The 461373-nt window shown below is 46.7% G+C and carries 458 protein-coding genes, 1 tRNA gene, 1 other RNA gene, 3 pseudogenes, 3 riboswitches and 8 other annotated features (3 of these 474 cut by a window edge); of the genes and pseudogenes, 83 read left to right on the forward strand and 380 right to left on the reverse strand.

Annotation, left to right across the window (positions count from 1 at the left end):
* The 38 genes from fliY to smc all read right to left on the reverse strand — a co-directional run.
* Positions 1 to 776 carry the 5' portion of a flagellar motor switch phosphatase FliY gene (fliY, locus tag VJ374_RS10235; protein ID WP_035407007.1) on the reverse strand. The gene continues 343 nt to the left of window position 1, outside the view, so the window shows 776 of its 1119 coding nt (coding positions 1-776); it begins with the start codon at positions 774 to 776; its stop codon lies off the left edge, out of view.
* A 1-nt stretch (position 777) separates the two neighbouring features.
* On the reverse strand, positions 778 to 1761 hold the full coding sequence (gene fliM / locus VJ374_RS10240) for a flagellar motor switch protein FliM (protein WP_029342065.1): 984 nt from the start codon (positions 1759 to 1761) through the stop codon (positions 778 to 780).
* A 9-nt stretch (positions 1762 to 1770) separates the two neighbouring features.
* Positions 1771 to 2220: a flagellar basal body-associated FliL family protein gene (locus tag VJ374_RS10245; RefSeq protein WP_035407004.1), complete on the reverse strand. Its 450-nt coding sequence runs from the start codon at positions 2218 to 2220 to the stop codon at positions 1771 to 1773.
* On the reverse strand, positions 2195 to 2431 hold the full coding sequence (locus tag VJ374_RS10250) for a flagellar FlbD family protein (RefSeq protein WP_035407001.1): 237 nt from the start codon (positions 2429 to 2431) through the stop codon (positions 2195 to 2197). The genes VJ374_RS10245 and VJ374_RS10250 overlap by 26 nt, the downstream gene beginning before the upstream one ends.
* Positions 2428 to 3279, reverse strand: a complete 852-nt coding sequence (flgG, locus tag VJ374_RS10255; RefSeq protein ID WP_035406998.1) for a flagellar basal body rod protein FlgG — start codon at positions 3277 to 3279, stop codon at positions 2428 to 2430. Before flgG ends, VJ374_RS10250 begins: the two co-directional genes overlap by 4 nt.
* A complete protein-coding gene (locus tag VJ374_RS10260; RefSeq protein ID WP_035406995.1) occupies positions 3279 to 3749 on the reverse strand; it encodes a flagellar hook capping FlgD N-terminal domain-containing protein in 471 nt (156 codons plus the stop codon). The genes flgG and VJ374_RS10260 overlap by 1 nt, the downstream gene beginning before the upstream one ends.
* Positions 3742 to 4860, reverse strand: coding sequence for a flagellar hook-length control protein FliK (locus VJ374_RS10265; RefSeq protein WP_035406992.1), 1119 nt, complete (start codon positions 4858 to 4860; stop codon positions 3742 to 3744). Before VJ374_RS10265 ends, VJ374_RS10260 begins: the two co-directional genes overlap by 8 nt.
* A 13-nt stretch (positions 4861 to 4873) precedes the next feature.
* Positions 4874 to 5416, reverse strand: coding sequence for a magnesium transporter MgtE N-terminal domain-containing protein (locus tag VJ374_RS10270; RefSeq protein WP_056062230.1), 543 nt, complete (start codon positions 5414 to 5416; stop codon positions 4874 to 4876).
* A complete protein-coding gene (locus tag VJ374_RS10275) occupies positions 5413 to 5847 on the reverse strand; it encodes a flagellar export protein FliJ (protein ID WP_035406985.1) in 435 nt (144 codons plus the stop codon). Before VJ374_RS10275 ends, VJ374_RS10270 begins: the two co-directional genes overlap by 4 nt.
* Positions 5848 to 5859: 12 nt before the next feature.
* Entirely contained in the window at positions 5860 to 7155 is a 1296-nt protein-coding gene (fliI, locus tag VJ374_RS10280; RefSeq protein WP_290753250.1) for a flagellar protein export ATPase FliI, read from the reverse strand.
* A 10-nt stretch (positions 7156 to 7165) separates the two neighbouring features.
* On the reverse strand, positions 7166 to 7891 hold the full coding sequence (locus tag VJ374_RS10285) for a FliH/SctL family protein (RefSeq protein WP_035406981.1): 726 nt from the start codon (positions 7889 to 7891) through the stop codon (positions 7166 to 7168).
* Positions 7875 to 8882, reverse strand: coding sequence for a flagellar motor switch protein FliG (gene fliG, locus VJ374_RS10290; protein ID WP_035406978.1), 1008 nt, complete (start codon positions 8880 to 8882; stop codon positions 7875 to 7877). Before fliG ends, VJ374_RS10285 begins: the two co-directional genes overlap by 17 nt.
* A gap of 4 nt (positions 8883 to 8886) precedes the next feature.
* Positions 8887 to 10455 (reverse strand): flagellar basal-body MS-ring/collar protein FliF, encoded by a 1569-nt coding sequence (gene fliF / locus VJ374_RS10295; protein ID WP_035406976.1) that lies wholly within the window; start codon positions 10453 to 10455, stop codon positions 8887 to 8889.
* 28 nt (positions 10456 to 10483) lie between these two features.
* On the reverse strand, positions 10484 to 10771 hold the full coding sequence (gene fliE, locus VJ374_RS10300; RefSeq protein WP_035406973.1) for a flagellar hook-basal body complex protein FliE: 288 nt from the start codon (positions 10769 to 10771) through the stop codon (positions 10484 to 10486).
* Between the two features lie 17 nt (positions 10772 to 10788).
* Positions 10789 to 11187 (reverse strand): flagellar basal body rod protein FlgC, encoded by a 399-nt coding sequence (gene flgC / locus VJ374_RS10305; protein WP_035406970.1) that lies wholly within the window; start codon positions 11185 to 11187, stop codon positions 10789 to 10791.
* Between the two features lie 3 nt (positions 11188 to 11190).
* Positions 11191 to 11553 carry a flagellar basal body rod protein FlgB gene (flgB, locus tag VJ374_RS10310; protein ID WP_035406967.1) on the reverse strand — a complete coding sequence of 121 codons (363 nt, stop codon included), beginning with the start codon at positions 11551 to 11553 and terminating at the stop codon, positions 11191 to 11193.
* Between the two features lie 251 nt (positions 11554 to 11804).
* The gene (codY, locus tag VJ374_RS10315) at positions 11805 to 12584 is read right to left on the reverse strand and encodes a GTP-sensing pleiotropic transcriptional regulator CodY (protein WP_023468725.1); all 780 of its coding nucleotides are present in this window, start codon (positions 12582 to 12584) and stop codon (positions 11805 to 11807) included.
* Between the two features lie 16 nt (positions 12585 to 12600).
* Positions 12601 to 13974, reverse strand: coding sequence for an ATP-dependent protease ATPase subunit HslU (hslU, locus tag VJ374_RS10320; RefSeq protein WP_329468775.1), 1374 nt, complete (start codon positions 13972 to 13974; stop codon positions 12601 to 12603).
* Complete coding sequence (gene hslV, locus VJ374_RS10325; protein WP_023468727.1) at positions 13967 to 14518, reverse strand: ATP-dependent protease subunit HslV; 552 nt, start codon at positions 14516 to 14518, stop codon at positions 13967 to 13969. Before hslV ends, hslU begins: the two co-directional genes overlap by 8 nt.
* 14 nt (positions 14519 to 14532) lie before the next feature.
* Complete coding sequence (locus VJ374_RS10330) at positions 14533 to 15438, reverse strand: tyrosine recombinase XerC (RefSeq protein ID WP_231496840.1); 906 nt, start codon at positions 15436 to 15438, stop codon at positions 14533 to 14535.
* Between the two features lie 145 nt (positions 15439 to 15583).
* A complete protein-coding gene (trmFO, locus tag VJ374_RS10335) occupies positions 15584 to 16888 on the reverse strand; it encodes an FADH(2)-oxidizing methylenetetrahydrofolate--tRNA-(uracil(54)-C(5))-methyltransferase TrmFO (protein WP_023468729.1) in 1305 nt (434 codons plus the stop codon).
* 3 nt (positions 16889 to 16891) lie between these two features.
* The gene (gene topA / locus VJ374_RS10340) at positions 16892 to 18988 is read right to left on the reverse strand and encodes a type I DNA topoisomerase (protein WP_329468776.1); all 2097 of its coding nucleotides are present in this window, start codon (positions 18986 to 18988) and stop codon (positions 16892 to 16894) included.
* 48 nt (positions 18989 to 19036) lie between these two features.
* Positions 19037 to 19864 carry a DNA-processing protein DprA gene (gene dprA, locus VJ374_RS10345; RefSeq protein WP_035406959.1) on the reverse strand — a complete coding sequence of 276 codons (828 nt, stop codon included), beginning with the start codon at positions 19862 to 19864 and terminating at the stop codon, positions 19037 to 19039.
* Positions 19865 to 19946: 82 nt separating this feature from the next.
* Positions 19947 to 20864 (reverse strand): succinate--CoA ligase subunit alpha, encoded by a 918-nt coding sequence (sucD, locus tag VJ374_RS10350; RefSeq protein ID WP_035406957.1) that lies wholly within the window; start codon positions 20862 to 20864, stop codon positions 19947 to 19949.
* Positions 20865 to 20877: 13 nt separating this feature from the next.
* Positions 20878 to 22038, reverse strand: a complete 1161-nt coding sequence (sucC, locus tag VJ374_RS10355) for an ADP-forming succinate--CoA ligase subunit beta (protein WP_023468732.1) — start codon at positions 22036 to 22038, stop codon at positions 20878 to 20880.
* Positions 22039 to 22125: 87 nt separating this feature from the next.
* The gene (locus VJ374_RS10360) at positions 22126 to 22386 is read right to left on the reverse strand and encodes an EscU/YscU/HrcU family type III secretion system export apparatus switch protein (RefSeq protein ID WP_035406955.1); all 261 of its coding nucleotides are present in this window, start codon (positions 22384 to 22386) and stop codon (positions 22126 to 22128) included.
* Positions 22383 to 23249 carry a flagellar hook-length control protein FliK gene (locus tag VJ374_RS10365; protein ID WP_308101752.1) on the reverse strand — a complete coding sequence of 289 codons (867 nt, stop codon included), beginning with the start codon at positions 23247 to 23249 and terminating at the stop codon, positions 22383 to 22385. The genes VJ374_RS10360 and VJ374_RS10365 overlap by 4 nt, the downstream gene beginning before the upstream one ends.
* 12 nt (positions 23250 to 23261) lie before the next feature.
* A complete protein-coding gene (locus VJ374_RS10370) occupies positions 23262 to 24014 on the reverse strand; it encodes a ribonuclease HII (protein WP_308101753.1) in 753 nt (250 codons plus the stop codon).
* Between the two features lie 51 nt (positions 24015 to 24065).
* Positions 24066 to 24929, reverse strand: coding sequence for a ribosome biogenesis GTPase YlqF (ylqF, locus tag VJ374_RS10375; RefSeq protein WP_035409511.1), 864 nt, complete (start codon positions 24927 to 24929; stop codon positions 24066 to 24068).
* Positions 24930 to 25076: 147 nt separating this feature from the next.
* Complete coding sequence (gene lepB, locus VJ374_RS10380; RefSeq protein WP_035406947.1) at positions 25077 to 25616, reverse strand: signal peptidase I; 540 nt, start codon at positions 25614 to 25616, stop codon at positions 25077 to 25079.
* 104 nt (positions 25617 to 25720) lie between these two features.
* Positions 25721 to 26074 (reverse strand): 50S ribosomal protein L19, encoded by a 354-nt coding sequence (gene rplS / locus VJ374_RS10385; RefSeq protein ID WP_023468738.1) that lies wholly within the window; start codon positions 26072 to 26074, stop codon positions 25721 to 25723.
* 112 nt (positions 26075 to 26186) lie between these two features.
* On the reverse strand, positions 26187 to 26915 hold the full coding sequence (gene trmD / locus VJ374_RS10390; RefSeq protein ID WP_035406944.1) for a tRNA (guanosine(37)-N1)-methyltransferase TrmD: 729 nt from the start codon (positions 26913 to 26915) through the stop codon (positions 26187 to 26189).
* Positions 26912 to 27421 carry a ribosome maturation factor RimM gene (gene rimM, locus VJ374_RS10395; RefSeq protein WP_056062252.1) on the reverse strand — a complete coding sequence of 170 codons (510 nt, stop codon included), beginning with the start codon at positions 27419 to 27421 and terminating at the stop codon, positions 26912 to 26914. Before rimM ends, trmD begins: the two co-directional genes overlap by 4 nt.
* A 62-nt stretch (positions 27422 to 27483) precedes the next feature.
* The gene (rpsP, locus tag VJ374_RS10400; RefSeq protein WP_023468741.1) at positions 27484 to 27759 is read right to left on the reverse strand and encodes a 30S ribosomal protein S16; all 276 of its coding nucleotides are present in this window, start codon (positions 27757 to 27759) and stop codon (positions 27484 to 27486) included.
* A 93-nt stretch (positions 27760 to 27852) separates the two neighbouring features.
* Complete coding sequence (ffh, locus tag VJ374_RS10405) at positions 27853 to 29202, reverse strand: signal recognition particle protein (RefSeq protein ID WP_023468742.1); 1350 nt, start codon at positions 29200 to 29202, stop codon at positions 27853 to 27855.
* A gap of 12 nt (positions 29203 to 29214) precedes the next feature.
* Positions 29215 to 29535: a putative DNA-binding protein gene (locus VJ374_RS10410; protein ID WP_023468743.1), complete on the reverse strand. Its 321-nt coding sequence runs from the start codon at positions 29533 to 29535 to the stop codon at positions 29215 to 29217.
* Between the two features lie 99 nt (positions 29536 to 29634).
* On the reverse strand, positions 29635 to 30639 hold the full coding sequence (ftsY, locus tag VJ374_RS10415) for a signal recognition particle-docking protein FtsY (protein WP_035406938.1): 1005 nt from the start codon (positions 30637 to 30639) through the stop codon (positions 29635 to 29637).
* Entirely contained in the window at positions 30636 to 34199 is a 3564-nt protein-coding gene (gene smc, locus VJ374_RS10420; RefSeq protein ID WP_329468777.1) for a chromosome segregation protein SMC, read from the reverse strand. Before smc ends, ftsY begins: the two co-directional genes overlap by 4 nt.
* 126 nt (positions 34200 to 34325) lie before the next feature.
* Between smc and VJ374_RS10425 the strand changes: the two genes are divergently transcribed.
* Positions 34326 to 34526: a DUF1128 family protein gene (locus VJ374_RS10425; protein ID WP_023468746.1), complete on the forward strand. Its 201-nt coding sequence runs from the start codon at positions 34326 to 34328 to the stop codon at positions 34524 to 34526.
* 70 nt (positions 34527 to 34596) lie between these two features.
* On the opposite strand, the gene rnc is transcribed toward VJ374_RS10425, so the two are convergent.
* The 11 genes from rnc to VJ374_RS10480 form a co-directional block, all read right to left on the reverse strand.
* Entirely contained in the window at positions 34597 to 35367 is a 771-nt protein-coding gene (gene rnc / locus VJ374_RS10430) for a ribonuclease III (protein ID WP_035406932.1), read from the reverse strand.
* Between the two features lie 56 nt (positions 35368 to 35423).
* Positions 35424 to 35663 (reverse strand): acyl carrier protein, encoded by a 240-nt coding sequence (acpP, locus tag VJ374_RS10435; RefSeq protein ID WP_029342095.1) that lies wholly within the window; start codon positions 35661 to 35663, stop codon positions 35424 to 35426.
* A gap of 70 nt (positions 35664 to 35733) precedes the next feature.
* Positions 35734 to 36465, reverse strand: coding sequence for a 3-oxoacyl-[acyl-carrier-protein] reductase (gene fabG, locus VJ374_RS10440; RefSeq protein ID WP_056062260.1), 732 nt, complete (start codon positions 36463 to 36465; stop codon positions 35734 to 35736).
* Positions 36462 to 37382, reverse strand: coding sequence for an ACP S-malonyltransferase (fabD, locus tag VJ374_RS10445; protein WP_214854551.1), 921 nt, complete (start codon positions 37380 to 37382; stop codon positions 36462 to 36464). Before fabD ends, fabG begins: the two co-directional genes overlap by 4 nt.
* 16 nt (positions 37383 to 37398) lie before the next feature.
* The gene (gene plsX / locus VJ374_RS10450) at positions 37399 to 38394 is read right to left on the reverse strand and encodes a phosphate acyltransferase PlsX (protein WP_035406922.1); all 996 of its coding nucleotides are present in this window, start codon (positions 38392 to 38394) and stop codon (positions 37399 to 37401) included.
* Positions 38391 to 38960, reverse strand: a complete 570-nt coding sequence (gene fapR / locus VJ374_RS10455; protein ID WP_056062267.1) for a transcription factor FapR — start codon at positions 38958 to 38960, stop codon at positions 38391 to 38393. Before fapR ends, plsX begins: the two co-directional genes overlap by 4 nt.
* An 85-nt stretch (positions 38961 to 39045) precedes the next feature.
* Positions 39046 to 41076 (reverse strand): ATP-dependent DNA helicase RecG, encoded by a 2031-nt coding sequence (gene recG / locus VJ374_RS10460; RefSeq protein ID WP_329468778.1) that lies wholly within the window; start codon positions 41074 to 41076, stop codon positions 39046 to 39048.
* Entirely contained in the window at positions 41060 to 41956 is an 897-nt protein-coding gene (gene sdaAA / locus VJ374_RS10465; protein WP_023468754.1) for an L-serine ammonia-lyase, iron-sulfur-dependent, subunit alpha, read from the reverse strand. The genes recG and sdaAA overlap by 17 nt, the downstream gene beginning before the upstream one ends.
* 4 nt (positions 41957 to 41960) lie before the next feature.
* Positions 41961 to 42623 (reverse strand): L-serine ammonia-lyase, iron-sulfur-dependent subunit beta, encoded by a 663-nt coding sequence (gene sdaAB, locus VJ374_RS10470; protein ID WP_023468755.1) that lies wholly within the window; start codon positions 42621 to 42623, stop codon positions 41961 to 41963.
* A 100-nt stretch (positions 42624 to 42723) separates the two neighbouring features.
* On the reverse strand, positions 42724 to 44397 hold the full coding sequence (locus VJ374_RS10475) for a DAK2 domain-containing protein (protein ID WP_442899591.1): 1674 nt from the start codon (positions 44395 to 44397) through the stop codon (positions 42724 to 42726).
* A gap of 25 nt (positions 44398 to 44422) precedes the next feature.
* On the reverse strand, positions 44423 to 44785 hold the full coding sequence (locus VJ374_RS10480; protein WP_056062281.1) for an Asp23/Gls24 family envelope stress response protein: 363 nt from the start codon (positions 44783 to 44785) through the stop codon (positions 44423 to 44425).
* A 283-nt stretch (positions 44786 to 45068) separates the two neighbouring features.
* Here VJ374_RS10480 and rpmB point away from each other — a divergent pair, with 283 nt between their 5' ends.
* Both rpmB and VJ374_RS10490 read left to right on the forward strand, forming a co-directional pair.
* Complete coding sequence (gene rpmB, locus VJ374_RS10485; protein ID WP_023468758.1) at positions 45069 to 45257, forward strand: 50S ribosomal protein L28; 189 nt, start codon at positions 45069 to 45071, stop codon at positions 45255 to 45257.
* 140 nt (positions 45258 to 45397) lie between these two features.
* Positions 45398 to 46801, forward strand: a complete 1404-nt coding sequence (locus VJ374_RS10490; RefSeq protein WP_329468779.1) for an amino acid permease — start codon at positions 45398 to 45400, stop codon at positions 46799 to 46801.
* A gap of 55 nt (positions 46802 to 46856) precedes the next feature.
* Here VJ374_RS10490 and VJ374_RS10495 read toward each other — a convergent pair whose 3' ends face one another.
* From VJ374_RS10495 to gmk, 13 genes and pseudogenes are all read right to left on the reverse strand, one after another.
* Positions 46857 to 47459, reverse strand: coding sequence for a thiamine diphosphokinase (locus VJ374_RS10495; protein ID WP_329468780.1), 603 nt, complete (start codon positions 47457 to 47459; stop codon positions 46857 to 46859).
* Between the two features lies 1 nt (position 47460).
* Positions 47461 to 48021 carry an energy-coupled thiamine transporter ThiT gene (thiT, locus tag VJ374_RS10500; RefSeq protein ID WP_056062289.1) on the reverse strand — a complete coding sequence of 187 codons (561 nt, stop codon included), beginning with the start codon at positions 48019 to 48021 and terminating at the stop codon, positions 47461 to 47463.
* A gap of 59 nt (positions 48022 to 48080) precedes the next feature.
* Positions 48081 to 48190, reverse strand: a riboswitch (TPP riboswitch).
* A 22-nt stretch (positions 48191 to 48212) separates the two neighbouring features.
* Complete coding sequence (gene rpe / locus VJ374_RS10505; RefSeq protein WP_056062291.1) at positions 48213 to 48869, reverse strand: ribulose-phosphate 3-epimerase; 657 nt, start codon at positions 48867 to 48869, stop codon at positions 48213 to 48215.
* Positions 48870 to 48871: 2 nt separating this feature from the next.
* Positions 48872 to 49777 (reverse strand): ribosome small subunit-dependent GTPase A, encoded by a 906-nt coding sequence (gene rsgA / locus VJ374_RS10510; protein ID WP_035406891.1) that lies wholly within the window; start codon positions 49775 to 49777, stop codon positions 48872 to 48874.
* A 25-nt stretch (positions 49778 to 49802) separates the two neighbouring features.
* On the reverse strand, positions 49803 to 51737 hold the full coding sequence (gene pknB, locus VJ374_RS10515) for a Stk1 family PASTA domain-containing Ser/Thr kinase (protein ID WP_308101764.1): 1935 nt from the start codon (positions 51735 to 51737) through the stop codon (positions 49803 to 49805).
* 2 nt (positions 51738 to 51739) lie between these two features.
* The gene (locus VJ374_RS10520; protein ID WP_056062297.1) at positions 51740 to 52474 is read right to left on the reverse strand and encodes a Stp1/IreP family PP2C-type Ser/Thr phosphatase; all 735 of its coding nucleotides are present in this window, start codon (positions 52472 to 52474) and stop codon (positions 51740 to 51742) included.
* 18 nt (positions 52475 to 52492) lie between these two features.
* Entirely contained in the window at positions 52493 to 53824 is a 1332-nt protein-coding gene (rsmB, locus tag VJ374_RS10525; RefSeq protein ID WP_056062300.1) for a 16S rRNA (cytosine(967)-C(5))-methyltransferase RsmB, read from the reverse strand.
* Positions 53821 to 54741, reverse strand: coding sequence for a methionyl-tRNA formyltransferase (gene fmt / locus VJ374_RS10530; protein WP_035409509.1), 921 nt, complete (start codon positions 54739 to 54741; stop codon positions 53821 to 53823). The genes rsmB and fmt overlap by 4 nt, the downstream gene beginning before the upstream one ends.
* Positions 54742 to 54765: 24 nt before the next feature.
* Positions 54766 to 55203 (reverse strand): annotated as a pseudogene (def, locus tag VJ374_RS10535) (peptide deformylase); the annotation flags it as partial.
* A gap of 9 nt (positions 55204 to 55212) precedes the next feature.
* Positions 55213 to 57537: a primosomal protein N' gene (priA, locus tag VJ374_RS10540; RefSeq protein ID WP_329468781.1), complete on the reverse strand. Its 2325-nt coding sequence runs from the start codon at positions 57535 to 57537 to the stop codon at positions 55213 to 55215.
* Entirely contained in the window at positions 57534 to 58724 is a 1191-nt protein-coding gene (gene coaBC / locus VJ374_RS10545) for a bifunctional phosphopantothenoylcysteine decarboxylase/phosphopantothenate--cysteine ligase CoaBC (RefSeq protein WP_035406877.1), read from the reverse strand. Before coaBC ends, priA begins: the two co-directional genes overlap by 4 nt.
* A gap of 56 nt (positions 58725 to 58780) precedes the next feature.
* A complete protein-coding gene (gene rpoZ / locus VJ374_RS10550; protein ID WP_029342114.1) occupies positions 58781 to 58984 on the reverse strand; it encodes a DNA-directed RNA polymerase subunit omega in 204 nt (67 codons plus the stop codon).
* 1 nt (position 58985) lies between these two features.
* Positions 58986 to 59603 carry a guanylate kinase gene (gene gmk / locus VJ374_RS10555; RefSeq protein ID WP_174316772.1) on the reverse strand — a complete coding sequence of 206 codons (618 nt, stop codon included), beginning with the start codon at positions 59601 to 59603 and terminating at the stop codon, positions 58986 to 58988.
* Positions 59604 to 59771: 168 nt separating this feature from the next.
* On the opposite strand from gmk, the gene VJ374_RS10560 reads away from it, so the two are divergent.
* Positions 59772 to 61463, forward strand: coding sequence for an Rqc2 family fibronectin-binding protein (locus VJ374_RS10560; RefSeq protein WP_329468782.1), 1692 nt, complete (start codon positions 59772 to 59774; stop codon positions 61461 to 61463).
* A gap of 63 nt (positions 61464 to 61526) precedes the next feature.
* Here the strand turns inward: VJ374_RS10560 and VJ374_RS10565 are convergent, their stop codons facing one another.
* The 4 genes from VJ374_RS10565 to VJ374_RS10580 form a co-directional block, all read right to left on the reverse strand.
* Complete coding sequence (locus VJ374_RS10565; protein WP_035406871.1) at positions 61527 to 62438, reverse strand: FUSC family protein; 912 nt, start codon at positions 62436 to 62438, stop codon at positions 61527 to 61529.
* On the reverse strand, positions 62435 to 63313 hold the full coding sequence (locus tag VJ374_RS10570) for a DUF4097 family beta strand repeat-containing protein (protein ID WP_329468783.1): 879 nt from the start codon (positions 63311 to 63313) through the stop codon (positions 62435 to 62437). Before VJ374_RS10570 ends, VJ374_RS10565 begins: the two co-directional genes overlap by 4 nt.
* A 228-nt stretch (positions 63314 to 63541) precedes the next feature.
* Entirely contained in the window at positions 63542 to 64231 is a 690-nt protein-coding gene (locus tag VJ374_RS10575) for a metal-dependent hydrolase (RefSeq protein ID WP_329468784.1), read from the reverse strand.
* Between the two features lie 19 nt (positions 64232 to 64250).
* Positions 64251 to 64421, reverse strand: coding sequence for a winged helix-turn-helix transcriptional regulator (locus VJ374_RS10580; protein WP_329468785.1), 171 nt, complete (start codon positions 64419 to 64421; stop codon positions 64251 to 64253).
* A 246-nt stretch (positions 64422 to 64667) separates the two neighbouring features.
* On the opposite strand from VJ374_RS10580, the pseudogene VJ374_RS10585 reads away from it, so the two are divergent.
* Positions 64668 to 65130, forward strand: a pseudogene (locus VJ374_RS10585) (VOC family protein).
* A gap of 29 nt (positions 65131 to 65159) precedes the next feature.
* Positions 65160 to 66131 (forward strand): zinc-binding dehydrogenase, encoded by a 972-nt coding sequence (locus VJ374_RS10590; RefSeq protein ID WP_329468786.1) that lies wholly within the window; start codon positions 65160 to 65162, stop codon positions 66129 to 66131.
* 111 nt (positions 66132 to 66242) lie between these two features.
* Here the strand turns inward: VJ374_RS10590 and VJ374_RS10595 are convergent, their stop codons facing one another.
* From VJ374_RS10595 to VJ374_RS10765, 35 genes are all read right to left on the reverse strand, one after another.
* Positions 66243 to 67052 carry a GNAT family N-acetyltransferase gene (locus tag VJ374_RS10595; protein WP_035406859.1) on the reverse strand — a complete coding sequence of 270 codons (810 nt, stop codon included), beginning with the start codon at positions 67050 to 67052 and terminating at the stop codon, positions 66243 to 66245.
* 81 nt (positions 67053 to 67133) lie between these two features.
* A complete protein-coding gene (pyrE, locus tag VJ374_RS10600) occupies positions 67134 to 67775 on the reverse strand; it encodes an orotate phosphoribosyltransferase (protein ID WP_369792029.1) in 642 nt (213 codons plus the stop codon).
* The gene (gene pyrF, locus VJ374_RS10605; RefSeq protein WP_329468787.1) at positions 67763 to 68464 is read right to left on the reverse strand and encodes an orotidine-5'-phosphate decarboxylase; all 702 of its coding nucleotides are present in this window, start codon (positions 68462 to 68464) and stop codon (positions 67763 to 67765) included. The genes pyrE and pyrF overlap by 13 nt, the downstream gene beginning before the upstream one ends.
* On the reverse strand, positions 68439 to 69368 hold the full coding sequence (locus tag VJ374_RS10610) for a dihydroorotate dehydrogenase (protein WP_056062795.1): 930 nt from the start codon (positions 69366 to 69368) through the stop codon (positions 68439 to 68441). Before VJ374_RS10610 ends, pyrF begins: the two co-directional genes overlap by 26 nt.
* Positions 69368 to 70099: an iron-sulfur cluster-binding protein gene (locus VJ374_RS10615; protein ID WP_308101770.1), complete on the reverse strand. Its 732-nt coding sequence runs from the start codon at positions 70097 to 70099 to the stop codon at positions 69368 to 69370. Before VJ374_RS10615 ends, VJ374_RS10610 begins: the two co-directional genes overlap by 1 nt.
* The gene (gene carB / locus VJ374_RS10620) at positions 70096 to 73305 is read right to left on the reverse strand and encodes a carbamoyl-phosphate synthase large subunit (protein WP_035406847.1); all 3210 of its coding nucleotides are present in this window, start codon (positions 73303 to 73305) and stop codon (positions 70096 to 70098) included. The genes VJ374_RS10615 and carB overlap by 4 nt, the downstream gene beginning before the upstream one ends.
* Positions 73298 to 74386 (reverse strand): carbamoyl phosphate synthase small subunit, encoded by a 1089-nt coding sequence (locus VJ374_RS10625; RefSeq protein ID WP_035406843.1) that lies wholly within the window; start codon positions 74384 to 74386, stop codon positions 73298 to 73300. Before VJ374_RS10625 ends, carB begins: the two co-directional genes overlap by 8 nt.
* A complete protein-coding gene (locus VJ374_RS10630; RefSeq protein ID WP_329468788.1) occupies positions 74379 to 75650 on the reverse strand; it encodes a dihydroorotase in 1272 nt (423 codons plus the stop codon). Before VJ374_RS10630 ends, VJ374_RS10625 begins: the two co-directional genes overlap by 8 nt.
* The gene (locus tag VJ374_RS10635; protein ID WP_035406837.1) at positions 75634 to 76569 is read right to left on the reverse strand and encodes an aspartate carbamoyltransferase catalytic subunit; all 936 of its coding nucleotides are present in this window, start codon (positions 76567 to 76569) and stop codon (positions 75634 to 75636) included. The genes VJ374_RS10630 and VJ374_RS10635 overlap by 17 nt, the downstream gene beginning before the upstream one ends.
* A gap of 120 nt (positions 76570 to 76689) precedes the next feature.
* Entirely contained in the window at positions 76690 to 78012 is a 1323-nt protein-coding gene (locus VJ374_RS10640; protein WP_329468789.1) for a uracil-xanthine permease family protein, read from the reverse strand.
* Between the two features lie 51 nt (positions 78013 to 78063).
* A complete protein-coding gene (gene pyrR, locus VJ374_RS10645; RefSeq protein WP_329471053.1) occupies positions 78064 to 78594 on the reverse strand; it encodes a bifunctional pyr operon transcriptional regulator/uracil phosphoribosyltransferase PyrR in 531 nt (176 codons plus the stop codon).
* A 248-nt stretch (positions 78595 to 78842) separates the two neighbouring features.
* The gene (locus VJ374_RS10650) at positions 78843 to 79766 is read right to left on the reverse strand and encodes an RluA family pseudouridine synthase (protein ID WP_053453841.1); all 924 of its coding nucleotides are present in this window, start codon (positions 79764 to 79766) and stop codon (positions 78843 to 78845) included.
* Positions 79763 to 80239, reverse strand: a complete 477-nt coding sequence (lspA, locus tag VJ374_RS10655; RefSeq protein ID WP_056062334.1) for a signal peptidase II — start codon at positions 80237 to 80239, stop codon at positions 79763 to 79765. Before lspA ends, VJ374_RS10650 begins: the two co-directional genes overlap by 4 nt.
* Before the next feature lie 72 nt (positions 80240 to 80311).
* On the reverse strand, positions 80312 to 83047 hold the full coding sequence (gene ileS, locus VJ374_RS10660; protein ID WP_329468790.1) for an isoleucine--tRNA ligase: 2736 nt from the start codon (positions 83045 to 83047) through the stop codon (positions 80312 to 80314).
* A 57-nt stretch (positions 83048 to 83104) separates the two neighbouring features.
* Positions 83105 to 83345 (reverse strand) — a binding site (T-box leader).
* Positions 83346 to 83867 (reverse strand): DivIVA domain-containing protein, encoded by a 522-nt coding sequence (locus VJ374_RS10665; protein ID WP_023468794.1) that lies wholly within the window; start codon positions 83865 to 83867, stop codon positions 83346 to 83348.
* Positions 83868 to 83891: 24 nt separating this feature from the next.
* Positions 83892 to 84662 carry a YlmH family RNA-binding protein gene (locus VJ374_RS10670; protein ID WP_035406822.1) on the reverse strand — a complete coding sequence of 257 codons (771 nt, stop codon included), beginning with the start codon at positions 84660 to 84662 and terminating at the stop codon, positions 83892 to 83894.
* Positions 84659 to 84934, reverse strand: a complete 276-nt coding sequence (locus tag VJ374_RS10675; RefSeq protein ID WP_035406819.1) for a YggT family protein — start codon at positions 84932 to 84934, stop codon at positions 84659 to 84661. The genes VJ374_RS10670 and VJ374_RS10675 overlap by 4 nt, the downstream gene beginning before the upstream one ends.
* A gap of 2 nt (positions 84935 to 84936) precedes the next feature.
* Positions 84937 to 85416, reverse strand: coding sequence for a cell division protein SepF (locus tag VJ374_RS10680; protein WP_230088523.1), 480 nt, complete (start codon positions 85414 to 85416; stop codon positions 84937 to 84939).
* A gap of 40 nt (positions 85417 to 85456) precedes the next feature.
* Positions 85457 to 86128, reverse strand: coding sequence for a YggS family pyridoxal phosphate-dependent enzyme (locus VJ374_RS10685; RefSeq protein WP_035406814.1), 672 nt, complete (start codon positions 86126 to 86128; stop codon positions 85457 to 85459).
* The gene (pgeF, locus tag VJ374_RS10690; RefSeq protein WP_056062337.1) at positions 86115 to 86891 is read right to left on the reverse strand and encodes a peptidoglycan editing factor PgeF; all 777 of its coding nucleotides are present in this window, start codon (positions 86889 to 86891) and stop codon (positions 86115 to 86117) included. The genes VJ374_RS10685 and pgeF overlap by 14 nt, the downstream gene beginning before the upstream one ends.
* 84 nt (positions 86892 to 86975) lie before the next feature.
* Positions 86976 to 88130, reverse strand: coding sequence for a cell division protein FtsZ (gene ftsZ / locus VJ374_RS10695; protein WP_029342137.1), 1155 nt, complete (start codon positions 88128 to 88130; stop codon positions 86976 to 86978).
* A 48-nt stretch (positions 88131 to 88178) separates the two neighbouring features.
* The gene (gene ftsA / locus VJ374_RS10700; protein WP_035406809.1) at positions 88179 to 89483 is read right to left on the reverse strand and encodes a cell division protein FtsA; all 1305 of its coding nucleotides are present in this window, start codon (positions 89481 to 89483) and stop codon (positions 88179 to 88181) included.
* Between the two features lie 229 nt (positions 89484 to 89712).
* Complete coding sequence (locus VJ374_RS10705; RefSeq protein ID WP_290751541.1) at positions 89713 to 90492, reverse strand: cell division protein FtsQ/DivIB; 780 nt, start codon at positions 90490 to 90492, stop codon at positions 89713 to 89715.
* A gap of 60 nt (positions 90493 to 90552) precedes the next feature.
* On the reverse strand, positions 90553 to 91647 hold the full coding sequence (murG, locus tag VJ374_RS10710) for an undecaprenyldiphospho-muramoylpentapeptide beta-N-acetylglucosaminyltransferase (protein ID WP_035406803.1): 1095 nt from the start codon (positions 91645 to 91647) through the stop codon (positions 90553 to 90555).
* Positions 91644 to 92990 (reverse strand): UDP-N-acetylmuramoyl-L-alanine--D-glutamate ligase, encoded by a 1347-nt coding sequence (gene murD, locus VJ374_RS10715; RefSeq protein ID WP_290751545.1) that lies wholly within the window; start codon positions 92988 to 92990, stop codon positions 91644 to 91646. The genes murG and murD overlap by 4 nt, the downstream gene beginning before the upstream one ends.
* Positions 92991 to 93023: 33 nt before the next feature.
* Positions 93024 to 93986 (reverse strand): phospho-N-acetylmuramoyl-pentapeptide-transferase, encoded by a 963-nt coding sequence (mraY, locus tag VJ374_RS10720; protein WP_035406797.1) that lies wholly within the window; start codon positions 93984 to 93986, stop codon positions 93024 to 93026.
* 22 nt (positions 93987 to 94008) lie between these two features.
* Positions 94009 to 95328 (reverse strand): UDP-N-acetylmuramoyl-tripeptide--D-alanyl-D-alanine ligase, encoded by a 1320-nt coding sequence (locus tag VJ374_RS10725; protein WP_035406794.1) that lies wholly within the window; start codon positions 95326 to 95328, stop codon positions 94009 to 94011.
* A gap of 108 nt (positions 95329 to 95436) precedes the next feature.
* Positions 95437 to 97449 carry a penicillin-binding protein gene (locus VJ374_RS10730; RefSeq protein WP_231496838.1) on the reverse strand — a complete coding sequence of 671 codons (2013 nt, stop codon included), beginning with the start codon at positions 97447 to 97449 and terminating at the stop codon, positions 95437 to 95439.
* Positions 97450 to 97571: 122 nt separating this feature from the next.
* Entirely contained in the window at positions 97572 to 97958 is a 387-nt protein-coding gene (gene ftsL / locus VJ374_RS10735; protein ID WP_023468808.1) for a cell division protein FtsL, read from the reverse strand.
* A gap of 13 nt (positions 97959 to 97971) precedes the next feature.
* Positions 97972 to 98910 (reverse strand): 16S rRNA (cytosine(1402)-N(4))-methyltransferase RsmH, encoded by a 939-nt coding sequence (gene rsmH, locus VJ374_RS10740; RefSeq protein WP_056062348.1) that lies wholly within the window; start codon positions 98908 to 98910, stop codon positions 97972 to 97974.
* A gap of 161 nt (positions 98911 to 99071) precedes the next feature.
* Positions 99072 to 100634 (reverse strand): bacillithiol biosynthesis cysteine-adding enzyme BshC, encoded by a 1563-nt coding sequence (gene bshC / locus VJ374_RS10745; RefSeq protein WP_329468791.1) that lies wholly within the window; start codon positions 100632 to 100634, stop codon positions 99072 to 99074.
* A gap of 29 nt (positions 100635 to 100663) precedes the next feature.
* Positions 100664 to 101020, reverse strand: a complete 357-nt coding sequence (locus VJ374_RS10750) for a DUF3397 family protein (protein WP_035406782.1) — start codon at positions 101018 to 101020, stop codon at positions 100664 to 100666.
* Entirely contained in the window at positions 101017 to 101826 is an 810-nt protein-coding gene (locus tag VJ374_RS10755) for a ketopantoate reductase family protein (RefSeq protein WP_035409503.1), read from the reverse strand. The genes VJ374_RS10750 and VJ374_RS10755 overlap by 4 nt, the downstream gene beginning before the upstream one ends.
* 84 nt (positions 101827 to 101910) lie before the next feature.
* The gene (rpmF, locus tag VJ374_RS10760; protein WP_012370841.1) at positions 101911 to 102084 is read right to left on the reverse strand and encodes a 50S ribosomal protein L32; all 174 of its coding nucleotides are present in this window, start codon (positions 102082 to 102084) and stop codon (positions 101911 to 101913) included.
* A gap of 46 nt (positions 102085 to 102130) precedes the next feature.
* Positions 102131 to 102640 (reverse strand): YceD family protein, encoded by a 510-nt coding sequence (locus VJ374_RS10765; protein WP_230088521.1) that lies wholly within the window; start codon positions 102638 to 102640, stop codon positions 102131 to 102133.
* A 171-nt stretch (positions 102641 to 102811) separates the two neighbouring features.
* Between VJ374_RS10765 and VJ374_RS10770 the strand changes: the two genes are divergently transcribed.
* Positions 102812 to 103963 carry a tRNA(Met) cytidine acetate ligase gene (locus VJ374_RS10770; protein ID WP_329468792.1) on the forward strand — a complete coding sequence of 384 codons (1152 nt, stop codon included), beginning with the start codon at positions 102812 to 102814 and terminating at the stop codon, positions 103961 to 103963.
* Here VJ374_RS10770 and VJ374_RS10775 read toward each other — a convergent pair.
* From VJ374_RS10775 to VJ374_RS10795, 5 genes are read right to left on the reverse strand one after another with little or no spacing between them, the layout of a single operon-like run.
* Positions 103936 to 104934, reverse strand: a complete 999-nt coding sequence (locus VJ374_RS10775; protein ID WP_290751570.1) for a SepM family pheromone-processing serine protease — start codon at positions 104932 to 104934, stop codon at positions 103936 to 103938. The two genes, VJ374_RS10770 and VJ374_RS10775, sit on opposite strands and share 28 nt — an antisense overlap.
* The gene (gene coaD, locus VJ374_RS10780; protein ID WP_056062364.1) at positions 104931 to 105425 is read right to left on the reverse strand and encodes a pantetheine-phosphate adenylyltransferase; all 495 of its coding nucleotides are present in this window, start codon (positions 105423 to 105425) and stop codon (positions 104931 to 104933) included. Before coaD ends, VJ374_RS10775 begins: the two co-directional genes overlap by 4 nt.
* A complete protein-coding gene (gene rsmD, locus VJ374_RS10785; protein WP_081780349.1) occupies positions 105422 to 106003 on the reverse strand; it encodes a 16S rRNA (guanine(966)-N(2))-methyltransferase RsmD in 582 nt (193 codons plus the stop codon). The genes coaD and rsmD overlap by 4 nt, the downstream gene beginning before the upstream one ends.
* 46 nt (positions 106004 to 106049) lie before the next feature.
* Entirely contained in the window at positions 106050 to 106307 is a 258-nt protein-coding gene (locus VJ374_RS10790) for a YlbG family protein (RefSeq protein WP_035406768.1), read from the reverse strand.
* A gap of 24 nt (positions 106308 to 106331) precedes the next feature.
* The gene (locus tag VJ374_RS10795) at positions 106332 to 106772 is read right to left on the reverse strand and encodes a YlbF/YmcA family competence regulator (protein ID WP_035406766.1); all 441 of its coding nucleotides are present in this window, start codon (positions 106770 to 106772) and stop codon (positions 106332 to 106334) included.
* Between the two features lie 122 nt (positions 106773 to 106894).
* Between VJ374_RS10795 and VJ374_RS10800 the strand changes: the two genes are divergently transcribed.
* Complete coding sequence (locus VJ374_RS10800) at positions 106895 to 107641, forward strand: ATP-grasp domain-containing protein (protein ID WP_329468793.1); 747 nt, start codon at positions 106895 to 106897, stop codon at positions 107639 to 107641.
* A 110-nt stretch (positions 107642 to 107751) separates the two neighbouring features.
* The gene (locus tag VJ374_RS10805; RefSeq protein ID WP_035406760.1) at positions 107752 to 108102 is read left to right on the forward strand and encodes a YugN family protein; all 351 of its coding nucleotides are present in this window, start codon (positions 107752 to 107754) and stop codon (positions 108100 to 108102) included.
* Positions 108103 to 108245: 143 nt separating this feature from the next.
* On the opposite strand, the gene VJ374_RS10810 is transcribed toward VJ374_RS10805, so the two are convergent.
* The 9 genes from VJ374_RS10810 to cyoE form a co-directional block, all read right to left on the reverse strand.
* Positions 108246 to 108503 (reverse strand): hypothetical protein, encoded by a 258-nt coding sequence (locus tag VJ374_RS10810; RefSeq protein ID WP_035406757.1) that lies wholly within the window; start codon positions 108501 to 108503, stop codon positions 108246 to 108248.
* 6 nt (positions 108504 to 108509) lie between these two features.
* A complete protein-coding gene (locus tag VJ374_RS10815) occupies positions 108510 to 109115 on the reverse strand; it encodes an SCO family protein (protein WP_035406755.1) in 606 nt (201 codons plus the stop codon).
* Between the two features lie 12 nt (positions 109116 to 109127).
* Entirely contained in the window at positions 109128 to 109589 is a 462-nt protein-coding gene (locus tag VJ374_RS10820) for a DUF420 domain-containing protein (protein ID WP_290751586.1), read from the reverse strand.
* 18 nt (positions 109590 to 109607) lie between these two features.
* The gene (gene ctaG, locus VJ374_RS10825; RefSeq protein ID WP_035406749.1) at positions 109608 to 110513 is read right to left on the reverse strand and encodes a cytochrome c oxidase assembly factor CtaG; all 906 of its coding nucleotides are present in this window, start codon (positions 110511 to 110513) and stop codon (positions 109608 to 109610) included.
* A 131-nt stretch (positions 110514 to 110644) separates the two neighbouring features.
* The gene (locus VJ374_RS10830; protein WP_035406746.1) at positions 110645 to 110974 is read right to left on the reverse strand and encodes a cytochrome C oxidase subunit IV family protein; all 330 of its coding nucleotides are present in this window, start codon (positions 110972 to 110974) and stop codon (positions 110645 to 110647) included.
* Between the two features lies 1 nt (position 110975).
* A complete protein-coding gene (locus VJ374_RS10835) occupies positions 110976 to 111605 on the reverse strand; it encodes a cytochrome c oxidase subunit 3 (protein ID WP_035406743.1) in 630 nt (209 codons plus the stop codon).
* Between the two features lies 1 nt (position 111606).
* Positions 111607 to 113475 carry a cytochrome c oxidase subunit I gene (ctaD, locus tag VJ374_RS10840; RefSeq protein ID WP_052018991.1) on the reverse strand — a complete coding sequence of 623 codons (1869 nt, stop codon included), beginning with the start codon at positions 113473 to 113475 and terminating at the stop codon, positions 111607 to 111609.
* 35 nt (positions 113476 to 113510) lie between these two features.
* Positions 113511 to 114542 carry a cytochrome c oxidase subunit II gene (gene coxB, locus VJ374_RS10845; protein WP_081780348.1) on the reverse strand — a complete coding sequence of 344 codons (1032 nt, stop codon included), beginning with the start codon at positions 114540 to 114542 and terminating at the stop codon, positions 113511 to 113513.
* Between the two features lie 64 nt (positions 114543 to 114606).
* Positions 114607 to 115539, reverse strand: a complete 933-nt coding sequence (gene cyoE, locus VJ374_RS10850) for a heme o synthase (protein ID WP_035406737.1) — start codon at positions 115537 to 115539, stop codon at positions 114607 to 114609.
* A gap of 324 nt (positions 115540 to 115863) precedes the next feature.
* Here cyoE and VJ374_RS10855 point away from each other — a divergent pair, with 324 nt between their 5' ends.
* A complete protein-coding gene (locus VJ374_RS10855; RefSeq protein WP_052018990.1) occupies positions 115864 to 116757 on the forward strand; it encodes a COX15/CtaA family protein in 894 nt (297 codons plus the stop codon).
* A gap of 48 nt (positions 116758 to 116805) precedes the next feature.
* Here VJ374_RS10855 and VJ374_RS10860 read toward each other — a convergent pair whose 3' ends face one another.
* The 4 genes from VJ374_RS10860 to VJ374_RS10875 form a co-directional block, all read right to left on the reverse strand.
* Complete coding sequence (locus VJ374_RS10860; RefSeq protein ID WP_329468794.1) at positions 116806 to 118161, reverse strand: cryptochrome/photolyase family protein; 1356 nt, start codon at positions 118159 to 118161, stop codon at positions 116806 to 116808.
* 75 nt (positions 118162 to 118236) lie between these two features.
* Entirely contained in the window at positions 118237 to 121671 is a 3435-nt protein-coding gene (locus VJ374_RS10865; RefSeq protein ID WP_056062369.1) for a pyruvate carboxylase, read from the reverse strand.
* On the reverse strand, positions 121664 to 122935 hold the full coding sequence (locus VJ374_RS10870) for an FtsW/RodA/SpoVE family cell cycle protein (RefSeq protein WP_329468795.1): 1272 nt from the start codon (positions 122933 to 122935) through the stop codon (positions 121664 to 121666). Before VJ374_RS10870 ends, VJ374_RS10865 begins: the two co-directional genes overlap by 8 nt.
* 71 nt (positions 122936 to 123006) lie before the next feature.
* Positions 123007 to 123285 carry an Fpa/YlaN family protein gene (locus VJ374_RS10875; protein ID WP_023468835.1) on the reverse strand — a complete coding sequence of 93 codons (279 nt, stop codon included), beginning with the start codon at positions 123283 to 123285 and terminating at the stop codon, positions 123007 to 123009.
* A gap of 123 nt (positions 123286 to 123408) precedes the next feature.
* On the opposite strand from VJ374_RS10875, the gene VJ374_RS10880 reads away from it, so the two are divergent.
* A complete protein-coding gene (locus VJ374_RS10880) occupies positions 123409 to 123870 on the forward strand; it encodes a hypothetical protein (protein WP_329468796.1) in 462 nt (153 codons plus the stop codon).
* Between the two features lie 38 nt (positions 123871 to 123908).
* Here VJ374_RS10880 and VJ374_RS10885 read toward each other — a convergent pair whose 3' ends face one another.
* Entirely contained in the window at positions 123909 to 125225 is a 1317-nt protein-coding gene (locus VJ374_RS10885) for a PhoH family protein (protein WP_313489882.1), read from the reverse strand.
* Between the two features lie 40 nt (positions 125226 to 125265).
* Positions 125266 to 125718 carry a PNPOx family protein gene (locus VJ374_RS10890; RefSeq protein WP_329468797.1) on the reverse strand — a complete coding sequence of 151 codons (453 nt, stop codon included), beginning with the start codon at positions 125716 to 125718 and terminating at the stop codon, positions 125266 to 125268.
* A 117-nt stretch (positions 125719 to 125835) separates the two neighbouring features.
* Here VJ374_RS10890 and VJ374_RS10895 point away from each other — a divergent pair, with 117 nt between their 5' ends.
* A complete protein-coding gene (locus VJ374_RS10895) occupies positions 125836 to 126039 on the forward strand; it encodes a YlaI family protein (RefSeq protein WP_035406716.1) in 204 nt (67 codons plus the stop codon).
* Between the two features lie 43 nt (positions 126040 to 126082).
* Here VJ374_RS10895 and VJ374_RS10900 read toward each other — a convergent pair whose 3' ends face one another.
* The 3 genes from VJ374_RS10900 to typA form a co-directional block, all read right to left on the reverse strand.
* On the reverse strand, positions 126083 to 127177 hold the full coding sequence (locus tag VJ374_RS10900) for a PQQ-dependent sugar dehydrogenase (protein ID WP_329468798.1): 1095 nt from the start codon (positions 127175 to 127177) through the stop codon (positions 126083 to 126085).
* A 122-nt stretch (positions 127178 to 127299) separates the two neighbouring features.
* A complete protein-coding gene (locus VJ374_RS10905; RefSeq protein WP_023468841.1) occupies positions 127300 to 127653 on the reverse strand; it encodes a YlaH-like family protein in 354 nt (117 codons plus the stop codon).
* Between the two features lie 26 nt (positions 127654 to 127679).
* Positions 127680 to 129527 carry a translational GTPase TypA gene (typA, locus tag VJ374_RS10910; protein ID WP_035406711.1) on the reverse strand — a complete coding sequence of 616 codons (1848 nt, stop codon included), beginning with the start codon at positions 129525 to 129527 and terminating at the stop codon, positions 127680 to 127682.
* Between the two features lie 184 nt (positions 129528 to 129711).
* Here typA and VJ374_RS10915 point away from each other — a divergent pair, with 184 nt between their 5' ends.
* The gene (locus VJ374_RS10915; protein WP_162236131.1) at positions 129712 to 129882 is read left to right on the forward strand and encodes a DUF5325 family protein; all 171 of its coding nucleotides are present in this window, start codon (positions 129712 to 129714) and stop codon (positions 129880 to 129882) included.
* Positions 129883 to 129922: 40 nt separating this feature from the next.
* On the opposite strand, the gene VJ374_RS10920 is transcribed toward VJ374_RS10915, so the two are convergent.
* The 3 genes from VJ374_RS10920 to VJ374_RS10930 all read right to left on the reverse strand — a co-directional run bounded on the left by VJ374_RS10920 (position 129923) and on the right by VJ374_RS10930 (position 131578).
* On the reverse strand, positions 129923 to 130708 hold the full coding sequence (locus VJ374_RS10920) for an inositol monophosphatase family protein (protein WP_035406708.1): 786 nt from the start codon (positions 130706 to 130708) through the stop codon (positions 129923 to 129925).
* A 125-nt stretch (positions 130709 to 130833) separates the two neighbouring features.
* A complete protein-coding gene (locus VJ374_RS10925; RefSeq protein WP_023468845.1) occupies positions 130834 to 131022 on the reverse strand; it encodes a hypothetical protein in 189 nt (62 codons plus the stop codon).
* A 283-nt stretch (positions 131023 to 131305) separates the two neighbouring features.
* Positions 131306 to 131578: a UPF0223 family protein gene (locus VJ374_RS10930; protein ID WP_035406705.1), complete on the reverse strand. Its 273-nt coding sequence runs from the start codon at positions 131576 to 131578 to the stop codon at positions 131306 to 131308.
* A 133-nt stretch (positions 131579 to 131711) separates the two neighbouring features.
* Between VJ374_RS10930 and VJ374_RS10935 the strand changes: the two genes are divergently transcribed.
* Positions 131712 to 133199 (forward strand): aminotransferase class I/II-fold pyridoxal phosphate-dependent enzyme, encoded by a 1488-nt coding sequence (locus tag VJ374_RS10935; RefSeq protein WP_329468799.1) that lies wholly within the window; start codon positions 131712 to 131714, stop codon positions 133197 to 133199.
* A 60-nt stretch (positions 133200 to 133259) separates the two neighbouring features.
* Here VJ374_RS10935 and VJ374_RS10940 read toward each other — a convergent pair whose 3' ends face one another.
* The 5 genes from VJ374_RS10940 to pdhA all read right to left on the reverse strand — a co-directional run bounded on the left by VJ374_RS10940 (position 133260) and on the right by pdhA (position 138539).
* Positions 133260 to 133565: an SAV0927 family protein gene (locus VJ374_RS10940; protein ID WP_035406699.1), complete on the reverse strand. Its 306-nt coding sequence runs from the start codon at positions 133563 to 133565 to the stop codon at positions 133260 to 133262.
* Positions 133566 to 133671: 106 nt separating this feature from the next.
* Complete coding sequence (lpdA, locus tag VJ374_RS10945) at positions 133672 to 135084, reverse strand: dihydrolipoyl dehydrogenase (protein WP_056062389.1); 1413 nt, start codon at positions 135082 to 135084, stop codon at positions 133672 to 133674.
* 3 nt (positions 135085 to 135087) lie between these two features.
* The gene (locus VJ374_RS10950; RefSeq protein ID WP_035406694.1) at positions 135088 to 136374 is read right to left on the reverse strand and encodes a dihydrolipoamide acetyltransferase family protein; all 1287 of its coding nucleotides are present in this window, start codon (positions 136372 to 136374) and stop codon (positions 135088 to 135090) included.
* Positions 136375 to 136475: 101 nt separating this feature from the next.
* Entirely contained in the window at positions 136476 to 137453 is a 978-nt protein-coding gene (locus VJ374_RS10955; RefSeq protein ID WP_035406692.1) for an alpha-ketoacid dehydrogenase subunit beta, read from the reverse strand.
* A 3-nt stretch (positions 137454 to 137456) separates the two neighbouring features.
* On the reverse strand, positions 137457 to 138539 hold the full coding sequence (gene pdhA / locus VJ374_RS10960; RefSeq protein WP_035406689.1) for a pyruvate dehydrogenase (acetyl-transferring) E1 component subunit alpha: 1083 nt from the start codon (positions 138537 to 138539) through the stop codon (positions 137457 to 137459).
* A gap of 377 nt (positions 138540 to 138916) precedes the next feature.
* On the opposite strand from pdhA, the gene def (VJ374_RS10965) reads away from it, so the two are divergent.
* Complete coding sequence (gene def / locus VJ374_RS10965; protein ID WP_023468853.1) at positions 138917 to 139456, forward strand: peptide deformylase; 540 nt, start codon at positions 138917 to 138919, stop codon at positions 139454 to 139456.
* Between the two features lie 46 nt (positions 139457 to 139502).
* Here the strand turns inward: def (VJ374_RS10965) and rnjA are convergent, their stop codons facing one another.
* On the reverse strand, positions 139503 to 141170 hold the full coding sequence (rnjA, locus tag VJ374_RS10970) for a ribonuclease J1 (RefSeq protein ID WP_035406688.1): 1668 nt from the start codon (positions 141168 to 141170) through the stop codon (positions 139503 to 139505).
* Positions 141167 to 141382 carry a DNA-dependent RNA polymerase subunit epsilon gene (locus tag VJ374_RS10975; protein WP_029342182.1) on the reverse strand — a complete coding sequence of 72 codons (216 nt, stop codon included), beginning with the start codon at positions 141380 to 141382 and terminating at the stop codon, positions 141167 to 141169. The genes rnjA and VJ374_RS10975 overlap by 4 nt, the downstream gene beginning before the upstream one ends.
* 173 nt (positions 141383 to 141555) lie before the next feature.
* On the opposite strand from VJ374_RS10975, the gene VJ374_RS10980 reads away from it, so the two are divergent.
* Positions 141556 to 142332 (forward strand): Cof-type HAD-IIB family hydrolase, encoded by a 777-nt coding sequence (locus VJ374_RS10980; protein WP_035406686.1) that lies wholly within the window; start codon positions 141556 to 141558, stop codon positions 142330 to 142332.
* Positions 142333 to 142369: 37 nt separating this feature from the next.
* Here the strand turns inward: VJ374_RS10980 and VJ374_RS10985 are convergent, their stop codons facing one another.
* From VJ374_RS10985 to VJ374_RS11005, 5 genes are all read right to left on the reverse strand, one after another.
* Positions 142370 to 143038, reverse strand: coding sequence for a potassium channel family protein (locus VJ374_RS10985; protein WP_035406684.1), 669 nt, complete (start codon positions 143036 to 143038; stop codon positions 142370 to 142372).
* Between the two features lie 104 nt (positions 143039 to 143142).
* Complete coding sequence (locus VJ374_RS10990; RefSeq protein WP_035406681.1) at positions 143143 to 144165, reverse strand: cytochrome d ubiquinol oxidase subunit II; 1023 nt, start codon at positions 144163 to 144165, stop codon at positions 143143 to 143145.
* 12 nt (positions 144166 to 144177) lie between these two features.
* Positions 144178 to 145575 (reverse strand): cytochrome ubiquinol oxidase subunit I, encoded by a 1398-nt coding sequence (locus VJ374_RS10995; RefSeq protein ID WP_035406678.1) that lies wholly within the window; start codon positions 145573 to 145575, stop codon positions 144178 to 144180.
* Positions 145576 to 145809: 234 nt separating this feature from the next.
* The gene (locus tag VJ374_RS11000) at positions 145810 to 146922 is read right to left on the reverse strand and encodes an N-acetyldiaminopimelate deacetylase (protein WP_056062392.1); all 1113 of its coding nucleotides are present in this window, start codon (positions 146920 to 146922) and stop codon (positions 145810 to 145812) included.
* A complete protein-coding gene (locus VJ374_RS11005) occupies positions 146906 to 147796 on the reverse strand; it encodes a transcriptional regulator CcpC (RefSeq protein WP_023468861.1) in 891 nt (296 codons plus the stop codon). The genes VJ374_RS11000 and VJ374_RS11005 overlap by 17 nt, the downstream gene beginning before the upstream one ends.
* Before the next feature lie 65 nt (positions 147797 to 147861).
* On the opposite strand from VJ374_RS11005, the gene VJ374_RS11010 reads away from it, so the two are divergent.
* Positions 147862 to 148257, forward strand: coding sequence for a disulfide bond formation protein B (locus tag VJ374_RS11010; protein WP_035406674.1), 396 nt, complete (start codon positions 147862 to 147864; stop codon positions 148255 to 148257).
* Between the two features lie 69 nt (positions 148258 to 148326).
* On the opposite strand, the gene VJ374_RS11015 is transcribed toward VJ374_RS11010, so the two are convergent.
* From VJ374_RS11015 to VJ374_RS11045, 7 genes are all read right to left on the reverse strand, one after another.
* The gene (locus VJ374_RS11015) at positions 148327 to 149598 is read right to left on the reverse strand and encodes an FAD-dependent oxidoreductase (RefSeq protein WP_056062395.1); all 1272 of its coding nucleotides are present in this window, start codon (positions 149596 to 149598) and stop codon (positions 148327 to 148329) included.
* A gap of 115 nt (positions 149599 to 149713) precedes the next feature.
* Positions 149714 to 150532, reverse strand: a complete 819-nt coding sequence (gene nadE, locus VJ374_RS11020) for an ammonia-dependent NAD(+) synthetase (protein ID WP_035406669.1) — start codon at positions 150530 to 150532, stop codon at positions 149714 to 149716.
* Positions 150533 to 150565: 33 nt separating this feature from the next.
* Positions 150566 to 151012, reverse strand: a complete 447-nt coding sequence (locus VJ374_RS11025; RefSeq protein ID WP_035406667.1) for a BsuPI-related putative proteinase inhibitor — start codon at positions 151010 to 151012, stop codon at positions 150566 to 150568.
* A gap of 78 nt (positions 151013 to 151090) precedes the next feature.
* Positions 151091 to 151303 (reverse strand): hypothetical protein, encoded by a 213-nt coding sequence (locus VJ374_RS11030; protein WP_035406663.1) that lies wholly within the window; start codon positions 151301 to 151303, stop codon positions 151091 to 151093.
* Positions 151304 to 151662: 359 nt separating this feature from the next.
* Positions 151663 to 152754 carry a conserved virulence factor C family protein gene (locus VJ374_RS11035; protein ID WP_056062400.1) on the reverse strand — a complete coding sequence of 364 codons (1092 nt, stop codon included), beginning with the start codon at positions 152752 to 152754 and terminating at the stop codon, positions 151663 to 151665.
* Between the two features lie 86 nt (positions 152755 to 152840).
* On the reverse strand, positions 152841 to 153554 hold the full coding sequence (locus tag VJ374_RS11040; protein ID WP_329468800.1) for an alpha/beta fold hydrolase: 714 nt from the start codon (positions 153552 to 153554) through the stop codon (positions 152841 to 152843).
* An 8-nt stretch (positions 153555 to 153562) separates the two neighbouring features.
* Positions 153563 to 154120, reverse strand: coding sequence for a GNAT family N-acetyltransferase (locus VJ374_RS11045; RefSeq protein ID WP_035406655.1), 558 nt, complete (start codon positions 154118 to 154120; stop codon positions 153563 to 153565).
* 132 nt (positions 154121 to 154252) lie between these two features.
* Between VJ374_RS11045 and VJ374_RS11050 the strand changes: the two genes are divergently transcribed.
* The 4 genes from VJ374_RS11050 (at position 154253) to VJ374_RS11065 (ending at position 158138) form a co-directional block, all read left to right on the forward strand.
* Positions 154253 to 154984: a hypothetical protein gene (locus tag VJ374_RS11050; protein WP_056062405.1), complete on the forward strand. Its 732-nt coding sequence runs from the start codon at positions 154253 to 154255 to the stop codon at positions 154982 to 154984.
* A 247-nt stretch (positions 154985 to 155231) separates the two neighbouring features.
* Entirely contained in the window at positions 155232 to 155525 is a 294-nt protein-coding gene (locus VJ374_RS11055) for a hypothetical protein (protein ID WP_035406649.1), read from the forward strand.
* 346 nt (positions 155526 to 155871) lie between these two features.
* Positions 155872 to 157197, forward strand: coding sequence for a branched-chain amino acid transport system II carrier protein (gene brnQ / locus VJ374_RS11060; protein WP_329468801.1), 1326 nt, complete (start codon positions 155872 to 155874; stop codon positions 157195 to 157197).
* Between the two features lie 65 nt (positions 157198 to 157262).
* Positions 157263 to 158138: a DegV family protein gene (locus tag VJ374_RS11065; protein WP_035406645.1), complete on the forward strand. Its 876-nt coding sequence runs from the start codon at positions 157263 to 157265 to the stop codon at positions 158136 to 158138.
* Between the two features lie 56 nt (positions 158139 to 158194).
* Here the strand turns inward: VJ374_RS11065 and VJ374_RS11070 are convergent, their stop codons facing one another.
* Genes VJ374_RS11070 through VJ374_RS11080 form a run of 3 tightly spaced genes read right to left on the reverse strand, consistent with a single transcriptional unit; the run spans position 158195 to position 159854 of the window.
* Positions 158195 to 158692 carry a hypothetical protein gene (locus tag VJ374_RS11070; protein ID WP_035406643.1) on the reverse strand — a complete coding sequence of 166 codons (498 nt, stop codon included), beginning with the start codon at positions 158690 to 158692 and terminating at the stop codon, positions 158195 to 158197.
* Positions 158692 to 159312 carry a phosphatase PAP2 family protein gene (locus VJ374_RS11075; protein ID WP_052018989.1) on the reverse strand — a complete coding sequence of 207 codons (621 nt, stop codon included), beginning with the start codon at positions 159310 to 159312 and terminating at the stop codon, positions 158692 to 158694. Before VJ374_RS11075 ends, VJ374_RS11070 begins: the two co-directional genes overlap by 1 nt.
* Entirely contained in the window at positions 159312 to 159854 is a 543-nt protein-coding gene (locus VJ374_RS11080) for a phosphatidylglycerophosphatase A family protein (protein WP_329468802.1), read from the reverse strand. The genes VJ374_RS11075 and VJ374_RS11080 overlap by 1 nt, the downstream gene beginning before the upstream one ends.
* A 145-nt stretch (positions 159855 to 159999) precedes the next feature.
* Between VJ374_RS11080 and VJ374_RS11085 the strand changes: the two genes are divergently transcribed.
* Positions 160000 to 160512, forward strand: coding sequence for a YjcG family protein (locus VJ374_RS11085; RefSeq protein ID WP_056062411.1), 513 nt, complete (start codon positions 160000 to 160002; stop codon positions 160510 to 160512).
* Between the two features lie 4 nt (positions 160513 to 160516).
* Here VJ374_RS11085 and VJ374_RS11090 read toward each other — a convergent pair whose 3' ends face one another.
* Together VJ374_RS11090 and fabI are read right to left on the reverse strand one after the other, a co-directional pair.
* Entirely contained in the window at positions 160517 to 160735 is a 219-nt protein-coding gene (locus VJ374_RS11090; protein WP_035406634.1) for a hypothetical protein, read from the reverse strand.
* 119 nt (positions 160736 to 160854) lie between these two features.
* Entirely contained in the window at positions 160855 to 161628 is a 774-nt protein-coding gene (fabI, locus tag VJ374_RS11095; RefSeq protein ID WP_029342212.1) for an enoyl-ACP reductase FabI, read from the reverse strand.
* Positions 161629 to 161772: 144 nt separating this feature from the next.
* Here fabI and VJ374_RS11100 point away from each other — a divergent pair, with 144 nt between their 5' ends.
* Positions 161773 to 162942, forward strand: coding sequence for an FtsW/RodA/SpoVE family cell cycle protein (locus VJ374_RS11100; protein WP_056062414.1), 1170 nt, complete (start codon positions 161773 to 161775; stop codon positions 162940 to 162942).
* A 54-nt stretch (positions 162943 to 162996) separates the two neighbouring features.
* Here the strand turns inward: VJ374_RS11100 and VJ374_RS11105 are convergent, their stop codons facing one another.
* The 3 genes from VJ374_RS11105 to VJ374_RS11115 are packed head-to-tail and all read right to left on the reverse strand — an operon-like array spanning position 162997 to position 165365.
* Positions 162997 to 163881, reverse strand: a complete 885-nt coding sequence (locus VJ374_RS11105; RefSeq protein ID WP_308101794.1) for an RluA family pseudouridine synthase — start codon at positions 163879 to 163881, stop codon at positions 162997 to 162999.
* A 25-nt stretch (positions 163882 to 163906) separates the two neighbouring features.
* Positions 163907 to 164710: an NAD kinase gene (locus VJ374_RS11110; protein WP_056062419.1), complete on the reverse strand. Its 804-nt coding sequence runs from the start codon at positions 164708 to 164710 to the stop codon at positions 163907 to 163909.
* Positions 164711 to 164720: 10 nt separating this feature from the next.
* Entirely contained in the window at positions 164721 to 165365 is a 645-nt protein-coding gene (locus VJ374_RS11115) for a GTP diphosphokinase (protein WP_035396676.1), read from the reverse strand.
* Positions 165366 to 165482: 117 nt separating this feature from the next.
* Between VJ374_RS11115 and VJ374_RS11120 the strand changes: the two genes are divergently transcribed.
* Both VJ374_RS11120 and VJ374_RS11125 read left to right on the forward strand, forming a co-directional pair.
* Positions 165483 to 166043, forward strand: a complete 561-nt coding sequence (locus tag VJ374_RS11120; RefSeq protein WP_052019082.1) for a CYTH domain-containing protein — start codon at positions 165483 to 165485, stop codon at positions 166041 to 166043.
* A gap of 94 nt (positions 166044 to 166137) precedes the next feature.
* On the forward strand, positions 166138 to 166929 hold the full coding sequence (locus tag VJ374_RS11125) for a DsbA family protein (protein WP_050677567.1): 792 nt from the start codon (positions 166138 to 166140) through the stop codon (positions 166927 to 166929).
* 212 nt (positions 166930 to 167141) lie between these two features.
* Here the strand turns inward: VJ374_RS11125 and pepF are convergent, their stop codons facing one another.
* The 3 genes from pepF to cls form a co-directional block, all read right to left on the reverse strand.
* Complete coding sequence (gene pepF, locus VJ374_RS11130) at positions 167142 to 168944, reverse strand: oligoendopeptidase F (RefSeq protein WP_329468803.1); 1803 nt, start codon at positions 168942 to 168944, stop codon at positions 167142 to 167144.
* A gap of 64 nt (positions 168945 to 169008) precedes the next feature.
* Positions 169009 to 169959, reverse strand: a complete 951-nt coding sequence (locus VJ374_RS11135) for a competence protein CoiA family protein (protein WP_329468804.1) — start codon at positions 169957 to 169959, stop codon at positions 169009 to 169011.
* Positions 169960 to 169977: 18 nt separating this feature from the next.
* Positions 169978 to 171489 (reverse strand): cardiolipin synthase, encoded by a 1512-nt coding sequence (gene cls / locus VJ374_RS11140; protein ID WP_035406614.1) that lies wholly within the window; start codon positions 171487 to 171489, stop codon positions 169978 to 169980.
* Positions 171490 to 171559: 70 nt separating this feature from the next.
* Here cls and VJ374_RS11145 point away from each other — a divergent pair, with 70 nt between their 5' ends.
* Positions 171560 to 172282 carry an SDR family NAD(P)-dependent oxidoreductase gene (locus VJ374_RS11145; protein ID WP_035406611.1) on the forward strand — a complete coding sequence of 241 codons (723 nt, stop codon included), beginning with the start codon at positions 171560 to 171562 and terminating at the stop codon, positions 172280 to 172282.
* Between the two features lie 62 nt (positions 172283 to 172344).
* Here VJ374_RS11145 and mecA read toward each other — a convergent pair whose 3' ends face one another.
* The 3 genes from mecA to VJ374_RS11160 all read right to left on the reverse strand — a co-directional run bounded on the left by mecA (position 172345) and on the right by VJ374_RS11160 (position 173851).
* Entirely contained in the window at positions 172345 to 172971 is a 627-nt protein-coding gene (mecA, locus tag VJ374_RS11150) for an adaptor protein MecA (protein WP_035406608.1), read from the reverse strand.
* A gap of 171 nt (positions 172972 to 173142) precedes the next feature.
* The gene (spxA, locus tag VJ374_RS11155; RefSeq protein ID WP_012370920.1) at positions 173143 to 173541 is read right to left on the reverse strand and encodes a transcriptional regulator SpxA; all 399 of its coding nucleotides are present in this window, start codon (positions 173539 to 173541) and stop codon (positions 173143 to 173145) included.
* Positions 173542 to 173713: 172 nt separating this feature from the next.
* A complete protein-coding gene (locus VJ374_RS11160) occupies positions 173714 to 173851 on the reverse strand; it encodes a hypothetical protein (protein WP_023468890.1) in 138 nt (45 codons plus the stop codon).
* Between the two features lie 223 nt (positions 173852 to 174074).
* On the opposite strand from VJ374_RS11160, the gene VJ374_RS11165 reads away from it, so the two are divergent.
* On the forward strand, positions 174075 to 174608 hold the full coding sequence (locus tag VJ374_RS11165) for an HD domain-containing protein (RefSeq protein ID WP_035406605.1): 534 nt from the start codon (positions 174075 to 174077) through the stop codon (positions 174606 to 174608).
* 46 nt (positions 174609 to 174654) lie between these two features.
* Here VJ374_RS11165 and VJ374_RS11170 read toward each other — a convergent pair whose 3' ends face one another.
* The 5 genes from VJ374_RS11170 to VJ374_RS11190 form a co-directional block, all read right to left on the reverse strand.
* Positions 174655 to 175608 carry an ABC transporter ATP-binding protein gene (locus VJ374_RS11170; RefSeq protein ID WP_035406602.1) on the reverse strand — a complete coding sequence of 318 codons (954 nt, stop codon included), beginning with the start codon at positions 175606 to 175608 and terminating at the stop codon, positions 174655 to 174657.
* Positions 175608 to 176681 (reverse strand): ABC transporter ATP-binding protein, encoded by a 1074-nt coding sequence (locus VJ374_RS11175; protein ID WP_035406599.1) that lies wholly within the window; start codon positions 176679 to 176681, stop codon positions 175608 to 175610. The genes VJ374_RS11170 and VJ374_RS11175 overlap by 1 nt, the downstream gene beginning before the upstream one ends.
* A gap of 32 nt (positions 176682 to 176713) precedes the next feature.
* Positions 176714 to 177745, reverse strand: a complete 1032-nt coding sequence (opp3C, locus tag VJ374_RS11180; protein ID WP_035406596.1) for an oligopeptide ABC transporter permease — start codon at positions 177743 to 177745, stop codon at positions 176714 to 176716.
* Entirely contained in the window at positions 177745 to 178671 is a 927-nt protein-coding gene (opp3b, locus tag VJ374_RS11185) for an oligopeptide ABC transporter permease (protein WP_035406592.1), read from the reverse strand. Before opp3b ends, opp3C begins: the two co-directional genes overlap by 1 nt.
* A gap of 333 nt (positions 178672 to 179004) precedes the next feature.
* Positions 179005 to 180618, reverse strand: coding sequence for a peptide ABC transporter substrate-binding protein (locus VJ374_RS11190; protein ID WP_329468805.1), 1614 nt, complete (start codon positions 180616 to 180618; stop codon positions 179005 to 179007).
* Positions 180619 to 180890: 272 nt separating this feature from the next.
* On the opposite strand from VJ374_RS11190, the gene VJ374_RS11195 reads away from it, so the two are divergent.
* Positions 180891 to 181271 carry a DUF3899 domain-containing protein gene (locus tag VJ374_RS11195; protein ID WP_290772597.1) on the forward strand — a complete coding sequence of 127 codons (381 nt, stop codon included), beginning with the start codon at positions 180891 to 180893 and terminating at the stop codon, positions 181269 to 181271.
* 56 nt (positions 181272 to 181327) lie between these two features.
* Positions 181328 to 181534: a binding site (T-box leader), on the forward strand.
* Between the two features lie 51 nt (positions 181535 to 181585).
* Positions 181586 to 182587 carry a tryptophan--tRNA ligase gene (gene trpS / locus VJ374_RS11200; RefSeq protein ID WP_329468806.1) on the forward strand — a complete coding sequence of 334 codons (1002 nt, stop codon included), beginning with the start codon at positions 181586 to 181588 and terminating at the stop codon, positions 182585 to 182587.
* Between the two features lie 101 nt (positions 182588 to 182688).
* On the opposite strand, the gene VJ374_RS11205 is transcribed toward trpS, so the two are convergent.
* From VJ374_RS11205 to recD2, 15 genes are all read right to left on the reverse strand, one after another.
* Positions 182689 to 184332 carry a peptide ABC transporter substrate-binding protein gene (locus VJ374_RS11205; RefSeq protein ID WP_294740592.1) on the reverse strand — a complete coding sequence of 548 codons (1644 nt, stop codon included), beginning with the start codon at positions 184330 to 184332 and terminating at the stop codon, positions 182689 to 182691.
* 206 nt (positions 184333 to 184538) lie between these two features.
* Positions 184539 to 186095, reverse strand: coding sequence for a peptide ABC transporter substrate-binding protein (locus tag VJ374_RS11210; protein ID WP_329468807.1), 1557 nt, complete (start codon positions 186093 to 186095; stop codon positions 184539 to 184541).
* 97 nt (positions 186096 to 186192) lie between these two features.
* Positions 186193 to 187431, reverse strand: a complete 1239-nt coding sequence (fabF, locus tag VJ374_RS11215; RefSeq protein ID WP_035406574.1) for a beta-ketoacyl-ACP synthase II — start codon at positions 187429 to 187431, stop codon at positions 186193 to 186195.
* A 1-nt stretch (position 187432) separates the two neighbouring features.
* A complete protein-coding gene (locus VJ374_RS11220; RefSeq protein ID WP_329468808.1) occupies positions 187433 to 188377 on the reverse strand; it encodes a beta-ketoacyl-ACP synthase III in 945 nt (314 codons plus the stop codon).
* Positions 188378 to 188483: 106 nt separating this feature from the next.
* Complete coding sequence (gene mtnN / locus VJ374_RS11225) at positions 188484 to 189182, reverse strand: 5'-methylthioadenosine/S-adenosylhomocysteine nucleosidase (protein ID WP_329468809.1); 699 nt, start codon at positions 189180 to 189182, stop codon at positions 188484 to 188486.
* A gap of 52 nt (positions 189183 to 189234) precedes the next feature.
* Entirely contained in the window at positions 189235 to 189708 is a 474-nt protein-coding gene (gene greA, locus VJ374_RS11230; RefSeq protein ID WP_029342224.1) for a transcription elongation factor GreA, read from the reverse strand.
* Between the two features lie 56 nt (positions 189709 to 189764).
* Positions 189765 to 190412 (reverse strand): uridine kinase, encoded by a 648-nt coding sequence (gene udk / locus VJ374_RS11235; protein WP_035406565.1) that lies wholly within the window; start codon positions 190410 to 190412, stop codon positions 189765 to 189767.
* A gap of 16 nt (positions 190413 to 190428) precedes the next feature.
* A complete protein-coding gene (locus tag VJ374_RS11240; RefSeq protein WP_081780346.1) occupies positions 190429 to 191067 on the reverse strand; it encodes an O-methyltransferase in 639 nt (212 codons plus the stop codon).
* 71 nt (positions 191068 to 191138) lie between these two features.
* Positions 191139 to 192287, reverse strand: a complete 1149-nt coding sequence (gene mltG / locus VJ374_RS11245; protein WP_329468810.1) for an endolytic transglycosylase MltG — start codon at positions 192285 to 192287, stop codon at positions 191139 to 191141.
* Between the two features lie 78 nt (positions 192288 to 192365).
* Positions 192366 to 192659: a DUF1292 domain-containing protein gene (locus VJ374_RS11250; RefSeq protein WP_023468908.1), complete on the reverse strand. Its 294-nt coding sequence runs from the start codon at positions 192657 to 192659 to the stop codon at positions 192366 to 192368.
* Positions 192646 to 192933: a DUF1292 domain-containing protein gene (locus VJ374_RS11255; protein WP_023468909.1), complete on the reverse strand. Its 288-nt coding sequence runs from the start codon at positions 192931 to 192933 to the stop codon at positions 192646 to 192648. Before VJ374_RS11255 ends, VJ374_RS11250 begins: the two co-directional genes overlap by 14 nt.
* Before the next feature lie 14 nt (positions 192934 to 192947).
* A complete protein-coding gene (gene ruvX, locus VJ374_RS11260; RefSeq protein ID WP_056062458.1) occupies positions 192948 to 193370 on the reverse strand; it encodes a Holliday junction resolvase RuvX in 423 nt (140 codons plus the stop codon).
* Positions 193367 to 193636, reverse strand: coding sequence for an IreB family regulatory phosphoprotein (locus VJ374_RS11265; RefSeq protein WP_029342229.1), 270 nt, complete (start codon positions 193634 to 193636; stop codon positions 193367 to 193369). Before VJ374_RS11265 ends, ruvX begins: the two co-directional genes overlap by 4 nt.
* Before the next feature lie 34 nt (positions 193637 to 193670).
* Positions 193671 to 196313 carry an alanine--tRNA ligase gene (alaS, locus tag VJ374_RS11270; RefSeq protein ID WP_290785225.1) on the reverse strand — a complete coding sequence of 881 codons (2643 nt, stop codon included), beginning with the start codon at positions 196311 to 196313 and terminating at the stop codon, positions 193671 to 193673.
* A 57-nt stretch (positions 196314 to 196370) separates the two neighbouring features.
* Positions 196371 to 196581 (reverse strand) — a binding site (T-box leader).
* Positions 196582 to 196623: 42 nt separating this feature from the next.
* On the reverse strand, positions 196624 to 198849 hold the full coding sequence (recD2, locus tag VJ374_RS11275) for an SF1B family DNA helicase RecD2 (protein ID WP_056062464.1): 2226 nt from the start codon (positions 198847 to 198849) through the stop codon (positions 196624 to 196626).
* 116 nt (positions 198850 to 198965) lie between these two features.
* On the opposite strand from recD2, the gene VJ374_RS11280 reads away from it, so the two are divergent.
* Positions 198966 to 199514 (forward strand): VOC family protein, encoded by a 549-nt coding sequence (locus VJ374_RS11280; RefSeq protein ID WP_290772620.1) that lies wholly within the window; start codon positions 198966 to 198968, stop codon positions 199512 to 199514.
* Between the two features lie 46 nt (positions 199515 to 199560).
* Here VJ374_RS11280 and VJ374_RS11285 read toward each other — a convergent pair whose 3' ends face one another.
* The 4 genes from VJ374_RS11285 to cymR are packed head-to-tail and all read right to left on the reverse strand — an operon-like array spanning position 199561 to position 202926.
* Positions 199561 to 200226 (reverse strand): tetratricopeptide repeat protein, encoded by a 666-nt coding sequence (locus tag VJ374_RS11285; protein WP_329468811.1) that lies wholly within the window; start codon positions 200224 to 200226, stop codon positions 199561 to 199563.
* A 13-nt stretch (positions 200227 to 200239) separates the two neighbouring features.
* Complete coding sequence (gene mnmA, locus VJ374_RS11290; protein ID WP_029342234.1) at positions 200240 to 201361, reverse strand: tRNA 2-thiouridine(34) synthase MnmA; 1122 nt, start codon at positions 201359 to 201361, stop codon at positions 200240 to 200242.
* Positions 201362 to 201377: 16 nt separating this feature from the next.
* Positions 201378 to 202505, reverse strand: a complete 1128-nt coding sequence (locus VJ374_RS11295; RefSeq protein WP_442899592.1) for a cysteine desulfurase family protein — start codon at positions 202503 to 202505, stop codon at positions 201378 to 201380.
* A gap of 13 nt (positions 202506 to 202518) precedes the next feature.
* Entirely contained in the window at positions 202519 to 202926 is a 408-nt protein-coding gene (gene cymR / locus VJ374_RS11300) for a cysteine metabolism transcriptional regulator CymR (protein ID WP_035409489.1), read from the reverse strand.
* 60 nt (positions 202927 to 202986) lie between these two features.
* Between cymR and VJ374_RS11305 the strand changes: the two genes are divergently transcribed.
* A complete protein-coding gene (locus VJ374_RS11305) occupies positions 202987 to 204324 on the forward strand; it encodes a replication-associated recombination protein A (RefSeq protein ID WP_329468812.1) in 1338 nt (445 codons plus the stop codon).
* Between the two features lie 10 nt (positions 204325 to 204334).
* Here VJ374_RS11305 and VJ374_RS11310 read toward each other — a convergent pair whose 3' ends face one another.
* From VJ374_RS11310 to VJ374_RS11400, 19 genes and pseudogenes are all read right to left on the reverse strand, one after another.
* Positions 204335 to 205099: a tRNA threonylcarbamoyladenosine dehydratase gene (locus VJ374_RS11310; protein WP_329468813.1), complete on the reverse strand. Its 765-nt coding sequence runs from the start codon at positions 205097 to 205099 to the stop codon at positions 204335 to 204337.
* A 93-nt stretch (positions 205100 to 205192) separates the two neighbouring features.
* Positions 205193 to 205382: non-coding RNA, 6S RNA (gene ssrS, locus VJ374_RS11315), on the reverse strand.
* A 73-nt stretch (positions 205383 to 205455) separates the two neighbouring features.
* Positions 205456 to 206640, reverse strand: a complete 1185-nt coding sequence (locus VJ374_RS11320) for a DASH family cryptochrome (RefSeq protein WP_329468814.1) — start codon at positions 206638 to 206640, stop codon at positions 205456 to 205458.
* A 289-nt stretch (positions 206641 to 206929) separates the two neighbouring features.
* Positions 206930 to 207514, reverse strand: a complete 585-nt coding sequence (locus VJ374_RS11325; protein WP_035406536.1) for a DNA-3-methyladenine glycosylase — start codon at positions 207512 to 207514, stop codon at positions 206930 to 206932.
* Positions 207515 to 207576: 62 nt separating this feature from the next.
* Entirely contained in the window at positions 207577 to 209343 is a 1767-nt protein-coding gene (aspS, locus tag VJ374_RS11330) for an aspartate--tRNA ligase (RefSeq protein ID WP_329468815.1), read from the reverse strand.
* The gene (gene hisS / locus VJ374_RS11335) at positions 209340 to 210620 is read right to left on the reverse strand and encodes a histidine--tRNA ligase (protein ID WP_290751770.1); all 1281 of its coding nucleotides are present in this window, start codon (positions 210618 to 210620) and stop codon (positions 209340 to 209342) included. The genes aspS and hisS overlap by 4 nt, the downstream gene beginning before the upstream one ends.
* Positions 210621 to 210662: 42 nt before the next feature.
* Positions 210663 to 210884: a binding site (T-box leader), on the reverse strand.
* Between the two features lie 45 nt (positions 210885 to 210929).
* Positions 210930 to 211379 carry a D-aminoacyl-tRNA deacylase gene (gene dtd / locus VJ374_RS11340; protein WP_035406526.1) on the reverse strand — a complete coding sequence of 150 codons (450 nt, stop codon included), beginning with the start codon at positions 211377 to 211379 and terminating at the stop codon, positions 210930 to 210932.
* A gap of 14 nt (positions 211380 to 211393) precedes the next feature.
* Complete coding sequence (locus tag VJ374_RS11345) at positions 211394 to 213592, reverse strand: RelA/SpoT family protein (RefSeq protein WP_035406523.1); 2199 nt, start codon at positions 213590 to 213592, stop codon at positions 211394 to 211396.
* Positions 213593 to 213733: 141 nt separating this feature from the next.
* Entirely contained in the window at positions 213734 to 214252 is a 519-nt protein-coding gene (locus VJ374_RS11350; RefSeq protein ID WP_329468816.1) for an adenine phosphoribosyltransferase, read from the reverse strand.
* Positions 214231 to 216540 carry a single-stranded-DNA-specific exonuclease RecJ gene (gene recJ / locus VJ374_RS11355; protein ID WP_329468817.1) on the reverse strand — a complete coding sequence of 770 codons (2310 nt, stop codon included), beginning with the start codon at positions 216538 to 216540 and terminating at the stop codon, positions 214231 to 214233. The genes VJ374_RS11350 and recJ overlap by 22 nt, the downstream gene beginning before the upstream one ends.
* 72 nt (positions 216541 to 216612) lie before the next feature.
* Positions 216613 to 218821: pseudogene (gene secD / locus VJ374_RS11360) on the reverse strand (protein translocase subunit SecD).
* A 156-nt stretch (positions 218822 to 218977) separates the two neighbouring features.
* Complete coding sequence (gene yajC / locus VJ374_RS11365) at positions 218978 to 219268, reverse strand: preprotein translocase subunit YajC (protein WP_035406515.1); 291 nt, start codon at positions 219266 to 219268, stop codon at positions 218978 to 218980.
* 72 nt (positions 219269 to 219340) lie between these two features.
* Positions 219341 to 220486, reverse strand: a complete 1146-nt coding sequence (gene tgt, locus VJ374_RS11370) for a tRNA guanosine(34) transglycosylase Tgt (RefSeq protein ID WP_035406513.1) — start codon at positions 220484 to 220486, stop codon at positions 219341 to 219343.
* Positions 220486 to 221526 (reverse strand): tRNA preQ1(34) S-adenosylmethionine ribosyltransferase-isomerase QueA, encoded by a 1041-nt coding sequence (queA, locus tag VJ374_RS11375; RefSeq protein ID WP_214853061.1) that lies wholly within the window; start codon positions 221524 to 221526, stop codon positions 220486 to 220488. The genes tgt and queA overlap by 1 nt, the downstream gene beginning before the upstream one ends.
* Before the next feature lie 4 nt (positions 221527 to 221530).
* The gene (ruvB, locus tag VJ374_RS11380) at positions 221531 to 222526 is read right to left on the reverse strand and encodes a Holliday junction branch migration DNA helicase RuvB (RefSeq protein WP_035406506.1); all 996 of its coding nucleotides are present in this window, start codon (positions 222524 to 222526) and stop codon (positions 221531 to 221533) included.
* Between the two features lie 4 nt (positions 222527 to 222530).
* Positions 222531 to 223124 carry a Holliday junction branch migration protein RuvA gene (ruvA, locus tag VJ374_RS11385; protein WP_023468936.1) on the reverse strand — a complete coding sequence of 198 codons (594 nt, stop codon included), beginning with the start codon at positions 223122 to 223124 and terminating at the stop codon, positions 222531 to 222533.
* 162 nt (positions 223125 to 223286) lie between these two features.
* Entirely contained in the window at positions 223287 to 224384 is a 1098-nt protein-coding gene (gene nadA, locus VJ374_RS11390; protein WP_329468818.1) for a quinolinate synthase NadA, read from the reverse strand.
* On the reverse strand, positions 224374 to 225216 hold the full coding sequence (gene nadC / locus VJ374_RS11395) for a carboxylating nicotinate-nucleotide diphosphorylase (protein ID WP_442899593.1): 843 nt from the start codon (positions 225214 to 225216) through the stop codon (positions 224374 to 224376). The genes nadA and nadC overlap by 11 nt, the downstream gene beginning before the upstream one ends.
* On the reverse strand, positions 225140 to 226609 hold the full coding sequence (locus VJ374_RS11400) for an L-aspartate oxidase (protein ID WP_329468820.1): 1470 nt from the start codon (positions 226607 to 226609) through the stop codon (positions 225140 to 225142). Before VJ374_RS11400 ends, nadC begins: the two co-directional genes overlap by 77 nt.
* Positions 226610 to 226707: 98 nt before the next feature.
* On the opposite strand from VJ374_RS11400, the gene VJ374_RS11405 reads away from it, so the two are divergent.
* On the forward strand, positions 226708 to 227790 hold the full coding sequence (locus tag VJ374_RS11405) for a cysteine desulfurase family protein (protein WP_329468821.1): 1083 nt from the start codon (positions 226708 to 226710) through the stop codon (positions 227788 to 227790).
* A 24-nt stretch (positions 227791 to 227814) separates the two neighbouring features.
* Positions 227815 to 228357, forward strand: a complete 543-nt coding sequence (locus VJ374_RS11410; RefSeq protein WP_056062524.1) for a transcription repressor NadR — start codon at positions 227815 to 227817, stop codon at positions 228355 to 228357.
* A gap of 45 nt (positions 228358 to 228402) precedes the next feature.
* Here the strand turns inward: VJ374_RS11410 and VJ374_RS11415 are convergent, their stop codons facing one another.
* The 23 genes from VJ374_RS11415 to VJ374_RS11525 all read right to left on the reverse strand — a co-directional run bounded on the left by VJ374_RS11415 (position 228403) and on the right by VJ374_RS11525 (position 249165).
* Entirely contained in the window at positions 228403 to 229671 is a 1269-nt protein-coding gene (locus tag VJ374_RS11415) for a hemolysin family protein (protein WP_308101817.1), read from the reverse strand.
* Between the two features lie 53 nt (positions 229672 to 229724).
* On the reverse strand, positions 229725 to 231020 hold the full coding sequence (obgE, locus tag VJ374_RS11420) for a GTPase ObgE (RefSeq protein WP_087681178.1): 1296 nt from the start codon (positions 231018 to 231020) through the stop codon (positions 229725 to 229727).
* A gap of 15 nt (positions 231021 to 231035) precedes the next feature.
* Entirely contained in the window at positions 231036 to 231518 is a 483-nt protein-coding gene (locus tag VJ374_RS11425; protein ID WP_308101818.1) for a Spo0B domain-containing protein, read from the reverse strand.
* Between the two features lie 68 nt (positions 231519 to 231586).
* Complete coding sequence (gene rpmA / locus VJ374_RS11430) at positions 231587 to 231865, reverse strand: 50S ribosomal protein L27 (RefSeq protein ID WP_012370976.1); 279 nt, start codon at positions 231863 to 231865, stop codon at positions 231587 to 231589.
* A gap of 14 nt (positions 231866 to 231879) precedes the next feature.
* Entirely contained in the window at positions 231880 to 232218 is a 339-nt protein-coding gene (locus tag VJ374_RS11435; protein ID WP_023468945.1) for a ribosomal-processing cysteine protease Prp, read from the reverse strand.
* A 3-nt stretch (positions 232219 to 232221) separates the two neighbouring features.
* Positions 232222 to 232530: a 50S ribosomal protein L21 gene (rplU, locus tag VJ374_RS11440; protein ID WP_012370978.1), complete on the reverse strand. Its 309-nt coding sequence runs from the start codon at positions 232528 to 232530 to the stop codon at positions 232222 to 232224.
* A gap of 15 nt (positions 232531 to 232545) precedes the next feature.
* Positions 232546 to 232615: a sequence feature (ribosomal protein L21 leader region), on the reverse strand.
* 74 nt (positions 232616 to 232689) lie between these two features.
* Positions 232690 to 234030 carry a ribonuclease E/G gene (locus VJ374_RS11445; protein WP_290751810.1) on the reverse strand — a complete coding sequence of 447 codons (1341 nt, stop codon included), beginning with the start codon at positions 234028 to 234030 and terminating at the stop codon, positions 232690 to 232692.
* A 63-nt stretch (positions 234031 to 234093) separates the two neighbouring features.
* Positions 234094 to 234897 (reverse strand): septum site-determining protein MinD, encoded by an 804-nt coding sequence (gene minD, locus VJ374_RS11450; protein ID WP_029342255.1) that lies wholly within the window; start codon positions 234895 to 234897, stop codon positions 234094 to 234096.
* 50 nt (positions 234898 to 234947) lie between these two features.
* Positions 234948 to 235622, reverse strand: a complete 675-nt coding sequence (locus tag VJ374_RS11455; protein WP_035406484.1) for a septum site-determining protein MinC — start codon at positions 235620 to 235622, stop codon at positions 234948 to 234950.
* A gap of 3 nt (positions 235623 to 235625) precedes the next feature.
* Positions 235626 to 236129: a rod shape-determining protein MreD gene (gene mreD / locus VJ374_RS11460; protein ID WP_035406481.1), complete on the reverse strand. Its 504-nt coding sequence runs from the start codon at positions 236127 to 236129 to the stop codon at positions 235626 to 235628.
* On the reverse strand, positions 236122 to 237006 hold the full coding sequence (gene mreC / locus VJ374_RS11465; RefSeq protein ID WP_056062539.1) for a rod shape-determining protein MreC: 885 nt from the start codon (positions 237004 to 237006) through the stop codon (positions 236122 to 236124). Before mreC ends, mreD begins: the two co-directional genes overlap by 8 nt.
* A 14-nt stretch (positions 237007 to 237020) precedes the next feature.
* Positions 237021 to 238055: a rod shape-determining protein gene (locus tag VJ374_RS11470; protein ID WP_029342258.1), complete on the reverse strand. Its 1035-nt coding sequence runs from the start codon at positions 238053 to 238055 to the stop codon at positions 237021 to 237023.
* A gap of 162 nt (positions 238056 to 238217) precedes the next feature.
* Positions 238218 to 238850: a RadC family protein gene (gene radC / locus VJ374_RS11475; protein ID WP_050677672.1), complete on the reverse strand. Its 633-nt coding sequence runs from the start codon at positions 238848 to 238850 to the stop codon at positions 238218 to 238220.
* Positions 238851 to 238896: 46 nt separating this feature from the next.
* Positions 238897 to 239472 (reverse strand): Maf family protein, encoded by a 576-nt coding sequence (locus tag VJ374_RS11480; RefSeq protein WP_329468822.1) that lies wholly within the window; start codon positions 239470 to 239472, stop codon positions 238897 to 238899.
* A 107-nt stretch (positions 239473 to 239579) separates the two neighbouring features.
* Positions 239580 to 240314 carry a YfgM family protein gene (locus VJ374_RS11485; RefSeq protein WP_290751819.1) on the reverse strand — a complete coding sequence of 245 codons (735 nt, stop codon included), beginning with the start codon at positions 240312 to 240314 and terminating at the stop codon, positions 239580 to 239582.
* The gene (locus tag VJ374_RS11490; protein WP_329468823.1) at positions 240311 to 242050 is read right to left on the reverse strand and encodes a fimbrial assembly protein; all 1740 of its coding nucleotides are present in this window, start codon (positions 242048 to 242050) and stop codon (positions 240311 to 240313) included. Before VJ374_RS11490 ends, VJ374_RS11485 begins: the two co-directional genes overlap by 4 nt.
* An 18-nt stretch (positions 242051 to 242068) precedes the next feature.
* The gene (locus VJ374_RS11495; protein WP_290751826.1) at positions 242069 to 242824 is read right to left on the reverse strand and encodes a prepilin peptidase; all 756 of its coding nucleotides are present in this window, start codon (positions 242822 to 242824) and stop codon (positions 242069 to 242071) included.
* Positions 242825 to 242892: 68 nt separating this feature from the next.
* Positions 242893 to 243399, reverse strand: a complete 507-nt coding sequence (locus VJ374_RS11500; RefSeq protein WP_329468824.1) for a type II secretion system protein — start codon at positions 243397 to 243399, stop codon at positions 242893 to 242895.
* A gap of 138 nt (positions 243400 to 243537) precedes the next feature.
* Positions 243538 to 244755, reverse strand: a complete 1218-nt coding sequence (locus VJ374_RS11505; protein WP_329468825.1) for a type II secretion system F family protein — start codon at positions 244753 to 244755, stop codon at positions 243538 to 243540.
* Between the two features lie 4 nt (positions 244756 to 244759).
* On the reverse strand, positions 244760 to 245806 hold the full coding sequence (locus VJ374_RS11510; RefSeq protein WP_329468826.1) for a type IV pilus twitching motility protein PilT: 1047 nt from the start codon (positions 245804 to 245806) through the stop codon (positions 244760 to 244762).
* On the reverse strand, positions 245803 to 247467 hold the full coding sequence (locus tag VJ374_RS11515) for a GspE/PulE family protein (RefSeq protein ID WP_329468827.1): 1665 nt from the start codon (positions 247465 to 247467) through the stop codon (positions 245803 to 245805). The genes VJ374_RS11510 and VJ374_RS11515 overlap by 4 nt, the downstream gene beginning before the upstream one ends.
* 8 nt (positions 247468 to 247475) lie before the next feature.
* The gene (locus tag VJ374_RS11520; protein ID WP_329468828.1) at positions 247476 to 247838 is read right to left on the reverse strand and encodes a hypothetical protein; all 363 of its coding nucleotides are present in this window, start codon (positions 247836 to 247838) and stop codon (positions 247476 to 247478) included.
* Positions 247807 to 249165 carry a VanW family protein gene (locus tag VJ374_RS11525; protein ID WP_329468829.1) on the reverse strand — a complete coding sequence of 453 codons (1359 nt, stop codon included), beginning with the start codon at positions 249163 to 249165 and terminating at the stop codon, positions 247807 to 247809. The genes VJ374_RS11520 and VJ374_RS11525 overlap by 32 nt, the downstream gene beginning before the upstream one ends.
* Positions 249166 to 249324: 159 nt before the next feature.
* Between VJ374_RS11525 and VJ374_RS11530 the strand changes: the two genes are divergently transcribed.
* From VJ374_RS11530 to VJ374_RS11540, 3 genes are read left to right on the forward strand one after another with little or no spacing between them, the layout of a single operon-like run.
* Positions 249325 to 249819, forward strand: a complete 495-nt coding sequence (locus VJ374_RS11530) for a type IV pilus modification PilV family protein (RefSeq protein ID WP_311246621.1) — start codon at positions 249325 to 249327, stop codon at positions 249817 to 249819.
* Entirely contained in the window at positions 249773 to 250360 is a 588-nt protein-coding gene (locus VJ374_RS11535; protein ID WP_329468830.1) for a PilW family protein, read from the forward strand. Before VJ374_RS11530 ends, VJ374_RS11535 begins: the two co-directional genes overlap by 47 nt.
* 16 nt (positions 250361 to 250376) lie before the next feature.
* Complete coding sequence (locus VJ374_RS11540; RefSeq protein ID WP_329468831.1) at positions 250377 to 252083, forward strand: type II secretion system protein; 1707 nt, start codon at positions 250377 to 250379, stop codon at positions 252081 to 252083.
* A gap of 36 nt (positions 252084 to 252119) precedes the next feature.
* On the opposite strand, the gene VJ374_RS11545 is transcribed toward VJ374_RS11540, so the two are convergent.
* The 29 genes from VJ374_RS11545 to VJ374_RS11685 all read right to left on the reverse strand — a co-directional run bounded on the left by VJ374_RS11545 (position 252120) and on the right by VJ374_RS11685 (position 285805).
* On the reverse strand, positions 252120 to 253904 hold the full coding sequence (locus VJ374_RS11545) for a hypothetical protein (RefSeq protein ID WP_329468832.1): 1785 nt from the start codon (positions 253902 to 253904) through the stop codon (positions 252120 to 252122).
* Positions 253905 to 253978: 74 nt separating this feature from the next.
* Positions 253979 to 255208 carry a bifunctional folylpolyglutamate synthase/dihydrofolate synthase gene (locus VJ374_RS11550; RefSeq protein WP_329468833.1) on the reverse strand — a complete coding sequence of 410 codons (1230 nt, stop codon included), beginning with the start codon at positions 255206 to 255208 and terminating at the stop codon, positions 253979 to 253981.
* A gap of 54 nt (positions 255209 to 255262) precedes the next feature.
* A complete protein-coding gene (locus VJ374_RS11555) occupies positions 255263 to 257899 on the reverse strand; it encodes a valine--tRNA ligase (RefSeq protein ID WP_396210583.1) in 2637 nt (878 codons plus the stop codon).
* A 50-nt stretch (positions 257900 to 257949) separates the two neighbouring features.
* Positions 257950 to 258179, reverse strand: a binding site (T-box leader).
* A 54-nt stretch (positions 258180 to 258233) separates the two neighbouring features.
* Complete coding sequence (gene hemL / locus VJ374_RS11560) at positions 258234 to 259544, reverse strand: glutamate-1-semialdehyde 2,1-aminomutase (protein WP_329468834.1); 1311 nt, start codon at positions 259542 to 259544, stop codon at positions 258234 to 258236.
* Positions 259541 to 260530 (reverse strand): porphobilinogen synthase, encoded by a 990-nt coding sequence (hemB, locus tag VJ374_RS11565; protein WP_035406433.1) that lies wholly within the window; start codon positions 260528 to 260530, stop codon positions 259541 to 259543. Before hemB ends, hemL begins: the two co-directional genes overlap by 4 nt.
* Complete coding sequence (locus VJ374_RS11570) at positions 260527 to 261231, reverse strand: uroporphyrinogen-III synthase (protein WP_329468835.1); 705 nt, start codon at positions 261229 to 261231, stop codon at positions 260527 to 260529. Before VJ374_RS11570 ends, hemB begins: the two co-directional genes overlap by 4 nt.
* Positions 261197 to 262123, reverse strand: coding sequence for a hydroxymethylbilane synthase (hemC, locus tag VJ374_RS11575; RefSeq protein WP_056062591.1), 927 nt, complete (start codon positions 262121 to 262123; stop codon positions 261197 to 261199). Before hemC ends, VJ374_RS11570 begins: the two co-directional genes overlap by 35 nt.
* Before the next feature lie 83 nt (positions 262124 to 262206).
* Positions 262207 to 263547 carry a glutamyl-tRNA reductase gene (gene hemA, locus VJ374_RS11580; RefSeq protein WP_035406423.1) on the reverse strand — a complete coding sequence of 447 codons (1341 nt, stop codon included), beginning with the start codon at positions 263545 to 263547 and terminating at the stop codon, positions 262207 to 262209.
* Between the two features lie 214 nt (positions 263548 to 263761).
* Positions 263762 to 264904: an AI-2E family transporter gene (locus tag VJ374_RS11585; protein ID WP_052018986.1), complete on the reverse strand. Its 1143-nt coding sequence runs from the start codon at positions 264902 to 264904 to the stop codon at positions 263762 to 263764.
* Between the two features lie 27 nt (positions 264905 to 264931).
* Positions 264932 to 266365, reverse strand: coding sequence for a glycosyltransferase family 2 protein (locus VJ374_RS11590; RefSeq protein WP_329468836.1), 1434 nt, complete (start codon positions 266363 to 266365; stop codon positions 264932 to 264934).
* The gene (locus VJ374_RS11595; protein ID WP_313585995.1) at positions 266355 to 267374 is read right to left on the reverse strand and encodes a HEAT repeat domain-containing protein; all 1020 of its coding nucleotides are present in this window, start codon (positions 267372 to 267374) and stop codon (positions 266355 to 266357) included. The genes VJ374_RS11590 and VJ374_RS11595 overlap by 11 nt, the downstream gene beginning before the upstream one ends.
* Positions 267374 to 268120, reverse strand: coding sequence for a response regulator (locus tag VJ374_RS11600; RefSeq protein WP_329468837.1), 747 nt, complete (start codon positions 268118 to 268120; stop codon positions 267374 to 267376). The genes VJ374_RS11595 and VJ374_RS11600 overlap by 1 nt, the downstream gene beginning before the upstream one ends.
* On the reverse strand, positions 268121 to 271168 hold the full coding sequence (locus tag VJ374_RS11605) for a hypothetical protein (protein ID WP_329468838.1): 3048 nt from the start codon (positions 271166 to 271168) through the stop codon (positions 268121 to 268123).
* Positions 271169 to 271350: 182 nt separating this feature from the next.
* On the reverse strand, positions 271351 to 271932 hold the full coding sequence (yihA, locus tag VJ374_RS11610; RefSeq protein ID WP_023468975.1) for a ribosome biogenesis GTP-binding protein YihA/YsxC: 582 nt from the start codon (positions 271930 to 271932) through the stop codon (positions 271351 to 271353).
* Position 271933: 1 nt separating this feature from the next.
* Complete coding sequence (lon, locus tag VJ374_RS11615; RefSeq protein WP_035406409.1) at positions 271934 to 274243, reverse strand: endopeptidase La; 2310 nt, start codon at positions 274241 to 274243, stop codon at positions 271934 to 271936.
* Positions 274244 to 274312: 69 nt separating this feature from the next.
* Positions 274313 to 275578, reverse strand: coding sequence for an ATP-dependent protease ATP-binding subunit ClpX (clpX, locus tag VJ374_RS11620; RefSeq protein WP_023468977.1), 1266 nt, complete (start codon positions 275576 to 275578; stop codon positions 274313 to 274315).
* A 234-nt stretch (positions 275579 to 275812) separates the two neighbouring features.
* A complete protein-coding gene (gene tig, locus VJ374_RS11625) occupies positions 275813 to 277105 on the reverse strand; it encodes a trigger factor (RefSeq protein WP_023468978.1) in 1293 nt (430 codons plus the stop codon).
* 110 nt (positions 277106 to 277215) lie between these two features.
* Positions 277216 to 278184, reverse strand: a complete 969-nt coding sequence (locus tag VJ374_RS11630) for a hypothetical protein (protein ID WP_329468840.1) — start codon at positions 278182 to 278184, stop codon at positions 277216 to 277218.
* Between the two features lie 45 nt (positions 278185 to 278229).
* Positions 278230 to 278754: a hypothetical protein gene (locus VJ374_RS11635; RefSeq protein WP_231496831.1), complete on the reverse strand. Its 525-nt coding sequence runs from the start codon at positions 278752 to 278754 to the stop codon at positions 278230 to 278232.
* Positions 278755 to 278856: 102 nt separating this feature from the next.
* Positions 278857 to 278930, reverse strand: a tRNA-Arg gene (locus VJ374_RS11640).
* Between the two features lie 73 nt (positions 278931 to 279003).
* Positions 279004 to 279513 carry a metallophosphoesterase family protein gene (locus tag VJ374_RS11645; protein ID WP_056062607.1) on the reverse strand — a complete coding sequence of 170 codons (510 nt, stop codon included), beginning with the start codon at positions 279511 to 279513 and terminating at the stop codon, positions 279004 to 279006.
* A 5-nt stretch (positions 279514 to 279518) separates the two neighbouring features.
* Complete coding sequence (locus VJ374_RS11650) at positions 279519 to 280112, reverse strand: XTP/dITP diphosphatase (protein ID WP_035406397.1); 594 nt, start codon at positions 280110 to 280112, stop codon at positions 279519 to 279521.
* Positions 280109 to 280864, reverse strand: a complete 756-nt coding sequence (rph, locus tag VJ374_RS11655) for a ribonuclease PH (RefSeq protein ID WP_329468841.1) — start codon at positions 280862 to 280864, stop codon at positions 280109 to 280111. The genes VJ374_RS11650 and rph overlap by 4 nt, the downstream gene beginning before the upstream one ends.
* Complete coding sequence (gene racE, locus VJ374_RS11660) at positions 280865 to 281671, reverse strand: glutamate racemase (protein WP_238237474.1); 807 nt, start codon at positions 281669 to 281671, stop codon at positions 280865 to 280867. It lies immediately after the preceding gene.
* Positions 281672 to 281757: 86 nt separating this feature from the next.
* Positions 281758 to 282021 (reverse strand): phosphocarrier protein HPr, encoded by a 264-nt coding sequence (locus VJ374_RS11665; protein ID WP_012371023.1) that lies wholly within the window; start codon positions 282019 to 282021, stop codon positions 281758 to 281760.
* Between the two features lie 65 nt (positions 282022 to 282086).
* Positions 282087 to 282542, reverse strand: a complete 456-nt coding sequence (locus VJ374_RS11670) for an acyl-CoA thioesterase (RefSeq protein WP_035406388.1) — start codon at positions 282540 to 282542, stop codon at positions 282087 to 282089.
* 56 nt (positions 282543 to 282598) lie between these two features.
* Positions 282599 to 283405: a succinate dehydrogenase iron-sulfur subunit gene (gene sdhB / locus VJ374_RS11675; RefSeq protein WP_023468986.1), complete on the reverse strand. Its 807-nt coding sequence runs from the start codon at positions 283403 to 283405 to the stop codon at positions 282599 to 282601.
* The gene (gene sdhA / locus VJ374_RS11680) at positions 283405 to 285168 is read right to left on the reverse strand and encodes a succinate dehydrogenase flavoprotein subunit (RefSeq protein WP_023468987.1); all 1764 of its coding nucleotides are present in this window, start codon (positions 285166 to 285168) and stop codon (positions 283405 to 283407) included. Before sdhA ends, sdhB begins: the two co-directional genes overlap by 1 nt.
* 19 nt (positions 285169 to 285187) lie before the next feature.
* Positions 285188 to 285805: a succinate dehydrogenase cytochrome b558 subunit gene (locus VJ374_RS11685; RefSeq protein ID WP_035406385.1), complete on the reverse strand. Its 618-nt coding sequence runs from the start codon at positions 285803 to 285805 to the stop codon at positions 285188 to 285190.
* A gap of 213 nt (positions 285806 to 286018) precedes the next feature.
* Here VJ374_RS11685 and VJ374_RS11690 point away from each other — a divergent pair, with 213 nt between their 5' ends.
* A complete protein-coding gene (locus tag VJ374_RS11690) occupies positions 286019 to 286456 on the forward strand; it encodes a YslB family protein (RefSeq protein WP_035406382.1) in 438 nt (145 codons plus the stop codon).
* Between the two features lie 99 nt (positions 286457 to 286555).
* Complete coding sequence (locus VJ374_RS11695) at positions 286556 to 287170, forward strand: PH domain-containing protein (RefSeq protein ID WP_023468990.1); 615 nt, start codon at positions 286556 to 286558, stop codon at positions 287168 to 287170.
* Between the two features lie 43 nt (positions 287171 to 287213).
* Here the strand turns inward: VJ374_RS11695 and uvrC are convergent, their stop codons facing one another.
* Positions 287214 to 288998: an excinuclease ABC subunit UvrC gene (uvrC, locus tag VJ374_RS11700; protein WP_056062620.1), complete on the reverse strand. Its 1785-nt coding sequence runs from the start codon at positions 288996 to 288998 to the stop codon at positions 287214 to 287216.
* Positions 288999 to 289080: 82 nt separating this feature from the next.
* Here uvrC and VJ374_RS11705 point away from each other — a divergent pair, with 82 nt between their 5' ends.
* Both VJ374_RS11705 and VJ374_RS11710 read left to right on the forward strand, forming a co-directional pair.
* Positions 289081 to 290403, forward strand: a complete 1323-nt coding sequence (locus VJ374_RS11705) for a dihydrolipoyl dehydrogenase family protein (protein WP_290785286.1) — start codon at positions 289081 to 289083, stop codon at positions 290401 to 290403.
* An 11-nt stretch (positions 290404 to 290414) separates the two neighbouring features.
* The gene (locus VJ374_RS11710; protein WP_442899594.1) at positions 290415 to 290795 is read left to right on the forward strand and encodes a VOC family protein; all 381 of its coding nucleotides are present in this window, start codon (positions 290415 to 290417) and stop codon (positions 290793 to 290795) included.
* A 60-nt stretch (positions 290796 to 290855) separates the two neighbouring features.
* On the opposite strand, the gene trxA is transcribed toward VJ374_RS11710, so the two are convergent.
* The 11 genes from trxA to zapA form a co-directional block, all read right to left on the reverse strand.
* Positions 290856 to 291167 (reverse strand): thioredoxin, encoded by a 312-nt coding sequence (trxA, locus tag VJ374_RS11715; RefSeq protein ID WP_023468994.1) that lies wholly within the window; start codon positions 291165 to 291167, stop codon positions 290856 to 290858.
* Between the two features lie 162 nt (positions 291168 to 291329).
* Positions 291330 to 292295 carry an electron transfer flavoprotein subunit alpha/FixB family protein gene (locus VJ374_RS11720; protein WP_329468845.1) on the reverse strand — a complete coding sequence of 322 codons (966 nt, stop codon included), beginning with the start codon at positions 292293 to 292295 and terminating at the stop codon, positions 291330 to 291332.
* Between the two features lie 13 nt (positions 292296 to 292308).
* Entirely contained in the window at positions 292309 to 293082 is a 774-nt protein-coding gene (locus VJ374_RS11725) for an electron transfer flavoprotein subunit beta/FixA family protein (RefSeq protein WP_329468846.1), read from the reverse strand.
* Between the two features lie 74 nt (positions 293083 to 293156).
* Positions 293157 to 293735: a fatty acid metabolism transcriptional regulator FadR gene (locus VJ374_RS11730; RefSeq protein WP_052018985.1), complete on the reverse strand. Its 579-nt coding sequence runs from the start codon at positions 293733 to 293735 to the stop codon at positions 293157 to 293159.
* A gap of 71 nt (positions 293736 to 293806) precedes the next feature.
* Positions 293807 to 295480, reverse strand: a complete 1674-nt coding sequence (locus VJ374_RS11735; RefSeq protein WP_056062630.1) for an AMP-binding protein — start codon at positions 295478 to 295480, stop codon at positions 293807 to 293809.
* A gap of 197 nt (positions 295481 to 295677) precedes the next feature.
* Positions 295678 to 296574 (reverse strand): YitT family protein, encoded by an 897-nt coding sequence (locus VJ374_RS11740; RefSeq protein WP_035406360.1) that lies wholly within the window; start codon positions 296572 to 296574, stop codon positions 295678 to 295680.
* Positions 296575 to 296757: 183 nt separating this feature from the next.
* On the reverse strand, positions 296758 to 297165 hold the full coding sequence (locus VJ374_RS11745) for a DUF350 domain-containing protein (protein ID WP_023469001.1): 408 nt from the start codon (positions 297163 to 297165) through the stop codon (positions 296758 to 296760).
* Positions 297166 to 297175: 10 nt separating this feature from the next.
* Positions 297176 to 299542, reverse strand: coding sequence for an endonuclease MutS2 (locus tag VJ374_RS11750; RefSeq protein WP_035406355.1), 2367 nt, complete (start codon positions 299540 to 299542; stop codon positions 297176 to 297178).
* Positions 299543 to 301258 carry a DNA polymerase/3'-5' exonuclease PolX gene (polX, locus tag VJ374_RS11755; RefSeq protein ID WP_329468847.1) on the reverse strand — a complete coding sequence of 572 codons (1716 nt, stop codon included), beginning with the start codon at positions 301256 to 301258 and terminating at the stop codon, positions 299543 to 299545. It abuts the gene before it with no gap.
* Positions 301259 to 301303: 45 nt separating this feature from the next.
* Positions 301304 to 301852, reverse strand: coding sequence for a CvpA family protein (locus VJ374_RS11760; protein WP_035406349.1), 549 nt, complete (start codon positions 301850 to 301852; stop codon positions 301304 to 301306).
* A gap of 3 nt (positions 301853 to 301855) precedes the next feature.
* Positions 301856 to 302092, reverse strand: a complete 237-nt coding sequence (zapA, locus tag VJ374_RS11765; RefSeq protein WP_029342308.1) for a cell division protein ZapA — start codon at positions 302090 to 302092, stop codon at positions 301856 to 301858.
* Positions 302093 to 302212: 120 nt separating this feature from the next.
* Between zapA and rnhC the strand changes: the two genes are divergently transcribed.
* The gene (rnhC, locus tag VJ374_RS11770; RefSeq protein ID WP_329468849.1) at positions 302213 to 303133 is read left to right on the forward strand and encodes a ribonuclease HIII; all 921 of its coding nucleotides are present in this window, start codon (positions 302213 to 302215) and stop codon (positions 303131 to 303133) included.
* A gap of 21 nt (positions 303134 to 303154) precedes the next feature.
* On the opposite strand, the gene VJ374_RS11775 is transcribed toward rnhC, so the two are convergent.
* The gene (locus VJ374_RS11775; RefSeq protein WP_329468850.1) at positions 303155 to 304621 is read right to left on the reverse strand and encodes a UDP-N-acetylmuramoyl-L-alanyl-D-glutamate--2,6-diaminopimelate ligase; all 1467 of its coding nucleotides are present in this window, start codon (positions 304619 to 304621) and stop codon (positions 303155 to 303157) included.
* A gap of 248 nt (positions 304622 to 304869) precedes the next feature.
* Between VJ374_RS11775 and VJ374_RS11780 the strand changes: the two genes are divergently transcribed.
* Both VJ374_RS11780 and VJ374_RS11785 read left to right on the forward strand, forming a co-directional pair.
* The gene (locus tag VJ374_RS11780) at positions 304870 to 305298 is read left to right on the forward strand and encodes a MarR family winged helix-turn-helix transcriptional regulator (protein ID WP_035406341.1); all 429 of its coding nucleotides are present in this window, start codon (positions 304870 to 304872) and stop codon (positions 305296 to 305298) included.
* Positions 305295 to 306482 carry an MFS transporter gene (locus VJ374_RS11785; protein ID WP_329468851.1) on the forward strand — a complete coding sequence of 396 codons (1188 nt, stop codon included), beginning with the start codon at positions 305295 to 305297 and terminating at the stop codon, positions 306480 to 306482. The genes VJ374_RS11780 and VJ374_RS11785 overlap by 4 nt, the downstream gene beginning before the upstream one ends.
* Before the next feature lie 67 nt (positions 306483 to 306549).
* Here VJ374_RS11785 and pheT read toward each other — a convergent pair whose 3' ends face one another.
* From pheT to infC, 8 genes are all read right to left on the reverse strand, one after another.
* Positions 306550 to 308946, reverse strand: a complete 2397-nt coding sequence (pheT, locus tag VJ374_RS11790) for a phenylalanine--tRNA ligase subunit beta (RefSeq protein ID WP_329468852.1) — start codon at positions 308944 to 308946, stop codon at positions 306550 to 306552.
* A 12-nt stretch (positions 308947 to 308958) separates the two neighbouring features.
* On the reverse strand, positions 308959 to 309981 hold the full coding sequence (gene pheS / locus VJ374_RS11795; RefSeq protein ID WP_035396564.1) for a phenylalanine--tRNA ligase subunit alpha: 1023 nt from the start codon (positions 309979 to 309981) through the stop codon (positions 308959 to 308961).
* 308 nt (positions 309982 to 310289) lie between these two features.
* Entirely contained in the window at positions 310290 to 311042 is a 753-nt protein-coding gene (locus VJ374_RS11800; protein ID WP_308101837.1) for a TrmH family RNA methyltransferase, read from the reverse strand.
* Positions 311043 to 311049: 7 nt separating this feature from the next.
* Positions 311050 to 312132 (reverse strand): M42 family metallopeptidase, encoded by a 1083-nt coding sequence (locus tag VJ374_RS11805; RefSeq protein ID WP_029342316.1) that lies wholly within the window; start codon positions 312130 to 312132, stop codon positions 311050 to 311052.
* 12 nt (positions 312133 to 312144) lie between these two features.
* Positions 312145 to 312627 carry a dUTP diphosphatase gene (locus VJ374_RS11810; protein WP_035406331.1) on the reverse strand — a complete coding sequence of 161 codons (483 nt, stop codon included), beginning with the start codon at positions 312625 to 312627 and terminating at the stop codon, positions 312145 to 312147.
* Between the two features lie 118 nt (positions 312628 to 312745).
* Positions 312746 to 313105 carry a 50S ribosomal protein L20 gene (gene rplT / locus VJ374_RS11815; protein WP_012371057.1) on the reverse strand — a complete coding sequence of 120 codons (360 nt, stop codon included), beginning with the start codon at positions 313103 to 313105 and terminating at the stop codon, positions 312746 to 312748.
* A gap of 37 nt (positions 313106 to 313142) precedes the next feature.
* Positions 313143 to 313337 (reverse strand): 50S ribosomal protein L35, encoded by a 195-nt coding sequence (rpmI, locus tag VJ374_RS11820; RefSeq protein WP_023469015.1) that lies wholly within the window; start codon positions 313335 to 313337, stop codon positions 313143 to 313145.
* A gap of 27 nt (positions 313338 to 313364) precedes the next feature.
* The gene (gene infC / locus VJ374_RS11825; RefSeq protein WP_035406328.1) at positions 313365 to 313895 is read right to left on the reverse strand and encodes a translation initiation factor IF-3; all 531 of its coding nucleotides are present in this window, start codon (positions 313893 to 313895) and stop codon (positions 313365 to 313367) included.
* A 432-nt stretch (positions 313896 to 314327) separates the two neighbouring features.
* Between infC and VJ374_RS11830 the strand changes: the two genes are divergently transcribed.
* On the forward strand, positions 314328 to 315797 hold the full coding sequence (locus VJ374_RS11830; RefSeq protein ID WP_035406325.1) for a catalase: 1470 nt from the start codon (positions 314328 to 314330) through the stop codon (positions 315795 to 315797).
* A 47-nt stretch (positions 315798 to 315844) separates the two neighbouring features.
* On the opposite strand, the gene VJ374_RS11835 is transcribed toward VJ374_RS11830, so the two are convergent.
* The 13 genes from VJ374_RS11835 to VJ374_RS11895 form a co-directional block, all read right to left on the reverse strand.
* Positions 315845 to 317050: a glycoside hydrolase family protein gene (locus VJ374_RS11835; protein WP_329468853.1), complete on the reverse strand. Its 1206-nt coding sequence runs from the start codon at positions 317048 to 317050 to the stop codon at positions 315845 to 315847.
* Between the two features lie 217 nt (positions 317051 to 317267).
* Positions 317268 to 319208 carry a threonine--tRNA ligase gene (gene thrS, locus VJ374_RS11840; RefSeq protein WP_329468854.1) on the reverse strand — a complete coding sequence of 647 codons (1941 nt, stop codon included), beginning with the start codon at positions 319206 to 319208 and terminating at the stop codon, positions 317268 to 317270.
* A gap of 311 nt (positions 319209 to 319519) precedes the next feature.
* Positions 319520 to 320437: a primosomal protein DnaI gene (gene dnaI, locus VJ374_RS11845; RefSeq protein WP_035406319.1), complete on the reverse strand. Its 918-nt coding sequence runs from the start codon at positions 320435 to 320437 to the stop codon at positions 319520 to 319522.
* A gap of 12 nt (positions 320438 to 320449) precedes the next feature.
* Positions 320450 to 321811 carry a replication initiation and membrane attachment family protein gene (locus tag VJ374_RS11850; RefSeq protein ID WP_056062648.1) on the reverse strand — a complete coding sequence of 454 codons (1362 nt, stop codon included), beginning with the start codon at positions 321809 to 321811 and terminating at the stop codon, positions 320450 to 320452.
* Between the two features lie 72 nt (positions 321812 to 321883).
* Positions 321884 to 322360: a transcriptional regulator NrdR gene (gene nrdR, locus VJ374_RS11855; protein WP_035406313.1), complete on the reverse strand. Its 477-nt coding sequence runs from the start codon at positions 322358 to 322360 to the stop codon at positions 321884 to 321886.
* Positions 322361 to 322373: 13 nt separating this feature from the next.
* Positions 322374 to 322742 (reverse strand): hypothetical protein, encoded by a 369-nt coding sequence (locus VJ374_RS11860; RefSeq protein ID WP_035406312.1) that lies wholly within the window; start codon positions 322740 to 322742, stop codon positions 322374 to 322376.
* A gap of 107 nt (positions 322743 to 322849) precedes the next feature.
* Positions 322850 to 323236 carry an adenosylmethionine decarboxylase gene (speD, locus tag VJ374_RS11865; protein ID WP_023469024.1) on the reverse strand — a complete coding sequence of 129 codons (387 nt, stop codon included), beginning with the start codon at positions 323234 to 323236 and terminating at the stop codon, positions 322850 to 322852.
* A 258-nt stretch (positions 323237 to 323494) separates the two neighbouring features.
* Positions 323495 to 324538 (reverse strand): glyceraldehyde-3-phosphate dehydrogenase, encoded by a 1044-nt coding sequence (locus VJ374_RS11870; RefSeq protein ID WP_035406310.1) that lies wholly within the window; start codon positions 324536 to 324538, stop codon positions 323495 to 323497.
* Positions 324539 to 324692: 154 nt separating this feature from the next.
* A complete protein-coding gene (coaE, locus tag VJ374_RS11875; protein ID WP_329468855.1) occupies positions 324693 to 325277 on the reverse strand; it encodes a dephospho-CoA kinase in 585 nt (194 codons plus the stop codon).
* Entirely contained in the window at positions 325274 to 326104 is an 831-nt protein-coding gene (mutM, locus tag VJ374_RS11880; protein ID WP_035406306.1) for a DNA-formamidopyrimidine glycosylase, read from the reverse strand. The genes coaE and mutM overlap by 4 nt, the downstream gene beginning before the upstream one ends.
* Before the next feature lie 16 nt (positions 326105 to 326120).
* The gene (polA, locus tag VJ374_RS11885; RefSeq protein WP_329468856.1) at positions 326121 to 328718 is read right to left on the reverse strand and encodes a DNA polymerase I; all 2598 of its coding nucleotides are present in this window, start codon (positions 328716 to 328718) and stop codon (positions 326121 to 326123) included.
* 212 nt (positions 328719 to 328930) lie between these two features.
* Entirely contained in the window at positions 328931 to 330664 is a 1734-nt protein-coding gene (pnpS, locus tag VJ374_RS11890; protein WP_035406301.1) for a two-component system histidine kinase PnpS, read from the reverse strand.
* On the reverse strand, positions 330661 to 331380 hold the full coding sequence (locus tag VJ374_RS11895; protein WP_369792024.1) for a response regulator: 720 nt from the start codon (positions 331378 to 331380) through the stop codon (positions 330661 to 330663). The genes pnpS and VJ374_RS11895 overlap by 4 nt, the downstream gene beginning before the upstream one ends.
* A 211-nt stretch (positions 331381 to 331591) precedes the next feature.
* Between VJ374_RS11895 and VJ374_RS11900 the strand changes: the two genes are divergently transcribed.
* Positions 331592 to 332017: a divergent PAP2 family protein gene (locus tag VJ374_RS11900; RefSeq protein ID WP_035406299.1), complete on the forward strand. Its 426-nt coding sequence runs from the start codon at positions 331592 to 331594 to the stop codon at positions 332015 to 332017.
* A gap of 49 nt (positions 332018 to 332066) precedes the next feature.
* Here the strand turns inward: VJ374_RS11900 and VJ374_RS11905 are convergent, their stop codons facing one another.
* The 11 genes from VJ374_RS11905 to dnaE form a co-directional block, all read right to left on the reverse strand.
* A complete protein-coding gene (locus tag VJ374_RS11905) occupies positions 332067 to 333206 on the reverse strand; it encodes a zinc-dependent alcohol dehydrogenase (RefSeq protein WP_035406295.1) in 1140 nt (379 codons plus the stop codon).
* 326 nt (positions 333207 to 333532) lie between these two features.
* On the reverse strand, positions 333533 to 334471 hold the full coding sequence (mdh, locus tag VJ374_RS11910; protein ID WP_329468857.1) for a malate dehydrogenase: 939 nt from the start codon (positions 334469 to 334471) through the stop codon (positions 333533 to 333535).
* A 22-nt stretch (positions 334472 to 334493) separates the two neighbouring features.
* Complete coding sequence (gene icd / locus VJ374_RS11915) at positions 334494 to 335768, reverse strand: NADP-dependent isocitrate dehydrogenase (protein WP_035406288.1); 1275 nt, start codon at positions 335766 to 335768, stop codon at positions 334494 to 334496.
* Between the two features lie 71 nt (positions 335769 to 335839).
* A complete protein-coding gene (gene citZ / locus VJ374_RS11920) occupies positions 335840 to 336952 on the reverse strand; it encodes a citrate synthase (RefSeq protein ID WP_035406285.1) in 1113 nt (370 codons plus the stop codon).
* Between the two features lie 218 nt (positions 336953 to 337170).
* The gene (locus VJ374_RS11925; RefSeq protein ID WP_035406282.1) at positions 337171 to 337641 is read right to left on the reverse strand and encodes a DUF441 domain-containing protein; all 471 of its coding nucleotides are present in this window, start codon (positions 337639 to 337641) and stop codon (positions 337171 to 337173) included.
* A 58-nt stretch (positions 337642 to 337699) separates the two neighbouring features.
* Positions 337700 to 339448: a pyruvate kinase gene (gene pyk / locus VJ374_RS11930; RefSeq protein ID WP_035406280.1), complete on the reverse strand. Its 1749-nt coding sequence runs from the start codon at positions 339446 to 339448 to the stop codon at positions 337700 to 337702.
* Positions 339449 to 339513: 65 nt separating this feature from the next.
* Complete coding sequence (gene pfkA / locus VJ374_RS11935) at positions 339514 to 340482, reverse strand: 6-phosphofructokinase (protein ID WP_035406276.1); 969 nt, start codon at positions 340480 to 340482, stop codon at positions 339514 to 339516.
* Positions 340483 to 340629: 147 nt separating this feature from the next.
* A complete protein-coding gene (gene accA / locus VJ374_RS11940; RefSeq protein ID WP_035406271.1) occupies positions 340630 to 341565 on the reverse strand; it encodes an acetyl-CoA carboxylase carboxyl transferase subunit alpha in 936 nt (311 codons plus the stop codon).
* Entirely contained in the window at positions 341552 to 342412 is an 861-nt protein-coding gene (accD, locus tag VJ374_RS11945) for an acetyl-CoA carboxylase, carboxyltransferase subunit beta (protein WP_056062672.1), read from the reverse strand. The genes accA and accD overlap by 14 nt, the downstream gene beginning before the upstream one ends.
* Before the next feature lie 20 nt (positions 342413 to 342432).
* Positions 342433 to 342951 carry a FadR/GntR family transcriptional regulator gene (locus VJ374_RS11950; RefSeq protein ID WP_035406263.1) on the reverse strand — a complete coding sequence of 173 codons (519 nt, stop codon included), beginning with the start codon at positions 342949 to 342951 and terminating at the stop codon, positions 342433 to 342435.
* Between the two features lie 102 nt (positions 342952 to 343053).
* Positions 343054 to 346215 carry a DNA polymerase III subunit alpha gene (gene dnaE / locus VJ374_RS11955; RefSeq protein WP_329468858.1) on the reverse strand — a complete coding sequence of 1054 codons (3162 nt, stop codon included), beginning with the start codon at positions 346213 to 346215 and terminating at the stop codon, positions 343054 to 343056.
* 145 nt (positions 346216 to 346360) lie between these two features.
* On the opposite strand from dnaE, the gene VJ374_RS11960 reads away from it, so the two are divergent.
* Positions 346361 to 346555, forward strand: a complete 195-nt coding sequence (locus VJ374_RS11960) for a YtzJ family protein (protein WP_035406258.1) — start codon at positions 346361 to 346363, stop codon at positions 346553 to 346555.
* A gap of 65 nt (positions 346556 to 346620) precedes the next feature.
* Here VJ374_RS11960 and VJ374_RS11965 read toward each other — a convergent pair whose 3' ends face one another.
* Entirely contained in the window at positions 346621 to 347556 is a 936-nt protein-coding gene (locus VJ374_RS11965; RefSeq protein WP_329468859.1) for a DHH family phosphoesterase, read from the reverse strand.
* A 63-nt stretch (positions 347557 to 347619) separates the two neighbouring features.
* Between VJ374_RS11965 and VJ374_RS11970 the strand changes: the two genes are divergently transcribed.
* Positions 347620 to 347928 (forward strand): YtpI family protein, encoded by a 309-nt coding sequence (locus tag VJ374_RS11970; RefSeq protein ID WP_035406252.1) that lies wholly within the window; start codon positions 347620 to 347622, stop codon positions 347926 to 347928.
* 52 nt (positions 347929 to 347980) lie between these two features.
* Here the strand turns inward: VJ374_RS11970 and VJ374_RS11975 are convergent, their stop codons facing one another.
* Positions 347981 to 349291 carry a DRTGG domain-containing protein gene (locus tag VJ374_RS11975; protein ID WP_023469046.1) on the reverse strand — a complete coding sequence of 437 codons (1311 nt, stop codon included), beginning with the start codon at positions 349289 to 349291 and terminating at the stop codon, positions 347981 to 347983.
* A 155-nt stretch (positions 349292 to 349446) separates the two neighbouring features.
* On the opposite strand from VJ374_RS11975, the gene VJ374_RS11980 reads away from it, so the two are divergent.
* The gene (locus VJ374_RS11980) at positions 349447 to 350550 is read left to right on the forward strand and encodes a M24 family metallopeptidase (protein ID WP_329468860.1); all 1104 of its coding nucleotides are present in this window, start codon (positions 349447 to 349449) and stop codon (positions 350548 to 350550) included.
* A gap of 46 nt (positions 350551 to 350596) precedes the next feature.
* Here VJ374_RS11980 and VJ374_RS11985 read toward each other — a convergent pair whose 3' ends face one another.
* Positions 350597 to 351322, reverse strand: coding sequence for an SDR family oxidoreductase (locus VJ374_RS11985; protein ID WP_035406245.1), 726 nt, complete (start codon positions 351320 to 351322; stop codon positions 350597 to 350599).
* Positions 351323 to 351476: 154 nt separating this feature from the next.
* On the opposite strand from VJ374_RS11985, the gene VJ374_RS11990 reads away from it, so the two are divergent.
* Entirely contained in the window at positions 351477 to 351914 is a 438-nt protein-coding gene (locus VJ374_RS11990; protein WP_029342342.1) for a universal stress protein, read from the forward strand.
* 111 nt (positions 351915 to 352025) lie between these two features.
* On the opposite strand, the gene VJ374_RS11995 is transcribed toward VJ374_RS11990, so the two are convergent.
* The 4 genes from VJ374_RS11995 to tpx form a co-directional block, all read right to left on the reverse strand.
* Positions 352026 to 352631 carry a 3D domain-containing protein gene (locus VJ374_RS11995; RefSeq protein WP_035406242.1) on the reverse strand — a complete coding sequence of 202 codons (606 nt, stop codon included), beginning with the start codon at positions 352629 to 352631 and terminating at the stop codon, positions 352026 to 352028.
* A 303-nt stretch (positions 352632 to 352934) separates the two neighbouring features.
* Entirely contained in the window at positions 352935 to 354146 is a 1212-nt protein-coding gene (locus VJ374_RS12000; RefSeq protein ID WP_035406240.1) for an acetate kinase, read from the reverse strand.
* A 120-nt stretch (positions 354147 to 354266) separates the two neighbouring features.
* Complete coding sequence (locus tag VJ374_RS12005) at positions 354267 to 355175, reverse strand: class I SAM-dependent methyltransferase (protein ID WP_023469052.1); 909 nt, start codon at positions 355173 to 355175, stop codon at positions 354267 to 354269.
* 100 nt (positions 355176 to 355275) lie between these two features.
* A complete protein-coding gene (gene tpx / locus VJ374_RS12010) occupies positions 355276 to 355773 on the reverse strand; it encodes a thiol peroxidase (RefSeq protein ID WP_155960139.1) in 498 nt (165 codons plus the stop codon).
* A 165-nt stretch (positions 355774 to 355938) separates the two neighbouring features.
* Between tpx and VJ374_RS12015 the strand changes: the two genes are divergently transcribed.
* Positions 355939 to 356754: an NAD kinase gene (locus VJ374_RS12015; RefSeq protein WP_023469054.1), complete on the forward strand. Its 816-nt coding sequence runs from the start codon at positions 355939 to 355941 to the stop codon at positions 356752 to 356754.
* A 90-nt stretch (positions 356755 to 356844) separates the two neighbouring features.
* Complete coding sequence (locus VJ374_RS12020; RefSeq protein WP_329468861.1) at positions 356845 to 357615, forward strand: MerR family transcriptional regulator; 771 nt, start codon at positions 356845 to 356847, stop codon at positions 357613 to 357615.
* Here the strand turns inward: VJ374_RS12020 and VJ374_RS12025 are convergent.
* Together VJ374_RS12025 and ezrA are read right to left on the reverse strand one after the other, a co-directional pair.
* Positions 357607 to 359166: an amidohydrolase gene (locus tag VJ374_RS12025; RefSeq protein ID WP_329468862.1), complete on the reverse strand. Its 1560-nt coding sequence runs from the start codon at positions 359164 to 359166 to the stop codon at positions 357607 to 357609. The genes VJ374_RS12020 and VJ374_RS12025 overlap by 9 nt on opposite strands.
* Positions 359167 to 359233: 67 nt before the next feature.
* Positions 359234 to 360940, reverse strand: coding sequence for a septation ring formation regulator EzrA (gene ezrA / locus VJ374_RS12030; RefSeq protein WP_290752050.1), 1707 nt, complete (start codon positions 360938 to 360940; stop codon positions 359234 to 359236).
* Between the two features lie 222 nt (positions 360941 to 361162).
* On the opposite strand from ezrA, the gene VJ374_RS12035 reads away from it, so the two are divergent.
* The 3 genes from VJ374_RS12035 to VJ374_RS12045 all read left to right on the forward strand — a co-directional run bounded on the left by VJ374_RS12035 (position 361163) and on the right by VJ374_RS12045 (position 363162).
* Positions 361163 to 361648, forward strand: coding sequence for a GAF domain-containing protein (locus VJ374_RS12035; protein WP_023469058.1), 486 nt, complete (start codon positions 361163 to 361165; stop codon positions 361646 to 361648).
* A gap of 233 nt (positions 361649 to 361881) precedes the next feature.
* Positions 361882 to 362481: a 30S ribosomal protein S4 gene (rpsD, locus tag VJ374_RS12040; protein WP_035406229.1), complete on the forward strand. Its 600-nt coding sequence runs from the start codon at positions 361882 to 361884 to the stop codon at positions 362479 to 362481.
* Between the two features lie 153 nt (positions 362482 to 362634).
* The gene (locus VJ374_RS12045; protein ID WP_290752056.1) at positions 362635 to 363162 is read left to right on the forward strand and encodes a biotin transporter BioY; all 528 of its coding nucleotides are present in this window, start codon (positions 362635 to 362637) and stop codon (positions 363160 to 363162) included.
* A gap of 44 nt (positions 363163 to 363206) precedes the next feature.
* On the opposite strand, the gene tyrS is transcribed toward VJ374_RS12045, so the two are convergent.
* On the reverse strand, positions 363207 to 364454 hold the full coding sequence (gene tyrS / locus VJ374_RS12050; protein ID WP_035406219.1) for a tyrosine--tRNA ligase: 1248 nt from the start codon (positions 364452 to 364454) through the stop codon (positions 363207 to 363209).
* 54 nt (positions 364455 to 364508) lie between these two features.
* Positions 364509 to 364716 (reverse strand) — a binding site (T-box leader).
* Between the two features lie 148 nt (positions 364717 to 364864).
* Here tyrS and VJ374_RS12055 point away from each other — a divergent pair.
* Positions 364865 to 367459 carry a transglycosylase domain-containing protein gene (locus VJ374_RS12055; protein WP_329468863.1) on the forward strand — a complete coding sequence of 865 codons (2595 nt, stop codon included), beginning with the start codon at positions 364865 to 364867 and terminating at the stop codon, positions 367457 to 367459.
* Between the two features lie 47 nt (positions 367460 to 367506).
* Here VJ374_RS12055 and acsA read toward each other — a convergent pair whose 3' ends face one another.
* Positions 367507 to 369210 (reverse strand): acetate--CoA ligase, encoded by a 1704-nt coding sequence (gene acsA, locus VJ374_RS12060; RefSeq protein ID WP_329468864.1) that lies wholly within the window; start codon positions 369208 to 369210, stop codon positions 367507 to 367509.
* A gap of 146 nt (positions 369211 to 369356) precedes the next feature.
* Between acsA and VJ374_RS12065 the strand changes: the two genes are divergently transcribed.
* The 4 genes from VJ374_RS12065 (at position 369357) to VJ374_RS12080 (ending at position 372676) form a co-directional block, all read left to right on the forward strand.
* On the forward strand, positions 369357 to 369989 hold the full coding sequence (locus VJ374_RS12065) for a GNAT family N-acetyltransferase (RefSeq protein ID WP_023469064.1): 633 nt from the start codon (positions 369357 to 369359) through the stop codon (positions 369987 to 369989).
* Positions 369990 to 370007: 18 nt separating this feature from the next.
* Positions 370008 to 370640 (forward strand): acetoin utilization AcuB family protein, encoded by a 633-nt coding sequence (locus tag VJ374_RS12070; protein WP_329468865.1) that lies wholly within the window; start codon positions 370008 to 370010, stop codon positions 370638 to 370640.
* Positions 370637 to 371830, forward strand: coding sequence for an acetoin utilization protein AcuC (locus VJ374_RS12075; protein ID WP_290752068.1), 1194 nt, complete (start codon positions 370637 to 370639; stop codon positions 371828 to 371830). Before VJ374_RS12070 ends, VJ374_RS12075 begins: the two co-directional genes overlap by 4 nt.
* A 102-nt stretch (positions 371831 to 371932) precedes the next feature.
* Positions 371933 to 372676 (forward strand): FixH family protein, encoded by a 744-nt coding sequence (locus VJ374_RS12080; protein ID WP_290752071.1) that lies wholly within the window; start codon positions 371933 to 371935, stop codon positions 372674 to 372676.
* A 99-nt stretch (positions 372677 to 372775) separates the two neighbouring features.
* Here the strand turns inward: VJ374_RS12080 and ccpA are convergent, their stop codons facing one another.
* The 4 genes from ccpA to VJ374_RS12100 form a co-directional block, all read right to left on the reverse strand.
* Positions 372776 to 373786, reverse strand: coding sequence for a catabolite control protein A (ccpA, locus tag VJ374_RS12085; protein ID WP_035406207.1), 1011 nt, complete (start codon positions 373784 to 373786; stop codon positions 372776 to 372778).
* 158 nt (positions 373787 to 373944) lie between these two features.
* The gene (locus tag VJ374_RS12090; protein WP_035406204.1) at positions 373945 to 375030 is read right to left on the reverse strand and encodes a bifunctional 3-deoxy-7-phosphoheptulonate synthase/chorismate mutase; all 1086 of its coding nucleotides are present in this window, start codon (positions 375028 to 375030) and stop codon (positions 373945 to 373947) included.
* Positions 375031 to 375230: 200 nt separating this feature from the next.
* Positions 375231 to 375767, reverse strand: a complete 537-nt coding sequence (locus tag VJ374_RS12095) for a YtxH domain-containing protein (protein ID WP_056062709.1) — start codon at positions 375765 to 375767, stop codon at positions 375231 to 375233.
* The gene (locus VJ374_RS12100) at positions 375764 to 376333 is read right to left on the reverse strand and encodes a DUF948 domain-containing protein (protein WP_035406198.1); all 570 of its coding nucleotides are present in this window, start codon (positions 376331 to 376333) and stop codon (positions 375764 to 375766) included. The genes VJ374_RS12095 and VJ374_RS12100 overlap by 4 nt, the downstream gene beginning before the upstream one ends.
* 138 nt (positions 376334 to 376471) lie before the next feature.
* Here VJ374_RS12100 and VJ374_RS12105 point away from each other — a divergent pair, with 138 nt between their 5' ends.
* The gene (locus VJ374_RS12105) at positions 376472 to 377584 is read left to right on the forward strand and encodes an aminopeptidase (protein WP_329468866.1); all 1113 of its coding nucleotides are present in this window, start codon (positions 376472 to 376474) and stop codon (positions 377582 to 377584) included.
* Between the two features lie 53 nt (positions 377585 to 377637).
* Here the strand turns inward: VJ374_RS12105 and VJ374_RS12110 are convergent, their stop codons facing one another.
* The 7 genes from VJ374_RS12110 to VJ374_RS12140 all read right to left on the reverse strand — a co-directional run bounded on the left by VJ374_RS12110 (position 377638) and on the right by VJ374_RS12140 (position 382827).
* Positions 377638 to 378078 carry a Dps family protein gene (locus tag VJ374_RS12110; RefSeq protein ID WP_023469073.1) on the reverse strand — a complete coding sequence of 147 codons (441 nt, stop codon included), beginning with the start codon at positions 378076 to 378078 and terminating at the stop codon, positions 377638 to 377640.
* 92 nt (positions 378079 to 378170) lie between these two features.
* Positions 378171 to 378686 carry a DUF2179 domain-containing protein gene (locus tag VJ374_RS12115; protein ID WP_035406192.1) on the reverse strand — a complete coding sequence of 172 codons (516 nt, stop codon included), beginning with the start codon at positions 378684 to 378686 and terminating at the stop codon, positions 378171 to 378173.
* 170 nt (positions 378687 to 378856) lie between these two features.
* Positions 378857 to 380152, reverse strand: coding sequence for a UDP-N-acetylmuramate--L-alanine ligase (gene murC / locus VJ374_RS12120; RefSeq protein WP_035406189.1), 1296 nt, complete (start codon positions 380150 to 380152; stop codon positions 378857 to 378859).
* 78 nt (positions 380153 to 380230) lie between these two features.
* Positions 380231 to 380968 (reverse strand): hypothetical protein, encoded by a 738-nt coding sequence (locus VJ374_RS12125; protein ID WP_329468867.1) that lies wholly within the window; start codon positions 380966 to 380968, stop codon positions 380231 to 380233.
* A gap of 37 nt (positions 380969 to 381005) precedes the next feature.
* The gene (gene ytpR / locus VJ374_RS12130) at positions 381006 to 381614 is read right to left on the reverse strand and encodes a YtpR family tRNA-binding protein (protein ID WP_035406183.1); all 609 of its coding nucleotides are present in this window, start codon (positions 381612 to 381614) and stop codon (positions 381006 to 381008) included.
* A gap of 53 nt (positions 381615 to 381667) precedes the next feature.
* The gene (locus VJ374_RS12135) at positions 381668 to 382465 is read right to left on the reverse strand and encodes a DUF1444 domain-containing protein (protein WP_056062718.1); all 798 of its coding nucleotides are present in this window, start codon (positions 382463 to 382465) and stop codon (positions 381668 to 381670) included.
* A gap of 53 nt (positions 382466 to 382518) precedes the next feature.
* A complete protein-coding gene (locus VJ374_RS12140) occupies positions 382519 to 382827 on the reverse strand; it encodes a thioredoxin family protein (RefSeq protein ID WP_035406177.1) in 309 nt (102 codons plus the stop codon).
* A 126-nt stretch (positions 382828 to 382953) separates the two neighbouring features.
* On the opposite strand from VJ374_RS12140, the gene VJ374_RS12145 reads away from it, so the two are divergent.
* Complete coding sequence (locus VJ374_RS12145; RefSeq protein ID WP_056062721.1) at positions 382954 to 383244, forward strand: hypothetical protein; 291 nt, start codon at positions 382954 to 382956, stop codon at positions 383242 to 383244.
* Positions 383245 to 383332: 88 nt separating this feature from the next.
* Here the strand turns inward: VJ374_RS12145 and VJ374_RS12150 are convergent, their stop codons facing one another.
* Both VJ374_RS12150 and VJ374_RS12155 read right to left on the reverse strand, forming a co-directional pair.
* Positions 383333 to 384346, reverse strand: a complete 1014-nt coding sequence (locus VJ374_RS12150) for a PTS sugar transporter subunit IIC (RefSeq protein WP_290772160.1) — start codon at positions 384344 to 384346, stop codon at positions 383333 to 383335.
* Between the two features lie 179 nt (positions 384347 to 384525).
* Complete coding sequence (locus VJ374_RS12155; RefSeq protein ID WP_214852775.1) at positions 384526 to 385596, reverse strand: M42 family metallopeptidase; 1071 nt, start codon at positions 385594 to 385596, stop codon at positions 384526 to 384528.
* 119 nt (positions 385597 to 385715) lie between these two features.
* Here VJ374_RS12155 and VJ374_RS12160 point away from each other — a divergent pair, with 119 nt between their 5' ends.
* Together VJ374_RS12160 and VJ374_RS12165 are read left to right on the forward strand one after the other, a co-directional pair.
* On the forward strand, positions 385716 to 386018 hold the full coding sequence (locus VJ374_RS12160; RefSeq protein ID WP_012371126.1) for a PepSY domain-containing protein: 303 nt from the start codon (positions 385716 to 385718) through the stop codon (positions 386016 to 386018).
* A 69-nt stretch (positions 386019 to 386087) separates the two neighbouring features.
* The gene (locus tag VJ374_RS12165) at positions 386088 to 386444 is read left to right on the forward strand and encodes a DUF1304 domain-containing protein (RefSeq protein WP_329468874.1); all 357 of its coding nucleotides are present in this window, start codon (positions 386088 to 386090) and stop codon (positions 386442 to 386444) included.
* Positions 386445 to 386482: 38 nt separating this feature from the next.
* Here VJ374_RS12165 and VJ374_RS12170 read toward each other — a convergent pair whose 3' ends face one another.
* On the reverse strand, positions 386483 to 386998 hold the full coding sequence (locus VJ374_RS12170) for a hypothetical protein (protein ID WP_035406163.1): 516 nt from the start codon (positions 386996 to 386998) through the stop codon (positions 386483 to 386485).
* Positions 386999 to 387114: 116 nt separating this feature from the next.
* Positions 387115 to 387756, reverse strand: coding sequence for a tRNA (guanosine(46)-N7)-methyltransferase TrmB (gene trmB / locus VJ374_RS12175; RefSeq protein ID WP_035406161.1), 642 nt, complete (start codon positions 387754 to 387756; stop codon positions 387115 to 387117).
* A gap of 176 nt (positions 387757 to 387932) precedes the next feature.
* Here trmB and cydS point away from each other — a divergent pair, with 176 nt between their 5' ends.
* The 3 genes from cydS to budA all read left to right on the forward strand — a co-directional run bounded on the left by cydS (position 387933) and on the right by budA (position 390614).
* Positions 387933 to 388034, forward strand: a complete 102-nt coding sequence (gene cydS, locus VJ374_RS16000; RefSeq protein WP_414651135.1) for a cytochrome bd oxidase small subunit CydS family protein — start codon at positions 387933 to 387935, stop codon at positions 388032 to 388034.
* Positions 388035 to 388197: 163 nt separating this feature from the next.
* Entirely contained in the window at positions 388198 to 389889 is a 1692-nt protein-coding gene (alsS, locus tag VJ374_RS12180) for an acetolactate synthase AlsS (protein ID WP_308101851.1), read from the forward strand.
* An 11-nt stretch (positions 389890 to 389900) separates the two neighbouring features.
* Positions 389901 to 390614 (forward strand): acetolactate decarboxylase, encoded by a 714-nt coding sequence (budA, locus tag VJ374_RS12185; RefSeq protein ID WP_035406157.1) that lies wholly within the window; start codon positions 389901 to 389903, stop codon positions 390612 to 390614.
* Positions 390615 to 390654: 40 nt separating this feature from the next.
* On the opposite strand, the gene VJ374_RS12190 is transcribed toward budA, so the two are convergent.
* From VJ374_RS12190 to pepV, 6 genes are all read right to left on the reverse strand, one after another.
* A complete protein-coding gene (locus tag VJ374_RS12190) occupies positions 390655 to 391455 on the reverse strand; it encodes a phosphotransferase family protein (protein WP_056062733.1) in 801 nt (266 codons plus the stop codon).
* Between the two features lie 51 nt (positions 391456 to 391506).
* Positions 391507 to 393621, reverse strand: a complete 2115-nt coding sequence (gene pulA, locus VJ374_RS12195) for a type I pullulanase (RefSeq protein WP_313586019.1) — start codon at positions 393619 to 393621, stop codon at positions 391507 to 391509.
* 61 nt (positions 393622 to 393682) lie between these two features.
* A complete protein-coding gene (locus tag VJ374_RS12200; protein ID WP_329468876.1) occupies positions 393683 to 394558 on the reverse strand; it encodes a hypothetical protein in 876 nt (291 codons plus the stop codon).
* 1 nt (position 394559) lies between these two features.
* Positions 394560 to 395078, reverse strand: a complete 519-nt coding sequence (gene thpR / locus VJ374_RS12205; protein WP_329468879.1) for an RNA 2',3'-cyclic phosphodiesterase — start codon at positions 395076 to 395078, stop codon at positions 394560 to 394562.
* A gap of 7 nt (positions 395079 to 395085) precedes the next feature.
* Positions 395086 to 396234 (reverse strand): MFS transporter, encoded by a 1149-nt coding sequence (locus tag VJ374_RS12210; protein ID WP_290752119.1) that lies wholly within the window; start codon positions 396232 to 396234, stop codon positions 395086 to 395088.
* A gap of 60 nt (positions 396235 to 396294) precedes the next feature.
* Positions 396295 to 397692, reverse strand: coding sequence for a dipeptidase PepV (pepV, locus tag VJ374_RS12215; RefSeq protein WP_329468882.1), 1398 nt, complete (start codon positions 397690 to 397692; stop codon positions 396295 to 396297).
* Between the two features lie 319 nt (positions 397693 to 398011).
* On the opposite strand from pepV, the gene VJ374_RS12220 reads away from it, so the two are divergent.
* Both VJ374_RS12220 and VJ374_RS12225 read left to right on the forward strand, forming a co-directional pair.
* On the forward strand, positions 398012 to 398230 hold the full coding sequence (locus VJ374_RS12220) for a DeoR family transcriptional regulator (RefSeq protein WP_023469095.1): 219 nt from the start codon (positions 398012 to 398014) through the stop codon (positions 398228 to 398230).
* A 108-nt stretch (positions 398231 to 398338) separates the two neighbouring features.
* A complete protein-coding gene (locus VJ374_RS12225) occupies positions 398339 to 398971 on the forward strand; it encodes an SDR family oxidoreductase (RefSeq protein ID WP_035406145.1) in 633 nt (210 codons plus the stop codon).
* 60 nt (positions 398972 to 399031) lie between these two features.
* Here VJ374_RS12225 and VJ374_RS12230 read toward each other — a convergent pair whose 3' ends face one another.
* Together VJ374_RS12230 and VJ374_RS12235 are read right to left on the reverse strand one after the other, a co-directional pair.
* Positions 399032 to 399751: a pseudouridine synthase gene (locus tag VJ374_RS12230; RefSeq protein ID WP_056062750.1), complete on the reverse strand. Its 720-nt coding sequence runs from the start codon at positions 399749 to 399751 to the stop codon at positions 399032 to 399034.
* A complete protein-coding gene (locus VJ374_RS12235) occupies positions 399738 to 401402 on the reverse strand; it encodes a putative polysaccharide biosynthesis protein (RefSeq protein ID WP_329468885.1) in 1665 nt (554 codons plus the stop codon). Before VJ374_RS12235 ends, VJ374_RS12230 begins: the two co-directional genes overlap by 14 nt.
* A 191-nt stretch (positions 401403 to 401593) precedes the next feature.
* Here VJ374_RS12235 and VJ374_RS12240 point away from each other — a divergent pair, with 191 nt between their 5' ends.
* On the forward strand, positions 401594 to 402865 hold the full coding sequence (locus tag VJ374_RS12240) for a BaiN/RdsA family NAD(P)/FAD-dependent oxidoreductase (protein ID WP_035406136.1): 1272 nt from the start codon (positions 401594 to 401596) through the stop codon (positions 402863 to 402865).
* 57 nt (positions 402866 to 402922) lie between these two features.
* Here the strand turns inward: VJ374_RS12240 and VJ374_RS12245 are convergent, their stop codons facing one another.
* From VJ374_RS12245 to VJ374_RS12265, 5 genes are all read right to left on the reverse strand, one after another.
* On the reverse strand, positions 402923 to 403900 hold the full coding sequence (locus VJ374_RS12245; protein WP_035406133.1) for a hypothetical protein: 978 nt from the start codon (positions 403898 to 403900) through the stop codon (positions 402923 to 402925).
* A 131-nt stretch (positions 403901 to 404031) separates the two neighbouring features.
* Positions 404032 to 406437 (reverse strand): leucine--tRNA ligase, encoded by a 2406-nt coding sequence (gene leuS, locus VJ374_RS12250; protein WP_329468887.1) that lies wholly within the window; start codon positions 406435 to 406437, stop codon positions 404032 to 404034.
* A gap of 46 nt (positions 406438 to 406483) precedes the next feature.
* Positions 406484 to 406706, reverse strand: a binding site (T-box leader).
* Between the two features lie 38 nt (positions 406707 to 406744).
* Positions 406745 to 407389 carry an HAD family hydrolase gene (locus VJ374_RS12255; protein WP_035406128.1) on the reverse strand — a complete coding sequence of 215 codons (645 nt, stop codon included), beginning with the start codon at positions 407387 to 407389 and terminating at the stop codon, positions 406745 to 406747.
* 90 nt (positions 407390 to 407479) lie between these two features.
* Positions 407480 to 408514 (reverse strand): peptidoglycan bridge formation glycyltransferase FemA/FemB family protein, encoded by a 1035-nt coding sequence (locus VJ374_RS12260; protein WP_329468889.1) that lies wholly within the window; start codon positions 408512 to 408514, stop codon positions 407480 to 407482.
* A gap of 183 nt (positions 408515 to 408697) precedes the next feature.
* Entirely contained in the window at positions 408698 to 409876 is a 1179-nt protein-coding gene (locus VJ374_RS12265; RefSeq protein ID WP_056062761.1) for an MDR family MFS transporter, read from the reverse strand.
* Positions 409877 to 410032: 156 nt separating this feature from the next.
* On the opposite strand from VJ374_RS12265, the gene VJ374_RS12270 reads away from it, so the two are divergent.
* Entirely contained in the window at positions 410033 to 410629 is a 597-nt protein-coding gene (locus VJ374_RS12270) for a tRNA 5-(aminomethyl)-2-thiouridylate-methyltransferase MnmM (RefSeq protein WP_255344364.1), read from the forward strand.
* A gap of 50 nt (positions 410630 to 410679) precedes the next feature.
* Here the strand turns inward: VJ374_RS12270 and VJ374_RS12275 are convergent, their stop codons facing one another.
* The 3 genes from VJ374_RS12275 to metK all read right to left on the reverse strand — a co-directional run bounded on the left by VJ374_RS12275 (position 410680) and on the right by metK (position 413297).
* The gene (locus VJ374_RS12275) at positions 410680 to 411384 is read right to left on the reverse strand and encodes a serine aminopeptidase domain-containing protein (RefSeq protein WP_035406117.1); all 705 of its coding nucleotides are present in this window, start codon (positions 411382 to 411384) and stop codon (positions 410680 to 410682) included.
* A gap of 78 nt (positions 411385 to 411462) precedes the next feature.
* Entirely contained in the window at positions 411463 to 411951 is a 489-nt protein-coding gene (locus tag VJ374_RS12280) for a GNAT family N-acetyltransferase (RefSeq protein ID WP_035406114.1), read from the reverse strand.
* Between the two features lie 137 nt (positions 411952 to 412088).
* A complete protein-coding gene (gene metK, locus VJ374_RS12285) occupies positions 412089 to 413297 on the reverse strand; it encodes a methionine adenosyltransferase (protein WP_023469108.1) in 1209 nt (402 codons plus the stop codon).
* A 128-nt stretch (positions 413298 to 413425) separates the two neighbouring features.
* A riboswitch (SAM riboswitch) is annotated at positions 413426 to 413552 on the reverse strand.
* Between the two features lie 234 nt (positions 413553 to 413786).
* Between metK and pckA the strand changes: the two genes are divergently transcribed.
* A complete protein-coding gene (pckA, locus tag VJ374_RS12290; RefSeq protein WP_197026209.1) occupies positions 413787 to 415355 on the forward strand; it encodes a phosphoenolpyruvate carboxykinase (ATP) in 1569 nt (522 codons plus the stop codon).
* A 26-nt stretch (positions 415356 to 415381) separates the two neighbouring features.
* Here pckA and VJ374_RS12295 read toward each other — a convergent pair whose 3' ends face one another.
* The 9 genes from VJ374_RS12295 to VJ374_RS12335 form a co-directional block, all read right to left on the reverse strand.
* Complete coding sequence (locus tag VJ374_RS12295; protein WP_308101859.1) at positions 415382 to 416635, reverse strand: EAL and HDOD domain-containing protein; 1254 nt, start codon at positions 416633 to 416635, stop codon at positions 415382 to 415384.
* 166 nt (positions 416636 to 416801) lie between these two features.
* On the reverse strand, positions 416802 to 417566 hold the full coding sequence (locus VJ374_RS12300) for an alpha/beta hydrolase family protein (protein WP_052018981.1): 765 nt from the start codon (positions 417564 to 417566) through the stop codon (positions 416802 to 416804).
* Positions 417538 to 418011, reverse strand: coding sequence for an RNA deprotection pyrophosphohydrolase (gene ytkD / locus VJ374_RS12305; protein WP_035406108.1), 474 nt, complete (start codon positions 418009 to 418011; stop codon positions 417538 to 417540). The genes VJ374_RS12300 and ytkD overlap by 29 nt, the downstream gene beginning before the upstream one ends.
* A 173-nt stretch (positions 418012 to 418184) precedes the next feature.
* Positions 418185 to 419534 carry a glucose-6-phosphate isomerase gene (locus VJ374_RS12310; RefSeq protein WP_035406105.1) on the reverse strand — a complete coding sequence of 450 codons (1350 nt, stop codon included), beginning with the start codon at positions 419532 to 419534 and terminating at the stop codon, positions 418185 to 418187.
* 113 nt (positions 419535 to 419647) lie between these two features.
* The gene (locus VJ374_RS12315; protein WP_056062767.1) at positions 419648 to 420814 is read right to left on the reverse strand and encodes an iron-containing alcohol dehydrogenase; all 1167 of its coding nucleotides are present in this window, start codon (positions 420812 to 420814) and stop codon (positions 419648 to 419650) included.
* Between the two features lie 136 nt (positions 420815 to 420950).
* On the reverse strand, positions 420951 to 421343 hold the full coding sequence (gene yugI / locus VJ374_RS12320; protein WP_012371159.1) for a S1 domain-containing post-transcriptional regulator GSP13: 393 nt from the start codon (positions 421341 to 421343) through the stop codon (positions 420951 to 420953).
* Positions 421344 to 421768: 425 nt separating this feature from the next.
* A complete protein-coding gene (locus VJ374_RS12325; RefSeq protein WP_035406099.1) occupies positions 421769 to 422812 on the reverse strand; it encodes a ribonucleotide-diphosphate reductase subunit beta in 1044 nt (347 codons plus the stop codon).
* On the reverse strand, positions 422781 to 423269 hold the full coding sequence (locus VJ374_RS12330; protein ID WP_056062771.1) for a flavodoxin domain-containing protein: 489 nt from the start codon (positions 423267 to 423269) through the stop codon (positions 422781 to 422783). Before VJ374_RS12330 ends, VJ374_RS12325 begins: the two co-directional genes overlap by 32 nt.
* An 18-nt stretch (positions 423270 to 423287) precedes the next feature.
* Entirely contained in the window at positions 423288 to 425555 is a 2268-nt protein-coding gene (locus VJ374_RS12335; protein ID WP_056062774.1) for a ribonucleoside-diphosphate reductase subunit alpha, read from the reverse strand.
* 461 nt (positions 425556 to 426016) lie between these two features.
* Between VJ374_RS12335 and VJ374_RS12340 the strand changes: the two genes are divergently transcribed.
* Genes VJ374_RS12340 through VJ374_RS12355 form a run of 4 tightly spaced genes read left to right on the forward strand, consistent with a single transcriptional unit; the run spans position 426017 to position 428797 of the window.
* The gene (locus VJ374_RS12340; protein WP_035406091.1) at positions 426017 to 426256 is read left to right on the forward strand and encodes a NifU N-terminal domain-containing protein; all 240 of its coding nucleotides are present in this window, start codon (positions 426017 to 426019) and stop codon (positions 426254 to 426256) included.
* A 57-nt stretch (positions 426257 to 426313) separates the two neighbouring features.
* Complete coding sequence (locus VJ374_RS12345; RefSeq protein WP_035406088.1) at positions 426314 to 427108, forward strand: glycosyltransferase family 2 protein; 795 nt, start codon at positions 426314 to 426316, stop codon at positions 427106 to 427108.
* Between the two features lie 4 nt (positions 427109 to 427112).
* Positions 427113 to 427610 carry an Lrp/AsnC family transcriptional regulator gene (locus tag VJ374_RS12350; protein WP_035406085.1) on the forward strand — a complete coding sequence of 166 codons (498 nt, stop codon included), beginning with the start codon at positions 427113 to 427115 and terminating at the stop codon, positions 427608 to 427610.
* A complete protein-coding gene (locus VJ374_RS12355) occupies positions 427607 to 428797 on the forward strand; it encodes an aminotransferase (protein ID WP_035406082.1) in 1191 nt (396 codons plus the stop codon). The genes VJ374_RS12350 and VJ374_RS12355 overlap by 4 nt, the downstream gene beginning before the upstream one ends.
* A 38-nt stretch (positions 428798 to 428835) precedes the next feature.
* Here VJ374_RS12355 and VJ374_RS12360 read toward each other — a convergent pair whose 3' ends face one another.
* Together VJ374_RS12360 and VJ374_RS12365 are read right to left on the reverse strand one after the other, a co-directional pair.
* A complete protein-coding gene (locus tag VJ374_RS12360) occupies positions 428836 to 429723 on the reverse strand; it encodes a MazG nucleotide pyrophosphohydrolase domain-containing protein (RefSeq protein ID WP_329468899.1) in 888 nt (295 codons plus the stop codon).
* On the reverse strand, positions 429689 to 429874 hold the full coding sequence (locus VJ374_RS12365; RefSeq protein ID WP_035406076.1) for a hypothetical protein: 186 nt from the start codon (positions 429872 to 429874) through the stop codon (positions 429689 to 429691). The genes VJ374_RS12360 and VJ374_RS12365 overlap by 35 nt, the downstream gene beginning before the upstream one ends.
* A gap of 89 nt (positions 429875 to 429963) precedes the next feature.
* Here VJ374_RS12365 and ytvI point away from each other — a divergent pair, with 89 nt between their 5' ends.
* Positions 429964 to 431088 (forward strand): sporulation integral membrane protein YtvI, encoded by a 1125-nt coding sequence (gene ytvI / locus VJ374_RS12370; RefSeq protein WP_056062778.1) that lies wholly within the window; start codon positions 429964 to 429966, stop codon positions 431086 to 431088.
* On the opposite strand, the gene VJ374_RS12375 is transcribed toward ytvI, so the two are convergent.
* Genes VJ374_RS12375 through VJ374_RS12385 form a run of 3 tightly spaced genes read right to left on the reverse strand, consistent with a single transcriptional unit; the run spans position 431068 to position 433296 of the window.
* Positions 431068 to 431736, reverse strand: a complete 669-nt coding sequence (locus tag VJ374_RS12375) for a DUF429 domain-containing protein (RefSeq protein ID WP_329468902.1) — start codon at positions 431734 to 431736, stop codon at positions 431068 to 431070. The two genes, ytvI and VJ374_RS12375, sit on opposite strands and share 21 nt — an antisense overlap.
* Positions 431717 to 431887, reverse strand: coding sequence for a hypothetical protein (locus VJ374_RS12380; RefSeq protein ID WP_156358998.1), 171 nt, complete (start codon positions 431885 to 431887; stop codon positions 431717 to 431719). The genes VJ374_RS12375 and VJ374_RS12380 overlap by 20 nt, the downstream gene beginning before the upstream one ends.
* Positions 431884 to 433296 carry a leucyl aminopeptidase gene (locus VJ374_RS12385; RefSeq protein WP_035406065.1) on the reverse strand — a complete coding sequence of 471 codons (1413 nt, stop codon included), beginning with the start codon at positions 433294 to 433296 and terminating at the stop codon, positions 431884 to 431886. Before VJ374_RS12385 ends, VJ374_RS12380 begins: the two co-directional genes overlap by 4 nt.
* A gap of 352 nt (positions 433297 to 433648) precedes the next feature.
* On the opposite strand from VJ374_RS12385, the gene ptsP reads away from it, so the two are divergent.
* Positions 433649 to 435373 (forward strand): phosphoenolpyruvate--protein phosphotransferase, encoded by a 1725-nt coding sequence (ptsP, locus tag VJ374_RS12390; protein WP_329468907.1) that lies wholly within the window; start codon positions 433649 to 433651, stop codon positions 435371 to 435373.
* 107 nt (positions 435374 to 435480) lie between these two features.
* On the opposite strand, the gene VJ374_RS12395 is transcribed toward ptsP, so the two are convergent.
* The 6 genes from VJ374_RS12395 to VJ374_RS12420 all read right to left on the reverse strand — a co-directional run bounded on the left by VJ374_RS12395 (position 435481) and on the right by VJ374_RS12420 (position 443702).
* Positions 435481 to 436998 (reverse strand): MDR family MFS transporter, encoded by a 1518-nt coding sequence (locus VJ374_RS12395; RefSeq protein ID WP_329468908.1) that lies wholly within the window; start codon positions 436996 to 436998, stop codon positions 435481 to 435483.
* 152 nt (positions 436999 to 437150) lie between these two features.
* Positions 437151 to 439262: a glucose-specific PTS transporter subunit IIBC gene (ptsG, locus tag VJ374_RS12400; protein ID WP_308101865.1), complete on the reverse strand. Its 2112-nt coding sequence runs from the start codon at positions 439260 to 439262 to the stop codon at positions 437151 to 437153.
* 129 nt (positions 439263 to 439391) lie between these two features.
* Positions 439392 to 440915, reverse strand: a complete 1524-nt coding sequence (gene ptsG, locus VJ374_RS12405; protein ID WP_035406054.1) for a glucose-specific PTS transporter subunit IIBC — start codon at positions 440913 to 440915, stop codon at positions 439392 to 439394.
* Positions 440916 to 441132: 217 nt separating this feature from the next.
* Positions 441133 to 441990 carry a glucose PTS transporter transcription antiterminator GlcT gene (gene glcT, locus VJ374_RS12410; protein ID WP_035406051.1) on the reverse strand — a complete coding sequence of 286 codons (858 nt, stop codon included), beginning with the start codon at positions 441988 to 441990 and terminating at the stop codon, positions 441133 to 441135.
* Positions 441991 to 442091: 101 nt separating this feature from the next.
* Positions 442092 to 442409, reverse strand: a complete 318-nt coding sequence (locus VJ374_RS12415; RefSeq protein WP_035406048.1) for a YuiB family protein — start codon at positions 442407 to 442409, stop codon at positions 442092 to 442094.
* An 81-nt stretch (positions 442410 to 442490) separates the two neighbouring features.
* Positions 442491 to 443702, reverse strand: coding sequence for an NAD(P)/FAD-dependent oxidoreductase (locus VJ374_RS12420; RefSeq protein ID WP_308101866.1), 1212 nt, complete (start codon positions 443700 to 443702; stop codon positions 442491 to 442493).
* A gap of 243 nt (positions 443703 to 443945) precedes the next feature.
* Here VJ374_RS12420 and VJ374_RS12425 point away from each other — a divergent pair, with 243 nt between their 5' ends.
* Positions 443946 to 444944, forward strand: a complete 999-nt coding sequence (locus VJ374_RS12425; RefSeq protein WP_035406045.1) for an NAD(P)/FAD-dependent oxidoreductase — start codon at positions 443946 to 443948, stop codon at positions 444942 to 444944.
* A 241-nt stretch (positions 444945 to 445185) separates the two neighbouring features.
* Here the strand turns inward: VJ374_RS12425 and VJ374_RS12430 are convergent, their stop codons facing one another.
* The 4 genes from VJ374_RS12430 to VJ374_RS12445 form a co-directional block, all read right to left on the reverse strand.
* Positions 445186 to 445677, reverse strand: coding sequence for a GNAT family N-acetyltransferase (locus VJ374_RS12430; protein WP_329468913.1), 492 nt, complete (start codon positions 445675 to 445677; stop codon positions 445186 to 445188).
* On the reverse strand, positions 445674 to 446177 hold the full coding sequence (locus tag VJ374_RS12435; protein WP_329468914.1) for a GNAT family N-acetyltransferase: 504 nt from the start codon (positions 446175 to 446177) through the stop codon (positions 445674 to 445676). The genes VJ374_RS12430 and VJ374_RS12435 overlap by 4 nt, the downstream gene beginning before the upstream one ends.
* Positions 446174 to 447040, reverse strand: coding sequence for an NAD-dependent epimerase/dehydratase family protein (locus VJ374_RS12440; RefSeq protein ID WP_329468915.1), 867 nt, complete (start codon positions 447038 to 447040; stop codon positions 446174 to 446176). The genes VJ374_RS12435 and VJ374_RS12440 overlap by 4 nt, the downstream gene beginning before the upstream one ends.
* Before the next feature lie 118 nt (positions 447041 to 447158).
* Positions 447159 to 447509, reverse strand: a complete 351-nt coding sequence (locus VJ374_RS12445; protein WP_029342414.1) for a HesB/IscA family protein — start codon at positions 447507 to 447509, stop codon at positions 447159 to 447161.
* Positions 447510 to 447620: 111 nt separating this feature from the next.
* Positions 447621 to 447763, forward strand: a riboswitch (FMN riboswitch).
* Between the two features lie 154 nt (positions 447764 to 447917).
* On the opposite strand from VJ374_RS12445, the gene VJ374_RS12450 reads away from it, so the two are divergent.
* Positions 447918 to 448484 carry an ECF transporter S component gene (locus VJ374_RS12450; RefSeq protein WP_029342415.1) on the forward strand — a complete coding sequence of 189 codons (567 nt, stop codon included), beginning with the start codon at positions 447918 to 447920 and terminating at the stop codon, positions 448482 to 448484.
* Positions 448485 to 448560: 76 nt separating this feature from the next.
* Here VJ374_RS12450 and VJ374_RS12455 read toward each other — a convergent pair whose 3' ends face one another.
* Positions 448561 to 448794, reverse strand: coding sequence for a YuzB family protein (locus VJ374_RS12455; protein ID WP_023469141.1), 234 nt, complete (start codon positions 448792 to 448794; stop codon positions 448561 to 448563).
* Between the two features lie 92 nt (positions 448795 to 448886).
* Here VJ374_RS12455 and VJ374_RS12460 point away from each other — a divergent pair, with 92 nt between their 5' ends.
* Positions 448887 to 449939, forward strand: a complete 1053-nt coding sequence (locus VJ374_RS12460) for an NAD(P)/FAD-dependent oxidoreductase (protein ID WP_035406037.1) — start codon at positions 448887 to 448889, stop codon at positions 449937 to 449939.
* 41 nt (positions 449940 to 449980) lie between these two features.
* On the opposite strand, the gene VJ374_RS12465 is transcribed toward VJ374_RS12460, so the two are convergent.
* Entirely contained in the window at positions 449981 to 450277 is a 297-nt protein-coding gene (locus VJ374_RS12465; RefSeq protein WP_329468920.1) for a DUF1462 family protein, read from the reverse strand.
* A gap of 109 nt (positions 450278 to 450386) precedes the next feature.
* Between VJ374_RS12465 and VJ374_RS12470 the strand changes: the two genes are divergently transcribed.
* Complete coding sequence (locus VJ374_RS12470) at positions 450387 to 450614, forward strand: NifU family protein (protein ID WP_012371190.1); 228 nt, start codon at positions 450387 to 450389, stop codon at positions 450612 to 450614.
* 42 nt (positions 450615 to 450656) lie between these two features.
* On the opposite strand, the gene VJ374_RS12475 is transcribed toward VJ374_RS12470, so the two are convergent.
* Positions 450657 to 451421, reverse strand: a complete 765-nt coding sequence (locus VJ374_RS12475; protein ID WP_023469144.1) for a TIGR01457 family HAD-type hydrolase — start codon at positions 451419 to 451421, stop codon at positions 450657 to 450659.
* Between the two features lie 6 nt (positions 451422 to 451427).
* Positions 451428 to 451871, reverse strand: a complete 444-nt coding sequence (locus tag VJ374_RS12480; protein WP_035406033.1) for a DUF86 domain-containing protein — start codon at positions 451869 to 451871, stop codon at positions 451428 to 451430.
* A gap of 151 nt (positions 451872 to 452022) precedes the next feature.
* Here VJ374_RS12480 and glpX point away from each other — a divergent pair, with 151 nt between their 5' ends.
* Positions 452023 to 453003 carry a class II fructose-bisphosphatase gene (glpX, locus tag VJ374_RS12485; RefSeq protein ID WP_329468923.1) on the forward strand — a complete coding sequence of 327 codons (981 nt, stop codon included), beginning with the start codon at positions 452023 to 452025 and terminating at the stop codon, positions 453001 to 453003.
* 36 nt (positions 453004 to 453039) lie between these two features.
* Entirely contained in the window at positions 453040 to 453315 is a 276-nt protein-coding gene (locus VJ374_RS12490; RefSeq protein ID WP_023469147.1) for a DUF3055 domain-containing protein, read from the forward strand.
* 35 nt (positions 453316 to 453350) lie between these two features.
* Here the strand turns inward: VJ374_RS12490 and VJ374_RS12495 are convergent, their stop codons facing one another.
* The gene (locus VJ374_RS12495; RefSeq protein WP_214727844.1) at positions 453351 to 453797 is read right to left on the reverse strand and encodes a general stress protein; all 447 of its coding nucleotides are present in this window, start codon (positions 453795 to 453797) and stop codon (positions 453351 to 453353) included.
* A gap of 85 nt (positions 453798 to 453882) precedes the next feature.
* Positions 453883 to 454260 carry a YutD family protein gene (locus VJ374_RS12500; protein WP_056062847.1) on the reverse strand — a complete coding sequence of 126 codons (378 nt, stop codon included), beginning with the start codon at positions 454258 to 454260 and terminating at the stop codon, positions 453883 to 453885.
* Positions 454261 to 454355: 95 nt separating this feature from the next.
* Entirely contained in the window at positions 454356 to 455255 is a 900-nt protein-coding gene (gene lipA / locus VJ374_RS12505) for a lipoyl synthase (protein WP_035406024.1), read from the reverse strand.
* A gap of 61 nt (positions 455256 to 455316) precedes the next feature.
* Positions 455317 to 456618, reverse strand: coding sequence for a bifunctional metallophosphatase/5'-nucleotidase (locus VJ374_RS12510; RefSeq protein WP_329468924.1), 1302 nt, complete (start codon positions 456616 to 456618; stop codon positions 455317 to 455319).
* Between the two features lie 21 nt (positions 456619 to 456639).
* A complete protein-coding gene (locus VJ374_RS12515) occupies positions 456640 to 457482 on the reverse strand; it encodes a DUF72 domain-containing protein (RefSeq protein ID WP_329468926.1) in 843 nt (280 codons plus the stop codon).
* 166 nt (positions 457483 to 457648) lie between these two features.
* A complete protein-coding gene (locus tag VJ374_RS12520) occupies positions 457649 to 458722 on the reverse strand; it encodes an acyltransferase (RefSeq protein ID WP_329468927.1) in 1074 nt (357 codons plus the stop codon).
* Positions 458723 to 458868: 146 nt separating this feature from the next.
* Positions 458869 to 459420: a dihydrofolate reductase family protein gene (locus VJ374_RS12525; protein ID WP_290785450.1), complete on the reverse strand. Its 552-nt coding sequence runs from the start codon at positions 459418 to 459420 to the stop codon at positions 458869 to 458871.
* 86 nt (positions 459421 to 459506) lie between these two features.
* Entirely contained in the window at positions 459507 to 460904 is a 1398-nt protein-coding gene (sufB, locus tag VJ374_RS12530) for a Fe-S cluster assembly protein SufB (RefSeq protein ID WP_023469154.1), read from the reverse strand.
* A gap of 36 nt (positions 460905 to 460940) precedes the next feature.
* Positions 460941 to 461373, reverse strand: the 3' portion of a protein-coding gene (gene sufU, locus VJ374_RS12535) for a Fe-S cluster assembly sulfur transfer protein SufU (RefSeq protein ID WP_023469155.1). It continues 2 nt past the right edge of the window; only the last 433 of its 435 coding nucleotides appear in the window; its start codon straddles the right edge of the window (only 1 of its three bases is visible, at position 461373); its stop codon occupies positions 460941 to 460943.
* Positions 461365 to 461373 carry the end of a cysteine desulfurase gene (locus VJ374_RS12540; protein WP_035396382.1) on the reverse strand. 1215 nt of this gene lie beyond the right edge of the window, so only the last 9 of its 1224 coding nucleotides appear in the window; its start codon lies beyond the right edge, outside the window; it ends in the stop codon at positions 461365 to 461367. The genes sufU and VJ374_RS12540 overlap by 11 nt, the downstream gene beginning before the upstream one ends.

Genomic DNA, 461373 nt, shown 5'->3' on the forward strand with positions numbered 1-461373 from the left:
ACTGTAGTTTGTTGTGCCATTGCTGGCGCCGATGGTGGTGATGGTGATGGTTGTGCTTGCTCCGTTACTTGTGGTGCAGGCTCTGCTTGTTGAGTCGTACTCGCACTAAAGAGTTTTTGAATCAATTGTTTCGAGAAGTCCAGTGGTGCTAATTGAACGATTTTTGAATCGATCATCGTGCCAATCTTAAGATCAAACTCGATGATGACCATGTTCTCCCAAAGAGAAAAGCTATCGACGATACTCTTATCTTGAGAAAAGTCGAAGATTTCAACTGCTGGCGGCGAAATATCGATTCGCATCGAGAATACAGTCGACATCGAGGTAGCAGCTGCTCCCATCATCTGGTTCATCGCTTCCTGTACGGCAGATAGAGCAATCGGGTCCATCTCCAGTGACTCGTCGATGACGCCATCGCCTCCCATCATCAGGTTCGCGATGACGGAAGCATCTCGCTGTGTCAGGATCAGGACGTTTTCTCCTTTGAATCCTTCCGTATAACCGACACGTAGCGCGACGTGCGGAATCGGATAACGACTGCGTAATTCTTCCATGGAGATCATTCGGACGTGCGGTGTCGTAATCTCTACTTTTTGATTCAACAATGCCGATAAGGCCGTTGCCGAATTACCAAGTGAGATATTTCCGACCTCCCCTAATGCATCAATCTCCATGTCATCTAGTATTTCCTTTACGTCTGGCTCTTGCGGTTCATCGGTGGATGGCGTTCCGCGTAATAACGCATCGATTTCATCTTGCGAAAGCATATCGCTCATGTTATTCCTCCTCAATTCGTTGTAAGACTTGCAAAGCGAGGTGTTTCCCGTTTAATCCCGGTCGCGCCTTGAACATCTTCCGGTCGTCGACGAATACATCGACGGCATCCGAGGCTCGTGTCTTCAGGGATAAACAATCGCCTACTTCGAGGTGTAACAATTCACCAAACGAAAGCTCTGTTTGGCCGAGCACTGCTTTTAAATCGACGACGGAACTCATCAACTGCGTTTGCATGTGTTCAGACTCTTGATTATCTGCTGTCGTTCGCTTTTCTTGTTGCATCCAATAATGACTTGATAATTTCGGAAGAACGGATTCAAGGGTCACGAACGGCAAGCAGACATTCAACGTACCGCTCACTTCTCCGACCGTTACGTAAATCGAGACGAGAATGACTGTCTCATTTGGAGAGACCAGTTGCAGAAACTGCGGATTGATTTCCAAATCATCGTATTCCGCTTCGACTTCTGTTACCGACTCCCAAGCCGCCCCGTATTGAACGAAGGCACGCTTGAACAGTTGTGTTAGTATACGTGTCTCGATTTCCGTCAAATTCTCGATCTTGTTCATTCCTTCACCTGGTCCCCCAAGTAAACGATCGAGCATCGCATAGGCGATGTTCGGATTGACTTCAAATAAGACTTTTCCATCGAGCGGATGAAGATTCACTAGATTAATCAACGTCATGTTCGGAATGGAATGAATGAATTCATCATACGGAAGTTGTTCGACCGTATTAACCGTGAACTGAACATATGTCCGAAGTTGTGCAGAAAAATGTGTCGTCAAGACTCGGGCGAACTGTTCATGAATACGCGTCAAATTCCGTAATTGATCTTTTGAGAAACGGAGTGCTCGTTTAAAGTCATAGACCTTGACTCGACGCTGCTCCTCTTGACTTCGGATTTCCTCGACTTCCATATCTCCGCTTGAAATGGCTGATAGCAAGGCATCGATTTCATGTTGGGATAATACTTCGCTCATGCTGCCACCTCACTGGATGATTTTTTTCGTCGTGTAGACACGCTGGACATCGCCTTCTTGGATGAGCTTTTTGAATTGCATCCGTAACCGCTCTTCAAGCTTCTCCATATCCGCTTTTGAGTCTAAGTCCGACTTTTTCATAGCCGAAAGGTCACCCAAGATGATGTTATTGATTTGAAACTTTCGTAATTCTAAATCGTCACGCGTTGCTTGATCATCGGTGACGATCGTGAACTGGACATTTAAGAAACGTTCGTCAGCGATGTTCGTTGTCAAGTCGTCCGTTTGCAGACTTCGTGCATCAAGTTCTTCACCTGTCGGTTGTTCAACTTTTGCTTCCGTCGTGTCATTTGCTAAAAAATAATTCATGATCATGTATCCTGCCCCGATCATCAATGCTGCGACAATGATCATGATCAAGGGGATTTTCAGTTTACTCTTCTTCTTTTCCTCGGCCATCTTCGAGCCTCCTTACACTGTTCAAGCCCGCTAATCCGATTTGTTGATAAAAAGCGATTGCGATTGCTTTGACCTCTTCCATTGATTCCTTCACGACATAAATCTGTCCTCCGATGAGTTGAATCGTCGTATCCGGTGTAGAACGGACGGATTCGATCAACACGGCGTTCAGTACGAGTGGTGCGTTACGTAACGTCGTTAACGTGATCATCGTTTCAAATTGACCAGTTCCTCAAGAACCTGGTCCGATGTCGTGATGATTCGTGTATTCGCCTGGAAACCACGTTGAGCAATGATCATCTCCGTGAATTCTTCTGATAAGTCGACGTTCGACATCTCAAGCGTTCCCGACGTCAACTGTCCCATTCCGTTCAAGCTCGGTGTTCCGAGTACCGGTGGACCTGAGTTCTGTGATGCGGCGAATACGTTGACACCTGATTTTTCTAGACCACCCGGGTTAGCAAAGTTCGCGATCGTGATATAACCGACGTTTTGCAATGCTCCCGTCGTATCGACGTAAGTGACGAGACCGTCTTTACCAATCGATAAGTTACGTGCATCCGTTGGTACTTTTAGTTTTTGGAATCCTGCACCACCTGCTTCCGGGAGTGGTACTGGCGGAGTACCGTTTGCAGCTGCTTGTGTCCCGGTACCGATTAAGTAGTTTCCGTCACCTGTAACTAAGTTTCCATCAAGATCCGTATAGAAGTTACCTGAACGGGTATAACGAATCCCTTCCGCCGTGACGACCTGGAAGAATCCTTCCCCAGAGATCCCGACATCGAGGACGCGACCTGTATTCTGAAGCGCACCTTGGTTATACACATTATCGACTGTTGACATCGATGCTCCAAGACCGACCTGTTTCGGGTTCGTCCCACCGACATTGCCGCCTGCACCAGATGATGAGCCGACCGATTGACTGACGAGGTCTTTAAACGTCACCCGTCCTTTTTTATAACCGAACGTGTTGACGTTCGCGATGTTATTCCCGACGACATCCAGTTTTGTCTGGAAGTTCTTAAGCCCACTGATTCCTGAATACATTGAACGTAACATTATTTTTCCTCCTTTGATTGAATCTGCGTCAACTCGTAAACACTGATCTGTTTTCCGTTCGATAGTTCGGCCATGATATCCAGCCCATCCCGTTTTACACTAACGACACTGGCTGTCTCTTCGACGGTGGTCGTCTGCTCAGCACCTGAAGCATCCGTCGTCTTCGACTCCGCTTCATAACTGACTTTTTTACCAATCAGATTGCTGTAGGACAGCAATGCTGTTGCATGTTGGTTCAAGACCATCGTATCCATCGTCTTCCCGATTGCTTGCATCTGTTCCAGCGAAGAAAACTGGGCCATTTGAGCGATGAAATCCTTGTCTTCCATCGGTGCTGTTGGATCCTGATTCGAAAGCTGGGCAATCAGAATTTTCATGAACATATCCTTATCCATCGCTTTATTCGTCGGTACCTGTGATTTTTCAGGAAGCTGATATGAACTACTATCCGTTTTGATTGCGTCAGTCATCGTCTTCCTCCTCTTCTTCGTCTACTGGAACGGGTGTCTCTTGATACGGTGACTCATGCTCCTGCTGATCACGTGTGAAAGATTGTTGGAACTCCCGCGCACTCGAAGCAATCATCCCCGTCTCGATCTTTACGACTGGCGTCTGTTGATGCAAGACGGTTTGTAATTTCCCAAGTTGTTGCTCGATTGATTGCTTTGCTTGCTCGGTGCTCGCAAATAGTTTGACAGTCAATGCCCCTTCTTTACGATCGAGTTGAACGACAACCTCACCAAGTTGCTCTGGGTACAGGCGAATCGACAATCGTGTGGACCCATCCGCACCTTTTATGAATGGTGCTTGCTGCAGTGCGGCTTCAATCCGTTGTTGAATCTGTTCTGAGACAGGTAGCGGCACTGGACGAATCGTTTGCAACGGAGTGCCTCTGTAAATCGGCATACTCATCGGAGGCGGTGCGGCTTTTCCTTCTGGATCAACGGGCATGGTCGCTTTTCGCATGAGTGAAGCGAATGCTAACGGAAGCGGTGTTTTTCCTTTTGCCTGCTCGGCTACAGCTACAGTGTCCGGCTTGATCGTTTCGACAACAGAACCAGTTTGCGGGAGTGTCTGTTTCACTGGCATCGCAGAAACCACTCCGTCCATTGTTGAAACTGGCGACTGCTTTAACATGTTCGTGTCATAATCTTTTACTTTGATCGTATCATTCGTCATTGTCTGCAAGACGAACTGTTGAAGTGATGGTGGCAATTGATCGAACTGACCTTTCGCCTGCTCCATATTTCCTTCGAGCAATTGTTTGACGAACGCTAGAAGTTGCTCCATTTTCTTTGGGTCTTGTTTTAACGCCTCTACTTCTGGTTGTTTCAGTAAGGAGAGAATCTCATCCGGCTGGTCTACAAGTTGTTGCATCCAGTCCGGTAAGGGTTGCGTCTCCGTTTCCGGCTCGAGTGTCATCGCATCCGCTGAGACTGATGACGGTAACGCCGTCGGCAGTTTTGTCAGATAATCAAGTAATGAGGCGAATTGACCACCAACCGTAGTCATCTCTCCTTTTTTTCCTGATCCTGTATTTAAGGTCGGGAAGGATGGTTGTGTTACTTCCGTCATGTTCATCAGGCTTCCCTCCTTACTTCGTCGCGAGTAACTGTGTCAAGGCGGCTGCTTTCTTAGCATCCATCTTGGCAATGATCGCCGCCTGTTGTTCCGCATCGATGTCCTCGATGATTGGTACGACTTCGGTCGGACTGAGTTCATTTAAAATCAGCGCAGCATCCTTTGGTGCCATTTCAGCATATACATCCGTCACGGATGCTGTTTTTTTCTTCGTCGTTTTTGTTTGATCCGTTGTTTGCGCAGGTGTCTGTTTTAACTGATCCCTCTCAGCAATCAAACGTTCAACTTCCTGCTCTTTCGCTTTTAAGGTATCCGATTGTTCCTTACTTTGATTGCGTAATTTTTTGATCTCTTGATTCGCTACTTTCAGACGACGTTCGAGTTCTGCTGATGGATTCGCCTGATTCGTAGTCGTTTTTTCGGTTGCGAACGGTAAGGATAGTAGTGGACGTCCATTCGCATAATTCAATACGAAATAAGCCGTCAACAAGATTAAAATCAAAGGAATGACCAATAAAGGTAAAATCCACCCTTTTGATGTTTTATTTTCACTCATATCATCCGTCCTCTTCCAAACTGTAACAATGCCAGTTCATCTAATTGATTTTGTTCCGTCAATGCTTCGATTCGTTTCGTTTCGACTGTATGATTCTCTTGGAGACGACTAAATTTCTTCTCTTCGATTAACGCTCGTTCGAGTGCTTCTTGTGTACGTTCGTAACGATTTTTCGATTGTGTCACGTACAATTGCTGTCGTTCGATTTCCTGCTTCACGACATCCCGAGCGCGTTCTCGATATTGCGAAGACGTCAGTTCCACGACGCCAATCTCATCTTGTGCCTTCAGAAAGGACTCATATCGAACGAGCAGATGATATAATTTTTCGACTTCAAGCTCATATTGCTTTTTATGAAGGCTCAGTTCTTTAGCGACGCGATCCTTCTCCGCTTCAGCTAAAGGAATGATTCGTTCATAGATCGTCTTCATCATTCGTCCTCCTTACTGAATCGTTGCCATGAGTTGATGACAAGCCGCTTCGAAATCACTGTCTTCATGAATTTGTTGTTTCAAGAAACGAATCAGCTCCGGATATGTATCGACGGCACGGTCAATTTCCGGGTTCGTTCCTGTTTTGTATGCTCCGATATTGATTAAGTCCTCCGAATCGAGATACGTCGATAACAATTGTCGAAATGCGACAGCAGCGGTCTTTTGTTCAGATGTCGTAATTTGATTCATGACACGGCTGATGGACCGTAAGACATGAATCGCTGGGAACTGCCCTTTGTTCGCAAGGTTACGATCCAGAACGAAGTGACCGTCTAAGATCCCTCGTACGGCGTCGGCGATTGGTTCATTCATGTCGTCTCCATCGACGAGGACTGTGTAGAAAGCAGTAATCGAACCGTCTTGTGTTTTCCCGCTCCGTTCAAGTAGCTGAGGAAGCAGAGCGAATACGCTTGGTGTATATCCTTTCGACGCAGGGGGTTCACCTGTTGCAAGACCGATTTCCCGCTGTGCCATCGCAAAACGAGTAACTGAGTCCATCATCAAGACCACATTTTTCCCTTGATCTCGAAAATATTCAGCGATTGCCGTTGCCGTATAGGCACCTTTTAGACGAACAAGTGGAGGTTGATCGCTCGTTGCTACGACTAAAATAGATCGTTTCATCCCCTCTTCACCAAGTTCTGCCTCTACAAATTCCTTGACTTCACGTCCTCGTTCACCAATCAAAGCGATGACATTGATGTCTGCTGTCGATCGTTTCGCGATCATCCCGAGTAATGTCGATTTTCCGACACCTGATCCTGCGAACAAACCCACACGTTGTCCTTGACCGACTGTCAACAGTCCATCAATGGCACGGATGCCAGTCGAGAGAACATCACTGATGCGAGGACGTTCGAGTGGACTAGGTGGTTTACGAACGATCGATGTCGTGCGTAAATTTTCTAATGACTCACCATCTAGTGGTCTTCCTAGACCATCAAGCACCTTACCAATCAGTTCGTTCCCTACTGGAACGTGGAGTGGTTTTCCTGTCGCAAGAACAATCGAGCCTGGAGCAATCGATGTCGTTTCACCGTATGGCATGAGTAGGACATGCCCTTCTCTAAATCCGACGACTTCTGCTTCGATTGTCTGACGTTGTTGGATTTGGATTAAACACCGCTCACCGATTGCCACTGCTGTCGGTCCTCGCGATTCGATCATCAACCCGATCACTTGGACGACCTTACCAGAGTGCTGTACAAGTTCTTCTGAGCGAATTTCTCGAACCGCGGCCTGCATCGCATTGAGATTAAACATGATGTAAAACCTCATTGATTTTGGTTTGCAATGCTTCAAAGCCACTGGTTAAACCGCCAGTGATCGCTCCATTCTCCGAATCAATCCGATAATCGCGTGCCTTTAACGCTGGATCAAATCGCAATTGAATCGTTGCGTTGGCACCTAGAACGCCTTGTAGTCGTTCTTCAAGTAACACGACCCGTTCAAAATCCGCCGGTGACGCATAGATGATGATTTTTTCACGATCGCGGAACTGAATGATCAATTGATGTAACAATTGGTATAACGCTTCTTCCTCTTCATCATGTAACTGTTCTAAAAATTGATGTGTCACTTGGAGTCCGAGGACACATAATTCATGTTCTAGTCGCATCAATCGTTCTTGACTCTGCTCTTCTAGGCGATCAGCAAACGAATTCGTTTTGGCAATCTGCTCTTCAAACGTTGCTTGTCCTTCCGCATGTCCTGTTTCAAATCCAGCTTGATACCCTTGTTGACGTGCTTCTTCTAACGCTTGAAGGCGTTCTTGCTCGAACTGCTGTTGACGCTGTTCGAAATCTAGGAGCATCGCCTGTCGAAGGCGCTCTAACTCAGCGTGTCCTTCTGCCATCTTCTCTTCGTAGAATGTATCTGGAACGATCGTAGGCTCTTCCTGACTGGTCCGAACCTGCACGAGCGTTCGCTCCTGTCGTTCAATTACTGCTTGTCTTTTGATGACGTTAGACAACAATATCATCTCCTCCACCACGAGCAACGACGATCTCACCCATGTCCTCTAAGCGGCGGATGATTCCGACGATTCGACTTTGAGCTTCTTCGACGTCTCGGAGACGCACAGGACCCATGAATTCCATGTCCTCTTTGAACGACTCGACCATCCGTTGTGACATGTTGCGATAGACCATGTCTTTGACATCGTCTGACGATACTTTGAGTGCCAATAGTAAATCCTCGTTTGAGACTTCGCGAATGATTCGCTGTATCGCCCGCGCATCGAGTGTGACGATGTCTTCGAAGACGAACATCCGTTTTTTGATTTCTTCCGCAAGTTCTGGATCCTGAATCTCGAGCGTATCGAGAATCGTTCGTTCCGTTGTGCGGTCGACGCCATTTAATACTTGAACGACAGCCTCGATGCCTCCCGATTGAGCAAAATCTTGCATCCCTGCTTGTGATAGATTCCGTTCAAGAATTTGTTCTACCTCGCTGATGATTTCCGGATTCATCCGGTCCATCGTCGCAATCCGTCTTGCTACATCGGACTGTGCTTCTGCCGGGAGCTCCGAGAGAATCTGACCTGATTTTGCAGGATCGAGATGAGCAAGAACAAGTGCGATCGTTTGTGGATGTTCATTTTGAATGAAGTTCAGAAGCTGTTTCGGATCTGCCTTGCGTGCAAACTCAAACGGACGGACTTGTAACGTCGACGTCAGGCGATAGATGAGTTCCATCGCTTTTTCTTCGCCAAGTGCTTTTTCAAGGACAGATTTAGCAAATCCGATTCCACCTTGCGTGATATAGTTCTGCGCCATCGCTAGTTCATGAAACTCATCAAGGACGACTAACTTCTCTTCTGGATCAATCCGTTTCATGCTAGAGATTTGAAGGGTTAACCATTCCATCTCTTCTTCCGATAAATGTTTATATACACTGGCAGCGACTTCAGGACCTAACGAAATCATGAGAATCGCAGCCTTTTCACGACTGTTCATTTCTAGCTTCTTCATCTCATCAATCCTCCGCTAACCAAGTACGTAATAATTTTGCGAACTCATCCGGATTAGACGCGGCGAGTTTCTCAAGCTGTTTGCGTTTGACTGCACCATCGCTTGTATCTTCTGTTGAGAGTTCAGGAATTTCGGTTTCGATCGGCGTCCATTCCTCAAGTTCTTCGATTTCATTCGCTCTCCGTCGACGCATGAGGAGAATGACTGCTCCAATGACGAGGATTGCTGCACCACCAAGTGCGAACCATACCCACATCGGTGTCGCCGTCGTCGTTTTCGTCGCCGTCGTTGTTTTAGCGAACGGTCGAGACATGACAACGACTTTATTAGCAAGTTCTGCATCCGTCAGCGTCGTTTTCGCATCCGTCTTCGTTAACGACGTCCGGATGATGGAATACATCATCGTTTGTAAATCCGTCTGTAATTGCGGATCGATTTGATTTTGACCTTTTGGCGGCTCGACGATGATTTGAATTCCTAAATCCCGAATTTCATAAGGAGCACCTGTAATCTGTTTCGTGATGCGATTGACTTCATAGTTGATGATGTCGTGCGTCTTCTCACTCGTATCACCGGTCGTTCCAGTACCTGCTGGGAAGTTCGTCGTCTCATTTTGTCCCGTACCTGCTGTTCCGGCATTCGCAGACCCTGTATACGCCTCTGCTACTTTTTCTGCCGATGTGACAATCCCTTCGATTTTATCGGGATCTACTGGTTCAACAAGCTTTTGTTCTTCCTGACGTTTCGTGACATCGACATCTGCCGTAACCGAAACGAGCGCTTTTTGTGGACCGAGAACGACAGACAACATTTGTTGAATCTGTTTACGTAAATCGTTTTCCGTCGTTTTTTTCAGCGCCATCGGATCTGTCCCGCCCGCTGTTTGCGTAGCGTTACCTGGCTCGTAGTACGTAAAGTACTGATCCATGATCGTAATATTTTCTTCTTTTAAGTTCGGGATACTCTTTGCAATCAGATGGTAAAGACCTTGGACTGTTTGATTGTTCAGATTACTACCCGCACTAGAAGTCAAGACGACAGAAACCGTTGAAGATTCTTTTTCATCGGAGAGAAAGACGCTCTTTTCTGGAAGAGTAATCATGACTTTTGCAGACTCAATCCCGTTAACTTGTGTAATCAAGTTTTCAAGTTCTGTCTGCATCGTATCGCGTTCAAGAATATTCATTTCTTTATCTGTCGTACCAAATCCAGCATTCTCACTAAAGAAGGAATAATCAATCTGACCAGACTTCGGAATACCTGCCGTTGCTAATTCGACTTTCAAGTTTTCCACGTTTGCTTCCGGAACGAGAATCGTCACACCGTTTGCTGAGCTGACGACTTCCGACGCGATTCCATCCTCATTTAGCTTTTCTGTTACTTGCCCTGCCTCTTGAGGTGACAATTTCGAATAAAGTGGCGTCATCGTTGGTTTAGATAACCAGATAATGGCGACAATCAACGCTGCTAAAACGACGACGATGCTTCCAAGAATCATCGCTTTTTTAGCAAGTGACCACTCTTTCCATGTCGTATTCATAGCTCCGAATCGAGCTTTTATTCGTTCGTTCATTCAACATCTCCCACGCTTTCCTTAACAGTCACAGTTGCATACGCATCATTTCTTGGTATGCTTCGATGCCTTTGTTTCGGACTTCAAGGGCGAGTTGCATAGAAAGCGATGCCTCTTCTGTTTTAATCATGATGTTATGTAGATCCGTCGTCTTCCCTGTCGCTAGGTCGACACGCGCTTGAGATGAGGCTTGCTGTGTTGCATTCAGTCCGTTCATCGCCTCGCTGAGCACCTCACTGAAATCACTTGGTGTCGTCTTCGCGATTGTCTGAGTGGGTAAGACCATTTGCATGTTTTGAATAGGTTGAATTGCCATCCCGTCATCTCCTCTATTTATTTACCGATCTCCATCGCTTTGACGAGCATCGCTTTTGTTGCATTTAAGGCCGTTACGTTCGCTTCGTAAGAACGTGTCGCTCCCATCATGTCGACCATTTCTTTCAATAGATCGACATTCGGCATCTTGACGTATCCAAGTTCATCCGCATCTGGATGCGTCGGATTATATTCTAATTTGAACGGTTCAGGATCTTTCTTCAATTCGCTGACCGTGACCCCATTAGCAGTTTCTTTTAAAACAGCAAGTTTCCTCGCATAGGGTTGCCATTGACCGTTGACAAGCTCACCACGTGTCGTTTGAGCATTGGCGATGTTTGCTGAGACAGTATCCAGTCGTAAACGCTGGGCAGTAAGCCCAGACGCAGATGTATGAAAGCCATTGAACATACTCATCGATTATTTTCCTCCCCGGATGACAGACTGGATACCCGAGAACTTACGATTTAATTGCTCCACGAGCGCCTCATACTCAATTTGATTGCGTGATAATTCAGACATCTCAAGATCGATATCGACACCGTTTCCATCATTACGCATCGTATTTGGTCGATCGACGATACTACCGGTCGTTCCGATTGTTGCATGACGTTTTAGGCTCATCTTCATCTCTGAATCGAGAACATCTCCAAACGCCACTCGCTTCGCCTTATAACCCGGTGTATCGACATTCGCGATATTTTTAGCAATAACTTCTTGTGCCATGACCGTTCGATTGACGGCTTGCGTCATCAAACTATAGTCAGACCCTAACCAATTCATGTTCTTTCCTCCACTCATGGAACTAGTATTCGAATTTGCGACAAATATTAAGTCATTAGTAACACATCTGAAATAATTGAAACAAATAGGTCAATGTTTGAAAAGAAGTTTTTTGAAAAATAGGGTAATGAGATGCTAATATTCTGTTTTTTATTCCCTTTTCTTATAAAAATGATAAATAATACCTAGTCAAACAAAAGAGACCTAGTACTTTACTAGGTCTCTTATTTATTAATAGCCATTTTCTATTTTTAGTTTGATTTAATTCGCTCTAATTCATATAGGAAGTTATCATTTAAGATTTTAATATACGTTCCCTTCATACCAAGCGAACGTGACTCGATGACTCCTGCACTTTCGAGTTTACGAAGTGCATTGACGATAACAGAACGCGTAATACCAACACGATCGGCAATTTTTGAAGCGACAAGTAGTCCTTCATTACCCTCGAGTTCTTCGAAGATATGTTCGATTGCTTCGAGTTCTGAATAAGATAACGAATTGATCGCCATCTGAACGACTGCTTTCTTACGTGCCTTGTCTTCCGCTTCATGAGCCTTCTCACGAAGGATTTCCATCCCAACGACTGTCGCCCCATACTCTGCAAGCACGAGGTCTTCTTCGTTGAAGTCTTCCACCATACGACCGAGGACAAGCGTACCAAGGCGTTCTCCACCACCGATGATTGGTACGATCGTCGTTTTCGACGTTTCGAACGTATCACGGTTGTCGACTGGGAATGCTGTGTGCTCGCTATCGATGGCAATGTTTGCTGTCGTTTCAGTGACGTTAAATAGTTTTTTCGTGTAATCTTCCGGGAATTGGCGTTCTTCCAAGAAACCACGGACCCGGTCATTTTCGATTTGTTGCTTAATTGCGATACCTAGTAACTTACCGCGTCGACTTACGATGAATGTGTTCGATTCCATGACTTCGCTGAGCCGATCAGCCATAACCTTGAAATCAACATGTGTGCTTGCTTCTTGTTGTAACATCGTATTCAGCTTCCGCGTTTTCGCCAATAAATTCATTTTTTCTTCCTCCACTTTATAAGATGAACTGACTTAAGTCTCGATCATCTGCTACTTTTCCAACACGATCCGTCACGTATTGTGGCGTGATCATTACATCCGTTTCAGGCATGTCTGCTGCTTCGAAGGATAATTCTTCAAGTACGCGCTCCATGATCGTATACAAGCGCCGCGCTCCGATATTATCCGTCTCATCGTTTACCTGTGCAGCAATCCGTGCAATTTCACGAATGGCCTCTTCTGTAAAGGTGACATGAACGTGCTCTGCCCCTAGTAATGCTTTATATTGTTTGAGTAATGCTTGATTCGGTTCAGTTAAAATTTTAACAAAGTCATCTTCCGTCAAACTGTCGAGTTCGACACGGATCGGGAAACGACCTTGGAGTTCAGGAATTAGATCAGACGGTTTCGCCATATGGAATGCACCGGCAGCGATAAACAAGATATGATCCGTCTTGACTGGTCCATATTTCGTGACGATCGTCGATCCCTCAACGATCGGCAAAATATCTCGTTGAACACCTTCTCGTGAAACACCTGCTGAATCATGTCCCTTTGTCGCAATCTTATCAATCTCATCAACGAAAATGATGCCCATTTGTTCTGCACGGCGGACCGCTTCGTCATGAACTTCATTTAAGTCAAGCAATCGTTCCGCTTCTTCTGCGGTCAAAATCGGACGTGCTTCTTTAACCGTGAGCTGGCGCTTCTTCGTTTTCTTCGGCATGACTTGTCCAAGCATATCCTGAAGATTTGCGAGCCCCTCCATGCCTTGTTGTCCGGAGAATAAATCAACTTGACGTTCTTCAACATCGACCTCGATCATTCGATCTTCGAGTTGACCTGTCAGCAATTGCTGACGGAGTAGCGAACGATCAGCTGTTGCTTCCGATGTATCTGGCTCTTGCTGCTTTTGGTTCCCACCGAACAACATCTCAAACGGATTCGTTCCACCCCCGAGACCAGATGACGCTTTTTTGCCAGACAACGCATCAACGATTCGTTCGTTCGCCACTGCCTCCGCCTGATCTTTAAGCGCTTCTTTTTTCTCATCTTTGACAAGACGTAGAGACGCTTCCACAAGATCTCGTACCATCGATTCTACGTCGCGACCGACATATCCTACTTCCGTGAACTTCGTCGCTTCGATTTTGACGAACGGCGCTCGGACGAGTTTCGCGAGACGTCGCGCAATCTCTGTTTTTCCGACACCGGTAGGTCCGATCATCAGGATATTTTTTGGCGTGACTTCATCCCGCATCGATGCATCGAGTAATTGTCGACGGTATCGATTACGTAAAGCGATCGCCACCGCACGTTTAGCATCAGCTTGTCCGATGACATGTTCATTCAACTTCTCGACGATTTGTCTTGGCGTCAATTCATGCATGATCATTGCCTCCGATCGTTTCTAAGATGATTTGATCGTTCGTAAAGACACAGAGTTCTCCAGCCGTCTCAAGCGCCGCACGAGCGATTTCTTCTGCCGTGAGATGACTTGCGTGTCGAGCTAACGCGCGACCTGCAGCAAGCGCATAATTACCACCTGAACCGATCGCAAGAATGCCGTCATCCGGTTCGATGACTTCTCCGTTTCCGGATACAAGTAACAGATGTGTTCCATCCATGACGAGTAAGAGTGCTTCTAGTTGACGCAACATCTTATCGCCTCGCCATTCCTTCGCCAGTTCAACAGCTGCCCGTTGTAAGTTCCCGTTATACATTTCAAGCTTCGCTTCGAATTTTTCAAAGAGTGTAAACGCGTCCGCGACACTTCCAGCAAATCCGGCAATGACTTTGCCACCATAGAGGCGCCGTACTTTTTTCGCACTTTTCTTCATGATGACTTGGTTTCCGAAAGTCACCTGTCCGTCTCCACTCATCGCGGATTGTCCGTTATGTTGAATCGCAAAAATCGTCGTTGCATGAAACATCAATGTTTCCTCCCTTAGGCACGAGGATGTGCTTGTTGATAAACATGTCGTAATCGTTCCGTTGTTACGTGTGTATACTGACCGGTCGTCGAAAGAGATGCATGTCCAAGTAGCTCCTGGACCGCTCGCAAATCGGCTCCTCTTTCTAGCAGATCCGTCGCGAAACTATGACGAAGCGCATGGGGTGTCACATGTTTCCCAACGAGTTGTTCCCCTTTTTTCATGATTTTCCGAATCGCATCCGTCGTCAATCGACGTCCTGAATGAGACAAGAACAATGCTTGCTCATGACCTGCAACTGGATCTCGTGATGGTAAGTACAGTTCTAATGCATCTTTCGCAAAGGTTCCAATTGGCGCAATGCGCTCTTTCCCACCTTTTCCATACACATGGACGTAGGAATGATCAGTTGCGAGATCACGAAGATCCAGTTGAACGACCTCGCTGACTCGCATACCCGTCGCATATAAAAGTTCCACTAACGCGACATTCCGGTTACCAAGCGTATCACTCGATCGAAATGCATCGAGGAAACGTTCATATTCCGTTGGGACAAGGAATGTCGGAAGTCCTTGTTGTCGTTTTGGTGCTTTTAATCCATCAAATGGATTAGGTTCATCGGTGTCACGTGTCAAAAAACGACCAAATTGTTTGAGGCAGGAAACTTTTTGCGCAATCGTTGCTCGCGCCAGCTCCTGATCGTAAAGAGCATACAAATAACGCCGTGCACTTGCCAATTCAATCGATCGTAATTGATGATCGCGGCAAAAAGCGGCGTATTGTCGAAGTGTTTGATCATAAGAGCGACCTGTATTCGGAGATAATTGACGTTCAATATGAACATACCGCATGAAATCTTCTAGCAGTCGCTCAAAAGCAGTGTCTATCCCCATGAATGCGCCCCCTTCTGACCATTTCATTCTCGAATCGCCCTTAGCATAGCACAGACCAAGTAGTCTGACAATAGACCAAAAACCGAAAAATTAACGAAATTATCACGCTTTTATGACAAATTAAGAAATGGGGAGAAAGAGCGCTGAATCACGCCTTTCTCCCCATCAACAATCACATATCCGTGAAATCTTTGATCGCTTCAAGCGCTCGCTCTGCATAGAGCGCATACTTCTCTGGTTTTTTCATCCGAACCGGGTGACCGACAAGTGCCGGAACCAAACCGAAGTTGGCATTCATTGGCTGGAAATTTTTCCCCTCCGTCGTCGTGATGTAATGCGACATTGCACCCATCATCGTCTCTTGCGGGAATGTAACCGGTTCTGCCTCGTTAACAAGACGCGCCGCATTGATTCCGGCAGTCAAGCCGGATGCTGCTGACTCGACGTATCCTTCGACCCCTGTCATTTGACCAGCAAAGAACAAGTCGTCACGCGTACGTGTTTGATACGTCGGTTTCAACAAGTTCGGTGAGTTGACGAACGTGTTCCGATGCATAACACCATAACGGACGATTTCTGCATTTTCAAGACCTGGAATCAAACGAATGATCCGCTTTTGTTCGCCCCATTTTAAATGTGTCTGGAAGCCGACGAGATTAAACAGTGTCCCTGCTGAATTGTCTTGACGCAGTTGAACGACAGCATATGGTCGTTTTCCTGTTTTCGGATCTTCGAGTCCGACTGGCTTCATTGGTCCGAATAAGAGCGTTTTCGGACCACGAGAAGCGAGTACTTCAAAAGGCATGCATCCTTCGAAGTAAATCTCTTTTTCGAATTCCTTCAACGGAACGACTTCCGCATTGATTAGCTCGTCATAGAAGAGTTGGAATTCTTCTTCCGTCATTGGGCAATTCAAGTAGGCAGCTTCTCCTTTATCGTAACGCGATTTTAGGTACACCTTCTCACGATCGATTGTATCCCCGTCGAGAATCGGTGCCGCTGCATCGAAGAAGTACAGGTAATCTTCGCCTGTGAATTGTTTAAGTGATTCCGATAATGCCGCACTCGTCAACGGACCCGTCGCAACGATCGTCGGACCATCTGGAATCGCTTCGATTTCTTCATGGTGGACTGTAACGTTCGGATGGTTTTTCAACGTTTCCGTCACGTATCCTGCAAAGTCATGCCGATCGACAGCAAGTGCTCCACCTGCTGGGACGCTCGCTAAGTCTGCCGCCTTCATGATCAAGGAATCGAGCTGACGCATTTCTTCCTTTAATACACCGACTGCGTTCGTCAGCTGATTTGCCCGAAGTGAGTTCGAACAGACGAGTTCTGCGAATTGGTCTGTATGGTGCGCGGGTGTCTGTTTGACTGGCCGCATTTCATATAAATCTACTTGTACGCCGCGTTTTGCAAGTTGCCATGCTGCTTCAGAACCTGCAAGTCCCGCGCCGATTACCGTTACACGTTTCAACGGTCATTCCTCCTCTTGCTCCTGATCGATGCGTGTTTCATGATGTCCACAAGATGTACATTCTACTTTCACACCGTTCTTGATTTTCTTTTGTACCATCATACTGCTACATACCGGACATGGTTCTTCGACCGGTTTATCCCACGAAACGAACTCACATTCCGGATAGTTCGAACAACCGTAGAACAAACGTCCTTTTTTACTTCGTCGTTCGACGATATCACCGGTTCCACATGTCGGACACTTCACACCAATCTCGACTTGGATCGGTTTCGTGTTACGACACTCTGGGAAATTCGAGCACGCCATGAACTTACCATAACGTCCCATCTTTATGACCATCGGATGACCACAGACTTCACAATCTTCTCCAGCTGGTTCATCTTTGATTTCAATCTTCTCGATCTCTGCTTCCGCTCGTGTCAGACGTTTCGCAAAGGATTTATAGATTGGATCGACGACTTCCGTCCACTGCATGTCGCCTTTTTCGATCGCATCGAGTAAAGCTTCCATGTCTGCCGTGAACTGGACAGTGATGAACTCTTGGAAATAGTCGCTGATCATATCGATGACGAGTTCACCAAGTTCCGTTGGTAAGAATTTCTTCTCTTCAAGCGTCACGTAACCCCGTTTTTGAATCGTATCAAGTGTCGGCGCATACGTCGACGGACGACCAATTCCGAGTTCTTCCATCGCCCGGACAAGACGCGCTTCCGTATAACGTGGTGGTGGTTGAGTAAAGTGTTGCTTCGGTTCGATTGCTGATTGTTTCAACTCTTCCCCTTTATCAAGTGGAGGAAGTAATCCTTCCTTGACGTCGGTGACAGCCTCATCATCGGTATCTTCGATGTAAACCTTCATGAAGCCTGGGAATTTAACAGTTGATCCGTTCGCACGGAACATAACATCGTTCGAGACAAGGTCGATTTTGACGGTATCGAGAATTGCTGGCGCCATCTGACTTGCGACGAATCGTTCCCAGATCAGTTTATATAAACGGAATTGGTCACGCGATAGATACGATTTAACGAGTTGTGGTTCACGCATTGTCGAAGTCGGGCGAACCGCTTCGTGCGCATCCTGTGAGTTCGCTGATTTTTTTTCTTTGCGTTTTTCACTTGCGATGTATTCTTTTCCATACGCCTGCTCGATGAACCCGTGTGCTTCGAGGTTCGCCGATTCAGACGTCCGTGTTGAATCGGTACGCATATACGTGATCAAACCAACCGTACCTTCTTTTCCGATCTCGATTCCTTCGTATAGCTGTTGTGCGATCATCATTGTCTTCTTCGCTCGGAAATTCAGTTTACGTGCTGCTTCCTGTTGCAAAGAACTAGTCGTAAACGGTAACGCTGGATTCCGTTTCCGCTCTTTTTTCGTGACGGAATCAACTGTAAAGTTTTCTGAGAGTTGATTCAAGATTTGATCGACTTCTTCTTGCGAATGAAGTTCACGTTTCTTACCATCGACTCCGTAGAAGTTTGCTTCGAGCTTTTCACCGTTTGCATCGAGTTCGAGTTTGATCGTCCAGTATTCCTCTGGCATGAACGCATTGATTTCTTGTTCCCGGTCGATAATCATCTTAACGGCAACCGATTGTACACGTCCTGCAGATAAACCTTTTTTGATCTTCTTCCATAATAACGGACTCATGCTATAACCAACAAGGCGGTCCAAGATACGACGTGCTTGCTGTGCATCCACAAGATCATAATTGAGCTTGCGTGGTCGCTTGAACGAATCCTTGATGGCATCTTTCGTGATTTCATTGAAAACGACGCGGCACTCTGTTGATTCATCAACGCCTAATGCTTTGGCTAAATGCCATGCGATCGCTTCCCCTTCACGGTCGGGGTCGGCTGCGAGATAGATTTTTTGTGCTTTTTTCGCAGCTGTCTTGAGTTCTTTTAAGACCGGACCTTTACCACGGATCGTGATATATTTCGGTTCATAGTCATGTTCGACGTCGACTCCCATTTGGCTTTTCGGCAAGTCAATGACGTGCCCCATCGACGCTTTCACGGTATAGTTGGATCCGAGATAACGTTTAATGGTTTTTGCCTTAGCGGGTGACTCGACGATTACTAGATATTTTGCCATTGCAATCGCTCCCTATTAGAGGCGTACTCCGTATTTTAATCTCACTTATCATAGTAGTCTCGATTCCCATTTGTCAACGTTCAGCCGAATAGTTTTTGAAACTTCTTCCGGATCAAGGAGTGGAATCGCTCCTTCTGCGATCAATTGATTCGTTCCGGCAAAGAACGTTTCAGTCGGACACCCCGGTAAACAATAGACATCTTTTCCTTGATCAAGCGCGTGACTTGCTGTGTTCATCGTACCACTTCGTTTTGCTGCCTCGACGATGATCAACGACGAGGACAAGCCGGCAATAATCCGATTTCGTTCTAGAAATTGAAATTTTTGAATGGGTGTGCCAGGTGGATATTCGGAGAGAAGAAGACCATTCGAGAAGATACGTTCAAAAAGAGCAGCATGGGAAGTAGGATATAGACGATCAAGTCCGCCGGCCAGAACCGCAATCGTTGTCTGTTGATGTTTTAAGGATAGACGATGGACGAGGGCATCGATGCCATATGCGCCTCCGGAAACGGTGGCGAGATCTGGATGAAAGAAGGGTTGTAGAAAATGCATGCGGGAAAGGTGTTGCGGTGAGGGAGTTCGACTACCGATGATACTGATGCGTGGAAGAGTTAGGCGGGACGGATCACCGCGGTAAAAGAGGGCATAGATAGGTTGAGGAATCGTCAGTAGTACGGTTGGAAACAGTGGATCTCCTTTAACTAGAATCGACTCTTCGATCCGATCAAGTTGCAGTGCTTGTTCATATCGTTTTCGAAGCCGATTTGAAACGGGTAATTCATGACTTGGAACGATTCCGAACCGTTCAATCAATTGAACAATCGGATACGGTACCTGACACATGGCGAAGCGGACATACAGTTCTCGATTCATGAGATCAACGCTCCTTCTTTAAGCTTCTTATTTATATAGAAGAAAGCCGTCCTGATTTGATCAGGACAGCTCTTTTTTTGATTTATTTGACTGTGCTGTTCGTCACGCACTCGTCATAGATCCCTGCTTCTTTGATGACACGGATTAACGTCTCACCAATAACAGCTGGTGTTTCTGCCACTTCAATTCCGTTTGCACGGAGTGTCTTGATTTTTTCAGCAGCTGTTCCTTTACCGCCGGAAATGATCGCACCTGCGTGACCCATCCGTTTACCGGCAGGAGCCGTTTGACCACCAATGAAACCGATGACTGGCTTCGTCATGTTCGCTTTGACCCACTCAGCCGCTTCTTCTTCCGCTGTTCCACCGATTTCACCTAACATGATGACGGCTTTTGTTTCTGGATCTTCATTGAACGCTTTTAGTGTATCGATGAAGTCTGTTCCATTGACTGGGTCGCCCCCGATACCGACAGCTGTCGATTGACCGATGCCTGCCGTCGTCAATTGATGAACGGCTTCATACGTCAACGTTCCAGAACGCGAAACGATTCCGACATGTCCCGGTGTATGGATGTATCCTGGCATGATACCAAGTTTTGCGACACCTGGAGTGATGACGCCTGGACAGTTTGGTCCGATAAGACGAACTGGCTTGCCCTCAAGGTAACGTTTTACTTTAACCATATCAAGAACTGGAATACCTTCCGTGATACAGATGATCAATGCGATGTTCGCATCTGCTGCTTCCATGATCGCATCTGCTGCGAATGCTGGTGGCACGTAGATAATCGATGCGTTCGCACCTGTTTTGTCGACCGCTTGTGCGACCGTATCGAAGACAGGAACACCACCAAGTACTTCCGTACCGCCTTTTCCTGGTGTGACACCACCTACGAGGTTTGTTCCGTAGTCGATCATCTGTTCACCATGGAACATCCCTTGATTACCTGTAATCCCTTGAATAATGACTTTCGTCGATTCGTTCACCCAAATACTCATCTTTAGCTCCCCCTTACTTCACGAGCGCAGCAATTTTTTCTGCGCCGTCTGCCATTGATGTAGCTGCTGTAATCGCTAGACCTGAATCTTTGAGAATTTGTTTTCCTGCATCAACGTTCGTCCCTTCAAGACGAACGACGAGCGGCAATTCGAGACCGACTTCTTTTGTCGCCGCAACGATACCTTCTGCGATGACGTCACATTTCATGATTCCACCGAAAATGTTAACGAAAATCCCTTTAACGTTCTCATCCGACAAGATCAGTTTGAAGGCTTCTGTTACCTTCTCCTTCGTCGCACCACCACCGACATCAAGGAAGTTCGCAGGATCACCACTGAAGTGTTTGATGATATCCATCGTTGCCATGGCAAGACCAGCACCATTGACAAGGCAGCCGATATTTCCATCGAGCGCGATGTAGTTCAAATCACTCTTCGATGCTTCGACTTCGCGTGGATCTTCTTCTGTTTCATCACGTAACGCCACGATGTCCGCATGACGATATAATGCGTTCGAGTCGAAGTTCAACTTCGCGTCCAGCGCGAGAACTTCGCCATCCTTCGTCGTAACGAGTGGGTTAATTTCTGCGATTGAACAATCCTTGTCGACGAAGAAATTATAAAGTTTCGTGACCATACCGACGAACTTGTTGACGAGCTTCACAGGAACACCCATTGCGAACGCAAGTTTACGCGCTTGGAATCCTTGAAGACCAACAGCAGGATCGACGACTTCTTTAATGATTTTTTCCGGTGTCGCTTCCGCCACCTCTTCGATGTCCATACCACCTTCGCTTGATCCCATGATGACGACACGTCCTGTCACACGATCAAGTACGATTCCAAGATAGTATTCTTTATCAATCGCACAGCCTTCTTCGACGAGAAGACGTTGAACGACTTTTCCTTCGGGACCTGTTTGGTGCGTGACGAGCGTTTTGCCGAGTAACTCCGTCGCATATTCCTTCACTTCTTCTTGCGATTTCGCAAGCTTGACGCCACCTGCTTTACCGCGTCCCCCCGCGTGAATTTGAGCTTTGACGACTTTAATCGGGCCTGACAATTGTTCTGATGCATCGACCGCCTCTTCGACGGTGAAGGCTGCGATTCCGTTTGGTACGGGTACCCCGTACGAACGAAGTAATTCTTTTGCCTGATACTCATGTACATTCATGAAAAAATCCCCCTTAACCCCTTTAGTTTCGGCTCTTTCATTGTAGTTAAAATTGGAAGCGCTGTCTATCGTTATCGACCGAAAGCTTTATTTTTTCAGAATTCCATCTTGATCAAGACGATATAAAAAGGCGAATAATTCGGCAATGACACCATATAGTTCTTCTGGGATCTGTTCTGATACTTGAACAGCATCCAGTAACGTCATCAGCGTTTCGTCCTGCCGGATCGGAATATCGTGCTTTAATGCCTCTTCTAAAATCCGTTCCGCGATATGTTCTGATCCCTTAGCGACGACTTTCGGCGCATGCATTTGTTCTTCGTATGATAGAGCAATCGCTTTTTTCATATATGGAGATCCACCCTTCCATTACGCGTCGAGATATCATGTGGTATGCGTTCTTTCGTCTGCTCGACCCAATCGAATCGCGTCAACGCATAGCCCTGTTCCTCGAGTCGTGCTTGAATCTGAGGCGTATAGGCTTGCATGAACGTATCGACGTGCGCATTTGGATGAAAGACGGAGATCGAAACGTTCCGGTCTACGATCAAGACATCAATTGCGACCTCACCAAGCGTCGGTAATTGTAAGTATAAGACGATACGGGCATGATTTGGATCAAACGTTCGTTCGAACGGTGCTTCCATCATGAGATCAACATCTTCGAAAGGTCCGAATTGAGGTAATTGAAATAAATATACTCCTTTTCCTACTTCATTTGTTGCTTGAACGAGTTGTTGCGCCAAAATCTGATCACTCGTCTTTCGATCAAGCGATCGACCTGCCTCGTCGCCCTTCGCCAATTGAACGAGTTCAGTAAGAGCGTGCTTTAACTGCTTCGCTTCTCCTTCCGTCACGGGTTGACCGATTTGCCTTAGTAGTTCCCGTGTTTCCGCAGTCGGTACCGTCTGGCGCTGTAAAAAGGAATCGAGTAACTGGGGTAATGCTGATTTTTGCGGGACAGACTCAGTCGAGATGATTTTTAAGACCGGTTGTCCTTCTGCTGAAACGACTTGAAAGCGATACATGCTCCCTTCTTTTAGTTCAGCCGTCGTCCCTGCCGTCAAGACGCGTTGACCGACCTGTAGTTCCATTAATCCGTCCGGCAACAGTTTTAAGACTTTGCCGACGATGTTTGCGCCTTCCCGTAACGGTAAGTTCGCATGATCGATGATTTTAAATGGTAGTAAGGCACGATGTTCGATGTGCATGCTCGATCCCTCCTAGAGACGTTCTTTGACAGGACGGAATGTTTTTCGGTGAATCGGTGTGACGCCCAGTGTATCAAGTGCTTGTAAATGCGTCGCAGTCCCGTAACCTGCGTGTGTTTCAAATCCGTATCCCGGATACTCGATCGCGTATTGTTCCATCATCACATCTCGTGTCTCTTTTGCGACGACGCTTGCTGCAGCGATGGAGACACTTCTCGCATCTCCTTTGATGAGAGAGAGTTGTGGTGTGTCGTCGTCGAGTGTCATCGCATCAACCAGCAAGGCCTCAGGTTTGAGTTGACGAACCGCGACTTGCATTGCCCGTTTCGATGCTTGATAGATGTTGATCTCGTCAATTTCAGCTGGTTCGATGATGCCGACCGCAATCTCTGCAACGTCTTGTAGGTGTTTAAATGCCGCTTGTCGTTGTATTTTACTCATTTGTTTTGAATCCGTTAGTCCTGGATGATAGAACCCTTCTGGTAAGATGACAGCTGCCGCGACGACTGGACCAGCAAGCGGTCCCCGTCCCACTTCATCCACTCCGGCAATCCGTCTATATCCTTGCTGATGATACTGTTCTTCAAACGTGAACCGCTCCTTGAAATCGATCCGTTGTTGCTCTTCGAGGGCAAATCGTCGTTCTGTCTGACGAAACAGTGTATGCACCCCTTTTCGCGCGTCCGATGCGAGTTCCTGCTTCAATTGTGAAAACTCCTCGATCGTGATGTTGTGTAGACGTTCCTTTAATTCCGTAATCTTCATCTGTTTCGCTCCTTTGAAAAAAACTTGGACATCGAAGGATGTCCAAGTCCGTTATGCATGCGTTTCCCATTCTTCCACTGTTTCGAGCGTCACACGCCCTAGCTTTTCCGTCCGTAGTTCATGCAGAAGCATTTCACTCGTCCGTTCGAAATCGACGTAGCCACCTGAAACGAATCCGCGCTTTTTACCGATGGCTTCGAGTACATCAACCGCTTCTCCTGATACTTCGTCGAGACGATAACGCTCACGTAACTGCTCCGGATAACGCGTCTTTAGCTCACGAAGGGCAAACAGCGCAATATCATCGATGTTTAAGATATCATCCTTGATTGCTCCTGTCGCTGCCAACCGATACCCGACGACTTGATCGTCGAACTTCGGCCAGAGGATACCTGGTGTATCGAGTAATTCCATCTCGCCTGTCTTCATCTTGATCCATTGCTGGCGTTTCGTCACACCTGGGCGGTCACCCGTGATCGCAATGTTCCGACCGGCGAGTCGATTGATGAGTGTCGACTTCCCGACGTTTGGAATGCCGATGATCAAGGCACGAATCGCACTCGGATTCCGACCTTTCTCCCGCATTCGTGCATGTTTTTCTTTCATTAGTCGTAAAGCACCTTCATGAATTTGATTCAATCCTTTATTGTGCTTCGCGTCGACCGCGACGACATCAACACCATCTGCCCGTAATGCGTGCATCCACTGTTCTGTCACTCGTTTGTCCGCCATATCCGCTTTGTTGAGGACGATCAATCGTGGCTTACCTGCCGTGATTTGTTCGACCATCGGGTTACGGCTCGACATTGGAAGACGTGCATCGACAAGTTCGATCACGACATCGATCAACTTTAATTTTTCTGTAACTTCCCGCCGTGCTTTGGCCATGTGACCGGGGAACCATTGAATCGTCATATCCTTCACCTCGTTCATATATTCCTGGACTTCTTGCTGATCATACGATACTTGAAAAAACATCCACTCTCTAGTATACGCAACTTAAGACAAGAAAAGAAGATGAGGTACTTACTTTTCACGGTAAGCGTCTCATCTTCTTTCGTTTTAATCGACAGAGCGTACATCATTGAATGGATAGAATACGAAGTTCGTCGTTCCGACGATTTGATCCTCATCCACAAAACCGATATCACGACTATCTTTTGAATTTTGACGATTATCTCCCATGACGAATACCTTCCCTTTTGGAACAGTCGTTTTTCCTGTCCGTTCCTCAAGTGTAAAGTCCTCCGTCAATGGAACACCATTCATCTGAGCTTTGTACTCTTTTAAATACGGTTCAGCTACTTTCTTATCGTTGACGTACAACGTATCGTCTTTATAATACATCGTATCTCCCGGAACAGCGATCACTCGTTTGATATAGTCGCGTGTTTCCGTTGCATGAAAGACGACGATATCGCCTCTTTCTGGTTCATTAAAATAATACGGAATCTTATTGACGATCATCCGATCCGCATTGTGTAAGGTCGGCATCATCGATTCCCCATCGACGATGACGGGTACGAACAGGAACGTTCGAATGATGAACGCGATGACAAGCGCTACGACGAGCGCTTTTACCCAACTGAATAACTCCTTCACGAATTCCACTCCCTTGATTAACGCAATTTCTTCCTATGGACTAGTATACGCATAAACAACAAAAAAAAGAAGCTTGTCCGGAGACAAGCCACTTTTTCACATGATTAACGACGAATTTCTTTAATACGCGCCGCTTTACCACGAAGGTTACGGAGGTAGTAAAGTTTCGCACGACGGACTTTACCGTAGCGAACAACTTCGATTTGTGCAACACGTGGTGAGTGGAGCGGGAAAGCACGCTCAACGCCAACTCCGTAAGAAATTTTACGGACTGTGAATGTTTCACTGATGCCGCCACCGTGACGTTTGATGACTACGCCTTCGAAGAGCTGAATACGCTCACGCGTACCCTCGACGACTTTAACGTGTACACGGACTGTATCCCCAGGACGGAACGCAGGGACGTCTGACTTGATTTGTTCTTGTGTAAGTTCACGGAACAATTGTTGTGTGTTCATGAATGATTTCTCCTTTTTTCACCAATGTTCTTATCTTCATTTGCTTTCAGCATCCGACAGCGGAACATCGTTAATGGGTGGCTTTTGCCACATGTTTTAACTTATCATAGATTCAATCGTTTGACAATCCTGAAATCGATTCTAAATAAAGACGATCATCCTCGGTTAATGGAGCATCAGCCAACAGATCCGGACGACGCTCAAATGTCCGCTTCAGCGACTGTTCCCGCCGCCATTTTGCAATCCGGGCATGGTTGCCTGATAACAAGACGTCGGGTACCTGGTATCCGGCATATTCAGCAGGACGTGTATAGTGTGGATATTCAAGAAGTCCCGTCGAAAAGGAATCATCTTCATGACTCTCAGACGCACCGAGGACATCCGGTAAGAGACGGACGACAGCGTCAATCATTGTCATCGCAGCCAGTTCCCCTCCCGTCAAGACGAAGTCCCCAAGCGAGACCTCATCCGTTACAAGGTGATCATGAATCCGCTGATCAAATCCTTCGTAATGACCACATAGGAAGACCAGTTCTTCTTCTTGTGCCCACTCTTCTGCCATCCGTTGCGAAAAACGTTTACCGGTCGGTGTCATGACGATGATTCGTCGTTTTCCTTCCGGCAGACTCGCCATCGCGTCGAAGACGGGTTGAGGGGTCAACAGCATGCCTGCTCCCCCACCATACGGGTAATCATCGACTTTACCATGACGATTCGTCGAGAAGTCTCGAAAATTGATTGTTTCAAGACTGACACGTTCATCATCTTGCGCTCGTTTGACGATTGAATGATCGAGCGCTGAAAACATTTCCGGAAACAGCGTCAACACTCGGATGTTCATTCTTCAATCAATCCTGGAAGCGGTGTGATTTGGATACGTTTTTGCTCGACATCGACGGAAGCAACGACTTGCTCGATATACGGGATTAGGACATCCTTTTTCCCATCGCGTTTGATCGTCCAGACGTCATTTGCGCCTGTTTCAAGAATGTCGGATACGACTCCGATTTTCGTCTCACCGTCATAAACCGTACAACCGATGATCTCATGATAGTAAAATTCATGCTCGTCTAAGTCTTGTAAATCTTCTGCGTGGACATAGAGTTTCAATCCTTTATACTTCTCGACGTCATTGATATGGTGCATCCCTTTGAACGTCACCATGATGAATTGTTTGTGTTTTCGGTAACCACTGATTGTCACTGGTGTGTACGTTCCGTCAGATCCAAGAAAAACTTCCTTCCCGACTTTAAAGCGTTCCTCCGGAAAATCCGTGCTCGCGAGTAACTTTAATTCACCTTTTAGACCATGTGTATTGGCGATTTTCGCAATTTCCAACCATTCCATTCATTTCACTTCCTTTCTTGAATTAAAAAAAGGAGGTAAGCTTTTGCTCACCTCCTAACGTCTTACTTCGCGAGTTTCGCGTTGTGGAATTTCTCCATGATACCAGCTTGTGAGAAGAGGTTACGAACTGTGTCCGAAGGTTTAGCACCTTCAGAGAGCCATTTAAGAGCTAGCTCTTCGTTGATTTTAACTTCTGCTTCTGGTTTAGCAACTGGATTGTAGTATCCGATTTGCTCGATGAAACGACCATCACGTGGTGCACGTGAGTCTGCTACTACCACGCGGTAGAAAGGTGATTTTTTTGCGCCCATGCGCTTAAGACGAATTTTAACTGCCATTCGTAAGTCCCTCCAAATAATAAATGATTTTTTCGTTTAGTCAAATTGACAACTTCATTAGTATACAACGTTACAGCAAAAGAGAAAAGACTTTTAAAAGAATGGAAGGCCAAAGCCTTTCTTTTTCCCTTTGCCCATCTGTCCGGAAAATTGTTTCATCATTTTCCGCATGTCTTCGAACTGTTTAATGAGACGGTTGACTTCTTGGATACTGCGTCCGCTACCACGGGCAATCCGCTTCCGACGACTCGCATTCAAGATTTCAGGTTCAGTCCGCTCTCGTTTCGTCATCGATTGGATAATCGCTTCGACATACACGAGTTGCTTCTCATCGATTTGGGCGTTTTTCAACCCCTTCATCTTCCCTTTACCTGCCCCAGGGATCATTCCCAACAGTTCGTCGAGTGGACCCATCTGTTTCACTTGCTGCAACTGCTCGATGAAATCATCGAATGTAAACGATGCATCGCGCATTTTGCTTTCTAACTCTTTGGCACGCGTAGCGTCCATTTGTGACTCTGCTTTTTCAATCAGTGTCAGCATGTCTCCCATGCCTAGAATCCGAGACGCCATCCGCTCGGGATAGAATGGTTCGATGGCATCGAGCTTCTCTCCAAGACCGACGAACTTAATCGGTGCTCCGGTGACTGCCTTGATGGAGAGTGCTGCACCACCTCGCGTATCTCCGTCGAGCTTCGTCAGAACAACCCCCGTCACGCCAAGCTTCTCGTTGAAGCTTTCTGCGACGTTGACGGCGTCCTGACCCGTCATCGAATCGACGACAAGGAAGATTTCATGCGGTTTGGCGATCTCTTTAACATCAACGAGTTCCTGCATTAGTTCCTCATCGACGTGCAGACGACCTGCCGTATCGATCAACACGATATCGTGATGATGCTCTTTTGCATAATCGAGTGCACCGGTAACGATTTCTTGCGGACTGACCTGATCTCCCATTGAGAAGACCGGCAACTCCAATTGTTTCCCGAGTGTCTCTAATTGTTTGATTGCTGCCGGACGATAAATATCCGCCGCAACAAGCAAAGGACTACGATTATGTTTTTTACGTAAATGATTGGCAAGCTTACCCGTTGTCGTTGTTTTACCTGCCCCTTGCAGACCTGTCATCATGATGACGGTCGGAGGACGGTTCGCAAGCGTCAATGGTGACACTTCCGCACCCATCAGATTCGTCAATTCATCATGGACGATCTTGACGACTTGTTGCCCTGGCGTCAAAGATGTCATGACGTCCTGTCCGACGGCACGTTCCTTTACATCATTTACGAATTGTTTGACGACCTTGAAGTTGACGTCGGCTTCAAGTAGCGCTAAGCGAACTTCGCGCATCATCTCTTTGACGTCTGCTTCAGAAATCTTACCTTTACCTCGCATTTTAGCGAGACTGGCTTGAAGCCGTTCCGATAATCCTTCGAATGCCATTAAGAATGCCTCCTACTCTAATTGCTCCAATGTCTCAATGATCACTAGGGCTTCACCCGGAAGGTCGCATTGCTTCAGCTGATCGAGTAACTGCTTTCGCCGTTCGTGTTTCTTGAACAGGGATAGTCGTTCTTCATACTGCTCGAGCATGGCTTCCGTGCGTTTTATGTTGTCGTAGACTGCTTGTCGGCTGACTTCAAACTCATCGGCGATCTCACCTAAGGAAAAGTCATCTAAGTAATAGAGTGACATGTAATTCCGTTGTTTTGGCGTCAAAAGCTCCTGATAAAAGTCAATCAGATAGTTCATCCGGTTCGTTTTATCAAGTGTCATCCGAGCACCTCCGCAATGTTAAGTGAAATTCCTTTACAGATAGTATAGTACAGCCCTCACAGTGTGTTGTCAAGTTTTTTTCTTTACATGAAACGTCGCTTATTCTGCGCTTTCTTCCGTGTCAACGTTTTCTTTTTCTTCAAAGACATCACCGAACAATCCATACACGAATTGTTCTGCATCAAACGGTTGTAAATCATCGATTTTTTCACCAAGACCAACGAACTTGACCGGGAGGTTCAATTCGTTCTTGATCGCAAGGACGATTCCACCTTTTGCCGTTCCATCAAGCTTCGTCAAGACGATCCCGCTGACGTTCGTCGCTTGTTTGAAGGCTTTCGCCTGCACCATCGCGTTTTGTCCTGTCGTCGCGTCAAGCGCCAGCAATACTTCGTGAGGAGCGCCTGGAATTTCACGTTCGATGACACGTTTGACCTTTTCAAGTTCGTTCATCAGGTTGACCTTGTTTTGAAGGCGTCCTGCCGTATCGCAAATCAGGACATCGACCTTACGTGCTTTAGCTGCTTGGACAGCGTCGTAAACAACAGCGGCCGGATCCGATCCTTCTCCTTGACGGATGACCGGTACACCGGAGCGTTCGCCCCAGACTTGCAGTTGATCGATTGCACCCGCACGGAACGTATCACCCGCTGCTAACATGACGCTCTTGCCTTCTTGTTTCAAGCGGTTCGCAAGTTTCCCGATCGTCGTCGTCTTCCCGACCCCATTAACACCGACGAAGAGAATGACGTTCAGCTCATGATCGAGATCGAGTGCTGTCTCTTCCTCTTCAACTAACATCTTCGCGACGACTTCAACGAGGACATCACGTACTTCTTTTGGATCCTTGACGTTACGTCGTTTAACTTCTGTCTTTAACTCCTCGACCAAATCCATTGTCGTCGTCACGCCGACGTCGGCTTGAATCAATACTTCCTCTAATTCTTCGAAGAAATCCTCATCGACTTCGCGGAAACGATAGACGAGATCATTGACGGCACTTGCCAGTCCATCGCGTGTCTTCGTCAGTCCTTGTGTGAATTTCGTCGTGACTTCTTGCGTCGAAGTCGTCAAGCGGTCTTTCAGTTTTTTAAAGAAACTCATTGTTTAATCTCCTTTGGTTCTTCACTTAATGTACGTCGTGCCTCTTCTAGTTTAACGGATAACACTTCAGATATCCCGTTTTGCTGCATCGTGACGCCGTACAAGACGTCTGCCGCCTCCATCGTTCCTTTCCGATGGGTGATGATGACGAACTGTGTCTCGCGCGCTAGCTGATGGACAAATTCGCCGAATCGCGCGACGTTCGCTTCATCAAGTGCCGCCTCGACTTCATCGAGGACACAGAATGGGACAGGACGGGTCTTTAGAATCGCGAACAAGAGAGCGATCGCCGTCAAGGCACGCTCTCCACCTGACAAGAGCGACAAATTTTGTAGCTTTTTGCCTGGCGGTTTCGCGACGATATCGATTCCGCTCGTCAGTAGATCAGTCGGATCGACGAGTACAAGGTCGGCTTCTCCACCCCCGAACAACTCCCGGAACGTTTCTCGGAAATGCTCACGGACGGCATCATACGTTTGTCGGAACAATCGAATGACTTCCCGGTCCATCTCTTCAATGACACCATAGAGATCCGTTTTAGCGGCGACGAGATCATCTCGTTGCGCCGATAGGAACGTAAACCGTTCATCGACTTCCGCGAATTCTTCGATTGCACCGATATTGACGATGCCGATTTCTTCGAGTTGACGCTTGAGCAGATGAATTTCCTCTTTCGCCTCATCATACGATTGATCGAGCGGAGCGATCAACTCGAGCAGTAATCCCATCTCTTCGAGCATTTCTTGTCTTGTCTCAAGGCGTGTACTCGTTTTCCCTTGTGAGAGTCGTAATTGCTCAAGTGCCTGTTTCGTCGTTTGTTGATCGTCCTTCGTCTTCGCTTCGCGAATTCGAATTAAGCGCAAGGATTCTGCCTGCACTTGAATCCGTTGTCCAATCGCGACAATTTCGGTCTCGACCCGCTTCTGCTCCTGTTCCTGTTCACGCTGCTCGCCGTGCAAGGCATCGATTTTAGCTTCATCGAAGCCTTCAAGGACATGACGCAAGTCACGGCGTTTATGACCACGTTCAAGCTTCGCGTGACTGACCTGTTCCGTCAGACGCTCGATATCTTGCGTGAGTTGCGCTTGTTTCATTTGAATCGTCCGCTCTTCAAGAACTGCTTCTGCTTGTTCCTTCTTCAGTTCGTCCATCGTGACGGCACCACGAGCTTGAGCATCCTTAAGACGATCAAGTGCTTGTCTGAGCTCTGTTTGACGTTCCGTCCATTTCGCGATCTCGACTTCTGACATTTCGATGATACGGCGTGCTTCCTGTTCTTGTTCGAGCACACGTGCCATCTGCCGATCTTCAACCGATAATTCGGATGTCATGACGGCGAGGTGACGCTTCGCATCTGCCAACGTATCCCGCGATTGCTCGAGTTGTCCTTGTAATTCTTGAATCGTTTCTGTCCGCGTCCGAGCAGTAGCATCAAGCGTCTGAATCGCCGCTCTTAGATCTTCCAAGCGGCGCATCTGCTCCCGAATGACCGCTTGCCCTCGCGTCAGTCCCTCTTTTAACTCGTCGAGCTCGCGCGATTGACTGAACAATGGTGTGCCTTTTTTCCGACTTCCGCCGGTCATCGTTCCACCGACGTTGACGACATCTCCTTCGAGCGTGACGAGACGATAGCGATGTCCTGTCGAACGGGCAATTTGGTTCGCTTGTTCAAGTGATTCGACGACGAGTGTCGTACCGAGTAAGTTCATCTTTAATTTCGTCAGCGTCTCGTCTGTCGTCACAAGATCACTTGCGATCCCGACGAATCCAGACATCCCCCCGACTTGTTCTCGCACCGAACGGTTGACTTCACGTGTTTGGAGTGAGGCGAGCGGCATGAACGTCGCTCGACCGGCATTTAAGCGTCGCAGTTCCTGGATTAGACGACGTCCTGTCGCATCGGTATCAACGACGATGTTTTGCATTGCCCCACCAAGCGCCGTCTCGATTGCCGCTTCAAATCGCGCAGGGACCGAAATCAACTCCGCGACCGCTCCGTGAATACCTGGGTAATGATCTCGTTGTTTTAATATCGTCTTAACGGCACCGAAATAACCGCTATAGTCGGCTTTGACGGATTCAAGAAATTCAATCCGATCTTCCGTCTTATGACGACGTCGCTCTAAATCCGCAACGGACTGTTCGACTTGGCGTAACGTATGTTGTTGTTCGTCTCGTGCTGCGAGTGCCGTTGCCTCTTCCTCAGTCACTTGATCTAATTCTGTCCGGATCGAAGCAACGTCCGCTTCTAATCGAGCGACGTCTTCCTCAAGTTGACGACGGGTCGACTGCTTCGTACCGCTATCCACCGTAAAGGAACGTTGTTGTTCTTCTGCCTGCATGAGATCTTGCTTCGCCCGATTATAGGCATTATTCGTCGCAGCCAATCGGCTCGCCACTTCAAAGGCTTCCGAACGTAATGCTTCGGCTTCCTTATCAAAATCACGATCGGTTTGTGTCAACGCTTGATCAGCTCGTTCTCGCTCAGCCGTAATCCGTTTTGCTTCCTGATCGACTTCTGCTTGGCGTTCCTGTAAAGCGGTTAGTTCGAGTTCTAGTTCCTTGACGCGTTCTTCGACGATCGCGACCTCTTGTTCGAGTCGCTCTTTCGTCTCGGTACCGTGTTTTTCACGTTCTTTTGCTAGGTTAAGGGCACCTTGGATCTCAACAAGTCGCGTCGAGACATGTCGAAGTTGCTCCTGCAAAGCGTTTTCTTGTTGTCGTTCTTCTTCAAGCGTCGCTTCTTGTTTCTCCCGGGACACGACGGTCTCTTCGTGAGTCGTCTTTTGAGATGCAAGACGTTCTTCACATTGTGCGATATCACGCGCCAGTGTTTCGAGCTCCGTCTGATACGTCGTGATTTCATGCGCCAAGATGCCACGTTCCAGTACATCATGCCGTTCTCGAGCGACGAGATACTCTTTCGCGAGCGCCGCTTGTTCACGTAACGGCTCGATTCGTCCACCAAGTTCATATAAAATATCATCGACACGCGATAGATTCGCTTCCGTATCACTTAATTTCCGCTCGGCTTGCTTCTTGCGATGACGATACTTCAAGACGCCTGCTGCTTCTTCAATGACAGCACGACGTTCTTCCGGTTTTCCGGAAATGACTTGTTCGACCCGACCCTGTCCGATAATCGCAAAGGCGTCACGCGACAAGCCTGTGTCCATGAACAAATCAAGGACATCCTTCAGGCGACATGGTTTTTTATTTAAAAAATAATCGCTATCGCCATTACGGCTGACACGACGTGTAACACTGATCTCCTGATAAGGTAACGCGACCGTTCCCGACTCGTTATCTAAGACGAGCGTCACTTCTGCAAATTGTTTTCGGTGTTCAGACAAACTGCCGGCAAAAATAACGTCTTCCATCTTCGCCCCACGTAGTGACTTCGCAGATTGTTCTCCGAGCACCCAACGGACAGCGTCCGATATATTTGATTTTCCACTTCCGTTCGGTCCGACGACTGCCGTGACACCCGGAAGGAATTCTAGTTCAGTTCGATTGGCAAATGATTTGAAGCCATTGATTTCAATTCGTTTTAAGTACATCTTGATCACCCGTATGTTTAAATTTCTTTTGAATTTCTTTCAGTTTACCATAGCCGAAACGCTAGCAACATGATAGGTTTTAAGGTAGTATCATGCGAAACAAGAAGAAGAGGAGCGAATAACACGATGACGATTGAACAAATGATTGAAGCAATCTTAGATAAATTGAATATCATCAACAAAGGGGTCATTAAAGCAGAACAGTTCGATGGCTCAAAAAATGAGGACTTAAAAGAGATTTATGAGTTCGTCATGATGCGAGACTCGCTATCACTTGCAGAGGTCGACGCGATCGTCGACGAACTGAAATCTCTTAAGACTGTTTAATCGAGTAAGCACCACACGATAAAAGCCGATCATCTCTTGTGCGTTCGAGAGATGGTCGGCCTTTTGTTGCTTAAAACTGTTTTTTTAATTCAAGTAAGGCTTGTTTTGCCGCTTGTTGTTCTGCCTCTTTTTTCGAACGCCCCGTTCCAATCCCTTCGAGCTCATCCGCGACTTGAACACGAGAGATGAACTCCCGACTATGCGCCGGACCGCGTTCCTCGATGATTTCATATTCGATGACACCTAAGCCGACACGTTGAATCGCTTCCTGTAATTGACTCTTGAAATCTGTCTGTTCTTCGAAAAAGCCTGTCGCCACTTTCGGAAAAACCGCTTCGGCGAGGAATCGTTCGGCTGCTTCGATGCCTTGGTCAAGATACAAGGCGCCAATGAAGGATTCGAAGACATCCGCAAGTAAGGCTGGACGATTCCGACCACCGGTCAGTTCTTCCCCCTTACCTAACAGAATCATATCGGAAAACTGATAGTGATTCGCAAATTGGACGAGTGACGGTTCACAGACGATCGCCGCTCGCAATTTCGTTAATTCCCCCTCGGAACGTTCCGGGTAGTGTTCGAATAGATAGCGTGACACCGTCAACTCTAAGACAGCGTCCCCTAAAAATTCTAGGCGTTCGTTATCCCCTTCCGACTCACGTTGTTCATTGACGAACGAAGAGTGCGTGAAGGCTTGTTTCAATAGCTCAACATTAGAAAACCTGATATTCAGACGCTCTTGTAACGCTTCGAATTTTTGCTCGATCTGAGCGAGCGTCCGAGCATCCTTGCGTCGTTTTACATAGGGTCCTTTTCGGACACGACGTCCTTTTTGATTCGTCATAGTTCCTCCTAAACAGCTAAAGCCCACCGCAAATTGCGGTGGGTCAGCTTCAATGATCAGACTTGTGTTTCGATGTAGTTGACGACATCGCCGACAGTCTTCAAGTTTTCTGCTTGCTCATCTTCGATCGTGATTTCGAACTTGTCTTCTAAGTCCATGACGAGTTCCATGACTTCAAGAGAGTCAGCTCCGAGGTCGTCTTTGAACGACTTATCAAGTGTGATTTCACTTTGTTCTTTACCTAATTTTTCTGCGATTGCTTCTTGTACGTCTACTAAGATTTGTTCTTTTGTCATTTTAAAATCCCTCCATGAGTTGAGTATATAAGATGATTGCCGATTTGGCAAAGTACTACCGTTAGTTGTGTTACATTGTCATGCCGCCATCGACGGCTAGAGTTTGACCTGTAATGTATCGTGCTTCATCTGAAGCAATGAAGCTGACGAGTGAAGCGATATCGTCGGTTTGACCGAAGCGTTTCAACGGAATTTGCCCGAGTGACAGGTTCCGCTGTTCTTCTGTCAATTCATCCGTCATGTCCGTCTCGATGAAGCCTGGACAGATGGCATTGACTGTGACACCCTTACTAGCGAGTTCACGTGCGACGGATTTCGTCAGCCCGATCAGACCCGCTTTCGCTGCGACATAGTTCGCTTGCCCTGGATTTCCAGAAATACCGACGACTGATGCGATATTGATGATACGACCGCTTGTTTTTAACAATGGACGTGTCGCGGCTTGTGTGACGAGGAATGCCCCTTTCAGGTTCGTATCGACGACGGCATCAAAGTCTGCTTCCTTCATACGCATCAGTAAACCATCGCGCGTGATGCCGGCATTATTGACGACACAATCCAGTTGACCGAACGCATCAATCGTTTGTTTGATCATCTGTTTGACAGCATCCGCTTCAGCGACATTCGCTTGAATCGCGAGTGCTTCACCGCCTGCTTCCTTGATTTCACGGACGACAGCTTCCGCCTTGTCCGTGCTTCCTGCATAGTTGACGACGACACGGAAACCATCTGTTGCCAATCGCTTTGCGATGGCAGCTCCGATACCGCGTGACGCGCCAGTGACGAGTGCTACTTTACTCAACGAATTCCCTCCGCTTCCAATTGCTCAAGTGTCGTGATGCTGATGATTTTCGCATCTTTTTTGATTCGTTTCACGAGACCGCTAAGTGGAGATGACGGACCGAACTCGATGAACGTATCCGCACCCTCTTCGATGAGACGCTCGACGCATGATTCGAACCGGACCGGCGAATAGAGTTGCTGAACGAGCAAACGAATCAATTCGTCTGGTTGATCGTGAAATGCACAATCAACGTTCGAGATGAATTTCGTCTTCGCCGCTTTAAACGGTGATGATACGAGAATATCTTCGAATCGTGGTGCAAAAGGTGTCATGAGCGACGAATGGAACGCACCCGAGACATCAAGTGGTAAGACTCGTTTTGCTCCGAGCTCTTTTAACTTCGCTGTGGCAGATTCGACCGCCGCGATTTGTCCAGAGATGACGAATTGTCCAGGACAGTTGTAGTTGGCGATTTGAACGATTTCTCCCGTTGCCGCAATTGATTCAACCGCGTGATGGGCTGCCTCGACATCATTCATGCCAATGACTGCTGCCATCGTTCCACCCGTGACTTGATTCATGAGTTTTCCGCGTTCGCGGACGAGATAGACGGCTTCAGACGGTGTGATGACAGAAGCTGCGACGAGCGCGCTATATTCTCCAACACTGTGTCCGAGTACGAAATCAGGTGTATGCCCTTGTGCTGCGTACTGCTGTGCGAGTAATGCACTGTGTGCGACGATGGCTGGTTGAGCGATATCCGTCGCTTTCAATTCATCCTTCGTCCCTGTCGTCATCAGCGTCGTCAGATCCAGACCAATTCGCGTTCCGAGGTCAGCGAGTGCTTGGCGTGTCTCGTCTTGCGTGATGAGCGTCTGTCCCATTCCAGGCGTCTGTGACCCTTGTCCCGGAAACATCCAAACTGTTTTCCCCATCTCGTCTCACTCCTTCTTAACGTGCTTCAGTTGCTTTCGCCTGAACGATTTTGGCAACGACTTCTTGTTCGACCATCTTTTCAGCTTGAACGAGCGCTCTGCTGAATGCATAGGCATTACTTGATCCATGCGCCTTGATGACCGGAGCCGCAATACCGAATAGTCCGGCACCACCATATTCTTCATAGGCGAGCAACTGCTTCATTTTTTTCAACTTCGGTTTCAGTACGAGAGCGGCGAGCTTTGATGTCCACGAGCTCATGAATTGTTCTTTCATGACACCCATGATCATACTGGCTGCCCCTTCAGTACTCTTAAGTAACGTGTTGCCGGCAAAACCTTCCGTGACGATGACATCGACGTCACCGCTCATCGCTTCTCTCGCCTCGACGTTCCCAACGAAATGAATCGGTGCTGTCTCAAGTAGCGGATACGTTTCCTTCGTCAATGCATTCCCTTTACCGGCTTCTGATCCGATATTCAGGAGCCCGACTTTAGGACGTGTGATACCGCGAACTTGTTCTGCGTAGACAGACCCCATGATGGCATAATCGAGCAAATGCTCTGCCTTCGCATCCGGGTTGGCGCCGACATCTAAGATGACGACACCCTTCCCATTACGTGTCGGGAAAGTCGGGGCCAGTGCAGGACGGTCAACTCCTTCGATCCGACCGATGACGAACAATCCGGCAGTCATGAGCGCTCCCGTGTTGCCTGCTGAAATCAAGGCATCTGCTTCTCCTGATTTCACCAGGTTTGCAGCCACAACGAGTGAGCTATCTTTCTTGCGGCGAATGGCACGTACCGGTTCATCTTCTCCGGTGATGACGGATGCTGCGTGGACGATCGTCACGCGCGGATCCTCGATTGTGTATGAGCGTAACTTCAATTCATCTCCGACTAGTCGGATATCGATGTTGTCGTTTGGACGTTCTGCCAGATAGGCAACGACCCCTTCTACGATGGCACGGGGTGCATGGTCGCCCCCCATGGCGTCAACTGCTAAAATCATTTCGATTCCTCCTTACTACTTCGATACACTGTGAATTCGCCGATAAAGACACATTCTTCACCGACATAACTCTCTACCGTGATGTCAGAACGTCCATCTTGGCGATGGGAACTGACGAATGCCTTCGCGACAACGCGTTCTCCGACGTGGACGGAGCGTGTGAACTGAACGTTCGCACGGGTCGTTAACGCGAGTTCATCATCGATGAGCGCAATCGCAAGCGAGTTCGCCTGTGCGAACAAGATATGTCCACGGGCGATTGCATTTCGACTAAACGCATGTTCCGGCAAAACCTCAAGGATCGAGATGGCAGATGTATCAAGTTTCAGGTCAATCATATCACCAATGACTTCATTTTCAGTCAACGTACGCACATCATCCAGGCGTTCAGTCGCGACATGTTTAATTCGCTCCCGTAATTCCGGAATTTTTAATTCCATCCGGTCCAGACGAATCGTCTGGATACTGACACGAAATCGTGTCGCCAGCGCTTCATCCGTGATGAACGGATTTTGCTCGATCGTCTGTAATAATTCTTGTTGTCTCTCTTTTTTAGGTACCCGCATGTATGTTCCTCCCACAAGAAGGATGACTACTATTATTACCTGGTACTAACAGTAGTATATATCCCTTGTTGTTCACTTTCAAGTATTATTCGATTCTTTCTCCTTCAAGAAGCCCTTGCCGTTCGATATATTCACGTAAGACATCGTATTCCGGCGCTTGCCAAAAAGCATCCGATCGCAGTAATCGGACTGCATCTTGTCGGGCCGTTTCCATGACTTGAATATCAAGTGCTGGATCGGTTAAGACGAATCTCGGTAATCCACTTTGTTCGGTACCGAAGAAATTTCCGGCTCCGCGCAGTTTTAAATCCTTTTCCGCTAGCTTGAAGCCATCGTTCGTCTCCGTCATTGTCTTGATCCGTTCTTTTCCCGTATCGGAAGAGGGATCGGCGATTAGAATACAGTAAGACTGGGCATCGCCTCGACCGACGCGTCCTCTTAATTGGTGTAATTGCGCAAGACCGAAGCGTTCTGCATCATGAATGACGATGATCGATGCATTCGGAACGTTCACACCGACCTCGACGACCGTCGTCGAAACAAGGATTTGAACGGTATTCTCCTTGAATGCCTGCATGACCTCGTCTTTTTCTGAAGAAGTCAAGCGCCCATGCATCAAACCGACATGATAGGACTTGAACCGCTCAGTCAATGTCGCATGTAATTCGATCGCATTTTGAACTTCGAGTGATTCGGATTCCTCGATCAATGGCGTGATGACGTAGGCTTGTCGACCTTGCGACAATTCTTTCTCGACGAACCCGAAAACGCGTTCCATCTGTTGCGGTTTCGCCCAGTAGGTCTCGATTTCCTTTCGTCCCGCCGGCATCTCATCGATGATCGAAACATCCATATCTCCAAAGACCGATATCGCAAGCGTACGCGGAATCGGTGTCGCTGTCATATATAATACATCTGCCTGTTCAGCTTTCGCACGCAATCGTTTCCGTTGTTCGACACCGAAGCGATGTTGTTCATCGGTGATGACGAGGTGTAATGCCTTGAACTGGACGGTGTCTTGAATCAGCGCATGTGTTCCGACCAAGACGTCGATCTCTCCTGTTACAAGAGCTTCGAGCAAGTGAGCACGCGCTTTCCCTTTAACGGAACTCGTCAGTAGACCGACTCGGATTCCAAGTGGTTCAAGCAATGGGGCGAGCGACGCTGCATGCTGTTCCGCTAAAATTTCGGTCGGCACCATTAAGGCGCCTTGTCTTCCGGCACGAACCGTCGCGAACAAGGCGATGGCTGCGATGACGGTCTTCCCGCTTCCGACATCTCCTTGCAGCAACCGATTCATTCGTTCGCCGCGACCGATGTCGTCTAGGATCTCTTTTGTCACACGTTGCTGGGCACCTGTCAGCGGAAACGGCAGGCTCTTGATGAAATTGGCAATATCCGTTTCATGTAAAGGCAAGGCCATCCCTTGACCTTTCCGTCGTCCAAGACGTAACGCCTGTAATTTCAGCTGGAAATAGAGGCACTCCTCGTAGACATAACTGCGACGAGCAGCCGTCAACTCTTGTCGATTCGTTGGGAAATGAAGCGACTTCAACATCGTCATCCGGTCTTGCAACCGATACGTCTTCCGGATGCTATCCGGGATTCGTTCAGCTAATGCCTCAGTCTCCTTGAACGCCAAGTCGACGACGCGTCGGAATGTCTTCATCCGCATGTCACCCCGGAGCGAGTAGACTGGTGTCAATTCGCCTTCGATTGCCCCGAATTGCAATTCCGTCGCAGAGATCGTCATCCGGTGTAAATCCCACTTGCCACTGACCGTCACTTCTGCTCCGAGTTGCAATTGGTCTTTGTAGAATGCCCGGTTGAACATTGTTACGGTCACACTATACCGTTCTTCAACGAGCAGACGGAACGTTAAACGATTCTTTCCTTTGCCATAATAGCGCACAAGTGGTTCAGACTGGACTTGACCCGTGAACTTGACTTTATCCTCATGGATTGCTTCCGTTAGACTTCCCGTCACGAAGTCGTCATAACGAAACGGGACGTGCTCGAGCACGTCCGCAACGGTGAGAATATTCATCTCTTCTAGTTTTTTCGCCAAATCCCGTCCGACACCTTTTAATGTCTTGACGTCACGTGATGGATTCATTCGATAACTCTCCGAAGATTTTCGCTTCGAGCCAGCGACCCGTCGGCGTATTCGCGAGTCCACCTTTTGCTGTCTCGCGAAGCGCAGACGGCATCATCTGACCAATCTCATGCATGGCTGAGATGACTTCATCACACGGAATCCGTGACGTGATTCCAGCGAGTGCCATGTCGGCAGCGACAACAGCATTCGCCCCGCCCATCGCATTGCGTTTCACGCATGGCACTTCGACGAGTCCTGCGACAGGATCACAGACGAGTCCGAGCATGTTCTTCAGTGCGATCGCAAAGGCATGTGCTGACTGATCCGGTGTTCCGCCCGCCATCTCAACGATGGCAGCAGCTGCCATCGCTGTTGCTGAACCAACTTCTGCCTGACAGCCACCAGCCGCTCCGGAGATCGACGCATTGTTCGCGACGACGAAGCCGAATGCACCGGATGTGAATAAGAAACGTAACATTTGTTCACGCGTCGGGTTTAATCGATCTTTGACCGCAAATAGCGTACCCGGTACGACACCCGCACTCCCAGCCGTTGGTGTTGCACAAATTTTTCCCATCGCAGCATTGACTTCATTCGTTCCGATCGCCTTACTGACAGCATCGAGTAGCAGATCTCCTGATAATCCTTTGCCTGAAGCACGGTACCGCTGGAGTAAGACAGCATCTCCACCAGTTAAACCTGTCACCGATTGGACACCGTCGCCATCAAGTGAACGAGCAACTGCTTCTTCCATCACTTGTAGGTTTCGTTCCATCATCGCATAGACTTCATCTCGTTCTAAATGACGAACCGTCATCTCTTGTTCGATCATGACTTCCGAAATCGGAATATTTCGTTCCGTCGCGATGGCGACGAGTTCTTTTACGGATTTAAACATGTCTTCACTCTCCCATCATGACGGCACGCTCGACTTGAGGTAACCGATCGATTTCTTCCAACACTTCTGCCGTTATCCGGTCATCAATCTCAATTGCCATGAGTGCTTGTTTTCCTTTTTCGTGCCGTGACACTTCCATATGCCCGATGTTGATTTCGTAATCAGCCAAAATGCTCGTCACGGCTGCAATTGCTCCGAACCGGTCATGGTGTAAGACGACGAGTGCCGGTCCCCCACCAGACAAACGAAGCGGTACACCATTTAATTCCGTGATTTCAATCGTTCCCCCACCAATTGAAATACCGACCAATTCAAACTCTTCTACTCCATTCGTCAAATGGACACGAGCCGTATTTGGATGATCCGTCAACGCTTCACTCGTCTCGAAATGAATCTCAATCCCTTTCGACTTCGCGATATCGATCGATTGCGGAATCCGGTCGTCAAACGTATCGTATCCGAGAACACCGCCGATGATGGCGACATCCGTTCCATGTCCACGATACGTATCAGCGAATGAACCGTAAAACGTGATGTGGATGACAGTAGGCGTTTCCCCGAATAATTTACCCGCCATCAATCCAATCCGTGCAGCCCCTGCTGTATGCGAGCTCGATGGACCAACCATGACTGGTCCGATGATGTCAAAGACGCTACGATATTTCATTTCTTTTCCCCTCTCTATGAAACAAACGAAATCCCACCTCTATTATCGCAGATGGTGGGATTCGTGAAAAGGCTAGTCGCCCTTTTTCAGTATGATGGTTTTATTCGACGCTTAAAATGTACGAATAAAGTGGTTGTTTGCCGTCGTGGACTTCCACTTCAGCATCCGGATTAACCGATTCGATGTACGCGACGAGGTCGTCGACTTCTTCTGTCGAAACGCCTTCACCGTAAAGAACTGTGATGATTTCGTCGTCCTCTGTGACGAGTGTATCGACCAGTTTCTTGACAGCACCAAGACTCGAAGTGTCCGTAGCAACGATTTGTTTTTCAGCAATCGCCATGTGATCGTCTTTCTTGATTTCAACACCATCAATATTCGTATCACGAACGGCATATGTGACTTGACCCGACTTCACAGCTGCGATCGCATCCTCCATGTGTGCTTCGTTCTCTTCAACAGTCGCTTCCGGATTATAGACGATCGTCGCCGCCAAACCTTGTGGGACTGTCTTTGATTTCACGACTGTTACGCCACAATTCGCAACAGAAGCTGCTTGTTCAGCGGCCATGATGATGTTCGAGTTGTTCGGATAAACATAGACATGTTCAGCGTGTGCATCCTCGATCGCCTTGACGATGTCTTCCGTTGACGGGTTCATCGTTTGTCCGCCTTCGATGACGACACTGACACCGAGTGATTTAAAGAGTTCACTGATACCTTCACCCATTGCGACTGTGACAAGGGCTGCTTTCGCTTTTGTCTTCGGTGCAGCGACTGGAGTGACTTGGTTCGCGCCCTCTTCTTCGAGGATCGTCGAGTGTTGTTGACGCATATTTTCAATCTTAACAGCAACGAGCTCACCGAAACGTTGTCCTTTTGTGATGACTTCTCCTGGCGTTTCAACGTGGACGTGAACTTTAAGGAGCTCTTCGTCCGCTACGACGAGCAACGAATCACCGAATTCCGCTAATTCGTTCCGGAATGCTTCTTCACTGAACGGTGCATTTGCTAACTTGTCATCTTGGAAGCGAACCATGATTTCCGTACAGTAGCCGTAATGGATCTCTTCTGTCGACATGAAGCTTTGAGCCGATTTATGATGCTCTGCTTCGACGAGTGCTTCCATGACTGGCGTATGTGGCTTATCAAGTTCTTTTCCTTCGAGTGTCGCGAGGAATCCTTCATAGATACAGACGAGACCTTGACCACCTGAATCAACGACACCAACTTCTTTTAATACAGGAAGAAGGTCAGGAGTTCCGTCAAGCGATACTTTCGATGCTTCGACGAGTTGACGCATCAACTCTAAGAAATCCGTCGTCGTTTCAGATTGTGCGATGGTCGCTACAGCTGTCTCACGGGCAACTGTCAAGATCGTTCCTTCGACCGGTTTCATGACCGCTTTATACGCTGTATCGACACCTTTTTGCAATGCATCAGCGAACTCTTTCGTATCAATCGTTGCTTTTCCTTCGATTGATTTCGAGAATCCACGGAACAATTGACTTAAGATGACACCAGAATTTCCGCGTGCCCCCATTAATAATCCACGTGCGAAGACGTTTGCGACCTCCGAAACAGAATCCGAAGTGGATTTACCTGCTTCTTTTGCACCTGAAGTCATCGTCAAATTCATGTTCGTTCCCGTATCACCATCTGGCACAGGGAAGACGTTCAATGAATCGACGAAATCTGCGTTTTGATAAAGATTCGCCGCGCCATTTTGAATCATCTTGACTAACTGCGCTCCTGTTAAACGATCTACACTCACTAAAGTTTCCTCCTCTATTTCCGCCTTAGACATTCGTCAAGCGGACTCCTTGGACAAAGATGTTCACAGATGTCACGTCAAGACCTAGTGCCTGACTGAGCGTGTATTTCACGCGACTCTGTACATTGTTCGCCACCTCTGAGATTTTCGTCCCATAACTTACAATAATATGCATATCGATATGAACTTGCTCTGAAGACTGTCGAACGATGACACCGCGTGCAAAGTTCTCACGTTTTAAGAGTTCAGCAAGACCATCCTTGATTTGAGACTGAGATGCCATACCAACGACACCAAAACATTCCATTGCTGCGCCGCCCGAAAGTTGCGCGACGACATCATTATCTACATCAATCTTTCCATAGGTCGTTTTCATCTCGATCGCCACCTGAGTAGCCCCCTTTGAATATTGTATTCTTCTCATAATTCTACTATAAGGACCTACTATTGAAAAGTCGCCGTACTGACTATACAATGAATAAGTGAAAAATAGTAGCGGTCAAATGAACTTTTACCATCATCCTCATTTATTATTTTAAATTTCGAGGTTGTCTGTCAAGTTTTTTTCTTGTCAGCTACTTTTTTTATGTTGCAACCGCCCTGACACCATGCTAAGATAGCAAAGTGTCTATTAGGACGAACGCAAAACAACATAAAAGGAGGCGGAACGCATGGCACGTAAATGCTACGTTACTGGGAAATCGCCAAAGTCGGGTAACAACCGTTCACACGCATTGAACAAAACAAAACGTACTTGGGGAGTCAACGTACAAAAAGTACGTATCCTCGTCGACGGTAAGCCGAAAAAGGTTTGGGTTTCAGCTCGAGCTCTTAAATCAGGTAAAGTCGAACGCGTATAAGGCGCAACCACCGGATGGGAATCTTCCCTTCCGGTTTTTTTATTCTCTCATTTATTTTTCTCATAAACTAATTGTCGCTTTTATTGAAAACGCTTACAATAGGAACGTACTTTATTTTGTCAGAATTGGGGGAAGTCATCATGCAACTCAAACGAGAGATGACGAGTCGACACCTGTTCATGATCTCACTCGGTGGAATTATCGGAACAGGCTTATTTTTAGGATCAGGGTTAACGATTTCACAAGCAGGACCTCTCGGGGCGGTCCTCAGTTACATCGTGGGTGGGACCATCATGTATCTGACGATGTTATGTTTAGGGGAGTTAGCAGTTTTCTTGCCAGTCTCAGGATCATTCCAAACGTATACGACACGCTTCATCGGACCAGGTATCGGCTTTGCCGTCGGTTGGATTTACTGGCTCGGCTGGGCTGTGACGGTCGCACTTGAAATCACAGCTGCCGGTAGTTTGATGGACCGTTGGTTTCCGAATGTGCCGGTCGTTGTCTGGTGTACCGTCTTTACGGTCTTGTTATTCGGTTTAAACGCCGTCTCCGCCAAAGCGTTCGGGGAAGCGGAATTCTGGTTCTCAAGTTTAAAGGTACTCGCCATTCTTTTCTTCATCATTCTTGGTGGCGCAGCTTGGTTTGGCTGGTTACCGATGGAAGCAGATCGTCCATCCTCGCTGTTTGCGAACTTCACGGCAAGCGGTTGGTTTCCGAACGGAATTCTCGGTGTCTTGACGACGATGATTGCTGTCAATTTTGCTTTTCAGGGAACCGAATTGATCGGTGTCGCGGCTGGGGAGTCTGACACGCCTGAAAAATCGATTCCAAAAGCTATCCGGAATACAGTTTGGCGCACGTTCATTTTCTTTGTCTTATCGATCACGATCGTCGGTGCATTGATTCCGTATGAGACGGCTGGCGGAGTCAGTAGTCCATTCATCATGGTCTTTGATGCGATCGGCATCCCGTATGCCGCTGACTTGATGAACATCGTCGTCTTGACAGCACTATTATCCGTCGGGAACTCGGGACTGTATGCCGCGACCCGAATGTTATGGGCAATGGCACAAGAAGGGATGATTTCAAAGAAATTATCTTATGTTAATGCACGTGGTGTGCCGATGCGCGCTTTACTCTTTACGATGATGTTTGCGATGTTATCGCTTCTGACAGCATTTTTCGCAGAGGATACCGTCTTCATTTGGCTCTTGTCTTTAGCTGGACTCGGTGCTCAAGTCGGTTGGATTTCAATTTCCGCTTCGCAACTTGCGTTCCGCCGTCAGTTCATCCGAAACGGACATGATCTATCCGAACTAAAGTTCAAGACGCCATTCTATCCAGTATTACCGTTGATATCGTTGACACTTAATGTCGTCGTCCTCGTCAGTCTTGCGTTTCAAGCGGATCAACGGATTGCTTTATACATCGGTGTTCCATTTTTCCTCGTCATGTGGGGAAGCTATCATCTGTTCGTTAAAGGAAAACACCTATCGGCTCAAAGTGACATTCGAGTCGCCCCTTCCCAACTCGAAGAATAATACCATATGAAAAGAGGCCGCGGTATCATCCACGGCCTTTTTTCATATGCTTGTTCTATTCCTTAAGTGTTCGCATCATCAATAGTTCTCCTTGATGGAGCTCTACTGTCGCTTCTGACGTACTCCATTCATTACTGACGGTCAAGGAACCTCCGACCGGAACAGGATGCATATCAAGTGGATATTTGACTCCAGCTAAACTCAAGATTGACGGCACAAGTGGAATGAAAGAAAGATAATGATAGCTTTCGGCTTCGACTGCATACAATCCTACTGCCAAATATCGCACCTCTTCCCGTTTCGTGACGAGTCGCGCTTCAGGGTATTGCTTCAATAAATACACATTTTGAACGGTCATGTCGAGTCGTCCACCTGTTGCTCCGACGATGATAGTATCATCAAACCGTTTCATCTCTGATACTGTACGAAGGGCGAGTTCGAGATCCGTCTCATCTTTCTCAGCCGGATGAACGATTGCTCCTTCAGGTACGTAACCAAGCGAATCAAAGTCACCGATCGTCATGTCGCATGTCAGCCCAAACAATTCAATCGTCTGAACACCACCATCGACACCAATGATGAAATCACTAGACTGACAAAGCATCCGCAAATCAGGCACTTCTTCTTGAGGACCGGCACACACGAGAATCGCCCGCATCTCAGACGCCTCGTGCTGAATAACGTAGTAAACGTGGCGCAGTTGTAAAGAGGAGACCCGCGACGACACCGCATAAAACATAAGATGGTACCATGTATGTCGCGTTATAAACTAATGAATATGGCACGACTGGACCTTCTGCATATTTCGCGAAGAACACGATTCCGCTTATGACATGACAGATATAACGGAGTCCTGCGCCTAATAGTGTTGCAAGGAGAACGAACGCCATCAAACGTTTCTTTTGTCCGTTACGTGCAGCTTGTCTAACCTGACGCGCGAACAGACCGCTCAGTCCGACGACACCGTATGCAATCGTGTAATCGAGTAATGGTTGGACGATCGTCAAGACTTGTGGGGCGAACATCAGTTGGATCGTACCAACAAGCGCTCCTGTGACGACACCCCCGATGACACCGTGGCGAAATGCCATGACAAAGATTGGTAACATCGCTAAGCTGATTGAACCGCCTTGTGGCATTTTAAATGGAATCAGTAAATCAAAGACGACCCCGAGACTTGCAAAGATGGCAATTTCCATCATCATTTGTAACCGTTTCATGCTATTTCCTCCTTCATTGTACGAGAGGACGCAAAAAGGCAGTACGACGAACGCCGTACTGCCTGCGTGCGCCACATCCCTACGTCCGTTTGAACGGAACAGGTTCGAAGGGTTAAAGTCTAAAAGACTCCTCTCAGCCGCTTTTCAAGCGACACCCCTTGCGGTCATCATATTTCGTTTTCTCGTTCTTATTATACGGCAGCCCCTTGACGAATGCTAGTGATCGCTTCCGCATAATCTGGTGCATTGTAGATTGCTGATCCCGCGACAAGAACGTTCGCGCCGTTTTCGATGCAAAGTTTTGCTGTTTCCGGGTTGACGCCACCATCAATCTCGATTTCAAATGTCAGATCACGATCTGCTTTCATTTGTGCAAGTGATGCGAGTTTTGGCATGACACTCTCGATGAAGGCTTGTCCACCAAAGCCCGGATTGACCGTCATCAATAAGACCATATCGACATCCTCAAGGACGTGTTCAATCGTCGATAATGGCGTATGAGGATTCAAGACGACCCCTGCTTTTGCACCGGCTAGCTTGATTTGTTGTAAAACACGGTGGACGTGGTTCGTCGCTTCGACGTGGAACGTCACGATATCTGCCCCTGCCTTAACGAAATCTTCAACGAAACGTTCTGGCTGGTCAATCATTAAATGGACATCAAGGACCATATCCGTCTTTTGACGTAAACTGCTGAGCACAGGTAGTCCAAACGAGATATTCGGTACGAACTGACCATCCATGACATCGAAATGGATATAGTCCGCGCCTGCTGCTTCGACTGCTTTAACATCGCGTTCGAGATTCGCAAAATCTGCTGATAAGATAGATGGTGCAATTTTAATCATCTTCAATACCTCCGGGCTCGATTCTTGATTTCGTCTATAAACATACCATAGTTCTCATAACGAGAGGACATGATTTCTTGTGCTTCGACGGCTTCCTTGACGGCACATCCGGGTTCATTCAAATGCAAACATCCTCGATACTTACATTCGTCCTGTACAGCCACGAATTCAGGAAAACTCCACCGTACATCCTCAATTTCCATATCATACGGAAAATCAAGGTTCGAGAACCCTGGTGTATCAGCAATCAAGCCTTCGGCAAGTGGCATCAACGTGACGTGACGTGTCGTATGGCGCCCACGTCCGAGTGATTTCGAAATCGCACTCGTCTCTAAGTCGAGTGTTGGTTCAAGTGCGTTCAAGAGCGAACTTTTCCCAACACCGGATTGTCCGGCAAGAACGCTCGTTTTCCCGGCCAGTAACGGACGGACTTGTTCAACACCTGTCAATGTCTCACTTGATGTCTCGATGACCGTATAACCAATCTTCCGGTAAGCGGCAATTGCCTCTCGAACTGCAGGACCTTTGACATCATCAAGCAAGTCCATCTTCGTTAACAGGATGACGGGTTGGATTTCCTTCGCTTCGATCAAGACGAGGAAACGATCGAGCAAGTGCGCTGAAAAATCAGGTTCTGCGGCCGAGACGACAAGCAACGCTTGATCGATATTCGCGACAGGAGGGCGTACTAAAAAGTTGTCTCGCTCCTTCACTTCGAGAATATATCCCGTCTCACTTTCGATATGAAGCACGACTTCGTCTCCGACGACTGGACTGATGCCGCGTTTCCGGAAATTTCCTCTTGCCCGTGAACGAACCTCTCCTTCTGGTGTCATGACATCATAAAAGCCGCCCTGCAGGCGTATGATCGTTCCTTCTCGATTCTCTTCGATGCGTTGTTCCGTCATCCTATGCACTCCTTTTTCATCATATTCATTGTGCGTCTTTTGCTTGATTGTACGTGATGGTTTTTGAACGATACACGGTATCGTCTTTATAAATCGTAATCTTTCCTTCTTCTCCCGGATCAATCGTCACCGGCACGTCGAATGTCTCATCTTGATCAATCGATTCCTCGATGACGGTCCGCTTCCCTTTTGCATCTTCCGTCTCAATCCGGATGACTTGTTTCGGCGGTTCCTCGTCCTCATTCTCGCTGACCGCATCATAGACGACCTTTTCAGGGAATGTCGCTGTCACTGTCTTTTCTTCCTCACCTTTTGAGATAAAGACAGTCACGGAGTCATTCGGTTCGACTTGAGCCCCTGCTTGTGGGAATTGACGGATAACTTGATCGAGTTTCACGTCGCTAGAAAATTCTTGCTCGAACGTTCCGTCGAGCCCTTTTTCGTCCAGGTAGGCTTTTGCTTCGTCACTCGATAAGTTCGTCAAATCCTTCAACTCGAAAGAAGATGTCCCTTCCGAGACGGTGATCGTAATCGTTTGTTCTTTCGCGATGACCTCCGTACCAGCCGAGATTGATTGCCGGATGACGTTACCTCGCGTGACCTCATCAGATTTCTCACGTTCGACCTCGACTTTAGCAAATCCAGCTTCTTTTAACGTCGCAATTGCTTCTTTTTCAACATCATCCGTTACATCTGGCACTTCGACCGGAGCACTGCCGGTTGAGACGACCAAATTGACTGTTGAGCCCTTTTTCACCTGCGCGTTTTCACGCGGTGTCTGACTGATCACGTCTCCTTCATCGACCGTATCACTGTTTCGTTCTGTCGTCTCAACGACAAATCCGAGTTTCTCTAGCTTCGTTTCCGCTTCATCTCCATCCGTTTTGACGACGGACGGTACCGTAACGGTAGGATCCGGCCACATCGCAAACGTCGTAGCCGCTCCACCGAGTAATACCAGTAATAATAGGATGACCCACCAGCGTTTTTTCTTTTTCTTTTCTGACGATTTCGGTTGAACGGTCGTGACGACAGGTGTGCCCGGTTCTGCTTTTGATTCTTCTGGAACTTGTACAGGTGATAAGACCATCGTCTTTTCCATCTCATCCTCTTCAGCGCCTCGGATGCCTTCACTTGCTCGTTCGTCAGATAATGCGGTTACCATATCTTCCTTAAACGCTGCGACGGACTGTTGGCGGTCATGCGGTGCTTTTGCAAGCGCCTGCATGATGCAGTTCTCAAGCGCTTGTGGCACTCTTGGATTCAAGACGGATGGACGACGTGGTGTATCTTGCAGATGCTTCAGCGCGATAGCGACCGGTGAATCACCTTCAAACGGCACTTGTCCTGTAACGAGTTCATATAAGACAGCACCAAGCGAATAGATATCCGACTTCTCATCGGCAAATTTACCTTTAGCTTGTTCTGGCGAGAAGTAATGCACGGACCCAAGGACAGACATCGTATGCGTCAACGTCGCATTCGACATCGCCACAGCGATTCCGAAATCCGTTACTTTGACGGTACCATCTTCTCGGATCAACATATTTTGCGGTTTAATGTCGCGATGGATGATCCGGTGTGCATGGGCGTGATCGATCGCATCACAAATTTGAGCAATGATATCAACGGCCTGTGGCACAGGTAATGCTTGATTTTCACAAAATGTCTTCAATGTCATACCATCGATATACTCCATGACGATGTAATAGATGGCATCTTCTTCGCCTACATCATAGACGGCAACGATGTTTGGATGATTCAAGCTGGTAGCAGCATGCGCTTCACGTTCGAATCGACGAATGAACTGTTCGTCATGCGAAAATTCAGTCCGTAAAATCTTAATGGCAACATGACGCTTTAAAATCTCATCATAGGCTTGATAGACATTCGCCATCCCGCCACTTCCAACTAGCCGTTCTATGCGGTAGCGGTCATTTAATCGATCTCCGTATCGCATATTCAGACCCTCTTTCTTTCTTTGAACCGGATGGCGGCAATCGTAATATTATCCGCGCCTCCTCGAGCATTCGCTTCTTTCACCAATCGTCCGACGATCTCATCAAGCGGATCATCTCGTAAGATGATTTGTTCAATGACATCATCTGGCACTTCATCGGTCAACCCGTCGCTACACACAAGGACGAGGTCATAGTCTGGAGCATCTCTTACTTGAATGTCGACTTCGACCGTTTCGTTCGAGCCGACCGATCGTGTGATGACATTTTTACGTGGATGATTTTCGACTTCCTCGTCCGAAAGCTCTCCCATTTGTCGTAACATGTTGACGTAAGAATGATCATCCGTCAATTGTTTTAACGCCGTACCTTCAAGAGCATAGACCCTACTGTCTCCAACATGACCGATGACGAGCAAATCCTCGACCCAGCACACACAGGCAATGGTCGTTCCGACGATCGCAAGTTGTTCTTCTTTTGAAAACTGAAGAATCCGGGCATTCGCTTCGGCTACACGTTGTTCTATCCATTCGGACAATTCCATCGGGCGATTTGGCATGAGGGAAAAGGATGCTTCAAATACCTCGCGAACGATCGCACTTGCGATATCGCCAGCAGCGTGACCTCCCATACCATCCGCAACGACAGCAAGACCACGTTCAGCGTTCCCGATGAGTAATACCGTATCCTCATTTTTAGTCCTGACTTTCCCAGTGGTCGAAAGGTGAGCTAACTCCATGACAGTCCTCCGTTCGTATCAATCTTCTCGTTTCTTAAACGCGGCAATGTAGAAGCCATCCGTTCCGACTGTCGTCGGTAACAACTTGAGTTCTGCTCGATCTCCGATTAGATGCCGCACGGATTCTGGCATGCGTTCCGCGAAAGATGCATCAAAGTCAAAACCCTGATCGAGAATGAACGCTGTCTGCTCCTCGTTTTCGGTCGGATCAATCGTACAAGTCGAATAGACGAAGATTCCACCTTTTTTAACGAGTGGTAAGACAGATGTCAAGATGTCTCGTTGAATTTTTGGGAGTTGCTCGAGTTGTTCTGGACGTTTCGTCCATTTGATATCCGGTTTTCTCCGAATGACACCAAGTCCTGAACAAGGTGCATCGACAAGAATCCGGTCAAAGGATTCTACTTCGAAGCGTTCCCCTGCTTTACGGGCATCTAACGCTTCTGCTCGAACAGTCGTAAGACCTAATCGTGTCGCTTGCTGTTCAATCAATTTAATCTTATGTGGATGAAGATCAAGTGCCTGTAGTGTACCCGTCGTCAAACCTTCAGCAATATGCATCGCTTTCCCACCAGGTGCGGCACAGCTGTCGAGTACATGATCGGATGCTTCTGCACCAAGCGCACGGGCGACGAGCATTGAGCTCTCATCCTGAAGAGAAAGATACCCACGGTCAATCAGATCAGTTTTTTGGACGCTTCCTCGTTCGATTTCGAGACCGTCCGGCGCGACCGTGGATGGTTTTGCCGTCACACCTTGATCGAGTAGAAGCTCGATTGCTTCCTCCCGCGTCGTTTTCGTGCGATTGATACGGACCGTGACCGGTGCCGGTGTGTTATTCAATTGACAGATCTGAAGCGTTTCTTCCGGACCAAACAGTTCGATCCAGCGTTCGACGAGCCACTGCGGGTGACTCGTTTCGATGCTGATTCGTTTTGCAGCAGGCTCAATCTCAGCGAAATGAGGCATTCCCGCCCGTAATACATTCCGTAGCACTCCGTTGACGACTTTTGAGACATGGACTTTCCCACGTTTTTTAGCAATTTCAACGGCTTCATGAATGACGGCATGATCCGGTACACGATCGAGATAAAACAACTGATAGACACTCATTCGTAACAATGGGCGCATGAATGGATCAAGTTTTTTCTGTTTCGCTAAATATGGTTCTAAAATATAATCAAGCGTCAATTCACGACTGAGCGTCCCGTAGACGAGTTCCGTGAACAAGCCGACATCTGACGCCGAGATGGCGCGTTTTTCAAGCATTTGGTGGACCGTAATTGTTGAGAAGGCGCCACCTTGTCCGATTTTCATTAATGTCGTTACTGCTGCGTCGCGTACATTCATGCGTTCTCACCTACTTGTTGTCCGAGTTCAAGCGATTGACCGATCCCGCGCATGAACGTGGCACCATCCATCCGTTTTTTGCCGGACGGCTGTAAGTCGATCAGCTTCAACGCTGTTTCGGAACCTGTCGCGATGACGGGACCATCCGCTTCTAATGCGATGATTTCACCCGGTCGTCCCGTTCCTGAGACTTTCGTTGCGAAAAAGACTTTTAAGCGATCGTTCCCAAGCATCGTATACGTACTCGGGAATGGATTCATCCCACGAATTTGATCGTAGAGTGTCTCACCCGGTAGCGTAAAATCAAGTCGTTCCCGCTCACGTGAAATGTTCGGCGCAAATGTCGCTTCTTCCTCGACTTGTGCTTCCGGTGTCAATTCACCTGCTAACAGACGTGGTAACGTTTCAAGTAACAGGCGCGCTCCTGCGTCCGCTAACTTCTCAAACATCGAACCGGCTGTATCGTTCTCTTCGATTGGAACGATGATTTTTGACAACATATCACCTGCGTCTAGCCGATCGACCATATACATGATCGTCACACCTGTCTCTTTTTCTCCATCGATGATCGCTTGATGAATCGGTGCACCGCCACGATATTTCGGTAAGAGTGACGCATGGACGTTGATCGCCCCAAAACGTGGTGCTTCGAGAATAGCGGTCGGGACGATCTGACCGTAAGCTGCCGTGATAATGAGATCTGGTTTTAAATCGAGAACATCTTGATAATCCTCTCGAATTCGTTTCGGTTGCAACACAGGAATGTCGTGTTCCATCGCGACGAGTTTTACAGGCGTCGGTTTGACTTCCCGTTTTCGTCCGACTGGTTTATCTGGTTGTGAGACGACACCGACGACGTCATACCCAGCATCGATGACTTCACGCAGCGTTCCTGCCGCAAACTCAGGCGTCCCCATGAAGACGACGCGCGGCTTTTCTTGCTCGACGAGTTTATCCGTAAACAGGACACCATCTAAATGATCCATCTCGTGTTGGATGGCACGTGCAAAAAAGCCGTTTGCTTTGATTTTAACCGTCCGCCCGAGACGATCTTGAGACTTGACGACGATTCGGTCGAACCGTTCAACCGGTCCGAAGATGCCCGGCATACTGAGACATCCTTCATCATCGATTTGCGAACCGTCCGCTTCGATGATTTCCGGGTTGATCAGCTCGATTGGTCCCGTCTCATCATCGGTATGAACGACGGCTACACGAATCGGCTGGTTGATTTGCGGTGCGGCTAAACCAACCCCGTCATATTCGTACATCGTATCGAACATCCGGTCGATCATTTTACCGAGTTTTTTATCAAACTTCGTGACAGGTTCACACACCTGTCGTAATACATCATTTGGTACTTCTACTACTTTATACATACAGACACCTCACATGAATACAAATGGATTCAAGTCAATCGCGACTTGTGTTTTTGATTTTTGACGACGGGATAAGATATCACGGAGATGTGTCCGGACATCCTCCTGTCCTTTATGTTTAATTAAGACCTGTTGCCGGTACATATTTTTGAGTCGAGCGAGTGGTGCATCAAACGGTCCATTGACGACTAAATCCTCAGATTCAAAGGCACGAAGCTCGGAAGCGATTTGCTGCGCTTCTGCTTGTGCTTCGAGCGGATGCGCTGCTGAAACTGTAATCAGACCAAGGAACCAAAATGGTGGATGCCCACCGAGCTTTCGCAATTGCATCTCTCGCTTATAAAACGTTTCGAAATCATGCTGTTTGGCCGTTTGAATGACGTAATGCTCCGGGTTGTAAGTCTGGATAATTGACTGACCAGCGAGTTGACCCCGTCCGGCACGACCCGACACTTGGGTGATCAACTGAAACGTGCGCTCACTTGCTCGAAAATCCGGAATACCAAGCGTCGCATCGGCAGCAATCACTCCGACGAGTGTAACGTTCGGAAAGTCGAGACCTTTTGCGATCATCTGTGTTCCGAGCAGAATGTTTCCTTCCTTGCGTTCAAAGGCATCGAGTAATTTCTCATGCGCACCTTTACGCGACGTCGTATCCTGATCCATCCGGATGATTCGCGCCTCCGGAATCAAGTGTGCCAATTCTTCCTCAATCTTTTGCGTACCCGTTCCGAACTGACGAATTTTCGTCGATTCACAGGACGGACAAGTTTTCGGCATTGCGGCTTCAAACCCACAGTAGTGGCATTTCAAGCGATCTTCATGTTGGTGATAGGTTAAATTCACGGCACAATGCGGACATTGTAGCGTCTCCCCGCAATCCCGACATAAGACGAAGGTCGTATATCCGCGACGGTTCAGGAGTAAGACGGTCTGTTCCCCACGTTCGATGCGTTCTTTGATGCCTTCGACTAGCGCGAGGCTGAACGGCGTACGATTGCCCCGTTCGAGTTCCTTACGCATATCAACGATGTCGACTGGAGGCAGTTCCCCACCGAATCGTTCACGAAGCGGTAAGTAACGATAAACCCCTTTTTGTGCCCGTGCATACGTCTCGAGTAACGGTGTTGCACTTCCGAGCACGACGGGACAACGATGATAGGCTGCCCGCCATTTTGCGACATCGCGCGTATGATAGCGCGGATTCTCTTCCTGCTTATAAGTTGTTTCATGTTCTTCATCGAGAATGATGATTCCGATGTTCGTCAGCGGCGCAAACACAGCAGACCGTGCACCGACGACGACATCGACCTCGCCTTGGGCGATTTTGCGCCACTCATCATACTTTTCTCCGAGCGATAGACCGCTATGCAAGACAGCGACCCGTTCTCCGAAACGGCGTTTAAACCGTTTGACCATCATCGGCGTCAGACTGATCTCTGGGACGAGCAAGATCGCTTGTCTACCGCGTTCGAGTTGTGCATGAATCGATTCAAGATACACTTCCGTCTTACCGCTTCCTGTTACGCCATGTAACAAAAACGTTCCGGTCTCAGCTTCAGCCGTAATCGCCGAGACAGCTTCCTGTTGCTTTTCCGTCAAAGAGGACGGCACAAAGATGTCTTGGACGAGATGTTCATAAGGATTTCGCCGAACATCGATCGTCTCGACTTGAATGATGCTCTTTTTCTCGAGAGCGTTCAACGTCGCGCTCGTTGCGCCCGTTGCCTGCTTGACTTCACTCCAAAGCGCATCCGGAAATTCTTGAATATACGAGTAAAGTGCCGCTTGTTGGCTCGCTTGTTTCGTAAAAGTTGCTTGCTCCTCTAGAAGACGAATCCGTTTATCGATCTTAGACGTCTTTTTCTCGCGAATGACCGGTTGAAGCGTCACGTCAGCTTGTTTCGCGGCTGTTAAGACGATTTGTTGGACTTCCGTTGGCAATTGACTCATTTTCTTGCCATGATATGCCCGAAGTGGGCCCAACTCGACTATGACCAGTTTATCATAACTCACCTTTAAGGCAGCCGGCAGCATCGCAAGCAATGCCGTCGCCTGAAAACACAAAGTCGTTTCCGATAGATACGCCGATAACTCGAGTAATTCCTGTGTATAGGTCGGGGTCTCATCTAAGACACGGACGATCGATTTGACGTTCGTCAGATCAGACGTTGCTTTTGTTCCGACGACGATTCCAAGCAACGCCCGTGGACCAAATGGTACTTCGACGCGCATACCGGGAACGATCAGCTCTTGCCAGAGTTCTGGAACGGCATAATCAAACGGACGATCGACCGTTGCTGCTGCGACGTCAACGATGACTTCGGCTATCATGCCAATGCCTCCGCGAATTGGCGCATGAGCGATTTGGCGAGCGTCGATTTCAATTGTTGATCGTATCGCGTGACGGAATCGTTCTTTCCAAAAACGACGACTTCATTTTCATCACTGACGAATCCGATATCAGATCGTGACACATCATTCGCGACAATGAAATCGGCTTTCTTTCGGACGAGTTTTTGTTTAGCGAACGTCTCGACATCCGTCGTCTCAGCCGCAAATCCGACTAATAGCTGATGTTGTTTCTGCTCACCAAGCGTCTTCAGAATATCGGTCGTCTCTTCGAGTTCAATTCGAAGTGGTCCGTGGATTTTTTTCTGCTTCTGATCGTACTGGATAGACGGTCGATAGTCAGCTACGGCAGCGGACATGATGACGATGTCTTGCGTTTCATAATCACGTAACATGGCTTCAAGCATCTCTTCTCCTGATTCAACAGCAATCGTCGCTATCCCGGTCGGTAATCCGATCCGAAGTGGTCCATGGACGAGCGTGACATCGGCACCTGCGTCTCTTGCCGCTTCTGCTAGCGCAATTCCTGTCTTTCCGGAAGAATCATTCGTCAAGTAACGAACCGGATCAATCCGTTCCACGGTCGGTCCCGCACTGATCAAGACTTTTCGTCCGGCTAGATACTTCTCTTCAAAGAACGTTGAGAGTGTTGCGACTAAGTCTTCCGGTTCAGGTAAACGACCTTTCCCGACCCAACCACATGCGAGATTTCCGACTCCCGGTGCAATCACCTGGACACCGTCCTGCTTCAGTTGTTCGATGTTGCGGACTGTCGCCGGATGTTCGAGCATGTTGACATTCATCGCTGGTGCGACGATGACGGGACATGTCGCTGCAAGGATCGTCGTCGTGATGAAATCATCCGCGATCCCGTGCGCGAGTTTTGCAATCAAATTCGCGGTCGCTGGTGCGACGACGATCAGGTCCGCTTCGTCCGCTAAATCGATATGGGCGATCTTTGACGGATCATGCTCGATGAAGACGTCATCATAGACCGCTTTTCGCGTCAGTGCTTCAAACGTCGTCTTACCGACGAATTGTTGCGCATTACGCGTCATCGCGACTTGAACGTGTGCGCCTGCTTGAACAAGCTTTGAAGCGAGTGCTGCTGATTTGTAGGAAGCGATTCCACCGCCGACACACAGTAGAATGTTTCGGTTGGTTAACATGTAGGTGTCCTCCTTATTGAAAAAAACAGCCACGATGACAAGTGGCTGCTTCAAAATTAGTCTTGCGGTTGGTTCGTGACGGATACTTCTTCGAAATAAAGCTCTTCTAAAGCTTTCCCGACCGGTTTATGCGATTTTGGGTTCGTGACTTTCACGCGTTTCCCGTCTTGGATTTGACGCGCACGCTTAGCGGCAACTGTAACGATTGTATATTTCGACGGTACTTTCTTTTGAAGCTTATCAACTGATGGATATAACATATCACTTAACCTCCATGGCTTTTTTATATAGGGACGCGACACGTTCCCGACTGCAATGTTCCGCTGTGACGATCGCTTGGATCCGGTCACAGGCTTTATGAATTTCGTCGTTCGTCACGACATAGTCATAGGCATCCATCATCTCGATCTCTTCCTTAGCGACGAGAAGACGTTGCTTAATGACTTCCTCCGATTCCGTTCCACGCCCTACGAGGCGGTTCCGTAATTCTTGGAGGCTTGGAGGTGCAAGGAATAAGAAGACAGCTTCCGGAAAATGTTCTTTGACCTGCATGGCCCCTTGAACTTCGATTTCGAGAATGACGTCTTTTCCTTCATCTAAGATCTGGTTCACCCATTCGACAGGTGTTCCATAGTAGTTCCCTACGAATTCAGCATATTCCAAGAGTTGATTGTTCGCAATCATCTCTTCGAATTCTTCACGCGATTTAAAGAAATAGTGGACACCATCTACTTCTCCTTCACGCGGTTGGCGCGTCGTACAGGATACCGAGTAATGCAGATCGTTATCCTGATCTTCGCGCAAGGCACGACAGACCGTTCCCTTTCCGACACCACTTGGACCAGATAATACGAGTAATAAGCCACGCTCTTTGAAAATCACTTCAAAACCCCTCCATCTCACAAACTTCACATTGTTTCATATTAGCAGTAGAGATAGGAAGTTCGCAAGTCATCTTTTTTAGCTCGACTGCTTTATCATACCATAACGATGCCATTTCTGTTACCTTTAGAAAGTGAGAACGAAATCAAGAAAGAAGGTAATCGTATGGCTTTTGACGGATTGATGACGACACGCGTCGTCAAAGAACTCCAACCGCTCGTCGGAGGACGGATCAATAAGGTATACCAACCATATACATTGGATTTAGTATTCCAGGTCCGGGCCGAGCGAAAAAACGTATTGTTGCTCGCCTCTGCGAATGCCATGTATGCACGGATGCACATTACGTCGGAAGCGGTCAGCAACCCGAGTGAACCTCCGCTCTTCTGTATGATGCTTCGCAAGCATGTCGAAGGCGGATTCATCGAATCGATCGAACAACTCGAACGCGACCGGATCATTGTCTTACGTGTCCGTTCCCGCAACGAACTTGGCGATGAGGAAGCGAAAAAAATCTATGTCGAGTTGATGGGACGACACTCGAACATCATTTTGACCGATGGACAAGATAAGATCCTCGATGCGATCAAACACTTACCACTCAGTCAAAATACATTCCGGACGATCATGCCAGGGATGACCTATCAACTTCCACCAGCACAGGATAAAGTGGATCCACTCACAGAAGATATCGAAAAGGCACTCCACCGAATCGACTGGAACGCTGGGAAACTGGATCGCCAGTTACTTGGTCTCTTCAGTGGTCTGTCTCCACAAATTGCTAAGGAAGTCGTCACGCGGGCAGGTCTTGCGAACCGGACGAATCTTGCTACCGCTTTCCAGGACGTCTTAAAAGAACTAAACGGTCCTTATGTATTGCAACGGATGGAAGGCGGCAAGGAACGCTTTGCACCGGTCCGCTTAACGGAAGGTTCAATCATTGACGAAAAGACGTTCGCGACGAGTGGTCAAGTCCTCGACGCATTCTTCCATCAAAAAGCAAACCGCGATCGTGTCAAACAACAAGCGGCCGATCTCGAACGGTTCATCAAGAGTGAGTACGATAAGAATATCTTAAAGCGCTCAAAACTCGAAAAAGATTTAGAAGCGACGTTACGAATGGATGAATGGAAGCATAAAGGAGAACTGCTGACGACTTATCTCTATCAGCTCGAACGCGGGATGAAGGAAGCAACCGTCGTCGATTACTATGATCCAGACGGTGCTGAAATCACGATCTCGCTTGATCCCCGCTTCTCGCCAAACGAGAACGCACAGCGTTATTACAAACGGTATAACAAATTAAAAACCGCCAAAGTCGAAGTCGCGCGCCAGCTTGAGAAGAACCAAGCCGAGATTGCGTACTTCGAAGGTTTGCTTGCCCAACTCGATGTCGCATCCCCGGAAGATATCCGGGAAATGCGCGAGGAACTCGTCGAAGAAGGTTATCTGCGCGAACGACAAAAGAAGAAAAAGAAACCACAACTCCCACAACTCGAAGAATATCGTTCTTCGACCGGCCTTCCATTCTTCGTCGGAAAGAACAATAAACAAAATGATTACGCGACGTTCAAGTTTGGACGTCGGTCCGATACGTGGTTACACACGAAGGATATCCCAGGATCGCACGTCATCATTCAAAGTGATGCACCGGATGAGACAACGTTAAAAGAAGCAGCGATTGTTGCCGCCTACTACTCGAAAGCACGTGAATCGAGCCAAGTCCCGGTCGATTTTACGGAGTTACGATATGTCAAAAAACCGAGTGGTGCAAAACCCGGCTTCGTCATCTATACGGATCAAACGACACTTTACGTCACACCTGATCCAGATGTCGTCCAATCCTTACGTCAATGACGCTACACAAAAAAGCGCTGTTTTTCCTAAATATCACTTAGGAGAGACAGCGCTTTTTCATCTTCACTTCATTTTTTCTAACTGTTCCCGGTAATCGAGCAAATGCCCATGGATGATATCCTTCGCCTCGCTTAATTCTTGATCGAATGAGAACATCGCTTGTTTTCGTTCGTGGGAGAAGATGACATCGTAATGATGGCTGAGTAAGAAATCAATTTCCTGGCCGAGCGTCTTTTCCTGTTCTTCTGTCATCGGGATATCCCGATGACTGGCAATGCTTTCAAGCAAGACGAGCAACTTGTCTTCAAGATCGACAAGCTCCTTCAGTCGGATGAACGCTTCACTTTGACCGCTTGCCATCAATGGATATTTTTGATCTTCTTGAAGCATCAACATCATTTCTTCATGTTTGAGAATTTGTTTCCGAACGGCAAGCAGCCTCGTATCATCTTGCACAAGACTCCGCCAATCTTCCATCAACTGTTGCGTCGTTTTTTTGACAAGCAAGAGTAAACGATCCTCATAATGTGGCGGGAAGACGATGTAATTGATGAGGACAGCAGATAACACACCGACGACAGTCAACAACGAACGTGATAATGCATAGTGGACGTAGTCGGCGGTCGGACTCTCGAACATCAACACGATGGCAAAGGCCGCGAACGTCGACATATCCGTTCTTCCAATCATCGAATTAAGGACGAGCGAGACAATTACGGCGAGTCCAATCGTCAGCGGATTCGCCCCAAGTGTCGCAACAATCGCAAGACCACACATTAATCCAAGTACTGTTCCGAAAATCCGGTTGAAGACGATTTTAAACGACCGATGAATCGTCGGTTGCATGGCAACAATTGCTGCGACAGCCCCCATTCCCGAATAAATATCGAACACATACCAGGAGATACTAAGCGCAAGAGCTACCGCGATACCGGTCTTGACCGTTCGTAGTCCAATCCGAAACTTTAATTTCACTCGAGCGTCACCTGCCCGACTTCACTATTGACTGTCACTTCCGGTTTTTCTTGTTTCGACAGTTCATAAATTGTCTCATCCTTATTCTTTTGTTTCGTATATCGGTCAGAGGCTTTAATATCGCCTCCTGTGTCAATCGTAATCGTACCGGCTGATTTATTTGGTTTTAGCTTCGTCGCGCCGTCAATCGTTGTGACGTCGAGACTCAACTTCGCCACATATTCCGCAAGAGAAACACTTTCACCTGTCACTTGCGCATGGACGGCATCCATCTCTTTGATGGAAATCGCACGTGTTGCATTCAGTGTAATCTCATCACCTTTTACTTTATCGAGACTCATCGCTTCTCCGTCCATCTCGATCGTTTTTGCGTAGATGCCCATTCCTTTAAGTGTTCCAGCATCGACATCGACACGGTTCATATAACTCGGTAGTCCCACTTGAATCGTATAGTCTGCTGTTTTTTCGCTCGGACGATTGCCGAGTCGAGAGAGCCAACCATCTCGTCCTGTCACCGTTACCGTATTCGTCGATGTACTGATTTTCAGTCGTTTTCCACTCGATGCACTATCGACGAGTTTGATTTGGACGTTTCCGTCTGTGCTTCGAACGAATTGTACCGTTGCGTGCGGCGCCTCGATGGCGAGAGACTTATAGCGATTCGTCGTCTTGAATGTTTCGCCGCGCGATAACAATTCCGTTGAGACGAGCAATGTAATCGAATAGATGACGACAAGTCCGAGAACGACACCACCGTATAAATAAAGCGGTCGCTTCACTGGTCCTTTTTCTCCAATGCGGTTCAACCGTGCATCCATCTTTTGTTTTTGTTTATTTTTTAAGCGTGTGAACGACGATTGTTTTCGTTTCCGCACACTCCTACTGTTATGCTCTTCCATGTCAGTCCCTCCATCTCATGTCTACCATTATTCCGAATATCTGAATCGACTGTCAACAGCCCCTTCTTATCATAGAAGAAGTTCACCGTTTCGCCATCGGGCGGAAGAAGGAAGCGTAATCGGATGAACTACAGATATTCCAGAAGAATAATCGACAAAAAGGAGAGGAACCTTGACGTTTCCTCTCCTTTGCTTAAGAACGGATTATAATTCGAGTGACTCGCCGATCGCGAGTAAATGACCAGTTTGACCTTGCGCTTCAATTTGTTCACAGAATGCGTTCGCATCTTGTTTGATTAAATCAAATGTATCGTAGTGGATCGGTACGACTGCTTTCGCTTGCAACATATCTGCAGCGATCAACGCATCATCCGGACCCATCGTGAAGCTATCACCGATCGGTAAGAAGGCTAAATCGATTGCGTGATGGGCGCCATAAAGGGCTAAATCCCCGAACAGTGCCGTATCGCCTGCGTGATAGATTTCTTTGCCTTCGATTGTCAGCAAGAATCCAGCCGGCATCCCCATATACGTAATGGTTTGTTTCTCTTCATCGATGATGCTTGATGAATGGAATGCCTGTGTCATCTTTACTTTACCAAACGAGAATTCAAACTGTCCGCCAAGGTTCATCGGGTGGACATTCAATCCTTTGAAGCTTAAATACGTTGCCAACTCATGCGTAGCGATGATCGTCGCCCCCGTTGCTTTCGCGATCCGCTCTGCATCAAGCATATGATCGGCATGCGCATGCGTCAAAAGAATGAAGTCCGCCTTGACGTCATCGGGATTCGTCGTCGCTTTATCGTTACCACTAAAGAAGGGATCGATGACGAGATGGTGACCATTCGTTTCAATCGTTACTGTTGACTGTCCATGATAAGTTAGCTTCATCTAGTTCACTGCCTCTCGATTAGGATTCGGATAATTGATTCCCTTCCCCCCATGCACATAAACCTTTCATGACCGGTTGTAGTGTAAATGACGCCTCTGTCAATTTGTATTCGACGTGCAGAACGGCTTCATCATACTCAATCTGCTCAATTATTTTGAGTCGTTCAAGTTCCTTCAACTGATCAGTCAAGACTTTCCGAGAAATCCCGGGAATGGCACGTTGTAACTTAAAAATATTTCGTATCTTTCTCTAACGTGCAATATAATTGTGAACGCCATTTTCCGCCGATGATGGCGAGCTCCCGATTGACCGGAAATTGTTCAGTCGACATGTTGTTCTCTCCCCCAAAGTCGTTACTTCAAAGTGCGTACTATGAAATGGAGTGTAGCGCAGGTTAAAGTATGCTTAAATCATTTTGCAAAAAGAGTGTTAGACATGACGTATCCATATAATTTTTCGCACATCGGTCTTTCCGTGCCGAATCTCGACGAAGCTGTTCGTTTTTATCAAGAGATGAAGGACTGGTATATTATCATGGAACCATTTGATGTCCTCGAAGATGATTCTACCATCGGTGTCATGTACACAGACGTCTTTGGTACATGATGGGACAAGTTCCGGATCGCCCACATGGCGTCAGATGATCGCATCGACATCGAGTTGTTTGAATTCCCGAACAATGAACAATCCGAGAGTAATTGCGAATTCCTGAAACAGGTATCTTGCATTATACGGTTCAAGGCCCAGATGTCGAAGGGTTCGTCGAAAAAATCGTCCTCACGGCGGTAAACAACGGATGTCGATCTGCGAATACTATCCAGGAGACAAACCTTACCGGATAGTCTACTGTGAGGATCCATTTGGTAATCTCGTCGAAATTTACTCTCACTCATATTAACTCACGTATTCGAAAGGAGCTTATTAAACATGAAAGCATGGTTAAACCACTCAGGTACAGCCATTGATCAATGGACATTCGAAGAGGTCAAGACACCGACGCCAGGAGAAGGACAAGCCTTGATTCGCGTCAAGACGGTCGCACTGAATCCCGTCGACTATAAGGCAACCAAAAATCCAGCTTGGACGTTCCCGCATATTCCGGGCGTTGACCTAGCGGGTGTCGTCGAACAAATCGGACCCGGCGCAGAAGTGAAAATCGGCGATCGTGTAGCGATTCATACGAACCTGCAATGCGATGGTGCTTTTGCTGAATACGTACTTGTTGATACACGTGCTCTTGCCCCGATTCCAGAAGACGTCTCATTCGCTGAAGCCGCTGCGATTCTTTGCGCAGGCATGACAGCTTATGAAGCGATCGTCCAAAAGATGAATACGACAGGTAAAGAGACGATTCTCATCCATGCTGGTGCAGGTGGTGTGGGTGGCATCGGCATTCAACTCGCAAAACGCCTGGGTCTTAAGGTCGCGACGACTGCTTCAACGGAAAACCATGAGTGGGTCAAGCGACTCGGTGCCGATCTTGCCATCGACTACAAAAAAGAAAATGTAACCGAGGTCATTCGCGATTGGACGAATGATCGCGGCGCTGACTTGATTTTCAATACGGTCGGTCGAAATGAAGCAACAGCAGATCTCGGACGTCTTGCCTTCTCGGGTCAACTCGCCTTCATCGCCGGCGGTCCTGATCAATCGGTCGTCAAGCCGTTCACGCTCTCCCCTTCGATCCATGAAGTAGCACTTGCGGCTGCTTATGCAAGCGAAGATGACCGCGCGATCCGAAACCTTGGTCATATGGCAAGTGAATTATTACAACTCGTCGCAACGAAAGAACTCGATCCACTCGTCACAGAGGAGATTCCAGCAGCGGACATCGTCAAAGGATTACAACGTCTATCTGAACGTCACGTCCGTGGTAAAATCATCGCTAAATTTAACTAATACTTGCCGCGGCACAAAACAGCCGACTGTCCTTAGATAATAGGACGGTCGGCTGCTGTCGTACTCTATTTTTTAATTCCTGAACGTTGACTGAAAAAGCATCAGCCATGTTCACCGGTAGCGTTCTTGTTTTTTGATATGTAAGGATCGTCCGACTAACTCGAAACCGACATGCTGATAGATTTTATTCGCTGTCTGGTTCGACCAATCGGTATAGAGCGTCACGACCGGATAAGACTGTAGGAGGTGTTCAGATAGTTTTGCGACAAGATAAGAAGCATATCCATTCCCACGTAGTTTTTTCGGCGTATAGACGTAAGAAATCGTAATCCCAGTTTGCGTGGGACGTGTCGCTGCCGCCATCGCGACGAGCGTATTTCCGCTAAACAATCCGAACAAGCTTCCTTGCTGAATGTGTCGCGTCATTGACTGATGGAGTTGCGTAAGCTGTCGATCAGATGGACGCGTTTCGACCTCATATAAAAATCCGGACGCAAATTCTAAGGCTTGTTGTCCTTCATCGTTCGAAACCGGTCGGAAGACGACGTTCTCTGGAACATGTGGCATCTCGACCTTCGTCAATGCATACATCCCTTGTTCCATATGTACCTCATACATGGAATGTGGGAGTAAAAGCGGCGCTAAGATGGCCTGTTCTCCGACGAATCCTGGACTATCCAGAATTCGCGCAAGCTTTCGAATCCCTTCTTGCGAGAACATATCCCCTGCGACGATGACTTGCTCCGGTATCGTTTGCAATATGACGAGACGATGATCGCCTTCTTGTGCCGTTGCCATCAAGAGCGGTTCATCCCCACGTTCTAATATACCTAGAATCAACTGATGCGTATCTGGACGTTCAAGCAGAAACGGGAGGACGACCATTTTGAATTGTTCATAATCACGATAATGCGTCACCATAGTCGACGACCTCCTTTATTTCTATAGTGTACCAAATCATGCACTAGAAATCGTAGGTCGTCCGACGGAATCTATCTGTTTTTACACGTTTGCGGTAAAACGTTCGCTCCAAGCAACTGGGTCCTTCGACCAATCTGCCAATTGTTCCTGTTCTTCTACCGTGATATCCCCTTGTTGTTGTGCCGTTTCGAGTAACGCTTCGAACGTCAGTAATGCATCCGCGTCAATCTTCGCGTCTCGGAGATTGTTCTTCAAGCGTTCCATCCCGTAAGAGAAAATCGCTTGAATCCGAATGACGTTCGCTCCCTTTGCTTGGAGTGCTTCCGCTGCCTCGATCGCAGACATCCCCGTTGATAATAAGTCTTCGATGACGACGACGCGTTGGCCTGGTTGAATAACACCTTCGATTTGATTACCTTTCCCGTGTTTCTTACTGCCACTACGCACGTAGACCATCGGTAACCCTAATCGTTCCGCGACGAATGCCGCGTGAGGAATACCTGCTGTCGCTGTTCCGGCAACGACTTCGATTCCTAAATCCTTCACTTTCTCAGCGAGGGCATCGGCAATCAAAGAGCGGACTTTTGGGTACGAAAGTGTCAACCGATTATCGCAATAGATCGGAGAACGGAGCCCACTCGCCCACGTATACGGATCGTTTGGAGATAACGTGACGGCTTTGATACGGAGTAATGCATTTGCAATTGGATTTACCATGATAATTGCCCCTTCCATTCTTCGAGTAACGCCTGATAGACCTGTTCTGGTTGTTTGGCACGTGTAATCGGGCGACCAATTACTAAATCCGTCGCTCCATTTCGACGCGCATCAAGAACGGTCGCGACTCGCTTTTGATCATCTGCTTCATTACTAGAAGGACGAATACCTGGTGTGACAAAACGGAAGTCCGTTCGGCAAACTTCGATTAGTTCAGGAAGATCGAGCGCCGAACAGACGATACCATCTAGTCCGGCTGCTTCTGCCAGTTGCGCATACTCACGAACGACTGCTGGCATCGCTCCTTCAACCTTTAAGTCGCGTAACATCGCTTCATCCGTCGATGTCAACTGCGTCACGCCGATTAGTTGTGTCTTAGCATTCGTTTCACGAAGTCCTTCTCGCGCTGCGATCATCATCTCTTTCCCACCGGCAACATGGACGTTCGTCAATTCAACACCTAATTGCCCGATGATGCGCATCGTCCGGCGCGCCGTCTCTGGAATGTCATGGACTTTGACATCGAGGAATACAGCGTGCCCACGCTCGACGAGTTTTTGGACGAACGATCCCCCTGCAGTATAAAATAATTCCATCCCAACTTTTACGGCTGGTCGTGTCTCTTCGAACTGTTCGAGAAACGAAAACGCTTCTGCTTCGGTCGGAAAATCAAGCGCGATGTAAAGTTGATTCATATGCTTTCCCCCTGATGTCTAAAATATGGTCGATGCCGAGTTCATCCATGCGATCCGGTAACTGCTGGATTAATTCTTGACAGATGTATGGATTGACGAAGTTTGCGGTACCGACGGCAACAGCGGAAGCCCCAGCGTATATCATTTCTAAGACGTCATCGACTTCCATCACGCCACCCATCCCGATAATAGGAATCGAGACAGCTTGTGCGACATCATGAATCATCCGAATCGCGACTGGCTTGATGGATGGACCGGATAATCCACCAATCCGGTTGGCAAGGATTGGCTGTCCCGTTCGGACATCGATTCGCATCCCAACGAGTGTGTTGATCATCGTCAGCCCGTCTGCACCTGCTGCTTCGACGGCACGTGCCATCTCGACGATTGAAGTGACATTCGGTGAAAGCTTAACGTAAACCGGTTTGGTCGAGACCTGTTTGACTCGACGCGTTAATTCAGCGGCAAGCAACGGATCCGTTCCGAACTGGATTCCACCTGATTTGACGTTCGGACAGGAGATATTTAATTCCAATGCATGAATGCCAGGGTGACGGCTCATTTTTTCTGCGACAAGCTCATACTCTTCTGGTGTCGATCCGGCGACATTCGCAATGATTGCTGTATCAAACGTCTCAAGGAACGGTAGTTTTTTCGTTAAGATACCATCGACACCCGGATTTTGGAGACCGATTGCATTCAACATCCCCATTCCACTCTCCGCGACACGCGGCGTCGGATTTCCGTAACGTTCTTCGCCCGTCGCTGCTTTAATCATGATTGCCCCAAGCTCTGATAGATCATATAACTTCGCGTATTCCTCACCGAATCCAAAACATCCAGATGCCGGCATGATCGGGTTTTTCAAGGAAAGTCCTGGCAACTCGACACGTAATCGTTCCATCATAATACGACCTCCTCTGCCCGAAAGACTGGACCATCGGAACAAGTCTTGACGTACCCGCCTGTTGGTGTTTTACAGACACAGGCAAAACAAGCACCGATGCCGCACCCCATTCGATTTTCGATGGAGAGATACTTATGCTCAATCGGTTGTTGCTGGAGTGACCGCAACATCGGCTCTGGTCCGCAAGCGAGTAACACATCATAGCTTTCCGGATGTAAGGCAACCGTAACGAACCCTTTCATTCCATGCGTTCCATCAACCGTCGAGACCGTCGTCTTACCAAGTGCTTGGAATTCCGCTTCGTAAAAGACACTCGTTGCCGTATCAAATCCTAGAATCGCTTCACACGTCACACCACGCGCGACAAGTTGGCGCATCGTCTCATACAGCGGCGGTACCCCAATCCCTCCACCAACGAGAACGACCCGTTGATCTCGGTTGATGGCGTCGATCGGAAAACCGTTTCCGAGTGGTCCGAGGGCATCGATTTTGTCGTCGGGACGCAAGGAAGCTAGTTCTGCTGTCCCTTGTCCGATTTCTTTAAAGAGAAACGTAATCAGATCACGATCGACCCGAGCAATCGAGATCGGTCGGCGTAAGAGTGGACCGACGCGTAGATGCATGAATCGCCCCGGCGCAATGTCCTGCGGTTGCTCGAGGCGACAGACGAGTTCTGTCGCGCCTTGAGCTACCGTTCGTCGAGAGACGACCGTCAAGAGTTGCTTCATTGGATCACCACTTTCTTTTCGTGTGTGAAGGCTTGAATCGCACTCGCTTCGAACGAGCGACTCTCGATGACGCGTAGAATCGCTTCCGCCGTATCGAGTGATGTTAGACAAACGACTTGATTCTCCGCTGCTGCCCGGCGAATGATGAAGCCGTCTTTCGTGACTTGTGAGTCGCGACTCATCGTATTGATGACATACTCGATCTCCCCTTTTTCAATCACGTCGAGCATCGATTCGGAAGACGAGTCGATTTTACCGACCGTCTGAACCGGTAACCCTTGCTCCGTCAAGTACGCTGCCGTTCCTTCCGTCGCAAGCAACGTGAATCCAAGTGAGGCAAAGCGTCGTGCGAGATCCGTCATTTCTGCTTTGTCCGGGTCTGCGACCGTCAAGAGAACACGACCGTGTTCTGGAATCGCCATCCCTGAAGCAAGCAATCCTTTGTAGAGTGCTTTTTCAAGTGTTCGGTCTGTTCCAATGACTTCTCCGGTCGATTTCATTTCCGGTCCGAGCGTCGGGTCGACTTCTTTAAGCTTCGCAAACGAGAAGACCGGTACTTTGACCGAGACGAGCGATTCTTCCGGTAGGACACCACTTGTTAACCCGTAAGAAGCGAGCGTTTCACCGAGAATGATGTCCGTCGCGAGCCGCGCGACCGGAAGTCCCGTCACTTTCGAGATGAATGGCACCGTCCGGCTGGCACGCGGATTGACTTCAAGAACATAGAGTGCGCCGTCCGCATAGACGAACTGGATGTTGAGCAATCCTTTGATGCCGAATGCTTTGGCGATTCGTGTCGTGTAGTCGACGATCCGGTCCTTGATGTCTTGGGAGACACGTTGTGGCGGATAAACTCCAATCGAGTCACCTGAGTGAACACCGGCACGTTCGATATGCTCCATGATACCTGGAATGACGACATCTGTTCCATCACAGATCGCGTCGACTTCGAGTTCGATTCCTGTCAGGTAACGGTCGACGAGGACCGGTCGTTCCGGTGAGGCGATGACCGCGTGTTTCATGTAATGTTCCAGTTCTTCTTGTGCATAGACGATTTCCATTGCCCGACCGCCGAGGACATACGATGGACGAACGAGGACCGGGTAACCGAGTGACGCTGCTGCCGTGACCGCTTCTTCGACCGTGACGGCCGTTTTACCTGGTGGCTGTGGAATGTCGAGCGCCGTCAACGCTGCTTCGAACTGTTTTCGGTCCTCTGCCCGGTCTAAATCCTCAAGCGATGTCCCGAGGATTTTTACACCTTCTGCTGCTAATGACTCAGCTAAGTTGATTGCTGTCTGGCCACCGAACTGGACGATGACACCGAGCGGACGTTCATTTCGGATGACTTCGAGGACATCCTCCGTCGTTAATGGTTCAAAGTAGAGTCGATCGGAAATCGAGAAGTCGGTCGACACGGTTTCCGGATTGTTGTTGACGATAATTGCTTCATAGCCAGCTTGACGAATCGCTTGAATCGAATGGACTGTCGCATAGTCGAACTCGACTCCTTGACCAATCCGGATCGGACCCGATCCTAAGACGAGGATCGAAGAACGATTCGTCGCGATTGCCTCATTTTCGCGTTCGTATGTTCCATAGTAGTACGGTGTATCAGAAGCGAACTCTGCCGCACACGTATCGACCATTTTATACACAGGATGAATCGCTTGCGCTTCACGCATCCGGCGAATCTCTGTTTCCGTTTGTCCTGTGATCCGGGCGAGCATTGGGTCACTGAATCCATACCGCTTCACATGAAGTAGCAGTTCAGGTGTCAAACCGGTAGCGACCGATTGCTCAAGTTGCCAAATGTGCTGTAGCTTTTCGAGGAATAAGCGATCAATTGCCGTCCAAGCATGAATCTGTTCGACGCTATAGCCGCGGACAAAACCAGCGTATAAGGCGAAAAGTCGATCATCTGTCGCCTGGCGAATCGCTTGTTGCAAAGCATCATCTGCCATTTCGATGAAGCGTGGCATGTACAAATCCGCTGTACCGATTTCAAGCGAACGAACGGCTTTCAGTAATGCCTCTTCCATCGTCCGCCCCATTGCCATAACCTCACCGGTCGCCTTCATCTGTGTCCCGAGCGTCCGATCTGCCGTTTCGAATTTATCGAACGGCCAGCGCGGAATTTTGGCGACAACATAATCGAGTGCCGGTTCGAACGAAGCAAAGCTCGTCTCGGTGATCGGGTTCTTTAATTCAGATAAGGCATACCCGACGGCAATCTTTGCAGCAAGTTTTGCGATCGGATAACCGGTCGCTTTTGAAGCAAGTGCGGACGAGCGGGAAACACGTGGATTGACTTCGATGACATAGTAGTCAAAGCTCGTCGGATCCAGCGCGAACTGGATGTTACATCCACCTTCGATACCGAGTGCGCGAATGATATCGAGCGAGACGTTACGTAGCAGTTGATAATCGCGATCCGATAACGTTTGCGTCGGAGCAAAGACGATCGAGTCTCCGGTATGAACACCGACCGGATCGAAGTTTTCCATCGCACAGACGATGATGGCTTGGTTCGTTGCATCACGCATGACTTCAAATTCGACCTCTTTCATCCCAGCAATTGATTTTTCAAGGAGTACTTGTGTTGCCGGACTTGCCTTGAGTCCCCCTTCGACGATTCGCGTGAACTCTTCCGGTGTATGGGCGATTCCACCACCCGTTCCTCCGAGTGTATATGCTGGACGGATGATGATTGGTAGACCAATCTGTTGTCGGAATTGTTGTGCTTCTTCGAGCGAATGCACGATTTCACTATCCGGTACGCCATGTCCGCGTCTAAACATCAGTTGACGGAACAAATCACGATCTTCTGCCTCTTCGATTGCTGATAATTTCGTTCCGAGCAACTCGACATTGTATTCAGCTAGGACACCAAGACGATCTAGTTCAACAGCCAAGTTCAGACCCGTCTGACCGCCAAGTGTCGCAAGTAAGGCGTCTGGTCGTTCCTTCCGGATGATCCGCGAAACGAACTCTGCTTGAAGAGGCTCGATGTAGACACGATCAGCAACTGTTGGATCTGTCATGATTGTCGCTGGATTCGAGTTGACGAGGATGACTTCATATCCTTCTTCCTTTAAGGCTTGACACGCTTGTGTTCCTGCGTAGTCGAATTCAGCGGCTTGTCCGATTACGATTGGACCGGACCCGATAACGAGAATCTTCTGGATATCTTGACGTTTAGGCATGAGAGACCTCCTGTTGTTTCGTGATTTCTTCTAAAAACTGTTGGAATAGACCGTTCGCATCCATTGGACCGGGTGATGCTTCCGGATGATACTGGACGGAGAAGACGGATGCTGACGTATGACGGATGCCTTCGACCGTTCCATCGTTGATTGCGAGATGCGTTACTTCAAGCACTGTATGTTGCAATGATTGTTCATCGACGGCATATCCATGGTTTTGCGACGTGATGTCGACGCGACCTGTCCGGATATCTTGGACGGGATGATTCGCACCCCGGTGACCGAATGGCAGTTTGAACGTATCCGCGCCATGTGCTAGTGCAATCAACTGGTGCCCAAGACAAATTCCGAAGATGACGACTTTCCCTGTCAATTCTTGAATCAGCGGAATCGCTGTCGGGACATCCTTTGGGTTCCCTGGTCCGTTCGACAGCATCACACCGTCTGGACGATAGCGTAAGACTTCCGTTGCGCTCACGTCGTATGGTACGACGACAACTTCACAGCCGCGTTTGACAAGTTCGCGGACGATTCCGAGCTTCGCTCCGAAGTCGACGAGAACGATTCGTGGTCCAGCTCCTGGGATGATATACGCCCGTTCCGTTGAAGCACGTTTGACTTGATTCGTCTCGATTGGTGCATCTTGCAGGTGGCTTAATTCCTCTTCTAGGTCGAACTCTCCATCAACGAGTCGGCCGCGCATGACGCCTTTCGAGCGGATATGTCGTGTTAACTGTCGCGTATCGATTCCACTTAATCCTGGAATATCAAGATCTCGAAGAGCTGCATCGAGCGACATCTCACTCCGGAAGTTCGACGGTGTTTGGCAATGTTCGCGGACAATCAATGCTTTAGCGAGTGGACGCGTCGTTTCATAGTCTTCTCGATTGACTCCGTAATTGCCGATCAACGGATTCGTCAGCACGATCATCTGATCACAGTAAGATGGATCCGATAGCATCTCTTGATAACCAGTCATTCCGGTTTGGAAGACGACCTCTCCTGTTGTTGTCGTGTCCGATCCAAACGCCGTTCCTTCAAACGTCATACCATCCTCTAACACCAGTGTCCGTTTACGCATGTGCTGTGTCCTCCTTGAATACGATTTCTCCCTTGACGAGCGTCATGACCGGGAATCCTTTTAACCGTTCTCCTGCGAACGGTGTGTTCTTACCTTTTGAACGGAACCGTTCCGGTGAAACCGTCCGCTCCGTCTCTAGATCAAGCAGGACTAAGTCTGCTTCCGCTCCCACTTCGAGTTTCCCGTAAGGTAGTTCAAAAATCGCTGCTGCCTTGTCCGTCAAATTCCGAATCAGTGTCTCAAGTGTCATCTTGTCTTCAGCGACAAGCTTCGTATAGAGGAGCGGGAATGCTGTCTCGAATCCTGTGATGCCAAACGGGGCGCGTTCGATACCGAGTGCCTTCTCTTCTGCTGCATGAGGAGCGTGATCCGTTGCGATGCAATCAATCGTTCCGTCTGCTAATCCTTCGAGCAATGCTTGGCGATCTGCCTCACTCCGCAGTGGTGGATTCATTTTAAAGTTCGGATCCTGATTCGATATGTCTTCATCGATCAATACAAGATGGTGCGGTGTGACTTCTGCTGTCACTCGGATCCCTGCTCGTTTGGCGTCACGAATGACGCGAACGGATTCTTTCGTCGAGACATGACAGACGTGATAATGACAGCCGGTTTCTTCTGCAATCAGGACATCACGTGCGATGTGGATACTCTCAGCAAGCGATGGAATACCTTGCAAACCTTCCCGTCGACTGTAGTTTCCTTCGTGCACACATCCTGCTTTTAACGAATCATCTTCGCAGTGGGCAACAATCGTCTTCCCGAGCCGTGCTGCATGTTGCATTGCCGTTCGCATGACGGCTGCCGTCTGGACCCCGACACCATCATCCGTGAATGCCACGGCATCCGTTAATTGATCGAACGCGACGAGTTCTTGTCCGAGTTGATTTTTTGAAATCGCCGCGTAAGGCAAAACCCGGACAGATGCCGTCTCTTCAATCTTTTGGAACAATGCATCAAGTGTTTGACGATCGTCCGGTACGGGACGCGTATTCGGCATCGGACAAATCGTCGTAAATCCACCAGCTGCCGCAGCTGCCGTACCTGTCGCAATTGTCTCCTTATGTTCGCCGCCCGGTTCCCGCAGGTGGACATGGATGTCGACGAATCCTGGTGCAACGAATAATCCGGAAGCATCAATGACCGTTTCCCCAACTTGCGGTATTGCTGCTAAGTCCGTGATTTTTCCAGCTTCGATTCGAATATCCCCTGTTCGAACTTGTCCAGCCTCGTACCATCTCGCATTTTCAATTCGTGTTGTCATCTGCATCGTCTCCTTTGATTGTTTTCATCGAAAAGCACCATTCCAGAATCGCCATTCGCGCAAAGACACCATTTTTCATCTGTTCAAAAATCCGCGATTGCGGGTGTTCGACGAGTTCGTCGGCAATCTCGACTCCGCGATTGACCGGTGCCGGATGTAGGACGATCGCTGAAGGTTTCAGTCGATTCATCCGCTCATGCGTCAATCCATGTGTGACGTGATAGACATCTGGATCAAACCGTGTCGTTCCGTCATGCCGTTCGTGCTGGACTCGAAGCAACATCAAGATGTCACACTGTTCAACTGCTTCGTCCATTGAAAGATACGGTATTCCCATCGCTTCGTCATACCATTCGCGTGGCCCTGATCCATAGACGATGGCGCCAAGTCGTTTTAAGATATCGGCATTCGACCGAGCGACACGACTATGTTGTAAATCCCCACAGATGACGACTACTTTTCCTACAATCGTTCCAAACGTCTCGACCATCGTCATCAAATCAAGCAAGGACTGCGATGGATGCTGTCCGCTCCCGTCTCCTGCATTGATGATCGGAATATCGAGTGTCTGAATCAATTCTTCATAATAACCGGTGTCACCGTGACGAATGACCAATCCATCGGCGCCAATCGCTTCGAGTGTTTTGCACGTATCGTGTAACGTCTCCCCTTTTTGCACGGATGACGTCGCTGTTTCAAACGGCAGTAGATGCATGTTCAAACGATGCTCTGCCATTTCAAAGGAAGAGCGTGTCCGCGTCGAGTTTTCAAAAAACAGATTGACGAGTGTCTTGTCGGAAAAGTCTGGTGCCGGTTCGCCTTGTTTAAAAGCGAGACTACGTTCAATCAACGAATTGATCTCCGTTATGGATAAGCTTTCTAAATTGACGAAATGTCGGGTTTGCAAGATCGTTTTCATGTATTTCACTCCTTCAGGTCATGAAAAAGGCGCACCTTCTAAGTGAAGGTGCGCCGAAAGAAGACAGAGGAGTCCCTGCATCTTTTCATGGCCTTCACTTTATCGTTCTCTCGGAACGTCTTAAAAGTTGTTTGCTACAGATTGAGTTGTAGAGTTTTCCGTTGTTTCAGCTGTTTCTTCGACCTGTTCCGTCGTTTTCGGAAGGATCAGATTCAGGATGATCCCAAGGATCGTCGCCAGTGCCATACCTTCGAGGGAGAAGTTCCCGATTTTCAAGGCGGCCCCTCCGATTCCCGTGACAAGAATGACGGCTGTGATCGTCAAGTTCCGTTTATCGGCAAGGTCGATCTTACTTTCCGTCAGTGTCCGGAGACCGTTTGACGCGATGACTCCGAATAAGAGAATACTGATGCCACCCATGACTGGTGTAGGAATCGTCTTGATGAATCCTTCGACATATCCGAGGAATCCGAAGCTGATAGCAAGAACCGCTGCCCCACCTAGAACGAAGACACTGTAGACCCGTGTGATCGACATGACGCCATTGTTCTCACCGTACGTCGTAACCGGTGGTCCACCAAGCATCGAAGCGACTGTCTTCGCGATTCCGTCGCCAAGTACTGTCCGGTGCATCCCTGGATCAAGGAGCGTCTCGCGCCCGATGATCCGTGATGTCACTTTTTGTTCGCCGATGTGTTCTGTCAGTGTGACGAGCGTCACGGGAACGATCAGAAGCAAGGCAGCTGTATTCCATGATGGTGTGTAATTCAAGAACGGAATCGTGAAGTCCGGCACGTGGAAGAACGTTGCCTGTTGAAGTGGTTTGAAGTCAATGATTCCGACCGATGCCGCAACGAGATAACCGACCGTGATTCCGAACAGGATCGGAATCGTGCTCCACATTCCTTTTAAATACGTCATTGCGAGAAGTGTGACACCAAGCGTGACCATCGCGACGAGGAAGTAAAGTCCGTTGTACTTACCGTTCGCGCCGTTCATCGCCATGTTGACAGCGGTCGGGGCAAGCGATAACCCGATAACCATGATGACCGGACCGATGACAACAGGCGGGAGTAAGCGAAGCAACCAAGCAGCCCCCGTGTAACGGATGAGAAGTGAGACAAGTCCGTAGACGAGTCCAGCGACCATTCCGCCGATTAAGGCGTCCTCGACACCCCACCGTTCACTGACGGCGATGATCGGGGCGATGTAGGCAAAACTAGAACCAAGATATGTGGGTACTTTGAAGCGAGTGACGGCGAGGAAAATCAGTGTGCCGACTCCGCTTGCGACGAGTGCAACCGATGTGTTGAGTCCCGTTAAGAGTGGGACGAGCACGGTCGCACCAAACATCGCGAAGACGTGTTGTAGGCTGAGCATCAGCCAATTTAGAGGGTGAGTAGGTACTTCTTGTACATCAAGTACTGCGGCATGTTTTGCCATATGGATGACTCCCTTTCTGGTCTCTCTGGACCACCTTAAAGGTTTTGATTTTTAGCGTTTAATGAATACTTGATCGGCTTCGTCGACTTCAGCGAGCGCGACGACGACTTGCTCGTCACGTGACGTCGGAACGTTCTTGCCGATGAAATCTGGACGGATCGGTAACTCTCGATGCCCACGATCGATGAGGACAGCGAGTTGAATCATACTCGGTCTTCCGTGGTCGACGAGTGCGTCCATCGCGGCGCGGACGGTGCGTCCTGTGTAGAGCACGTCGTCAACGAGGACGACGATTTTTCCGGTGATGTCTTCCGGTAGATCAGATCCTTTTATTTCTGGCTCTAAACTTCGCTTTGACAAGTCATCTCGGTACATTGAGATGTCGACGACACCGAGTAAGACCGGCTTTCCTTCGATCTGTTCGATCCGCTTCGCAAGGCGGCGCGCGAGTGTCTCGCCACGCGTCTTGATTCCGACGATCATTAAATCAGCAATACCTTTGTTACGTTCGATGATTTCATGAGCGATCCGTGTCAGTGCGCGTCCAATCGCGGCTTCATCTAAGATGACGGCTGGTTTCATAATTTCTCCTTTCATACAAAAGACCTTCTGCGGAAATCCGCAGAAGGTCATCGAAGACAGAATCATGGCATACGTCTTGTATGCATGCCTACGCACGTTTGTGGTAGGTTCTCCCTTTCGCAGCCTCTCCGGACTCGATTAAAGGTGATACTAGTTTGGTAGGATCGTCGCTCGGACGACCGAAGTGTCAGTAGAGGATGTCTCGCATCGCTCTCTAGGTGATACTCTACCGTTTTATTAGAAAAACGTCAAGACTCTAATTCAAGTTTTTTCAGTTGACCAATCTCGAATGTCATCTCTTCTGGGAGTGGTGCTTCAAAACGCATCCATTCGCCTGTCCGTGGATGTTCGAAGCCGAGAACCGCAGCATGCAAGGCTTGACCATTCATTTTCATCGTCTTACGTGGACCATATTTCGGGTCACCGGCAAGCGGGAAACCGATATAACGCATGTGGACACGGATTTGGTGTGTCCGCCCTGTTTCGAGTTTACATTCAACGACTGTAAACCCTTCGTACCGATCGAGAACACGGAAATGGGTTACGGCAGATTTTGAATTCTTATCCGTTACCGTCATCCGTTGACGATCGTTCTTATCGCGTCCGATCGGTGCTTCAATCGTTCCGAGCTCGTGCGGAATCTCACCGTGTACGAGTGCAATGTAGAGACGTTCCGTCGTTTTCTCTTTCAACTGATGCGCGAGTGATTCATGCGCTAAGTCGTTCTTAGCAACCATCAACAGACCAGACGTGTCCTTATCGATTCGGTGAACGATTCCTGGACGTTTGACACCATTAATGCCCGAGAGATCTTGACAATGATGTAATAAGGCATTGACGAGGGTCCCTGAGACATGACCTGCCGCTGGGTGGACGACCATTCCTTTTGGTTTGTTGACGACAATGACATCTGAGTCCTCGTAGACGACCTCAAGCGGGATATCTTCTGGTAAAATCTCGAGCTCCACCGCTTCCGGGATATGAACGGCAATCGATTCTGTTCCCGATAATTTATAGTTTGGTTTAACGACACGACCATCGACTTCGACGCGTCCCGCTTTTAACCATTCCTGTACTTGCGAACGCGACCATTCATTTTGTTCTGCGAGCCACTTATCAATGCGCCCTGTCGCTCCATCCGCTTGTACGGACCATGTTTCTACTTCATTCATTTATCCATCGTTCCTTTCTTAGTCAACCGTTCTTCGAACATGACGCTAATCAGCATCGTGATGACACCAAACGTCAAACAGACGTCTGCGACATTAAAGATCGGGAAATTATAGCCGAACGGGAAGAAGTGGAAGAAATCAACGACTTCTCCTCGAACCATTCGATCAATGAAATTTCCGATCGCACCACTAAGTAGTAGCGAGATACTCCAAGCAAATACCTTATTTTTCGTGCCTTCCTTGTAGAGGAAGTAAATCAATCCAATGACGACGATAATCGTGACGAAGAAGAAGAAACCGAATTTACCTTCGAGCATTCCCCATGCGGCGCCACGGTTCCGATACGAGTTGAGATAAAAGAAATCCGGAATGACTGTGATCGCTTGACCGATCGTCATATTTTGAACGACGATCCATTTCGTCAACTGGTCGATTCCAACGAGTAAAGCAGCAATCCCTAAGTAAAGCCACATCCTATTGTCCTCCGCATCCAAAAATAATGAGGGACGTCCTGCGAAGTCGCAGTCGCCCCTCCCTTTGTATCATTATAAAGAATTGACGACTTCAGTACAACGTGGGCAAAGCGTCGGATGAGCCGGATCTTGTCCGAGTTCTGTCGAATATGTCCAACAACGTTCACATTTTTCACCGTCAGCTTTTTGAACTGTAATACCAGTCGTCTCATACATCTTATTCGTTGTATCCACGAATTCGAGTTGTGAGACTTGGAGCAACTGCTCAAGATGATCAATCGTTTTAAGCAATGCTTTTGTTTCTTCCTTCGGTGCAAGCAAGAGTTTCGCTTCGAGTGTCTTACCGACGAGTTTCTCGACGCGTGCTTCCTCGAGTGCTTTTAAGACATCATCACGGAATGTCAGGAACGCGTTCCATTTCTCGATGAGAGCAAGTCCTTCTTCTGAGACTTCGACCGTTTCTGGAAGGTCCGTCAAGAAGATGCTCTTCGTCTCAACAGCTGGTACGAATTCCCATGCTTCGTCTGCCGTGTGTGGCAAGACAGGTGCCATCAATTGCAACAAGGCGACGACTGTATCATACATGACCGTCTGAACCGCACGACGCGATGTCGCGTCTGCTTTTTCGATATACAGGATATCTTTCGTGTAATCGAGGTAGAACGACGACAAATCAAGGACACAGAAGTTGTGGAGCAATTGATAGACCGACATGAAGTCGTACGCATCATAAGCTGCTTTTACTTTTCCAACAAGTTGGTCCAGTTTCGTACGCATGAAACGGTCTGACTCTGGTAAGTCTTCAAATGCGACTCGGTGCGTCGCAGGATCGAATTGATCCAAGTTTCCGAGAAGGAAACGAACCGTGTTCCGGATTTTACGATATGATTCTGAGACTTGTTTGAAGTTATCCATCGATGCCCGAACATCAGCTTGATAATCGACAGATGCCACCCACAAACGAAGGATCTCTGCTCCGAATTGTTGCATGACTTGGATTGGTGCAATCGTGTTACCAATCGATTTCGACATCTTGCGACCTTGACCATCCAGAACGAATCCGTGACTGACGACCGCTTTGTATGGTGCTTTCCCAGTCGTTGCGACGGCTGTCGATAGCGACGAGTTAAACCAACCACGGTATTGGTCAGAACCTTCAAGATAGAGATCCGCTGGACGTGTCAATTCAGGACGTGTCGCAAGGACACCGGCATGTGATGAACCAGAATCGAACCAGACATCCATGATGTCCGTTTCTTTTTTGAAGATACCGTTCGGACTTGCTGGATGTGTGAATCCTTCAGGAAGCAAGTCGACTGCTTCGCGCTCATACCAGACATTTGATCCGTGAGTTGCAAATAGATTCGCGATATGATCAATCGTTTCTGGTGTGACGATTTCCGTTCCATCTTCAGCGTAGAAGATTGGAAGTGGAACGCCCCAAGCACGTTGACGGGAGATGACCCAGTCGCCGCGGTCTTTGAACATGTTGTGGAGACGTGTTTCACCCCACTCTGGTACCCACTGGACGCCTTTGATCTCATCAAGGATTTCCGCACGGAAGTCTTTGATTGAAGCGAACCACTGTGGCGTTGCCCGGAAGATGACCGGTTTTTTCGTCCGCCAGTCGTGTGGATACGAGTGTTTGATGAATGACAGTTTTAAGAGAGCGCCTGCTTCTTCGAGTGCGAGACCGATTTCTTTGTTCGCATCTTCATAGAACATGCCTTCGAATCCAGGAGCTTCTGCCGTCATGACACCTTTATCGTCAACTGGGCAGAGAACGTCAAGCCCGTATGCTTGACCAATACGGAAGTCATCTTCCCCGTGTCCTGGAGCTGTATGAACGACACCCGTCGCTTCAGCTGTAACGTGGTCGCCAAGCATGACGAGTGATTCACGGTCATAAAGCGGATGTTTCGCTTTCACGTACTCGAAGTCCGCACCGTTGAAGACACGTCCAATTGTCGCGTCTTCCCATCCGAGCGCTTCGATGACTTCTGGAACAAGTGTTTCCGCTACGATATATCCTTTTCCTTGATACTCGATCCGCGCATACGTCAATTCCGCACTGACAGAGATTCCAAGGTTCGCTGGGATCGTCCATGGAGTGGTCGTCCAGATGACGAAATGATCCGTCGGCTCAAGGATGTTTTTTCCATCCATGACTTGGAATGCGACATAGATCGCAGCTGACCGTTTGTCTTGATATTCGATTTCTGCTTCAGCTAGTGCTGATTCAGAAGACGGTGACCAATAGACCGGCTTTTTCCCTTTATAGATATAGCCTTTGTTCGCCATATCCCCAAACAAACGAATTTGAGCTGCTTCAAATTCTGGTTGAAGCGTGATATATGGATTGTCATAGTCACCGAGAACACCGAGACGTTTGAATTGATCACGTTGGTGATCGACTTGTTCGAGCGCATATTTCGCACATAACTCACGGAATTCCGCGACCGTCATCGATTTGCGGTCAACACCTGCTTTTTGAAGTGCTGTCTCGATAGGCAAGCCATGTGTGTCCCAACCTGGTACGTAAGGGGACTGGAAGCCATTCATCGATTTGTAACGGACGATGATGTCTTTTAAGACTTTGTTTAATCCGTGACCCATGTGGATGTCACCGTTCGCATAAGGAGGACCATCGTGAAGGATGAACGTCGGTTTTCCAGCATTCTTTTCTTGGACCGCAGCATAGAGATTCATCTCTTCCCATCGTGCTTGCATATCCGGCTCACGTTTTGGCAAGTTGCCTCGCATTAAAAACTCCGTTTTCATCATCAATAAGGTTTCTTTGTAATCCATCTGACCATCTCTCACCTTTCGCTTTAAAAGTACAAAAAAAGCCAAGCTCATCCCTGAGATAGGGACGAGCTTGGCTGAACTCGCGGTACCACCCTACTAATCCTGCTCGTCTGTTCGACGACGCAGGACCGCTTAAGAACTCGCTAACGGGAGTGAACCGGCATGACTTACTGTTCGGAGAACGTTCAGTCATACACTCTAAGGGGATATCCCATCTCTTTCGTTGCTCGGGCTTCCACCATTTCCCGATTCGCTGTCAACTGTCCAAGATGCGACGTGTCCTTATCATTGATTTTATTTATACGACATCGTCGTCATTATACGCAACTGCTGGAACATCGTCAAGCGCTCCACGAGAAGAGAAATCAAATGCATCCCAGTCGTGGCTCGTCAATAATTCCATTTGAGCATCGATCAACACTTTGAAGCGATTGCGATAGAGCTCGATTTTCTTACGCATCTGTTCCACTTCGAAGTCCGTCCGTTGTGCCCGGCGTTGTGCCGCATCTTGCAATTGCTCTGCTTCGCGTTCTGCCTGTTTCAAGATCAAGCTTGCTTCTTTTGAAGCATTCGCTTTCACTTCTTCTGCCGCTTCCTGTGCGACAATAATCGATTTATTCAATGTTTCTTCCATCGAACTAAAGTAATCGACACGCGCTTGCATGTTTTGGATGACTTCCTGTTGTTGACGGTTCTCACGTAACAACAACTCAAAATCCTTGATGACCTGATCTAGGAATTCGTTCACTTCATCCTCGTCATAGCCGCGAAACTTTCGTGTGAACTCCTTATTATGAATATCGAGTGGCGTTAATGGCATGATGAATTCCTCCTCCGCATTTTTTTATCCTTTTAAAATACCGTATTGTAGTTTGATTCGATCCCGTTTCGTTGATCCGAGAATCGCAATCAGTTTAACGCGTCCCGTTCCACGTAAGGAAAGCAGATCCCCTTCTTCAAGCATGAAACTCACGTCATCGACTACCTTATAATTCACTTTACTTTCACCCTGTTTAATGAGCGTCTGTGCCTTTTGACGGGAGAAGCCGAGAATTTCACTGACGACCGTATCGAACCGAAGTGAGCTGACGAACCCGAGCGTCTCTTCCCACTCTTGTTCCTTCACTTTCAAGCGATCTTCTGCGTCTACGCGCGAAAGACGAATCTTCGTCTTACCTGCGCGTTCGACGTTTGCTTCGATATATGTCGCAACTTCGTCCGCGACAGCAAATTGCACTTGATCCTGGATGATGACGTCGCCGAACTTGGCACGCTTCAATCCGACGTTCAATAATGTACCGGTGACTTGACGATGAGATAGTTCAACGAATTTAGTAGGATAATGAATGCGATAAATGGAAATGTCAAAGTCATCCGCGTTGTATTCATAATAGTCTGGTGCGAGGATTGCTCGTTTACGTTCGGCGCCTTCGAAACCGCCCTCAAAAAAGAGGGCGCATTTCGAACCGACGAGTTCTTGTGTAATTTGCTGTTCACGAGGGTCTAGAAAATCCGTTAATTTAAACGTATACGTCGCTTCCACGTGATCAATCCAGTTCAAGACCGAATCGACGAATTCCCGCTCGCTTCCACGATAATGATCATATACACTCATACGAAGAAGATAGCTCGGATACCGGATTGTGCCAAGTTCAAGACGAGAAAGGCAACAATCGGCGAGATATCTAGCATGCCTCCGATAGGCGGGATAATACGACGGAAGGGTGCTAGGAATGGCTCGACCAACATCGCGAGCACTTGTCCGAATTTCGAATCACGGGCATTCGGGAACCAAGATAGCAGAATGTACACAATCATGACATAACTATAATATTGTAATAACGTACTTAATGTACGACCAATCGCGTACATCACTTGTGAATCCATACTTACCACCCCTTATGATTAATATCATCTTCTCCTAGGAGATTCGAGATGCTACCAGCCAACTCGACATTGTTTGGAACACAGAGGAGGGTATTCTGACTGATCGTCGTGATCGTTCCATCGAGAGCGAAAACGACACCAGATAAGAAGTTGATCATCTGTCGTGATTGATCTTTTGACATACGTTGCATATTGACGATGACAGCACGGTTCTGACGAAGATGTTCCCCAATCTCTTGGGCTTCGTTAAAGACACGTGGTTCACTCAAGATGACCTGCGATTTCGTTTTTTTCGTCGCATGTAGCGGCACGATATTCGATTGTCTCACGCTGTCCTCCTTTTGAGTAACACTTGGGGTAGATTCCTCGTAATACTCTTCGTACTCTTGTTGTGAAGCACCTCTACCTTTATTTATTGTAGCATCATTTTCATATTCGAGTTCATCTAAATCATCGCTGTTGCCGAGAAATAGATTTTGCATTTTTGATTTGAAACCCATATCCATTCTCCCTTCTTCTCGTTTAGGTGTGAACGAGCGTCGTCCCGACTCGGACGAACGTCGCCCCTTCTTCGATGGCAATCTCAAAATCCGATGACATCCCCATGGATAACTCTGTACATGGAGCATACGACAATTTTTTTGCCTTGACCTCTTCTTGCAATGTTTTTAATGACCGGAATACCTCACGTATACGCGTCGTGTCTTCCGTCAACGGTGCCATCGTCATCAGTCCGATGACACGAATCGCGGGATACTGACCGATTTCGTGTAAGAACGACGGTACATCCTCCGGTGCAATACCTTGCTTCGATTCTTCTCCCGAGATATTGACTTGAATGAAACAATCAATGATTCGGTTCGTTCGTTTATTGATCTCTTCTGCCAAATGAAGACGATCGAGCGAATGCAGCACATCAATGGCATCGATGATCTGACGAACTTTACGCGTCTGTAACGTGCCGATGAAGTGCCATGTACAGGCTGTACGTCCAAGTTCTGCTTGTTTTTCGAGCAGTCCATCCGGACGATTTTCTCCAAGATGCGTTACACCGGCCTCTAATAATTCAGAAGCAACTTGACTTGAGACTGATTTCGTCACGCCAATCAACTGTACCTGCTTTTTGGATGAACTCTTTTCACTCGCTTGTTTTATCCGTCGTGTAACCTCTTGTACATTTTCAAGAATTGACATCCAATGACTCCTTTACGATCAAACTCGCGAACCGACCGCCGTGGTCGCCGTGGCGATAAGAGAAGTAATCTTCCGCCTGACAATGTGTACATAGACCTGAGTCAAGGACATCACCCACTCCACAACGCTCAGCAAGCGCAGCATTTGTTTTTTGTAGCGATAACATCGCTTTTCCATCTTCCTTGCGTATGTAAGGAGACTCATCGAGTTCAAGTGCGTCGATCGCATCGATGACGGGTTGATCGACTTCGTAACAACAATCACGAATCGATGGACCAATGACCATCTGAATCGATGAGCGACTCGCACCTGCACGCTCCATTTGTTTGACTGTCTCTTCAACGATATTGCCAACAGTCCCCCGCCATCCGGCGTGCGTATTCGCGATGATTCCTGTCGTCGGATCACAGAAGACAAGCGGAACACAATCAGCGAAGAGCATCATCAGTAAGACATTCGAATCGGTCGTCACCAATCCATCTGTACCCGGAATCGCTGTTTCGTAATCCAGAGCGCCGCGTCCGGAGTCAAGTGTCGTCACCTGTTCAACGTGATTCCCATGGATTTGCTGCGCCCAAATTGAGTTCTCAAGAGATAGATCAAGCTGTCGAGCAATGACTTGTCGGTTCTGAATGACGCCGTCACGATCATCGTTGACATGTAATCCTAAGTTACCGTTTCCATGTGGTGCTGCAAACTTCGTCGTAAAGGCGGCACGTACGGTACCTGTTGGTGTATCCCATTTGATCCATTGTCCAAACATGTTGATGCCTCCTTCGATTTTAAAAAAAGAGGCGCCGCTTTCGCGACACCTCTTGGTTTAGCAGTCGTGTCACTGGAACATCGATCAACGATTATTCCGGCGAAGGAAAGATGGGATGTCCATCGTTTCTTCGACATCTGGCGCTTTAGCTGGTTCAGGATTTGAGCTGACAGGCGTCTCTTCGACTTGTGGTTTAGACTCCTCTGTTGGTGGTGGAGTCGCTTGTTTTTTCTTCAATAGGTTTTTCATCATCTCTTGTGCGGATGGAATTTCGAAGTCGAGTGGTTCGTTTTCGAATTCCGTCGCGATGACTGTGACGATGATTTCATCTTCTAGGTTATCATTGATGACAGAACCGAAGATCAAGTTAACTTCCTCATCTGCTGCACTTTGAACGATCTGTGCGGCTTCCGTTACTTCATACAAGCTGAGGTTCGCACTACCCGTGATGTTCATTAGAACACCTTTCGCGCCTTCGATTGATGTTTCAAGCAATGGACTTGAAATCGCTTTTTTAGCGGCTTCCGTCGCGCGATGTTCACCTGTTGCGACACCAACACCCATCAAAGCAGAACCTTTTTCAGTCATGATCGTCTTCACATCGGCGAAGTCGAGGTTGATTAGACCAGGAACGGCAATCAAGTCCGTGATACCCTGTACACCTTGACGTAAGACGTTATCCGCTTCTTTGAACGCTTCAAGCATCGGTGTGTTCCGATCGACGATTTCAAGCAACTTATCATTCGGGATGACGATCAACGTATCGACTTTTTCTTTGAAGTTCTGGACACCAGAAACAGCATGTTGCATCCGTTTACGTCCTTCGAACATGAATGGCTTTGTCACGACACCGACTGTCAACGCGCCGATTTCTTTTGAAATCTCAGCGATGACTGGAGCAGCTCCTGTTCCAGTTCCGCCACCCATACCGGCTGTGACGAAGACCATGTCAGCTCCTGAAAGGATTTCTGTTAATTGTTCACGGCTCTCTTCTGCCGCTTTTTTACCGATTTCCGGATTTGCACCCGCACCGAGACCACGTGTCAATTTTGCGCCGAGTTGTAATTTCACGTCAGCTTGTGACATGTTTAATGCCTGAGCGTCTGTGTTTACAGCGATGAACTCTACGCCTTGGACACCGTGTTCAATCATTCGGTTGACGGCGTTCGAACCGCCACCGCCTACACCGATGACCTTGATTTTTGCTACTTGGTCCATCATTTCATCAAAATGCAACATAAAAAGGGCCCCCTAATATTTTTTACTCATTGGATTTTTTTGTAGGCATTAACCAAAGAATTTCTCAAAGAAACTACTGAATGACTTTTTCTCTTTTGGAGGCTGTTCACGCGTTGGTCGTTCTTCACGAGCAGGTGATGCCTGTTCGTTCATGAGCAGTGCATCCTGCTCACGTCCGGATGCTACGACTTCTTTCTCTTCTGCCCGGTCGAAACCTGATTTCGATACGGCGCTTCTTGAGAGTACATAACGTAACATACCAGCTGCAACGGCATACTTCGGATGACGAATACCAAGACTAGCAGGCTGATAAACATTGACGCTCTGCTTGAAAATCCGTTTTCCGAGCTGATCGATGCCAGGTAGTGAAGAACTTCCACCACATAAGATCAAGCCGCTATTCATGTGAGCGTATCCCGCTTGCGTCATTCGTTTTTGAATCATCTCGAAGATTTCCTCAAGTCGCGCTTCTAAAACGAATCCGATTTCTGATTGTGGTTCGAAACGATGTTCCCCGTTGATCGTGACGTATGAGACTTTCTCCTCCGGATCACCGAGTGCTTCGAGTGCAACGCCGTATTCTTCTTTAGCGAGTTTCGCATCTTGGTATTTGCAGTTCATCTTGTACGTCAAATCACGTGTCAGATGATCTCCACCGTAAGGCAACGTCGTCGAGTAGACGAGATCGTTCTTTTCATAGATGGAAAGCGTCGTCGTCTCATGTCCGATATCGATGATCCCAACACCGAGTTCTAGTTCATCAATCGATGCTGCGATTCTAGATACCGCTAAACTCTCCAGCACATATCCAGCAAGCTCTAAACCAGCCCGTTCAATGGAACGTTTAATGCTATGTAGGATCGTCTTCGCTCCGATGATGAGCTTCCCTGTTACTTCGAGACGATAACCAATCATTCCTCTTGGATCAGTGATTTCTGTTTGCTGATCAACCGTAAACGTCTTCGGCAAGACATCAACTACACTGAGTTCATTTGGAATTCGCATGACCATCGCAGAATGCAAGACATCTTTCACATCATCATCCGTGATTTCATTGTCCTCACCTTTGATTGACGTCATCCCCTGGCAATCCTTGACTTGAATGTGCTCGCCCGAAATAGCGACATATACTTCACCAATTGGTTCACCAAGTGTACGTTCCACTTCTGTGACCGCTTGTTTAATGGCATGTACCGTTTGATCGATGTCAACGATGACACCTCGTTTAACACCCGCGGATGGTGCAGAACCTTCAGCAAGAACGTTCAGCGTTCCACCAAGTAGTTCACCGACGATGAGCTTCACCTCCGATGTCCCAATGTCGAGTGCGGCAATCGTACCTTTCGTTTCCATGGGAGTGACACCTCCACTTTCATAATACTAATCCTTTTTATTCCTAATTATATTCTAGGAATAGATCAGGCTTCTTCTCGTTTAAGTCTACACTATATAAATACTTACGAAAAGAAGTTATTGCCCGTCTTAGCGTCCTAATAGATTACGATTTGATGACGATTCAAATAAAGGTCGACGAATGAAAACACATGTTTGTTTTTTTGTTCGTCAGCCCTTTACGAATCTTCTATTTTTTCCCTTTATATGGTTTGAAATAGATACCACCATCAATTGTAATTGTTCCTGTCTTTCCTTTTGGTAAGGCAGAAATGACCTTTACATATTCATTCAATGAATTGGAAAAGGCAGAAGTACTGAGCAAAACCGTATTCCCATCCGTCATGAATAACTTCAGACCACCTTTGTCAGTCTTATCATTAGCGACGATCTCGGATATCCGGCTCCGTACTTTCGGCTCGATTTTAACAAGCTCCTTCGTCAATCGATTTAGAGATTGATCGGTGAAGCCAGTCAGGATCGGAGCGTCAAACAATTCTTCCTTCGACTTACCGGGAATGATCGTTCCATCCGCAAGGACGATCCGGTCTCCCGGTTTATCTTTCGCATAGGCAATCTCTTTCTCTTCCGTCACCGTCACGCGATATTGGTGCAAAAATTGCTTTTGCATCGTTGCTTCTTGAATACCTGGGACCTTCTCAATCCGTTCAAGAACGTCTTCCTCTGACACATTAAAGGCATGTGTCTCTTTCACCTTGATCCCGGATGCTTGCAAAATATCCTCTGATTTCACATTGACGTTACCATCAACATCAAATCGAGCGACCCGGGAATAGCTTGACTGCAGATAAAAGACGACACCGACCAATAGACCAATCAAAATCAGGACATAAATGAGTCTTCGGTTAGCTTTTTTGCGACGTTGTTCACGGATATAAGGTATCTTATCCTCGAGACTGCGGACGTTCTTGTCCTCTTGCGGTCGTCCGACCGCTCTCCGTTCCCTCACGTCTCATTCCTCCTCTATACGTAACAGTTCATTTCCCTATCGGTCTTTTCCTGCAATAGTTTAGTTTTTTTGTCCTGTTAGTCGTAACAATTCATCAACTAAGTCTCGTGATGCATTCGGCATACCGAGCGCAAGTGCTGCTTCAGACATCTTTTGTTGTTGCGCCAATGCTTTTTCACATGCATCAAATAACCGTTCACCTGTCAGTTCTTGTTCACGAATCAATAGACTCGCACCTGTCTCGACGAGCGATGAGGCATTGACTTCTTGATGGTTTTCCGTCACGTAAGGACTTGGAATGAGGACACTCGGTAACCCAAGCGTCGTCAGTTCTGCTAATGTACTTGCTCCCGAACGCGAAATGACAAGTTGACTTGCTTTTAGGATGTTCGGTAAATCATATACAAATGGACGCAGTTGAATGCGTTCAGGTACTGAGCCAACGCGTGAAACAATCGTATCGTAATGAATCTGACCCGTAACGAAGAGGAGCGACCATCCGGCTTGTTCAACTTTCGGCATCATGTCGACGACTGCTTCATTGATGGCAGGCGCACCACGACTACCACCATAGATGACGACGAGTGGACGCCCTTCCTCGAAACCGAAACGTTGACGCTCTTCCGTTGGGTTGATTTGTAACTCCGCTACTTCAGAAGCGCGTGGGTTTCCGATCAGAACCGTCTTTGTTTCGTTTTTACCGAAGTGATGACCGGATCCTTTGAAGGATAATGCGACACGGTCCACATAACGCGCTAAAAATTTATTGGTGATACCGGGAAGACTGTTTTGTTCATGAACGAGTGTCTTAAAACCCATTTTTGCTGCCGTGTACAGAACAGGTCCACAGACGAACCCACCTGTACCGACGACAATATCCGGTTGGAACTGGCGCAGTAGTCGGCGAACCCGTCGGACACTCTTGACGAACCGGATACCCGTCTTGACGTTCTCGAACGACAGCGAACGACGGATGCCAGAGATCTCAATCGATTCAAATGGAATTCCTGCCCGACGGACGATATCCGCTTCGAGACCGTTTTCTGTTCCGATATAGAGGACCTCACACGGCATGCGTTCTTCGAGCTCTCGGATCATGGCAAGTGCCGGATAGATGTGACCACCTGTACCGCCACCAGAGACGACGATTTTCATACTGTTGTTCCCCCTACTTCATGTACGGCACGAACGAAATGATCGCCGCGCTCTTCATATGTCTTATACTGATCCCAACTTGCAGATGCTGGTGATAAAAGAATGATGTCTCCAGGTTGTGATACTTCAAACGCTACTTTCACGGCTTCATCCATCGTCTTGACGACCGTTGATGAATAGCCGTTTTCAGATGCAAGCGTTCCGAAGCGATGTCCGGTTTCTCCCAGTCCGATGACATGTTTGACGTGCTTCATCGCATCGAGTAGCGGTGTCAAATCCGCTCCACGCTCGAGCCCACCACATAACCAGATGATGTTTGTCGTGAATCCAGATAGGGCTGCTTCTGTCGCGACGTTATTCGTCGCTTTCGAATCGTTATAAACTTTTCGACCAGCAATTTCACCGACGAACTGTGTCCGGTGCTCTACTCCTCCGAATGTCCGTAGCACATGCTGGACATTCGCTAATGGTAAGTCGAATGGTTCGACGAGCGCTAAGGCCGCGAGGACGTTCTCAACATTGTGACCACCACCGAGAGCAAGTTCTTTGACGGGTAGAATACTCGATCCATTGATCGTCAACACATCATTCACTATTTCTGCATAAGCAGATTGACGACGTGAGAATAGGAGCGGCGTCACATTTGCTGTCTTACCGAGCTCGTTGACCGATGCATCATCAGCGTTCAAGATAAGCCGATCCGAAGATGTCATGTTTTTGAAAATCCGAGCTTTTGCTTCTCCGTATGATTCAAAATCACCATGATAATCGAGATGTGCCGGTGATAGATTTAAAAAGGCTGCTGTGTATGGTCGGAACTGATCGATCCCCATCAATTGAAAACTCGATAATTCAATGACGATGATGTCATCTCGTTTTGCCTGACGTGCGATTTCAATTGCCGGGAATCCAATGTTTCCTGCCAAATGCACACGTCGAGACCCTGTTTTCAACAATTCATGAACGAGTGTCGTCGTCGTCGTTTTCCCGTTTGATCCTGTGATAGCAATCCACGTCGCATCTGTTGCGTGATACGCCAGTTCCACCTCTGTCCAAACGGGAATGTTGCGTCGTAATGCTTCTTGTAACAATTCGATCTGATACGGAATCCCTGGATTCTTGACGATCAAATCGATGTCATCGAGTAGTGTAAGCGGATGCCCACCATAAACCGTTTGGACATCGAGTGATGCAAGCACTGCTTGATCACTCTCGGACGGTGTTTTCCCGTCATTCACTGTCACTTCTGCACCTACGCTCGCTAAATAACGAGCGGCTGCGATTCCACTTTTCGCCGTTCCGAGAACGAGCACCTTTTGATCATTCCATTGTCGTTGTTCCATTGTTGAATCGCTCACTTTCTCTCTTCGTTTTTATCACATAAATACGTAGGCGATGAATGCCATCAAACAGCTGATTCCTGCGAATGTACCGACAATCCGCCATTCGCTCCAACCAACCATTTCAAAATGGTGATGAATCGGACTCATTTTAAAGATACGTTTCCCTGTCGTCTTAAATGAGATGACTTGTAGAATGACAGATAGTGTCTCTACAACGAAGACAATGCCGATCAAGACAAGGAGAAGTTCTAGTTTTAGGACAATCGATAGACCTGCTAGTGCGGCACCGAGTGCAAGGGACCCTGTATCGCCCATGAAGATTTTTGCTGGATGAGCATTGAATAAAAGGAATCCAATTAGGGCACCAACTGCTGAGAAGGCAAAACAAGCAGCACCCACTTCATCCGCGATGAACCAACTGTACAAACCGAAGAAGAGGAATGTCGGAATCGCCGTAAATGATACGAGACCGTCTAACCCGTCTGTCAAGTTGACAGCATTCGAGAATCCGACTAACCAGAACAAGGCAACGAACGGATAGATGATACCAAAATCAAGTTTGAAGTCTGTGAATGGAATCGACAGATACGTCGCGTCACTCGTAAATCCACCACTCAACCAAACGAATAACAATCCGACGACGATTTGCCCAATCAGTTTTTGCTTCGAATTCAAGCCGAGATTACGCTTCTTGACGACTTTGATGTAGTCATCGATGAAACCAATCGCACCATATGCAAGTGTTAAAAAGAGTAACGATAACTGTGTCGTTGATAAATCACCCATGACGATTGCTCCAAGAACACTGACGATCATCGCGACGAGAATGACGATCCCGCCCATCGTTGGCGTTCCCGATTTGACCTGATGCCATTGAGGTCCTTCTTCCCGAATTTCCTGACCGAACTTCAATCGGTGTAGAAACGGAATTGCCTTTGGCATAACAAGTAGTACAACAAGAAATGCAAGAATAAGACTGATGAATAATGTGATCATAGCAGACACCCTTTTTCAAAAATTAGTTTTCGTTCAGATAGGTCAATATCCGTTCGAGCGCCATCCCACGTGACGCTTTCAATAAAACGATTGTTCGTTCTCCAAGCAGCGAACGCAATTGTTCAGCAGCATCCTCAACAGTTGCCGCAAATTGGATTTGGACGGATGGGTCGCTGATTCCTTCAGCAATCCACGCGCCTTTCTCCCCTACTAGAATAGCATGCGAGACCGGTAACGTAATCCGCTTTCCGACCGAGGCATGTAACAAGCGTTCCTGGTCTCCTAGTTCATACATATCGCCGAGCACGAGAACGCGCGTCGTATACCCTTCTAATGCAGTGATTGTCTCAATCGCTGCATTCATCGATGTCGGACTTGCGTTATACGCATCGTTGATGACCGCCGTCTCCTCAAAGAGCAGTCGTTCCATCCGCATTGGTGTCAGTTCAACCGCGTCGAATCCTTCTTGGATCCGGGCATCCGTCACGCCAAGCGCGCGCGCTGTCGCAATCGCGTACGCTGCATTTCGGACTTGGTGTTTTCCTAACACAGGCAGATGAAAGGCAGTACCATCGTAAGCAAAGGCTGTTCCGAAAAATGTTGCTTCTGTCGTCTCGATCCGGTACGTATTCCCAATCTGATAACCGATTTTCTCCGCTTCGACTTCTGCTAGAAGTGGTTCATCCCCATCAACGAACAGATGACCTCCTGGTTTAAGACCAGACCGAATCTCAAGCTTTGCTTTGGCGATTCCACTACGTCCACCGACTTGCTCCGCATGGGATTCACCGATGTTCGTGACGAGCGCAATATCTGGTTCAGCAAGATTCGATAAGAATTCGATATCGCCAAAACCGTTCATTCCCATTTCCAGTACGGCGACTTCCGTGTCAGCCGGCATCATGAGAATCGTTAACGGCATCCCGATATCCGAATTGAAGTTCCCTTGTGTCTTATGTGTCTTGAACGTTGTCTTGAGTACACTTTCGACCATGTCTTTCGTCGATGTCTTGCCATTCGATCCAGTGATGGCAACGATTTTTGGCGCAATCCGCATTAAGTATTGTTTAGCGATCTCTTGCAAGGCAACCAGTGGTTCATCGACTTCTAAGAAAACGACATCGATGTCCGGTCGATCAATCCCTCTCTTCCATAAGGTGACGATCGCTCCTTGATTTTTTGCGCCTTCCAGGAAGCGATGACCATCGACGCGTGCTCCTTGAATCGGAACATAGAGACCATCTTCAAGATGTGCGCGTGAATCCGTTGCGAAGTGGCGGACGACCCGGTCGTCTCTGACATCAAGATGCAGCCACTCAGCAATTTGCGTAATTGTTAACATGATATATACCTCCATTCGATGACAGCAAAAGAGGACGAATGCAAAAGTCAACGAATGACTCCTGTTCGTCCTCGTCTTCCTGTAGAAATCAGGAAACTTGCCCCACCGTTATTCTTTAGGTTCAGCTAGTTCGACCGTCAACTTTCCATTTTCCTTCACTAGTGTACCAGTTCGAGCTGATTGTTTGGTTACAAAACCTTTACCGATGACATCGAGCTTCAAGTCATATAAGCTGACGAGCTTTTTGACGTCTCGCTGCGACCACCCCGTCAGATTCGGCATCTTAAATGTGTTCGCCGTCTTCAGCAAGACACGTTCTCCACTGACGAATTCTTGACCACGAGACGGAATCTGCGAAACGACCTCCGCTCCATCCCCAAGGATGATTGGAACAGCTTCTTGTTCTTTCGCCAAATCCGTTGCTTGTCGAGCGCTCTTCTTGATATAGCTCGGCGTAATCTTCGCTTTGACATCCACCGAATCTTTTTGCGTTTCCGGTTGAATGCTCCGGTACTGTAATGCTGTATTCATGACACTTTTGAACACCGGACTCATGATGAGTGGTCCTGAAACCGATGATTCATTTTTTGACGGACGATCGACCGCGATGTACATGATCAATTCCGGATCATCTTTTGGTGCCATGCCGATGAACGAGTGAATGAATTTTCCTTGAATGTATTTTCCGTTCTCAGAAATTTGAGCTGTACCGGTCTTACCGATGACACGGTAGTCTTTCAACTTGTACATTTGACCCGTTCCGATTTTACTGTTGACGACACCGTCCAGTGCATCCCGCGTCGCTTTGGCCGCCTCTGCCGAAATTGGCTTACCGACGACTTCTGTTTTCGCTCGGTACGGTGCTTTATCCGTATGATCAGCTTTTTGGATGATATGCGGTTTGACCATTTCACCGTCACCAGCAATTGCTGTTGCCCCTTGGAGTAATTGCATTGGTGTGACTGCAGTCGATTGTCCCCATGAAGTGATGAGCGCATTCAGCGGTTTTGACAAATCAGACTGACTGTTTACTTCTCCCGAGATGTCTATACCCGTTCGTTGGTCAAAATGAAACTTCTTAAAGTATTCTTTATACCGTTCGATCCCAAGTTTTTCTGCTGTCAACTTCGAGAACATGACGTTCGAGGAGTGATAGACGCCCTCGATCATCGGAATTGTGCCCCAACCAACATCATTGTAATCCTTGATGACCGTTCCTTTGTAATTATAGCTACCCGATTTATACTTCTCGTTCGGACGGAAGACTCCCGCATCAATCGCTGCTGCGAGCGTAAAAATCTTCATCGTTGAACCCGGTTCGAATCGTGAGGATACGGCGAAGTTCGTAAAATCTTTCATGTCACGTAAATTCGGGTTGAACGATGGCCGATCCGCCATGGCAAGGATTTCACCAGTCTTCGCATCCATGACGATACCCGTTGCGTTTTTCGGCTTATACGTGTTGTACATTTTTTGCATCTGTTTCTCAAGCGACTGTTGAATGCGATGATCGATTGTCAAGTACAGATTCGATCCGTCCTTCGGTTCATTCGAGACACGTGAAGAACCTTGGATCAACGGATTACCACTCCGGTCTTTCTCGAAGACGCGTGCACCGTAAGACTCACTCAAGGCATTATCATACTGTTTTTCGATCCCCATTTGTCCCTGTAACGCGACACGACCATTCTCCTCGGTGATCTTTTGGACGAATCCGAGTGTATCGGACAAGAAGATACCGTTCGGATAGTATCGTTTTGGCTCTTCGATCATCCGGATTCCAGGGAGTTTTAACTTGTCGATCTTCTCTTTTTGATCGAGTGTTAAGTCATTTCCCTTTTTTCCGAATTCGATTTGCGAACGTTCTTTGTTCTCAATCAAATAGGTTTCCAGTTCTTTCGTCGTCATTCCAAGTATCGGTGCAAGACCTTCAGCCGTCTTTTTGAAGTCGACGATCGTCTCATCCGGATCCTTGACGCCACCTAGTCGGTAAATACCAATCAGGTGATACGACGGAACATTAATGGCGATTGGAGAACCGAGACGGTCAAAAATTTCACCGCGTTCTGCTCCAAGCGTCTCCTGGGACTCCCATCGCTTTTTCTCAGCATAGGCAATCATATCTTCCCCATGGAATTGTTTAGTTGTCGCTAAGTATAAAAATCTGCCAATAAACACAAAAAAGAGAGTAGCAAATATCACCATGATAAAGGCTACTCTCCAACGGGATTTTTTCAGTGGATTCATTTAGGAATCACCTTGATGTTCCCTTTACGCATATCAAGACCCTGTTCTTTTGCAATCTTATAAATCCGTTCCGGAGAGCTTAAGTTCGTGACCTCTAGTTGTAAACGTTCATTTTCTTTTTTGAGTGACTGTGTGACTTGGTTTTCTTTCGCTAAGTCACGACTGACATTGTACGCCTCGTTGTGCGTACTGATCGTCAAACTCCCAAATAACACAAGACCACCAATCATCGCACTGTATAAGAATTTTTCAAAGGGATACAAGCGATACTTCGGACGGACGGCGACGCGACGTGCGATATCTTCCGTCTTCCGTGGTTCCTGAACAGGTTGTTGACGAACGGGTTGAACCGTTTGGACCGATTTACGAAGTGGTTCTGCCATTGGAATGCTCCTCTCAAGATTCTTTCATTTTTTCAGCGATTCGTAATTTTGCCGATCGAGCGCGACGATTATCATCCAGCTCTTCGACACCAGCTGTAATCGGCTTGCGTGTGACGAGTCGGAGTTCGGGCTCCATCTCGACCGGTATCATCGGCAATCCCGGTGGAAGCTCGGGTAGTGATGATTTTTCTTTGATCGCCTGTTTACACATGCGATCTTCAAGTGAATGGAACGTAATGACACATAAACGTCCACCAACCCGTAATACATCAATTGCTTGGTGTACCGCACGGTCAAAGACGTTCAATTCGTCATTGACGGCAATTCGGATCGCTTGGAACGTCCGTTTCGCAGGGTGACCACCTTTACGTCGTGCTGGTGCTGGAATCGCATCCTTGATCAATTCGACGAGTTCGAACGTCGTCTCAATCGGTTGCTCTTCCCGCGCTTTTTCGATTTTGCGTGCAATTTGTTTTGAGAACTTCTCTTCCCCGTATGTAAAGAAGATACGTACGAGATCATTGTAAGACCATTCATTGACGACTTCGTAGGCAGAAAGTGGAGAAGATTGATCCATGCGCATGTCGAGACGTGCATCGTGATTGTAACTAAATCCCCGTTCCCCTTCGTCTAATTGTGGTGAAGAGACACCAAGATCGAATAAGATGCCGTCTACTTTCTCGACGCCATGTGCTGCTAATTGCTCTTTTAGATAAGCAAAATTACTCTTTATTAAAGTAAAGCGACCTTCATACGCCGCGAGACGTTCTGCTGCATGAGCAAGGGCGACATCATCTTGATCAAATGCGTATAGATGACCTGTCGTCAGTTGTTTGACGATCTCTTCGCTATGTCCTGCTCCACCTAATGTACAATCGACGTAAATACCGTCGGGTTTAATCGCGAGTCCTTCGATTGACTCCCATTTCAATACCGTTTCATGCTCAAACATGTCCTGCCTCACCTTTCACTGTCCTTGAAGGACGTTACTCTTTTTCAATGTATCACATTCTCTCATGAAAACGTTACGAAAATGAGACAGTTTCCTTGATTTATTTAACTTTTGTGTAATTTTCGCTAAAAAATCAAAAAAACCTGCTTGTTTCAGCAGGTTTAAAGGAAAATTTTCAGTTGTTCAGCCGCATTTGACTCATAAGCGTTCCTTAAGTCCCGAACAAAATCAGGACCATGATGATTCAACCACGGTAAGATGGAGTGAATCCTTTCTTGTGGCGCTCCATCCGGTAGCAAATGATAGGCCGTTTCTTTATACTGTCGCGTCTGTCGATCAAATTGACGTCGATCTTCTGCTAACAAACTAGCAATCGATTGTTCGAGTTGTTTCTTGATTTTCTCACTCTTACTCGAAGTTCGCAGTAGCTGATGTTCGAGCGAAAGAAACTCGGAGACGAAGCTATCTTTCAGCATCGCTGCCGTCTGCAGGCGCCCTGTCATCTGCTCTTCCGAATAGACGGGAATCGGAACGCCTGACCGGACGATCTCTTCGAGTGATACGTCGAGTTTCATAAGCCGTTTTTCATCGCTATGACGCACGAGTAATCCGCCCATACGAGGGATTAATAACGGCATCGTCCACTTCAGATGGTGAAACAGTGGGCGTAAGCGCGTCCAGTAAGCTAATTCTCCCGGTCCACCAATGTAGGCAAGCGTCGGGAACAGATAATCCTGCATCAATGGTCGGGTCACGACACTGTTTGAGAATCGTTCCGGACTGGCGTACAGTAACGCGATTAATTCAAGTTCTGTATACTGCTTCCCTTGTTTCGTCTCAAATCCGCTTGCTGTCGGATAAAGCAACTGACGACCGTGATCATCGATGAAAAGATGCGCGGCCTCCTCGTTCAAGAATGTGTCGGGTAATTCTTTCGTCTGTGTTATTCCGTCCGTCAATGCCTGTCTGAATTCCGCATTGTCTTGAATCAATCGTTCAAAAAACGGAATCTCGAGTTCACGGACAGGGTGTGTATCAGCATCAAAGAAGACGATATCGAAATCGATCAATTCGCCGATTAATTGTGAGAAAAACATGCCATACGATGTACATTCTTCAACGAGTTGTTTCAGCCGCGCAACTAATCGTTTCGTGTGGATCGTCTCCGGCATTGCCCGGAACGTTTCTTCAATGATTTCTAGAAGTGCCGGCTGATCAAAAGACAAGCGACTGACCGAGCGGGCAATCGTTTCCGCAGGGGCGACTGCGATTTTTCGCGTTTGAAAATCTGCTGTCGGAACATAAACATGATTGATCTCATCAAAATCGTGATCTTCGGTCGCGAGCCAAAAAATCGGAACGACAGGGCGATCAAGTGTCGCTTCCGCCTGCTGCGCGACCTTAAGACAGGTCAACAGTTTATAGATGGCATATAATGGTCCGCCAAAGATGCCGGTTTGTTGCCCTGTGACCACAGCTTGTGCCTCACCTGTACGAAGTTTCGCGACACGCTCCCGCAATCGCTCCGTCATATTTGGATTTTGGCGTTCGAGTTCGTCCGTTAGCGCCGCAAGATGCGGATAGTGACGCTCTTCAAGTAAGCGGCTTCTCGACGCTAAACCACTCGTTCCGAGGTGATCGACATATGTTAAGAATTCTTCTCGTGAAGCACGATGCATCAGCGAGTTGTCATCATATAAGGCTTCAAATGGTTGTACCTTCAAACAAAATCCCTTCTTTCTTACCTAACTCGTCAGCTGATGAACAGTTGACGTATACCGAGCACGAACAACACGAAATGAACGGGTAACGCTAGCAAGATGATGATCCGCCAACTGTGCCGAATCATTTGTCTTAAATCGACATCAAGTTGCCGAATCCGTTGCCAGAGCGCGTTCAACGCAAACACTACCAACACGACGATGACGATCCATCCTAAGTAATTTGTTCCGGTCAAGGCAATCAATGCGACATGAATGGCATATAGAACAATGAATGTCCCAACGTCGAGTGCGAATCGGACTGCCTTCCCGTGTTTTCGAAACAGAAGTAAAAAGATGAGATACAACGCAAGTAGGCTGAATAAAGGAAAAATGATGAAGACCGTCACTGCGGACCCTCCCTCTGTTTGATCTGTTCATAATAAAAAGATAAACGTGGCGTCGCAGTCGTCGCCTGACGTAACGCGTATCCAAGTATCGGTTCCACTTCTGTTTGGCGTCCTTGCTCAAGATCTCGTAACATCGAAGAACGATTTTTACTCGTGTTCTCCATGATTCGCTCGATTTCGGAATAAGTAATGCTATGATTCGGAAAAATCGTCTGCATTTCGTCAAATAATTGACGTGCTTCTTGTCGATAAGGCATTTCTAACAAGGATCCATTCTCAACACCGTAATATGCCGTCACTGGATTGATGACGACGTTGATGAACAGTTTCGTCAATAAGACCGCTTCCATATCCGACTCGAATTCAAAACGGAGCTGTATTGACGACAAGTTCGAAATTTCTTGATTTCCATATCGAATACGTCCTTGTCCAGTATGCCTGACTTCAAACGGCGCAGTGCGCATGGCTCCATGTTCGACGACACCGAATAAGACTTGCGGCAATTGCTCTTTCCATTTCAAATGATCCATTCCATTTTGCAGGAACATGACGGGACACGTCAGCCGTTTGAGGAATGGAATCACACTTTTTATATCATACGACTTTGTCGCTACAAACACCAAGTCTTCTGACTCGAGTCGATCAATCTTCCGGATTCGTACAAGTCGACTTGCCTGTCCATCGCGAATGATCGAACGTTCCTCTTCTTGTTCTTGTCGAGTATAGAGCGTGACTGCATGCTCTTCCGATAAATAAGAGGCAAGCAATAAACCGATGGCTCCCGCGCCAATGATTCCAACGTTCATCTTCATCATTTCCCCTTTCATGAAAAAAGCGACCCCAAAACCGATTTCTCGATTCGAAGGTCGCTTTTATACCGATCAATCAGCTTACTTGCTGACGATTTCTTTACCTTTGTACGAGCCACATGCTTTACAAACACGGTGTGAAAGTTTCATTTCACCACAGTTTGGGCACTCGACCATACCTGGTACACGGAGTTTGAAATGAGTACGGCGAAGACGTTTGCGTGTTTTCGACGTTCTGCGGAATGGTACTGCCATCGTTGTCCACCTCCTTGAAAAAATACACTCGCCTTTACTTCAGAAATCAGGAATCCTGATCTTTTTTAAAGAACTGAGCGAGACCCGCGAGTCGCGGATCGATTTTTGGTTCGGTTTCCTCTGGATCCTCTTCAGAAAGAATCGTCCAGCCTTCCCCCTCAACCAACTGATTCTCTTCATCATCCCCATGCACTTGCACTGGCACATGAAGTAAAATCAATTCTTGCACGAGCGGTCGAAGATCGACCGTATTCCCGATCGGCACGTTGATGTCATCTGCTTCGTTCGAAACAGCATCAACCTCGAGCAGGAATGGCTCGATGGATTCAATCTCGAATGGATAAGCGACGTCATTTAGCGTCCGGGCATCCGGAAGCGTCATTTCGCCGGTAATCCGGAGATTGAATATTAATTGATTCGATGTAAACGATGCATTTGCACGAACGTGCACAGGTTGCACCGCCCGGATATCCGGATGGAGGGCGACTAGCTCATTGAGCTCGATCGTCTCGTTAACCTGAAGTTGACCCAGATTGCGCAATTTATTCAATTGCATCAGGGACCATTTCATCCGAATCACCTCAATTGCAACAATATGAATTATAGAGAGGACATCTTGTTTTGTCAATGTTTTTTCTTTACACTGAAATCGCTAGAGAACGAACACTTTTGGACGTCTTTATCCATATTACCGCACTTAATTCGGTTTGCAAAGGAGAAAGTTTTCATGAGGATGACAGCTATCATTTCAGAGTACAATCCGTTTCATAATGGACACTATTATCAAGCGACGACAGCACGACGGGAAACGGATGCCGACGTCATCGTCGCCATCATGAGCGGGACGTTCATGCAACGTGGGGAGCCCGCTTTTACAGACAAATGGACACGTGCTCAAGCAGCAGTCGCGAGTGGTGCCGTTGATCTCGTTCTTGAACTCCCCTTTTATTTTGCCGTCCAACGCGCAGATCGGTTTGCGCTCGGTGGAGTGACGATCGCTGAGACGATTGGTTGTGAGTCACTTTCGTTCGGAAGCGAATGTGGAGACATCCATCCCTTTTTGCAGGCGGCATCGGAACAAATTGAAGAGACTCTTGCATATAAGCAAGCGTTACGTGACGGATTAACAGCTGGTCTTTCTTCTGCTCACGCTGCTAGTCAAGCGTTCAAGAGTGTCTCACAGACGCTTGATTTGACACAACCGAACAATACACTTGGTTATTATTATGCTCGCGCCGCGAAGACCGTTTCGCTTCATACGACAAAACGAATTGGAAGTGGCTATCATGACCTATCAACCGGAGCTATCATGAGCGCCACTGCGATACGCGCCCATTACCAGACGCACGGTCAGCTGCTCGCACTTCCCGAACAGACGGAGGACGTCCTGACAAACGCTTCTTTCGCTCATTTTTCGCACTATTATCCATGGATTCGACAACGCCTATTGACGACTCCCGTATCTGAGTTGATACGAATCGCCGGAATTGATGCTTCACTAGCTCCTCGTCTCATCGAAGGTGCCAAACAAGCAGAGACGTTCGATTTCTTTTTAAATCACGTCAAAACACGTCGTTATACGCGTACAAGCCTGCAGCGTGCCATTGTCTATCTGTTGACTTCAACGACAACGGAAGAGGTCGCACGGATTGATTATGATCATGTTGATTTCGTTCGCCCCCTCGCTTTTTCAGAACAAGGACGACTGGCACTTAAGAGTATCAAAACGCGTGTCCCTGTTTTAAGTACGTTCACGAGCCATCCTTGGCTAACAAAAGAAAGCCAAGTGACAGCTGCATACGCACTGCCCTTGGCTCGCTACGACGCGTTGCTCGAACACCGTCGTTTTCCTTATTTCGCTGGAAGTTCTTCCAAATAATCAATCGCATCTTCAACTGTCTTGATCGGAACGAGCTTCATGTTCGTTCCGAGTTTTTTAATGGATGGTTTTGCTTCTTTGTAGTTCTCTCCTGCTGGTACGAACATGATTTCTGCTTCTGCCTCGTCAGCAGCGACTACCTTTTGCCACGCACCACCGATCGGTCCAACTTTACCGCCTTCTTCAATCGTTCCTGTACCGGCAATTTTATGTCCTTTCGCCAAATCACCCGGCGTCAATTGATCATAGATTTCAAGCGTGAACATCATTCCTGCAGAAGGACCACCGACATCCTCGATCTGAAACTTAATAGCGGGGTCTGTCGTTACGTTTGAGATCGGTAATGGTTCATAAATACCAAGTCCGACACGTTTGACTTCTTTCGACAACTGATCCACTCGAATCGTCGTCTTCTTGACTTCCGATTTACGCGTGAACTGAATTGGAACGGCTGTTTTTGCTTTTTTCGATTGAATCGTCTTCATGAAGCCATCAAATGACGTAATCGATTTCCCATCGACGCCCGTGATCCGGTCTCCAGCTTTCAGTTTCCCTTCGGCTGGACCACCTGGAATGACACCGGACACATAGACCCCTTTAAAGTCGATATCGACCTTTTTATCAGCTAATTCATAGGCCTCGATCGTCGCATTATGTTGTGCTTCTTCCATGTATAGTTTCTGACGTGTTTCATACTGTGCATCTGACTCTCCGTCGTACAAATAATCACTTACGCTCGACGTTTCGGAAAACGGTAGGAAGAGGCTTTCTACGAGGAAGTAAGGGGTTGCTCGACGTTGGGCGATCGTCAGCATCATCAAATCGCCTGGCTCCTTGTCACCCCCAGACACATCAATCAAATCTTCAGTCGATGTCGCATCACCTGGATAGGAGATAAAATACGGAAGTGGCACGAAAAACACGAGCAAGGCAGCAATGACCGCTGCTAAGGCGGGTTTCCAAGCTTTCATCGCAGTTCTCCTCTCGTATATCTCTGACGTAGCGCCTCTTCGACGGAAGATGGCACGAGATCAACGACGGAAGCACCGTATTTGGCCGCTTCCTTGACGATCGAAGAACTTAAGAAGGAATACTGGTTATTCGTCATCATGAACAGTGTCTCGATTTGATCGTTCATCTTTTTGTTGATGGATGCGACCTGCATTTCATACTCAAAGTCCGAGACCGCCCGTAGACCACGGACGATCGCGGTTGCGCCGACTTCCGCTGCGTAATCGACGAGCAAACCATTGAAGGAATCGACCTTGATATGTGGTAGATGCGACGTCACATCTGCAATCAACTCCATCCGTTCCTCAACAGAAAAGAGCGGTTGCTTCGAAGAATTGTTCAATACGGCAACGATGATCTCATCAAAAATCGGAACAGCCCGTTCAATGATGTCTAAATGTCCGTTCGTGATTGGATCAAAGCTCCCTGGGCAAATGGCGATTCGTTTCATACGTGGTCTTCCTCCGCTTCCATAAATTCATATAACGTGATTGAGATGACAGCGGAATAACGAAGTCGACGAACGACCTCTAGCCGTCCGATCCGGTCCGGTAATACAACAGCAGAGTCATGTTCACACACGATGACACCATTGTCTGTCAGCATGTCGTGTTGCTCTATGTACGTGACGTGTTCCGTCAGTCGTTCTTTTGCATAGGGAGGGTCTAAATAAATTAATTTAAATGGCTTTTCGGAGGCTAGTTCCGTCAAGGCGATCGTAACGTCTTTTTTCAACACACGTGCTTGATCCGTATAGTGCGTCGTCTGCAAGTTATCTTGAATGGTCTGAATGGCTTTATGGTGTTGGTCGACGAATACCGCCTCATCGCATCCTCTCGAAAGAGACTCGATGCCAAGACCACCACTACCCGCAAACAGATCAAGCGCTCGTCCTCCATTGAAATAGGGACCGATGACGTTAAACAACGATTCTTTTACTTTATCCGTCGTCGGTCGTGTCTGATCCCCTGGTACTGCTTTTAGCCGCGTTCCTTTCCGTTCCCCTGAAATGACTCGCATTTCCTTCATTCCTTTCAACAAAGAAGCGACGAGGATGTCCTCATCGCTCCTTGGATTATGCTTCTTCTTGCATTTTACCTTTTTTATTCGCGAACGTCTCCGTGATGAACGGTCGTTCTGAACGTTTGATCGATTCGACGAACGGAAGAGTCGAAATGACTTCCATCACCTGTTCATGCTGATCTAAATCGACATACAGATGCACGTATCGTTCACGTTTAGACGTAAAGTAGACGTTCCCGTAACGGCGTAATTGACGGGATGCTTTCATCGCATTGACATAGACGATGAGTCCCACTCGTTCCTTGATCACGCCAGCCTACCCCCTTCATCTTCATTATCCGCTACAACTGCAACTTCCACCGGTCGAACAGCCTCCGGCACATCCTTGGTCAAAGAATGGATTCCCCGTTGGTACTTTGATTTGCGGTGATACTTCACCAGCGAGTTTCAGACTAATTTGTCCAAGTAGCGTCTCGAGTTGTTTTTCTGCTTTTTTAAACTGCGCGACTTCCTCTTGTAGATCAAGTCGACGTTTGACTTCATGGACCTTTTTTGTGATCGTCTGATAGTCCGGATGGTACCGTCCAAATCGTTGCACGAGCTCGTAATCTTCTTTGACTTGATGAAAGTCTCGAATGACGGACTGTGCCTCCACTGACTCTTGCTGTGCTTGTTTCGCACATCTATATGCTTGCCCCGTTTCACTTTGAGCGAGAGATCGAATGAGGTCTTCCGCTGCGTTGATGAGGTCAATCGTCTTATCGGTATATATCACAACGAATCTCCTCCTTAACTTTACCATCTTATCATAACATTTCTCTCCCTCCTAGCCCGTTGAATTGTGTATAATTTGTTCAGAAGGAAGGAATGAACTTTATGCAACTGCTCTCTTTTAATATGTTCCGGACGATTGGAATCAAGACGGAACATGCCAAATCAGATTATCACTTTGATTCCTTGAAAAAGATTGAACAGGCGGATGTCGTCTTGTTCCCGGAGTACTGGCAAATCCACTCGATCATCTATGGAATGAAGAAGCCGATCTTTCCATCTGCCGCTACGTTCCACCTAGGTCATGACAAAATCGAGATGACTCGGATTTTTCAGACCGTCATTCCGGACAATATCCCTCGGACAGGCATCTACGGGAAAAATGAGTTCACGGTCGATCGAGTCTTACGTGAATTTTCGTTTCCGTTCGTCGCTAAGACAGTCCGTAGCTCGATGGGGCAAGGTGTTCATCTCATCAAAAATGAATCGGACTGGAAGAAATACACGGATACACACGAGACGTTCTACATCCAAGAGTACATTCCGAACGAAAAGGATTTACGTGTCGTCGTCGTCGGTGATCAAGTCCTCGCGGCGTATTGGCGCGTCGGTGGTGCACAGTTCTTAAATAACGTCGCTCAAGGTGGCGTCCTTGATTTCGATGATGTGCCACAAGGTGCAATTGATTTCGTGCTCGCGCTTGCGAAACAGCTTGATATCGATCACGCTGGTTTTGATCTTATCATCCGCGACGGACAATGGTACGTTCTCGAGTTCAACGTCTTCTTTGGTGGTGAAGGACTTAATCACCTCGGCATTCATGCACCAGATACGATCCTTGAGTACGTTGAACGAAAATATGGAAGTTCATGAATTCTTCAAAATGACTTCACAACTTTTACGTCATCGTTTCATTCATTATGGTATGATAGTTTGGAAAGACTAGTATCTACTAGCAAACTGGGGTATAGGGGGATTCAAACATGAAGTTTGAACAATATGGCATCGAAGGCAAGGAACTGAAGTTCGGTCTTCTTGAAACAATTATGGATCATCACCGTTTCGTTCGCGAAGGACAATGGGATTACGAACGTGCGATGTACGACATGAAATACGAAAAACAATCAACAGGCGAAGTATTCTATCTCCGTGTTCCAGTCTATGCGATCCAAGGTGAGATCGAAGACCGTCACGCTGTCGTCCGTATGATGACACCACTTCTAGGGAAACATTACTATCCACACGGCGTCGAGTATGATGAGACGTTCCCACCGGAAATCGTCAAGGACTGCGAACGTCGTTTAGCAGCACTGCTTGAAACACTTGAAAAATAAGCTACACGTAGAGGTTCCAATCGGGACCTCTATTTTTTTCGGTCTTTTTTCCAATAAAAAAGCCGATGACTTCGTACTACTTATGAAGTCATCGGCTCATTACCTATCTGTATAGTGATTGCGCAGCGTTCGTGTGTTTTATCTTAGCGCGTGACGAATTGTACGTAAGATACGACGTCATCGCCGAGTTGAATCTTAAGTTGTTGACGTACATGTTGATAGAGCGCATGCAGTGACGTCGCTGAGACATCCACTTTTACACTAAAAGCAATCTCTTCCCAGTCCATCCGTTTAATCCGATAGTGTCGAACCCCGTAATCTTCGATCGTACAAGCGAGTAACTCCTCGATTGCTTGAACAGAGACGATCACATCTCCTTGCATGTAATCTTCATAAGTCATCTTCCTTCACTCCTTCGCTAGTTGTGTGACTGAAGACATGACTTCTTCCAAGTCGACTGGTTCGTCCGGTGTCTTCGCCATCGAAGAGATCGCCCGAACTTTGTTCTCACGGTCTAAAATAAACATTTGCGTCCCGTGTGTCACTAAGCCGCTTTCTGCTTTTGAATAATAGAAGTTCAACTGACGTGTCAGACGATCGATGACGACTGGGTCTCCTGTCAGTACTCTCCATCCTTCAGCATCTGCTTCGAAGTTGGAAGCATACGTTTTTAAGACTTTCGGTGTATCGACTTTCGGATCGACTGTCACTGCAACGAGCTCGACGTCACTTCCATATAGCTCTTCGCTACGAAGCTTTTTCTCTAGTTTCCGATAATCATTTAGCGTCAATGGACAAATATCAGGACAGTTCGAATAGAAGAATGTCAATACCTTGACCTTTCCATCTTCCGAGTTAAACGACTTACCGTTCACGGCGTTCGTTAATTCAAATGGTGTCGGCTCAGCGATAACAGGCAATTTTTCTTTCATGAAGAAATAATAATATCCCCCGGCTGCCGCAACTAAGATGAGGACAACGGCAGCAACCGTCAAGTAACTATTTTTTTTCAAGTTGGCTCCCCCTTAATGACTCCAGATCGCCCGGAATACGTTCGTCGTCTCACCAGGATCGTAGACGACATATAATAGACAATAGACGATGACGCCGGTGATTGCCGTCAAAAACCAAATGATCGAAGCAACTGGTCCGATTTTACGATGACGCGCAAAGTTCTTCTTATAGGCATGATAGAGCGCCATCAATCCAAGCACCCCACCGGATGTCGCAAGTAGGATGTGGAAAATCAAGAATCCTGTGTAATATGGCTTGACGGATGCAGGACCACCAAAAGCGGTATTACCAAGTAGAATCGTCCGTAAGGCGTACATAATGAAAAACAGTAAAGCGAGTGCAGCAGCGATTGTCATCACGGTTTGGTGAGCTTTCATGTTGCGACGTGTCTGAGCAATCAAGAACCAGCCAATCGCTACGAAAATCGCACTGATGACAATCAGCGATACACAAATCAACGGCAAATAACTCATGTTCCAACTTCCTCCAATTTAATCCGCTTTTGGTGTGAAGGACATGCCTTCATCCACGGCAGTACTTTTCGAACGGCGTACCCATGTAAAGAAGGTCAATCCGAAGAATAGACCGTATACGAGTTCTTGACCGAGCTTCATCAGGACACCACCGAAGCGTTGATCCTCTAGTAAGTCATCAGTCGTTCCAAGCAATCGTTCCAGATTCAACCCGCTCAAATCATTGTTCGGCATACAGTAAGCGAGTACTTTCGCGAACGTCGCTGGATCCTGATACGCTTGATACTGGAAACTTTGACTAAAGATCATGAACGCACAAGCAGGTGTCAATAAGACACCGTTCGCGACGATATAGACCATCTTCTTCAGGTCAGACAAACTATCGTTTTCGTTGACGGGTGCAATGATCGGATACCACATCGTCATGCTCAAGAAAATAAGTGTTCCATGGAACAGACGGTGAACGGTATAGTTCGTCAGGACATAATCAAAAATAAATGGCATATGATAAAACGTAAACAAGGCATTAAAGACGACGAGTGCAATCAACGGCTTGACGAAGAAACGAAGAATCTTCCCAAGATACGGTATATTGAACAAGCGCTTATAAAGCCACTCTGGTAGTGCAATCAACAAGAGCGGCGGTGCGACCATATAGACGAATACCATCTGCAACATATGTGCAGAGAAGGTGATATGCGCTAGCAGGTCTAACGGACTTCCAAAACCGATGTAAAAAACGACCAATGCCGCGAGCATCGAAAATTTTTGTCCGAGCGTTGTTTCCGGCTCGTCCGGACGACGCAGCTTTTCTGTCACGACAGCATATAGGATATACAATCCAACGAGTATCAACGCATAATACGGACTCCATAAGACAGTCCATTCGAATTGCGAAAGTGCTCCCCTTAAATTGCCTAACATATTTCTTCACCCCGTTCCTTTCTCTTACAAACTAAGATTACCGTTCCCCTATTTCATTGTAAAGGTTTCTCATAAAACGATTCCAAAATAAAAGACCATCCTGCTAAACGTTAGCAGAATGGTCACATTTCTTACCAGATTAACAGACGGAGCGTTGCGACGATCGTCAAGGCGACGAATATACCAAGACCCATCATAACTTTGATCCATGTGTTGCCTTTATTGTTCATGTGCATGAACATATAAAGCTGGAGATAAACTTGAACGATTGCCATGATGATCAAGAATCCACCAGCTGCCCAGTGAGGCATGAGATCTGCCATGACTGCACCGAAAGCGATGAGCGTCAAGAAAATCATGAGTGCGAAACTGATGAGTTGCAGTTGAGTCTCACGACCACGTTCTGCTTTCATTTCGAGTTCGACTTGATTGCGTGTTAATTGCGGTTCGTGTTTTTCCATCTTATTTCACCATCCCCATGAGGTAGACGACTGAGAAGATAAAGACCCAGACGACGTCAATGAAGTGCCAGTAAAGACTTGAAACATAATACTTCGGCGCGTTCACGACTGTAATGCCACGATTCCAGTTCCGGATCAACAATGTCGAGATCCAAAGAAGACCAAATAAGACGTGTCCACCGTGGAACCCAACGAGTGTATAGAAGGCAGAACCAAATGCACTCGACGTAAACGTATGACCGATGTGGTAGTAGTGATTGAACTCATAGATCTCACCACTTAAGAATCCAAGACCGAGAAGCAATGTGATGATGAGCCAAAGCTTCATCTTTTTCACATCGTTACGTTTCATTGCCATCATTGCAAGAACGCTTGTCAACGAACTTGTCAAGAGGAGCATCGTCATGATGAAGACGAGACCCATTTCGAAGATGTCATAACTGCGTAGACCTTCTTTAGCACCGGAGTTATGAAGTCCGATGTATGTTCCGAAGAGAGAGGCGAACAAAGTCGTCTCTCCTCCAAGGAAGAACCAGAAGGCTACATATTTATTCTTACCCTCAAGTGTTGCTTTTTCAACATGATCCGGAATACCCGTGATCGGGTTGTTTGGTACTGAATGATGACCCATCTTACTTCGCCTCCTTTTCTGCTTCAAGGCGTAGATCTTCTTCGACGACTGATTTCGGGATGTAGTATCCTTCATCGTCGATCCAAGAACGGAAGAACATCGCGATGAATGTCATCGCAAGACCGATCAAGGCAATGACCAGACCGACAGTACCGTAATCTAGGCGAAGAATGAATCCAAGACCTGCAAGGAACAGACCGACTGACATAACGAACGGCAAGATCGAATTGTTCGGCATGTGGATATCACCGACTTCTTCCGAAACAGAGACTGTTTTGTTACCTGCCATTTTTTCGAGCCAGTACGTATCTAAACCTTTGACGAGTGGAATTTGTGCGAAGTTGTATTCTGGAGTTGGAACAGGAAGTGTCCACTCAAGCGTACGTCCATCGCCCCATACGTCGCGTTTTACATATTCTTTTGACATCAATGCGGCAACGATCGAGATGACGAGAATGATCGTCGACACACCCATGAAGGCTGCACCGATTGAAGAAAGTAAGTTCATTGTTTCCCAGCCTTGGTTTGGCAAGTACGTGAAGACACGACGTGGCATACCTGTAAGACCAAGAATATGTTGTGGGAAGAATGTCAAATGGAAGCCGATGAAGAACAACCAGAATTGAATTTTACCCCAGAACTCGTTGAGTTGTTTCCCGAACATGAGTGGGAACCAGTAGTAAAGACCTGCGAAGAGACCAAAGACGACCCCACCAACGATAACGTAGTGGAAGTGGGCAACGACGAAATAACTGTCGTGGTACTGATAATCGGCAGGTGCTACTGAAAGCATGACCCCTGTCATACCACCAACAAGGAATGATGGAATGAAGGCGACCGAATAAAGCATCGCGACTGGGAACGTCAACTTCCCGCCCCATAGCGTAAAGAGCCAGTTGAAGATCTTGACCCCTGTCGGTACAGCGATCGCCATCGTCGCTACTGCGAAGATCGCGTTCGCAACCGGACCGAGACCGACTGTGAACATGTGGTGAACCCATACCATGAATCCGAGGAAACCGATCAACATCGTCGCAAAGACCATCGTCGTGTATCCGAAGAGACGTTTACGAGCAAACGTAGGGATGATTTCAGAGAAGATACCGAATGCCGGTAAAATCAAGATGTAAACTTCCGGGTGACCGAAGATCCAGAAGAGGTGTTCCCAGATGACGATGTTCCCGCCCGCTGCCGGGTCAAAGAAATGCGCTCCGAAGAGTCGCTCGAACGTCAAGAGGAACAATCCAACCGTAAGTGGTGGGAATGCGAAAACGATCAAGGCAGAAGCAACGAATGCTGTCCATGTGAAGAGCGGCATCCGCATCAGTTTCATACCTGGTGCACGCATGTTCAAAATTGTAACGAGGAAGTTGATCCCCCCCATAAGTGTACCGAAACCAGAAATCTGTAACCCGAGTGAGTAGAAGTCAACACCAAGCGACTCTGGTACTGTCGAGAGTGGTGCATAAGCTGTCCAACCTGCGTTTGGCGCAGCGCCGAAGAACCATGAAAGATTCAGTAAGACTCCACCAAAGAAGAACAACCAAAAACCAAGTGCATTTAAGAATGGGAACGCAACATCGCGTGCTCCGATTTGAAGCGGTACTGCTGCGTTCATGTAACCGATCAACATCGGCATCGCTGCCAAGAAGATCATCGTCGTACCGTGCATCGTGATCAATTGGTTAAAAAGTTCACCGCTGACGAAATCGTTCATCGGTTTAATCAATTGAAAACGAATCATTAGGGCTTCTACGCCACCAACTAGAAGGAAGAACAATCCAGAGATGATGTAGAGAATCCCGATTTTCTTATGGTCGACTGTCGTTAGCCAGTCCATGATGCCGCTTTTTTTCTGCGGCATACCCATAGTATGTGTCCCCACTATGATTCCCCCTTAAAAAATTATTGGAGCTTTTTGTCCAATAGATAATCTGCCAATTCGCTCAATTCTTCATCGCTGATCTTATCTTCAGAGAATCCAGGCATTTTTGTACCTTGTTTCTCTTTTTGTGGATCGCGAATCCATTTTTCGAGGTTTTCTTTATCATGCTTGAGGTAACCCGCGATACGCTGACGATCACCGAAGTTCGTCAAGCTAGGTGCGACTTTCCCGCCGCCATGACAGCTGAGACAGTTCTGGGCGTAGACTTGCTCACCAGTCGTCCAGTTCTTTTCATTCTTTTTATCAAGCTGTTTTGTTTCTGCTTCTTTTGCAGATTTCATGTCTTTCAACCATTTGTCGTAGTCATCCTGCTCCATCGCAACGACTTTAAAGTCCATCAATGCGTGAGAAGGACCACACAACTCGGCACATTTACCGTAGTACGTGCCTGCTTCTTTTGCTTGTAACCACATTTCGTTATCAAGACCTGGGTTTGTATCTGTCTTACCAGAAAGAGCCGGTACCCAGAATGAGTGAATGACGTCTTTAGACGTCAAGTTAACCGCAACACGTTTACCGACTGGGATGACAAGTTCTTGTCCTGTCGAAACACCTTTGTCTGGATATTCGAATTCCCACCAGTAAAGGTTCGCTGTAACGTTGATTTGTTCGTTTTTCTTCGCTTCTTTTGCATCCGCAAGTTCAACCGTTGTTTTGATCGTCGGAATTGCAAGAACGATCAAGAGAAGGATCGGAATAACTGTCCAGATGATTTCAAGCGTGTGGTTCCCTTCGACTTGCTTCGGAACCGTGTTATCACCTGATTTACGACGGAATTTCATAAGTACGTAAATATAAATGACGGCTACGATCGCAAGGACGAACAACATGACCCACAAGCTAAGCTTGATGATCTCAAGTTGCATTTCAGCGCCTTCTCCGCGAGGCTGTAGCGCAGACAATTCCGGAATTCCACAACCTGATAACATGAGTGCCATCAAGCCGATTGGAAGAAGCCGGAAGAGCATTTTTACTGATTTTTTCACAACCATCCCCACTTTCTTTGTCCCCAATTTTGTCTTTCGTAATGGTGTACGTGAATTATGTCAAATCGTTTTAGAAAGAAACGAGTACGACCGTCACGATCCAAGCCGTGAAATAAAACAGTGAGAAGAAGAACATCTTCGACGCCCATTTGATTTCGGCTTGTTCATCTTGGATCTTCAGACCTTTCAGTCCCATATAGAGCCAATATCCACCGAGCAATGCCATGACGATCATGTAGATGATGCCATAGTGTGCTAAGAGGAGTGATGATGGAATAAGTACTGCAATCCACCATACAATTTGTCGTTTCGTGATCGCGAATCCGTTTACGACAGGTAACATCGGGATACCTGCTGCCCGATACTCCTCTGTCCGTCGCATCGCGAGTGCGAGGAAATGTGGTGGTTGCCACACGAACATGATGAGGAATAAAATCCACGCATCAATGTGAAGCGTCGGAGTGACTGCCGCAAATCCAATGATTGGTGGCACAGCTCCTGATATACCACCTACGACTGTATTGATCGTGTGTGTTCGCTTTAACCACATCGTATAAATCACGACGTAAACGAATGATCCGATCAATCCGAACACTGCCGCCACATGGTTGACGATCAACAACAATACCGTACCGGTCGCAAGAATCCCGAGTCCTAGCGCGAGTATTCGCTGTCCATCCATCTTCCCAGTAACGCTTGGTCTTCCCATCGTCCGTTCCATCTTATAATCGATGTCCCGGTCAATGTAGTTATTGAGGTAGCAACTTCCGGCAATGACTAATCCACTCCCGAGAAGCGTCCACAGTAACATCCACTTGGTTTGCCATAGATACAATAGGACATCATCCGTTATGTACGATGCCGCTACGACATACCCTGCGAAGACCGTAATCAGATTGGCACGGACGATCCCCATTTTTGCTAGGGTGATATAGTCCTTGAATGTGGGCTGATCCGCCTGCTCGATTGCCATATCCAGTGCCTCTCCAGTAACTTTCGCCATGCTGTTCCCTCCTTTTCACCATCTGCTTCCGTGTAGCACCTAGGCTTCACGTAATTTCTTCACAGAAATAACACAGACATGCCACGAAACGTCCTTTTCTCTATAAAAGATACCACATATTTAGGACCGTGACGTATGAAAATACTTTCGACATAATGAACAAAATGTGAAATCTATGTGATTTTCATCACAGTTCACCATATTTACCTAATACTAGAATAGCGTTGTTCTAAAAGATTGCAAGCGTTTCGAGACTTTTTATGCGATACTAGTCCTATGGAAATCCATGTATTTCGTATTTTTTAGAAAGGTGGTGTCCAAATCTTGAATCGAAAGCTTTCGATGTTTTCAGCCTTCGTCACGTTTACGATGATGATCGTCTTGCTGATGGGTGGGACAGTCACAAAAACGGACTCGGGAGATGGCTGCGGAACAGATTGGCCACTCTGTCATGGGGAACTCATCCCGACAAACCCAAGTGTTGAAACGATGATTGAATATAGTCACCGCGCTGTGACCGGAGTCGTTGGACTCCTAATCATCGCCTTATGTCTCTGGACGCTCGTTGCCTTTAAGGATCGATTAGATACGAAGATTTTTGCATTTCTTGCCTTCATCTTCATGTTGATTCAATCCATCGTCGGAGCAGGAGCTGTCGTTTGGCAACAATCAGATCTCGTCATGGCGTTACATTTTGGTATCTCCTTGATTTCCTTTGCTGCCTTATTGATTTTAACGATATTGATCATGGAGCGTCCTGGTCAGGAATTCAGGGAATCTGTCCCAGCATTCTTGCGGAAGCTCTTGTACGGTCTGCTCGTCTACACGCTGATCGTCGTCTATACTGGTGCTTACGTTCGCCATGTTGGCGCTACATATGCGTGTGTGGGTTGGCCCGTTTGTTCCCAACCGTCGATGACGTTCGAAGCCTGGGTCCAAATGATTCACCGAATCATGGCTGGGCTATTATTCCTCTATACGTTGTTCGTTCATATTACAGCCATTCGCTTAAAACACCGGACGACGACAATCGGCATGGCATTCGCGACGTTCTTCATCTCGTGTCAAGTTGCTACAGGTGCTTGGATCGTTCTCGGTGGACATGCAACATATGTACCGTTACTGCACGCCTTCTTGATTACGTGTTATTTCGGTGTCTTATCCTACTTGACGTATCATGCATTCCGAACACGTAAAGCAAATAGCCGTCTTCAATAAGGTCGTAAAAAAAAGGATGTTCCTCCGCTGAGGAACATCCTTTTTTCATTATTTGAATCGAGCGATTGCACGCTTTCGCGCTTCATCATGTGCAACGATTGGTTCTGGGTATCCAGAGTCTTCTCGTTGTTGCTGCGTCGGTTCATGAATATATTGCTTCGACAGATCTTTGATTTCCGTGACATACTGCCGAATGAACTCTCCGTCCTTATCGAACTTCTTTGATTGTGTCGTCGGATTGAAGACTCGGAAGTACGGTACGGCATCCGTCCCGACCGATGCCGCCCATTGCCAACCACCGATGTTCGAAGCCGCTTCATAATCGACGAGTTTCTGTTGGAAATAACGTTCCCCTTTTTGCCAATCGATCAATAGATCTTTTGTCAGGAACGACGCGACGATCATCCGCAGACGATTATGCATCCAACCGGTTTGGTTCAATTGACGCATCGCTGCATCGACGATCGGATAGCCGGTTTTCCCTTCACACCAAGCCTTGAATCCGTCCTCGTTTTCTTCCCAATCGATTTCTCGGTACTGGGTGTTGACCGCTTGTCGTTTCGATTCCGGGAAGTGCATTAAAATCATGTAATAGAACTCACGCCAGATGAGTTCGGTGATGAACGTCTGCTTCCCTTTCGACTCTTTTGCATCTTGAATAGCTGCATAGACCGTTCGAATCCCGATCTCACCGGTCCGTAGATAACGTGAGAGTAAACTCGTACCGTCCATCGCTGGAAGATCACGATTCTCTTCGTAGTTTTCAAGCGATTGCTCGATGAATTTCTTTAAGCGTTGTTTCGCTTGCTTCTCACCCGGATGAAATGCCGCATCAGACTGTGCCTTTTTAAAATAGGCATCAATGAAACTATTAGTGTGCTGGCGCTTATGATAATGATCCCGTAGCGTTTGCCACTTCACATCATAGGGTGTTGGAATTTCTTTTTTCATGAACGCATTCTTATACGGCGTGAATACTTTATAGAACTTTCCATCCTGCTTTTTAATGTCATGTGGATGGAGCAGATGCCGGTCTAACAAGCGCTCCGTTTGTCGTTCCTTACGTTTTTTGATGATTCCCTCATCCCGCGCCTTGAATGGTTCGACATATTCCGCGTTGAATAACAGAACGTCCGCATCATTGGTTGCATCTAAGAAAGCTTGTTCATCGCCTTCGATGAAGCGAATCGGCATCTCTTTTTCTTTACAATCATCTGAAAACAATTCGAGCGCTTGAAAGAAATATTGTTGCCGCGCTTCATATTCTCCAATGTAATCTGGATTGAGCCAAAAGACGAACTCGACTGTCGCTTTTGGATTTTCCTTCAGTAATTCAATCGCACGTGCCAACATGTGGTTGTCTTGTAATCGAAAATCGCTTCGAATCCAACAAATAATGTTCAACCGTATCCTCTCCCATTACATATTGAATGAAAAACAGGCAGCCCGCCGAGCGTGCGCCTGTTTTTCATTGTGACCTTATACGAATTCAATCAATAAGTCTTGACTCGCAATAGCTTCGCCTTCTTTAACATGGACGGCTTTGATCTCACCGTCTTCTGGTGCTTGGATCGTCGTTTCCATCTTCATCGCTTCCGTAACGAGAAGTTGTTCTCCTTTACGGACACGAGTGCCTGTCTCAACGAGTACCTTCAGCACACTACCCGGCATCGACGCACCGATCTGTTTTGCGTTACTTCGATCTGCTTTTGGACGGCTTGATGAACTTTCCTTAATACTGATGTCCTTGACTTCGACTTCACGAGGAACACCATTCATCTCATAATAGATTGTCCGCATCCCGTGATCGTCTGGCTGACCGATTTGAATCAACTTGAGATATAGTGTCTTCCCTCGTTCAATTTCGACCTCGATCGTTTCGCCTAGGCGCATACCGTGGAAGAATGTATTCGTATCAAGAACAGAGATATCGCCATATCGCGCGACATACGAACTGTAGTCCATGAAGACTTTTGGATAGAGCGCGTAAGCGAGAGCATCAAATTCAGTGACTGGTCGTTCAAGTTTCTCAAACAACTCATTTTTTATTGCATCAAAGTTGAGTGGTTGCATCATCTTACCAGGACGTTCCGTCAACGGAGCAGCTCCCTTCAAGATGGCACGTTGTACTTCTTGCGGGAAACCGTCCGGCGGAGTTCCGAGTTCGCCCTTCATCAGTTCAACGACTGAATCCGGGAAATCAAGTCCACTTGCTCGGTGCAGTACGTCTTCTTCCGTCAGATGATGTTGGACCATGAAGAGTGCCATGTCTCCAACGACTTTCGACGACGGTGTGACTTTAACGATATCGCCAAACAACATGTTGACACGCGCATACATTTCTTTGACTTCAGACCAACGATCCGCAAGCCCGACCGCTTTTGCTTGTTGCTGTAAGTTCGAATATTGCCCACCCGGCATCTCATGATCGTAGACGGTTGGATTTGGTGCGATCATATCAAGTTCGAATGCTTGATACAAATGACGCACGTCCTGCCAATAGTCCGAAATCTGTTCGAACTTCTGTGCTGAGACGAGTGGTTGACGTGGATGACCACTTAGGGCATGAATCAAGCTACCACCCGCTGGCTGACTCGTCAGTCCTGACATACTTGATGCCGCGACGTCAACGACGTCGACCCCGGCATCGATCGCACGCGCATACGTATAAATCCCGTTTCCACTCGCATCATGGGTGTGAAGATGGATTGGTAACGATACTGCATCTTTAAGTGCCGATACAAGCGCATAGGCTGCTTCCGGTTTCAAGAGACCCGCCATATCCTTGATGGCAATGATGTGAGCACCGCTCTCTTCCAGTTGTTTCGCCAGATTGACGTAATACGGCAGATGATATTTCGGACGATTCGCATCGAACAGATCCCCTGTGTAACAGACAGCTGCTTCCGCGATTTTACCTGTTGGCAAGACCGCATCGATGGCGAGTTGAATTGATTCCGGGTTGTTCAAGCTGTCGAAAATCCGGAAGACATCGACTCCCGCTTGCGCCGCTTCCTTGACGAAGGTATGGATGACATTGTCTGGATAGTTCTTGTAACCAACGCCGTTCGCACCGCGAAGTAACATCTGAATCAGGACGTTCGGCATCTTTTCACGCAATTTCATCAGACGAACCCATGGATCCTCTGATAAGAATCGATACGCGACATCAAACGTTGCCCCTCCCCATGCCTCGACTGAGAACAATTCAGGAAGCAGTTTCGCTTCCGCCTCTGCGATCGCAACGAGATCTTTCGTCCGCATTCGTGTCGCAAGTAACGATTGATGAGCGTCACGGAATGTCGTATCCGTTAACAAAACGTTGTCTTGTGCTTTCAACCATTTCGCGACAGCTTCCGGTCCTTCTGCATCAAGGATCGCTTTTGCGCCTGGCGTGTAGTCTGCCGGAAGATTTTTTGGAATTCGGACGTCACGCGCAAGTGGCTTGTCCAGTTTTCCGATTCCCGGGAATCCATTGACGGAAACCTCTCCGATGTACGTCAACAGCTTCGTTCCCCGGTCTTGACGTTTTGGGAAGATGAATAATTCTTGTGTATCATCGATAAACGATGTATTGTAATCGCCGCTGACGAACGCGTGGTGTTTCAAGACATTGCTCAAGAATGGGATGTTCGTCTTAATACCACGAATCCGGAATTCACTTAAGTTTCGACGCATTTTCGCGACCGCTTGGTCATACGTCAAACCGTGCGTCGAGATTTTAACGAGCAACGAGTCATAATACGGTGAAATTTCTGCTCCGACATAGGCATTCCCACCATCGAGACGTACACCAAAGCCGCCTGGTGAACGATACGCTTTAATCTTACCTGTATCCGGCAAGAAGCCGTTTTCTGGGTCCTCTGAAGTAATTCGGCTCTGGATCGCAAAACCAAGCATCTTAATCTCTTCTTGTTGTGGAATGCCGACAAGGTCGCTATGTAACGATTCGCCTTCAGCAACACGGATTTGAGTCTGAACGATGTCAACGCCTGTGATCATCTCCGTAATCGTATGCTCGACTTGTACACGTGGGTTGACTTCGATGAAATAGAACGATTCATCTTGTGTGACTAGAAATTCGACCGTACCCGCATTTTCGTATCCGACATGTTTCATCAACGTGACAGCCGCGTCACAGATCTTTTTACGCCCTTCTTCTGAAAGCGTGACACATGGCGCCACTTCGACGACTTTTTGGTGACGTCGTTGTACGGAACAGTCTCGTTCAAACAAATGAATGATGTTTCCATGTGCATCCCCGATGATTTGGACTTCAATATGTTTTGGTCGTTCGATTAATTTTTCAACGTAAATTTCATCCGAACCGAATGCTTTTAAAGCTTCAGATTTCGCTCGTTCAATCATGTCTGGAAGCTCTTCTTCTGTCCGGACGACACGCATACCACGTCCACCACCACCAAGCGATGCTTTGACCATGAGTGGATAGCCTGCTTCTTTTGCGAACGCATACGCTTCATCAATTGATGAGATCGGACCATCTGTTCCTGGAATGACAGGAAGACCCGCTTCAATTGCAGTCGTCCGTGCCCGTACCTTATCTCCGAACTTATACAGGTGATCTTCTTGCGGCCCGATGAAGATGATTCCTTCTTCGCGGCAACGTTTGGCTAGCTCAATATTCTCAGAGAGGAATCCATAACCAGGATGGATCGCATCACATTCGGCTTTTTTCGCTGTTGCGATGATATCTTCAATGTCGAGGTAGGCTTCGATCGGTTTTTTTCCTTCTCCGATCCGGTACGCTTCATCGGCTTTATAACGATGAAGAGAACCCATGTCCTCTCGTGAATAAATAGCAACGGTACGAATACCGAGTTCTGTCGCTGCACGGAAAACGCGAATCGCGATCTCCCCGCGGTTTGCTACGAGAATCTTCTGGATTTTAGTCAACTGATGCTCCCCCTTTAGTTAATGAGCTCGTGGCACTCATCGAACGTGCAGTTTGCACTTCTTTATGATAAGCCACCCGATATTTGTTTTGCATAGAAATGTTTGCCATTACACCAAGCATCGTACTCATGACGAGTAACGATGACCCACCGTAACTGATGAATGGCAAGGTGACACCTGTACCTGGAAACAGACCAGACATGGCTGCAATATTGATACATGTCTGGATGAAAATAATACCGGAAATCCCAAGTGCGAGCATGCTCGAATAAAGTGAGACACACCGGTTAGCGATGATCGCCCCTTGAATCATCAGGTAAAACAATAGACCGAGTACGACAAGGACCCCGATGAAGCCGAGTTCTTCCGAGATGATCGACATGATGTAGTCGGTTTCAGGCTCTGGCAGATAACCATACTTTTGAAAACTATTCCCAAGACCCACTCCGAACAATCCCCCATGGGCAATCGATATGACGGAGTTGATGAGCTGATATCCCTTACCTTCTGCGTCAAGAAAGGGATTTAAACTCGCTTGAATCCGTTGCATCTGATTATCCGAAAAATTGTTCCATGCGTACAAGAAGATGATCGGAACGGTAACGACACATAACATGATGTAACCACTCGGTAATCCTACTGCAAATAAAATCATCGCCGTGATGAGTAACAGAATGAATAATCCGCCGTCATCCGGTTGCATACGAATGATGATCGCGTAAGGTGCAAGTAACACAAGCATTGGAATCAAGATCCAGTCCGAGAAACTAAGTAAAATCCGTTTTCCGGAGGACGTCGCTGGAATTTGACGATGGATGAAGTGATGGACAATCCCAATCACGCCATCCATCTTTCCTTTGTGCTTTTGATCAAAATAACTGGCAAGCCCGACGACGAGCACGAATTTACAAAGCTCGATTGGTTGAATTAAGAAGATACCGAAGTTCAACCAGGCGCGAGCTCCGTTTAGGGGAGCCGAAAATAGTGTTGCCATCAGCATCAACCATGTAATCGCGTACAAGAGTAAACGAATGACTGGTCCACGAAATACTTCATGATTCACTTGCGAAACTAAAAGGAACAGCACGATGGCCATCGCATCGAACATCAACTGCTTCTCAAAGAAGGACGTATTCGCATAATCGCCACCGTTCCAAACGCTGGCACTATAGACCATGACTGTACTGATCGCCATGAGGATGAGCATCGTAAAGAAGAGACCGTAGTCAAAAAATGCTCGTTTTTCTTTAAACTTCGCTAACATATGTACACGTCCTTTTTTTCGTTTTCTAAAAAAAAATACCCAAACGCCGCATTTCACGTTTGAGTAGAAAATCAGCACGTCTCCGCATCATGTAAATCAGATAATTGCTGTTCAAGTGATTCGAGCAACTGTTTCCCTTCACCCGCATCAATCAGTTCAAGACGTACCGCAAAATCAATCTGACGGGACAATCCGAACATTTGTGTATCCAATACTTCCTCGTAAAGAGGACATTGTGGCATCGTTAAATTCGCAAGCTGGACCTCGATCAACCGGCGGATTTTTTGTGCATCCGCTTCTAGTAGCTCAAGAGCGCGCTGGCGATGAACTGTCTCGATTTCAGTTGACAATCCAATCCCTCCTCATCAAATGACGCGTTCCTGTTATAGCTAAACTTTACCTTACTTTCGCCAACAATTCAACGTTTCGGTATAATGGATTTGTTGGACTTACACATTTAGGGGGTATAACAAATGATTTTTCCGATTAACGGTAAAGTACGGCACCAGTTGACGATTGATCCGACAGTTTGGATCTTTGATGAACGAAAGGTTGCGATTGAGAAGATTGACCAACCAGCAGATACGAGCGAACAAGAGGCGTACTACGCGAAAATGGGGGCAGCGTGGGATAAAGGCATCATGGAAGGCAGTCGTACGGATCATAATCGTCCGATGACACGCGCTGAAAAAGAAGCCGCGCTTCAAGGGTCATTCGCCATGGCGCTCGCACCGTTCATCCGGAATGCTGAACTCTTACCGGAAGCGACCGCTATTCGTTTCGAAGGTGAAGAAACGGTCGAACTTCCACTTGAGCAACTCGACGAAGTATACCTGCAGTTCTCACAAGACGGCAAAGTGTTAGCAGATGGACCCGTTCACCTGTTGCACGGACAACGGATCGTCAAATCTGTTCACACGGTTACCGTCATATAAGGAAAACGTGGTGCGCCTGAATAGACGCACCACGTTTTTTATAATAAGTCGGCTGCGAGGCGCGCCAGATTCGAGCGTTCCCCTTTGACGAGTTTGACGTGTCCCGTCATTTTCTCATTTTTAAGGCGTTCTACGGCGTAGGATAAACCGTTCGAATATTCATCTAAATACGGGTGATCGATCTGTTGTGGATCACCCACTAACACGATTTTTGAGTTTTCACCGACACGTGTTAAAATCGTCTTGACTTCGTGTTTCGTCAAATTCTGCGCTTCATCGATGATGATGAATTGCCCCGGCATGCTCCGTCCTCGAATATATGTCAACGCTTCCAGTTGAATCGTCTTCATTCCCGCGAGAATGTTACCAAGTTCGTCTCCTGATCCCGTATTAAAGAGATGTTCGAGGTTATCGTAGATCGGTTGCATCCACGGACGAAGCTTTTCCTCCATCTCACCTGGCAAGTAGCCAATATCATTTCCCATCGGCACGACTGGACGAGCAACGACAAGTTTTTTATATTTATGCTCGTCTTCTACTTGGAGGAGCCCCGCAGCGAGTGCAAGTAATGTCTTTCCGGTACCTGCCTTCCCAACGAGTGTAACGAGCGGTACATCGTCTCGAAGTAATAACTCAAACGCCATCCGTTGTTGAACGTTTCGGGGAATAACACCCCAGACTTGATCGACATCGATCGAAAGTGCCCGGATGATCGGCAAATTCTGATCAACGACAGCAATGGCAGAGGCTTTTGACATATTACTTTTTAGAATGATGAATTCATTCGGTTGCACTTTTTCCGGCAATACATCAACTGAAAGTCGTTTATCCTGATAGAAAGCATCGATATATTCCTGATCGACGGTCACTTCGATGAATCCTGTATAAAGACCAGTCAAGTCAGCGATATGATCCGTCATATAGTCCTCAGCGACTAATCCATACGCATCCGCTTTAACGCGGACTAAGATATCTTTTGAGACGAGAATGACATCTCGTGGCGTCGCTTCAGTTTGTTGTTCACGATGAATCGACCATGCGAGCTCGATAATCTTGTTATCGTTCGATTCATGTGTAAACGGCGAGCCCTCGTAAATGGAGTCACCGATATCGACGCGAAGAATGCCACCGTTACCAAGCGGAACTCCCGCATGAAGCTGACCGGTTTCCCGCAATTGGTCTAAAATGCGAGCTGTTTCTCGGGCGTTGCGCCCTACTTCATCCATGTTGCGTTTTTTTCCATCCAGTTCTTCTAGTACGATCGCTGGTATGACGACATCATGCTCTTGAAACTGAAAGAGAGAAAGTGGATCGTGCAGCATGACATTGGTATCAAGTACGTATATTTTTTTCATTCCATCGTTCGCCCCTTTAGAGTCGAGTTTGTGATGAATGTTACGCTTTTAGGATGCGATGAACAAGTTGATCCAATCGTTCAGCTGCCTGTTCATCGTATGTTTTTTCAATGGTCGGTCGTTGTGTGACAGCTGCTCCGTAAAATAAGATGTCACGCACCTCTTCGACGCGCCCCTCATAAAAAGAGAGCGGAAGTGGAAGTGGTTCTTGCGGCGTAAACGCCTTGACGTCCGTACACGTTAAGCTGTGTGTCGACTGCTCTGCAAAGAAGATCAAGGTGAAAACCGGATGTTCTCGTAACGTTTTGACGAGATGAGAATCTGCTTCGATCGCAAAACGAACCGTTTGTGAATCCGTCGCATATACCCAACTAATTGCATGTGTGATCGGCCAATGTTTGGATTGATCGTGCGTGATCAAAAAAACAAGTGGTAATTGTGATAACGCATCTAGTTGATGTGAGCTGAGATGTTGCTCTACTTTATTTGCCATGACATCACCTCCTCTGTGACTTAGTGATGATATTTCGAGATATACTTCTCGATTCCCTTTTTTACATCTGAATAATCTTCTAATATGATATACTAAGAAAAAAAGGGAGGACCCGACATGCGAGTGAAATGTACGATTTGCGATAAGCGTGAGACGATTGATGATTGGTCCTTCACGGCGAAGCGATTACGCAATAAACCAGTTCGTGTCCATCTATGTGATGAGTGTCGATCTCGCGTAGAAGAACGGACACTTGAACGCCATGCCTCTGGACAATTTCATTTATACCCTACTTGGGAAACAAAACGAAAACATTGGTAAATAAAAGGTCTGTGGGAAACTTCCCTGGCAGACCTTTTTTTGTTCACCGCTTGATTCGAACCAATCGATCATCCTCGGTCGACGGAGTCCCTCTACCATCTGTATTGTTCGTAATATAATAAATTGACGTCTCATCAATCCACACATCGCGAATCCGCCCTTGATTTTCGACAATCGTTTTGACCTGTTTCGTCTTTAGATTAATCGCTTGTAATCGTTGACCTACAAGTGTTGCAAAATACAACGTATCATCCGCTTCTGCAATCCCACTTGGTGCAACGGATCGCTCTCCCACTTCGTACCACGGTGTCACGAGTCCCTCTGCTTTCTCTGTTCCTTCAATCGTTGGCCATCCATAATTTTTTTGTTCAATTCGATTAATTTCATCGTGTCCACTTTGTCCGTGCTCACTTGCATACAGTTGGTCATCGACGAAAACAAGCCCTTGTGGATTTCGGTGACCAAGACTATAGACATAGCCTTTTTGATTCCCCTTGAACGGTTTTCCTTCAGGTGTGATGCGTAAAATTTTTCCTGCAAGTGAATCGATGTCTTGCGCCAGTTCAGGATTTGCTGCGTCTCCTGCTGTGACGTATAGTGCACCTTCTGGCCCCCACTCAAGGCGTCCTCCGTTGTGAATCGTCGCTCCCGGAATATCGTCGAGTAACACACGCTCTTCGACCCACTGATTGCCTTCTTCTTTGATTGCAATGACACGATTGGTCGCTTGATTTTGTTTTGCATACGTATGATAGACGTATGCCGTCTTATTGTTCTTAAAATCAGGGTCAAGTACCATACCGAGTAATCCACTTTCTCCTTCAGCAATTACATCTTTCTTCAGTTGCAAGCGCATCCTCTCATAATCACCTTGTTTTCCTTTGACGATTGTTCCTTCGCGCTCTGTAATATAAAAAGTCTCTCCTTCGCGAACGATATTCCATGGGGCGTTTAGCTCTTTAAATACGACTCCTTCTTGCGTTTGTGATGATTGCGTATCTTCTTGATTACCTGAATCCTGTTGATTGTTTTTTTGTGTCTTCTGATTGGTTTCCTTTGTTGACGATTCTTCTGACGTTTGTGTACAGCCGATCAGAATACCCGCTAACAGCAGGGGTATGACATACCTTATTTTCATTGTTTTCTCCCCCCTTTTAGTATCCCTGTTCCCGCTACGCTTTAAATCATGCATCTGAATTAGCACAAAAAAAGAACGAACCTCCGAAGAGATTCGTTCTTTTGATTCATGACATGCTTCCGTCAAGAAGCTGTCCGTTCACGTTCACGCTTGACCATCCACATCCGGAAGCGATAAATACCAAGTACGAAGACCATCGCTAAGAGTACTTCAGGAATCGGCCATGTCCAGAAGACAAGCGTCAATGCTGCCGAGAAGACGGCGAGCAAGAGATAGACGATCAGTGATTTCCACCATGCTAGTTCCTTAGCAAATCCTAACTTAAAGACGACAAGCGTCAAGATGACGACGGTGATCATTAAAGGATAAAATCCCGCTTCGATGTTATTCGGATCACTTCCGATACCGAGAAGTTTCGCGATGAACGGAATATCGTATTTCGAGAAATCAGAAGCAACGGCAGCTTGTGCATTCATTGCCAGTCCCCCTATTCGTTCAAGACTTAATCTTTACCTAGACGACGACGTTTTTCTTGCTTTTCACGTTCGTTCTTGTTCAAGACTTGTTTACGGAGACGAACCGATTGTGGTGTGATTTCACAGTACTCATCTTCGTTCAAGAATGTCAACGACTCTTCAAGTGAGAAGACACGTGGACGTTTAAGAACGTTCGTTGAGTCTTTTGCAGATGCACGCATGTTCGTTAATTGTTTTGCTTTAACGACGTTGACAGCGAGATCGACATCACGGTTACATTCGCCGATGATCATACCTTCGTATACTTCAATACCTGGCTCGATGAAGATCGTTCCGCGGTCTTCAAGAGCTGAGATCGCGTAAGCAGTTGCTTTACCTGTTTCGATTGAGACCATAACACCACTACGACGTCCACCGATGTCCGCTTGGATGAACGGACGGTATTCTTCGAATGTGTGGTTCATGATTCCGTATCCACGTGTAGCAGAAAGGAATTCGTTACGGTAACCGATCAAACCACGTGAAGGAACGATGAATTCCATCTTCGTTTGACCGTTGTCCATTGTTTGCATGTTCGTCAATTCACCTTTACGGAGACCGATCGATTCCATGACAGAACCTGTGTACTCTTCTGGTGTATCGATGACGACGCGTTCGAATGGCTCGACTTTGACGCCTTCTTCTTCTTTGATGATTACTTGCGGTTTCGATACTTGGATTTCGTATCCTTCACGGCGCATGTTTTCGATCAAGATCCCGAGGTGAAGTTCCCCACGACCAGAAACGATCCAGCGGTCCGGTGAGTCTGTGTTTTCGATACGGAGTGAAACGTCTGTTTCGAGTTCTTTTTCAAGACGCTCTTCGATTTTACGTGAAGTAACGAGATCCCCTTCACGACCAGCGAATGGCGAGTTGTTGACGATGAATGTCATTTGAAGCGTTGGCTCATCGATACGTAATAATGGGAGTGGATCAACGTGTGAAGTTGGGCAAACTGTTTCACCGACGTTGATGTCTTCCATACCAGCGATCGCAATCAAGTCTCCTGCTTTTGCAGTTTCGATTTCGACACGTTTTAGACCGAAGTAACCGAACAACTTCGTGACACGGAAGTTCTTCGTTGAACCGTCAAGTTTTGAAAGTGAAACGCTATCGCCAACTTTGATTTCGCCACGGAAGACACGACCAACACCGATCCGTCCGAGGTAGTTATCATAGTCAAGCATCGTAACTTGGAACTGAAGTGGCTCCATTGTGTTATCGACAGGTGCTGGTGTATGCTCAAGAATTAAATCAAGAACGTTCGTGATTGTATCTTCTTGTTTATCTAATTCAGGTTCGAATGAACTTGAGCCGTTGACTGCCGATGCATAAACGACTGGGAATTCGAGTTGATCTTCGTCAGCTCCGAGGTCGATCAAGAGATCCACGACTTCGTCGACGACTTCAAGAGGACGGACCATCGGTTTGTCGATTTTGTTGACGACGACAATTGGTTGAAGTCCTTGCTCGAGTGCTTTTTTCAAAACGAAACGTGTTTGTGGCATACAGCCTTCACGTGCATCGACAACGAGGATGACGCCATCCACCATACGCATGATTCGCTCAACTTCTCCACCGAAATCGGCGTGTCCTGGCGTATCAACGATGTTGATGCGTGTGTTTTTGTAGTCGATTGCAGTGTTTTTCGCAAGAATCGTGATTCCACGTTCCCGCTCGATGTCATTTGAGTCCATTGCGCGTTCTTCGACTTGTTCGTTCGTACGGAACGTACCAGACTGTTTTAAAAGCTCATCGACTAATGTTGTTTTACCATGGTCAACGTGAGCGATGATCGCAACGTTGCGTAAATCATTTCGTACTAATGTTGTCATAGGTGTGTACCTCTTTCTATTCATTTAAATAAATCTTATCATACTTTCGGTCAACTTTAAGAGTATAGCACAGGTAGAGTCCTAATTGGCAATGACTAAGATTCGACATCATCTCGAAAGCCTTTTCATTATTCTTCATTCACGCTACACTGTTAACGTACTCACGGGTAGAGGGGGAAAAAACATGCGTCTACTATTTTTGTTACTTGCCATGCTTGCAGTAGGATCCATGGCAGGCATCGGCATTTTCATCGCGGAACAAAACGTACCGATGACGATCGCCTCTGTCGTCTTGATGATAGTTGCGATGGGTGCCGGATTCGTTTTAAAGGCACGTTTGCGCAAACAAACATGACTGAGAAGGTTCCTTTCGTTTAAAACGAAAGGACCTTTTTTCAATCCTCTTGTGTTTGTACGAACGTCAATACATCTTCAACGAATGTCTGGCTCCCTGCTAATACACTCGTTTGCTCGAGAAACGACATCGGCTCTCCGGTAATCGTCCCGACACGTCCACCAAGCTCTTCAATCAATAATTGACCGGCTGCATAATCCCAAGGCATGTTACGCATCGTGATATATCCATCAACGCGTCCGGCAGCCGTCCATGCGAGTTCAAGGGAAGCTGCACCAATCGCTCGTACACCTACTGCGTGTCGCACGAGCGGCGCAAGACGATCCGTGTTAATTCGACGGTTCGGCGTCACCCAGGTAGCATTCATACAGATGATCGCTTCCTTAACGCTCCGTTCTGTCAGTTGAGGTAACCGAATACCGTTTTGATAAGCCCCTTGTCCTTTGATGACATGAAATAGCTCGTCAGCCATGACATCATAAACAAATCCGTACCGTAATTCCCCTTCCATCATGATCGCAATTGAGATGGCGAACATTCGCTTTTGACGGATGAAGTTCATCGTTCCGTCGATCGGATCAACGAACCAAATCGTACCTTCGAGTGTATCGGGTCGAGCGATGCGCCCCTCTTCACCATAAATATGATGATCCGGATAGCGATCTAGAATACCTTTAATCAATAAATCCTCGACGGCTTGATCAATCTCCGTCACTAAATCACTTTTTCCGGTTTTCTGTTCAATGTGATACGACACATCAATCTTTTCGCGAATGTATTTCCCTGCTCGCTTGATCAAGTCTATCGCATCCAACTCGATTTGCATCTTCCTTCACTCCTTCATCATCGTTTCCAGCTTCTTCTATAGTAACAAAAAAAAGAAAACCAGCGAACGATTCGCTGGTTGAAGTAGTGATATTTTATTATAAGGTAGAGAAAAGGACGTTGAAATCAAGCTTCAAGACGTACCATCTCTTGACGATATTTTTCGAGGCGCTCTTTACTTGCACCAACAGCTTCTGCGTCACTTGCCACCATCGCATCATGTAATGTAGCAAGCTCATAGTCGATTTCGAGACGCAATACAGGAATGCGTTTTTCTGCATCTTTTCTCTTGTATGCTTCTATCACTTGTTTCACAGTAACCACACTCCTTCACGGGATAAACAGAAGTTTAATTTGTCAGACAATTGCGACTTATCAGTGGATTGAATCAATAATAGTACGATTCAACTTAGATGTAAAGCATCTAATTTTAAAAAATACAGTTTCACATATTTGTAAGGATAACGTCTTGTATGTAGTATATAGCCGCTTCCCTTCCACTTTAAACAAATGATGATCATTTTCCGCACATTTCCAGTCCGTATAAAAGATAAGACTCCTATACGATCGCATAGGAGTCTTATCTTTTATGATGTCATTATTTTTTCATGCGCACGATTGGATCTTCTTGGCGTTTTGCCTGTTGCATCGTCCGATAACTTGAGCAACCTGTCTCTTCCATATAAAACTGATCCCACTGTTTTTCCTCGGATTTCGAGGTGACGATTTGCTTAAATTCCCGATATGCCTCGAGCAAACGTTGTCGTTCTACACCTGATTCATACGCTTGTTCGACTAAATTGAAAAAGTCGATGACTTTCACGATTTCTTCCGTCGACCAATCGGAATTGAGCGGATAATTCAATGCCATCATTCCCACTTCCTTTCTGCACTTTTCTATTTTACACGGAAAAGAAGCATAAAACAGTTGCAACCGTCCGAAAACTTGTTATAGTTAGCTTGTTTGATTGTATTTTTATTCGGTTTTAAGGGGGGGAAATCTGGTGCAAACAAAAAGCTTAACACAGCTCGATACACCTTTATTCGATGCGCTACTCGCGCATGCGAAACGTCAACCAATTCAATTTCATATTCCCGGTCATAAAAATGGTCAAGGAATGGATCCAGCCTTTCGATCGTTCATCGGTCAGAATGCGCTCGATATCGATTTAATCAATATCTCTCCCCTTGATGATCTTCATCATCCAAAGGCAATCATTAAGGAAGCTCATCAATTGGCAGCTCAAGCCTTCCATGCCGACGAAACGTTCTTTTCCGTACAAGGAACGTCAACCGCAATCATGGCAATGATCATGAGCGTCGTCGGACCTGATGATAAAATTCTCGTTCCTCGGAATGTTCATAAATCGGTGATGTCAGCTATCGTTCTTTCTGGTGCGCACCCGATTTTCATTCATCCTGAATTCGATGAGACATTTGGTATCGCACACGGTATCACACCAAGCGCGGTAGAACGTGCCCTTGCACTTCATCCTGATACAAAGGCAGTGCTCGTCATCAACCCGACGTATTTCGGCGTTGCTGGCGACTTGGAGAGCATCGTCAAACTTTCCCATAGTAAGGGTATTCCGGTACTCGTCGACGAAGCACACGGCGTCCATATCGCCTTCCACGAAGATATGCCGTTATCTGCGATGCAAGCAGGAGCTGATCTCGCAGCAACGAGTGTCCATAAACTCGGTGGATCACTCACTGGAAGCTCTGTTTTAAACGTTCGCCGGGGTCTTGTCTCTCCGGATAAGGTCCAAGCGGTACTCTCGATGTTGACGACGACTTCAACATCCTATCTACTGCTTGCTTCTCTTGACTGCGCACGGCGCCATCTTGCAATCAACGGTGAAGCGATGAATCGTCGGGCACTCGAACTCGCGACACGGATGCGTTTCGGATTAGCGAAGCTTCCTTATCTCGCCGTTTTCGGCGAATCCGATCTTCATTCAAGTGCGACGTTCGCTTTTGATCCAACGAAAGTGCTCGTTTCCGTTAAGGGACTTGGTATCTCTGGTCACCTTGTCGAAGAGTTTTTGCGTGAAGAACATCGGATCGAAGTTGAACTTTCTGATTTAAATAATATCCTTGTCATCATCACTTCTGGTGACTCGGAAGAGACAATCGATGCATTCCTACATGCGATGTCTTTACTTGTTGCACGCTATCAGAATAATGGCGCTGAAACGACTGATCACTCAATCGTCCTTCCAGACATTCCAGCGCTCGCTCTCAGCCCACGTGATGCTTTCTATGAAGAAACAGAGACAATTCCGTTAGTCGATGCGGTCGGACGGATTTCAGCTGAATTCATGATGGTGTATCCTCCTGGTATTCCCATCTTTATTCCTGGCGAAATGATCACGGCAGACAATCTTGCCTATATTAAAGAAAACATTGAAGCTGGTCTTCCGGTTCAAGGTCTTGAGGATCATTCGCTCGAGACGATCAAAGTCATTCAGCAATCGAATGCAATTCGGTGAAGACAAAACAAAGCAGTAATCCTTACTAGATGAGGATTACTGCTTTTTAATTGGATCGTTTCATTCTGCATATTCATCGTTTGGCGAACAAGGAATGAATGCCGCTAATGCTTCACCAATTAATGCAACATCCTCTTGCTCAATTGCAAAAGTACGAGCTAAAACTTCTCCATTTAACACATCCTGTTGATCAAATAACGCTGACTGACCACCGGTTAAACTAACGACGAGTACTTTCCCAAAAAATTGTCCTGTACAGATGACAGCGAAATCATAGCGAGCGAATGCGGTCGTCCAGCCTACAAAGCGAACCTTATCCATCTCTGATACGTAATACAGCTCCTCTAAGGCAGTCACGGATTCCATATGCGTCCACCCTCTCCATTTTTTATTCTTTTCCTTTTTTGAATCAAGACAAAACAAAAAAACACCTCATACACGGTCGGCTCCCCGTGCATGAGGTGTTTCGGAATTATTTAATGATATGGATCGGGCTACCGATTGCAACTTCAGCAGTTTCCATTGCGATTTCACCAAGTGATGGGTGCGCGTGGATTGTGAGTGCGATATCTTCAGCTGTCATACCAGACTCGATTGCTAGTCCCATTTCAGCGATCATATCAGAAGCGCCTGTACCAGCGATTTGCGCGCCGATCAAGAGACCATCTGATTTACGAGTAATCATTTTCAAGAAGCCGTCTGGCTCGTTGAGTGCAAGTGCACGACCATTCGCAGCGTAAGGGAATTTAGACGCGACATAGTCGAGTCCTTCTTCTTTCGCTTGTGCTTCCGTGTAACCGACTGTAGCGAGTTCTGGGTCTGTGAAGACGACCGCTGGAATCGCGCTGTAGTCGAGGTATGCAGGGTGTCCTGCAGCTGCTTCAGCAGCGATTTTAGCTTCGAATGAAGCTTTGTGCGCAAGTGGTGGTCCTGGAACGATATCACCGATTGCGTAAATGTTTTCGTTTGAAGTACGGCACTGATCGTCGATTTCAACAAGACCACGGTCGCTGACTTTGACTTCTGCCATTTCAAGACCAAGATCACTTGTGTTCGGACGACGACCAACAGTGACGAGGACGTAGTCCGCTTCAACTGTTTGTGCTTCACCGTTGACTTCGAATGTTACTTTAACACCATCTTCTGACTCTTCCACACTTTGTGCAAGTGCTTCGTTGTGGATCGTGATGTTACCTTTTTGTTTGAGCTTTTTCTTGACGACTTGTGTCATAGCAGGCTCGAAACCAGAAAGGATGTCTTTTGTTCCTTCAAGAATGACGACTTCTGTATCGAAGTTCGCATACGCTGTACCAAGCTCCATCCCGATGTATCCGCCACCGATGACGATGAGTTTTTTCGGGATTTCAGGAAGGTTCAATGCGCCTGTTGAAGAAAGAACGCGTTTTGACCATTTGAAAGCTGGAAGTTCGATTGGAGTCGAACCAGTCGCGATGATACATTTCTTGAATTTGTAAGGAGTCGAAGAATCTTCGTTGATGATACGAACTGTATCTTCTGATTGGAAGTAAGCTTCCCCAACGACAGTCTCGACTTTGTTGCCTTTAAGAAGACCACTAACGCCGCCAGTCAATTTGTTGACGACAGATTGTTTCCAAGATTGAACTTTCGAGAAATCGACAGTTGCATTCTCAGAAGTGATCCCCATATCGCTTGAACCTTTAGCGTGCTGGAAGTTATGTCCTGCAGTGATCAAGGCTTTTGATGGGATACATCCTACGTTTAAGCAGACACCGCCGACGTTTTCACGTTCAACGATTGTTACTTTCATACCAAGTTGCGCGCCGCGGATTGCAGCAACGTAACCACCAGGGCCAGCCCCGATTACGAGTAAATCTGTTTCTTGTGCGAATTCACCTACTACCATTGCTTATCCCTCCATGATGAGAAGTTGTGGGTCGTTTAATAGGCGTTTAACTAAGTTAAGCGCGTTTTGTGCAGTTGCACCATCGATGAGACGGTGGTCGAAGCTGAATGAAAGTGCAAGAACTGGTGCAGCAACGATTTCGCCGTTTTTGACGACCGCTTTTTCAGCGATACGACCGATACCGAGGATTGCAACTTCTGGGTGGTTGATGACTGGTGTGAACCATTGACCACCAGCAGAACCGATGTTAGTGATCGTGATTGATCCGCCTTTCATCTCGTCGCCAGAAAGTTTTCCGTCACGTGCTTTACCAGCAAGGTCATTGATGTTGTCAGCAAGTGCGAAGATCGATTTACGATCTGCATCTTTGACGACTGGTACGACAAGACCGTTGTCTGTATCAGCAGCAATACCGATGTTGAAGTAGTTTTTGTAGACGATTTCTTCGTTTACATCGTCGATTGATGCGTTGATTGCCGGGTATTTTTTAGCAGCAGCAGTCAATGCTTTTACGACGAACGGAAGGTAAGTCAATTTCGTACCTTGAGCAGCCGCAACTTCTTTGAAGTTTTTACGGAGTGCAACGAGGTTCGTAACATCCACTTCGTCCATGAGTGTTACGTGTGGAGCTGTATGTTTCGAGTTAACCATTGCTTTCGAAATCGCTTTACGGATTCCTTTGATTTTCTCGCGTGTTTCAAGTTCAGGTTGAGCAGCAACGTATGGCTTCACTTCTGTTTTTGGTGCAGAAGCAGCTGGTGCTTTTTCTTCAGTTGCTGGTGCATCAGAAGTTTGTCCACCGTTTGCGAATGCATCGATGTCTTCTTTAACGACACGACCGTTGTCTCCAGAACCTTGGACTTCACGGATGTCGACACCTTTTTCACGTGCATATTTACGGACAGATGGCATCGCGATGACGCGTTCTGATTTATGGATTTGAACCTCGTTTGGTTTGTCTTCCACTTTTTGATCCGTATCTTGAACGTCTTTCGCATTTTCTTCAGCTTTTGGTTGCTCTGCTTCTTCAGAAGGAGCAGAACCTTCGCCTTCGACTTCGAAAGTGATGAGGACGTCGCCAACGACAGCTACGACACCTTCGTCAACTTTTACTTCTTTAACAGTACCATCAACTGGCGATGGAATTTCAACGACTGCTTTATCGTTTTGTACTTCAAGAAGAACATCATCTTCTTTGACAGTGTCGCCCGCTTTTACGAACCACTTTACGATTTCACCTTCATGAATACCCTCACCGATATCCGGCAATTTGAATTCAAATAAACCCATTTGAATATGCCTCCTTTTAGTTCACTCTTCTAGTCGATTGTTATCTGTAAAAACGGAAGCAAGGAGAGAATGTACCCCTCTCCTTATTTTCCGAAATGCTCTTAGAAATTGTAGACAGTCTTGACTTTCTCGACGATATCTTTGTGATCCGGGATCCAGACGTCTTCACCTTGTGCGAATGGGAAGATCGTATCTGGAGCAGCAACACGAAGAATCGGTGCTTCGAGGTCAAGGATTGCACGTTCTTGGATTTCAGTTGCAACCATTGCAGCGATACCCGCTTGTTTTTGTGCTTCTTGAACGACGACGACACGGTTTGTTTTCTTGACAGAAGCAAGAATCGTATCGATATCGATCGGGCTGATCGTCATCAAGTCGATGATTTCGACGCTGATGTTTTCTTTTTCGAGCTCTTCTGCTGCTTTAAGTGAAGCGTGCACCATCGCACCGTAAGTGACGATTGTTACATCTGTACCTTCACGTTTTACATCAGCTTTTCCGAGTTCGATCGTGTAATCGCCCTCTGGCACTTCACCGCGGAATGAACGGTAGAGTTTCATGTGCTCGAGGAATACGACTGGGTCGTTATCACGGATTGACGCGATCAAGAGACCTTTTGCATCGTATGGTGTTGAAGGAATGACAACTTTAAGTCCTGGTGACTGAGCCATGAGTCCTTCGAGGTTATCTGCGTGAAGTTCCGGTGTTTTAACACCGCCACCGAATGGTGAACGGATTGTTACAGGTGCATTGTATGTGCCACCTGAACGGTAACGGAGACGCGCGAGTTGTGCTGCAACTGAATCGAATACTTCGAATACGAATCCGAAGAATTGGATTTCCATGATTGGACGGAATCCTGTCAGACTGAATCCGACAGCAAGACCACCAATACCTGATTCCGCAAGTGGTGTATCGAAGACACGGTCTTCGCCGAGCTCATCTTGAAGACCTTCTGTCGCACGGAATACCCCACCGTTTTTACCGACGTCTTCACCGAACAAGAGAACTTGTTCGTCGCGTTTCATCTCGACGCGCATTGCGTCAGTGATCGCTTGGATCATCGTCATTTGTGCCATGGGTTATTTCGACTCCTTTGCTGTATACTCATCAAGCTGCTCTTGCAGGTTTAGTGGAAGCTTTTCAGCCATCACGTTGATGAAATCTGTAACTTTTTGTTTTGGTTCTTTGTCAGCTTGTGCAAGTGCTTCCTTAACGTCAGCTTTAGCTTGCTCGATGACTTCGTTCTCTTTATCTTCGTTCCAAAGACCTTTTGCTTCCATGAAAGCACGGAAACGGACGAGTGGATCTTGTGCTTGATACTCATCATCCATGTCTTTTGTACGGTAACGTGTTGGATCATCACCAGCGAGTGTGTGTGGTCCATAACGGTAAGTCAATGTTTCAATCAATGTCGGAACACCGTTAAGTGCTTCTACGCGTGCTTGTTTCGTAGCTGCGTATACAGCAAGAACGTCCATACCGTCGACTTGGATACCATTGATACCAGCAGCAACAGCTTTTTGAGCGATTGTTTTCGCCATAGATTGTTTTTCGACAGGTGTCGAGATTGCGAAACGGTTGTTTTGAACGACGAAGATTGCAGGTGCTTTGAAAGCTCCAGCGAAGTTCATACCTTCATAGAAGTCCCCTTGTGAAGAACCACCATCACCTGTGTAAGTGATCGCTACTTGTTCTTTACCGCTTTTCTTAAGACCGAGAGCAACACCAGCCGCTTGAACGATCTGCGCACCGATGATGATTTGTGGCATTAAGACGTTAACACCTTCAGGAATCTGACCACCTGTGATGTGACCGCGTGAGAACAAGAATGCTTTGTAAAGTGGGAAGCCATGGAAGACCATTTGTGGAATATCACGGTATCCAGGAAGAATCCAGTCATCTTTATCCAAAGCGAATTGCGTACCGATCATTGACGCTTCTTGTCCAGCTACTGGAGCGTAGAAACCAAGACGTCCTTGACGGTTAAGTGAGATTGCACGTTGGTCCCAGATACGTGTGTATACGAGACGGCGCATTAATTCCGTAAGCTCTTCATCCGAGAGGTCTGGCATAGCGTCTTTATTGACGACTTCACCTTTCTCGTCAAGAATGCGGAACGTTTCAAAGTTTTCTTCCACGTTTTTAAACATGTTTACGTTCATCTTTTCACCTCATCCTTTCACTGCGTTCAGCGAAATATTCCTCTGACTGATTTGCCCACATGACAATAGTGTCCAAAAAACGAAGTCCCGTGTGACTATCCTTTGAACATGTGTCTGTGTACCTATTCAGTTGAGTAAACTGTATTATCATGAATCGACACGTTATAGTGTCTTGTTCATTACGTTACAAGTATAAATCTGTAACACCTTAAAATCAAAGGAAATGTTTTATTTTTTTCGCGTTTCACATTGTGAATTCAATCACAAAACTAGAATATTCCATCTTCTGTATCATTCGATATTTTCCTACTGTGTTAGTTGTCATCATTCCCCACTTTCCTATGCTATACTTTTTGTAGACGAAAGGAGTGTTGTTCATGATCACCATGAATGAAATCGTACGCGAAGACGTTCCTGCTCTTCACGAACGGTCAGTAGAAGTGACCTTCCCTCTCAGCGATGAGGATAAGGAAACGATGCGACTCATGCGCGAGTTCCTCGCCAACAGTCAAGATGATGAAATTGCGAAGAAATACGATTTACGAAGCGGCATTGGACTTGCAGCACCACAAATCGGTGTCAACAAGCGCATGTTCGCAATCCGCTTACCGGATGGTGATGATTTGCTGGAATTTGGTATCTATAATCCAAAAATCATCAGTCATTCCGTCGAGCAGACGTATTTAACGGGCGGCGAAGGATGTCTGTCCGTCGACCGTGAAGTCGAAGGACATGTACCGCGCTATATGCGTATTACCCTAACTGGCATCGATCATAACGGAAATCCTGTAAAATTACGTTTAAAAGGGATGAAAGCAATCGTCTGTCAACACGAATATGATCATTTGGATGGTGTCATGTTCTATGATCGGATCGATAAAAAAGAACCATTCAAGGAATATGGTCCTGCCACATAATACAAAAATCCTCGTTTCCGTTTCCGGAAACGAGGATTTTTTCGAATCAGACTTCCATGATGATCGGCATGACCATCGGATGACGTTGTGTTTTTTCAGTTAAATACGGTGTGAGCGTATCATTGATGACTTGTTTGATGTCCGTCCATTTCGTGTTACGGTTCGCAAGCGATTGATCAAGCGAACGCTTAAGTAGACGTTCAGCATCTTTAATCAAATTACCTGACTCACGCATGTAGACGAAACCACGCGAGATGATATCCGGTCCTGAGACGAGACGATTCGTTTTAGAGTCAAGCGTCACGACAACGACGACAAGTCCCTCTTCTGAGAGAATACGGCGGTCTCGTAAGACGATGTTACCGATATCACCGATTCCTTTTCCATCGACATAAACGGCATTCGCTTGAATCTTCCCAGTGATAGCGGCTGCATTCGCATCTAATGCCAGTACTTCACCGTTATCCATGACGAAGCAGTTCTCTTCCGGTACACCAGCATCCATCGCAAGCGACATATGCTTCTTCAGCATCCGGTATTCCCCGTGAATCGGCATGAAGTATTTCGGATTCAATAGACGTAACATGAGCAACTGCTCTTGTTGACTACCGTGACCTGATGTATGGATATCATTCAGTTTACCGTACATGACATCTGCGCCAGCTTTATATAGCTGATTGATCGTCTTTCCGACAGAAACGACGTTTCCTGGGATTGGTGACGAAGAGAAGATGACGAGATCATCTGGAATGATTGAAATTTGACGGTGTGTTCCGTTTGCGATACGGCTAAGGGCCGCCATCGGTTCTCCTTGTGAACCGGTACAAAGGATCGTCAACTCGTTTGATTTATAACGCTTCATCTCGTTCGGCTCGATGATCGTACCCTTCGGCGCCTTGATGAAGTCAAGTTCTTGACCAATCATCATGACCTTATCCATGCTACGTCCGAAAACGACGATTTTTCGTCCTGCTTCAACAGAAGCATTGACGACTTGTTGGAGACGATAGATGTTCGATGCGAATGTCGCGAAAATGATTCGTCCTTCCGCCTTACGGAAGATGTCTGAAATCGTTTCCCCAACGACACGTTCGCTCATCGTAAAACCTTCCACTTCAGCGTTCGTAGAATCCGATAAGAGGCACAAGACGCCTTCCTTACCAAGTTCAGCCATTTTCGCTAAATCAGCAGGTTCTCCGACCGGTGTGAAATCGAACTTAAAGTCCCCTGTATGCACGATATTGCCTTGTGGTGTCTTGACGACGACACCGAACGAGTTCGGAATCGAGTGTGTCGTACGGAAGAACGAGATACTCGTCTTCCGAAACTTGATGATCGAATCTTCATCGATTTCATGAAGTTCTGCATTCCGAAGCAAACCGTGTTCTTCTAGTTTGACTTTAATGAGACCCATTGCAATTTTTCCAGCGTAAATCGGTAAGTTTACTTGTTTAAGCAAGAAAGGAAGACCGCCAATATGGTCTTCGTGACCGTGCGTGATGAAGACCCCTTTGACCTTATCTTTGTTCTTGATCAAATAAGTGTAGTCCGGAATGACATAGTCGATTCCGAGTAATTCATCCTCAGGGAACATGACACCCGCGTCGATGACGATGATTTCATCTTGGAATTGAACGACATACGTGTTCTTTCCGATTTCCCCGAGTCCACCGAGTGCGAAGACGGCGGCTTGATGGTTTTTGACGAACTTCATTCGAACGTCGCAACCTTGAAGTCAGGATGTTGTTGTTCGTATGTCAAAAATTCTCCACTAACTTCGCGGATGAACTCAATGTTGATCTCTTTGAGGTGGTCAATCGTTGATCGCACGTCACGAATGCTTTCCCCTTCTACATACATCGTTTCTGTCCGTTCACGAACAGGTGCTTCCGAACGAAGCGGTTGGTAAAATACTTTAAAAATCATGTCTAGCAACTCCTTATCAGTACATTGTTTTTTGTCCTTAGTACAGTATACACGATACATGGACTATTTTTCATCCTTATTCCACATGTTCCCTTCCGGCAACACGCTTTTGGTTATGCTATACTTTCACATGAACAGGTCATTTCGACCAATTAAAAAGAGAAGGTGAAACCATGGCAAATCAGAAAGTCGTCTTTTTCGATATCGACGGAACCTTATTGCATGATGGTCATTTCGTTCCGGAATCAACAAAACAGGCAATTCGTCAACTTCAAGAAAACGGTGTATATGTAGCGCTCGCGACTGGACGCGGTCCCGCAATGTTATCTGGGATTCGTGAGTTGCTCAACATTGATACGATCATCGGTTACAACGGGCAAATTGTCGTTCATCAAAACGAAATCATCTACAAACGTCCACAACCTAAAGTCGATCTGACACATTTGACGCAACAAGCAAAGGAAAACGGACATACGCTTGTCTATCTTGGCGAAACAAAAGGTTTTACAACGAAATCAAATGATTTTCATGTCGTTGATTCGCTCGGAGATCTCGACATGCCGTTACCGCTTCACGATGAAGAAGCCTTCTTGTCTCACGATGTGTTTCAAACGCTTGTCTACTGCACGGCAGAAGAAGAAGCAGATTACATCAAACGTTACGATGCTTTTGATTTCATTCGCTGGCATCCCCATGCGATGGATGTCATCAACGTCGGATCCTCGAAAGCAGAAGGCATCAAACAGTTCTTGAAATTGACAAACATTCGCCGCGAGGATACCTTCGCTTTTGGAGATGCTCTCAATGACCTTGAAATGCTACGCTATGTCGGAACCGGTATTGCAATGGGCAACGGACTTCCGGAAACAAAAGCCGCTGCCGATTATGTCACGAAGCCTATTCTTGAAGACGGTATCGCACATGGACTTAAAGAATTCCAACTCATCTAATAGATAGATGTAAAGCTGAGGCATGCCTCAGCTTTTTTTAGTTCTTTACTTTATGAATCGCGCGTTCTAAGCGATCAAGATCTTCGTTCTCACCAATGACGACGAGATAATCGCCTTTTTCGATGACTTCATCTGCCTGCAAGGAGATCATGACATTTTCACCCCGTTTGATGGCGACAACATTTGCTCCATATTTACTTCGTAAGTCAAGATCAATCAAGGTTTGTTTTGCCATCCGATCACTGACTTTAATCTCAACGATTGAGAATTCTTGTGATAAGTCTAAGTAGTCAAGGATATTCGAACTCATCAATCCGTTCGCAATCCGAACCCCCATATCCCGCTCAGGGTGAACGATGAAATCCGCTCCAATTTTTCGCAATACTTTTTCATGGTAATCATTCGTTGCTTTGACGGTGATCGATTGCACACCGAGCTCTTTTAAAATCAACGTCGTCAAGATAGACGCTTGAATGTTTTCCCCAATAGCGACGATGACATGATCAAAGTTTCGAATCCCCAAACTTTTTAAAACGTTCTCATCGGTCGTATCGGCAATGACAGAATGTGTCGCAATCCCCATGAATTCGTTGACACGTTCCTCATCGGAATCAATTGCCAAGACATCATAGCCGTTTTTCGATAATTCGCGGACAATCGAGCCACCAAAACGCCCTAGTCCGATTACTGCAAACTCTCCATTCATTTTCACAACTCTCCTTCACAATCGCTCTTCATTAGTAGTGTACCCGATTCAATTTAAAAATACTATAAACGCCTCTGCGAATCGCAGAGGCGTTTATCCATTCATTATTTTGATGATTTTCCACGTACATAATCGTTATCGAACAAGAAGAGCCGTAAAATCAAATACAACGCCGGAATTAAGAGTAAAAGTCCGAAGATGAAAACGACGACGAGTGCGGAAGCCATCGTTTCGTTTACGACTGCTTTGTTGATATCGATATATGGATACAAGATATACGGCAAGTGTGTATATCCGTAACCGAACCACGCGACTGCATACTGTAACATGACCGCGACGAACGCGATGCCATAGTTTTTCTTCATATAGACGAGTGTCACGGCAATGAGGAAAAATAAGAAACTAGCAGCGAACCACCACCAGTTGCCGTTTAGGATATTTTCATAATGCCATGCCGCTTGGTTCTTCAGTCCAAAGAAGACGAGCGCACAGACGAGGATTGTTGGTCCACTCCAAAAGAGTGCCCATTTCCGAATAAGCGGCGTAGCTCCCTCATCTTTCGCTTTATCCGCGTAGAATAAGAGGAACATCGCGCTGATGTATAAGACAGATACGATAGCGAGCGCTACGACCGTCCACGAGTAAAAGTTCGAAAATAATTTCGTTCCTAAAAACTCAACTGTATCATTCGTTTTGCGGATGAAACCACCTTGACTGATTGTCAATGTTGTCGACATCGCAGCAGGAATCAGCAACCCTGTCGCTCCATATAAAAATGTGTAGAACATGCTGTCGTTTGATCCATAATTGGCGAACGCATAAAAACTACCACGAATCGCAATCAAGACAAGAACAATTGACGCTGGTACGAGTAGTGCCGTACCGAAATAGTAAGCGGAGTCTGGGAAGAACCCAACTAGTCCTACGAAGAAGAATACGAAGAAGACATTCGTTACCTCCCAAACAGGAGAGAGGTAACGAAGAATCAATCGATTCGTCAGATGATCCCGCTTCGTATATTTTGAATAAAAGGCGTAAAATCCAGCACCGAAGTCAATTGAGGCAACGATGAGATATCCGTACAGGAAAGTCCAAAGGACCGTGATCCCTAGTGTTTGAACGTCCAAATCGTTCCCTCCTTACTTGTTATCATCCACGAACATTGCTTCACCGCGTGCATGGTGGTTTTCAGCAAGTTCTTGAAGTTCTTTTCCAACCGTGTTTTTCTTAAACATCCGTAATAAGACGACCGTACAAATCGTACCAAGCAACAAGTACAATGCACTGAATAAAATGAGCATCGGACCAACCGCTGTTGAAGTCGTCGCCGCGTCCGCTGTTCGCATGATACCGTAAAGCGTCCAAGGTTGACGACCAATCTCAGCGTACATCCATCCCGCTTCGATTGAAATCATCGCTAACGGACCACCGATGAACACCCCTCGTAAAATCCACTTATTATATGGATTCAATTTTTTCAATCGGAATGCCAAGATGAACAAAGCAGAGATAGCAGTCAAGTACATCCCAATCGATACCATGATATCAAAGAAATAGTGGACGATCAGTGGTGCTTGATCTTCTTTTGCGAATTCGTTTAAACCGATGACTTCCGTATTCGGAGCCCCACCTGCAAGAATTGAGAGCGCATATGGGATTTTGACGGCTCCTTTGATTTCATAACTGCCGTCTTCTTGCTGATCAAGTATCCCACCAAAAATCAATTCTGCTTCATTTGTCGTATCAAAATGCCATTCCGCAGCTGCTAGTTTTTCTGGCTGGTATTTCGCTAAATATTTCCCTGAGAAGTCACCGACAAGTGCTGTCGAGAACGCGAAAATCAGACCAGCCATGACAGTGAGACGAAGAGCTTTCTTATGATATGCCGTCTCTGCTGCTGAGAGTGTCTTTTTGCGAAGCAAATGGAACGCCGCGATTGCTGCCAAGATAAAGGCAACAGTCAAGTAAGCTGAAACGATGACGTGTGTCGCCTTCGTCGGTGTCGCTGTATTAAACATTGCTTTTAATGGTTCGATTTGCGTTAACGTACCATTGACGATCTTAAATCCTTCTGGTGAGTTCATGAAGGAGTTGACTGTCGTGATGAAGAACGCTGATGCTGTCGCACCAATGACGACTGGAATCCCAATCAACCAGTGCAACCATGGATTTTTGAACCGGTCCCACGTATACAAGTAAATACCAAGGAAAATCGCTTCAAAGAAGAACGCGAACGTTTCCATAAATAGTGGCAAAGCAATTGTTTGACCCGCTACTTGCATGAGTGACGGCCAAAGTAATGATAGTTGCAAGCCGATTGCCGTCCCTGTTACGACACCGACTGCTACGGTAACGACGTATCCACGCGTCCACCGTCTTGCTAATAAGATATAATCTGGATCTTTGCGTTTCAGACCGATGAATTCAGCTGCCAGTACCATGAGCGGTACTCCGACACCAATCGTCGCGAAAATAATATGAAACGCTAGTGTGAGCCCTGTCAACAATCGACTGAGCACTACGGGATCATTGAACATGTATTTAGCCCCCTCTTCCTAAAACATACTTCTCTATATGGTCTATAACCGTATCATAGAGAACATAACCCTTTGTGTCTGTTTATAATGTTTGATGTAACAAATTGTTCACATATACACGTGATTTTTTTCACAAAATGTTCGAAAACTCTTATTCCTACATATATTAAAAACTTTCCCATTCCTGAATTCGAAAGGGAAAGCTTTATATCCTTTATTATTTCATAAAAATTTTTAAACATACTCTCGGAAATAATGGTCAAGTAAATCAATGACAAAAGGAATGGCTGATTCATCCGGGTTTAATGTTGGTTGATGCAAACCAGATGTCGGATTATCGACGCCGAGCCAGAACATCATCCCTGGGATCTCTTTCAGCATGAAACCAAAATCTTCCCCTGTCATCGCCGCGTCACATTCGATATAGTTGGCATTCATCTTTACGAATGATGAGAATTTATCCACGATTTGCCGGTCGTTGACGACTTCATAATAGCGATTACCGAATTGCAGATCGATTTTAACACCAAACGAAGCTTCGATTCCTCGAATGATGTCACGGACACGACGTTCGAGTTTTTCCATGTCTTCGCCGTTTAGCGCACGCATCGTTCCGTCAAGAACCGCTCTACCGGCAATGACATTCTCACGAATACCTGCATCCACTTTCCCAATCGTGATGACACTACAATTCATCGGATTAATGGATCGACTGACGATCGTTTGCAATTGCATGATCAAGGCTGCTTGCGCAACAACTGTATCAATCGTCAAATGAGGAAAAGCCGCATGACCACTTTGACCATAGATCGTGATATGAACTTCTCGAGCACTCGCGAACAGTACGCCTGGACGACTAGCAATCGTACCGACTGGATATTCCGGTGCAACGTGAAGACCATACATCTCACTCGGACGATATTTTTCAAACAATGGACTTTTAATCATCGGCTCCGCCCCGCCCGGTCCTTCTTCTGCCGGTTGGAATAAAAAGACGACATCATCCATGACTGGTAGTTCAACGATCCGTTTCATCAACCCTAAAGCAATCGAGGCATGCATGTCATGACCACACGCATGCATGAACCCTGGGTGTTCTGAGCAATACGGAAGCCCTGTCGCTTCTTCAATCGGTAACCCATCAATATCTGCGCGATACCCGATCGTTCGGTTTCCAGTCAATCCTTTCACTCGAACGAAAACACCTGTTTCAAATGTGTCATATGTGACACGATCTGGCGGATATGCACGAATTTGTTCCAATATAAAAGCTTGCGTCTTAAATTCCTTGAACCCTGGTTCCGGTATTTTATGAAGCGCGCGCCGCATCTCAATGGCGTATTCCATCTGACTGACTTCCTCCTTCTTCTTTTACGATGTCCCAAAAAGCTTGGACTTGTTTTAATTCAAGCATCGATTCCGTGGACAAGATCCAAGTATCTCGCTTCAGTACTTTTCCGGATGATGTCTTCAACGGAAGCTGCATGACTTCATTCGATTGCTGAATCGTCGACTCAGGTAAGATAGCAAAACCGATGCCATGTAACGCCATCTGTTTGCATGTCTCGATTTGGTCGACGACCAAAGTCCGAGAGGGTGGACTTGCGAACCGATCTTGCCACCACTCTAAAATTTCTTGATAGTACGTCGAATCACTTTTGAACTGGATGAACGGGCGATCCGTCACACGCAATTGTTCAATCGACGTCAACTCACTATCAACTAGATAGAGCGGGTCTGAGAAAAGGCGCTCTTTAACACCTTTCCAGTCCGGGTTTCCACGAATGATCCCGATATGAAAGTGTTCCTCTAACATATGACGCATCATCTCACTTGACCATCCGGTGACCAACTGGACACGCACATGCGGATAACGCTCGACGAATCGTTTTAAGACACGCGGGAGCCAGTATTGTCCCATGATGGAGGCGACAGCAATCCGAAGCGTTCCGTAAACGGCACCCTCTTCTGCCGTCAATTCACTTTTTAGTTCGAGTTCCTTCCGATTCATCTCTTTTGCGAGACCAATCACTTTTTCTCCTTGCGGTGTGATGCTTAAGCCACGCGATGAACGAATGAATAGTTTGGTTCCCCAGCGTCTCTCAATCGCAACAAGACGTTGACTAAGCGCAGGTTGTGAAACGAATAATCGTTCAGCAGCTCGCCTCATATTCAATTCTTCCGATAAAGTGATCAACATTTCCATTTCCGACACTTGCAATGTGAGATTCGACTCCTCATGATATAAGATGGCATTAGTTTAACACGTTAGAAAGGACGATACATATGACACGCTATCATTTTATGTTCATCATCTCAACGATTGCAACGCTTGGCAGTCTCTATTTTAGTGAAATTCGTGGATTCATTCCCTGCCCTCTCTGTTGGTGGCAACGACTATTCATGTATACGACAGCCTTTTATTTGCTCATATCCTTGTTCCGGTCGAAAACGATCGATCCACTCTTTGTACGCCTATATGTGCTTGCCGGCTTTGGTGTCGCCTTGTACCATGTCATCCTTGAGCGTTTACCCGATGGCGAAGCGTTATGTTCGAGTGGCTGTCTCATCAAATGGGTCAACTATTTCGGTTTCTTGACGATTCCGATGATGAGTCTCATTGCCTTTACATTACTCTTGATTCTAGCGTTCTATCCAGCACGTTCGAACAATGAAGCGTAAGATATGAATCTTTGGTCAATACAAAGAAGGAGAAGTCAATTCGGCTTCTCCTTCTTTTGTCGTTTTACATCACGTCCATCGATTGAAAACACTTACGGCGCTTGAGAACGCAAGCTCTGAGAGTTGTCCCGTCCCTTCACACCAGTCTCCGACGAAAGCAACACCTGCATGTCCCGGAATTTGAGTCGCAAGAGGACCTTGCCCCATTTTCCATTTGATTTCTTGTACGACTGCTCGTTTAATCGTTCGTTCTGCAACGATACGTTCTCTCCAGTCTGTGAAATGAACGTCAAGCATCTGTTCGATTCCCGTTCGAACATGTCCGATATAATCAGGATCCTCAAGTCGATCGTGTTCAAGATAAGCGATTGCTTGAAGGACTTGACCATCCTTTGGTGCGAGGCTTGCATCATAATGCGATAAATCCGTGATGAACGCTCGATGCGAACGGTCGTAGATGTATGAATACGGTGTTTGGATATAAGGCTGAAGTCCGAGATCATACACGAAAACTTCGACGGGTTCATGACTCGCATGCGGTGTCACGAATTTTTGGATCGTCGTTGGAGTCGCCATTTTTAAGATTTCACGTGGTGGTACGGCAAAGATGATCCGTTCCACATTCCATTCTTGTTTTTTTCGATCACGTACCAAGAATCCTGTCGTAGTCAATTCGACTGCTGTTATTTTTGTTTTTTTCAAGATCTCTCCGCGATTCTCTAGGATGATCCGTTCCAATTCCTGTACTAACCCTTGCCAGCCCCCTTCGATGTATGAGACAGGCTTTCGCGTCCGAAAAAGCTTTTGATAATACTCGAAATAGACATCTGATGGAATTTTTTCTGGTTCTGCCGTAAAAAAATTCGTTGATGCCAAATCAAGCATCAACTGTGCCACTTGTTCATCGACGCGTTCTGTTTTTAACCATTGCCCGATGGATTGTTGCGGATTCCCTCGTTCGACTCGTAAAATCGTTTTAATAATCTCCCATGTAAAACGTACTTTGTTCGTTCCTTCGATGACTTCTGTTTTCAGTAGTCCCCAGGCATTCGCAGGAACAGCCGTCAAATGACCTGAAAACTCATATTTCGCACGACTCGCTGAAAAATCAAGCCACGTCACTTCGATACCGAGTTGTTTCGTTAATTTGCGAAGAATTGATTGATCGCGTCCATAAATCGCATGGGCACCGTAATTAAATGTAAAGCCCTTTACGGTTTGAGAGGTGGCACGTCCTCCGAGTAATCCAGCATCCCAGAGCGTGACCGGTGTTCCTTGTTTTGCAAATAACGCCGCTGCTGTCAATCCGGATAACCCTCCACCTATGATCCCAATCGTCATACTCTCGCCTCCTCAACCATCGTTTCTCTTCTTTTCCCATAACGACCGGAGAAGAATCGAAGAACATGAAAAAAGACATGATTTCAATCATGAAATCATATCTCCTTATTTTTGATTATGCTTTCCACCATTCATCAAGTGGTGAGACGGGCATATGATGCTTATGTCCAACACGTTTATACTGCGTCTCTAACTTTTCTTGACTTGCTTCTGAAATCGACTTACCTTCCAAATAATCATCAATTTCTTCGTATGTCATTCCGAGTGCCACTTCGTCTGGTAGTGCCGGACGATTTTCTTCAAGGTCTGCTGTCGGAACTTTTTCAATCAAGACTTCTGGGGCGTTCAAGTAACGTAAGAGTTGTTTCCCTTGCCGTTTATTCAGTCCCGTTAATGGCGTTAAATCACATGCACCATCCCCATGTTTCGTGTAGAATCCCGTCACGAATTCGGCTGCATGATCCGTTCCAACGACTAAACAGCCATAATGAGCGGCTAAATCATATTGACTCTTCATTCGTTCTCGCGCTTTCGTATTTCCTTTGCTAAAGTCTGAAAGTTCTGCACCTGTCGCCTCTTCGAATGCCCGCATCGATGCTTCGACCGCTGGTTTGATATTCACACGAAGCGAATGATCCGGTTGAATAAAAGTCAAGGCTGCCTGTGCGTCTGCTTCATCTTGTTGTTCACCATAAGGCAAGCGGACCGCATAAAATGAGACATCTTGTCCCTCTTCTTTTCGCAACTCTTCAACTGCCAGTTGGCATAGACGACCTGCGAGCGTTGAATCTTGTCCCCCGGAGATGCCTAATACGAATCCCTTCGCCCCTGTATGCTTGAGATACGCCTTCAAGAAGGCTACCCGCTCGTTTACTTCTTGGGCTGGATCAATGATAGGTTTAACGCCTGTTACTTGGATGATTTCTTGTTGCATGAATAAATTCACTCCTTCACATCGTTTTGATCGTCATTTTGAATCAATCATTTGGTGATCCGTCGTTTGTTTTGCATTTGCTCCTTTGAACTGGCGGATTGTCGATACGCGAACTTCCTTGCTATCACCTAAAGAGGAGATCGGTAATTCAACCGTGTACTGTTTCGTTTCGCGTTTAGTGAACGTATCCTTCTCAATCGCTTGCGTGAATACTTGCTCTTTCTCAAAATCATACGTTACGTGTTGTTTCGCATCAATCAATTGAGCCTGAAATCGTTGCGAGGAAGGATATGTCACGTTTACACTGTGATCATTTGGATTCGTTAAGGAAATGTCTAATTGCATCATACTGTCTTGCTTTGTCGTTTTGACTGCAATCTGAATCGGTTCGTTCATGGTTTTTGTTGCCTGTTGTTTCTTTTCTTGGCAACCTGCTAAACAAACAGTAAGCAGCAACAGAATGAAAACGAGACGTTTCATTTCATCCCTCCTTTTATCTAATCAATTTTATCACAAAAAAAAGCGAGAGAGGATTTCCTCTCTCGCACATTTCATCTCTTATGCTACAGGTAAAGTAGATGGATTCATCTTGAATGAAAACAATTGCTCTAAACCTGTCGCAAACAGTTCGTCACAAATATCTTCTGCCGCGTTTGCTGGTGCAACCAATGTAATCGTACGACTGTCAATTGTTTCGATCGTGACATATACCCCTGTTGTTGTCCGTTCCTTGTATCCTACTGCTAAATCAGTTTCAGCGAAAAGTAACATATCCCCGATTCTCCCCTTTTCTCATTCATATGCCAAGCCAAAAGATGACCTACATGCTTCGAATTCGTTATTGTAGGTTTACTGTATCAAAGAGATGAAAAAAGAAGAGAATAGTCATTCGACATTTCATTTCAAAACAATATTCCAGTTCAAATAGGGATATTTTGGAATAATCTATATAGTTGTTGCATGCAAGCGTTTTTACGAGCGTTTCCAACACATTTCATTTCGATTTCAAAAAGATGACAACATAATTTTGATTATTTTACCATCATTTTTAGATAACAGGGAAAATATACCTAGACAATCGATGGCTCATTTTGTCGAATGATTCTTTCACACAATATTATTTTGAGTTCTCATGAACTTTCATCTATCATTCGATTCATTTGTTGCCAGACCGTCCCTAGTGCTTCTTCCCCACTTTCGATTCGAGTCAAGGCGAGTTCCGCCTGTAAAGCGACTTCATATTCTCGGTCTCGGCTCGCTTCACGCAGTCTTGGAATCGACTGTTCTGTTCCAACATCGAACAGGAATCGAGCAGCCCGCCAACGTACTAGTTTATTTTTATCCGTCAAAGCCTCCATCATCATTGGTTCAGCCTCTGGCATCGCCCAATCCGAAATCGTATCACCTGCTGTTCGTCGTACGATACCTGATGGATCATGGAGTGCACTTGTCAGATACTCTAATAATTCTTCCCGATGTTCTTCGAACATCCCAAGCTTTACGATTGCTTGACGACGAATTTGCATTTTTTCATCCTGTAATAATCGTGCATACGCCGGAACCCATTCCATTTCAACAGGCAGTTCATCAAGCGCCGCAAATCGTTCTTTCCAATCAGACGAACGAATAGCTTGACCACTAAAGGCGATATCTTCCCCTGCTGCAAGCGACTTGAGACGTTCGATACGTTCGACTGGATATGCGATCTCAATCTCATTCGCTACTTCACGCAAACTTTCGTCAAGGTCACCGTATCGAGGTGCTTGTTCCACCCAGCGTCGATCGCTAATGACATTCTGAACGAATGGTTGGACGAATAGCGCTGCTTCTCGGAATCGTTCTGGCAACCCTTCTCGTTTTTCTTCTAATCCTTTCACACCTTTGATTTGCATTGGTACGCCTAAAATGAACTGTACAAATAAATGGACTGGCTCATACTCAGCATCTGTCTCGTGCTGTTCAACGTCATTTAACGTTTCACCGAACGCACGTCGTATATCGATGACAAGCGAACGCCAATCATATTTCGGATAACGCTCGATCGATAAAAAGTCACTGACCTGATAAACAAACTTAACGCCAGGTATTTCAAGTAATCGCTGAATGTGTTCCGGTGCGCCAAAGGCATGCTCGAATGTCTGCCCCTTTTCCGAAAAGACCTCATCAACGATGACTTTCATGTTATTTGGACTTGGTGTTGGTTCAATCGCTACGATTTTCATGTGTATCCCCTCCACTTCTATCATTTCAGATATCTAATCTGAAATGCAAAGCAAATGCCCTACAGAAATGACCGTAGGGCAAAAACTTACTTGAATGCTTCTTCGATAATTGCAACGAAGGCATCCGGTGTCTCAAGCATCCCCATGTGTCCACTGTCTGTTGACCGATGTATGAGATGATCATTTGTTGGTGCAAACGCACTTTCCTCTGAGATCAATGGATCCTTCGTACCATGAATGATGACACCTTTTACGTTTGCTTTCGTTAAAGCTTTCGTCATATCCCGACGATCTCGCATCGCAGAGAGTGCACGGATGGCTCCTTCGACGGTCATCATATACCCAATTTCAAGTGCTTCAGCAACAGCGAATTCATCGGCTCCTTCCGCAAATAAGGACGGAACAAGACCATTGACAAATTCTCTTACACCAACTTCTTCGACGCGCGTGATATTTTGATTTCGTTTTTGTTTCGCTTGTTCATCATCTGCTTTCGCCGTTGAGTAAACGAGACCATATCCACTGATTTGTTCGGCATACCTTTCCACGATTGCAGCCGTGATGTACCCGCCAAAAGAGTGACCAACGATGATTGGCTTTTCAACACCACGTCGCTCTAGATCATCCATGACCCATTCTGCGAATCCCTCAATCGTATCAGGTCCAACATCCAGTCCTTCATGTCCTGGTAAACTCAACGGTAAAACTTCAAAAGAATGTCGTAATTTTGCCTCTACCCGATTAAAATAATCTGTCCCTCCTGTAAATCCATGTAGGAGTACAAGTGTTTGTTTTTCCATTGACTACCTCATCCCTTCCACTCAGATGCGAGCATACGGTACATCGTCAAGTTCATGAAACGACCATGACTATATGCATAATCTTCTAATAATCCTTCTGCTTGAAACCCTAATTTTTGCACCAATGCATTGGAAGCAAGATTCTCAGGTGCTACGAGAGCACTGATGCGATGGAGAGCGAATTCCTCAAATCCGTAAGTCAGAACAGCTCGAGCCGCTTCGGAAGCCACTCCGCGTTGCCAATACTCTTGACTGACTTCAAAGCCAATTTCAGCTCGATGGTATTGGGAGAGCCAGTTATGAAAACCAATCGTACCGATCAATTGATTCGTTTCTGCATCAGCAATTGCCCAGCGAATCGCTTTACCTTGTGTAAACTGTTCCTTGAAGTAACTGATGACATTTTTTGCTTCATAGACTGTCACAAGCGGATCTGATCCGTAATAGTACATGACTTCATCATCTGATAGGATTTTAAACAATTCACGTGCGTCACGGTTTTCGAGCTCACGTAATACGAAGCGCTCGGTTCGCAATTCCGGGAATGGCTTTCGCAAGCCCCACATGCTCCATCACCTCTCTTTATGCTTCTCTATGTAGTATGCCCGTTTTCAGGAGTAAATATCCTTTCAGGCAATTCGAAGTTTTGCTACTATTGAATTATGAAGGAGTTAGTCACGGAAAGGAAGCGAAGTGGTATGTCAAGTGCGTTACTTTACTTATATGAGGACGAGGAAAATCAACGCTTGACGATGTCAGGGGTGCATTTCTCTGATTTCGCCGCAGCCGTCGATTTGAAGCGTCCTTTGCTTATTTCAGGAAGTGATTTCAAGCAGACGAAACAATCGTTTCGGACAATGCTACATTATATCGAAGCGCATGAAATCGAACAGTTTTCACAATCCACGGATGTGCAGCGTCATCCATTGATCGCTATCGATATTCGTTCCTCCCATTCACTCGACGTATTAACGGATGTCGAGATCGCAGAGTTGTTATTTTTAATGCATATGAAACGTGGAATGCCACTTCCCTTCCTTGATTCGATTGAAAATGAATTGGTCTATTTTAGCGAGCATGACGGACTTCATGCTTCCGTTTACTTAAAAGACTGGGCACGCGTCGAACAATTGATTGCTGATCTTGTGCAACGAAAATTCCGACAGCACGCACGATCCGTTGCCTCTATTGCTTTAACAGCTGAAATCATGATCCATATCCGTCATTTTCTCGGAGAAGGGGTCCTGATTGATTTCGAAAGCGCAAAGCGATCTGTTTTTTCAAGAAATATTACGATTCCTGTCTACGTGGCTGGCCGTTATGAAGACATGAGCGTATTACATGAAGATTTTGAAGCCGAGAAAGAATCGATTCTTAGACGTGGAACGCTTGTGTGTCGAAAAAAGAAATGGAGTTTTGAGTTAGATTGACCTTTAGCATCTTTTTCTTTTAGAAAAGGATGCTTTTGTTCTATTTGAATTTTAAATGATGATTCCTTCTTTACGGTTATTATGGACAATGTGACAATATCGTTAAAAAATTTTTCGAATTTTCACACAAAATAAGACTAGCATCTTGTGAGGACTTCGCTATAATGAGGATAACCTTTTTAAGATAGAAGTTAGACCTGTTTTTTTGTAGGGATGGTACTGGAATCAGCAGAAGGAGGAATTCAATATGGATCAGTTAAAAGTGAACGGAATTGGCTCATTCACGAAATTTGCGACGAACGGGAACATCCTCAAATTAAAGGATGCGACACTCGGTGAAGTGAAACTGTCGCTGAATGAAGCGAGTTCAATGACCATCGCCCCTGTCGATGAAGAAAATGGACTTTTCGTCATTAAAGGGCAACAGCAGGAATCGCTTGTTGAACTGACGTTACCACGTCAATCCTGTGAGGTCGTTCACGCTTGGCTCCTCCATAAATTGAAACGCCATAAAAAAATACGCTCGATTGCGACAAGCTGACATTTGTATGAAAATCCTTAACTCAAGACTTCCATTCATGAGTTAAGGGTTTTTTCTGTTTAAAAGTCTCGGTGATAAATTTTCAGAAAATATTGTTTTCTTAGATTCTTCATGTTATCCTTAGAAAAATTCAAACAGGAGGTTTTAAACATGACATATACATCGCTTATCCCAGTACGACTGATTGTGATTAGGACCAGGGACTGAAGATTCATTTCTCGATTGAGAAGATGAAGACCAGGCCCTTTTCGTCATTTCGACAAGGCGTCTGATCACACGACGCCTATCCACGCACATCGTGGATGAGGCTTTTTTTATTGAAATTAGAAGGAATGGAGGACAACACATGTTTAAGACAAAAGATACGTTCGCTTTAGGATTTATGATCTTCGCATTATTTTTCGGTGCGGGTAACCTAATCTTCCCACCAGAACTCGGCGCCCTTGCAGGTAAACAATTCCTCCCAGCCATCCTCGGCTTTATCGTGACAGGTGTGGGTCTTCCGTTGCTCGGCTTACTTGCTGTCGCATCCATCGGAGGCGGTATCAAAACGCTTGCTGCTCCTCTCCCTCGTTTTGTAGGTGCTGCCTTGACGTTTGCTCTCTACGTTGCCATTGGACCTTTCTTCGGAATCCCTCGGACATCGGTTGTCACGTATGAGCTCGGTGTTGTACCATTTCTCGGTGCGCCTTCACAAATGACATTAGTTCTCTCATCAAGTCTCTTTTTCATTGCTACGCTTTACCTCGTATTGCGTCCTGGTAAATTACTTGAAATCATCGGACGTTTCATCACACCTTTATTGCTGATTGCACTTGCTGCGTTAAGCATCAGTAGCATCGTCTCACCACTTTCAAGTGTCGCTTCACCAAGCAAAGCCTATGAGACGACAGGTCAAGCATTCATCCAAGGTTTTCTTCAAGGATACTTAACGCTTGATGCACTCGGCGCCTTAGTCTTCGGTGTCGTGGTACTTCATACATTAAAAAGTCGAGGCGTTCATGAACGAACAGCACAATTTAAAGTCGTCACTCGTGCTGGAACGATTGCTGCAGTTGCTTTGACTCTCGTCTATATCGGACTCGGAATGATCGGACGTAATACATTTGCCGCAATCGGAAAAGTCGATGGTCCGACCCTTCTTCAGCATTATGCGAATACAGCATTCGGTTCAATTGGTTTAGCTGTACTTGGTCTTGCGATCCTACTTGCCTGCTTGACGACTTCAGTTGGTCTCGTCACTGCATTTGCAGAATATATGATGACTCTTTCAACACGTGTCACATTAAAAACAGCAAGTATCTTCACCACTGTTCTTGGTCTCACGGTATCTATTGTCGGATTACAGACATTGTTATCAATCGCTGTTCCCGTGTTGATGTTCCTTTATCCAATCGTCATCGTCTTAATCGCATTAACGTTCATGCGTCATCTGTTCCGTCGTAAGTCGGTCGTTTATCAGTTCACTCTTGGAGTAACGATTTTCTTCTCACTTTGTAGTGCGTTAAACCAACTTTCTTTTTTCCCGGGAAATCTCAAAACCTTCTATCAATCACTTCCTTTAGTGGATCAAAGTTTAGAATGGTTATTTCCGACACTTATCGCCTTTGGTCTCAGTTCATGGTTTGGACACGTTTCCACCCCTTCCGTCATACAAAAACGCGCTAGCTAGTGATTCCGTTTTCATAGCTATGGTATGATGAACAAAATGGTTATATTAATGGAGGCGTCATATACATGGATAAGATTGCTTGGATTACCGACAGCATGGCTTTTTTCGAGCCAGGAGAGGCTGAAAAAATCGGAGTCCATGTGATACCGACATTACTCATCTTGAACGGGGAGTCTTACCGGGAGTATGTCGATATCTCGATTGAACAATTGAATCAAAAAATGCAGGACGATTCGAAAATCTCACCTACGACTTCGCAACCGTCTTTTGGTGACTTCGTAACTCTATACGAACAGTTACTCGAAGACGGTTATGATTACGGATATGCGATTCACATCACGAGTGGCTTAAGTGGTACCTACTCCAGTTCGGTCGCTGCAGCTGAGGCTGTCGGTTTCCCGCTGTATGCGATTGATTCATACACGGGTGCTGCCAATCAACAAGAACTTGTCCGGATCGCACAGCGACTAGTAGCTGCTGGTAACGATCCAAAGGAAGTCATGTCGACACTTGAAACGTTTAAACACAAATCGCATTTTTATCTGATTATTGGAAATATGGAGACGATGCGACGTAGTGGTCGAGTTTCAGGAAGTCAATTTTTATTAGCGAATATGCTCAACATCAAGCCGATCGTTCAATTTAATGAAGAAGGACAGCTTGTTCCTTTCAAGAAGGTACGCTCGATCAAAAAAGCATTTAAGGAAATGGTAACCGAGATCACTTCTAAAGTGACAGCACAAGGAGTCTACGATCGAACACTATATATCGGTCATACGCTCGCTCATACTGCTGCTGAAGAATTAAAACGTTTGATTGTAACGGAACATCCTGAAATCAACGTTCGTATCACGCAATTCGGTCCTTCCATCTTGGCACATGCTGGTGCTGAGACGGTCGGCGTGTTCTGGTTCGACGACATTTCTCTACCTACAACTTGATACCTAACATTAAAAAATAAAGAACCGGACGGTCTTAAAAAAGACCGTCCGGTTCTTTATTTTGTTTCGTATTTACGAAATAATTCTTCTAGCAACATCGCTTCGTCCAACGTACGATGAATCGGTTCGTGCGGAAGTGCGATTTGATTCGATAATGTGTCGGAAGGATATACATCAAACGACACTTGTTCCATCTCAATAAGATACTCAAGGATAGAATCAAGTGAGCTTTCCTTTTTAAATTGACGAAGCCAGTTTTCATATCGACGATCTACTTTTCCTTCTTTCAGCAATATCTCTCCACTAGCAATGATTGCCCATTTAGGCGGCGCATCGATTTGGAAAAGTTCCAACTGCTGATATTCTTCCATCGTTCGTTTCGTCACCGGAATGACACCGTTGATTGAGACCAATCGTTTTAATCTAAGATGCGCTCGCATCGTCATGAATCGCGGTCGTCCGGCGACTCGCTCAACAAGCAAGGTCGGTTTATCAATAGAACGCATCGTTTCTTCATCAAATAATAAACTATGATCTACATCTAATACTAGCATTAAGACACTCCTTTTTTTCTGCGGGAGACGATGAATGCATAGGAGCTACATAAAAGAATCGCTGCAAAACAATAACCACCGATGACGTCTGAAAAATAATGAACGTTTAAAATGATGCGGGAAGCTCCCATGGCAAGAAATAACCCAATCGTCAACACCGATACGATTACTTTGCCAGTCGTTTTTAAATGCCGGAAAGCGACGACAAGAAATCCTACATATACAGCGAATGCCATCGCGGAATGACCACTTGGAAAACTATAGCCAACACCACCAACTAACTCATTCAATGAAGGACGTTCTCGTACGAAGGCAAATTTGACGACTTGATTCAACGCTCCTACAGAGATCGCCATCAATACATACCAAATACTTGCGATACGATCTCGCCATAAGACATAACTCACTACTCCAAGTAACACCGTCATTGTCATCGCCCCAGGACCAGAGCCTAGTTGAGTGAACCAAGAGACATAGTCCCCTGGAACATGTTGAGACATGTACGACGATAATTGAGCGTCAAATAAAAAATAGCCCGTCATTCGAATCGAGACGGCGATGATCACGAACAAGACGACAGCGATGGATGCACCCACCCACGCCGCTCTTGCCCCCCGCATTAGTATGTCCCCTTACGTTCTTCTAATTCTTCTGCTGAATAATCTTCCTTATCCCGCAAACGATGCGCCAAACGCCCTGATGCATTTGCTGCGATGGCTGCAACGATATCGTCCATGAACGTATTGACTTTTCCGTCTCCGAGCTTCGTATCCAGTTCTTTGATGATCCCAACCTTCGCCTTATCCAAATATCCGAATGTCGTAACAGCGATAGAACCGTACGTATTGACAGCACCAATCGCGATCGTTTCATCTACGCCAAATAATCCTTCATCGCTTTGGATGATGGACAAGAGTGGTTCTGATAATAATCCTTTTTCAGCAAGAATATCTAATTCTGCCCCGACAAGGATCGCATGTTGTAATTCACGCTTTTCAAGAACTCGTTCAACCGAACTGACACATGTTTCTACTGTCAGATCCACTGTGTATGGTGCTTGCATTTGGTAAACGATCTCAGCAATCGCATGAATCGTCACCTCGCGTTCATGTAACTTGTCAATTGCTGCTTGTTTGACCTCTTTTGAATGTGTTTTCTTCATGACTGTATCCACCTCTCCAACAAAGTACTTCATTAGTATACACGGATTCTAAAGCTCCTCTCAAACTTCTTTGACATCGACGCCAGAATCCGTCATGATTATTTTGTAAAGCGTTATCATTTCAGGGGAAAGTAGGGGATTTTCGATGAACATCGGGGTTGTATTGTTTCCATCGAAACGCGTTCAAGATTTTGCCAATTCATACCGAAAGAGATATGACTCGAAGTATTCACTGATCACACCGCACATCACGTTACGGGAGCGGATGGGAGTCGATGAGACAGAATTAGATCACATCGTGACAGAGTTAAATCGAATCGCGTCCGAAACGAAACCGGTCAATCTGCACATCCAAGGAGCACGGTCGTTCCATCCGACGAACAATGTCTTGTTCCTTAAAGTAATGCCATCGGATGAGTTAGAACAATTACATCGCGCCTTGCATACAGGACCACTCGCACATAATCCGAAATACGATTTCTTGCCACATATCACGATTGGTCAAGAACTGTCGGATGTCGAATTGTTCGATGTACTAGAACGTCTCAAGATGGAAGATATCCGTTTCCAAGAAGATGTTACGAAAATGGCTTTATTGTATGAACTGGAAAATGGAGCTTGGAGTGTCTACGAGACATTCCGCTTTACAGGTCAATGAATGATTAAACTTCCCGGTCGAAGCTTCGACCGGGAAGTTTTAGTTCTGGTAACACTCCATATGCATTCGCCTGTTCTTCTAAAAAATCTTGCGTTTCATGTTCTCGATAAGGATCGACTGGGCGTATCGGTTGAACCCTTGCGACCGGTTCAGTTTTCAGTTGTGGGTCGACTCGTACTTGACGATTCACATATTGTACGACCGTAAAATCGATTGCGTTCATCCTCTGCACTTCCTCTCCCCTTCTAATTCTAACGTTGTTTATAATTGACACTTCCCCGATTAAGCACAAAAAAAACCAAGCTCCCCTCCTAAGGGAAGCCCGGTTCACTAAATCACCTATTACAGAATGTGGAATCCACTATCGACGTGAAGGATTTCTCCTGTTACACCACTCGACATTTGCGAAAGTAAGAATAATCCACTCTGACCGATTTGTTCCGTCGTAACGTTACGGTGAAGTGGCGCGCGTTCTTCGATGCTATCAAGGATTGAGTTGAAATCGCCAACACCTTTTGCTGAAACTGTCCGGATCGGACCAGCAGAGATCGCATTGACACGAACACCTTGCTGTCCGTATTCAGCAGCGAGATAACGAACGCTAGCATCTAATGCTGCTTTCGCAACACCCATGACGTTGTAGTTCGGAACCATCTTCTCACCACCAAGGTACGTCAATGTGATGACAGATGCGTCTTCTGTAAAGAAGTCTTTCGCTGCCTTGACGACTGCCGTCAGACTGTAGGCAGAGATATCAAGTGCTTGCGCGAACTGTTCACGTGTCACACCAGAAAATTCACCACGAAGTGCTTCTTTATCCGCGAATGCGATTGAGTGAGCGATTCCTGAAATCTTACCGTGATCCGCATGGATCGTCTGGAAGACCTGTTCGATTTCTTCATCACTCGTGACATCACACGTATAATAAGAAGCCGGACGTGATAATTCCTGTCCTAATTTTTCAAGTGGTGCTTTGAAACGTTCCCCGACATATGTAAATGCGAGGCTTGCTCCAGCAGCGTCGAGTGCACGTGCGATGCCCCATGCAATCGAACGTTGGTTGATGACGCCCATGACGACGTACGTCTTGCCTTCGAGTGAAGGATAAATATTCATGATAAAGTCCCCCTTGAATTAGTACCTGGTAATAAAACCTATCTTCAGGTTACAAAAACGTAACGCTTCTGTCAACCATCGCTCTTGATATTGCGGATTTGATAAATTACGGTAATATATAAAGTGATAGAAAGTAGGGATGAAATGAATCGATTCAAATCATTTACACAACGTTATGATCATACGTTGTTGTTTTTACTCGCCTGTCTGATGGTCATCAGCGTCATCGCCATCTACACGGCCCAACCTTCGCTTAAAGGCGCCATCAGTGCCATCAACTTCTCCGCCAAACAAATTCAGTGGTATGTCATCGGTTTCATGGCGTTATCCGTCGTCATTTTCATCGATTATGAACAGTTGAAGCGATTCCACTGGTTTTTATACGGAGCTGGTATCCTGTCATTGATTGGTCTTGTTGTTCTTCGAAACACTCCAGTCGTTACTGAAATCAAAGGGGCATACGGGTGGTATCAATTCCCGGTCATTGGTACAGTTCAACCGGCTGAGTTCATGAAATTCTTTTTGATTGTTTCGCTGGCAGCTGTCATCACCGAGCACAATGCCCGTTATGTTCAACACGAACGCGACTTCTTATTGCTCGTTAAAATGGTTGCTGTCACGGCTTTGCCACTTGGTCTCATTATCATCCAACCCGATTTAGGGATCGGTTTGATCTTATGTGTCATTCTTGCATGTGCCATGTTGTTATCTGGACTGAACTGGAAATGGCTCTTGACGATGTTTGCCCTGTTCGCAGGTTCTGTCATCATCTTCTTTTACCTGTTTTATTTCCACAACGACTTACTCGCAACGTTTTTCCCAGGTCACGCGATGAACCGGATCATGGCTTGGTTGCAACCTTTTGAATATGCGGATGATCTCTCGTATCAGCTCGTCCAAGCAATCAATGCAACAGGTTCTGGTCAAATGTTTGGGGTTGGATACGGAAAACTGCAGGTATTCGTTCCGGAACTGCATACGGACTTCATCTTTACGACGATTGCCTCCCACTATGGTTTCATCGGGGCTGCCATCGTATTGATCGTCTTATTCCTATTCGTCTATCGCTTAATTCAAATTGCTCTTGAGACGGCAGATCCATTTGGTACCTATATCGTGACAGGATATGTCGCCATGTTCACGTTCCAAATCTTCCAGAACATCGGAATGACGATCGGTGTCTTACCGATCACAGGTCTTCCCCTACCATTCATCAGTTATGGTGGATCAACGATGATCGTAAACCTCGTCGGTCTAGGATTAATTATGGCAATCGCTTCTCAGTCTCGGATTTCCATGTTTGATGAAGATTAATCGCATACGAGAAAAGGCAGTGGATTAACTCCACTGCCTTTTCTCGTATGTCCATTATTCTAATCGAAGATCTTCGGGAAGCGGCGCTTCAAATCGGACACGTTCTCCTGTCGCAGGGTGAAGGAACGTCGCTGATGCGCTATGGAGTGCTTGACGCGGGAGCAATGGTTCACCCTGATACATCGTATCTCCAATCAAAGGATGTCCTAAAAAGGCAAGATGGACACGAATTTGGTGCGTCCGTCCCGTCTCTAGTCGAATATCCAGTAAGGAAAACTCTCGATCCAAGGCTTGGACCCGTCGACTATTTAAAATATGCGTAATGGCCCGTTGACCATCCGGTCGTACCATTCGTTCCATGAAGGAATGATCGGTTTGACCGATTGGTTGATTAATCGTTTGTACCGGCACATGTCCGGGTGCATAGGCTAAATAATGCCGCTCTAATTCGTTCGATCGTTGCATGAGACTCATCCGGTGGTGGGCAAGTCCGTGTTTTGCGAATAAGACGAGACCACTCGTGTCTCGATCGAGTCGATTGACGATATGGATCGCATACGGAATTCCTTGTTTTCGATAATAACCAAGAACATAATTCGACAATGAGTGTTCCGGATGCAATCGTGACGGAATCGATGCCATCCCCGGTGGTTTATTGACGACGAGTAACCAATCATCTTCAAACAAAATATCGAGTTCCCCTTCTGTCGCTACCATGTCCGGTGCTGGTGTTTCTTCCGGGAAGAAGACGTGGACACGGTCACCCGCGCACAAGACGTCGTGGACGTTGACATGATGACCGTTCCGCGTGATATCTCCATGATTTTTGATTGATACTAACATTTTTCGTGAGATACCTAGACGGGTCGTACAAAAATGACTGACGCGCCAGCCATCCTCGATATCAGTAACCGTCTGTTGTAGCTGAAATCCATTCATGTTTCCATTTCCTTTACATACTGCGTCAACGTCTTTCGTCTGCTAGGAAAGATTCCCGCACCCGTTGCCAAAACGGGAAAGAACGAAAACGAGCAAATTTCACTTTTTTATCTGATACCCGACACCGGATCGATGTCACATTTTGATGGACAATCGAAGCATAGTGGTCATAGGTCATCTGAAAATCAATCGGATTGACGGGACGAATTTCGACATCATGATGTTTCGGTAACAACATCGGTGAGCCGATCGTCCGGTAAACACGATTATTGATCGAAGCCATTTCTGTGATTTGGATCGCTTCGAGTGCCGGGTGGACGATCGCACCGCCGAGTGCTTTATTGTACGCTGTCGAACCAGAGGGTGTCGATACACATAACCCGTCACCTCGAAACGTTTCGAAATAGTCGCCTCGAATCGATAAATCGCAGACGAGTGTTTGATTGAAACTTTTGATCGTACACTCGTTCAAAGCAAGCAGTTGATTATGCGAGCCATCCGCATAGTCAATTGATAGTTCAAGCAGCGGGTATTCGACCGTCGCTAAATCCTGCTTCGCGATATGATCAATCAACTCATCCATCTCTTCAGGACGCCAATCCGCATAAAAACCAAGGTGCCCTGTATGAATCCCTACAAGGGTAATCGTCTCTACTTGATCGAGATACGAATGGAACGCTTGTAACATTGTCCCGTCCCCCCCGATTGAAACGACGATTTCCGGTTGACTGACATCAAGCACACATCCCCGCTCCGTCAACGCCTGCTCGAGTTGTTGTTTTAGCGCATGAGAACGCTCATCATCACGAGCCGTGATTGCAAAACGCATGGTCATCCCCCTACTCTTTTAATCGTTCCGACGCCTTAGCGTCGCGTTGAAAGACGAGTTGCGCGTCTTGAATTTCTACTTTCAATTGACTCATCTCCGCGTCAAGCAAAAATGCCGCTTCTGCCGCACGCCGCAGGCGCTCCCGTGTTTCTTCCGGAATGTTCCCTTGGTACTTGTAATTTAACGAGTGTTCGATCGTCGCCCAAAAGTTCATCGCAAGCGTACGAATTTGAATCTCGACTAATGTCGGTACTTCACCTTCGATCGTCTGTACTGGATAAGCAATGATGACATGATACGATCGATAACCACTATCCTTCTTTTGAGTGATGTAGTTACGTTCCTCGACGATTTTAAAATCACCGCGCGAACGTAATAGTTCAAGAACATGAATGATATCATCGACGAATTGACACATGATGCGTAATCCGGCAATATCCTGCATATCTTGTTCCAATGATTCACGCGCAATTGCTTTTCGTTCTGCTTTTTGAAGAATGCTTTTTACAGGTTTGACCCGTCCTGTGACAAATTCAATCGGTGAATGCTCTCCCCGTTGCTGAAATTGTTTACGAATCGCTTTTAGCTTTACTTTCAACTCATCGACCGCGATTTGATACGGCGCAAGAAATAAATCCCAATTTTCTTTTGTCATCTGATTTGTCACCACTTTTAATCGAATAGTATTGGTTCAGTGCCTGTTCCTACCTCATTCATGTTATCATATTTTCAGACATTCAACTAGAAAGGCGTGATTCCGATTAGACAAGAATTGGAAATCGAATTCAAGAACTTATTGTCTGAACAAGAATATCTATCGTTATTTACCCATTATGCGTCAACTAAACAACCCATTTGGCAAGCAAATGATTATTTTGATACGCCTGATTTCGAACTTCGAAAAAAAGGTGCTGCCTTACGGATACGTGAAAAAAAACAAGGACTCGTCCTTACTTTAAAACAACCTCATGAAAATGGATTGCTTGAAACACATGTCACACTATCAGCAAGTGAAGCGGAAGATCTATTCAAATACGGTCTGATTCACTCCGAAGAGATGAATCACCAGTTGTCGTCTTTTGACTTGCAAGGTTCGTTGGAACATTTAGGACGTTTAGAAACCGAACGCATCGAGACGGTACTTCCAGAAGGCTTACTCGTCCTTGATAAAAGTCGCTATCTCGGACATACCGATTATGAGTTAGAGTTTGAGGTCAGCAACTTCGAACAAGGGCAAAAGGATTTCGAGCGAATTCTTTCAGAACACGACATTCCACAGCGCAAAACAAAAAATAAAATCGTTCGCTTCATGGAACGTAAAGCGCTTTCTTGATTTTTCGTGTAAGAATGAACAAGCAAAACCTTTGCTCTTTCTTTTTTTTCGTTGCTAAAATAGGGTAACGATAACAACAGGAAGGGGTGAACGGATGGAACACGCACAATGTAACGGATCTTATTGTTCATTGGACGAACCATCGATTCAACAACCGACGAAACCTCTGGAAATCTATCATTTTCTAGATGTGACACAAACGGATGGTTTACGGTTGATACCCGTTCTCAAGAAGTTAGAACTAGAATATGGTCATCTGTTCCGTCTTCGGACGATTGCAACGATTCCATGTGCTCCATCACGATCCGCATGTGACATGTCACCACTCGTCATTCTAAAAGCAATTGAGCTTCAAGGAAAAACGTTTGGTATGCGATTCATGCGACGCCTTCGAATGCTTCATAACGTCGAAGGAGAAAGTGCTTATAGTCGGCCATCATTGATGCGGTTAGCCGAAGCATTGACAGAGTATGGTTTGGATTTAGATGAATTCCACCGTGATGTCTCGTCGGATACGATTCAGCAAATGCTCGAGAAAGAGACTGAACTGGTCACGGAATGGGATGTCCGAATTCTTCCGACACTCGCTTTCGTTGGAGATGAGGAAGCCATTAAGGCAGAAGGTCCTTATGAGTATTTGGTCTATGTATCGATCTTAAGTGAACTGCTAGATCATACGATTGAAAAACAACCGAAGCCACCACTTGAACAATTCTTGAGACGGTATGAAACAGCAACTACGGCTGAAATCGCCTTTATTTATGACGCTCCTGAATCCCAGATTGAACACGAACTAAAAAAACTGGTCTTACAACAGAAATGTGCTTCTCTATCGTACTGTGATGGAAAAGTATGGCGTCATTTAAAAGATTCAGCACATGCTTAATACAAAAAGGACAGTGGAGCAAGCTTCACTGTCCTTTTTTGGTATTCACTCATAGAAAAAGAAGAAGTCCTTCATGACGAGAAGGACTTCTTCTTTTGACCATTGGATGGGGGAAAAAGAGAATCGACTGGGGAATGTGACCCTCTTCACAATATAAGTATACCGTGAGTCTTTTTTCTTTTCCACACTTTGTTCACTTTGTCACAAAGATGTCACTCTGCTAATAAAGCTTCGAATTCATCTAGGACACGTTCAAATTGACGAAGTGCTGCTTCAACTGGTGCTTTTGTTGTCATATCAACACCAGCAGCTTTTAGTACTTCGATTGGATAATCGCTTGATCCCGCTTTTAAGAAATTATTGATGTAACGTTCTACAGCCGGTTGTCCTTCTTCTAGGATTTGATCCGTCAAAGCAGCAGCCGCCGAAATGCCTGTTGCATACTGATAGACATAGTAATTGTAATAGAAGTGTGGAATCCGAGCCCACTCCAAACCAATCTCTTCATCTAATACAATCTCTTCTCCGAAGTATTTTTGATTCAAGGCATAATACGTTGACGTCAAGAATTCTGGTGTCAACGATTGTCCAAGACGCGCCGCATCATGAATCGCATGTTCGAACTCAGCGAACATCGTTTGTCGGAACAATGTACCGCGGAATGTTTCAAGTTGATTGTTTAATAGATAAAGTTTTTCTTTACGATCCGTCACTTTCTTCAATAGATAGTCGTTTAACAACGCTTCATTTGTCGTTGAAGCGACTTCAGCGACGAAGATTGAATAATCGCCATATGGATATGGTTGAGATTTCCGCGTGTAGTAGCTATGAACCGAATGTCCGAATTCATGTGCGAGCGTAAAGAGATTATTGATGTTATCTTGCCAGTTCATCAAAATGAATGGTTGTGTATCGTAAGCACCAGAAGAGTATGCTCCACTCCGTTTACCACGCGTTTCCCGGACATCAACCCAGCGCTCAGACAACCCTTCTTCGAGAATATGTTTATATTCTGCTCCAAGCGGCGCGAGCCCTTCGACCATCAATTGTTTCGCTTCTTCATAAGAGACCTTCATCTCGACCTCAGAAACGAGGGGGGTATACATATCGTACATGTGTAACTCATCAAGACCGAGGACCCGTTTACGTAAGGCAACATAGCGATGAAGCAATGGTAAGTGCTCATGTACCGCTTCAACCAACCCATCATAAACGGATTCAGGGATTGCATTACCATGTAAGGCTGCCGCGCGTGCCGAAGGGAACTTCCGAACATCTGCATAGAAGTTGTCTTTCTTAACTGACCCAGCAAGAGTTGAGGCGAGCGTATTCGTGTATTTCGCATACGTTCCGTACATCGCTTTAAATGCGGCTTCACGCACCGAACGATCAGATGATTCAAGGAATGTGATGAAACGACCATGTGTCAATTCTGTCTCTTCCCCGTCTTCCCCCTTAATTTTCGGGAATGTCAAATCTGCATTATTCAGCATACCGAATGTCGTACCGGATTGACCGAGAACTTCTCCCGCCTTCGCTAGAATCGCTTCTTCCGCTTCCGTCAACACATGCTCGCGTTCTTGGTTCAACTCATCAAATGCATGACGGTACATCGCAAGGTCTGCATTCTCATTAAGATACGCTTCTATCGTTGTTTCAGGTACAGCTAACAATTCCGGTGTCATGAAAGCAAGTGTGGCTCCGATTTGTGACGCAAGCGTCCGAGCACGGTCGTTCATGGCTTGATAGAAGCTATCCGCTGTATTTTCGTCGTAACGCATGTGCGCGTATGTATAGAGCTTATAAAGACGTCTTGAGACTTCGTCTCGTAACTGTAACCCTTCATAGAGTGTGTCCGCACTTTGTCCAAGACGACCCTTATACTCGACGAGTAATGGAAGCATCGCTTTCATCGATTCAAATTCTTCTTCCCACGCTTCGTTTGATGCATAAATCGATTCTAGATTCCAAGTTTCTGAAACGTCAACATCTTGACGTGTTAATACTTCTGCCATTTCCCTCACTCCTTTAATTCAGTTATACCTGTTTTCTTTTCGACAAACAATCGAATTGCTCCTGCTAAAACAGCCGATTCGCCTCCTCGATCCGCTCTAACCATTCCGTGATAAGTAAATCGATCATCGGTCGTTCAAACGGGATATCCAATCGATGAAGTAAATGAAAGACGGCCTGTTCTAAAGCAGTAGAGGAATAAACCCCTTTTAACCGCAAAAAGACTGCCATTTGAAACTCAAAAGGATGAACGGGATACGATAATAAGTGACTGATCGGAAGAAAGACCGATGACGGCAGATTCAGAAGATGAAACCCTGCCTCATATAATGGAAGTTTAAGCATTCGTGGAGGTAACGAAGGATAAAAAGGACGATGTCGATAGCGCAAGACGATTCCTTGCCATCGAGCCATTGAAAATTTCCGAGGAAATGACGGAAGTTCCGTCGAAAGGAAGTCGGATAATGAAAGGGATTGAACGGTACAATAGACATAATGTTTCGCAAAAGGGAGCGGATGTCGAAACCGTCGGATTTGATTGTCAACAATCAAGTCCAAATACTCATTTTCTAAGAAGGCTTGACGCATCCATCCTTGTAAACGAAATGTGACACCATGTGACGGATGAAACCCAATCCAACGAACCGTTTGTCCTTGTTTCGCATCAAGTCTTGCTCGTCTAATCCATTCATCTGCCGACATCGGAGAACGCTGAATTTCAATCCCAATCTCTTTTTCCGGAATCCACAGGTCGAAGCGTCGCTGTCCAATCGTCCATTCGGTCTCGACGCGAACGCCTGCATTCATCAACGAATCTGCAATTCGTCGTTTCCAAGATACATGTAAGCTACTTTCTCCTGAACATGCTGAGATATGTGCAAAATGTGGTCGTCGTCCCTGCCTGACGCGCAATGGCTTCAGACAATACGGACAACGTAAGGACATCGCTTTTAATTCATGGACAGAAAACCTATGAATCAGAATGCGTTTACCTGACCCATCAATGGCTTCAAACATCAGCATCGTCCCCTTTTGCTAGAGTAGCGGTGAGAATAAGCGTGAAATTGATTCAACTAAACGGCGGCGTAATGGACGACGATGAAACAAATCAGCATCAACTTGTGTAGACTGGCTAAAATCCTCATAAAAATCACGTGTTAATTGATGTACCGAATTTGTTCCGTATAAAAAAGCATTTACCTCGAAATTCAAATGAAAACTCCGTAAATCCATATTCGCTGTTCCAATCGTTGCGATGGCGTCATCCACGACGATGACTTTCGAATGCATGAATCCTTTGTTATACTCATAGATTTTCACACCAGCCTGGAGTAAATCATCAAAGTAAGAGCGACTCGCATAAAATACGATTTTATGATCCGGAAAGCTTGGCAGAAGAATACGAACATCAATTCCAGACATAGCGGCTGTCTTTAGTGCTGTCATCAAATCTTCATCTGGTATTAAATATGGAGATGCAATGTAAACAGATTCACGCGCTTCTGTGATGAGTCCGAAGTAAAGTGACTTCATTGCCTCATGTGGCTCATCAGGTCCACTGGCAATGATTTGAACGCCTCCCGTTGCTTCATCGACATATTCCAGTGGTTCCATATAAAACGGTGTAAACAGGCGTTCCCCCGTCATATAGTACCAGTCTTGGAGGAAAATTAATTGAAGTTCAGAAACAGCTTCTCCGCGTACAAGAAGATGCGTATCACGCCAAAATCCAAAATGCTGATCGCGACCGATATACTCGTCCCCAACGTTAATTCCACCCGTAAAAGCAACTGTTCCATCAATGACAACGATCTTCCGATGATTTCGGTAGTTAGACTTACTCGAAATGAACGGTAATACGACAGGGAAAAATGCCCGAACTTCAACACCTGCATCCTGCATCTTCTTGAAATAATGCTTATCTGTCGAAAAACACCCGACGGCATCATAAAGAAAACGGACTTCAATTCCTTGTTGTGCCTTTTCAATCAATACTTCCTGTAACTGCAATGCGAGCTCGTCATCCCGTACGATATAGTATTCCAAATGGATATGATGTTGTGCTTGACGAATCTCTTCTAAAAGAATCGGAAATTTCTCCTGACCATTCGTCAAAATTCTTGTATGTGTATTATACGAAATTGGAAGTCGACTGATCGAATCGATAAGTGTGACAACTTTTCCATAATGTCCTTCTTGGAACACTGATTGGTGTACTGCTGTTTTAAACTGGGTACGGTATTTAATATAAGACTCTTCATCAAGCATTGCTTTCAATCGAAACATTCGTTTCCGGCGGTAGTTCTGACCAAACGTAAAATAAACAAACACGCCGACAACAGGTAGTGCCATCATGACAAGTGCCCAGACGAGTGTTCGTTCTGGGTTACGATTTTCAAGCAAAATGATGACGAACACGCTCATGACGACCAAAATGATGACGATGGACAGCCAGCCTACCATATAGACGCTCCAATAGTAGGATAAAAAGGCGATTAAACCGATGGTCAAGATGAGGGTCATGAGAAGTTGTACACGTCGTAGCATGAATCCCCCTCCTTTTATGTATGTTGTAAAAATTGTAGTTAAGAACTCATGACAGAAAGGAAGCGTTTAAATGGGTACGTATATCATTACTGGTGCAACAAGTGGAATCGGAGAAGCAACTGCCCTCCAACTGATTCGAGAAGGTCATACCATTCTTGCCATTGGTCGTAATCAAGACAAAGGAGCTTCTCTTGAATCTAGCGGAGAAGGACGTTTATATTTCTTCCCTGTCGACTTGACTGATTCCTCTGCCATCGACAGGTTCTTTGAAGAAACACTCGAAGATTTTCCAGAAATCGACGGGATTTTTAATAATGCAGGGACATTTGGAAAACCCGTCGCACCCGAGAGAATCTCCGATCAACAAAAAGAAGTGTTCCAAGTGAATTATCATGCCCCTGAACGAATCATCCAGCTCGCGACGAAACGTTTCTCAAAAGGTGCCTCTATCGTCAATAATAGCGCGATCGTCGGTCACGTCAAGTTTCCCGCCATGCTCTTACCCTATGCATCGTCTAAGAGCGCTTTATTGACACTGACAAAGACATACGCTGCCCGCTTCCATGGCAAGTATCGTTTTAATGCCATTTGTCCGGGACCGGTCGACACATCATTGAGCCACGCATTATATGGCGGGAAAGATAAGTTTGATCTTGCGATGAAGCATCATCTTCGTGGCGAACCTGCACAACCTTCTGAAATCGCAGAAGTCGTTTGTTTCTTACTCTCGAATAAAGCGAGTTACATCAATGGGCAAGCCCTTATCGTAGACGGTGGTTATACCCTCACTTAATGTCAGAATAAAAGGAGGTATCACGATTCGTGATCCTCCTTTTACTCGCACTTTTAGTTCCTTTAATTCGGAAAGTATTTCCGAATAAAGGCAAAGACGTCTGAAGCAATGATTTGTTTTCCATATTCAGCGACAGGATGAATCGTTTGTTCGCTGAAATGAAGATATTCGGCAATTAAACTCATGACATTTTCTTGTGCTTCTACATTCACATCATCTTCGAAATGAACATGTAGTAGATAGAGTCCATCCTTTTGGTAAAGCGCTGTTTCAAGTTCTGCGAAGACAGGAGCATTCGCATATTGACTAAGCGCAATGATATGCTCGAAATCATGAGTTTCGAATAAGACATCCTGGCTTAATTCTGTATCTTTATCTTCTGTCTCAGACATCGCTGATCGTAAAAGTGAATCGAGTTCGTCTTCATCGACTTGCTCACCATCGACTGCATTTTTTGCGATCGTTACAGTGACTTCAAGACCTTTTTCAAAAGCTTGCACTTGTATCCATAGTGGACCTTCGAAGGAGATGGACTCTTTTTCATTCGCTTCGTCCATCATCTGCCAGAATAACTGTTCTCCCCGTTCCCGATTATACCAAATCTCATCTCGGGCAAAACCACGGCGTTCGATGTCAGTATAAGTGATGAAGAACTTGACCGTATTGTCATTAACGCGTTCGATTTTCAATCTGTCCACTCCTTTCTTCTCGTTCCTTATCTAGAATACGAACGAGGACATGACTTGGATTCACACTTTCGAATCCGAAGGATATATTTCTATTCCTTTGTTATCTTTATTTTAACCTTTTTTATCGGTAACAAAAAGCACACTGCTCACGAAGCAGCGTGCTTTTTAAAATTACTCGTTTACAAGACGCTGTGCTTCCAAAAGTTGGAATGTACGCACCTTGCGTGGTAAGAATCGACGGATTTCATCCTCGTTATATCCTACTTGAAGACGTTTTTCGTCAATCAAAATCGGACGACGCAATAATCCAGGATATTCTTGAATTAAATCGTATAGGTGCTGCAACGATAAGTTTTCAACGGAAACATCGAGTTTCGAGAAGACTTTTGAACGCGTTGAGATAATCTCGTCCGTTCCATCTTCCGTCATTCGAAGAATCTGTTTGATTTCATCGAGCGATAATGGTTCTGAAAAAATATTACGTTCTACGAACGGGATTTCATGTTCTTCAAGCCACGCGCGTGCTTTCCGACAAGAAGTACAACTTGGTGAAGTATAGAGTGTTACCATTGAAAAACATCCTCCCCCTGATTTAACATCATTTAACACCTAAGTGAATACATAGATATCGATGATGGTTCTATTACTTGACAGTTTACATCTAATAAAGCAGAAAACCTAGCTTTTTTATAAAGATGAAAGAACTTTTCGTAAAAAAGCTTGTTAAAGCCACCACGTGGCTTTAACAAGCTGGCGTGTGATCAAATGGCTGAGAAATCGTTTCTTTTGCTTTAGGAAGTTTCATTTCTTTTAGTTTTTTCTCTAAAATATCCCGCAAAAGGCGCTTCTTCAGCTTTTTCTTTTTGTCACGTTCTTTCATATTCCGACACCCCAATCGGTCCGAAACAGAACTAACAACCTACGAAAGCAAAATAATCATCTTCTACATTAGTAATTATACCACGTATATCAAAAATCTATTCCTACTTTAAACAATTAAATATGTGAGATTGTCGATTAAGTAATGAAAAATAGTTGCAATTTCTTTCAATTTTCTGTAGAGTGTATAGAAATATCAACGCTCAGGAAGGAGTTTTTCATTCATGTCATTAACACTCGTCACTATTCTCGATCATCCGATCGCTCAAAAATATTTATCCCGTTCTGGCTTGAATCATGCGATTTCAGTAGCTGAACGCGCTCTGACGCTCGCTACGAAGCGAGGTTTAGATGCGGATACAGCTACGAAAGCTGCACTCCTCCATGACATCGGGCATTACGAATGGTATACCGATGGCACTTGGAACTATGATCTCTATCGTCAAAATGATATTCATGCCATTAAAGGGGCTGAACGCGCCCATAAACTTTTGATTCGCCTTGGTGAAGAACCAGCACGCGCCAAAGAAATCGCACTTGCCGTTCTCTTGCATACGGATTCGTATCTTCCACCTGGTGCAATCAACCGGACACCACTTCAACAACTTGTGCACGATGCGGATACGCTAGAAGAACAACCAGGCGGACTACATCACTATGAAAAAATCGATTTTGATGAAGCCATGCGCCGTCTTGATGCGATTGATTCTGTCGTTCATCGCTTCGCGCATCTTCCACGAATTGCATCAGAAAATTAAAAGGCATTTCCACGATCAACGTGGAAATGCCTTTTGTTTTAAACAATTATACGAGTTGCGCTTGATATGCTTCCAGTTCTGCATCCGTCATCGAAACAAAATGACCTGGTTCGATTTCACGAAGTGGTGGAATGCTTGAATCTTCATCTGATTTACCAACAGGTCCACTCGTCGGACGATCATAAACGATCCGCTTACGTGTACGCTCGTGCTCTGGATCCGGAAGAGGAATCGCAGACAAGAGCGATTTCGTATAAGCATGGACCGGATTCTCATATAAGCGATCCGCACTACATAGTTCAACGAGGTGACCTTGGTACATAACACCGATACGATCCGAGATATATTTTACCATCGATAAGTCGTGGGCGATGAACAAGTAAGTCAAACTACGGTCACGTTGCAGTTTTTTCATCAAGTTGACGACCTGCGCTTGAATCGATACGTCAAGTGCCGAGATTGGCTCATCCGCGATGATGAAGTCCGGTTCTACAGCAAGCGCACGCGCGATTCCAATCCGTTGACGCTGACCACCCGAGAACTCGTGTGGGTAACGGCTCGCATGTTCTTTCGTCAAACCAACTGTTTCGAGTAAATCGTACACACGGTTATTCCGCTCGTCTTTCGACTTTGCTAGACCATGAATATCAATTCCCTCAGCGATGATATCACCGACTGTCATCCGTGGGTTAAGTGACGCATAAGGGTCTTGGAAAATCATTTGCATCGCACGGTTGAACTTCAGTTTATCTTTACGCGACTTTTTACCATGAACGTTTTCACCTTTGAACATGACTTCGCCGTCTGTCGCCTCATACAATCCGATGATTGAGCGACCAGTCGTTGATTTACCACAACCCGATTCACCTACAAGACCAAGTACTTCGCCTTCATAGATATCGAATGATAAACCATCAACCGCTTTAACGACACGTCCGCGTCCAATGTTGAAGTGTTGCTTCAAGTTTTTTACTTCAAGTAATTTATTACGGTTTTCCATTATTTCAGACCGCCTTTCAGAAGCGATTTCGCGAATACGCTATCTGGGCGGTATTTCAACGCCAGATCCCGAATTGCAAGTGGTGGCTCAACATACGGTGCTTGTGGGTGGAGCAACCATGTCGCCGCTTCGTGAGTATCTGTAATTTTGAAGAAAGGAGGTTCTTTTTCAAAATCAATCTTCATTGCATATTTATTTCGTGGTGCAAACGCGTCACCGACTGGTGGATGAAGTAAGTTAGGTGGTGTTCCTGGAATCGCCGGTAAATCTTGTGAACGGTCATCCGATGGACGTGGCATTGAACCAAGGAGTCCCCAAGTATATGGATGACGTGGCTCGTAGAAAATCTCATCGACTGTACCCTTCTCAATCAATTTACCTGCATACATGACCGCTACACGATCGGCCATGTTCGCTACGACGCCTAAATCGTGCGTGATGAAGATTATCGCTGTACCCGTTTTTTGTTGAATGTCTTTCAACAACTCGAGGATTTGCGCTTGAATCGTAACATCGAGTGCTGTCGTCGGCTCATCGGCAATCAAGACTTTCGGATTACAAGCAAGTGCGATTGCGATGACGATCCGTTGACGCATCCCACCAGACAATTGGTGTGGATATTGTTTCAGACGTGCTTCTGGGTTTGGAATCCCTACAAGCGTCAGTAATTCAAGCGTACGTTTTTTAGCAGCATCACCTGTCAATCCTTGGTGACGTTTTAAACCTTCGGCAATCTGTTTGTAGATCGTCATTGTCGGGTTAAGTGATGTCATTGGATCTTGGAAGATCATTGCGATATCACGACCGCGTACTTTTTGCATTTCTTTATCGGAAAGCTTAACCAAATCGCGACCTTCGAATAAGATCTCACCTTTTGTGATTTCACCTGGCGGATTTGGAATCAGACGCATGATGGCTTTTGAAGTAACCGATTTACCAGAACCGGACTCACCAACGATTGCGAGTGTTTCACCTTTTTTTAAATCGAACGATACTCCGCGGACGGCTTGAACCGTCCCGGCGTACGTATGGAAAGCGACATTCAGGTCGCGGACTGACAAGATTGTTTCCATTTTGGATGAGCTCCTCTCTAATCTAATATTTGTTAGCGACGTAGACGTGGATCGAACGCATCACGTAATCCATCTGCCAACATGTTGAAGCTGATCATGAGGAGTACGAGCACTGTCGATGGAACGACGAGCAAGAAAGGAAACGTCTTAAGTTCTTTGTACCCTTCATTGATCAGTGTACCAAGCGACGGTTGCGGTGGTGCAAGCCCAAGACCGATGAAGCTTAGGAAAGCTTCGAAGAAGATTGCCCCAGGAATCGTGAACATGAGCGAGATGATGATTGTACCCAAGGTATTTGGAATCAAATGTTTGAAGACTAAACGTGCGCTAGAAGCACCAAGTGTACGTGCTGCGAGAACGAATTCTTGGTTCTTTAGTTTCAGGATCTGACCACGAACGAGTCGACTCATCCCGATCCAACCAGTAATCGTCATCGCGAGGATGATCGTCGTGATTCCTGGTTCAAGAATCAAGATGAAGAGGATGATCAGGATTAAGTTCGGTACCCCTGTCAGGATTTCCGCGATCCGTTGCATGATATTATCGACGCGACCGCCGTAATAAGCTGAAATACCACCGTATGTGACACCGACGAGAACGTCAATAAGCGCTGCCATCAAACCGATGAAGAGTGAAATTTTAGTCCCTTCCCAGACACGTGACCAAAGATCACGACCAAGGTGGTCCGTACCAAACCAATAATTTTCTTTTACTTGTTTTTGTTTATAAAAATCGATTGGTGTCTCACCAAGTGTTGCCATACCATCAAAGCCAGCCCACTCTAATCCTGTTACTTTAGGTGGAAGTTTAGCTTGAGTGATTGTTTGGGTATAAGCATCTTTACCAGAGATTGCAGGACCCGCTAATGACATGATGGCAATCACGATGATCAAGACAAGAGAAATGATCGCTGCTTTGTTTTTACGCAAGCGCATCCAAGCATCCTGCCAAAAGTTTAAGCTTTTACCGGCAATTCGTTCACCGGCTTGTTCATTGAACTCAACTTGTTGAAATAACGATGAATCGAACTGTTCCGCTTTTGCATTTGAATTTTGTTCAGCCATTATTTACTACCCCCCAAACGAATCCGTGGATCAACGACACCGTATAGCAAGTCGACGATTAAAATCATGAGAATGAAGATTGCCGAGAAGAACAGCGTCGTACCCATGATAACTGTATAGTCATTTTGTGTGATTGACGATACGAACAACTCACCAAGCCCAGGTACAGCAAAGATTTTTTCGATGACAAATGTACCTGTGATCAATGCAGCAGTCATAGGTCCAAGAATCGTAATAGCAGGAATCAATGCATTCCGAACCATGTGTTTCCAAGTGATCGATTGACCATCTAGGCCTTTTGCTTTAGCTAACGTGACGTAATCCTGACCTGTAACCTCAAGCATTTCCGTCCTTACGAATCGGGCAATCGAGGCGGTGACCCCAAGAGACAACGAAATCGTTGGTAGAATCGTATGCGCCGGACTTTCCCAGAACGCTACTGGCAAAGCGCCCCATTTCACGCCGACATAATACTGAAGGAGTGAGGCGAATACGAAAGATGGTACTGAAATCCCGAGAACCGAGATGAACATTGCTCCGTAGTCGACAACTGTGTTGTGACGAAGTGCAGCAACTACACCAAGTACGAGACCTAAGAGTACACCAAGTACGAGTGCTTGAACTCCAAGTTGAGCCGATGGTCCAATTCGTTCAGAAATTAAATCTGTAACTGGACGGCTGTCATATTTGAACGATACACCAAGGTCTCCTTGGAATAAGTTAACCATGTACGCTGCATAGCGTTGTGGTAGTGGATCATTCAAATTGTACTTATCCCGAAGGATATTCAACTGTTCAGGAGAAAGTTTCTCCTGGTTCTGGAATGGTGAACCTGGTAGCAGATCCATCAGGAAGAAAGTGAACGAAGCGATGAGTAAAAACGTCAATACGCCGTAAACCAGGCGTTGAGCTAAATAACGGCCCATAAGATGGCACCCCCTATAAAGATTTTCTGTTTTTTTCGAAACATCAATAAAATCAGTATGACCCACAATTGTCGGAACATTCAAGAATTTTGTTATAAAAATTTAAAATTCTTTTTAATTGTGCTTTGATTCGATGTTCGATCAGACGCTTTTTTTAATGTCGTCCAATAGTCAGAATTTTTCGTTTGATTCCATTATACTTTGCTAACAAAGTAATTAGAACCATTTTTTTACGAAAATTTCACATTTCCGCTAAAAATGAGTTTCCGTTCATTCAAAGTAGTATAAAACAGGAGCGCACCCGAACTGACTTAGGGACGCTCCCGTTCTCGATTACTTCACATCAACATATTTGTATTGGAAATCTGCTCCGAACAATTGACGGTTGAAATCTTTAACCGACGGACGGCTCAAGTATGCAGAACCAGCTTGATAGATTGGTGCGATGGCTTGATCTTTTTCAATCAATTGTGCCTCAGCTTGTTTGAACAAATCCAAACGCTTCGTCAAATCTGACTCGTCGTTTGCCGCGTTTAATAATTTATCATACGCAGCTGATTTGTACTTCACGTCATTTTGGCTGTTCGTTGATTCAAAGATGGAAAGGTTAGACATTGGATCTTGGTAATCCGGACCCCAAAGTGAGTAAGAAACTTGGTAGTCTCCTTTTGTTTCAAGATCGAGTTTGTTCTTGAACGGCTGTTGCTTGATCGAAACCGTGACGTTCGGCAGATTCTTCTCGATTTGACCTTTCATGTACTCACCGATTTTCTTCGCATCTTCACTATCGAACGAAAGCAATTCAATCGTCGTTTTCTTATCGCCGTTTGCTTTTTTCCAAAGATCTGCCGCTTCTTTTCCATCACGGTCGAACCAGTTAATGTCGCTCGTGTAGTCTTTGCCCGATGCATCTTTAACAAATTCTTTAGGAATGAAGCTTGTTGTTGGAATCGAACCGTTTGCTAGAAGTGTATCCGTGATACCTTTTGGATCGATCGCACGAGCGATTGCTTTACGGGCATTGACATCTTTCATCGTTGCATCTTCGTTATTGAATTTCAAGTAAGCGATCGAAGAACGAAGCGCTGTCTTGAATTCAGGTTTCGATTTGTAAGCTTCAACTTGCTCTGAAGTTAAAACTGCGTAATCGACATCGTTTGAATCGTAGAGGTTTACTACTGTTGACGTATCTTTAACGACACTGATCGTGACTTCGTCGAGTTTGACAGCATCTTTATCCCAGTAGTTATCGTTTTTCTTCAGAACACGTTTTGAATCCGTTTTCCAAGATTCCCAAACGAAAGGCCCGTTATAAAGCAATTTTTCTGGTTTAAGCGAGAAGTCTTTCTCGTTTTTCTTGTAGAAGTCTTCACTGATTGGTGTATACGTACCGAACGATGTCAGTGAGAGGAAATACGGAGCTGGACGCTCGAGTTTTACTTCTAACGTTTTATCATCGATCGCTTTAACGCCGAGTTCATCAACAGGTTTTTTACCTTGCGTGACATCAGAGCCGTTTTTTAACGTGTCAAAGATGTATGAGTAACTAGAACCTGTTTTTGGATCAGCAGCACGTTTCCACGCAAATTCAAAATCTTGTGCTTTGACGGGTGAACCGTCTGACCATTTCGAATCACGAAGTGTGAACGTATACGTCAAATTGTCGCTTGAGATATCTGTTTTTTCTGCAAGTGCTGGAATGGCTTTTCCGTCTTTGTCTAAACGATAAAGACCTTCCATCGTGTTTCCGATCATGTTGAAAGCGACGGAATCTGTAGCTTTTGCTGGATCCACTGTCGTGATATCCGAAGTGTCCGTTAAACGTAGATTTTTCTTGCCGTCTGTCGAACCTGAATCTTTGTCTCCACCACCTGTCGAACATCCAGCAAGCACTGCGCTTCCTGCAAGCATGACTGATAAAGCGAGACCGACTGTTTTTTTCTTCATCGGTAAGTCATCTCCTTTTCAATTTCCAAGTTGCCATAATGCCTATGACATCAATAACGTCCCGTCGAAACTGCAATGTATTCCCCAAAATGCATTGACCTAGTTTCAAAAACTTAAACGAAGTGATAAATTGATTTTATGTGAGAATAGCATTAACGTCAAGTGAATAGTCACACTATTTGCTATTTTGCATCATTCGTTTGTTACCGATTCGTAACAGCATTAAAAGTTTCGTATACTAAGAATATCTATGTACGTAAAGGGGGATTTTCATGCGATCGACGTATTTCCGACCGGTCATCATTGCGGTCGTTCTTGTTCTGCTTTATACGATTTGGGCGACTATGACGGATTCAACACACAGCATCTTGTATCATCTGTCTGGTGGTTTATTCATAGCAGGATTCTTGTTAGTTGCAGTAGGATTCTTCTCGAATATGTCTGCTAACGGTTTCTTCCGTGGCATGACAGCTGGATTCAAAAAGCAGCGGGAAGCGAAGTTGCGAGAGATTGATGGCGATTATTACGAAGATGAAGACGAGGAGGAAGAAGTGCTTCGCAAAAAGCAACGCCGTGCTTCAGCACGGACGAAACCCTATGTCTCAAGCGGTATCATCTTCATTGTCGTCTCACTGATCATCTCATATTTTTAAACGAAATCAACGTGACGCTCTACCTAAGGTATGGTAAACTCAAGCTAATCAAACAAGAAAACACGACGACAAAGAGTAGTAACTTAGATCCACTCCTCTCAGAGAGTCCATGGTGCTGAAAATGGACAGGTGATGCCTAAGTGAATGGACTTTCGAGTGGCTGATTCGAAAACAAGTAGAGTCAGATGGGTTTGCCCATTACAGCAAATTGAGCGGCTATGTAAATAGCAACTTGGGTGGCAACGCGATGACTCGTCCCTTGATTTTCAAGGGGCGGTTTTTATTTTGATCTTATTATTTGGAGGGATTTCATTATGAAAACGATTTTCTCAGGTATCAAACCAACCGGAACGGTCACACTCGGAAATTACTTAGGTGCCATGAAACACTTCGTGAACTTACAGGACGGTCATGATGCATATTACTGCGTCGTCGATCTGCACTCCATCACGGTCGATATCGATCGTGTCGAACTGATGAACAATACACGCGCCCTTGCTGCTCTGTATATCGCAAGTGGTCTGAATCCTGAAAAGTCAACGATCTTCGTTCAATCAGAAGTCAAAGCACATGCACAACTCGGCTGGATGTTGACATGTCTTTCCGGTATGGGTGAACTGGAGCGTATGACACAATATAAGGATAAATCACAAGGAAAAGACCGGATTGGTGCAGGGTTGTTCGTCTACCCGACACTCATGGCTGCCGATATCCTACTCTACGATGCGGAACTCGTTCCGGTCGGTGATGACCAAAAACAACATATTGAGTTAACGCGTGATTTAGCGCAACGTTTTAATAGCCGCTATTATGAGACGTTCACATTACCAGAACCGATCATTGCGGAATCAGGTGCCCGGATCATGAGTTTGACGACGCCGGATAAAAAAATGTCAAAATCCGACCAAAATCCGAAAGGCTTCATCTCGATGCTTGATGCACCGGATGTCATTCGTAAAAAAGTAAAGTCAGCTGTCACGGACTCGGAAGGTATCGTAAAATTCGATCGAGAACACAAACCAGGTGTGTCGAATTTACTTGAGATCTATTCCCTACTCGCTGGTATCTCGATTCCAGATCTTGAAGCAAAATACGAAGGCTCGAATTATGGAACATTCAAAGCAGACGTTGCAGAAGCAATCATTTCGGAACTCGAACCGATTCAACAGCGCTACTATGAATTGATTGACTCAGAAGAGCTTGATCAAATTCTCGACGCTGGACGTGACCGTGCAGAAGCAGTCGCCGCAAAAAAACTTGCGAAGATTGAAAAGGCAATGGGCTTACAACGGAAACGTGCGAAAGTAAAAAAATAATTCGTTCTCCGCGCGAAAGACCGGGATGTTCCGGTCTTTTTTTATATATCAATCACAAAAAAACGACTTCCGAATCAAATCGGAAGTCGTTTTTATTTTGCTTATTTTCCTTCGATTGAAGCCCATTTGTATGAGAAGTCTGCGCCGAAGTTATGCTCGACGACTCCTTTAACGTATGGTTTAACGAGGAATGCGCGTCCACGCTGATAAACAGGTGAGATCGCTGCTGAATCAAGAAGGATTTTTTCAGCTTCTTGCAATTCAGACCAACGTTTTGCTGCATCTGTTTGTGTTTGTGCATCTTTGATGAGTTTATCGTACTCTTTGTCCGACCATTTTCCACGGTTGTATGGTCCGCCTGTAACGAAGAGATCGAGGAACGTCATTGGATCTTGGTAGTCAGGACCCCATCCTGCGAGTGAGAACTGGAAGTCACCTTTGTTTTCAAGATCAAGTTTGTTTTTGAATGGTTGTTGCTTGATCGTAACCTTCATACCTGGAAGGTTTTTCTCAAGTTCCCCTTTCAAGAACTCACCGATTTTTTTCGAATCATCGCTATCATAGTTCAAGAGTTCAAGATCAACCGATTTTTGACCGATTTCTTTGAGACCCTCTTCCCAAAGTTTTTTCGCTTCGTCGGCATTGAATTCGTTGAATCCAGGATACTTGTCGCGGAAATCTTTTCCGTCAGCATCTTTTGCGAAATCTTTAGGTACGAGATAGTTCGCTGGAAGTGATCCGTTTGCGAGGATGACATCCGTGATTCCTTTTTTGTTGTAACCCATGTCGATCGCGCGACGGATTTTTTCGTTATCAAGTGCTTTTACCTTTGTGTTGAGGTAAAGATAGAAGATTGTTGATTCACCTTTTGTTTTAAACTCTTTATTGTCTTTGTACTGGGCAACGAACTCAGAAGTTAGACCTGTACGATCGATATCACCTTTTTCGTACAAGTTGACACCAGTTGCTGTCTCTTTGACGACCTTAACGTTGATCGTTTTAAGTTTAACGGCATCTTTATCCCAGTAGTTATCGTTTTTGACCATTTTCCAGCCTTGCTCACGTGTCCATTCCGTTAACTTGAATGGTCCATTGTAAAGCGACTTGTCTGCAGTCGAACCAAAGTCTTTTCCGATTTTCTTCGATAGTTCTTCTGATTTCGGCATGAATGGTCCGAATCCAGTGAGTCCGAGGAAATAATCTGCAGGTGCTTTTAATTTAACTTCAAGCGTTTTGTCATCGACCGCTTTAACGCCGACAGCATCACGATCGCCTTTTTTCGTGTTATATTCTTCTGCACCTTTAATGTTGTAGAAGACATATGCATACTGTGAAGCGTTCTCTGGGTTGAGAACTTCTTTCCATGCATATTCAAAGTCTTTTGCCGTGATTGGTGTACCGTCAGACCATTTCGCATCACGTAATTTGAACGTGTATGTTAATTTGTCATCTGAAACCGTGTGACTTTCAGCGATACCTGGAGTCGGTTGCTGCTTGTCATCTAGACGATAAAGACCTTCCATCGTGTTGTTCAACACGTTGAATGAAACTGAGTCTGTAGAAGTCGTCGGGTTGAGTGTCGGGATATCCGAACCTTCGATCAAGTTAAGTGTTTGATCATTTGATTTCTTGCTTGAACCTGTGTCGCCCGATTTGTCGCCTGAATCCGTTGTCGAACAAGCTGCGAGGAACGCACTTGATACGAGTGCTACCGATGTAGCTAAAGCAAAGCTTTTCTTCTTCATGTTACGATGACCCCCCTAGGTTTCTAAAAAAATGATACTGTCAGGTTTTTTGACCGAAAAAAAAAGAATTACTATATTCGAATCAAACCCTTCGTTACAAATAGTTTACAATGTTCTGATAATTTTGCAAACCTTTTATCCGATTTTTCTAAATATTTTTTCAAAAAAGACTGGGACCTTAAGAAATAATGGTCCCAGTTAAGTGATTATTTTAAAATTTTCATCGATCGAAGTAGGTATTCCGGTCCATAAATTGGTACTTCAATTCCTTGAATCGTATCAGAAACATATAATTTCTCAGTCGTCTGATACAAAGGCACGACGACAGCATCCTGATGGATTAACCGTTCTTCGGCTCGATGATAGAGTGCTTGTTTTCGTTTTATCTCTTTTTCTTTTCTTGCTTTTTCAACTGTCTGGTCGTATACCTTGGATTGATAATTCACCGAATTTAAAGGATTGTCTGAGACGAACTGATTTAAATAGGCTAGCGGTCCTGGATAATCTGGCATCCATCCAGTCAAAGTCATCGCATATCGTGATAATTGTTCTTTGTCGATTTTCTCTTCAATCGCGACTGGCTTAAGAATGATATCAATCTCAGGTATTTGTTTCTCAAGATAGGTTTCGAGTTGTTCCCCAATCCGTTTTGCTTGTGGATCATCAAAATTAAGCATCTCAATTTGTTGTTTACTATGTTCTTGTGATTTTTCAGATTTCTCTTGAACGGATTCTGACATCAATACGTTCGTATCCGTGACGACGAATCGATTCGTCGGAATACCTGCATACCCTAAAGGAAGTTGAACCGATTCTTTTTCCATCAAGGCGTGAGCAATCCGCTTTCTGAGTGTCGTATCGCGGAACGTGTCATTTTTTTGATTAAAGGCGATATAAAAGACACCACTCCGCTTTTTTTGATAGGTCGGTCGTGAAACCTGATCACCTTGTGTTTCGACACTTTCTTGTAATGGAAGGATAGCCGCCTTGCTTTTCTCATACGAACTCCATTGCGTCTGATGATCGGGAATGATACGGCTTTCTATTTTCGCTACTGTGACAACGTTTTGCTGATGATACTGATCATTTTTCTTAAGCGTATATCCGCTTTTCGACATTTTTTCTAGTGTAAATGCACCATTTCCAACAAGTTCTTCCCACTTCTTTGATTCCGGTTGTGGATAGAAGACGGACATCGCAAGTAATTCCTTTAGATTCGAAACCGGCTGATTCAACGTGATGATGAGTTGATTGCGTCCTTTGGCTTTGACTCCTAAACGCTCTGGTTTCATTTTTCCATCATTGACGGCGCGTCCATTTTTAAATACTTCAAACAAGAAACCATACGGTGAATTGGTTTGATTAGCAGCGATACGCCGAAAACTATCGACGAACTGCTGCGCCGTAATCGGCTGACCATTGGCATCCTTCGTTTCTTTGAGTTGAATCGTATACGTCAATCGATCTTTCGAGACTGACATATCCTGCGCTAAACCTCGACGGACCGATGTTCCGGAAGTAAAGACATATAAGCCTTCATACAATTGCGCTAAAAGTGTCTGTGAACGACTATCTGTCGCCAGCGCAATATCTGACGTTTTCGGAAGCGATGATTCAATCAGTTCGACTTTTGCTGTTTTTGTTTCGTTACTTGTTTTAGTTTCTTGAGACGACGACAGACGATATATGAGCATTCCACTAAGTGCAATCAGTAAAAATAGGAGCAGTGCCATGATCGATGTCTTTTTTGTGATGTTAGCCATAAACGACTCCTTTCTGCGTCAAACACGCATTTCTTTATTGAATCAGAATTTCATCAAAAAAGCGACCCCCTTGATGTTTCAAGGGAGTCGCTTGAGCTTAAGCTTCATACCGTTTGAAGACGAGTGATGCGTTGTGTCCACCGAACCCAAGCGAGTTGCTGAGCGCATAAGTCATTTCGACGTGACGTGAACCTTCTGTCACATAGTCGAGATCACAGCCTTCGCTCGGCTGTTTGAGATGAATCGTCGGGTGAACTGTTTGTTCTTGTAATGATTTAATCGTCGCAATCGCCTCGACGCCACCTGCTCCACCAAGTAAGTGACCGATCATCGATTTCGTCGAGTTGACGACGAGTTGTTTCGCTTGTTCACCGAAGACACTGTGGATCGCTTTTGTTTCAAGGATGTCGTTCATTGGTGTACTCGTTCCATGAGCATTGATGTATCCGACTGCCTCCGGAGTGATGCCCGCATCTTGAATCGCCATCGCCATCGCGCGTGCTCCACCGTCTCCGTCTGGATCCGGAGCTGTGATGTGGTACGCATCAGCTGTTAATCCATATCCACTGACTTCCGCATAGATTTTTGCACCACGTGCTACTGCATGCTCATATTCTTCAAGAATTAAGATTCCTGCTCCTTCTCCCATGACGAATCCGTCACGTCCTTCGTCAAATGGACGGCTTGCCGTCTCAGGATCGTGGTTCGTTGACATCGCTTTGTTGGCACAAAAACCAGCAAATGCTAAGTTCGTGATCGGAGCTTCCGCACCACCAGCAATCATGACATCCGCGTCACCACGTTCGATGACACGCAGTGCTTCTCCGATGGCATTCGTTCCTGAAGCACATGCAGTGACGGAACAGTTATTTGGTCCCTTAGCTCCAGTATAAATCGATACCTGACCGCTTGCCATATTCGGGATCATCATTGGAATGAAGAATGGGCTGACACGACGGTGTCCACGTTCAAAGTAGATTTTCGCTTGTTTCTCGATCGTCTCAACGCCACCGATTCCAGATCCGATCCAGACCCCAGCACGTTCTGCAATTTCTTTAATGTCGATTCCAGCATCTTTTACAGCTTCCAGGCTTGCGACAAGTGAATAATGAACGAAGCGATCCATTTTCCGTGCTTCTTTCGCCTCAATGAATTCTGTGACATCGAAGTTCTGTAATTCGCCTGTAACCTTCGTTGGATACTCATCGATATCAAGACGCTCCATCGGACGAATTCCGTTCGTTCCTTCTTTTAATGCATCCCAGAATGTATTCGCATCATTCCCGATTGGTGTCAATGCCCCGATTCCTGTGACTACAACGCGTTTTCTCATCATCTTATGTGTTCTCTCCTTTAGTCCAAGTAATATATGCTGCTCCCCAAGTCAATCCGGCACCGAAGCCAGCAAGTACAAGTTTCGTACCTAGTGTCAGACGACCTTGCTTACGTGCTTCTTCGAGTGCGAGTGGAATCGAAGCAGCAGATGTATTCGCATGCTCATCGATCGTAACGATGACCTTTTCTTGCGGAATATGCAGTCGTTCACACGCTGCATCGATGATGCGTAGGTTCGCCTGATGCGGAATCAAGATATCGACATCTTCAAGCGTGCTGTCTGCTTTTTGAATGACCTTCTCAACGATTTCCGGTAATTTACGAACAGCGAACTTAAAGACTTCGCGACCGTTCATCTCGATTGGTCCATCGATATCTTTAAACAACAGATGGGCTCCACGTCCGTCTGTTCCGAGTTCAAAAGCATTTAATCCATCTTGCTCAGTTTGGCCGATGACGACCGCTCCTGCACCATCCCCGAATAAAATCGCTGTCGACCGGTCTGACCAGTCAACGATACTCGACATTTTTTCGGCACCGATGACAAGTGCATGTTTTCCTTCGACTGTTGATAACATGCTTGCAGCTGTTTGTAATGCGAAAATGAATCCACTACAGGCCGCACTGATATCAAAAGCGGTCGCCCCTCGTGCTCCGAGGCGCTCTTGGACGATACAGGCTGTAGAAGGGAACGCACGTCCTGTTGCCGTTCCGACAACGATCAAACCGATGTCCTCTACTGTCAATCCAGCATCATCGAGTGCCTTCTGAGCCGCTTCCGTCGCTAAGTCTGTTACATCCACATCATCGGCTGCAATTCGTCGTGCCCCGATTCCTGTTCGTGTCCGAATCCATTCATCACTTGTGTCGAGCGTCGTTGCTAGCTCATCATTCGTTACGCGACGTGATGGCAAAGACGTTCCTAATCCTACAATCCCGATCTTCATAAGGCATCCCCTTTTGTTATTAGTATCTGGTACTAATATAAAGCGTTAATTTGCTTTTGTCAAAGAAAAAAGGAAGAGCAAGGTCTCCCGTGCCCTTCCTTCTACCTCATTCTGCTAACGTCCGAACGACTTCCATGACCATTTTAGCGGAATTGATTGACGCAATCTCGAGGAATTCATCAAACGAGAGTGACGCTTCTTCATTAGCGCTATCTGAAATCGAACGTGTCACGACGAACGGAACACCAAACTGATGACAGACTTGTGCGATTGGCGCAGCTTCCATCTCGACGGCTGCGACTTCTGGGAAGTGCGCCTTAATTTGAGCAGAACGCTCTGAATCATGGATGAATGAGTCACCTGTCGCGATCAATCCATGAACCACACGAATTGCATCCATCCGCTCGATGACAGCTTCTGCTGTTGCTACGAGCTTTGGATTTGCTTGGTAGGCAGCTGGCATTCCAGGTACCTGACCATATTCGTAACCAAACGCTGTCACGTCTACGTCATGGTGACGTACTTCTGTTGAGACGACGACATCCCCAACCGTTAAGCCTTCTTTAAATCCGCCTGCTGAGCCGGTATTGATGACAGCAGTTGGTTTGTAGTGGTCAAGCAATAATGTCGTACCGATCGCAGCGTTCACTTTCCCGATTCCTGACTTCAAAATGACGACAGGAACGCTATTCAAGAGTCCTTCATAAAAATGATAGTTTGCAATGACTGTATCTTTACGTTCTGACAACTCGTTGCGCAATAAGTTGACTTCCTCTTCCATTGCGCCGATGATTGCGATTGGCATGGTCCATTCCTCCATCAAACAGAAAGCCGGATTGCTCCGGCTCCTGTGTTCTTTATTTGATCGATGTAATTTTTACTGCGTATTCGCCGCCTGGTGCTGGTACAGAGACTTGATCTCCGACTTGGTGCCCCATTAAACTTTTTGCGATTGGTGATTCGTTCGAAATTTTACCCGTGAACGGATCTGCTTCGGCACTACCAACGATCGTATACGTATCTTCTTCGTTGTCTTCGACACTCAAGAAAGTGACTGTCGTTCCGATACCGACGACTGAGATATCCTTCTCTTCTTCCGAGATGATGGCAACGTTGCGAAGCATCTCTTCCAGTTGAGCAATCCGGCCTTCGACCATTGCTTGCTCTTCTTTTGCTGAATCATACTCTGCGTTCTCTGAAAGGTCACCGAACGAACGGGCAATCTTGATGTTCTCGACGACTTCTTTCCGGCGGACTGACTTCAATTCATTCAATTCATTTTCAATGTTCGCTTTACCTTCAAGCGTCATGTAGTATTGCTTTTCTGCCATTTTTGTCACGCTCCTTTTTATTCCACTAGTATAGTATATTCACATCTTTTTTGGAATCAATATCCTCTTTGATCAAGTGCCGAACGATAATCAAGGATCGCTCGGATTTTCGTTACGAGTAAATCGATTGCCACGTGGTTTTCGCCGCCCTCTGGTACGATGATATCCGCATAACGTTTTGTCGGTTCACAGAACTGCAGATGCATCGGACGGACGACATTCGTGTACTGCTCAACGACAGAATCAATTGAACGCCCACGTTCGTTGATATCACGTTGCATCCGACGAAGAATGCGAACGTCCGCATCCGTATCGACGAACACCTTAATATCCATTAGTTCCCGTAACCGTTCGTCTTCAAGCGCTAAAATTCCTTCTACGATGATGACATCACGTGGTTCGAGACGAATCGTTTCTTGAGCACGTGTATGTGCGACATAATCATATACCGGTTTTTCAACGGCAATGTTTTCGCGGAGCGCTTGAATGTGTTCAATCAAAAGACCATTATCGAAAGCAAATGGATGATCATAGTTTGTCTGATATCGCTCTTCCATTGATAATTCACTTTGGTCTTTATAGTATGCGTCCTGTTCAATCATGACGATTGATTCGCTTGGGAACGCATCGACAAGTGAACGTGCCACCGTCGTCTTCCCTGAACCCGTTCCGCCCGCTACGCCTATTACTACCGGTTTTTGCATGTCATTCGTTCCTCCATCATTTCGACTTTTTCCGACTGACGGATACACCGTCACCGAGCGGAAAAATCGTCGTATCATATTGTTCTTGTTCCATCATCCAGACCGTGAATTCTTTGACGAGACGCACGAGCCGACGTCTTCTTCGATCGAACGTCTTCGGGTCAGGCTCAAGGACATCTCCGTGTAAGAAGAGATTGTCCGTATAAAGCACGCCACCCTCTGGAATGAGTCGCCCATATCCCGCAAAGAATTTTTTATACTGTCCTTTAGCTGCATCGATGAAGACTGCATCAAACTGGTCTTCAAGCGTTTCGGCTAATTCTACTGCATCACCAAAAATGATGTCAATCCGATCCGCCACATCTGACCGGGCGATGAAGGTTTTTGCTTCTTCATACCGCTTTGCATTCCGTTCGATTGTCGTAATACGCGCATCCGGTAACGCGCGTGCCATCCGGATCGCACTATAACCAATTGCTGTTCCGACTTCTAAAATACGCTTCGGTTGCTGTAATCGCAGGAGCGACAACAAGACTTCGGAACCGGTCAACTCGATGATCGGTATATGATGTTCTTCCGCATAACGCTCCATTTCTTCTAGTAGGGCATCACGAGGATGAATCATCGATTCGACATAGGTCGTGAAATCCTTCACGCCATTCACTCCCTCTTCCGCATAAACAGGTTGACTTGAAGCGTCATTTCCGCTTCAACCCAACCCGTTGCTCATTGCTCTTTACTCGCTTCGTATTCCACCCATTCCGGTTTATACTTAACGACGTTTCGTTGATGTTCTTCATATGTCTCTTCGTAAAGAATCTGTCCTCGTGGATGTGTATCACTTGGTGGACGGGCGAAGAAATAGACATATTTTGTTTTATTCGGGTTCAAGACAGCTAATACGGAATCCTTACTGACCGTTGAAATCGGACCAATCGGAATTCCTTCGTACTTATACGTATTGTACTTCGAGTTATTCTCAAGATCCTTCAGCGTCGTCAATGCCGTATTCTCGCCTGTGCCATACCAAACCGTCGGGTCCGACTGAAGTTTCATGCCATCATCTAAACGGTTTTTGAAGACGCCTGCGATTTCACGACGATCCTTCGGTGTCGCGGCTTCACGCTCGACCATTGAACCGAGACTGAGCACTTCATGGAAGGTCATGCCTGACTTTCGAATGGCATCCTCATTTTCATCGTAGACTTTTTCTGTCTCGTCGAGCATCGTCTCGACGATTTGATCAATGCTTTTTCCTTTATCGAACTCATACGTTGCTGGGAAGAGATATCCTTCAAGTGCGTACAAGACGCCATTCTTCTTCACTTCATCCGTCAACATCGGATATTTTTCAATCATGGCATCGATGAACATCGCATCCGTCAATTCTTTACGAATCGTCTCTTCTTTGAACTTCGTCGCTTTCGCGATTAAATCAATTTGACGATCCATCGTGATGCCTTCAGGTAACGTGATTTTCACATCCGCTGCCTTCATGACCGTTCCCGTTTTCAATTCATTGATGATTTCATCCGGGGACATGGCTTGTGACAGGGTATATGTACCCGCCTGGAATGACGATTCATTCTTATAACGGACGTAATAACGGAAAATCGTCTCGTTTGCAATCAAATCTTTTTCCTTTAGTAAGGAAGCGATCGTACTCGTTCCTGCGCCTAAAGGAATTTCGACTTTGACAGATTTCGTCGCTGCTTCATCGACCGGTTCAAGCGCATTTTTCAAAAAGACATAGATGACCGCACTGGTAACTAGAAAAATCGTCAACAATACAGAAAGGATGATCAGCGTGATCCGGCGTGATGTCCGGCGTCGCCTTTTTTCGATTTCAGAATTTTGCTTCCATTCGTTCTCCATCGGTTCCTCCTTCTTCTCTTAAAACAAGGTGACACCGTAAGAGAAAGTCTCTTACGACGTCACCTGTCATGAGTCGGGTTAGTCTAACTGATCTTCGAGCGTGTTAAAGACTTCTTCGATTTCATCCCAAGTCGCTGTATCGTCTTCGTCGATTGGTACGAGGTTGAAGTCGTTGTCTCCATCACCGTATTCGTCGAGTTCGTAAACGAAGATATCGACTTCTTCTGCTTCGTCATAATCTGCTCCAATTGGCTCGAGGAAGATGTATGTCTTGCTCGAACGTGGGCTTTCATAACGCAGACGTTCTACGAATTCGAAATCATTTCCTTCGCCGTCCGGAATTACGTAACGTGTTGGCTCATTCTGTTGCATCAGTGATCCGCTCCTTTAACGCAAGCTCGAGTTCATCCCAAGTTTGCTCATCATTTTCATCGATCAGGCTCAATTCAAAATCATCTTCGCCTTCTCCATATTCATCGATCTCACAGATGATTAGATCATCCGCTCCTTCGTCAGGGTTACCGATCATTTCAAGAAATAGATAGGTTTTTCCTGTACGTTCACTTGAGTAACGGTACCATTCTTCGAAAAGATGTTCGCCGCCCTCTTCATCTGGAAAGAGATACTGACGTTTTTCTTCAGCCATCGGTTTCTCCCCCTTCATCGATTCGCCCGATCCAAATACGATTGCAGGATCATGACGGCAGCCATCTTATCGATGACTTGTTTTCGTTTCTTGCGGCTGACATCGGCATCGATCAGCATCCGTTCTGCTTGCATCGTCGTCAACCGTTCATCCATGAAGACGACTTCAAGCCCAGTATGCTGTTCGATTTCCTTCGCAAAGGCTTCACTCGCCTCCGCACGGGGACCGATGGAACCGTTCATGTTTTTCGGAAGACCAATGACTAGGATTTCGACATTGTATGTCTCCATGATGACATCGAGCCGTTTGAAGGCTTCTGGGTAATCCGGTTCCGTCCACTTGACCGTCTCGACACCTTGCGCCGTCCAGCCCATCAAGTCACTGACCGCTACCCCGATCGTCTTCGAACCGACGTCTAGTCCCATTGCACGTTTCATTTTGAATTTCCACTCTCCGCCAAATAAGATTTCACGAGTTCTTCGAGCAATTCGTCACGTTCAATCTTACGAATTAAGTTACGTGCGTCATTATGACGAGGAATGTAAGCAGGATCTCCAGATAGGAGATAGCCGACGATTTGGTTGATCGGATGATATCCTTTTTCTTCTAAAGCATGATAGACCGTCAACAACACATCCCGTGTCGCTGCTTTGTTATCGTCTTCTGGAAAGTTGAATTTCATCGTTTGATCCATCTGACTCACGTTCATCACCTCTTTCATATACACTACGTTTCTATTATGCCAGTGATTGCACGTATTGTGAAGCGTACGCGAGTGCTTCTTCTAATTTCGACGCATCTTTCCCACCAGCTTGAGCCATGTCAGGGCGACCGCCACCGCCACCACCGCAGCGTGTTGCGACTTCCTTGATCAATTTACCAGCATGATAGCCTTGGTCGATTAAATCTTTTGAAACGCTTGCGACGAGATTGACTTTTTCACCTTGCGCACTACCGAGAACAATGATTGCTGATCCGAGTGAGCTCTTCAACTCATCCATCATACCGCGAAGGGCATCCATATCTGAGACGTCGACACGTTTCGCAAGCACACGTACGCCGTTGATTTCCTCAACATCGTCCTTTAGTGAAGCAGCTTCGATGTTCGCAAGTTTTGCTTGCAACGATTCGTTCGCCCGTTCCGTCTCACGAAGTTGTTGTTGCAGTGCTTCGATACGGACCGGAACTTCCGTCGTTTTCGTTTTCAAGACAGCTGCTGCTTGTTCGAGTGTTTCTAAGTGTTGATTCATCACACGATACGCGCCTGCACCTGTCACGGCTTCGATCCGGCGTGTACCTGCACCGATCCCAGACTCTGAGACGATCTTGAACAGACCGATCTCTGCAGTGTTTCCGACGTGGATTCCGCCACACAATTCAATCGAGTATGTGCCTGCTGAGACGACACGGACCGTTTCCCCGTACTTCTCACCGAACAATGCCATCGCGCCTTTTGCTTTTGCATCAGCGATGTTCATCTCTTCGATATCAACCGGTAATGATGCCCAGATCGCTTGGTTGACGTCTTGTTCGATTTTTGTCAACTCTTCTTGTGTCACGGCACCGAAGTGTGAGAAGTCGAAGCGGAGACGTTCTGGAGAAACAAGTGATCCCGCTTGGTTGACGTGTGTTCCGAGCGTGTCTTTCAATGCTTTATGAAGCAAGTGTGTTGCTGTATGGTTTTTCGTGACGGCTTTACGTTCTGCTGCTTCGACGTTTGCAACGACATCCGCCGCTTCCGTTGCGATTCCTGTACGGACGATGACCGTATGCAAGTTTTGACCGTTTGGTGCCTTTTGAACATCTTTGACATCAAGAACGAAGTCTTTGCCTTCGATTGTTCCTGTATCCGCTACTTCACCACCACTTTCAGCGTAGAACGGCGTGATATCGAGAATGACTTGCGCTTCTTCACCAGCAGCCACTTCTGTGACTCGTTCTCCATCATGCAACAATGCGATGATTTTTGCATCCGCCTTAAGGTCGGTATAGCCGACGAACGTACTTTTATCTTTTAGTGTCGAGAGGACTTCCGATTGTTGTTGCATCGAACCGCTCTCTTCACGTGCTGCCCGCGCACGTTGACGTTGCGCGTCCATCGCTTGTTTGAAGCCTTCTTCATCAACAGACATCTGATGATCTTCCGCATACTCAACTGTCAATTCGAGTGGGAAACCATACGTGTCATACAGACGGAACGCATCTTCGCCACTGATGACGTGCTCACCGTTTGCTTTAGAATTCTGAGCCACCGTGTTCAAGATTGCAAGACCGTCATGAAGCGTCTCATGGAAACGTTCTTCTTCGTTTTTAATGACGCGTTTGATGAAGTCCGCTTTTTCCGGAACTTGTGGGTAGAAGTCAACCATGACGTTCCCGACCGTATCAACGAGTTCATACATGAACGGACGTTCGATCCCAAGCATTTTCGCATAACGAACCGCACGGCGTAGTAAACGACGAAGGACATATCCACGTCCTTCATTCGAAGGAAGAGCACCATCACCGATCGCAAATGATACAGTACGGATGTGGTCTGCGATGACTTTGAATGCTACATCAAGTTTCGAATCATCACGGTAGATCTTGCCGCTGATTTCTTCTGTCTTATGAATGATCGGCATGAACAGATCCGTATCGAAGTTCGTCGGCACGTCCTGCATGACACACGCCATCCGTTCGAGTCCCATCCCAGTATCGATGTTTTTACGCGGAAGTTCCGTGTAGTTGCCGTGTCCGTCGTGGTTGTACTGACTGAAGACGATATTCCAGATCTCGAGATAGCGTTCGTTTTCGCCACCTGGATAAAGTTCTGAATCGTTCGGATCGTCTCCGAAAGCTGGACCACGATCGAAGAAGATTTCCGTATTCGGACCAGATGGACCTTCACCGATTTCCCAGAAGTTATCTTCAAGCGGAATGATCCGCTCAGCCGGTACACCGAGTTCAAGCCAGATTTGACGCGCTGCATCATCTTCCGGATGAATCGTGACCGAAAGACGTTCTGGGTCAAGACCGTACCAGTCATCACTCGTCAAGAGTTCCCAACCCCATTTGATTGCATCTTCACGGAAGTAATCACCGACAGAGAAGTTTCCGAGCATCTCGAAGAACGTATGGTGACGCGCTGTTTTCCCGACGTTTTCGATATCGTTCGTCCGGATTGATTTTTGTGCGTTGACGATACGTGGATTATCAGGAATGACACGACCATCAAAATATTTCTTGAGTGTTGCAACACCCGAGTTGATCCACAAGAGCGATGGATCCTCGACCGGTACGAGCGAAGCACTCGGTTCGATCGCATGCCCTTTGCTTTGGAAGAAATCAAGATACATCTGACGGATTTGTGCACCCGTTAATGGTTTTAGAGCTTTCATGAACAGTTACCCCCATTGGTTTTATTTGGACGCAAAAAAGCGATGCTTTCATCCCTGAAAAGGGACGAAAGCATCGCTTCCGTGGTACCACCCTCGTTCGTAAGCAATCCATTGCCTACCTCGAACATCTGATAACGGGGATGACCCGCAGGTGTTTACACCCGACTCCGGAAGGAGCTTCAAAGGGACTCGAGAAAGTGATTGCAGCAGACTCACTTCTCTCTGGACTCGAGTTTTCCTTTTACTTATCTTCCATCAACGTGTTACGTCCATTCATCTATCGTGATTATTACCTATCGAACAGCATCCGTCAAGTCTTTGTCACCCCACCGAGTCGTTCGATCAATCGTGTTCGGCGCCGGGGTTCCTCTTCTTGCGACGCTTTATGGAACGCACGCGGATCACCGAATAATAACAAACTCGATTTTGCCCGAGTAACTGCCGTATAAATTAAATTTCGGGAATGTTTGAACGCCCCCGTGAAATAGACCGGCATCAAGACGATCGGAAACTCAGATCCTTGCGCTTTGTGGATCGTAATCGCATAGGCGTGCGTGAATTGATCCCAATCACTCCGGTTGTACTCGACCTCCGTCTGATCGAACCGGGCGATGATTTTATCGACTTTATCGACATTCTCTTTAGCGAAGAAGATATTGACGATTTCGCCGATATCTCCGTTATAGACGTTTTCTTCCGCATTGTTGACGAGCTGGAGAATCTTGTCCCCGGTCCGGTAAATCCGCGTCCCTTGTTTGACTTCCCGTTTCTTCGGTTCCTCCGGGTTATAGACGCGTTGCAAGGCGACATTCAATTCGTCGATCCCGACCTGACCACGGTAAGTCGGCGCGAGGACCTGTACATCGAATTTCGAGTAGCCTTTTGCGAGTGCTTTTTCCGCGAAGGCCGAGATGCCCCGTAACGTCTCTTGCGGAGACGCAGTATAGAAGCGGCGATCCGCAAGTGGTGATAACAAATCAGCAGACGTCGTCCGGTTCTTCAAATCGTGCGCAAGACGCAATATCGAAGAATCTTCTGCTTGACGATGGACGACGTTCAAACGGACGACGGGAATTCCTTCCGTATCCATCAAGTCTGCCAGCACCTGTCCTGGACCGACGGATGGCAATTGATCGCGGTCACCGACGAACAAGATCTTCATGCCATTCGGGACGGCGCGAAGCAAACTCGATAACAAGTAGATATCAATCATCGACGATTCATCGATGATCAGTACTTTTCCCGTGATCGGCTGATCCTCATTCAGTTGAAAGTTCGTTCCATCATACTTTAAGAGACGGTGAATCGTCATCGCCGGTACATCTGTTGCTTCCGATAGACGTTTAGCGGCACGTCCCGTCGGTGCAACAAGGACGTATGGATAGACATCCCCTGTCTTGACGCGACTCTTCTCAAGCGGCCAGTCATGAATTTCTTGCAACGCATGCAAAATTCCCTTGATGACAGTCGTCTTACCGGTACCCGGTCCACCAGTCAAGACCATCAGCGGCGCTTTGACCGCTAACTCGATCGCTTCTCGCTGTTGCGCAGCATATTCCATGCCGAACTGTTCTTCGAGGTGACCAATTGCTTCAAGGATCGTCGCGACATCGACTTCTTGTTCGGCACCGTTTGCCATGACGCGTGCTAGTTCCTTCGCCGCGCGGACTTCCGCATAAAAGATCGTCGGTAAATACAAGCAACCTTCTTCAAGCTTGACCTTATCTTCAGCGAGCAATAGTTCGATCGCTTGTTCTAGCCGCTCTCCCGGATCTTCCCCTAGCAGACGGGGTGCCCGTTGCAATAGCGAGTCGACCGTCGCGAAGGCATGTCCCTCGCCCGCTTCTTGTTCTAATATATGCATGATCGAAGCAGCGACACGCTCCGGGTGTAATCCGACAAGTCCGAGGTGCGCGGCAATATGATCGGCTGTCTTAAAGCCAATCCCGTTTACTTCATACATCAAGGAATACGGATTCTCCCGAATCCGTGCCATGGCGTCGCCCTCGTACGCGGCATAGATCTTTGCCGCCAGCTTCGGTGTGACATCAAACGGTGCTAAGAACAGCATCAACTGATCGACACCGTATAGCGTCGCGAGTCGATTCAATATGATGTCTGCTTGTTTTTGTTTTAACCCAGGCACCTGATTCAGTACCCGTTCATCCTTTAATATGAGATCCACTGCGTCTTCTCCAAGAGCATCGACGATATTTTTCGCTGTTTTCGGACCAATGCCGGTGAACGAACCATTCGTCAAGAAGCGGATCGTCGCATGTTTAGTCATCGGAACCGATCGGCGAATCAGCTCCGCCTTCAGTTGTTTTCCGAAGCGAGGATGATCAACGAGACGACCGAATGCTTGATACGTCCCTCCGAGTTCGATTCCGACTCCTGTACCCGTAATGACGAGCTCGGTCTCTTTTAATTCAAAGTTCTTTTCTTTGACGGCGACCAGTACAATGGAGTGTGCTTCCTCTTCAGAAGAAAAGAGCACACGTTTGACGCGCCCGACGACTTGATGGGGGTGCTCCATCACTCCACCTTCTTTCTCTCTTTTTCATTCGCTGCTTTCATCATAGCATTCGTTTACCGGATTTTAAATCAGGGAAAGATACCGTGAAACATTTCGTTAAGAGGAGGAGTTCAAGGATGGCACGTTTACCGATTGCAGGATTGTGTGAATTAGTACTTGAAGTCGAGGATATGGATCGCGCCCTTGGCTTTTGGAATGAGACACTTGGTATTCCGATTGTCGAGCAATGGGCACCTGAGGATGCTGAGCCGAGCAAAGAACAATCTAAACAAGATGGGGTCTGGGCAACGTGGCTCTACATTGGCGGCAACACCCGACTCGGTCTTTGGCTGAAACGGGACTTCACGATGGAAGAACGAACCGTTAAACATTTACCGGTCTCCGAATGGGATACGTTGTACGATGAAGGCGGAGTCCATGTCCATTGTGCCTTTTACGTTGAGAAGGACGAGTTCCAGCAAGCCTTAAATCAGCTTCGGGAAGCTTCAATCACCGTGAAGCTAAGAGAATGGGATGAACAGGAGACCTCGAACCAAAAAGAGTATTCCGCTTATTTCAAGGATACAGAAAATAACGTCATCGAACTGTATACGAAAAACATGGATGAAGCCTATGAAGACTTTTCCGGACCTCCGCTTCGTGTCATCCGTGAAGTCGGGAATTAAATACCATACAAAAAAGACGACTCCGCCTGGAATCGTCTTTTTTAGATCAATCTGCTTGTTTTAATAACGCATCCATCTTCGCTTTTGCATCTCGTGCAAGGGCGTGTTCCGGCTGATAGGCAAGAACGGCTTCAAGTTCTGCATAACAGGCTTCCTGTTGACCGAGGAAGGCAAGAGCAATCGCATAATTGTATCGTGCATCTGTATGCGTTTCGTCAAGCATCAAGACATGCTCGAACATCTCGACCGCTTCTTCCAACTTCTCGTTTTGCGCTAAGGCAAGTCCGTATTGGAACGAGATCTCGATATCGACACCGTTTAGTTCTGACGCGCGTTGTAAACGAGGTAAGCCGCGTACTGGATCACCGAGTTTTTGATACGTCATCCCTAGCATGAAATGGAGATCCGCGTCGTCAAGTCCGTACAATAACGCTGCGCGCAATGATTCCTCTGCTTCGACGAGTTGATCGGCAGCAAAGAACAGAGCGCCTTTCGCATAATAGGCACTCGCAAACGTATTATCAATCATCAGTGCCCGGTCATAAAAACGAAGGGCACGATCAGCGTCGTTCATCGATTGGAGTAATGTTCCAAGATTGACGTACGCCGTCGGATCTTTTGGGTTTTCTTCGATCGCATCATTAAAAGCTTGCGCTGCTAATTCATAATTTCCAGCTTCTAGATGCCGGAACCCTACTTCATTATAGTTCATCTTCTTTTGCTCCTTACGCTAAATAAGCGAGGCGTTCGCCTGCTTTATAAGCTGCATCGATTGTGGCACCACCGAGGCAGATGTCTCCATCATAGAACACGACCGCTTGTCCTGGTGTGATCGCCCGTTGACGTTCGTCAAACGAAACATCGAGTCCATCTTCAAGGACACGAACCGTGACGGCTGTGTCTTGTTGACGGTAACGGAATTTCGCTGTGCAACGGAATGTCTCACCGACTGGACGTTCAGATGTCCAACTGACATCTGAAGCAAGTAATCCTTCCGAATACAATAATTCGTTATGGAATCCTTGATCGACATAGAGAATGTTCTCTTTTAGGTTTTTTCCGACGACGAACCAAGGTTCTCCGTCGCCACCGATACCAAGCCCGTGGCGTTGCCCCATCGTATAGTACATCAATCCATCGTGACGACCCATGACGTTGCCGTCAAGCGTCCGCATCTCACCGGGTTGTGCCGGTAGGTATTGACCGAGGAACTGTTTAAAATTCCGCTCGCCAATGAAGCAAATACCGGTCGAGTCTTTTTTCTTAGCTGTTGCAAGGTTCGCTTCTTCTGCGATCCGGCGCACTTCTGATTTTTCCATGTGACCGATTGGGAACATCGCCTTCGCGATTTGCTCTTGCGACAATTGATTCAAGAAATATGTTTGATCCTTGTTTGCATCGACACCACGAAGCAATTTATGTTCTCCATCTTCATAGACAGCACGTGCATAATGACCTGTCGCGACGAAATCGGCACCAAGACGCATCGCGTGATCGAGGAAGGCTTTGAACTTGATTTCCTTGTTACACATGACGTCTGGATTCGGTGTCCGACCGAGTTTATATTCATCGAGGAAGTACGTGAAGACCTTATCCCAGTACTCTTTTTCAAAATTGACCGCATAATACGGAATGCCGATTTGATTGGCTACGGCGATGACGTCTTCATAATCTTCCGTCGCCGTACAAAAGCCGTTCTCATCCGTGTCATCCCAGTTTTTCATGAAGATCCCGATGACGTTATAGCCTTGCTCTTTTAATAAATGAGCCGTCACAGACGAATCGACACCGCCCGACATCCCAACGACGACTGTCGTTTCACTCGGGGCTTTCGCTCGTGTATTCATTCATTTCACCTCTTAGTTAATTCTGAAACGATTTTACGACATCTTGCAAGGCTTGTGCGAGTAGTTCGACTTGCGCGAGCTCATTTCCGTGACCAAAACTGATCCGAACCGATGCCCGTGTCCGTTCATCTTCACCATACATCGCCGACAAGACATGCGAAGGCTCGACGGATCCTGCCGTACATGCACTCCCGCTCGATACAGCCATCTGGCGCATATCAAGCATGATCAAGAACGGTTCGATTTCAATTTGCGGGAAGTAAAGATTGAGGACATTCGGCAATCCTTCAACACCGTTGACTTCGTAAGTGACGCCACTTTCATCCAAGCGTGTTAGCAAAACGCTACGCAGTTGTTTGATGTGGTCCTGCTGTTGATCGCGCTCTGCGATCATCAGTTCGAGCGCTTTCGCTAAACCGACGATTCCCGGTACGTTCTCCGTACCAGCGCGACGCTTGCGTTCCTGTTCTCCGCCATACGTCTGCGTCGCTAATTTCACACCTGTCCGTACATATAATAGCCCGATTCCTTTTGGACCATTGATTTTATGACCAGACGCGGATAAAAGATCGACCTGTAACGCTTCGACATCAATTGCTTGTTTTCCGAACACTTGCACCGCGTCCGTATGGAACAAAATACCGCGTTCCCGTAAGAATTGACCAATTGCCGCAATCGGCTGGATCGTCCCGACTTCATTGTTGCCGAACATGATCGAGACGAGTATCGTATCTTCCCGAACTGCTTCTTGTAAGGCAGTCAACGACACAACGCCAGACGACGGTACATCGAGATATGTGACATCATAGCCTTGCTTTTCAAGCTCTTCGAACGCACGGAGTACGGCATGATGCTCAAACCGTGTCGTAATGAGATGACGCCCTTTTTCACGCGCTACCTCAGCCGCACCGAAGATGGCGTAGTTATCCGACTCCGTTCCACCACTCGTGAAAATCAGTTCAGTTGGTTTCGCATTTAATTCTTGTGCGATCTGCCGACGTGCATTGTCGATCGCCGCCCGAGCAGAACGACCAGCCGCATGGACACTTGATGGATTGCCGTACTGTTCGAGCAAATAAGGCGTCATCGCCTCAAGGACTTCCGGACGCATCGGCGTCGTCGCCGAATGGTCAAAGTAATTCATTCGTATTCACCTCTCAAATATAGAACATGTATCCTGTATCGTCTTCTTCCGCTAAGTCTTGTAGTGTCGTTGAATCGAGTACTTGATCGACCGCTTGTTGGATTTTGTCCCAAAGTTTGCGTTTCGTGACCTCGTCACAAGCATCGACTTCGACGACGACGAGTGGTCCTTCAAGCAGGCGGATGATTTCACCCGCCGTAATGCTTTGTGCTTCACGACCGAGCTTATACCCGCCATAAGCGCCGCGAACACTTTTGACGAGACCCCCATTTCGAAGTGGTGCGATCAATTGCTCGAGGTAGTGCTCTGATAAATCATACATCTGGGCGATTTTTTTTAAGGACAATGGTTTTGATTCAGCTTCTTTCGCGAGTGCGATCATGATCGTCAGACCATATCGCCCTTTCGTTGAGATTTTCATCATGCGAAGGATCATCCTTTCTAGTATAGTAGTAGCTAAAAGTGGAAGGAGCGTATGTGTATGGCACATTTATTTGAATCCCAGTCTCCTGCCGGACCGCTCGCAAATCGGATGCGTCCGCAGAATCTGGATGAAATCGTCGGACAACGCCATCTAATCGGAGAGACGACGCTTTTGCGGCGCGCCATCTTAGCCGATCGTCTCGGAACCGTCATTTTTTACGGTCCACCGGGCACCGGTAAGACGACCCTCGCACGTGTCATTTCCAGTTATACGAAATCAGCATTCGAGCAATTGAATGCGGTCACGGCAAAACTGGAACAATTACGTGAGATTTTAAAAGCAGCCGAAGCTCGTCTTCAGTTCGAGGATCAAAAAACGATCCTCTTTCTCGATGAGATCCATCGGTTCAATAAGATGCAGCAAGACGCCTTACTGCCGGCACTTGAGGCGGGTACGATCACGTTGATCGGTGCGACGACTGAAAACCCGAGTTTTGAGGTCAACGCCGCTCTCTTATCGCGGGCAACAGTCTTTCGTTTTGAACCCCCGACGGCAGATGATTTACGGATCGTCCTCGATCGGACCCTGAAGGACACGGAGCGTGGTCTTGGCAAATATCCGATCACCATCACGGAGGACGCGATCGATCATTACGTCAAGTTGTCAGATGGCGATTACAGGGCATTATTGAATGCGCTCGAACTTGCCGTCTTAACGACACCGGAAATCGATGGTCAAATCACGATCGACCTCGCTGTCGCTGAGGAATCGATTCAGCAAAAGGCATTGAAGTATGATAAGGACGGCGATCGTCATTATGATGTCATCTCCGCCTTCATCAAATCGATTCGTGGTTCCGATCCCGACGCCGCGCTCTACTGGCTCGCCGTCATGATTGAAGCCGGTGAAAGTCCACGTTTCATCGTCCGTCGTCTCTATGTCCATGCGGCAGAAGACATCGGTCTATCTGATCCGCAAGCGTTATTGATGGTCGATGCTTGCGCGCGCGCGTGCGAATACGTTGGTTTCCCAGAAGCACGGATCCCGCTTGCTGAAACGGTCCTATATCTCGCGACAGCACCGAAATCGAATGCCGTCATCTCAGCCATTGACCAAGCATTGATGCTCGTCCGTCGTTCAGATGGTGGACCTGTTCCCCCACACTTGCGCGATGCCCATCATCCGGGTGCAGCGGCACTTGGGAATGGCGTTACCTACCAATATCCGCACGACTTCGAACATGCCTATGTGCCACAGAATTATTGGCCAGAAAACCTTGCCCGGACCAAACCCGTCTTTTATCGTCCAAGCCCACGCGGTTTTGAAAAACAACTGCAGGCTCGACTCGATTTTTGGAACAAACAAACAGCCACACATCAGAAAAAGCGACCATAAGGTCGCTTTTTTAACGAACGCGTTCGATCGTCACGCCAGCTTCACGGACAATCTCATTGATGACGTAGCTCGCTGCAATCAGTCCACCGACAGATGGAACAAATGCATTCGAACTCGGTGGCATCTTCGCTTTACGAATCGCAGCGGCATCGTTTCCGACGACTTGACGGACTTCTTCAATGATCTTAACGGGCGGTTCATCGGAAAAGACAACAGGAACGCCTTTATGGATACCGGCTTTCCGAAGTTTCGTCCGGATGACTTTCGCCAGAGGATCATAACTTGTATCTTTGATGTCAACGATCTTAATGCGTGTCGGATCCATCTTGTTTGCCATCCCCATGCTCGAAATGATCGGAATGTTACGTTTCTTACATTCTTGAATCAAGTGAATTTTGAACGAGACCGTGTCCGATGCATCGATGACATAATCCGGCTGCTGTTCAAAGAACGACTCGAATGTTTCTTCATTGTAGAACATCTTCAAACGAACGATTTCAAGGTCTGGATTGATTAACGTAAGACGTTCTGCCATCGCATCGACCTTCGGCTGACCGACCGTCGGAAGCAAGGCATGAATTTGTCGGTTAACGTTTGTAATATCGATATCATCCTTATCGACGAGAATCAAACGACCTACACCACTACGGGCAAGTGCTTCTGCTGAGAACGAACCAACACCGCCGATTCCCAGAATAGCGACAGACTTGGATGCCAATGCGTCAAGTCCAGTTTTACCGATTGCTAGTTCATTACGCGAAAATTGATGTAACATCTCATAACCTCACAATACTCATACTGTTTTACTCGGAATTATATCATAAAAAAAAACGTCATGCGACGTGTCAAGCAATAAAATAATAAGACGATGGGACCCGAAGTGCCGTGTCGATACCTTATTTTTGAACCTGCTGTGCAGGTGGGTGTCTTATCCGATTCCTATTCGTACGTCCTCCTGCTGTGTTACGAGGCATGTACTACTAGTTGGAACGTCAAACTCCCTATCAAAAAAGAGTGGCTCAAAGATAAAAGGCGGCTCTCGTACAATTCAGGAACCCCATCTGATGCATTTAATATAGCATCCTCCCCTCTGAAATGCAACTACTTCCCACTCCAGAAAAGGATGCTTTTTTAAGTCCAACGTTTCGTGAAGTCTTCGTTCGGATCATATCGTTGTTGCTGAAACACGGGATCGAATCGTGGTGTCCGCGTCGCATTCCCGACCCCTGCGATGAATGCCCAGTTGCCATAGTTCGAAGCGACGTCATGATCAATCAATTGTTGTTCAAAATACTGTGCTCCGATGCGCCAGTCCTGTTTTAATTCATGAATGAGATAACTGGCAACGATCTGCCTGCCCCGGTTCGACATCCATCCCGTCTCGCGAATCTCGTTCATAAAGGCATCAACGAACGGTACACCGGTCTTTCCTTTTATCCAACGTTCGACAGCTAGCTGATCCGTCTTCCACGTGTATTGCCCTTCCTTTAATCCATTCGATCGAAACAGACGACTTCCTGTCTCACGCATCGTTAAATGGAAAAAGTCACGCCATAACAGTTCGAAATACAACCAGTACGTCGATTCATTTGCTCCCTTTTTTCGCTCGGCTTCCTGCAATTCAGCCATGACGCGACGCGGTGACAGCGATCCGTTCGCTAGCCAGGCAGATAACTTCGAAGAATCATTTCGTAAAAAACCGTTACGTGTTTCTTTATAGGTGAATACAGGCTCAGCCAGGTATTCTTGAAGACGTGCTCTCCCCGCTGATTCTCCACCACGGAACGGGAACGCGATCTCTGGATCCGCTTTGACTGATTCCTCCCTTATTAATCGAATCCCAGTTGGTGGATCAAGTGGATCGTAGAAGGTTCCTTTCGCCTCGACACGTTTTCGAAACGCTGTAAAGACGCGCTTCAGTTCGTCACTTCCGATATCTTCCCGGCGATGTAGTGTCTGTGTCTCAAAAGAACGGACTGTATATCTGTCTTTGACATACTGCTCACTTGCCGCTTCTTCTGTTCCAGTCATCTTATGGAAATAGACTGTATCATCCGTTTGCAGATAAGAATCAAGTGCCTCATTCACCTTCCCCTCTAAAATATCTAATGCAATTCCGATTTGAGACAAATGATCGGCTAAATTCACTAATGTCTCTTCTTCGAATTTCGCTTGTTGTGCGCCTCTTTCAAACAGCTGTTCCTTATGATTTTTAACGTATACTGCCCGAATCGTATCTTGTTCTTCGCATGCGCTCCGAAGTGCTTCATGATCATCGACACGCAAATCATTGCGGTACCAGACGACTGCTCCCATATTGATCGGCTCCCTTCTCTTATACTATGACCCGACCAAGGGACTTAGAAAACCAATCGATGTGCCGACGAGGTTTTAAGACGTTGTTTTCGTGGAATATGATTACTACAACAAATCAGAGGAGTGAATGGATCAATGGCTGCAAAACGCGGTAAACTCAGAACATTAGTGACGCTTGTAACGACGGTTGGACCAATCGTTTATAAATTCTATAAAAAACAACAAGCTAAAAAATCAATCAACAATCCTAAATAAAAAATGGACGCTTCCTTATCGGAGCGTCCATTTTTTAACGTTTACTGACACCTTCACTTGCGTCGACATAAAAACGCCATGGATAGGCCGTCGCTTCTCCAGCATTTGGAATACCAATGCGTGTCGTCTGGACGATTGCATCGACTGGGTCGGCAACGAGTCGAAACCGGTCTTGATAAAGATCCTGACCTGAATCAGCAGTCGTTAGACCGAATCCTTGGCACAATTTTGCCGGTCCATTGACGAGATTTCGTCTTTGAATCGCCGTCAATTCTGCGTAGGAACAACCGAAACGGCGTTCAGCGACAAGATCATGCCCACTGATGATTTCGGCACCTCGTAACAACAGTCCGTATCCTTCCCCTTCATGTCCACAAACGATATTCATACAGTGATGCATACCATACGTGAAATAAACATATAAATGTCCGGGTGGACCGAACATCGGTGCCGTTCGTTTCGTCGGTTTACCGGAAAACGAGTGTGCCGCTTGATCGTGAGGACCGAGATAGGCTTCGACCTCGACGATTCGCATCGTTACCTCATCGACCGTGATGTGTGTTCCTAAGAAGTCTGGTCCGACTTCAACTGGAGATCGTTCAAAAAAGTGTCGTTCCATCCGTTCGCCCTCCTTCATGAAACAAGCGAACCTCCCATACCGGAAGATTCGCTTGTCGTGACTTAAGATTGTTTGATTGCTGTACGAATTGAGAGATCATTCAATTGCGCATCCGAGACTGGGCTTGGTGCTGCCGTCAACAGATCACTTGCTGATGCTGTTTTCGGGAAGGCAATTGTATCACGCAAGTTCGAACGCCCTGCGAGTAACATGACGAGACGGTCTAGACCAAGTGCGATCCCCGCATGTGGTGGTGTTCCGTATTCGAATGCTTCCATCAAGAAGCCGAATTGCTCGTTTGCTTCTTCTTCTGAGAAGCCAAGCAACTTGAACATCCGCTCCTGGATATCCCGTTCATAAATCCGTTGTGATCCACCGCCGAGCTCATATCCGTTTAAGACGAGGTCATACGCGACTGCGAGGACTTTGCCAGGATCCGTCTCGAGCAATTCGAGATCCTCACGACGCGGCATCGTGAACGGGTGGTGGTTCGCATAGAAACGACCATCTTCTTCTTCGTACGTGACAAGTGGGAAGTCTGTCACCCAAAGGAAGTTGAAGACCGACTCATCAATTAAGTCGAGTTCCTTCGCCAACTTCTGACGGAGCGCACCTAAGCTGTCTGCTACGATCGATGCTTTTGCTGCGACGAACAACAACAAGTCGCCTGCTTCCGCATCTGTCGCCGCTGTCAAGCGAGCGGTTGCTTCTTCGTCGAAGAACTTCGCGATTGGACCATTCAATCCGTCGGCTGTCACTTTGACCCATGCGAGACCTTTTGCACCGTAAATCGCCGTAAATTCTTGTAACTTATCGATGTCTTTTCGTGAGAAGCGTTCAGCTGCACCTTTGACGTTCAATGCTTTGACTTCTCCACCTGCTTCAAGTGCCATATCGAATACTTTGAATCCTGCTCCTTTGACGGCATCCGCGACATCGATCAATTCGAGACCGAAGCGTGTATCCGGTTTATCCGAACCATACCGGCTCATTGCTTCTGCATACGGCATCCGTGGGAATGGTGTCACGATATCTTTTCCGAGCGTTTCTTTCATGACGCGTGTCATCATCGACTCCATCATGGCATACAAGTCTTCGATGTCCATGAAGCTTGTCTCGATGTCGACTTGCGTGAATTCAGGTTGACGGTCTGCACGTAAGTCTTCATCACGGAAACAACGTGCGATTTGGAAGTACCGCTCAAAACCAGACACCATCAACAATTGTTTGAACAATTGTGGAGATTGTGGCAAGGCGTAGAACTCGCCCGGGTGAACCCGGCTTGGGACGAGATAGTCACGTGCGCCTTCTGGCGTTGATTTCGTTAAGATCGGTGTCTCGACTTCCAGGAAGTCTTGCTCATCGAGGAAGTTCCGCATGATGTTCGATGCTTTCGAACGGAGACGGAATGTCTCTTGGAGCGATGGGCGACGCAAGTCGAGGTAACGGTATTTGAGACGTAAATCTTCTGACGTCTGCTCCGCTTCTTCACTGATCGGGAACGGTGTCATCTTCGCTGCGTTTAAGATGACGACTTCATCCGCGACGACCTCGACTTGTCCAGTCGGGATGTTCGGGTTCGGATTCTCACGTGCGATGACATGTCCTTTAATATCGAGGACATATTCCGAACGAATCGATTCGGCAAGACGGTGTGCCTGCTCGTTTTCCGGTTGGAAGACGATTTGGACGATGCCACTACGGTCACGGAGATCAAGGAAGATCAATCCTCCTAAGTCACGTCGTTTTTGAACCCATCCTTTAAGTTGAACGTGTTGTCCGATGACTTCTTCTGTCACCTGTCCGTTCATATGCGTGCGTCCGATCATTGTGCTTCCTCCTTTAATTTCGCGACGATCGTATCAGCGACTGCTGATAACGGAACGTCCGTCTGTTCCCCTGTAGCCATGTTTTTGAGGGCAGCTGCACCACGCTCGACTTCTTCATCCCCGAGGATGACCGTGTAACGTGCTTTCAAGCGATCTGCTGCCTTAAATTGTCCTTTGAACTTCCGACCGAGATAATCCCGATCCGCGACAAGTCCTTCAAGACGCATCAATTGTAGGAGTCGTGTCGCTGTCTTTTCGACTTCGTCACTGCCTTGCGCGACGATGAAGACATCGATTCGATCGTCGACTGCTGGTAAGACGTTCTCATTTTCAAGCGCCATCAATAAACGCTCGATACCGATTCCGAATCCGATTCCCGGTGTTGCCGGTCCACCGATCTGTTCGACGAGACCGTTGTAACGACCACCACCACATAGTGTCGTGATTGCTCCGAAACCTTCTGCTTCTGACATGATTTCGAACGCCGTGTGATTGTAATAGTCGATTCCGCGAACAAGCGTTGGATCAACGACGTACTCGATACCGAGTGCATCTAAGTGAAGCAACACTTCGTCGAAGTACGCTTTTGATGCCGGGTTTAAGTAATCGAGAATCGATGGTGCTGTTGCCATGCTCGGGTGATCGCGGTCGACCTTACAATCGAGGACACGAAGAGGATTCGTTTCGAGACGATTTTGACAGTCCTGGCATAATTCGTGAACGACTGGCTTAAAGTGTTCGACGAGTGCTGCCCGGTGTGCGGCGCGACTTTCGTTATCCCCGAGCGTGTTGATGACCAGTTTAAGATGCTTCAATCCGAATGAACGGTAGATGCTCATCGCGAGACTGATTACTTCCGCATCGATGGCCGGTTGTTCACTTCCGAGTGCTTCAACTCCGTATTGGTGGAGCTGACGGAAACGTCCTGCTTGCGGACGTTCATAACGGAACATCGGGCCGATGTAGAATAATTTCGTTGGTTGGTTCGGTGAACCAAACAGTTTGTTTGTCACGAATGAACGAACGACGGCAGCCGTTCCTTCCGGGCGTAACGTCAACTGGTCTTTTCCGCGTTTCTCAAGCATGAACATCTCTTTTTGAACGATATCCGTCGTCTCACCAACGCCACGTTTAAAGAGTTCTGTCTCCTCAAAAATCGGCGTCCGGATTTCCTTATAGTTGTAACGCTTACTAATTTCACGTAATTGTTGTTCGATGTACTGCCAACGTTCGACTGTTCCTGGAAGGACATCAAACGTACCGCGTGGTAATTTCATCTCAAATTCCTCCTTTTTTGAATACAAAAAAGTTCTCGTCCGCAAAGGGACGAGAACTTGAAGATCCCGTGGTACCACCCTGGTTGTCAAATCACATTTGACCACTCGGTGCAGTTAACGCCTGCGTACGACCTTCCCTACTCTCAGTTCAGGAAGATACCTCGGAAGGGTCTTTCATCGAGTTCGTCTGTTCGCCCTTTCAGCCAAGGGGCGACTCTCTAAGCAGACGAGGTCTTGATTACTCCTCTTCGTCTTCGGTCGTATGAATCATTTGGTTACGTCTAATATTGCCTCGTCTCTCGGTTCCTGTCAAGCGTTTGCTTCTTTTTCAAGAATCAACGTTACAGGCCCATCATTAATGAGCGCGATATCCATCATGGCACCGAACTGACCTGTCTCGACCGTCAGTCCTTGCGCACGAAGACGTTCATTGAACGCTTCATACAACTCATTGGCAACATCCGGTTTCGCCGCTTCCGTGAAGGCTGGACGACGTCCTTTTTTGACATCACCATACAGCGTGAACTGCGAGACGGATAGAATCTGACCGTCGACATCCTGTAACGAGCGATTCATCCGTTCTTCCTCATCTTCAAACACACGGAGTCCTGCGATTTTATCAGCTAACCAGTTCACCTGATCGATCGTGTCTTCGTGCGTGACACCGACGAGCAAAAGAAATCCTTGTTTGATTTGACCGATGATTTTTTGATCGACTGTGACACTTGCTTCTTTGACTCGTTGTAATACAACTCGCACGACGGATCCGCTCCTTACGTCATCATGACGCGATGTACAGCATACACGTCAGAGATTTGTTTAATTCGATCGACGACTTTTTGTAGATGATTGACATTATTGATCGCAATCGTCATCGTGATTTTGGCTTGTTTACTGTCGTCGCCCTTCCCACTGACAGCGACGATGTTCGTATTCGTTGCAGATACCGACTGCAAGACATCATTCAACAATCCTGCCCGGTCAAATCCAGAAATTTCGATTTCGACGTTATAACTCTTGACGGCTTTACCTTCATGTTCCCACTCGACTTCGAGCAGACGTTCCGGATTTTGTTCGTGAATGACGTTCAAACAGTCCGTCCGGTGAATTGAGACGCCACGCCCACGCGTGATATATCCGACGATATCGTCCCCTGGAACCGGATTACAACAACGACTCATGCGAACGAGCATGTTATCGATGCCTTTGACCCGAACCCCTTCCGGATTTTCCTTTTTCGGACGATCGAACGTCTTCATCTCACTGATTGCTTCGTTCAGTTCTAGATTTTTGGATTCTTTGTCTTTGCGTAATTTTTCCGTTAATTTATGCGCGACTTGGGCAGCAGTCAGACCATGATAGCCAACAGCAGCGTACATGTCTTCTTCTTGCGAGAAGTTGAACTTCCGCGTCACGTCTTCGAGCGTCTTCTCATTGATGACTTCTTTCGGCTCAAAGCCAAGCTTCTTCACTTCTGCTTCGATCAGTTCCCGTCCTTTTGAGACGTTCTCTTCGCGTTGCTGACGTTTGAACCATTGACGGATTTTATTTTTCGCCTGACTCGACACACAAATCTTGAGCCAATCCTTACTTGGACCATAACTATGCTTCGACGTGACGATTTCGATGATGTCACCTGTCTTTAGCTTATAGTCGATCGGTACCATCCGTCCGTTGACTTTCGCTCCGATCGTCCGGTGACCAATTTCCGTATGAATTCGGTAGGCATAATCAATCGGAACAGAACCTTTCGGCAACTCGATGACGTCACCTTTTGGTGTGAAGACGTACAGCATGTCACTGAAGAAGTCGACTTTGACCGATTCCATGAATTCCTCGGCATCTGCCGTGTCCTTCTGTAACTCCAAAATCTCGCGGAAGTGAGCAATCTTATCCTCAAATCCAGATTTTGCTTCCTGTTCCTTACCTTCTTTATACGCCCAGTGAGCGGCAATCCCGTACTCGGCAATGAAATGCATGTCTCGCGTCCGAATTTGGACCTCGAGCGGCTCGCCTTTCGGTCCGATGACCGTCGTATGCAGCGATTGATACATGTTCGGCTTCGGCATCGCGATATAATCCTTGAAGCGTCCCGGCATCGGTTTATACTGCGTATGAATGATTCCGAGTACAGCGTAACAATCTTTGATTGAGTCAACAATGATGCGAACAGCCATCAAATCATAGATTTCACTGAACTCTTTTTTCGAGTTTTGCATCTTATTATAAATGGAATAGATATGCTTCGGACGTCCATCGACTTCCGCTGCAATCTGTACATCATCGAGTACTTCATTGACCTCTTCAATAACCGAACTAACGAGCGCTTCTCGTTCCGTCCGTTTTTGTTTCATCATCGAAACGATCCGGTAGTATTGTTGCGGATTGATGTAGCGCAAACTGATGTCCTCGAGTTCCCATTTGATCGTCGAAATCCCGAGACGATGCGCAAGTGGCGCGAAGATTTCAAGCGTCTCTTCTGCTTTTTGCACTTGCTTTTCCTTGACCATATGTTGCAACGTCCGCATATTGTGCAAACGGTCAGCCAGTTTGATCAAGATGACACGAATGTCTTCCGCCATCGCGATGAACATCTTCCGATGGTTCTCAGCTAACTCTTCGCGCTTCGATTTATATTTAATTTTCCCGAGTTTCGTGACGCCATCGACGAGCATCGCAACGTCAGATCCGAATCGTTCGGATAATTCTTCGAGTGTAATGTCCGTATCTTCGACGACATCATGAAGAAGCGCAGCGACGATCGTCGTTGCATCCAAACCAATATCGACTAAGATACCGGCAACTTGTACCGGATGAATGATGTACGGTTCCCCTGAACGGCGGAATTGTCCATCATGTTCGTCTTTCGCGAATTGGTAAGCACGTTCGATGTCTTTGACTTCAGCTTGCGTCATGTATTCCGCACATCGAGCGAGAAGGTCTTCTACATTTACGATTTGTTTATTTGTCATCCCTTTTCCTCACCCAGTCCCCGGGATCGTCTGCAACGGAATCCCTAATATATAATTCTTATTATCGTGAAATCTTGAGAAGATGTCAAAATAAAAAGAAATACCCCCTTGGTCATCAAGTACCAAGAGAGTATAGTGTCTTCAGTCTTCGTAGCGAATCAATGAAAGAATGTCATATCCTTCGAGTTTCTCACGTCCGCCAAGACCATCGAGTTCAATTAAGAATCCGATTCCGGCAACTGTTCCGCCTAATTTTTCGATCATTTGGATCGTTGCTTCAATCGTACCACCTGTCGCAAGCAAATCGTCAAGGATGACGACGCGTTGTCCCGGTTGGATTGCATCTTTGTGCATCGTCAAGACGTCTTTTCCGTACTCAAGACCATACTCGACACGGACTGTCTCGCGCGGTAATTTTCCTTCTTTACGAACAGGAACGAATCCGATTTCCATCGCGTAAGCTGCTGGGCAACCAACGACGAATCCACGTGCTTCTGGACCTGCGATGACATCTGCGCCTTTACTGCGTGCATACTCAACGAGTGCATCGACCGATTGTTTATACGCCGGTCCGTTTTGCATGAGTGATGTGATGTCCTTGAAACTGATTCCTTCTTTCGGCCAATTCTCGACCTCTTTTATATGCTGTTTGAACTCCATGTCTTTTCCTCCTGCTTCGCCGCTTCTACCAAAGTATCAAAACGCTCTTTCAACTGAGCGAGTGACGAATAAATGTATTGTTGCTCGAGCTCTTGACGCGCTTCATGACGCTGGTACGTCGGTGCTTCCGTCAGATCTCGTTTTGCAGCATTTGGGTTCACACCCGGCAGCCCGTCCTCCATTGTAACAAGAAAATCAAGTTCCGAGAATACCGAATGCATAAAGTTAATCGATCGTTTCGTCCATTTTCGCGATTTTGACAAACGTACGAGACCTATCCGGAGCTCATCCCGTGGACATTTCGCAAAATACTGGAAGTACTGTTTGAAGTCCTCACGCGATGGAATCGTCTCGAAATAATAGCCTTCATCCTTAAAGGCACAATAAATCCGCTCTGCCTGTTGCACATATGGATAAAATGCTGCTTCCTCTTCCGGCAGGTCAAGAAAGACGATGTTTTGTCGAATCGGACCATTCAACGAACGTTCAGTGTATTTCTCCTTCATCTCATCGGTAAAGGCGACGAATGTCGTCGTCTCGTGCGGTAAGGCGAATAGATCGCTCAGCGGACGCTTACCTCCACGGTAATCAAACACTTGAACATCTTCGACAGCGACGTCTTGAATCATCAATTGTGGTTTACGGAAACCATTCCATTCATTGATGTTCAGACTGCCCATCAAGTGAATCTCCGATAAGGTTGAAACTTCATCGACGAGGTCGCCGAAGCCGAAGCCGATTGCATCGAGTTCCTTCCCGTCGCCTGATAGGAGTGCCTTGACATGCGTCAGATCACGACCGATCCGTTTCATATCGCGAATCTTCGCCTGCTCAATGACGATCCGTGGCGCGGGGTTTCCCATCCCGAACGGTGCCAGTCGCTGAATGTCTTCAATCAACTGAATCGAGACATCACTGATGTGTAGACGTAGGTCGACATCGATTGTCGCGATGAACGCGTCATCCGGTAACGTGCTCGCTTGTTCATTCAAGCGTTGACGTAACGTCTCAACGTCATCAGAAGATAAAGTCATCCCAGCCGCAGCTGGATGTCCTCCGAAGTGTGGCAAGATATCTTTACACTTCGTCAGCTCAGCGAAGAGGTCAAAGGCTGGAATCGATCGCCCAGAACCTTTGGCTGTTCCTTTTTCAGCATCATGACACAGCATGATGACAGGGCGATGATATTTTTCAACGAGTCGCGAGGCGACGATGCCGACGACACCTGGGTTCCAGTCTGCCGCATCGACGACGAGGACGCGGTCATCCTTGAAGCGTTCCTCGACAAGCGCCGTTGCTTCTTCCGCAATCTGCTTGACGATATCTTGACGTTGCTTATTTTGTTGGTCGAGCTGTTTCGCGAGATGAAGTGCTTCATCTTTACTTTCTGCTAACAACATCTCGAGCGCTGGCATCGCAGAATCGAGACGACCTGCTGCATTGATCCGTGGACCGAACGCAAATCCGACCGACTCTTCCGTTAGTTCGTCCTCAGTTAAACTGCAGACGTCACGTAACGCAAGGATACCTGGACGTTCACTTGCGTTCAGTGCTTCGATGCCACGAATCGCAAGTAAGCGGTTTTCGCCGACGAGCGGAACAAGATCGGCAATCGTTCCGAGCACGGCAAGATCGAGTAATTCGACTGGTTCACGATCAAGGAGAGCATGCGCGACTTTAAAAGCAACTCCTGCGCCTGCGAGTTTCGAGAACGGATACGCCGAATCGACACCTGGATGGATCAAGGCAAAGGCATCGGGTAACGTTTCTTTTGCTTCGTGATGATCGGTGATGATTAAATCGACCCCGAGTTCCTTCAGGACATCTGCTTCGTGGATACCGGAAATCCCACAGTCGACGGTGATGACGAGACTAAACCCTTCTTCCGCTGCCCAGCGAAATGCTGCTTCATTCGGTCCATAGCCTTCCGTGAATCGGTTTGGGATATAACACTCTGCCATCCCTCCGATTTCAATCAAGGCGTGCCAGAGAATCGCCGCGGAACTCACACCATCGACGTCATAATCACCGTAAATTAAAATCATCTCACCTTCGTTGACGGCACGTTGAATCCGTTCAACGACTTTCGGCATGTCTTTAAAAGCAAATGGATCGTGGAATGCCATTTGATCGGTTTCTAGAAATTCACGGGCTGCTTCACGTGTCGTGAACCCCCGTTGGACAAGTAGTTGTGCGACGTGCGGAGAGATCGAGCCATCCGCCGTCAATTGTTCGATTTGTTCTGGATCAATGACTTTATCAAGCCATGTTTTTTTAGCATGGTACATCTCAAACCCTCCAATCAACTTCCCCATTATAATTGAAAATCCGCATCAGCGATAGCTGATGCGGATACTCTTTTAGGAAGCACGTTTTGTCCGACCAAGTGTCCGACCCTTCATGACGAGCCAGAGCTGAGCAGCGATGAAGATCGAAGAGAACATCCCCATGATCAACCCGACGAGCAACGCAAGACTGAATCCACGGATCGCTTCGCTACCGAAGATGTAGAGCGCTGCTGCCGTCATGATGACCGTCACGACGGTGTTGATCGAACGGACGATTGTTTGTTGAATCGATTCATTGACGATATGCGCCAACTCATCGAACGAAACTTTTCGTCCCCCTTTTTCGGCAAGTCCGAGATTTTCTCGAACCCTGTCGAACGTAACGATCGTATCGTTGACAGAATACCCGATGATCGTCAGGATCGCTGCAATGAAGTACAAGTTGACCTCGATCTGGAACAGCGAGAAGAAGGCGACGATCATTAACGCATCATGCAATAGTGCAAGCACTGTCGCAATCCCGTATAACGGTTGGAATCGGAACGAGACATAGATGACGATCCCAAGTGACGCGAGTAAGACCGCATAAATCGCGTTACGCGCGATTTCTTGACCAACTTGCGCCGAAACCGTCGAGATACTCGGTTCTTTCTTATATTCCGTTTCAATCGTTTGTTTCATTTTAGAGATTTGATCTTGGCTAAATTCCCCAACGAACGTGACGTTCGCTAGTTTTCCACCTTGAGCAAATTGGATGCCATCGATTTCCGCAGCATCAATGCCTGACTCTTCAATGACAGAGCGGACATCGGCTTCCTTGATTTGATTCTCAGAAGAAATCTCGACGCGTGTACCTTGCGAGAAGTCGATCCCAAGGTTAAGACCGCGGAACGACAGCAAAAGTACCGAAATGATGACGAGGGCAATCGTGATCGCGAAATAGATTTTGCGATGTTTGACGTAATCGAATTTCGTAGGATTAAAGCTCACGGATTTCACTCTCCTTTACACCGAACCATGATTTCTTCTTATCGAACCATCGGCTACTGACAAGGAGTTGCATCAGGTAACGTGAGACAAAGACATTCGTGACGAAAGTGACGGCGATTGAGACCATCAACATGATGGCGAATCCTTTGACCGTGCTTGTACCGAAGTAGTACAAGACACCAGCAGAAATCAATGTCGTTAAGTTGGCATCAAGAATCGTACCGAACGAACGACGGTTTCCGGCTTTAAATGCGGATAAGACGGATTTGCCGCTTCGTAATTCGTCCTTGATCCGCTCTGCAGTGATGATGTTTGCATCGACCGCCATACCGACACCAAGAACGAGTGCCGCAATCCCCGGTAGTGTAAGGACGGCATTAATCCCGTTAAAGAAAATCATGACGAGATAGATGTAGAACAACAAGGTAATAATCGAAACTAATCCAGAGATCCGGTAGAACACTAGCATGAACAAGAAGACAGCAGCTACACCGATCGCTGACGCGAAGAGTGTCTGATCAAGTGCATCCTGTCCAAAAGCAGCCGAGACCGACGTCGAGTAGATTTCCTCGAGTTTGACCGGCAGTGCTCCTGCGTTAAGGATTGAGGACAATTGTTTACCATACTCGGCATCGATATCGCCACCGGAAATGATCGCCTTATCCGAATTGATCGGTTCTCGTACAGATGCATCTGAAACGATTTTCGAGTTCTTCTTTTGAATCTCTTTTTCATACGTATCACCCTTTTCGTAATCGAGCCAGATGACAAGACGGTTCGCAGGTGCTTGCATTTGCGAAATTTTTTGAGTGACATCATAGAATTTCTGTTTTGACTTCATCGTCAATTCGACGAGTGGTTCATTCGTATTCGGATCATATCCGACTTTTGCTCCTTTAGCTTTTAAGTCTGAACCGTCAAGCAACAACTTATCGTTGATGTCACGGAATGACAATTGTGCCGTCGAAGATAGGATTTGACGCGCTTCCGTCTGATCCTTGACGCCAGCAAGTTGAACACGAATCCGGTTGTTACCTTCAATCCGAATATCCGGTTCAGAGACACCGAGAACGTTGACACGGTTCTCGATTGCCGTCAATGTGGCACTCATCGCATTTTGGTCGATGACGTCTCCTTCTTTTAGCGGTTGTACTTCATACAAGACTTCGAAGCCACCTTTAAGGTCAAGGCCAAGCTTCGTATCCTTCAGCAACCATGACGATGTCGTACCGATCAGCACGAGCAACGCGATGACGACGATGAAGAATGTGGCAAGTTTACCTTTCTTGATCATGCTACATTGTCCTTTCTCTAGTTCCCAGTATATTTTCAGACAACTTTGTTCTCCTACCCTAGCTTACAAAAGAAAGGGTAATCTTAGCAAACGTTTTTCTCATATATAAACAGAAAAGACGCTCCGGAATCCGGAAAGCGTCTTTTCAATGCCTTATTCGACCGTTTCGTCGCCCATGACAGTTGTTGATTTTTTTGTCACTTCTGCGATAGCACTACGGTTGAATGTCAATTGTGAGTTACCTGACTTCAATGTCACCGTTGTGTCGTCGACTTTTTGGACAACCCCGTGAAGACCACCGATCGTAACGATCGAATCGCCGCGTGAGAGTTCCGTTTGCATCTGACGCACTTGCTTCTGGCGTTTGTTCTGTGGACGGATCAACAAGAAATAGAACACCACGAAGATCAAGATCATCGGGAGGAATGTGATTAAGCCTTCCATCTGATTCAGCTCCTTTTATCATTCAAATCACGTTCATTATACCGTGAAAGAATTGATTTGTCAGACGATTTGTTAGAAATTCTTTGCGTTCGGTAAATTGTAACCGTATTCTTCGAAAAATTCTTCCTTAAAATCAAGTAGACGATCTTCACGAATCGCTTGGCGAACGCCTTCCATCAACTTGACGAGGAAGTGAAGATTGTGTGTCGAACAAAGATGAAGTCCGAACGTTTCTTGCGCACGGATCAAGTGATGAATGTATGAACGCGAGTAATTTTTACATGCGTAGCAATCACATTTCTCATCGAGCGGACGGAAATCACGTGCATATTTCGCGTTCCGGACGACGAGACGTCCTTGTGATGTCATCAACGTACCGTTTCGTGCAATCCGTGTCGGTAAGACACAGTCGAACATATCGATTCCGCGAATCGCGCCTTCAATCAATGCATCCGGTGAACCAACGCCCATTAAATAACGTGGTTTATCTTCTGGCATGAGTGGTGTCGTGAATTCGAGTGCTCGGTACATGACATCTTTCGGTTCACCAACCGAGAGACCACCGACCGCATAACCTGGGAAATCAAGCGCAACAAGGTCTTTTGCACTTTGGCGACGTAAGTCTTCGTATTCGCCACCCTGGATAATTCCGAACAGTGCTTGGTCTTGCGGACGTTCGTGCGCTGCAAGACAACGTTCTGCCCAGCGGCTTGTCCGTTCAACAGATGCTTTCATGTACTCGTGAGAAGCAGGATATGGTGGGCACTCATCAAACGCCATCATGATGTCTGAACCGAGTGCGTTTTGGATTTCCATTGCTTTTTCCGGTGATAAGAACAGTTTGTCACCGTTTAAATGGTTACGGAAATGAACGCCTTCTTCCGAAATATTCCGGAGATCAGCGAGTGAGAAGACTTGGAAGCCACCTGAATCCGTGAGAATCGCGCCATCCCAGTTCATGAATTTATGCAGACCGCCTGCTTCCTTGATGACATCGTGTCCAGGACGCACCCATAGGTGATACGTGTTCGCGAGGATGATGTTCGCGTTCATATCCTTGATTTGTTCTGGTGCCATCGTCTTGACCGTCGCTTGTGTTCCGACCGGCATGAAGACCGGTGTCTCAAAACTACCGTGCGGCGTATGGACGATTCCTAACCGCGCTCCGGATTGTTTACATGTCTTGATATGTTCGTATGTTACCGCGTGTTTTGTCATTAGTTTCGTTCCTCTCTCGTTAAGAACATCGCATCACCGAAGCTAAAGAAACGATAGCCATTCGCGACAGCTTCTTCGTAGGCATGCAGAATGTGTTCCCGTGTCGATAACGCGGACACGAGCATAATCAATGTTGATTTCGGTAAGTGGAAGTTCGTGATCAATCCATCGATCCCTTTGACTTCCTGACCTGGGAAAATGAAGATGTCCGTCCAACCAGTTGCTTCGACGAAGTCACCGTGATCACGGATGACCGTTTCAAGCGTTCGCGTCGACGTCGTACCGACCGCGATGATCCGTCCGCCTTGTTTCCGTGTTTCGCGTAGCAGTGCCGCTGAACTTTCCGGCAATTCGTAGTACTCACTATGCATCTTGTGACTATCAACGTCGTCGACCGAAACGGGACGGAATGTGCCAAGTCCGACATGTAACGTCAACGGTGCGATCCGGACGCCTTTCGCTTGCAGCGCTTCGAGCAATTCCGGTGTGAAGTGAAGACCCGCCGTTGGTGCTGCGGCGCTCCCGCGTTCGCGAGCGTAGACCGTCTGGTAACGATCTTGATCCTCGAGTTGTTCATGAATGTACGGTGGCAGCGGCATCGTTCCGAGTTGATCGAGCACTTCGTAGAAAATCCCGTCGTAGAAAAACTTCAGAATCCGTCCCCCGTCTTCAAGTGCTTCGACACACTCAGCACGGAGTAATCCGTCACCAAACGACAGAATTGTACCTGGTTTGACTCGTTTTGCTGGTTTTGCTAGCGTTTCCCAAACATCGTCACTCGTCTGCTTCAAGAGCAACAATTCGATTTTTCCACCTGTCTCTTCCTTCACACCAAAGAGACGTGCTGGCAAGACTTTCGTATCGTTGATGACGAGTGTATCACCTTCCCGGAAGTGGTCGACGATATCATGGAAGTGTTGATGCTGAATCGCACCTGTCTCCCGGTCGAGGACCATCAATTTCGAACTCGTCCGGTCGAGCAATGGCACTTGAGCAATTTGTTCTTCTGGTAAATGAAAATCAAATAAGTTTACATCCATTGGTTCAATTTCCTTCTTTCAGTCCTAAATGTTGGCGGGCGAACGGTGTTAAGACACGTCCGCGCGGGGTACGTTGTAAAAAGCCTTGTTGCAACAGATATGGTTCATACACATCTTCAATCGTCTGCGCATCTTCTCCGATTGTCGCTGCAATCGTCTCAAGACCGACCGGACCACCGGCAAACCGTTCTGCAAGCGATCGTAGTAAACGATGGTCGACATCGTCGAGTCCGAGCGCATCGACATGCAAGCGATCAAGTGCACTTGTCGCAAGCGAGGCATCGATCTCGGTTTGATGAGCAACTTGAGCGAAGTCACGGACACGCCGTAACAACCGGTTCGCGACACGTGGTGTTCCGCGTGAACGAAGGGCGATCGCTTCTGCTGCGAGACGATCCGCTTCGAATCCAAACAACCGTGACGTCCGGGTCACGATGGCAGACAACTCTGACATCGTATAATATTCAAGCTTCAGCGTCACGCCAAAACGATCACGTAGCGGTGCCGACAGCATCCCGGCACGCGTCGTCGCACCGACGAGTGTAAATGGTGGCAAGTCGATCCGAACGCTACGCGCGAGTTCCCCTTGACCGATGACGATATCGAGACAATAGTCTTCCATTGCCGGATATAGAATCTCTTCGATCGATCGACTCAACCGATGAATCTCATCGATGAACAGGACGTCTCCCGGCTCAAGAGATGAGAGAATTGCCGCCAGATCACCTGGTCGTTCGATCGCAGGACCGGCTGTCGTCTTGATGCCGACCCCCATCTCGTTTGCGATGATTGTCGCAAGCGTCGTCTTACCAAGACCTGGAGGACCGTAGAGAAGAACGTGATCGAGTGTTTCCTGACGAATTTTTGCTGCCTCGATGAAGACACTTAAGTTTCCTTTTGCTTTCTCCTGCCCGATATATTGCTCGAGCGTCTGAGGACGCAGACTCCACTCTTCTTGATCTTCCGCATGGGCGGATTCTGACAAAATGCGCTCTTCCATGTCCTCACCTCACATTCAATAACAACTGGAGTGCCCGTTTAACATATTGATCCGTTGACAGGACTTCTGCCTGCAACGCTTTTTTGACTTTTTCGACTTCTCGATCACTGTAACCGAGCGCCGTCAGAGCTTCACAGGCTTCGTTCAGCTCTGCGTTACCTTGTGCGAACAAGCCTTCGCTCGGTACGTAGTCTGGCGCGAGCTCTGCTAACTTTCCTTTTAGGTCGAGTGTCATTTGTTTTGCTGTCTTTTTGCCGACACCTGGGAACTTGACGAGATAACTTTCCTTTTCTTGTTCGATCGCTTCAACAAGCGCATCGACATTCCCTGATGCGACGATTGCAAGCGCTCCTTTTGGTCCGATCCCTGTCACACCGAGCAACTTCGTGAACAAGGCACGCTCACGCCGGGAACGGAATCCGAATAAGACTTCTTGGTCCTCACGGACATAGTGATACGTATATACGATGATCTGTTCGTCTCCGGTCCGATAAAAAAACGGGTTCGGTGCTACGATCTTGTAGCCAATCCCGCCAACTTCTACCGTCACGAATTCCGCACAGACATAAGCGACTTCGCCGCGTACGAATTCTATCAATGTGGAACGCTCCCATCTATAAACAAACTCTCGTGTTATTGTAGCATACATCTTCGTTTGGCTTCAAAGCGTTCTTCAGCAAAAATCAATACATACGTTCGCTCTCTCAATCAGAAGACAAAAAGCGTGATCGTTTGCACGACCACGCTCTCACTCTCTATTTTACGAACGCTCAAGCATTCGTTCGAGCGCCAACACGGCATGCCGCGTCGTCTCTGCGTCGACTTTAATGATGTTGACCGGCTCACCTGCTTCGACTTGTTCGAGCGCCCACGCTAAATGCGGCAAGTCAATCCGGTTCATCGTCAGACATGGACACATGAACGGATTGAGCGACACGATGTCAAGATCCGGATGAGTCGTCGCGAGTCGATTGACGAGGTTCATCTCTGTTCCGATCGCCCACTTCGTTCCAGGAGCAGCCTGTTCGATTTGTTGAATGATGTACGCAGTTGATCCATTGAGATCAGACGCTACTACGACTTCATGCGAACATTCCGGGTGAACGAGAATCTTTCGCTCCGGATCCGTCTTACGGAACTGTTCAATTTGACCGACTGTGAATTTCTCATGCACTGAGCAGTGCCCTTTCCATAAGATGACGCGGACGTCTTGGTCCTCCCCGTCAAAAACGAGTTCGTCGCGAATCGGATCCCAAATCGCCATCTGCTCTAACGGAATTCCGAGCGCATGTGCCGTATTGCGACCGAGATGTTGATCCGGCAGGAAGAATAAGATGTCTCGTTCAGCAAGCGCCCACTCGACCATCTGGACAGCGTTCGATGATGTCACCGTCGCCCCACCGTGACGACCGACGAATGCTTTGATGGCTGCTGTCGAATTGACATACGTCAACGGTAAGATCGAATCTCCGAACCGTTCCGTCAAGATCGTAAAGGCACGCTCCGTTTGTATATCATTCGCCATATCTGCCATCGAACAGCCAGCGCGCATGTCAGGCAAAACGACCGTATGTGACGCATCGGTCAGCATGTCTGCTGTCTCCGCCATAAAATGAACACCGCAAAAGACCGTATATTCGGCTTCTGTCATCTGCTTCGCGACTTGTGCAAGCTGGAGCGAATCTCCCGTCGCATCCGCGAACTGGACGACTTCGTCTTTTTGATAGTGGTGGGCGGGTAAGAACAAGCGACTGCCCATCCGTGCTTTGACCCCTTCGATGATCGCAATCAATTCTGCTTCTGATTGCTGTAAGTATGACGCCGGAATTCCTTCGTGACGTAATAGATCAAATGACATCTTTTTTTCCTCCTTCGATTTTCATACTAATATCAAGTGCTGTTGCTGAATGCGTCAATGCACCGAGTGAGATGACGTCTGCTCCGCTATCCGCGAAGTCTGATAACGTGTCTATCGTAATCCCGCCGGATAGTTCGACCGTGATATGTGGTGGAATCAATTGCCGGAGCTGTTTGATTTCTGCTGGTGTTCGGTTATCGAGCATGATGATATCGACTTTTGCAGCCACTGCCTCAAGCACTTCCGCTTCCGTCTCAACTTCGACTTCGATTGGTGTCGTATGACCTGCGACTCGTTTTGCTCGCATCACCGCTTCCGTAATCGATCCCGCGACCGTGATGTGGTTATCTTTGATCATGACCGCGTCATCGAGTCGTCCGCGATGACTATAGCCACCACCGACGCGAACGGCGTGTTTTTCTAGCATCCGTAATCCAGGAGTCGTCTTCCGTGTATCCGTGATTCGGATTCGTCCTGCTACTACCTCGACCGCTTGACGTGTCTGCGTCGCAATCCCAGATAAGCGTTGCACAAGGTTCAAAGCGACGCGTTCTCCGCTTAAAATATCCTGTAACGAACCAGACCACTCAGCAAGAAGCGTTCCTCGCGTGACGACCGTCCCTTCCGCTATATGAATCGTCACGTTGACTTGTAACAGATGCGCCATCTCACGAATAATGTCTACTCCACAGAAGACACCGTCTTCCTTTGCTAAAAAACGACCGGTTCCGCGTTCTTGTCCCGTCAGACATCCTTCACTCGTGATATCCCACTGTCCGATGTCCTCGATTAAAAATGCCTCCAGTTGTTGCCGTAACTGCCACTTGTTCAATGTTCTCATCCTCTCCTGTCAACCGACTTCGCGCCCCTTCAAGCAATAGACATGCTGTCACGTAACGTAATCGATTTTCTTCTGCTTCCTGTCCGGATTCTTCTAATGTCCAGCCTTTTAACGCATCCAGACATTCTTGTACCTGCCTAACATCCATTTCGACACCGATGACCTGCGATATACGGTCTGTTACGGAACGAAGTGTTCCTGAACGTCGTTTCACTTGTTTTACTGATGGTCCCGGTAACAACTCGAGCTGTTCTGCTACTGCTTTCCCCATGACGACACACTCAAGAAGCGAGTTCGACGCCAGACGATTTCGACCGTGCAGTCCGATCGATGCTGTCTCGCCGACCGCGTAAAGTCCTTCGACATTCGTCTGCCCTGTCAGATCGGTCTCGATTCCCCCCATTAAGAAATGAATGCCTGGTGAGATTTCAACGAGATCCGGATTTATGTTCAGTTTTTCACATTTTTCGACAAACGTTGGAAACCGTTTTGTTCGATCAACGACTTTTGACGTGTCGAGATAGACCGGTTCGTGTTTTCGCACCTCATGGATTCGCTTTGCGACTTCATCGCGCGCCGCTAAATCTTGCATCGGATGATCCGCCATGATCCGGTCACCGCTTTTCGTCACAAGTGTCGCTCCTGCACCGCGTAGTGCTTCCGTAATCAAACCTTCTGAGCGACCTGCATGAACAAGTACCGTCGGATGGTGCTGGATATAGCCGAGATCACGAATCGTCGCCCCTGCTTCAAAAGCTAGTGCAATCCCATTTCCTTGAATCGATGGATCATTCGTCGACGACGCGAATATTCCACCAACTCCACCAGTAGCGAGAATCGTTGCTCGCGCCACAATCTCGATCGGTTCTCCATGGCTATATCCAACTGCACCTACAACCTGTCCATTTACTTGAATCAATTCCGTGATACACGTCTGCTCAAGAATCGGAAAAGGCACTCGCGGCATTAACGTCTCCATGATTCGTTTGCCAGTCTCGTCCCCGCCAGAGTGATAAATCCGCGGCAAACGGTGCGCACCTTCTCGACCAAGCAAGAACTCTCCCTCGGATTGATCAAACGGGACACCTTGTCGTAACAAGAATTCCATTGCCTCGGCTCCTGATCGGGTCACATAATCAACAGCGGACGGATTGATGCGCCCTTTTGCCGCCTGACACGTATCTTCAAAATGACCACGATGATCAACTTCCGCATAAGCAGAAGCAATCCCACCTTGTGCTCGGATAGAGTTGGTCTCAAATCGCGTGCCTTTTGTGACAAGCAACGCTTCAGTTCCAGGCGGAAGATGCAAGGCGACCGAAATCGCAGCAAGCCCTGTTCCAATGATCAACACATCCGTCTCAAGCCTTTTATGTAAAGACATATGTTTTACACCTCTATATCTAAATGTTTACTATTGACTTGACAATAAGTTTGGCATACTTTTAGCTGAGTGACAAGACGAAAGGACAGGATTTTTTCATGATCTATCTCGATTACGCAGCTACTACTCCGCTGCATCCACAAGCACTCGATCATTATCAACAAGCCGCTCAGTCGTTCTACGGCAACAGTTCTTCTCTTCATGACATCGGTGGGGATGCAGAACGCCTGCTTCAACGAGCACGACAGTATCTGATGCAACAATTAGATCAAAAAGAAGGATCTATCATCTTTACAGGAAGCGGTTCAGAAGCAAATTACATCGCTTTGACACACTTGATACGACAGAGTAACAAATCAGTTGTCTTGACACTTCGGTGTGAACACGACTCGGTCTTGCTTCCACTTGCGCGTTGGGCACAAGAAACACGTCATCTTTCTCTACTGCCGGACGGAACGTTCGACTGGGATCGATTCGTTACGGCTTGTACGGAAGAGGTTGGTGTCGTCTCGATTCAACACGTCAATTCGGATACCGGTTTTCGGTTCCCAGTCGAACGAATTGCAGTATATTGTCAATCACGCGGGATTTTGTTTCATTGCGATGGGGTTCAAGGATTTTTAAAAGATGATGTTACCATTGACTCCTTTGACGCCTACACGATGAGTAGCCATAAAGTCTACGGTCCTAAAGGGTTAGGTGCTCTGTATTTGCGACGACCGCTCTTTAGTCCATACTACGAAGGACATCATGAGTTCGGGATTCGCCCAGGCACAGTCGATGTTCCGGGAATTGCCGCCTTCATCGCTGCCTGTGAGGCGTCGCGCTTAGAAAATCCAGGAATCCAGGCATCCAGTCAGGTATTTCGTGGTATGCTAAAAAAAACATTGTCTTCGTCTCGTTATCTGATCGTTGAATCTCCAACGCAACTGGCTTCGATCTGTGCCATCCATACGAAACAACGGGACGGTCAACACGCGTTGCTCGCCTTGAATCGTGCTGGAATCGCCGTTTCCGCTGGTAGTGCTTGTCGGGCAGGAGAAAACGGTCCGAATGCGACATTGCGTGCGATCGGTTTTGACGAATCAGCGGCTCATGGATTGATCCGACTCAGTTTTGGAAAACACACGACGAACGAAGAAATCGAACAGTGCATTGATGTGTTGAACACGATCTCATGACACTGGAGAAAGGTAGGAGACATCATGGGGAAACGCATCTCCGGAGAAGAACGCCGGAAATCATTACTTCGTATGATTGAGGAAAGTGAACAACCTGTTACGGGAACAGCACTGGCGAAACAAGCAGGCGTCAGCCGCCAAGTGATCGTGCAGGATTTATCATTGTTAAAAGCAAAAGGATATCCCGTCATCGCGACAGCTCGTGGGTATTTGATCAATGACCCTGAAATCGACGGTTCGAAATTACGCCGCAAGATCGTCTGTCGCCACGGCATCGAGCAATTAAAGGATGAATGTGATGCCATCGTTGACGAAGGCGTCGTCATCCGCGATGTCATCATCGAGCATCCTGTCTACGGCTTCATTACAGGTGAGTTGATGCTAAAAAGCCGCCGAGATGTCCGTGTACTGCTTGAACAGCTAGAGGAGACACAAGCTACTCCACTGTCGAGCTTGACCGACGGAGTCCATATCCATACGCTTGAAGCGGATCATGAAGACGCACTAGAAGCCGCCATCGCAAAACTTGACCATCTTGGAATCCTCGTCTCGGAACTCGATGTCTGAACATTAAAAAACCGCCTATTCCTAAGGAATGAGCGGTTTTTATTGTTACATCGATTCAAGCGGTAGCTCTGGCATCATAGCGGGAGGATCAAACGTCGCTAAGACTTTCCGGACGCGGCGGTTCTCGATATGCAAGACCGTCAACGTGACACGTTCATAACGCATCGCCGTTCCGACGTCCGGCAGTTGTCCGCTTTCCTCCATGATCCATCCCCCAAGTGACTGGGCATCGGTGTCCGGCATCGTCAATTGAAATTGCTGACAGAAGTCTTCAATGTCATACTCTGCTAGACATTCGAATTGTTCTGGACCAATCCGTTTCGTGTATTCCAATGATTCATCGTGTTCATCCCAAATCTCCCCGACGATTTCTTCTAAAATATCCTCAAGGGTGATCAGACCTGCCGTCCCTCCGAACTCATCGAGCACGACTGCCATATGGGACTGCTTGACTTTGAGTTCCGGCAATAAATCCATCAATCGTGTCTGTGGTACGACGAACGATACCGGTCGAATCCATTCCCGGATATCGACGGAACCATTTTTCACGTATGCACGCAGAAAGTCCCGTTCGGATAAGACACCGATGACATGATCAATCGAGTCCTTATAGACCGGTAGACGAGAATAGCCGCCTTTTTGCACTTCTGCAAGGATGTCTTCGAGCCGCGCATCGATATCGATTGCTTGAATATCTATGCGTGGCGTCAACGCATCCTCGACCGTCACATGTTGAAAATCAACCGCCTGGTGGACAAGTTCAGCTTCAGCGAGTCCCATGATCCCCTCTTCCTGACTGATATCGACGAGTGCCTTGAGTTCCTGTTCGGTCACGAGTGGCCCTTTCGGATCCGCTCCAATCAACCGAAGCGCAAACTGACGTAAGCGGAGTAACACGAAAACGAGCGGTCGAAACATCAGCAAGCACAAACGAAGTGGACGTCCGATCAACAACACATAACGTTCCGTATGTTCGCGGGCATACGACTTGGGTATCAATTCCCCGAATAACAGTAACAGAAAGAACAGCCCAAGAAAGGCAATGGCTTGCGTTGTTATCGTCTCGCCGAACTGGATGATCCACCAGCCACCAAGCAAGATGAAGCCGACATTGACGAGTGTGTTGCCAATCAAAATCGACGTCAATGTCTCTTCATAACGTTGAAGCAACCGAAACACACGGGACGCACGGGCGTCCCCTGCTTCTGATTGATGCAACAAACGCAACCGATTGACACTCGCGAGTGCTGTCTCGGCTGAAGAAAAGAACGCGGATAAGATGAGAATCGGAATTAACCAAACGAATGAAATCATGGGCAATGGGTCCACGATGCTTTCACACTCCGTTTCTTAATGGAATGAACCGCTTAGAAGGATGACTCAACGAATTCAAATTCGAAATCACGGATTCGAACGACATCGCCGTCGATTGCACCAAGACGACGTAACTCTTCGTCGACACCCATTTGACGCAGTGTCCGAGCGAAACGTTTAATCGATTCTTCACGCATGAAGTTCGTCATCGTGAAGAGTTTTTCGATGCGTGGTCCTTTGATGACGAAGCAGTCGTCTTCATCTTTCGAAATCGTAAAGCCAGCTTCAGGTGCTTCATAACCGTAGACAACACGTGGTGTCGCTGTTTTCTCTTCGAGTTCCTCAAGACCGAATTCTGGGGTCGCATCAACGAGGTCAGCAATTCGGAATAGGAGGTCACGTAATCCTTGACGTGTTGCTGCTGAAATTTCGAATACTTCAAGCTCTGGGAAAGCTTCCTTGAAGGCTTCAAGGTGTTCTGCCGCATCCGGCATATCCATCTTGTTCGCGACGACGACTTGTGGACGCTCTGTCAAGCGGAGATTATAGTCCGCGAGTTCTTTATTGATGATGTTGTAGTCTTCGATTGGATCGCGTCCTTCCATCCCACTCATGTCGATGACGTGGACGATGACTTTCGTCCGCTCGACGTGACGCAGGAACTGGTGACCGAGTCCGACGCCTTCACTTGCGCCTTCGATCAATCCTGGCAAGTCAGCCATGACGAAGCTTCGGCTATCTTCCGTTTCGACGACGCCGATGTTCGGTGTGATCGTCGTAAAGTGATACGCGCCGATTTTCGGACGTGCTGCTGAAACGACAGATAACATCGTTGATTTCCCGACACTCGGGAAGCCGACAAGACCAACATCTGCTAGCATCTTCAGTTCAAGTTTCAAATACTTCTCTTCCCCTGGCTCACCGTTTTCTGCGTGCTCTGGAGCTGGGTTGGCTGGTGTCGCAAAACGTGTATTTCCACGTCCGCCACGTCCGCCGCGTGCGACGATCGCTTGTTGTCCATGATGGACAAGGTCAGCAATGACTGCGTTCGTATCGTCATCATAGACGACCGTACCAGGTGGAACCTTGACGATTAAATGCTCGGCTTTACGACCGTGCATCCCTTTTGACATTCCGTTTTCACCTTGAACCGCTTTAAAGTGACGTTTGTAACGGAAGTCCATCAATGTCCGAAGTCCTTCGTCGACTTCAAGGACGACGTGAGCTCCGTGACCACCGTCACCGCCAGCAGGACCGCCGTCCGGAACGTATTTCTCGCGACGGAACGCTACTTGTCCACGTCCTCCGTCACCTGCTTTTACATAAATATTTACCTGATCGACAAACATGTCGGATCCCTCCTCTTACTTCTCTTCCTCAAACGGAAGACTTTCAATCTCAATCACACACTCATTTTCCGTCTGCGACTCGATTTCCATCGGCGTCACTAGATCCTTAAGGCGCGACATATCTAGTAGATCCCGATAGATCTCGATGGTCACGCCCTCGTGGAAGGTCACGGATACTTCTCCTACTCCTACATCAATCATGGTGATGGCTGCTTCGACGAGTTGCTTCAACCGCTCATCTTCCATGTGGGGTGCTCCGATGACATCATACGTCACAGTTTTGCCTGACCATTCAGCTTGCAGCAACGCCAGTGCGGTTTTCGGCAATCCGATTTGCGCTAGACGTCCTTCCCGAGATGCTTGCTCCCGGTACGCCGAACAGATCGACTCGACTGCTTGTTCGTCTCCGATCGCGCCATACGAACGGACGAGTTGTATCCGGTTCAACCACTCGTGACGAAGAGTCTTTAAAAGATCAAGTACCTGTTGTTCCTCCATCGGTCGTTCCCTCCTAAAAAAAACAGACCCTAACCCTCGAAAGTGGCTAGAGTCTGCTTCGTCGATCCTTATGCTGGGTAAACGCTGACTTGTTTCTTGTCGCGTCCGAGACGTTCGAAACGAACGACACCAGTTGCAGTTGCGAAAAGTGTATCATCGCCACCACGTCCGACGTTCATACCTGGGTGAATCTTCGTACCGCGTTGACGGTAGAGGATTGAACCAGCAGAAACAGTTTGACCGTCTGCACGTTTCGCCCCAAGGCGTTTCGATTGCGAGTCACGACCGTTCTTTGTCGAACCTACCCCTTTTTTCGATGCGAAGAACTGAAGATTAAGTTTCAACATGTGGAATCCACCTCCTATACTTGTTCAAGTTGGATAAACTCACCGTAACTTTCAGCGATGGTACCAAGCTGGACCAAAGTCGCCTCCAGTAACAATTGGGTGCGTTCACTGACATCCGGTGCTAAGTCAGCGTACGGTTCTACATAAAAGTAGCCACCCTCTTGTTGTTCTGCCATTTCAAGGAGCAGGACCTGCCCGAGTAATGCTTCTATGGCATTATATGCCCCGAAGATCACCGACGATACGCCGGCACAGACAAGGTCGAGACCTGGTTCTGCAAACTCGGCATGTCCTGTCACTTCGATGGAGCGGACGAGTTCCGCTTCATCTCGTCGAATCTTGACACGTATCATGGCTTACGCTTCGATTTTCTCGATGCGGACCTTTGTGTAAGGTTGACGGTGACCTTGCTTACGACGGTAGTTCTTTTTCGCTTTCATTTTGAAGACAGTGATCTTTTTCGCGCGAGCGTGTTTGATGACCGTTGCTACGACCTTCGCACCTTCTACGAGTGGAGCGCCGACTTTAACATCGTCACCACCAAGGATCAATACTTCACCAAATTCAACTGTGCTGTCGACGTCTGCGTTTAATTTCTCAACGTAGATTTCTTGGCCAGCTTCGACTTTGACTTGTTTACCACCAGTTTTGATAATTGCGTACATTACGTGCACCTCCTCTTAGGAACTCAGACTCGCCATCACGGGCAGCAGATGCTTTAAAACCCGGTCTGTGCGGTTGTAGTCATTTGGGTGCTTCCAAACGAACTAACGTTATTCAGAATACCAAACGTTCTTCCAACTTGTCAATGCTGTTCTGAAGGATTATTCCGATCGCTTGATGAAATCGAGACAGTCCTGTGACGACCCAGTGAATAGGACGGCTGGATCGCCTTCTAACACGTGCACCTCGAGTGGTTGGCGAGAGATGAATTCGTCTTGTAACAAGTGACGCGGCGCGCGAATCACGACCGCTTCCGCATAGGTCGCGATCTCAAGCAATTTCGGTTCAATCAACCGATAGACGCTTAATCGTGTCCATTGACCGGATTCCTGCGATCGTTCCTGCAATGATTTTCCGTGTCGTTGTCGCGTCAGTTCGCATAAGCCCATCTTCGTAAATCCATACACTTCGATTTGTTTCGTCTCGAGTGCGGCTCGTTCTTTGAGAAGTTGGGTCACCCGTGTCTGACCTTTACTTGAGCCACGTAAAAAATCGATTGCAATCATTCCGCTGATATTACGTAACCGTAATTGTCGCATAACTTCGACGGCAGCCGCTTCATTGATTTGATCAAACGTCCGCTTTTGTTCTTTGACCGAAATCGTCTTCCCACTGTTGACGTCGATGACAGTCATCGTCTCGACTTCTTCAATCAAGAGATACGCTCCTCCGTCGAGCCAGACGACCCGTTGCATCGCTTTTTCGATTGCCCCATCAATGGCTTCCATCTCAGGTAAGCGCCCTTTTCGTAGCGATCGTTCAACAGACAGACCGAGTAATTCGAGTCGTTCTTTTTCCTGACGCGTCATGACGAGCGCATCGGTGACATGCGGAAGTCGCTTCGCTTCCTGGACGATCAATGCCTCGTCTTGCTCAAGACGCGGCGCCTGCATGAGTTCTTTATGCCGTATCCGTAATGACTGTAACTCTTGTTTCAATTCGTCGATTGATGCTTTCGCTGCCTCCGTCCGGTAAAGAATCCCTTCTTCTTCCGTCGTCGTCAATTGCTCCGCCAGTTGACGCTGGACGACGAGATCCAACTTCCGACTGAAACGGACGCGGCGACCGTACGGGAAATAGACAAGATAACGTCCACCATAAGTGATATTCTGCGTCACCTTGTGTTGCTTCGGTGCGACCCCTTCCTTGACGACCTGAACGAGCAATGTCTGCCCGACCTGGACGGCTTGTCCGATCGTTGGCACGTCCGGATAGCGACGAAGTGCTTCCACCGTTTCATTAAGCGGTAAGTAAAGCGGCGTACCGTCAGTCGCGATCAAAAAGGCTGCTCCGAGCGTCGGATGCAACCGGTCGACCTTGGCATAAACGAACGTTCCGACCCGGATCTCGTCACGCATCCGTTCATGATATTCAATCAATCGACCGCCTTCGACCAACGCCAATCGTTCGAGTGAAGCGGTCTGTTCACTAATCCATCGCATACTGATCCCTCCAAAAAAATTAGACTAGGCGCGACGATGTCGTCCTAGTCTAATTTCCCATTCTTATTTCATCCCAAGCATCTTCTTCAATTTGACGAAGAACCCTTTTTGCGGTTGTTCATTTAAATCAAGCAGTGGCACGGATTCTCCGAGAATCCGGCGGGCGATGTTCCGGTAGCCGAGTCCAGCCCGGTTATCCGGATTCATCGTAACAGGCACACCGCGGTGCGAAGCGGCGATGACTTCTTCATCATCGATGATCAGACCAAGCAGATCGATTGAAAGAATACGCATAATCTCATCGATATCGAGCATATCACCTGATGCCATCATGTGCGAACGCACCCGATTGATGACGAGTTTTGGAACGATGTTTCGTTCTGAGCGTTCGAGCATCCCAATGATCCGGTCCGCATCTTGGACGGCTGCTTTTTCCGGTGTCGTTACGACGACAGCTTCATCCGCTCCAGCAATCGCATTCATGAATCCTTGTTCGATTCCTGCCGGGCAGTCAATCAATACAAAATCGTATTCAAGTTTCAGCGTGTCGATGATTGCCTTCACCTGTTCGGGTGTGACGGAGGACTTATCCTTTGATTGAGCAGCAGGCAACAGATACATCTCTTCAAAACGCTTATCGCGGACGAGCGCTTGGTGCAATTTACATTGTCCCGTTACGACGTCAACGATGTTATAGATACTCCGGTTATCGAGACCAAGCACGATATCCAGATTGCGTAACCCGATATCTGTATCGACGAGACAAACCGAATGCCCCATCAATGCAAGTGCTGTTCCGATGTTCGCCGTCGTCGTTGTCTTACCGACGCCGCCTTTACCGGATGTGACGACGATGGCGCGTCCCATATTCGTCTTCGCCTCCATATGTACCTGTTCTTTCACTTGTTCCATATCCGTCACCCTCTTTCACTATCAATCGCAAACTGATCCATCCGCGCAAGCGGAACGGTTTGAAGGCGGGAGAATTCCACCCCGTCTTCGCCTAAAAATGCACAGCCCATATCGAGAGCAGGAATCGGTGCGTCATCCGGCTCCTCATGGACGGTTCCAGCGACCGCGACCCATTTCGGTTGCAACACACTTGCAGCGATGACTGCTTCCGTATTACCACCTTTACCTGCATGAACGGTACCACGCAAAGCTCCGAGACAATAGATACTTCCTGTCGCATGGACGACCGCTCCCGGATTGATATCTCCGATGATGACGATCGAACCTTCAACGTCTAATACGTGCCCACTGCGTGCCGTGCCACCAAAATAATGGAACGTCCGCTCTCCGTACAAGGCTTTTGCCTCGTCTTTCGTGATGCATTCACTGTCATAGCCTTTGAAAGAGAAGGAATCATGTCGCGCGACGATAGATTCGACGGCCGTCAACACCCCTTCATCGACATAACGTCGACCGAAGAAGAAGGTGATGGGTACGGCGCGTCCGTTCTCGACGGATTTGTCCGCAAGCGTCAACTCTAAATCGTCAAGAAATTCATCCACACTGCACCTTTCATTCACATAGACGGCGAGGCCACCACGATGGCCTTTCATCGTTACATAACGTTTACGCTCAATCATGACTCATCCTCTTTTCTCGTCAAGGGTCGACTGCACGAGTCGGGTCATCGGATAATACAGGATGATGATCCCGATCAACTGGGCAACCAAACTCCTTGGAATGATCTGTGTCGCGAGTTCTTGGAAGGAAACCCCGACACCAACGACCGAAGCCGTGAAGAAATATATATCGAGTTCATACAAAATGGCACTGAACGTGAACGTGACGAGAATCGTCAATACGTTCTCCTTTACATATTTTAGCACGAAGCTACTAAAAAGCGGAATGGCGGATAACGCAAATAAGTAAATTCCGATAATATCCGAGTACACGAAATCATAGAGCAATCCGAAAACGAGTCCGAATCCGAGTGCTTGTTCAAGCTTCCCGTACCGACCGAGGAACATCAGACCGATCAAGGTCGTATGAATGACATACGGCGAACCATCTCCAAGCGGTCCCGCGAACAACGTTCCTTCTAAGATAAAAAGAAGGAACACGGCGAAAAACAACTTAACGTTATTCACGAGTGTCCCCTCCCTTATCGGTCTCAGCGAAGGGTTCCTTCGCTTCGCGTTCAATCACGAAGACATGACCGAACTGTTCGAAGTCTGCTGCCGGTTTGACGTATGCGATTTTCGAAGCCCCATACTGATCGGATTTCACTTCTTCGATTTTTCCGATGACGATCCCGCTCGGATACTTTCCACCAAGACCGGACGTCGTGACGGTCTGCCCTTTTTTCAGCTTCGCGTCGTTCGGAATTTTCGTGAACTTGAGTAGTTTCGTCTCTTCATCGAAGCCTTCAATCGTTCCGAAGACTCCTTTTCCTTTCGTGTCGTCTGCCGTTGCCGAAACGTTATTCGTCCGACTCGTATCCGACATCAACTGCACAAGGGACGTATAAGCGCTCGCCTGGATGACGCGACCGATCAATCCATCTGCTGTTACGACGGCCATGTTCGGTTTGACCCCTTTTTGTTCGCCGATGTTAATCGTCACGAACCGTTGCCATTCGGACGATGTCCGCCCGATCATCTCTGCCGGTAACAGTTTATAGTCGCGAATCGAACCTTTGAGGTCGAGCATGTCTTTTAATTCTTTATTCTCACGCTCAAGATCACGGACTTTAACGGCATTGCCGGCATAGTCGTTCAATCGTGATTTCAAGTGTTCATTTTCTTTGTACACGTCACGCACTTCTTTAATCGAAGTGACCGTATCATCAATCCAGCCAATCGGTGTCGCGAAAAGGCGTTGACCGACGCCCACGGTATCACGCACGAAGCTTTGATACCAGTGGGATTGGTTACGCCCTTGCAGCGAAATCCCGATTAAGATCACCAAAAGGAGAAAACTAAGGAGTGTGATGAGCAGTTTTCGATTATTTAAAAATCGCTTCATCGCTCATCCCGTCCTTATCTTTTTTGCGAGATGCCTGATTTCGAACGAAGGACATTCATCATCTCGAGTGATTTTCCTGTACCGATTGCGACACAATCAAGTGCGTTTTCTGCAACGAGTGTCAAAATACGTGTTTCGTCTTCGATGACAGCATCAAGGTTCTTCAAGAGCGCCCCACCACCTGTCAGGACAATACCGCGGTCCATGACGTCTGCTGATAATTCAGGAGGTGTCTGCTCAAGCGTGTGCTTAACACCTGCAAGAATCGCTTCGACCGTATCTGAAAGTGCGTCACAAATTTCAGCACTTGTGACTTCGATCTGTTTCGGAAGACCTGTGACGAGGTCGCGTCCACGGATTTCCATCGTTTCGTTCTCTGATTCTTCATCGATGCGAGCATAACCGATCGTCATTTTCAACGTCTCAGCTGTCCGTTCCCCAATCATCAAGTTGTATTTCGATTTGATGTAACGAATGATCGACTCATCCATCTCATCACCACCGACACGGATCGATTGGCTTGTGACGATACCACCGAGTGAGATGACAGCAACTTCTGTCGTACCACCACCGATGTCGACGACCATCGAGCCTGTTGGTTCTGAAACCGGAAGACCTGCACCGATTGCTGCTGCGAATGGTTCTTCGATCGTGTATGCTTCACGCGCACCCGCAAGTTTCGCTGCATCTTCAACCGCACGTTTTTCGACCGATGTAATACCACTTGGTACACAGATCATGACGTTCGTCTTAGAAGAGAACAAGCCTTTTTTCTTTGAAGCTTGATCCATGAAATATTTGATCATCGTAGCGGTTGTTTCATAATCCGCGATAACCCCGTCTTTCATCGGGCGTCGTGCAGTCACGTTACCCGGCGTACGACCGATCATGTTTTTTGCTGCATTACCAACTGCCTCAATTTTCCCTGTATCCGTACGGAAAGCAACGACGGACGGTTCACGGACGACGATTCCTTGCCCCTTTACATACACGAGCGTGTTAGCCGTACCTAAGTCAATGCCGATTTCACGGCTGAATGATCCAAACATTATTCAAAAAACCCCTCTCTGAGAATACACTTCACTAATTATAACGGAAAAGCCTTCATTGGAAAGCGTTAAAACGTTACAGCTTGTTTACAGTTCGCCTTAGAAAACACACAAAAAAACGTCTGACGGAAAGAAACGAAACTTTCCCTTCAGACGTTATTCTTACATAAATCCGCGCTGTTTCATACTAATAAATTGTCCATGCCCGATGATGATGTGGTCAAGACAACTGATTCCAATGAGTCGTCCTGCCTCAACAAGTCGCTCGGATACCTCGATATCTTCCCGACTTGGCGTCGGATCACCGGACGGATGATTATGGACGGCAATGAAGTTCGCAGCCGAGCAGCGAATCGCTTCCCGGAAAACGTCTCGCGGGTGGACGATTGACGTGTTCAATCCTCCAATGAATAACGTCTTTTTCGAGACAACCTCATTTTTCGTATTCAAATACAGGCAGATGAAATGTTCCTGTTGATAGAGGCGCATTTCTTCTAACAACAGCTCCGCCGCGTCTTCCGGTGAACGGATCGTCGGTCGAACCCACTTCGGTTCCGTGACGAGACGACGACCGAGTTCCAGTCCCGCCATGATTTGCAACGCCTTTGCCTTTCCGACACCTGGTGCTTTCTCGAGTCCACCGACTCCAGCTGCCTCGAGTTCAATCAGTGAAGGATAGATGTGCAGTAATTCTTCCGCGATTTCGAGCGGTGTCCGGTCGCGCGTTCCGCTTCGGACAAGACATGCCAACAACTCGACTGTCGTCGCTTGTGCTAAGCCTTTCAACTGAACCATATCCTTCGGCCATTCAATCACAGCATCCGACCTCTCTGTTTCAGGATTACGCAAACATCGGCTTGATCGTAAAGGACGCGAGACGTTTCGTGATTTCGTGGATCGGCAATCCGACAACATTATAGTAATCGCCCTCGATCGCTTCGACGAACAGGCCACCCATCGCTTGAATACCATATCCACCCGCTTTATCATAGGGCTCGGTCGTCGCGATATAGCCTTCGATCCATTCGTTTGGCAATGCACCAAAACGAACGTGTGTCGTCACGTCGAATGTCTCTTCCTTCTCACCAAAGCGAATCGTTACTCCTGTCACGACTTCATGTGCTCGTCCCGATAGACGCGCGAGCATCGCCCGTGCCTCTCCCCTATCTGCCGGCTTCTCGAGAATCATATCGTCAATTGCAACGACTGTATCGGCAGCCAGAATGACACCGTCTGTCGTAATCGCTCGCGCTTTCTTTTGCGATAGATGACGGACGTATTCATGCGGGGACATCGGATACGGCGCTTCTTCGACGACATTCGCCGGTACGACTGCGTGAGCGATTCCGATTTGTTGCAAGAGTTCCGTCCGGCGCGGTGAAGCTGAGGCGAGAATCAAGTGTGGTTGCGTTATCATTAGTATCACGTTCTTTCCCATTAATTTCGAATCGGATAATTCGAGTCATCGAATAGTCTAACAAAAAACAAGCGGTCCCTAACAGCATAGGAACCGCTTGTTTTCTTTTAATTTCCTGTCACATCGACAAATGGATCCGACTTCGGTGTCTTCTCCTCGAGTGGCGTTTGTTTATCCGGCGTCAACTTCGTCAGGTCCGGACGATAATACGATTCAATCTCGACTGTGAATGAAAGCATCTCATCCTCAAGCAAAAGCGTTCCGCTACTCGGACCCGGTTCTTCCGGTCCCGATAACTGAATTTGGCGTAAGACCGTGATTCGATCCGTCCGCTCGATTTGTTTTAAGAATGCCATCAATTCAAGATACGACGGGGCTTCAACCGTCAATGACGCCGGAAGTGGCGTCGCATTCGCTGTGGTTGTTCCTGTCGCCGCAGCTGTTGTCGCTTGATCTTGATCAGACTCCGTCGCCATTGCTCCGTCAACGGCAGGCGTTGATGTCACCGGTGACTGTGGCGTTGGCGTTGTGGTCGCCTGACCAAACGTGATCGACTGGACTTTGACACCGGCAATCTGACTCGACGCGTTAATCGCATCGATGACGTCATCGTTCGCTGCCGTCACCGGGACTTTTTGTTGCAGGAAGCTCGACTCAGCGACGTCGACTTTCTGTTCGTTCGCTTTCGCTTGCTCGAGCACCATCTGTTCTCGCTTGAGCGTCGCTTCTTTTTCTTGCAACGTTTGGTGTGTCGTATACGTCGTATAACCGAAGTAACCGACCGCACCGAGAACGATCAAGATCGTTAGACCGAGGAGGATGAAGCTACTATAACGTTTCAATTGTCCGGCACCTCCTCGATTTCAGTCGTTACATTCGGATCAGTCGTCTCCGTCGTCGGATCGGTTGAAGGAGTCGCTTCCGTCGAGCTATCCGTTTCCGATTCAGCTGGCTGATCTTCTTTTGGTACTGCCGGATCAGCTTCGTTTGTTTCGCCTTTGACGACTTCCGTCGGGTTGACGTTCAACGAGAATTGTCCGATATAACGAGGTTCTTCAGATTTTGCATCATCCGACGGTGTGATTTCCGTCGTCGGAATTTCTTGCCCGGTCGTCGGATCAACCGTCGTCGTCGTGACGACATCCGCCTTTTCATTCATCGTCCGTGTCGTCACACTCGCAAGGTTCGTTCCTGAGAAGACTTTATCTGTCAACAATTCACGATAAAAATCGTTTAGTTCATCAAGCGTCTCGAATTGGGTCGTCATCGTCACGGCATGATTCGCACCATACGCGAATTGAAGGATATAACCGCGTTCTGGGAGATAACGGGTAATCCGTTCAAGCGTCGGTACGGCAGGACGCGGCGTCGTCTCGAGTCCTTCGACTGTCTGTTTGAGTTGCGCGACTTCCTGCTTCGCCGATTGGTCCGATTCCGACTGCAACTGACGGACGATCTGGATTTGATCGTTCGTCGATTCGACGCGATCCGCGAATTGATCGGTTTGCCAGTAGAGATAACCACCAGCGAGTCCGCCGAACAACAACAGAATGAGTGAAGCGACAAGCGGATATTTCGGTGCTTCGTCGTTTTCCGGTAATAAGTTGATGCGGTCTTTTCGCGGTGAAGCAAGACCAGCGAGCGGTAAGTACGCTCGTGGAATTGACTGTCCGTCGATCGTCATCATATCTGGAATTTCATCGAGACTTAAATCAAAGTTCGACCGGAAACGTGTTGCCAGTTCATCACGGAACGGGAAGTCCCCGGCAAGGACGACATTCGTGATCTCTCGTCCTTCGCGCGCGAGCGAAAATCGATAGAAATCGAGTACACGCGAGAACTCGAGCAACATCTCATCTAAGATGAGTTCGACCGTCGGATCATCCGAGCGGTAACGATAATGCAATTGATCATCGATGACATCAACATCCCACGCGTCAGCCGCAAACGTGTCGACCGAGCGAATCAGACGTGGCACGTGATCTTCGATGATGATCAGCTGGTGATTCGTCGCATTCGCATTCCAGATCAATAACGTATCAGCTTCTGTTGTAACTGGGTGATGAGATTCAATCCCGAAGTAGGTCGCGAGCGGTTGAGGTTCAGCAGCAACCAGTCGCAAATGCTTTTGTTTGAACAGTTGCGTGTATTGCTTCAGCGCTTCGTTAGGGGCGGCATACAGCATGATTTCCCGCTTGCCGTCTTCTTCCAGAACCGTGTAATCAAAATACGGTTCTTCAAACGGCAGGACGATACTATGTCCGATCTCCATGAACAGGTAGCCGCGAATTTGATTCGTCTCGATCGTCTCCGGAATATCAAGTTTCCGGGCGAGAACGAGTGAACCATCGAGCGCCAGCACCGCTTGCGAGCCACGCGGTACTTTCAGCTTCGTCAGTAACCCGTCAAAGATGAAATCAAGCGAGGCTTCCGGCTGCAACCAGCCTCCTTGCAGTGTTCCTGGCGGCAGCGCGACGACTGCCCGGCGCTTAATGACGCCTTTTTTGACGACCGCACCGAAGATTGCGACGTCGGTAAAATTAAAGTAGATATAAGTCCCTTTACGCCGTTGCGCCATATGTACGTTCTTCCTTTCTTAAAGCAGTAAATCGAGGTACCACGATACCCAATCATCCGCAAAATAATATGTCAGTAATGTTCCGACGGCAATCGACGGAACGAAGGGAATGGGTTGTTTCCGTTTCACGCGTCCGAGTCCAAGTAATGTTAAGCCAAGAACGGAACCAACGAATGCCGAGACGAACAAGGCAATGACGACGTGAAGCGGTCCAAGGAAGATTCCGAGCAGTCCGAACAGTTTGACATCCCCTGCTCCCATACCACGACGGGAAGCAAGAAAGATGACGAATAATAGAACGAAGCCGACGATTCCACCAATAATTGGATTATACCAGTTTTCGAGTGGAGAAAGGTAGCGCACAATCAAGGCAATTGGCAAAAAGATGAGTAAAATTTTATTCGGGATCAGCATGTACGCTAAGTCTGACATCGTTAGGATGAACAGCAAGCTCGTCAGGACGAGTGTCAAGGCCAGTTCCATCGACCAGCCGAACTGCCAAAAGGCATAGGCATAAAGAATCCCTCCGAGTAATTCAAGCGCTGGATACTTGATTGAGATTGACTGTCCGCAAGAGCGGCACTTGCCGCCAAGCATAGCGTAACCGAGTACCGGTGTCAGTTCGAGCGGTCCTAAGACATGGCCACACGTCGGACAATGGGAGCGCGGATGAACAATCGACTCCCCGACCGGGACGCGCAGACCGACAACGTTCGTAAACGACGTGATAAGTAAGCCTAACAAGAAAAAATAAACCGTGAAGACGATCGTCATGACACGACCTCCCTTTCAAAAAAGTTCAGAAAAAAACCCCCGAGGAGGGGGACAATCTTTTGTTCAGTTTACTCACTAGCTGAAGAGGATTTAGTGACATTATCACGCTTTAAGTAAGAAGGAGCTTCGTTTGTGAAGTAGTCTTTATCACCTTTAAGCGTAACTGTATAAGTATATTTTCCATTTGTTGCTGCAGTAACTGTAACGTAAGCATCTTTGTATGCTGCATCTCCATTAAATGGATCTTTCATATCATCAATGTATTCATCCATTTTAGCTTCGTTGCTACCTGCTACAAATGCTTTGCTTTCACGATAAACACCAAGCTTGATCGATGATCCTGATTTAACTGGATTTGCTGAAGTATAGAGTTTAGAAGCAGATATCAATTGCTTCGCATCCGAAACAACTGCATCCTTCCGCGAATTCTCGATCAATCCACCGATTGCGACGACAGCGATTGCTGCAATGATTCCTAAGATGACGACGACGACGAGTAACTCGATCAACGTCAGTCCGCGCTCATCGCGCATTTGTTTTGCATCTAACCAGATTTCTTTTAAACGCTCTACCATTTTCTTTATGCCTCCCTAGTACTTTTTCACTGTTTTTGGTTAGTAGGTAATACTATCCAGATGAATACTATTATAGTAGCACCATATTTTTTGTAGAATATGTCTTTTTTTCACATCAGGTAAATGTTTTTACAATTGTCAACTTGCTTGTATATCCGAGTAAATTTTAAACATCGGTACGACGACGGCGATGACGATGACACCGACGATTGCGGCTAAGACAACGATCAGCAATGGTTCAATGATTGACTTCAATCGATCTGTTGTCGTCTCAACCTCCGTCTCGTAGAAGTTCGCGACCTCTGTCAGCATCGAATCAAGTCGTCCCGTCTCTTCACCGATGGCAATCATCTGTGTGACGAGAGGTGGAAAATATTTGTTTTTCTCAAGCGGTTCGTGCATCGGAATGCCGCGTGCCATCGCTTCATTAGCGCCGGCAATCCCTTTCCGGATAATTCGATTCGTCACAATCCGCTCCGTGATGTCGAGCGAGGCTAAAATTGGGACGGAAGCATTAAGCAGGACGGACAGTCCCCGGGTCATTAAGGCGATCTGCGACTTTTGAATCAGGGGACCAAAAACGGGAATAATTAATAAAAAGCGATCGAAAAATAGTCGTTGGCGTTCGTTTTTTAAATTAAAGTACAGTAATCCAATCAATCCAAAAGCAATTAACAACATGACCCACCAGTACGCGACGAAGAAATCCGATACCGCGACGACGAGCTTCGTGATCAGCGGTAGCTCACTACCGAGCTGATCAAAAATCGAAGCAAACGTCGGGACGACGTTCATCATCAAGAACACGACGACGCCGACAGCAACAAGTGAGACGACGGCTGGGTAAATCAGTGCCGAGATGACCTTTCGTTTAATCTCATACTGTTTTTGAAGCTGCGTCACGATATTCTCAAGTGCTTCCTCTAAGTTACCACTCGCTTCCCCCGCCATCGCCATACTGACGAAGAACGTATCAAAGACGCGGGGATGTTTCTCGATCGCTTTCGAAAATTGAATTCCACTGCGTAAGTCATCCTCGACTTCAATCAGTGCTCGCTCAAGCGGCTTTGATTCCGTCTGTTTTCGAAGGATCTCTGTTGCCTTGACGATGGAGACACCCGACCGCACAAGCGTCGCAAACTGACGCGCATACATGACGAGATGTTCGATTTTCGGTTTTGGACTAAGAAACGTAATCTCCGTGTTCAGTCCTTTTGACTCCTGCTTCTCAAGCGATGTCACAGCGATCTGATCCGTTCGCAGTTTTTCTGCGGCTTCTCGTTTCGTCAGCGCCGTGATTTTGCCCTTCTTTCGTTTACCGGCCATCGTGCGACCTTCATACGTGAATACTGCCATGTTCTCACCCCGATATGTACGGTGTTGCAGCAGATGCCGGAATCAACCCTCGGCTGACGAGGTCCTGCAACGCCATTTGCATCGTCTGCATGCCATATTGTTTACCTGTCTGTAAGACAGATTGAATCTGATATTCCTTACCGGTCCGAATCAAGTTCGAGACGGCTGGTGTATCGACCATAATCTCGAGTGCCGCGACACGTCCTGTTCCGTCTGAGCGGGGCATCAAGCGTTGTGAGATGACGCCAGCGAGGACGTTCGCCAGCTGAGCTCGAATCTGATCTTGTTGTTCTGACGGAAAGACATCGATGATCCGACTGACCGTCGAAGCAGCGGTTGACGTATGGACCGTCGCAAAGACAAGGTGACCGGTTTCAGCAGCCGTAACGGCAGTTGCGATCGTCTCAAGATCCCGCATCTCACCGAGCAAGATAACATCCGGATCCTGACGGAGCGCCGACCGTAATCCCGTAGCAAAGCGTGGCGCATCGATTCCAATTTCCCGCTGATCAATCAGACTTTTATGATGACTATGTAAGTATTCGATTGGATCTTCGAGCGTGATGATGCGTTTATACATTGTCTGATTGATTTCATTGATCATCGCTGCAAGCGTCGTCGATTTTCCGGAACCGGTCGGACCTGTCACAAGAATCAAGCCGTGCGGTTTCGTCAAAAAACGCTTTAGGACAGGAGGTAATGCTAATTGCTCAAGTGTTGGTACTTCTGTCGGGATTGTTCGAAATGCTATCGATAATGCGCCCCGTTGATAAAAACAATTGACCCGATATCGAGCAACGCCCGGTACTCCAAACGAAAAATCGATGTCCCGATCTTGTTTTAATTGTTGATACATTTCGTCCGTAATCAGGGATCGAACGAATCCATCAATGATGATTGGCTTCATTTTCTCCGTACCAAACGGCGCTAACGTTCCATTAATTCGAAAAACGGGTGGTGATCCCGCCGTGATGTGGACATCTGATGCATCTTGTTCTTTAGAGGAACGTAGTATGTCCTCAATTTGGGCACGTTCAATCGTACTGTTCATTCAGAAATCACCGTCCGTAATATTTCTTCTGTCGTCGTGATACCTTGAGCAACTTTTGATAATCCATCTGCAAGCAAGAAGCGTTGCCCTTGTGATTTGACATGCGCAGTAATTTCGCCCTCTGTTGATTGATTCATGATCATCCGGCGCAAAACTTCATCAATCATGATCACTTCCTGAATCGCGACGCGTCCACGGTATCCGGTCATGTTACACGACGGACAACCACGTCCCCGCATGACCGTCGTCGCCTCAATTTCCTCTTGATCAAATAATTCCTGTTCTCGCGTCGAAATTGGATGTACTTCTCCACAATCGCGACACACTCGACGAACGAGCCGTTGCGCGATCAATCCACTGACGGATGCAGCAACTAGGAACGGTTCGACACCCATATCAATCAACCGGGTGATAGAACTGACGGCAGAGTTCGTGTGCAAGGTCGAAAGGACAAGGTGACCTGTCAGCGAGGCACGAATTGAAATCTCAGCTGTCTCGATATCCCGGATTTCTCCGACCATGACGACGTTCGGATCCTGACGCAAAATGGAGCGGAGACCGCTCGCGAATGTCAGACCAATTTTTGCATTAACTTGCACCTGATTGATGCCGTCAACTTGGTATTCAACTGGGTCTTCGACGGTAATGATATTGCGTGACTCGTCATTCAACTCATTCAACGCTGCATACAACGTCGACGATTTACCGGACCCGGTCGGACCAGTGATTAAAATGATTCCATTCGGTCTCTTCAGCATATCTCGAAATTGTGATTCGTTACGCGAACTAAAACCGATTTTTGAGATTGAGATATTCGAGTTCGAGCTGTCGAGAATCCGAATGACGACCTTTTCGCCGTAAACGGTCGGTAAGGTTGAAACCCGGAAGTCATACGGCAAACCATTGAAGACGTACTTGATTCGTCCATCTTGTGGTAGACGGGATTCTGTAATATCAAGTTCACTCATGACTTTGATTCGTGTCGTCAAGATGTTTTGTACTTGTTTTGGATAGTTGTTTTCCGTCCGAAGTTCACCATCGATCCGAATTCGAATCGTCATCGACGATTCTTGCGGATCCATGTGAATATCTGACGCACGTTGTGCAATCGCATTTTCAAGAATTTGATTGACGAGACGAATGACAGGTGCCTCTTCTCGATTCACGACGTCGGCAATCTGTTCATTCGTCATGACATCGTCTGATTCGAGCAATTCCCGTAACGAGGAATCAATATCGTAATATTTTAGAATCGTTCGTCTGACTTCTTCACGTGTGGCAATTCCGACGTCAATCAAAAGACCAGTCTGCATCCGTAAATCATCAATGGCAATCAAGTCTAAGGGATCAGCCATTGCAATGAATAGTCGATTTCCTTCCCGATAAATCGGAACAAGATTGTGGCGTTGAGCTAAGTCTTTCGAAATCAATTTCGTGACAGCGACATCTACCGGGTAGTTATACAACTGAATGATTGGGATATTAAGTTGATGATGCAAAGCTTCCAATAGCTGTTGTTCCGTCAAATGACCTAATCGTAACAGGGCATCTCCCAATTTTTCAGTCGATCGTTTGACGGTCAACGCCTCATTCACTTGCGCTTCTGTCACGACACTCTCTTCAATCAACATCTCACCCAAACGCTTTCGCTTCATTGCCATTTAAATCGTCATCCTTCCGCGTGCCATGTTTCTTCTGCTTCTAACACATTCGGTCGTTGTTTCTTTTCATCAATCACACTTGTCACAGCAGCCGTGATGACACCTAACATGAAAATTCCGACCGGTACAAGTGGGTTCGTCATCCAGTCGAGCTGAATGCTGAAATAAATCAAGGTCACGATGACAATCGTTGCCATCGATAAAATCGCCTTAGCTGCCATCGAAGTCACATATGGAATCGTGACGGCGAACATCAAACCACATACAATTGTAGCTAGTCCGATGATGATTCCTAATTCAATCGCGATCGTCGTCCAGTTCATCGCTGTTTCCCCTTTCTTAGCCGACAGGTTCACCTGTCGTTTCGTCATCGACCGGTGATGCGGGATCACCTGTCTCATCACTACTTGGAGATGTTGGTGATGTCGGAATATCCGGTGTCGATGGTGATTCAGGTGTATCTACATTCGTATCTGGTTCTGTCGTGTCAGTTGCTGGCGTATCTGTAGATGGTGTATCAGTCGCTGGCTCTGTCGTATCCGTTCCGTTATCGTCTGTCGTTTCATCGACGGGTGGCGTTACCGGTACAGGTTCAGCTTGGTTACTTTTCGTGACGATCGCAGGGATCGCTGCGTAAAAGTCGAGCGCTAACAGCTGCTTCTTCTCACCTTTCACTGATTTTACAACGCGATAGACCTCGATGGATTTCCCATCTTCCCCAGCTTGTGTGTCACTTGTTGATCCGGCTGTCAAAGTCGCCGAATAACGTGTGATTGTCCGATATGGAATCGTTTTTTCGCCTTCTAAGACTGTAGTGACCGTTTCTTTAAATGGTGTTCCCCTAAGTTCCAACGTAACGTCACTGCCATTTTGAACTGCGACCAGACGATACGAAATGGCTTGGGTATTACGGACAGCAAAGTCTGTTTTTTCATCAATCCGCACATCATAACCGAGTGTGATTCCGTCCGGTAACGTGGAATGCGGCATCCGTTCCACAATCTCAAACGGTGTTTTTGCAAACAATTCATACAATTTACTACCGACGTAGGATCCAGCGACAGCGTCCATGCCGTATGTTTTAACGTTCATCAGTTGTCCTGCTTTAATTTCAACGTTTGCCATTGCAGTAACCATTTGTTCTTCTGCACCAGACCGTGTCGTAAAGGCGACACTTGAGACGACCGTCTCAGAAGGATCAGCCGCTGATTCTGTTTTAGCAGGATCGTAGTTTCCTTCTGTTAATGTCTTGCTCGTATTGATTAACCATTTTTCAAATACTTGCTTTTGTTCAGGTGTGTAACTGATCGGTTGTGATGCTAAGTAACTCTCTAAATTTACTTCATCAATTCGAACGACCAAATCGCCACCTTTTTTCAAAGATGCTTTTTTGACCGCCGCCGCAACATCAATTGCTACGACATTCGTTGGAATTGGAGTCGTTTCTTCCCCGGTTCCGGTCGTCAGTGGTGTCTTCTTCGTCCATTCTGTCACTGCTTTTTCAACAGTTGACTTCGCTTCGTTCCGTTCCATACCACTAACGGGTACAGATCCGATTCGTGCCGTTTCAGAGAATGTCGTAGTTTCTGTCGCTTTGCCCGTAAATGAAATCAAGGCAAACGAAGGTACATAGATGAGGGCGACGAGTAAAACGAGTAAAAGAGTATGTACAGCAAAACGCTTAAAATTGATCATCATCTGTTTCCTTTCTGTATCAATTAATCATTTCAGGTATCTAGTATTTCCATTATAATGAATGGATAAGTGAAAGCGTAGCCTTTTCCTTACATATACTGTTTTCTTTTGCATTTTAAAAATATGAGGCATTATATCTATTCTTCAAAAGGAGTTCTTTTCATGATCCAGAAGGAAAATGGTTTTTCTTTAATCGAAGTACTTGTCAGCGTCGTCATCTTATCAATCGTGTCGATTGCCTTAATCAGTATTTTTTCTCAATCTTTACGTTCGAGTCACTCTAGTATGGACGAGACGACAGCGGCTAATCTGACTTCCTACGCGGCTTCTTACTTACAACGAGAAACACTTGTCAAAACATCTCCTTTATCCTTCAATTACTTAAAGACTCAAGTCGGAAAAAGTACGTTTGATATCTGCCCAACGTCTGATACTAACGTAGCGATTTGTAATCAGGTATTCGCACCTGTCGTCAACGGAACACAATACCGAATCAACCTACAAGTTAATTCAACTACAAGTAACGATCCTCGTTTGTTGAATACTACCTTAACGATCAAAAAGGATCAGTCGAATGATATTCTATTTTCCTTAAAAGGAGTCTTAAGTAATGAACAGCTTAATCAAGAATTTCCGTTTGATTTATCGGCGCGATGAAGGATTATCACTGATTGAGATTTTAGTCAGTATCGTCATTGCATCGATACTGAGTGCGGTCGTTTTAACCGTTTTTCTACTTGGTGCAAAAAGTTTTAAGGAAACGGATGCCATCAGTGACGTTCGAACGGAGGCGGATATCATGATTAGTTCCGTCTTATCTGATATTACAACGAGTGGTTACGATTTCGTACGATTGAGCGAAGACGGTCAGACGTTATCGCTTTATGATGCAACTCCGTTAAACGTCGATCCCGACTCTGGCTTGCTTGTTCGAATCAATGATCAGAACATGATCATGAATCCGAAGCCCATTAAAGTTCTTCGGTTTGGTGAAGGGGCGCTGGCATTGACTGATCGGGAAGACGAGTTACTGTTATCGAATACGGATAACGCTTCTCAGTTTCGAATAAAAAAAGCGACTCCGATGACAATCAATGGTGTCACCTATTACCAACACGGAATATTAGAAATTTCTTTAAAAATTCAATCCACGCAAGAAGAGAAATTACTTTCCCTTCAGAGTGGTATCGGCTTCTAGAGGTGAAATATTAACTATGAAAAAACAAGAAGGCTATACTTTGATTTTTGTCCTCGTTACACTAGCAGTCGTCTCAACACTTGCCCTTGTCGTCATTGGTATCAATCTGCAGACGAAACGTTCAACAGAAATTCGAAAAACAGAAGTCTCCATCTCTTATGAAGCCCGTTCGTTACTAAACGAAGGGGTTGCGAAACTATACAATACCTTTCCGACGACACGTCCTGTTTCAGCTGACTTTAAACAACAACTCGAACAATTGATGTATTCACCGAACACGACAACACCTGTTACATACGACAGTCTCTTAAAAAAAGGGACACAGTCGATCGGAACGTATCAATACAAACTCGTGACTTCAGCAAATGCATCAGTAAAAGATCTCGACAACGTCAAAATCGTCGAAATCACAGCCATCGTCTCTTCTCATATTTCAGATCAACCGGAACTGAAACGAACGTATACGCAACGTGTCTCGCTCTCGACACTTCCAAGCTTTTTGTATCATGTACTCGGCTCGGAAAATCAGCTGACACTCAACGGTGCCCCGAGCATCAAAGGAAATGTCTTTTCGACTAAACCGATTCGCTTATCACAAATCCCACTTTTCTCTTACAAAGGAACTGCTTATTCGCCATCTATCGCTGGCAACTGGACAGCAAAACCAATCATCGAAGGCGTTATCAATGTCAGTCCGCCAACGCCAAACCCTACTTTAAAACCGTTTGAGATTTGTAATACGGCGAATAAGTTCTGTAGCGAATCCGTCTCTTCTTGGCAAGACGCTTCGGAACCCATCTCCTCATGGCTTGATGCTTCTGAATTGACACGCGTCGTCTCAACACCGTACGAGTTCTCGTCACTCAACTATCTATACTCGTTTATCGAGTATTTACATCGACATAACTTACCGATTCAGGAATCAAATATCGCTACAGCCGATAAACAAATCGATGTAGAAAAACTACGAACTGCATTGCCACAAACGAATGGGATTAAAGTTCTTCCGATTACTGCGACAAGTACCGTCTTTGACGAGAGTCTGACCATCGACAATCCAAACGATAATTTGCTCGTCACCAACGCTAGTTATACAACGCCTTTATCAGCAATTTTACTCGATCAAGATATCGGTTTCTCAGAAAGTCCACTTATTCTAAATGGTAATCTATCGATTCAAAGTGTGCGTTCGTTAACGAATCCATTGAAGATTTCTCGTCCTTTGATCGTCATCGGTGATTTAAAAATCAGTGGAAACGTGGCGTTTAATACGACAATTTTTGTTCTTGGGAAAACGACGATTGACGACGCGAACATCTCATCGATTGAAAACAACTCGATGGTTCTGCTCAGTAAAGGCGAGTTATTGATTAATCGATTTGATAAATTCTCACAAACCACTAATGAGATAGAGGCTTTTCTATACAGTGATGCGATGACGAATAATCGCATTTACACCGTCGGATCCAACTTATCGATTTCCGGTGGATTGTTCACAAAAGGTAACTTAACGATTAACACATTCCGTGGTAGTTTTACGACGACGACTAGTCCAACAAATTTAACAGAGTTCGTTTCCCGGATGCGTAGTTCGAGTGATCGTCAGCAATCACGTCTTCAATTGAATTACGATGCCAATATCATTAAAAATCAACTGGCTTCACTTCCTGTAACCGATCGTATTCATCTGTACGTCGAACCACCTCAACGAAAAGAAGACTAATAAAAAAACACACAGCTGCGACTGTGTGTTTTCGTTTTAATATAAATCGCTTGTATTGATTTGCGTCGGATCTTCAAATACAAGTACTTTGAAACGCACGGACAATTCACTACCGTTCACTTGTTTCGGTTGTAACTGATCCACTGGAGATGTTTCCGAATTATTATCCGTGTCAACTTTGACCGTTTCAAGAGCTGTCAACCGAACATACACTTTCCCACGTGATTTTCCTTTAATCATCGGTTGATTAGCGGTATTCGATGGTACGATTTCAATCGCATCCGTATCGCCCGATTCAATCGTTAATCGATAACCAGAAAACCATGTCGGAGTGGCGGTACTTCCTGCTTGATCACGGAATCCGTACAAAGGTGTTGCATTCGAGCCGACTTGAACTTTCAACTCATTTGCGCTCAGTGTCAATCCATCTTCAACGATCTTCAATTTTTTCTCGATAGTACTACCAGGAAAATCTTTCAACCCGATCGTCACCATGACTTCATTGGCACTTGTTTTCGCATTCAAGGGTACCGTCAATAAATTCGTCGGTGAGGTAACAGGAAGAGCCGTAGGAAGAGAAGATGTTACCGTGTACGTAAATGGTTTAGTCGGTGTAAACGATTGATTCTCTTGCGTTACAAGGCGAAATGCAAGAGTATCTGGTTGATTCACTCTGATTTCCTTTTTCAAGGCATCCGCAAAGGCTCCAGCTAAGACGATTTTCGGCAATTTCACAGTAATCGGTACAGAATGATTCAAGGAGATCGATGTTCCATTGATTTTCTTGAAATCCGAGAAGACAGTCGTCACGTTGATTGGAGACGTTTCTTTCGGTCGAACACCGGAAAGATTCGTCGTGATTTGTGGTGCTGTATTAGTTGGTGTACTAAACGTTAAATAGCTTGTATCCGTTGTAAAAGTCGACTTCGTATTGGCAAATGCTTCACTCCATTTAAAAGTATAAGCAGCTGTTTCATTGACATACAAATCGGATCGAGAACTAGTCAATGTCGGTCGATTGTAGAGCTGAAGTGTTGCAGTCTCAAACGGTGTCTCATACTCAATCAATGAGCTATCCGATGAACATTTTTTGTGATCAGGAAATTTACAATAGCCCCACGCATTCCCATTAGGTCGTGTTGTCGAACGAGTTACAGATGCTGTCGATTTAAACAGAGCTTGTGTCTCGTCAAACGTAACTGTCCCCGCTTTTGGTGCTGTCCGTAAAATGAAACGCCATGTCAGTCTATTTCCTGCCGTTTTACTAATCGAATTCCCATTTTCATCATAGCGAACAATATAGGGGTCCCATGATTTAATCGCTCCATTTCCACTTTTTCCGGCACGGACCGGTTCAAACTCTACGACATGCGGAAAATGCAACATTACTTTTTGTTGTGTTGTTGTGTTGTTTATTTTTTCAAAGAAGACCGTCTTACCATCTTGTTTTAAATCAGGTGAAGCTAACAGTTTCGTGCTTAAACCTTCCATGACAACACCTTCAAACGTAAATCCATCCGGCAACAATTCTTCGAAGTTGAGTTCCCCGATTGCGAACGTCCCAGACTTCGAGTTCCCACAATTACCAGTGATGTATTTTTGACCAATCCGATTTAACTCAATCGAATAGTCCATGGCAACTAAATCGTCGTCGCTGTTTGGTATTGGGTTTTTCACAAATGCTTTTTGAACGTTTAAATCACGGGAAGCGATTGGTGTTCCATTATCAAAACAACTATTCTTCGCACTCGTGTAACCAAGACCAATCCCGAGTAGAAAGACGATGAATACTAGTGAAGCCAGCAGTTTATAAGTTTTCATCAAGGGCGCTCCTTGTACATGAATTTTATAATGACACTATTACTTTCATTGTACGCCCTTTTACGACTTTTTACCTATTTTTTAATTAATTCCCAGTATCTTCGTACTTCACTGATGAAATAGAGTGATCCTGTCACGACATATGTCCGGTCCATCTCTAATCGATCGAAGAACTTTTCAACCGTCGTTACATTAGCCCCGTCTTGTTTTAACTCATCGAGTGTCCTTGCTCGCGGGAAATCGAATGTCGTCTCGTAAATATCTGGTGTAACGTTGCTTAACTGCGCAAGCATCGCCGACCGGTCTTTGTCACGCAAAATCGAACAGAGCAACGTCACGGGTTTTGATTCTTCCTTTAACCGTTCAACAAGTGCCGTGATGCCTTCTGGATTATGCGCACCATCGAGAATGATTCGTGGTTTGCGCGAGATGATTTCAAACCGACCTGGATGTTTTGCTTCTCGTAGCCCTTTTCGGATCGCCGCTTTCGACCATCCGAGACGCCGCGCACAAATAACAGCGTTCGCCGCATTATGAACTTGGTGATGGCCTTCGAGACCTAAGCGGGTCTCTGGAATTCCGTCGTACGTCGCCCAGGTCCCGGTTTCCTTTAAGCGGTAACGGATGATTGCTTCCTGGCTCCATTTCAAGGTCGCATTCCGGTCGCCGCAATATGCCATTAACGGTACAGTCAGTTCTTCTTGCAGTTTTCCGGCGATGACCGGTGTCCCTTGTTTGATGATGCCGAACTTCTGTAAGGCGATCTCTTGGAGCGTATCTCCGAGAATCGCTTGATGATCATGACCGATTGATGTGATGATTGCTGCGACCGGCTTTTTGAAGACGTTCGTTGAGTCATACAGTCCACCGAGACCGACCTCATAGATGACGAAATCCGGACGGAGCTGATCAAAATAATAGAAAGCAAGTCCTGTTAATGCTTCGAACTCAGTGACTGTACCGAGTGCCGGATCGATGTGCCTGATGGCATCTTGAACCGCGATGGCAGCTGTAACGAGATCGTCTTCTGCGATCGGTACCCCATTCAACATGATTCGTTCCTCAAACTGAATGATGTACGGTGACGTAAATGTCCCGATTTGCAATCCTTCCGCAATCCCCATCTCACGCAAGAACGCGACCGTCGATCCTTTTCCGTTCGTTCCGGCGACATGAATCGTCGGAATCGCGTCCGGGTCAATCTGTAATTCCAGTAACATCGCCTGCATCCGTTCAAGACCTGGTTTGACGCCGAATGCTAGTAAGCTCGATAACCAATCCAATACATCTTCTCGCGTCCTCATGCTGTTCGCTCCTTTAAAAAAAGTGGCTCAAGGAGACTTGAGCCACTGCTGTAATTAGTGTGAGAGTTCGTTGATGCGTGCTTCGACAGCTTGACGTTTTTCCGTATAATCAAGTGCTTTCGCTTTTTCTTCATCAATGACATGTGCTGGTGCTTTGCCGACGAAGCCAGGGTTGTTGAGTTTTTTCTCGACCCGTTCGACTTCTTTCGTATACTTGACGAGTTCTTTATTCAAGCGCGCGATTTCTTCCTCGATGTTGATCAAGTCTGCGAGCGGGATGAACAATTCTGCTCCCGTTACGATCGCACTCATCGCTTTTTCTGGCGCTGGCATTTGCTCTTCAATCCGGAGTTCAGACGCGTTCGTGAACTTTTGCAAGTACGAGCTGTTTGACGACAAGTCGTCTTGAACACGTGCGTCATTCGTCGAGATGAACAGTTGGATCTGTTTCGACATCGGTGCGTTCACTTCCGCGCGGATGTTACGAACCGAACGGATGACGTTCTGAACCGCTTCAAATGCTGGAACAGCTTCCGGGAAGTCGAGTGACGCCTCGCGTGTCGGCCATGCGGCACGTGTGATCGTCTCACCTTCATGCGGTAAGTGTTGCCAGATTTCTTCCGTGATGAACGGCATGAACGGATGCATCAAGCGCATGATCCGGTCGAGTGTATAGGCAAGAACCGAACGCGTCGTTTGTTTTGCTGCTTCGTCTTCTCCGTTGAGCGGCAACTTCGCCATCTCGATATACCAGTTACAGAAGTCTTCCCAGATGAAGTGATAGAGAATACGTCCTGCTTCACCAAACTCATATTTATCCGATAGACGTGTCACGTCATCAATCGTTGTCTGTAAACGTGTCAGGATCCATTTATCTGCGAGTGATTTTTCGCCTGTCAAATCAATCTGATCAAACGTTAGATCGTCCATGTTCATCAAGGCAAAACGGCTTGCGTTCCATAGTTTGTTTGAGAAGTTCCACGTTGCTTCGATCTTTTCCCAGTAGAAGCGGAGGTCGTTGCCTGGTGTCGATCCAGTCGTTAAGAACCAACGCAGTGAATCAGCACCGTATTTCTCGATGACATCCATCGGATCAATCCCATTTCCGAGGGATTTCGACATTTTTCGTCCTTCCGAATCACGAATCAATCCGTGGATCAAGACGTCTTGGAATGGACGTTGTCCCGTGAATTCATACGATTGGAAGATCATCCGTGATACCCAGAACGCGATGATGTCATACCCTGTAACCAGTGTCGATGTCGGGAAGTATTTCTGATAATCCGCGGCGTCCGTATTCGGCCAACCCATCGTTGAGAACGGCCAAAGGGCTGAAGAGAACCATGTATCGAGAACATCGTTGTCTTGCTCCCAGTTCTCGAGGTCTGCTGGTGCTTCCTTGCCAACGTAGACTTCGCCTGTTTCTTTATGGTACCAAGCCGGAATGCGATGTCCCCACCATAGTTGACGGCTAACACACCAGTCACGGATATTTTCCATCCAGCGTACGTATGTGTTTTCAAAGCGTTGTGGAACGAAGTTGACCTTGTCTGGTCCTTGTTGTTCCTCGAGTGCTTTTTGCGCGAGTGGTTCCATTTTGACGAACCATTGAAGTGAAAGATACGGCTCGACGATTGCATCTGAACGTTCCGAGTGACCAACAGAGTGCAAGTGTGGTTCGATTTTGATTAGAACACCTTCTGCTTTTAAATCTTCAACGATTTGTTTCCGGCATTCGAAACGATCCATGCCTTCGTATTTACCTGCATTCTCGTTCATCGTTCCATCTTCATTCATGACGAGGACACGTGGTAATTCGTGGCGGTTACCGACTTCGAAGTCGTTCGGGTCGTGTGCAGGTGTAATCTTCACGACACCTGTACCGAACTCCATGTCGACATATTCATCCGCAACAATCGGAATCTCGCGACCAACAATTGGTAACGTGATCGTTTTTCCGACGAGGTGAGCGTAACGCTCATCCTTCGGGTTCACGGCAATCGCTGTATCACCAAGCATCGTCTCAGGACGTGTCGTCGCTAGTTCAACATGACCTGAACCGTCCGTCAGTGGATAGCTGAGGTGGTAAAACGCCCCTTCGATATCCTTGTAGATGACTTCGATATCCGAGATCGCTGTTTTCGTCGCTGGGTCCCAGTTAACGATGTATTCGCCACGATAGATCAAGCCTTTTTCGTAAAGTTTAACGAAGACTTCTTGAACTGCTTCTGACAACCCTTCGTCGAGCGTGAAGCGTTCACGCGAGTAATCGAGTCCAAGACCGAGTTTTGCCCATTGTGCACGGATCGTTGACGCATACTCTTCTTTCCATGCCCAAGATTGCTCGAGGAATTTCTCACGACCCATTTCAAGACGTGATTTCCCTTCTGCTCGCAGTTTTTGTTCGACTTTTGCTTGCGTCGCAATACCAGCATGGTCCATTCCCGGTAGATACAGGACGTCGAACCCTTGCATCCGTTTCATCCGCGTCAGCATGTCTTGTAATGTTGTGTCCCAAGCGTGACCAAGGTGTAATTTACCTGTGACGTTCGGTGGTGGAATGACGATCGTGTACGGCTCTTTCTCCGGATCTTGATCAGCTTTAAAGTACTCTCCCTTTAACCAAAAGTCGTGCCATTTTTCTTCCGTTGCCTGCGGATCATATTTCGTTGGCATTGATAATTCCTGCATCCTGATCGCTCCCTTTTTGTCCATAATAAAAACGGCTTCTCTCGTCCTATGCTAAGGACGAAAGAAAGCCGTTGCTTTTTTCCGCGGTACCACCTTAGTTCATCCAACATCGGATGCCCTCGAGCCACGTAACGTGTGGAGGACGGATATCGCTCGTAAGACTCACGATACCAGCTCGTGGGGTGACCTTCCTCCTGTTCGTCCGTCACATCTTTCAGCCAAGGATGTGTTCTCTACGCCGGTACGAATACAGGATTACTCTTCCCGTCATCGCTGTTGCCATTTTCTTCTTTATTCATTTTAGCCGAGAGTTCAAGCAATCGTCAAGAACTGCTTAACGATCGAACTCAACTTGGAGTTCCTTGAACGTCAATTCGACGGCTTCAATCGTCTGTTCGATATCTTCGTCCGTATGGGCAATCGAGAGGAAGAGACCTTCGAATTGTGATGGTGGTAAGAAGACACCACGCGCCGCCATCTTTTGATAATACGAACGGAACATCTCAAGGTTCGATGTTTTCGCTTTTTCGAAGTTCGTGACACGTTCATCCGTGAAGAAGACACCAAACATCGCACCCGCACGGTTCGTCGTCAGTGGAATGTTATATTTCGCCGCAGCATTCAAGTAGCCTTCAGACAGACGGGTCGCTTTCCGGTCGAACTCTTCATAGTGCTCGGGTTTCAATTGCGTCAGTGTCGCTAGACCCGCTGCCATCGCAAGTGGGTTCCCGGATAACGTACCTGCTTGATAAATTGGACCTTGTGGTGCGATCTGTTCCATGATGTCACGCCGTCCGCCATAAGCACCGACTGGCATTCCGCCGCCGATGACTTTACCGAGACACGTGATATCCGGCGTGACACCGAAGTGTCCTTGCGCACAGTGGAATCCGACACGGAAACCGGTCATGACTTCGTCAAAAATCAATAACGCACCGTTTTCTGATGTGATTTCCCGTAAGCCTTCAAGGAACCCTGGTTCTGGTGGCACGAAGCCCATGTTCCCAGCAGCCGGTTCGACGATGACACCAGCGATATCGTCGCCGTGTTTTTCAAACGCGATCCGGACAGCATCCAAATCGTTGTAAGGAACCGTCAGTGTCATGCTCGCAATTTGCGCTGGAACGCCTGGTGAATCCGGTAGTCCAAGTGTCGCGACACCTGAACCTGCTTTAATCAAGAGTGAGTCCCCATGACCGTGGTAACAGCCTTCGAACTTCAAGATTTTTGTCCGACCTGTATAGCCGCGTGCGAGACGAAGGGCAGCCATCGTCGCTTCTGTACCCGAATTGACCATCCGGACGACTTCGACCGACGGTACACGACTGATGACGACTTCCGCCATCGCTGATTCGATTTCTGTTGGTGTCCCGTAACTCCAGCCACGCGTCGCTTGTTCTTGAATCGCTGATGTGACGATTGGATCGGCATGACCGAGAATCATCGGTCCCCATGACAGGACGTAATCGATATACTCTTTTCCGTCGATATCATAGAGCTTTGATCCTTTCGCATGATCTGCGAAAATTGGTGTCATCCCGACCGATTTATAAGCACGCACTGGACTGTTGACACCACCCGGCATGAGCGGGAGTGCCCGCTCGAACGCTTCTTTTGATTTTGAGTTCTGGTTAATTAAGCTCATTTCGACCCCTCCAGGTAACGACAAATGTCTTTTGCGAAATAGGTGATAATTAAATCAGCTCCTGCTCGTTTAAAGCCAAGCATCGTCTCAAGGACGATTCGTTCTTCGTCGATCCAGCCGTTCAGGGCTGCAGCTTTGACCATCGCATACTCACCCGATACGTTATACGCAACGATTGGTAGATCAATCCGCTCGCGCACATCACGAATGATGTCCATGAACGCAAGCGCAGGTTTGACGATCATGAAGTCAGCTCCTTGATCGACGTCCGCTGTTGCTTCTCGGAACGCTTCGCGACGGTTTGCTGGGTCCATTTGGTAGCCTTTCCGGTCGCCTTCTCCTGGTGCCGAGTTTGCCGCGTCACGGAATGGACCGTAATAAGCAGATGCATATTTAACGCCATAGCTCATGACCGGAATATGGCTGAAGCCGTTCTCGTCCAACCCTTGACGAATCGCTGCGACGAATCCGTCCATCATTGATGATGGAGCGATGACATCGGCACCCGCCTGAGCTTGTGAGATGGCTGTTTTGACGTGAAGCGGTAATGACGCATCATTATCGACCGTTCCGTCCGCGACGATTCCACAGTGACCTGTCGACGTATATTCACATAAGCATGTGTCGGCAATGACCGTTAGCTGCGGAGCAACTTTTTTGACGAGACGTGTTGCCTCTTGAACGATCCCGTGATCGTGAAACGCACCTGATCCTTGCTCGTCTTTTAAGTGGTCGTGCGGGACACCGAATAAGATGACAGATTCGATTCCGAGTGCGACGACTTCTTCAATCTCAGCCGTCAGATGATCGAGTGATAAGTTGAAGACGCCAGGCATCGAGCTGACTTCGCGTTTGATATCTTCGCCTTCAGCAACGAAAATCGGATAAATCAAATCCGATTTATGCAACTGGTTCTCGCGGACGAGTGACCGGAGTGATGCGGTATGACGTAAACGACGGTGACGTGCGTATTCTAATGTGTTCATGCTGATTCCTCCTCAATGATACGATCAATCATGCCGTCCACCGTGAATTCACGGGCGACATGAATCGGTTGAAGTCCGGCTGCTTTTGCTGCTTGCTCCGTGATCGTCCCGATGACGATGAAGGTCGTCTTCAGGTCTAGCGGAGCAATCGCTTCGACAGCGGAAGGACTCTGCAGTCCAATATAGGTGGCATTTCTGATAAGAGCTTCAGGTAGTCGACGGGTGACGGTTTCATAGGTGATGATATCCTCGATCGTATATCGATTCAGTTTTCGTAACTGATCGACCGGTGCTTGCCGCGATCGGTTCCCTCGCGCAAAAACGATATGATCGCCGTCAGACAAGTATGGTCCCAGTTCTGCGACGAGTGCGTCTCCTGTAAAGGTTGACGGACAAAAGTCGGCTGTTCGATCATACTTCGCAAGTGCATCTGCTGTCTTTCGTCCAACGACCGCGATACGCGTTTCTGCTAATTCAGGCAATGCATCAGCAACCCGGTGGACGCCATTCGGACTCGTCACGATGAGCCAATCAATTCCCTTCGGCAACGTAAACGAAACAGGTCGCGTTTCAATGACCGGATAATGCACCGACTCGATTGCGACGCCACGCAGTCGCGCCATCTGCTCGTTCGTCGGTGGTCGACTTCCCGTGAACAATACCTGCTTACAAGTCATCCGGAAGTGTTGCGAGAATCTCACGACCGCCCGAAGCAAGCAGACGTTCGGCAACGTCTTGACCGAGATGCATCGGGTCAAGACCTGATTCGCGCTCGATTAGAATTTGCTCCCCATCGACGGATCCGATGAATCCGACAAGTGTCGTTGACATGTCTTCGTTAATCGTCGCGAATCCACCGACCGGAACGTGACAGCTACCTTCGATGGCTGCTAGGAAAGCGCGTTCTGCGTATGCCACTTTTTCTGTCATCTGATCATGGATCAGGTGCAGGAGATCACGTACTTCTTGATCATGTTCGCGACATTCGATACCGAGGATTCCTTGACCGACAGCTGGAATCATGTCTTCTGTTGAAAGATATTCCGAAACGACATCTTCAGACCAACCCATCCGTTTTAAACCAGCTGCTGCAAGCAGAATCCCGTCAAACGGACCATTTTTTAATTTATCAAGTCGTGTATCGATGTTCCCGCGAATCGATTCGATTTTTAAATCAGGGCGGAGTTTTAGCAATTGTGATCCACGACGTAAGCTGCTCGTGCCGACAACCGCACCTTCTGGCAAGGAAGCAAGACCTTCTCCTGTTTTCGTGATCAAGGCATCACGCGCATCGACACGTGCCGGTGTGGCACCGATGATGAGACCATCCGGTAGTTCAGACGGTAAATCCTTCATGCTGTGAACAGCAAAATCGATTTCTTCGTCAATCATCTGCTGTTCGATCTCTTTTACGAATAACCCTTTACCACCGACTTTTGAGAGCGTCACATCCAAAATACGGTCTCCTTTTGTAATGATGTTCTTGATTTCGAACTCATACGGCGCGCCGGCTTGTTTCAACTGGTCAATGACCCATTTCGTCTGTGTCATCGCTAGCTTCGAGCTTCGCGATCCAACAATGATTTTTCGCATGCTAAAATCCCCCTGTACAATGATAAAGGGGCGGCACAAGTCCGCCCCATGCATTTTCTATTGTAACACAAATCGTACTTTGTTCACCGGTTCACAGCTTTTGCTGAAGGTGTCGTCTCTTCTGACGTCACGATTTCATCTTCGAGCCCATCAAACAAGTCTTCGTTTAATGCGAACGTATCCATGAACTGCGCAATCCGCTCATCAGCATCCGGTTTCGCTGCCGCATCTTTGATGTAAGATAGCGGTTCACGCAACAATTGATTGATGATGGATTTCATGTGTTTACCAATGACGGTTTTTTCACGTTTTGACATCTCCGGTAATTTCCGTTCCAAGCTTTGCATTGTCTCTTGTTGAATCCGCAATGCTTGGTCTCGTAATTCCGTGATGATCGGCACGACACCAAGTGTCGTCATCCACCCTTCGAACTCAGCGATTGCCGCTTCGATTCGTTGTTCGATTTTCGCCGCTTCCTTCATCCGTTCCGCCATGTTTTGCTGGACGATCGATGTCAGATCATCGACATCATATAAATGAACGCCTGGCAAGTCACCAACGGTCGGTTCGATGTCGCGCGGTACTGCGATGTCAATCAACAAGAATGGACGATCGTGACGGAACAGCTGTGCTGCTGCGATGTCTTCCCGTTTGATGATGGCACGTTTTGCACCTGTTGAAGAGATGACGATGTCTGCCCGAAGCAAACCGCACTGCATTTCATTAATCGAATGCGCTGATCCTTCGAACCGATTCGCGACCTCTTCTGCTTTGGCGAGCGTCCGGTTAAAGACCGTGATGTCACGAGCTCCTGCTTCATATAAGTTGAGCGTCGTCAATTCGCCAGTTTCTCCCGCACCGATGACGACAATCGATTTATCTTCAAGCGATCCGAGTAACTGTTCGGCAAGCGTGACGGCAGCAGCACTGACAGAAACGGCATTTTCACCGATTCCAGTTTCTGCGTGAGCCCGTTTGGCGAGCGTGACCGCTTCTTTGAAGAGTTTGTTAAAGACCGTTCCTGTCGTTTCAAGCTTCTGTGCCATGAAGAAGCTTGTCTTGACCTGACCAAGGATTTGCGTTTCACCGACGATCATTGAATCAAGACCACTTGTCACGCGGAACAGATGTTTCATCGCATCGAATCCTTCATGGATGAAGAGATACGGCTCGAGCTCTTCCATCGTCAAACCAAACCAGTTTGCAAGGAAACGTTTTGTATAATACCGTCCTGTATGTGGCTGATCCGTCACGACGTACAGTTCCGTCCGGTTACATGTCGAGACGATGACACTTTCAAAGATACTTTTTTCATCGCGCAATGCGACGACCGCTCCCTTCATCTCATGCTCCCCAAATGAGACTTGTTCGCGTATTGATACAGGCGCTGTTTTGTTATTCAAGCCGACCACTACGATATGCATGCGCTCTACCCCTTACGTCCAAAGATTTCGTTCCGATCTATCTTTTCGTTCTCTATCCTACATTATAACCATTATAAAAAAGATTCCAATCAATTTATAAACTAAAATGAGTCGAAGTTGTGAAATCTTCTTCATTTTTTCTCTTCTTCTACCTTATCCCTCTCCCGTAAAAATCACAAACCCTCTGCTCCTAAAAAGAGCAGAGGGTTACACTTTACTTCAACGATTCAGGTGATACCGTCACGTCCGGTACGTCGAGACGTTGCTGACGTAAACGATAAATCCGAGCGATGTTCTGAATGACGACTTTTGAGACCGCATAGGTCGGAACTGCCAAGATGACACCGATGATGCCACCGATTTTCCCGGCAACGAGCAAAACGATGATGATCGTCAAGGGATGGACCTTGAGTGTTTTTCCTTGAACGTAAGGAGAAATCAAGTTCGATTCGATTTGTTGCGCGACGACGATCGTGATGATCGCATAGACCGCTTTGATCGGATCATCAATGAATCCGACAATGACTGCCGGGACGGCACCGATGTAAGGTCCAAGATACGGGATGATGTTCGTCACCGTACAGAATAAGGCAAGTAATAACGCATATTGAATGTCAGCAATGAAAAAACCGATCAAGGACATCACACCGACGCAGATTGAGACGATGACCTGTCCGTTGACGTAATGCTTCACTGTCACGTGCATGTCGTGCAGAATTTTACGCGTTTCCGTTTCGTAGCTACGCGGTAACAATTTCACGACGGAGTCAGGGAATTTATACCCGTCAAGCAACATATACACTAAGATGAACGGCACTAAGACGATGATTAAGACCGTCGAAGAGATGACACCGAAAATCGTTCCAACGGACGTCGAGACGGACTTGAAGACGGTACCGACATACGATGTCGCTTCATTCGTCCACTTATCAAATAAATCTGTATTCTCATGTACCCAGGTCGAGATAAAACGATTGTCCATCAGCTGATCGCGTAAATTTAACGTTTGATCACGCAATTCGATGACGAGCGTCGGAATGCTTGTTGCAAAATCTGTCACCTGCTCAACTAAGATCGGTCCGATTGAAGCGACGGCGATCGTCAGGATCGTGATGAAACCAAGTAAAACGATTAACACGGCAAGACCACGTTTCTTGACTCGTTTTTGCAACGCATCTACGATCCCAAGCGTGAAGTAATAGAAAATACCCGCAATAATGAGCGGTGGAAAGATCAATGCCAGCATGACTTTTATCGGCTGGAATAAAAATGAGATCTTTGTACCGACCCAGATGACAAGAAAAATCACTAATACCCAAATTAATGCTTTAAACCATTTGTTTCGTAACAAATCCACCTAGCATATCCTCCTCATACCTATTCGTCAGCCGACTTTTTCCTCGGTGACGTCTTCGAGGCGTTGGCGCTCCATCTGTCCCCAGTTTCCTCGACCAGTCAAGAATTGAATCAATCCCCCTAGTTTGAAGAAGACTAAAATCGGACGGTACCAGAACGACTCGGTCAAGGACCATAAATACAACCGAATCAATTCTTTGACATTCTTGAATCGGTGCATCGTCCACTCTTCCAATAATACGGCACCTGCTGATAATAAGGAACCATAGAGTAAGGCGACGACCAATAAGACGATACCAAATTCAAAGTTAAGCGTCCCGACGAGCAGGTTGAGCGGAATAATGAAATATCCCATCAGTTCAACAATAGGTCCGAGTAATTCAATCAAAAAGAAATATAGCATCGAAACGCCACCAACAGAACCATATTTCGGATTACCGATCATGCGCTTATGCGTCCAGAGTGTCTCAGCTAGCCCACGGTGCCAACGTGTTCGTTGCGACCGCAACACTTCCATTGACTCCGGAGCTTGCGTCCAACAGACTGGTGCCGGAACGTACTCGATGCGTTTATCGAGTTTATTTTCCTTCATGTATCGGTGCAAACGAACGACAAGTTCCATGTCCTCACCGACAAGTCCTTCCTTATACCCACCTGCTTGGACAACGATGTTCTTTTGGAACAGACCGAACGCACCAGAGACAATCAATAAGATGTTGAAACGGCTAAGTCCAAGGCGACCAAATAAGAATGCTCGGAAATATTCAATCATCTGCATCAAGACAATCCGTTGTTTTGGTGTCCGAATCTCGACGATTTCGCCACCTTCAATCGTACAGCCATTGACGAGGAAGATTGAACCACATGTCGCGACGACCTCTTCGTCGGACTCGACGATCGGTTTCATGACTTTTAATAGGGCATCCCGCTCTAAAATCGAATCCGCGTCAAGCGAGCAGAAATACGGATAACTGGAATGGTCGATACCGGCATTCAAGGCATCTGCCTTTCCACCATTCTCTTTATCGATAACGATTAAACGACTATCGATCCGCGAACGGTAGACTTGTTTGACCGGCTTCGAACCAATTAGAATCCGCGGATAGCGGATTTCCTTCTCCAGCTCATACGATCGGAACAATTCGTCCATCGTTCCGTCCTTTGAACCATCATTGATGACGATGACTTCATGCTCCGGATAGTCAAGTGCTAGCAAAGCTTGGACACTCGAGACGATCGTATATTCCTCATTGTACGCTGGAACAAGGATACTGACCGGTCGTGTATAGAGAGAGCGCATCAGTGGCAAGTAAGAGCTCTCTTTCCGACGGAAGCGTTGCCGTCGCACCATTTGAGCTGAAATCAGGTAAAGCATCGAATAGAATACGATGACGAGTAACATATAAATCAACACTGTCCATGAAAGGACTTCAATAATGGCTTGGATTGTCTCAGACGACATGATGCTTCATCTCCTTTGCCAACCGTTCTGTAGCTTTTTGACGTGCATAGCGGTCGGGATGTGTACTTGATACTTTCGCCAATTGTTCGATCCCGCCACAAGCAAGCAGCGCATCAAAGGCAGCCGTCCGGACCCACCACGATCGACTACCGACAAACGGCAAGATCGCTGGTATCGCATCGGCTGGAACGACATGTTCTAAGAAACGAAGGGCAAGCATTTGCTCAACCCAACTTGATTCTTCTTCCAAGTAAGGCACATATAACTTCCAGTCCTCCTCAAGCCCGATTCGCGTGAGCGCACGAAGGGCACGTTTTCGGATTTCTGGATTTTCATCTGTCGTCTTGTCACGAACGAGTGCGATATAACGTGTCTCATCGCGGTCAAAGATCAACTGAAGGATTGCTAACTTAAAGGACAGTGTCAATTCTTCGAACGCAGCCACCCACTCCTCTAAGTCTTGACTACGACCAACCGCAAGAATCGCACCGAAGAAACTAATCCCATTTTCTTGCTTGGCGATGGCGATCGCATCTTGCGGTGATAGTGAGACGAGGGTCCGAACGATGACATCGCTCTCTTCTTTTTCAATCGTGTTTCCCCAACGCGCATGAATCATCGGTGCGACTGCTACCAAACGGAATTGAGAGACGGCCTCATAAGCGTTCAAGCGACGGTCAATCCGGCGATGCTTCAATTGTTGTTCGTAATAGGCTTGCATATTAGCAGCGACAAAAGCTTGCACTCGTTCGAGATGTGCCGGTGTTGCCGTCAAGTTAGACAGTGCGAAGAGCTCAAGCTCAGCTAAATCCTCGTTTCCTTTTTGAACCGTCGGCATGTCCTGACGTTCACCTGTCGCATAGTCGTAGATGTCATCTCGAAAGACAAGTTGCCAATCGCTACGGGCATGCTCGCGGTTGGCACGTTTTCGTTTTTGAACGACGAGATAGACCAATGCTCCACCTTGTAAGAAAACGAGTACAACGATAAATACTAGAATCGCCTGCATCATCGGCCATCCTCAACTTTTCGGATCCACGCGCGGAATTCTTCGATTTTTAACGGAAGGGTCATAATGTAATCAACACCTCGGTCAATCGCAAGAACATGATCGCGTTCACGGTTGTACATCGAAATCATCATCGATTGGAACGGTGCGACACTCTGATGTTTTGCTCGCAGTAGTAATTCCAGCCCATCTGCTCGTGGTAATGCTGACGTAAACACGAGTAAGTACGGACGGGATGCTACGTACTCGTCAAGGAATGTCTCTGCTCGTTCGAATGTTACGAACCGTTCGAAGCGTTCCGTCAGTTCCCGTTCCATCATCCGACGGATATGCGGATCTTCCGTTACGACGACGACATCCGCGATATAATGGATTTTTTTATAACGCGCTAGCCGGTCAAGGACAAGCTCCCGCGATAGTGTCGCCGGTAGAATTTCTCGCGCATTTTCTAAACCATAGAAAGAAGTCTCTGTATTAAAATACACGACGGGAATTCGTTCCTCGATGACAGGTTCGCTTGCGAGAACGACATCGGCATAAGAAATGTCCGTCCGCACGCACCATCCCTCTTCAATCAATCCGTTGACCGCCTCCGGCATTTGTCCGACTGTGTGCACGAACAAGGTATTCGTCGACGATTGCCGGACGGTTTCTTCCGTCCATTCAATCGTCGAACTGACCTCACGATCTTGACTTGTTGATTCAAACGACTGATTGATTAATTTCCACATCTCTTCACGTCGCATTTAATTTCCTCCCTCAGTGAATGCTTTTTTCATCGTCCGATAGACAGGTTTCAGTTCTTCTCGCTGTTGCGGATTCGTCCACTCTGCCCAGTTGTAGAAACCACGATCTTTTTCAGGGATACGTGTCTCACCGACTTGACCTGTGACTTCGATTCCTTCCGTAATCATCTTCGCTTCTAATCCATCTTTCCAGAAGTCACCGATGATTTCATGTTTACTAGGGTCTCGCATATTCAAGACCATCCATGGAATACGGAGCTCTACGGTTGGTTTCGTGATATCTGAGATATCTGTCAAGATATCGTCTGGTTCTCCTTCATGTAGAACACCCGTGTCCCACTTTACGGCTGGTTTGACGATTTTTTTCGTCACCGGGTCGCGTCTTGCATAATCGAGCATTTGATAAATTGGAACGAACTTACCGCTGTCTTTTTGATCAGACGGTGGTTTTACCATCTCAAACGGCATCTTGAGACCATAGTGATAACGGAAGATATCATAACGAGCATCGACATCGATGCGCGCCTTCTGATCGATCGTCAGGCGATATTCCGCTCCTTCATCAAGCATCAGCGGACCGACTTTCGTATTCCCATCGTTTGGTTTCGTCGATAGCGCAAGTGTCGTCGGCTCTGCTTTTTTCCGGTCGATACGCAAATAGAGATAGGCTTCGTCGGATGTCATATATATCGCTTGATCCTTATTTTCAGCGACTGGTGCATACCCTTTCCAATCATCCAATTTCCCGTCAATGACGATATCTGAACGTAGGAAACCAAGCATACCGAAATGTTGTTCGCTCGTCTGGACATTCGACCAACGGGGACGCGTATTGGCATCATCATAATCCATCGTGTTCCACGTCCGCTTGAACCATTCATCTTGCCAGATGAAGACGAGTCCACCGGCTGTTTTGACGTCTTTAATGTCTTGATAGAGTTGTGCGACGAGTTCGCCTTGTTTCTTCTCACTGACATGCCCTTGATCGAAACCATTTGGTCCGAGGTGCGTCTTCCCGCGAGAACTCGGAATTCCGAATTCTGATACAAGTAGCGGCATATCATGATAATCCTTCATCTTCTTCAAGTAACGGGCATACGATTCAGATCCTTTGTCCGTTTTTTGACTGTACTCTTCCTTGATGAACGAAGGATAGTACGGATAGATGTGGTAAGACGCGAACAAGCCACCCGGGAAATCCTTCGTTGCTTTTAAGTGATTGAAATCAATGGAGACGAGGTCCTGTTCTTCCTCAATCTCTTTTGGGTGTTTCAACGGATCCGTCGTCGGCCAGTTCGTCGAACCGATTGGTCGTGTTGTACCGTACTCTTTGATTTCGTGTGCAGTCGCCGTATCCATCCGACCTGCTAACCACGATTCGAAAGGAGACGCTTCTTTCGTCGTCGTTACGTATTGTCCTTCGAAACGTGTTCCTTTGTTCTTTTTATTTGTTTCAACGACAGCTTCCGGTAACCATTCGATTCCGAAGACGAATGCTGAAACGTATTGCGAGACGTCTGAAGTATATGTTCCGGAAGCATGACCAACAACTTCTTTAACGACTGCGTTTCCATGAATGACATCAACCATTCGTTTTGCTTCCGTATCTGTCATCTTCATGAACTTTGGATCGAATGCATTTTTTAGTTCCTCGAACGGCTTCTCTTCGACCCACATGCCTTGCATGAGATAAATCGGTTGTTTCGCCTGTTCGTTGTAAGCTTTTAATGCATCGTAAAAAGCAGGAGGGTGCAACGTGTACACACGAATCGTATTGACCCCCATCGCTCCGATTTCCTTCAACCAACGATCATATTCGTTTCGGCTGATGGCATGTTCCCCAGGAAATGCACCTGGTCGACCAAGTCCAATGTTGACACCCTTAACGAAGTACGGCTTCCATTCACCATCTTGATACATCTCAAGTGTGTCCTGTCCTTCACGAGCTCGGGTCCGCAACTCTTGGTTACCGACCTTCGTTTTTGAAAGTGGTTTGACCTTCGCAGTTTGTGTCGAGATCCGTTTCGTATCCTCAAGAATCCGCGTCAGCGTCGGGGCGTAAATCTTCCAGAAGAACGCCGATTCACTTTCCGCACTATCGAGGATGAACTGTTTGCGGAACCAATCGAGACCACTGTATCGATAATAACGTGGGATATCCGCGACGTCCGTATAATCACCAGCAAAATAGTGACCACTTCCTTGCGTGACATACGCTGGAAACTCAAGCGGCAACTGGTATTTTCGAAGCATTGCTTGTGTCTGTTTCGAAGGGTTCCAAGAGAAATGCGCTTGTTGTTTCCCGCCATCTAGTTCAAGAATCTCGAACCAGTAGTTATAACGGACCTCATCTTTTGCATTCCCCTTATTTTGATCCCACTTGTAAAGTAAAGGAGTGTCATCATTGACGAAAAAAGCTTTTTCGGTCGAATCATTAATAAAAACATAACCCGGACCTGATAGTTTGAACTCTTTTTCTTTCGCTTGTGTTTTTAATTGAGCTACGACGTTTTTCTCAAGACCTTGCAGTTTTGTTAAATCTGGGAAAAATCGACCGATCCATCCTGTCCAAGCCGTCCCGAATAATTGTCGAAACGCATTGGACCGCTCGACTGACGTCGGACTTGCTGCTGTATTAAATTCCGCCACAACGGTTTTCCCTTGCGAAATCGCTTCAGTTGCGAGCTCGACGTCTTCTGTCGTCAAGCCACCACGATGTTCTTTTTTCCCGTTGACGTCATATGATTTTCCGTACGTATCCGTAAACAACAGCACATCTGCTTTAGAGGCTTGTTGTAACATTTTTTTACCTTGTGTACCATCATAACGGTTGATGTAGTCCGAATACGTATAATCTTGCCCTTGCGTATTTCGGATCTTTAAGTGATTCAATAACCACGTCGTTCCGGCATGCTCTCGCTCTTCCGTTCCGTTCGTGTAATCAAATAGCGCAATGTTTAATGTCTTTTCCTGCTTCAAGAACCAAATGGCAAATGGTGTCAGAATGAGTAAGACGACGATTGCGAACGTCCATTTATAACGCCTCATATTGGCATAGCCTCCCACTAGAACAATTTGTTCCTATCATTGTAACGTGAATCAAATGATGTTCATATAATGGAAATCAAAAATGTTGTAAGGAAATAATTAGATACTATTTTTAGATTACTTTAACCCTCATAAAAAAACGTCCTGCTCTCCTATTGTAGGAGAACAAAACGTTTCGTTTTTTACAGAAGACGATAAATCGCTTCCCATGCGGCATCGACGCCTTCTCCTGTCTCAGACGAGAAAGGAATTAAGGTATCTTGACCATCAAATTGCAATTTACGTTTGATTGCCGCGATATGTTTATCACGTTGACTCTTTTTGATTTTATCGAGTTTTGTTGCAACGACGATGACCGGTAGATCGTAATACTTCAAGAAATCGTACATCGTCACGTCATCCGCAGACGGATCGTGTCGGATGTCGACGAGCTGTACGACACCTTTGAGGATTTCACGTTGTGTGAAGTACTTCTCCATCATCTTGCCCCACGCTTCACGCTCCGTCTTCGAGACTTTCGCATACCCGTAACCCGGTACATCAACGAACATGACTTCATCATTGATGTTAAAGAAGTTCAAGGTTTGCGTTTTACCTGGTTTCGAAGATGTCCGCGCGAGTGCTTTTCGCTGAACCAGTTTATTGATGAAAGAGGACTTTCCGACATTCGATCGCCCTGCGAGTGCCACTTCTGGCAACAATGGCTCCGGATAATGCTCCGGATTAACACCACTCGTAATAAAATCAGCTTTATAAATTTTCATGTTACTCTCCTTTTAATGCATGTTCGAGCACTTGCTCCATCGTCGCAACCGGAATGAATTCCATTCCTGCGCGGACGCTTTCCGGGATATCATCGATGTCCCGCGTATTATCTTGCGGTAGAAGAACGGTCGTCAAGCCCGCACGATGTGCTGCGAGTGACTTTTCCTTTAGTCCACCGATCGGTAAGACCCGTCCACGTAGTGTGATTTCACCTGTCATGCCGACGTCCCGGCGAACCGGACGCTTCGTCAAGGCGGAAATCAGTGCTGTTGCTAGTGTAATACCAGCAGATGGACCATCTTTTGGTACAGCACCTTCAGGGACGTGGATGTGGATGTCTTGCGTTTCGTAGAAGTTCGGTTCGATGCCAAGGGACGTCGCATTTGCTCGGACGAAGCTGTACGCAGTCTGAGCGGACTCTTGCATGACGTCACCGAGTTTCCCGGTTAACTGCAGTTTCCCTTTACCCGGAGCAAGACTGACTTCGATCGTCAACGTATCGCCCCCAAAAGCAGTATACGCTAAACCAGTCACTGCGCCAATCATATCTTCTAGCTCGCCTTGACCATAACGGTAGATCGGTTTACCTAAGAAATCATCTAGATTACGCTTCGTCACCGTCACCCGCTTCTTCTCACCCATCGCGATTTGTTTTGCTGCTTTCCGGCAAAGTGAGCCGAGGACACGTTCAAGATTACGGACACCGGCTTCTCGTGTATAACGACGAACGACTTCTTCTAGCGCGTCTGCTTTGACTGTCAATTGACTCTTTTTCAGACCGTGTTCAGCAAGTTGCTTCGATAATAGATGACGAACGGCAATTTCCGTCTTCTCTTGTTCCGTATAGCCACCAATCTGAATCAGTTCCATTCGGTCGAGCAAAGGTCCTGGGATGTTCGAGACATCATTTGCTGTCGCAATAAAGAGGACATTTGATAAATCGAACGGTTCTTCGATGTAGTGATCGGAGAAGCTGTTGTTTTGTTCCGGATCAAGAACTTCAAGCATCGCGGACGATGGGTCACCACGGAAGTCATTTGACATCTTATCAATCTCATCCAGTAAGAAGACCGGGTTATTCGTTCCTGCTTGTTTTAAACCGCGGATGATTCGACCTGGCATCGCACCGATATACGTCCGGCGATGTCCACGGATCTCCGCTTCATCGCGCACGCCACCAAGTGAGACGCGGACAAACTTCCGCTCGAGCGCTGTTGCGATGGAGCGAGCAAGCGACGTTTTCCCGACCCCCGGAGGACCAGAAAGACAGAGAATCGGACCCCGTAGCGAATCCGTCAATTGACGAACAGCGAGATACTCAAGAATTCGTTCTTTGACCTTTTCTAGACCGTAATGATCCTTTTCGAGCTGTTCCGAAGCTGCTGAAACGTTCAAGAAATCATCGGTTGCTTCGTTCCACGGTAACGAGAAGAACCATTCGAGATAGTTGCGGATGACACCATGTTCGGGACTTGTCGCCGGTACGACAGCTAAACGACTGATTTCCTTCTCGACGTTCGCAACCGTCGTTTCCGGTAAATCAAGCATGGACAGTTGCTCCCGGTATTTCGTCGCATCGCTTTCAACGGATGCCGACTCGCCACCGAGTTCCTGTTGAATCGTCTTCAATTGTTCCCGCAAGTAATACTCGCGTTGCGATTGTTCAATCGTCTTCTTCGTCCGTTCACGCATCTCACGTTCGAGTTCGACGACTTCATATTCATGTTTCATGACGTCAAGCAACATCAATCCCCGTTCGACCGGATCCTGTTGTTCGAGGAACTCCTGTTTCTTCGAGATATCGATCGGTAACTTCGACGTGATATAGTCCGTCAATGAGTCGAGACGTTCATAGGTCTCGAACCGACGACGCTCATCTGTTCCGATGCCTTTGATACGAGAGACGAGTTGACCGAACTGTTCTTTAATTAGACGAACGAGCGCTTCTTGTTTCGCCCCTTTGATGTCCATCTTCTCGATTGGTTCGATGACTGCTTGATATCCTTCGTCCGTCTCCTCAACGTTTTCAATCCGGACGCGTTCCTTCCCGATAACACGAACACGAACTGTATCATTCCCAAGTTCACTCATCTTCGCGATTTGAACAAGTGTACCGACCTGATGCAACCCGTCGACAGACGGCTCTGCTTCTGGATCACGTTGCGTGACGACGACGAGATCGATCTCGTGTTCCTTTGATGCAAGTAAGGCTTTTAAGGATACCGGACGCCCGACATCAATCGTCAATCCGATCAACGGATACGCGACGACACCGCGTAACGGTAAAAGTGGATATTGTTTTTTCTTCATTCGAATTCCTCCTAAACAAAAAGACTCGGAAAGGCGTACAAGTAGCCTCCGAGCCGATTTGTCACGGTGTTACGCCGTTTCTTTTTCTTTCCCATGTTCAATTGTACCATCTTTCAACTCAAGCGTTGGACCGCGCTTACCAGTCAACGTTTCTGCTGTAATGATGACTTTCGCGATGTCTTCACGCGATGGAATTTCGAACATGATATCTAGCATAGTTTCTTCGATGATTGAACGAAGACCACGCGCACCTGTTTTACGTTCGATTGCGAGCTTCGCAATCTCAAGAAGTGCATCTTCCGTGAAGTCGAGTTCGACATCATCAAGTTGAAGCATTTTCTTATATTGTTTCACGAGGGCGTTTTTCGGTTTCGTCAAGATTTGAACGAGTGCCTCTTCATCGAGTGGCTCGAGTGTTGCCATGACTGGCAAACGACCGATGAACTCAGGAATCAAACCAAACTTTTGAAGATCTTCTGGCAATGCGGCTGCTAGAATTTCTTTTTGTGTGAGGTTACGGTTCTCTGAATCGTTTCCGAAGCCGATGACTTTTTTACCGAGACGACGTTTGATCGACTGATCGATACCATCGAATGCTCCACCAACGATGAACAAGATGTTCGTCGTATCGATTTGGATGAATTCTTGATGCGGATGTTTGCGTCCACCTTGTGGCGGTACACTTGCAACAGTTCCTTCCAAAATCTTCAGCAAGGCTTGTTGAACACCCTCACCAGAAACATCACGTGTAATTGACGGATTTTCTGATTTACGAGCGATCTTATCGATCTCATCAATGTAGATGATTCCTTTTTCAGCCTTCTCGACATCATAGTCCGCTGCTTGGATGAGTTTCAACAGGATGTTCTCGACGTCTTCACCGACATAACCGGCTTCCGTCAAACTTGTTGCATCTGCAATCGCAAACGGTACGTTTAAGATACGTGCCATCGTTTGGGCAAGAAGTGTCTTACCGCTACCTGTTGGACCGATCATGACGATGTTTGATTTTGAGAGCTCGACATCATCTGCGCGACCACCAGCATTGATTCGTTTGTAGTGATTATACATCGCTACAGATAACGATTTTTTCGCTTTTTCTTGACCGATGACATAATCGTCAAGTGTCGTACGAATTTCATGCGGTTTTGGAACATTCTTCAGCTCGACTTCTTCTTCTGTACCGAGTTCTTCCTCTACGATTTCATTGCAGAGTTCGATACACTCGTCGCAAATGTAAACGCCAGGTCCAGCAACAAGTTTGCGTACTTGTTCTTGTGTCTTTCCACAGAAAGAACATTTTAGCTGACCTTTTTCTTCGTTGAATTTAAACATAAAGGTCCACCCCTTTAACGTGGAAATTGTATGGATGCCTGTAGCATCCCGTCTCACGTTTTACTATTTATGATTGTAGCATGAACAAGGAAAGTCTTTCAAATCCTGGACGAACGATTTACAGTTTGATGTCCTGAACCAAGGATTGTTTGTCCTTGTTTGACCTATCGTACAAAAAAATCGACTCCAAGACCAGAAATTGGGCTTGAAGTCGATCGAAAACCATGAAATGGCTTATTTTGCTTTTGCGTTGTCGACGAGAACATCGATAGCTTTACGGAATTGAAGATCGCCTTTAAGCGTTTCAAGACCACCTTGTGGTGCAAGCATCGTTTCAAGTTGATCTGCAGGGATGTTGTAGAGTTCTGACATTGATTGAAGTTCAGTTTGTGTTTCTTCGTCTGTTACTTCGATTTTTTCGTCAGCAACGATTTGCTTAAGGACGAGACGTGCTTTAACACGCTCTTCCGCTTGCTCTTTCATTTCAGAACGCATTGCCTCTTCTGTCGTTCCAGTCAACTGGAAGTACATGTTGAGGTCGATGCCTTGTGATTGAATACGTTGTGTGAACTCTTGAACCATACGCTCGACTTCGTTTTCGACCATGACTTCTGGAAGATCAACTGTCGCGTTTTTCGTAGCCGCTTCGACTAACTCATCGCGCATTGAAGCATCAGCTTCTTGTTTGCGTGTGTTTTCGAGACGCGTACGGATTTTTGTTTTCAACTCGTCGAGGGAAGAAACTTCTTCATCCATCTCTTTTGCGAACTCATCTGTCAATTCAGGGAGCTCTTGCGCTTTGACTTCATGGATTGTTACTTTGAATGTAACTGGTTTTCCAGCGAGTGATGCTTCGTGGTATTCCTCTGGGAATGTCACTTCAAGATCTTTTTGCTCGCCAGTTTTTAAACCGACCATTTGCTCTTCGAATCCAGGAATGAAGTTTCCAGAACCGATAACGAGTGAGTAGTTCTCAGCAGTTCCGCCGTCGAATTGGTTTTCCCCATCGAAACCTGCGAAGTCGAATACGACTGTATCGCCATTCTCGATGACGCCATCTTCTTTAACGACGAGTTCTGCACCGCGTTCTTGCAATGTTTTGAGTTCAGCGTCGACGTCTTCGTCAGTAACGTTCGTTTCAACTGCTGTGTACTCAAGACCTTTGTACTCACCGAGTGTAGCTTCTGGCTCGATGACGAACGTGATTTTGAATTCGACTGGCTTGCCTTTTTCGAGTGTTTCAACGTCGATGTTTTCAAGCGCGATTGGCTCGATTCCTGATTCGACGACTGCACCTTCGATTGTGTCCTTATAAAGGATATCGAGTGCATCTTGGTACAGTGCTTCTTCACCGTACATTTTGTTGAACATTGCGCGTGGCATTTTTCCTTTACGGAAACCTGGTGTGTTCAAAGTCTTAACGACTTTCTTGAACGCTTGGTCTACCGCTTTATCAAATGCTTCAGCAGGCGCTTCATACGTGAGGACGCCGAGGCTACCTGATTGTTTTTCCCATTTTGCAGTCATGCTGAGTCCCTCCAAAATTGTCAATTAGCGTACATGTGTGTACAACAAGTCACATTATAGCACAATCGTTCTGACGATTACCACTGTTGAACGAATCGTTTCCAGATGTCTCAATCGAAGTAAATCTGCTCGAATGCGATGACTTCCGGATAGAGGATATGCACCCCTTGATATAATCGCTTCGCTAGCGGACTCAAGTCACGTTCCGGCTCTTCTTTTTCAAACGACAGACCGGCTAGTTCTTCGCATGCGAGAAGCCACTTCTCCATATCCGACCCGATTGCTTCTCGTTCTTCAAGATGAATCAACTGGTCCGAACGTAAGACGAGCAAGGCTCGAAAAGGATCCATTTTTTCTAATGTATGCATCGATGCGAGTAACGCTTGTTGTTCCTGTTGATGCGCAATCAGCACTTCTTCTAAATCTTGACGCGTCGAGATCGTCCAGTGTACATCTAAATGTGGCACATAAATGTCTGCCGGATAGGACAGATGCTCAATCACACTTCCTAATAACTGATCGATGACGAGTAGGCTTTGATGTTCTGTATCCTGAGCACGAAGATACTTGTGTGTGATGTAGTCAAAGAGCGCAGGTGTCCGTTCGAATTCAGCACCAGCCAAATGGCGCATTTGTTCGACCCAGCTTCCATGTTGCAACACATGCATCAACGCCGTTCCGGAAGTTACAGTACTCTGAGTAACATTGTTTTTTTGAACCGGTGTCGTCTTTTGCTCTCGCACCGTCATCCGCTGTTTGATCTCGTCTAACCGAAGCGCAAGTCCATACGGCAGATACGGTGACGCCGAGCGTAGAGCGAGCTTCATTGGATACCGTTCTCCGAGTTCATAAAGAAAGAGTGCGAGCACTTGCTCCACACCCTCGACTTCAAGAAAACGTTCTGCTACAGTTTCGTATCGTTCACGGTCATGTAGTAATAGCGGTTGAATGACATAGAGTCGGTATAATACGTCTTCTCCTGTCAATTGGTCAGTCTCTAATTCCTTGACCAGCCGTTCCTGTTCAGATGCGGGCAAACGGAGGATGCGCACTCGTTCCGCTTCTAATTCGTGTTCCATCCAGCGGGATGTCCCCATTTTCCGACACTCCTTTTAATTCACTGTTCAGTTTGTGAATGGATCAAGCAATGATGTCCAGTTCGTGATTGCCTCTTGTAATTTCCCTGCTTGTTCGATGCCAAGACGATTTAATGTATCGAGAGAGACGTCTGTTTCAAGAAGTCGTGTGATATCTTCTGATTGATTCACGAACTGCTCGAGCTTTGCACTTAAATTTTGTAACTCTTGCGGTGGATTTTCAAGTCCCGCCAATCGTTGGTCGATTTGGTCCAGCTCTTGATTGAACTGATCAATCGTTCCGTTTTCCTTTAACTTTTCGACTTGTTGGTCGAGCGCTTGCTCCGGATTCGTGGATTCGCGTGCTTTCGCAGCCGCTTCATTCAAAGAAGAAGATAAGTCGGACGTGACTTGTGCCGTATCTTTCGCAATCCCTTGAAGTTCTCCAGCATAATCGACACTATTTTTCACATCGTTGACCTGTTGTTTTGCATCATCAACTGTATTTGAAATCTCACTACACCCTACAAGAAACGTACTGAGTAACAGGACTGTACCAACTTTCTTCCACATCGCTTTCATCCCTTTCGAGTTCATGATACCTTAATTATAAACGAAAATTGAAATAAAAAAAAGAGACCGCCCTCGTAAGGGCAGTCTCTATTTTAATTATAGCGTCCCAAGAGGGATTCGAACCCCCGACCGACGGCTTAGAAGGCCGTTGCTCTATCCTGCTGAGCTATTGGGACGTGTCAACACGAATAAACTATACTAGAACAATTCTTTCGTGTCAATCACATTACAAAGATTGCATTTATTTTATTACAAAAATGTTCCGTCGAGGTGAAGTGCATTGACGCGATCCCCGTTCACGTCAAGAAAATCGACAGAATAGCGGTCTTGTTCTACTTCAAGAATCGCATACGTCTTGTCTGGACGATGGCGTGGCATCCGAATCGATCCTGGATTGATGAATAACACACCATCCCGATACTCCGCCTTCGCAACATGAGAATGACCATACAAAACGATATCAGCTTGCTTTTCGTTCGCATGATGTTGCAAGACATCTAGGCTATATTTGACGTCCTGACGATGTCCGTGGACACAGAGGACCTTATGCTCGTCCATTTCCGACGTGACTTCTTCCGGGAAATCGTGTCCATAATCACAGTTCCCCCGTACAACACGATATGGATATAACGATTCAATGTCGCGCGTCAATTGAGAGTCTCCACAATGAAAAGCCAAATCCACGTCCTGATGCCGTTCGAATATCGTAAGCAGTTCTTGTTCTAGTCCATGGCTATCACTAACGATCAACGCTCTCATTTTCATCACACTCCTAGGAAAGTAGTTAAGTCCTGTTCGAGCTTGCGCAATGCATTGCCACGATGACTGATCATCGCTTTTTCTTCTTTCGTCAACTCAGCAGCCGTTTGTCCACTTGCCGTGACGAACAATGGGTCATAACCGAAACCGTTCGATCCCGTTGCTTCAAAACCGATTCGCCCTTCCATTGTTCCGCGTACCGTCAATGTTTCGCCTGTTGGTTTTGCTAGCGCGAGTACACAAACGAAGCGTGCCGTCCGCTCCTCTTCCGGAACACCTTCTAACTTTTCAAGTAGTAGAGCGTTGTTCGCTGCATCCGACTTTTCAAGACCCGCGAAGCGTGCCGAGTAGACACCTGGAGCGCCATCTAAAGCATCGACTTCAAGACCTGAATCGTCAGCAAGTACTGCGTGACCAAAGTAGGCTGCTGCTTCTGTTGCTTTTAAGAGTGCATTTTCCTCGAATGTTTCACCTGTCTCATCCGTTTCTTTAGCATCCGCATGATCGAGTAACGACTCGACTGTATAGCCGAGACGCCCAAGCATGCTTTCGAGTTCCTTCACTTTACCAGCGTTATGTGTTGCGACGATGACTTTCATTTATGTTCCCCCACTTCTTCTCCTACATACCACCACGAAACACCGAGTGCGTCGCGACCGGCTTCAATCAGTTCCTTAATACCTTTTTCCCCAAGTTCGACCATTTCGAGCATCTCTTGACGGGAAAAGGTCGACTCTTCTCCTGTTGCTTGCATCTCGACGATTTTACCGGATGAGGTCATGACGAGATTGAAGTCGACTTCAGCTGCAGCATCCTCTTCGTAGCATAAATCAAGTAAGGCATTCGATTCGACGATTCCAACTGAGATGGCGGCGATACCCTCTTTGATTGGTGTATCGGTCAATTTTCCCGCTTGAATCAGTTGATCGATAGCTCGAACGAGTGCTAAAAATCCACCGGTGATCGATGCTGTTCGTGTTCCGCCATCAGCTTGAATGACGTCACAATCGATCCAGATCGTCCGTTCACCAAGTTTTTCTAAATCGACGACCGCTCGAAGCGATCGGCTAATGAGACGTTGGATTTCCATCGTCCGCCCCGTCTGTTTGCCGCGAACGGCTTCTCGTGCAGTCCGCTGAGCGGTTGCCCGCGGTAACATCGAATATTCCGCATTGATCCAGCCTTGGCGTTTTCCACGTAGAAATGGTGGTACCCTTTCCTCGACGGTCGCCGTGCAGAGGACTTTCGTATCACCCAGTTCAATCAAAATCGAACCTTCCGCGTGTTTATTGATGTCAACTGATAACTGTACTGGACGGAGATCGTCCGCCGTTCGTTGGTCTCTCCGCATTTAATCTTCCTCCGTTCCAAGGACGATGCGCTCCGCATGAATGGGCTGATCGAGCCAGTCCGTTGCAATTTGGTCAAATGAGCGGATATCGCCTGTCGCGTAATAACGATGTTCTGGTATTTGTGTCACATCTGCTGAAATCGTGTTGTAATCAAGTAGTGCTGCTACTTCGAGTGCGGTTTCATCCCCTGAAGAGATGAGTTGAACGCCTGGTCCGATGACCCGTCCAATGACATCTGCTAAGAGCGGATAATGGGTGCACCCGAGTATTAGTGTATCCATATCGTAATTCATTAAAGGTCGTAGCGTATTCGCAACGACACGTTCGACGTATGCGCCATCCGTCTGCATTGACTCGACGAGCGGAACGAATGGCGGGCACGCTAACGATTCAACGACAACTTGTCCTTCGACATGTCGTAACGCCTTCTCGTAGGAATTACTTGTAATCGTCATCTTCGTTCCGATGACACCGATTCGTTTCGTACGTGTCACCTTGACTGCTGCACGGGCACCCGGATCGATGACACCGATGACAGGTATATTTAAACGTTCTCGCGCTTCTTTTAAGACGACAGCTGTAGCTGTATTACAGGCGATCACGATCAATTTCACATCTTGTTGTACGAGATAATCAATCATCTCCCACGTAAACTCACGAATCTCTTCTTCTGGACGCGGACCATACGGACAACGTAGTGTATCCCCGACATAGATGATTCGCTCATGGGGCAACTGTCGCATCAATTCACGTGCGACCGTCAATCCACCGACTCCGGAATCCAGTACTCCAATCGCTCGATTCACTCTTCTCCACCTCTTTCTCTCAATCTTATGGTAACAAAAAAGGACGACGGTGCAAGACCGGCGTCCGAGAATGTACGATTACAGGATTACTGAGCAAGACCTTCGCTAGTCAGCATATCTGAAAGAGTCGTGATTGCTTCAGAAGCATCGTCACCGTTTGCAACGATTTTGATATCTGAATCTTTCGCGATTCCGAGTGAAAGAACACCCATGATTGACTTCAAGTTGACAGTCTTTCCGTTGTATTCCAAGTTGATGTCTGATTGGAATTTAGAAGCTGTGTTGACGAGCTGAGTAGCGGGACGAGCGTGAATGCCTGAATCCGCGATGACTTTGAATGTTTTTTCCATGATTAAGAAATCTCCCTTCACTAATAACGTACTAGTGAGTCGTTTTCGAATATGTGAACTCATTATCAAATGATAACGGATTCGAATCGATTCTGCAAGGAATTTTTATATGTCTCACTCCATGGGAATGCTTTCCCGGCACGATTGATTTGTACCATCGATGTCCGTCCTGTGAACATCAGTTCACCCTGCTCATCAAATGCCGCATAATGGACGTCACACGATGCACTTCCGACATGTACTGGGTACGCATAGACGGCGAGACGTGTCCGTGGATACACTTGGCGAATGTAATTACACTGGGCATCCGCAACGACGATGATCCCGTCTTCTGCAAGCGAGTATCCGGTCTCCTCTAACATCAATGTCCGAACGTCCTCGAAATAGACGAACGGTACCCGGTTATTCATATGACCATAGGCATCCGTCTCTGCAAAACGAACAGCGACGTCGAGTCGTGTTCCATGTTTCATTTGTTCAAGCCATGATTCGAGTTCTGGAATATAAGCTGGTACGCGCACAATCGGTTCCTCCTGTCTGAATGAAAAAAGAAGGAGCAAGCTCCTTCTTTAATAACTTATGAACTAACTGCTTCACCTGTCCGTCCTTCGTCACTACCGAAGAACTTCTTGAATGAGTGAAGTGTCGTCTGACGGTTCATCGCTGCGATCGAAGTCGTCAGCGGAATGCCTTTCGGACAAACCTCGACACAGTTTTGAGCATTACCACACTGCATGATCCCGCCATCTTCCATCAACGCTTCAAGACGTTCTTCCTTATGGAAGGCACCTGTTGGATGCGAGTTGAATAGACGAACTTGTGAGATCGATGCTGGCCCGATGAACGTCGAACGATCGTTGACGTTCGGACATGCTTCGAGACACACGCCACATGTCATACATTTCGATAACTCATATGCCCATTGACGTTTGTTCTCTGGCATCCGTGGTCCTGGACCTAAGTCGTACGTTCCATCGATCGGGACCCATGCTTTAACCTTTTTCAACGCATCAAACATGCGCTGACGGTCGACTTGAAGGTCACGAACGATTGGGAATGTCTGCATCGGTTGAAGGCGGATCGGTTGTTCGAGTTTATCGACGAGTGCCGTACACGATTGACGTGGTGTACCGTTGATGACCATGGAACAAGCGCCACATACTTCTTCTAGACAACCCATATCCCAGTTGATCGGTGTCGTTTTTTCACCGGCTGCATTCACAGGATTACGACGAATCTCCATTAAAGCAGAGATGACGTTCATGTTCGGACGGTACGGAATTTCAAACGCTTCATCATACGGTTTACCATCAGGTCCATCTTGACGTTGAACGATGAATTGAACCGATTTTTGCGTAGTAGATGATTCGAGTGGTGTCGCCATTATGCTTTCACCTCTTTCTTCGACTTCTTACTGTAGTCGCGTTTCCGCGGTGGAATCAACGACGTGTCGACATCTTCATAGAAGATTTCTGGATGACCATTCGTATAACGAGCCATCGTTGTCTTCAAGAACTGTTCATCATTACGTTCCGGGAAGTCCGGTTTGTAGTGCGCCCCGCGACTCTCGTCACGTTTTAAGGCACCGAGCGTAATTGCTTCGGCTAGGTCGAGCATGTGATCGAGCTGACGGATGAACGACGCTCCTTGGTTACTCCAACGTGCTGTGTCCGTTGCCGAAATGCGCGTGAACCGATCACGAAGTTCCTTGATTTTCGTGAGTGTCTCTTCGAGCTTATCGTTATAACGGACGACCGTGACATTATCCGTCATGATTTCTCCAAGTTCACGGTGGATCTGATACGCGTTTTCTGTACCTTCCATCGATAAGATATCGTTAAAACGATTGATTTCTTCGATCTTATGCGCTTCGACGACGTCTTCGCTCATCTCATGAACCGATGTCTCAAGTTCATTCATATACGCGATCGCTGACGGTCCGGCGACCATTCCGCCATATACCGCAGAAAGAAGTGAATTCGCTCCGAGACGGTTTCCTCCGTGCATCGAATAATCACATTCGCCTGCTGCGAATAGTCCAGGAATATTCGTCATCTGATCGTAGTCGACCCATAGTCCACCCATTGAATAGTGAACAGCCGGGAAAATTTTCATCGGTACTTTTCGTGGATCATCACCGACGAACTTTTCGTAGATTTCAAGGATTCCACCGAGTTTGACGTCGAGTTCTTTTGCGTCTTTATGTGATAGATCAAGATAAACCATGTTCTCCCCGTTGACGCCGAGTTTTTGATTGACACAGACGTCAAAAATCTCGCGTGTCGCGATATCTCGTGGGACAAGGTTTCCGTATGCCGGATATTTCTCTTCAAGGAAGTACCAAGGTTTACCGTCTTTATACGTCCAGACGCGACCGCCCTCACCACGTGCTGATTCACTCATGAGACGTAATTTATCATCCCCAGGAATCGCTGTCGGGTGAATCTGGATGAACTCACCGTTCGCATAGATCGCACCTTGACGATAGACAGCTGCTGCCGCTTGTCCTGTGTTGATAACCGAGTTCGTCGATTTTCCGAAGATGACCCCAGGACCACCTGTCGCGAGGATGACAGAATCCGCGGCAAATGCCTCGATTTCCATCGTCCGGAGGTTTTGACAAACCGCTCCACGACAGATGCCATTGTCATCGATGATGGCACGAAGGAATTCCCATCCTTCATATTTTTCTACCAAACCTTGCGCTTCGAACTTACGAACCTGTTCATCTAATGCGTACAATAACTGTTGCCCCGTCGTCGCTCCAGCGTATGCCGTCCGGTGATGCAACGTTCCTCCGAAGCGTCGGAAGTCGAGTAACCCTTCCGGTGTCCGGTTGAACATGACACCCATGCGGTCGAACATATGGATGATCTTCGGTGCTGCTTCCGCCATTTTTTGAACAGGTGGTTGATTTGCGAGGAAGTCTCCACCGTATACCGTGTCATCGAAATGCTGATATGGTGAATCCCCTTCCCCTTTCGTATTGACTGCTCCGTTGATGCCACCTTGTGCACAAACAGAGTGTGAGCGTTTGACGGGTACGAGTGAGAATAACTTAACTGGTACGCCTTGCTCTGCTGCTTTTATCGTAGCCATCAGACCGGCAAGCCCTCCGCCGATGATGACAAGATTCTTGTTCGCCATGTTGTCAGTTCCCCTTTCCTTACAACACGCCTGCAAACGTTAAGATCGAGCGTACGCCTACAAACGATAAACCGATGAATACGAGTGCTGCCACGTAAGACATCGCCCGTTGAGATGCTGGTGACTGCGTGATTCCCCAAGTAATACAGAACGTCCATAGTCCGTTCGCGAGGTGGAATGTCGTTGCCAAGATCCCGACGATATAGAACGCTAACATGAATCCGTTATCGACGATGTTCTGCATCATGCTCGCATCAACTTCTGTTCCCATCGCAGCGGCAATCCGAGTCTCCCAAACGTGCCATGTGATGAACACGACGAGGAACACTCCGCTAAACCGTTGCAAGACATACATCCAGTTCCGGAAATATGTATATCGTCCTGTGTTCGCAGAACCCGTGAATGCGATGTAAACACCGTAGACACCATGCAAGATGATTGGAATGAAGATGACAAAGATCTCTAAGAACAATCGATACGGAACGCTCCCCACAAATTCCGCGGCCTTATTGAAGTCTTCCTCACCACGTACGATGAAGTAGTTCGTCGTTAAGTGCGAAAGTAAAAATAACCCGATTGGAATGACGCCGAGCAGTGAGTGTATTTTACGACTCACGAAATCACGATGATTCGCCATCCAAATCCCCCCTTTTGTTTGCCAATCAACCGTTGGCGCATTTTGGTAGAAAAGCGCTTTCATAAGGAAATTCGTCTTTTCATCACTTATTCTACTCCTGTCCTTTTTAGAAGACAACCCGAGCCGTTGCATTTAACTGCAAATTTTTTCAGGAAAACAATGACCTGCTAGAATCATCTCGGTATAATGGTTGGCAGATAGGAGTGAATCATGATGGATGTTACACCAAACCAAACACCACTTTTCGGAATCGAACTGATCCGGGATTATGTGTTAACCGATCTTCTAGGATCGGATTATCGGCAAGTCATCTACTGGGCAGGTAAACGTCTCGCGCGTCAATTCCCTGTCGTGGATGAATCTGAATTGGCCTCATTCTTTGAACAAGCCGGTTGGGGAATGCTCGAAATCAAGAAACGTAAAGGAACGGTCATCTCGTTCGTACTGTCTCCTCCTGATACGACGAGAGATGAACGGCCACAAGGCTACTTTCAACTCGAAGCCGGTTTCCTCGCTGAACAGTTTTCTCGTTTTAACGGATGTGTTGCGGAAGGATATGCTGAGACGAGTAAAGAGTTTGTTCAAATCACGGTCCAAATCGATCCAAAAGATCCACTCGAACCAATCGGTCGAACTTTACATAGAATGTGACAGGAATCTTTATTTTCAACATCGAAATAGATTCATGAAACTTTTTGTAGCAAGTGATCGTAAAATCATGCGTACACAAATTGCGAGGAGGAACTTTACATGTTCAAAAAACTAGCAGCAGATTTAACGGGATTCAGTGATATCGGACAAGTCATTCATCCTGATGATTTCGACAAGGCAGCCGCTGACGATTATGTTTTACATGAAGACGGCGAAAAAATCTATTTCTTGATCAAGTCCAAATCTGACGAGTATTGCTTTACGAACTTAGCCTTGATTCACCTTGATGGAGAAAGTGCTGTCAGTTCAAAACGTGTACTCTACCGCTATCCATATGCACATTATCCAATTCGCCACGTCATGTTCGAAACGGCCGGAACAGTCGACCTCGATGTCGAGATCAAGTTCGAGATTGGTGGCAAACATTATTCGATCGACGTTGATAAAAAACAACTGGAGCATGTAAAGGATCTGTATAAGACATTACTTGCCATCGCTGAAAAACAATACGAAGGACAAAAGATGCTCGAGTTCGCGAATAGCTCATTAAATCATTCGGTCACGATTCTCGGTGGTCTTCGCCAAGGCGACATGAATGTTCCGCAAACATTCAAGGAGTTGTCTGAACAATCCTTCGAGTGGCTTCAAGGTCACTACCATCAGTGGAACCAGCGTGATTTCGGTTCGTACTACGAGAAGTACATCAACAACTAATGCCATAAAAAAAGCCGCTCTCTTCACGAGGACGGCCTTTTTTTCATTCTTCATTCGCTTGGCTTAAATACTCAGCAACGGTTTCCGCTAATTTCACAGGCAATCCTGCCTCAGCCAACTGTTCGATCGTCGCACGTCTTAGACTACGCATCGACCCGAAATGACGGATCAGCTGTTGGCGTCGTTTTGGTCCGACTCCTGGTATCTCATCGAGCAAGGAACGGGTCATCCCTTTCGAACGAAGCGAGCGGTGGAATGTGATCGCGAATCGGTGGACCTCATCTTGCATACGCTGAAGTAAATAAAATGCACTTGAGCGAGGGCTGAGTTCGATCAATCGCGCATCCTCTCCAAACAACAACTGACTCGTCCGGTGTTTGTCATCTTTTTTTAATGAGCCGACCGGCAGGGATAGGCCGAGTTCATCTTGAATGACTTCTAAAGCAGCATTCAACTGTCCGACTCCTCCATCAATCAGGACGAGATCCGGAAGGCGCGCTCCCTCAAGTAACAAGCGTCGATAACGCCGACGAACGATTTCCCGCATCGATTCATAGTCATCCGGTCCTTGAACCGTCCGAATCTTGAACTTCCGGTATTCTTTTTTCAGTGGTTTACCGTCTTCAAAGACGACGAGCGCCGAAACAGCATCCGCTCCTTGGATGTTCGCATTATCGATGATCTCGATTCGGGACAATGGATGAACATTGATTGCATCAGCGAGTTCTTCTACTGCCTGAACGGTCCGTTTCTCATCCCGCGCGAGTAGTTCGAAACGTTCCGAAATCGCGTTTTCAGCATTTTTCGTTGCTAAATCAAGTAATTTCCGTTTTGATCCTCGGACCGGAACATGAATTTTGATCGAGAGCGCCTCTTTGAGCAGAAGTTGATTAACGAGTGGTGGTACATACAGTTCACTTGGTTTGATGTTCTTCTCATAGAACTGGACGATGAAACTCTCGAGTTCCTCTGCTGGTGTTCCGTAGATTGGGAAGAGCGAGACATCACGTTCAATCATCTTTCCGCCGCGGAGGAAGAAGACTTGGACACACATCCAGCCTTTATCAACGTGAATCCCGAATACATCGCGTGATGTCAAATCTGCTGTAATCATGTTTTGCTTGTTCATGATCGACTCAATGGCTCGGACCTGATCCCGTAATTCTCCGGCACGCTCGAATTCCATCGTCTCAGCTGCTTCCGCCATCTTGTGCTTCAAGCTTTCGACGAGTTCCTTCGTGTCTCCGGACAAAAAACGTCGAATTTCCGAAACGAGCGCTTTTTGTTCCGACTCGAGATTCGGGATTTCGCATGGACCGAGACACTGACCGATATGGTAATACAGACAGAGCTTCTTCGGCATCGGCTGGCATTTGCGTAGCGGATATAAACGATCTAACAGACGTTTCGTTTCGTTCGCTGCATATGCATTCGGGTAAGGACCAAAATAATGTCCGCCATCCTTCTTCAACTTACGCGTCGTAATCAAGCGCGGATATGTCTCATTCGTAATCTTCAGATAAGGATAGGATTTGTCATCCTTCAACATGATATTGTACTTCGGATCATGTTTCTTAATAAGCGTCATCTCAAGCAATAACGCTTCTAGTTCACTCGCTGTAATAATGTATTCAAAATCACGAACTTCCGCAACGAGGCGTTCCGTCTTGATATCATGTGCTCCTGTGAAATAGGAACGGACACGGTTCTTGAGATTTTTTGCTTTTCCGACATAAATGACTTCACCAAATTCATTTTTGTGTAGATAACATCCCGGCTCATCAGGCAAAAGGGATAATTTCGCTTTGATATGTTCTTGATGTCCCAAATAAATGTCTCCTTTCACCGTTTTTAGTTTTATTCGTTCGGGTAAATACCATACATTGATTATGACATACGGAGGATGAAAAATGCGTACATATGATTGCATTGTGATTGGAACAGGTTCCGCTGGAAATCAAGCGGCTTATAAATTTGCTGAAAAAGGACTACGTGTTGCCATCGTTGAAAATTTCACGCCAGGGGGCACATGTGCCCAACGTGGGTGTGACGCTAAAAAAATTCTGCTGACGGGTAGTGAGACGAAGGATGCGGTCGAGCGCTTGCTCGGATATGGCGTAAAGGGATTAATTTCAATCGATTGGCGCCAGTTGATGGAGCGCAAGAATGAATACACGCGCGCCATTCCGGAACAAACACGAAAACGATACGAGGAAACGGACATCGACTATTTCCACGGCGAACCCCGCTTCGTCTCTTCACACCGTCTCCAAATTGGTGAAGAAGAAATCGAAGGGAAACAATTCCTGATCGCAACTGGTTTACGCCCTCGCGAGTTATCTGTACCCGGTAGTGAACGTTTTATAACGAGTAATGAGTTTTTGGAACTAAAAGACCTCCCACGTCGACTCGTCTGTATTGGTGGCGGGTACATCTCGTTCGAGTTCGCGCATCTTGCTCGGATTGCTGGTGCAGACGTTACGATTGTTTTACGTTCTAACCCCTTAAAACAATTCGAGAGTGAACTCGTCGATGTCTTACTCGATGCTACGCAAGCACTTGGCATCTCGATCATCAAAGAAGCAGAGGTCGTCGCTTACGAAGAGGAATCACTTCGTTTATCGAACGGTGACGTGTTGAAGACGGACGTCGTCTTGAATGCGACTGGACGTGTCGCAAGTATCGACCAACTCGGACTCGAAGAAATCGGTGTTTCCCATAATGAAAAAGGAATCCATGTCAATGCGTACCTGCAGTCTTCTGTCGAACATATCTATGCCGCAGGAGATGTCGCTGTCAGCGGGAATCCCGCGTTGACGCCGTTTGCTGGAACCGAAGGACGACTCGCTGCCGATAACATGCTCGAAGGGAATAACCGGAAACTGGAACTACTCCCTGTACCTAGCGTCGTATTCACTGCGCCGAACCTTGCCCTCGTCGGTGAAACGGAAGTTTCCTTAAAAAAAGCAGGTATTCCGTACCGTGGTCGCTTGATTGATACGTCCTCTTGGCAAACGAACGCACGCATCAAGGATAATTTTGCTCGGGCGAAAGTGCTCGTGGGGGAAGATGATCAAGTACTAGGCGCACACTTCATTGGTGTCAATGCGGCGGAACTCGCAAACTATTTCTCGTTTGCGATGCAACACCGGATCCCTAGTACTTCGATGCAACAGACTGGATTTGCTTACCCGACACCTGCTTCAGACATTGCTTCGTTATTCGAGGATTGATAGGAGGCTTTTTGATGATTCAATACGGCTATACGATTTTATACGTTGAAGACACTGCACGGACGCTGACATTCTATCGAGACGTTCTTGGCTTATCCGTCAAAGCGGAGCACGGAAGCTACATTGAGTTCGAGACCGGTCAGACAACACTTGCCTTCAATACTCGTGAAGACGTGCAACGGTTGATTCCGGATTACACGATCCCAAGCGGAAAAGCGCAGCAGACGTTAGAGATTGGTTTCGTCACGGATGACGTCCCTACGCTTTTTCAAAAGGTGGAAGCTGCCGGATACAAGACCGTACTCACGCCTGTTGAAAAACCATGGGGGCAAGTCGTTGCGTACGTGCTTGATCCGGATGGTCACCTCATCGAATTTTGCACACCTATGTAATCTAAAAAAACAGACCGTTCTGCCTGTGCAGAACGGTCTGTTTTGATATGCAGGAAAGAATTAGTTAGATGTTTCAACGAATTCTTTAAGTGCGTCTTTTGGCATGAAGCCCATTGTTTTGTTGACAGGTTGTCCATCTTTGAAGAGAACGAGTGTCGGGATACTTTGAACTTGGAATGCTCCAGCTACTTCTGGGTTTGCATCCACGTCAACTTTAACGATTTTTACATCTTGCATGTCAGCATCGAGTTCTTCAAGAACTGGTGCGAGCATACGACATGGTCCACACCATGTTGCCCAAAAATCAACAAGGACGAGTCCTTCTTGTGTTTCTTCTTTAAATGATTGGCTAGTTGCGTGTACGATTGCCATTGATCATAACCTCCTAATGAGTAGATCCACCCGTTAAAAAAATGGGTGATCTCTTTATTGATTCGAGTATATCATAGCAGTCTCTTCCAACAAACGAAACTGCTCACGTGAAGAATTCGTAAAAAATAACCGGTACCATCTGCATGGCACCGGTACATTCACTCATCCGTGAACGAGCATTTTTTTGAATTCAGCTGTCAATAGTGGCACGACATCGAACAAATCTCCGACGATGCCATAGTCAGCGACAGAGAAGATGTTCGCTTCCGGGTCCTTATTGATCGCAACGATCACTTTGGCATTCGACATCCCTGCTAAGTGTTGGATCGCACCTGAGATCCCACACGCGATATAAAGATCCGGTGTAACGACTTTACCCGTCTGACCGATTTGAAGCGCATAGTCGCAGTAATCCGCATCACAAGCACCACGCGAAGCACCCACTGCTCCTCCGAGGACATCTGCTAGTTCTTCTAACGGTGCGAAGCCGTCTGAGCTTTTGACACCGCGCCCACCCGCAACGATGACTTTTGCCTCTGACAAATCAACACCACCTGTTGCTTTGCGTACGATGTCCGCGACGATTGTCCGTAAATCCTTCAGTTCAACCCTGACCGACTCGACCGTTCCTTGTGAACTCCCTGCTTCGAGCGGATCGATGTTGTTCGGACGGACTGTAAAGAGTGTCTTGCCTTCTGCGACTTTGACTTTCTCGAATGCTTTCCCTGAATAGATCGGTCGGATGAAAGTTGCTTCCGCGCCTTCCCCTTCAATCGCCGTCACATCACTGATTAGACCGGCTTGTAGTTTTGCCGCGATCTTCGGTGATAAATCCTTGCCGAGCGACGTATGACCGAAGACGAGCACGTCAGGTGACGTCCGGTTCATCAACTCAAGGAAGACTTGTCCATAACCATCTGGCGTGTAGTGTAGAAGACGCTCATCCTCGACGACGAGGACTTGATCCGCTCCGCGTGACGCTAGTGCGTCGGCATCCTTAGCGACATCGTGTCCAATCAGGACTGCGATGACTTCATCTGCGACACGTCGCGCTGCTGCGATTGCCTCAAACGACACATTCCGTAAACTGCCATCCCGTGATTCTGCGAGTACTAATGCTTTTGTCATTCGTTTCTCCCCCTTAAACCACTTTTGCTTCGTTGCGTAATAATGATGCGAGCTGTGCGACTTGCTCGTTCAGTTCACCTTCGAGAATCTTACCGGCTGCTTTGTTCGGTGGTAAGAAACGTTCAATCGTCTCTAGACGTGGTGCGAGTTCATCTTCATCGAGTTCGAGATCATCGAGTTCGAGTTCTTCAAGCGGCTTCTTTTTTGCTTTCATGATCCCCGGAAGACTTGGATAGCGTGGCTCATTCAGTCCTTGCTGCGCAGTCACGAGTAACGGAAGTGTTGTTTCAATCGTTTCTGTATCCCCTTCAGCGTCACGTGTCACGACAGCCTTCGTGCCGTCGAGTTCGAGTTTCGTGATCGTCGTCACGTAAGGAATATCGAGCAATTCTGCGACGCGTGGTGCCACTTGACCACTTCCGCCATCAACTGCGACGTTTCCAGCGATGATAAGATCGACTGTCTGTTCCTTTAAATAACCAACAAGTACTTCAGAAATCGTGAAATGATCCGCCTCTTCGATGTCATCCTCAATCGAGATGCGTACTGCTTGATCCGCTCCCATTGCTAGAGCTGTTCGTAATTCCTTGTCCGCGTCTTCCGGACCGACCGTCACGATCGTCACCGTTCCCCCTTGTGCATCACGGACACGAATCGCCTCTTCTACCGCATATTCATCATATGGGTTAATGATGAACTCAGCCCCATCCTCATCGATTTGACCATTTTCGAGTTGGATTGCTTCTTCCGTATCGAATGTGCGTTTCAACAGTACATAGATTTCCATCTCATGCTCCCCCTTATCGTCTATTCACCATCATTCTTTGTATCCGCTTACATAATTGTTGTCATGAAAAGGGCTTAACTCAGCCCTTTGATCAACATCCGATGGATCCCGTCGCGTGTCTCAAGCAACTCATATTTGAATCCACTTGCCATCCAGCTCGTCACGACCTCATCGATTGTTCCGAAGATCATCTGACGCGCTAATCGATAATCGAGTTCGTTTGAAAACTCGCCTGTCGTCATCCCGTGCTTGATGACACGGTCAATCAGATGCAGGTAGGGTTTCAAGACGGCGGCAATGTTTTGGCGCATGTCTTGATTGGATTGACGTAGCTCGATTTGCGTGACGACAGCCAAATCATAATCAACGGATAATTGCTCAAGATGTGCCTCGATCAATGCGGCCAATTGTTCTGTCGCTGACGTGTGATTCGCGATTTGTCCTTCGGAATATTCGATGAAGCTTCCCATTTTCGCTTGGAATAGCGAAATCAGCAGGTGTTCTTTATTCTTGAAGTACAGATAGATCGTTCCATCCGCAACACCGGCTTCCTTTGCGATGGCGGTCACCTTCGCTCCATGGTAGCCGTTTTTAGCGATGACTTTTACGGCGGCATCAATGATGCGGTCACTCTTTGACATTGTTCGTTTCATTCCACTATCTCCTAACGCATAAAATGAATGATGGTTCATTCATATTTATTCTATCATGCCATTTTGTCCTGTCAACTGCTTTCTTCGAGTTGTTTGGCACGTTCTTCTTCAACAAGAACACGACGGAGAATCTTCCCGACGAACGTCTTCGGTAACTCTTGTCGGAATTCGTACTGCTTTGGCACTTTAAATGACGCTAACTGTTTACGACAGAATTGATCAAGCTCTTCTTCTGTGACCGTCATCTCATCCTTAACGACGATGAACGCCTTGACGGTCTCTCCACGATAGGCATCCGGAACACCGATGACGACGGCTTCCTTGACGGCCGGATGCTCGTACAAGATTTCTTCGACTTCACGTGGATAAATATTAAATCCGGAAGCAATGATTAAATCCTTTTTCCGATCAACGATCCGGAAGTAATGATCTTCGCCGATATAGCCAAGGTCTCCCGTGTGCAACCAACCGTTTCGAAGAACAGCTTGCGTCTCTTCTGGTCGTTTCCAGTATCCTTTCATGACTTGCGGACCTGTGACGATGATCTCACCGATCTCACCAGGAGTTGCGGGTGTCTCTCCATCCGCTTGGACGATTTTCGCTTGCGTATCGGGTACCGGAATACCAACCGTTCCAGGAATCCGGCGATCCCAGATACAGTTCGTATGCGTCACCGGACTCGTCTCAGACAAACCATATCCTTCAACGATTCGTCCGCCCGTTAATGCTTCGAATTTTTCCTGGACTTCGACCGGCAGTGGAGCTGAACCTGAAATACAAGCTTCGATTGAAGACAGATCATATTTCTTTAGCTTCGGATGGTTCAACAGACCGACATACATCGTCGGTGCACCAGGGAACAGATTTGGTTTTTCCTTATGAATCATTTTCAATACTTGTTCGATGTCGAATTTTGGAACGATGATTTGCTCATAGGCATTAAAAATACCGAAATTGAGGTTACATGTCATGCCATAGACATGGAAATACGGAACGACAGCTAACAGTTTTCGTCCATCTCCCCGCTCATATTTATAAAACCATTTGTCGATTTGCTCGACATTCGCACTCAGGTTATAGTGCGTCAGCATGACACCTTTTGGAGCACCTGTCGTTCCACCCGTATATTGAAGAACCGCGACATCTTCTTTCGGTTGAATCGCAACCGGTGTAATCGGTTCATAACCACGTAGCGATAAAAATGGAATCGAACCCGTCGTATCGATGACGATGTTGTTATCTTTCCGTGCTTTAATGGGATACAGTTTATTTTTAGGGAAGGGAAGATAATCCGCGATGCTTGTTGTCACGACCGTTTTGAGTGCCGTCGCCGCTTTGACGCGAGATGCTTTCGGATAAAGTAGGTCGAGGGTCACGAGCAGATGTGCACCTGAATCGATGAGGATCTGTTCGAGTTCACGGTCCGTATAGAGCGGATTCACCTGCACGACGATTCCACCAGCATAGAGGACAGCATAATAACTGATCATATACTGGGGACAGTTCGGTAACATCAGTCCGACACGATCTCCTTTTTTGAGGCCATGCTCTTGAAGTAAACTTCCGAGTGCATGTGCTTCGTCGCACACTTCACGAAACGTCATACGTTTCCCTAAGAAACTTAAGGCACGTTGTTCTGGAAAATCAGTCGCTGCCTCATCAAGTGCCTGATAAAGAGGTATTTCTCGGTAATCAATCGATACGGGTACTTGCTTTGGATAATCAGATAACCAAACGGATTCCATACGTTTCCCTCCCTGATAATGAATTACTATTCATTTTCATTATACGTTGATTTGAATTCGACATGCCAGTAAAATCCAAAAAAAGAAATTGAATCTGCTTGTTTTTTTGGTTATTTCAATCAAAATTTTAATACTAAAAAAGCAGCACCTCCCTTTCTCGATTTCCGAAAAAGAGAGGTGCTACTTTTGAATCCATATTACCGGGAGGGATATGTGAATCCTTCCCCGATGACTTCTCGCACTTTATGAATGACGACGAAGGCGCGGGGATCCGCTGCTTCGACGATTTGTTTCAACGGTGCCAGTTGTCGTTTATCGACGATCATATACAACATGTCATTCTTTTGTTTCGTGAAATGACCATGACTGTGGATGACAGTTGCGCTACGTCCGAGCGTCTCCGTCAGAATCGTCGCGATTTCTTCTTGGCGATGGCTAATGATCGTGACCGCTTCGCGGACATTCAATCCTTCACTGACGAGATCAATCAAATACGAACCGATGATAATCGCAATTAACGTGTACAGCATCGTCTCTTCTCCAAATAGAAAACCTGACGCACCGACAACGGCGACATCGATGATGAACATCGAGACTGCGATACTGAGATTCAAGTATTTATTCATCAGTCGAGCGATAATGACACCACCGCCCGTCGTTCCTCCCGCACGAATGACGAGTCCGATTCCGACACCAATCAAAATACCCGCATAGACCGTACCAATCAAACGGCTATCCGATGATGTCGCAAGGTTTGCTGTCGAAGAGAGGACAAACGATGTGACGGCGACTGAGATGACTGAGTAAAGCATCGTCTTCCGGCTAAGGAATCGATAACCGACAACGAACAGCAAAGCGTTCGCAAGCAAGGAGACAAGTCCCGTATCCCAACCGTAAAGATAGTAGAAAATGACCGTGATCCCAATCAATCCACCTTCTGAGAGATCATTTGGAATCGTAAAGTAGTTGATTCCAAAGGCGAGAATCGACGACCCGATGATAACCCAGAAGATGTCCTTCCAAGAAATCAATTGCATCGCCTCAAAAGCACGGCGTCTCGTTTCTGTCGTTGTTGATGTTTTTCGTACGTTCATATGCGTTCCTCCTTTTTTGATTAGGCGTGGCTCAATAAAAATTCCGTACTGAAACGATGTCAGTACGGAATGATCACACGGTAAGACCGGTTCTTTTAATTAAATACAATCCAGAGGATACCGACAACCAAAAAGGCGATCGAAACCCCGAACATGATTTTCGCTAAACGTTCTAACACGGATTCACCCCACTAACGCTGATCCGATGACGTAGGACATGCCGATCGATAAAGCGCATGAAATGATACCAACAGCAATGTTGCCATTCTCGATTTCACGGTCTACCGGCAAATTCGGTGTCAGGAATTCAAAGATCCAATATGTCGATATCAACAATAAGAAGCCAAAGGCACTTTCAAGAAATATCGACCCGACCCGTTCTTCCCCTTGAACAGCGAAATGAACGATATTGGCGAGTCCGATGATTTTTCCACCTGTTGCTAACGCAACGGCGATGTTGCCACTCTTGATATGTTCCCAGTTTTTATACCGGGTTGTCAACTCAAAAAGTGCAAGCCCCAAAATGATCAGTAATCCCGCGACCGAATAGAGCGCTGTCGTATAGACATAGACGTTCTCAAAAATGTTCATCTTGCTTTCCTCATTTCAGTTCGATGATCGTCACACCGTGTCCGCCTTCACCTTGACCACCTAACCGGTGACCTTTGACGTGACGATGACCTTTCAAGAATTCTTGGACACCTTGTCGCATCGCTCCCGTACCCAAGCCATGAATGACACGGATGTGATCGTAGTTCGATAACAAGGCTTGGTCCATGAAGCGTTCGAGCTTCGACAACCCTTCTTCGACACGCACGCCACGTAAATCCAGTTCAGCCGAAGGTGTCGATTGTTTCGTCACACTCGTTCCACCAGAGCGCCCTTTCGTTTGTGGACGTTTTGGTGTACTGCCAACCTTCGCGAGATCTTCCGGTTTGACGTTCACCTTCATGATGCCGACTTGGACGGTATACTCGCCGTTCGCCTGTTGGTTGATAATGTAGCCTTTTTGATTGAAGGTCGTGACTTTAACTTCTTCGCCTTTATCAAATCGCGGCGTTTGGTCGTATTTTGCTTTTACTTTAGCTATCCGCTTCTCTTGCAGACTCGGCTTCGCGTCTTCGAGTCGCTTCCGCGCCTCGATCAGTTCATGCTCTTTGACGGCACCAGCGTCTCGTAATTCCTTCAGACGTTTGATGACGCCTTCTGCTTCTTTTTGAGCGCGTTCGACCGCACGTGTTGCTTTTTCTTCCGCTTTTGCCAGAATTTCGTTTTTCTCTTCCTGGATCTCAGCTTGTTCTTGCTCGAACTGCTCTCTCTCTTCGACAAGTCGTTTTTTCTCTTCTAACAACTGTGCCTCTAACGTTTCAGCCCGCTGTTTCGCTTCTTCTAATCGTTCGATCATCGTCTCGACAGACTGTGCGTCGCTACCGATCTGACCACGTGCCGCGTCGATGATCCGGTCTTCGAGTCCAAGACGTTTTGAAATCTCGAACGCATTCGAGCGTCCAGGTACACCGATGAGTAAGCGATAGGTCGGACTGAGTGATTCGACATCGAATTCCATTGACGCATTGACGACCCCTTCTCGGTTATAGCCGTACGCTTTTAATTCTGAATAGTGCGTCGTCGCTGCCACACGTGCTCCGCGTCGCTTCACTTCATCAAGAATCGCGATTGCTAGGGCAGCCCCTTCTGTCGGATCCGTTCCCGCACCTAACTCATCGAACAGTACTAGACTCATAAAATCGATTTTTTCCATCATTGAGACGATGTTCGTCATGTGTGAACTAAACGTCGATAAGTTTTGTTCAATCGACTGTTCATCCCCGATATCGGCATAAATCGCATCAAAGACACTGAGCTCCGTCTCATCTGCAGCTGGCACGTATAGTCCCGATTGCACCATCAATTGCAAAAGACCGATCGTCTTTAAGGTAACTGTTTTACCGCCGGTGTTCGGACCGGTGATGACGAGTGACGTAAAATCCCCACCCAGTGATACGGTAATTGGTACGACTTCCTCTTTCGGGATGAACGGATGCCGTGCTTCCTTCAGAATGATATGGCGGTTTTCGTTCAAGCGTGGCTCGACCGCTCCAATCTGATGACCGTATAATGCTTTCGCCATGATGAAATCAAGTTCTGCTAATACATCCAGATTGATGCGTAGCGAATCGCCAACGCTACCGACAAGTGCCGATAGTTGTGCAAGAATTCGTTCGATTTCCGCCCGTTCTTTCAAACGCGCTTCTTGAATTTCGTTGTTCGCAGAGACGACAGCTTGCGGTTCGATGAACAACGTTGCTCCAGAAGCGGACTGATCATGGACGATTCCGCCGAACGCTTGACGATATTCTTGTTTGACCGGTACACAATAACGATCGTTTCGCATCGTCACGATGGCGTCAGACAGCATCTTCGCTTTACTACGTAAGACGTTATCGATTTTTGAACGAACTTGTCCTTCGAGCGAGCGTAACTGACTGCGTAACGCTCGTAATTTATCACTCGCTGAGTCTTGGACAGTCCCTTGATCGTCGATGGCATGGCGAATCCCCTGTTCGATCTCGACGAGCTTCGTGATTTGCTCGATTCGACTATCAAGGCGCGGTAATCGTAGATCCGCATGGTCTTCGTGTAGCCGTTCTTGGAACGCCTTCACTTGACGTCCCGAGTAGACGACGTCTGCGACGGCTAGAAGTTCACTCGTCGAGAGGACAGAGCCAATCTCTGCCCGTTTGACTTCACTTCGGACGTCCGTCAATCCACCGAACGGATAACGGTCACGCAACCGGTAGACCGTCGTTGCTTCCGTCGTGACAGCTAACAGTTCCTTGACCTGCTCGAAGTCTTCCGCCGGACGCATTGCCCGGACGAACTGTGCTCCGAGTGAACTAGCCGTGAAGGCGAGCATGTTTTCTTTTAACTTCTCATATTCTAAAACGCGTAATGCGTTGGCATTCATTTAATCCACTCCTAAACGTTTTCGACCGAAGAATTCGAGTGCTTCTTCAGCAGACCACGTATTGATGACATCAGACGCCTCCAAATAAGCTTTACGAGCATGGAGGACTCCAAGTTTCATATCTTCTAACATTTCTGGTCGGTGTGTATCCGTATTAATTAAAATCTTCACGCCGGCAGCCTTCGCTTTCGCAAGCGAACTTGCCGTTAAATCAAAACGTGCTGGATTCGCGTTCATCTCAAGCGCTGTTCCTGTCTCCGCTGCTAGTTCGATCAATCGATCGACATTGACGGCGTATCCTTCTCGTCTTCCAATGATTCGTCCCGTCGGATGAGCAATCAAGGAAACATAAGGATTACGACAAGCATTCTCGAGCCGCTGCATGATCTCTTCTTCCGTCTGATCGAACTTCGAGTGGATCGAGGCGATGACATAGTCCATTTCTTTTAAGAACTCATCTTCATAATCAAGTGATCCATCGGGCAAGATATCCATCTCGACACCACATAAAATTGTCATATCGGGATGTTTCTCGCGTGCCGCTTCGATTTCAATACGTTGTGCACGCAGACGTTCTTCCGTTAATCCATTGACGAATTTCATATATTTACTATGATCCGTGATCGCCATCCATGTATATCCGCGTGCAGCACAGGCATCGACTAGTTCTTCAACAGACAACGTACCATCTGACCATGTCGTATGCATATGAACATCGGCTTGAATATCTTGTTCCGTCAAGAGACGTGATAAATCTTGCTCGAATTCATGACGTCCCGCTCGTAATTCAGGCGCGATGAACGGTAAATCATATCGCGCAAACAATTCTTCTTCTGTGTTCGGTTGCACTAATCCTTGCTCGGTCTCGACACCATATTCAGAAATACTCTCTCCTCGCTCTTTTGCGAGTTGGCGCATCCGGACGTTGTGATCCTTCGAACCCGTAAAGTGATGTAATGTAGATGCATACGCCGCATCATCCACGATTCGGAAATCAACCGCGATATAATGAACGTCTCGTTTTAAGATGAGCGATACTTTCGTGCTGCCAGCTGCGATGACTTCATCGATGAGCGACAGTTCTAGAAGCTGCTCCTTGATTCGTTCCGGATCATCCGTTGAGAGAATGAAATCAAGGTCCTTACACGTCTCTTCTGCTCGACGGAAACTTCCTCCAACTTCAAAACGAATGATTGCCTCAAACGATGCAAGTGTCTGATTCAATTCAGCGACGATCTTTCGCATGACACCGTATGGTAATCGCTCCGGTCGTGTTTCAAACGTTTCAAGTGCTTTAACGTACTTCTCGACCGTCTTCTTGCCGAATCCAGGCATCGCTTCGACTGTACCATCTGCTAATTTCTCTGCAAAGGAATCTGCATCAATGACGCCGACTTCATGCAGTTTAGCGAGCTTTTTTCCACCAAGACCCGGAATCTTCAATAAGGCGATCAATCCTTCTGGCACTTCTTGTTCGAGTTCTGTCAGTGCCGTGCTCGTTCCCGTTCCCCGATATTCCTCTAGAACAGCAGCCGTTCCTTTCCCGATCCCCTTCATCGCCGTGAAATCCTCGATCGCCATGAAGTCAGCATCGTATGCTTCGAGAATACTTGCTGCTTTCCGAAAAGCATTAATCTTAAATGGATTTTCCCCTTTGACCTCTAGGTAGACCGATATCCGTTCCAAATGACGCATCGCATCTTGAATCGTACGCATGTGCAGTTCTCCCCTCAAAAAAAGCTCCCAATCGTGGGAGCCTGTTTATTTTATCAATCCAACTTGATCCATCAGCCAGTTCGCAAGAAGCGGGGTGTGCTGGATAATGAAGCTTGCTAAACTCGAGTCCGCGATCGCATCCTGTATCGATTGGATTGGAACGAATGCCGCTAAGAACAAGAGCAGGAAGATGAAGATGTACATCTCGATGAAACCAAAGACGCCACCTAACAACCCTTTGACTTGTTTTAGAATCGGAACATTCGTCAACGAATCAAACATCGACAATAAGATCGATAAGATGATTTTTGTACCGAAGAACAGGACGACGAACCAAAAGGCTTTGTAGAACACCTCATCGAGTCGTGCTGAACTTGGAATCGCGAACATCGTCAAATCGATTCCCGCATCATCCAGTGTAGACGGATATGGTACCCACAATCGGAATTTCGTAGCCAGTTCCTCATAGAACGACAGTGCAACGATGAAGGAAATGATCAGGCTGAGCAAATGACCGGCCTGCAACACAACTCCCCTTCGGACCCCTGTCATGACACCTAAGGCGAGAAGTAATAAGATAACGAGAGAAATCATAGTTTATAGTTCACCCAAATTCTTTTTAATTTTTACATAATCACTACCAATATTAAGCGCCGCTAGGACGGCGATTTGACGAACGTCGAGTTGTGGTGCTTGTTCTCGGATTTCTCGAATCTTCGTATCTACGAGGAGACCCACTTCGCGTACGTGTTCTGGCGACTCCGTTCCGACAATCGTATAATCATTGCCTGCGATATGAATCGTCGTCCGGTTCAACCCTTCTGAATCAGCCATTTTTCTGTCCTCCTCATACTTTGCTTCTTTCATATAGTACCATCATTTTCGTTTTAGGAAAAGAAGTCCCCCATCGGTCTTAAGGATGGTATGCTTAATCCCGGAAAGGGAGGTTATCCTATGGGAACGACCGTTTTACGCTTATCTAAAGAAAAACAGGACTTAGTCATACAGAACTTCAAACAGAACGAGACGAAGTCTCCTCCGTATGCCCGTTTTGCTGCTAAAATTCCTGGTTGTGTCATCACGATTTATAATTCTGGAAAAGTGATGTTTCAAGGACCGCAAGCCGAAGCTATCGCTACACGTTTCGGTACGGCTTCGCCGACTAAGTCGAAAGAACCACTTGTTTCAACGTTACCGAATGGTTTTTCGGAATGGTCCGTCGTTGGTAGTGACGAAGTCGGGAAAGGCGATTTCTTCGGTCCACTCGTCGTCGTCGCTTCCTTTGTTGATCGAAAGCAGATCGCACTTCTTCACGAACTCGGTGTCCGAGACTCCAAACATTTGAACGATATCGAGATTCGTCGAATTGCTCGCGATCTCCATGCTGTCATTCCGTACACATATCGTATTCTACATAATCCAGAATACAATCAGATGCAACGGTCGATGACTCAAGGAAAGATGACTGCCCTGATGCATAATGATGTAATCGAGCGGCTTCTTGACCAACTGGAGACGAAACCAGAAGCGATTTTAATTGATCAGTTCGCCGAAAAAAGTGTCTATTATAAACACCTATCTGGTGTCGTGAATCCTGTTCGAGAAAATGTCTACTTCTCGACTAAAGCGGAACAACTTCATGTTGCCGTCGCTGCTTCATCCATCATCGCTCGTGCGATTTTTCTTAAGGAAATGGACAAGTTAAGTGAGTCAACAGGTGTCGTCATTCCTAAAGGTGCTGGCGCCAAGGTTGACCAAGTCGCAGCTTCACTGATTTTACGTTATGGCTCTGACAAACTGCGTGACTGGACGAAAGCTCATTTTGCGAATACAAAAAAGGCACAACAATTAGCTACGAAACGAAACCGACCATGACCCTTGCGGAATGGTCGGTTTTTAAATGACGGATTCTCCTTCAGACAGCCGTTCTAGTTCCGCAAGCAGTATATGTTTTTCATTAAATGGAATCGTTTTAGTTCCGATTCGTTCCACCTCATCATGCCCTTTTCCGACAATGACGACGCGTTGCCCTCGATGTGCGAGATGCGCGGCTTGTACGAGTGCTTCATGACGAGACGTGTGACACCCAATTAACCGCTCTTTCGGAACATCAACAATTAACTCATCGATGATCTGATTCGGAGCCTCTGATCTCGCATCATGAACAGTTGCTATGATATGTTCGCAATATTTACTTGCGATTCGTCCCATCTCCGCTCGTTTTGATCGGTCACGCTCTCCAGCTGCACTCAAGACAATCGATAGCGACTCGCCTATATAAGTAAGTGCCTGTAAACATTTTTCCAGACCATCTGGGGTATGCGCATAATCGAGATAGATTTCGCAAGAAGTCCATTCCAGTCGTTCAAGTCGTCCTTTCGGTAACTCCAGTTCTGGAATATGACGAATCAGTGCATACAGATTGGCATTGCCTGCCCGCAATAATCCCATTGCTGCCGCTAAATTCGCCGCATTGAATTCACCAAGTAAAGCTGTCGGTACACGTGTCGTCGTCTCATCGATCCGGACATTGATGGTGTCGGTCAGCCATTCGACTGCGATTTGTGACGTCCGGTGTGGTTGCGTCGTATACCAAATAACTGGTTGCAAAGGTGCGGCATCTCGCATGACACGACTCCAACCGTCTTCTCGATTTAAGACGATGGTCTGTCCGTTTGACGCAGCAACTTGTTGAAATAACAAAGCTTTCGTCTTGGCGTACTCTTCCATCGAATGATGATAATCAAGATGATCATGCGATAAATTCGTAAAGGCTGCCGAATGGAAGGAAACTCCCTCGACTCTCCCTTCAGCGAGCGCATGAGAAGACACTTCAATAATACAATCCGTCACGCCTTGTTCAACCATCTCGAACAATAATCGATGCAGAATGATCGCTTCGGGCGTCGTATTTGGCGTCTCGATGAATTCTTCATCGATCCGTGCACCGACCGTGCTGATCATGCCGGCTTTCACACCAGTCGCCCGAAAGAGATCGTACGCTAATTTCGTTGTCGTCGTTTTTCCGTTCGTTCCTGTTACACCATAAACACGCATTTTTTGACTCGGTTGGTTATAAAAGCGATTCGCGACTTGACCCGCAAGTCGTTTTGTATCCGATACGATGATGATAGGAACTGGACAGTCGGGAAACGGGCGTTCAGCCAAAATCGCCACAGCTCCATTTTCGATTGCTTGATTGATATAATCGTGACCATCAACGGTGTAACCGTTGATACAAATAAACAGTCCATTCGGTTTGATTTGACGTGAATCGGTGGCGATATTCGTGATCAATGGATTGATTGCTTCATTTATAGGAATTGGCAATAATTCAGTCAGAAGCTTCGCTAGTCGATTCATGATGTACTCTTCCCTTCTTCTCTCTATGTCCAAATAGTCCAGTCAACTTATCGTAAGAGCAAGCACTCGATGTTTTAAGTTGAACAAATACCCTTTTACGGAACATACCCCGTTCGAGCATTGCTTAATCTTTTTCATTTAAGAATCTCATTCCTGTTAATACATGCACGAAGTTTTTTCATCTTGCACCTCTCACCCAGCTTTGATACACTCTTAAGGTTAACTAGTTAACTAAAGGAGAAATAAAAATGCTTTATACCCAAGAAGATGTCCTCGGACAATTATCCAAAGTGTCACGTCTCGTCAAACGAGAAGTTGATGCTACCTTAGCTCCATATTCCTTACATACGGGTCAATGGGCGCTATTGAAAGCAGTTGCGTTATTACAACCTGTTTCACAAGTTCAATTGGCACATTATTTGATCATCGAAAAACCAGCTGTGACAAAAACCGTTTCACGTCTTGAGACACTCGGATTCATCACTCGAACGAAAGAAGGACGAACACACTTCGTCTCGTTGACACCTTTAGCCATCGAACGGTTCGACCAAATCGACGCTGCTGTCCAAGAGACACATCAACGATTACTTGCCACCTTCCCCCTTACCGATCAGCAACAACTCGGTGAATGGATGACACACTTACTCACTCTACATCGACAGGAGGAATCCTCATGACCACTCGATTATTTTCACGTCATTACGTCATGACGTTGGTCATCAATCTATTGCTCTTCATCACGTTTTACCTACTCAATGCCTCACTGCCTTTACTGGCTGCTAAGCAGTTTCCAGTCTCTGCTTCAGCACTCGGATGGATTGTGACTAGCTTCATCCTGGCAACGGTCTGTTCTCGTCCATTGATTGGTCACTGGTTGGATCGTTACGATTTGAAGCGCGTCTTGATGATCTCTGCGACTCTCTTTACAATGATGAGCATTTGTTACCTGCTCGTCCTACCACTGGAATCATTCTTCTATTTGATCATCATCCGTATCATTCATGGTTTTAGTTTTGGGATGTTGTCTTCTTCAATCAGTCTCGCTGTCACGACATTGATCCCAAAAACACGTCAAGGCGAAGGTATGGGATATTTTGTACTATCGATGAACTTGGCATCCGTTCTTGGTCCTGTCATCGGTCTAACCTTTATTCAAGAAAAAGCCTTTGCTCTTTATTTCGTCACGGTTGCTGCCCTAGCCATCATCGCCTTATTGTTAATGATGCGTTTGCCACTAACAAGCCAACATATTCCAAGCACATCCGCATTTCGTTTAAGCCAGTCTCTCTTTTTATCGCGTCCACTTTTGTTAGTAGTGACCCTTTTGGCAGGCGTTGCAATTTCTAGTACTTCAGCGTTCATTTCACTGTATACGGACTCGATCGGACATGTGGCATATGCTTCTTATTTTTATGCGTTAGTTGCTCTTGGAATGGTCGGGATTCGACCAATTGCCGGAAAACTGTTCGACCAGCGGGGTGCCGCATTCGTGTTATTGCCATCGTTTGTTCTTTATATGATTGGCTTTGTCATTCTCGGCATGTATCCTTCTTTTGCCGGTTTATTGACTGCTGCCGTCATCATTGGTGTCGGTTCGGCATCTATCTTCCCGGGTCTTCAAACCGTCCTCTTGAATTTCGCACCTCCCGCACAGAAAGGGAAAGCCATCTCGACCTTTTTCCTTGCTTACGACACGGGCTTCGGAATCGGTGCCTTGATTCTCGCCACAGTCGCAAGCGGTATCGGCTATTCGAATATGTTCTTATCCTGTAGTCTAATCGTTCTCGTAAGTGGTCTACTGTACTTTATCTTTACGAAACGACAAGCTACATCATCTGAAGCAGAAGAACTAGCTTCTTAAATCTATCTCGTCAAACGAAAACAGCCACCTTCCTCTAAGAGGAAAGCGGCTGTTTTTTTCATTCTGATTATGCACGAAGTTCCGCATTGAAAGTTTCTTTCACTGCATCAACGACTCGCTGTTGCGCTGTCGTAATCTCTTCGTCGACGAGCGTCCGTTCTTTGTTTTGGTAACGAAGAGAGAAGGCGAACGATTTTTTATGTTCTCCAACGTTCTCTCCCGTATAGACATCGAATAATTCGATTGCCTGTAGAAGTGGACCGGCCGCCTCCTTCATGACATCGACGATTGATTGTGCCGTCACTGATCGCTCAACGACGATTGCTAAGTCACGTGTCATCGATGGGAAACGTGAGATTTCCGAGTAGACCTGTTCTTCCTTCGAACGCAATGCCATTGCCTCTAACTCGAAGACGTACACTTCTTTTAGACCATACTGTTCTTTTGACAGACCAGGATGCACTTGACCGACGAATCCGATTGCTTCTCCATCAAGCAGAATACGTGCCGTCCGCCCTGGGTGCATCGATGGAATGCTCGCTGCCTCAAACGTCAACGTGATACCAGACGCAGATGCGAGTGTCTCGACGATTCCTTTCATGACGAAGAAATCTGTTTTAACAAGTGTACCATGAGCACGGTGTTGTTCTGATACACCAACTGCGACGCCACCAATCATTTCTTGTTCGATTGGAAGTGTCTCAAGTGAAGCATCTCGTTGTAGATAAACACTACCGAGTTCATAGAACGCGACATCTGCATGCTGTCGAGCGACGTTATGTTGTGCGACTTCAAGGAGTCCCGGAATGAGTGATGTCCGCAATGTCGAACGTGCTTCACTGATTGGCATCGCCAGTTTGACTGGATGCAGATCTTCCCGTTCATTGAATTGCATCGCGCGTTGCTCGCTCGTCAATGAATACGTGATTGCTTGTGAGAGACCCGCTCCCTGCAATGTCCGACGTAAATGACGACGATGGATGTTCCGTTTTGGTAAGAAACCACGGCTCGCTTCAGACGGTAAGCTTGAAGTCAGTGCATCATATCCATAGAGACGTGCGACCTCTTCCGCTAAATCAGCCGGAATTTTCAAATCTTGGCGGCGAGTCGGTACGCTGACCGTCAAGGCATCCCCCGATAATTCAACACCGAGACCAAGACGTTCGAGTAACGTTTGCATGACCGTTCCTTCAATTTCCATACCAAGACGATGATTGATGTACGAGACACTCGCTTCAATCAAATGATCGTCAAGCTCGAGCGTTCCGGCTTGAGCGACACCGGCTTGAACCGTTCCACCCGAAAGTTCAGCAATCAAAGCTGTAGCACGATCGAGTGCTAACAAGACACGACGTGGGTCGACACCTTTTTCAAAACGCGCACTCGAGTCAGAACGGAGTCCAAGAACACGGCTCGTCTTCCGGACAGAAATCGGTGCGAAATAAGCAGACTCTAAAATGATCGATGTCGTATTACCGTCCACTTCGGTATTTGCTCCACCCATGACTCCAGCAAGCGCGACCGGGCGTTCACCGTCTGTGATGACGAGCATCGAAGAATCAAGTGTCCGCTCGACTTCGTCTAACGTCGTGAATGACTCCCCTGCACGTGCTTGACGCACGACGATTTGTTTCCCGAGTTTTTCGGCATCGAATGAATGAAGCGGCTGACCTGTTTCAAGTAAAACGAAGTTCGTGACGTCGACGACGTTGTTGATCGGACGAATGCCGTTCGCGATCAAGCGGTTTTTTAACCAAGTCGGTGATTCTTGAATCGTCACCCCTTGGATTTCTCGTGCCGCGTAGAACGAGCAGTCTTCTGAATCAAGCGTCACTTCTACTGTCGTCGCTGGCTCTGCTTCTTTGACTTCAACGACCGGGAAAGTCGGTGTCGTGTCATAAAGCGCGGCCACTTCGTGTGCGACACCATACATGCTGAGACAGTCCGAACGGTTCGGTGTTAAGCCAAGTTCGAGGATTTCGTCGCGAAGACCGAGTAATTCCAAGACGTCTTGTCCTGGTGTGACTGGTTCACGGAACGTATGGATCCCGTCCTGCTCATCTTCTCGGATATATTTTTTTTCGAATCCGAGTTCTTCGAGTGAACAGATCATCCCTTCCGAGACGACACCGCGCAATTTGGCACGTTTAATTTTAATCCCTGGCAAGCGAGCTCCGACACGCGCGACGATGACATCTTGTCCTGCTTCGACGTTCGGTGCACCACAAACGATTTGAACTGGTTCGTCTTGTCCGATGTCAACTGTCGTAACGTTTAATTTATCTGCTTCTGGATGTTTTTCTTTCGTTAACACACGTCCGACGACGATGTTGTTTAACGCTTCATCCCGGACATCGACGCCTTCGACTTCGATTCCACTCTTAGTAATCAAATCAGCCAGGTCTTGTCCTGATGTATGACTGACATCCACATATTCGTTCAACCATTGTTTTGAGACTAACATCTGCGTTCCCCCTTAAAACTGTTCGCTGAAGCGAACGTCATTCGTATAGAAGTGGCGAATATCATCGACACCGTATTTCAACATGGCAATCCGTTCGATGCCCATTCCGAATGCAAAACCTGACATTTTCGTGCTATCATATTCGGCCATTTCGAGAACGTGAGGATGAACCATTCCAGCACCTAGAATTTCAATCCAACCCGTCTGTTTACAGATGTTGCATCCTTTACCGCCACATTTGAAACACGAAACGTCGACTTCGACGGACGGCTCCGTGAACGGGAAGAAACTTGGACGTAAGCGGACTTCACGCGCTTCACCGAACATCTGCTTCGCGAAGGCTTCAAGCGTTCCTTTTAAGTCTGCCATCGAAATCGATTCTCCGACGACTAGTCCTTCGACTTGCATGAATTGATGCGAGTGCGTCGCATCATCTTCGTCTCGACGATAGACTTTACCTGGGCAAAGAATGCGGATCGGTTCACCTTTAGAAGCGAGCATCGTCCGTGCTTGGACCGGCGACGTATGCGTTCGCATCAAGATTTCTTCCGTGATGTAGAATGAATCTTGCATATCACGTGCTGGGTGATCCTTCGGCAGATTCAACATCTCGAAGTTGAAAAGATCTTGCTCGACTTCTGGTCCTTCGGCAATCGTATAACCGAGTCCGACAAAGATGTCTTCGATCTCATCCGTCACCTGTTGCAAGAGGTGCGCATGACCGACCTTTTTCGGACGTCCTGGTAATGTGACGTCAATTGCTTCCGCTGCCAGTTTCGCATCCATTTCTTGTTGTTTGACAGCTGTCAGACGTTGTTCGAGTTGCTCTTGGATCGCTTGACGGACCGTATTCGCGATCTCACCGACGACTGGTCGTTCTTCCGCTGATAGCTTACCCATTCCTCGTAATACTTCTGTGATTGGTCCCTTTTTCCCGAGATACTTGACTCGGACGTCATTAAGATCTTTTTGTGTTGTTGCCTGATCGACTAATGTCAACGCTTCATCGCGTAATGCTTCTAATTGCTCGCGCATCTTTCCCACTCCTTTAGTTGAAGATATAAAAAAACGTCCCTCCGGCAAATGCCGAAGGGACGATGTAAACACCGTGGTACCACCCTTGTTTGACTTTTCAATCGAAAAGTCCTCCAATTGCGCGATAACGGGCGCATCCCGTCACGATCTCTCGTGCGACTCCGGAGTGAATTCGGTTAGCAGATTCACGAAGCAGTTTTCAGTCTACGACCGCTTCTCCCTGATTGAATCGTTCCCTAACGTACTCTGTTCCATCAACGTCCATGATGTATTCCTGATGTTCACTTTAGCATGAACGCTTGTCGGTTTCAATCCACGCTTGCAAAATGATAGAGCAAAATGCCAGCCGCTACTGCCGCATTCAATGACTCCGCTTTACCGCGGATCGGGATGTAGGCACGCTCATCACAATAAGAGAGCAATTCTGGCGCAACGCCTTGTGCTTCGTTCCCGATGATCAAACCGAGTGCATCCATCGGTGCGATCGTTTGATAAGACGTCGCTCCTTCTAACGCCGTGCCGATTACCGCAATTCCTTGCTCGTGCAGGGCATTGACTGCCTCTTCGAGTGGCATTGCGATAACAGGTAAGTGGAAAAGTGATCCTTGCGTCGCACGGATGACTTTTCCGTTATAGACGTCAACTGTTCCCGGTCCGACGACGACACCATCGAATCCAGCTGCGTCAGCTGTCCGAATCATCGTCCCGACGTTCCCTGGATCTTGTAGACGATCGAGCAACAAATAGCGTCCTCGTTCTAATTGTGCCGAAGCTTGTTTCATCTCACAGACAGCGAAGATGCCTTGCGACGTTTCCGTCTCAGCCAGTACTTTGATGACGGCTTCATCGATCGTAAAGACATCGGCATTTCTTTTCCAAGAACCTGGTACTTGGTACGATTCACGCACGATCAATTCCTTGACGATTCCAGCGCGAACAGCTTCTTCAATCAGATGTTCTCCTTCGATCAAGAAACGGTTCGTCTGCAGACGTCCTTTTTTCGTTAAGAGTTTTTTCCATTGTTTAACGATTTCGTTCTTTGCTGATGCGATGTGCTTCATTATTTTATTACCCCTCGTAGATCGCTTGGACGGTCTCCGCATCAAGACGTTTTGTGACAGCAACGACTAAATCGACGGCTGCCTCGAAATCGGCTTTATGCATGATTGAGACGTTCGTATGCAGGTAACGGATCGGTACAGTCAATGCAAGTGATGGAACACCTGTATTAGACAAATGGAATTTTGCTGCATCCGTTCCGCCACCTGGCGTTAAGTCCAGTTGATACTTGATATTTTCTTCTGTTGCGACTTTCGTCACGAAATCGATCAATCCACGATGTGCGATCATCGTTGCATCGAACATGATGACTTGAACGCCTTCACCTAATTTAGACAATGCTTCACGATCGGTCATTCCTGGCGTATCACCTGGGATACCTGTATCGACTGCAAAGGCGATTGATGGTTTCAGCAGGTGTGCGACGGTTTGAGCCCCACGTAACCCGACTTCTTCCTGAACAGTCGCTCCTGCGAAAATCGTGTTCGGATGACCGTCTGCTTTTAAGCGTTTGATTGCTTCGATTGCGATGGCACAACCAATCCGGTTGTCCCACGCTTTTGCCATCAAGAAGTTCTCATTTTTCATCACAGTAAATTCGCAATGTGGAACGACCGTATCACCCGGACGAATTCCCCAACCGTCGACTTCTTCTTTTGATGAAGCACCGATATCGATGAACATATCTTTAATGTCGACCGGCTTATTGCGCGCTTCCGGTGGTAAAACATGAGGTGGTTTTGCACCGATTACGCCTGGAATGACTTCACCAGATGACGTTACAATGTTCATACGCTGTGCCAAGAGGACTTGACCCCACCAACCGCCGAGTGGTTGGAAACGAAGGAATCCTTTTTCATCGATCTTCGTGACCATGAATCCGACTTCATCCATGTGACCAGCAATCAATACACGTGGTGCATCTTCGCCTGCGCCTTTATGTTCAGCAAACAGACTACCGAGACCATCCTGGTGGAATGCTTCTGCATGAGGTTCTAAATATTCACGCATGAGGCTCCGGACTTCTTTTTCGTTTCCCGGTACACCTGTTGCGTCCGTGAGACGTTTTAGCATATGTAATTGTTCGTTCATCTGATTTCCTCCTTAGTAACCGTTGTCTTGTCGCACATGGTTTGCTTCATTTTTAGAAATGTAAGCCTTGAAAATCATATCCTGTGTAAAGCCTAGTGTAGCACCTAATGCAAGGTATGCACCAATCAGAACATCATAACTTTGTTCCGTCCGCGAGATCGCAAAGACGTTCGTTTTGTTATAGACGTCTAAAAAAGCATCTGTTGCTGTCAAATAGAAGTCACCTTCTGTAAAATGACTCTTCTTGTACTCAAGCGCTAGACCTAGTGAGAGTAGAAAATGGACGCCATCGACATATTCCTCAAGAATTGTGACTTGAGCGGATGGTCCCTTGTTCGACCAGAACTTAAAGCAACGTGTCTCGTTCGCAAGTTCACCGAGTTCGACCAATAAGGCAAGCAGACGCTCGTCGAATTGATTGCCTGTTAATTGATGTTCTGACTGAATCCGTTTATCCAACTGTTCTTGCATCTCAAAAAGTGTCAACCAATCCATCTTTAATTCTCCTTCTATCTAAAAAAATCATATGACCGTCTCATCGACGTGCCTTCTTATTTTATCATTAAATCGAAAAAAACGTCGGAGAATTAAATTCCCCGACGAATTGTAGAACTTAAGCGTTCAATTTTGCTTTTGCTGTGTCAGCAAGTGAAGCAAATGCAGTTGCATCTGTAACTGCGAGGTCAGCGAGCATCTTACGGTTAACGTCGATACCTGCTAATTTAAGACCATGCATCATGCGGCTGTAAGAAAGACCGTTGATACGTGCTGCCGCATTGATCCGAGTGATCCAGAGGCGACGGAAGTCACGTTTCTTTTGACGACGGTCACGGTAAGCGTACATGAGAGATTTCATGACTTGCTGTTTCGCAACCTTGAAGAGTGTATGTTTCGAGCCGTAGTAGCCCTTAGCTAATTTGAGTTGTTTTTTACGACGTTGACGAGTCGTATATCCGCCTTTTACGCGTGGCATATAAATTCCCTCCTAAATCTGTATACGATTGGATAAATTACTTCGCGATCATGTGACGGATGCGTTTGAAGTCACCCGTAGATACCATGCTAGCTTTACGTAATTTACGTTTCGCTTTTGTTGATTTGTTACCGAACAAGTGGCTTGTGTAAGCACGACCACGTTTCAATTTGCCAGAAGCAGTACGTTTGAAACGTTTAGAAGCACCGCGGTGCGATTTCATTTTAGGCATGAGAGATTCCCTCCTACTTCGATTCGATTAGTCTTCTTTCTTAGGAGCAAGCACGAGGAACATGCTGCGTCCTTCCATCTTCGGTCTCTGTTCCACAACACCGAACTCACTTAAATCCGTTGCGAGGCGTTCGAGAACGCGTCTACCGATTTCCGAGTGAGTGATGGCACGACCGCGGAAACGAATACTCGCTTTCACTTTGTTACCATTCTCCAAGAATTTCTTCGCATTACGGAATTTCGTTTGGAAGTCGTTCTCCTCGATCGTCGGGCTAAGACGAACTTCTTTCATCTGAATCACTTTCTGATTCTTCCGAGTTTCTTTGTCCTTCTTTTGCATCTCGAAACGGTATTTACCATAGTCCATGATCTTACAAACTGGCGGTGTCGCTTGTGGAGCGACCATGACGAGGTCAAGTTCCGCTTCCTCTGCGAGACGTAGCGCTTCGTTGCGTGATTGGACACCTAGTTGAGCACCATCCGCTCCGATAAGACGAACTTCCCGGGCACGGATGCTTTCATTGATTAACAGATCTTTGCTAATGGTTAGCACCTCCATCGTGCATTGCACGAAAAATGAATGATAGAAAACGCTATAAAAAAAGCGTCGGCAGTTTTTCCCGCCCACACTCATAAGGAACGCCAAGGCACAGCATTTGCTATACATTGCGTATCTTCATGATGAACCAGTACGAGTTATCATACATGGTGAGAAGCGGGATGCTTCTGCTTTGTTGTCATTTCACTTTGCTATCATAGCACTTGTTTTCCCGTGATGTCAAGCCGCTTTCTATGTTCTTACAGAACGTTGCTCACATACTTGATTATAATAGCAATCCTTTTACGGATAAGCAAGAAGTTTCTAACCTGTTTTTCACGGGTACATTCATAACATGAAAAAAGATTCAGAACATTCGCAAGCAAAACTGTTTATTTAGAATGATTATTGTTTTATAATTAATTTAATCTTACATAAAGGGGAGAATAACAGATGACTGAAAAACGATTAACGACCAATCAAGGTGTACCAATCGGAGACAACCAGAATTCACGTACGGCTGGACGTCGCGGACCAACTTTATTAGAAGACTATCAATTAATTGAAAAGATGGCCCATTTCGATCGGGAACGTGTACCTGAGCGCGTCGTACATGCTCGTGGCTTTGGTGCTCACGGTGTCTTCACTGTCAAAAATTCGATGAAAAAGTACACGAAAGCTGCGTTTTTACAAGAAGAAGGGACAGAAGTTCCTGTTTTCGCCCGCTTCTCGACTGTTATTCACGGCACGCATTCTCCAGAGACGCTCCGCGATCCACGTGGATTCTCTGTCAAGTTCTATACAGAAGAAGGAAACTGGGATTTCGTCGGGAACAACCTTCCTGTCTTCTTCATTCGTGACGCCATGAAATTCCCGGATATGGTCCATTCTCTCAAACCAGATCCACGCACGAATATTCAAGATCCTGACCGTTACTGGGACTTCATGACACTTCGTCCGGAATCGACGAACATGCTCATGCACCTTTTCACGGATGAGGGTATTCCTGCAAGCTACCGTAAAATGCGTGGTTCTTCCGTTCACTCGTTCAAATGGGTGAATGCACACGGTAATACGGTTTATGTGAAACTACGCTGGGTACCAAAAGCTGGTGTTCATAATCTCTCAGCTGAAGAAGCAACAGAGATTCAAGGAAAAGATTTCAACCATGCTTCAAACGATACGTTCCAAGCGATTGAAGATGGCGATTACCCGGAATGGGATCTGTTCGTACAGGTACTTGATCCGGCTGACGTCGATCAGTTCGATTTCGATCCGCTCGACGCGACAAAAGATTGGTTTGAGGATGTCATTCCGTTCCAACACGTTGGTACAATGACATTGAACAAAAATGTCGACAACTACTTTGCTGAAACAGAATCGGTTGGTTTTAACCCAGGTGTCTTGATTCCAGGGATGTTGCCATCTGAAGATAAGTTACTACAAGGTCGCTTGTTCTCTTACTCAGATACACAACGCTACCGTATTGGCACGAATTATCAACAACTTCCAATCAACTGTCCGTTTGCACAAGTGAACAACTACCAACGTGACGGTGCAATGCCGGTCGGTCAGCAAACGAGTCCGGTCAACTACGAACCGAACCGTTATCAAGAAGAACCAAAAGAAACACCCGAGTATACGGAAGAAAATCAACCGTTGCTTGATGATAAACACGGTCGTCTCGAAATCGAGAAGACGAATAACTTTGGTCAAGCCGGAGAAGTATACCGTCGTCTGACAGAAGAAGAGCAAGCAGCTCTTCTGAAGAACCTCGTCAACGACCTTCAGCAAGTCCGTCATGAAAATACGGTCCTGCTCGCAATCTGTAACTTCTATCGTGCTGATGCATCACTCGGTCAGAAGCTATCAGAAGCGCTTCAAGTCAATATCGAACCGTTCCTGCAACAAATGCGTTCATAACGCAAAACGAGCACCCTCGACACTAGTCTTGGGTGCTTGTTTGTGTCTTAGTATGGAATAAAATCGTAACGCTCTGCCGTTTTATACGTGAACTCGTTCAGTTTTTTGAATAAGACGATTTGATCGAGTCCAACCTGCTTGACCGTATTTTGTTGCATGTACCGTTTTTGATCTGCTGTAAACGTATTATAGATTGGAGCATAGCCGTTACTTTGGAACGGTTGCATTTGAATCGCGCGATCCGCGTCTTCCAATCGATTGTAGCGAATTGTCCCTCCGACAACTCCTCTACCGAGAATCGTCATCGCTTTTCCATCTGCTCGATGCACGTTTCGGATCGTATTGTAGCGGAGCGTTGGATTCTCCCAGTTCATCATCGAAATCGCATAATCCTTCGTTCCGTCAATCGTGTTTTTTTCAATCCGGACATTCGTGTGTAATTTGTTTTCCGTGTATTGATGTGTGCCGATTGCCACATTGATGTTACGGAATAAGTTATTACGAATCGTGATATCTTCATTTGGAGTGCCATCTTGATTCGACCACTTCCAGTTGAAACCCTTCGTGATTGGATCTGGGGTATCGAGATTAATCGATTCATTCGGACCTGTATTCGGTATCATGACGGCATCGACGAATTTCATGTTTTCGATGACTGCCTTCTTCGTTGCATCAAGTTCCATCGCATGTGAACCCTTTTGATTCCGTACCGTAATACCGCCGATGTACAAATTTTGATTATGGGCAATAGCGAAAGCCGAACCACGCGCATATTGATTCAAGTCGATCTGTGCATTCCCCTTACCGACGAGTTTAACATTCTGGGAACCGTTATATTTGCCAACTTTTTTATCCAGACGTAAAACAGATGGCGCAACGAAATCAAAGACACTCGTCGTCGAACTAATCTTTGTCGTCCCTGTCTCTGTCGTCTTTTTGATGATGACACCATCCTCTAGGATCACCGTCGTATTGGACGGGATACCAACACGTAACGGGGACAGATACGTTCCCTTTGTTAGAACGAGGGTGCCTCCCCCTTCTTTTTCAAGTCGTTCCAAATAAGAACGCATCGTATAATGATTGCGTGTCTTTGCATTATAGGTCGTATATTTACGGATTGCTGGGTCAATCGCTTCTGTTTTTGGTGTAATCCGGTATGTTTTTTTAATCGTTGTCGCCTTCGCTTCGCTCGGATGAATACCGATTAAAAGTGAAGAAGCGATGAATACAGCGAGAGTTGTTTTCTTCAATCTGTAACTTCCTTCCCATTCTTCAAAACATTTCATCCACTGAAGGTCTATTATAGCATTTATCCAATTAAAGGAAAAATGACATTTGGTCATTTTAGATAGATTCAGTTGGATGTTCTACCTGTTTCATCGGTATGAAATTGGTTTCTTTCAAGCATCCCATCACAAAAACAATCCGCCCTACATCAGCAGGGCGGATTGTTTTTGTATACATGAATTATTTTGAACGATTTGCGATTTCTTGCTCTAAATCTGCAATGAATTGTTCGAGTGATGCATTACTCGAGTCTTTTGAACCGTAACGACGAATGTTGACTTCGCGTGATTCAACTTCTTTGTCACCTAAAACGAGCATGACCGGTACTTTATTGACTTGTGCTTCACGAATACGATAACCGAGTTTCTCGTCACGGAAATCTGTTTCGACGCGGATTCCCTTTTTCAACAGGATCGCTTTGATTTCACGAGCATAGTCTTCATGAACACCAGAAACCGGAATCAATTTCACCTGAACGGGTGCGAGCCATGTTGGGAACGCACCTTTGTATTCTTCGATCAAGTATGCGACGAATCGTTCCATTGTCGAAACGACACCTCGGTGTAAGACGACCGGACGATGATCTTGTCCGTCATTTCCTTTGTATGTCAATTCCAAGCGCTCTGGTAAGAGGAAGTCGAGTTGGACTGTCGAGAGCGTCTCATCTTTACCAAGTGCTGTCCGAACTTGCACGTCAAGCTTCGGTCCGTAGAAGGCAGCTTCGCCTTCTGCTTCGAAGTATTCAAGTTCGAGCTCATCCATTGTTTCTTTCAACTCACGTTGCGCCATTTCCCAAATCGCATCGTTATCGAAGTACTTCTCTTTATCCGCTGGGTCACGGTACGAAAGACGGAACTTGTAATCTGTGATCCCGAAATCAGCATAGACTTCTTGAATAAGGTGAACGATGGCTTTAAACTCATCTTTCATTTGGTCAGGACGGACGAACGTATGTCCATCGTTAAGAACCATGTAACGAACGCGCTGAAGACCAGTCAAGGCACCAGACATTTCGTAACGGTGCATGCCACCAAGCTCCGCGACACGAAGTGGTAAATCACGGTACGAACGTGGTTCGTTCTTATAGACCATCATATGGTGTGGACAGTTCATCGGGCGAAGAACAAGTTCTTCATTGTCCATCTCCATTTTCGGGAACATGTCATCTTGATAGTGATCCCAGTGCCCCGATGTCTTGTATAGATCGACTGAACCGAGGACCGGTGTATAGACGTGCTCATACCCAAGTTCGAGTTCTTTATCGACGATATAACGCTCGACTGTCCGACGGATGGCTGCTCCTTTTGGTAACCACATCGGAAGTCCTTGACCGACTTCTTGAGAAGTGAAGAATAAACCAAGTTCCTTCCCGAGTTTCCGGTGATCCCGTTCTTTTGCTTCAGCGAGGAAGTGGAGGTGTTGTTTCAACTGATCTTTTGTTGCCCATGCTGTACCGTAAATCCGTTGTAACATCTTGTTTTTCGAATCACCACGCCAGTAAGCACCAGCAACGCTCATCAATTTGAAGACTTGTAGCTTCGCTGTCGCTGGAACGTGTGGTCCACGGCAGAGATCGAAGAATTCGCCTTGACGGTAAATCGTCAAATCCTGATCAGCAGGAATCGACTCGATCAATTCAACCTTCAACGGATCATTGAGTTCTTTATAGATGGCGAGTGCCTCGTCACGCGAGACGACTTCTCGTTCGATCGGCAAGTTTTCACCGGCGATTTTATTCATCATCTTCTCGATTTCTGGAAGGTCCTCTTCTGTCAGACGACGTTCCATATCGATGTCATAGTAAAAACCATTCTCGATTGTCGGTCCAATTCCAAGATGAATCGTTTCATCCGGATACAGACGTTTGATGGCTTGTGCCATCAAATGAGCTGATGAGTGACGAATCAAGTCGAGCCCTTCTTCTGAATCCGGCATGATCAATTCAATTGTACCGTCCTCTTCGATTGGACGACGGTAATCGATGGCGTGCCCGTTCAATTTAGCAGCAAAGGCTTTTTTACGAAGACCTGGGCTGATCGAAGCTGCCACTTCTTCAGCTGTCGTGCCGGCTGCAAATTCCTTTACGGCGCCGTCTGGAAATGTAAGTGTGATGTTTGACATGACTGTTTCCCCCTTTTACAAAATAAAAAAGACTCATCCCTAAAAAGGGACGAGTCTTAATCTCGTGGTACCACCCTCGTTCCCGGACCATGCACTGGTTCGGCTCGAACACGCGTTAACGGGCGTGAGGCGCAAACGGATTAGCCCCGTTCGTGCTATGAGGGAGTAAAGACATGAATGATGCCATGAGAAGCTTCCACCGTTCTTCTCTCGCTAGTTTGGTTCATTTCATACTCCATATCCTCAATCGTTGCATCGTCTATTGACGTGTCATTAGTATAACGAATCCGTTGCTTCCTTGACAAGGAAAATTAGTAGCGACGTCGATTTTCACCAAGGAACTCGATTGGTTGCGTCGTCGTCCGGATTCGTTCCATCAGTCGTGCAGCCTTTAATTTATCGCCTTGATCATTTGTGATTCCGAAATGGAGTTCGAGTTCATCATAAGATAAGTTCGAGCTGAATAATGTCGGCAGACGATGCATCATGCGATACTGCAAAATGATCCCGAACAATTCATCCCGTACCCACGGACTGATCGATTCAGCACCGATATCGTCAATCAACAAGACTGGAATCGTTTGAAATCCTTCGAGGAATGTATCAAACGAGTCAGACCGAATCCGCCGTTTCGCTTCAGCGACAAACCCCGGGGCATGGACAAGAATCGTTGCAATCCGTTCTTTTTTCAAAGCATTCCCGATCGCAGCCAAAAGGTATGTTTTCCCGACACCAAAGCTACCATGAAGGTACAATCCCTTTACCGTCTCCTTCGAGCGGAGATGATTGAGGAACTGAGACGCCGCACGCAAGGCAAGCTTACGGTCCGTCGTCGACAAGTCAAAATCACTGAAGTTCGCATCGCGGACTTCATCCGGCAGGAACAGGCTCTTAAATTTCTTCTCAAGCGCACGTTCATCCTCTCGGTCTTTTAACGCTTGCGACTTCTCATACGAGACGACGATCTGTCCTTTTTCGACGTGCAGGATCGGCTGGTACCCTTCGATGACTGCCTTACTTTCAATCAGTCGATTTCCGTCCATCTGTTCCGCATATTCATTCAATTTGAGCATGCCCCGCTCGATCATCCGTTGATCGATCTCCGGATGTGTCCGCAAGAACATGACGACACCTGGATGAGACAACACTCGTTGTTGAATCGCTCGAACCGATTCTGCGACGTCCGGTCGACTTAATATTTTTTCGATAGATGATTGGATATGTTCCATGTCTCGACTCCTTTAGTTCCCCTTCAGTTCTCGTAAGATCCGTTCCATTTCTTCATCATCTGGAACATCTGCTTCGAAACTCGCTTTTTTAGAGGCTTCGTACTGCTGCTGTTTTGCTTTCTCTTCTTGCAACCACTTCGGATTCGGACCGCCATTCGTGTTGCTTGTCCGTCCCCGGCGACCACCAACAGTTTGACGCGCACGTTCTTGTTTTTGCTCCTGCTTTTTTGAAATCAACTCATCCTGCTCCTGCGTCTTCGCTAGTGCCTCGGATGCCGTCACGTATCCCTTCTGTTTCCAATCATCAACGATCGATAAGAGGAAGTTCTTGCTGAAGCGATTATCTTTTTTGATGACGAGCGCATAGTAGTACGCAGCATTGACGATCCCAGACGACATCTCATAATCGATGATCAATTGTTGGATCAATTCTTCATCCCGTTCAGACAACGCTTTGACCTTTCGCAACTTCGCTACATAATGCTTCGGATGGGTGCTTTCCATCGTCTCCGTCGCTTCGATGTCTCCGACCTCGATCGTGTCTAGTGAGGCGACCTTCGCTTTTTTCTCCCGGCTGAGTTTTTGTTTTGCTGACAACATCATCTGTTTGCAGCGTTCTTGCTTCTCAGCATCGGTCATCGGCAAGTACGCTTCGTGACGGAAACGGGCATTCAACAGTTCCGCCATCAATGCTTCATTCGACTGCGTGACGTAAGCAAGCTTCACGAGCAGATGATCGATTGCCTTTGAGTAAAATGTTCGTGGCAGGAAACGATCGGTCTGTCGCTTCATCTCTTCTAGATCAAACGAATAGTCGAATTCATATACCGCACGTTCCTGTTTCGCATAAGCTTTCGGCTGATGAGCGGAAGCAAGACCAGCTTTTACGTCGAACACTTGATCAAATCGAACCGTCCGATCAACGATGTTCTTCGGAAGCGGCTCCGTCCGAAAACGATGCTGTAACGACCGGAACCGGATTTCACCGACGCGATAGAACAGCAGACTCGATAACACCCCGTCATTCAAGAAGGTGTTCGGCGCAAGCGGAACCCGGATTTGATAAATGTAACGATAAGCGGCTTGGCGCGCTTCGAACGTTCGAATCAACCCGATCCCTTCTAGCTTAAATAACTCTTCCTTGAACTCATCGACGGAAAACCCGAGTAGTGTTCCGAGTTCCGCATGGGAAATATACTGGGATTTCGTTTTCCCTGGGATCATCTCACTCCAAAACGTTTGATAGAGCCCAAGCGCTTTAACACCGATAATCGGCTGGTATAAATAATATAAAGATTGATAAGCTTCACGGTCGACGACACCATTGCTCATCACTAAGCAAAGGTCGGTACCGGAAAGTTCACGTTCTACCATCTGACTCGTCCTTTCCTTAGGGAGAAAAAGAGAGGTGCGCTGACCGGACAGACGACCTCTCTTATATCACGTTCAATTCTCACGGTCATTTTCCTGATGTCGCTCCATCAGTTCAGAGAGCTCTTGGAAAAAGACATTGATGTCCTTAAATTGTTTATAAACACTCGCAAAGCGGACATATGCCACTTCGTCAACGGATGCTAGTTCATTTAATACGAGACGTCCGACCTGCTCACTTGGAATCTCATGCTGAGCTGTCGCTCGTAATGCCTTTTCGACCCGACTGACGACTGTTTCTAGCTGTTCAATCGAAATCGGTCGTTTTTCACAGGCACGCACTAATCCACGTAGAATTTTCTCGCGATTGAACTCGTCACGCGTTCCGTCTTTCTTTACGATGATTAAAGGGGTCTGCTCGACCATTTCGAATGTCGTAAAACGATAGCCACAAGACTCACATTCACGTCTTCTTCGAATCGAACCGAAATCCTGGACTGGTCTTGAATCCAGTACTTTTGTTCCGTTAAAATTACAGGCTGGACAGCGCATGCCGTACCTCCGTTCACGTGATTTCTTTTGTTCCAATCATCTTTAATCGATACCCTGCATCAAGTGATGCATAGATTCGCTCAATTTGTTTCTCGAGATCAGGTCCGAGAAGACTTTCACGGTGTAAGAAGAGATCGACGGCAGTACGTCCGCCTGCCACCATGATGACTGTCGCAAGTCCATCGACTTCTTTTAAGGTAAAAGCGAGTTCTCCACGTTCCGCGTCAACACGACGAACCGTTCCGCCATCTTGCTTTAAGATATTTTCTAAACCAGCAAATAACATCTCCACAGTTGCTGCGTAGTAGTGTGTGCGTAGGTTTTCGTTTTTATGTGTATCGGATGTCTCTAGCTGTTTTTGCAAACGTTCCTTCAGTCCCATGGTCATCCTCTTTTCTTTGTTTCTTCTACTATTAAGAATAACAGACGTCAGACATATTAAAAAGCCCTCGTCTGAACGACGAGGGCTTGACGAATTCGTGTGTATTGTCAGTTGACGTGCTGGACAGTAGCCGCTGGAACTTGAACAGGTCCCATACCACGTGGAATTTCGACATTTTCACGGATTTTCGCATCGAGCTTTTCAGCAATGTAGTTCGCTGCGATGGCTGGATCGATCCGATCCCCACAAGTAAAGACATCAACCGATGCATACCCGTGCTCTGGGAAACTGTGAATCGTTAAGTGCGATTCAGAGATAATGACGACGCCACTGACGCCGTGTGGTGCAAACTTGTGGAATGCTACTTCTCGTACTTCTGCACCTGCTTGAAGTGCTGCGTCAACGAAAAGTCGTTCAACGAATTCCATGTCGTTCAATTTTTCAGGATTACAATCCCAAAGTTCTGCAATAATGTGTCTTCCCATAGTATCCATTTGTGGATCCCCCCTACATTCAATGGTCTTCAAAGTAGTTGATCACTTACTTTGCGCCTGAGTCGTTCGCACCCACGGGGGAAAGTTAGTCCAGAGAGGTCCTAACCCTTTAAGCTGCGATTGCCAGACCGATTGAAGTTCACGATTTGAATTATAGCGAGTATCAAAAAGATACACAAGGATAAATTTCAAAAATTAATATATTTTAAGAAAAAAAACGGGACAGCCCCCGTCATTGCTGGGATCTGCCCGTTATAATTAATTCAATTCAAGTTCTTTTTCAACGGTTCCCATCGCCTCTAAGTGTGCCGAGACGAGGTGTACGAGATCGACGACGCGGCATGAGTAACCCCACTCATTATCGTACCAAGCGAGGACCTTCACCTGACGACCACCCATGACCATCGTCGAGAGCCCGTCGACGACCGTCGAACGTTCTTCTCCGTTAAAGTCGATTGAGACGAGCGGTTCCATCGTCATTCCGAGAATGCCATCAAGCGCACCGTCCGCTGCTTTCGTGAAGGCTTCGTTCACTTCAGCGACCGTCGTATCCCGACTGACTTCGACGACGAGATCGACGAGTGATACGTTCGGTGTCGGAACACGAAGCGCGAGTCCATTTAATTTCCCTTCCAAATGTGGCAAGACGAGCGCAATCGCCTTTGCCGCGCCTGTCGACGTCGGAATGATCGATGAGCCGCATGCCCGGGCGCGCCGTAAATCCTTATGCGGGTTATCAATGTTATTTTGATCGTTCGTAAACGCATGAACCGTCGTGACGAGACCGGATTCGATTCCGAATGCACGGTCGATGACTTGAACGACAGGTGCGAGACAGTTCGTCGTACACGATGCGTTCGAAACGATATCATCCGTTTCATGATCATACATGTCATCATTGACACCCATGACGATCGTCCGAACATCCCCTTTAGCAGGTGCCGTGATGACGACCTTTTTTGCTCCTGCCACTAAATGCTTCGCAGCGCCCGTATCCGAATTGAACTTCCCTGTTGCTTCGACGACGATATCGATGCCGAGTTCCCCCCACGGCAATAGCTCAGGATTGCGTTCACTGACGATTTGAATCTCTTTTCCGTCAACCATCAACGCCCCATCGATGATGTCGACCGGATAATTGAATTTTCCGTGTACCGTATCATACTTGATTAAATGCGCGAGTGTTTCGACTGGATAACTCGCATTAATTGCTACGACTTCGCTTTTCCCCTCAGCGATCAGACGTCGAAAGACCATTCGACCAATTCGACCAAAACCATTGACTGCCACCTTGACTCCCATGTGCGGATCCCCCTTCAATGTGACGGATGTACCTCCGTTTACAGATAGAACTATATCATGAAATGTAAGCGATTTCATTATGTTCTCTAAAAAAAGTGAGAGAAGATGGAAACTTCTCTCACTTCATGTTTTTCATAACTTGTCATCATTTGCATCAATCACCATACCGACTTAACCACTCATCGATTTGTTGGTATAACGAATCAATACTACCGTCATTGAAGAATACATCATCTGCAAGCTCTTTTTTCTGTTCGATGCCGAGTTGCGCATGGATACGTGCATACGCTTCTGCTTCTGATAAATCATTACGTTGCATCAATCTTCTTAACTGCATATCTTCTGGGCAATAGACGACAACGACGCGTTCGAACAGGTTTCGCCAATCCCCTTCTAGCAGTAACGGAATATCAAATACGACGAGAGAATGTCCTGAACGTTCATAGGCATCTGCTGCTTCGAGCATCTGTTGTCGAATACTCGGGTGCATCAACTGATTCAATTGTTGTCTTTTTTCACTATCTTGAAAAATGATTTGTCCGAGCTTTGGACGGACAAGACGTCCTTTTTCAAACACCTCTGGGAATGCCAGTTGGACTGCATCATATGCTCGCCCTCCCGGCTCAACGACTTCTCGCGCAATGAGATCCGCATCGATGACCGCTATTCCTTTTTGTTTTAAATAGCTAGAAACCGTACTTTTACCGGTTGCGATACTCCCTGTCAGACCGACTCTCATAAGGCAACCTGTTGGCACGTCGGACAGAAATGTGTTCCCCGTCCACCGACTTTGATTTTTTCGATGGCTGTACCACAACGAGGACACGGTTCCCCTTTTTGACCATATACCGCAAGTTGAAGCTGGAATTCACCTTTTCCTGACGGCGAGACATAACTCCGGATCGTACTTCCCCCTGCTTCCACCGCTTGTCGTAAAACGTTGACACCGGCTTGATGAATGCGTGAGATATCGTCGAGTGTCAAGGCGCCGGCTTTCGTCAACGGGTGGACGCGTGCAGCATGAAGAGTCTCATCGACATAGATGTTACCGAGACCAAGGAAGATGGACTGGTCGAGCAGTGCCGTTTTGATTGGACTTCTCTTTTTACGAATTAAATTCTCCGCTAACACTTCTGCTGTAAATTCCGGATCAAATGGTTCACGCTCCAGTTGTGCCAGTGGAGCAGTCTGCATCGCTGTTTGCTTATCACGTAATTCCATCGTTCCGAACTTCCGAACATCATTATAGTGAAGTTCCGAACCATCCGTGAAACGGAAGACGACATGCGTATGTTTATCCCGTTCAACCGGTTGTGGATATGGGAAGTACTTTCCTTCCATCCGCAAATGGCTGACGAGATAAAAACGATCAAAATCAAAGAGCAGGAACTTTCCGCGACGTTCGACGCGTTCGATCCTTTCTTGATGTAAGGCATCTGCAAATGGCGCCACTTCCATCCCCCGAATCATTTTCGGATGGTAGACTTTGACGGAAGAGACTGTCTTTCCAGAGACCGAACGTTCTAAACTGCGGCGAACGGTCTCGACTTCAGGTAATTCAGGCACATCTATTCCTCCTTGCTTACTTCGTTTCGTACCACGTATGCCCTGCGCCCCCATCGACGCGTAGCGGTACGGATAGTTCGACGGTCTGCTCCATCGCTTGTTTGACAAGTGCTTGTAAAGCGTCGAGTTCTTCGTCTGGTGCTTCAAAAATCAATTCATCGTGTACTTGTAATAACAAGCGTGCCTTCAGATTAGATGCTTTCAAAGCAGCATGAACATCAAGCATTGCTTTTTTAATGATATCTGCAGCCGAACCTTGAATCGGTGTATTGATCGCAGTACGTTCAGCAAAACCACGTAAGTTAAAGTTTTTCGAATTGATATCCGGAATATTGCGGCGACGGTTCATCAACGTTTCGACGAATCCATTTGCTCGTGCCGTCTCGATTGCTGTATCCATGAACTGTTTGATTTGCGGGAACAACTCGAAATAACGATCGATGAATGATTGCGCTTCTTTGCGTGTGATGTTCAAGTTTTGAGACAATCCATAATCGCTGATTCCGTAAATGATTCCAAAGTTGACGGCTTTCGCCTGACGCCGCATGTTTCCTGTGACATCTTCCGGTTCGACACCGAAGACACTACTTGCCGTTTGAGTATGAATATCCTCATCATGGAGGAACGCATCGACAAGCGTCTGATCCTGCGACATATCGGCCATGACACGTAATTCGATTTGTGAATAATCAGCAGCGTACAATGACCAGCCTGTTTGACTCGGAACGAAGGCTTTTCGAATCTTCCGTCCTTCTTCAATCCGGATCGGGATATTCTGAAGGTTCGGATTGACCGAACTTAAACGACCTGTTTGAGCGATTGTCTGAGCAAAACGAGTATGGATTTTTCCATCTTCCTTGATGACTTTTTGCAATCCTTCAACATACGTCGACTGCAACTTTTGCAGTTCTCGGTAAAGCATGATGTGATCGATGACTGGGTGCAGCGGACGCAGTTTTTCAAGGACATCTGCGGCAGTCGAGTAGCCCGTCTTTGTTTTCTTAAAGGCAGGGAGTTCGAGTTTTTCAAACAAAATTACACCGAGTTGTTTCGGAGAATTAATATTGAACGACTCACCTGCTGCTTCAAAGACCAATGTCTCAAGTTCTGTTAAACGCCCAGCAAGATCCGCTTGCATCTCTTGGAGCGTCGCGACGTCTACGCGAATCCCAGTCCATTCCATCTCAGCGAGGACACCTGATAGTGGACGCTCTAACGTTTCATATAACTCATATTGTTGATTCGCCTTCAGTTCTTCTCGGACTTTTGGGAACAGCAATTCAACCATCCGTGCTTTCTCAGCTAAATAAGGATGAAGAGCTTCATCTTCTGGCGCGAGACGTTTCGCCCCCTTACCGAGTACTGCTTCCTCATTCGGCGCCATTAATGCATAATGACCAGCGATCGAAGCGAGTGTTGTACCGCCACTTAAGTTTAACAAATAGCCTGCTAATAACAGATCTTCGTACCCGTTCAATGTCAAGGCGTGTTTACGCAATGCAAATGCGACTTGTTTCGCATCGAGACAAATCTTTTGATGTTCCGACTCGATCCATTGACGGAATGCTGGATCCTCGACGAGCGTCGGAGCAGCAACATAGATCGTGTCAGGCGTTGCTATCGCAAATCCAATGATGTCTTCTTCCATGTAATCTTCTCGAAGCTGTTCTGCAATCAATACGGCATCCGTGACGTCTTTAGGAAGTGAAGTGATCGTCACGACGTTTAATTGTTCTTTATCCTCTTCTTTGACGACAGGGGCGAATCGATTCGTCAATGACTTGAAGCCAAGTGACTGGAACAATGAATAAGGAACTTGGGTATCGACATTGCGAATTTGCAAATCATCTAGCGTCGTCTCGAGCGGGACATCCACCTTGATTGTCGCGAGTTCTTTCGACAGTCGTGCGAGCTCTTCGTTCGCGATGACTTTTTCTTTCTGCTTCCCTTTTAAATCCTCGACATGTTCGTACAGTCCTTCAACAGAACCGTATGCCGAAATCAATTTAACAGCCGTCTTTTCACCAATCCCAGGAATCCCTGGAATATTATCCGATTTATCACCCATCAACCCCTTCAAATCAATCATTTGAATCGGCTTTAGACCACCATACGTCTCAGCAAACAGTTCCTCTGTCATGCACTGGACGTCCGTGATCCCACGCTTCGTGATCAAGACTTCGACCTTATCCGTGACAAGTTGAAGTAAATCTTTGTCTCCTGTGACAATCCGCGTCCGATCCGTTGGCATTGTCCGTGCGAGCGTACCAATCAAATCATCTGCCTCATAGCGATGGAGTTCCATCATTTGAATACCGAGTGCTTCACAGATGTCTCGGACGATCGGGAATTGTTCTCGTAGTTCGGACGGTGTTTTTTCCCGACTTCCTTTATACTCCTGATAGACATCGTGACGGAATGTTTCACTCGAAGCATCAAAGGCAACGAGCATATGTGTCGGTTGCTCTTCTTCAAGCAACTTCAATAACATCATCGTAAAGCCATAGGCTGCGTTCGTATTTCGTCCTTGCGCGTCCGTCATTGGTGGTAAAGCGAAAAACGCCCGATAAGTCAATGAGTTCCCATCAATCAATAACAATTTATTTTCCATCATCTACGCCCCTTTAATCGATTTTCTGTCCCTATTGTATCACTCTGCACACATTTGTTCGCTAAAAATGACCAAAAAAAGACGATTGACTCACGGAGAGTCAACCGCCAAGGGCATGACGACATGGGAGCTGATCCAGTCGCCATACAGATGATGAAGAAGGTACTTTCATCATAAGATACATCTATTAAGGAATTGTGAATCCACTGTGAAATTCAGCCATGTTTTGGTAAACGAATCGTAAACGTCGTTCCTTGTTGCTCCGCCGATTCGACATCAATTTCCCCATGGTGAAGATCAACGATGTGTTTAACAATGGCCAGCCCGAGACCCGTTCCACCTGAATTACGGCTTCGCGCCTTATCGACACGATAGAACCGTTCGAAGATACGTTGCGTCTCCTTCGGATGAATACCAATCCCATCATCTTTGATGATGAGTTGGACAGACTCTTCTCCGTCCTCGAGTTGAATCCAGACGTTACCACCGTTCGGGGTGTAGTTCAACGCATTCGCAACTAAGTTGACTACGACTTGTTTCAACCGATTCAAATCTGCCCGGATGAAGACTTCCTCTTCCGTTTCGATATGAATCATCATCTCTTTTTCCGCTGCTCGTCGATGCAACAGCTCAGCGGTTTCGCGAACGAGACTCGTCACATCAACGATTGCTGTTTCAAGCTGATAGTTGTCTTGTTCCAGTCGCGATAGTTCGAGCAAGTCTTCGACCAATGTCTGCATTCGTTCTGATTCATCATGAATGATCCGCAAAAATTGTTCCCGGATTTCCGGAACATCTTGCGCACCATCGAGTAACGTTTCTGCAAACCCCTTGATGGACGTCAGTGGTGTTTTTAATTCGTGGCTGACATTCGCAACGAAGTCTTTGCGCATCTGTTCCAGCTTTTTAATTTCCGTAATATCGTTGAAGACAACGGTCGTTCCTTGCACGCGACCGTTCTTATCAAAAATCGGTGCGGCACTGACCATAAACGTCCGACTGTTGATGCCGAAACGGACACTCGATTGTTTGCGATTCGGTTTTTCTGTCAGGTAGACATCTTCAATCACCTGACTCATCTTTTCGTTCGGAAGTACGCGGTAATATAATTTTCCACTAGATGGTTCGTGAATATGGAACATCTCCCGATAGGTACGGTTAACAAGTAGTACATAACCCTTTTCATCAATCAGCATGAGACCGGCTCCCATGTATTCGATCAAGGATTCGAGTCGTGCCCGTTGCATCGCTTCACCGGATGATGCATTCTCTAGATTTCGTGCGAGGAGATTGATCGAGCGTCCTAAATCACGTGATTCATCTGGTGCCGCTAACTCGTAGACGCGTGACTTGTAATTCCCATGTGACAGTTCGTGCAACACATCGGTCGCCTCCGCGATTGGTCGTAGGAACCGTTTCGTTGAACGATAGATTGTCAAAAAGATGATTACGAGCGAAGCAAGGAGTGAGAAGAAAATGACCGTCCAAATCCGTGAATAGATAATATTCAAATCTTTAGCATAACGAATGAAACTGACGTACACTTCTCCACCATCTGCTGTTGGAACAGGCTTCGTGAACTGGACGACACTGTCATCCGTCTTCGATTCAAACGTGCCATCTTTGGGAATCGCTGAGAAATTGAGCGTTGCTACTTTCAGTTTCGTGACATCAACAGGGGTACCTGCGATGATTTCCCCACGTCCGTTAAATAAGATCATGTCAAAATTGGATTCGGCATACAATTGATTCACGTACTGTGCCATATCAGAAACTTCGCGCCCTTGTAGGATCGTCTCGACAAGCGAGGTTTCATCCATCAATTTTTCTTTTTCATTTTGAACATAGAATTCCTTAAATGATTGTCCAAGTAGAAAACCGAGTGCAACAAGCACCAAACTAATGAAAGAAATCATTTTAAAGATGAACCGTTTCCGATACTTACTCATTCTGGTTTCGGCTCCTCCATCTTATACCCGAGACCGCGAATCGTTTTGATATAAATCGGTTTTTTCGTATTCGGTTCGATTTTTTCACGGACGTGACTGATATGCACATCCACGATACGCGTATCGCCGACGAAATCATAATTCCAAATCGCGGATAACAGTTGATCTCGTGTCAAGACACGTCCTTTATTTTTAGCGAGATATACGAGCAATTCAAATTCCTTAGGAGTAAGTTCAAGACGTTCTTCTGCTTTGAAAGCTTCGTAGTTATCCGGAACGATTTTGACGTCACCAATCAGAATCGTTCCGTCCGTGACCTCATCCGGGGATGCTGTCTGATGACTCATCCGTCGTAAAATCGCTTTTACACGGGCAACGACTTCGCGTGGGCTAAACGGTTTTGTCAGGTAATCGTCCGCACCGAGTTCTAGACCGAGCACCTTATCAAACTCATCATCCTTTGCCGTCAGCATCAAGATCGGTGTATTGATTTTCTGTTGACGTAGTCGTTTACATACTTCCAGACCATCGAGTTCCGGCAACATGAGATCCAGTACGATCAGTGCGGCATCTTGTTTTTCCGCTAATTTCAAACCTGACATTCCATCATGTGCCGTTTCGACGACAAAACCAGCCTGCTCTAAATTAAACTTCAATAGTGTTGCAATCGACAATTCATCATCTACCACGATAATTTTATCTTTCAAACCTTGCATCCCCCTCAAGTTTCGTTCTTTCGAATGAGGAATTCCGTGGAATCCGCTTCGTCTGTCTTCATCTTACCGACTTTTACTGGAAAATCACAAATCTTTCTGCTGTTTCTTTACATAATCTTTAAAGGAGACGATGAATCCCTCTTGATCATTCGTGTAAAAGCGATAAAAACGGGGAATCAATACATATCGTCAATCGTAGGAGGTAGAATGTATGGAATGGAATCATCCCCTTTTTGCAGCCATCACGGCATGGTTCATCGCTCAAGCAGCGAAGCTTGTTACGAGTTTGGTACGGACCAGAAAGTTCGACCTGGAGATCATGTTTGCTTCCGGTGGTATGCCTAGTTCACATAGCTCGACTGTCGTCGCGTTAGCCGTGGTCATCGGTTTTCAGGAAGGCTTCTCATCTTCGCTCTTCGCACTAGCTGCCATATTTGCCACAATCATCATGTATGACGCGACGGGTGTCAGACAAGCTGTTGGTGTTCAGGCAAAATTACTCAATGATTATTTTAAGGGAATTCGTCATGAGACCCCTCTTCTGAATGAACTCGTCGGTCACACTGAGTTTCAAGTATTCGTTGGTCTCTTACTCGGTTTAGCTGTCGGTATCTTGTGGCCAGTTTTCTTCTTTTAATGCAAACAACCCATCCGATTTTGGATGGGTTGTTTGCATGTGAAGTGACTTATGGTTTTAGAACGACCTTGATGCATCCATCTGTTCGATCATTGAAGGTTTGATAGGCTGCAGCAGCATCATCGAGTGCCACTCGATGCGTCACGATGTCCGTCGGATCAAATTCCTTATTGATGATTTTCTGGAACAGTTCCGGCATCAAATGGACGACGGGTGCTTGTCCCATTTTCAGTGTGATATTCCGAGTGAAAAAGTCGCCGAGTGGAAATTGATTATATTTTTTCGCATAGACACCCGTCAACTGTACGGTACCAAACTTCCGGACAGCATCCTTCGCAATATCAATGGCACTCAACGTTCCCCCTTGCAAACCAATCTTTTGTTCGATTTTTTCAACAGGTGACATCTTCCCATCAAGACCGACGCAATCAATCACGACATCTGCCCCACCTTGCGTCAATTCTTTGATGTAGGCACCACTTTCTGCATGATCTGAAAAATTCACGGTCTCGACTTTATTCGTCACTTTGGCGTGATTTAATCGATAGACTTGATCATCCACCGCAATGACCCGTTTCGCACCTTGCATCCATGCGAATTTTTGTGTCATCAGTCCGACAGGTCCCGATCCGAGTACGACGACCGTGTCCCCTTTTTTCACACCAGCATGCAGGACACTCCAATATGCTGTAGGTAAAACGTCAGATAAGAACAACAACGCTTCATCTTCTAGTTCACACGATTCAGGAATTACGAGCGGCATGAAATTTCCAAATGGTACTTTTAAATATTCCGCCTGACCACCGGGATGTCCACCAAACTCTTCTGTAAAACCAAAATATCCACCTGTATCGACATGCGGATTTCCGTTTGAGTTATCACATTGACTTTCCATATCATGTTCGCAAAAGAAACAGTGACCGCAAGCAACGTTAAACGGTAACACGACGCGGTCTCCCCGTTTGACCTTCGTCACTCCTGGTCCAACTTCTTCAACGATGCCCATCGGTTCATGACCAATGACATAGTCTTTGTGAGCCGGCATATTCCCTTGATAAATGTGTAGATCCGAACCACAAATTGCAGTCGAGGTGATCTTTACGATGATGTCATCGTTTTTATCAATCGATGGATCCTGTACTTGTTTGACTTGAACATCTTTTGTTCCTTGGTACGTTACGGCGCGCATGTAAAATCCCCCTTAGTGGAATAAAATGACGTACCTTTGTCCTTACCCTAATACAAGCATTTATTCTACATGTTTTTTAAAATTGGAACTTTTATACTACATGGATAACATGGTGTGAACTAACCATTTTACTTTACACATTTATATATAAAAGAAGCTTATATCATGGCCCGATGCACCGTTTGTCTCAAAAATGGTCTTCTCGAACAATCTATCGTTTGATGTGATCGGCTGACCTGTCCGCATTGTCAAAACTCGCAACACCTACTGTAACGAGACGAAAAAGACGAACCTGTCGAAAGTGACAGGTTCGTCTTTTTTTAGATTCAGGATTTTAATAAGTCGAGTACCGAACGGACGGTAGACGCAGAGCGGTTCAATGCTTCTTGTTCATCGACAGTCAGCTCGAGTTCGTAGACGTGCTCGACACCGTTCCCACCAAGAATGACCGGTACACCAAAGTACATATCGTTGTATCCGTATTCGCCTTCGAGATAAGCGATTGCCGGAAGAATACGTCGCTGATCCTTCAAAATCGCTTCGACCATCTGAGCAATTGCCGCTGCTGGCGCGTAATAAGCGGAACCGTTTCCGAGTAACTGAACGATTTCACCGCCCCCTTTACGGGTCCGGTCAACGATCGCATCGAGTCGTTCTTTCGATATGAGCTTCTCAATCGGAATTCCTCCTGCTTGAGAATAGCGCAGTAGCGGTACCATATCATCTCCGTGTCCACCGAGCACGAACCCTGATACGTCCTTCACAGAAACATTGAGTTCTTCTGCTAGAAATGTCCGGAAACGCGCCGTGTCGAGGACTCCGGACTGACCGATGACACGTTCCTTCGGAAAACCAGATGCTTGATAGACCGTATACGTCATCGCATCGACCGGGTTCGTCAAAACGATGATGATCGATTCTGGTGCATGCGCGACGATTTCCTTCGTCACAGCTGTCATGACGGTAGCATTCGTACTGACAAGGTCTTCGCGGCTCATGCCCGGCTTTCGAGCAATGCCGGCAGTGATGACGACGATGTCTGCGTCCTTGATATCTGCATAATCCGATGTCCCTTTTACCGAAACATCAAATCCGAGGATCGGCGCTGCTTCTTGCATATCAAGCGCCTTTCCTTTCGTCGGATTTTCTTGCTCTGGTCGGTCGACGAGGACGATATCACCTAACTCTTGCTGGGCAAGGTAAAGTGCCGTCGTCGCGCCCGTAAAGCCACTTCCTATGACTGCGATCTTCTTCCGTCTGTTCATCGACTCATTCCTCCTGATCGGATTACATGTTTTTGATGAGTTCGTCCGCGAATTCAGAACACTTCACTTCAGTCGCACCATCCATGAGACGTGCGAAGTCGTATGTGACGACTTTTGCTTCGATCGATGTTTCCATCGATTTGATGATGAGATCTGCTGCTTCGTTCCAACCGAGGTGACGGAACATCATTTCGCCTGACAAGATGACAGATGATGGGTTTACTTTATCAAGTCCAGCGTATTTTGGTGCTGTACCGTGAGTTGCTTCAAAAATCGCGTGACCAGTCATGTAGTTGATGTTTGCTCCAGGTGCGATTCCGATACCACCCACTTGTGCAGCAAGTGCATCCGAGATGTAGTCACCGTTCAAGTTCATTGTCGCAACGACATCGAACTCTTTTGGACGAGTCAAGATTTGTTGTAAGAAGATATCAGCGATTGAGTCTTTTACGATTAACTTACCAGCAGCTTCAGCGTCTGCTTGTGCTTTGTTCGCAGCCTCAGTTCCCTCTTCTTCTTTGATACGATCGTACTGGTTCCAAGTGAAGACGTGCTCTGCGTATTCACGCTCAGCAAGCTCATAACCCCAGTTTTTGAAAGCTCCTTCAGTGAACTTCATAATGTTTCCTTTGTGAACGAGTGTCAACGAAGCGCGCTTGTGCTCAAGTGCGTATTCGATTGCTGCACGAACGAGGCGTTCTGTTCCCTCTTTTGAAATCGGTTTGATTCCAAGACCAGATGTCTCAGGGAAGCGAATTTTGTTGACACCCATTTCGTTTTGAAGGAATTCAAGCAGTTTTGCAACGCCTTCGCTACCTTCTGCATATTCGATTCCTGCGTAGATGTCTTCAGTATTTTCACGGAAGATGACCATATCTGTATCTTCTGGGCGTTTAACCGGTGAAGGAACACCTGTGAAGTAACGAACTGGGCGAAGGCATGTGTACAAATCAAGCTCTTGACGTAATGCAACGTTCAATGAGCGAATACCGCCGCCGACTGGTGTCGTAAGTGGTCCTTTGATTGCGATGATGTGCTCACGGATGAGATCGAGTGTCTCTTCTGGTAACCAGTTACCTGTTTTGTTGAATGCTTTTTCGCCAGCATAGACTTCTTTCCATTCAATCTTCTTCTCACCGTTATAGGCTTTTTCAACTGCTGCATCAAATACGCGTACCGCAGCATTCCAGATGTCAGGTCCTGTTCCGTCACCAATGATGAATGGAATGATTGGAGCATTTGGAACTTGAAGTGTACCGTTCGTTACTGTGATGTTTTCGCCTTGAAGTGTAGCCATGTCTAAAAATCCCCCTTAAGTAATTGTAATCTACATCAAAAATCAGGAGAGGATTACTCCTCTCCGTCCTTTTAACGTTCTTCGATGGACACATATGTCCGGTGCGTTTCACCCGTGTAGTCTGCACGTGGACGAATCAGACGGTTATCGCTATACTGCTCTAAAATGTGCGCCAACCAACCTGACATTCGACTTACTGCAAAGATTGGAGTGAAAAGTTCTGTATCAAGTCCAAGTGCATGGTACGTAGAAGCGGAATAGAAATCAACGTTTGGTTTCAATCCTTTTTCCGACTGGACGATCTCGTCAATCTTAACTGACATCTCGTACCACTTCGGCTCCCCGATTTGAGCAGTCAACTGACGACTCATTTCCTGAAGGTGCTTCGCACGTGGATCGCCGTCCTTGTAGACACGGTGACCGAAGCCCATGATTTTTTGCTTGTTCTCAAGTTTATTATGAACATACTCGTCAACCTTTTCAACCGAATCAATTTCTAACAGCATCTTCATGACGGCTTCATTCGCTCCACCGTGAAGAGGTCCTTTTAATGCACCCATCGCTGCTGTCACACCTGAGTAGACGTCAGAGAGTGTCGCAACACAAACACGTGCCGTGAATGTCGAAGCGTTCAACTCATGGTCTGCATGAAGAACAAGCGCTTGGTTGAACGCTTTTTCAGCCACTTCTGTCGGCTCTTCGCCTGTCAACATGAACAGGAAGTTTGCAGCGTAAGAAAGACCTGTTTTAGGTGCGATTGGTTCCTGCCCTTTTTTAATACGCGCGTAAGCCGTAACAAGTGTTGCGATTTGCGCTTGTAATTTGATGGCTTTAGCGTAATTCGCCTCTGTCGACATATCTTCTGATGTTTCATCGTAAAGCGCGAGTTGAGAGAGCGCTGTTCGAATCATTGCCATCGCATTCGCCGACTTTGGTGCTGCCTTCATCGTCTCGAGAACGGCAGTCGCAACTGGTGCTTCGGAAATGAGTGCTTCCGACAGTTGCTTCAATTCCTCTTCTTTTGGTAGACGGTCGTTCCATAATAAGAAGACGACTTCCTCAAATGAGGCGTGCTCCGCCAAATCATCAATTGTATAACCGCCGTACGTCAATTGACCATCGATGATCGAACTGATTTTCGATGTCGTCGCGACGATTCCTTCTAAACCTTTAGTTTGCGTCATGACAATAATCCCCCTTTTTTTCCCCAGAAATTTAAAACGCTTTCATTTCCGTATTGAAAAAAAGACGTCCACTCAAGAGTCGTTCCCCATGCTTGTACCGCTGTACTCTTGAATAGACCATCTTGTTTCTGTTCTTAGTATAAACAAAATTACCCAAAAAGTGAATGAACTTGCATACTATTATCAAAAAATTAATTCGTATTCTTTGCTGATCCTGCTCATCCCGTGAACGTTTTTGCGATGATATCCCACATTCCGATGACAAGCGCAGCGATCCCAGCACCAATTAGCGGACCAACGGGTACTCCCCGGAAGAGTCCAACTGCGAGAATCGTTCCGGCAAGCAATGCCGTCGTGACAAGTGGGTCTTCTTTCATCAGACCAACACCATGTGCTGCGACGATTGCAACGAAGATTCCTGATAAAAATGAGATGATGCCGATATGCCCCCGAATACTTTGAATAAGTTCCTTAAATCCGATATCCCCTGCTGCGATCGGTACAAGAATCGCAGCCGTAATCAATGTGACACCCCACGTGATTCCTTTTGCCTGCAAGGATGGAAATAATCGACCATCTAGTCCGATCGCCTTGACGATCAACAGGAAAGCAGCAGCGATGATCAATGATTTATTTTGTGCGATGACCCCGATGAAGACGAGGGCAATCAAAAATAGATAAGCTTCCATACGTCCTCCTCATGAAAAAAAGACGGACATGACCTAAGTCACGTCCGTCATGAATGAATTATGCGTTATACAGTTTACCTGTCAATGGATCGATTGAGATCATTTGACCGTCTTTGAAGACTGTCAATGCATTTTCAACACCAACGATGACCGGTTTACCGAGTGATGGTCCAACGATACCAGCATGGCTAGTCAATCCACCATCTACTGTGATCATTGCTGCAGCCAATTCGATTGCAGGCATCATGTCACGATCTGTTGAGTTCGTAACGAGGATCATGCCTGGCTTCGCTTTCGCATTTGCTTCTTCAGCATTGTTTGCGATGACGACTTCACCAACAACACCACGTTCGCCGATTCCGCGACCGTTTGCGATCTCTTTACCAACGATGTGAACTTTTAACATGTTCGTTGTACCAGCAGTCAAAGCAGGGATACCAGCCGAGATGACGACGAGGTCACCGTCTGTAACAAAACCAGCATCTTTCGCTGTATCTGCAGCAAGTGTCAACATATCATCCGTGTTGTCTGAGAGATGATCGACGACGATTGGGTACACACCCCATACGATGTTTAACTGACGTGCGACACGTGCGCTTGGTGTAACAGCGACGATGTTCGGCTCCGGACGGTATTTCGAGATACGTGATGCTGTGTAGCCCGATTGTGTCGGTGTCAAGATTGCTTTTGCATCCAAGTTGATTGCTGTGTGCGTAACGGCTTGAGCGATCGCATCCGTTACTGTGTGCTCACTGCGAGTTTGACGATCTTTCAACAAGAGTTTGTAGTCGAGCATTTTTTCTGTACGTTTTGCGATCGAGTGCATCATTTTGACAGATTCAATCGGGTAGTCCCCTGCTGCTGTCTCACCTGAAAGCATGATTGCATCCGTACCATCAAGAATCGCGTTCGCGACGTCTGATGCTTCAGCACGTGTTGGACGTGGGAAACGTTGCATTGAATCAAGCATTTGTGTTGCTGTGATGACCGGTTTACCAAAGTCATTACAAAGCTTGATCAAGTCTTTTTGAGTTGGTGTTACGTCCTCTGTCGGGATCTCGATACCGAGGTCACCACGCGCTACCATCAAACCGTCTGAAATCGCGAGAATTTCTTCGATGTTATCGACGCCTTCTTGGTTCTCGATTTTCGGGAAGATTTTGATGTGAGTCGCATTGTTTTTCTCAAGCAATTGGCGAATCGCAACGACGTCAGACGCACGGCGTACGAATGATGGTGCGATTAAGTCGACATCGCTCTTGATTCCGAATTCGATATCAGCTACGTCTTTATCTGTCAAAGCAGGAAGGTTAACCTTCACGTTTGGCAAGTTGACACCTTTTTTCGTTTTGATGACACCTTCGTTTTCGATAGAGCAACGAAGTTCACGGTTTGGAAGTTTTTCAACGACACGAAGACCGATGAGACCATCATCAAGCATGATCATCGAACCAACTTCGACATCATCATAAAGTCCTTCATACGTAACAGAGAACTTATCTTTTGTTCCGACGATTTCGTTTGCGTCACCACTGACGACGATGACTTCTTGTCCACGTACGAGAAGTGCTTTTCCGTCTTCGAACGTATGCGTCCGGATTTCTGGACCTTTCGTATCAAGAAGAATCGTAACGATTTTGTTTGCTTCTTTTGCTGCACGACGGATATCTGTGATTCGTGCACCGTGTTCTTCATAATCGCCGTGTGAGAAGTTCAAACGAGCGACGTTCATACCTGCTTCGATCATTTCTGGGAGACGTTTTTCTGACGCCGGTCCGATCGTACATACAATTTTAGTTCTGCGCATATTCCATAAACCTCCTACGGTGTTTGGCCAAGTTCTCTTGCCCATTCCAATCCTATCGACGTTCGTTAAATCGAAAGCTGTTTTGAAAGCTCAAGGATTTCAAGATCCAGCTCATGTTTGTTTGCGTCGAGTGCCTCATCGATATCGAGATCAATCATCTTGCCACCACGTACACCTACGACACGTCCTTGTTTTCCTTGAAGTAGGATTTCGATGGCATGTGCCCCCATCCGACTTGCAAGTACACGGTCCGCTGCCGTCGGTGCTCCACCACGTTGAACGTGACCAAGAACCGTGACGCGTGTATCGAGACCTGTTTCTTTTGCGATAGCGTCTCCCACGTCCTGAGCACGACCTGCACCTTCAGCGACGATGACGATCGAGTGTTTCTTACCGCGGTTGACACCACTTTGAATGCGATCGAGGACTTCTTTTAAATCTTCAGGACGTTCAGGAACAAGAATCGATTCTGCTCCACCAGCAAGTCCTGCATATAATGCGATATCACCCGCATCGCGTCCCATGACTTCAATGACATACGTCCGCTCATGCGACGATGCTGTATCACGGATTTTATCGATCGCTTCAAGCGCCGTGTTGAGCGCTGTATCAAAACCGATCGTATAGTCCGTTCCAGGAATATCGTTATCGATCGTACCTGGAAGTCCGATTGTCGGGAAGCCAAGTCCAGTCAATTTTTGGGCACCACGATACGACCCGTCTCCGCCTACGACGACGAGTGCATCAATTTCAAATTTCTTAAGATTGACGACCGCTTTTGCTCGTCCTTCTTCTGTACGGAACTCAGGGCAACGTGCTGAACGTAGGAACGTTCCACCTCGTTGAATGATGTCACCGACTGATCCAAGGTTCAACTGGACGATGTCCCCGTTGATTAATCCTTGATACCCGTTGTAGACACCGAATACTTCTAAGCCATGAAAAATCGCTTTACGCGTGACAGCACGCACCGCGGCGTTCATACCTGGTGCATCACCGCCACTCGTTAAGACAGCAATCCGTTTTAAACTCACGTTAATCACCTCTCCATTAATCTGAATCTAAAATAGCACGTTGTTTTCTTGTTTTACAACAGGGCAGATTGCATAAACTTTCACTATCTTTTTCATCATCAATTCCGGAAATGAGGAATATCAATCATGATAGCGATTACATGGTGCTTATGTGCCAATTTGGTGATATTTTTCGGTCCGTTGATCGAGGAGCTCTTCCTTGGTCAGATGAACCAAAGTTTCGAGCTTCTGTACCAAGACAGATTTTAATTTATCCGCCTGTAATGACACATCAAGATGTGCTCCTCCGATGACTTCAGGAATGATAGCATCCGCGATTCCAAGGCGTAACAAATCAGGTGCTGTGATTTTCATCGATTCTGCAGCCTTTTCCGCAAGACTCGCATCTTTCCACAATAATGCTGCAGCACCTTCAGGAGAGATAACGGAATACGTCGAGTTCTCAAGCATCAAGAGTTGATCACAAACGCCGATTCCTAAAGCACCACCTGAACCGCCTTCACCAATGACAATCGAGATGATTGGCACAGTCATCCCAGCCATCTCAAACAAGTTTTTTGCGATGGCTTCACTTTGACCGCGTTCTTCTGCCGCACGTCCTGGATATGCTCCTTTCGTGTCAATGAACGTAATGATCGGTCGGTTGAATTTTTCCGCTTGTTGCATGAGACGCAGTGCTTTCCGGTACCCTTCTGGATGTGGCATCCCGAAGTTACGACGAATGTTCTCTTTTGTATCTTTTCCGCGTTGATGACCGATGATCGTCACGGGACGACCATTTAGCGTTCCGATTCCACCGACGATTGCTGCATCATCATACCCATGACGATCACCGTGCAGTTCGATGAAATCTTCACAAATCGATTCAATGTAATCGAGTGTCGTTGGACGTTCTGGATGACGTGCCAACTGAACACGATTCCACGCTTTCATATTCCCGTAAATATCGAGTTCTAACCGATGAAGGCGTTCTTCAAGAAGTTGCAGTTCTTCCTTGAAGTCAAGTCCTTGCGTTTCCGCCATGTCATGAAGCTCAAGAATTTTTTCGCGTAACGCGATGACTGGTTGGTCAAATGGTTGCATGGTTCGTTCCCTCCGCATGTAGCTTTAAGATTCGCGTATAGTACGTCTTCAGATCGTGTCGTGATACGACATCGTCCAGTTGACCTGCTTGCAATAAGAATTCTGCTGTTTGGAAATCTTCCGGTAGTTTTTCACGAATCGTCTGTTCGATGATCCGGCGACCCGCAAATCCAATCAACGCACCCGGTTCAGCAATGTTGAAATCACCTAGCATCGCAAAACTTGCTGATACACCACCGGTTGTCGGATGGGTCATACAAGAAATATAGAGTAACCCTGCATCTGAATGCTGTTTTAAAAAGAGACTCGATTTCGCCATCTGCATGAGACTGACCATTCCTTCTTGCATCCGTGCCCCACCTGAAGCAGAGAATATCGTGACAGGTAGACGATGTTTCGTCGCGTAACGAACAGCTTCAGAAATTGCAGCACCAACGGCAGCTCCCATCGAGCCCATCCGGAATCGCGCATCCATGACACAAGCGACGAGTGGGTGACCATTCACATTCCCGACGCCACAGACGATCGCTTCCTTAAGACCCGTTCTGACTTGATCTCCTTTTAATTTTTCCGGATAGTCCTCAAATCCGAGGGGATCCGCTTGAACTGCTGGCAGATCAAAATATGTTACCGAACCTTCATCAAATAATTGCGTAAAACGTTCTTGCGCAGTCAATGGATGATGATATCCACATGAACAGACGCGTAGGTTCGCTTCTAGTTGTTTCGTATATTGGATCAATTTACATTTCGGACATTTTGTCATTAAGCCAACAGGCACATCGACACGTTGCTCCTTTGAAGTCAACGTGACGAACTTTTTAGGTTTTCGAAAAAATGCTTGCACGTTCAGTTCCCCCTTGTCATCTATGGGCGGTTCAAGAGTTGTTCCCGTTCCACTTGCGTATAGAGTTCCCCTTGACCGAAGCTTTTATGGAAGGCATTGACTTGTCGCCAGATTCGTTCAAACAGATCGTTATCGACCGTCTGAATCAACGTCTCACGAAACGCTGCATCGGATGCAACGACTGGTGCAAGCACCGAAAGGTCATCCAGCTGCGCGAGCGCTGCTTGCTCAAGCAAGCGGAGCGTTCCTGCCAAGTCTTCGAACTTCGAATCGCCAGTCACTAAGAATTGAGCGATGATTTGAATATAGGTATGATCGTCACGGTTTAACAGAAAGCTTCCGCCTCCGTGCCGTGTCTCGACGATGCCTAAATAAGCGAGCGTCCGTAATGCTTCTCGTACGGACGGTCGGCTGATGGATAGTCGTTCTGCCAGTTCCCGTTCCGATGGGATTCGGTCTCCTGGAACTAATCCATCTTGTTCGATCATCAATTTAATCGCCGCGATATTGGCTTCAAACGCATTTCGTTTCTTCTCCATATCGATACGGCACCACCTTTCTGACCCTTCAGTCGGTTGCTTTAATCGGTGGCATTGGTCAGACCAATTACCCTTTATTATAACAAATCTTATTACCTACTACTAGTTTGAGCGAGGCACATTTTTCAGGACAACATGATCTTCACCAAACTGCATACGTAGACGAGCTAATAATTCCTCATCATGCCGAACCGCATAAAGCGGCGGTAACGATTTCGTCTCGCGTGAATCAGCGTAGCGAACGACGACTGGAATATCGCCTGGCGCAGCTTCTAACAATTGTTCGAGTGTGGCTAGCTCATTTTTTGATGTTAGCTTGACGAACAATACATCTTGTCCGAGTGGCCGGAGCCGTTCCAAAATGAATTGGCGCTCCCCTTCACGATCTTGAACCTTCAATTCGATCAATAAGACATTCCCTAAATAAAGAGAACGACGGAACCGCTCATACTGACTTGGGAATACGACGACTTCTTCATTTGAATACCCATCGACCGCTTGAATGACCGCCATCTCTTGACCGCGTTTCGTCTTGAATTCTCGGATTTGATCAATATAGCAGATTAAATAATGCGTGTCTGCTCCGACACTAAGATCATGAAAATAAGCAGATTCGACCGGTGCTTTCATCGCTGTCGTCAAAGGAGAATACGTTAACCAGAATCCGAGTGCATCTCGTTCCAGGCGTGCCCAGTCGGAATCGCTTCGTTTCGATGACTTCTGTGTCCGTCGTTTCCCGAGGATTGCCAGTTCGTCCGGTAATAAGGTATTCGATGATTCCGTGAAGTACTCGAGCACCTCTTGTTCAGCGAGTCCACGATCGCCGTGCGTCGCTCGGTCTAATGCGCCACTATAAAGTAGTAATTCGATTTTTGTTCGTTCCTTTTTACCCCATCCGACATGAGTCAATAGATCGGCGATCGTCGCCGTGTGCTTCGACGCTTCTTTTAACCGTTCGAACTCTCGCTCGGAAATACCTTTAATCACATGGATTCCAAGTCGAATCCCCTTTCCCTCTAGTGAAGAACGATAATCGGAAATCCAGACGTCCGGTGATAGGACAGGGAGACGTCGTTCGCGCATCAACCGGACGAGGCGTTCCGGTTGTTCCACCGAAACGAGAAAGAAAATTTGCGGGAAATGCGCTTTGATATACCCAAGGGCATAACTAATCTTTGAGTAGGCGACTGCATGACTTCGGTTAAATCCATATCCGGCAAAACGTTCGATTTGTTCATAAAGTGAATGTGCTACTGTATCATCGAATCCATTCGTTCGTGCACCTTCTAAAAAATGGAGACGTTCCTGTTCGAGTGAATCCGTACTCTTCTTGGAAATCGCACGTCGTAATATATCTGCTTGAGCAAGCGTAAAACCAGCCACTCGCCGTGTGATTTCCATGACTTGCTCTTGGTAGACGATGATGCCATATGTCGACGCCAGCACCTCTTCTAATACAGGATGTACCATCTGATAAGGTTGACCGGCTTTTCGTTTTGCGTACAGATCAATGAATTTCATCGGTCCTGGACGATAGAGCGACATCGTGGCGACCAAATCTTCAAATCGATTCGGTTTCACTTCTCGCAATGTTTGTTTCATGCCTGGTGATTCGAATTGGAAGATATCATCCGTCTCAGCGCGGGCAAAGACTTGGAACGTCGCACGATCTTCTTCTGGAATTTGCGAGAGCGTAAAAGAGGGGTGTTCTCTTCGAATCAATTCTTCCATCCGACGCAAACGACTAAGATTGCGCAGTCCCAGCAAGTCAATCTTCAGTAATCCTTGACGTTCTAATGCTTGCATCAGGAACTGCGTCACGTATCGCTCGTTCGGTCCTGTCTCTAAGGGTGTCGTCTCGACGAGATTCTCTGACCCGATGACGACGCCGGCTGCGTGAACCGAACGTTGTCGCGGGAGACCTTCGACTGCTTGCGCTAGCTGTAAGAGTTGTCGACGTTTTTCACTTCCAGAGAACCAGCGATACGTCTGTTTATTTTGTTCGATTCCTTGTAACGTCGTCGATTTCCCAAGTTGTTTGACTGCAGCATCCAGTTCATCTTTTGAAAACTCCAGCGTTCGTCCGACATCTCGCAGAGCAGCTTTGGCACCAAGCGTTGATAATGTTCCGATTTGGGCGACATGGTCTTTTCCATAACGCATTACGAGATCTTCTAATACCTCTTCGCGTCGTTCATCTTCGATATCAATATCGATATCCGGCATCGAAATCCGCTCTGGATTCAAAAACCGCTCAAAGAGTAATCCATATTTCAACGGATCAACCGTCGTGATTCCAAGCGCATAACTAACGAGAGAGCCTGCTGCCGACCCACGACCAGGTCCAACATGAATGCCTTTCGCCTTTGCTCGTCGAATAAGTTCCTCGACGATCAAGAAATAATCAGCAAATCCGGTTTGTTCGATGATGGACAGTTCATAGGCGAGACGTTCCTCCGCCTCTTTACTTTCATGACCGTGTGCCAGTAATCCTTCTTCAGCATGCGTCCGCAGCATCGCATTCGAATCTTCTGCGACGCGTGGTAATGGACGTTGCTGGAACGGTAATTCTAAGCGTTCAGATGTCGCGGCAAATTGCTCAGCCATCGTGATTTCTCGCTCCGTAAAGTCTTCGAGTAACTCTTCTCGAGTCTTTAAATGCATCAGACGATCTGTTTTTTGATCTTGGAACGTCGTTGCTTCACGGATCGCACGTATTGCTTGATAAGCTGGGGCTTCAGCTCGATGAAGATAACGGACAGGATCGACCGGGATTGTCTCTACACCGAGTGATGCGGCTACTTCCCGATAACGCATGCGACTCTCTCGCTCGACCGTCGAGCGACTCGAAGTCACTCCCATATATGTACGCGCCCCTTGAACGTGTCCCATCCACTGCACGACGGAACGACGTAGACGTGTCATATCTTCCGATGCCTGACGAAGCGGAACGAGCACCGCAATGAGCGATGAGGCTTCAATAACCGGTTGTTCACTAGCTAATCGGTACAATTGCCGTAAGCCATCAGAAGAAAAAGCAAACCACAAGATACAACAGTCTTCTTCCTCGATTCGCTGCTCCCAGCCAATGACCGGTTGTAACTGTCGACGCTGACACGCCTCGATGAATGCCGGAACTCCGGTTAATGTCGTTTCACAGATGATCGCTCGTCCAAGCTGACGATGAACAAGCTCATCGAGGTACGTCTCGATTCGAATCAAACTTTGTAAGGGACTATATTGTGTCCGGACATTTAAGTGCATCTTCTATTCTCCTCTCTCTTCTGATGAAAGCTTAAAAAGTTTTCAGAACATTCATATCTAACTAACTCAAGTACTCGCCATCTGATTTATTATTCGCTACAATAAGTATAGAAATATCATGACGGGTACGGAAGGAGCATTTCTCATGATTTTGAATCGTAGTCAAATCGCACGTGAAAAGGTTGAACAACTAAAGTTAGGTGTTACTGCTTTTACTGAAACGGAAGAAATCGCTGAGAAGATTCGCAAGTCGGTCGCTGAACTTCAACTGAATGTCATTGAAGACCACACAGATCGTGGCGTATGGTTCATTCCGCAAGAAGAAACAAAAACGAAATAAGCATAAAAAGGCTGTTCGCTCCGCTTCCTCACGAGAGGAATGAGACCGAGCAGCCTTTTTTCCATTTAAAACTGGAAGTTCGCAGCGACCTCATTCAGACGATTAACGACACGTTCGACTTCACTTAACTGTTCAATCGTCGCACCAGACGCCATTGGATGTCCACCGCCATTGAATTCTTTTGCTACTTCATTGATGACCGGACCCTTCGAGCGAATTCGGACGCGAACTTCCATATCCGTTTCGAGGAACAGCGCCCAGCACTTCATTCCTTGTAAACCGGCAAAACTATTGACGAGTAACGATGCTTGTTCGACCGTTGCTCCAAATTGCTTCAATGTATTCTGTGTCAAAACGACATAACCGACACCTTGATCCGTTAACTGAATATGTTGAAGAACATATCCTTGTAGATGAAGCGCCGCCAGTTCTGTTTGGTACATATTCCGATACAACCAATCTGTATCAATCCCTGCATCAATCAATTGCCCCGCGACTTCAAAGGTTCGTTTCGTCGTACCACGGAATTGAAAACGTCCCGTGTCACCGACGATTCCCGCATAGAATTGAATAGCAGCTGATGCCGGAATGTCGTATCCCCATTCATTCAATAGATGAACGAGCAGTTCCGATGTCGAACTCATCGTCGTATCGACGAGTTGCACTGACGCGTATGGATCCTCATCGGGATGATGGTCGATTTTAATGACGTCTTTTCCTGTCATCGCGACCTTCCCGTCAATCCGCGCTTGATTCGCCGTATCCAAAATCACGACTAACGCCTCTTTGTATAACTCGTCTTCTACCTGATCGAGCTTCCCCATAAATGACAATGATGTCGCCATCTCACCTGCCGACAAGACTGTTTTTTCAGGAAACTGGTGTTGCAATGTCAATTGTAAGCCGAACTGACTACCGAGTGCATCGGGATCCGGTCGTTCATGACGATGAATGATGATCGTATTTGCAGCTTCAATCATTTGTTTGATTTGCTCTTTCACTGTGCACAGCTCCTCTAATCTTGATATGATACTAGATGAAGACAAAAAGGAGGTCCTTTTAACATGCAATTCATCCTCATCGCCCTCATCGTTTTCTCGCTTGGTGGGTATTTGTTAGCAAAACGCCGCGCGTTCCATACGAAAAGCACGAACCGAAAATACTTGTTCAATACACAAGCGAGCATTTGGTTGAGTCTGTTCGTCATCCTATTCGCCGTCAATCAGTTCGTTTCCGGGAACGGATTAACGACACTCGTCGGAAAAGTGGTCTGTTCTATTTTAATCGTCGTCGGTGTTGCTTCATTCATCGCTGGATTCATCCGTTACAAAAAGATTTATCCATATGTCGTCCGTGAGATGGAGCAATCCTGAGCGAGATTCAGAGGAACCGAAGTCAATAGACTTCGGTTCTTTTTGTATTCACTTAACGATCGATGAGTTGCGAAGTCACGAGTGCTTTCGCAACGATTTGTGTACCTTGATACATTTCGACATCGACTTTCCCGAATTTCCGACCAACGTCAAAGACATTGGCCCGGATCGTTACCGTGCTCTCGATCTGAACAGGTTTAATGAAATAGATGCTGACGTTTTCAATGACAAGGTCACCTTTCTTCATGTGACGCAACATTCGCGTCGCCCCTTCGACGAGAAGCGTCGTCAATACACCACTTGAAGCAGTCCCCATGAAATTCGTCATTTGTGGAGAAACCTCAAGGGATAAGTACGGTCCCCGTTCGTCCTCTGCCGCTTTAATCTGCCCTGTGATCAGATCATCGAATGTCTCCCCGACCTGCGGCTGGCGATTCGCCAGTTGCAACGCCTTGAGGACATCTTGACGGCTAATGATCCCAAGCAATCGCCCATACTGGTCAATGACCGGTAACATTTCGATGCCTTCCCATACCATCTGATGCGCAGAATTCGTGACACTCGTTCGAATGCCGACCGTAATTGGATGCCGCGTCATGACTTTTTCAACAGCCCAATCATGTGGACGGTCAATGATGTCCTTCGCCGTCACGACACCGACGACCTTCATTTGTTCATCGATGACAGGATAACGATTGTGTTTTGTCTGTTCGTTCAACTCGTGCCAACGTGAAATCGGATCCGTCGTCTGTAAATAGAACGTATCATGTAAAGGGATCAAGATATCCGAGACGAGTAAGATTTCTTTTTTGATCAATCGATCATAAATTGCTCGGTTGATCATCGTTGCGACCGTAAATGTATCGTATGACGTCGAAATGATGGGTAACTCCATCTCATCCGCCAATCGTTTTGCATCCTCCGTTGTATCAAATCCACCGGTGATCAATACAGCGGCCCCTGCTTCAAGCACAAGTTCGTGTGCTTTTTCACGGTTCCCGATGATGACGAGACTGTCGACATCGATGTAACGCATCATCGCTTCAAGCTTCATTGCGCCAATGACGAATTTCGTCAATGTCTTGTGTAATCCGTTTCTTCCACCGAGAACTTGACCATCGACGATATTCACGACCTCCGCGAATGTCAGCTTCTCAATATTTTCTTTTTGTTTCTTTTTGATTCGAATCGTTCCGACTCGTTCGATCGTCGAGACGAACCCAAGATTCTCCGCTTCCTTGATGGCGCGATAGGCCGTTCCTTCGGATACGGTCAAGTCCTTCGCGATTTGTCGGACGGAAATCTTCGTTCCGACATCAAGATCTTCGATATGTCGAATGATCTGTTCGTGTTTCGTAGGCATACTGTATCCCTTCTTTTCCTTTTTTCTACTCTCCTGTCATTATACTGTACTACTCCAAAGATGAAAACGTGTACTAGTCTGATTTACGAGAAATGTTTTTCGAATCGGACGATGGTATACTTATGTAGAAAATGAGTAGAGAGGTGGAGTCACATATGAGCGAACGTACGAATTACATTAGTGCTTTCTTGAAAGAACAAGGAATCGATTTAGCCGTCATTACTTCAAAGGCGAATGTCTTTTACTTTTCAGGAGTCTACGCAGAACCTCACGAACGTGTCATGGCAGTCCTCGTTGATGTAACCGGCAAACATGTATTATTCTGCCCGGCACTCGAAGCAAGTATCGTTGCAGCGAGTCCTTGGGAAGGAGACGTCGTCACGTATGAGGATCATGAAAATCCATTCGATCGTTTAGCTGAATTATTCAAGACATTTGAACATTCAAACAATCGGATCGGTATTGAAGGTGAACATATGACGTTTAGTCGATATCAAGAACTGAGCTCACATCTTGAAAATGCAGCCATTCTTGATATTGGTGAGTCCTTACAAGCGCTTCGCTTGAAGAAAACACCGGAAGAAATTGCTATCCTTCAAGAAGCAGCAGCACTTGCGGATGAAGCGATCGAAATCGGTAAACAAGCGATCCGTCCAGGTATCACGGAAATCGAAGTCATTGCGGAAATCGAATATGAAATGAAGAAAAAAGGCGTCCGCGAGATGTCGTTCGATACGCTTGTCCTATTTGGTGCAAACAGTGCTGATCCACACGGTGTCCCAGGTGACCGCGTCATCCAAGAAGGCGATTTCGTCCTATTCGATCTCGGTGTCATTTGGAAAGGCTACTGTTCAGACATTACACGGACCTTCATTTATGGTCAGGCAAGCGAAGAACAGACTAAAATCTATGAAACGGTCCGCCAAGCACTTGAAGCCGCGACAAAAGCGAGTCAGATCGGTACGATACTCGGCTCGTTGGATAAAGCAGCCCGCGACGTCATCACAGAGGCTGGTTACGGGCAGTACTTCACACATCGCGTCGGTCACGGACTCGGAATCGAGGTTCACGAATTCCCGTCCCTCGCTTCGAACAACTTACTGACGGCTGAAGCTGGTATCGTCTACACGCTCGAACCAGGTATCTATGTTCCCGGAGTCGGCGGCGTCCGGATCGAAGATGATATCCATCTTACTGCGGAAGGTCCGGTTGCGTTAACTCGCACACCAAAACACCTTCAATCGATTCCATCATCTTAAATCAGTAAAAACACCTAATCCAAGCGATGGATTAGGTGTTTTTTATTTACTTACGGGATTGATGGACGACATTGACGCCCCCTGTCACATCAAGAATCGCACCTGTGATCATACTTGATTCTTCTGCGAGTAAGAAGGAGATGGCGCGAGCGATATCTTCCCCGACACCCGTTCTTCCGACCGGTGTTTCTTCATCTTGCTCTGCTTCGGAAATCCGTTTCGTCTTGTTATCACCGACGATGTTCCCCGGATTGACCATGTTGACCGTAATGCCGTGCTCTGCCTCTTCAAGCGCCACACTCTTCGTCAAACTCACCATCCCGCTTTTAGCAGCAGCGAACGCCGCCCGGCACACCCATCCTGGCGCTGTCGCACTTTCCGGAAAACCATACGTGATGATTCGACCATAGGCTTGCTTACGCATGACGGGTAATACTTGACGTAATAACCAGAAACTAGCGGTCAGATTCCCGGTAATGACTTCATTCCATTCTTGATCGCTATAATCTACTAATGCTTTCCGCTCGAATATATATGGTCCTGCATTAAGTATCAACGCATCAATCCGACCTTGCTCGTTAATCGCTTGTTGAGCTGCGTGTTCCACTTCTTCTTGGTTCGTCACGTCTGCTTGAATCGTCACAAGATTCGGATGTGTAAACTCGGGTTCAGAACGATGGAACGCTGTTACTTTCCATCCTTCTTCCAATAACTGGCGTGTTACTCGTTCTCCCAGTCCTTTTGTACCTGCTGTAATTAACGCGTGCCTCATCTTGGCATCGCCCCCTTTCACTGACTCCATCTTACGACGGAATGGAAAGGTAGGACAATTTTTAGAACTCGTTGAATGTTTCGTCCGCTTCCAGTAAGAGAATGGTATAATTAGGGTGTACTCATCATATCGATTACGAAGGGATGGATTCATCATGGCAATCGTCTATCATAATGTACTTGTAGCAGTAGATGGCTCAAAAGAGGCAGAACGTGCCTTCGAGACGGCAATCGATGTTTCATTGCGAAATGATGCAAAATTGATCATCGCACACGTCATTGATACACGGACGTTCGCAACAGTAGAAGCATATGACCGTACCATCACGGAACGTGCTGAATCTTACGCGAAGGAATTGCTAGACGAATATGTCAAGACCGCTCAAGACCGCGGTGTACAGGAAGTCGAAGTTGCAATTGAATACGGTTCTCCAAAAGTCACGATTGCCAAAAAACTTGCTCCTAATCACGATGCTGATTTAATCATCTGTGGCGCGACCGGCTTAAACGCTGTTGAGCGTTTCTTCATCGGTAGTGTCTCTGAAAGCATTACGCGTTACGCAAAATGTGATGTCTTGATCGTTCGTTTATGAACCACTCTTCTATCAAACAAAAGCCTCTCTCCCTTCATCTCAAAGGAAGAGAGGCTTTTTGACGACCTGCTTAAACAAAAAACCATCGAACCGATGTCCGATGGTTTGAAATCATTTGTATTTTACTGTAACGGTACGACGACCCCAGTTGAATGCTTCTGAACGAGAGTAGTAAAGGATATCCATCTTCTTACCTTTGATGGCACCGCCAGTATCAGCAGCTGTATATGTCCCTTTCAACTTCCCTTTATAATACACTTTGACTGTCGAACGAAGTGGAATGACACGTGGATCAACAGCTACGACTTTCTTTTTCGAGCTTTTGATGTTCCAACCGATTGCTGTCAGGTTACCACTGCCTGGATCATACGGTGTATAGGCTGTCGCACTCACGTTCGTGACTGTTTTCCAACCGCCCGTAGATTGTTTTTTTGATCCGCTTGACGTCACGACCTTCGAGTAGCTCGCGCTAAGATAAGCCGTCTTACCTTTGTAGCTTACTTTGTACCAGTTCCCTGTTTTTGCTTTGTACGATAACGTTTGGTTCTTATATAGAAGACCGAGTTTCTTCGAAGAAGTAGTAGCTTTTTGACGAATGACTAGGCTATCGACTGTTGACTTAACGCTTTTCTTAGTTGCAGCCTCTGCTTGAAGACCTGCGAACGAACTGAGTGCTAACACGACCGTTAAAACACTTGCGAGCATTCGTTTCATCATGTATTTTCTCCTCCATCATTGTTTCGTGTTTGTTAACTGAGATTAATATACATGACAAAAGCAAGTAGTGCCGTTACATATAGACCACAAAAATATGTCTGTACTATTACCGTTATGTTACAAAAGACTCATTTTTTTAAGAAATGACCCTTTTTTAGGTTTATTTTTACGATGATGACGCTTCTTTTTTCGTTGTATGACAAACGTCGTAACAATAGATCATACGTTCGCGTATCACTTTTCTGGGATTTCATCAAAAAAAGGACTAAATCGTCGTATTAACGATTCAGTCCTTTTTAAAAATTATGCGTTTTGAGCAACCAATCCACCAACACGAACTGTATCGCGTGCGATCATCAATTCTTCATTCGTTGGAATGATAATGACTTTGACTGGTGAGTGTGGGTAGTTAATGAAGAGTTCTTCTCCATGAGCTCCATTGTTGAGTGATGGATCCCAGTAAACGCCCATGAATTCGAGACCACGTAGGACACGCTCACGGATTGAATCTGAGTTTTCCCCAACACCAGCTGTGAAGATAATGGCATCAACACCATTCATCTCAGCAGCATATTGCCCGATGTATCCGTGGATACGGTTCGCGAAGATACGGAGTGCCATCTCTGAACGGTGGTTTCCTTCCTTCGCAGCCGTTTGGACGTCACGCAAGTCACTTGAAAGACCTGAGAGTCCGTAGATTCCAGACTCTTTGTTCATGACGTTCAAGACTTCTTCCGCTGTTTTCCCTGTTTTCTCCATTAAGAATGGAATCAAAGCTGGGTCAAGTGAACCAGAACGTGTTCCCATCGTGATTCCTTCAAGCGGTGTGAAGCCCATCGTCGTATCGATTGATTCGCCACCCGAAACTGCTGCGATCGATGCTCCGCTACCTAAGTGACATGAGATCAAACGAAGGTCTTTTAATGGACGACCAAGTAATTCAGATGCACGTTCCGTAACATATTTGTGGCTCGTACCGTGGAAACCATATTTACGGATACCGTATTCTGTGTAGTAATCATACGGTAAGCTGTAAAGGAAGTTTTCTTCTGGCATCGTTTGATGGAACGCCGTATCGAAGACCGCCACTTGCGGCACTTCCGGAAGCAATGCTTGGAATGCCCGGATTCCGATCAAGTTTGGTGGAATGTGAAGTGGTCCGAGTTCTGTATACGACTCGATATCTTGCATGACTTCATCCGTGATCAATACAGAGTCTGCATATTTTTCTTTACCATGAAGAACACGATGTCCGACACCTTTAATCTCATCGTAAGACGAGATAATTCCGAACTCCATTAATTTTTCGAGTGATAACTCGACTGCTTCTTTATGTGTTGCAAGCGGGAGGACATCTGTATACTTTTGTCCTTCACCATATTTAATCGTAAAGATTGCATCGTCTTTACCGACACGTTCAACGAGTCCGACTGCAATCATCGTTTCGTTCGGCATTTCGAGCAATTGGAACTTCAAAGACGAACTACCTGCGTTTACCGCCATAATTTTTGCCATGATTTTTCCCCTTTTCCATTTGAATCCAATGAACATTCACATCTGTTTAGGTTTTCTTCTATTTCTGTTCTACAACTAGAATAGTCAAATTAACGACAGATTTCAATCACTTTGCGTAATTCATTTTAATTCTGTGTTAATCCATTCATCAATCTGTTTCACCATACCACCAAACGCACGGGCATCTGTGAAAGATGGTAGTTCAGCAAGTAACGCTTGTTTTGGCATCTTCATACCGGCTAAATGATTACGGACGATCAAATAACTTTTTGCTGCCTGTTCTTGTTTGAACATGGTTAACGGCAATTGTAAAATGCCGATGACGTGCGCTTTTGATTCAAAGTACTGTTTCAACTTGCCTTCCGTATCATGCTGGAACAAACCGTTCGGAATGACAAAAACACCGAACCCACCTGGTTTGACGTATTGCATCGCTTGTTCGATCAATAAGAAATGACTATAGCTCATACCCTCATCTCGTTTCAAGATGTAAGAAGCAGCAGCCTCTTCATCCGGATAATAACCGACTGGGAGATCAGCCATCGCAAGATCAACTGGATCTAGCAACAAAGGTCGTAACGCATCTTGATGCGTATACGTAACAGGATAGTCGAGTAATTCCGTTACCGCTGCCGATAAACGAATTAACGTCTCATCTACCTCAACTGCTTCAGCAGATGTGCCCGTCGAAAGCTGACTCAAGACAGCGTGTAACATACCACCTGTTCCACTTCCTAATTCAAGTAGTCGGATGTCCTCCTTACCTACCAATTTCCCGATTAGATAACCAGCAAACAAAGCGACGCTGTCTGGCGTCGGCAAATGGTTCGGTTGCGCTTGTTTCATCCCTTCTAAAATAGCAAGCGATACTGCCTTTCGAATGACCTCTTTGTCTACATTTTCAGTATGGCGATCGTTCAACCGGTCAATCACAGTCGTCAACGCTTCTAGGTAAGGCATATCAAGATCACGTTCGATTTGTTTTGTTTGACGTGTTAATTCCTTATATAACTTTTCTAACGGCTCCATGTACGTCATCCTCTCCAAAACGAAACGGCCCCCCGTAGAGCGGGAGCCGTTTCTATCATTAGTTCCATTGTAACGCTTCAGCGTCGTTTGTAAACCATTCTTACTTCGCTTCACGTGCTGCAGCGAGTGCTGCTTCGAAATTTACCTCATCCGTTGATTCTTCGAGGTATTCGACATACGTGATTTCGTTGTTCGAATCTAAGACGAAGACAGAGCGAGCAAGCAGACGTAATTCTTCGATTGCCACGCCGTACTGTGTACCGAATGAAAGATCACGGTGATCAGACAATGTCACGACTTGATCAAGACCACTTGACGCACACCAACGACGTTGCGCGAACGGAAGGTCGTTTGAGATCGTCATGACCGTCACACCTTCGATTTTAGCTGCTTCTTCGTTAAATTTACGAGTCTGCGCATCGCATACCCCTGTATCGATTGATGGGACGACACTGATGATTCGAACACCTTGGTATGTATCACGTGTTACGGGCGATAAGTCGTTAGCTAACACTTGAAAGTCCGGTGCTGTTTGTCCGACTTGAACCGCTGTACCTTGAAGTGTGATTGGATTTCCTTTAAACGTTGCCATATGAATTCCCCTTTTCCCCTGATTGGATATACTGTATTTTCTATTTAACTATAGGAATGATCTGCGAAGATGGCAAGTATTCTGCCATAATTGATGGACTTCAGTACCCGTCTTTCTAAAAAACAGGTATAATAAAAGAGTTCATGAAACGCTTTCAAGGGGGAATTGACCATGGCTCGAAATAATGTCTACCTGTACTACCGAAATACACAAAGACACGAGACGCAGGTGCGAAAGTTGATTGATGTCGGTACACGATACGGACTGAATGTCGTCCAAGATCATCGACAAGCAAACATCATCGTCTCGATTGGTGGAGATGGGGCTTTCTTGCAAGCGGCACGCTTCACAGGTTTCCGTGATGATGCGATCTATGTCGGATTCGCTGAAGGACCAAACTCGTTCTACTGTGACTTTGATATCAATGATCTTTCTGCGGTCGAAGCAATCTTTAAAGAGACGGGCAATCGTGTCTCGGATGGCGAAATCGAAGTACGTCGTTATCCACTACTTGAAGCATCCATCAACGGTGGACCACCGATGCTCTGTCTGAACGAATGTTCCGTAAAGTCGAGCATCATCAAATCACTCGCAATCGAAGTCTATATCGATGACTTCCTGTTTGAGACATTCCGCGGGGATGGAATGGTCATCTCAACACCGACGGGATCTACGGCTTATAACAAGTCACTTTCTGGTGCGATCGTCGATCCATTGATCCACTGTCTTCAAGTCAGCGAGATCGCTTCCGTTAACAATAACCGGTACCGGACACTCGGTTCTGCTTTCCTATTGAACCGCGGACGGAAACTCTCGTTACGCATCATTGAGGACGGAAACGATTATCCGATCATCGGGATGGATAACGAAGCACTCAGCCTGACACGAACGGATTCAGTCGATATCCAGCTCTCTGAAAAAGAACTTAAAACCGTCAAATTGACGAACAATACATTTTGGCATAAGATTCAACGCTCATTCTTATGACAATAAAAAAATCTGCCTCCTCGGGGCAGATTTTTTTATTGCGTCTTCCGTTACGTCACCCCTTATACTCCAATCAAAGGAGGTACACAGATGATGTATTCCACTCAGGAAATCGCCAAACTTACCGGCGTCACAAAACGAACGCTTTATCATTATGAGACGTTCGGTCTCCTTGTGCCAAAGCGCAACGATGCCGGTCACCGATATTATAGCAGTGAGGATCTTTTACGTTTACAACAAATCCTTCTCTATCGCTCTCTTGATTTTCCGCTGTCAGAAATCCAAAGATTACTTACACAATCTGACTCCAGTCATCACACGATATTGAAAAAACAAATTGTACTACTTCAAGAAAAAGCTTCGCATTATCAGATGCTCGCTCAACTCGCTGAACAAACATTACTCACTTTAATAGGAGGACTCCCCATGAAAGATGAACAATTATTCCGCGGTTTACGTCACGAAGAGATCGTCATGCACGAAAAACAACATGCAGATGAAGTCCAACAACACTACGGTGACACCGACGCCTATCGAATCAGTGCAAAAAGACAAAAACAACGTACCCCAAATGAGAAAGAAAGACTTAGCGCCATGCACAAACAACTCGATCAACGCTTGACGATCCTTTACCGCGACGGACGTGCGGCATCTGACCCGGACGTTCAACAGGTCGTCAAGGAACAACATGACTTCATCGATACGTACTATTACCCATGTGAGTTATCTATTTTTGAGTCACTCGGTCAGATGTACGTGTCCGACGAACGGTTTCGCGCTTATTACGATGCGTATGCACCTGGACTATCTTCTTTTTATTCAGAAGCTATTTCGCACTATACAGAAGCAACATCAAACTAAGGTTGCTTCTGCCTGATAGACGATTTTACCAGCTTGGACAGTCTCCACTAAACGGTTATTCAAGATGGCTTCACCACGCAAGCGATAGAAGTCTTCTTCAAAGATGACGAAATCGGCATCGTATCCTGGTAGGAGTAATCCTTTGCGTCCATGTGTCTCGGTCGCGAGATGTGGATTTTTCGTAAAGAGTAACAAGGCTTCGTACATCGATAACGTCTCATTCGCCTTATTGACACGTCCCGCTGTTCCTTCCGTCGCTGCATACAGGGAACGCCGGACATCGGGGTCAGAGATCGGCGCATCTGCCCCACCGCATAATAATGCGCCGGTCTCAGCTAACGAACGTAAACGATAACTCCAGTCTAAGCGGTTCAATCCGAGTCGATCGACGATAAAGTCTGCGTCATCCAGTAAAAAGACCGGTTGAACGTCAATCAAGACCGGTAACTTCCGAATTCGTGCAAGCGTTTCTGGTCGAACGACCGTCGCATGAATGATCCGATCCCGCTTGCCTTTTGGTGCTGGATATTTCTCGAGCACCTGTACGAATCGTTCAATCGCTAAATCACCGATGACATGTGCCGCAACTGTAAACCCGTAACTACGTGCACGCTTGACGAGTTGTTCGAGTTGTTCTGGTGTATGCACTTCGATACCACGTGTCGTCGGATCATCAGAATAACCACGACCGAGAAGAGCTGTCCGTCCTCCGAGTGCGCCGTCGACGAATAGTTTCATCGCACCAATTGACATCGTTGATGGCAAAATTGGTTGCTGTTGCACGAACTCATCGATAACAAGATGATGAACGAGTAGATGTGTATGGAAGCCTGTCTCTTCTGTCACTTCTTTATATGCTTGGAGGATTTCCGCGACATCTCCGTGATACGATAAATCTTCTGTGTGTGCCGCAATGATGCCGTATTGATACAAACTCTTGATTGCTGATCGGAGTGACGATTTGTTTCGCTCTAAGTTTCCAGCTTGTAACGCATACAAAGGTTCAAGCGCCGCATCGTACAAAAATCCGTCAGCTTCGCCGTTATCCGATAAGCCGATCTTTCCACCATCGATGACAGTCGATGCTTTATAGCCGAGCTGTTGGAATAAAACATCGTTGACAAGTGCGGTATGCCGGTCTGTCCGTTTTAATAAGGCGGGAGCGTCCGGGAACAACTGATTCAGCCATGCTTTTGTCGGCGCACGGTCAAGTTTCGTTTCGTCATATCCTTCCGCTACGTGAATCCCATTGATTGGTTCTGCCTTGAGGAAAGCTTGTCCTAATGCTTCAAGCGTCGTATAACGCGAGGCATCGACACGGTTGATCGCTTCCCCGTAGCCAATCAGATGAATATGTGCGTCTGTGAAGGCTGGATAAACAGCTTTTCCGTTCAAGTCTTGAATCTGATCAATACGTCTACCGAAACGTCGACGTAGTTTTCCTTCCTCCCCCATTGCGATGATCCGCGTCTTCTCGACGAACATCGCTGAATGGACGTCCTCTTCATGTGCCATCGTTCGAATCAATCCGTTTACGTATAGTGTTCCCATTCTACTCACTCCTCTTTTTACAAAAATAGGGTGACCATGACGGTCACCCTGAATTGTCGATCCTGATTTAAACGTGCAACGTTTCCTCTGGTGCACACGATCGTTTAATGCGTTCGATCGCGTCCGGATCGTATTCATTTAGGACACGTTCCGCTAAGACGATCGTACGTTCATAGTCTCCCGCTAAGAACTTCGTTTCCGCGATCGTCAGCGACATATGTATCTCATTGTCGTGGCGACGGTATCGGTTCGCATACTGGACGAGCCGTTCGGCGTACGTGACTTCGAACACTAATGTATCTAACCGTTCTTGCACATGTTTAAACGTTTCTTGGACGTCTTGGCTTTGTGCAACGATCGATCGGACATTAAACGGTAACTCTTCGAGCCGTGTCTCAAGCGTCTGTAGCGAACGATTCGCATTACGTAGTGCTTCTTCAACTTCCGTTGGTAAGTTCGGTAATCCAAGTCGTTTCAGACGAAGACGTGTTTGCGAGAGCTGATGACGCCATTCGACGATCCGTTCGCGCACTTCTGTCTCTTCTTTTCGAAGCGCTTGAAGTTCGACCGTAAAGCGTTCGTACTGAATCATCAACTGTTCCTCTAAGCGAATCGCATCGCGCATTTGATCTTCGAGCATACTGAACGGAATGATTTTCCCAGCAATCGACTCATCGAGATCTTTTGCCGCTTCAAATAGTAGCTCTTCGTCACGCTGGATCGTTTCGTAGTGAATTCCAAGATCTGCTGAGATTTCATACTTTTCACGTAAGATACTGAACTCTTGCGCCAATTGATGAATCCGTTCGCGCATCCGTAATGCTTTTTGTTTCAAGGATTGATTTTCTTTTTTCACTTGATGACGTGCATCAACTTCACGACGGAACGTATCGTACATTTGATCAACGTCGGCTGATAACTGTTGAATCGCTTCTTCTAAACCATCGACTTCAAGCATCTCGATTTTTTCAGAAAGGCTCAGACGTTGTTCCTCGAACCGTTTGATCTCAGATTGAAGACCGAGTGGTTCAAGCGGATACCCATCTAACGACATTTCCTTATAACCCGCTCCGAGCTGATCAATCCGTTGACGCAATTCATGTGCGAGAATCTTCCATTGTTTCGGCACGAGTTCAACAAGCTGACGCGTCGTCGCTACTTCTTGCTCAAGCAACAAGCTTGTTTCGTACGCCTTCGTCACTTCACCCGAAGCTTCGTATTGACACATCTCATTCCAGTGCGCGTTGATTTGTTCACTTCGTTCCTCCAGACGCGCGAGCGCCGGACCGAATGAGTTCGCTTGGATCAATAACGATTTCCGAACTTGCCCAGAATCAGCTTCCCCTTGCGCTTTCAACTCTGCTAAAACCGATTGATTCGTTTTGAACGTCGACATCTCGACGAGCATCTCATCGATCAATCCTTCGAGTTCCGCAATCAATTGTTCCGTTACTTCAAGGTCATTCTTGACGGCGATGAACCGGTATTTATCGAGCGCTTCTTCCGCTCGGTAAAGGGTTTCATCGATTTGGGCGACGTGGACCGTTAACAACTCTTCCCACGCTTGATGCCAGGAGCTGAACTTCGTCTCCGTCTCACCCGCCATCGGTAGTTGCTTTAAGTCCTGCAACTCCTTTGGAATCGATGCACTGACGATGCCTTGTTTGCGCATATCAAGTTCATCGATTTTCGTGTAGTATTTTTTTCGACTGATCATGCTGAATAGCATGACGAGTAATACGATGACGATGACTCCGATCACCCATGCCCACATTTGTCACGACCTCCACTCTGTCGTACGACTTTAGATTTTCTCTAAATCGCAATAATCTTATCCTTATAATAGTATAGCGCAACCGTTTTGCATAGATTTACAGAGGCTTTTCCTGATTTCTTCCGCTGTTTTGAATCCTTTGTCCAAAAATCAATTGTTTGTCAGCTACACGAAAACTCGTTAAACTAAAAAAAATACGCTTTTCACGGGAGGAATTTTATTATGTTCGAAACAAAGACATATGAAGGTGACCGGACGAAACAATATGACATGCTGTCAAAACAACTCGATGCGTTATTAATGGGAGAAGACAATCAAGTCGCGAACTTATCGAATGCGAGCGCGTTACTCAACCAATTCCTCGACCGTATCAACTGGGTCGGCTTCTATTTGACGGATACCGAGCAAAACCAACTCGTCCTCGGACCATTCCAAGGACTTCCAGCATGCGTCCGTATTCCATTCGGTCGTGGTGTTTGCGGAACGTCCGCAGCAGAACAAACGACACAACGGATCGAAGACGTTCATCAATTCCCAGGTCATATCGCATGTGACGCGGCATCGAATTCTGAAATCGTCATTCCACTCGTCAAAGACGGACAAACGATCGGCGTCCTCGATATCGACAGCCCAGAATTCAACCGTTTCGATGAAGTCGACCAAGCTGGTTTAGAAGCATTCTGTACGACACTACTTCGTCATCTGTAATTCTGATTGACAGTCGATTGTCCACACCGTATACTTGTAAAAGTGCAGAAATGATAACGATAGCGGTCAAATCGCTTACGTATCACATTTCATGACTCGGTGAATAACCGGAGGGGCATCGTGTAACTTTGCTATCAAGCGAGGGTGCCACATCATGAAATGGGCGTAACGTGGGTTTGATGGCGTTATTATTTTTATGCAAATAATAACGAACACTAAGGAGGAGTCTTATTATGGCTCGCTATACAGGTCCAGCTTGGAAACTTTCACGTCGTCTCGGTATCTCACTTACTGAAACAGGAAAAGAAATCGCAAAACGTCCGTACGCTCCAGGACAACACGGTAACAGCCGTCGTAAAATGTCTGAGTACGGTCTTCAACTTCAAGCGAAGCAAACGCTTCGTCACATGTACGGAGTAAACGAACGCCAATTCAACCGTATGTTCAACGATGCTGGCAAAATGCCTGGTATTCACGGTGAGAACTTCATGTTCTTACTTGAAACACGTCTTGATAACGTCGTTTACCGTATGGGTATGGCTCGTACACGTCGTGCTGCTCGTCAGCTCGTCAACCACGGTCACATCCAAGTTGATGGCGCTCGCGTCGACATCCCGTCGTTCCGCGTGAAACCAGGTCAAACGATCTCAGTTCGCGAAAAATCGAAGAACTTTGTCGTTATCAAAGAAGCACTCGAAGTTGCTCCAGCAACTAAAGACTTCGTTACTTTCGATGCTGAGAAGCTCGAAGGAACGTTCGTCCGTCTTCCTGAGCGTTCTGAATTGAACGATCAAATCCAAGAACAACTCGTCGTCGAGTACTACTCACGTTAATCGATTGTTCCAGCACTCACTTCGGTGGGTGCTTTTTTTGTACATATCATGAAAATGTATACCTGGTCTTAAAAAAAGAGTGACGCCAATTATTTATTTGTGTTAACCTATAAACATACATAGTTAACACAAATAGAAAAGAGGACTTTATTCATGAAAACAAGAGATTTAACGTTCATCGCCCTTGGTGCTGCCATCATCGCAGCCGTCAGCTCTTTGCCGCAGATCCAACTGGTCGGCGCCGTTCCGATCACACTTCAGATGCTCGCAATCATGACGGTCAGTGCCATTCTCGGTGGAAAACGCGGTGGACTTGCTGTCTTGATCTTCTTATTGCTCGCAGCTGCTGGTCTCCCTGTTCTCGGCGGAAAAGGTGGACTTGCTCCATTCGTCGGACCAACTGTTGGGTATTTGATCGCCTTTCCGATTGCCGGATTCTTCATCGGTCTCATCGCTGAAAAAACACGTCGTTTCGTCCCCCTCTTCATCGGGATGATCGTCTTCGGACTTGGTTTAGTCTACTTGCTCGGAACATTCGGTCTGATGGCTGTACTCGATCTGTCGTTCAAAGATGCTTTTGCGATCAACTATCCTTTCGTCTTATGGGATACGATCAAAGCCGTCATTGCCACGACGATCGCCGTTCGCTTGTTGCCACTTCGCTTATTCCGGACAGCTTAAAAAACGCTCTCTGCATCTATGTGCAGGGAGCGTTTCGTTTATCATCAAGCATGCTCGACGACGAAGTATTTTTTCTTTCCGCGACGTACGATCGTAAAGCGACCGATTGCATCTGATTCAGTGATTTCTTTCGTTAAGTCTTGCTCGCGTTCTCCGTTGAGGTAGATCGCACCGTTCGTGACGTCTTCACGTGCCTGACGTTTTGACGGACTAATCTTCGCCTCAACGAGCACGTCGACGAGGTTGTTTGATTCGCCGAGTGTAAAGCGTGGCATGCCTTTGAAGGCATCTTCGATATCTTCGACTTGCAACGATTTAATATCTCCGCTAAAGAGTGCCGTCGTAATACGTTGTGCTTGTGTCAGACCTTCTTCACCGTGGACGAGAACCGTCATTTCTTCTGCAAGACGACGTTGTGCGACGCGCTTCTCTGGTGCTGCCTTGACTTCTTCTGCAAGTGCATCGAGTTCTTCGTGCGTCAAGAACGTGAAGTATTTCAAGAACTTGATGACGTCGAGATCGTCTACATTGAACCAGAACTGGTAGAACTCGTACGGTGACGTTTTATCAGCATCTAACCAGACCGCACCGCCAGCTGTCTTACCGAATTTCTGACCATCCGCTTTCGTAACGAGCGGTACTGTCAATCCGAATGCTTTTTCTTCATGACCAGCACGACGAATCAGCTCCATTCCTGCTGTGATGTTCCCCCACTGATCACTACCTCCTACTTGAAGACGGCATCCTTTGTCTTCGTAAAGTTTCAAGAAGTCAAACGATTGAAGTAACATGTATGAGAACTCAGTGAATGAGATACCGTTTTGAAGACGTGAATCAACAGAGTCCTTCGCAAGCATGTAGCTGACCGGGAAGTGTTTTCCGATATCACGTAAGAAATCGATGATTGTCAAATCTTTCGTCCAGTCTAAGTTATTGGCGATCGTGACCGGATTTTCACCTTCAAGTGGTAAGAAACGTGACAGTTGATCTTTAATCCGATTCGCGAACTCTTCGACGATATCCGATGTGTTCAATGACCGTTCCGTTGCACGACCACTCGGATCCCCAATCATCCCAGTTGCCCCTCCAACGAGACCTACGACATGGTGACCCGCTTGTTGGAATCTTTTTAAGACTAAAATCGGCAACAAGTGTCCGATGTGAAGTGAATCTGCTGTTGGATCGAAGCCTGTGTAAAGCGTCGTCGGATTCTCGAGTAATGTTTTCAGCCCTTCTTCATCTGTCATTTGGTTAATTAACCCGCGAAATTCTAAATCCTCTAATAACGTCATTGTTTCTCCTCCTAAAGTTCACTATTAACAAAAAAACCGTCCCTTCGTCTAAAACGAAGGGACGGAATATTCCGTGGTACCACCCTAATTGTCCTTTTGTGTAAAAGGACCACTTGGTTCGTCGATAACGGGACGGACCGCTTGATTTCTCAAGAAACTCCTGGAAGCGTAATTCGTAAGTTCACTGTGTCCTAGTTCGCAGCACCACTAGGTCTCTGTCACAGGGAGTGACTTACTACTATATTCCGATCATGGTTTAACGCAATATACGAAAATAAGATGGTTTCATGATACGTCGAAGGCGAATCCGCTGTCAAGTCCGATTTCATTAGTAGATTTATGGTATAATACGTCTATCTGTGATTTAATATTAATTTACACCTAAGTTTAAGATGCAAAGGAGATCATTTATGCGCGAGAACTGGTTCAAGTTTTGGAATCATCCCCGGACGAAAGCCGTTCGGCACTGGTCAAATATCACATATGATGTTTCATGGAACATCATTTTGTTCCTCATCATAGCTGTCTTACTCGTCGGTAGTTTTTCTGTTGGTGCAGCGGGCGGCTATTTCGCTTCGCTCGTCAAGGACACAAAAGCACCACCATTGACTGAGATGAAACAACAAGTCAACAGCTATGCCGTCACAAGCCAAATTTATTGGGGAAGTGGTGAAAAGCTGACGAACATCTCAACAGATGAAGAACGTCAGCCTGTCGATATCAAGAAGATTTCTCCTTACTTGATCGATGCGCTTTTATCAACGGAAGATGTAGACTTCTATCAACACGATGGTGTCGTTCCAAAAGCGACATTACGAGCAGTTCTACAAGAACTAACGAATTCTGCGTCGCGCACAGGCGGAAGTACGCTAACACAACAATTAATCAAAAACCAAATCTTGACGAACGAAGTCTCATTCGAACGGAAAGCGAAAGAAATTCTTTTAGCATTGCGCCTTGAAAACGCGATGTCAAAAGATGAAATTTTACAAGCGTATTTGAATGTCGTCTCATTCGGTCGCAATTCACTCGGTCGTAATATCGCGGGGATCGAGGCTGCATCACAAGGAGTTTTCAACAAATCCGCGAAAAAACTGACGTTACCACAAGCAGCTTTTCTCGCTGGGATTCCTAAAAACCCTTATTACTACACCCCTTACCTTCAAGGTGGCGTCGTCAAAAAGGACTTGACGCCAAGCGTCAACCGGATGAAAACAGTATTGAAGCGGATGTATGTCGCGAAAAACATCACGAAGGAACAGTACGAAAAAGCAATCAAGCATGATATTACGAAAGATTTCGCGAAACAATCAAAACGTTCTCGTGATACGTATCCGTATGTCTACGATTTAGCCGAACGTGAAGCGACGAAAATCATGACGAAGTATCTGATGAAACAAGATGGTGTGAAGGAAGATGAAGTGAAACCGTCTGAACTGGCAGAAGTGCGTGCCAACTATCAAGATCAAGCACTTGTTGCACTGCGCCAAGGCGGCTACAAAGTTCACTTGACACTTGATAAAAAAATTCATGAAGCGATGCAACAACCTGCGAAGAACAGTGCGAACTTTCCAGGAAGCATGCAATACAAACAAGTCGTCGATCCAAAAACGAAAAAAAGCGTTTCGAAACAGGATCCAGAAGAAACAGCAGCAGTCATGGTTCAAAATGAAACGGGACGTATCCTCGGATTCGTCGGCGGACGGTATATGGATGGAAAAGCTGACGATTTCAACCGGGCATTCCAAGCCAAACGTCAAATCGGGTCAACGGCAAAACCAATCCTCGTTTACTCGAACGGGATTGAAAATCGCTTGATCACACCAGGGTCTACCGTTAATGATGAAGAGTACTACTACCAGACTGTACCACGTCAACCTGGCGACCGTCCGATCAAGAACGAAGGTGGACGTTACCGTGGTAATGTAACGGTTCGTACGGCATTAGAACTATCATTGAACGTACCGGCCGTTAAGATTTACGAGAAGATGAACATGTCGAATTCGATTCAAAAACTCGTCGATATGGGAGTTGAAGTACCTGATGCGATCCGTTATGCCCCTTCTGCGGCACTCGGAACGATGGAAATCACACCTGTCGAACTCGCAGGTGCTTACGCGACACTTGCCAACTATGGTGAATTCGTCCAACCGTACATCATCTCGAAAATCACGAAAGACGGAAAAGATATCTATAAAGCAAAACCGAAGAAAAAACGGATCTATGAACCACGAACAGCTTACCTGACACTTGATATGATGCGTGGTGTCTTCACGAAAGGTACAGCGACGTTCGCTAAAGCTAGATTGAACGTACCGGGAGATTGGGCCGGTAAGACGGGTACGACCAACGATGTCAAAGACTCTTATCTTGTTGGTTCTACTCCTGGTGTAACCCTTGCCGTCTGGACAGGACACGACCAGAACAACTCACTCATCGGTCCGTCAACGTACTACCAACGTACGCAGACGCTCTGGTCACAGATGGCGAATGCATCGTATGGTGCGAACAGCAGTTACTTCAAATCTGGCGCCCGCTTCACGCAACCATCTTCTGTAACAGCAAATGACTTCCAAAACAGTGGTCGCTTCAAAGAAGAAGATAAGAAGAAAAAAGCCGAAGAAGCAAAGAAAAAAGCCGAAGAAGCAAAGAAAAAAGCCGAAGCGAAGAAACAGAAAGAAGTAGAAGAAAAGAAAAAAGAGGCAGACGCACAGAAGAAAGAAGATCAACAAAAACAACAAGATCAAGCTAAAGAAAAAGCAGATGCTGAGGCAAAGAAAAAAGCAGCAGATGACGCAAAACGTGCTGCCGATGCAAAAGCTGAAGCTGATGCAAAAGCAAAAGCCGACGCAAAAGCAAAAGCCGATGCAAAAGCAAAAGCCGAAGCCGATGCAAAAAAGAAAGCTGAAGCGGACGCTAAGAAAAAAGAGGCAGATGCGAAGAAACAGCAAGAGCAACAAAAGAAACAAGATGAAAAGAAAAAAGATGCTGCTTCTGAAAACTAACAAAAAGGATGAATCACCTGTTTCGGTGATTCATCCTTTTTTCATGTTCAATCCTCCATCGTCGATAAATCGCCCGTTTCCAAGTTCAACTCCCATGCTTTCAGAACACGGCGCATGATTTTACCACTTCGTGTCTTCGGCAACTTATCTCGGAAATCAATTTCTCTTGGGGCCGCGTGAGCAGCTAGACCTTCCTTGACGAATGCTTGGATTTCTTGTTTTAATTCATCCGTTGGCTCATAACCATCACGTAAGGCAATGAATGCCTTAATGATTTCGCCTCGCACCGGGTCTGGTTTCCCGATGACTCCGGCTTCCGCGACTGCTGGGTGCTCAACGAGACGGCTTTCAACTTCAAACGGACCGACCCGTTCTCCAGCCGTCATGATGACGTCATCAACACGCCCCTGGAACCAAAAATAGCCTTCATCGTCCATATAGGCAGAATCGCCTGACACATACCATCCTTTAAAGAAATAGGATTCATATTTTTGTGGATTGTTCCAAATTTGACGCATCATCGATGGCCACGGTGTTTTCAAGGCAAGGTTACCCATCCGGAACGGTGGTAACTCGTTTCCTTGATCATCAATGATCGCAGCTTGGGTTCCTGGAATTGGTTTCCCCATCGATCCCGGTTTAATGTCCATCGACTTGTAGTTACAAATCATCATCGCGCCCGTTTCTGTCATCCACCATGTATCATGAATGCGTTGATCAAATGCTTCTTTTCCCCAACGAATAACTTCTGGATTCAATGGTTCTCCGACAGACAACACATGACGAAGACTTGAAAGATCATGGTGATTCGCGACGTCCGCCCCCGCTCCCATTAACATCCGGAAAGCAGTTGGCGCGCTATACCAGACCGTTACGTTATACTTCTCGATAACACTATACCAGAAATCTGGATTGAAACGTCCACCGACAACGACGTTCGTTGCCCCATTTAAGAACGGTGCGAAGATACCGTAACTTGTTCCTGTGACCCACCCTGGATCAGCCGTGCACCAGTAGACATCGTCTTCTTGTAGATCGAGTACCCAACGTCCTGTCATTAAATGCTGAATCATCGCATTTTGAACATGGAGGACACCTTTTGGCTTCCCTGTCGATCCTGAAGTATAGTGCAAGATCAATCCGTCTTCACGATCCAACCAGACCGGTTCGAATACATCGGATGCTTGCTTGAACGCTTTTCGGAAATCAAGTAATGTTTCTGATTCTTCAACGCCTTCATCAACGAGTACTACTTTTTCAAGTGATTCCAGTTCCCCAACTGGAACACGCGGGAGCAACGCTTTCGTTGTCACGAGTAGTTTCGCTTCAGAATCAACTAAACGATCACGAACAGCTTGTTCCATGAATGCTTCAAACAACGGACCGACGATCGCCCCTACTTTCAGTGCACCAAGTAGGGCAAAGTACAGTTCTGGTGAGCGTGGCATGAAGATGAAAATCCGGTCACCCGTTTTGACTCCTGCATCGACTAATACGTTTGCCGCTTTATTCGTCAATCGTTTCATGTCTGCATAGGTGAATCGTTGTTCCGTCATTCCATCGAAATAGATCAGCGCATCCTTGTTCGCCCGCTCGCCTTCTGCGTGGCGGTCGATTGCTTCATAGGCAATGTTGACTTTCCCCGTTGTCGCCCATGAAAAGTACTGCTCAGCATCTTTCCAGTCGTACGTGTTCGTTTCATCATACTCTGCTAACCAATGCTTCCCCGGAAGCGCTTTCAAAACTTTCATGTCTCGTTCCTCCCCTTCTATGTTTTCCTCTTTATTATAAGCTAGTTATCCGTCAGTTCAATCCATTTGCCGTCAATTTGTTAAAAAATCCCTCTCTTTACTCAAGCGCTTTCGTCTATAATGAATAGGAAGGTGGTGACGCTTACATGTTTGAAAAACAATTCAATCATCGGACGCATGAAACATCACTCGGTCCTGTTGACATCGAAGGTCCCGTACCGAGTCAAACACTAGCAACGTATACACTCGATTCAGGGTTAACGGCTTTTCGTCCACCCGCTGAACAACATCAAGCGCTCGTTGAGATTGCAGACCTTGAAGAAGGACGGATCATCGTCGCTCGTCAAGGAACGGAAATCATCGGTTATGTGACTTACTTATATCCTGATCCCTATGAAACATGGAGTGAGGGAAACAATCCGTACATCTTGGAACTCGGGGCGATTGAAGTCTCCTCTCGGTTCCGCGGACAACAGATTGGTAAAAAATTGCTTGAAATCTCCATGCTAGATCCTGCCATGGAACATTATTTAATTCTAACGACTGAATATTATTGGCATTGGGACTTAAAAGGTAGTGGACTATCAGTGTGGGATTACCGGAAGATCATGGAGAAGATGATGAACCATGGTGGTCTTGTCTTTTTCCCGACCGATGATCCGGAAATCGCCTCCCACCCTGCTAACTGCCTGATGGCACGTATCGGAAAACACGTCTCACCTGAAGTCGTCGCTCATTTTGATGCGCTACGCTTGAGAAGACGCTTCATGTATGACTGAGCTCGAGGAGGAATCGTCATGTTAATCGAACAAATTATGAATACGACGTGCATCACGATGCAACCGACGAATTCCATCGTGCATGCGGTTGAACTCATGCAACGTCATCAGATTCGTCATATTCTCGTCGTTAATGCCCGTCATGAACTCGTTGGTCTTGTCGGACTAAAGGAAATTCAAAGCGCGAGTAGCATCTTTCATCCGGACACAGCAAAACAAGACCTACAGTATCCCGTTTCAAGCATTATGATCGAAAGCCCTGTCACGGCCCATCCGCTTGATTTTCTAGAAGATGCGGCTGTGCTGTTTTATGAATATCGCTTATCCTGCCTGCCAATCGTCCGCGGTCGACGTCTTGTCGGTATCGTCACGGAAACGGATCTGTTACGGACATTCGTTCAGTTGACGGGTGCACTCGAACCAAGTTCCCAAATCGAGATCCGTGTCGAGAATACAGCAGGTACATTAGCGAAGATTTCCGCACTGCTTGCTAAAACGAATATTAATATTTTAAATGTACTCGTGTATCCAACAGACGATCCGTATGTCCGGATTGTTGCGTTTCGTGTTCAGACGATGAATCCAATTCGGATCATCGAGAAGTTACGCAAAGAAGGATTCGATGTACTTGGACCGGATGTGAGCAGATGAAGGATTTTGCTTATCTGTATAGTCCTGAAGAAGCAACCTATCGATTTTCCGAGACCCACCCATTTAACCCAATCCGTCTCGAATTAACCGTTTCCTTGCTTGAATCGATGCATCAATTAGATGACATCCCTTGTATCGCCCCACGTCATGCGACCGATGAAGAATTGGCACTCGTTCATGATCAGGATTATATTGCTGCTGTCAAAGCAGCCGGAACCGGAGTATTATCACCACTCAAGGCACAGATGTACGGTCTTGGTACGGAAGATACTCCCTTGTTTCAAGACATGCATTCGGGTGCTTCCCTCCTTGTCGGCGGAACGATTGAAGCATGTGACCTCGTCTTATCTGGTAAGTATAAACGCACCTTTCATATCGGCGGTGGATTACATCACGGGTTCCGCGGACGTGCTTCAGGGTTTTGTGTCTATAACGATACGGCTGTCGCCATGGCGGCGATGATTGAAAAATATCACTGTAAAATCCTTTATGTCGATACGGATGCTCACCACGGGGATGGTGTGCAATGGGCCTTTTATAATCGAAATGATGTCATGACACTATCTCTCCATGAAACGGGTCGCTACTTATTTCCAGGAACGGGGATGGTAACGGAGAGAGGATCTGAAGAAGGATACGGTTTTAGCTGGAATGTACCACTGGATGCTTTTACGGAAGACGATTCGTTTTTACTTGCTTATGAGACGGCACTCTTTGAAGCATGCGAGTTGTTTCAACCGGATCTCATCATCACACAAAATGGCGCTGATGCGCACGTGCTTGACCCATTGACGCATCTATCCTTAACGATGAAAAGTTATGAAAAGATTCCTCAAATCGCTGTGGCTGCGGCAGAAAAGTATACAGATGGAAAAATCGTTGCTTTAGGCGGCGGTGGTTATGATTGGTATCGTGTCGTTCCTCGCGCGTGGAGTCAGGTTTTTGCTGCCATGACAGGACAAGATCCTTTTCACGGGGAAATTCCAATTGCATGGCAAGAACGATGGGGCGGACAGGAAATAGCGCCACCCACGCACTGGCATGATCCGTCACCACTTTATCCCGCAATTCCAAGACGTCCTGAAATTGAAGAAAAAAATTGGGAGACCGTCAAACGATTGATTTGGCCATTCGTAAACGATGAACGTAAAAAACAACTGACAGCGATTTCCCCCTATTCCGCTGATTAATTGACTTTTTATCTTCACATTTATTTCGTTCGGAGTTCACATCTTGTTGCTATACTAAATATGGAATTTTTACTTAGTAAACGAATAGTTGGGGGAATCATCATGAAAAAGGCATGGCTTTACTCCGGTCTCATTCTGTCGACCGGGATCGTACTTGCAGGATGTGGGAATGAAAAGCAGGCAATGGATCACGATAACATGCAAGGGGCCGGAAAACCGACCGTCGACGTCACTGTCGATATCCCAGCAAAGACAATGGATGAAGATGCCGTCGTCTTTAAAGCATCCGCGGTCGAAAAGAAAAAGCCCGTCAACCTTGAGGACGTGACGTTTGAAGTTTGGAAAGCTGGAAAACAAGATGGGGCACATCAAAAATTCAAAGCAACCTTGAAAAAGACAGGTTTCTATCAAGCAGAAGCCAAACTTGCTGAAGGTGAATACGAAGGTCTCTATCATATTAATGATAAAAAAGGACTCCATCACATGGATAAGATCTCTTTTGTCGTCATGGATCATTCACATGAAAAAGAGAAAGCATCGCATGAACACGAAGCCGTCGATGGTCTGTCCGTCCATTATATGGGTGCGACGAAAGTAAAGGCTGGTGCTGACCTCCCTGTCTCCTTTCACGTTTTTCTCGATGGAAAACCATTAAAGGCGAACGTTCAAGTCGAAGTCATTGAAACCGGTATTGAAAAACATAATTATGTTCCATTAACTAAAAAAGGTGATGCATACAGCGGAAAAGTCACATTGAACGCCCCCGGTCAGACGACGGTGCGTCTGCACGTCGAAAATGATCAACTCCATCATCACCAAGATGAACTCATCACCGTCACAAAATGATCAACTCCACCATCACCAAGATGAACTCATCACCGTCACAAAATGAAAAAGCGTCTCTTTTTTCAAGCAGCTTGCTTGAGAGAAGAGACGCTTTTTCGATTAAGGGCGTGTCGAATCCCGTTGTTCGATTCGGTGTGGTAACGTGACATCGTTCGTTTCGATTTCTTCTTTGTTCAAAATCTTCGTCAAAAGACGCATCGAGACTGCTCCAATATCATACATCGGCTGAACGACAGTCGTCAGTTTCGGACGAATCATCGTCGCAAGACGTGTATTATCGTGTCCGATGACTTCAAAGTCTTCTGGAACACGGTGTCCGGCATCTTGTAAGGCATGGATGACACCAAGAGCCATCTCATCTGTTCCAGCAAAAATCGCACGTGGGCAATCTTCTCCAAGTTCAAGCAACTGGTTCATCGCCTTCATTCCTGAATCATACGTATAGTTTCCAAGGACGACGTTTTGTTCGCTGAATGGAAGATTTGCCTCTTCGAGCGCTCGACGATAACCAGCAAATTTCTTTTCGCCATTGATTTGCTGTTCAAGTGGACCAGTGATGAACCCGATCCGTTCATGTCCACGGTCAATCAATGATTTGACGGCGTCATGTGCAGCACTTTCGTAATCGATGTTGACGGCAGGAAGGTCATAATCTTGATTTAGTGTCGCAGCGAGAACGATGGGCACAGGTGATGTCTTGAATTCACGAACGAGATCCTCATGTAGACGCCCACCCATGAAGATGATCCCATCAACCTGTTTTCCAAGTAATGTATTGAGCAAATGGATTTCTTTTTCCCGATTTTGGTCGGAGTTACAAAGAATGATGTTATATTTATACATCGTCGCAACATCTTCGATTCCCCGTGCTAAATCCGCAAAAAAGATGTTCGAGATATCGGGTACGATGACACCGACAGTCGTCGTTTTTTTACTTGCAAGTCCACGAGCAACAGCGTTTGGGCGGTAACCCAGTTGTTCGATTGCATCTTGGACCTTCTTTCGTGTGGATGGTTTAACGTTCGGATTCCCGTTGACGACACGCGATACGGTCGCCATCGAGACAGCCGCCTCTCGTGCGACGTCATAAATCGTAATATTACTATTCAAAACAAATTCCTCCTTTAGTATGATCCATCTCAAGTGTTTTCATTTCGTTTTCATTTTTAGGCAACACGAAAGGAAGACAGGAAAAGATAGTTTTCTTTTCCCATTCTTCCTTCATTGTAAAACGTTTTCATTCGCTTTAGGTCACCCTTTTTCGAAAATCATTGAACGTTTAGTGCCGGAAAGGTAGTCGTCAAGTTTTCGACGAACGTATCGAATTCTTGGAAATCAAGTTGTTGGTTCGCATCAGATAGTGCGAGTGCCGGAAACGGATGGACTTCAACCATGACAGCATCAGCACCGATCGCGTAAGCCGCTTTCGCCGTTGGCAACAGAAGATCCTTCCGTCCTGTCGAATGCGTCACATCGACCATGACAGGAAGATGTGTCTCTTGCTTCAGAATTGGAACTGCTGAGATATCAAGCGTGTTCCGTGTTGCACGTTCATATGTCCGAATGCCGCGCTCACACAAAATGACTTGATCGTTACCACTTGCCATGATGTACTCAGCCGCGTACATGAACTCCTCGAGTGTTGCAGCAAGTCCTCGTTTTAAAAGAACCGGCTTATTTGTACGACCGACTTCTTTTAGTAAATCGAAGTTTTGCATGTTGCGTGCGCCAACCTGGATAATGTCGACATATGGTAAAGCAGATTCAACCGCACTCGGCGTCATGATTTCAGTGATGACATGCAAACCGTGCGCGTCCGCTGCTTTTTTCAACATTTTTAGACCCTCGAGTCCAAGACCTTGGAAGTCGTAAGGTGATGTGCGTGGTTTGTACGCTCCACCTCGCATGAACTTCACGCCGTGTTTCGCGAGTTGTTCCGCGACTTCGAATACTTGTTCCTCGCTCTCGACCGCACATGGTCCAGCAATCAATTGTTGAGAACCATCTCCGATGACAGCATCTCCGATTCGGATGATCGTGTTCGTCGGTTTTTGTTTCCGTGATACGAGTAATTTCCGAGTCCGATCTTCTCCTTGTAATTCAAGAGAAGCTTTGAAAATTTCTTTAAATACATGCTGAAGGCGTCCTGTTTCAAAAGGTCCATGGTTATTAGCAGCAATTGATTCGAGCATTTGACGTTCCCGAACAGGGTCGTAACGGTCAAGCCCTTGTGCTCGTTTGACTTTTCCGATTTCGACAGCAATTTGACCACGTCGGTTCATCAATTCCAATAATTCTGCATTCACTAAATCGAGTTCATCCCGTAATCTTTTTAATTCTGCGTGTTGATCCATGTCCTACCACTCCCTAATCAGCATATAGCTCGTAATAGCAACTAATTATAACGAACTCTTTCCATGTTGTACATAAAGAAGCTGCATGATTTCTTAAAATATGAAAATAAATTACGTTTTTTCATATAATTTTTTCTGCGTTTTCTCTATAAAGAAACATAGAAAAAGAGCCCTCATGATGAGAGCTCCATATTCACTTCTTATTTCTTATGATTCACATCAGATTGTGGGTCATTGTCTTCCTCTTGCTCTTCCGCCAACTGTTCCCGTAGCTCTGAAAGATCAACGACCGTTTCCGTATCGATTTCTTCTGCCACGGATGCGCCATCGACTTCGTCCCCAATTTCACGCTCGATGTCACGTACAAGCTGTTCTGCTTCTGCGAGAGCTGCATCGATACTTGCCTGATCCTTCTCAAAACCAGCGTATTGTGCCGCTTCTTGAACTGTCGAATTATTCTTTGCTTTTTCAATGACAGGTGCTGCTTTGTCTTTTGCCAGTTGAATCCATTCTCCCACGAGTGGTTCTGCTTTTTCGCGAACAACTTGCGTCTGTTCTGTCAAACGTTGACGTGCAGGAGCCGTACGCTCGTCGATTAAGTCGCGCATCTCACGACCTGATTTCGGACTAGAAAGGAGAGCTGCCGCGGCACCAATCAATCCACCAACGATGATTCCCGCGAGGAAACCTCCTCCTTTAGAAGAATCTTGTGTTTGATATGGGTGTTGTTTCGTCATGATTTACGATCTCCTTTCAACTCATCTGGAATGCTTTCGACGTCCGGGACGGATACGACTTCCGGTGTAACCGGTGTCTCTGCTTTTTTCCGGAATCGACGACGTGGTTTTTTCTCGACTGTCGTCGTTGCTGTCGTATGATTTGAAACTGTTGTTTCTGCCGGTTTATTTTTTTTGAATAATTCTACAGCGACTGAGCCCCAACGGACTGCTTGTGCAATCTGGTCTTTATTCGTATCTGCCGCACCAGCGACAGTATCGGATACCGTCCGGACAGAATCTGTTACTTTATTCAAGGACGTACCAAGCTCTTCGATCGAGTTTGCAACAGGTGCAAGCAACTCGGTTTTTTCTTCAATCGTATCGACAAGACGATTCGTCTTATGTAACAACGCTGTCGTCTCCATCATGATACCGTCCAATTGACGTTCAAGTCCTGCTGTCGTGTTGGCTACATTGTTCAGCGTCTTACTTGCAGCACTTAGTACACGGGCAAGGAAAATGACGAGTACTACGAATGCGATCGCAGCGACTAATCCGGCGATTCCGCCTAATGTGATTTCCATGGTTCTTGCCTCCAATTTTTTGCGTAGTCTTTTGTTGTTAGTTCGACATGTAGCAAGTCGTTCCTGCTACTCCAAATGGTTTATTTCCGTTACAATGATAATTGAAACCTACATCATCCATTTCGAGGGGGAAATTTCATGCGTGACCCACGTCTTACTCAACTGGCAACGAATCTGATCAACTATTCGGTTGCCCTTGAACCTGGTGAAAAAGTATTGATTGAAAATTTCGGTATCGAACGTGAACTAGTCGAAGCACTCATAGAAGCTGCCTACGCGGCTGGCGGTCATCCGTTCGTCTTACTTAAGGATAATCGTATCCTACGAAAATTATACCGAAATGCTTCAGAAGAGCAACTCCAATTGATGGCAGACATCGAACGTAAGCAGATGCAGGCGATGGATGCATACATCGGATTACGAGCTGGTGATAACATCAATGAACTATCGGATGTACCAGCTGAACAAATGAAACTGTACGGTCAAACGATTGGTAAGATGCATACACAGGATCGCGTCAAAGGAACGAAATGGGTCGTCCTTCGCTTCCCGACAGCATCGATGGCTCAACTTGCCAATCAATCGACAGAAGCATTCGAAGACTTTTACTTCGATGTCTGTACGCTTGATTACGAAAAAATGGGACAAGCGATGGAACCGCTCGTCGATTTGATGAACCGGACGGATCGTGTTCGTCTCGTCGGACCAGGAACGGACCTTTCGTTCTCGATCAAAGACATCCCAGCAATCAAATGTGCCGGAAATGCCAATATTCCGGACGGTGAAGTCTTTACGGCACCCGTTAAAGATTCCGTCAACGGTGTCATCTCATATAACACACCATCTCCGTATCAAGGATTCACGTTTGAAAACGTCAAACTGACGTTCAAAGACGGTAAAATTGTCGAAGCGACGGCGAACGATACGGATCGTATCAACCAAGTCTTCGATACAGATGCGGGTTCTCGTTTCGTCGGTGAATTTGCGATTGGCGTCAATCCCTTTATCCAGCATCCAATGAAGGATATTCTGTTCGATGAGAAAATCGATGGCAGCTTCCACTTCACGCCGGGTCAAGCTTACGAAGAAGCCTACAACGGTAATGATTCATCCGTTCACTGGGATCTCGTCAATATCCAACGCCCTGATTACGGTGGTGGGGAGATCTGGTTTGACGACGTATTGATCCGTAAAGACGGTCGTTTCGTCCTTCCTGAACTCGAAGTCCTCAATCCTGAAAACCTGAAATAAGAAAAAGCGGATGGCTCGTCCTTCATAGGACAGGGGCATCCGTTTTCTATATCTTATTTTTTCAATGTCGCACGAAGCATCCAAATTTGTTTTTCGATTTCCTTCGCTTGACCAAGCAGATCATCTTCCACTGTTACGTCTTGTGCCTCAAGATGTTCAATCGCATCAAGCATCTCTTTTCGGACTTGTTGGAAGTCTTTAATGACCGAATCGATCATCTCATCTGCTGACAAACCTGATTTTGCTTCTTCGAGTGTCGTTTGTTCTAAATATTCTTTTAGCGTCGCTGAAGGTGTCCCGTTATTCATCAAGAGACGTTCCGCAACGACATCATACTGCTCAGACACCCATGTATAGAGTTCTTCAAGCTTCTCGTGAAGCGTCAAGAAGTCTGGACCTTTAATATACCAATGGTAGTTATGGAGCTTAACGAATAGGACCCCATAGTTTGCGACCTGTTGATTCAAAGCTGATTTTGCATGATTACTGATCATCTGATATTCCCCTTTCCTGATTTCAAATGACGTTCTAATTCATCTTTATCCTTAAATAACAAAGGATAAACATCATTTTCAGGAAGATTGGATTATCGCGGACGTTTTAATCCCTTTAGCATATATCCGCCTTTGAAGTCGACGGAATCGAAGGCAACGAGAAATGCTTTCGGTTCATACTCCTCGACGAGGTTACGGAGCACTTTCATACGTGTTCGTGCCGCAAGGACATCTAATCGGTAACGAACACCGTCTCGACCTTGTCCTTGATAATGCGTCACACCGAAACCATTATCACGGATGACTTGAATGAGTTCTGCCGGAAATTCTTGTGTGTGTACTTGGATCATATTGTAACCGATGGCTAGTTTTCGTTCGACATATCCACCAATGAGTATACCAAGTCCGAATCCGAGTGCATAAACGACCATACCAAGTGTCGTTAAGTCTTGGAACACGATTCCTAGTGCAAAAATGTAAATCAATGTTTCGACCGTCCCAAAGAGTCCGGCAATGACGGTCCGTCCTTTGACAAGCATGATCGTCCGCAATGTCAAAACAGGAACGTAAATCAACTGGAGCAATAAGATGAGTAAAATCTGTCCCATGGTGTCTTTCCTCTCTATAATAACTTCAACACATACACACTATTTCAAACTTTATTTCAAGATGCAATCCTATTTTAGATTTTCCCTATCAGTTTTTTGATTTTACTATCACAATTCAAATTTACGACAAAAAAATGCCACTCTAATCGAGTGACACTTTTGGTTCTCACTTATTTTACACTTTGATATTGATGCTGATACGTTTGAATGTCGCCCGCTCCCATGAATAGAAGCACAGCATTTTCATGCTGACGTAGGACAGAAACGTTGTCGCGCGTCAGAATAGAAGCTTGCGGAATTTTCTCCTGCAAATCTTCGACTCGAACTTGCCCTTCCTGCTCACGTGCTGAACCAAAGATTTCACATAGATATGTCGCATCTGCTTCACGTAAAGATGTCGCAAAATCATCCATGAATGATTTCAAGCGTGTGTACGTATGCGGTTGGAAAATCGCGATGACTTCACGATCCGGATATTTCTTCCGTGCCGACTCGATCGTTGCGCTGATCTCTTTTGGATGGTGTGCGTAGTCGTCTACTAAGATTTGTGTGCCAAATTCTGACTCACTGAAGCGGCGTTTCACTCCACCGAATGTTGCTAAACGTTCAGCAACGTCTTCTTTACTCAATCCTTCGTACTGACAGATCGCAATGACCGATAATGCATTCAAGACATGATGACGACCGAATCCTGGAATCAGGAACGTGCCATAGAAATCATCACGTAAATAGACATCAAACGATGTGCCGTCTGGCGTTGATGTCGCATTTTCAGCTCGGAAATCATTGTTTTCTCCGAATCCATAATAAAGAACAGGTACATTCGCTTGAATGTTTTGAAGATGTTCGTCATCTCCACAAGCAACGATTGCTTGCTTGACCTGCATCGCCATCTCTTGAAAAGCCGAAACGACATCATCGATTCCCGTGAAATAATCCGAATGATCGAAGTCGATGTTCGTCATGATAGCGTAATCCGGCTTGTAATATAAGAAGTGACGTTTGTATTCACATGCCTCGAAGACGAATGCCTTCGCATCTTCTACTCCTGCCCCTGTTCCGTCTCCGATCAAGAAGGCCGTCGGTGTAATACCGCTCAAGACGTGTGAAAGCAAACCTGTCGTCGACGTTTTTCCGTGTGAGCCTGTAATGGCGACCGAACGATATTCATTTGCTAAGTGTCCTAAGAAATCGTAATAATGATGGATCGTTAAACCAAGTTCATTTGCCCGTGCGATTTCTGGATGATCATCTCCAAAGGCATTCCCCTGGATGATGACATAATCTTCTTTGATGTTATCCGCATTGAACGGGAAAAATGGAATTCCCTTAGCCCGTAACGCGTCTTCAGTAAAAATGTGCTTTTCGATGTCTGAACCTTGTACCTCATGATTCATCTCATGTAGTACTTGGGCGAGCGCACTCATCCCTGTTCCTTTGATTCCAACAAAATGATACTTTGTCATATAAAAGCCCTCCAATTCACGTTCCGGTCCGTACCATCGGGCTCGGGTACAAAACCTGTACCATTATAGCAAACCGATTTAATTTTTACCATGTAAATTATTTTGCTCTCGACGCGCACGATACATCGCCATCAAGTCTTTTGTCGTCATAACGACATTGACAGGCGGTCCAACCGGCTTTTTCACTTCCGACTGAACGGGTGCTACTGCTTCCGCTTCAGCAACAGATGGATCCAAAATCGAAGTGACTTCTTCCGATTGTTGCTTCTCTGCTTCTTGATCATCAAGAAGTGCCTCGCTCGATGTATCCATCGGAACAGTTTGCTCTTCTACGGTTTCACGTGTAGAAGGCGCTTCACTTACCCGCTCTTTTACAACCGTTTCTTCTGTTTCAGGTACGGTCGGCAATTCGACTTCGCTTACGTGATCTTGATTGGCTTCAGGTTCCGGTACAAGTAATTCAACGTCCGTCACCGGTACAAAGCCAGCATCTGCTTCTGCATTGTCTAAGACAACTTCTTCCGGCGCAACAGCCTCCTGCTCCGTCAAAGTAACCTCATCAGTAATTCCCTGTTCATCTGCATCTGAAACCTGTTCAACGGTTTTTGTTTCTTCCGCAGCTTCTACCGTTTCAGATACAGATTGTTTCGGACGTTGGAATCCATAAATCGGTGAAGGAACATCTGTTAAAACGAAGCGGTCTTCGCGCTCCTCTTTTTTCGGACGCTCTACCGGCTTTGTCTCACGTTCCCCCGCAAGCTCTCGACGAATTCGGGCAGCCTGCTCCTTTAGTGACTGTTCATAACGATTACTCATACGTTCACCCCTCCATCTTGTTAAAAAATCGGTCGAATCATCGACCGATTGAGAATGCTTCCCCTACTGCTGATGTATCATCAAGTACAAGAATCCCTTTTTCTTGTGGCGCATTGGCAAGTCCGAGCTCACGCGCTGAACAGAGCATACCACTTGACGGTACGCCACGTAATGCTGAAGGACGAATGATTAACCCAGACGGCATGACCGCACCCGGTTTAGCGACGACGACCTTTTGACCCGCTGCTACATTCGGCGCTCCACAAACGATTTGTAAAGTTCCGTTATCCACCTCTACCTGACAGACCGATAATTTGTCAGCATCCGGATGCTTCTCACAAGAAGCAACAAACCCGACAACGAATTTCGGAGAATAGTCAACTTGTTCGAGTGACAATTCGATATCTCGGTTTGCAAGTTCCTTTTGGATGCGTGCTGCCAATTCTTCCGTCAATTCAACCGGTCCTTGTGACTCGATCGTAAATGTATTCGACGCCTCAAACAAGTTGTAACCAACAATACGATCACCATGCTTGATTGTTGCTACGTCTCCTTCACGAGTCGCCGTCACTTCCGCACGTGGTGCGTCTTCTAAAATGATCATTAAGACGTCACCGACGCCCTCTTTATTATAAAACACATTCATTCAATCCATGACTCCCTTCCGTCTTTCTCACAATGCCTATTGTATCAGATTCTTTACTCTTTCGGCTGCTTGTTTTTCGCAAGGACGAAGACCGGTTCAAGATTGCCATCTTCATATAAGAATGGCAATGCCGTAACAGGTACACGACCGTTCGAGAAGAAATCAAACATGAGTTGTTGTAAGACATCATATCCAGCGTCATTGCGGATATCGGCAAAAATCAAGACATCCTGGTGTGGAATACCAACAGCGAATTCCCCTTCGATTCGCGCCGCGTAATCAGCTAACAATGTCTTGTTCAAGACACGACTCGCCTCATATCCGTCTCCAAGACTCAAGAAATAAAAGATGTTCCCCGCTACTTCATCTTGTTTAAATGGCGCATCGAGCGATTTCAGGTTAAAACGTGCAGCTTCCGACAGCTGTTCAGCCGTCCATTCTGCAGATGCCAATAACTCCTCGTCAATCAAACGATATGTCGCCCCTAAATCAAGTGCGTACATGATTTTCGTCTCACCAGTATGTGGTGTGCTGACAAGCGTTTTTCCTTCTTTTGTCGTATCAGCAAACGATTTAGCCCGAATGACAGGGAATATTTTCTGTTCTTGTCCAACGAGTGAAATTTGATCCGTTTGTCCGAGTACAGCACGGATGTATTCGATCGTCTCTTCGACTGCGATGACACCTCTTCGTTTTGCTTTTGCGACGAGCGGGTTCAATCCGACATCAACGCCTGATTTATCATGCTTCCGCTCAATTCGTAACACGGACTTTTCACGATCGAAATACGTTGTATAACCTTCTTCTTCGAATGTTTGTGTCATCATTCTTCGGATTTGTTGTAGTTCCACTTGATTTCATCCTTTCTATCATGAAAAAAAGCGAGTCAGCGCTCGCTTTTTTCTTAAACCGTTTCTAAAAATGCTGTCACTTGTTCTGGTGTCTTCCGCTCTTTGCCGACATAACGCCCTGTTTCTTCACCATCTCGGAACGCGACAAAGCTTGGAATTCCGAAGATGTCCATTTCCTGGGCAATTTCAATGTGATCGTCGCGATCGACATAGTAAAATTCGAACGCGTCAAACGTCTGCTCGATTTCCGGCATGAACGGATCTAAAAAGCGACAATCCGGGCACCAGTTTGCTGAGAATAAAAAGACGGCCTTGCCTTGTTTTGCTGTATCGAATTCTTGTTTGGATTGTAATGTTTTCATGATGGTTTCCTCCTTTAATTTCCCTAGAAGTCATTGCCCTCATCATAGCATATTCAAATGTGACTGTGCGTTTTTGTGCTCGGTTTGCTATACTGCAACTAGAAAACACCTTGAAAGGACTTCACTATGGCAGATCAACCAATCAAACATCCGTTCGAACGCTTCGTCGGCTTCATCGGCATGACGAGTTGTTTACGTTACGGCTATTCCTTCATTGATTCCGAACGGAGCTTACCCGAAATCTTTTTATATTTAGTTGTCGGTTTCGCGGTCATCATTCTACTCGAAGCACTCGGAAAACGACTTGCTCGGAAATTACCTGTCGTGCGCATGCGTTACTTGATACCCCTCTATCTCGTTTATCTTTACATCTTCTTCACGAGTTTTTATTCGAGTTCATTCGGATTCTCTTTATGAAATGAAAAAAAGCTGATTCAAAAGGCATGTCCTTGTTTATCCACCATTCGATCAAACAGACACATTCTTTAGAATCAGCTTTTTGTACTTAATATTCGATTTTCAAGTCACCATCTTGAATCCGACCGAGTCGAAGTAATAACCGATAGATGAGATAACTGATGATGCCAGGCGCAATAAAACATAATACGATGACGGCTACATAGTATTCCATTTCAAACCCCATCGTCTTCAACAACATCAATGGACCAACAAAACCACTCGTCCCCATGCCTGAGCCTTCTGGGTTGCTCTCAAGCATCAACAGAACAGTCGCGAATGGCGCTAGGATAGCACCTGCGATCGTAGGCGGAATGAGAATCCAAGGATTGCGGATGATGTTTCCGACTTGGAGCATCGATGTGCCGATACTTTGTGCGATGACGCCCCCGATTCCGTTATCACGATAACTGATGACACCAAAACCAATCATTTGAGCGGCACAGCCGATCGTCGCAGCACCCGCAGCAAGTCCATCCAATCCAAGCATGATTCCAAGTGCGGCACTTGAAATTGGCGCTGTCAATGCAAGTCCCATCACAGTAGCAATGAAGATACCCATGAACAACGGTTCGCGTTCCGTCCCCCAGCGAATTATTTCACCCAGATCGGTCATGCCTTTTCCAATCCATTTCCCGGCATAACGTCCAGCAACGAATCCAACTAGCAACGTGACGAACGGCGTCAACAGAATATCGAGTCGCGTCATCTTTGACACGAGTTTTCCGATTTCTGTTGCAAGTAGCGTCGCAATGTAACTACCTGCCGGTCCGCCAGCTTCATATCCAAATGCTCCAACCGCAACTGCTGCAAATAAGATGAGTGGCGGTGCTTCAAGCGCAAACGCTACGGCGACACCGATCGCTGGTCCCGTCAGAGCAATCGCCTGCTCGCCTAATTGAATAAGAAACCTTGCTTCGATACCACGATCTACCAACCCTTCTCCGATTGTTTGAACAATCAAGCCCATGATCAGCGAACTGAATAAACCAAGCGCCATATAACTTAATACAGTGATGAAATATACTTTAGGGCTAAGTGAAATTCCCTTTTGCTTGAACATCTTGTCACGTCCTTTACTCAACATCGCGTATCATTATACCAAATCCACTTTCGATTCGACTAGGCTGTTTTTCCAGCTGACAAGACAATCAACATCATTATGTTCTCACTACAATAAAATAGACGACGGATTATAAGTCCGCCGTCTATTTCATGAGGATGGTCCTCCCCGTTCGTTATTTACTTGACTTGCAATGTTGCAAGCGTCGTCGTATCAAGATTCGTGACGAGTTTTCGTAGCAATTCCTTCGCCGCATCATAATCATCTGTATGCATGATCGATGCGTGCGTATGGATATAACGTGCCGGTAAACCAACGACTGTTGTTGGAATACCATTGTTCGAGCGATGGATGACACCGCCGTCCGTTCCACCTGCACCGACGTAGTATTGATACGGAATCTTGTTCGATTCTGCCGTATCAAGGACATAATCCGTCATCTCTTTCGAAAGAATCATGACGCTGTCTTTAATACGGAGTAATGGTCCTTGTCCGAGTTGACCAAATTCCGTTTTGTCTCCTGACGCATCATTGGCAGGAGACGCATCGACGACGAACGCCACATCAGGATCGATAAGCGTCGTCGCTGTTTGGGCACCGCGCAATCCGACTTCTTCTTGAACCGTTGCACCAGAGAACAAAATGTTCGGATGATCCGCTGCTGTCGTCTCCTCCAACAATTCGATTGCCATTCCGACACCATAGCGGTTATCCCATGCTTTCGCCATGATTTTCTTCGGATTCGCCATCGGTGTGAACGGGAAAAATGGTACTGCCGGAATACCCGGACGTACACCAAACGATTCCGCTTCTTCTTTTGAATCCGCACCGATATCGATGAACATGTCTTTGATTGCCATTGGCTTATTGCGTACTTCTTCTGTTAATAAGTGTGGTGGAATCGACGCGATGACACCAGGGATGATACCGTTGTCTGTACAGATCGAGAACCGTTGGGCAAGCAATACTTGACTCCACCAACCACCGAGCGGTTGGATCCGTAACATCCCATTCTTCGTGATTTGCGTCACCATGAATGCCACTTCGTCCATGTGTCCGGCAACCATGACTTTCGGTCCTGTCGCATCCCCTGTTCGCTTCCCGAAAATCGAACCCAGTCCATCTGTAACGATCTCGTCCGTGACAGGTGTAATGCGTTCGCGAACGAACTGACGCACCTCGTGTTCAAACCCTGGTGCCCCATTTAATTCCGTCAGTGTTCGAAATAACTCTCTCGTTTTTTCATTCATATGTATCGCCTCCTGTTACCCATTATACAAAAAATTGCTTCAATCACTTAACCTTTTGTTTCTCTCTGAACGAATTATTTGGTACAGTAGGAATAGAACCTGTAAGGAGGGGAATTTTAATGAAAAAACGCTATTGGATTATCGGATTGGCAGCAGCTGTCGTCGCCGCTTTCGCAGTGAAGAAGGCCGTTGACAATAAACAACTTTCTGCCGAAGAAGCGCTCGAAATCACGAAACGCACATTTTCAGCAAAAGGACGTGTCCAAGGTGCATGGATCTCTGCAACACCGGAGGCTTACGCATATGAGTCACGTGACTACCAAAGCTATAAAGGTGGCATCTCGGTCCTTGAAGGTGATGACGAAAAAACGTATCAATTCACAGTCGATGCCGAAACTGGCGCATTACTCGAATACGCTTAATCAGAAGACCGTGCTTCAATCGATGAAGTACGGTCTTTTTTTCACGTTCCTATAAAGGAGGTATGATTCATGTCCATTCTTGCTACTATCTTCGTTTTACTTGTTTCCTTAGAGCACTTTTATATCATGGCTCTTGAAATGTTCTTTTTATCCTCTAAGGCGGCACGACGTACATTCGGACTGACGGATGAAGCGGTCGCATCTAAGCAAATCCAGACGCTTTTTGCCAATCAAGGTCTCTACAATGGATTTTTAGCTGCTGGTCTTCTGTTTGGTCTGATCCGTGAAGATATTGCTGTCCAACTGTTCTTTTTAGCTTGTGTGTTCATCGCCGCACTCTATGGCGCCTTGACGGCTAATCGTTCCATTTTACTTAAACAAGGATTACCCGCCATACTCGCTTTCATCTTTGTGTTGTTAGCATAAAAAAAAGCCTCTACCCAAACGGGTAGAGGTTTTTTTGATTAGCGCGGGTTATCGTTGCGCTCATAAATCGGATTCATGTATTCCGAAGTAGAGTACAAACGTGGTACGACGATGTATAAGACGATCGCTGGTACAGCGATGATCAACAACATCAAGAGTACCGGTAACCAGTAAACGACTTTTTGATGAAGATTATCCGAGTTGCTGTCGATGTATTCTTTTACGCCATCAACTTTTGCAGCGTCGGCATTCGTCAACAATTTACCGCTATCGGCATTGAAGAAGTGAATTTCACGTTTGATTGTGATGAAGATGCCGTCACGAACTGTCTTGATGACAGCGATTCCGCCAATGACTTCTTCTCCTTTTCCGTTCGTGAACGTCTTCGGATCCTCGATTTTGACCGAACCTTTTTTATAATCGTAATGCGTCGTTGGTAATTCCTCATTTAATGCTTTTGTCATTTCTGAGGTATCAACCGCAGCAAGTACCGATTGACCGATACTTAACGCGAGAAAGAGCGCCGTTACGAAGGCTAAGCTTTTCTGCCACATCCCCAAATTCCCCCTTTACCTATAAGTACAAGTTCTTCAGTCAACAACATTGTACCAATTAATAAGAAAAAAGTGTGAAAGAAATACCAGGAAAATAAGAAAACTTTTTGTCTAAATTAATTTTGGTATGTTGCTTCCATCCGATAAATTGGTTGACCCATTGAAGAAAAGCGCTCTTCATACTCTGTCCGGACGTTATCCTCCGGTTCATTCGCATGTAGATCAAGCGACATCCAGTCAAAACGCATACCGTATGCCGACATCGTCATCAGACTCGATTCAAACAACTTTCGATTGTCAGTCTTGAAATGGATTTGTCCTTTCGCAGGTAAGATGTCTTCATACGTTGAGAGGAACGTTTTATACGTCAAACGACGTTTCGCATGGCGTGTCTTCGGCCAAGGATCCGAGAAGTTCAAATAAACGCGCGCTACTTCACCTTTTTCGAAGTAATCACGTAAATCTTTCGCATCGACCGTCAAGACACGAACATTTGCTTGTGGAGCCTCTACTAATTTTTGAACGATCGTCACTGCTACGCTCTCAAAAAGTTCAATCGCGATGAAGTTGATCTCCGGATGTTGGTTTGCCATCCCTGTAATGAAGGCTCCTTTTCCTGACCCCACTTCGATGTAGATCGGATTATCATTTTTAAACTCTGTCGCCCAGTTTCCTTTCAGGGATGCTGGTTCTGCTATATAGATCGAGGATTGTTCCTTCATATAATCCTGTGCCCATGGTTTATGTCGTAAACGCACTATCGTTCATCCTTTCCAAACTTAAATTATCCGCAGATAAGTTTATCATGATTCGGGTAATTATATAAGAACTTCTTCAATCCCGATTGAAGAATGTTCAGCAGTTCGTCACTTGAGAAACAGTGAGCAATCTACTACACTAAAGGTACGTAAGAACTAAAAAGGAGGGCTATACCATGGAAGACTTCTTGATTGCTTGGGGCTCCCCCATCGTTCTCGTCATGGGCATCTGTGCCTTATTCGTCTGGGCGACTTTCGGAAAAGTCGACGTTGAATAAGCGCAATCTCTGTACCTTGTGTAATCGTACACAAGGTACTTTTTTTATTCTCTAAACGAATTTAGGTTGGATTTACCATGAAACAGATGTATACTTTTTTCGAAACAGATTATTTATTACAGCTATCGAACACCAAAAAACGTTGGTAAAAAGGAGAATTGTAATGAACGAAAATAAAAACAGTGATTCAAAAGAACTAGTACAGAAGAAAACAGGTGCAGACTTAGTCGTCGATTCACTCATCGAACAGGGTGTAGATTACATTTTTGGTATTCCTGGCGCCAAAATTGATTCCGTCTTCAATGTGTTACAGGATCGGGGACCTGAACTCATCGTTGCACGTCACGAACAAAATGCTGCATTCATGGCTCAAGCCATTGGTCGCTTGACAGACAAACCAGGCGTTGTACTTGTAACATCTGGCCCAGGCGCATCAAACTTAGCGACAGGTCTTGTGACAGCAAACTCTGAAGGTGACCCAGTTGTCGCAATCGCCGGAGCCGTTACACGAGCAGACCGCTTAAAACGAACACATCAGTCCATGGACAATCAGGCACTCTTTACACCGATTACGAACTTCAGTGCAGAAGTGCAAGATGCCGATAATATTCCAGAAGTACTGTCCAATGCTTTCCGAACAGCGGAAACAACATCTGGGGCTGCTTTCGTTAGTATCCCGCAAGACGTCGGATTGAGCGAAGCGAACGTCACGGCATTCCGTGCGGTTGAATCACCGAAGCTCGGTGTTGCACCAGAAGCTTGGGTTGAAGAAACAGCTCGTTTGATCCAAGATGCGAAGCTACCTGTCTTGTTGCTCGGTATGCGTGCGAGTCAGCCGGACGTCGTACATGCGATTCGTTCCCTGCTCAAACACGTCTCGATTCCTGTCGTCCAGACGTTCCAAGCGGCCGGCACATTATCACGTGAGCTTGAATCGAATTTCTATGGACGCGTCGGACTATTCCGTAATCAACCGGGAGATGCACTGCTCGCAGAAGCGGATCTCGTCCTCTCGATCGGCTATGACCCAATTGGCTATGATCCGAAATTCTGGAACCAACCGACGCACGACCGGACGCTTGTCCATATTGATCAAATGCGTGCTGAAATTGACCACTTCTATCGCCCAGACCGCGAGCTTGTCGGTGATATGGCGAAAACGGTCGATGCAATCGCCGAGCGCCTGCAACCACTCACATTACCTGAAAGTTCAGCTCAATTCCTTGAAGGATTACATCAACGTCTTGTCGATCGCGATGTTCCTCCTGTCGCGGATTCTCCGTTGACGCACCCACTCTATTTCATGAAGACGTTACGTGAAAAAATTGCGGATGATGTCACGGTCACAGTCGACGTTGGTTCTCACTATATTTGGATGGCACGTCATTTCCGTTCGTACGAACCACGTCACCTTCTCTTTAGTAATGGGATGCAAACGCTTGGTGTCGCGCTTCCTTGGGCAATCGCAGCAACACTCGTACGTCCTGGTAAGAAGGCCGTCTCGATTTCAGGTGATGGTGGATTCCTCTTCTCGGCGATGGAACTTGAGACAGCTGTTCGTTTGAACTCACCACTTGTCCACTTCGTATGGCGTGATAGCGGATTCGACATGGTCGCGTTCCAACAAGAGATGAAATACAAACGGAAATCCGGTACGTCATTTGGTGACGTCGATCTCGTCAAATATGCTGAGAGTTTCGGAGCAAAAGGATTACGCGTCAATCATCCATCTGAACTAGCCGCAATCATGGATGAAGCACTCGCGACAGAAGGACCAGTCATCGTCGATGTTCCGATTGATTATCGCGACAACATCGCGCTCGGAGAACAAGTTCATCTCGATCAATTGAACTGAGGAGGATTCACATGACACACGATAAAACGCTCGTCCAGATTTCAACGATGATGGCACTGCTCGACGGAGTATTCGAGAGTGAAGTCACATACGCGTCCGTTCTTGATCAACGAAATTTTGGTATCGGAACGTTCGACCACTTGGATGGTGAGATGATTGGTTTTGATGGTCAGTTCTACCAGCTCCGTTCAGACGGTAGCGCTCGGCCACTTCAGCCTGAGACGACAACGCCGTTTGCGACATTGACCCGTTTCGTGCCAGAGCAAACGCTCTCCGTGACAGAAGAGATGTCAAAATCGGAATTCGAACACTGGTTGAATGAACAACTACCGACGATCAATAGTTTTTATGCCGTTCGAATTGATGGAACGTTCACAGAGGTGCAGACACGTACCGTCGCACGTCAAGAGAAACCGTTCGTTCCAATCACGGAAGCTGTCGCCTCTCAAAGCGCGCGTACTTTCGAACAAACGGAAGGAACACTCGCCGGTTACTACACACCACGGTTCGGTCACGGTATCGCCGTCGCTGGATATCATCTTCATTTCATCGATGCTGAACGCGCGGGCGGAGGCCATGTCTTTGACTACACGGTCAAGAACGTCACCGTCACATTCGAAGAAAAACCGCAGCTTGATTTACGTTTACCAACGACTGAAGCGTATCGGTCGGCGGATCTTGAAAGTCATGATATTGAAAAAGAGATTAAAATCGCAGAAGGTTAATCAAAAAAGCGTGTCGTTCCTTTTCGGAATGACACGCTTTTTAGTCGTTCGAGTATTCAAGTAACTGTTCTAGAAAATGATAGCTGTCCTCGACATCCGGATGACGCATATCTTCATACCAATACAAGGATAATACAGCTTGCGCTACGACATACCAATGCATTCGTTGTTTCAGATCATTCGTCAACGGATGACCATAATGCTCAAACCATTCGGGCCAAGCCGCTTCATCGACATAACTGTATAACATCATCCCGAGGTCATACGCACGGTCGGCAATGATCGCATCATCCCAGTCGTTCAGGTAGAGTTGACCGTCCGCTCCCGTCAACCAATTATTATGATTTAGATCTGAATGACAGACGACTTGTTCATCCGTTCTTACTTGCTCCAGATTTCGTTCGAGATAATCCATCGCAAGTTCTACCAGTTCTGGATTCTCTAAGTCTTCTGGTTGAAAATATAAGTGACATTGGCGCAATAACTCATCAGGCTCGATCGGACGTTGGTCAAGCTGTTGTAGCATGAACAGCAATTCCTTCGAATCATGGATTTTCCCAAGCAAACGCGCCACTTCCGGACGTTCCATCATTTCCGGCTCCAACTCGTCGCCTTCAATGAATTGTTGCGCACTGATGACATCCCCGCTATAGATTCGTTTCGTCCATAATAATTTCGGGACGATTCCGTCCGCGGATAAAATCGCCAAGAACGGCGATGAATTTCGTTTTAAGAACAATTTTGATTGTCCGGTTGAAGCGATGTACGCTTCTCCTGTGATTCCACCTGCTGGCGTAAGGGTCCAGCCTTCGCCAAGCGCATCTAAAATATCTATTTCCATTATAATCCGCTCAACTTTTTTAGTAGATTTGCCTAAGGCACAATGCTTATCTTAACACGTCGCAATCGTCGTTGACAACGGAAGGACTTGAATCCTATCGACACCTTTCAGAAGCGGGTCGACCGAGGCATCATCCCCTTGGACATGTACATTCCAGCGCGAGTGATCGAGTGAGACTTCCACGATTTCGTGCGTCGTATTGTAGACAACGAGCGTGCGTTGCCACGCATCGTACGAATGGATCGCTTCGACTTCGTAGGCGATGACACCCGGACGTAAGTTGATGAAACGAAGCAGTTCTCGAACCTGATTCGCCCGGTGTAGACGGAATCCGCCATGCATTCTACGAATTTGTAAAATCGTCTTGATATACGTAACGAGTGAGAGATGATCATCCCGGCGTTCCCAGTCCATTCGGTTGATTTCGTCCGATGCATTATAACTGTTTTCGACACCTTGTTTCGTACGCAAGAACTCTTGACCCGCATGCAGAAACGGAATGCCTTGCGCAAGCAAAGCGATCGTTTGAGCTAATCGACTCATCCGTAATAACTGAAGTTCGTCTGCTTCCGGACAGGAGATCTTCAATTTGTCGTACAGCGTATGGTTATCGTGCGCCTCGACATAGTTGATCGAATACGTCGGTTCCGGAAAACGTCCATACGTTTGGTTATCGATATGAACACTACCCGCAATCCCGTTTCGGACCTCTCCTTCTTTCCATCCGTCTCCGGCAACGAATCCTCGATCGTATGCACTGAACGTCGATCCTTTCAAGGCATCACGGAACACGTCATTAAAATGAGCGATTCGCGGCATTTGCGCAGCCGAGGCGCTCATCGCTTTGAATCGTTCCGGCAACGCCGTCGCAAGATCCCAGCCCTCTCCATACACAAGAATCGTAGGATCAATCGCATCGAGTGCTGCACGTACTTCATTCATCGTCTCAATGTCATGAATGCCCATTAAATCAAATCGAAACGCATCAATGCGGTAGACACGAGCAAAGTACGTCAAGCAATCAACGATGAGTCGACGCATCATGAATCGCTCGGATGCGGTATCGTTTCCAACACCCGTTCCGTTTGAGAGCGTGCCGTCTACTTCGTAACGGAAATAATAACCCGGAACGAGCTGTTCAAGAGAGGAACGCTCCCGAACAAAAACGTGGTTCATGACGACATCGAACGTAACACGAATCCCTGCTTCATGGAGTCGCTCCACCATATCCGCGTATTCTCGGACGCGAACGAGCGGTGCGACCGAACTCGCGTAGCTCCCAGCTAATCCGAACCAAAGCATCGGATCGTATCCCCAGTTATATGGCGACCTTGTTCGTTCATCGGTCGTTTCGAAGAAGTGGACCGGTAACAGCTGCAGATGCGTAATCCCGAGATCAAGAAGATAATCAAGACCTGTCGCATGTCCACGAGAAGAAACTGTTCCACGTTCCGCCACCCCTGCATATTGTCCTGGATGACTTGAACCAGCGGAACGATCAATCGTAAAATCGCGAATATTTGCTTCATAGATGACAGCGTCCGACGGTTTGACGAACAGAGGACGCGCGACTCGCTTTGGAAACCACTCGGAAATCGTCTGTTCAACGTCGGCGATGACACCGTAACGACCGTTCTCCGATATCGCATGAGCGTATGGATCGACGACTTCATGTGTGCCAACGTACGTCGTCACTTCATAGCGGTACCATCGTTCTGCTGATTCTTGCCCAAGTCGAAGGTGATAGGTACCTTGCTCTTGTCGCTCCATCTTGTGTCTTCCGAGTACCTGTTCATCTTGATCGTATACGATACACACGATTTGCTCTGCGACAGGCGACCAGACAGCAAAATGATACGTATCGTCTTCTTCCCAGACACCGAGCTTCTCTTCGTAACGGTACTTTCGCTCGAACGCTTCCGTCCGAACTAATCGATCAGGAACGACACGGATTGACCTGCCTGCTCCGAACACCTCATAGCGGCATTCTAACTCGACTGGTTCAAGAACCGTTAACTCATAAATCACGAACTGTTCCTCTCGATGCGTTTCGGTCTGTTGAATTTCAAGCGGTTTCCCATCACATTCAAGCGACCAGTGGATTGACGGATTGCCTTCGACCTCGACTCGGATGCTTCGAAACGATGAGAACTCTGCCCGGATCACCGGTATTACCACCTCTTGGTTCGTCATGTCTTTCGCAACGACAATGCCGTCGCTTCCTCCCCTACTCTTGAATTCCTGACTGCCCTTCACTTAGAATTGCCATTTGAAACGGGATCGATACGGTCTCTTTTAGGATTTTTTCACACACCCGCATCTGAAACGCTTTTGTATGCGGCGCACTTGCATTCATTCGTTGCAGCCAGTTTGGAAACTCGACTTTATTGACGTAAGTCGTCGTCGTCTCTTTTGGAATCTGATCAAAATAACCTGAAGGTGCTAAAATGACTCGTTCGATCGGCAAGACATAATCTCGCCCAAGTACGACTCGTAGAATATCTTCCGTCCGCTTTAAACCGATGTTCGGATTCAAAATTTGTTTTGTGGATGCCTTGAACGGTTGTTCCCGCCACAACTTATCTCGCCGGATATGATAGATACTTTCGTCACCGTCAAGCCATTCCATGATATAAATCGCGGATGGACCGACGACGAACGGACTCAATTCGACTTCCCCGACTTGATATTGAATGACGGTGCGATAAAACATTGCATACTGTTCATTCAAGAGGTGTAACATCTGATAAAAGTCTAAATGACGTTTTAACGGAATCCGCCAAATGTCCTCTTCGCCCGCTCCACCAGTGACGTTTAATAATTTTTGTAACTCGAGACGTTTTTTGTACCATTTATCAAACGCTCTTCGAGATAATTGTTTACCCGGAAGTTGAATGACTTCGCTTTTTTTCATCACTTGCCACCACTTCTTCGGACGGATGAGCGTTTCCCCGGGAAATAATTCTCCAGCCTCCCATCTACGATAGACATGAGCGTAATCAAGCGCCTGATGTTCACCGAACCGTTTTGTCATCTCAAGCGGATTTTTTTCAAATCGACTATCTAAGTCATATAGTTTCATCAAGATTGCGATGTGGATCACCTCATTCCTCTTTACCTAGATGAATCCGGTAAACCGGTTCATATCGCGGCGAAACGCCTGGTCGTACTTCAAACAGAATAAGTTCACGAACAGTCCATTCCACCGGTTGTATCGGATTCGTCGTCCATTCTTCCGCCTCCGTGCGCCACTTCTTCGCGATCGTGACATGCGGAACGAATGGTTTAGTCGCACTTGGATCAATCAGACGCACTAATCGAAACAATTCCTCTGCTTCTGTTCCGAATCCGACGACACGTGGTCGCTCCCTTTGTCCAAAGGTAATTAGACGATCTAATCGAAGTACGAAAGGTTCGATCGTGCGCGCAATCTCCTGCAGTTGCTGTTTCCACGATCGTTGTTCTTCTTCCTCCAGCGGGCCAAAAAAACGAAGCGTCAAATGGTACTCTTCTAACGTATAGACATTTCGAAAGTAATCAGATAGAGATAAACGATTAGCGATATTTGCTAAATCTTCAGAAGGAATCGGTAAAGCAACGAAAAAGTGTCGTTCCTGTCTCATCGTATCTTCACTCCTTCATTCGACCACTGACACTGTACAGGACGGCACCAAGAATACTGCTAATTGTATATACCCAAAAGACGGTATAGATTGTACTTTGGTCTAGCACAAACCCACTCATCAAGTTAAACAGCGCTGTCGCTAGCCCTGTCGTCGTTGCCATATATGTACTGACAGCTGTTGCGACCATCGTCTCTGGAACGAGTGACCGAACATAGTCTAATGCAACAGGGATCAACAATCCGACGATCATTCCTTGCATCGCAGACAATACCCAAAGCATGACGATCGGAAGCTCTAATGCGATCATCGCCGTACGAGCAGCTGACAGCAAGGAAATGAAGACAAGAACTGGAATCGCTCCGAATCGTAACAATAGACGCGAAGCGATGCGCATGAACGGGATTTCGCACAGAACGGCGACGAAGAACAAGGTCCCGACGAGCGCGGTTGTCTCTCCACGAATCGTGACGTAGCTGCCAAAGTAATAGTTATTGGCGAAGATCGGTCCGAAGATCAAACTCCCTCCCGCTAAGAATAACAAGAAGCGTCGATTCGAAAAGAGTTGTTTCAACGGTACCTGTTGTTGATGTGAAATGTGTACGTTCCCCGTTTCTTCAATACCGATCAACACAAGAAAACCAAGAACCCACGCTGCACCGGTCGCATAAAAAATCAGACCAAGTCCACCCTCCTCAGTGATTTGTCCAAGGATGAAGACGGCTAAAGCAAAACCAGCTGATCCAAAAAGACGCAAGGCGCCATAATCTACCTTACGTTTTCGTGTATATTCGATCGCTAATGTATCAACGAGTGGAATATGCGCGCACTGGAATAATGCCCAGACACATGAAATCAACAGTAAAAGTAGATAAGCGGACGTCAGTAAGTAACTCAATGTAAATACTCCAGCGGCGAGCATGGCAACGAGTAAGAGACGTTTTGGCTTTCCGAGTCGATCTGCCGCGATGCCCCAAACGGGCTGTAAGAAAATAGAGAGAATCGGTCCGATCGCAACGATTGTACCAATCTCTGAAGCGGACAGACCGAACGCATCGCTTGAAAAATAAAGCGCAAGATACGGAATGAGTGCACCTTGTCCAAAGAAAATAAAGAAATATAACGCTTGGAAATGATAAGTTTGACGATTTTTCACACGGAACTTCCTTTCAAGAAGCAATCCCCCCATCTTCACGATGCGGGGGATCATCAGTCATTATTTTGCGAGTTCATAAATTGCTTCTGCATAAATCGCGACAGCAAGCAAGAGTTCTTCAAAATCAACATATTCATCGACTTGGTGGGCAACTTCAGGACCACCTGGGAAGACTGGTCCAAATGCAACCCCTGCCGTTAACGAACGTGCATATGTACCACCACCGATAGCGATCAGATCAGCTGGTTGGTTCGTATGACGTTCATACACGGCACTCAGTGTCTGAATCAATTCATGATCCGGATCGACATGGTGTGGTGTCATATGTGTTCGAGTCTGTAACTCGAAGCCATATCCCGCTGCCGCTTCCTTGATGATTTGCAAGCGTTCCGTGAAGTCTGCTGAATAAGGATAACGGATGTTGATCGACGCTGTTCCTTGCTCTTCTACATACCGGAATACACCACCGTTGATCGTTAAGTCACCTGTCTCGTCTGAAGCAGCGACACCAATCGCTACACCGCGAGAATCACGGAACATGTGCGTGACAAGCTGAATATAACGACTACCGTTATAATCCAAGTGAAGCGTATTGAGGAAACGTGCTAAATGTAAGGCAGCATTTTTACCGTTATCCGGCTCCATCGCATGGGCTGCGACACCGTTCACATCAAGAACGAGACCTTCCGTTTCTTGCTTGACCGTCCCAGACAAGCCTTGTTCTTCAAGATACGTATGGAAATCCGTTTCAAGCGTCCCCAATTCGACGACACGAAGAAGTGCTTGGGCATGACCCGGAACCATGTTCGGACGTTCGCCGCCTTCAAAACGAACGAGATGGTAGCCTGTATCAGATGCTTGCGCTGGTTTCCCTTGAATCAATAACCCATCATACAGTCCTTTTTCCGCATTGATGATCGGGAAGTCGGCATCTGGTGCAAAGCCGAGAGTCGGCATTTCTTCATGTTTGAAGTAATGATTCACACAACGCCAGTCACTCTCTTCATCTCCTCCAGCAATCAAACGAATACGTTTTGAGAGCGGTAATCCGAGTTCTTTGACGATCTTCAAGGCATAATAAGCTGCCATCGTCGGTCCTTTATCATCGATTGCACCGCGCGCATACAGTTTCCCATCGACAAGCGTTGGGTTAAATGGACCGTATGTCCAGTGATCGCCACCAGCTGGTACGACGTCTAAGTGACAAAGAATACCGAGTAACTCTTCCCCTTGACCATATTCCAAATGTCCGGCGTATCCATCAACATTTTTTGTCTTGAATCCGTCTCGTTCCCCTGTCGCGAGCATCCAATCAAGGGCTCGTTTGACTTCTTGACCAAACGGTGCACCTTCTTCGATTGTTGATTCATCAAGTATACTCGGAATCCGCAGTAGTTCTTTTAAATCCTCTAATAAGTCCTCGCGACGCGCGAGTACTTCTTCTTTCCAATTTACCATCTGATTTCGCTCCTTCATTCTAGGTTGAATTCGTTTCCTATACACCTTTCTAGTATAGCGAATATTCGTTCAGATACGAACATCCAAATTCTGTTTTCTTTTTTATTTGTTTAAATAACGAACATTAAACGATATTAAAACTCCAATTATCGACTTTACAATCTGTTTGAATATGTTTTTTATGCAAACGTTCGGTTAAATCACTTGCAATTTAACATCAAAACGTTATACTAAAGGCGAAACAACTGGATATTGCATTGTCTTTTGTCACCCGAAGCTTTAGAACACTATTCTATCCATTGGGGGAGTGGTTATACCAATGAAAGATTCTACAGACCGTATGTTGACCCGGATTAAATCGATTTATCTCTACATCCAAGAGAACGGAGCTACTACGACAGCAGAGTTGGTTGAAGAGTTTGGCATCACTTCAAGGACCGTTCAGCGGGATTTGAACGTGCTCGAATACAACAATCTCATTGTGAGCCCTCGACGCGGTACATGGACGTCGAGCAAGAAACAAAAGCAAGCGGGTTGATCCACTGTTTCACTATGTATATCTTTCGATGACGCGATTCTTCGCGTCTTTTTTTGTTATCTTTTTTAAAACGTGGGGTATAGCTATTGGGAGAAGGAGTTGAGAAGAATGAATATTTTAATCATTGGAGCAAACGGAACGACTGGACGCAAGATGGTCGAATTGATCGCTAAACAAGGTGATCATCAAGCAATCGCGGTCGTACGAGAAGAAAATCAAATCAACGATTTGATTGCACTCGGTGCATCTGAAGTCAGACTTGGGGATTTGACGAAGGATGTCAGTGGTGTCATCAGTAATGCGGACGTCGTCATCTTTGCAGCGGGTGCTGGTGGCGCATCAGACGAATTGACGCGCGCCGTCGATCAAGAAGGTGCAATTAAAGTCATCGATGCAGCAAAAGCCAACGGTATCGATCGTTTCCTGATGCTCAGTTCAGTAGGTACCGAAGAACCAAAAGGTGAATTGAAAGTATATCTCGAATCTAAAGCAACAGCAGACGCACACCTCCAGGAAAGCGGACTCAATTATACGATCGTACGTCCTGGTCCACTCAGCTACGACGACCCGGCAGGCACTGTCGAAACGAAAGAGCATTTCGATTCATACGAAGATCGTAAGGTGTCGCGTGACGATATCGCAGCATTATTCGTTCACTTGATCGATCATCCGACACAATCTCGTGTATTCGAAGTACTCAGTGGTCCTTATCCAATCGCAGAAGCATTGCGTAATCAATAATCGAAACCCATAACAAAAGGCGATGGAATGTACGCTCATTCCACCGCCTTTTCGTTTTGCTTATTCAGGTTGCCACTCAAACAAAGACAGTTCCGCTGGCGTCAGTTCACGATAATCTCCGAGCGCAAGTGCCGGATCGAGTTCCAAGCGGCCAATCGAGCGCCGTTTCAAGAACGTGACCTCTTTCCCGAGCGCAAGCATCATCCGTTTGACTTGATGGAACTTCCCTTCCGTGATCGTCAACTCAAGCGTTGAATCTGTTTCTGTCGTCGATAAGATGACAAGTTTTCCCGGCTTTGCTCGGTAGCCGTCTTCTAACGTGACGCCTGCCGCAACCGCTTCGATGTCTTCTTGCGTCAACACTCCTGTCACTTCTGCGTAATACGTTTTTTCGACGTGTTTCTTTGGAGACATTAAAGCGTGATTAAACGACCCATCATTCGTCAACAGCAATAGACCCTCTGTATCTTTATCGAGTCGTCCGACCGGGAACGGTTTGAAATACGTCACGTCTTCAAACAACAGATCAATGACGGTCTCATCTCGTTTATCTTCTGTTGCACTAATGACACCCGGTGGTTTATTCATCATCAAGTAGATGTATTTTTGATACGTAACCGGTTCCCCATACATCAGAACCTGTTGCGTCTCGACATCGACATGTTGTTTCGGATCACGCACGATCTCTCCATCGACTTGAATCGCCCCTGCCTTCAGCAGCAGCTTCACTTCTTTTCGGGAGCCTGCTCCCATGTTGGATAACAATTTATCTAGACGCATGACCTCGTCCTCGTTTCAATGAAATTTTACGTCCTAATACGACTTCTGCTAAGCCACTCCAAATCGAGAGTCCTGCAAAAATCACGATTCCGACTGCTGCCCCTACGATCAGAATCAATAGAGACGCCCATGTCGTCTCTGGCAAGATGGATACCATTCCCCACTTGACGAGCGCGACACCCGCTCCCATCATGGCACTGATGATCAAGATCAACGACGTCCGGCGTAAGACCGTACTGAATGGGAACTTCACCGTTTGTGTGATCCGGAAGAACATCAAACCGGTCGCAACGAGATAGCCGATGATCGTCGCATATCCAGCACCTGTTCCATCACCCGTCAAATGAATCAACGGTGCATTCAAAAGATACTTCGCAAGTAATCCAGCAAGTGTTGCGATGATCGTAAAGTACTGACGGTTAATCCCTTGAAGGACCGCTGCCGTGACTGAATAAAGGGCAAGGAACAAGGCACTTGGTGCATAACTCAACAGATAGACCCATGCTGCTTGATCTTTCGGAAAGAGCACATGGAACGTTTCTTCACTGAGGAGAATCATTCCAACAACTGCCGGAATCGTCACGAAGAAGACGAGTTGATAAATCTGCGAAATTTGAGCCCGTACTTTTCGCATATCTCCTTGCGTGAAGGAAGCTGTCAATAGTGGCGTCGCAGACAACGATAAGCCTGTTGCGACCGAGACCGGAATCAAGACGATCTTATGACTATCCGCAATCAGATAGGCCGTCGCATTTCCGGCAGCTTCGAGCGTATAGCCAATACTTTGTAACGCGGCATTCATCGTGTTCTGATCGATGACTTGGTAAAGCGGCGTCGAAAGACCGACCATGACGATTGGAATCGCGTACGTCAATAATTCCTTATACAAATCCGTTAACGGGCGATCCGGCGAACGGACGATTTGTGTAGCGCGTAGTTCTTGTAAACCACTGGATCGTTTGCGGAAGTAATAGATGAGAACCGCGACACTACCGATTGCACCAATGAATGCGCTGAACGTTGCAATCGTCGCTGCAAAGGCTACACCTGAATCAAATAAATAGATGGCGACGCTGACTCCTACGAGTAAGAAGATGATGCGGACGATTTGTTCTAGAATTTGCGAAATCGCAGTTGGACCCATCGATTGATACCCTTGGAAATATCCACGCGTCATACTCATCGGTGGAATCAAGAGTAACGCAAAACTAACCCCTCGAATCGTCATCGTGACGGCATCGACGTACGAGGCTGAATCGACGTCACCGCCTGGAATCGCCCGGTGTGCTAAATACGGTGCAAGGAAGAATAAGGCGAGAAAAGAGACAACCCCGGTCAAGGACATGATTTTTAGACCAGACCGATACAAACGTTCACTCGTATCATATTCTCCTAACGCATTGTATTTGGCGACGAATTTCGAGACGGCAACAGGAATCCCCGCTGTCGCAAGACCAATCATGATCGCATAGTAGTTGTAGGCATAGGTATAGAACATGATACCTGTCGCACCGACCATGAACTGAAACGGAAAGAGATAAATCAAACCCAGTGCGCGGGAAATCAGTGACGCACCGGACAGGAGCATCGTTCCACGAACGAATCCTGCATTGCCGGAAGAAGTAGACTGCTTATTACTGACTGTGGACATGGTAACATCCCTCACGCTTTCTAATTTTTAAATCGACACTCTAATCGTGACTGTCTCATTATACAAGTTCTCTCGTACACAATTGCAAATCATTATACCGCTGTCTATCTTGAATTGAAAGAGACGGTTTGTTTACAGTCGCAACTTCTGCTAAAGTGAAACAAGCAGAATTCTATGAATGAGGTGACCTTATGTACGATGTAATCGTAATCGGAGGCGGACCGAGCGGTTTGATGGCGACGCTCGCCTCTTTACAAGCCGGAGCCCGGACGCTCCTGCTCGATAAAGGAAATAAATTAGGACGAAAGCTCGCAATCTCTGGCGGCGGACGGTGTAACGTCACGAACCGAAAGCCACTCGATGAGCTCGTCCAGTCGATTCCAGGAAACGGACGTTTCCTTTATAGCGCCTTTTCTCAATTTAATAATGAATCGATCATCGATTTGTTCGAAGGATTTGGTGTCGCACTCAAAGAAGAGGATAACGGTCGGATGTTCCCGGTCTCGGATAAGGCGGCAGACGTCGTTCGTGTATTGATCGATCAAATCCGTGCACATGGCGCCGAGATTCAAACAGACGCGCAAGTCGCTACGCTCGACTTCCATCCAGATGGTTCTTTTGCAGCTGTCATCTTAGAAAACGGCATGCGTCTTGAAGCAAAAAGTTGTATCGTAGCGGTCGGCGGACAATCTGTTCCGCACACGGGTTCGACGGGTGACGGCTATCCGTGGGCTGAAAAAGCTGGTCATACGATCACGGAACTTTTCCCAACGGAAGTCCCGATTTTGTTAGGTGATACGTTCATTCATGAAAAAACATTACAAGGACTGTCGTTGCGTGACGTTGCCTTAACGGTTCACGGTAAAAAGGACAAAGCAATCAAGACACATACGGGTGATCTACTGTTCACACACTTCGGTTTAAGTGGTCCGATCGCTTTACGGTGTAGCCAATATACGATCAAAGAGCGCAAACGATCGAAAGAGACGATCGTTCATCTATCGATCGATCTCTTCCCGGATGAGTCACTTGGTGCATTAACAGAACGCTTCCAGGCAGCACTTGCGGCAAATCCGAAGAAATCGGTTCGGAATGCCCTTCGTGGTTTTGTACCAGAACGATTGCTTGAACTCCTGTTCGCTCGAATCGGCTTTGGCGATGAAGTTTGTACACAAGTAAAGAAACAGGACTGGACGGACTTCCTGCAACAATTGAAACGATTCCCACTCAAAGCAACAGGAACGCTCGATTTCGATAAGGCCTTCGTCACGGGTGGCGGTGTCTCGATTAAAGAGATTGATCCCAAAACGATGATGTCGAAAAAGGCGGAGCGATTATTCTTCGCTGGCGAAATTCTTGATATCCATGGCTATACAGGTGGATACAATATCACAGCTGCGTTCGTGACGGGTCATTGTGCCGGTAGTCACGCTGCAGAGATGGCACGTGACACTGTCTCTTAATACAAAAAAGACCCGATTTGTCTCTGTTAATCAGAGAAATCGGGTCTTTTTTCTACATCAGTCAATCGGTGTGAACGATCGACTTGAGAATTTATCCGTGACGACTAAGGCGAACAATTCATTATCTTGTACAAAGATTCCTTTTGATCCATACACTTTCGGACTCGCTGTCTCCCCCGTAATCGTTTTCTCTTTCTGATCAATCGAATAAAGATAAAGTGCTTCTGAGTCTAACGTATAGATCCGACCTTGCCGTTCTGCAAGACCAATCGGACGGAATCTGGATTCAAATGCTTTTTTCGCATCACTTCGCATTCCGCTCGCCGCTTCGATTTTCTCTCGTTTGATGATCGACAAGTACGGTGGTTTTTGCTTTTTCTTTAAGGCACGCTTCTTCTTTTCCGAAGCATCTGGATCAATCTTGATTTTGTCCTCTTTCATTGCAAAGTAAGTCAATTCAACACGACCAATCGAGCGAATTTGATTGATTGTATAGAATTCTTTTTTCTTCGCATCATATCCAAGACCATGGAAACTGTCTCGAATCGTCGTCCCTTGTACTTTTTCGCGTTTTTCTTCACTCCAGACGCCATCTTTTCGTTTAATCGTGACTAGAATTTGATTCGACGTCAATAAAGCGACTGTCTCTCCGTCAACGAGTGTCATCCCGTCAAGACCAGACAATAAGAGTTTCCCTTCTTCCAACTGAAACGTCGCATTGATGCGTTCTCCAGTTCCACTGATTTCAAAGAAACGGTAGTCCTCTGTTACGACGAGGTACGAACCTATGGAATCATCATATAACATCTGTTGAACATTTTTAATTAACGGTTCTTCTGGATTCGGAATGGCTGAAGGCGTTTTCGGTGGCACCTGTTTGACAGCTGCCTGATGCTTCGATTGCGTCTCGATTTTCGCGAACGTTTCCTGAATACGTGACAACGTCTCTGGCTTCGAGAAGACGAGCAGTATACAAAGAATCAACCCCGAAACGACAGCAAAAATCGTTGTATAGACTATATAAGATCGTTTCATTGATGATAATCGCCTTTCTTTCTCGGTTTCTGATTCAGTGTAGCAGAAGGACGTTCAAAAAAAAAGCGGACTTGCGACGGAAATGAAGAAACCCCTTCCATTCGCATCAAGTGAATGAAAGGGGTTATGGCTTAGTTCGCCACGATATTGATCAATTTTTTCGGTACGACGATGACTTTCCGAACCGTCTTGTCGCCAATCCATTCTTGTGTCTTTTCATCAGCAAAGGCAAGTGCTTCGATTTCTTCTTTTGTCGCATCGATGTTGATTTCGATTTTCGAGCGAACTTTACCGTTCACTTGAATGACGAATTCCATCGTATCGCTGACAAGTTTTGATTCATCGAATGTTGGCCATGCCGCATACGTCAATGTCTCTTCAAAGCCAAGTTGTTCCCACAGTTCTTCACCAAGGTGCGGTGCGACCGGTGTTAACAATTGAATGAATCCACGAAGGAAGTGACGCGGGAGAACCGGCTGTTTATTCGCTTCGTTGACGAAGACCATGAGTTGCGAAATCCCGGTGTTGAACTGAATGTTCGCGAAGTCTTCCGTGACCTTCTTGACGGTCTGGTGGTATGTCCGTTCGAAGTCAGCATCGACTTCCGTGACGTCTTGAATGTCTGCTGTCCGTTCGAACAAGCGCCAAACGCGATCGAGGAAACGACGCGCTCCGTCAAGACCGTTCTCAGACCAGGCAACCGATGCATCGAGTGGTCCCATGAACATTTCGTATAAACGTAACGTATCAGCACCATGCGACTTGACGATTTCATCCGGGTTGATGACGTTACCGCGAGATTTTGACATTTTCTCGTTGTTCTCTCCAAGGATCATTCCTTGGTTGTATAACTTCTGGAATGGTTCTTTTGTTGGTACGACGCCTGCATCATACAAGACTTTATGCCAGAACCGTGCATACAACAAATGGAGAACAGCATGCTCTGCCCCACCGATATAAATATCGACTGGAAGCCAGTATTTTAATTTTTCTGGATCCGCAATCGCTTCTTCATTGTGTGGATCGATGAAACGAAGGTAGTACCAGCAGCTTCCGCCCCATTGTGGCATCGTATTCGTCTCGCGACGGCCTTTCATTCCTGTTTCAGGATCTGTGTAATCCAACCAGTCTTCAGCAAGCGCAAGTGGTGATTCGCCCGTACCAGACGGTTTGATTTCTGGAATGATTGGAAGTTCAAGCGGTAATTCCTCTTGATTGAGTGTTTTCATTGAACCATCTTCCATATGAACGACTGGAATCGGCTCGCCCCAATACCGTTGACGACTGAACAACCAGTCTCGGAGTCGATACGTGATTTTTTTACGACCGACTTGGTTCGTTTCGAGTTCAGCGATCATCGTCTCGATTGCTTCTTGTTTCCCAAGTCCATCAAGCATATGCGAGTTGACGTGTTCGCCCTCTCCTGTGTAGGCTGCTTCGTCGACATTTCCACCCGCGACGACTTCAACGATCGGTAAGTCGAATTGTTTCGCGAATTCGTGGTCGCGCTCATCGTGTCCTGGAACAGCCATGATCGCACCTGTTCCGTAAGAAGCAAGGACGTAATCAGCGATCCAGATTGGAAGACGATCGCCTGAGATCGGATTGACCGCAAAAGCACCCGTGAAGACACCTGTTTTTTCCTTCGCTAAATCCGTTCGCTCGAGATCTGACTTCGTTTGGACTTGCGAAATGTACGCATCGACGGCTTCCTTGTGATCCGCTGTCGTGATGTCAGTTACGAATGGATGCTCCGGTGCAAGTACTAGATACGTCGCACCGAAGATCGTGTCCGGACGTGTCGTAAAGACCGTGACTTGTTTTTTATGTCCATCAATCGTGAAATCAATCTCAGCACCCTCAGATTTCCCGATCCAGTTGCGTTGCATCTCTTTGACAGAATCCGGCCAATCGAGATCATCCAGATCTTCAAGAAGGCGATCCGCATATTCCGTGATTTTCAAGACCCATTGACGCATCGGAACACGCACAACCGGATGATTTCCGCGTTCGGATAATCCGTCGATGACCTCTTCATTCGCAAGGACAGTTCCAAGTGCCGGGCACCAGTTGACTGCGACTTCGTCTACGAAGGCAAGTCCTTTTTCATACAACTTCGTAAAGATCCACTGCGTCCATTTGTAGTATTTTGGATCCGTTGTGTTGATTTCACGATCCCAGTCATACGAGAATCCAAGTTCTTTAAGCTGACGCTTGAACGTCTCGATGTTTTTCGCTGTGAATTCGCGTGGATCGTTTCCTGTATCGAGCGCGTATTGTTCTGCTGGTAATCCGAACGCATCCCATCCCATTGGGTGAAGGACATTGTATCCTTGCATCCGCTTCATCCGTGCGAGGATATCCGTTGCTGTGTAACCTTCCGGATGACCAACATGGAGTCCAGCACCTGACGGATACGGGAACATATCAAGGGCATAGAACCCTTCTTTTTCTGGATCTTCTGTCGTGACGAAGGCGTTGTCTTGATCCCAACGCGCCTGCCATTTCGGTTCAATTTCGCGATGATTGTACGGCATGTCTTTTCCTCCTCTAATCTAAAAAAACCGGTCTTCCGCCCCTAAGAAAAGGGACGAAAGACCGGTTTGGCTTCCGCGGTACCACCCACGTTGTCTGTCTATGACAGACCGCTTGATTCACGGATAACGGTGTGAAAGACCGGATTCGCTACTACGACTTCACGAATCGTGCTCCCTGACGAGTTCACGGTTGTTACCGACTGGTTCGCACCTTCCACCAGCTCTCTTGACGGCACCTTTCCCCTACTACTTCAGTTCCATGCATTTGACTATCTTTTTCTAGTGTAATCTGTTTCTTCCTCAAGCGTCAACGCTTCCGTAAAATTTCCTCGATTTCTGCGTGTGATTGCGCGACATGATCCGCTTGCTCTAAGCGTTGCGTTGGCATCCGGTCATCAAGAAGCGCAATCACTTCCATGCCTGCTGCTTTCGCACCAATCATCCCGTTCGCAGCGTCTTCAATGACAAGACAGTTCTCGGGTGCGTGTCCAATCCGCTCTGCCGCAAGTCGAAAAATCGCGGGATCCGGTTTCGAACGGATGACTTCTTCTCCACTGACGTAGTGCGTGATCGGAAGCCCATAATGACGGATGACACGTTCGATTTTCTGAAGTGAACTCGAAGAAGCAATGCCGATATCGTAACCAAGAGTCGCCGCTTGTTCGATGACTTGTGTGACGCCTTTTTTTAATCCACACTCCTCCGGCTTTGCATGAATTTGAAACAAGCGATGTTCTTCCTCAAGCAACGCACTAGCTGTTTCTTTCAGCTGATGCTGGGCGACGAGTTCTTCCCACATTTCATCTCCTGTTTTTCCCATGAACGTCGCATACTGAACCGGATCAAGCGGAATCGATAACCTTTTGAACATCTGTTGATGCACTTCAAAGTAGCGAATCTCACTATCTAAGATAACCCCGTCCATATCAAAAATCAGACCGCGTTTTTTCACGATAACTCCCCCTTTATTGATCGATCCTGACTTCAGCATATCAAAAAAACGACTACACGATGTAGTCGTTTTCATACTCTCATTATCTATTTAACTAGTTGCCACCTGAATACCAGCTTGTCGATACGCCGGAAAATAATCGGAATCAGCATTTGATCCGTATCGTACGCAGAGCAAATCATATAGTGATGGCTGCAGGATGGATTTTCCTTGATGATACTCAAATAGTCGATATCCAGTGTAACGGCATTTACTCTCAAAAAGACTATCCCGTTCTTGATACCCGCCCCCAAGATGTTGTTCGACGAGTCCTCGTGCTTTTGCCTGAAGAATTGCTTCGTACTCAAGTCGCTGATTCGGGAACATCTTCTCTTCATCCCGCTTACAGCCGATCAAATGACCGTGGGCGTATTCTTTTCCAAGCAATACGAAGTATCCCCCAACCGCTTTTCCGTCGATTTCCGCCATCAGTAATAAGGGCTCACAAAGTGGGTTCGTCTCCATCAATTGCTCAAAATACGTCGCGGTAAAATAATAATGAGCCGAGGCATTCTTCCGGTCCATCGTTTCATGATACAACGCTAAAAAAACAGGTAGATCGTCCCGTGTTCCTGTTCTGACGGTTAAGGGTGAAGCAAGCGATTTACGAATCATGCTTCTCGTCTTCTTATGAAATGTCTGCATGATATCTTCAAGTGAAGGACGCAAATCAATACTCGTCGTATGACGGATGAAGGAAACTTTTGTCCAGTCCTGCATAAACCGTTCATTACCTGTTAATGGATTAAAGCGGATCATTTCCGAGACGATCGATTCTTGCTCCGCCCACCTCTCAAAGGATAAACGAGCCTGCTGGATCTCGGACGCAGTCAGTCGACCGATGATTTCCGGTCCGCCATAGCCGTACGGGGTAATGAGATCTGAATAAGGCGTATCAAAAATACGACGCTTCAAAAAAGGATAAAACAGTGTTCCTGCATGACCTTCATAAAGAAATAATACCGCTTGCTCAGACGGTCTAGCGTTGAGCGTGACGTATTGGTGACTATAGAAGATATCAAGAGGCTGTTTCTGTACGTGTGTCGTCCAAGTTGCGGCATCTGTGATGAATTGACACCTTTCCATCCGTGCACCTCCAGTCAAAAAGAAGCAACGTTCATATGACCTTTCTTTTCAAGTTCTTGATTAGAAAGTACCCGTTTCTTTGCCGAAATATTCCATATTATTAAATGTTTGTTTTATAATTTTCGAACGAATGATGTAACAAAAGACAGCTGATCTATTGTCCGCTGTCTCACAAGATAAAGCTCATGATGTGGTTTTAGGAATAGCACGAAGGAAAACAACTCCTGCTAACAGGATCAATCCAATTAAGGTCAAGAAAACTGCTGACATACCTGATAAATCGTAGATCAAACCTCCAACTGTCGGACTGATCATCCGCCCTGCTGAAGCAGCGATATTAACGTATCCTTGGAATTCTCCTTCTTTTCCGATTGGCGCAAGTCGCGCCGCCATTGCAGGAACCGCTGGCCAGATGAACATCTCACCGATTGTCAGAATGATCATCGCCACGAGGAACATCTTGAAGCCGCCTGCAAACGGAACAATCAGATAAGAGAGAAGGAAGATGCCTGTCCCGGTCATCAGTTGGCGTTTCAAATCATCTCCAAACCAACGAAGAATTGGTGTTAATAAAGGTTGTGCGAACACGATAAGCGCTCCATTGATTGTCCAAAGAATCGAGTACTCGGAAATCGTGACACCGAGCGATTTCGTATGGACAGCAAAGGTCCCTTGCCATTGCACATAAACGAACCAAAGTAAGGCATAACCGATCGAAACGAGCAACATCGTCCGTGCGGATCCGCGCGAAAGTGGTGTGCGTGTCGTTTCGATCTCGTCATGTGCCGCATGCATCCGCGCTGGCGCCTGAATCCAGGACAAACCGACAAACAAAATGATGGCAAAGACGATATAGAGAACGAGATTGGCGATGAAGATGTACTGAATCGAAAAAGCAGCAATTTGACCACTAACAGCTGTCCCGAGGGCTACACCGACGTTTTGCGCGACATAGATCGCATTAAAGGCGCGGCGTCCGCCTTCCGGCCAGATGACGCCCGTCATTGCGTAGATCGTTGGGAAAACCATCCCACCGACGAATCCAATCAATCCAAGCATCGCGACGTATCCAATATACGTCTGATGAAATAGCAACAAGCCGACGGAAGACAGGACAAGTCCGATGACACTGATGACAAGCGTCTTCTTTCCGCCGAGTCGGTCAAACGCTTTTCCGCCTAAGTAGTTCCCAACGATTGCTAAGGCTGAGTTGACGAATAACGCCATTCCGGCTTTTGTCATCGACTCCCCTAAATATTCATGAATATATAATGTATTGAACGGCCATAAAAAAGAGGATCCCGTCGTATTGATGGCCATCGCAAGGACGAGGATCCAGACCGCTTTTGGTAATTTTGGCATACCTTTGGTCCTCCTATTTCATTCTCAACCTTGCCACTTTACGCAATCCCTCCCCCGCCTGTCAAGCCACTTCACTTTTCGTCAATGACTCAAAAGATGGTATAATGCAGGAGGAATCATACATACGATGATCATGTATAAAGAGAAAAACAGCCCATAGGAACAGGAGTCTATGCCATGTCACTTGCCCGTGTACTACCTTATACGAAACAATTACTGGAGTCCGTCATCGAACCTGGTGACTGCGTCGTCGATATGACTGCCGGAAATGGACATGATACGCAGTTCTTAGCAGAATGCGTCGGTCCAGAAGGTAGAGTCCTTGCGTTCGACGTCCAAGCTCAAGCCATCGAGGAATCGACACGACGTCTCGACGAAGCCGGAATGTTAGAACGTGTCGATCTTTATCACGAAAGTCACATCCATGTTGGTGCGCGTCTTTCGGACGAACGACGGCCTGTTCGTGCCGGCGTCTTCAATCTCGGATACTTGCCTGGAAGTGATAAATCGATCACGACGACAGGTGAAGAGACGCTTGAAGCACTCGACGCTCTCCTCCCGGTACTTGCACCTGGTGGTCTTGTCGTCCTTGTCGTCTATCACGGTCATCTTGAAGGAAAACGGGAACGCGATGCTGTCCTAGATTACGTCACAGCCCTTGATCAGCAAGGTTATGCCGTTCTTCAGTACCGCTTCTTGAATCAACAGAATCATCCACCGTTCATCATCGCGATCGAGAAAAAAGTGCGCTGACAGTAGAAATAAAGAAGTGATGGCTTCCGCTATGGAAACCATCACTTTTTTCATTCTTCGACTAATTTAAAAAACAACAATAATTTTTCCGCAAACCGTGTATTCAACCGTTCAAAGCTGAAATGCGGGAAACCGTGTAGACGTTGTAAGTAAATCTGATCGCCACCCATTTTCCGACATACTTCGAGTGTCAGTTTGACGTCTGCGAACTGATCGTCTGGTGCATAAAAACAAGCCAAGTTTACACGAGGCAGTTTTTTTCGTTCCTCGTCATGTACGACGATCTCTTCTTCGATTTCCCGGTACTGCGCATACGTCAGTTCACCGATGCGAACGGTATCTTCCGTACTTTGACCAAACGGCAACGTACCGAGTGGCGCATCGGGACGGAAACGATCAAACGCACTCGCGAAGACTTGTTTGACACCTCCGAGTTGTTTCGACGGATGCCAATCAAACAATGGTGAAACGAACGCAAGACTTGCGACTGGTAGTTCATATTCTTGCAACAGACGATTGACGACGAGTGCCCCCATGCTACAGGCGATGATATGAATCGGTAGCTTTCGTTTTCCTGCTTCGCGTAATGCTTCTTTTAACAGTTGACCGTGCTCTTCAAACGAAATGCGACGTGGTGCGTCGACGAGTAGCACTTCATACTCTCTTTCGAGTACTCGAATCAAAGCTTCACTCGGACGGGCACGCAGTTGTAACGGATAGACTAATACGATGATTCCTGTTGGTTGTTCAACCACAAACTCACCTCTTCACTTCATACTTCCTTTTCACGATACCTTATTTCAAACGCAAACGAAACCGTCCCGAGACGGATTTCACGAGGCAACATGGCGAAGACGAACGACTGATTCCGCTTGCCCAAACACTTCTTCCGTCATCTCACTAAGTTCTTCAAAACCAAATGAGGTCAGGAATTGACGCGCTTTATAGTTACGTGCTTCCACGTAGACTTCGAGTGGGACGGCTCCTTGTCGTTCGAGTTCACGAATCAGACGTCTTCCGATTCCGTTTTGCTGATATTCCGGCAAGACGTAAAGCCGAATGATTTCCCATGTTCCTTCGACATCAACAGCATGAATGAAACCGACGATTTCCTCGTCGATGATTCCGACATAAAAATACTCTCCCCGTGCTTCTTCCGCCGTCCGGATCGCACGAACGACTTCTTCTTGCGGATACGCCTCCTGCACGAAATGCGCTTTCGAACGTTCGGAATAGATTTCTTCATACGTATCCAACCAAGATGTGATAGCAATGTCATGAATACGTCCTGCATCAGCTGGAATAGCTTCGCGTATTTCCATAATCGGAACCCCCCTTTATACTCATACAAATCGACTCATGTACTTTTACCCTTTTCTAGAAAAAACATTCGTTTCCTGCAAAGTTCCGCGGAAACAAAAAAGCCCGAAAACCCACGTAGGATTTCCGGACTTTTTGATTATGCGAAACGTTTTGCTTGTTCTTCAAGAACTGCTGCTTTATCTGTTTGCTCCCATGGAAGCTCAACATCTGTACGACCGAAGTGACCGTATGCAGCTGTTTGACGATAGATCGGACGACGGAGATCAAGCATGTTGATGATTCCAGCCGGACGAAGATCGAAGTTTTCAGCAACCAATTCGACGAGTTGTGCTTCAGGAAGTTTTCCTGTGCCGAATGTATCAACTGCGATTGATACAGGGTGCGCGACACCGATTGCGTACGCAAGTTGAACTTCTGCTTTGTCTGCAAGACCTGCAGCAACGAGGTTCTTCGCGACGTAACGTGCTGCGTATGCAGCTGAACGGTCGACTTTTGTTGGATCTTTACCTGAGAATGCTCCACCGCCGTGGCGTGCGTATCCACCATACGTATCAACGATGATCTTACGACCAGTCAATCCAGCATCTCCTTGTGGTCCGCCAATGACGAAACGACCAGTTGGGTTGATGAAGAATTTCGTTGCTGCGTCGATGTATTCAGCCGGGATGACCGGTGTGATGACGTGTTCTTTCAAATCAGCTTGGATTTGCTCAAGCGTAACTTCTTCCGCATGTTGTGTCGAGATGACGATCGTATCGACACGAACCGGCTCGTTGTTCTCGTTGTATTCGACCGTGACTTGTGTTTTTCCGTCCGGACGAAGGTAGTCGAGTTGACCGTTTTTACGCACTTCTGCCAAACGGCGTGCGAGACGGTGCGAAAGCGAAATTGGAAGTGGCATGAGTTCTGGTGTTTCTTTCGTTGCGTAACCGAACATAAGACCTTGGTCTCCTGCACCGATTGCATCGATTTCTGCATCAGACATGCTACCTTCACGTGCTTCAAGCGCTTGGTCGACACCAAGAGCGATATCTGCTGATTGCTCATCGATCGATGTCAATACAGCACATGTATCCGCATCGAAACCGTATTTCGCGCGTGTGTAGCCGATTTCACGAATCGTTTCACGAACGACTTTTGGAATGTCGACGTAAGTGGATGTCGTGATCTCACCTGCAACGAGAACGAGACCTGTTGTAACAGAAGTTTCTGCCGCAACACGTGCGTTTGGATCCGCTGCAAGAATCGCATCGAGGATTGAATCCGAAATTTGGTCACAGATTTTATCTGGATGACCTTCAGTGACTGACTCCGACGTGAATAGTCGGCGATTAAGGTTTGTCATGTATGACCCTCCCAAAAAAGAATTTGACGGTGTACTCATTTCCCCTAGTTGAGTGGGACGGTAAAATGAAAAAAACCTTTCCAAGTCCAAAAAATGGTCAGGGAAAGGTTGTGCGTTCTTCCTTTACCCTCTTATCGTTCGAAGTGTTTACTTCGCTTCAGGAGAGCACCTTTTCCCTCATTAATATATGAATTAATGTAGGACGGTTGCCGGGTTTCTTCGGGCCTTGTTCCCTCCACCTGCTCAGAATAAGAGTATCCGTTACGAATTACATGATATAAAGTTGTACCTACTCTGTCAAGCAAGGTTTCAAATTCTAGTCGAAACTTTTTAAAAGAGATGTTAAACTATTAATGCTGAAAGCGTTTCCAGATAAATAGAAATCAGCACTAGAAAATGATTGCGCTCCCTTTAGTATGTCATATATAATGAATGTGTCATACTAAATGCAGTGAGCCAAAACCAACGTAGGGGAAAGGTGGGGTCAGGATGCCGATGACGGTCCTGAATATCGAAGAACTACTCAAGAAAGAGCATGTGTTCAAACAACTATCTGTTGCTGAACTTGTCGAACATGCGATTCGAAACGAAGAAGGTGTCCTTGCTGAGAACGGCGCACTATCTGTAGAAACGGGGAAATTTACAGGTCGTTCACCAAAAGATAAGTTCATCGTCCGTGATTCTTCCTGCGAGTCTCACATTGATTGGGGTCATGTTAACCAACCGATGGATGGAGACAAATTTGAACAATTGTTACAAAAGGTTCTTCGTTACATGAACGAAGCCGATCAGCTCTACTACACAGAAGCTGCTGCTGGGGCAGATACGCACTTCACCCTTCCGGTTCGTGTGCTCACACAATACGCTTGGCATAACCTGTTTGCCAAACAACTCTTTTTACGCGAGTATCCTGAAGTGGCTGCCTTCGAACCGTTCACGGTCGTCTACGCGCCACATTTCAAAGCAGATCCTACCGTTGACGGAACGAATTCCGAGACATTCATCGCCATGTCGTTTGAACACCGGATCGTCTTGATCGGCGGAACCGAATATGCGGGCGAAATCAAAAAATCGATTTTTTCCGTCATGAACTACCTCTTACCACAAGAAAATGTCCTTTCGATGCACTGTTCAGCAAACGTCGGACACGAAGGCGACGTCGCCTTGTTCTTCGGTCTATCCGGTACTGGTAAGACCACCCTGTCAGCAGACGATAGCCGTCAATTGATCGGTGACGATGAGCATGGTTGGTCGCATGACGGCGTCTTCAACATTGAAGGTGGATGTTATGCGAAGACGGTCAATCTGTCACGCGAAAAAGAACCGCAAATTTTTGATGCGATCCGTTTCGGAACTGTCCTTGAAAACGTCGTGCTCGATGAATCTCGTCATCCTGATTACGATGACACATCGTTGACAGAAAATACACGTGCTGCTTATCCGATCACAGCGATCGATAACATCGCTGTTCCATCACGGGCTGGTCATCCGAAGACGATTGTCTTCTTGACGGCTGATGCGTATGGCGTCTTGCCTCCGATCAGTAAATTGACGAAAGAACAAGCGATGTATCATTTCCTATCAGGTTATACATCAAAACTTGCTGGAACAGAGCGTGGTATCACGGAACCGGAAGCAACGTTCTCGACATGCTTCGGTTCACCATTTCTTCCACTGATACCTGAAAAGTATGCGACGATGCTCGGAGAACTGATTGATCGTCACGGTGTGACCGTTTATCTCGTCAACACAGGCTGGACAGGCGGTGCTTACGGGACAGGTAGTCGAATGAAGCTATCGTATACACGGACGATGGTCAACGCTGCCGTCAACGGAACACTTGCAGCGATTCCAACAGAAGAGCACCCAATCTTCGGACTTCATATGCCACTTGAAGTTCCTGGTGTTCCAAGTGAATTACTCAATCCGGTACGCGTCTGGTCAAATCCTGACGAATACAACACACAAGCGCGTTCGCTTGCTGAGAAATTCCAACATAATTTCCTTCGTTTCGAAAGTGCGACGGATGCGATCAAGTCAGCAGGTCCATGTCTATAAAAAAAAGAGCCTCAGGGCTCTTTTTTTTATAGAATGGCATCTGTCTCTTCTTGAAGATGCACCTCTTTTTGCATAAGCCACTCCTGACTTTCCGTCAGTAACGCATATGCTCGCGGAAGTGATACACCTAACCGTTGACTGAGCAATTCGAACTGTTCGAAATCACCGCGATCTGCGCTGATCGCAAGCACTAGACAATCCCGGAACGGATGGTCTTTTCCTTGGAGGACAATCTTCAAGGAATCCTCGATTGGCAATTGATCGATGATGTCGTCAATATCAACGGACAATAACGCATCGATATGCGATAACAAGCCGATCATATAGGCACTCTCTTGTTGCAGCGTCCTTGTTTCTGTTGCAAACAACTCACAGAGCTTTGCGCAATGTAAGGAAGAACGCAGCAACTCATTCGACCATTCATAAGGACTTGCGAGCTTCATTTCACGTAAGACAATCAACGAAATCCAGCTTTTAAGTTGAGCGAAGCCAAGTAGTGAGATCGCTTGACGAACGGAACTAACTGTATTGCGTAATCCCACTCCCGGAGAATTGATTAGTTGTAATACCTGGATGCTGATATACGGATTGGCTTCGATTTCATCAATGACTTCATCGTACTTCTCATCCGTATCAAGCCACTTCAGCATCTTTAACAACACCGGCAATTGTGGTGGAACAGCTTTCCCTTTCATCAGCATCGGTTTAGCATAAAAATAGCCTTGGAACCAGTCATACCCCATATCAAGACAACGTGTATGATCCTCGTGCGTCTCGACACGTTCAGCAAGCATCTTAATATGAGGATAATTACGTCGAACGATATGCAAAATGGCACTTTGCTCGCGAGGGGAAATTGCCTCGATGTCGATTTTAATTAAATCGATCAACGCAAACAATTCCGCTCCGTGCTGTCGAAGTAAATCTGTCACAAAATCATCTAGTGCTAATGTGAAGCCTGCTTCTTTCCAACTATGCAGAACCGACAACATTTCAGTATCAATATCAACTGTCTCTAAAATTTCAATGACGAATCGGTTAGGATCTAAATAATGAATCAGATCACTTTTCAACAAATCTGACGTAAAGTTGACGAAAAGTTTTTTTCCTTCCGCGACATGTTCCACCCCCATATGGACGAGTGTATTCGTCAATACATCCATCGTCGCTAAATCCCCATCAAAAATAGTCATTTGTTCAATCGAACGATACAATAATTCAAATGCATCAATTGATCCAACTCGATTAACGATGGGTTGACGTGCTAATAGGATATCCATCGTTCTCCTGCCCCCTCCATTGTCCTCAGATGGTTTCTATTATATCAAAGTTTACTTTTTAGGAGATTATTGTTTTTTACAATGTATCAATGGTCTGTTTTTTCAATCTCTATGCTTCATCTTCCAAAATACAAAAAGCAATACGACAAACGTCGTATTGCTTGAATCATGTATCATATCGGTTCCAAATGCCTGTCTCGAACCAAGTCAAAATATCACGCGTCACACGTAATTTTTCATGGATCGGGAACTGATGTGCATACGCATAAGTCTGAAGCAGGGTTTGGTCGGGATGACGTGCAGCATAAGCCGTCGCATGTCGTAAACGAACGTTCTCATCATACGCACCGTGAATCAATAATACTTCACCTTGAGGAGCGACATGAAGCGGCGAGCGCACCTTATACGCCTCAGGTACGGTGTCTGGTGTCCCCCCCGTATAGCGACGCAACATTTTTTGCATCGTCTTCTGCTCCTCGTAGGTCCATGTCAACTCGGTCACGCCTGCCCACGACACCGTCCGCGAAACTGGACGATGATGAGCCAGGAGTAATGCCATTTGCCCCCCACGAGAAAATCCGAATGCATGAACATGCGAGACACGTTGTTGCAACCAATCGAAAGCACTGCATGCGTCTTCGACATCCCGATGTCCGAAATCTTCTTTTCCTGTTCCGCCTAAGTTTCCCCGATAGAAAGGTGCCATGACGAAAAAACCAGCCTGCGCGAACGCGAGCAGCCGTGTCGGTCGAACCATTCCGATAGATCGTGTGCCACCTCGCAAGTAGAGAATCCCCTGTCCGTTCGCGACTTGCGGAAGTACGATATAGGCACCGACGCGCTCCCCGTCTGTCGTCGTATAGAACATCCGAAACGTCCGAAACGGACCTTGCCGCGGAAGTTCAAACCAATCGGCGTTCGCTAAGTACACGGAGTGTCTCTGGAAGGACGCGGTCCTTCATCATGAAACTGTATTGTCGGTTCGTATCGAGACGATCAGGGAGTTCCTCGAACAGAAAAGCACCATCTGTTTCATCTACAGCCAAATGGGATGACAGCGATTCGATTTGCGCGAAGTAGATATTTTTAATGATCGTATCCCCTTTTCCGGCAACACGATATTGCCCGATGTACTTCAAGGAATCGATTTTTCCGCCTGTCTCTTCCATCACTTCACGACGTGCGGCTTCTTCTGCCGTTTCACCCGGTTCAACCTTCCCACCCGGAAATTCATATCCGCGTTGCTTATGATGGGTCAGCAACCATTTCCCTTCGTACACGGCAATGACCCACACATGTAGAGGGCGATCCGAGAACGGATGGTCCTCAAAACTTAACTCCACTTGATTTTGATAATAATCCAAGAATGTAATCACGTACGTGCACCTCATTTCTTCTTCTAACTTCACTTTACCTGTTTCACGGGTATTCTAAAAGTGAAAACGCTAGGATTGCCTATAAATCTGGAAAATGATTACTCGTCCTCATCTCGTGAACGTAAAAAAAACAGCCGATGTTCCACTAAGGAACAATCGACTGTCGTTTTGTATTACTTCAAACGTGCTTCGAGTTCTGCTTTTTCTGCTTCGAATCCTGGTTTTCCAAGAAGAGCGAACATATTTTTCTTGTACGCTTCGACGCCTGGCTGATCGAATGGATTTACTCCAAGGAGGTAACCACTCATCGCACATGCTTTTTCGAAGAAGTAGAACAGGAATCCGAGGTGATACGGTGTCATCTCTGGAAGTTCGACTGTCAGGTTCGGAACTTGTCCGTCCGTGTGCGCAAGCAATGTGCCTTCTGCTGCCTTATCGTTGACGAACTGAATCGACTGTCCTGCGAGGAAGTTCAATCCATCAAGGTCCTGAGCGTCTTCTTCAATCGTCAACGCGTGACGCGCTTGTCCGACTTTAATGACTGTCTCAAACAGATCACGACGACCTTCTTGGACATATTGTCCCATTGAATGAAGATCGGTCGAGAAATCAACTGCTGCTGGGAAAATCCCTTTGAAGTCTTTTCCTTCAGATTCGCCGTACAATTGCTTCCACCACTCTGATACGTAATGAAGTGCTGGTTCGTAGTTGACGAGTAGCTCGATCGTTTTCCCTTTCGCATACAATGCATTTCGGACGACTGCGTATTGGTACGCTTCGTTGTCAGCTAAGTTTTCGCTCGCGTAGCGCTCTTGTGCGTCACGTGCCCCTTGCATTAACTCTTCGATCGAAATTCCTGCTGCTGCGATCGGTAATAGACCAACTGGCGTTAACACAGAGAAACGTCCGCCGACATCATCTGGAATAACGAATGTTTCGTATCCTTCAGAATCTGCGAGTGTTTTTAATGCACCGCGGGCTTTGTCCGTTGTTGCGTAAATCCGGTGTTTCGCTTCTGCTTTACCGTACTTTTCTTCCATGAATGCTTTCAAGAGACGGAACGAGATTGCTGGTTCTGTCGTCGTACCTGATTTCGAGATAATGTTGACCGATACATCTTTTCCTTCAAGTACTTCAAATAAATCATGCAGATACGTTGATGAGATATTATGCCCTGCATAGATGATTTGTGGTGCTTTACGCTCGTCTTTTGATAACAAGTTATGGAATGAGTGTCCGAGCATCTCGATTGCCGCACGTGCACCGAGATACGAACCGCCGATTCCGACGACTAGCAACACATCAGAATCCGACTTGATTTTTTCTGCAGACGCTTGGATACGTGCAAACTCCGCTTGATCGTAGTTCGTCGGAAGATCTACCCATCCTAAGAAATCACTTCCTGCACCTGTTCCTGCATGAATCGCATGGTGGAGCGTCTTTACGGTCTCCGTCATGTGTTCTACTTCATGTTGACCTACGAATTGTAGGGCTTTCGAATAATCAAAACGTACTGTTGACATGCCATCGTCCTCCTTATTCATTCGCAACGAAATGCGACCTTCCTTTTCATTAAAACGCAAGAAGGAAGGTCGTTCAAGTCTTTTGTGAAAAGATTAGCAAATGTTACGAGTTGTTATAGGGCAGCTGTCACGATTTGACGAACATCCTCGTTTCCGAGTGATTTGAAGTTTCCGAAGTCGCCGCGAGTCATTGCTGACTTGACGATTGAATCGACTGTATCTTCTTTGATGTCGTAATCCGCAAGACGGTTTGGTGCGCCGAGTGATGTCCAGAAAGCACTAATCGCGTCGATTGTCGCATGTGCTGCTTCCATCTCTGATTTACCTTCCGTGTCGACGTTAAAGACGTTCTCACCGAGTGTGACGAAACGATGTGCGTTTGATTCGTCGAGTACGTGGCGCATCCAGTTCGGGAAGAGAATGGCGAGTCCACCTGCATGTGGGATGTCATGAACAGCCGAGACAGCATGTTCGATGTTGTGTGATGCCCAGTCGCCGCGTGCTCCCATTTGAAGAACACCGTTGAGCGCCATCGTACCAGCGAAGAGAATTGTTCCACGAAGTTCCACGTTTTCGAGATCGTTAACGAGTTTTGGTGCTGCTTCGACGACTGCTTTCATGACACCTTCTGTCATGCGTTCTTGAACCGGTGCATGTGCAGGATGGAAGTATTGTTCGAGACAGTGACTCATCATATCGACGATACCGTAGATCGTTTGATCTTTCGGTACGCTGACTGTGTATTTTGGATCAAGAATTGAGAATGTTGGGTACGTAAGCGGACTACCCCAACCATATTTCTCTTGTGTTTTCCAGTTCGTGATGACCGATCCTGAGTTCATCTCAGAACCTGTTGCTGCAAGCGTCAAGACTGTTCCGAATGGGATGACTGTTTTGGGTGTCGCTTTACCGATGACGAGATCCCATGCTTCGCCTTCATACGGGATACCTGCTGCGATCAATTTCGTGCAGTCGATGACAGAACCGCCACCAAGTGCAAGTAATGCGTCAACGCCTGCTTCACGTGCAATTTTTATTCCGCGTTCTGCAGTTTCGATGCGCGGGTTCGGTTCGACACCGTCGCATTCGACGTACTCGATTCCTGCCGCATTGAGTTCACGTGTGACATCATCGTAGACGCCGTTACGTTTAATACTTCCACCGCCAAAGACGAGCATGACTTTCTTCGCACCGAGTGCTTCGAGTTGTGGTTTCAGTTGGCTGACTTGACCGTCACCAAAAATAAGTCTTGTTGGATTGCGATATTCAAAGTTTTCCATCTGTGTTGCCTCCTCAATAAGTAATGAACACCTTACATTATCCACACATTCCCCTTTCGCATCTAATTTAATGCTTATTGTATGTAACAATCGCAAAAAAAAAGAGAACCGACCGATGTCGATTCTCTCATGTGGCTTATTTTTGGAAGTTTGATTTTTCAATCCATTCTTCCAATTTACCTTTAAGAACGTTGAATCCAGGTGCTTCTTCTTGTTTGAAAGCAGGACCTGCATCGCGACGTCCAGCGTTTTTGCGTGGACCTTTCGCGCGTGCTTCACGTTTTGGAGCTTCCTGAGTTGCTTTGATCGAAAGCTTCATTTTTTTGTTAGCTTCGTCGATGTCGAGAACTTTAACAGTTACTTCATCGCCAACTTTTACGTAATCGTTGATGTCTTTTACGTAATCGTGTGAGATTTCTGAAATGTGGACGAGACCTTGTGTTTGCTCGTCAAGTGCTACGAAAGCACCGAAGTTTTGAATACCAGTTACTTTACCAGTAACGACTTGGTCTTTTTCAAAGTTTGCCATAATGTATACACTCCCTAACTAAATTCATCAACTTATAATAACACACTTTTCTTGTATCGTAAAAAATATTTTTGGAATTTGTTTATTTTTTATTTCACAAGGGAACATTTTAGTAGCAAGACTTCAAGTATTCCCCCTGATTCTGCCGAACTTTCCGAGTTCGGCCCTTTTTTTGTTCTTTTACTCAATTGACCTAAAAAACAGATACCGAAAAGTGATGTGAGCGACTTTCAAAACGCTCTAATAAAAACAGACAGTCTCGGTCTGCTCGCTTTCCGCGGACAAGCCCTCATGCCGCTTCAGATGCGTCGCATCTTCCAGGGTCATGACGACTTGTTTTTCCGCAGGAGTCGAGCAGAACCTCACCTGTCCTAGCGTAAAGGAAATATAGAGTAGAAGCAATCATCAATTGATCTAATTAATCCTTACAGGTCATCGAATCCATTCGCATCCGTTACTTTCGCATATGAACGTGATTTTTGTTCGAAGAAGTCTGATTTCGTCGCGTTCATCGAATCATCTGAATACGCCCGAATCCATGGCATGACGTCTTCGTCGTGTCCTTCGTAAAGATCCGACAAACCGATAACGCGAAGACGTTTATTCGCGAGATATTTGACGTAGTCACGCATTTCACTAACATCAAGACCATCTAGATCACGCAAGACATATTCGCTCCACTCGATTTCAAGATCCACGGCACGCTTGAACGTGTCGTAGACGAATTGTGTGAATGAGCCATCTGCATCGATTTCTGGATGCTCCGACAAGACAGCACGTAATAACTGGCTGATGAAGTACGAGTGTTGCAATTCATCACGTTGAATATAGCTGATCATCGTCGATGTTCCGACCATCTTCTGATGGCGCGCTAGGTTATAGAAGAAAGCAAAGCCAGAATAGAAGTTGATCCCTTCAAGAACGATTGAAGCAACGAGTGATTTCGCGAAGTTCTCTGGCGTCCGGTCATTTTGGAAATCTTCGTATAAATCAAGAATGAATGCATTACGCTTCATGACCATGTCATCGTCTTTCGCGATATCGAAAATCCGGTTTTGTTCAGCCAATGGAACTAAGCTGGATAAGACGTAGCTATACGATTGATTATGAACTACTTCCTGTTGTGCGATGATGGCGAGAATCGCATGAACGGATGAATCCGATGTAAACATCGCTGATTCCAAGATGTAGCGTGTCTGAACCGAGTCAAGGATCGAGAGTAGCCCAATGATTCGTTTGAATGCATCTTGTTCCCGTTCGCTCAGTTGATTCCATTGTTGCATGTCTTTTGACATTGAAATCTCATCTGGAATCCAAAAGTTCGATAACAGTTGTTTGTAAATCGAATAAAACTGTGGATACGCAATGTCGTTCCAGTTGACGATGGCACTTGTTTCGCCACCGATGATCGCTGTCGCGCGATTTGGATGACGTGCATCAAGCAGTTTGATTTTTTGTAGCTGTTCCATGTGCTTCGACTCCTTCTTGCTGTAATTGAAGAATGGTCCGTCTTGTCCATTCCTTGACGAGATGCGGGCGATTGCGTGGTGACTGTTCGATTTTCAACAGTTCTCCGGCAAGCGGGACCCCGAATTTCGAGAGGTGATACGCCATCTCATCGACGGCGCGACAATATTTGACGAACATCTTATCCCCTGTTCCAAAAACAGCTGCCTGCGGAATCGCATGCGTGCTCTCCTTCAAAACCGTTCTAAGACAGTCGCGCATATCGTCGGGTAATTGCCCATCTCCCCACGTATACGAACCAAAATAGACGATATCATAAGGCATTAACTGATACGTCGTCACTTCGTCCGCAAACAACATCGTCGGCTCGATTCCCATCTCAGAACACGTCTTCGCGACGAGTTCTGCCACCTCCTCCGTGTTTCCACTCAATGACGCATATACGATTGCTGCCTTCATGATATCGTCCTCCTTATCTTATGATGAACACGATTCACATTCGTCGATCTCAACCGTCGTCGAACGCGTGTAGTAGATCGTCTTCATCCCAAGTTGCCATGCTTCCATGTGCATCTCGAGTAATTCTTTTGCTTTGACGTTATTTTTAACGTACAGGTTAAAGCTGATCGCTTGGTCGATGTGACGCTGACGCGAAGCATTTTGACGAATGCTCCATAACTGGTCAATCTCAAACGCTGATTTATAGAACCAGTTCGTTTCCGGTGTTAAATCCGGAACGGTAACTGGGATCTTATAGTTTTTCTTCTCTTCTGAGTAGACTTTTTTATAGATTGGATCAATCGATGCCGTACTTCCCGCAATGATCGCCGTCGATGAGTTCGGTGCGACTGCCATCAAGTAAGCGTTCCGCATCCCGTGCGCCGTGATGTCGGCTTGGAGACGATCCCAATCGAGTTCATCCGTCGTTTTGTAGTGGCGACGTTTGATGTACTCTCCTGTTTGCCATTCTGAACCTTCAAAGAGACGGTACGCGCCTTTCTCTTTCGCAAGTTGCATCGACGCATCGATCGTCAAGTAAGCGATTTTCTCGTAGAGACGGTCTGCGTATTGCACCGCTTCGACCGATTCCCAACGGATACCTTCGAGCGCGAGCAGATGATGCCAACCGAATGTTCCAAGACCAACGGCACGGTATTTTTGATTCGTCAATTGTGCTTGCGGAACATCGATCGTATTCAAGTCGATGACGTTATCAAGCATCCGCATTTGAATCGGAATCAATCGTTCGAGAACATCTGAACGAACCGCACGTGCAAGCGCAATCGATGATAAGTTACAGACGACGAAGTCACCTGGTGTCTTCGTGACGATGATTTTACCGTCTTCTGTATATTCTTCTGTCACGGTCGTCGGACTCATGTTTTGCATGATTTCCGAGCACAGGTTTGATGAATAGATCATGCCTGCATGTTTATTCGGATTCGCACGGTTAACGGCGTCACGGAAGAACATGTATGGCGTCCCTGTCTCAAGTTGCGAACGCATGTAGCGTTTGACGAGATCAATCGCTGGGACTGTTTTTTTGCTGAGACGCGGTTCGTTGACACATGCTTCGTATCGTTCCGTGAAGCTACCGCCTTGTTCTGTCTCATCGAAATAATCTTCAAGGCTGAAGCCCATAATCGTCCGAATTTCGTGTGGGTCAAACAGGTGCCAGTCTTCTCGTGCTTCTACGGCACGCATGAAGCGGTCTGGTAAGTTAACGCCCGTGAACAAGTCATGTGTCCGAAGTCGCTCGTCCCCATTGTTGAGCTTCGCATCTAAGAACTCGAGGATGTCCTTATGCCAGATGTCAAGATACACGGCGATTGATCCTTGGCGCATACCGAGCTGATCGACGCTGACTGCCGTATTGTTCAATTGTTTCATCCATGGGATGACACCACTTGAAACACCTTTAAAGCCTTTGATGTCTGATCCACGTGAGCGAATTTTCCCCATGTAGACACCGATTCCGCCGCCACCCTTAGAAAGTGTCGCTACATCCGTGTTCGAGTCATAGATGCCGCGTAGCGAATCATCGACTGTATCGATGAAGCATGATGAGAGTTGACCATATGATTTACCGGCGTTCGAAAGCGTCGGTGTCGCGACCGTCATGTAGAGGTTCGACAATGCCCAGTAGGCTTCTTTGACGAGTTCTAAACGACGTTCCTTCGGTTCGTTCTGCATCAGCGTCATCGCGATGACCATGAATCGTTCCTGCGGTAGCTCGTACAAATTTTTGACGTGATCACGTGCAAGATACCGGTCTGCCAGTGTCCGAAGGCCAATGTATGTGAACAGGTGGTCGCGGGAAGGATCAATCGTTGCCGACAGTTCGTTGATGTCTTCTTTCGAATACGCATCCAGTAAATGTTTCGTGAAGATACCGATTTCTGTCAGCTTTTCAATCAATGTATACAGCGAACCATATCGTTCTTCCGCTGCATATCCGCGGTTTTCACCCGCTTCTAGATATAACCGATTTAAGTAAGTCGCTGTCGCTACGAATGTCCAGTTCGGCTCTTCTGCCTTCAACATATCGAGTGCATGCATCGTTAACAGTTCATAGACTTGATCTGCTTGTAAGGACTTCCCTTCAAGCGCTCGGATGGCACGTTCTGTATAGCGGTCGATATCAAGTTCCGGATACGTTTCCGTCGCTTGTCGAATCACGACATATACGTCTTCTATTGTCATTGCACCCTTAAAGATGCGTGCTGTATTCAGTGGAGATGCCACTATGAACCACTCCCATTCTCTATCGTTAAACAGGTTCGCATTACACGATGAAATACGCTAAACTAAAAAAAGACGTCCTACATATAGAAAGAACTCTACAAGTATCACTCTATATATAGACGTTTTAGACGTTTTTAAACCTGTTAATGTACAAGATATAGGTTATCACTGAAATCTAAAAAAATAACCCCTTGCTTTGAAATTCAGGTCAAACAATTTGAAAAAGGCATCATGACGCCTTTTGAGATATATTGAGATAGCGAGTAAAACATATTATAAGTTCACGCGAACCCTTAAAATAAAGATGAGTCATTTCTCCTATCAGAAGAAAAATAATCTCTTCGAATTTTCTGATATACTGAACGTATCGATCTTCCGTTTGGAGGAAGAAGGATTGAATCCAACTATCACGAAAAGATGACATATGGCATATACGTATGTACGTTGAAAGGAGCTTACCTATGCAAGTCGATTACACACCAAACCCGAATTCCGTCAAAATCACGCTCGAGGAACAGCGCTTCGGTGCGAAAAGTACGAGTGTCAAAAAAGAAGATACACCGGAAGATACGTTGCTCGCATCTTTGATCGCGATCGACGGCATCGATAATCTATTCGCTTACGGCGACTTCGTGACGGTCACGAAAGAACCAGAAGCAGAATGGAATGAGCTGCTACCACGTATCGAAGCAAACATGTAAAAAAACAAGAAGACACCTGTTCCTGAACAGGTGTCTTTGTTCAAGGAGCGATCGCTGATGCCAACCGTATCCATCATCATCCCGACATACAATCGTCCTCGCGAACTAGCAGAAGCGCTAGAAGCGTTGACACGTCAACACTATCAGGACTTCGATGTCATCGTCCTAAACAATAATGGCGACGATGTCTCAGCAGTGACCTCTGCCTATCAGGATCGCCTGCAGATCACATATGTCGAGTTACCTGAAAATCATCACGTCCGTGCTCGAAATCACGGTGTCATGCTCGCTTCCGGTCGGTATATCTTACTTCATGATGACGATGACCTCTTATTACCGAGTCATCTCGAAGAGGCAGTCGGTGATCTCGAAGCCGGCGCGGATCTAACGTATACGGACGCGGAGCTCTTTACGTATCGCTGGGAAGACGGTCACCGGATTGCACTCCATTCCGAACCGTTCGCGTACCCGTATGATCCGGAGACGATCCGAGAAGACTCGACGTACATTCCGTCCGGATCGCTCTACCGTAAATCGCTCCACGATCAACTCGGTCTGTTTGATGAAGACGTCTTCAACTACTGGGACTGGGACTGGATTTTACGCGTCGGTAAGGATCATTTAGTGTTACATCCGGCACGAGCAACCGTCCTGTACGCCTTCAACCCGTCCGGCAATCATGAGTCGGCACGACAAGACGCAACGCGACGCGTCTATTTTGACCGCCTGGTCGAAAAACATCAACTTCCGACACGTGAAATGAAGAACTTCCATATTGTTCAGGAAGAACGACGCGCACGATTGCGACAGACACGCCGTACCTTCAATGGTCAATTGACAGAAAGTGAGTGATTCCATGTACACCGAAAAACAACTCGAATTATTAGCACTATTAACACAAAATGGTCCGATGGACGTAAACTTACTTGCGCAGATGCTCGATTGGGAAGCGTCAGAAGTAGCAGCTTCGATCGAAACATTCAAACGTGACGGTGTCCTACTCGGCTATACCGCCGTCATTGACTGGCAAAAGATTCATGCCCATCACGGCGTGACAGCTTTCATCGATGTCAAAGTCACACCAAAACGGGGACGCGGCTTTGATGAAGTCGCAGAGCGGATCCATCGTTTCCCGGAAGTGACGTCCCTGTATCTGATGTCAGGCGCATATGACTTACAAGTCGTACTTGATGGCAAATCGCTACAAGAAGTGTCTCAATTCGTTTCTGAAAAATTATCAACACTCGACTCCGTCATCTCGACGACGACCCATTTCCGCTTAAAGACGTATAAGCACGATGGCGTTCTCTTCAGTCAGGATGATGACGACAAACGATTGAAGGTGTCTCCATGAAATCTTTATCAACACGTGTCGAACAGCTAGCCCCATCCGGCATTCGTCGTTTCTTTGATTTAGCCGGATCGATGGAAGATGTCATCTCACTTGGTGTCGGTGAACCCGATTTCGTCACGCCATGGAACGTCCGAGAAGCAAGCTTTGCAGCACTTGAACAGGGCTACACCGCATACAGTGCTAACGCCGGTTTACTCGAGTTACGTCAGGAAATCGCGCTTTACATGCAAGAAAAGTTCGCCATCTCCTATTCGACGACGGAAGAGATCATCGTCACGACCGGAGCTTCGGAAGGACTTGACCTTGCGTTTCGTAGTTTGATCAATCCGGGAGATGAAGTCATCGTCGTTGAACCGGCGTTCGTTTCATATGCCCCTTTGATCGAACTTGCTGGAGGAATTCCTGTCGCCGCTGCATGTCACGCAGAAGACGGTTTTGCGATTCAACCGGAAACGATCGAACAGTTGCTGACGGACAAAACGAAAGCAATCATTTTCTGTTTCCCATCGAATCCGACAGGCTCGACGATGACACGCGATCAATTAGCGGACCTCGCGTTACTTGTTCAAAAGCATGATTTATATGTCATCAGTGATGAAATCTATGCGGAGCTATCCTACGAAACGGAAGCGATTTGTTTTGCGACCCTTCCTGGTATGCGGGAGCGGACAATCATCATCAATGGTTTCTCGAAAGCCTTCGCGATGACGGGCTGGCGGCTTGGCTTCACTTGCGCACCACCTGCGATCACGCAATCGATGCTGAAGGTCCACCAATATGGAATGATGTGTGCACCAACACTCGTCCAGTTTGCAGGAATTGAAGCGCTCCGTTCTCGTCATAAGACGGTCCCTGATATGGTGACAAGTTATCGCCAACGCCGGAATTACTTCGTCAAGGCGTTAAACGATGCGGGTCTCCCGACGCACTTACCAGGCGGTGCCTTTTATGCTTTTCCGTACATTGGTCATACCGGGCTGACGAGTGAGCAGTTCGCCGAGCAATTGTTGCTCGCTGAGCGCGTCGCCGTCGTTCCAGGATCCGTCTTCGGAGCAAGCGGTGAAGGCTATGTCCGAGCAAGTTACGCGAGTTCAATCGAACAACTGCAAGAAGCCATCGCGCGCATTCAGCGCTTCATGAAAAAATGGCAGACTCAGGATGAGACAACATCGTCTCATTCACACTAAAAATAAGCCGCTTGCTCAAACGAGCAGGCGGCTTATTTTTAATCGACATAGAAAACAAGAAACATCCAATAGTCGTCTTCCGCATGATACGGCGAGACTGGACCGAGTTGTGGCGCAAAGACTTCCAACCGATACGGTGAGTCCTTAAAGTCAAGCGGTGTCCGTTCCTTGATCAAACGTCCCATTTCATCCGCCAGCTCTTTGACTTCAACTAGACTACGCGAGCGTTCCATCGGTGCTTCGAAGACGAACGCCTCGATTCCTTCAATCGTTGCACAACGTAGGAAACGCCGGAGCGAAGGGAGTGCCGTCTCCATATTCTCCTTTAGCGTTTGATCCTCTTCGTACGCAGGGGCTCCCCAGAGACGTGCCTCACTTCCTGTCGCACTCCGGAAGTGATCAATCGTTTTTTCGGTAATGGGATCACGTGTCAAGGCAAAGCGTGTTTTATCCCGCTTGAGATTCTTTTCATTCGTCCGATCGATTTCCGACAGTAAATCGAGTTGAAGTGGTCGTGCTAAACGAAATAATTCCCGTTGCAGACGTGCGATAGAATGACCGATTGGAACAATTGTATCCTTCGCTTTAGGCGGTTTATCCCCTTCGTATCCATTCATGACGCGTGCGACTTGACCAGCTTCATGCACAAGTCGATAAAAGGAACCATCCTGATCATCGTTTACCGTTCCGAGTGTCTCATGTTGCACCGCAAGATCCGTCACGTATTGATTGGCAAGACACGTCGAGATCATCAAAACGTCGACAAGTTCTGAACGAAGAGCTTCTTGATCTCTTTGTTCGAGTGCTTCGCCGACTTCACCGATTTCTTCTGTCAAGCGTGCGAGACCAGATAGCGGTCGAAAATAACCTCCGAGTGAACGAATCGTCGCATCAACCTTTTGTTGCAGTATCTTCATCTGTTCCATCTGTCTGATCCTCCATGATTGCTTGACGTACTTGCGCCTCCGTCTCTTGTTTGACACGTTTGGCAAACGCCTGATTTTTCTTCCATTCTCGGATTCCAACGGATGTCGCAGCAATCAATGCAGCAAATAATCCGATTTCTCTTTTACGCATCGCTTTCTCCTCCTTTTGAATGACTCGTTCCCTACCTAAACATGATATGATGATATCAATTCTACATAATCCAGTAAGAGGTGTTGCTTGTGTCGACTGAACGTCTTTGGCAAATGGCCCGGTTCTTGACGGTGATCTTCGCCTTCGTAGCTGTTGGATGGTTACTCATCCGCCTCTCGTCCATTTTGTACCCGTTTGTCTTTGCGTTTCTGCTTGCTCTTTTCAGCCGTCCGCTCGTCGATTTCTTTCAAAAGCGATTACGGATCAATCGTGGATGGGGTGCGTTGTTGTCCATCATTTTGATCAGTGGTTTATTGATCGGTTCGCTTGCCTTGATCATCATGCAGTTGATTCGCGGTCTCGTATTTGTCGCCAATCAATTACCGGCACAAATCCAGGAGTTGAGTCTGTATTTTCAAAAGCTATACAACGAAAAACTGGCACCGATTTGGAACGATGCGTCCGAAGCATTACGTTCATTAGAACCATCCCAACAAAATACGGTCCAAAACAGTATTCAATCGCTCGGTAGTTCGCTTGCGAGTGCGATTGGAGAAGGCTCAAAAAGTGTTGCGATGATGCTTCAATCTGTTCTTGCGACTTTGCCATCGATTGCGTTGATTTTCGTCATCGTCTTACTCGCTTGGTTCTTTATCGCAAAGGATTGGCACCAGTACGAAATGCGATTGAAGCGCTACGAGATGCTTCCTTGGTTCGCTCGTGTCGAGTCGGTCTTCTTGAGCTTACGATCTGCCTTATTCGGCTATCTTAAAGCGCAGCTCACGTTGATCACGATCACGTTTTTCATCGTCTTGATTGGTTTGTTCATCATTGGTGTCGATCATCCATTCGCAGTTGCTTTCATCGCTGCCTTCTTCGACATCTTACCGTATCTCGGTACTGGTTCCGTCTTCCTGCCTTGGATCGCCTACTCGGTGATTACTGGAGATACGACGCTTGCGATTGGACTTGGCATTTTGTACGCCATCGTCATTCTCCAGCGCAACATCATGGAACCGAAGATCGTCGGCGATAACATCGGCATTCAACCGATTACGGCATTGATTGCGTTGTTCGTCGGTATCAAATTCTTCGGCGTCTTCGGGTTAATCCTTGGACCATTGATTGCCGTCATCTTAAAAGCACTCTACAATGCACAAATTTTCCATTACATCTGGGACTTCGTGAAAGGATCACCCACACCATTTCGGTGAGGGTGATTTTTTGGGTACAGCGGCATATAAAGGATACCCTTCCGTGTCCACTGGTTGACTTGCTGGAAAGTAATCGCATGGAAAACGTGCACCGGTCGCAAGCAGACAAGCATCAAGCCAATCATCAATCGCGACGTTCGGCTGACGCTGTTCCCATAACGGGGGACAATCGTATTGTTCAAGTAATTCGATTCGTTCCGCGATGCCTTCCTTTGTTTTCTTGGAAAAACGTGCCGGATGACCGGCGAGGCGTGCAAAGCAGACTTCCGGATGTGATTCGATCATTTCAGATCGATACGCATGACGGACTTCTCGGATTTTCGGCAATAGATACCACGCTTGTTTCGAAAGTCCGATACCAGCATGTTGTTTCGCTAAATCATTTGCTTCCATATAACTTGATGTTGTCAACGCACTGAGAAATGGTGCATTAAAGACACTACTCGTTCGTCCGGGGCGCAGTTCCTGTCGCAACAGCTGATCTGTTTCGCGTCGTCCTTCCATCAAACCGATCGGCATATCGATCCAAATTCGGTCGGCTGGCGGGACCTGTCCAAGCGTCGGTTCGATTGATCCTGAGTACGTCTCATTTTCGTACCTGACGACGACCCATCCTGCCTTTGCCGCATCAATCCCGATGACGTGCATTCGTCTTCTCCCGGAAAGAACGCAGTAGTGATAAGACCGTGAAGATACCGATAAATGTCGCAAGACCGAGCGATAGACGATCTCGTGCATCCAAGTACCAGACGACGGTAAGAATCGTCAACAAGACGCCGAGTAGATTCCAACGTCTCATTTTTCTTGCTCGACGAATCGATACAGACTACGAACCATGACACCCGTTGCTCCTTTTGGACCAATCTCAGACGCTTGATTCTGTTCCGATGTTCCCGCGATATCGAGGTGCAACCATGGTGTGTCGCCGACGAATTCCCCGACGAACGCACCACCGAAGATCATGTGTCCCATGCGTCCCGGTGAGTTATTCAAATCTGCGACATCTGAGCGGCGGACTTGTTTGATGAACGCATCGACATATGGCATTTGCCAAACCATCTCGTTCGTCTCTTTCGTCACCTGTTCAAAGCGTTCGTAAAGTGACGCATCATTCGTCAACGCACCTGTGATTTCTGTTCCAAGGGCGACAAGGACACCACCTGTCAATGTTGCGAGGTCGATGATGGCTTTCGGCTGGTACTCTTTCACGTACGTGACTGCATCTGCGAGGACAAGTCGTCCTTCTGCATCCGTGTTCAAGACTTCAATCGTTTTTCCTGCCATCGATGTGATGACATCATCCGGTTTGAAAGCATCCCCAGAAATCATGTTATCCGTTGCCGGAATGACGCCAATGACGTGAACATCAGGTTTGAGTTGACCGAGTGCTTCAAACAGACCAAGAACTGCTGCTGCGCCTCCCATATCTCCTTTCATCCCGACGATCCCGTCTTTTGGTTTGATCGAATAACCACCTGTATCGAACGTGACACCTTTTCCGACGACAGCAATCGGTGCTTCTACTGAGCCTTTGTATTCAAGGACGATCAACTTCGGCGGAATGACCGATCCTTGATTGACGGCAAGCAAGGCACCCATGCCAAGTGCTTCCATCTCTTCCTTATCGATGATTCGGAGATCATGTCCATGACGCTCCGCGATGAAGCGTGCTTCGTCCGCAAGCGCTGGCGCCGTCAAAAGATTTCCCGGCATCGTTACGAGACGTCGCGCCAAGTTCGTTGCTTCCCCTAAGGCTTTTCCGCGACGCACTGCCTCGTCTTCAGAAGGTAAGACCGTCAGATGAAGCGTGTATGCTTTAGAAGGAGATGTTTTATAATGTTTGACCTCATATGTAGCGAGGGTGAATGTCTCAGCAATCAGTTCGACCGGTTGACCTGGAAACGTCGTCGCGTCGACTGTCACCTGTTCTAAGCGGCGTGCTTTGACATGTTGTGCGGCTTTTCCGAGCAAACGGCGCAAGTTGTCTTGCGAGAGTTGATCGACTTTCCCAAGTCCGACGAACAGCACACGTGCGACGTCTCCCGATAACGTCGGCAACAGACGAAGTTCTCCCCGTTTCGTTGAGATATCACCTTGACGGACCCACTCTTCTAGTTTGTCACCATACAGTGCTTGTAATCGTTCATCAAGCGGTTGATTCCCTGATATCCCGACGATCAGTACGTCTACGGGTTGATTCGTTTGCATAAAAATTCCCCCTTTATCTAATACCTATTAGTATGAAGTGTTTTCAGTCATTTTCCAACTGATAGCCTCTCAACGAACAGCAAACGCTTACATGATTCTTGTTTGCCAATTTGTCGAAATGCTTGGTTTCAAACAATTGTTGCCCGTTTCACAATATGATAGGATTAAACAGGTGAAATATTGAGACACTTCAAGAAACGATGCGTTTGCTGTTCCGGGAAATGTCTACGTTTTCATTCAAGGGAGAGTGCGCAGAAGGCTCGTTAAGAGAGAGGCGTTTATGGGTATCTATAGATAGCTAAGAAACGAAGTCGTCGCGTTAAAAAAACTTACTGAAAAGAGGGTAATGCACATGGCACAACACATCAAAGGAATTGGCGCTTCTGCAGGGATCGCGATTGCAAAGGCATTCGTGATGGAAACACCGGTCTTTGAGATTCCATCGCACAAAATCGAGGATGCGGCTGCGGAAAAAGAACGTTTCCAAGCAGCGATCGCAAAATCGAAGACGGAACTCGAAGTCATTCGTGAAAATACCTTAAAAGAATTAGGTCCAGATAAAGCGGAGATCTTCTCGGCTCACCTTCTAATCCTAGAAGATCCGGAAATCGTTAGTCAGGTGAACGCAAAAATCGAGGACGAGCAAGCAAATGCTGCGAAAGCACTCGATGAAGTCGCGAACATGATGGTCATGATTTTCGAATCAATGGATAACGAATACATGCGTGAACGTGCAGCGGACGTCCGCGACGTCACGAAACGGACGATGGCTCACCTTCTCGGTATCACGTTCGTCACTCCAGCTCAAATTAACGAAGAAGTCATCATCATCGCGGAAGACTTGACTCCTTCAGATACGGCACAATTGAATCGTAAGTATGCTAAAGGTTTCGCAACGAACATTGGTGGCCGGACATCGCACTCTGCCATTATGTCACGTTCACTCGAAATCCCAGCAGTCGTCGGAACAAAAGTTGTCTTGACGGACGTTAAACACGGCGATCTTCTCATCCTTGACGGTGCGGAAGGTGATGTCATCGTCAACCCAAGTGAAGAGCAAGTCGCTGAGTATGAAGCAAAACGTGCAGCATACATCGCACAAAAAGAAGAGTGGAAAAAACTCAAGAACGAAAAAACAATGACGGCTGACGGTCACCACGTCGAGCTCGCTGCAAACATCGGTACACCAAACGATGTCAAAGGCGTGCTTGAAAACGGAGCAGAAGCTGTCGGTCTCTACCGTACAGAATTCCTCTACATGGATGCAGAGACATTCCCAACGGAAGACGAGCAGTTCACAGCATATAAAACAGTTCTCGAGTCAATGGGCGATAAAAAAGTCGTCATTCGGACGCTCGATATCGGTGGCGACAAAGAATTGTCGTACCTTGATCTCCCACACGAGATGAACCCGTTCCTCGGTTACCGTGCGATCCGTCTCTGTCTCGATCAAACAGACTTGTTCCGTACACAATTGCGCGCACTTCTTCGTGCAAGTGCATACGGTAAACTCGCTGTCATGTTCCCAATGATCGCAACAATCGAAGAGTTCCGTTCTGCAAAAGCACTTCTCCTTGAAGAGAAAGCAAATCTCCAAGGTGAAGGTGTCACTGTATCAGAAGACATCGAAGTCGGTATGATGGTCGAGATCCCAGCAACTGCGGTCATGGCTCGTCAGTTCGCAAAAGAAGTCGACTTCTTCTCTGTCGGAACGAACGATTTGATTCAATACACGATGGCGGCAGACCGGATGAACGAAAAAGTATCGTACCTGTACCAACCGTTCAATCCTGCGATCTTGAACCTCTTGAACAACGTCATCACAGAAGCACACAAAGCAGGCAAATGGGTCGGCATGTGTGGTGAGATGGCAGGAGAAGAATTGGCACTCCCAATCCTTCTTGGGCTTGGTCTTGATGAGTTCTCGATGTCTGCTTCATCTGTCCTTCGCGCACGTAGCTTGATGACACGCCTCAACAAGTCAGAATGTGAAGCAATCGTCGAGCAAGTGCTTGATATGGATACAGCAGAAGAAGTCGTCGACTTCCTCAGCACGACATTCGATATCAAAAAATAATTTCTGTTAGACGAATCTGGAGTAATCCAGGTTCGTCTTTTTTTATGCCGATTAACAAAAAAACAACGCCCTCTTTTAATAAGAAAGAAGGCGTTGTTGAAACCTGATTATTGAGCTTGTTTTTTCTTCTCTGGGGTCGCTTGTTCCGATAAAATCGGACGCTCGTTCCCCATTAAGAAGATAAAGATGACACCGAGTACTGCTGGAATCAAGGCCCAGAAATAGACGGTAGAGATGGATTCTGCAAGCGACGTCTTGATTGCTGCCGCGACTTCTGGTGGCATCTTCGCAAAGGCAGCTGCCGTCGGGAACTGTCCACCCGACGGCGCTCCACCTTGCGGCAATCGATCCGCTACAGCCGATGTGAACGTCCGTGATTGAATGATTCCGAGGACTGTGACACCAAGAGTCATCCCGATCGTCCGGAATGTCGATCCCATCGACGTCGCAGCACCACGACGTTGCATCTCGATCCCATTGATGCTTGCTAGGTTCAACAACGAGAAGCTGAAGCCAACACCGAACCCAAGAATGATCATATAGATCGTTACCGCTGTACGCGATGTCTCAAGCGTCATTGTACTGAGGAGATAGACACCGAGTAGGAAAAAGACAGCTGAGACGATCATGACATTTCGGAAACCAAACTTATTCGGCAACTGGCCACCGAGCTGCGCCGAGATGACTGAGGCAATCAACATCGGCATCAGGATCAGACCGGAGTTCGTCGCACTGCCACCAAAGACACCTTGAACGAAGATTGGAATGAACACACTCGCCGAGATGAAGACGAATCCATAAAAGAACGCAACGCCTTGTGTTGCCGCAAATAAACGACGACGGAACAGACTGAATGTAATAACTGGATCCGCGGCACGGCGTTCAGCGAATGCGAAGGCAACGAACGCGACGAGTGCTGCTCCGAACAGACCAAGAATTTGTGGTGAGGACCATGCATACTCTTTCCCACCCATTTCGAGCGCGAGTAAGAATAAAACCAATCCTGCAACAAGCGTGAAGGCACCGACGTAGTCGATTTTCTGTGTCCGGTGAACTGGTGATTCCTGATAGAAGACCGTCACGAGACCAAGGGCAATCAATCCGAGTGGGATGTTGATATAAAATACCCAGCGCCAGTCGAGGGAATCCGTCAATACGGCACCAAGCAACGGTCCGAAGATACTCGAAATCCCGAAGACCGCTCCGAACAATCCACTGACTTTCCCACGTTTCTCCGGTGGGAAGATATCAAAAATAATCGTAAAGGCGATCGGCATCAACGCACCGCCACCAAGCCCTTGCAAGGCACGATACGCAGATAATTCAATGATTGAGTCTGCCATTCCACACAAGATACTCCCTATCATGAAGATAAGCATCCCAAAGAGGAAGAAGCGTTTTCTTCCATACATGTCGCTCAATTTACCGAAAATCGGCATCCCGGCAACGGTTGCGATCATGTAAGCCGACGTGACCCAAGCGTACTGATCAAACCCATTCAGTTCACTGACGATCGTCGGCATCGCCGTCGCAACGATCGTGTTATCCATCGCTGCGACTAAAATCCCAATCAATAATCCGATGACGACAGGTGTCGTATTCGTTTTTGTTGTAGTCGAAGACATCGACGCACCTCATTTCTAAAAAATTAGCTAACTCTTATAATAGCTAACTCATTGTATCATCATATGTGCAAAATCTCACTATCAAATGTGCTTTATGATATTTTCACATAAAAAAGACGGATCGTTCGTGACGATCCGTCGCTTTTCTTCCTTTACTCTACACGATACGAAATCGCTTCTCCGGCTTCGACCGTCTGTCCGACATCGACGTCGACTTTTCGATCGCCAATGTTCGTGACGATGATCGGTGTCAGTAACGATGGCACGAGTGGTCGTACTTGCTCGAGATCGACATTGAGAAGTGGTGTCCCCGGTTCGACACGATCTCCAGCTTTCGCTAATGCCTCAAATCCTGTTCCTTCAAGTGACACTGTATCAATACCGATGTGAATTAAGATCTCATCTCCGTTATCTGCAAGAATACCGATTGCGTGTTTTGTTGGGAAGAAGGTTGTGATCTCACCAGAGACGGGAGAGACGACATATCCTTCCGTCGGTTCGATCGCATATCCGTCACCCATCATACGACCGGAGAATACTTGATCCGGTACATCATCCAGAGAACGAATGATACCGCTCAGTGGTGCGACGTATCCATCTTCAGGCACATAAGCACCCCCACGATCTCCAGCGAGTGGTCCCGTATCGGTTGTACCCGATCCAGAAGTTCGCGCTTCATCTCCTGTTGGAACTTGTGGAATCGGATCAGCTTCCGGTGTCTCTTTCGGTTTGTAATTTGGATCTTTCATGATATCTGCCATTTCTGACTTGATCCCATCGGATTTCGGTCCAAAGATTGCCTGGACGTTATCTCCGACTTCAAGGACACCGGCAGCACCGAGCTCTTTCAAGCGATCCTTGTTGACACCTGATTTATCATTGACGGTAATCCGAAGACGCGTGATACAGGCATCGAGGTGCTTGATGTTCGATGGACCACCAAACGCTTGCAGGATTTCATACGGAAGATCACCTGCTTGTGCCGTCGATGTCGCAGCACCTTCTTTAATCGCTTCACGTCCTGGAATCTTCAGATCGAATTTCGTGATGACGAAACGGAAACCGAAGTAATAAATGACGGCGAAAACGAGACCGACTGGAATGACAAGCCACCACGAAGTGCGATTCGGTAAAATCCCGAACAACGTGTAGTCAATTAATCCGCCGGAGAACGTCATCCCAATCTTAACGTTTAGCAAGTCCATAATCATGAACGATAGACCTGCAAAAACAGCGTGCACAGCGAACAAAAGCGGTGCAACGAATACGAATGAGAACTCGACTGGCTCCGTGATCCCAGTTAGGAAAGACGTCAATGCAGCTGAGAAGTAAAGACCTTCAACAGCTTTTCGACGATCTTTTGCGACAGTATGGTACATTGCAAGACAGGCTGCTGGCAAACCGAACATCATGAATGGATATTTCCCAGTCATATATGTCCCTGCCGTGAACGGTACACCGTCCTTTAATTGTGCAAAGAAGATTCGCTGGTCCCCATTGATGATCGTTCCTGCTTTATCCGTATATTCACCGAATTGGAACCAAAAGCTTGAGTACCAAATATGGTGAAGACCGAACGGAATCAATGAACGTTCGACGAGTCCAAAGATGAAGGCAGACAACGGTTCGTTCGCTTCGATGATTGTTTTGGAGAACGTATTGATGCCTGTTCCGATCGGTGGCCAAATATATGACAAAGCAAAACCTGCGACAAGACTGAACAAGGCGGTCGCAATCGGAACGAAACGTTTACCTGCAAAGAATCCAAGGAAATCAGGCAGTTTGATTTTAAAGAATTTATTATAACTGTACGCTGCTATCAAACCGGCAATGATCCCCCCGAATACCCCCATTTGCAAGGTCGGTATCCCAAGGACCGTCGCATACGACAAATCACTCGCCTTTTGTGCTTCTGTGATTTTTTCTGGTGTAATCTGCAAGAATGAACTGATGACCTTGTTCATGATCAGGAAACCAACGATGGCTGCTAAGCCGGCGACCCCTTCTCCGTTCGCAAGGCCAATTGCGACCCCTACAGCGAACAATAATCCGAGGTTCGCAAAGATGATGTCACCCGCATCCTGCATGACTCGCCAGATGACGACAAGCGAATCGTTCTCCAGAAACGGTAAATATTGTGTTAAGTTCGGGTTTTGAAACGCTGTCCCGAACGCAAGCAATAATCCCGCTGCCGGCAAAATCGCTACCGGTAACATCAGGGCCTTACCGATCCGCTGTAAGACACCAAACACGTTTTTCCACATGCGCATATTCCCTCCTTTTTTTAAACAAACTACTTAATTCATACCCTAAAATATTCTAGTGCAAAACGATTCTAAACGATTTCGAAAAAAAAATGAGCCCTTCCGCAGAAGGACTCATCTTAAAAAACATTAGACTGTTTTTTCTTGTTTACGTGACGCGATGACAGCTTGAATCTCAGACTTGATGTTGTCTGATTTCGGTCCATAGATCGCTTGGACGTTGTTACCAACTTCAAGGACACCAGCAGCACCTAATTTTTTCAACTCATCTTTGTTGACTTTCGATTTGTCGAGAACTTCAACACGAAGACGTGTGATACATGCATCCAAGTGTTTGATGTTCGACTCTGAACCGAGTGCGTCGAGGATACCTTCAGCAAGTTCAGAACCTTGAGCAGATGAAGTCTCTTGAACTGCATCTTCACGACCTGGAGTTTTCAGGTTGAATTTGCGGATTGCGAAACGGAATCCAACATAGTAGATGACAGAAAGTGCAAGACCGACGACGATGACAAGCCACCACTGCGTGCGTCCTGGAAGAACACCGAAGAGAAGGAAGTCGATCAAACCACCAGAGAATGTCATACCGATCTTAACGTTCAACAATTGCATTGTCATGAACGAAAGACCTGCGAAAACTGCGTGAACTGCGAACAAGATTGGAGCTACGAATAAGAACGCGAATTCGATTGGCTCTGTGATACCTGTCAAGAATGCTGTAAGTGCTGCTGATCCAAGAAGACCACCAACGACTGCACGACGCTCTGGGCGAGCTTCGTGGTACATTGCGAGTGCTGCTGCTGGAAGACCGAACATCATGAACGGGAATTTACCAGTCATGAACGTACCAGCTGTTAATTTTGCGTTGTCTTTCAATTGTGCGAAGAAGATCGCTTGGTCACCATGAACGACTGTTCCTGCTGCATTCTTATACGAACCGAATTCGAACCAGAATGGTGCATAGAAGATATGGTGAAGACCGAATGGAATCAACGAACGTTCGATGAGACCGAAGACGAATGCTGCGAGTGTTGGGTTTTTCTCCATCATGAAGTGAGAGAACGTGTTCAATCCATCTTGCGCGAACGGCCAGACGAATACGAGAACGAGACCTGCAACCAATGAAACAACTGCTGTGACGATTGGAACGAAACGTTTACCAGCAAAGAATCCAAGGAACTGTGGCAATTCGAGATTATGATACTTCCCGTACGCCCAAGCTGCGATTAAACCGATGATGATACCACCGAATACCCCAGTTTGAAGTGTTGGGATACCGAGTACGTTTGCATATCCTTGACCGTTAGCAACCATTTCAGGTGTAACGCCGAGCCATACGCTCATTGTTTTGTTCATGATCAAGAATCCGACGATTGCCGCAAGTCCGGCTGCGCCGTCCCCTGCAAGACCAATCGCGACACCGACCGCGAATAAGAGTGCTAAGTTACCGAAGATGATATCCCCGGCTGCTTCCATCAATTTTGCAATCTTGATGATTGCATCATTTTTTAAGAACTCGAGTTTTGACGTCAAGTTCGGATTTTGCATCGCGTTACCGAATCCGAGTAGGATACCGGCAGCTGGCAAAATCGCTACAGGAAGCATCAACGCTTTACCGACACGTTGAAGAACAGCAAAAATCTGTTTGAACATGTGTGTTTCCTCCTTTTCCTGTTAAGAGCGAAGTATGATGAATAATGCCAATGATTGAGACGAAAAAAGTCAGACATCTGACCGTTTTTTTACAGAAAAAAATCAGGCACGAGCGGATTGTAGACAATAGACTTATCCCGTTGCATAACGGAAATAAAGCTTCTTGCCCGACATCCCACTCATGCCTGATCGTATCAGTAACACGTAGTCCGTGCGGTCATTTACCTGAATCGTACTGCACTAAGCGTTGCAGATGCATCGTAAGATACGTCGCCTCACCGCGCGGTACCGCTTTCTTCAACTGACGTTCCATGATGGACATCAGCTCCCAAGCAGTATCATAGCATAGCGGATATTCTTCACGCAATAGCTTTTCTACTTTTTCTGGAGCCTCTAGATACTCCCCATTGGAAACCCTTTCAATCGCTGAACGAAGGTGCCGAATCAGACGCTTGTAATCAAGCGATTTTCGGTCGATTTTAATCTCCAGTCGCTGTTCGATATGACTAGCAATTAAACCGACGAGCTGATGATGGCGGTTAACTTCAAGTACGTCTTTGAAGTTCGTCGCAGAATGAATATGAAGTGCAATGAATCCTATCTCGGCTGGAGGCAGGTAAAAATTCATCTCGGCACTGATGAACTCGACGATTTCTTCTGCAAGTGCGTACTCTTCCGGATACAAGGCTTCCGTTTCGGCAAGAAACGGATTGGTGACTTCCATTCCTTGTTCCAGTCGTTTGAACGTAAACGTCAAATGATCCGTTAATCCGATATGGATATGTTCATCGACTTTTTTTCCAAACCGTGTCTCGATCATTGAAACGATTTCATTCATCAACGCGATGAAATTTTCATCGAGGTGACCGACGAGCGCCTTATATTGATCCTGTTCTTCTTTATCCTTCAACGTGTAGACTTTTTCCAACTTGTCGAGATCTGTCAGTTGATCGCCTGGCTTCCGACCGAAGCCAATCCCTTTCGCGAGGATAATGACTTCCTGATTCGCACCAGTTGAACAAATGACGACATTATTATTCAATACCTTGATAACGTGGTACATTTGTTTATCCATTCGCTCTCAACCCAATCTGCTCTTACACATTTATTTAAAGACATTGTTTTTATTATAACGGTTTTTCAAGCACGAAAAAAGCCTACTTACTCAAGTAGACTTTAAAACATTTGGTAACCGCTCTTACGCAAGAAGCGAATCGATAGACCGGCGATGATGATTCCAGCAAACCCAGCTGCGAACATCGTGATATCCGCTGCCTGCAGTCCAGCAATCCGGTCCCCAAGATTCGGAATCGCTTCACGAGCATTCGTGAAGTATTCGAGCGTAGATTGGTTATCGATCATCATGATGAGGATGATCGGATAGAGTACGAGCATCACCCATGTACTCCGTAACAACATGTTTAAAATGAATCCGATACTAAAGAACATGACGAGATAAAGCACACTCCCGATCACGGCTTGAATGATATGCATACTGTTCCCCCTTTGAATCTCTTCTAGTATAACCGACAAAAAAGGCAAATGCACGAGTGTACATTTGCCTAAAACGTGAACTTAGAACTTCCCTTTTTTGATCGCAAGACCAAGTTTTTTCAGTTCAAAGAAGTGTTTGTTGTCGATGACTTTTTTCATGAACGATGCGTTACGACCGTAAATCTTCTTGCCGAAGACCATGCCGATACCATCTTTATGACCAAGTGAAGCGACCGTTCCTTTGTTCTCGTACGTGAACGTCGATGTTTGACGACCCGCGATGAGTGCTGCGATGTTCTCAGCGACTTTGTGTGCTTGTTGTGTCGCGATTTGTGCAGTTGGTGGGTACGGACGGTTCGAACTTGGATCCATGACTGCTGAACAGTCACCGATCATGAAGACGTTATCGTGTCCTGGAACACGAAGATCTTCTTCGACGACGACACGGTTACGCATCGCTTCGAAACCAGATGCTGCAACGACAGGGTTACCGCTGACGCCACCTGTCCAGATGATCGTACTTGCTTCGATCGTTTCAGTCGCGTCGCCTTGAAGCGGACCGAACGTGACGCTTCCTGGTCCACATTCCTTGATGCCGTTACCGAGTTTGAACTCGACGCCTTGGCGCTCAAGCCATTTGTGTGCGTAGTTGACGAGATCAGCATCGAATCCTGGAAGGACTGTTGGCGCTGCCTCGATGTTAACGACACGAACGAGTTCGCGTGGGATATCATATTGTTTGCACAGTTCTGGAATACGGTTGACGAGCTCACCCATGAACTCGATTCCTGTGAATCCAGCACCACCGACGACGATCGTCAAGAGTGAACGATCTTGTGATCCTGTTGTTTTGTACTGTGCGAATGAGTAATCGATATGTTCCTTGATTTTACGGACGCTGTTCAACGAGCTGATCGTTAATGCGTGTTCCTTCAATCCTTTGATACCGAATGTTTCAGGAACGCCACCGAGAGCAACGACGACGTAATCGTAAGGAACTGTTCCGCCATCTTGTAAAAGAACTGTTTTAGCAGCCGTGTCGACTTTCTCAACGATCCCTTTGACAAGTTTGACGCGTGACGGGTTGATGACATCATTGATGTAGATGCGTGCTTGCTCCGCAGACATCGTACCTGCAGCTGGTTCATGCAACCAAGTTGTTTGGTAATGATAGTCGTGTTTATTAATCAACGTGATGTTCGCTTGATCGACGCCGAGTTTCTTTTGAAGGTTGACTGCTGTGATCAATCCACCGTAGCCCGCTCCAAGAATAACAATGTTAGGTGTGTTCATGTTCTGATACTCCTTACGAATCGTAGTTTTGTTGTGATTTTCTTCACATTCAATTACAGACGAATGTTCAAAAACTTTGTTCAAATAATGTTCACATGTCTATAAGCCTATTGAAACACTTTTTAAGAATGATTGCAAAAGAAAAATGTAATTTCCTTTAAAAAAATGTGAGATGTTCCGTACTTGCACCTGAACCCCCTACTTCCTATATAATAGACCTATCCAATGCTAGGAGGGAATCAGATGTACCAACCATATGATGTCACGATCATCGGCGGCGGTCCGGTCGGACTGTTCACCGCGTTTTATTCAGGAATGCGCCAGATGAAGACGAAGGTCATCGAGAGTCTACCTCAATTAGGTGGTCAACTCGCTACGCTTTATCCTGAAAAATATATATACGATATCGCCGGTTTTCCAAAAGTAAAAGCGCAGGAACTAGTCGATCGGCTACTTGAACAGGCGAATGAATTTGATCCGACGTATGTGCTCGGTGAGACAGTCATCGCTTATGAACGGATGGATGATGGGATCATCCGCCTCGTCACGAACAAAGGCGAGCATTATACGAAGACCGTCATCTTGACAGCAGGGAACGGTTCGTTCGCTGCGCGCCCACTCGGTGTCGCGGACGCGGAACGCTTCGAGGAAACAAACTTGCACTATTTCGTCAACGACATGGAACGTTTCAAGGATCGTCAAGTCGTCCTGCTTGGTGGTGGCGATTCAGCAGTCGACTGGTCATTGATGCTTGAACCGATTGCGAAATCCGTCACGCTCGTCCACCGTCGCGATAAGTTCCGTGCCCATGAACATTCGGTCGAACTATTACACGACTCATCCGTTAACGTCATGACGCCGTATACGCTCGAATCGGTCACAGGTGAGACGCACATCGAGACGATGACGTTCAAACATGCTGAAAGTGGCGAAGTCGTCGTCGTTGCTGCTGACGATGTCGTCTGCAACTTTGGTTTCGTCTCGTCACTTGGGCCGCTCAAAGAATGGGAAGTCGAGTTCGAACGCAATTCGATTCGCGTCAACTCGAAGATGGAGACTGCGATTCCAGGCGTCTTCGCTTGTGGAGATATTGCGACTTACGAAGGACGCGTCAAATTGATCGCAACAGGCTTCGGTGAAGCACCGATTGCCGTCAACCAGGCGAAACTTCTTGTCGATCCATCGGCTCGTCACCCGCAACACTCGACAAGTCTGTTCGAAAAAGTAACGAATCATTCTTGAGATAAATGAATGGCTGCAAACAAATAAGAGGTCGAATTCTGGATAACATACCGGAGTCCGACCTCTTATTTTGATGGAATCACACCTAGGACGTGACCAAACATCTTTGACTCCTACAGGAAAAGGAAGCACGATGTGTGCTTCCGTCAGGGATAAGGAAGACCCGATAGATCACATGGAATGGGAACTGGCGCGGCTTACATCCCGCCTGAGGAAAGCGAAGATGTTGAAACGTCCGATTTCATACGAATGATCTTTTAACAGGCATCCGGTAAACCCGCTGCACGAGTTCCACCCCACCACGCTCAATCATCGATTCTTCGAAGAGCTGACCGCCGAATCGCTCGTAAAACTGGCACGCCGGATTATCCCGCAAGACAGAAACCTGCATTGACTCGTATTCCGCCAAGTCCTCGATGATACGTTGAAACAATGCCTTCCCGAGCCCCTGCCCTTGAGAAGCTCGCAAAACATAAATCGCGTAGAGTTCTCCTTCACGCGCATCCCTTCGATTTGGTCCACCTTGCGCAAAGCCAACGACTTCGTCTTCTAACTCCACAACATACACGCGCTGATCGACTAACGTCTGCTCCCATTGTTTCGTCCGTTTCTCGTAAGACAACTGTGCTAAATAAGGATCAGGGATGATCCCTTGATATGTCTCCCGCCAGGCATCGATATGAACGCGCGCAATGGTCGACGCATCTTCAAGACGTGCTTCACGGATGATCATAACGGGATGATGAAGCGACGTGTCTCGCGTCCATTACGAACAGTCGGCTCAATTTCTCGTCCGCCGTTCGCCAAGATGACACGGCGAGATGCTAGATTATCAACGCCACACGTCAACAGCACTTGATCGAGTCCACGTTGCCGCGCTTCTTCAAGCGCCAATCGAAGACCGGTCGTCGCATATCCTTTCTGACGCTCGGATGGTCGGATGCCGTATCCGATATGTCCGCCGTACAATTTTAAGTTCTCCGTCAAGTCATGCCGGAAGTTTAACGCGCCGACGATTCGTTGTCCGTCGACCATCCAGTACGTCGAATGCGTGACAAGACCTTCTCTGACTGTCGTTTCCATTTCTTTAAGCTCCGCGAAATAGGTAGCGAGCGGTTCATACGTATCCCCGACCGCTTCCGGTACGATCGTTTCGCCCGACTCTCGCCAGTCTTCTAAAAAGGCGCGGTATTCTGTCTCCCATGCAAGAGTTGGTTTCATCAACTGCATCATTGGTGATTGCGCACCTCCTCTTCAATCAAACGATCAAGCCAGTCATCGACATGTTGGAACAGATAGCCCGCTTGTTTTGCGGCTGTCGTATCCATATAAAAATCGCGTTCTGGCGCAAGAGGCGATTCATCCTCTCCTTTTGCGACGATTTGGCTCGTCGTTCCCGCAATACGGTCGATTTTATCCATCAGGTCTTGAATCGATAGGACGCCGTCACTCGCAGCGTTGATCGGTCCTGTCAATTCCGAACGACCACACCATTCAAGAAAGGCAGCGGCTTCGTAACTTGAGATGTAGCCCATCTTCGCATAGTTGTTTTCAGCGATAATCGGACGACCGTCAAGCCCGCGTTTGATATGGAAGACAAGTCGTTCCGTATAATCGTCTGGTCCGAGGACAACAGGAAAACGAACGGCAACGACAGGGAAGGTCGCGCGTTGGAAGAAATAACTCTCCGCTTGGCGCTTTCCTTCGCCATACCCATGTTCCTTCTCAAGATCATATTTCCCGGGAAACGGATTGTAGGCACGTTCCGTGATATTCGCACCACCGTCTTCATAAACAGACATCGTCGACGTCAACACATAGCGTCCGACTTTTCCTTCAAACGCGTCGATCGCGAGCTTTGCTTGATACGGCGTGAAGCAAATGTTGTCATAGATGACATCCCAGTGCTGTTGGCTTAAATCCTTCATCGTACTACTTGACGTCCGGTCTCCTTTGAAAAATGTCAAGCCCTTCGCGACGGGTGGAGTATGCTCACCGCGTGTGACGATCGTCACATCATCCCCCGAATCGGCTAAACGAATTGCTAAGCGTCGTCCGAAATAGCGTGTTCCCCCGAAGATCAATACTTTTCTCATCCTGAAGCCCTCCCTATTCGTAGTAGCATTCACTCTCTGTAATATTTCGAGTAAACTCAACAAGTCTCCTGTATGAGAGCAACAAAAAAATCGTGGACGATGTCCACGATTGGATTCATTAACAGCCACCTGGTGTCCCGGCATTCGTTGCTGTCCGGAATGATGTTCCGCAACCACACGTTGCGATGGCATTCGGATTCGTGATCGTGAATCCGCCACCAAGCATTGACTGTTTATAATCGATTTCCAGTCCTTTGACGACCGGATAATCCTTTTCGTCCACGATGACGGTCACGCCGTGCTGTTCAAAAACGAGATCCGTTTCTTTTTGTTGATCGAATCCCATTCCGTACGACAGACCACTACATCCACCACCTTGGACGAGCATCCGAAGATTTCGTTCATCTGCTGGTGCCTGCGCCATCATGTCCTGGACTTGTAGCGCTGCTGCCTCCGTTAAATGGATCATGTCATCACCTTCCTTTTCTTTAGTATACGCAACTTCTGAGCGAATCGAAACCTAGTTGCTTGAAACTATCTTGAATTCGTTGTATAAATGGTATGTACAATAAAATAATCGTTCCATCTTCAGGGCAGGGTGAAATTCCCGACCGGCGGTAAACAACTCTTTTTAAGTTGAAGCCCGCGAGCGAATAGGGCGCTATTTGCTGATTCTGTGTAATTCAGGAGCCGACAGTACAGTCTGGATGGGAGAAGATGGCGGCATGAGTTTGAATTTGATCGATTTTGCAATAATCGATTAGGTTTATTTAATGCGGACTTCTCCCCTGTTGATCTGATCAATAGGGGTTTCTTTATGGTCGCAGTCATGCCAATACTTCATCGAGAGGAACGAGCAAAAGGAGACAATACTCGTATGAAACGCACACAAAAAATGGTCACTCTGTCAATGTTAGGTTCAATCTCGTTTGTTCTTATGCTTATCAATTTTCCACTACCGTTCTTACCAAACTATCTGAAGATCGACTTCAGTGACGTTCCTGCTCTTGTCGCAGCGATCATGTTCTCACCGGTCGCAGGTGTCATCGTCGAAGCATTGAAGAACGTGTTATACTACATTTTCCGCGGAAGTGGTGTTCCGGTCGGAGAATTCGCGAACTTCGCTGCAGGCGTCGCATTCGTACTACCTGTCAGCTGGTTCTACCACAAAAAGAAATCAACACAAGGTCTCGCAACTGGTCTCGTCGCTGGTACGATCACGATGGCACTCGGTCTTGCGATCCTCAACTATATCTTGATCCTTCCAGCGTATGCATGGTTCCTCGGTATGGATTACATGGCGGATCCAGCTGTCAAATGGACAGCGATCACTGCCGGTATCTTACCGTTTAACGTCATCAAGGCTTTGTTCATCTCGGCACTCTTCATTCCATTGTTCTTGAAACTACGCCCATGGATGATGCGCCGTCAACAATCTGCCTGATCCGAAAAGCTGCGCCCGCTGACGGACACGAATCCCCTCGTTCAGACGAACGAGGGGATTTTTTGGCTGTCCATGCTCACAGCTCATTCTCTTCGATTTTCAGGTAAATCTTTTCAAGCAACTCTTCCGGCGTTTCACCTACGACGGTCTCACCATCTACGAGACAAAAATGGTCAAGCGAACAAATCCCGCAATAACCGAGGCAACCGTATTCGACGACGTCAACATTCGGGTCACGTTCAAGTTGCTCCATGACGACCTGTGTACCAGCCGCTAAGTTACTAATACAAAATTCAATAATCGGATTCACTTTTTTTCCTCCTTCAAGCAGGAAACGACCTGCCTCATGTCGTATTATACAAGGTCAGACTGATTTAGGGGAACTAAGGGGGATTTTACGTTATGAAGCAATTGATCGTACTCGGCGGAGGTTATGGTGGAATGCGGATTTGTGAGCGATTCAAGGACGAGGAAGTTGCCGTCACGCTCGTCGACCGTCTACCGTACCACGCACTCAAAACGGAATACTACGCACTCGCAGCAGGTACATTATCAGATCGGGATGTCCGGATTGAATTTCCGGAGGGGAAACATCTTACCTATAAATATGGACATGTCATCAAAATCTCACCAGAGACGAATACAGTCCATCTGCAGGACGGATCAGAATTATTCTATGATGACTTAATCATCGCCCTCGGTTGCGAGGATAAATACCACAACATTCCGGGTGCTCAAGAATTTACATACAGCATCCAGACACTAGAAGAATCACGGAAGACACAACAAGCGATTTATGGTCTGTCACCGGAATCCGTTGTCTCGATCGTCGGTGCTGGTCTATCTGGTGTCGAACTCGCCAGTGAACTACATGAGAGCCGGAAGGATTTGACGATTCGTCTATTCGACCGCGGTCCATCCGTCTTGTCGTTCTTATCCGATAAAGTCTCGTCTTACGTTCAGGAATGGTTCGAGGAACATGACGTTGAAGTCATCAACAACTCGAATGTCACGCTCGTCACAGCGGACGATGTGCGAAATGGCGACGATACGTATCCATCCGACTTAACGATTTGGACAGCTGGTACGCAGCCGGTCAAAGTTGTACGCGATCTCGGCTTTGCTGCGGATAGTGGCGGTCGGATCAAATTGACGGAACATCATCACGTACCGGAATACGATAACGTCTTCGTCATCGGTGATTGTGCAAGTCTACCGTATGCACCAAGTGGTCAACTCGCAGAACATCAGGCAGAACAAGTCGTCGATGTCTTACAAGCCAAGTGGCAAGGAAAGAAATTACCGAAGCTGCCAGAAATTAAACTGCGCGGGATGCTCGGTTCACTCGGAAAATCAGATGGTTTCGGAATCGTCATGGGCAAACAAGCACTGACGGGGAAAGTCCCACGTCTCTTGAAGTCCGGTGTCTTATGGAAACACAAAAAGATTAAATGAGCAAAAGAGGTGTCCCAAGCTTTGGGATACCTCTTTTTCGTTCATCCCGCCTGATTCAGCTTCGCATCGATTGCCGCTGTGATCGTCTTGAGTTTGACGTACCCCTCATCAATCATCTCATCATCGAGCACGATCAGTGGATAAAAATAGACATCCTCTTTCAGCGCTTCCGTCCATTGATCTGATGTTGCTGTCTCGAAATCAACATAGCGAAGCGTCATCGCTTGCTCATATTTCCGCACGAGGACGGCTTGTAGCCAACTGAATGTCTCTTCCGAGCTAGGTGCCCCAACACAACTCGGACAGGTGACCGCTGTTCCGTAAACCGTGATTTCCATCTTGAAGTCCCCCTTTTCAATTCACTCCTCTTTAGTATACAAGTTTTCCAGATTGAGAACATTTTTCAACCCTGTTACAATGAAACTATACGAAAGGATGTGTTTACGCATGGAAATGTTTGATCAAGTGAATGAAGTTCTTGAAAAATTGCGTCCGTTCCTTCTTCGTGATGGAGGAGACGTTGAACTCGTAGATGTAGAAGACGGAATCGTAAAACTCCGTTTGATGGGAGCTTGTGGTAGCTGCCCAAGTTCAACAATCACATTGAAGGCCGGTATCGAACGTGCCCTTCTTGAAGAAGTCGCTGGCGTCGTCGAAGTCGAACAAGTCTTCTAATACATCAAATCCCGAACGAATTCTCGTTCGGGATTTTTTGATTCATAGAATCCATTCAGCTAACGTATCAACCATGTATGTCGGTTGACGATCCTGCCCTTGAATGAAGACTGGTGTATGGACGCCAGAATTGACGTGCATCGTCCGGATACCTCCATTGATCCCGAAAAGAATGTCCGTATGGTAGTTGTCTCCGACCATGATGACGTCTTCTTTTGACAGACCAATCATTTCTGTCGCGATATCGACCATGACTGGTTCTGGTTTACCGATGAAGAACGGTTCCTTCTCCGTCGTCACGCGCAGGACGGACGTCAAAGCACCATTACCTGGCAGGAAACCACGTTCGGTCGGAATCGCGATATCACCGTTCGTTGAAATAAACCGGGCACCGGCACGAATCGCAAGTGCACCAACAGCGAGTTTTTCGTACGTGATTTGACGATCGAGACCGATGACGACGTAATCTGCCGCTTCGGTTGCGACGACGTCTAACCCTTCTCGTTCAAGCGCGTCGATCAGTCCTGTTTCTCCGATCGCATAGACGCGCGCTTTTGGTGACAGGTCAGCAATATAACGACCAGTCGCCATCGCACTCGTCAAAACGTGTTTCGCATCGGAATGAACACCCATCCCGCGTAGTTTCTCTGCCACGGCTTCTGCCGTCATCGACGCGTTATTCGTCACGAACAAGTACGGAATGCCCTCTGCTTGCAGACGATTGACGAAATCGACCGCTTCTTTTACCGGTTCCGTTCCGTTATACATCGTTCCATCTAAATCAAATAAATAGCCTTTTGCCTTCATCCTGACTCACTCCTCGTTTGGTAAAAATGCAGACACCGGTCCGAGTTCTGTCTCGATATACCGGCGAATCGCTTCCGGAAAACGACGTAGTTCTGCTTCCTCTGTCTCAAGTATAGCCCGAATCTCCGCCATACTCGACTGTGTGAATGACCGGACGATCAACGTACGTAACGCAACGAGCTTTTTTAGACTCGTCGCAAGCGGTCCATCAATCACCTTCTCATCTTCTAGGATGAGGATGATATCTTCATAACTTCCCGGATCCCGCATGATGAATCCATCAATCATACTGTTTCCGATATCGATGACACTCTCGATGACTAAAAAACCGATCCGCTCCATAGCCAGTGCCGTCGTTACCGGATCCCCCGTAACTTCCTTACTTTGTCGAAGTGCTGTCTCATAACAGACGACCGTCTCTTCGATTTTTTGACGATTGACGAAATACATCTTCATTCCCCCTCACATTCTCCATTTTATCGTTATCCAGCAATCCTGAAAAGCAGAAAGGTCATTTGCATCACATTCCCCAATGTGTTATCCTCAATTTAGATTTTTGCTGAAAATAGTATGTCACATTGGTGACGTGGAGGTTATATACATGGAACGGGAACTCGCACTGGAAATCGTACGCGCTACGGAAGCAGCAGCACTAGCTTCTGCTCAATGGATTGGTCGCGGTAAGAAAAATGAAGCGGATGACGCAGCAACGACTGCGATGCGCGAAGTCTTGAACACGGTCAACATGAACGGAACAGTCGTCATCGGTGAAGGTGAACTTGACGAAGCACCAATGCTCTTCATCGGTGAACGTGTCGGAACAGCGAACGGTCCAATCGTTGATATCGCCGTCGATCCGCTCGAAGGTACGAACATCGTCGCTAAAGGACTTGGCAATGCGATGGTCGTCATCGCCGTCGCCGATCAAGGCGCCCTGCTCCACGCACCCGATATGTATATGGATAAATTAACAGTCGGACCGAACTTGAAAGGGCACGTCTCACTCGACGACCCGCTTGAAGTCATCATCGAAAAGGCAGCACAATATAACAATAAACGGATCGAGGACGTCACGGTCATCATGCAGGACCGTCCACGTCATGATCACTTCCGCGAAGCAGCGATGCGGATGGGCGCACGCGTCCGTCTGTTTGAAGACGGTGATGTCTCAGCTGGAATCGCACCACTTTCTCCTACGACAGGAATTGATATCTTCATCGGAACAGGCGGTGCGCCTGAAGGTGTCATCACGGCTGCTGCCGTCAAAGCGATGGGTGGCGATATGCAAGCACGCTTACATCCATTGAACGAAGAAGAAACAGCTCGCGTCATCCGAATGGGTCTAGCGGATCCACTTCAACTCTTAACGCTCGACGACCTGATCAAAAGCGACGACTGCATCTTCGCAGCAACAGGCGTCACGACAGGCGAAATGCTCGATGGCGTGAAGTTCTTGACGGATGATATCGTTGAAACGACATCTCTCGTCATGCGTTCGAAAACACGGACAATCCGAAAAGTGATCGCCGAGCATAGCTTATCGCGTAAACCATACTTGCAAAAAGTCCCCCAAACCCTTTAATCTGAAACAGACGTTAGGGAAATGAGGGAAGCTGAAATGATGGAAGAACGTGATTTTTTATACGATGATGTCGAACAAACAAAGACACGCTTCGTCAGTTGGATTGGGGAAGCAAGTCGCTTTGATCTCGCCATCACGCATTCGGAACATTTTTACGGTAAGATTCTCGTCTTGAATCTCTTATCGAATCGGTATGCAATCATCGGCGCGGATGATTTCGATGAACCCGGCTACATCGCAACGGCGTTTGACGTCGAAGACGATGCGGCAACGGAACTCGAAATGTATCTTCGCGCTTATATCGGTCTATGAAAAAAGCCTTCGTCGCGGACGAAGGCTTTTTTGTCTTATAAGAGACGATCGTTTCGTTCATTTAGTGTGTTCGGTCCGCTAAAGACATTCGTATTATCTGACTCGTCATGAGCACGGCGCTCTGAATGCTGATCCGCTTCATCACCGACAAGTAACACGAACTGACCACTTTCGACTGCATGATTCGCACGATCGACGTCTTCCTTCGTCAAGCCACTTCCGTGGATGGCATCTCCATGAGAGACCGATTCATCTTTTTTGAAGATACTCTTGATTTCCTGCCATAGATTACGATGATCTTCCTGCGATAGACGCGTGGATGTCTGTTGGTTGTTTAGATCCGCCAATTCCTCGATTTGTTCGAGATCGTATTTGTCGTGTGCTAAGACTTTTAAATCAGTCGAGACGACACCCGCAACACGGAGATCGTGCACGGCACTGACGACTTCTGGTACGGATGAGTAAATTCCAACGATTCGCATGGATGATTCCTCCTATAGGTACGTGATACTTATAGTAATAGCCGAATTCCTTCCAATAAAAACGCTTTTCTGTATGACAGTTTGATTACTCGCCTTCCGTCTTGTCTGGTGCAGGTGCGAACTTCCGTTTCAACTTCAACGTATTGGATGAAGAACCGTCGAAGCGAGGTGGTGCTTCTTCTCCTTCTACCAATCCGACCTTCTTGACGATGAAATAGGCACATCCGAAGTTACAGTATTCGTAGAGATAATCAGCCACATGCGAAATCTTCGTATCGAATGTCGCTTTCTCGTGTTGATCCTCATAGAAGCCACGTAGTCGTAATTGACCGTGCCCCCAGTCGCCCACGATATAATCATATTTTTCAAGGACATCGCTGAAACGACCGATGAAGGCTTCTTCATTAAAGCCTTCCCGTTTCTCTTCGACGACTTCATAACGTTCCCGATTGACTTGTATCATTATTCCCACCTCCTGCTGTTCTTATCATAGCATATTCCATTTCTCCTGACAGACGAAAAACCGTCCGAGTCAGCTGCTCGAACGGTCGTTGATCGTTAGTCGATCGGAAGTGCTGTTTTATTCTTTTTCGCTGCGTTGACTTGCTCATCTGCATGATACGATGAACGAACGAGTGGACCAGCTTCACAGTGTGAGAAGCCTTTACCAAGCGCAATCTGTTTCAGTTCAGCGAATTCTTGCGGTGTATAGTACTTGATGACGTCGAGGTGCTTTTTCGTCGGTTGGAGATACTGACCGATCGTCATGATGTCGACGTTGTTTGCGCGAAGATCATCCATCGTTTCGAGAATCTCTTCCCATGTCTCACCAAGACCAAGCATCAAGCTCGACTTCGTTGGAATTTCAGGTGCGAGCTCCTTCGAACGACGAAGGAATTCAAGCGTCCGGTCGTATGTGGCTTTTGCACGAACAGTTGGTGTCAGACGGCGAACCGTCTCGATGTTATGGTTCATAATGTCTGGTTGTGCGTCAATCAATGTTTTCAGAGCTTCGAAATTCCCACCCATGTCTGAAGGTAAGACTTCGATTGATGTCTCCGGGTTCATCCGACGAACTTCACGAACCGTCTCAGCGTAAACGCCTGCTCCGAAATCATTCAGATCATCGCGTGCGACCGCTGTGATGACCGCGTGCTTCAGGTTCATCAAACGGACCGATTCCGCGACACGTTTTGGTTCTTCGAGATCGAGTTCGTTCGGACGTCCTGTCGTCACGGCGCAAAAACGGCACGCACGTGTACAGATACTTCCGAGGATCATGAACGTCGCCGTCCGGCGTACCGCCCAACACTCGTGGATATTCGGACACTTTGCTTCCTCACAGACAGTATGTAGCTTTTTCTCGCGCATCATACTCTTTAATTCTGTGTAGGTCTCATTCGTATTCAGCTTGATTTTCAACCATTCCGGTTTACGTTGGATTTCTCCGCGTCCCATGGTTTCGCTTCCCCCTTCATCCCCAAAAAGTCAATTAAGTCTGCTTTAGTATAACAAACAATCAGGGTTTGCGAACATGCAATTCATTATATTCCGACTTCTCCGATAAGCGTTCAAACAACAAATCACGCAACAATTCAGGCATGAAATATTCTTTTGGCATCTCTTTGATGGCCGGGAATAATGGACCGAACGTAAACATATCCGGCAAGACGACAGAATAATCGCGTGTTAGCTCAAGCGGTTGATGATCCGCCAAACCAGCATAATGCATCCGTCCCATCAGCTTTCCTCGGAATCCAAGACCACGAACCTTTAAGTGCTCGAACTGTTCTTTGTTGACTTCATCGAGGAATGTTTGTAATTCCATTCCTGTCATCGTGACTTTACAAGGATTGATCGGATGTGGACAGAGTCGATGTAAATCAAAGGCAGAGACGGGGCCTGGTGGAAGCGACCCGAGCAGAATACCGGCTGGTACACAAGCGATATCTGCCTCACACCAGTCGCGCATCGTCTCGACGAGCAACTGTGAAAACGGCGACTCACTGAACCAATCATTGGCTAGACCCGCTGTCTCGCCAATCGGTTCCTTCATCTGTTGTTCCGCCAGATATTGTTCTCGATCGAGTAATTTCGCTGTTACCTCATCCTCAACGTAATCGTGTAGGGAATGAAGTACTGCTTCTTTCTCACCCGTATCCGTATTCATATAAATCTCACCTGCATACTGACCGTGTTTTCCGGCTTGCGTGATTAAGACACCGTTCTTGACGACACCATCATCGAGGACATGATGCGTATGCGCACCGATGATTAAATCAAGTTCTGGAAAGCGCATCGCAAGTTCTTCATCCTGATAAAATCCGAGGTGACTTAAACAAATCAGGACGTCGACTTCCTGGCGCAAACGTTCGATCTCGCGCGCCGCGACGTCAAATGGTTCTTCGATCGTCCAACCGAGTAATCCGTATAGTTCAATATAAGGTGCCGTCAGACCAAAAACACCGACTTTTCCCGTCGGTAACTCATGAATGACACCTTGCTTGGCGAATGGTGCTTCTAAATTCGAGACAAGGACTGGAAAGTCTGCTTCCGTATAGAGGTCTGCTAACCAGTCGTGCGGAAACGTAATCCCTTCATTGTTTCCGATCGTCACAGCAGTCGGCATCAACGCGTTCAATAAATGCGTATTAATTTTTCCTTTTGTCGCTTCCGTCGCTGGATCGACACGGTCAGCATGATCGCCTAAATCAAAAACAAGCGAATCATACGTCCGGTGTTCCTTGACGAATGACATGTAGCGAGGCCACATGTCGAAGTGTGAGTGCAAATCATTATAGTGAATGATGTGTAACTTCATGCAGAAGCCCCCCTTGATGATTTAAAACAAAGAGATTTGTCGCGGCGCGAGTTCATAGTCGAGATCAAGAATTTCGATTAATCGTTTCGCATTCGGGGCAGCATCTCCTGCTGAGTTGTTATTGAAAAAGACATAGACATCCTTTGCTTCCGCTGCAACGTCGCGGACGTGACTTGCAAGTTCCTGTAGCTCATCTTCTGAGTAACGATAGAGACAGCGGACTTTTCGCCAATCGTCACTACTTTGACCCGGTTTCTTTAACCAACCGGCCTTGTTTCGTCCATGTAATCGAATGAATGCCGTCTCCTGCGTCACGACAGGTACGAATGGTACGGAACCGTCTTCCGTCTGCGGTTCATCACAAATCGTATGGATGAACTGATGTTCCTTCAAAAAACGGAGCGTCCGCTCACGATAGGCTTCCGAGTACCACGATGGATTTCGGAATTCGATCGCGACTGGCAGTCCAGCAAGCGATTTTCGGATCGTTTGCAAGTATTCCAAGTGCAATTTACTGACATCGAACCATGGTGGAAGTTGGACAAGGATTGCCGCAATTTTTCCACTCTTACGCATCGGTTCAATCGACGTGATATATTGTTCAAAAATTGGTCCGAGCGGATCTTTATTTTCCCGGTCGTGCCCACTCATCGCGCGGTGGACCTTAACGATGAAGCGGAAACCGTCCGGTGTCTCAGATACCCATTTCTCATAGTTTCGTTCTGGTTGAATCGCATAGAACGTCGAGTCGACCTCAACTGCTGGAAAATGCCTAGCATAGGCAGCTAGTTTTTCTTTTCGATCTTGCGGGGTCAAGTAGAGACTATCATGATCTCCCCAGCCCGTGACACCGATATATATCATGCTCTCTTCCCCCTCGCGTGTTCTATTCTACCTATTTATCATAGCATAGCAGAATCCAGGATTTCTTCTTCAATGCTTCCTGAGCAAACACTCTTTTTCAGAAAAAAGACATCCCTCTCCCCCTGCTCATGCAGGAAGAAAAAGGATGTCTAGTTAACGATTTTCATTATGAAGCAGAAGTCTGTGCCTCAACGATTTTTGGAGCAGGCGCTCTTCGTTTCGGTACCGGAACGATATAGTTACCGTAGGGCAATAGACTGATGACATACGATACAGAAATCGAAGCTGCAAGCGTGACGATCATCGCACAAACGAACATGCTCGCAGAGTCGAAGTAAGCAAAGAGATCCGTTCGACCGATTCCGCGGATGACGAGCGGATGGATCAGGTAAATCCCCATCGAATGTGTTCCAATCGTTTGAAAGAGTCGCATTGCTGTCGTATCTCTCTGCACATATTGAAAAGCATAATTCAAAACGACAAGAACGAACGGGATATACACGAGGTTCGCAAGATTCGTCGAAGTATAAATTCGGTTCAAATCAATACTGACCCAAATATCAACCAAAATCAATCCACTGATGAGCAACAAGATCGTCCGGTGACGTTTTAGAATCTGTTGTATTTCTTCATAATAAACAGCGTATGTAATTCCCATCATGAAATACGCGATCCAGTTGAGTAAGAAAGAGCGACTGTTGACGACTTGATTGAGGAAGTCATTATTCGTCGTTAAGCTTCCTGACGTCAGCCAGAAATAGTTGACGCCCATCGCAACCACAGTTGCAACAAGTAGCATGGTTCCTTTCTTGAATCTTACGAGAAATGGAAAGACGACATAAAACTGAAGCACAGTCAAAATGAAGTACAAATGGAAGTTCGCCGTTCCATAAAGGAAGTACTCCGATAACGGCACACCCGGCTTCAAACTATCTTCTACATGAAAACGATACACGAGATAGACGGTACTCCAAATCAGATAAGGGATGAAAATTTTAGAAAAACGCGATTTAACGAATGTTCCAAGATTAAATCCTTTGCGCTGGACCATCGACATCAATAGAAAAGCACTGATGATGGCAAAAATCGGCGTACCGATTCGAGCAAACTGGTTGATATAACCGATTGCCTCGTTTGTAAATTCTCCTTGAGAATAATAGAGACCAGCGATGACATGGACAGCGACGACCAAAATTGCCGCAATCGATCGAATGACTGGAATTTCCTGATAAAATTTCATTTTTTCACACCTTAATCAGTTTTATAGATTTTTTACAAAAGTTATTATAATCTATTTTCGCCCATATTAAATGAAAATATCCAAATTTTATTGAATGTCACAAAAAAAAGAATCTCTGTTGAAATAAGAGACTCTTTTTATAAAGACTAGATTTTTTCGTAAGATAACACGATACATCCCGATTTAAAGACGTGTGTCTCGACTAACCGTAGCGCTTGTGATTGATCAAACACTGGAAACATTCGTTTCCCATCTCCGAGTAGAACAGGATAGATCACAACATGATAGCGATCGACGAGTCCAAGCTCAATCGCTTCAGCAGCAAGTGTCGCCCCCCCGATCGCAATCTGCTTCCCAGGTAGGGCTTTTAGTGCTTGAAGTTCCTCGGCAAGCGACGTGGTCGCTAGACGTGCCTTTCCTTCGACAGCGTCGAGCGTTCGCGAGAAGACAATCTTCTCAAGCGCCTGCCACGTTTTAGCATACTCAACGATGATCGGCTCGTCTTCTTGATCCGCTGTCTCCCAGTACTGCATCATTTCATACAAACGACGTCCATAGACATGGGTATCGAACGCTCTCTCATAATCGTTGAAGTATTGATGCAGTTCCGCATCCGGTGAAGCGAAATCGATGCTGCCTGACGCATCCTCGATATAACCGTCAAGTGAGACTTGAAAGGAATAAACGATGTCACGCATAGTAACCCCTCCTTTTTCCCTCCTATACCCGTTTTCCTCCAACCATGAAAAAACTCCCTCATCCGCAGATGAGAGAGTAAGACGAATTATCCGATTGAACCTTCCATCTCGAACTTGATGAGACGGTTCATTTCGACCGCATATTCCATTGGAAGTTCTTTTGTGAACGGCTCGATGAAGCCCATAACGATCATTTCCGTTGCTTCCTCTTGTGAAATCCCGCGGCTCATGAGGTAGAACAATTGTTCTTCCGAGACCTTCGAGACTTTCGCTTCGTGCTCGAGCGAAATGTTATCGTTGAGGATTTCGTTGTACGGAATCGTATCCGATGTCGATTGGTTATCCATGATGAGCGTATCACATTCGATGTTCGAACGTGCGCCTGTCGCTTTACGTCCGAAGTGAACGATACCGCGGTACGTGACTTTACCACCGTGTTTTGAGATCGACTTCGAGACGATCGTCGACGATGTGTTCGGTGCTAAGTGAATCATTTTCGCACCCGCATCTTGGTGTTGGCCTTTACCAGCGATTGCGATCGACAATGTCATACCACGTGAACCTTCACCTTTGAGGATGACGGCTGGGTATTTCATCGTCAGTTTCGAACCGATGTTACCATCGACCCATTCCATCGTTGCGCCAGCTTCACAGATCGCACGTTTCGTAACGAGGTTGTAGACGTTGTTCGCCCAGTTTTGGATCGTCGTGTAACGGCAGTAAGCGTTCTTGTTGATGAAGATCTCAACGACCGCTGAGTGAAGCGAGTTCGTCGTGTAGACCGGTGCTGTACATCCTTCGACGTAATGAACCGATGCTTCGTCATCAACGATGATCAACGTCCGCTCGAATTGACCCATGTTTTCCGAGTTGATCCGGAAGTAGGCTTGAAGCGGCGTGTCGACTTTAACGCCTTTTGGTACGTAGATGAACGATCCACCTGACCAGACCGCTGTGTTCAAGGCTGCGAACTTGTTGTCTGTTGGCGGGATCAATTTTCCGAAGTACTCACGGAAGATATCTTCGTTCTCTTTTAAGGCTGTATCTGTATCTTTGAAGACGACACCGATTTCTTCGAGGTCTTCCTTCATGTTGTGATAGACAACCTCTGACTCGTACTGAGCCGAGACACCTGCCAAGTATTTTTGCTCTGCTTCTGGGATACCGAGTTTGTCAAACGTACGTTTGATTTCTTCCGGTACTTCATCCCACGATTTCTCTGCACGTTCAGACGGCTTAACGTAGTACGTGATATCGTCGAAGTTCAATTCTGAGAGATCGCCACCCCACGCTGGCATTGCTTGTTCGTTGAAGATCTTGAGTGATTTCAAACGGAAATCAAGCATCCATTGTGGTTCTTCCTTCATTTTCGAGATCGTTTCGACGACTTCAGTCGTCAAGCCACGTCCAGAACGGAAGATCGAGATATCGCGATCGTGGAAACCATATTTATAATCGCCAATTTCCGGCATGTTCTTTGCCATGTTCATTTCCTCCTCTTACTTGCTTGTGACCGAAGTTTACTTCCCTTCTTCTACGCCGCGTTCGAGCGCCTTCCAGGCAAGTGTCGCACATTTGATGCGTGCCGGGAATTTCGTGACACCCGAGAGTGCCTCGACGTCCCCGAGGTCGAACGATTCGTCGTCATAGTCTTTTCCTTGGACCATGTCCGAAAAGATATCCGCGAGTCGTAAGGCTTCTTCGATAGTCTTACCTTTGACGAGTTGCGTCATCATTGAAGCAGACGCCATGCTGATCGAGCAGCCCTCCCCGTCAAATTTCGCATCACGGACGACATCGTCTTCAATCGCGAGCTGGAGACGAATCGTGTCGCCGCACGTCGGATTGTTCATGTCGATCGTGACGCCCCCCTCGATCGCACCGCGATTTCGGGGAGTTTTATAGTGATCCATGATCACTTGACGATACAAGTGATCGAGATTGTTAAAATCC

Origin of the sequence: Exiguobacterium sp. 9-2, assembly GCF_036287235.1 — a bacterium.
In the GTDB taxonomy this organism is placed as follows: domain Bacteria; phylum Bacillota; class Bacilli; order Exiguobacteriales; family Exiguobacteriaceae; genus Exiguobacterium_A.

Coding starts and splice junctions, on each gene's coding strand:
- fliM (WP_029342065.1), bottom strand. CDS start 1,761: ATGAGCGAAGTATTATCCCAACATGAAATCGATGCCTTGCTATCAGCC.
- VJ374_RS10245 (WP_035407004.1), bottom strand. CDS start 2,220: ATGGCCGAGGAAAAGAAGAAGAGTAAACTGAAAATCCCCTTGATCATG.
- VJ374_RS10250 (WP_035407001.1), bottom strand. CDS start 2,431: ATGATCACGTTAACGACGTTACGTAACGCACCACTCGTACTGAACGCC.
- flgG (WP_035406998.1), bottom strand. CDS start 3,279: ATGTTACGTTCAATGTATTCAGGAATCAGTGGGCTTAAGAACTTCCAG.
- VJ374_RS10260 (WP_035406995.1), bottom strand. CDS start 3,749: ATGACTGACGCAATCAAAACGGATAGTAGTTCATATCAGCTTCCTGAA.
- VJ374_RS10265 (WP_035406992.1), bottom strand. CDS start 4,860: ATGAACATGACGGAAGTAACACAACCATCCTTCCCGACCTTAAATACA.
- VJ374_RS10270 (WP_056062230.1), bottom strand. CDS start 5,416: ATGAGTGAAAATAAAACATCAAAAGGGTGGATTTTACCTTTATTGGTC.
- VJ374_RS10275 (WP_035406985.1), bottom strand. CDS start 5,847: ATGAAGACGATCTATGAACGAATCATTCCTTTAGCTGAAGCGGAGAAG.
- fliI (WP_290753250.1), bottom strand. CDS start 7,155: ATGCAGGCCGCGGTTCGAGAAATTCGCTCAGAAGAACTTGTACAGCAC.
- VJ374_RS10285 (WP_035406981.1), bottom strand. CDS start 7,891: ATGATATTGTTGTCTAACGTCATCAAAAGACAAGCAGTAATTGAACGA.
- fliG (WP_035406978.1), bottom strand. CDS start 8,882: ATGAAGAAGCTAGAAATGAACAGTCGTGAAAAGGCTGCGATTCTCATG.
- fliF (WP_035406976.1), bottom strand. CDS start 10,455: ATGAACGAACGAATAAAAGCTCGATTCGGAGCTATGAATACGACATGG.
- fliE (WP_035406973.1), bottom strand. CDS start 10,771: ATGGCAATTCAACCTATTCAAAACATGCAAATGGTCTTACCCACTCAG.
- flgC (WP_035406970.1), bottom strand. CDS start 11,187: ATGAGTATGTTCAATGGCTTTCATACATCTGCGTCTGGGCTTACTGCC.
- flgB (WP_035406967.1), bottom strand. CDS start 11,553: ATGAATTGGTTAGGGTCTGACTATAGTTTGATGACGCAAGCCGTCAAT.
- codY (WP_023468725.1), bottom strand. CDS start 12,584: ATGAATTTATTGGCGAAAACGCGGAAGCTGAATACGATGTTACAACAA.
- hslU (WP_329468775.1), bottom strand. CDS start 13,974: ATGCATGAATTGACGCCAAGACAAATCGTCGAGAAGTTGAATGAACAT.
- hslV (WP_023468727.1), bottom strand. CDS start 14,518: ATGTTTCATGCAACGACGATTTTTGCGATTCAACATAACGGACAATCC.
- VJ374_RS10330 (WP_231496840.1), bottom strand. CDS start 15,438: ATGAAATGGTCAGAAGGGGGCGCATTCATGGGGATAGACACTGCTTTT.
- topA (WP_329468776.1), bottom strand. CDS start 18,988: ATGGCAAAATATCTAGTAATCGTCGAGTCACCCGCTAAGGCAAAAACC.
- dprA (WP_035406959.1), bottom strand. CDS start 19,864: ATGAATCGAGAACTGTATGTCCGCTTCGCCATGTGTCAGGTACCGTAT.
- sucD (WP_035406957.1), bottom strand. CDS start 20,864: ATGAGTATTTGGGTGAACGAATCGACGAAAGTCATTATTCAAGGGATT.
- sucC (WP_023468732.1), bottom strand. CDS start 22,038: ATGAATGTACATGAGTATCAGGCAAAAGAATTACTTCGTTCGTACGGG.
- VJ374_RS10360 (WP_035406955.1), bottom strand. CDS start 22,386: ATGAAAAAAGCGATTGCTCTATCATACGAAGAACAAATGCATGCGCCG.
- VJ374_RS10365 (WP_308101752.1), bottom strand. CDS start 23,249: ATGCACATCGAACATCGTGCCTTACTACCATTTAAAATCATCGATCAT.
- VJ374_RS10370 (WP_308101753.1), bottom strand. CDS start 24,014: ATGAAGATTACGGAATTAAAGGAACGTCTACACAACATCACGATCGAG.
- ylqF (WP_035409511.1), bottom strand. CDS start 24,929: ATGACGATTCAATGGTTCCCCGGTCACATGGCCAAAGCACGGCGGGAA.
- rplS (WP_023468738.1), bottom strand. CDS start 26,074: ATGAACACACAACAATTGTTCCGTGAACTTACACAAGAACAAATCAAG.
- trmD (WP_035406944.1), bottom strand. CDS start 26,915: ATGAACATCCGAGTGTTGACGCTGTTTCCGGAAATGTTTTCAGCGCTC.
- rimM (WP_056062252.1), bottom strand. CDS start 27,421: ATGGAATGGTTGGAAATTGCGAAAATCGCCAATACACATGGTCTAAAA.
- rpsP (WP_023468741.1), bottom strand. CDS start 27,759: ATGGCAGTTAAAATTCGTCTTAAGCGCATGGGCGCAAAAAAATCACCT.
- ffh (WP_023468742.1), bottom strand. CDS start 29,202: ATGGCATTCGAAGGATTATCGGAACGGCTTCAAGCCAGTCTCGCTAAA.
- VJ374_RS10410 (WP_023468743.1), bottom strand. CDS start 29,535: ATGACACTTGATAAAACGAACCGGATGAACTATCTGATTGACTTTTAT.
- ftsY (WP_035406938.1), bottom strand. CDS start 30,639: ATGAGTTTCTTTAAAAAACTGAAAGACCGCTTGACGACTTCGACGCAA.
- smc (WP_329468777.1), bottom strand. CDS start 34,199: ATGTACTTAAAACGAATTGAAATCAATGGCTTCAAATCATTTGCCAAT.
- VJ374_RS10425 (WP_023468746.1), top strand. CDS start 34,326: ATGACGATTGAACAAATGATTGAAGCAATCTTAGATAAATTGAATATC.
- rnc (WP_035406932.1), bottom strand. CDS start 35,367: ATGACGAATCAAAAAGGACGTCGTGTCCGAAAAGGACCCTATGTAAAA.
- acpP (WP_029342095.1), bottom strand. CDS start 35,663: ATGACAAAAGAACAAATCTTAGTAGACGTACAAGAAGCAATCGCAGAA.
- fabD (WP_214854551.1), bottom strand. CDS start 37,382: ATGGGGAAAACAGTTTGGATGTTTCCGGGACAAGGGTCACAGACGCCT.
- plsX (WP_035406922.1), bottom strand. CDS start 38,394: ATGATTTTAGCAGTTGACGCCATGGGGGGCGACCATGCACCCCGTGCC.
- fapR (WP_056062267.1), bottom strand. CDS start 38,960: ATGCGGGTACCTAAAAAAGAGAGACAACAAGAATTATTACAGACGATC.
- recG (WP_329468778.1), bottom strand. CDS start 41,076: ATGAATCCATCACGTGACGTCAAGACATTAAAAGGTGTCGGACGGGAT.
- sdaAA (WP_023468754.1), bottom strand. CDS start 41,956: ATGTTTAAATCCGTAAAAGAACTCGTCGCCATCGCGACGGAACGAAAT.
- sdaAB (WP_023468755.1), bottom strand. CDS start 42,623: ATGAAATATCGTAGCGTCTTTGACATCATCGGACCAGTCATGGTTGGT.
- rpmB (WP_023468758.1), top strand. CDS start 45,069: ATGGCACGTAAATGCTACGTTACTGGGAAATCGCCAAAGTCGGGTAAC.
- VJ374_RS10490 (WP_329468779.1), top strand. CDS start 45,398: ATGCAACTCAAACGAGAGATGACGAGTCGACACCTGTTCATGATCTCA.
- VJ374_RS10495 (WP_329468780.1), bottom strand. CDS start 47,459: ATGCGGGCGATTCTCGTGTGTGCCGGTCCTCAAGAAGAAGTGCCTGAT.
- thiT (WP_056062289.1), bottom strand. CDS start 48,021: ATGAAACGGTTACAAATGATGATGGAAATTGCCATCTTTGCAAGTCTC.
- rpe (WP_056062291.1), bottom strand. CDS start 48,869: ATGATTAAAATTGCACCATCTATCTTATCAGCAGATTTTGCGAATCTC.
- rsgA (WP_035406891.1), bottom strand. CDS start 49,777: ATGACGGAACAACGCATCGAAGAGAATCGAGAAGGAACGATCATACGC.
- pknB (WP_308101764.1), bottom strand. CDS start 51,737: ATGCGATACGGAGATCGATTAAATGACCGCTACCGCATAGAACGGCTA.
- VJ374_RS10520 (WP_056062297.1), bottom strand. CDS start 52,474: ATGGAGTTAGCTCACCTTTCGACCACTGGGAAAGTCAGGACTAAAAAT.
- rsmB (WP_056062300.1), bottom strand. CDS start 53,824: ATGAATGTACGCGACGCAGCAGTAACGACATTAATGAAAATCGGACAA.
- fmt (WP_035409509.1), bottom strand. CDS start 54,741: ATGGGGACGCCTGAGTTTGCGGCAGGAACGCTGCGTGAAGTCATCGAT.
- priA (WP_329468781.1), bottom strand. CDS start 57,537: ATGATAGCCGAAGTCATCGTTGACGTCGCAGCAGCAACGGTCGATCGT.
- coaBC (WP_035406877.1), bottom strand. CDS start 58,724: ATGTTAACCAACCGAAACATTCTACTGTGTGTCGGCGGTGGAATCGCT.
- rpoZ (WP_029342114.1), bottom strand. CDS start 58,984: ATGTTATATCCATCAGTTGATAAGCTTCAAAAGAAAGTACCGTCGAAA.
- VJ374_RS10560 (WP_329468782.1), top strand. CDS start 59,772: ATGGCTTTTGACGGATTGATGACGACACGCGTCGTCAAAGAACTCCAA.
- VJ374_RS10575 (WP_329468784.1), bottom strand. CDS start 64,231: ATGAAGCTAACTTATCATGGACAGTCAACAGTAACGATTGAAACGAAT.
- VJ374_RS10590 (WP_329468786.1), top strand. CDS start 65,160: ATGAAAGCATGGTTAAACCACTCAGGTACAGCCATTGATCAATGGACA.
- VJ374_RS10595 (WP_035406859.1), bottom strand. CDS start 67,052: ATGGTGACGCATTATCGTGATTATGAACAATTCAAAATGGTCGTCCTC.
- pyrF (WP_329468787.1), bottom strand. CDS start 68,464: ATGAATCAACTTTACATCGCGCTTGATTTTCCGACCGAAGCAGAAGCG.
- VJ374_RS10610 (WP_056062795.1), bottom strand. CDS start 69,368: ATGGAACGATTACGTGTCGAGTTGCCAGGACTTTCCTTGAAAAACCCG.
- VJ374_RS10615 (WP_308101770.1), bottom strand. CDS start 70,099: ATGAAGCAACTCTTGACGGTCGTCTCTCGACGAACGGTAGCTCAAGGC.
- carB (WP_035406847.1), bottom strand. CDS start 73,305: ATGCCTAAACGTCAAGATATCCAGAAGATTCTCGTTATCGGGTCCGGT.
- VJ374_RS10625 (WP_035406843.1), bottom strand. CDS start 74,386: ATGCGTAAACGGACACTGGTGTTAGAGGATGGTATGACGTTTGAAGGA.
- VJ374_RS10630 (WP_329468788.1), bottom strand. CDS start 75,650: ATGACAACACGAATTGAAAATGCGAGATGGTACGAGGCTGGACAAGTT.
- VJ374_RS10635 (WP_035406837.1), bottom strand. CDS start 76,569: ATGAAAACGATCTTGCAAACCCGACATTTCGTCAATTTAGAAAGCTTA.
- VJ374_RS10640 (WP_329468789.1), bottom strand. CDS start 78,012: ATGGCAAAACATGCCGCAGTACTTGATGTACAAGAAGTACCTACTCAC.
- pyrR (WP_329471053.1), bottom strand. CDS start 78,594: ATGAAACCAGCCGTCATCTTAGATGAAGCCGCGATTGGACGCGCACTG.
- VJ374_RS10650 (WP_053453841.1), bottom strand. CDS start 79,766: ATGAATGAAGTAGAAACATGGTCCGTACAAGCGGATGGAGCGACAGGG.
- lspA (WP_056062334.1), bottom strand. CDS start 80,239: ATGTGGCTTTACTTAGGGATTGCTGCTTTACTCGTTGGAATCGACCAG.
- ileS (WP_329468790.1), bottom strand. CDS start 83,047: ATGGATTACAAAGAAACCTTATTGATGATGAAAACGGAGTTTTTAATG.
- VJ374_RS10665 (WP_023468794.1), bottom strand. CDS start 83,867: ATGCCATTAACGCCACTCGATATTCATAATAAGGAGTTCACACGAAAG.
- VJ374_RS10670 (WP_035406822.1), bottom strand. CDS start 84,662: ATGAGTGTATATGATCATTATCGTGGAAGCGAGCGGGAATTCGTCGAT.
- VJ374_RS10675 (WP_035406819.1), bottom strand. CDS start 84,934: ATGGATTCACAAGTGATGTACGCGATTGGTCGTACATTAAGTACGTTA.
- VJ374_RS10680 (WP_230088523.1), bottom strand. CDS start 85,416: ATGCAAAATCTATTTCTCGGCAACAGCGATGATTTAGATGAACTCGAA.
- VJ374_RS10685 (WP_035406814.1), bottom strand. CDS start 86,128: ATGTCAATTCTTGAAAATGTACAAGAGGTTACACGACGGATAAAACAA.
- pgeF (WP_056062337.1), bottom strand. CDS start 86,891: ATGTTTGGACAATGGATCAAATGGGATACACCAACAGGTACCGTACGT.
- ftsZ (WP_029342137.1), bottom strand. CDS start 88,130: ATGTTGCATTTTGATGAAATGATGGACCAAGTAGCAAAAATCAAGGTC.
- ftsA (WP_035406809.1), bottom strand. CDS start 89,483: ATGGAAACGAAAGGTACGATTGCCGCACTCGACATTGGGACATCGGAG.
- murG (WP_035406803.1), bottom strand. CDS start 91,647: ATGAAAATCGTCGTCTCTGGTGGCGGTACAGGTGGTCACATCTATCCG.
- murD (WP_290751545.1), bottom strand. CDS start 92,990: ATGGAACAACGACAATGGAATGATCAAAAGGTGCTCGTTCTCGGAACG.
- mraY (WP_035406797.1), bottom strand. CDS start 93,986: ATGATCACATTATTCATCAGTCTTATTCTTGCATTTCTTGTTGTACTA.
- VJ374_RS10725 (WP_035406794.1), bottom strand. CDS start 95,328: ATGTTAACAATTACGCAAATTGCTGAGTGGCTGCATCTTGATGTCAGA.
- VJ374_RS10730 (WP_231496838.1), bottom strand. CDS start 97,449: ATGATTGCCTATGCTGAGAAAAAGCGATGGGAGTCCCAGGAGACGCTT.
- ftsL (WP_023468808.1), bottom strand. CDS start 97,958: ATGGCAGAACCACTTCGTAAATCGGTCCAAACGGTTCAACCCGTTCGT.
- rsmH (WP_056062348.1), bottom strand. CDS start 98,910: ATGTTTGAGCATGAAACGGTATTGAAATGGGAGTCAATCGAAGGACTC.
- VJ374_RS10755 (WP_035409503.1), bottom strand. CDS start 101,826: ATGAACGTTGGAATCATTGGCGCGGGAGCCATCGGTTTATTGCTTGCC.
- rpmF (WP_012370841.1), bottom strand. CDS start 102,084: ATGGCAGTACCATTCCGCAGAACGTCGAAAACACGCAAACGTCTTCGC.
- VJ374_RS10765 (WP_230088521.1), bottom strand. CDS start 102,640: ATGCAATTGAATAAATTGCGCAATCTGGGTCAACTTCAGGTTAACGAG.
- VJ374_RS10770 (WP_329468792.1), top strand. CDS start 102,812: ATGAGGATGACAGCTATCATTTCAGAGTACAATCCGTTTCATAATGGA.
- VJ374_RS10775 (WP_290751570.1), bottom strand. CDS start 104,934: ATGAAAGCTTGGAAACCCGCCTTAGCAGCGGTCATTGCTGCCTTGCTC.
- coaD (WP_056062364.1), bottom strand. CDS start 105,425: ATGAAACGAATCGCCATTTGCCCAGGGAGCTTTGATCCAATCACGAAC.
- rsmD (WP_081780349.1), bottom strand. CDS start 106,003: ATGAAGGAAATGCGAGTCATTTCAGGGGAACGGAAAGGAACGCGGCTA.
- VJ374_RS10800 (WP_329468793.1), top strand. CDS start 106,895: ATGTTCCGGACGATTGGAATCAAGACGGAACATGCCAAATCAGATTAT.
- VJ374_RS10805 (WP_035406760.1), top strand. CDS start 107,752: ATGAAGTTTGAACAATATGGCATCGAAGGCAAGGAACTGAAGTTCGGT.
- VJ374_RS10810 (WP_035406757.1), bottom strand. CDS start 108,503: ATGACTTATGAAGATTACATGCAAGGAGATGTGATCGTCTCTGTTCAA.
- VJ374_RS10820 (WP_290751586.1), bottom strand. CDS start 109,589: ATGAGTTATTTGCCGTTGATTTGTGTATCGCTGATTGTCATCAGTGCG.
- ctaG (WP_035406749.1), bottom strand. CDS start 110,513: ATGTTAGGCAATTTAAGGGGAGCACTTTCGCAATTCGAATGGACTGTC.
- VJ374_RS10830 (WP_035406746.1), bottom strand. CDS start 110,974: ATGGAAAAACACGAACCGCAATTAACACGCAATCAAGTCGAACTCGAA.
- VJ374_RS10835 (WP_035406743.1), bottom strand. CDS start 111,605: ATGGGTCATCATTCAGTACCAAACAACCCGATCACGGGTATTCCGGAT.
- ctaD (WP_052018991.1), bottom strand. CDS start 113,475: ATGGGTATGCCGCAGAAAAAAAGCGGCATCATGGACTGGCTAACGACA.
- coxB (WP_081780348.1), bottom strand. CDS start 114,542: ATGGTTGTGAAAAAATCAGTAAAAATGCTCTTCCGGCTTCTTCCAATC.
- cyoE (WP_035406737.1), bottom strand. CDS start 115,539: ATGGCGAAAGTTACTGGAGAGGCACTGGATATGGCAATCGAGCAGGCG.
- VJ374_RS10870 (WP_329468795.1), bottom strand. CDS start 122,935: ATGTTAGCGAAGTTTAAAGAAAAACGAGCATTTTTTGACTACGGTCTC.
- VJ374_RS10880 (WP_329468796.1), top strand. CDS start 123,409: ATGATTTTTCCGATTAACGGTAAAGTACGGCACCAGTTGACGATTGAT.
- VJ374_RS10885 (WP_313489882.1), bottom strand. CDS start 125,225: ATGAAAAAAATATACGTACTTGATACCAATGTCATGCTGCACGATCCA.
- VJ374_RS10890 (WP_329468797.1), bottom strand. CDS start 125,718: ATGGCAAATAAAGTAGAGCAACATCTCAGCTCACATCAACTAGATGCG.
- VJ374_RS10895 (WP_035406716.1), top strand. CDS start 125,836: ATGCGAGTGAAATGTACGATTTGCGATAAGCGTGAGACGATTGATGAT.
- VJ374_RS10900 (WP_329468798.1), bottom strand. CDS start 127,177: ATGAAAATAAGGTATGTCATACCCCTGCTGTTAGCGGGTATTCTGATC.
- VJ374_RS10905 (WP_023468841.1), bottom strand. CDS start 127,653: ATGAATGCACAAGCTGCCGTTGCTTCTGATTTCTCGAAATACGATATT.
- typA (WP_035406711.1), bottom strand. CDS start 129,527: ATGACAACATTAGTACGAAATGATTTACGCAACGTTGCGATCATCGCT.
- VJ374_RS10915 (WP_162236131.1), top strand. CDS start 129,712: ATGCGTCTACTATTTTTGTTACTTGCCATGCTTGCAGTAGGATCCATG.
- VJ374_RS10920 (WP_035406708.1), bottom strand. CDS start 130,708: ATGCAAATCGAGTTGGATGCGATAGACTTGATCAAGCGAGCAGGGAAA.
- VJ374_RS10930 (WP_035406705.1), bottom strand. CDS start 131,578: ATGGCATTGAATTATCCGCTCAATTCCGATTGGTCGACGGAAGAAATC.
- VJ374_RS10940 (WP_035406699.1), bottom strand. CDS start 133,565: ATGGAATCCGTGACTGCCTTAGAGGAGCTGTATTACGTATCAGAGATG.
- lpdA (WP_056062389.1), bottom strand. CDS start 135,084: ATGGTAGTAGGTGAATTCGCACAAGAAACAGATTTACTCGTAATCGGG.
- VJ374_RS10950 (WP_035406694.1), bottom strand. CDS start 136,374: ATGGGTTTATTTGAATTCAAATTGCCGGATATCGGTGAGGGTATTCAT.
- VJ374_RS10955 (WP_035406692.1), bottom strand. CDS start 137,453: ATGGCACAAATGACGATGATCCAAGCGATCACTGACGCAATGCGCGTC.
- pdhA (WP_035406689.1), bottom strand. CDS start 138,539: ATGAACGTAAACATGTTTAAAAACGTGGAAGAAAACTTTGAAACGTTC.
- def (WP_023468853.1), top strand. CDS start 138,917: ATGATCACCATGAATGAAATCGTACGCGAAGACGTTCCTGCTCTTCAC.
- rnjA (WP_035406688.1), bottom strand. CDS start 141,170: ATGAAGTTCGTCAAAAACCATCAAGCCGCCGTCTTCGCACTCGGTGGA.
- VJ374_RS10975 (WP_029342182.1), bottom strand. CDS start 141,382: ATGATTTTTAAAGTATTTTACCAACCGCTTCGTTCGGAAGCACCTGTT.
- VJ374_RS10980 (WP_035406686.1), top strand. CDS start 141,556: ATGGCAAATCAGAAAGTCGTCTTTTTCGATATCGACGGAACCTTATTG.
- VJ374_RS10985 (WP_035406684.1), bottom strand. CDS start 143,038: ATGAATGGAGAGTTTGCAGTAATCGGACTAGGGCGTTTTGGTGGCTCG.
- VJ374_RS10995 (WP_035406678.1), bottom strand. CDS start 145,575: ATGTTCAATGATCCCGTAGTGCTCAGTCGATTGTTGACAGGGCTCACA.
- VJ374_RS11000 (WP_056062392.1), bottom strand. CDS start 146,922: ATGGAATACGCCATTGAGATGCGGCGCGCGCTTCATAAAATACCGGAA.
- VJ374_RS11010 (WP_035406674.1), top strand. CDS start 147,862: ATGACACGCTATCATTTTATGTTCATCATCTCAACGATTGCAACGCTT.
- VJ374_RS11015 (WP_056062395.1), bottom strand. CDS start 149,598: ATGACGATTGGGATCATAGGTGGAGGGTTATCCGGATTGACAGCAGCG.
- nadE (WP_035406669.1), bottom strand. CDS start 150,532: ATGCAACAAGAAATCATCCAAGTAACAGGCGTTAAACCTATCATTGAT.
- VJ374_RS11025 (WP_035406667.1), bottom strand. CDS start 151,012: ATGAAACGTCTCGTTTTCATTCTGTTGCTGCTTACTGTTTGTTTAGCA.
- VJ374_RS11030 (WP_035406663.1), bottom strand. CDS start 151,303: ATGTTACTTTTCGCTGAAACTGATTTAGCAGTAGGATACAAGGAACGG.
- VJ374_RS11035 (WP_056062400.1), bottom strand. CDS start 152,754: ATGAAAATCGTAGCGATTGAACCAACACCAAGTCCAAATAACATGAAA.
- VJ374_RS11040 (WP_329468800.1), bottom strand. CDS start 153,554: ATGGAAAAACAAACACTTGTACTCCTACATGGATTTACAGGAGGGACA.
- VJ374_RS11045 (WP_035406655.1), bottom strand. CDS start 154,120: ATGTGGGGCTTGCGAAAGCCATTCCCGGAATTGCGAACCGAGCGCTTC.
- VJ374_RS11050 (WP_056062405.1), top strand. CDS start 154,253: ATGTCAAGTGCGTTACTTTACTTATATGAGGACGAGGAAAATCAACGC.
- VJ374_RS11055 (WP_035406649.1), top strand. CDS start 155,232: ATGGATCAGTTAAAAGTGAACGGAATTGGCTCATTCACGAAATTTGCG.
- brnQ (WP_329468801.1), top strand. CDS start 155,872: ATGTTTAAGACAAAAGATACGTTCGCTTTAGGATTTATGATCTTCGCA.
- VJ374_RS11065 (WP_035406645.1), top strand. CDS start 157,263: ATGGATAAGATTGCTTGGATTACCGACAGCATGGCTTTTTTCGAGCCA.
- VJ374_RS11070 (WP_035406643.1), bottom strand. CDS start 158,692: ATGCTAGTATTAGATGTAGATCATAGTTTATTATTTGATGAAGAAACG.
- VJ374_RS11075 (WP_052018989.1), bottom strand. CDS start 159,312: ATGCGGGGGGCAAGAGCGGCGTGGGTGGGTGCATCCATCGCTGTCGTC.
- VJ374_RS11080 (WP_329468802.1), bottom strand. CDS start 159,854: ATGAAGAAAACACATTCAAAAGAGGTCAAACAAGCAGCAATTGACAAG.
- VJ374_RS11085 (WP_056062411.1), top strand. CDS start 160,000: ATGAACATCGGGGTTGTATTGTTTCCATCGAAACGCGTTCAAGATTTT.
- VJ374_RS11090 (WP_035406634.1), bottom strand. CDS start 160,735: ATGAACGCAATCGATTTTACGGTCGTACAATATGTGAATCGTCAAGTA.
- fabI (WP_029342212.1), bottom strand. CDS start 161,628: ATGAATATTTATCCTTCACTCGAAGGCAAGACGTACGTCGTCATGGGC.
- VJ374_RS11100 (WP_056062414.1), top strand. CDS start 161,773: ATGAATCGATTCAAATCATTTACACAACGTTATGATCATACGTTGTTG.
- VJ374_RS11105 (WP_308101794.1), bottom strand. CDS start 163,881: ATGAATGGATTTCAGCTACAACAGACGGTTACTGATATCGAGGATGGC.
- VJ374_RS11110 (WP_056062419.1), bottom strand. CDS start 164,710: ATGCGTTTTGCAATCACGGCTCGTGATGATGAGCGTTCTCATGCGCTA.
- VJ374_RS11115 (WP_035396676.1), bottom strand. CDS start 165,365: ATGACAAAAGAAAATTGGGATTTATTTCTTGCGCCGTATCAAATCGCG.
- VJ374_RS11125 (WP_050677567.1), top strand. CDS start 166,138: ATGGAACACGCACAATGTAACGGATCTTATTGTTCATTGGACGAACCA.
- pepF (WP_329468803.1), bottom strand. CDS start 168,944: ATGGCAGAAGTATTAACACGTCAAGATGTTGACGTTTCAGAAACTTGG.
- VJ374_RS11135 (WP_329468804.1), bottom strand. CDS start 169,959: ATGTTTGAAGCCATTGATGGGTCAGGTAAACGCATTCTGATTCATAGG.
- cls (WP_035406614.1), bottom strand. CDS start 171,489: ATGCTACGACGTGTACAACTTCTCATGACCCTCATCTTGACCATCGGT.
- VJ374_RS11145 (WP_035406611.1), top strand. CDS start 171,560: ATGGGTACGTATATCATTACTGGTGCAACAAGTGGAATCGGAGAAGCA.
- spxA (WP_012370920.1), bottom strand. CDS start 173,541: ATGGTAACACTCTATACTTCACCAAGTTGTACTTCTTGTCGGAAAGCA.
- VJ374_RS11160 (WP_023468890.1), bottom strand. CDS start 173,851: ATGAAAGAACGTGACAAAAAGAAAAAGCTGAAGAAGCGCCTTTTGCGG.
- VJ374_RS11165 (WP_035406605.1), top strand. CDS start 174,075: ATGTCATTAACACTCGTCACTATTCTCGATCATCCGATCGCTCAAAAA.
- VJ374_RS11170 (WP_035406602.1), bottom strand. CDS start 175,608: ATGGAAAACCGTAATAAATTACTTGAAGTAAAAAACTTGAAGCAACAC.
- VJ374_RS11175 (WP_035406599.1), bottom strand. CDS start 176,681: ATGGAAACAATCTTGTCAGTCCGCGACCTGAATGTCGCTTTCCATACG.
- opp3C (WP_035406596.1), bottom strand. CDS start 177,745: ATGGCTGAACAAAATTCAAATGCAAAAGCGGAACAGTTCGATTCATCG.
- opp3b (WP_035406592.1), bottom strand. CDS start 178,671: ATGGGCCGTTATTTAGCTCAACGCCTGGTTTACGGCGTATTGACGTTT.
- VJ374_RS11190 (WP_329468805.1), bottom strand. CDS start 180,618: ATGAAGAAAAAAACAGTCGGTCTCGCTTTATCAGTCATGCTTGCAGGA.
- VJ374_RS11195 (WP_290772597.1), top strand. CDS start 180,891: ATGCGATCGACGTATTTCCGACCGGTCATCATTGCGGTCGTTCTTGTT.
- trpS (WP_329468806.1), top strand. CDS start 181,586: ATGAAAACGATTTTCTCAGGTATCAAACCAACCGGAACGGTCACACTC.
- VJ374_RS11205 (WP_294740592.1), bottom strand. CDS start 184,332: ATGAAGAAGAAAAGCTTTGCTTTAGCTACATCGGTAGCACTCGTATCA.
- VJ374_RS11210 (WP_329468807.1), bottom strand. CDS start 186,095: ATGGCTAACATCACAAAAAAGACATCGATCATGGCACTGCTCCTATTT.
- fabF (WP_035406574.1), bottom strand. CDS start 187,431: ATGATGAGAAAACGCGTTGTAGTCACAGGAATCGGGGCATTGACACCA.
- VJ374_RS11220 (WP_329468808.1), bottom strand. CDS start 188,377: ATGAAGATCGGGATTGTAGGATTAGGAACGTCTTTGCCATCACGTCGC.
- mtnN (WP_329468809.1), bottom strand. CDS start 189,182: ATGCCAATCGCAATCATCGGCGCAATGGAAGAGGAAGTCAACTTATTG.
- greA (WP_029342224.1), bottom strand. CDS start 189,708: ATGGCAGAAAAGCAATACTACATGACGCTTGAAGGTAAAGCGAACATT.
- udk (WP_035406565.1), bottom strand. CDS start 190,412: ATGCAAAAACCGGTAGTAATAGGCGTAGCGGGCGGAACGGGTTCAGGG.
- mltG (WP_329468810.1), bottom strand. CDS start 192,287: ATGGAGAACGAATGGAAGCAAAATTCTGAAATCGAAAAAAGGCGACGC.
- VJ374_RS11250 (WP_023468908.1), bottom strand. CDS start 192,659: ATGCAACAGAATGAGCCAACACGTTACGTAATTCCGGACGGCGAAGGA.
- VJ374_RS11255 (WP_023468909.1), bottom strand. CDS start 192,933: ATGGCTGAAGAAAAACGTCAGTATCTCTTTCCAGATGAAGAGGGCGGC.
- ruvX (WP_056062458.1), bottom strand. CDS start 193,370: ATGAAACGTGCAATGGGACTAGACGTCGGTTCGAAGACGATCGGGGTA.
- alaS (WP_290785225.1), bottom strand. CDS start 196,313: ATGAAAGCTCTAAAACCATTAACGGGTGCACAAATCCGTCAGATGTAT.
- recD2 (WP_056062464.1), bottom strand. CDS start 198,849: ATGGAGCACCCCCATCAAGTCGTCGGGCGCGTCAAACGTGTGCTCTTT.
- VJ374_RS11280 (WP_290772620.1), top strand. CDS start 198,966: ATGGCACGTTTACCGATTGCAGGATTGTGTGAATTAGTACTTGAAGTC.
- VJ374_RS11285 (WP_329468811.1), bottom strand. CDS start 200,226: ATGAACTATAATGAAGTAGGGTTCCGGCATCTAGAAGCTGGAAATTAT.
- mnmA (WP_029342234.1), bottom strand. CDS start 201,361: ATGAATACACGAGCGAAAGCCCCGAGTGAAACGACAGTCGTCGTTGGG.
- VJ374_RS11295 (WP_442899592.1), bottom strand. CDS start 202,505: ATGAATTACTTTGACCATTCGGCGACGACGCCGATGCGTCCGGAAGTC.
- cymR (WP_035409489.1), bottom strand. CDS start 202,926: ATGAAAATCTCAACGAAAGGGCGATATGGTCTGACGATCATGATCGCA.
- VJ374_RS11305 (WP_329468812.1), top strand. CDS start 202,987: ATGGCACATTTATTTGAATCCCAGTCTCCTGCCGGACCGCTCGCAAAT.
- VJ374_RS11310 (WP_329468813.1), bottom strand. CDS start 205,099: ATGTTACATCAATTTTCGCGTAATGAACTAGCAATCGGTAAAACTGGA.
- VJ374_RS11320 (WP_329468814.1), bottom strand. CDS start 206,640: ATGGGAGCAGTCGTCTGGTACCGCAATGATTTGCGTGTCGATGATCAT.
- VJ374_RS11325 (WP_035406536.1), bottom strand. CDS start 207,514: ATGGAACGACACTTTTTTGAACGATCTCCAGTTGAAGTCGGACCAGAC.
- aspS (WP_329468815.1), bottom strand. CDS start 209,343: ATGATCGGACGCACGCATATGAACGGACAGGTGACAGAAGAAGTCATC.
- hisS (WP_290751770.1), bottom strand. CDS start 210,620: ATGAAATTACCACGCGGTACGTTTGATGTCCTTCCAGGAACAGTCGAA.
- VJ374_RS11345 (WP_035406523.1), bottom strand. CDS start 213,592: ATGACAAATAAACAAATCGTAAATGTAGAAGACCTTCTCGCTCGATGT.
- VJ374_RS11350 (WP_329468816.1), bottom strand. CDS start 214,252: ATGGAGTTCAAACAGCATATAAAAGAGGTCGAGAATTGGCCGAAAGAA.
- recJ (WP_329468817.1), bottom strand. CDS start 216,540: ATGTACCATGCTAAAAAAACATGGCTTGATAAAGTCATTGATCCAGAA.
- yajC (WP_035406515.1), bottom strand. CDS start 219,268: ATGGAAGGCTTAATCACATTCCTCCCGATGATCTTGATCTTCGTGGTG.
- tgt (WP_035406513.1), bottom strand. CDS start 220,486: ATGACAAAACACGCGGTAACATACGAACATATCAAGACATGTAAACAA.
- queA (WP_214853061.1), bottom strand. CDS start 221,526: ATGGATGTAAACTTATTTGATTTTCATTTACCAGAAGAACAAATTGCT.
- ruvB (WP_035406506.1), bottom strand. CDS start 222,526: ATGGAAGAGCGCATTTTGTCAGAATCCGCCCATGCGGAAGATCAAGAA.
- nadA (WP_329468818.1), bottom strand. CDS start 224,384: ATGTCATTTGATCTATTACGTCACGAAGGAATTCCGGCGTCATACTTA.
- VJ374_RS11400 (WP_329468820.1), bottom strand. CDS start 226,609: ATGTCTTTACATAAAAGGCTTGAGACGGATGTGTTGATCATTGGAACA.
- VJ374_RS11405 (WP_329468821.1), top strand. CDS start 226,708: ATGATCTATCTCGATTACGCAGCTACTACTCCGCTGCATCCACAAGCA.
- VJ374_RS11410 (WP_056062524.1), top strand. CDS start 227,815: ATGGGGAAACGCATCTCCGGAGAAGAACGCCGGAAATCATTACTTCGT.
- VJ374_RS11415 (WP_308101817.1), bottom strand. CDS start 229,671: ATGATTTCATTCGTTTGGTTAATTCCGATTCTCATCTTATCCGCGTTC.
- obgE (WP_087681178.1), bottom strand. CDS start 231,020: ATGTTTGTCGATCAGGTAAATATTTATGTAAAAGCAGGTGACGGAGGA.
- VJ374_RS11425 (WP_308101818.1), bottom strand. CDS start 231,518: ATGGAGGAACAACAGGTACTTGATCTTTTAAAGACTCTTCGTCACGAG.
- rpmA (WP_012370976.1), bottom strand. CDS start 231,865: ATGTTGAAACTTAATCTTCAGTTCTTCGCATCGAAAAAAGGGGTAGGT.
- VJ374_RS11435 (WP_023468945.1), bottom strand. CDS start 232,218: ATGATACGTGTCAAGATTCGACGAGATGAAGCGGAACTCGTCCGCTCC.
- rplU (WP_012370978.1), bottom strand. CDS start 232,530: ATGTACGCAATTATCAAAACTGGTGGTAAACAAGTCAAAGTCGAAGCT.
- VJ374_RS11445 (WP_290751810.1), bottom strand. CDS start 234,030: ATGCGATGGATTAGTGAACAGACCGCTTCACTCGAACGATTGGCGTTG.
- minD (WP_029342255.1), bottom strand. CDS start 234,897: ATGGGACGCGCCATCGTCGTCACATCCGGTAAAGGCGGCGTCGGTAAG.
- VJ374_RS11455 (WP_035406484.1), bottom strand. CDS start 235,622: ATGATTGAGCGTAAACGTTATGTAACGATGAAAGGCCATCGTGGTGGC.
- mreC (WP_056062539.1), bottom strand. CDS start 237,006: ATGAAGCGATTTTTAAATAATCGAAAACTGCTCATCACACTCCTTAGT.
- VJ374_RS11470 (WP_029342258.1), bottom strand. CDS start 238,055: ATGTTTGGATCATTCAGCCGTGAAATCGGCATTGACTTAGGTACGGCT.
- radC (WP_050677672.1), bottom strand. CDS start 238,850: ATGGTTCAGTTGAAAGGCTTAGCACAAGCGACGACAGTCGAGTTGTTG.
- VJ374_RS11480 (WP_329468822.1), bottom strand. CDS start 239,472: ATGATAACGCAACCACACTTGATTCTCGCCTCAGCTTCACCGCGCCGG.
- VJ374_RS11490 (WP_329468823.1), bottom strand. CDS start 242,050: ATGGCGCAACGGCGTAAAGGGACTTATATCTACTTTAATTTTACCGAC.
- VJ374_RS11495 (WP_290751826.1), bottom strand. CDS start 242,824: ATGACGATCGTCTTCACGGTTTATTTTTTCTTGTTAGGCTTACTTATC.
- VJ374_RS11500 (WP_329468824.1), bottom strand. CDS start 243,399: ATGGTAGAGCGTTTAAAAGAAATCTGGTTAGATGCAAAACAAATGCGC.
- VJ374_RS11505 (WP_329468825.1), bottom strand. CDS start 244,755: ATGGCAGTATTCACGTATGAAGGTCGCACGATGGCCGGTAAACGAAAG.
- VJ374_RS11510 (WP_329468826.1), bottom strand. CDS start 245,806: ATGAACAGTACGATTGAACGTGCCCAAATTGAGGACATACTACGTTCC.
- VJ374_RS11515 (WP_329468827.1), bottom strand. CDS start 247,467: ATGGCAATGAAGCGAAAGCGTTTGGGTGAGATGTTGATTGAAGAGAGT.
- VJ374_RS11520 (WP_329468828.1), bottom strand. CDS start 247,838: ATGACGAAACGACAGGTGAACCTGTCGGCTAAGAAAGGGGAAACAGCG.
- VJ374_RS11525 (WP_329468829.1), bottom strand. CDS start 249,165: ATGATGATCAATTTTAAGCGTTTTGCTGTACATACTCTTTTACTCGTT.
- VJ374_RS11530 (WP_311246621.1), top strand. CDS start 249,325: ATGATCCAGAAGGAAAATGGTTTTTCTTTAATCGAAGTACTTGTCAGC.
- VJ374_RS11535 (WP_329468830.1), top strand. CDS start 249,773: ATGAACAGCTTAATCAAGAATTTCCGTTTGATTTATCGGCGCGATGAA.
- VJ374_RS11540 (WP_329468831.1), top strand. CDS start 250,377: ATGAAAAAACAAGAAGGCTATACTTTGATTTTTGTCCTCGTTACACTA.
- VJ374_RS11545 (WP_329468832.1), bottom strand. CDS start 253,904: ATGAAAACTTATAAACTGCTGGCTTCACTAGTATTCATCGTCTTTCTA.
- VJ374_RS11550 (WP_329468833.1), bottom strand. CDS start 255,208: ATGAGGACGCGAGAAGATGTATTGGATTGGTTATCGAGCTTACTAGCA.
- VJ374_RS11555 (WP_396210583.1), bottom strand. CDS start 257,899: ATGCAGGAATTATCAATGCCAACGAAATATGATCCGCAGGCAACGGAA.
- hemL (WP_329468834.1), bottom strand. CDS start 259,544: ATGAGCTTAATTAACCAGAACTCAAAATCAAAAGAAGCGTTCGAGCGG.
- hemB (WP_035406433.1), bottom strand. CDS start 260,530: ATGAACACATTAGAATACGCACGTCACCGTCGTTTACGTCATACCGCA.
- hemC (WP_056062591.1), bottom strand. CDS start 262,123: ATGCGAAAAATCATTGTTGGATCGCGAAGCTCGAAGCTAGCGATGACA.
- hemA (WP_035406423.1), bottom strand. CDS start 263,547: ATGCATATCGTAGTGGTCGGCTTGAATAACAAAACAGCGCCTGTATCA.
- VJ374_RS11590 (WP_329468836.1), bottom strand. CDS start 266,365: ATGTCGTCTGAGACAATCCAAGCCATTATTGAAGTCCTTTCATGGACA.
- VJ374_RS11595 (WP_313585995.1), bottom strand. CDS start 267,374: ATGCAGGCGATTCTAGTATTTATCGTTGTACTCGTTTTCTTACAAGGT.
- VJ374_RS11600 (WP_329468837.1), bottom strand. CDS start 268,120: ATGCGACGTGAAGAGATGTGGAAATTAATCAATCAGTCGTTTGAATCA.
- VJ374_RS11605 (WP_329468838.1), bottom strand. CDS start 271,168: ATGAGGCGTTATAAATGGACGTTCGCAATCGTCGTCTTACTCATTCTG.
- yihA (WP_023468975.1), bottom strand. CDS start 271,932: ATGAAAATTTATAAAGCTGATTTTATTACGAGTGGTGTTAATCCGGAG.
- lon (WP_035406409.1), bottom strand. CDS start 274,243: ATGAAGAAAAAACAATATCCACTTTTACCGTTACGCGGTGTCGTCGCG.
- clpX (WP_023468977.1), bottom strand. CDS start 275,578: ATGTTTAAATTCAACGAAGAAAAAGGTCAGCTAAAATGTTCTTTCTGT.
- tig (WP_023468978.1), bottom strand. CDS start 277,105: ATGACTGCAAAATGGGAAAAACAATCAGGTAGCCTCGGCGTCCTCACG.
- VJ374_RS11630 (WP_329468840.1), bottom strand. CDS start 278,184: ATGGAACACGAATTAGAAGCGGAACGAGTGCGCATCCTCCGTTTGCCC.
- VJ374_RS11635 (WP_231496831.1), bottom strand. CDS start 278,754: ATGTGGAAGAAAGTTGGTACAGTCCTGTTACTCAGTACGTTTCTTGTA.
- VJ374_RS11645 (WP_056062607.1), bottom strand. CDS start 279,513: ATGAGAGCGTTGATCGTTAGTGATAGCCATGGACTAGAACAAGAACTG.
- VJ374_RS11650 (WP_035406397.1), bottom strand. CDS start 280,112: ATGAAAGTCATCGTCGCAACACATAACGCTGGTAAAGTGAAGGAACTC.
- rph (WP_329468841.1), bottom strand. CDS start 280,864: ATGCGGAGAGACCAACGAACGGCGGACGATCTCCGTCCAGTACAGTTA.
- VJ374_RS11665 (WP_012371023.1), bottom strand. CDS start 282,021: ATGGAAAAAACATTCAAAGTCATCGCGGATTCAGGCATTCACGCTCGT.
- sdhB (WP_023468986.1), bottom strand. CDS start 283,405: ATGGCGACACCACTCGAATCATCTACTACGCAAAAATCGGTTCAATTC.
- sdhA (WP_023468987.1), bottom strand. CDS start 285,168: ATGGCGAACAAGAATCTTGTCATCATCGGCGGAGGGCTTGCCGGTCTG.
- VJ374_RS11685 (WP_035406385.1), bottom strand. CDS start 285,805: ATGGCGAATCATCGTGATTTCGTGAGTCGTAAAATACACTCACTGCTC.
- VJ374_RS11690 (WP_035406382.1), top strand. CDS start 286,019: ATGGATGTTACACCAAACCAAACACCACTTTTCGGAATCGAACTGATC.
- VJ374_RS11695 (WP_023468990.1), top strand. CDS start 286,556: ATGTTCAAAAAACTAGCAGCAGATTTAACGGGATTCAGTGATATCGGA.
- VJ374_RS11705 (WP_290785286.1), top strand. CDS start 289,081: ATGCGTACATATGATTGCATTGTGATTGGAACAGGTTCCGCTGGAAAT.
- trxA (WP_023468994.1), bottom strand. CDS start 291,167: ATGGCAATCGTACACGCAACTAGCCAATCATTTAAAGAAGAAACACAA.
- VJ374_RS11720 (WP_329468845.1), bottom strand. CDS start 292,295: ATGACAAAAGCATTAGTACTCGCAGAATCACGGGATGGCAGTTTACGG.
- VJ374_RS11725 (WP_329468846.1), bottom strand. CDS start 293,082: ATGGAAATCTATGTACTGTTGAAACGCACATTCGATACGGAAGAAGCA.
- VJ374_RS11730 (WP_052018985.1), bottom strand. CDS start 293,735: ATGAAACGAACAATGTCAAAGAGTGACCGCATCATTGATGCCGCCGTA.
- VJ374_RS11735 (WP_056062630.1), bottom strand. CDS start 295,480: ATGGAATCCGTTTGGTTATCTGATTATCCAAAGCAAGTACCCGTATCG.
- VJ374_RS11740 (WP_035406360.1), bottom strand. CDS start 296,574: ATGAACGTACGAAAAACATCAACAACGACAGAAACGAGACGCCGTGCT.
- VJ374_RS11745 (WP_023469001.1), bottom strand. CDS start 297,165: ATGAACATTTTTGAGAACGTCTATGTCTATACGACAGCGCTCTATTCG.
- VJ374_RS11750 (WP_035406355.1), bottom strand. CDS start 299,542: ATGAATGCCAACGCATTACGCGTTTTAGAATATGAGAAGTTAAAAGAA.
- polX (WP_329468847.1), bottom strand. CDS start 301,258: ATGCGTACGATTCAAGATGCGATGCGTCATTTGGAACGGATATCGGTC.
- VJ374_RS11760 (WP_035406349.1), bottom strand. CDS start 301,852: ATGATTTCTCTCGTTATCTTATTACTTCTCGCCTTAGGTGTCATGACA.
- zapA (WP_029342308.1), bottom strand. CDS start 302,092: ATGGCTGATTCAGAAGGGTTGAACCGGACGACGATTCATATCGCAGGC.
- rnhC (WP_329468849.1), top strand. CDS start 302,213: ATGGGAACGACCGTTTTACGCTTATCTAAAGAAAAACAGGACTTAGTC.
- VJ374_RS11775 (WP_329468850.1), bottom strand. CDS start 304,621: ATGAATCGACTAGCGAAGCTTCTGACTGAATTATTGCCAATTCCTATA.
- VJ374_RS11780 (WP_035406341.1), top strand. CDS start 304,870: ATGCTTTATACCCAAGAAGATGTCCTCGGACAATTATCCAAAGTGTCA.
- VJ374_RS11785 (WP_329468851.1), top strand. CDS start 305,295: ATGACCACTCGATTATTTTCACGTCATTACGTCATGACGTTGGTCATC.
- pheT (WP_329468852.1), bottom strand. CDS start 308,946: ATGTTAGTCTCAAAACAATGGTTGAACGAATATGTGGATGTCAGTCAT.
- pheS (WP_035396564.1), bottom strand. CDS start 309,981: ATGCGCGAGCAATTAGAAGCATTACGCGATGAAGCGTTGACATTAGTC.
- VJ374_RS11800 (WP_308101837.1), bottom strand. CDS start 311,042: ATGAAGCACATCGCATCAGCAAAGAACGAAATCGTTAAACAATGGAAA.
- VJ374_RS11805 (WP_029342316.1), bottom strand. CDS start 312,132: ATGAACGAACAATTACATATGCTAAAACGTCTCACGGACGCAACAGGT.
- VJ374_RS11810 (WP_035406331.1), bottom strand. CDS start 312,627: ATGGATTGGTTGACACTTTTTGAGATGCAAGAACAGTTGGATAAACGG.
- rplT (WP_012371057.1), bottom strand. CDS start 313,105: ATGCCACGCGTAAAAGGCGGATATACGACTCGTCAACGTCGTAAAAAA.
- rpmI (WP_023469015.1), bottom strand. CDS start 313,337: ATGCCTAAAATGAAATCGCACCGCGGTGCTTCTAAACGTTTCAAACGT.
- infC (WP_035406328.1), bottom strand. CDS start 313,895: ATGGAGGTGCTAACCATTAGCAAAGATCTGTTAATCAATGAAAGCATC.
- VJ374_RS11830 (WP_035406325.1), top strand. CDS start 314,328: ATGACTGAAAAACGATTAACGACCAATCAAGGTGTACCAATCGGAGAC.
- thrS (WP_329468854.1), bottom strand. CDS start 319,208: ATGTCAAACATCACACTTACATTTCCAGACGGCGCCGTAAAGGAATTT.
- dnaI (WP_035406319.1), bottom strand. CDS start 320,437: ATGGAACATATCCAATCATCTATCGAAAAAATATTAAGTCGACCGGAC.
- VJ374_RS11850 (WP_056062648.1), bottom strand. CDS start 321,811: ATGGTAGAACGTGAACTTTCCGGTACCGACCTTTGCTTAGTGATGAGC.
- nrdR (WP_035406313.1), bottom strand. CDS start 322,360: ATGCGCTGTCCAGCCTGTAATTTTAACGGAACAAAAGTACTGGATTCA.
- VJ374_RS11860 (WP_035406312.1), bottom strand. CDS start 322,742: ATGGGACTGAAGGAACGTTTGCAAAAACAGCTAGAGACATCCGATACA.
- speD (WP_023469024.1), bottom strand. CDS start 323,236: ATGGATACTATGGGAAGACACATTATTGCAGAACTTTGGGATTGTAAT.
- VJ374_RS11870 (WP_035406310.1), bottom strand. CDS start 324,538: ATGGGAGTCAAGGTGGCAGTCAATGGTTTTGGTCGAATTGGTCGAATG.
- coaE (WP_329468855.1), bottom strand. CDS start 325,277: ATGAGAGTCGGTCTGACAGGGAGTATCGCAACCGGTAAAAGTACGGTT.
- polA (WP_329468856.1), bottom strand. CDS start 328,718: ATGATGGAAAATAAATTGTTATTGATTGATGGGAACTCATTGACTTAT.
- pnpS (WP_035406301.1), bottom strand. CDS start 330,664: ATGAGTAAGTATCGGAAACGGTTCATCTTTAAAATGATTTCTTTCATT.
- VJ374_RS11895 (WP_369792024.1), bottom strand. CDS start 331,380: ATGCAAGGTTTGAAAGATAAAATTATCGTGGTAGATGATGAATTGTCG.
- VJ374_RS11900 (WP_035406299.1), top strand. CDS start 331,592: ATGGAATGGAATCATCCCCTTTTTGCAGCCATCACGGCATGGTTCATC.
- VJ374_RS11905 (WP_035406295.1), bottom strand. CDS start 333,206: ATGCGCGCCGTAACGTACCAAGGAACAAAAGATGTTCAAGTCAAACAA.
- mdh (WP_329468857.1), bottom strand. CDS start 334,471: ATGAACAGACGGAAGAAGATCGCAGTCATAGGAAGTGGCTTTACGGGC.
- icd (WP_035406288.1), bottom strand. CDS start 335,768: ATGGCTACACTTCAAGGCGAAAACATCACAGTAACGAACGGTACACTT.
- citZ (WP_035406285.1), bottom strand. CDS start 336,952: ATGACGCAAACTAAAGGTTTAGAAGGAATCGTCGCGACGACATCGAAA.
- VJ374_RS11925 (WP_035406282.1), bottom strand. CDS start 337,641: ATGGAAGCTTATCTATTTTTGATTGCCCTCGTCTTCATCGGGGTCATC.
- pyk (WP_035406280.1), bottom strand. CDS start 339,448: ATGCGCAGAACTAAAATTGTATGTACGATCGGACCGGCGTCAGAAAAA.
- accA (WP_035406271.1), bottom strand. CDS start 341,565: ATGCAACCATTTGACCAACCAGTCATCGCGTTACGCGAAAAAATTCTT.
- VJ374_RS11950 (WP_035406263.1), bottom strand. CDS start 342,951: ATGGAGAAGAAACGAAATGCGTTTGAAGCCAATATCGCGGCGATTAAA.
- dnaE (WP_329468858.1), bottom strand. CDS start 346,215: ATGCACTTAAATGTCCGGACACAATATAGTCCCTTACAAAGTTTGATT.
- VJ374_RS11960 (WP_035406258.1), top strand. CDS start 346,361: ATGATTTTGAATCGTAGTCAAATCGCACGTGAAAAGGTTGAACAACTA.
- VJ374_RS11970 (WP_035406252.1), top strand. CDS start 347,620: ATGCAATTCATCCTCATCGCCCTCATCGTTTTCTCGCTTGGTGGGTAT.
- VJ374_RS11975 (WP_023469046.1), bottom strand. CDS start 349,291: ATGCCTACGAAACACGAACAGATCATTCGACATATCGAAGATCTTGAT.
- VJ374_RS11980 (WP_329468860.1), top strand. CDS start 349,447: ATGAGCGAACGTACGAATTACATTAGTGCTTTCTTGAAAGAACAAGGA.
- VJ374_RS11985 (WP_035406245.1), bottom strand. CDS start 351,322: ATGAGGCACGCGTTAATTACAGCAGGTACAAAAGGACTGGGAGAACGA.
- VJ374_RS11990 (WP_029342342.1), top strand. CDS start 351,477: ATGGCAATCGTCTATCATAATGTACTTGTAGCAGTAGATGGCTCAAAA.
- VJ374_RS11995 (WP_035406242.1), bottom strand. CDS start 352,631: ATGATGAAACGAATGCTCGCAAGTGTTTTAACGGTCGTGTTAGCACTC.
- VJ374_RS12000 (WP_035406240.1), bottom strand. CDS start 354,146: ATGGCAAAAATTATGGCGGTAAACGCAGGTAGTTCGTCTTTGAAGTTC.
- VJ374_RS12005 (WP_023469052.1), bottom strand. CDS start 355,175: ATGGAGCCGTTAGAAAAGTTATATAAGGAATTAACACGTCAAACAAAA.
- VJ374_RS12015 (WP_023469054.1), top strand. CDS start 355,939: ATGGCTCGAAATAATGTCTACCTGTACTACCGAAATACACAAAGACAC.
- VJ374_RS12020 (WP_329468861.1), top strand. CDS start 356,845: ATGATGTATTCCACTCAGGAAATCGCCAAACTTACCGGCGTCACAAAA.
- VJ374_RS12025 (WP_329468862.1), bottom strand. CDS start 359,166: ATGGGAACACTATACGTAAACGGATTGATTCGAACGATGGCACATGAA.
- ezrA (WP_290752050.1), bottom strand. CDS start 360,940: ATGTGGGCATGGGTGATCGGAGTCATCGTCATCGTATTACTCGTCATG.
- VJ374_RS12035 (WP_023469058.1), top strand. CDS start 361,163: ATGTTCGAAACAAAGACATATGAAGGTGACCGGACGAAACAATATGAC.
- rpsD (WP_035406229.1), top strand. CDS start 361,882: ATGGCTCGCTATACAGGTCCAGCTTGGAAACTTTCACGTCGTCTCGGT.
- VJ374_RS12045 (WP_290752056.1), top strand. CDS start 362,635: ATGAAAACAAGAGATTTAACGTTCATCGCCCTTGGTGCTGCCATCATC.
- tyrS (WP_035406219.1), bottom strand. CDS start 364,454: ATGACGTTATTAGAGGATTTAGAATTTCGCGGGTTAATTAACCAAATG.
- VJ374_RS12055 (WP_329468863.1), top strand. CDS start 364,865: ATGCGCGAGAACTGGTTCAAGTTTTGGAATCATCCCCGGACGAAAGCC.
- acsA (WP_329468864.1), bottom strand. CDS start 369,210: ATGAAAGTTTTGAAAGCGCTTCCGGGGAAGCATTGGTTAGCAGAGTAT.
- VJ374_RS12065 (WP_023469064.1), top strand. CDS start 369,357: ATGTTTGAAAAACAATTCAATCATCGGACGCATGAAACATCACTCGGT.
- VJ374_RS12070 (WP_329468865.1), top strand. CDS start 370,008: ATGTTAATCGAACAAATTATGAATACGACGTGCATCACGATGCAACCG.
- VJ374_RS12075 (WP_290752068.1), top strand. CDS start 370,637: ATGAAGGATTTTGCTTATCTGTATAGTCCTGAAGAAGCAACCTATCGA.
- VJ374_RS12080 (WP_290752071.1), top strand. CDS start 371,933: ATGAAAAAGGCATGGCTTTACTCCGGTCTCATTCTGTCGACCGGGATC.
- VJ374_RS12090 (WP_035406204.1), bottom strand. CDS start 375,030: ATGGATCAACACGCAGAATTAAAAAGATTACGGGATGAACTCGATTTA.
- VJ374_RS12095 (WP_056062709.1), bottom strand. CDS start 375,767: ATGACGAAACAACACCCATATCAAACACAAGATTCTTCTAAAGGAGGA.
- VJ374_RS12100 (WP_035406198.1), bottom strand. CDS start 376,333: ATGGAAATCACATTAGGCGGAATCGCCGGATTAGTCGCTGCGATCGCA.
- VJ374_RS12105 (WP_329468866.1), top strand. CDS start 376,472: ATGCGTGACCCACGTCTTACTCAACTGGCAACGAATCTGATCAACTAT.
- VJ374_RS12110 (WP_023469073.1), bottom strand. CDS start 378,078: ATGATCAGTAATCATGCAAAATCAGCTTTGAATCAACAGGTCGCAAAC.
- VJ374_RS12115 (WP_035406192.1), bottom strand. CDS start 378,686: ATGGGACAGATTTTACTCATCTTATTGCTCCAGTTGATTTACGTTCCT.
- murC (WP_035406189.1), bottom strand. CDS start 380,152: ATGACAAAGTATCATTTTGTTGGAATCAAAGGAACAGGGATGAGTGCG.
- VJ374_RS12125 (WP_329468867.1), bottom strand. CDS start 380,968: ATGAGTAATCGTTATGAACAGTCACTAAAGGAGCAGGCTGCCCGAATT.
- ytpR (WP_035406183.1), bottom strand. CDS start 381,614: ATGAATGTGTTTTATAATAAAGAGGGCGTCGGTGACGTCTTAATGATC.
- VJ374_RS12140 (WP_035406177.1), bottom strand. CDS start 382,827: ATGAAAACATTACAATCCAAACAAGAATTCGATACAGCAAAACAAGGC.
- VJ374_RS12145 (WP_056062721.1), top strand. CDS start 382,954: ATGGCAGATCAACCAATCAAACATCCGTTCGAACGCTTCGTCGGCTTC.
- VJ374_RS12150 (WP_290772160.1), bottom strand. CDS start 384,346: ATGTTCAAGCAAAAGGGAATTTCACTTAGCCCTAAAGTATATTTCATC.
- VJ374_RS12155 (WP_214852775.1), bottom strand. CDS start 385,596: ATGAATGAAAAAACGAGAGAGTTATTTCGAACACTGACGGAATTAAAT.
- VJ374_RS12160 (WP_012371126.1), top strand. CDS start 385,716: ATGAAAAAACGCTATTGGATTATCGGATTGGCAGCAGCTGTCGTCGCC.
- VJ374_RS12165 (WP_329468874.1), top strand. CDS start 386,088: ATGTCCATTCTTGCTACTATCTTCGTTTTACTTGTTTCCTTAGAGCAC.
- VJ374_RS12170 (WP_035406163.1), bottom strand. CDS start 386,998: ATGTGGCAGAAAAGCTTAGCCTTCGTAACGGCGCTCTTTCTCGCGTTA.
- cydS (WP_414651135.1), top strand. CDS start 387,933: ATGGAAGACTTCTTGATTGCTTGGGGCTCCCCCATCGTTCTCGTCATG.
- alsS (WP_308101851.1), top strand. CDS start 388,198: ATGAACGAAAATAAAAACAGTGATTCAAAAGAACTAGTACAGAAGAAA.
- budA (WP_035406157.1), top strand. CDS start 389,901: ATGACACACGATAAAACGCTCGTCCAGATTTCAACGATGATGGCACTG.
- VJ374_RS12190 (WP_056062733.1), bottom strand. CDS start 391,455: ATGGAAATAGATATTTTAGATGCGCTTGGCGAAGGCTGGACCCTTACG.
- thpR (WP_329468879.1), bottom strand. CDS start 395,078: ATGAGACAGGAACGACACTTTTTCGTTGCTTTACCGATTCCTTCTGAA.
- pepV (WP_329468882.1), bottom strand. CDS start 397,692: ATGGTAAATTGGAAAGAAGAAGTACTCGCGCGTCGCGAGGACTTATTA.
- VJ374_RS12220 (WP_023469095.1), top strand. CDS start 398,012: ATGAAAGATTCTACAGACCGTATGTTGACCCGGATTAAATCGATTTAT.
- VJ374_RS12225 (WP_035406145.1), top strand. CDS start 398,339: ATGAATATTTTAATCATTGGAGCAAACGGAACGACTGGACGCAAGATG.
- VJ374_RS12230 (WP_056062750.1), bottom strand. CDS start 399,751: ATGCGTCTAGATAAATTGTTATCCAACATGGGAGCAGGCTCCCGAAAA.
- VJ374_RS12235 (WP_329468885.1), bottom strand. CDS start 401,402: ATGTCCACAGTCAGTAATAAGCAGTCTACTTCTTCCGGCAATGCAGGA.
- VJ374_RS12240 (WP_035406136.1), top strand. CDS start 401,594: ATGTACGATGTAATCGTAATCGGAGGCGGACCGAGCGGTTTGATGGCG.
- VJ374_RS12245 (WP_035406133.1), bottom strand. CDS start 403,900: ATGAAACGATCTTATATAGTCTATACAACGATTTTTGCTGTCGTTTCG.
- leuS (WP_329468887.1), bottom strand. CDS start 406,437: ATGCCGTACAATCATCGCGAAATTGAACCGAAATGGCAGGCGCGTTGG.
- VJ374_RS12260 (WP_329468889.1), bottom strand. CDS start 408,514: ATGGAAAGGTGTCAATTCATCACAGATGCCGCAACTTGGACGACACAC.
- VJ374_RS12265 (WP_056062761.1), bottom strand. CDS start 409,876: ATGCCAAAATTACCAAAAGCGGTCTGGATCCTCGTCCTTGCGATGGCC.
- VJ374_RS12280 (WP_035406114.1), bottom strand. CDS start 411,951: ATGGAAATACGCGAAGCTATTCCAGCTGATGCAGGACGTATTCATGAC.
- metK (WP_023469108.1), bottom strand. CDS start 413,297: ATGACAAACCTTAATCGCCGACTATTCACGTCGGAGTCAGTCACTGAA.
- pckA (WP_197026209.1), top strand. CDS start 413,787: ATGCCGATGACGGTCCTGAATATCGAAGAACTACTCAAGAAAGAGCAT.
- VJ374_RS12295 (WP_308101859.1), bottom strand. CDS start 416,635: ATGGATATCCTATTAGCACGTCAACCCATCGTTAATCGAGTTGGATCA.
- VJ374_RS12310 (WP_035406105.1), bottom strand. CDS start 419,534: ATGTCAACAGTACGTTTTGATTATTCGAAAGCCCTACAATTCGTAGGT.
- VJ374_RS12315 (WP_056062767.1), bottom strand. CDS start 420,814: ATGGAAAACTTTGAATATCGCAATCCAACAAGACTTATTTTTGGTGAC.
- yugI (WP_012371159.1), bottom strand. CDS start 421,343: ATGGCAAACTTTGAAAAAGACCAAGTCGTTACTGGTAAAGTAACTGGT.
- VJ374_RS12325 (WP_035406099.1), bottom strand. CDS start 422,812: ATGGAACAGCTACAAAAAATCAAACTGCTTGATGCACGTCATCCAAAT.
- VJ374_RS12330 (WP_056062771.1), bottom strand. CDS start 423,269: ATGAAGGCAGCAATCGTATATGCGTCATTGAGTGGAAACACGGAGGAG.
- VJ374_RS12340 (WP_035406091.1), top strand. CDS start 426,017: ATGCAAGTCGATTACACACCAAACCCGAATTCCGTCAAAATCACGCTC.
- VJ374_RS12345 (WP_035406088.1), top strand. CDS start 426,314: ATGCCAACCGTATCCATCATCATCCCGACATACAATCGTCCTCGCGAA.
- VJ374_RS12350 (WP_035406085.1), top strand. CDS start 427,113: ATGTACACCGAAAAACAACTCGAATTATTAGCACTATTAACACAAAAT.
- VJ374_RS12355 (WP_035406082.1), top strand. CDS start 427,607: ATGAAATCTTTATCAACACGTGTCGAACAGCTAGCCCCATCCGGCATT.
- VJ374_RS12360 (WP_329468899.1), bottom strand. CDS start 429,723: ATGGAACAGATGAAGATACTGCAACAAAAGGTTGATGCGACGATTCGT.
- VJ374_RS12365 (WP_035406076.1), bottom strand. CDS start 429,874: ATGCGTAAAAGAGAAATCGGATTATTTGCTGCATTGATTGCTGCGACA.
- VJ374_RS12375 (WP_329468902.1), bottom strand. CDS start 431,736: ATGCACGTCATCGGGATTGATGCGGCAAAGGCAGGATGGGTCGTCGTC.
- VJ374_RS12380 (WP_156358998.1), bottom strand. CDS start 431,887: ATGAGACGTTGGAATCTACTCGGCGTCTTGTTGACGATTCTTACCGTC.
- VJ374_RS12385 (WP_035406065.1), bottom strand. CDS start 433,296: ATGCAAACGAATCAACCCGTAGACGTACTGATCGTCGGGATATCAGGG.
- ptsP (WP_329468907.1), top strand. CDS start 433,649: ATGGCACAACACATCAAAGGAATTGGCGCTTCTGCAGGGATCGCGATT.
- VJ374_RS12395 (WP_329468908.1), bottom strand. CDS start 436,998: ATGTCTTCGACTACAACAAAAACGAATACGACACCTGTCGTCATCGGA.
- ptsG (WP_308101865.1), bottom strand. CDS start 439,262: ATGTGGAAAAACGTGTTTGGTGTCTTACAGCGGATCGGTAAGGCCCTG.
- ptsG (WP_035406054.1), bottom strand. CDS start 440,915: ATGTTCAAACAGATTTTTGCTGTTCTTCAACGTGTCGGTAAAGCGTTG.
- glcT (WP_035406051.1), bottom strand. CDS start 441,990: ATGGATAAACAAATGTACCACGTTATCAAGGTATTGAATAATAATGTC.
- VJ374_RS12415 (WP_035406048.1), bottom strand. CDS start 442,409: ATGCATATCATTCAAGCCGTGATCGGGAGTGTGCTTTATCTCGTCATG.
- VJ374_RS12420 (WP_308101866.1), bottom strand. CDS start 443,702: ATGAACACACCTAACATTGTTATTCTTGGAGCGGGCTACGGTGGATTG.
- VJ374_RS12425 (WP_035406045.1), top strand. CDS start 443,946: ATGTACCAACCATATGATGTCACGATCATCGGCGGCGGTCCGGTCGGA.
- VJ374_RS12430 (WP_329468913.1), bottom strand. CDS start 445,677: ATGATCATCCGTGAAGCACGTCTTGAAGATGCGTCGACCATTGCGCGC.
- VJ374_RS12435 (WP_329468914.1), bottom strand. CDS start 446,177: ATGATGCAGTTGATGAAACCAACTCTTGCATGGGAGACAGAATACCGC.
- VJ374_RS12440 (WP_329468915.1), bottom strand. CDS start 447,040: ATGAGAAAAGTATTGATCTTCGGGGGAACACGCTATTTCGGACGACGC.
- VJ374_RS12445 (WP_029342414.1), bottom strand. CDS start 447,509: ATGATCCATTTAACGGAGGCAGCAGCGCTACAAGTCCAGGACATGATG.
- VJ374_RS12450 (WP_029342415.1), top strand. CDS start 447,918: ATGAAACGCACACAAAAAATGGTCACTCTGTCAATGTTAGGTTCAATC.
- VJ374_RS12460 (WP_035406037.1), top strand. CDS start 448,887: ATGAAGCAATTGATCGTACTCGGCGGAGGTTATGGTGGAATGCGGATT.
- VJ374_RS12465 (WP_329468920.1), bottom strand. CDS start 450,277: ATGGAAATCACGGTTTACGGAACAGCGGTCACCTGTCCGAGTTGTGTT.
- VJ374_RS12470 (WP_012371190.1), top strand. CDS start 450,387: ATGGAAATGTTTGATCAAGTGAATGAAGTTCTTGAAAAATTGCGTCCG.
- VJ374_RS12475 (WP_023469144.1), bottom strand. CDS start 451,421: ATGAAGGCAAAAGGCTATTTATTTGATTTAGATGGAACGATGTATAAC.
- VJ374_RS12480 (WP_035406033.1), bottom strand. CDS start 451,871: ATGTATTTCGTCAATCGTCAAAAAATCGAAGAGACGGTCGTCTGTTAT.
- glpX (WP_329468923.1), top strand. CDS start 452,023: ATGGAACGGGAACTCGCACTGGAAATCGTACGCGCTACGGAAGCAGCA.
- VJ374_RS12490 (WP_023469147.1), top strand. CDS start 453,040: ATGATGGAAGAACGTGATTTTTTATACGATGATGTCGAACAAACAAAG.
- VJ374_RS12495 (WP_214727844.1), bottom strand. CDS start 453,797: ATGCGAATCGTTGGAATTTACTCATCCGTACCAGAAGTCGTCAGTGCC.
- VJ374_RS12500 (WP_056062847.1), bottom strand. CDS start 454,260: ATGATACAAGTCAATCGGGAACGTTATGAAGTCGTCGAAGAGAAACGG.
- lipA (WP_035406024.1), bottom strand. CDS start 455,255: ATGGGACGCGGAGAAATCCAACGTAAACCGGAATGGTTGAAAATCAAG.
- VJ374_RS12510 (WP_329468924.1), bottom strand. CDS start 456,618: ATGAAGTTACACATCATTCACTATAATGATTTGCACTCACACTTCGAC.
- VJ374_RS12515 (WP_329468926.1), bottom strand. CDS start 457,482: ATGATATATATCGGTGTCACGGGCTGGGGAGATCATGATAGTCTCTAC.
- VJ374_RS12520 (WP_329468927.1), bottom strand. CDS start 458,722: ATGAAATTTTATCAGGAAATTCCAGTCATTCGATCGATTGCGGCAATT.
- VJ374_RS12525 (WP_290785450.1), bottom strand. CDS start 459,420: ATGCGTGACATCGTTTATTCCTTTCAAGTCTCACTTGACGGTTATATC.
- sufB (WP_023469154.1), bottom strand. CDS start 460,904: ATGGCAAAGAACATGCCGGAAATTGGCGATTATAAATATGGTTTCCAC.